At 63.4% G+C, this 451058-nt stretch carries 427 protein-coding genes, 5 tRNA genes, 1 other RNA gene and 4 pseudogenes; 223 read left to right on the forward strand and 214 right to left on the reverse strand.

The features are described 5' to 3' along the window. The first annotated feature begins 282 nt into the window (after nt 1-282). Nucleotides 283-1599: a hypothetical protein gene (locus CN933_RS12965; protein ID WP_018099613.1), complete on the forward strand. Its 1317-nt coding sequence runs from the start codon at nt 283-285 to the stop codon at nt 1597-1599. Here the strand turns inward: CN933_RS12965 and CN933_RS12970 are convergent. From CN933_RS12970 to CN933_RS12985, 4 genes are all read right to left on the reverse strand, one after another. Continuing rightward, nucleotides 1550-2089: a hypothetical protein gene (locus CN933_RS12970; protein ID WP_018099612.1), complete on the reverse strand. Its 540-nt coding sequence runs from the start codon at nt 2087-2089 to the stop codon at nt 1550-1552. The genes CN933_RS12965 and CN933_RS12970 overlap by 50 nt on opposite strands. Further along, nucleotides 2086-2679, reverse strand: a complete 594-nt coding sequence (locus CN933_RS12975; RefSeq protein ID WP_018099611.1) for a hypothetical protein — start codon at nt 2677-2679, stop codon at nt 2086-2088. Before CN933_RS12975 ends, CN933_RS12970 begins: the two co-directional genes overlap by 4 nt. Then, nucleotides 2676-3308: a hypothetical protein gene (locus CN933_RS12980; RefSeq protein WP_018099610.1), complete on the reverse strand. Its 633-nt coding sequence runs from the start codon at nt 3306-3308 to the stop codon at nt 2676-2678. The genes CN933_RS12975 and CN933_RS12980 overlap by 4 nt, the downstream gene beginning before the upstream one ends. Nucleotides 3309-3382: 74 nt before the next feature. Beyond that, nucleotides 3383-4060 (reverse strand): 5-formyltetrahydrofolate cyclo-ligase, encoded by a 678-nt coding sequence (locus CN933_RS12985; protein ID WP_102761765.1) that lies wholly within the window; start codon nt 4058-4060, stop codon nt 3383-3385. A 400-nt stretch (nt 4061-4460) separates the two neighbouring features. Here CN933_RS12985 and CN933_RS12995 point away from each other — a divergent pair, with 400 nt between their 5' ends. Both CN933_RS12995 and CN933_RS13000 read left to right on the forward strand, forming a co-directional pair. Next, nucleotides 4461-5312, forward strand: coding sequence for a LysR family transcriptional regulator (locus CN933_RS12995; RefSeq protein ID WP_018099607.1), 852 nt, complete (start codon nt 4461-4463; stop codon nt 5310-5312). 74 nt (nt 5313-5386) lie between these two features. Next, a pseudogene (locus tag CN933_RS13000) lies at nt 5387-5744 on the forward strand (cupin domain-containing protein). A 48-nt stretch (nt 5745-5792) separates the two neighbouring features. Here CN933_RS13000 and CN933_RS13005 read toward each other — a convergent pair. Then, nucleotides 5793-6944: a CBS domain-containing protein gene (locus tag CN933_RS13005; protein ID WP_018099606.1), complete on the reverse strand. Its 1152-nt coding sequence runs from the start codon at nt 6942-6944 to the stop codon at nt 5793-5795. Between the two features lie 278 nt (nt 6945-7222). On the opposite strand from CN933_RS13005, the gene CN933_RS32380 reads away from it, so the two are divergent. Next, nucleotides 7223-7519, forward strand: a complete 297-nt coding sequence (locus tag CN933_RS32380) for a hypothetical protein (RefSeq protein ID WP_102761811.1) — start codon at nt 7223-7225, stop codon at nt 7517-7519. A gap of 52 nt (nt 7520-7571) precedes the next feature. Here the strand turns inward: CN933_RS32380 and CN933_RS13015 are convergent. The 5 genes and pseudogenes from CN933_RS13015 to CN933_RS13035 all read right to left on the reverse strand — a co-directional run. Then, nucleotides 7572-7670: pseudogene (locus CN933_RS13015) on the reverse strand (bifunctional methylenetetrahydrofolate dehydrogenase/methenyltetrahydrofolate cyclohydrolase); the annotation flags it as partial. Nucleotides 7671-7692: 22 nt separating this feature from the next. Continuing rightward, on the reverse strand, nt 7693-8226 hold the full coding sequence (locus CN933_RS13020; protein WP_018099603.1) for a sarcosine oxidase subunit gamma family protein: 534 nt from the start codon (nt 8224-8226) through the stop codon (nt 7693-7695). Continuing rightward, nucleotides 8219-11182, reverse strand: a complete 2964-nt coding sequence (locus CN933_RS13025) for a sarcosine oxidase subunit alpha (protein WP_102761766.1) — start codon at nt 11180-11182, stop codon at nt 8219-8221. Before CN933_RS13025 ends, CN933_RS13020 begins: the two co-directional genes overlap by 8 nt. Beyond that, nucleotides 11179-11457, reverse strand: a complete 279-nt coding sequence (locus CN933_RS13030) for a sarcosine oxidase subunit delta family protein (RefSeq protein WP_018099601.1) — start codon at nt 11455-11457, stop codon at nt 11179-11181. The genes CN933_RS13025 and CN933_RS13030 overlap by 4 nt, the downstream gene beginning before the upstream one ends. A 25-nt stretch (nt 11458-11482) precedes the next feature. Further along, nucleotides 11483-12733, reverse strand: a complete 1251-nt coding sequence (locus CN933_RS13035) for a sarcosine oxidase subunit beta (RefSeq protein WP_026169144.1) — start codon at nt 12731-12733, stop codon at nt 11483-11485. 94 nt (nt 12734-12827) lie between these two features. Here CN933_RS13035 and CN933_RS13040 point away from each other — a divergent pair, with 94 nt between their 5' ends. The 5 genes from CN933_RS13040 (at nt 12828) to glnT (ending at nt 18270) form a co-directional block, all read left to right on the forward strand. Further along, nucleotides 12828-13802, forward strand: a complete 975-nt coding sequence (locus CN933_RS13040) for a GlxA family transcriptional regulator (protein ID WP_018099599.1) — start codon at nt 12828-12830, stop codon at nt 13800-13802. A gap of 107 nt (nt 13803-13909) precedes the next feature. Beyond that, on the forward strand, nt 13910-14815 hold the full coding sequence (locus tag CN933_RS13045; RefSeq protein WP_018099598.1) for a class II glutamine amidotransferase: 906 nt from the start codon (nt 13910-13912) through the stop codon (nt 14813-14815). 36 nt (nt 14816-14851) lie between these two features. Beyond that, entirely contained in the window at nt 14852-15538 is a 687-nt protein-coding gene (locus CN933_RS13050; RefSeq protein ID WP_018099597.1) for a GltB/FmdC/FwdC-like GXGXG domain-containing protein, read from the forward strand. A 14-nt stretch (nt 15539-15552) separates the two neighbouring features. Continuing rightward, nucleotides 15553-16881 (forward strand): FMN-binding glutamate synthase family protein, encoded by a 1329-nt coding sequence (locus tag CN933_RS13055; protein ID WP_018099596.1) that lies wholly within the window; start codon nt 15553-15555, stop codon nt 16879-16881. Between the two features lie 81 nt (nt 16882-16962). Next, complete coding sequence (gene glnT, locus CN933_RS13060; protein ID WP_018099595.1) at nt 16963-18270, forward strand: type III glutamate--ammonia ligase; 1308 nt, start codon at nt 16963-16965, stop codon at nt 18268-18270. A gap of 114 nt (nt 18271-18384) precedes the next feature. Here glnT and CN933_RS13065 read toward each other — a convergent pair whose 3' ends face one another. The 6 genes and pseudogenes from CN933_RS13065 to CN933_RS13090 form a co-directional block, all read right to left on the reverse strand. Then, nucleotides 18385-18648, reverse strand: a complete 264-nt coding sequence (locus tag CN933_RS13065) for a hypothetical protein (RefSeq protein WP_018099614.1) — start codon at nt 18646-18648, stop codon at nt 18385-18387. A 27-nt stretch (nt 18649-18675) separates the two neighbouring features. Next, nucleotides 18676-19417, reverse strand: a pseudogene (locus CN933_RS13070) (hypothetical protein); the annotation flags it as partial. A gap of 121 nt (nt 19418-19538) precedes the next feature. Continuing rightward, complete coding sequence (locus CN933_RS13075; RefSeq protein ID WP_018099594.1) at nt 19539-20936, reverse strand: APC family permease; 1398 nt, start codon at nt 20934-20936, stop codon at nt 19539-19541. A 14-nt stretch (nt 20937-20950) separates the two neighbouring features. Continuing rightward, nucleotides 20951-21112, reverse strand: coding sequence for a hypothetical protein (locus tag CN933_RS13080; RefSeq protein WP_003532521.1), 162 nt, complete (start codon nt 21110-21112; stop codon nt 20951-20953). 13 nt (nt 21113-21125) lie between these two features. After that, nucleotides 21126-21509: a hypothetical protein gene (locus CN933_RS13085; RefSeq protein ID WP_018099593.1), complete on the reverse strand. Its 384-nt coding sequence runs from the start codon at nt 21507-21509 to the stop codon at nt 21126-21128. Between the two features lie 8 nt (nt 21510-21517). Further along, nucleotides 21518-21835, reverse strand: a complete 318-nt coding sequence (locus tag CN933_RS13090; RefSeq protein WP_018099592.1) for a hypothetical protein — start codon at nt 21833-21835, stop codon at nt 21518-21520. 386 nt (nt 21836-22221) lie between these two features. On the opposite strand from CN933_RS13090, the gene CN933_RS13095 reads away from it, so the two are divergent. Next, entirely contained in the window at nt 22222-22956 is a 735-nt protein-coding gene (locus CN933_RS13095; protein WP_018099591.1) for a helix-turn-helix domain-containing protein, read from the forward strand. Nucleotides 22957-23137: 181 nt separating this feature from the next. Further along, nucleotides 23138-24022, forward strand: a complete 885-nt coding sequence (gene purU / locus CN933_RS13100; protein ID WP_026169143.1) for a formyltetrahydrofolate deformylase — start codon at nt 23138-23140, stop codon at nt 24020-24022. A 155-nt stretch (nt 24023-24177) separates the two neighbouring features. Here purU and CN933_RS13105 read toward each other — a convergent pair whose 3' ends face one another. From CN933_RS13105 to araD, 3 genes are all read right to left on the reverse strand, one after another. Next, nucleotides 24178-26631 carry a phosphoketolase family protein gene (locus tag CN933_RS13105; RefSeq protein WP_018093740.1) on the reverse strand — a complete coding sequence of 818 codons (2454 nt, stop codon included), beginning with the start codon at nt 26629-26631 and terminating at the stop codon, nt 24178-24180. A 144-nt stretch (nt 26632-26775) separates the two neighbouring features. Next, nucleotides 26776-27561, reverse strand: coding sequence for an NAD-dependent epimerase/dehydratase family protein (locus tag CN933_RS13110; protein WP_018093741.1), 786 nt, complete (start codon nt 27559-27561; stop codon nt 26776-26778). 63 nt (nt 27562-27624) lie between these two features. After that, entirely contained in the window at nt 27625-29349 is a 1725-nt protein-coding gene (gene araD / locus CN933_RS13115) for an L-arabinonate dehydratase (RefSeq protein ID WP_018093742.1), read from the reverse strand. A gap of 77 nt (nt 29350-29426) precedes the next feature. Between araD and CN933_RS13120 the strand changes: the two genes are divergently transcribed. Together CN933_RS13120 and CN933_RS13125 are read left to right on the forward strand one after the other, a co-directional pair. Continuing rightward, a complete protein-coding gene (locus CN933_RS13120; protein ID WP_018093743.1) occupies nt 29427-30149 on the forward strand; it encodes a FadR/GntR family transcriptional regulator in 723 nt (240 codons plus the stop codon). A gap of 310 nt (nt 30150-30459) precedes the next feature. After that, entirely contained in the window at nt 30460-31344 is an 885-nt protein-coding gene (locus CN933_RS13125) for an SMP-30/gluconolactonase/LRE family protein (RefSeq protein WP_026168490.1), read from the forward strand. 20 nt (nt 31345-31364) lie between these two features. Here CN933_RS13125 and CN933_RS13130 read toward each other — a convergent pair whose 3' ends face one another. From CN933_RS13130 to CN933_RS13160, 7 genes are read right to left on the reverse strand one after another with little or no spacing between them, the layout of a single operon-like run. Then, nucleotides 31365-32006 (reverse strand): glutathione S-transferase family protein, encoded by a 642-nt coding sequence (locus tag CN933_RS13130; RefSeq protein ID WP_018093745.1) that lies wholly within the window; start codon nt 32004-32006, stop codon nt 31365-31367. Continuing rightward, nucleotides 32003-33085 (reverse strand): ABC transporter ATP-binding protein, encoded by a 1083-nt coding sequence (locus tag CN933_RS13135; RefSeq protein ID WP_018093746.1) that lies wholly within the window; start codon nt 33083-33085, stop codon nt 32003-32005. The genes CN933_RS13130 and CN933_RS13135 overlap by 4 nt, the downstream gene beginning before the upstream one ends. A 24-nt stretch (nt 33086-33109) precedes the next feature. Further along, entirely contained in the window at nt 33110-34183 is a 1074-nt protein-coding gene (locus tag CN933_RS13140; RefSeq protein WP_018093747.1) for a Gfo/Idh/MocA family protein, read from the reverse strand. A gap of 1 nt (nt 34184) precedes the next feature. Beyond that, complete coding sequence (locus CN933_RS13145) at nt 34185-35201, reverse strand: Gfo/Idh/MocA family protein (RefSeq protein WP_018093748.1); 1017 nt, start codon at nt 35199-35201, stop codon at nt 34185-34187. Nucleotides 35202-35223: 22 nt separating this feature from the next. Further along, on the reverse strand, nt 35224-36111 hold the full coding sequence (locus CN933_RS13150; RefSeq protein WP_018093749.1) for a carbohydrate ABC transporter permease: 888 nt from the start codon (nt 36109-36111) through the stop codon (nt 35224-35226). After that, nucleotides 36104-37060 carry a carbohydrate ABC transporter permease gene (locus CN933_RS13155; protein WP_018093750.1) on the reverse strand — a complete coding sequence of 319 codons (957 nt, stop codon included), beginning with the start codon at nt 37058-37060 and terminating at the stop codon, nt 36104-36106. Before CN933_RS13155 ends, CN933_RS13150 begins: the two co-directional genes overlap by 8 nt. Before the next feature lie 5 nt (nt 37061-37065). Next, nucleotides 37066-38349, reverse strand: coding sequence for an ABC transporter substrate-binding protein (locus CN933_RS13160; RefSeq protein WP_018093751.1), 1284 nt, complete (start codon nt 38347-38349; stop codon nt 37066-37068). A 193-nt stretch (nt 38350-38542) separates the two neighbouring features. Between CN933_RS13160 and CN933_RS13165 the strand changes: the two genes are divergently transcribed. From CN933_RS13165 to deoA, 13 genes are all read left to right on the forward strand, one after another. Next, a complete protein-coding gene (locus CN933_RS13165) occupies nt 38543-39220 on the forward strand; it encodes a TetR/AcrR family transcriptional regulator (RefSeq protein ID WP_018093752.1) in 678 nt (225 codons plus the stop codon). A 122-nt stretch (nt 39221-39342) separates the two neighbouring features. After that, nucleotides 39343-40491 (forward strand): Gfo/Idh/MocA family protein, encoded by a 1149-nt coding sequence (locus CN933_RS13170; RefSeq protein WP_018093753.1) that lies wholly within the window; start codon nt 39343-39345, stop codon nt 40489-40491. Nucleotides 40492-40494: 3 nt separating this feature from the next. After that, nucleotides 40495-41658, forward strand: a complete 1164-nt coding sequence (locus CN933_RS13175) for a dihydrodipicolinate synthase family protein (protein ID WP_018093754.1) — start codon at nt 40495-40497, stop codon at nt 41656-41658. A gap of 9 nt (nt 41659-41667) precedes the next feature. Further along, nucleotides 41668-43083, forward strand: a complete 1416-nt coding sequence (locus tag CN933_RS13180) for an enolase C-terminal domain-like protein (protein WP_018093755.1) — start codon at nt 41668-41670, stop codon at nt 43081-43083. A gap of 17 nt (nt 43084-43100) precedes the next feature. Further along, nucleotides 43101-43925, forward strand: a complete 825-nt coding sequence (locus tag CN933_RS13185; RefSeq protein ID WP_018093756.1) for a sugar phosphate isomerase/epimerase family protein — start codon at nt 43101-43103, stop codon at nt 43923-43925. A 72-nt stretch (nt 43926-43997) separates the two neighbouring features. Continuing rightward, nucleotides 43998-45305, forward strand: coding sequence for a Gfo/Idh/MocA family protein (locus CN933_RS13190; RefSeq protein ID WP_033047224.1), 1308 nt, complete (start codon nt 43998-44000; stop codon nt 45303-45305). A gap of 53 nt (nt 45306-45358) precedes the next feature. Then, on the forward strand, nt 45359-47578 hold the full coding sequence (locus CN933_RS13195; RefSeq protein ID WP_018093758.1) for a heavy metal translocating P-type ATPase: 2220 nt from the start codon (nt 45359-45361) through the stop codon (nt 47576-47578). Nucleotides 47579-47855: 277 nt separating this feature from the next. Further along, the gene (locus tag CN933_RS13200; RefSeq protein WP_018093759.1) at nt 47856-49391 is read left to right on the forward strand and encodes an ABC transporter ATP-binding protein; all 1536 of its coding nucleotides are present in this window, start codon (nt 47856-47858) and stop codon (nt 49389-49391) included. After that, complete coding sequence (locus tag CN933_RS13205; RefSeq protein ID WP_018093760.1) at nt 49388-50521, forward strand: ABC transporter permease; 1134 nt, start codon at nt 49388-49390, stop codon at nt 50519-50521. The genes CN933_RS13200 and CN933_RS13205 overlap by 4 nt, the downstream gene beginning before the upstream one ends. A 4-nt stretch (nt 50522-50525) precedes the next feature. Continuing rightward, entirely contained in the window at nt 50526-51497 is a 972-nt protein-coding gene (locus tag CN933_RS13210; RefSeq protein WP_018093761.1) for an ABC transporter permease, read from the forward strand. Nucleotides 51498-51499: 2 nt separating this feature from the next. After that, complete coding sequence (locus tag CN933_RS13215; RefSeq protein WP_003536146.1) at nt 51500-51895, forward strand: cytidine deaminase; 396 nt, start codon at nt 51500-51502, stop codon at nt 51893-51895. After that, on the forward strand, nt 51892-52689 hold the full coding sequence (locus CN933_RS13220; RefSeq protein WP_018093762.1) for a purine-nucleoside phosphorylase: 798 nt from the start codon (nt 51892-51894) through the stop codon (nt 52687-52689). Before CN933_RS13215 ends, CN933_RS13220 begins: the two co-directional genes overlap by 4 nt. A gap of 6 nt (nt 52690-52695) precedes the next feature. After that, nucleotides 52696-54012 (forward strand): thymidine phosphorylase, encoded by a 1317-nt coding sequence (deoA, locus tag CN933_RS13225; RefSeq protein WP_102761768.1) that lies wholly within the window; start codon nt 52696-52698, stop codon nt 54010-54012. A 103-nt stretch (nt 54013-54115) separates the two neighbouring features. On the opposite strand, the gene upp is transcribed toward deoA, so the two are convergent. The 6 genes from upp to CN933_RS13255 form a co-directional block, all read right to left on the reverse strand. Beyond that, the gene (gene upp, locus CN933_RS13230; protein WP_018093764.1) at nt 54116-54745 is read right to left on the reverse strand and encodes a uracil phosphoribosyltransferase; all 630 of its coding nucleotides are present in this window, start codon (nt 54743-54745) and stop codon (nt 54116-54118) included. Between the two features lie 110 nt (nt 54746-54855). Continuing rightward, nucleotides 54856-55830, reverse strand: coding sequence for an adenosine deaminase (locus tag CN933_RS13235; protein ID WP_018093765.1), 975 nt, complete (start codon nt 55828-55830; stop codon nt 54856-54858). After that, entirely contained in the window at nt 55827-57047 is a 1221-nt protein-coding gene (locus CN933_RS13240; RefSeq protein WP_018093766.1) for a phosphopentomutase, read from the reverse strand. The genes CN933_RS13235 and CN933_RS13240 overlap by 4 nt, the downstream gene beginning before the upstream one ends. A 170-nt stretch (nt 57048-57217) precedes the next feature. Continuing rightward, nucleotides 57218-57802, reverse strand: a complete 585-nt coding sequence (locus tag CN933_RS13245) for a TadE/TadG family type IV pilus assembly protein (protein WP_018093767.1) — start codon at nt 57800-57802, stop codon at nt 57218-57220. A 7-nt stretch (nt 57803-57809) separates the two neighbouring features. Next, the gene (locus CN933_RS13250) at nt 57810-58424 is read right to left on the reverse strand and encodes a TadE/TadG family type IV pilus assembly protein (protein WP_018093768.1); all 615 of its coding nucleotides are present in this window, start codon (nt 58422-58424) and stop codon (nt 57810-57812) included. A gap of 242 nt (nt 58425-58666) precedes the next feature. After that, nucleotides 58667-59083: a pilus assembly protein N-terminal domain-containing protein gene (locus CN933_RS13255; RefSeq protein WP_018093769.1), complete on the reverse strand. Its 417-nt coding sequence runs from the start codon at nt 59081-59083 to the stop codon at nt 58667-58669. A 251-nt stretch (nt 59084-59334) separates the two neighbouring features. Here CN933_RS13255 and CN933_RS13260 point away from each other — a divergent pair, with 251 nt between their 5' ends. The 9 genes from CN933_RS13260 to CN933_RS13300 all read left to right on the forward strand — a co-directional run bounded on the left by CN933_RS13260 (nt 59335) and on the right by CN933_RS13300 (nt 68266). Further along, entirely contained in the window at nt 59335-59523 is a 189-nt protein-coding gene (locus tag CN933_RS13260) for a Flp family type IVb pilin (RefSeq protein WP_018093771.1), read from the forward strand. Between the two features lie 153 nt (nt 59524-59676). Continuing rightward, the gene (locus CN933_RS13265) at nt 59677-60156 is read left to right on the forward strand and encodes an A24 family peptidase (RefSeq protein WP_437405231.1); all 480 of its coding nucleotides are present in this window, start codon (nt 59677-59679) and stop codon (nt 60154-60156) included. 126 nt (nt 60157-60282) lie between these two features. Next, nucleotides 60283-61092 (forward strand): Flp pilus assembly protein CpaB, encoded by an 810-nt coding sequence (gene cpaB, locus CN933_RS13270; protein ID WP_018093773.1) that lies wholly within the window; start codon nt 60283-60285, stop codon nt 61090-61092. A 13-nt stretch (nt 61093-61105) separates the two neighbouring features. Further along, nucleotides 61106-62641: a type II and III secretion system protein family protein gene (locus CN933_RS13275; protein ID WP_018093774.1), complete on the forward strand. Its 1536-nt coding sequence runs from the start codon at nt 61106-61108 to the stop codon at nt 62639-62641. A 55-nt stretch (nt 62642-62696) separates the two neighbouring features. Beyond that, nucleotides 62697-63377 (forward strand): CpaD family pilus assembly protein, encoded by a 681-nt coding sequence (locus tag CN933_RS13280; RefSeq protein ID WP_018093775.1) that lies wholly within the window; start codon nt 62697-62699, stop codon nt 63375-63377. 22 nt (nt 63378-63399) lie between these two features. Further along, nucleotides 63400-64686: a CpaE/TadZ family protein gene (locus CN933_RS13285; RefSeq protein WP_018093776.1), complete on the forward strand. Its 1287-nt coding sequence runs from the start codon at nt 63400-63402 to the stop codon at nt 64684-64686. Nucleotides 64687-64749: 63 nt separating this feature from the next. Continuing rightward, the gene (locus tag CN933_RS13290; RefSeq protein ID WP_018093777.1) at nt 64750-66216 is read left to right on the forward strand and encodes a TadA family conjugal transfer-associated ATPase; all 1467 of its coding nucleotides are present in this window, start codon (nt 64750-64752) and stop codon (nt 66214-66216) included. A 48-nt stretch (nt 66217-66264) separates the two neighbouring features. Beyond that, entirely contained in the window at nt 66265-67275 is a 1011-nt protein-coding gene (locus tag CN933_RS13295) for a type II secretion system F family protein (protein ID WP_102761770.1), read from the forward strand. A 7-nt stretch (nt 67276-67282) separates the two neighbouring features. Next, a complete protein-coding gene (locus CN933_RS13300) occupies nt 67283-68266 on the forward strand; it encodes a type II secretion system F family protein (protein WP_018093779.1) in 984 nt (327 codons plus the stop codon). Between the two features lie 212 nt (nt 68267-68478). Here CN933_RS13300 and CN933_RS13305 read toward each other — a convergent pair whose 3' ends face one another. Beyond that, nucleotides 68479-69303 carry a tetratricopeptide repeat protein gene (locus tag CN933_RS13305; RefSeq protein ID WP_026168491.1) on the reverse strand — a complete coding sequence of 275 codons (825 nt, stop codon included), beginning with the start codon at nt 69301-69303 and terminating at the stop codon, nt 68479-68481. Nucleotides 69304-69434: 131 nt separating this feature from the next. Between CN933_RS13305 and CN933_RS13310 the strand changes: the two genes are divergently transcribed. The 3 genes from CN933_RS13310 to CN933_RS13320 all read left to right on the forward strand — a co-directional run bounded on the left by CN933_RS13310 (nt 69435) and on the right by CN933_RS13320 (nt 72122). Then, nucleotides 69435-70826 carry a leucyl aminopeptidase gene (locus CN933_RS13310; RefSeq protein WP_018093781.1) on the forward strand — a complete coding sequence of 464 codons (1392 nt, stop codon included), beginning with the start codon at nt 69435-69437 and terminating at the stop codon, nt 70824-70826. An 88-nt stretch (nt 70827-70914) separates the two neighbouring features. Then, nucleotides 70915-71259, forward strand: coding sequence for a MarR family transcriptional regulator (locus tag CN933_RS13315; RefSeq protein WP_018093782.1), 345 nt, complete (start codon nt 70915-70917; stop codon nt 71257-71259). 8 nt (nt 71260-71267) lie between these two features. Beyond that, nucleotides 71268-72122 carry a C40 family peptidase gene (locus CN933_RS13320; RefSeq protein ID WP_018093783.1) on the forward strand — a complete coding sequence of 285 codons (855 nt, stop codon included), beginning with the start codon at nt 71268-71270 and terminating at the stop codon, nt 72120-72122. A gap of 238 nt (nt 72123-72360) precedes the next feature. On the opposite strand, the gene CN933_RS13325 is transcribed toward CN933_RS13320, so the two are convergent. From CN933_RS13325 to CN933_RS13345, 5 genes are all read right to left on the reverse strand, one after another. After that, nucleotides 72361-73320 (reverse strand): 2-hydroxyacid dehydrogenase, encoded by a 960-nt coding sequence (locus CN933_RS13325; protein WP_018093784.1) that lies wholly within the window; start codon nt 73318-73320, stop codon nt 72361-72363. Nucleotides 73321-73330: 10 nt separating this feature from the next. Then, entirely contained in the window at nt 73331-74959 is a 1629-nt protein-coding gene (locus tag CN933_RS13330; RefSeq protein ID WP_026168492.1) for an ABC transporter ATP-binding protein, read from the reverse strand. 8 nt (nt 74960-74967) lie between these two features. Beyond that, complete coding sequence (locus CN933_RS13335; RefSeq protein ID WP_018093786.1) at nt 74968-76101, reverse strand: ABC transporter permease; 1134 nt, start codon at nt 76099-76101, stop codon at nt 74968-74970. Further along, nucleotides 76101-77183 (reverse strand): microcin C ABC transporter permease YejB, encoded by a 1083-nt coding sequence (locus tag CN933_RS13340; protein WP_018093787.1) that lies wholly within the window; start codon nt 77181-77183, stop codon nt 76101-76103. The genes CN933_RS13335 and CN933_RS13340 overlap by 1 nt, the downstream gene beginning before the upstream one ends. A 180-nt stretch (nt 77184-77363) precedes the next feature. Next, on the reverse strand, nt 77364-79223 hold the full coding sequence (locus CN933_RS13345; RefSeq protein ID WP_018093788.1) for an extracellular solute-binding protein: 1860 nt from the start codon (nt 79221-79223) through the stop codon (nt 77364-77366). Between the two features lie 292 nt (nt 79224-79515). On the opposite strand from CN933_RS13345, the gene mepA reads away from it, so the two are divergent. From mepA to CN933_RS13375, 6 genes are all read left to right on the forward strand, one after another. Beyond that, complete coding sequence (mepA, locus tag CN933_RS13350) at nt 79516-80583, forward strand: penicillin-insensitive murein endopeptidase (RefSeq protein ID WP_018093789.1); 1068 nt, start codon at nt 79516-79518, stop codon at nt 80581-80583. Nucleotides 80584-80695: 112 nt separating this feature from the next. After that, entirely contained in the window at nt 80696-81076 is a 381-nt protein-coding gene (locus tag CN933_RS13355; RefSeq protein WP_018093790.1) for a methylglyoxal synthase, read from the forward strand. A gap of 46 nt (nt 81077-81122) precedes the next feature. Beyond that, complete coding sequence (locus CN933_RS13360; protein ID WP_102761771.1) at nt 81123-82142, forward strand: glucokinase; 1020 nt, start codon at nt 81123-81125, stop codon at nt 82140-82142. A gap of 108 nt (nt 82143-82250) precedes the next feature. Continuing rightward, a complete protein-coding gene (locus CN933_RS13365) occupies nt 82251-84056 on the forward strand; it encodes an ABC transporter ATP-binding protein (RefSeq protein ID WP_018093792.1) in 1806 nt (601 codons plus the stop codon). 15 nt (nt 84057-84071) lie between these two features. Beyond that, nucleotides 84072-84890 (forward strand): 4-hydroxy-tetrahydrodipicolinate reductase, encoded by an 819-nt coding sequence (gene dapB, locus CN933_RS13370; RefSeq protein WP_018093793.1) that lies wholly within the window; start codon nt 84072-84074, stop codon nt 84888-84890. Between the two features lie 30 nt (nt 84891-84920). Continuing rightward, the gene (locus CN933_RS13375; RefSeq protein ID WP_018093794.1) at nt 84921-85556 is read left to right on the forward strand and encodes a 2,3-bisphosphoglycerate-dependent phosphoglycerate mutase; all 636 of its coding nucleotides are present in this window, start codon (nt 84921-84923) and stop codon (nt 85554-85556) included. A gap of 106 nt (nt 85557-85662) precedes the next feature. Here CN933_RS13375 and CN933_RS13380 read toward each other — a convergent pair whose 3' ends face one another. Continuing rightward, nucleotides 85663-86535, reverse strand: coding sequence for a methylated-DNA--[protein]-cysteine S-methyltransferase (locus CN933_RS13380; RefSeq protein ID WP_018093795.1), 873 nt, complete (start codon nt 86533-86535; stop codon nt 85663-85665). 71 nt (nt 86536-86606) lie between these two features. Then, nucleotides 86607-87104 carry a DUF2244 domain-containing protein gene (locus CN933_RS13385; protein ID WP_018093796.1) on the reverse strand — a complete coding sequence of 166 codons (498 nt, stop codon included), beginning with the start codon at nt 87102-87104 and terminating at the stop codon, nt 86607-86609. A gap of 22 nt (nt 87105-87126) precedes the next feature. Here CN933_RS13385 and nth point away from each other — a divergent pair, with 22 nt between their 5' ends. Beyond that, the gene (nth, locus tag CN933_RS13390; protein WP_018093797.1) at nt 87127-87900 is read left to right on the forward strand and encodes an endonuclease III; all 774 of its coding nucleotides are present in this window, start codon (nt 87127-87129) and stop codon (nt 87898-87900) included. Here nth and CN933_RS13395 read toward each other — a convergent pair. Next, the gene (locus tag CN933_RS13395) at nt 87894-88487 is read right to left on the reverse strand and encodes a TetR family transcriptional regulator (protein ID WP_102761772.1); all 594 of its coding nucleotides are present in this window, start codon (nt 88485-88487) and stop codon (nt 87894-87896) included. The genes nth and CN933_RS13395 overlap by 7 nt on opposite strands. Before the next feature lie 67 nt (nt 88488-88554). Here CN933_RS13395 and CN933_RS13400 point away from each other — a divergent pair, with 67 nt between their 5' ends. From CN933_RS13400 to CN933_RS13410, 3 genes are all read left to right on the forward strand, one after another. Then, a complete protein-coding gene (locus CN933_RS13400; protein ID WP_018093799.1) occupies nt 88555-88980 on the forward strand; it encodes a VOC family protein in 426 nt (141 codons plus the stop codon). 138 nt (nt 88981-89118) lie between these two features. Further along, nucleotides 89119-90111, forward strand: coding sequence for an adenosine kinase (locus tag CN933_RS13405; protein ID WP_018093800.1), 993 nt, complete (start codon nt 89119-89121; stop codon nt 90109-90111). A gap of 37 nt (nt 90112-90148) precedes the next feature. Further along, nucleotides 90149-90664, forward strand: coding sequence for a P-loop nucleotide/nucleoside kinase family protein (locus CN933_RS13410; protein WP_164866770.1), 516 nt, complete (start codon nt 90149-90151; stop codon nt 90662-90664). 16 nt (nt 90665-90680) lie between these two features. On the opposite strand, the gene CN933_RS13415 is transcribed toward CN933_RS13410, so the two are convergent. Then, nucleotides 90681-91184 carry an SH3 domain-containing protein gene (locus CN933_RS13415; RefSeq protein WP_050563083.1) on the reverse strand — a complete coding sequence of 168 codons (504 nt, stop codon included), beginning with the start codon at nt 91182-91184 and terminating at the stop codon, nt 90681-90683. 252 nt (nt 91185-91436) lie between these two features. On the opposite strand from CN933_RS13415, the gene CN933_RS13420 reads away from it, so the two are divergent. Beyond that, nucleotides 91437-92441 (forward strand): 2-hydroxyacid dehydrogenase, encoded by a 1005-nt coding sequence (locus CN933_RS13420; RefSeq protein WP_003531928.1) that lies wholly within the window; start codon nt 91437-91439, stop codon nt 92439-92441. A 219-nt stretch (nt 92442-92660) separates the two neighbouring features. Here CN933_RS13420 and polA read toward each other — a convergent pair whose 3' ends face one another. Beyond that, complete coding sequence (gene polA / locus CN933_RS13425; RefSeq protein ID WP_018093803.1) at nt 92661-95675, reverse strand: DNA polymerase I; 3015 nt, start codon at nt 95673-95675, stop codon at nt 92661-92663. 474 nt (nt 95676-96149) lie between these two features. On the opposite strand from polA, the gene CN933_RS13430 reads away from it, so the two are divergent. From CN933_RS13430 to CN933_RS13440, 3 genes are all read left to right on the forward strand, one after another. After that, nucleotides 96150-96593 carry a MarR family winged helix-turn-helix transcriptional regulator gene (locus CN933_RS13430; RefSeq protein ID WP_018093804.1) on the forward strand — a complete coding sequence of 148 codons (444 nt, stop codon included), beginning with the start codon at nt 96150-96152 and terminating at the stop codon, nt 96591-96593. A gap of 94 nt (nt 96594-96687) precedes the next feature. Then, entirely contained in the window at nt 96688-98082 is a 1395-nt protein-coding gene (locus CN933_RS13435) for a M20/M25/M40 family metallo-hydrolase (RefSeq protein ID WP_018093805.1), read from the forward strand. A 363-nt stretch (nt 98083-98445) separates the two neighbouring features. Continuing rightward, complete coding sequence (locus tag CN933_RS13440; RefSeq protein ID WP_018093807.1) at nt 98446-99393, forward strand: lysylphosphatidylglycerol synthase transmembrane domain-containing protein; 948 nt, start codon at nt 98446-98448, stop codon at nt 99391-99393. A 398-nt stretch (nt 99394-99791) separates the two neighbouring features. On the opposite strand, the gene CN933_RS13445 is transcribed toward CN933_RS13440, so the two are convergent. Both CN933_RS13445 and CN933_RS13450 read right to left on the reverse strand, forming a co-directional pair. Beyond that, complete coding sequence (locus tag CN933_RS13445) at nt 99792-100283, reverse strand: hypothetical protein (protein ID WP_026168493.1); 492 nt, start codon at nt 100281-100283, stop codon at nt 99792-99794. 97 nt (nt 100284-100380) lie between these two features. Further along, entirely contained in the window at nt 100381-101304 is a 924-nt protein-coding gene (locus CN933_RS13450) for a DMT family transporter (protein ID WP_018093809.1), read from the reverse strand. 504 nt (nt 101305-101808) lie between these two features. Here CN933_RS13450 and CN933_RS13455 point away from each other — a divergent pair. The 3 genes from CN933_RS13455 (at nt 101809) to dnaJ (ending at nt 107617) form a co-directional block, all read left to right on the forward strand. After that, the gene (locus tag CN933_RS13455) at nt 101809-104064 is read left to right on the forward strand and encodes a transglycosylase domain-containing protein (RefSeq protein ID WP_018093810.1); all 2256 of its coding nucleotides are present in this window, start codon (nt 101809-101811) and stop codon (nt 104062-104064) included. A 215-nt stretch (nt 104065-104279) separates the two neighbouring features. Continuing rightward, a complete protein-coding gene (gene dnaK / locus CN933_RS13460) occupies nt 104280-106205 on the forward strand; it encodes a molecular chaperone DnaK (RefSeq protein ID WP_018093811.1) in 1926 nt (641 codons plus the stop codon). Nucleotides 106206-106477: 272 nt separating this feature from the next. Then, nucleotides 106478-107617, forward strand: a complete 1140-nt coding sequence (gene dnaJ, locus CN933_RS13465; protein ID WP_102761773.1) for a molecular chaperone DnaJ — start codon at nt 106478-106480, stop codon at nt 107615-107617. Between the two features lie 154 nt (nt 107618-107771). Here the strand turns inward: dnaJ and CN933_RS13470 are convergent, their stop codons facing one another. The 4 genes from CN933_RS13470 to CN933_RS13485 form a co-directional block, all read right to left on the reverse strand. Further along, on the reverse strand, nt 107772-108656 hold the full coding sequence (locus CN933_RS13470) for a DUF2182 domain-containing protein (protein WP_018093813.1): 885 nt from the start codon (nt 108654-108656) through the stop codon (nt 107772-107774). Between the two features lie 4 nt (nt 108657-108660). Next, entirely contained in the window at nt 108661-109296 is a 636-nt protein-coding gene (locus tag CN933_RS13475; RefSeq protein ID WP_018093814.1) for a DUF1326 domain-containing protein, read from the reverse strand. 114 nt (nt 109297-109410) lie between these two features. After that, nucleotides 109411-110415: an inorganic phosphate transporter gene (locus tag CN933_RS13480; protein ID WP_018093815.1), complete on the reverse strand. Its 1005-nt coding sequence runs from the start codon at nt 110413-110415 to the stop codon at nt 109411-109413. Continuing rightward, entirely contained in the window at nt 110415-111059 is a 645-nt protein-coding gene (locus tag CN933_RS13485; protein ID WP_018093816.1) for a DUF47 domain-containing protein, read from the reverse strand. The genes CN933_RS13480 and CN933_RS13485 overlap by 1 nt, the downstream gene beginning before the upstream one ends. A gap of 233 nt (nt 111060-111292) precedes the next feature. Between CN933_RS13485 and recF the strand changes: the two genes are divergently transcribed. Genes recF through CN933_RS13500 form a run of 3 tightly spaced genes read left to right on the forward strand, consistent with a single transcriptional unit; the run spans nt 111293 to nt 113698 of the window. After that, nucleotides 111293-112417, forward strand: coding sequence for a DNA replication/repair protein RecF (gene recF, locus CN933_RS13490; protein WP_026168494.1), 1125 nt, complete (start codon nt 111293-111295; stop codon nt 112415-112417). 26 nt (nt 112418-112443) lie between these two features. Further along, on the forward strand, nt 112444-113220 hold the full coding sequence (locus tag CN933_RS13495; protein WP_018093818.1) for a molybdopterin-synthase adenylyltransferase MoeB: 777 nt from the start codon (nt 112444-112446) through the stop codon (nt 113218-113220). 7 nt (nt 113221-113227) lie between these two features. Then, nucleotides 113228-113698 carry a GNAT family N-acetyltransferase gene (locus CN933_RS13500; protein ID WP_018093819.1) on the forward strand — a complete coding sequence of 157 codons (471 nt, stop codon included), beginning with the start codon at nt 113228-113230 and terminating at the stop codon, nt 113696-113698. A 117-nt stretch (nt 113699-113815) separates the two neighbouring features. On the opposite strand, the gene CN933_RS13505 is transcribed toward CN933_RS13500, so the two are convergent. The 9 genes from CN933_RS13505 to CN933_RS13545 all read right to left on the reverse strand — a co-directional run bounded on the left by CN933_RS13505 (nt 113816) and on the right by CN933_RS13545 (nt 125673). Further along, a complete protein-coding gene (locus CN933_RS13505; RefSeq protein WP_018093820.1) occupies nt 113816-114472 on the reverse strand; it encodes a TetR family transcriptional regulator in 657 nt (218 codons plus the stop codon). Nucleotides 114473-114536: 64 nt separating this feature from the next. Next, a complete protein-coding gene (locus tag CN933_RS13510; protein WP_018093821.1) occupies nt 114537-117683 on the reverse strand; it encodes a multidrug efflux RND transporter permease subunit in 3147 nt (1048 codons plus the stop codon). Nucleotides 117684-117693: 10 nt separating this feature from the next. Further along, nucleotides 117694-118905: an efflux RND transporter periplasmic adaptor subunit gene (locus CN933_RS13515; RefSeq protein WP_494297771.1), complete on the reverse strand. Its 1212-nt coding sequence runs from the start codon at nt 118903-118905 to the stop codon at nt 117694-117696. Between the two features lie 402 nt (nt 118906-119307). After that, the gene (locus tag CN933_RS13520) at nt 119308-120318 is read right to left on the reverse strand and encodes an ABC transporter ATP-binding protein (RefSeq protein ID WP_018093823.1); all 1011 of its coding nucleotides are present in this window, start codon (nt 120316-120318) and stop codon (nt 119308-119310) included. A gap of 16 nt (nt 120319-120334) precedes the next feature. Further along, complete coding sequence (locus tag CN933_RS13525; protein ID WP_018093824.1) at nt 120335-121399, reverse strand: Gfo/Idh/MocA family protein; 1065 nt, start codon at nt 121397-121399, stop codon at nt 120335-120337. Next, a complete protein-coding gene (locus CN933_RS13530; RefSeq protein WP_018093825.1) occupies nt 121396-122235 on the reverse strand; it encodes a carbohydrate ABC transporter permease in 840 nt (279 codons plus the stop codon). Before CN933_RS13530 ends, CN933_RS13525 begins: the two co-directional genes overlap by 4 nt. A 12-nt stretch (nt 122236-122247) precedes the next feature. After that, the gene (locus tag CN933_RS13535) at nt 122248-123195 is read right to left on the reverse strand and encodes a carbohydrate ABC transporter permease (RefSeq protein WP_018093826.1); all 948 of its coding nucleotides are present in this window, start codon (nt 123193-123195) and stop codon (nt 122248-122250) included. Between the two features lie 266 nt (nt 123196-123461). Then, entirely contained in the window at nt 123462-124721 is a 1260-nt protein-coding gene (locus CN933_RS13540) for an ABC transporter substrate-binding protein (protein ID WP_018093827.1), read from the reverse strand. 55 nt (nt 124722-124776) lie between these two features. Next, nucleotides 124777-125673: an N-acetylmuramic acid 6-phosphate etherase gene (locus CN933_RS13545; protein WP_018093828.1), complete on the reverse strand. Its 897-nt coding sequence runs from the start codon at nt 125671-125673 to the stop codon at nt 124777-124779. A gap of 199 nt (nt 125674-125872) precedes the next feature. Here CN933_RS13545 and CN933_RS13550 point away from each other — a divergent pair, with 199 nt between their 5' ends. The 4 genes from CN933_RS13550 to nagA all read left to right on the forward strand — a co-directional run bounded on the left by CN933_RS13550 (nt 125873) and on the right by nagA (nt 129789). Continuing rightward, complete coding sequence (locus tag CN933_RS13550) at nt 125873-126757, forward strand: glucosamine kinase nucleotide-binding domain-containing protein (RefSeq protein WP_102761774.1); 885 nt, start codon at nt 125873-125875, stop codon at nt 126755-126757. Then, nucleotides 126754-127518 (forward strand): GntR family transcriptional regulator, encoded by a 765-nt coding sequence (locus tag CN933_RS13555; RefSeq protein WP_018093830.1) that lies wholly within the window; start codon nt 126754-126756, stop codon nt 127516-127518. The genes CN933_RS13550 and CN933_RS13555 overlap by 4 nt, the downstream gene beginning before the upstream one ends. Nucleotides 127519-127609: 91 nt before the next feature. Beyond that, nucleotides 127610-128632, forward strand: coding sequence for an SIS domain-containing protein (locus CN933_RS13560; protein WP_102761812.1), 1023 nt, complete (start codon nt 127610-127612; stop codon nt 128630-128632). Further along, nucleotides 128629-129789, forward strand: a complete 1161-nt coding sequence (gene nagA, locus CN933_RS13565; RefSeq protein WP_018093832.1) for an N-acetylglucosamine-6-phosphate deacetylase — start codon at nt 128629-128631, stop codon at nt 129787-129789. Before CN933_RS13560 ends, nagA begins: the two co-directional genes overlap by 4 nt. A gap of 200 nt (nt 129790-129989) precedes the next feature. Here nagA and CN933_RS13575 read toward each other — a convergent pair whose 3' ends face one another. From CN933_RS13575 to CN933_RS13585, 3 genes are read right to left on the reverse strand one after another with little or no spacing between them, the layout of a single operon-like run. Next, nucleotides 129990-130727, reverse strand: a complete 738-nt coding sequence (locus CN933_RS13575) for a copper homeostasis protein CutC (protein WP_018093833.1) — start codon at nt 130725-130727, stop codon at nt 129990-129992. Continuing rightward, nucleotides 130724-131635: an ROK family protein gene (locus CN933_RS13580; protein ID WP_102761775.1), complete on the reverse strand. Its 912-nt coding sequence runs from the start codon at nt 131633-131635 to the stop codon at nt 130724-130726. Before CN933_RS13580 ends, CN933_RS13575 begins: the two co-directional genes overlap by 4 nt. Continuing rightward, a complete protein-coding gene (locus CN933_RS13585) occupies nt 131632-132993 on the reverse strand; it encodes an amidase (protein ID WP_018093835.1) in 1362 nt (453 codons plus the stop codon). Before CN933_RS13585 ends, CN933_RS13580 begins: the two co-directional genes overlap by 4 nt. 385 nt (nt 132994-133378) lie before the next feature. Here CN933_RS13585 and CN933_RS13595 point away from each other — a divergent pair, with 385 nt between their 5' ends. Next, a complete protein-coding gene (locus CN933_RS13595) occupies nt 133379-134113 on the forward strand; it encodes a sulfate transporter family protein (protein ID WP_018093837.1) in 735 nt (244 codons plus the stop codon). A gap of 76 nt (nt 134114-134189) precedes the next feature. Next, nucleotides 134190-134402, forward strand: coding sequence for a SlyX family protein (locus CN933_RS13600; protein WP_033047208.1), 213 nt, complete (start codon nt 134190-134192; stop codon nt 134400-134402). 75 nt (nt 134403-134477) lie between these two features. Here CN933_RS13600 and CN933_RS13605 read toward each other — a convergent pair whose 3' ends face one another. The 3 genes from CN933_RS13605 to CN933_RS13615 form a co-directional block, all read right to left on the reverse strand. Continuing rightward, nucleotides 134478-135470 (reverse strand): BMP family lipoprotein, encoded by a 993-nt coding sequence (locus tag CN933_RS13605; RefSeq protein WP_018093839.1) that lies wholly within the window; start codon nt 135468-135470, stop codon nt 134478-134480. Nucleotides 135471-135755: 285 nt separating this feature from the next. Then, nucleotides 135756-136409, reverse strand: coding sequence for a peptide-methionine (S)-S-oxide reductase MsrA (gene msrA / locus CN933_RS13610; protein WP_018093840.1), 654 nt, complete (start codon nt 136407-136409; stop codon nt 135756-135758). Between the two features lie 52 nt (nt 136410-136461). Continuing rightward, complete coding sequence (locus CN933_RS13615) at nt 136462-136779, reverse strand: membrane protein (protein WP_018093841.1); 318 nt, start codon at nt 136777-136779, stop codon at nt 136462-136464. 230 nt (nt 136780-137009) lie between these two features. Between CN933_RS13615 and CN933_RS13620 the strand changes: the two genes are divergently transcribed. Continuing rightward, nucleotides 137010-137099, forward strand: a tRNA-Ser gene (locus CN933_RS13620). 186 nt (nt 137100-137285) lie between these two features. Here the strand turns inward: CN933_RS13620 and CN933_RS13625 are convergent. From CN933_RS13625 to CN933_RS31515, 3 genes are all read right to left on the reverse strand, one after another. Next, nucleotides 137286-137672, reverse strand: coding sequence for a response regulator (locus CN933_RS13625; protein ID WP_102761776.1), 387 nt, complete (start codon nt 137670-137672; stop codon nt 137286-137288). Beyond that, nucleotides 137648-137884, reverse strand: coding sequence for a hypothetical protein (locus CN933_RS31510; protein WP_180980713.1), 237 nt, complete (start codon nt 137882-137884; stop codon nt 137648-137650). Before CN933_RS31510 ends, CN933_RS13625 begins: the two co-directional genes overlap by 25 nt. Before the next feature lie 68 nt (nt 137885-137952). Beyond that, nucleotides 137953-138156 carry a hypothetical protein gene (locus CN933_RS31515; protein ID WP_180980714.1) on the reverse strand — a complete coding sequence of 68 codons (204 nt, stop codon included), beginning with the start codon at nt 138154-138156 and terminating at the stop codon, nt 137953-137955. A 65-nt stretch (nt 138157-138221) separates the two neighbouring features. Here CN933_RS31515 and CN933_RS31810 point away from each other — a divergent pair, with 65 nt between their 5' ends. Both CN933_RS31810 and CN933_RS13640 read left to right on the forward strand, forming a co-directional pair. After that, a complete protein-coding gene (locus CN933_RS31810) occupies nt 138222-138668 on the forward strand; it encodes a hypothetical protein (RefSeq protein WP_245425068.1) in 447 nt (148 codons plus the stop codon). Nucleotides 138669-139021: 353 nt separating this feature from the next. Then, nucleotides 139022-139795, forward strand: a complete 774-nt coding sequence (locus tag CN933_RS13640; protein WP_102761778.1) for a hypothetical protein — start codon at nt 139022-139024, stop codon at nt 139793-139795. Here CN933_RS13640 and CN933_RS13645 read toward each other — a convergent pair. Beyond that, nucleotides 139747-140118 carry an RNA polymerase subunit sigma-70 gene (locus CN933_RS13645; RefSeq protein ID WP_245425069.1) on the reverse strand — a complete coding sequence of 124 codons (372 nt, stop codon included), beginning with the start codon at nt 140116-140118 and terminating at the stop codon, nt 139747-139749. The genes CN933_RS13640 and CN933_RS13645 overlap by 49 nt on opposite strands. 275 nt (nt 140119-140393) lie before the next feature. Between CN933_RS13645 and CN933_RS13650 the strand changes: the two genes are divergently transcribed. Together CN933_RS13650 and CN933_RS13655 are read left to right on the forward strand one after the other, a co-directional pair. Then, nucleotides 140394-140786: a hypothetical protein gene (locus tag CN933_RS13650; RefSeq protein ID WP_102761779.1), complete on the forward strand. Its 393-nt coding sequence runs from the start codon at nt 140394-140396 to the stop codon at nt 140784-140786. Continuing rightward, entirely contained in the window at nt 140783-141601 is an 819-nt protein-coding gene (locus tag CN933_RS13655) for a hypothetical protein (RefSeq protein ID WP_146032665.1), read from the forward strand. Before CN933_RS13650 ends, CN933_RS13655 begins: the two co-directional genes overlap by 4 nt. A gap of 24 nt (nt 141602-141625) precedes the next feature. On the opposite strand, the gene CN933_RS13660 is transcribed toward CN933_RS13655, so the two are convergent. The 10 genes from CN933_RS13660 to CN933_RS13705 all read right to left on the reverse strand — a co-directional run bounded on the left by CN933_RS13660 (nt 141626) and on the right by CN933_RS13705 (nt 149748). Continuing rightward, nucleotides 141626-142807 carry a phage major capsid protein gene (locus CN933_RS13660; protein ID WP_245425070.1) on the reverse strand — a complete coding sequence of 394 codons (1182 nt, stop codon included), beginning with the start codon at nt 142805-142807 and terminating at the stop codon, nt 141626-141628. Nucleotides 142808-142824: 17 nt separating this feature from the next. Next, the gene (locus tag CN933_RS13665) at nt 142825-143547 is read right to left on the reverse strand and encodes an HK97 family phage prohead protease (RefSeq protein ID WP_102761782.1); all 723 of its coding nucleotides are present in this window, start codon (nt 143545-143547) and stop codon (nt 142825-142827) included. A gap of 144 nt (nt 143548-143691) precedes the next feature. After that, nucleotides 143692-143967: a hypothetical protein gene (locus tag CN933_RS13670; RefSeq protein ID WP_102761783.1), complete on the reverse strand. Its 276-nt coding sequence runs from the start codon at nt 143965-143967 to the stop codon at nt 143692-143694. Between the two features lie 64 nt (nt 143968-144031). Then, nucleotides 144032-144250: a hypothetical protein gene (locus CN933_RS13675; RefSeq protein WP_102761784.1), complete on the reverse strand. Its 219-nt coding sequence runs from the start codon at nt 144248-144250 to the stop codon at nt 144032-144034. Nucleotides 144251-144296: 46 nt separating this feature from the next. Then, complete coding sequence (locus tag CN933_RS13680) at nt 144297-144833, reverse strand: hypothetical protein (RefSeq protein ID WP_146032666.1); 537 nt, start codon at nt 144831-144833, stop codon at nt 144297-144299. Beyond that, on the reverse strand, nt 144772-145590 hold the full coding sequence (locus CN933_RS13685) for a helix-turn-helix domain-containing protein (RefSeq protein ID WP_102761786.1): 819 nt from the start codon (nt 145588-145590) through the stop codon (nt 144772-144774). Before CN933_RS13685 ends, CN933_RS13680 begins: the two co-directional genes overlap by 62 nt. Beyond that, nucleotides 145587-145931: a helix-turn-helix transcriptional regulator gene (locus tag CN933_RS13690; RefSeq protein ID WP_102761787.1), complete on the reverse strand. Its 345-nt coding sequence runs from the start codon at nt 145929-145931 to the stop codon at nt 145587-145589. Before CN933_RS13690 ends, CN933_RS13685 begins: the two co-directional genes overlap by 4 nt. Nucleotides 145932-146055: 124 nt before the next feature. Next, nucleotides 146056-146661 (reverse strand): hypothetical protein, encoded by a 606-nt coding sequence (locus tag CN933_RS13695; RefSeq protein WP_102761788.1) that lies wholly within the window; start codon nt 146659-146661, stop codon nt 146056-146058. Next, entirely contained in the window at nt 146661-147896 is a 1236-nt protein-coding gene (locus CN933_RS13700) for a tyrosine-type recombinase/integrase (RefSeq protein ID WP_102761789.1), read from the reverse strand. The genes CN933_RS13695 and CN933_RS13700 overlap by 1 nt, the downstream gene beginning before the upstream one ends. A gap of 373 nt (nt 147897-148269) precedes the next feature. Next, nucleotides 148270-149748 (reverse strand): MFS transporter, encoded by a 1479-nt coding sequence (locus CN933_RS13705; protein WP_018093842.1) that lies wholly within the window; start codon nt 149746-149748, stop codon nt 148270-148272. A gap of 131 nt (nt 149749-149879) precedes the next feature. On the opposite strand from CN933_RS13705, the gene CN933_RS13710 reads away from it, so the two are divergent. Next, a complete protein-coding gene (locus CN933_RS13710; protein ID WP_018093843.1) occupies nt 149880-150806 on the forward strand; it encodes a LysR family transcriptional regulator in 927 nt (308 codons plus the stop codon). Between the two features lie 13 nt (nt 150807-150819). On the opposite strand, the gene CN933_RS13715 is transcribed toward CN933_RS13710, so the two are convergent. Next, nucleotides 150820-151089: a BON domain-containing protein gene (locus tag CN933_RS13715; RefSeq protein ID WP_026168495.1), complete on the reverse strand. Its 270-nt coding sequence runs from the start codon at nt 151087-151089 to the stop codon at nt 150820-150822. Nucleotides 151090-151291: 202 nt separating this feature from the next. Here CN933_RS13715 and CN933_RS13720 point away from each other — a divergent pair, with 202 nt between their 5' ends. Further along, nucleotides 151292-152236, forward strand: a complete 945-nt coding sequence (locus CN933_RS13720; RefSeq protein ID WP_018093845.1) for an AEC family transporter — start codon at nt 151292-151294, stop codon at nt 152234-152236. A 30-nt stretch (nt 152237-152266) separates the two neighbouring features. Here the strand turns inward: CN933_RS13720 and CN933_RS13725 are convergent, their stop codons facing one another. Further along, nucleotides 152267-153364, reverse strand: a complete 1098-nt coding sequence (locus CN933_RS13725; RefSeq protein WP_018093846.1) for a branched-chain amino acid aminotransferase — start codon at nt 153362-153364, stop codon at nt 152267-152269. A gap of 172 nt (nt 153365-153536) precedes the next feature. Continuing rightward, nucleotides 153537-154283 carry a c-type cytochrome gene (locus tag CN933_RS13730; RefSeq protein WP_018093847.1) on the reverse strand — a complete coding sequence of 249 codons (747 nt, stop codon included), beginning with the start codon at nt 154281-154283 and terminating at the stop codon, nt 153537-153539. 153 nt (nt 154284-154436) lie between these two features. On the opposite strand from CN933_RS13730, the gene CN933_RS13735 reads away from it, so the two are divergent. From CN933_RS13735 to CN933_RS13745, 3 genes are all read left to right on the forward strand, one after another. Continuing rightward, the gene (locus CN933_RS13735; protein WP_018093848.1) at nt 154437-155189 is read left to right on the forward strand and encodes a 3-deoxy-manno-octulosonate cytidylyltransferase; all 753 of its coding nucleotides are present in this window, start codon (nt 154437-154439) and stop codon (nt 155187-155189) included. A 24-nt stretch (nt 155190-155213) separates the two neighbouring features. Next, nucleotides 155214-156068, forward strand: coding sequence for a prephenate dehydratase (locus CN933_RS13740; protein WP_018093849.1), 855 nt, complete (start codon nt 155214-155216; stop codon nt 156066-156068). Nucleotides 156069-156235: 167 nt separating this feature from the next. After that, nucleotides 156236-156373, forward strand: coding sequence for a DUF1127 domain-containing protein (locus tag CN933_RS13745; RefSeq protein ID WP_018093850.1), 138 nt, complete (start codon nt 156236-156238; stop codon nt 156371-156373). A 122-nt stretch (nt 156374-156495) separates the two neighbouring features. On the opposite strand, the gene nudC is transcribed toward CN933_RS13745, so the two are convergent. Both nudC and CN933_RS13755 read right to left on the reverse strand, forming a co-directional pair. Next, the gene (gene nudC / locus CN933_RS13750) at nt 156496-157476 is read right to left on the reverse strand and encodes an NAD(+) diphosphatase (RefSeq protein WP_018093851.1); all 981 of its coding nucleotides are present in this window, start codon (nt 157474-157476) and stop codon (nt 156496-156498) included. Between the two features lie 2 nt (nt 157477-157478). Further along, nucleotides 157479-157925, reverse strand: coding sequence for an HIT domain-containing protein (locus CN933_RS13755; RefSeq protein ID WP_018093852.1), 447 nt, complete (start codon nt 157923-157925; stop codon nt 157479-157481). 64 nt (nt 157926-157989) lie between these two features. On the opposite strand from CN933_RS13755, the gene ffs reads away from it, so the two are divergent. The 6 genes from ffs (at nt 157990) to CN933_RS13785 (ending at nt 163113) form a co-directional block, all read left to right on the forward strand. Beyond that, nucleotides 157990-158087: signal recognition particle sRNA small type (gene ffs, locus CN933_RS13760), an RNA gene on the forward strand. Between the two features lie 97 nt (nt 158088-158184). Further along, complete coding sequence (locus CN933_RS13765; protein WP_018093853.1) at nt 158185-160062, forward strand: DNA polymerase III subunit gamma/tau; 1878 nt, start codon at nt 158185-158187, stop codon at nt 160060-160062. A gap of 106 nt (nt 160063-160168) precedes the next feature. After that, a complete protein-coding gene (locus CN933_RS13770; protein WP_003533413.1) occupies nt 160169-160492 on the forward strand; it encodes a YbaB/EbfC family nucleoid-associated protein in 324 nt (107 codons plus the stop codon). Between the two features lie 76 nt (nt 160493-160568). Beyond that, a complete protein-coding gene (locus CN933_RS13775) occupies nt 160569-161180 on the forward strand; it encodes a LysE family translocator (protein WP_018093854.1) in 612 nt (203 codons plus the stop codon). Nucleotides 161181-161231: 51 nt separating this feature from the next. Continuing rightward, nucleotides 161232-161837, forward strand: coding sequence for a recombination mediator RecR (recR, locus tag CN933_RS13780; RefSeq protein WP_018093855.1), 606 nt, complete (start codon nt 161232-161234; stop codon nt 161835-161837). A gap of 37 nt (nt 161838-161874) precedes the next feature. After that, entirely contained in the window at nt 161875-163113 is a 1239-nt protein-coding gene (locus CN933_RS13785; protein ID WP_018093856.1) for a lytic murein transglycosylase, read from the forward strand. 31 nt (nt 163114-163144) lie between these two features. On the opposite strand, the gene CN933_RS13790 is transcribed toward CN933_RS13785, so the two are convergent. Next, nucleotides 163145-164800: an MFS transporter gene (locus tag CN933_RS13790; RefSeq protein WP_018093857.1), complete on the reverse strand. Its 1656-nt coding sequence runs from the start codon at nt 164798-164800 to the stop codon at nt 163145-163147. A gap of 211 nt (nt 164801-165011) precedes the next feature. On the opposite strand from CN933_RS13790, the gene rimP reads away from it, so the two are divergent. The 10 genes from rimP to CN933_RS13845 all read left to right on the forward strand — a co-directional run bounded on the left by rimP (nt 165012) and on the right by CN933_RS13845 (nt 178329). Next, entirely contained in the window at nt 165012-165629 is a 618-nt protein-coding gene (rimP, locus tag CN933_RS13800) for a ribosome maturation factor RimP (protein WP_018093858.1), read from the forward strand. A gap of 45 nt (nt 165630-165674) precedes the next feature. After that, entirely contained in the window at nt 165675-167306 is a 1632-nt protein-coding gene (nusA, locus tag CN933_RS13805) for a transcription termination factor NusA (RefSeq protein ID WP_018093859.1), read from the forward strand. A gap of 5 nt (nt 167307-167311) precedes the next feature. Further along, complete coding sequence (locus CN933_RS13810) at nt 167312-168004, forward strand: RNA-binding protein (RefSeq protein ID WP_018093860.1); 693 nt, start codon at nt 167312-167314, stop codon at nt 168002-168004. Between the two features lie 105 nt (nt 168005-168109). Further along, complete coding sequence (infB, locus tag CN933_RS13815) at nt 168110-170779, forward strand: translation initiation factor IF-2 (protein ID WP_018093861.1); 2670 nt, start codon at nt 168110-168112, stop codon at nt 170777-170779. A 159-nt stretch (nt 170780-170938) separates the two neighbouring features. Further along, nucleotides 170939-171346 (forward strand): 30S ribosome-binding factor RbfA, encoded by a 408-nt coding sequence (gene rbfA, locus CN933_RS13820; protein WP_026168496.1) that lies wholly within the window; start codon nt 170939-170941, stop codon nt 171344-171346. A gap of 12 nt (nt 171347-171358) precedes the next feature. Continuing rightward, a complete protein-coding gene (truB, locus tag CN933_RS13825) occupies nt 171359-172294 on the forward strand; it encodes a tRNA pseudouridine(55) synthase TruB (RefSeq protein WP_018093863.1) in 936 nt (311 codons plus the stop codon). A gap of 193 nt (nt 172295-172487) precedes the next feature. After that, nucleotides 172488-174206, forward strand: a complete 1719-nt coding sequence (locus CN933_RS13830) for a sensor histidine kinase (protein ID WP_018093864.1) — start codon at nt 172488-172490, stop codon at nt 174204-174206. 237 nt (nt 174207-174443) lie between these two features. Further along, nucleotides 174444-174713 (forward strand): 30S ribosomal protein S15, encoded by a 270-nt coding sequence (gene rpsO, locus CN933_RS13835; RefSeq protein WP_003534369.1) that lies wholly within the window; start codon nt 174444-174446, stop codon nt 174711-174713. A gap of 365 nt (nt 174714-175078) precedes the next feature. Further along, nucleotides 175079-177232: a polyribonucleotide nucleotidyltransferase gene (gene pnp / locus CN933_RS13840; RefSeq protein WP_018093865.1), complete on the forward strand. Its 2154-nt coding sequence runs from the start codon at nt 175079-175081 to the stop codon at nt 177230-177232. An 80-nt stretch (nt 177233-177312) separates the two neighbouring features. Beyond that, nucleotides 177313-178329, forward strand: coding sequence for a class I SAM-dependent methyltransferase (locus CN933_RS13845; RefSeq protein ID WP_018093866.1), 1017 nt, complete (start codon nt 177313-177315; stop codon nt 178327-178329). An 83-nt stretch (nt 178330-178412) separates the two neighbouring features. On the opposite strand, the gene fabI is transcribed toward CN933_RS13845, so the two are convergent. The 3 genes from fabI to fabA are packed head-to-tail and all read right to left on the reverse strand — an operon-like array spanning nt 178413 to nt 181009. After that, nucleotides 178413-179219: an enoyl-ACP reductase FabI gene (fabI, locus tag CN933_RS13850; RefSeq protein WP_018093867.1), complete on the reverse strand. Its 807-nt coding sequence runs from the start codon at nt 179217-179219 to the stop codon at nt 178413-178415. Nucleotides 179220-179223: 4 nt separating this feature from the next. Beyond that, nucleotides 179224-180444: a beta-ketoacyl-ACP synthase I gene (gene fabB / locus CN933_RS13855; protein WP_018093868.1), complete on the reverse strand. Its 1221-nt coding sequence runs from the start codon at nt 180442-180444 to the stop codon at nt 179224-179226. 49 nt (nt 180445-180493) lie between these two features. Beyond that, a complete protein-coding gene (gene fabA, locus CN933_RS13860) occupies nt 180494-181009 on the reverse strand; it encodes a 3-hydroxyacyl-[acyl-carrier-protein] dehydratase FabA (protein WP_003534377.1) in 516 nt (171 codons plus the stop codon). Between the two features lie 377 nt (nt 181010-181386). Here fabA and irrA point away from each other — a divergent pair, with 377 nt between their 5' ends. Further along, a complete protein-coding gene (gene irrA, locus CN933_RS13865; protein WP_018093869.1) occupies nt 181387-181809 on the forward strand; it encodes an iron response transcriptional regulator IrrA in 423 nt (140 codons plus the stop codon). A gap of 30 nt (nt 181810-181839) precedes the next feature. Here irrA and CN933_RS13870 read toward each other — a convergent pair whose 3' ends face one another. From CN933_RS13870 to CN933_RS13885, 4 genes are all read right to left on the reverse strand, one after another. Continuing rightward, nucleotides 181840-182475, reverse strand: a complete 636-nt coding sequence (locus tag CN933_RS13870; protein WP_018093870.1) for a trimeric intracellular cation channel family protein — start codon at nt 182473-182475, stop codon at nt 181840-181842. Between the two features lie 63 nt (nt 182476-182538). Further along, nucleotides 182539-183327 carry a YdcF family protein gene (locus tag CN933_RS13875; protein WP_018093871.1) on the reverse strand — a complete coding sequence of 263 codons (789 nt, stop codon included), beginning with the start codon at nt 183325-183327 and terminating at the stop codon, nt 182539-182541. A gap of 182 nt (nt 183328-183509) precedes the next feature. Beyond that, a tRNA-Ala gene (locus tag CN933_RS13880) sits at nt 183510-183585 on the reverse strand. Between the two features lie 245 nt (nt 183586-183830). Continuing rightward, nucleotides 183831-184220, reverse strand: coding sequence for a TIGR02300 family protein (locus CN933_RS13885; RefSeq protein WP_003534381.1), 390 nt, complete (start codon nt 184218-184220; stop codon nt 183831-183833). A 284-nt stretch (nt 184221-184504) separates the two neighbouring features. On the opposite strand from CN933_RS13885, the gene aroA reads away from it, so the two are divergent. From aroA to rpsA, 3 genes are all read left to right on the forward strand, one after another. Beyond that, the gene (aroA, locus tag CN933_RS13890) at nt 184505-185872 is read left to right on the forward strand and encodes a 3-phosphoshikimate 1-carboxyvinyltransferase (protein ID WP_018093872.1); all 1368 of its coding nucleotides are present in this window, start codon (nt 184505-184507) and stop codon (nt 185870-185872) included. Beyond that, nucleotides 185872-186510 (forward strand): (d)CMP kinase, encoded by a 639-nt coding sequence (gene cmk, locus CN933_RS13895; RefSeq protein ID WP_018093873.1) that lies wholly within the window; start codon nt 185872-185874, stop codon nt 186508-186510. The genes aroA and cmk overlap by 1 nt, the downstream gene beginning before the upstream one ends. Before the next feature lie 162 nt (nt 186511-186672). Further along, entirely contained in the window at nt 186673-188379 is a 1707-nt protein-coding gene (gene rpsA / locus CN933_RS13900) for a 30S ribosomal protein S1 (protein WP_003534399.1), read from the forward strand. Nucleotides 188380-188745: 366 nt separating this feature from the next. On the opposite strand, the gene CN933_RS13910 is transcribed toward rpsA, so the two are convergent. Next, entirely contained in the window at nt 188746-190359 is a 1614-nt protein-coding gene (locus tag CN933_RS13910) for a hypothetical protein (protein WP_026168497.1), read from the reverse strand. Nucleotides 190360-190597: 238 nt separating this feature from the next. Between CN933_RS13910 and CN933_RS13915 the strand changes: the two genes are divergently transcribed. Beyond that, nucleotides 190598-190930, forward strand: coding sequence for a DUF6665 family protein (locus CN933_RS13915; protein WP_026168498.1), 333 nt, complete (start codon nt 190598-190600; stop codon nt 190928-190930). A 64-nt stretch (nt 190931-190994) separates the two neighbouring features. On the opposite strand, the gene CN933_RS13920 is transcribed toward CN933_RS13915, so the two are convergent. Continuing rightward, nucleotides 190995-191522 (reverse strand): BA14K family protein, encoded by a 528-nt coding sequence (locus CN933_RS13920; protein WP_018093875.1) that lies wholly within the window; start codon nt 191520-191522, stop codon nt 190995-190997. 394 nt (nt 191523-191916) lie between these two features. On the opposite strand from CN933_RS13920, the gene CN933_RS13925 reads away from it, so the two are divergent. Then, nucleotides 191917-192003 (forward strand) — tRNA-Leu (locus tag CN933_RS13925). Between the two features lie 127 nt (nt 192004-192130). Here CN933_RS13925 and cya1 read toward each other — a convergent pair. From cya1 to CN933_RS13940, 3 genes are all read right to left on the reverse strand, one after another. Then, nucleotides 192131-194128, reverse strand: coding sequence for an adenylate cyclase Cya1 (cya1, locus tag CN933_RS13930; protein WP_018093876.1), 1998 nt, complete (start codon nt 194126-194128; stop codon nt 192131-192133). A gap of 150 nt (nt 194129-194278) precedes the next feature. Beyond that, nucleotides 194279-195325, reverse strand: a complete 1047-nt coding sequence (locus tag CN933_RS13935) for a hydroxyacid dehydrogenase (protein ID WP_018093877.1) — start codon at nt 195323-195325, stop codon at nt 194279-194281. A gap of 86 nt (nt 195326-195411) precedes the next feature. Then, nucleotides 195412-195741, reverse strand: coding sequence for a hypothetical protein (locus CN933_RS13940; RefSeq protein WP_018093878.1), 330 nt, complete (start codon nt 195739-195741; stop codon nt 195412-195414). Nucleotides 195742-195946: 205 nt separating this feature from the next. Here CN933_RS13940 and CN933_RS13945 point away from each other — a divergent pair, with 205 nt between their 5' ends. Continuing rightward, nucleotides 195947-196573, forward strand: coding sequence for a ribonuclease D (locus tag CN933_RS13945; RefSeq protein ID WP_018093879.1), 627 nt, complete (start codon nt 195947-195949; stop codon nt 196571-196573). A 147-nt stretch (nt 196574-196720) separates the two neighbouring features. On the opposite strand, the gene CN933_RS13950 is transcribed toward CN933_RS13945, so the two are convergent. After that, nucleotides 196721-197002, reverse strand: coding sequence for an Rdx family protein (locus CN933_RS13950; RefSeq protein ID WP_018093880.1), 282 nt, complete (start codon nt 197000-197002; stop codon nt 196721-196723). Nucleotides 197003-197204: 202 nt separating this feature from the next. On the opposite strand from CN933_RS13950, the gene CN933_RS13955 reads away from it, so the two are divergent. After that, the gene (locus tag CN933_RS13955; protein WP_010968461.1) at nt 197205-197657 is read left to right on the forward strand and encodes a DoxX family protein; all 453 of its coding nucleotides are present in this window, start codon (nt 197205-197207) and stop codon (nt 197655-197657) included. A gap of 111 nt (nt 197658-197768) precedes the next feature. Here CN933_RS13955 and rnk read toward each other — a convergent pair whose 3' ends face one another. From rnk to CN933_RS13975, 3 genes are all read right to left on the reverse strand, one after another. Further along, entirely contained in the window at nt 197769-198176 is a 408-nt protein-coding gene (gene rnk, locus CN933_RS13960; protein ID WP_018093881.1) for a nucleoside diphosphate kinase regulator, read from the reverse strand. Between the two features lie 442 nt (nt 198177-198618). Beyond that, a complete protein-coding gene (gene lepA, locus CN933_RS13970; protein WP_018093883.1) occupies nt 198619-200454 on the reverse strand; it encodes a translation elongation factor 4 in 1836 nt (611 codons plus the stop codon). A gap of 49 nt (nt 200455-200503) precedes the next feature. After that, the gene (locus tag CN933_RS13975) at nt 200504-201769 is read right to left on the reverse strand and encodes an MFS transporter (protein WP_018093884.1); all 1266 of its coding nucleotides are present in this window, start codon (nt 201767-201769) and stop codon (nt 200504-200506) included. Nucleotides 201770-201959: 190 nt separating this feature from the next. Between CN933_RS13975 and relB the strand changes: the two genes are divergently transcribed. Together relB and CN933_RS13985 are read left to right on the forward strand one after the other, a co-directional pair. Beyond that, nucleotides 201960-202538: a type II toxin-antitoxin system RelB family anti-toxin gene (relB, locus tag CN933_RS13980; RefSeq protein ID WP_018093885.1), complete on the forward strand. Its 579-nt coding sequence runs from the start codon at nt 201960-201962 to the stop codon at nt 202536-202538. A gap of 1 nt (nt 202539) precedes the next feature. Continuing rightward, nucleotides 202540-203067: a GNAT family N-acetyltransferase gene (locus tag CN933_RS13985; protein WP_018093886.1), complete on the forward strand. Its 528-nt coding sequence runs from the start codon at nt 202540-202542 to the stop codon at nt 203065-203067. A gap of 36 nt (nt 203068-203103) precedes the next feature. On the opposite strand, the gene CN933_RS13990 is transcribed toward CN933_RS13985, so the two are convergent. After that, nucleotides 203104-203742, reverse strand: coding sequence for an exopolysaccharide biosynthesis protein (locus CN933_RS13990; protein WP_033047229.1), 639 nt, complete (start codon nt 203740-203742; stop codon nt 203104-203106). Nucleotides 203743-204002: 260 nt separating this feature from the next. Here CN933_RS13990 and CN933_RS13995 point away from each other — a divergent pair, with 260 nt between their 5' ends. Further along, nucleotides 204003-204668 (forward strand): YiaD family glycine zipper/OmpA-like lipoprotein, encoded by a 666-nt coding sequence (locus tag CN933_RS13995; protein WP_033047230.1) that lies wholly within the window; start codon nt 204003-204005, stop codon nt 204666-204668. Between the two features lie 70 nt (nt 204669-204738). Here the strand turns inward: CN933_RS13995 and CN933_RS14000 are convergent, their stop codons facing one another. Beyond that, complete coding sequence (locus CN933_RS14000; protein ID WP_018093889.1) at nt 204739-205791, reverse strand: lysine-2,3-aminomutase-like protein; 1053 nt, start codon at nt 205789-205791, stop codon at nt 204739-204741. Continuing rightward, nucleotides 205788-206840 (reverse strand): EF-P lysine aminoacylase EpmA, encoded by a 1053-nt coding sequence (gene epmA, locus CN933_RS14005; RefSeq protein ID WP_018093890.1) that lies wholly within the window; start codon nt 206838-206840, stop codon nt 205788-205790. The genes CN933_RS14000 and epmA overlap by 4 nt, the downstream gene beginning before the upstream one ends. Nucleotides 206841-207001: 161 nt before the next feature. Between epmA and efp the strand changes: the two genes are divergently transcribed. The 3 genes from efp to mbfA all read left to right on the forward strand — a co-directional run bounded on the left by efp (nt 207002) and on the right by mbfA (nt 210143). Then, on the forward strand, nt 207002-207571 hold the full coding sequence (efp, locus tag CN933_RS14010; protein WP_004435501.1) for an elongation factor P: 570 nt from the start codon (nt 207002-207004) through the stop codon (nt 207569-207571). Between the two features lie 196 nt (nt 207572-207767). After that, nucleotides 207768-209009 carry a cyclopropane-fatty-acyl-phospholipid synthase gene (gene cfa1, locus CN933_RS14015; RefSeq protein WP_018093891.1) on the forward strand — a complete coding sequence of 414 codons (1242 nt, stop codon included), beginning with the start codon at nt 207768-207770 and terminating at the stop codon, nt 209007-209009. Nucleotides 209010-209159: 150 nt separating this feature from the next. After that, nucleotides 209160-210143 (forward strand): iron exporter MbfA, encoded by a 984-nt coding sequence (gene mbfA, locus CN933_RS14020; protein ID WP_018093892.1) that lies wholly within the window; start codon nt 209160-209162, stop codon nt 210141-210143. Nucleotides 210144-210392: 249 nt separating this feature from the next. Here mbfA and CN933_RS14030 read toward each other — a convergent pair whose 3' ends face one another. Further along, nucleotides 210393-211013, reverse strand: coding sequence for a transglutaminase-like cysteine peptidase (locus CN933_RS14030; RefSeq protein ID WP_026168499.1), 621 nt, complete (start codon nt 211011-211013; stop codon nt 210393-210395). A 282-nt stretch (nt 211014-211295) separates the two neighbouring features. Beyond that, nucleotides 211296-212147: an alpha/beta hydrolase gene (locus CN933_RS14035; protein ID WP_018093894.1), complete on the reverse strand. Its 852-nt coding sequence runs from the start codon at nt 212145-212147 to the stop codon at nt 211296-211298. Nucleotides 212148-212364: 217 nt separating this feature from the next. Between CN933_RS14035 and infC the strand changes: the two genes are divergently transcribed. The 5 genes from infC (at nt 212365) to pheT (ending at nt 217473) form a co-directional block, all read left to right on the forward strand. Then, on the forward strand, nt 212365-212901 hold the full coding sequence (gene infC, locus CN933_RS14040) for a translation initiation factor IF-3 (protein WP_014527030.1): 537 nt from the start codon (nt 212365-212367) through the stop codon (nt 212899-212901). Between the two features lie 239 nt (nt 212902-213140). After that, a complete protein-coding gene (rpmI, locus tag CN933_RS14045) occupies nt 213141-213344 on the forward strand; it encodes a 50S ribosomal protein L35 (protein WP_004435490.1) in 204 nt (67 codons plus the stop codon). 36 nt (nt 213345-213380) lie between these two features. Continuing rightward, nucleotides 213381-213785 carry a 50S ribosomal protein L20 gene (gene rplT / locus CN933_RS14050; protein WP_004435481.1) on the forward strand — a complete coding sequence of 135 codons (405 nt, stop codon included), beginning with the start codon at nt 213381-213383 and terminating at the stop codon, nt 213783-213785. A 145-nt stretch (nt 213786-213930) separates the two neighbouring features. Further along, on the forward strand, nt 213931-215013 hold the full coding sequence (gene pheS, locus CN933_RS14055) for a phenylalanine--tRNA ligase subunit alpha (RefSeq protein ID WP_018093895.1): 1083 nt from the start codon (nt 213931-213933) through the stop codon (nt 215011-215013). 33 nt (nt 215014-215046) lie between these two features. After that, entirely contained in the window at nt 215047-217473 is a 2427-nt protein-coding gene (pheT, locus tag CN933_RS14060) for a phenylalanine--tRNA ligase subunit beta (protein WP_102761791.1), read from the forward strand. 212 nt (nt 217474-217685) lie between these two features. Here the strand turns inward: pheT and CN933_RS14070 are convergent, their stop codons facing one another. Together CN933_RS14070 and CN933_RS14075 are read right to left on the reverse strand one after the other, a co-directional pair. Further along, nucleotides 217686-218045, reverse strand: a complete 360-nt coding sequence (locus tag CN933_RS14070; protein ID WP_018093897.1) for a nuclear transport factor 2 family protein — start codon at nt 218043-218045, stop codon at nt 217686-217688. A gap of 149 nt (nt 218046-218194) precedes the next feature. Then, a complete protein-coding gene (locus tag CN933_RS14075) occupies nt 218195-219190 on the reverse strand; it encodes an aldo/keto reductase (RefSeq protein WP_102761792.1) in 996 nt (331 codons plus the stop codon). Nucleotides 219191-219375: 185 nt separating this feature from the next. Here CN933_RS14075 and CN933_RS14080 point away from each other — a divergent pair, with 185 nt between their 5' ends. Then, nucleotides 219376-220266 (forward strand): LysR family transcriptional regulator, encoded by an 891-nt coding sequence (locus CN933_RS14080; RefSeq protein ID WP_018093899.1) that lies wholly within the window; start codon nt 219376-219378, stop codon nt 220264-220266. A gap of 33 nt (nt 220267-220299) precedes the next feature. Here the strand turns inward: CN933_RS14080 and CN933_RS14085 are convergent, their stop codons facing one another. Continuing rightward, a complete protein-coding gene (locus CN933_RS14085) occupies nt 220300-220791 on the reverse strand; it encodes a YciE/YciF ferroxidase family protein (RefSeq protein WP_018093900.1) in 492 nt (163 codons plus the stop codon). A 221-nt stretch (nt 220792-221012) separates the two neighbouring features. Here CN933_RS14085 and CN933_RS14090 point away from each other — a divergent pair, with 221 nt between their 5' ends. Beyond that, nucleotides 221013-221783, forward strand: a complete 771-nt coding sequence (locus tag CN933_RS14090) for an SDR family oxidoreductase (protein WP_026168500.1) — start codon at nt 221013-221015, stop codon at nt 221781-221783. Between the two features lie 38 nt (nt 221784-221821). Beyond that, nucleotides 221822-222454: a hypothetical protein gene (locus tag CN933_RS14095; protein ID WP_018093902.1), complete on the forward strand. Its 633-nt coding sequence runs from the start codon at nt 221822-221824 to the stop codon at nt 222452-222454. A 15-nt stretch (nt 222455-222469) separates the two neighbouring features. Here the strand turns inward: CN933_RS14095 and CN933_RS14100 are convergent, their stop codons facing one another. After that, complete coding sequence (locus CN933_RS14100) at nt 222470-223420, reverse strand: aldo/keto reductase (protein ID WP_026168501.1); 951 nt, start codon at nt 223418-223420, stop codon at nt 222470-222472. Between the two features lie 217 nt (nt 223421-223637). Between CN933_RS14100 and CN933_RS14105 the strand changes: the two genes are divergently transcribed. After that, nucleotides 223638-224624 (forward strand): Gfo/Idh/MocA family protein, encoded by a 987-nt coding sequence (locus CN933_RS14105; protein WP_018093904.1) that lies wholly within the window; start codon nt 223638-223640, stop codon nt 224622-224624. 44 nt (nt 224625-224668) lie between these two features. On the opposite strand, the gene CN933_RS14110 is transcribed toward CN933_RS14105, so the two are convergent. After that, the gene (locus CN933_RS14110) at nt 224669-225079 is read right to left on the reverse strand and encodes a hypothetical protein (protein ID WP_018093905.1); all 411 of its coding nucleotides are present in this window, start codon (nt 225077-225079) and stop codon (nt 224669-224671) included. Between the two features lie 126 nt (nt 225080-225205). Between CN933_RS14110 and CN933_RS14115 the strand changes: the two genes are divergently transcribed. From CN933_RS14115 to CN933_RS14125, 3 genes are all read left to right on the forward strand, one after another. After that, nucleotides 225206-225997, forward strand: a complete 792-nt coding sequence (locus CN933_RS14115) for a helix-turn-helix domain-containing protein (protein WP_018093906.1) — start codon at nt 225206-225208, stop codon at nt 225995-225997. Between the two features lie 135 nt (nt 225998-226132). After that, entirely contained in the window at nt 226133-227713 is a 1581-nt protein-coding gene (xseA, locus tag CN933_RS14120; RefSeq protein WP_102761793.1) for an exodeoxyribonuclease VII large subunit, read from the forward strand. Next, nucleotides 227713-228303, forward strand: coding sequence for an NAD(P)H-dependent oxidoreductase (locus CN933_RS14125; protein ID WP_018093908.1), 591 nt, complete (start codon nt 227713-227715; stop codon nt 228301-228303). The genes xseA and CN933_RS14125 overlap by 1 nt, the downstream gene beginning before the upstream one ends. A gap of 8 nt (nt 228304-228311) precedes the next feature. Here the strand turns inward: CN933_RS14125 and CN933_RS14130 are convergent, their stop codons facing one another. Then, nucleotides 228312-228806, reverse strand: a complete 495-nt coding sequence (locus CN933_RS14130; protein WP_018093909.1) for a MarR family winged helix-turn-helix transcriptional regulator — start codon at nt 228804-228806, stop codon at nt 228312-228314. Nucleotides 228807-228982: 176 nt separating this feature from the next. Here CN933_RS14130 and CN933_RS14135 point away from each other — a divergent pair, with 176 nt between their 5' ends. Further along, nucleotides 228983-229864 (forward strand): EamA family transporter, encoded by an 882-nt coding sequence (locus CN933_RS14135; RefSeq protein ID WP_018093910.1) that lies wholly within the window; start codon nt 228983-228985, stop codon nt 229862-229864. Between the two features lie 136 nt (nt 229865-230000). Here the strand turns inward: CN933_RS14135 and CN933_RS14140 are convergent, their stop codons facing one another. Both CN933_RS14140 and CN933_RS14145 read right to left on the reverse strand, forming a co-directional pair. Further along, nucleotides 230001-231257, reverse strand: a complete 1257-nt coding sequence (locus CN933_RS14140; protein ID WP_018093911.1) for an aminopeptidase — start codon at nt 231255-231257, stop codon at nt 230001-230003. Between the two features lie 71 nt (nt 231258-231328). Further along, the gene (locus tag CN933_RS14145) at nt 231329-232015 is read right to left on the reverse strand and encodes a glutathione S-transferase family protein (protein ID WP_102761794.1); all 687 of its coding nucleotides are present in this window, start codon (nt 232013-232015) and stop codon (nt 231329-231331) included. An 80-nt stretch (nt 232016-232095) separates the two neighbouring features. On the opposite strand from CN933_RS14145, the gene CN933_RS14150 reads away from it, so the two are divergent. Next, nucleotides 232096-232548 carry a MarR family winged helix-turn-helix transcriptional regulator gene (locus CN933_RS14150; RefSeq protein ID WP_018093913.1) on the forward strand — a complete coding sequence of 151 codons (453 nt, stop codon included), beginning with the start codon at nt 232096-232098 and terminating at the stop codon, nt 232546-232548. Nucleotides 232549-232573: 25 nt separating this feature from the next. Here CN933_RS14150 and ybaK read toward each other — a convergent pair whose 3' ends face one another. The 5 genes from ybaK to CN933_RS14175 all read right to left on the reverse strand — a co-directional run bounded on the left by ybaK (nt 232574) and on the right by CN933_RS14175 (nt 236495). Further along, a complete protein-coding gene (ybaK, locus tag CN933_RS14155) occupies nt 232574-233047 on the reverse strand; it encodes a Cys-tRNA(Pro) deacylase (RefSeq protein ID WP_018093914.1) in 474 nt (157 codons plus the stop codon). A gap of 3 nt (nt 233048-233050) precedes the next feature. Beyond that, on the reverse strand, nt 233051-233401 hold the full coding sequence (locus CN933_RS14160) for an ArsC family reductase (RefSeq protein WP_018093915.1): 351 nt from the start codon (nt 233399-233401) through the stop codon (nt 233051-233053). An 84-nt stretch (nt 233402-233485) separates the two neighbouring features. Further along, entirely contained in the window at nt 233486-234655 is a 1170-nt protein-coding gene (tatA, locus tag CN933_RS14165; RefSeq protein WP_018093916.1) for a tyrosine aminotransferase, read from the reverse strand. 96 nt (nt 234656-234751) lie between these two features. Next, nucleotides 234752-235813: a succinylglutamate desuccinylase/aspartoacylase family protein gene (locus tag CN933_RS14170; RefSeq protein WP_018093917.1), complete on the reverse strand. Its 1062-nt coding sequence runs from the start codon at nt 235811-235813 to the stop codon at nt 234752-234754. 94 nt (nt 235814-235907) lie between these two features. Then, the gene (locus tag CN933_RS14175) at nt 235908-236495 is read right to left on the reverse strand and encodes a hypothetical protein (protein ID WP_018093918.1); all 588 of its coding nucleotides are present in this window, start codon (nt 236493-236495) and stop codon (nt 235908-235910) included. A 381-nt stretch (nt 236496-236876) separates the two neighbouring features. Here CN933_RS14175 and CN933_RS14180 point away from each other — a divergent pair, with 381 nt between their 5' ends. The 3 genes from CN933_RS14180 to CN933_RS14190 are packed head-to-tail and all read left to right on the forward strand — an operon-like array spanning nt 236877 to nt 237780. Continuing rightward, a complete protein-coding gene (locus tag CN933_RS14180; protein ID WP_018093919.1) occupies nt 236877-237176 on the forward strand; it encodes a hypothetical protein in 300 nt (99 codons plus the stop codon). Further along, a complete protein-coding gene (locus tag CN933_RS14185) occupies nt 237173-237604 on the forward strand; it encodes a type II toxin-antitoxin system VapC family toxin (protein WP_018093920.1) in 432 nt (143 codons plus the stop codon). Before CN933_RS14180 ends, CN933_RS14185 begins: the two co-directional genes overlap by 4 nt. Before the next feature lie 35 nt (nt 237605-237639). Further along, complete coding sequence (locus tag CN933_RS14190; protein ID WP_267880144.1) at nt 237640-237780, forward strand: DUF5131 family protein; 141 nt, start codon at nt 237640-237642, stop codon at nt 237778-237780. 56 nt (nt 237781-237836) lie between these two features. On the opposite strand, the gene guaA is transcribed toward CN933_RS14190, so the two are convergent. The 4 genes from guaA to CN933_RS14210 all read right to left on the reverse strand — a co-directional run bounded on the left by guaA (nt 237837) and on the right by CN933_RS14210 (nt 241128). Further along, on the reverse strand, nt 237837-239399 hold the full coding sequence (gene guaA, locus CN933_RS14195; RefSeq protein WP_018093921.1) for a glutamine-hydrolyzing GMP synthase: 1563 nt from the start codon (nt 239397-239399) through the stop codon (nt 237837-237839). A 105-nt stretch (nt 239400-239504) separates the two neighbouring features. Continuing rightward, nucleotides 239505-240143 (reverse strand): 5'-methylthioadenosine/S-adenosylhomocysteine nucleosidase, encoded by a 639-nt coding sequence (locus tag CN933_RS14200; RefSeq protein ID WP_018093922.1) that lies wholly within the window; start codon nt 240141-240143, stop codon nt 239505-239507. Continuing rightward, a complete protein-coding gene (locus tag CN933_RS14205) occupies nt 240140-240592 on the reverse strand; it encodes a PaaI family thioesterase (protein WP_018093923.1) in 453 nt (150 codons plus the stop codon). The genes CN933_RS14200 and CN933_RS14205 overlap by 4 nt, the downstream gene beginning before the upstream one ends. An 80-nt stretch (nt 240593-240672) precedes the next feature. Next, nucleotides 240673-241128, reverse strand: coding sequence for a TspO/MBR family protein (locus tag CN933_RS14210; protein ID WP_018093924.1), 456 nt, complete (start codon nt 241126-241128; stop codon nt 240673-240675). Nucleotides 241129-241209: 81 nt separating this feature from the next. Here CN933_RS14210 and CN933_RS14215 point away from each other — a divergent pair, with 81 nt between their 5' ends. Next, complete coding sequence (locus CN933_RS14215) at nt 241210-241764, forward strand: GNAT family N-acetyltransferase (RefSeq protein ID WP_033047231.1); 555 nt, start codon at nt 241210-241212, stop codon at nt 241762-241764. On the opposite strand, the gene CN933_RS14220 is transcribed toward CN933_RS14215, so the two are convergent. From CN933_RS14220 to CN933_RS14265, 10 genes are all read right to left on the reverse strand, one after another. Next, complete coding sequence (locus tag CN933_RS14220) at nt 241710-242849, reverse strand: DUF1513 domain-containing protein (protein WP_018093926.1); 1140 nt, start codon at nt 242847-242849, stop codon at nt 241710-241712. The two genes, CN933_RS14215 and CN933_RS14220, sit on opposite strands and share 55 nt — an antisense overlap. A 51-nt stretch (nt 242850-242900) precedes the next feature. Next, on the reverse strand, nt 242901-243890 hold the full coding sequence (corA, locus tag CN933_RS14225) for a magnesium/cobalt transporter CorA (RefSeq protein ID WP_026168503.1): 990 nt from the start codon (nt 243888-243890) through the stop codon (nt 242901-242903). Nucleotides 243891-244108: 218 nt separating this feature from the next. Further along, nucleotides 244109-245236 (reverse strand): imelysin family protein, encoded by a 1128-nt coding sequence (locus CN933_RS14230; protein ID WP_018093928.1) that lies wholly within the window; start codon nt 245234-245236, stop codon nt 244109-244111. Then, the gene (locus CN933_RS14235) at nt 245236-246786 is read right to left on the reverse strand and encodes a di-heme oxidoreductase family protein (RefSeq protein WP_026168504.1); all 1551 of its coding nucleotides are present in this window, start codon (nt 246784-246786) and stop codon (nt 245236-245238) included. Before CN933_RS14235 ends, CN933_RS14230 begins: the two co-directional genes overlap by 1 nt. 48 nt (nt 246787-246834) lie before the next feature. Continuing rightward, complete coding sequence (locus CN933_RS14240; protein WP_018093930.1) at nt 246835-248115, reverse strand: imelysin family protein; 1281 nt, start codon at nt 248113-248115, stop codon at nt 246835-246837. 154 nt (nt 248116-248269) lie between these two features. Next, a complete protein-coding gene (locus CN933_RS14245; RefSeq protein WP_018093931.1) occupies nt 248270-249559 on the reverse strand; it encodes an RsmB/NOP family class I SAM-dependent RNA methyltransferase in 1290 nt (429 codons plus the stop codon). A gap of 136 nt (nt 249560-249695) precedes the next feature. Next, nucleotides 249696-250070: a septal ring lytic transglycosylase RlpA family protein gene (locus CN933_RS14250; RefSeq protein WP_003529787.1), complete on the reverse strand. Its 375-nt coding sequence runs from the start codon at nt 250068-250070 to the stop codon at nt 249696-249698. 461 nt (nt 250071-250531) lie between these two features. Continuing rightward, complete coding sequence (locus CN933_RS14255) at nt 250532-251407, reverse strand: SDR family oxidoreductase (RefSeq protein WP_018093932.1); 876 nt, start codon at nt 251405-251407, stop codon at nt 250532-250534. Continuing rightward, nucleotides 251404-252567, reverse strand: coding sequence for a tRNA epoxyqueuosine(34) reductase QueG (gene queG / locus CN933_RS14260; RefSeq protein ID WP_026168505.1), 1164 nt, complete (start codon nt 252565-252567; stop codon nt 251404-251406). The genes CN933_RS14255 and queG overlap by 4 nt, the downstream gene beginning before the upstream one ends. A 10-nt stretch (nt 252568-252577) precedes the next feature. Further along, complete coding sequence (locus CN933_RS14265; RefSeq protein ID WP_018093934.1) at nt 252578-253270, reverse strand: glutathione S-transferase family protein; 693 nt, start codon at nt 253268-253270, stop codon at nt 252578-252580. Between the two features lie 156 nt (nt 253271-253426). Between CN933_RS14265 and CN933_RS14270 the strand changes: the two genes are divergently transcribed. Then, nucleotides 253427-254233 (forward strand): undecaprenyl-diphosphate phosphatase, encoded by an 807-nt coding sequence (locus CN933_RS14270; protein ID WP_102761795.1) that lies wholly within the window; start codon nt 253427-253429, stop codon nt 254231-254233. A 110-nt stretch (nt 254234-254343) separates the two neighbouring features. Here the strand turns inward: CN933_RS14270 and CN933_RS14275 are convergent, their stop codons facing one another. The 6 genes from CN933_RS14275 to pmtA form a co-directional block, all read right to left on the reverse strand. Beyond that, nucleotides 254344-254505: a hypothetical protein gene (locus CN933_RS14275; RefSeq protein ID WP_018093936.1), complete on the reverse strand. Its 162-nt coding sequence runs from the start codon at nt 254503-254505 to the stop codon at nt 254344-254346. 247 nt (nt 254506-254752) lie between these two features. After that, nucleotides 254753-255733: a complex I NDUFA9 subunit family protein gene (locus CN933_RS14280; RefSeq protein WP_018093937.1), complete on the reverse strand. Its 981-nt coding sequence runs from the start codon at nt 255731-255733 to the stop codon at nt 254753-254755. A gap of 120 nt (nt 255734-255853) precedes the next feature. Next, on the reverse strand, nt 255854-256141 hold the full coding sequence (locus CN933_RS14285; protein WP_026168506.1) for a DUF1330 domain-containing protein: 288 nt from the start codon (nt 256139-256141) through the stop codon (nt 255854-255856). A 93-nt stretch (nt 256142-256234) separates the two neighbouring features. Further along, nucleotides 256235-256951 carry an orotidine-5'-phosphate decarboxylase gene (gene pyrF, locus CN933_RS14290; protein ID WP_018093939.1) on the reverse strand — a complete coding sequence of 239 codons (717 nt, stop codon included), beginning with the start codon at nt 256949-256951 and terminating at the stop codon, nt 256235-256237. 7 nt (nt 256952-256958) lie between these two features. Beyond that, nucleotides 256959-257540, reverse strand: coding sequence for a histidine phosphatase family protein (locus CN933_RS14295; protein ID WP_018093940.1), 582 nt, complete (start codon nt 257538-257540; stop codon nt 256959-256961). Between the two features lie 14 nt (nt 257541-257554). Further along, nucleotides 257555-258157 carry a phospholipid N-methyltransferase PmtA gene (pmtA, locus tag CN933_RS14300; RefSeq protein ID WP_018093941.1) on the reverse strand — a complete coding sequence of 201 codons (603 nt, stop codon included), beginning with the start codon at nt 258155-258157 and terminating at the stop codon, nt 257555-257557. 507 nt (nt 258158-258664) lie between these two features. Here pmtA and CN933_RS14310 point away from each other — a divergent pair. After that, nucleotides 258665-258943 (forward strand): helix-turn-helix domain-containing protein, encoded by a 279-nt coding sequence (locus CN933_RS14310; RefSeq protein ID WP_018093942.1) that lies wholly within the window; start codon nt 258665-258667, stop codon nt 258941-258943. A 436-nt stretch (nt 258944-259379) separates the two neighbouring features. Here the strand turns inward: CN933_RS14310 and dnaN are convergent, their stop codons facing one another. Further along, nucleotides 259380-260498 carry a DNA polymerase III subunit beta gene (gene dnaN / locus CN933_RS14320; RefSeq protein WP_018093944.1) on the reverse strand — a complete coding sequence of 373 codons (1119 nt, stop codon included), beginning with the start codon at nt 260496-260498 and terminating at the stop codon, nt 259380-259382. Nucleotides 260499-260740: 242 nt separating this feature from the next. On the opposite strand from dnaN, the gene rsmI reads away from it, so the two are divergent. From rsmI to CN933_RS14340, 4 genes are all read left to right on the forward strand, one after another. Further along, on the forward strand, nt 260741-261703 hold the full coding sequence (gene rsmI, locus CN933_RS14325; protein ID WP_026168507.1) for a 16S rRNA (cytidine(1402)-2'-O)-methyltransferase: 963 nt from the start codon (nt 260741-260743) through the stop codon (nt 261701-261703). After that, complete coding sequence (locus tag CN933_RS14330) at nt 261693-262061, forward strand: YraN family protein (protein ID WP_018093945.1); 369 nt, start codon at nt 261693-261695, stop codon at nt 262059-262061. Before rsmI ends, CN933_RS14330 begins: the two co-directional genes overlap by 11 nt. 191 nt (nt 262062-262252) lie before the next feature. Next, nucleotides 262253-263200 carry a glutathione synthase gene (gene gshB, locus CN933_RS14335; protein ID WP_026168508.1) on the forward strand — a complete coding sequence of 316 codons (948 nt, stop codon included), beginning with the start codon at nt 262253-262255 and terminating at the stop codon, nt 263198-263200. Between the two features lie 183 nt (nt 263201-263383). Beyond that, nucleotides 263384-264916: a YifB family Mg chelatase-like AAA ATPase gene (locus CN933_RS14340; RefSeq protein ID WP_018093947.1), complete on the forward strand. Its 1533-nt coding sequence runs from the start codon at nt 263384-263386 to the stop codon at nt 264914-264916. A gap of 191 nt (nt 264917-265107) precedes the next feature. Here the strand turns inward: CN933_RS14340 and cysK are convergent, their stop codons facing one another. Both cysK and CN933_RS14350 read right to left on the reverse strand, forming a co-directional pair. After that, nucleotides 265108-266076 carry a cysteine synthase A gene (cysK, locus tag CN933_RS14345; protein ID WP_018093948.1) on the reverse strand — a complete coding sequence of 323 codons (969 nt, stop codon included), beginning with the start codon at nt 266074-266076 and terminating at the stop codon, nt 265108-265110. Between the two features lie 137 nt (nt 266077-266213). Further along, nucleotides 266214-266831 (reverse strand): LysE family translocator, encoded by a 618-nt coding sequence (locus CN933_RS14350; RefSeq protein WP_018093949.1) that lies wholly within the window; start codon nt 266829-266831, stop codon nt 266214-266216. A 163-nt stretch (nt 266832-266994) separates the two neighbouring features. Between CN933_RS14350 and CN933_RS14355 the strand changes: the two genes are divergently transcribed. Beyond that, nucleotides 266995-267627: a LysE family translocator gene (locus CN933_RS14355; protein WP_026168509.1), complete on the forward strand. Its 633-nt coding sequence runs from the start codon at nt 266995-266997 to the stop codon at nt 267625-267627. Here the strand turns inward: CN933_RS14355 and CN933_RS14360 are convergent. Then, complete coding sequence (locus tag CN933_RS14360; protein WP_018093951.1) at nt 267624-268538, reverse strand: DMT family transporter; 915 nt, start codon at nt 268536-268538, stop codon at nt 267624-267626. The two genes, CN933_RS14355 and CN933_RS14360, sit on opposite strands and share 4 nt — an antisense overlap. 135 nt (nt 268539-268673) lie before the next feature. On the opposite strand from CN933_RS14360, the gene CN933_RS14365 reads away from it, so the two are divergent. After that, the gene (locus CN933_RS14365) at nt 268674-269111 is read left to right on the forward strand and encodes an Lrp/AsnC family transcriptional regulator (protein ID WP_003527801.1); all 438 of its coding nucleotides are present in this window, start codon (nt 268674-268676) and stop codon (nt 269109-269111) included. Here CN933_RS14365 and dut read toward each other — a convergent pair. Continuing rightward, nucleotides 269104-269586 (reverse strand): dUTP diphosphatase, encoded by a 483-nt coding sequence (gene dut, locus CN933_RS14370; RefSeq protein ID WP_026168510.1) that lies wholly within the window; start codon nt 269584-269586, stop codon nt 269104-269106. The two genes, CN933_RS14365 and dut, sit on opposite strands and share 8 nt — an antisense overlap. A 98-nt stretch (nt 269587-269684) precedes the next feature. Between dut and CN933_RS14375 the strand changes: the two genes are divergently transcribed. Next, on the forward strand, nt 269685-271268 hold the full coding sequence (locus CN933_RS14375) for a peptide chain release factor 3 (RefSeq protein WP_018093953.1): 1584 nt from the start codon (nt 269685-269687) through the stop codon (nt 271266-271268). Between the two features lie 21 nt (nt 271269-271289). Here the strand turns inward: CN933_RS14375 and CN933_RS14380 are convergent, their stop codons facing one another. Together CN933_RS14380 and CN933_RS14385 are read right to left on the reverse strand one after the other, a co-directional pair. Next, entirely contained in the window at nt 271290-272180 is an 891-nt protein-coding gene (locus tag CN933_RS14380) for a DMT family transporter (RefSeq protein WP_018093954.1), read from the reverse strand. A gap of 84 nt (nt 272181-272264) precedes the next feature. Further along, complete coding sequence (locus tag CN933_RS14385; protein ID WP_018093955.1) at nt 272265-273074, reverse strand: AraC family transcriptional regulator; 810 nt, start codon at nt 273072-273074, stop codon at nt 272265-272267. A gap of 113 nt (nt 273075-273187) precedes the next feature. Here CN933_RS14385 and CN933_RS14390 point away from each other — a divergent pair, with 113 nt between their 5' ends. Together CN933_RS14390 and CN933_RS14395 are read left to right on the forward strand one after the other, a co-directional pair. Beyond that, on the forward strand, nt 273188-273712 hold the full coding sequence (locus CN933_RS14390; RefSeq protein WP_018093956.1) for a helix-turn-helix transcriptional regulator: 525 nt from the start codon (nt 273188-273190) through the stop codon (nt 273710-273712). A gap of 71 nt (nt 273713-273783) precedes the next feature. Then, nucleotides 273784-274767 carry an NAD-dependent epimerase/dehydratase family protein gene (locus tag CN933_RS14395; RefSeq protein WP_018093957.1) on the forward strand — a complete coding sequence of 328 codons (984 nt, stop codon included), beginning with the start codon at nt 273784-273786 and terminating at the stop codon, nt 274765-274767. A 4-nt stretch (nt 274768-274771) separates the two neighbouring features. Here CN933_RS14395 and CN933_RS14400 read toward each other — a convergent pair whose 3' ends face one another. The 7 genes from CN933_RS14400 to CN933_RS14430 all read right to left on the reverse strand — a co-directional run bounded on the left by CN933_RS14400 (nt 274772) and on the right by CN933_RS14430 (nt 283505). After that, nucleotides 274772-275176: a GFA family protein gene (locus CN933_RS14400; protein WP_018093958.1), complete on the reverse strand. Its 405-nt coding sequence runs from the start codon at nt 275174-275176 to the stop codon at nt 274772-274774. Nucleotides 275177-275252: 76 nt separating this feature from the next. After that, complete coding sequence (gene iolB / locus CN933_RS14405; protein ID WP_018093959.1) at nt 275253-276053, reverse strand: 5-deoxy-glucuronate isomerase; 801 nt, start codon at nt 276051-276053, stop codon at nt 275253-275255. 120 nt (nt 276054-276173) lie between these two features. After that, nucleotides 276174-277073, reverse strand: coding sequence for a myo-inosose-2 dehydratase (gene iolE, locus CN933_RS14410; protein WP_018093960.1), 900 nt, complete (start codon nt 277071-277073; stop codon nt 276174-276176). 194 nt (nt 277074-277267) lie between these two features. Further along, a complete protein-coding gene (gene iolD, locus CN933_RS14415; protein WP_018093961.1) occupies nt 277268-279121 on the reverse strand; it encodes a 3D-(3,5/4)-trihydroxycyclohexane-1,2-dione acylhydrolase (decyclizing) in 1854 nt (617 codons plus the stop codon). A gap of 49 nt (nt 279122-279170) precedes the next feature. After that, nucleotides 279171-281123, reverse strand: a complete 1953-nt coding sequence (locus CN933_RS14420; protein ID WP_018093962.1) for a bifunctional 5-dehydro-2-deoxygluconokinase/5-dehydro-2-deoxyphosphogluconate aldolase — start codon at nt 281121-281123, stop codon at nt 279171-279173. 119 nt (nt 281124-281242) lie between these two features. Continuing rightward, on the reverse strand, nt 281243-282097 hold the full coding sequence (locus tag CN933_RS14425; RefSeq protein ID WP_018093963.1) for a MurR/RpiR family transcriptional regulator: 855 nt from the start codon (nt 282095-282097) through the stop codon (nt 281243-281245). Between the two features lie 277 nt (nt 282098-282374). Further along, nucleotides 282375-283505, reverse strand: a complete 1131-nt coding sequence (locus CN933_RS14430; RefSeq protein ID WP_018093964.1) for a Gfo/Idh/MocA family protein — start codon at nt 283503-283505, stop codon at nt 282375-282377. Between the two features lie 251 nt (nt 283506-283756). On the opposite strand from CN933_RS14430, the gene CN933_RS14435 reads away from it, so the two are divergent. After that, nucleotides 283757-284572, forward strand: a complete 816-nt coding sequence (locus CN933_RS14435) for a class II glutamine amidotransferase (protein WP_018093965.1) — start codon at nt 283757-283759, stop codon at nt 284570-284572. Here CN933_RS14435 and coaBC read toward each other — a convergent pair. After that, nucleotides 284564-285769, reverse strand: coding sequence for a bifunctional phosphopantothenoylcysteine decarboxylase/phosphopantothenate--cysteine ligase CoaBC (gene coaBC / locus CN933_RS14440; RefSeq protein ID WP_018093966.1), 1206 nt, complete (start codon nt 285767-285769; stop codon nt 284564-284566). The genes CN933_RS14435 and coaBC overlap by 9 nt on opposite strands. Nucleotides 285770-285910: 141 nt before the next feature. Between coaBC and CN933_RS14445 the strand changes: the two genes are divergently transcribed. After that, a complete protein-coding gene (locus CN933_RS14445) occupies nt 285911-286369 on the forward strand; it encodes an Rrf2 family transcriptional regulator (RefSeq protein WP_018093967.1) in 459 nt (152 codons plus the stop codon). Continuing rightward, complete coding sequence (locus tag CN933_RS14450; RefSeq protein ID WP_018093968.1) at nt 286359-287264, forward strand: NAD(P)/FAD-dependent oxidoreductase; 906 nt, start codon at nt 286359-286361, stop codon at nt 287262-287264. Before CN933_RS14445 ends, CN933_RS14450 begins: the two co-directional genes overlap by 11 nt. 4 nt (nt 287265-287268) lie before the next feature. Here CN933_RS14450 and CN933_RS14455 read toward each other — a convergent pair whose 3' ends face one another. From CN933_RS14455 to ubiE, 4 genes are all read right to left on the reverse strand, one after another. Next, the gene (locus CN933_RS14455) at nt 287269-287874 is read right to left on the reverse strand and encodes an ankyrin repeat domain-containing protein (protein WP_026168511.1); all 606 of its coding nucleotides are present in this window, start codon (nt 287872-287874) and stop codon (nt 287269-287271) included. A 104-nt stretch (nt 287875-287978) separates the two neighbouring features. Next, on the reverse strand, nt 287979-288758 hold the full coding sequence (locus CN933_RS14460) for an SDR family oxidoreductase (RefSeq protein ID WP_018093970.1): 780 nt from the start codon (nt 288756-288758) through the stop codon (nt 287979-287981). A gap of 87 nt (nt 288759-288845) precedes the next feature. Further along, complete coding sequence (gene ubiB, locus CN933_RS14465) at nt 288846-290420, reverse strand: 2-polyprenylphenol 6-hydroxylase (RefSeq protein WP_018093971.1); 1575 nt, start codon at nt 290418-290420, stop codon at nt 288846-288848. A 4-nt stretch (nt 290421-290424) separates the two neighbouring features. Next, nucleotides 290425-291201: a bifunctional demethylmenaquinone methyltransferase/2-methoxy-6-polyprenyl-1,4-benzoquinol methylase UbiE gene (gene ubiE / locus CN933_RS14470; protein ID WP_026168512.1), complete on the reverse strand. Its 777-nt coding sequence runs from the start codon at nt 291199-291201 to the stop codon at nt 290425-290427. A gap of 181 nt (nt 291202-291382) precedes the next feature. On the opposite strand from ubiE, the gene mutM reads away from it, so the two are divergent. From mutM to rpsT, 3 genes are all read left to right on the forward strand, one after another. Beyond that, entirely contained in the window at nt 291383-292288 is a 906-nt protein-coding gene (mutM, locus tag CN933_RS14475) for a bifunctional DNA-formamidopyrimidine glycosylase/DNA-(apurinic or apyrimidinic site) lyase (protein ID WP_018093973.1), read from the forward strand. Nucleotides 292289-292344: 56 nt separating this feature from the next. Then, nucleotides 292345-293118: an enoyl-CoA hydratase gene (locus CN933_RS14480; protein WP_018093974.1), complete on the forward strand. Its 774-nt coding sequence runs from the start codon at nt 292345-292347 to the stop codon at nt 293116-293118. A 191-nt stretch (nt 293119-293309) separates the two neighbouring features. Next, a complete protein-coding gene (gene rpsT, locus CN933_RS14485; RefSeq protein WP_003527759.1) occupies nt 293310-293576 on the forward strand; it encodes a 30S ribosomal protein S20 in 267 nt (88 codons plus the stop codon). A gap of 812 nt (nt 293577-294388) precedes the next feature. Here the strand turns inward: rpsT and CN933_RS32545 are convergent. Further along, on the reverse strand, nt 294389-294679 hold the full coding sequence (locus CN933_RS32545; protein ID WP_234841208.1) for a hypothetical protein: 291 nt from the start codon (nt 294677-294679) through the stop codon (nt 294389-294391). On the opposite strand from CN933_RS32545, the gene dnaA reads away from it, so the two are divergent. The 5 genes from dnaA to CN933_RS14515 all read left to right on the forward strand — a co-directional run bounded on the left by dnaA (nt 294581) and on the right by CN933_RS14515 (nt 299225). Beyond that, nucleotides 294581-296023 (forward strand): chromosomal replication initiator protein DnaA, encoded by a 1443-nt coding sequence (gene dnaA, locus CN933_RS14495; RefSeq protein WP_033047210.1) that lies wholly within the window; start codon nt 294581-294583, stop codon nt 296021-296023. The two genes, CN933_RS32545 and dnaA, sit on opposite strands and share 99 nt — an antisense overlap. Before the next feature lie 124 nt (nt 296024-296147). Next, nucleotides 296148-296522, forward strand: a complete 375-nt coding sequence (locus CN933_RS14500; protein WP_018093976.1) for a YciI family protein — start codon at nt 296148-296150, stop codon at nt 296520-296522. Next, entirely contained in the window at nt 296519-297787 is a 1269-nt protein-coding gene (locus tag CN933_RS14505; RefSeq protein WP_018093977.1) for an RNA polymerase sigma factor, read from the forward strand. Before CN933_RS14500 ends, CN933_RS14505 begins: the two co-directional genes overlap by 4 nt. A 73-nt stretch (nt 297788-297860) precedes the next feature. Then, a complete protein-coding gene (locus tag CN933_RS14510) occupies nt 297861-298343 on the forward strand; it encodes an SRPBCC family protein (protein WP_018093978.1) in 483 nt (160 codons plus the stop codon). Nucleotides 298344-298358: 15 nt separating this feature from the next. Beyond that, a complete protein-coding gene (locus tag CN933_RS14515) occupies nt 298359-299225 on the forward strand; it encodes a nuclear transport factor 2 family protein (RefSeq protein ID WP_018093979.1) in 867 nt (288 codons plus the stop codon). A 16-nt stretch (nt 299226-299241) separates the two neighbouring features. Here the strand turns inward: CN933_RS14515 and hemW are convergent, their stop codons facing one another. From hemW to rph, 4 genes are all read right to left on the reverse strand, one after another. Beyond that, nucleotides 299242-300423, reverse strand: coding sequence for a radical SAM family heme chaperone HemW (gene hemW, locus CN933_RS14520; protein WP_018093980.1), 1182 nt, complete (start codon nt 300421-300423; stop codon nt 299242-299244). A gap of 11 nt (nt 300424-300434) precedes the next feature. Beyond that, complete coding sequence (gene rdgB, locus CN933_RS14525; RefSeq protein ID WP_018093981.1) at nt 300435-301079, reverse strand: RdgB/HAM1 family non-canonical purine NTP pyrophosphatase; 645 nt, start codon at nt 301077-301079, stop codon at nt 300435-300437. 30 nt (nt 301080-301109) lie between these two features. Then, entirely contained in the window at nt 301110-301523 is a 414-nt protein-coding gene (locus tag CN933_RS14530) for a VOC family protein (RefSeq protein ID WP_018093982.1), read from the reverse strand. Between the two features lie 122 nt (nt 301524-301645). Then, a complete protein-coding gene (gene rph / locus CN933_RS14535; protein WP_018093983.1) occupies nt 301646-302365 on the reverse strand; it encodes a ribonuclease PH in 720 nt (239 codons plus the stop codon). Between the two features lie 257 nt (nt 302366-302622). On the opposite strand from rph, the gene hrcA reads away from it, so the two are divergent. Together hrcA and grpE are read left to right on the forward strand one after the other, a co-directional pair. Continuing rightward, the gene (gene hrcA / locus CN933_RS14540) at nt 302623-303702 is read left to right on the forward strand and encodes a heat-inducible transcriptional repressor HrcA (protein ID WP_003527730.1); all 1080 of its coding nucleotides are present in this window, start codon (nt 302623-302625) and stop codon (nt 303700-303702) included. A 158-nt stretch (nt 303703-303860) separates the two neighbouring features. Continuing rightward, nucleotides 303861-304487, forward strand: a complete 627-nt coding sequence (grpE, locus tag CN933_RS14545) for a nucleotide exchange factor GrpE (RefSeq protein WP_026168514.1) — start codon at nt 303861-303863, stop codon at nt 304485-304487. Nucleotides 304488-304608: 121 nt separating this feature from the next. Here grpE and ptsN read toward each other — a convergent pair whose 3' ends face one another. From ptsN to lptC, 6 genes are all read right to left on the reverse strand, one after another. Further along, a complete protein-coding gene (gene ptsN, locus CN933_RS14550; RefSeq protein WP_018093985.1) occupies nt 304609-305073 on the reverse strand; it encodes a PTS IIA-like nitrogen regulatory protein PtsN in 465 nt (154 codons plus the stop codon). A 174-nt stretch (nt 305074-305247) separates the two neighbouring features. Then, nucleotides 305248-305820: a ribosome hibernation-promoting factor, HPF/YfiA family gene (hpf, locus tag CN933_RS14555; protein ID WP_018093986.1), complete on the reverse strand. Its 573-nt coding sequence runs from the start codon at nt 305818-305820 to the stop codon at nt 305248-305250. Nucleotides 305821-306084: 264 nt separating this feature from the next. Then, a complete protein-coding gene (gene rpoN, locus CN933_RS14560; protein ID WP_018093987.1) occupies nt 306085-307629 on the reverse strand; it encodes an RNA polymerase factor sigma-54 in 1545 nt (514 codons plus the stop codon). A 174-nt stretch (nt 307630-307803) separates the two neighbouring features. Next, nucleotides 307804-308610, reverse strand: coding sequence for an LPS export ABC transporter ATP-binding protein (gene lptB, locus CN933_RS14565; protein ID WP_419183647.1), 807 nt, complete (start codon nt 308608-308610; stop codon nt 307804-307806). 19 nt (nt 308611-308629) lie between these two features. After that, nucleotides 308630-309190: an LptA/OstA family protein gene (locus CN933_RS14570; RefSeq protein ID WP_018093989.1), complete on the reverse strand. Its 561-nt coding sequence runs from the start codon at nt 309188-309190 to the stop codon at nt 308630-308632. Between the two features lie 31 nt (nt 309191-309221). Further along, complete coding sequence (lptC, locus tag CN933_RS14575; protein WP_018093990.1) at nt 309222-309890, reverse strand: LPS export ABC transporter periplasmic protein LptC; 669 nt, start codon at nt 309888-309890, stop codon at nt 309222-309224. Between the two features lie 337 nt (nt 309891-310227). Between lptC and sppA the strand changes: the two genes are divergently transcribed. The 3 genes from sppA (at nt 310228) to CN933_RS14590 (ending at nt 312140) form a co-directional block, all read left to right on the forward strand. Further along, nucleotides 310228-311187 (forward strand): signal peptide peptidase SppA, encoded by a 960-nt coding sequence (sppA, locus tag CN933_RS14580; RefSeq protein WP_018093991.1) that lies wholly within the window; start codon nt 310228-310230, stop codon nt 311185-311187. 105 nt (nt 311188-311292) lie between these two features. Continuing rightward, nucleotides 311293-311604, forward strand: a complete 312-nt coding sequence (locus CN933_RS14585; protein ID WP_003527713.1) for an integration host factor subunit beta — start codon at nt 311293-311295, stop codon at nt 311602-311604. 191 nt (nt 311605-311795) lie between these two features. Further along, complete coding sequence (locus CN933_RS14590) at nt 311796-312140, forward strand: hypothetical protein (protein ID WP_018093992.1); 345 nt, start codon at nt 311796-311798, stop codon at nt 312138-312140. A gap of 27 nt (nt 312141-312167) precedes the next feature. Here the strand turns inward: CN933_RS14590 and CN933_RS14595 are convergent, their stop codons facing one another. Beyond that, nucleotides 312168-312626, reverse strand: a complete 459-nt coding sequence (locus CN933_RS14595) for an SRPBCC family protein (protein WP_018093993.1) — start codon at nt 312624-312626, stop codon at nt 312168-312170. Nucleotides 312627-312797: 171 nt separating this feature from the next. Here CN933_RS14595 and CN933_RS14600 point away from each other — a divergent pair, with 171 nt between their 5' ends. From CN933_RS14600 to olsB, 5 genes are all read left to right on the forward strand, one after another. Then, nucleotides 312798-313973: a class I SAM-dependent methyltransferase gene (locus tag CN933_RS14600; protein WP_018093994.1), complete on the forward strand. Its 1176-nt coding sequence runs from the start codon at nt 312798-312800 to the stop codon at nt 313971-313973. After that, a complete protein-coding gene (locus CN933_RS14605; RefSeq protein ID WP_018093995.1) occupies nt 313970-314830 on the forward strand; it encodes a TrmH family RNA methyltransferase in 861 nt (286 codons plus the stop codon). Before CN933_RS14600 ends, CN933_RS14605 begins: the two co-directional genes overlap by 4 nt. Beyond that, on the forward strand, nt 314827-315327 hold the full coding sequence (gene lspA / locus CN933_RS14610; RefSeq protein ID WP_018093996.1) for a signal peptidase II: 501 nt from the start codon (nt 314827-314829) through the stop codon (nt 315325-315327). The genes CN933_RS14605 and lspA overlap by 4 nt, the downstream gene beginning before the upstream one ends. 47 nt (nt 315328-315374) lie before the next feature. Further along, complete coding sequence (locus CN933_RS14615; protein WP_018093997.1) at nt 315375-317654, forward strand: hybrid sensor histidine kinase/response regulator; 2280 nt, start codon at nt 315375-315377, stop codon at nt 317652-317654. A 117-nt stretch (nt 317655-317771) separates the two neighbouring features. Beyond that, nucleotides 317772-318662 carry a l-ornithine N(alpha)-acyltransferase gene (gene olsB, locus CN933_RS14620; protein WP_018093998.1) on the forward strand — a complete coding sequence of 297 codons (891 nt, stop codon included), beginning with the start codon at nt 317772-317774 and terminating at the stop codon, nt 318660-318662. Nucleotides 318663-318940: 278 nt separating this feature from the next. On the opposite strand, the gene CN933_RS14625 is transcribed toward olsB, so the two are convergent. Continuing rightward, nucleotides 318941-321226 (reverse strand): NADP-dependent malic enzyme, encoded by a 2286-nt coding sequence (locus CN933_RS14625; RefSeq protein WP_018093999.1) that lies wholly within the window; start codon nt 321224-321226, stop codon nt 318941-318943. A 102-nt stretch (nt 321227-321328) separates the two neighbouring features. Here CN933_RS14625 and mutS point away from each other — a divergent pair, with 102 nt between their 5' ends. The 18 genes from mutS (at nt 321329) to trmB (ending at nt 343089) form a co-directional block, all read left to right on the forward strand. Further along, nucleotides 321329-324079 (forward strand): DNA mismatch repair protein MutS, encoded by a 2751-nt coding sequence (gene mutS / locus CN933_RS14630; RefSeq protein WP_018094000.1) that lies wholly within the window; start codon nt 321329-321331, stop codon nt 324077-324079. A 101-nt stretch (nt 324080-324180) separates the two neighbouring features. Continuing rightward, a complete protein-coding gene (locus CN933_RS14635) occupies nt 324181-327030 on the forward strand; it encodes a [protein-PII] uridylyltransferase (RefSeq protein WP_018094001.1) in 2850 nt (949 codons plus the stop codon). After that, nucleotides 327027-328634: a murein biosynthesis integral membrane protein MurJ gene (murJ, locus tag CN933_RS14640; protein ID WP_018094002.1), complete on the forward strand. Its 1608-nt coding sequence runs from the start codon at nt 327027-327029 to the stop codon at nt 328632-328634. The genes CN933_RS14635 and murJ overlap by 4 nt, the downstream gene beginning before the upstream one ends. Beyond that, on the forward strand, nt 328631-329020 hold the full coding sequence (locus CN933_RS14645; RefSeq protein ID WP_018094003.1) for a VOC family protein: 390 nt from the start codon (nt 328631-328633) through the stop codon (nt 329018-329020). Before murJ ends, CN933_RS14645 begins: the two co-directional genes overlap by 4 nt. Before the next feature lie 91 nt (nt 329021-329111). Then, nucleotides 329112-330176, forward strand: coding sequence for a tryptophan--tRNA ligase (gene trpS, locus CN933_RS14650; protein ID WP_018094004.1), 1065 nt, complete (start codon nt 329112-329114; stop codon nt 330174-330176). Nucleotides 330177-330228: 52 nt separating this feature from the next. Next, on the forward strand, nt 330229-330720 hold the full coding sequence (locus CN933_RS14655) for a universal stress protein (RefSeq protein WP_003527692.1): 492 nt from the start codon (nt 330229-330231) through the stop codon (nt 330718-330720). A 156-nt stretch (nt 330721-330876) separates the two neighbouring features. After that, a complete protein-coding gene (locus CN933_RS14660) occupies nt 330877-331443 on the forward strand; it encodes a NifU family protein (protein WP_018094005.1) in 567 nt (188 codons plus the stop codon). Nucleotides 331444-331678: 235 nt separating this feature from the next. Further along, nucleotides 331679-332335, forward strand: a complete 657-nt coding sequence (gene tsaB, locus CN933_RS14665) for a tRNA (adenosine(37)-N6)-threonylcarbamoyltransferase complex dimerization subunit type 1 TsaB (RefSeq protein WP_102761796.1) — start codon at nt 331679-331681, stop codon at nt 332333-332335. Nucleotides 332336-332395: 60 nt separating this feature from the next. Then, complete coding sequence (locus tag CN933_RS14670) at nt 332396-332899, forward strand: GNAT family N-acetyltransferase (RefSeq protein ID WP_018094008.1); 504 nt, start codon at nt 332396-332398, stop codon at nt 332897-332899. 218 nt (nt 332900-333117) lie between these two features. Next, nucleotides 333118-333987 (forward strand): lyso-ornithine lipid O-acyltransferase, encoded by an 870-nt coding sequence (gene olsA, locus CN933_RS14675; RefSeq protein ID WP_018094009.1) that lies wholly within the window; start codon nt 333118-333120, stop codon nt 333985-333987. A 113-nt stretch (nt 333988-334100) separates the two neighbouring features. Further along, a complete protein-coding gene (gene miaB / locus CN933_RS14680) occupies nt 334101-335519 on the forward strand; it encodes a tRNA (N6-isopentenyl adenosine(37)-C2)-methylthiotransferase MiaB (protein WP_018094010.1) in 1419 nt (472 codons plus the stop codon). A 4-nt stretch (nt 335520-335523) separates the two neighbouring features. Next, nucleotides 335524-336579, forward strand: coding sequence for a PhoH family protein (locus tag CN933_RS14685; RefSeq protein WP_018094011.1), 1056 nt, complete (start codon nt 335524-335526; stop codon nt 336577-336579). Nucleotides 336580-336595: 16 nt separating this feature from the next. Continuing rightward, complete coding sequence (gene ybeY, locus CN933_RS14690; protein ID WP_018094012.1) at nt 336596-337102, forward strand: rRNA maturation RNase YbeY; 507 nt, start codon at nt 336596-336598, stop codon at nt 337100-337102. Between the two features lie 12 nt (nt 337103-337114). Further along, nucleotides 337115-338278 (forward strand): hemolysin family protein, encoded by a 1164-nt coding sequence (locus tag CN933_RS14695; protein WP_018094013.1) that lies wholly within the window; start codon nt 337115-337117, stop codon nt 338276-338278. 153 nt (nt 338279-338431) lie between these two features. Next, complete coding sequence (gene lnt / locus CN933_RS14700) at nt 338432-340027, forward strand: apolipoprotein N-acyltransferase (RefSeq protein WP_018094014.1); 1596 nt, start codon at nt 338432-338434, stop codon at nt 340025-340027. A 136-nt stretch (nt 340028-340163) separates the two neighbouring features. Further along, nucleotides 340164-340583 (forward strand): helix-turn-helix domain-containing protein, encoded by a 420-nt coding sequence (locus CN933_RS14705; protein WP_003527670.1) that lies wholly within the window; start codon nt 340164-340166, stop codon nt 340581-340583. Between the two features lie 302 nt (nt 340584-340885). Then, nucleotides 340886-342166: a methionine adenosyltransferase gene (metK, locus tag CN933_RS14710; protein WP_100669750.1), complete on the forward strand. Its 1281-nt coding sequence runs from the start codon at nt 340886-340888 to the stop codon at nt 342164-342166. A gap of 224 nt (nt 342167-342390) precedes the next feature. After that, on the forward strand, nt 342391-343089 hold the full coding sequence (gene trmB, locus CN933_RS14715; RefSeq protein ID WP_026168515.1) for a tRNA (guanine(46)-N(7))-methyltransferase TrmB: 699 nt from the start codon (nt 342391-342393) through the stop codon (nt 343087-343089). 131 nt (nt 343090-343220) lie between these two features. Here trmB and CN933_RS14720 read toward each other — a convergent pair whose 3' ends face one another. Together CN933_RS14720 and CN933_RS14725 are read right to left on the reverse strand one after the other, a co-directional pair. Then, a complete protein-coding gene (locus CN933_RS14720) occupies nt 343221-343478 on the reverse strand; it encodes a BQ00720 family protein (protein ID WP_018094016.1) in 258 nt (85 codons plus the stop codon). 48 nt (nt 343479-343526) lie between these two features. Next, entirely contained in the window at nt 343527-343958 is a 432-nt protein-coding gene (locus CN933_RS14725) for an Hsp20 family protein (protein ID WP_018094017.1), read from the reverse strand. 164 nt (nt 343959-344122) lie between these two features. On the opposite strand from CN933_RS14725, the gene CN933_RS14730 reads away from it, so the two are divergent. After that, complete coding sequence (locus CN933_RS14730; protein WP_018094018.1) at nt 344123-345067, forward strand: nucleoside hydrolase; 945 nt, start codon at nt 344123-344125, stop codon at nt 345065-345067. Between the two features lie 81 nt (nt 345068-345148). Here CN933_RS14730 and CN933_RS14735 read toward each other — a convergent pair whose 3' ends face one another. The 3 genes from CN933_RS14735 to CN933_RS14745 all read right to left on the reverse strand — a co-directional run bounded on the left by CN933_RS14735 (nt 345149) and on the right by CN933_RS14745 (nt 350071). Next, on the reverse strand, nt 345149-347515 hold the full coding sequence (locus CN933_RS14735) for a methyl-accepting chemotaxis protein (RefSeq protein ID WP_018094019.1): 2367 nt from the start codon (nt 347513-347515) through the stop codon (nt 345149-345151). Nucleotides 347516-347862: 347 nt separating this feature from the next. After that, complete coding sequence (locus CN933_RS14740; protein WP_018094020.1) at nt 347863-348762, reverse strand: ribokinase; 900 nt, start codon at nt 348760-348762, stop codon at nt 347863-347865. Nucleotides 348763-348865: 103 nt separating this feature from the next. Beyond that, nucleotides 348866-350071 carry a DNA recombination protein RmuC gene (locus CN933_RS14745; RefSeq protein WP_018094021.1) on the reverse strand — a complete coding sequence of 402 codons (1206 nt, stop codon included), beginning with the start codon at nt 350069-350071 and terminating at the stop codon, nt 348866-348868. A gap of 148 nt (nt 350072-350219) precedes the next feature. Between CN933_RS14745 and def the strand changes: the two genes are divergently transcribed. From def to truA, 3 genes are all read left to right on the forward strand, one after another. After that, nucleotides 350220-350744: a peptide deformylase gene (def, locus tag CN933_RS14750; RefSeq protein ID WP_003527648.1), complete on the forward strand. Its 525-nt coding sequence runs from the start codon at nt 350220-350222 to the stop codon at nt 350742-350744. Nucleotides 350745-350859: 115 nt separating this feature from the next. Further along, a complete protein-coding gene (fmt, locus tag CN933_RS14755) occupies nt 350860-351795 on the forward strand; it encodes a methionyl-tRNA formyltransferase (protein WP_018094022.1) in 936 nt (311 codons plus the stop codon). Beyond that, entirely contained in the window at nt 351795-352538 is a 744-nt protein-coding gene (truA, locus tag CN933_RS14760; RefSeq protein ID WP_018094023.1) for a tRNA pseudouridine(38-40) synthase TruA, read from the forward strand. Before fmt ends, truA begins: the two co-directional genes overlap by 1 nt. A gap of 86 nt (nt 352539-352624) precedes the next feature. Here the strand turns inward: truA and CN933_RS14765 are convergent, their stop codons facing one another. The 5 genes from CN933_RS14765 to CN933_RS14785 all read right to left on the reverse strand — a co-directional run bounded on the left by CN933_RS14765 (nt 352625) and on the right by CN933_RS14785 (nt 359987). Then, nucleotides 352625-353221 (reverse strand): hypothetical protein, encoded by a 597-nt coding sequence (locus CN933_RS14765; RefSeq protein ID WP_018094024.1) that lies wholly within the window; start codon nt 353219-353221, stop codon nt 352625-352627. Then, complete coding sequence (gene dapE, locus CN933_RS14770; protein WP_018094025.1) at nt 353208-354401, reverse strand: succinyl-diaminopimelate desuccinylase; 1194 nt, start codon at nt 354399-354401, stop codon at nt 353208-353210. Before dapE ends, CN933_RS14765 begins: the two co-directional genes overlap by 14 nt. Nucleotides 354402-354588: 187 nt before the next feature. Further along, nucleotides 354589-357774 carry an efflux RND transporter permease subunit gene (locus tag CN933_RS14775; protein WP_018094026.1) on the reverse strand — a complete coding sequence of 1062 codons (3186 nt, stop codon included), beginning with the start codon at nt 357772-357774 and terminating at the stop codon, nt 354589-354591. Nucleotides 357775-357905: 131 nt separating this feature from the next. Further along, nucleotides 357906-359120: an efflux RND transporter periplasmic adaptor subunit gene (locus tag CN933_RS14780; protein ID WP_018094027.1), complete on the reverse strand. Its 1215-nt coding sequence runs from the start codon at nt 359118-359120 to the stop codon at nt 357906-357908. A gap of 51 nt (nt 359121-359171) precedes the next feature. After that, the gene (locus tag CN933_RS14785) at nt 359172-359987 is read right to left on the reverse strand and encodes an alpha/beta hydrolase (RefSeq protein WP_018094028.1); all 816 of its coding nucleotides are present in this window, start codon (nt 359985-359987) and stop codon (nt 359172-359174) included. Nucleotides 359988-360126: 139 nt separating this feature from the next. On the opposite strand from CN933_RS14785, the gene CN933_RS14790 reads away from it, so the two are divergent. Continuing rightward, nucleotides 360127-361035 carry a LysR family transcriptional regulator gene (locus CN933_RS14790; protein WP_026168516.1) on the forward strand — a complete coding sequence of 303 codons (909 nt, stop codon included), beginning with the start codon at nt 360127-360129 and terminating at the stop codon, nt 361033-361035. Nucleotides 361036-361045: 10 nt separating this feature from the next. Here the strand turns inward: CN933_RS14790 and CN933_RS14795 are convergent, their stop codons facing one another. Next, nucleotides 361046-361450, reverse strand: coding sequence for a winged helix-turn-helix transcriptional regulator (locus tag CN933_RS14795; RefSeq protein ID WP_018094030.1), 405 nt, complete (start codon nt 361448-361450; stop codon nt 361046-361048). A gap of 87 nt (nt 361451-361537) precedes the next feature. Here CN933_RS14795 and CN933_RS14800 point away from each other — a divergent pair, with 87 nt between their 5' ends. Further along, nucleotides 361538-361855, forward strand: coding sequence for a DMT family transporter (locus CN933_RS14800; protein WP_018094031.1), 318 nt, complete (start codon nt 361538-361540; stop codon nt 361853-361855). A 64-nt stretch (nt 361856-361919) separates the two neighbouring features. Here CN933_RS14800 and CN933_RS14805 read toward each other — a convergent pair whose 3' ends face one another. From CN933_RS14805 to dapD, 3 genes are all read right to left on the reverse strand, one after another. Further along, the gene (locus CN933_RS14805; protein WP_018094032.1) at nt 361920-363812 is read right to left on the reverse strand and encodes a DEAD/DEAH box helicase; all 1893 of its coding nucleotides are present in this window, start codon (nt 363810-363812) and stop codon (nt 361920-361922) included. A 152-nt stretch (nt 363813-363964) separates the two neighbouring features. After that, nucleotides 363965-364351 carry a DUF805 domain-containing protein gene (locus tag CN933_RS14810; RefSeq protein WP_018094033.1) on the reverse strand — a complete coding sequence of 129 codons (387 nt, stop codon included), beginning with the start codon at nt 364349-364351 and terminating at the stop codon, nt 363965-363967. A 2-nt stretch (nt 364352-364353) separates the two neighbouring features. After that, nucleotides 364354-365211, reverse strand: a complete 858-nt coding sequence (dapD, locus tag CN933_RS14815) for a 2,3,4,5-tetrahydropyridine-2,6-dicarboxylate N-succinyltransferase (protein WP_026168518.1) — start codon at nt 365209-365211, stop codon at nt 364354-364356. Between the two features lie 294 nt (nt 365212-365505). On the opposite strand from dapD, the gene CN933_RS14820 reads away from it, so the two are divergent. Further along, complete coding sequence (locus CN933_RS14820; protein WP_018094035.1) at nt 365506-366405, forward strand: LOG family protein; 900 nt, start codon at nt 365506-365508, stop codon at nt 366403-366405. On the opposite strand, the gene CN933_RS14825 is transcribed toward CN933_RS14820, so the two are convergent. Beyond that, the gene (locus CN933_RS14825) at nt 366406-367119 is read right to left on the reverse strand and encodes a pyrimidine 5'-nucleotidase (protein WP_018094036.1); all 714 of its coding nucleotides are present in this window, start codon (nt 367117-367119) and stop codon (nt 366406-366408) included. 102 nt (nt 367120-367221) lie between these two features. Here CN933_RS14825 and CN933_RS14830 point away from each other — a divergent pair, with 102 nt between their 5' ends. Genes CN933_RS14830 through CN933_RS14840 form a run of 3 tightly spaced genes read left to right on the forward strand, consistent with a single transcriptional unit; the run spans nt 367222 to nt 370130 of the window. Further along, nucleotides 367222-368136 (forward strand): EamA family transporter, encoded by a 915-nt coding sequence (locus CN933_RS14830; protein WP_018094037.1) that lies wholly within the window; start codon nt 367222-367224, stop codon nt 368134-368136. A gap of 58 nt (nt 368137-368194) precedes the next feature. Then, nucleotides 368195-369322 carry a bifunctional transcriptional activator/DNA repair enzyme AdaA gene (locus tag CN933_RS14835; RefSeq protein WP_018094038.1) on the forward strand — a complete coding sequence of 376 codons (1128 nt, stop codon included), beginning with the start codon at nt 368195-368197 and terminating at the stop codon, nt 369320-369322. Nucleotides 369323-369359: 37 nt separating this feature from the next. Then, entirely contained in the window at nt 369360-370130 is a 771-nt protein-coding gene (locus CN933_RS14840; protein ID WP_018094039.1) for an isocitrate lyase/PEP mutase family protein, read from the forward strand. Between the two features lie 101 nt (nt 370131-370231). On the opposite strand, the gene argB is transcribed toward CN933_RS14840, so the two are convergent. Next, nucleotides 370232-371119 (reverse strand): acetylglutamate kinase, encoded by an 888-nt coding sequence (gene argB / locus CN933_RS14845; protein WP_018094040.1) that lies wholly within the window; start codon nt 371117-371119, stop codon nt 370232-370234. 289 nt (nt 371120-371408) lie between these two features. Between argB and CN933_RS14850 the strand changes: the two genes are divergently transcribed. After that, nucleotides 371409-372122, forward strand: coding sequence for an anti-sigma factor (locus CN933_RS14850; protein ID WP_018094041.1), 714 nt, complete (start codon nt 371409-371411; stop codon nt 372120-372122). 417 nt (nt 372123-372539) lie between these two features. Continuing rightward, entirely contained in the window at nt 372540-373034 is a 495-nt protein-coding gene (msrB, locus tag CN933_RS14855) for a peptide-methionine (R)-S-oxide reductase MsrB (protein WP_018094042.1), read from the forward strand. A gap of 73 nt (nt 373035-373107) precedes the next feature. Here msrB and CN933_RS14860 read toward each other — a convergent pair whose 3' ends face one another. From CN933_RS14860 to rpmH, 5 genes are all read right to left on the reverse strand, one after another. After that, nucleotides 373108-373647 carry a DUF1269 domain-containing protein gene (locus CN933_RS14860; RefSeq protein ID WP_018094043.1) on the reverse strand — a complete coding sequence of 180 codons (540 nt, stop codon included), beginning with the start codon at nt 373645-373647 and terminating at the stop codon, nt 373108-373110. A 126-nt stretch (nt 373648-373773) separates the two neighbouring features. Then, nucleotides 373774-374427, reverse strand: coding sequence for a ribosome biogenesis GTP-binding protein YihA/YsxC (gene yihA, locus CN933_RS14865; RefSeq protein WP_018094044.1), 654 nt, complete (start codon nt 374425-374427; stop codon nt 373774-373776). A 164-nt stretch (nt 374428-374591) separates the two neighbouring features. Then, nucleotides 374592-376367: a membrane protein insertase YidC gene (yidC, locus tag CN933_RS14870; protein WP_018094045.1), complete on the reverse strand. Its 1776-nt coding sequence runs from the start codon at nt 376365-376367 to the stop codon at nt 374592-374594. Next, nucleotides 376367-376765 carry a ribonuclease P protein component gene (gene rnpA, locus CN933_RS14875; RefSeq protein WP_018094046.1) on the reverse strand — a complete coding sequence of 133 codons (399 nt, stop codon included), beginning with the start codon at nt 376763-376765 and terminating at the stop codon, nt 376367-376369. The genes yidC and rnpA overlap by 1 nt, the downstream gene beginning before the upstream one ends. 21 nt (nt 376766-376786) lie before the next feature. Continuing rightward, the gene (rpmH, locus tag CN933_RS14880; RefSeq protein ID WP_003531576.1) at nt 376787-376921 is read right to left on the reverse strand and encodes a 50S ribosomal protein L34; all 135 of its coding nucleotides are present in this window, start codon (nt 376919-376921) and stop codon (nt 376787-376789) included. Between the two features lie 306 nt (nt 376922-377227). Here rpmH and CN933_RS14885 point away from each other — a divergent pair, with 306 nt between their 5' ends. The 6 genes from CN933_RS14885 (at nt 377228) to CN933_RS14910 (ending at nt 383840) form a co-directional block, all read left to right on the forward strand. After that, nucleotides 377228-379225 (forward strand): methyl-accepting chemotaxis protein, encoded by a 1998-nt coding sequence (locus tag CN933_RS14885; RefSeq protein WP_018094047.1) that lies wholly within the window; start codon nt 377228-377230, stop codon nt 379223-379225. Nucleotides 379226-379468: 243 nt separating this feature from the next. Beyond that, on the forward strand, nt 379469-380269 hold the full coding sequence (locus tag CN933_RS14890; protein WP_018094048.1) for a TVP38/TMEM64 family protein: 801 nt from the start codon (nt 379469-379471) through the stop codon (nt 380267-380269). A 22-nt stretch (nt 380270-380291) separates the two neighbouring features. Further along, nucleotides 380292-381713: a dihydrolipoyl dehydrogenase family protein gene (locus CN933_RS14895; protein WP_018094049.1), complete on the forward strand. Its 1422-nt coding sequence runs from the start codon at nt 380292-380294 to the stop codon at nt 381711-381713. A gap of 21 nt (nt 381714-381734) precedes the next feature. Then, the gene (locus CN933_RS14900; protein ID WP_018094050.1) at nt 381735-383216 is read left to right on the forward strand and encodes an ATP-binding protein; all 1482 of its coding nucleotides are present in this window, start codon (nt 381735-381737) and stop codon (nt 383214-383216) included. A gap of 119 nt (nt 383217-383335) precedes the next feature. Next, nucleotides 383336-383412: transfer RNA gene (locus CN933_RS14905), tRNA-Arg, on the forward strand. A 59-nt stretch (nt 383413-383471) separates the two neighbouring features. Then, complete coding sequence (locus CN933_RS14910) at nt 383472-383840, forward strand: VOC family protein (RefSeq protein ID WP_018094051.1); 369 nt, start codon at nt 383472-383474, stop codon at nt 383838-383840. 93 nt (nt 383841-383933) lie between these two features. On the opposite strand, the gene CN933_RS14915 is transcribed toward CN933_RS14910, so the two are convergent. After that, nucleotides 383934-384479: a GNAT family N-acetyltransferase gene (locus CN933_RS14915; RefSeq protein ID WP_018094052.1), complete on the reverse strand. Its 546-nt coding sequence runs from the start codon at nt 384477-384479 to the stop codon at nt 383934-383936. A gap of 93 nt (nt 384480-384572) precedes the next feature. Further along, nucleotides 384573-385271, reverse strand: a complete 699-nt coding sequence (locus CN933_RS14920; RefSeq protein ID WP_018094053.1) for a TetR/AcrR family transcriptional regulator — start codon at nt 385269-385271, stop codon at nt 384573-384575. A gap of 196 nt (nt 385272-385467) precedes the next feature. Between CN933_RS14920 and CN933_RS14925 the strand changes: the two genes are divergently transcribed. The 10 genes from CN933_RS14925 (at nt 385468) to CN933_RS14975 (ending at nt 402671) form a co-directional block, all read left to right on the forward strand. After that, complete coding sequence (locus tag CN933_RS14925) at nt 385468-385956, forward strand: RidA family protein (protein ID WP_018094054.1); 489 nt, start codon at nt 385468-385470, stop codon at nt 385954-385956. A 174-nt stretch (nt 385957-386130) separates the two neighbouring features. After that, nucleotides 386131-386394: an antitoxin gene (locus CN933_RS14930; RefSeq protein ID WP_018094055.1), complete on the forward strand. Its 264-nt coding sequence runs from the start codon at nt 386131-386133 to the stop codon at nt 386392-386394. After that, nucleotides 386391-386807 (forward strand): type II toxin-antitoxin system VapC family toxin, encoded by a 417-nt coding sequence (locus CN933_RS14935; RefSeq protein ID WP_018094056.1) that lies wholly within the window; start codon nt 386391-386393, stop codon nt 386805-386807. Before CN933_RS14930 ends, CN933_RS14935 begins: the two co-directional genes overlap by 4 nt. Beyond that, complete coding sequence (locus tag CN933_RS14940) at nt 386804-387421, forward strand: hypothetical protein (protein WP_018094057.1); 618 nt, start codon at nt 386804-386806, stop codon at nt 387419-387421. The genes CN933_RS14935 and CN933_RS14940 overlap by 4 nt, the downstream gene beginning before the upstream one ends. A 91-nt stretch (nt 387422-387512) precedes the next feature. After that, nucleotides 387513-388658: an alpha-hydroxy acid oxidase gene (locus tag CN933_RS14945; RefSeq protein WP_026168519.1), complete on the forward strand. Its 1146-nt coding sequence runs from the start codon at nt 387513-387515 to the stop codon at nt 388656-388658. Nucleotides 388659-389338: 680 nt separating this feature from the next. Then, nucleotides 389339-392020, forward strand: coding sequence for a DUF11 domain-containing protein (locus CN933_RS14950; RefSeq protein ID WP_026168520.1), 2682 nt, complete (start codon nt 389339-389341; stop codon nt 392018-392020). Between the two features lie 75 nt (nt 392021-392095). Continuing rightward, complete coding sequence (locus CN933_RS32550) at nt 392096-394396, forward strand: hypothetical protein (RefSeq protein WP_522954410.1); 2301 nt, start codon at nt 392096-392098, stop codon at nt 394394-394396. A gap of 3668 nt (nt 394397-398064) precedes the next feature. Further along, nucleotides 398065-398298: a hypothetical protein gene (locus tag CN933_RS14960; protein WP_018094061.1), complete on the forward strand. Its 234-nt coding sequence runs from the start codon at nt 398065-398067 to the stop codon at nt 398296-398298. Next, a complete protein-coding gene (locus CN933_RS31520) occupies nt 398295-401471 on the forward strand; it encodes a DUF7933 domain-containing protein (RefSeq protein ID WP_102763571.1) in 3177 nt (1058 codons plus the stop codon). The genes CN933_RS14960 and CN933_RS31520 overlap by 4 nt, the downstream gene beginning before the upstream one ends. 702 nt (nt 401472-402173) lie before the next feature. After that, entirely contained in the window at nt 402174-402671 is a 498-nt protein-coding gene (locus tag CN933_RS14975) for a hypothetical protein (RefSeq protein ID WP_026168521.1), read from the forward strand. Between the two features lie 46 nt (nt 402672-402717). On the opposite strand, the gene CN933_RS14980 is transcribed toward CN933_RS14975, so the two are convergent. The 9 genes from CN933_RS14980 to CN933_RS15020 all read right to left on the reverse strand — a co-directional run bounded on the left by CN933_RS14980 (nt 402718) and on the right by CN933_RS15020 (nt 412397). Continuing rightward, the gene (locus tag CN933_RS14980; RefSeq protein ID WP_018094065.1) at nt 402718-403188 is read right to left on the reverse strand and encodes an aminoacyl-tRNA deacylase; all 471 of its coding nucleotides are present in this window, start codon (nt 403186-403188) and stop codon (nt 402718-402720) included. A gap of 184 nt (nt 403189-403372) precedes the next feature. Beyond that, complete coding sequence (locus CN933_RS14985; protein ID WP_018094066.1) at nt 403373-404050, reverse strand: methyltransferase family protein; 678 nt, start codon at nt 404048-404050, stop codon at nt 403373-403375. Nucleotides 404051-404516: 466 nt separating this feature from the next. Then, complete coding sequence (locus CN933_RS14990) at nt 404517-404948, reverse strand: DUF1810 domain-containing protein (protein WP_018094067.1); 432 nt, start codon at nt 404946-404948, stop codon at nt 404517-404519. Nucleotides 404949-404970: 22 nt separating this feature from the next. Next, nucleotides 404971-405957, reverse strand: coding sequence for an aldo/keto reductase (locus CN933_RS14995; protein WP_018094068.1), 987 nt, complete (start codon nt 405955-405957; stop codon nt 404971-404973). An 84-nt stretch (nt 405958-406041) separates the two neighbouring features. Continuing rightward, a complete protein-coding gene (locus CN933_RS15000; RefSeq protein WP_018094069.1) occupies nt 406042-406626 on the reverse strand; it encodes an IMPACT family protein in 585 nt (194 codons plus the stop codon). Between the two features lie 122 nt (nt 406627-406748). Next, nucleotides 406749-410450 (reverse strand): trifunctional transcriptional regulator/proline dehydrogenase/L-glutamate gamma-semialdehyde dehydrogenase, encoded by a 3702-nt coding sequence (gene putA / locus CN933_RS15005; protein ID WP_018094070.1) that lies wholly within the window; start codon nt 410448-410450, stop codon nt 406749-406751. A gap of 182 nt (nt 410451-410632) precedes the next feature. Next, nucleotides 410633-410947, reverse strand: coding sequence for a YkgJ family cysteine cluster protein (locus CN933_RS15010; protein WP_018094071.1), 315 nt, complete (start codon nt 410945-410947; stop codon nt 410633-410635). A 58-nt stretch (nt 410948-411005) separates the two neighbouring features. Further along, complete coding sequence (gene spdA, locus CN933_RS15015; protein ID WP_102761797.1) at nt 411006-411812, reverse strand: 2', 3'cyclic nucleotide phosphodiesterase SpdA; 807 nt, start codon at nt 411810-411812, stop codon at nt 411006-411008. Between the two features lie 111 nt (nt 411813-411923). Beyond that, the gene (locus tag CN933_RS15020; RefSeq protein ID WP_018094073.1) at nt 411924-412397 is read right to left on the reverse strand and encodes a hypothetical protein; all 474 of its coding nucleotides are present in this window, start codon (nt 412395-412397) and stop codon (nt 411924-411926) included. A 197-nt stretch (nt 412398-412594) separates the two neighbouring features. Between CN933_RS15020 and CN933_RS15025 the strand changes: the two genes are divergently transcribed. Then, nucleotides 412595-413209, forward strand: a complete 615-nt coding sequence (locus CN933_RS15025) for a FecR domain-containing protein (protein ID WP_018094074.1) — start codon at nt 412595-412597, stop codon at nt 413207-413209. Nucleotides 413210-413246: 37 nt separating this feature from the next. Here the strand turns inward: CN933_RS15025 and cyaD1 are convergent, their stop codons facing one another. Both cyaD1 and CN933_RS15035 read right to left on the reverse strand, forming a co-directional pair. Further along, nucleotides 413247-415118: an adenylate cyclase CyaD1 gene (gene cyaD1 / locus CN933_RS15030; RefSeq protein ID WP_018094075.1), complete on the reverse strand. Its 1872-nt coding sequence runs from the start codon at nt 415116-415118 to the stop codon at nt 413247-413249. A gap of 61 nt (nt 415119-415179) precedes the next feature. Beyond that, on the reverse strand, nt 415180-415884 hold the full coding sequence (locus CN933_RS15035; RefSeq protein WP_018094076.1) for a Crp/Fnr family transcriptional regulator: 705 nt from the start codon (nt 415882-415884) through the stop codon (nt 415180-415182). Nucleotides 415885-416119: 235 nt separating this feature from the next. Here CN933_RS15035 and CN933_RS15040 point away from each other — a divergent pair, with 235 nt between their 5' ends. Beyond that, nucleotides 416120-416557 carry a DoxX family protein gene (locus CN933_RS15040; RefSeq protein ID WP_018094077.1) on the forward strand — a complete coding sequence of 146 codons (438 nt, stop codon included), beginning with the start codon at nt 416120-416122 and terminating at the stop codon, nt 416555-416557. A 68-nt stretch (nt 416558-416625) separates the two neighbouring features. Here CN933_RS15040 and CN933_RS15045 read toward each other — a convergent pair whose 3' ends face one another. Together CN933_RS15045 and CN933_RS15050 are read right to left on the reverse strand one after the other, a co-directional pair. Next, a complete protein-coding gene (locus CN933_RS15045) occupies nt 416626-417054 on the reverse strand; it encodes an RbsD/FucU family protein (protein ID WP_018094078.1) in 429 nt (142 codons plus the stop codon). A gap of 3 nt (nt 417055-417057) precedes the next feature. Then, nucleotides 417058-418287, reverse strand: coding sequence for an ROK family transcriptional regulator (locus tag CN933_RS15050; protein WP_018094079.1), 1230 nt, complete (start codon nt 418285-418287; stop codon nt 417058-417060). Nucleotides 418288-418641: 354 nt separating this feature from the next. Here CN933_RS15050 and CN933_RS15055 point away from each other — a divergent pair, with 354 nt between their 5' ends. The 7 genes from CN933_RS15055 (at nt 418642) to CN933_RS15085 (ending at nt 425358) form a co-directional block, all read left to right on the forward strand. Beyond that, nucleotides 418642-419667, forward strand: coding sequence for a sugar ABC transporter substrate-binding protein (locus CN933_RS15055; protein WP_018094081.1), 1026 nt, complete (start codon nt 418642-418644; stop codon nt 419665-419667). A gap of 280 nt (nt 419668-419947) precedes the next feature. Then, nucleotides 419948-421030 carry an ABC transporter permease gene (locus CN933_RS15060; RefSeq protein ID WP_018094082.1) on the forward strand — a complete coding sequence of 361 codons (1083 nt, stop codon included), beginning with the start codon at nt 419948-419950 and terminating at the stop codon, nt 421028-421030. Beyond that, nucleotides 421030-421812 carry an ATP-binding cassette domain-containing protein gene (locus CN933_RS15065; protein ID WP_018094083.1) on the forward strand — a complete coding sequence of 261 codons (783 nt, stop codon included), beginning with the start codon at nt 421030-421032 and terminating at the stop codon, nt 421810-421812. The genes CN933_RS15060 and CN933_RS15065 overlap by 1 nt, the downstream gene beginning before the upstream one ends. Beyond that, the gene (locus CN933_RS15070; RefSeq protein ID WP_018094084.1) at nt 421809-422429 is read left to right on the forward strand and encodes a nucleoside triphosphate hydrolase; all 621 of its coding nucleotides are present in this window, start codon (nt 421809-421811) and stop codon (nt 422427-422429) included. The genes CN933_RS15065 and CN933_RS15070 overlap by 4 nt, the downstream gene beginning before the upstream one ends. Before the next feature lie 188 nt (nt 422430-422617). Then, on the forward strand, nt 422618-423661 hold the full coding sequence (gene pyrC / locus CN933_RS15075) for a dihydroorotase (RefSeq protein WP_018094085.1): 1044 nt from the start codon (nt 422618-422620) through the stop codon (nt 423659-423661). Between the two features lie 17 nt (nt 423662-423678). Beyond that, a complete protein-coding gene (locus CN933_RS15080; protein ID WP_018094086.1) occupies nt 423679-424377 on the forward strand; it encodes an orotate phosphoribosyltransferase in 699 nt (232 codons plus the stop codon). A gap of 54 nt (nt 424378-424431) precedes the next feature. Further along, nucleotides 424432-425358, forward strand: a complete 927-nt coding sequence (locus tag CN933_RS15085) for a carbohydrate kinase family protein (protein WP_018094087.1) — start codon at nt 424432-424434, stop codon at nt 425356-425358. Between the two features lie 137 nt (nt 425359-425495). Here CN933_RS15085 and pgi read toward each other — a convergent pair whose 3' ends face one another. Then, a complete protein-coding gene (pgi, locus tag CN933_RS15090; protein WP_018094088.1) occupies nt 425496-427121 on the reverse strand; it encodes a glucose-6-phosphate isomerase in 1626 nt (541 codons plus the stop codon). A 315-nt stretch (nt 427122-427436) separates the two neighbouring features. Continuing rightward, entirely contained in the window at nt 427437-429137 is a 1701-nt protein-coding gene (locus CN933_RS15095; protein ID WP_018094089.1) for a long-chain fatty acid--CoA ligase, read from the reverse strand. A 335-nt stretch (nt 429138-429472) separates the two neighbouring features. Here CN933_RS15095 and CN933_RS15100 point away from each other — a divergent pair, with 335 nt between their 5' ends. The 6 genes from CN933_RS15100 (at nt 429473) to CN933_RS15125 (ending at nt 435315) form a co-directional block, all read left to right on the forward strand. Continuing rightward, nucleotides 429473-430687 carry an MFS transporter gene (locus tag CN933_RS15100; protein ID WP_018094090.1) on the forward strand — a complete coding sequence of 405 codons (1215 nt, stop codon included), beginning with the start codon at nt 429473-429475 and terminating at the stop codon, nt 430685-430687. Between the two features lie 212 nt (nt 430688-430899). After that, nucleotides 430900-432075 (forward strand): AI-2E family transporter, encoded by a 1176-nt coding sequence (locus CN933_RS15105; RefSeq protein WP_026168522.1) that lies wholly within the window; start codon nt 430900-430902, stop codon nt 432073-432075. Between the two features lie 93 nt (nt 432076-432168). After that, nucleotides 432169-432834, forward strand: coding sequence for a CDP-alcohol phosphatidyltransferase family protein (locus CN933_RS15110; RefSeq protein ID WP_018094092.1), 666 nt, complete (start codon nt 432169-432171; stop codon nt 432832-432834). Continuing rightward, a complete protein-coding gene (locus CN933_RS15115) occupies nt 432831-433442 on the forward strand; it encodes a lysophospholipid acyltransferase family protein (protein WP_018094093.1) in 612 nt (203 codons plus the stop codon). The genes CN933_RS15110 and CN933_RS15115 overlap by 4 nt, the downstream gene beginning before the upstream one ends. A gap of 7 nt (nt 433443-433449) precedes the next feature. Further along, nucleotides 433450-434391, forward strand: a complete 942-nt coding sequence (locus CN933_RS15120) for a phosphatidate cytidylyltransferase (RefSeq protein ID WP_018094094.1) — start codon at nt 433450-433452, stop codon at nt 434389-434391. Nucleotides 434392-434517: 126 nt separating this feature from the next. After that, complete coding sequence (locus CN933_RS15125; RefSeq protein WP_018094095.1) at nt 434518-435315, forward strand: extracellular solute-binding protein; 798 nt, start codon at nt 434518-434520, stop codon at nt 435313-435315. Between the two features lie 348 nt (nt 435316-435663). Here CN933_RS15125 and CN933_RS31525 read toward each other — a convergent pair. Then, a tRNA-Ser gene (locus CN933_RS31525) sits at nt 435664-435753 on the reverse strand. Between the two features lie 112 nt (nt 435754-435865). Between CN933_RS31525 and CN933_RS15130 the strand changes: the two genes are divergently transcribed. Further along, a complete protein-coding gene (locus CN933_RS15130; RefSeq protein ID WP_180980715.1) occupies nt 435866-437065 on the forward strand; it encodes a tyrosine-type recombinase/integrase in 1200 nt (399 codons plus the stop codon). Nucleotides 437066-437178: 113 nt separating this feature from the next. On the opposite strand, the gene CN933_RS15135 is transcribed toward CN933_RS15130, so the two are convergent. The 3 genes from CN933_RS15135 to CN933_RS15145 all read right to left on the reverse strand — a co-directional run bounded on the left by CN933_RS15135 (nt 437179) and on the right by CN933_RS15145 (nt 440283). Beyond that, on the reverse strand, nt 437179-438858 hold the full coding sequence (locus tag CN933_RS15135) for a DUF927 domain-containing protein (protein WP_102761799.1): 1680 nt from the start codon (nt 438856-438858) through the stop codon (nt 437179-437181). A 121-nt stretch (nt 438859-438979) separates the two neighbouring features. Continuing rightward, nucleotides 438980-439939 (reverse strand): hypothetical protein, encoded by a 960-nt coding sequence (locus CN933_RS15140; protein ID WP_102761800.1) that lies wholly within the window; start codon nt 439937-439939, stop codon nt 438980-438982. After that, nucleotides 439933-440283 carry a helix-turn-helix domain-containing protein gene (locus tag CN933_RS15145; protein WP_210204018.1) on the reverse strand — a complete coding sequence of 117 codons (351 nt, stop codon included), beginning with the start codon at nt 440281-440283 and terminating at the stop codon, nt 439933-439935. The genes CN933_RS15140 and CN933_RS15145 overlap by 7 nt, the downstream gene beginning before the upstream one ends. A gap of 984 nt (nt 440284-441267) precedes the next feature. Here CN933_RS15145 and CN933_RS15150 point away from each other — a divergent pair. Further along, nucleotides 441268-442272, forward strand: coding sequence for an SIR2 family protein (locus CN933_RS15150; RefSeq protein ID WP_102761802.1), 1005 nt, complete (start codon nt 441268-441270; stop codon nt 442270-442272). Next, a complete protein-coding gene (locus CN933_RS15155) occupies nt 442265-445078 on the forward strand; it encodes a hypothetical protein (RefSeq protein ID WP_102761803.1) in 2814 nt (937 codons plus the stop codon). Before CN933_RS15150 ends, CN933_RS15155 begins: the two co-directional genes overlap by 8 nt. 181 nt (nt 445079-445259) lie before the next feature. Here the strand turns inward: CN933_RS15155 and CN933_RS15160 are convergent, their stop codons facing one another. Continuing rightward, nucleotides 445260-445523, reverse strand: coding sequence for a helix-turn-helix domain-containing protein (locus CN933_RS15160; protein ID WP_102761804.1), 264 nt, complete (start codon nt 445521-445523; stop codon nt 445260-445262). 178 nt (nt 445524-445701) lie between these two features. Here CN933_RS15160 and CN933_RS15165 point away from each other — a divergent pair, with 178 nt between their 5' ends. From CN933_RS15165 to CN933_RS15185, 5 genes and pseudogenes are all read left to right on the forward strand, one after another. Beyond that, on the forward strand, nt 445702-447234 hold the full coding sequence (locus CN933_RS15165; protein WP_102761805.1) for a hypothetical protein: 1533 nt from the start codon (nt 445702-445704) through the stop codon (nt 447232-447234). 183 nt (nt 447235-447417) lie between these two features. Then, nucleotides 447418-447822: pseudogene (locus CN933_RS15170) on the forward strand (flagellin N-terminal helical domain-containing protein); the annotation flags it as partial. An 80-nt stretch (nt 447823-447902) separates the two neighbouring features. After that, nucleotides 447903-448844 (forward strand): hypothetical protein, encoded by a 942-nt coding sequence (locus CN933_RS15175; RefSeq protein WP_102761807.1) that lies wholly within the window; start codon nt 447903-447905, stop codon nt 448842-448844. Continuing rightward, the gene (locus CN933_RS15180; protein ID WP_146032668.1) at nt 448748-449089 is read left to right on the forward strand and encodes a flagellin; all 342 of its coding nucleotides are present in this window, start codon (nt 448748-448750) and stop codon (nt 449087-449089) included. The genes CN933_RS15175 and CN933_RS15180 overlap by 97 nt, the downstream gene beginning before the upstream one ends. A gap of 96 nt (nt 449090-449185) precedes the next feature. After that, on the forward strand, nt 449186-450457 hold the full coding sequence (locus CN933_RS15185) for a hypothetical protein (RefSeq protein ID WP_102761809.1): 1272 nt from the start codon (nt 449186-449188) through the stop codon (nt 450455-450457). Nucleotides 450458-450472: 15 nt separating this feature from the next. On the opposite strand, the gene CN933_RS15190 is transcribed toward CN933_RS15185, so the two are convergent. After that, on the reverse strand, nt 450473-450913 hold the full coding sequence (locus CN933_RS15190; RefSeq protein ID WP_102761810.1) for a hypothetical protein: 441 nt from the start codon (nt 450911-450913) through the stop codon (nt 450473-450475). Nucleotides 450914-451058 lie beyond the last annotated feature (145 nt).

Consider the following 451058-nt stretch of genomic DNA (forward strand, 5'->3'; position numbering starts at 1 on the left):
GGAGCAGCCCGGTAGCTCGTCAGGCTCATAACCTGAAGGCCGCAGGTTCAAATCCTGCCCCCGCAACCAAACACATACACATGCACGTACACACGAAAAGGCCCGCATCAGCGGGCCTTTTTGCGTTGGGGGCTCCCCAGCGCCGATGCGGCCGTCTTGCAGTGTCGCGTTCAGCGGAGCAATACGGGGCGTTCAATCCTTCCGTAGCGCAGCCCCGCGGACCGCCATTTTCCATCTATTTGCCCGGTTGAGCGCCCGGAAGGTTATGGTTAGGTTCGGGGCATGGGGATGCTCAAGGATATCGGCGGACTGGCGGCATTGACGGCGCGCCTCCTTGCACGTTTCTGGCCGCAGCTTCTGCTTGCCGCGACGCTCGGATATATCGCGCGTGTCCTGCTCCTCGAGGCTGCGGTCGGCGTCGGCCTGAAAACCCCCCTTGGCGGAATGGTAACGCTGTCGCTTGTCGTCCTCGTCAAGCTGCTGGTGGTCATTGCGATGTTCGCGATCCTGCGTCCCGGCCTGTCGGTGCTCGCCGCGTTGCGCGGCGTGGCGCCAGCTGCCGGCTCGACAAAGCAGGAACGGCAGTTGAATCGCCTTCTGGTGATTGCCTCCGCAGCCATCTTGCCGTTCTTCGCCTATTACGCCGCGTGGGGTTTCCTGGGCGACACGGTGCGCGAGTATTCGCGTCTCGCCCTGGATCGGGTGGCACTGGGAGAACGGTTACAGATTTTCGAGCTCCTGCGCTCGCGCAGCCTGATTGCGGCGATCCTCGCCTGCTGGTTCGTGCGATGGCTTGCCAAGCGCGCCAACTGGCGCCTGCAGTCGCCGTGGCTGCGTTTCGTTATCGTGGCGGCGGACGCGAGCTGGATCTTCATCGGGCTCTATGCGCTGGACAGATGGAAGGACGACTTCATAAGCTGGCTCGGCGCCGGCGCGTTTCTCGATGCGGTGGAAGCCGGCATCGTCGGATTTTCCATGGAAGCACACGCGGCAGCGGGCGGCACTGCGGTGGAGTTCCAGGAGCCTGGACTCGTCACGCAGGCGCAGGAACTGTTCTTCTACGCCCTCCTGCCGCTCGTCTGGCTCGTAATGGCTGCCATCATCTATGGCTACGACGTTTCGGCAAAACCCGTCGCCGCTCCGTCGCCGCCCGCTCGCGCCACCACGCTGCGCAAATGGCTGGCCGATTTCGCCGCCCACTTCCTCGGAGGCTATCGGACCCGCTACCGGCCGGTCTGGGCCTGCCTGCGCACGGTGCTCGGCGCCGGTCTCGGGACGTTGCTCGCCTTCGTGGTGCTTTACCGCGCCACCAGCTGGCTCCCCGCCTGGGCGTGGTACGGCGCAACCCGTCATCTCGGCCCGCACGACCTCGAAACCTGGCAGCGGATAGGCGACGTCCTGGCCGTTCTCGTCGGCAGTCCGACCGAACTCGACGGCGGAATCCTTTTCGGTCCGGTGCGGATCGCCCTGCTGGCCGCCATGTTGGAATACGCAGTGTCCCGATCCGGCGAAGCCGGCGTCCCGCAGGCTGCTGGTCACCGGACAAGCGTTATTTCAAGACAATCGGCGGCGAGCCGGTCAGGGCAAGCGACAGGGTGAACCCGTCCGCCTGCCGCGGCACGAGAAAGCGTTCGACGACGCGAAGCGACGCCTCGCCGGCCTTACCGATCGTCAGCGTCGTGCATTGCGGCCTGTCGGCAATCTCGGGATCGGCCTCGCGTAAAAGACGGCCGGGCAGCGGCAGCGGGTCCCAGCGGCGGCCAGCGCCATCCGTCAGCGAGAGCGCGCAGGGCAAGGCCTGCTTCAGGACGTCCGCTGCCTGGACCGAGACGTCGATTTCCGCCAGCATGAGGCTCGTGTCCGGCAAGGTTCCCGGCAGCCGGCGCAGCGATGTGAGCCGCCAGCTGCCGCCGGCGACTTGCCCGCTGCCGTCGCGCTCGACGGTCACAGGTGGCTGCATGCGGCGTTGCAGCCATGCGGCGAATTCGCCCCGGGATCCGACGAGGACCGCGAGCGGCACGGCGGCGAGCAGCGAAACGAGGCTGATCCAGTAGCTCGTTCTCTCCCGTGACGAAGCCCGTGCGCTCATTGCTGAAACTCCAGCGACCAGGGCATGATGCGGCCGCCGCGTGCAAGGGTGAGGGACTCGTGTCTGCTTTCCGGCGGCACGCTGTCCATGGCGATCTCCACCTGCTCGGACAGGGGAGTCAGCGCGGTCTCGGCGACCAGCAGTGTACCCCCCTCGATCTGGTCCTCGGGCAGCTCGAATATCAGCAGAACCGGGCGTGGAATGCCGGGCTCCAGGCGCTCGGCACCCAAAAGCCCGAGCGAGCTGCCGATGCGCGTGCTCATGGCAAAGCGCAGGCCGGAAGGGCCGCGCCACGCAGCCGAGGTCAGCGATATCGATCGGTCTTGCGCCTTCGCCGCCGCTTCGACGACAAGCCATTTTCCGGAGGTGGTGTAGGTACGCGGCTCGCCGAAATGCGAAGCGACCAGTTGGCGGGCGAGATGCACCTTGGCGACTCCGAAGACGAAGCGTTCGGCCTGCGCCGGTTTTCCCTGCGCGGCCGGCACCGCCACGGGCGACAGGATTTCGCTGTAGGAGGGCGTCGAGTGCTGCATGCCGTAGAGCGCCGCCGTCGCCAGGAGCAAGGCGACGATATTTGCGAGGGCCGTCATTGTTTTGCCCTCGCCGCTTCCTGCTCAACAGTCAGGGACACCACCGCCACCGGATCACGGTCGAACCAGTTGGAGGCGCCATAGAGATTGTCGCGTTTCTTGTAGATCTGGCTCCCGATCAGCAGGTCCAGCTCACGCGGCGGCATTTCCCCCGCCGGCCATTCCCATACGGCGGTCAAACTCTCCGGCATGCCCGGGTGCAGGCCGGGGCTGAACGCCTTGTCCCGTGTCAAATAGAAGGTGGGGGAAGCAAGTTTCGCCTCCAGGCCGGCAAAGGTGAGCAGTTTCGCCGGCAGGTGGGCGGTCGCCGCCGAGCGGTTGCCGGCCTCGAAATCGACAAGCAGGAAAGTTTTCGGCTCGGGCGGTCTCCTGCCGGAAGGGGGGACATCGCTCACGCGGGCTCCGGCGATCGTCACATGCCATCGCCCGGTATCGACCGTCTCGCCCGGCCCGGCGGCGCGCAGGGGTTCGGGATTGGCGGCGCGATAGATCGCCGCTCCGTAGGAGATCGCACTGGCCGCCAGAGTGCCGATACTGGCGGCGGCCAGCGCAATGAGCCGTTGCCGGTAGCTCCGTCGTTGCTCGTCCATCGCGACACCCGATCCGCAGCCGTTCACAAGTCGACCCAAGCCCGCGGAGAAAGCTAGAACAATTTTTGCCAAGGCGCCACGTTCTCGATTCGATCCCGCTGCCCAATCGGAATTCAACGCACGCTAGCATGATCGGTGGCCGTTTCGGTCACCACGGCGTCCATCCGGATGTCATGTGCCTGAGGATAAATAGTCCTTATCCTCGACTGTGCGAAACCAACGCCCAGCACGCGGCGCGTCGCCGCCATTGCCGCCAGTGTCCGGTCGTAATAGCCCCCGCCATAACCAAGCCGATAGCACGACGGATCAAAGCCCACGACCGGGGCGACGATGATATCGGGGGTGCATGAAACAGGCCTGGCCGGGACGGGTATGTTCCAGATCCCGCGGACGAGTTTGTCGCCTGGTCGCCAGAGGCGAAACTCCAGAGGCTGTCCTTTTTCGACCACGACCGGGAGCGCACATCGGCCGCCGTCATCGGCTATTTGCCGCATCAGCGGTCTGAGATCGGGCTCACCCCGAAACGGCCAGTAGACGCTGACCACACGGCCGCGCACGGGTCCGATTTCGGCAAGCAGACGGCAGACGATCTGCGCTTCGCAAGCGGCCCGAAGGTCGGGAGATATGGCCAGGCGTTGCGCGATGAGGCGAGCCCGTTCGCTTGTCCGCCACCGCCTGACATCGGCACAGATCGACCGGTCGGATGACGGGCCCGCATAGGCCGGGTCGAGTTCGTGCATCAAGCAGGGTGGCGACGCAAAACTCGGCGGAATATCATCGTCGATGTCCATCCCTGTCTACCTCCTCAATCGATCTTCGCTCAACAGGCGCCAATCCAAGGTCAAGTCCTTCCAGAAGATCGTCAATGTGCTGGTTTTGGACAAGTATAGCGGCGGCACCAGGGGAGCCGAATGCGGGTCGGTCGCGACCGCGTGGGCTGCGGCCGGGGTTTCGGCTCTGTCAGAGCTGGATTTTCGCTCGAGCATCGGGAGTAACGCCCTTCATTCAGATCATCAAAGCAGCGTGGCTGGCCGGGATCGACCGAGGCACGCGCACCAGGATGGCAACCGCGAATTCCGCTGACAAACGAATTGAATTGCTGGTTAACCGCAAATATTCTGCGTTTATTTTGATGAATGCGTGCCACCGGCAGGCAGGCTGACGTGGCGACGCCATTTGCGCGGGGCGAAGATGGACATCAGCATTGCGCGTACGTTCCTCGAGGTGGTCAAGACAGGAAGTTTCGTGAATGCCGCTGCCAATCTGAACATCTCGCAGACCGCGGTCAGTGCGCGAATTCGCGTACTCGAGGAACAACTCGACAGGCCCATGTTCATTCGGAACAAGGCCGGTGCCAGGCTGACCTCCGCCGGAGAGCAGTTTTTCCGTTTTGCAACGAGCCTGGTGCAAGTATGGGAGGCGGCGCGAACCACGGTCGCTTTGCCCCCGGGGCGCGAGGCCATGGTGACGATCGGTGCGGAGCTCAGTCTGTGGGATCCACTCTTGAAGCATTGGCTTTTGTGGATGCGCCGCGAATGCCCCAGCGTGGCCATTCGAACCTCGATCGACAGATCCGAGCGGCTGATGGAACTCGTGCAGGACGGTTCACTTGATGCGGCGGTCCTTTATGGAGCGCCAAATCGTCCAGGCACGCTTGCGGAGCTGCTTTTCGAGGAAAAGCTCGTTCTCGTCCGCACGACGGCCATGCCGCAGCCGTCCGGACCGGAAGACCTCGTTGGCATCGATTGGGGAGAGGATTTTGCCGGCAGCTATAGGGCGGCTTTTCCGGGCGGTCCGAGTCCGGTGGTGGCGATCAGTTATGGGCCGCTTGCTCTCGACTACATTCTGGCAGCCGGCGGATCCGGATATTTCCGGCAGGGCTTCGTTCGGCCCTACCTTGTGGACGGCAGTCTCGAGCTCGTTCCCAACAGTCCGGAATTTGCCTACCCCGCTTATCTCGTTTCCTCAGCTAAGGCAGATCGGTCTATGCTGGATCGCATTCGGGCGGGATTGAGGGCCGCCGCATCCAGTGCCGGCGTCTGAAGCGGGTCGGAGAACTCGCGTCGGATCAAATCACCTTCACCGATAGTTGCGGCGAACAGCCGAAAGGATATCCGATGAAACCAATCAATATTTCCGAGAAGCTGGCTCTGTTTTCGAGCCATTGGGATCCGCACGTCGTGTCCGATTACAACGAGAACGATGTCATGGTCGTCAAAGTTTAAAGGGGAATACCCATTTCACAAGCATGAGACCACGGACGATTTCTTCTACGTCCTCGAGGGCGAAATGATCATGGATATCGAAGGGAAACCCTCTCAGGTGGTCAGAGCTGGCGAGCTGTTCGTGGTTCCGAAAGGGGTTGTACATCGTCCCCGGGCAGAGACGGAGGTCAAGGTTCTTCTAATCGAGCCAAAGGGGGAACCCAATTCGGGTGACTCGGACCGAGCACCGGCGCCCAAAACACGCATCTAGGGTGCCCGGACGACTTGATTCTGCATATAATATCCACGGCTCGACGCCTCAGATACCCTGCCCGTTGCCCTGCATTATTTCGGACAGGCCATTATGCGAGAGACTTTTGGCCAGAGTCGCGAGCAGGTCGGTCTGGGATATGATGCCCACAACCTTGCCGCCGTCGTCGAGAATGACGACGGCGTGTGTCGCCCCGTCCGTCAGGCGGGGGAGCAGGCCTATCGCAGGGTCGGATGGCCTGGCGGTAGCTGCCGCGCTTATCGGCAGTTTGCTGCCGGGCTCTTTGCCGGCGAGCTCCCGCAGGCCCACCGTACCCTGAAGCTTCTCGTTCTCGTCAAGCACTGGAAGTGTACGGATGTCGTGCTTCAACAACAGGTATCGTGCATGGTCAGGGGTCGTGTCGTCGGGCACGGTTACGACGTCGCGGGACATGATGTCGGCACAAGTCAACTCTCCCCTCTGTCGGACGAGGGCCTGCAGTTCGACTTCCCTCAAGAGGGCATCGATGTCTTCCCGGCTGATATCGAGTGTTTCATTCAACCGCGCTATTGCCGAGTCTATGTCCTCGGAATTGAAGCCGACACGAAGCGCAGGTGGAGGATCCGCCGTCGCATGTGTATTCACCGGCGCAATTCCGGGCCGATGAGGATATTGGCGGCGCGCCAGCCTATGAAACAGAATGCCCAATCCGACGAGGATCAGGGAGTTGATCGCAACGGGTATGAACGGGAACCAAAAACCTGAGCGTGCGACCGCGGCTCCACCGATGACAGCCGTCAGCGCGGCGGCGCCTCCTGGCGGATGAAGCGATCGCGTCAGCGACATTGCAAGTATCGCCAGAGCGACTGCGAGGCCGATGGCAAGCATCTGGTCCGTCACGATATAGGTCACGGAGACGCCGATCAGGGCGGAAATCGTGTTCCCGCCGATGATCGACCAAGGCTGCGCAAGCGGACTGGCCGGCACGGCAAAGAGCAAGACGGCAGAGGCGCCGATGGGCGCAACGATCAGCGGCAGCTGGGGGTCGTCCCCAAAAACGAGCCCGCAAACCAGGCCGGTGACACAAATCCCGATCAACGCTCCGATACAGCCGATCAAGCGCTCTTTCAGCGTTGCACCCGCCAGAATCGGCGAGAACAGCTTGAATCTCGGCAAACGGCCGGACTTTCGAACTTCGTGTGGCGGAGGGGGGACAATCATTTGGGGGCGTCGGATGCAGTTGCTTATTTTTCGAAGCTTATGTGCCTATAAAAAGGGCGAAGCAATAGCACGGACGGATTTCTGTGTGGTCCCAGCGACATTTCGGAAATGGGCCGGTGTGACCGGGCGCGGTGACGCGGACCGAGGGAAGTGCCTCGGCGTAGCGGTCGCTATTGCATCGCGCGATTTCATTCGCTGCTGCGGCCCATGCCAGGTGAGGCTGGAAGTTGGCACGTAAATTGCTGCCCCAACACGACCACAGTCGGTACAGGTGCAACTTGGATTTCTTCGGCTTCTCCTCCCCTGTGCTGATTTGGCTCGCTCTAGGCTTGAGCGGCCCTGCGTTTCTTTCCGCTTTTCGCACTGAATCCGTTAACTGGGAATCCGCGGCCGAGACGACTGTCGGAGCCGCGGTTTTTGTCGGAGCACTGGGTCTGTATCTCTCTGCCGGAAGCGTTCTTTCCGCAGCGGTCGCCTCTCTCGCAGCCCTTGCAATCGCCCCCATGTTTCGCGTGAAGAGTCGACGGCTGCCGATGCTGGCCGTTTCGATTCTCTGCCTGGGCATGTATATCTAGAGAATATCCTCTTTCACTTCACGTGCGCCGTGATCCCTTCCTATTGATCGACGGTTTTCTTGCCCGTCTGCTGCTGCAGCTCGGCATTTGCGTCTCTTATCGCGCCGTTGATGGAAGCCGCTACGGCCATGCCGTCGATGATCGTCGTCATATTCGCCATCCGACAGTGCGGTTCAGCCAAATTCCAGGCCCATTCGGGCAAGGTCGTCCCAAAGACTTTCTGCAAAGCCGCGCAGCACGATGATCTCGAAGGTTTCCGCTCCGACGCGGGTGACATGGGCCGCGATATGGCCGATCAGCGTCACCGCGGACTGCCCGATCGGGAACGCGGACGGATCGAGGTCGAGCGCCGTGCCTTTCGAAAGCGCGCGATGCGCCATCTTTCCCTCGATCCGGATGCGGACGCGGCCGTGGCTCTGATCGACACCGGTGGCGCGCGGTTCGAGGGCGGCAAAGAGGCTCTTCATTTCCTGATGCGGGATAGGTGCGTCGCTGATGATGAACCACTGGTCGGGCGAAACCGGGCGCAAAGCGTGCGGAGCCGCGTCGGTGAACCTGCCGAGAAAGGGCACGATGTCCTCCTGACCCGGCCGGGCGAGAACATGGATGATCGTGCCTTCCGGAAGTGGCGAGAGCCTGAAATCGGCGAAAGCGACCGTCTGCTTGCTGCCGAGCGCCGGGCGAAGGGTTGGACGGAATTCAGACATGGAGCCTCTCGTTCTGAGGGTCGAAGAAAACCGGATTGCAGAGACGTGCAGGCGTGGATTCTCCGTGAAGGCCGCTCCAGACCAGCACCTCTTCGCCGTGACGGTTGCGGCCGTTCTTGACGAGCGCCAGCGCGATGGTGGATCCGACATGCGGAGAATAGGCGCTCGAGGTGACATAGCCCTCGTCGTTTTCGAGGGTGGCTGCCGCCCCCTTGGCGAGAATGTGCGAGCCGCTGCGGAACGACTGCTGCGGATCGAGCGGCACGACGCCCACCAGCTGCGGCCGGTCGGGCGCAGTCAGCCCCTCCCGCTGAAGCATCGCCTTGCCGACGAAATCCGGTTTGCTGGCCGAAACCATTTTCCCGAAGCCCAGATCGGCCGGCACGACGGTACCGTTGATCTCGTTGTGCGTCACATGGCCCTTTTCGATGCGCAGAACGCTGAGCGTCTCGACGCCGTAAGGCATGATGCCGTGATCCTTCCCCGCTTCCAGGAGTGCATCGGCGACGCTTTCCCCGTAGCCGGCCGGAACCGCAAGTTCGTAGGCGAGCTCGCCGGAGAAGGAAATCCGAAAGAGGCAGCCGTGAAGGGCGCCGCCAGACAGCGAAACCTCCTTCGCTGCAAGATACGGGAACGCCGCGTCGGATATATCCTCGTCGACGATCTTCTGCAGGATCATGCGTGCTTTCGGACCGGCAATCGCCATTTGCGCCCACTGGTCGGTGATGGAGGCAAGACGCACGTCCAGTTCCGGCCAGAGCACCTGCGCGCAGAATTCGAGGTGGTTCATGACGCCGGCCGCATAGGCGGTGGTGGTCGTCATGAAAAAGCGGTTCTCCTCGAGTCGGCTCGTCGTGCCGTCGTCGTAGATGAAGCCGTCCTCGCGCAGCATGAGCCCGTAACGCGCCTTTCCGACGGGCAGTTTGAGGAAGGCGTTGCAGTATACGCGATTGAGAAATTCGGCGGCGTCGCTTCCTGTTATCTCGATCTTGCCGAGCATCGAGACGTCACAGAGTCCGGCATTCTTCCGTACGTTCAGGACCTCTCGCTCGACGCTCTCCCGCCAGGTCCGCTCACCGTTCAGCGGGAACCAGGAGGATCGATACCAGAGACCCGTCTCGACGAAGACGGCACCATGTTTCTTTGCCCAATCATGAAGCGGCGACTTGCGGACCGGCTGGAAATGATGGCCCGTATGCGCGCCGGTCAGCGCACCGAAGGATACCGGCGTATAGAAAGGGCGGAAGGTCGTCGTCCCGACCTCGGCGGGCGAGACGCCGCGTGCCTTGGCGATCAACCCGATCGCATTGACGTTCGACAGCTTGCCCTGGTCCGTGGCCATGCCGGTGGTGGTGTAGCGCTTGGCAAGTTCGACATGGCTGTAACCCTCGCGGACGGCCAGACCGATATCCCTGAGATGCACGTCGTTCTGGAAATCGACGAAGGCCTTGTCCTTGACCCCGGGGATCGACCACAGCGGGGCAGGGGAATGTCTGCCTTCGTCGCCCTCGACCATGGGAAGGGCGACCGGCGGGCAGGACAGACCGAGCTCCTTGACGATGGCTTCAGCTCGTGCCGCGCCTTCCCCGAGGCAGGCGGCGAGGCCCGTCGTCGCTGCTGCACCGCCCGCAGCCTCGAGCCCCTTCAAGCTCCCGGGCGCGAGAAACGCCGCCTTTTCCGCAGACCAGACCGGCTTGCCGCCCCGGTGGCAGGCAAGGTGGATGACCGGGTCGAAGCCGCCCGCCATGGCGAGCGCATCGACCGCGATCGTTTCCGTTCGACCGCCTCGATGAACGTCGATCGCCGAGATCGCCTTGCCGCCCTTGGTGCCGCACACGACCGCTTCCCGGACGAGGCGCGCTTTGCCGCGATAGTCGACGCCGGCCGCAGGGCGGCTGTCGACGATGGCGACAACGTCGACGCCTGCGGCTTCGAGGTCCTGCGCGAGCGCATAGCCGCTGTCGTTGGTGGTGAAGATGGCGGTCGCCCGGCCCGGGGCGACGCCGTAACGGTTGAGATAGGCGCGCATCGCGCCTGCCATCATCACGCCCGGCCGATCGTTGCCGCCGAAGACGAGCGGGCGCTCTTCGGCACCTGTCGCAAGCAGAGCCTTTCCGGCAACGATCCGCCACAGCCTCTCGACGGGCAGATGGCTGGCGGGATCCCGCACATGCTTCTGCACGCGCTCGACCGCGCCGAAGACGTTGCCGTCATACCAGCCGAAGGCGGTCGTCCGCATCAGGACCCGGACATTCGGCATCGACCGCAATTCGTCGCTTGCGTCCCGGGCGAAATCAGTCGCCGCCCTGCCGCCGATCATCGCGGTATCGGACAGGAGCGAGCCGCCGGGCCGCGAGCCCTCGTCGACGAGAATGACCCGCGCGCCGGCCCGGCCGGCGGTAAGTGCCGCGGCCAGCCCCGTCGGGCCGGCGCCGATGACCAGCAGGTCGCAATGCGCCCAGCTCTTCTCATAGGCGTCGGGATCCGCTTCGTAGCTAGCCTTGCCGAGGCCGGCAGCCTTGCGGATGACCGGTTCGTAGAGCTTCTCCCAGAGCGGCGCCGGCCACATGAAAGTCTTGTAGTAGAAGCCGGCACCGAGGAAGGGTGACAGTAGACCGTTCAGCGCACCGATATCGAAGTCGAGCGAGGGCCAGCGGTTCTGGCTCCGCGCCTCGAGGCCCTCGTAGAGCTCCTGCATGGTGGCGCGCGTGTTCGGCTCGGCGCGGCCGCCGCGGCCAACCGTGACCAGCGCGTTCGGTTCGGCGGCCCCCGCCGTCAGGATCCCGCGGGGCCGGTGGTATTTGAAGCTGCGGCCGACGAGCATCCGCCCGTTCGCAAGCAATGCCGAAGCGAGCGTGTCGCCTTCGAGGCCCCGCAGGGGGCGACCGTCGAAGGTAAAGGAGAGCGGGGCGTTGCGGTCGACGAGACCGCGTTTCGGCAAACGGTAGGAGCTCATTTGCGCGCCTCCGATCGAGAGCGGTCGGCCGCATCGTCGCACGCCGCAATCTCATGCGTCACGGTGTCCCGGGCAACGACGAGCCAGCGGCGGCACCCGGACGTGTGGTGCCAGTATTCCTCGTAGGCGCCGCGCGGGTTGTCGCGCAGGTAGACGTAGTCGAACCAATCGGCCGAATCCGCGTCAGCCGCCGGTCGCGACAGGGCCGCGCCCTTGATGGTGAATTCTTCCTTGGGTCTTCGCCCGCAATTCGGGCAGGGCACGAGGCTTGCCATTTCGGATGTTCCTTGGTGCGCGAAATCAGTGAAGGTTGGGCTGAGCGCCCTGTCCCTTTTCGTCGATGAGGAAGCCGCGCTCGAAACGGTCGAGACGAAAAGCTGCGGCGGTCTTTTGTGGCGCGCCCCGGGCGAGAAGGTGGGCGAAGCAGAATCCCGAGGCGGGAGTGGCCTTGAACCCTCCATAGCACCAGCCGGCATTCAGATAGAGATTGTCTATCGGGGTGCGGTCGATGATCGGCGAGCCGTCCATGCTCATATCCATGATGCCGCCCCAGGACCGCAGCACGCGCACACGGGACAATGCCGGGATCATCGCCTTGCCGGCTTCCGCCACGTGTTCCACGGTCGCGAGGTTGCCGCGCTGGGCATAGGAATTGTAGCCGTCGATATCGCCACCGAAGACCAGGCCGCCCTTGTCCGATTGCGAAACGTAGAAATGCCCGGCTCCGAACGTGACCACGCCGTCGATGAACGGCTTCAGGCCTTCCGATACGAAGGCCTGAAGCACGTGGCTCTCCAACGGCAGGCGCAATCCGGCCATTTCGGCGACCTGCGAGGAATTGCCGGCCGCCGCCAGCGCCAGCTTTCCACAGCCGACGAAGCCGCGGTTGGTCTCGACGCCGGTGACGCGCCCGTTTTCCCGCCTGATCCCGGTCACTTCGCAATTCTGGATGATGTCGACGCCGCGGCTGTCTGCGCCGCGGGCATAGCCCCAGGCGACGGCATCGTGACGCACGGTGCCGCCGCGGCGCTGCAGGAGCCCGCCCTGAATGGGGAAGCGGGCATTGTCGAAATCGAGGAAGGGCAGCATCTTGCGCACGGCCGCCCGGTCGAGAAGGTCGGCGTCCACCCCGTGCAGCCGCATCGCATTGCCGCGCCGCGTATAGGCGTCGCGCTGAGCGTCGGAATGGAAGAGGTTGAGAACGCCACGCTGCGAGACCATGGCATTGAAGTTGAAATCCTGCTCCAGCCCCTCCCAGAGCTTCATGGAGAGCTCGTAGAACGGATTGTTGCCGGGGAGCAGGTAGTTCGAGCGGATAATGGTCGTGTTGCGGCCGACATTGCCCGAACCGATATAGTTCTTTTCCAGCACCGCGACATTGGCGATGCCGAATTCCTTTGCGAGATAGTAGGCCGTCGCCAGGCCATGGCCACCGCCGCCGACGATGATCACGTCGTAATGGGGCTTCGGGTCGGGCTGGCGCCATGCCGGCGTCCAGTTCCGGTTGCCGCGCAGGCCGTTCAGGAGGATGGAAAGTGCTGAGTAGCGCATGGATGCCGCCCCATAAGTAATCCAAGGGGGCAGGTTAACATCCCGATCCTCCGAAGACTTGCAATTTTGGGACCTGCCGATGTAGGAATCGGTCATGGCAGCATCTTCCGACAGCAAGAACGTGCAGAGGATCGGTTTTTTGCTGGTGCGCAATTTTGCGCTGATGAGCTACGCATCGGCGACGGAGCCCCTGCGTGCGGCCAATCTTCTTGCCGGCCGGCCGCTCTACCAGATCGTCCCGCTCGCGCAGGGAGGAGGGACCGTCTCTTCATCTTCCGGGCTGTCGGTCGGCTGTGCGGATCTGGAGAGTGAAGCGGAAGCCTGCCATACCGTCTTCGTTTGCGCGGGCGGCGAGCCGACCGACTGGGCGGATACGCCCGCGTCCCACACGACGCTCCGGCGTCTCTCGCGCCTCGGTATTCGCGTCGGCGGCATATCGAGCGGAGCCTTCGTGCTTGCCGCCGCGGGACTGCTCGACAACCGCGACTTCACCATTCACTGGGAGCACGCGCCTGCGCTGAAGGAAGCATTTCCCCATCTCAACCCGAGACATGCGCGCTTCGTGCTGGACGGTGGAATTGCCACCTGCGGCGGCGGGGTGGCGCCGCTCGACATGATGCATGCGATGATCGCCGAACGCCTGGGAACCGACTTTGCCCGCCGGGTCAGCGACTGGTATCTGCACGCGGCCGTCGCCGAGCCGGCGGCGCCGCAGCGCGGTTCGGCCGCGGAGCGGTTCGGTACCAATCATCCCGCCCTGCTTGCGGTTCTCGAGAAGATGGAAACGGCGATCGAACGGCCGCTCGACCGGACCGCCATGGCGCGCCTGGCCGGGGTGAGCCCGCGCCATCTCGACCGGCTTTTCAGGGAGCATCGCGGTGCCGGTTTTCTCGACACCTACCGGGAGATCCGGCTGCGGCACGCCCGCCGGCTCCTGCAGCAGAGCCCGCTCTCCATCCCGGAGATCGCCTACGCCACGGGTTTTTCGAGCCCCGCACATTTTTCGAATGCGTTCAAACGCCTGTTTTCGGAGACACCGGGAAGCCTGCGCCGCCGCAGCGGTTCATGAGCTGACGCTCCTGATATTGCCTAGTAAGAAAAAAATTTTCTCCACAGTTGATGGTCCCGTGACTGCGTGCTAGCATCGTTCCATGCACGAATGGAGGGACTACGCGAATGTGCGGCATTGTTGGTTTGTTTCTGAAAGACAGCAGGCTCGAGCCGCAGCTTGGCGAGCTTCTCTCGGACATGTTGATCACCATGACGGACCGTGGTCCGGACTCGGCCGGGCTGGCCATTTACGGCTCGGCTACCGAGGGGAAGGCGAAGGTGACGATCCAGTCTGCGAAGCCCGAGATTGACTTCGCAGACCTTGAACGGGACCTCGCCGAAGCAGGCGTGCCGGCACGCGTTGCCGTCAAGAGCACCCATGCGGTCGTTGGGATCGCAGCCGCCAGGCTCGCGGATGTCCGTGCCGTTCTCGCCGCCATCCGTCCGGATGTACGGATCATGGGTGCCGGCGACAGTGTCGAGATCTACAAGGAAGTCGGCCTGCCGAAGGATGTCGTCGCACGGTTCGATGTGCGCTCGATGGGCGGTTCGCATGGCATCGGCCACACCCGAATGGCTACGGAATCGGCCGTGACCACACTTGGCGCACACCCGTTTTCCACCGGGTCGGATCAGTGCCTCGTGCATAACGGATCGTTGTCGAACCACAACAATCTGCGCCGGGAACTGATCCGCGAAGGAATTGCCTTCGAGACGCAGAACGACACGGAGGTCGCCGCCGCGTACCTCACGGCGGAAATGGCCAAGGGCAAGGATCTCGGACAGGCCCTGACCGGCGCGCTCGACGACCTCGACGGTTTCTTTACCTTCGTCGTCGGTACCAAGTCGGGCTTCGGCGTCGTGCGTGACCCGATCGCGTGCAAGCCGGCGGTCATGGCTGAAACGGATCGCTATGTCGCATTCGGTTCCGAATACCGGGCGCTGGTCAACCTGCCGGATATCGAGAGCGCGCGCATCTGGGAGCCAGAGCCCGCGACCGTTTACTTCTGGGACCATCAGAAGGCCGCCTGACGGGTATTTCGGCCCCTTTCCAAGGATTTTTCAAGTATGCCTGTTATTGATCTCGCCACCACGCCGCTGCGTGAACTCAATAGGTCCCTCCATAATATTCAGCAGGGCTCGAACGATCTGTCCTTCGAAGTCGCCAATCCGCGCGGAAGCCATGCTGTCGCCGTCGGGATCGACGGTCCCGTCGTTGTCGATGTGAACGGCTCCGTCGGCTACTATTGCGCCGGCATGAACGACGGCGGAACGGTCACTGTCCATGGCTCGGCAGGCCCGGGTGTCGCGGAAAACATGATGTCCGGCACAGTCGTCATCGAGGGCGATGCCAGCCAGTATGCGGGCGCGACCGGCCGCGGCGGCCTGCTCGTGATAAAGGGCAACGCGGCGTCGCGCTGCGGCATCTCGATGAAAGGCATCGATATCGTCGTCCATGGAAATATCGGCCATATGTCGGCTTTCATGGGCCAGTCGGGCCACCTCGTCGTGCTCGGCGACGCGGGCGATGCCTTGGGTGACAGCCTCTACGAGGCCAAGCTCTTCGTACGCGGCACGGTCAAGAGTCTCGGCGCCGATTGCATCGAGAAGGAGATGCGTCCGGAGCACCTGCAAAAGCTGGCCGAGCTCCTGGAAAAGGCCGATGTCAAGGATGTCCGTCCGGAAGAGTTCAAGCGTTACGGCTCGGCCCGCAAGCTCTACAATTTCAACATCGACAACGCAGACGCGTATTAAAGGCAGGGACCAGTATGAGCTATCACAACCCCTATACCCCGCCGCGCAAGTCCGCGACTTTCGACGACTATACGCTTGCGGAAATCCGCCGTGCGGCTGCGACGGGCATTTATGATATCAGAGGCGCCGGGACCAAGCGCAAGGTTCCGCATTTCGACGACCTTCTCTTTCTCGGTGCATCGATCTCGCGCTATCCGCTCGAAGGCTATCGCGAGAAGTGCGACACCTCGGTCGTTCTGGGAACGCGCTTCGCGAAGAAGCCGATCCATCTGAAGATTCCGATCACCATCGCCGGCATGAGCTTCGGAGCGCTTTCCGGCCCCGCCAAGGAAGCACTCGGACGCGGTGCGACGGCTTCGGGAACGTCGACCACCACCGGCGACGGCGGTATGACGGATGAGGAGCGCGGTCATTCTCAGACGCTCGTCTATCAGTACCTGCCGTCGCGTTACGGCATGAACCCGAGGGATCTGCGCCGCGCGGATGCGATCGAGGTGGTGGTCGGGCAAGGGGCCAAGCCCGGTGGCGGCGGCATGCTGCTCGGCCAGAAGATCTCCGACAGGGTCGCCAACATGCGCAACCTGCCGAAGGGCATCGACCAGCGCTCGGCCTGCCGTCATCCCGATTGGACCGGGCCGGACGACCTCGAGATCAAAATTCTCGAATTGCGCGAGATCACCGACTGGGAGAAGCCGATCTACGTCAAGGTCGGCGGTGCGCGGCCCTATTACGACACGGCGCTCGCGGTAAAAGCCGGTGCGGATGTCGTCGTGCTCGACGGCATGCAGGGTGGGACCGCGGCGACGCAGGACGTCTTCATCGAGAATGTCGGCATGCCGACGCTTGCCTGCATTCGGCCGGCCGTCCAGGCGCTCCAGGATCTCGGCATGCACCGCAAGGTACAGCTCGTCGTGTCCGGGGGTATCCGCTCCGGCGCGGACGTCGCCAAGGCGCTGGCGCTTGGAGCCGACGCGGTGGCCATCGGTACCGCGGCGCTGGTCGCCATCGGCGACAACGACCCCCACTGGGAAGAAGAATATCAGAAGCTCGGCACGACGGCCGGCGCCTATGACGACTGGCATGAGGGCAAGGACCCCGCCGGCATCACGACGCAGGACCCCGAACTGATGAAGCGCCTCGACCCGGTCGCCGCCGGCCGGCGGCTGGCCAACTATCTGAAGGTGATGACGCTCGAAGCACAGACCATCGCCCGTGCCTGCGGCAAGAACCACCTCCACAATCTCGAGCCGGAGGATCTGTGCGCGCTGACGATGGAAGCCGCAGCCATGGCCCAGGTGCCGCTTGCGGGAACGAGCTGGTATCCTGGCAAAGGTACCTTTTGAATGAAAGGGTTAAGGGCCGCACTTGAGAGGGTGCGGCCCTTTCGTTTGAAATTGAGTGTCGGAATCCAAAAGGGGAACAAAGTGACACTGGATCTCTCCACATTCGCCCGGGAAAAGGGCGTCAAATATTTCATGATCAGCTACACCGATCTCTTCGGCGGGCAGCGCGCCAAACTGGTTCCCGCAGAGGCGATCGCCGACATGCAGAAGGGCGGCGCGGGCTTCGCAGGCTTTGCCACCTGGTTCGATCTCACGCCTGCACATCCCGATCTCTTCGCTCTCCCGGATGCGTCCGCGGCCATCCAACTCCCCTGGAAGAAGGATGTCGCCTGGGTGGCGGCAGACTGCGTCATGGACGACGCGCCCGTGGAACAGGCACCGCGCGTGGTGCTGAAGAAGCTCGTCGCTCAGGCCGCCCAGGAAGGTCTTCGCGTCAAGACCGGCGTCGAACCGGAGTTCTTCCTGATCTCGCCGGACGGATCGAAGATTTCCGACACGTTCGATACGGCGGAAAAGCCTTGCTATGACCAGCAGGCGATCATGCGCCGCTACGACGTGATCGCCGAAATCTGCGACTACATGCTCGAACTCGGATGGAAGCCCTACCAGAACGACCATGAGGATGCTAACGGCCAGTTCGAGATGAACTGGGAGTATGACGACGCGCTCCGGACCGCCGACAAGCACTCCTTTTTCAAGTTCATGGTGAAGTCGGTCGCCGAGAAGCACGGGCTGCGCGCGACCTTCATGCCGAAGCCGTTCAAGGGTCTGACGGGCAACGGTTGCCATTGCCACATTTCGGTCTGGGATCTGGAAGGCGAGGTGAATGCCTTTGCCGACAGCAAAGCGGAGTTCGGCCTTTCAGCCGAGGGACGCCACTTCCTGGGCGGCATCATGAAACATGCAAGCGCGCTCGCCGCGGTTACCAATCCGACGGTCAACTCCTACAAGCGCATCAACGCGCCGCGCACGATCTCCGGCGCGACCTGGGCGCCCAATTCGGTAACCTGGACCGGCAACAACCGCACCCACATGGTGCGCGTTCCCGGCCCCGGCCGTTTCGAGCTGCGCCTGCCCGACGGCGCCGTCAATCCCTATCTCCTGCAGGCGATCATCATTGCGGCCGGCCTTTCGGGCGTTCGCTCCAAGGCCGATCCCGGCCGTCACTACGACATCGACATGTACAAGGACGGCCACAAGGTAACCGACGCGCCGAAGCTTCCGCTGAACCTGCTCGACGCATTGCGGGAATACAATCGGGACGAGGAGCTGCAGGAGGCCCTGGGACGCGAGTTCTCCGCCGCCTATCTGAAGCTGAAACAGGGCGAGTGGAACACCTATTGCTCGCAATTCACCGAATGGGAGCACCAGACCACGCTGGACGTGTAGCGCCAGGGATTTTCCGTCAGCTTGAAAGAACCGGATCGTTTCGCTGTTGAAGGACAGGGAAACGATCTTGGAAACGCCTCGGCCGACGTCCCGGCCGCCACCTGCAGGTCGACTTCAGCTCTTCCGGGCCATCACCGTGCGGATGCGCGCACGGCGGTAGGCGTCGGGGATCGACAGGGCCCAGACGAAAATGCCGCCTGCATGCCGCCCGATGAAGGAGCGGTCCGGTGGCGTCGTCATGTAGGTGATCACCGAAAAGAAAACGACGAAAAAAGCGAAGGCCAGGCCCCGAGCCGCATCGCGCAGGGCGACATGGCCGGCCCCGGGCAGAATCGTGGCCAATATCAGCACGAGATAGGGATTGATCGGCTTGGCCACGGCGGCCTCCTCAGCACTTTGAAACTGCGCACTCCCGGTCCGAAAACCGCTGAATACCTTCTGGAATCGCTCCCGCCGACGGCGGCAGCGAATAAGCAGGCTCATCGTCCGCCAGCGAGCCGCTCAGGGCCTCTGCTTCGGCGATCGTCCGGCGTATCGTCTCGGGCGCAATGGCCGTGATTGAAAACTGCGCCTGCCGCAGCAGCAGATGGGCGCCGCGTTGCCCCTGAGCCGCCTGGCGGACCAGCCGCACGCCGCGTGAAGTAATCGCGGCCTCCTTGAGCGTGGGATCGGCGAACAGCTTGCCGAACATGGCTGCGGCGCGTTCGACCTGCCGACGCGAAGCATTGCCGTCGCCGCGCATCAGGAGGGCGGCGTCGCTGGGCGGCGGGATCAACAGATGCGGCATCTCGTGCACGAGCGAGTAGAATTCGGCGCCGGTCGGCCGCGCCAGCGCACCGATCTTCGGCCTGGCACAGGGGCTGGTTTCGAGCAGGGTGAGCTTCAGCCACAGTTGCGGCAATCGTCGGCAGACCAGCGTGTCGGGGACGAGTTCGACCCGTACCTGCCGCCCGTCGTCCAGCCTGCCGGCGAGGATCGGAAAATGATCTGCGCCGTGGGTTATGCGGGCGCCCGGAAAGTGCCGCGCCGCTTCGTCCAGGAGGCCGCGGCGCTCGGTAATGGCGGCCCGGTGGTCGCGGACCGCGCGAACGCTCATCCATACGCCGGAAGCTATTGCGAAGGCAGAGAAGGCAATTGTGGTGATCATACGATCGCCCTGGCTTGGTCGCCGGCTTCTGCGCGGGAAGCGCTCCGGACAGTTTCGTGAGGGCGGGCAGTGCGCGCCCCTTGAAGGCCGGCGGCTCGCAGGCGCCGCCGGCCCGACCCGATCAATAGCCTTGTGGCTTTGGCCACGGCATCGTGAACTGATCGCCGCGGCGTACGAACTTGTAGCGCCGGAAGTGAAACCACAGCGAAGCCACGATGTAGAAGCACATCATCGCGCTGAGCTGCGTGCCGTAGCCCAGGAACACGGCGAAATAGGCGGTCGAGCACAGAATGAGCAGCACGACCGTGGGTAGCGGATGAAACGGGTGCACGTAGCCGCGCTTGATCTTGCCGAGCGGCCACTTGTTTCGGAACATCACCATGTTGAAGGTCATGAAGGTGTAGCCGAGCAGGCCCGACAGGATCGAGAAGGTCACGACCTGGTCGAGCGGGGCGCCGAGCGCGAAGATAAGCGCGATCGGGACCAGGAATACGATCGCTCGATAGGGCGTGCGGTAGACCGGATGGACGGCACCGAACCAGCTTGGCAGATAACGGTCACGGCTCATCGAGAACCAGGCGCGGGAAGCGTCGTTGATGCAGCCGTTGGCGGAGGCGAGCGTGGCGAATGCCGTGCCGACGAAAAGCAGGACCATCAGTCCGGTGCTGCCGGTGACGCGGGCGGCGTCGAACAAAGGCGTGCCGGCCTGGCCGAGATATTCCCACGGCATCAGGCCGGAGCAGATATACCAGGTCATGGTGGCCGCGATCAGCAGCGTCATGATGCCGGCCATCGTGCCGTAGGGAAGCGAGCGGGCAGGAGAGCGCACCTCCTCGGCCGCCTGGCAGGTACCCTCGATACCGAGATAGTACCAGAGCCCGAAATGCAGCGATGCCACGATGCCCACCCAGCCATAGGGTAGCGGATCCGAGGTGATGGCCGAAAAATCGAGCGGCACCGCCGAGGCGCCGAACTGCACCGATACGAACAACGCCACGATCGCAAGGAAGGCGATGGCGGTGATCACCAGGTTGAAGGTCAGGGTCGCGAGCACGCCGCGATAGTTGAGCCACGCCAGGAACATGATGGCGAGAACGATGAAGGGTTGCTGGTTGAGCCCGGCCTGGCCCTGCATTCCGGCCACGGTGTCGAGCAGGAAGCCGACGGTGATGGCGTTGGCGGCTTCGAGCATGGTATAGGCCATCACAAGGAAGAGGCCGACATTGAAGGCCATCAGCGGGCCGACGATGTGCTTGGCCTGAGCGTACTGCCCGCCGGCCGCGGCGACCGTCGAAGTCACTTCCGAGTCGATCATGGCGACGCAGGTGTAGAGCAGGCCGGCCACCCAGCAGGCCAACAGGCCGGCGATCATGCCGCCTTTGCCCACCGAGAAATTCCAGCCCATATATTCGCCGACGAGCACGATGCCGACGCCGAGTGCCCAGACGTGCGCAGGCCCGAGCACCCTCAGCAGGCGCAGCCGGTCCGGCTCGGCTACGGCGGATGTAGTATCGTCCATTTGCCGTCCTCCCCTCAGATCTCGTGGCGCTCTGCCGTCGCCTCGATCTCGCCTTCGCGAGAGGAGATCAGCAGTTCGTTGTCGTACGTGGTGTCGATGCGAACGAGATCGGCGAGCATCAGCACGCCGAACAGCGCCGAAAGCGCCCAGGCCGCGTATTCGAGTATGTCCCACATGGCCGCCGCCTCCCTAGCGTCGTTTCGTGCCGAAGCGTTCTTCGATCACTTCGCGGTACTCCCTGTCGGAAAGCCGGACCACCATCACGAAGTAACCGATGACCAGCACGGCCATGACGACGAGCGAGGCCCAACTGAAGCTATAGTCGAAGCGCGCGGTGATGATGTCGTTGGCGGCCGCCGGATCGGTGATGCCGAGCGCGGCCCACTGCTGCTGCTCGGTGGCGTTCTGGCCGAGCGCTTCCCAGGTCGGATCGGGGATCGGATTGGGCACCTTGGCCGCGCCCGCAAGGCCAAGATAGAGCGGTATGTAGAGGGCTCCGATGGTCAGCACCAGCAACGTGATCACGTCGAAGATCTGGCCTGCAAAGCTCTGTTTCGGAGGTTCGTATGCCATGATACCTCCTAGCGGCTTTGCGGGCGCATCTCGTCGAGATGCTTGAGATCGAGGCTGTAGATGAAGTGCTTGTCTTCTTCGTAATGGCGCAGCATGGCAATGATGGCGGCTGTGTTGAAGAGCAGCACCAGGCCGCAGGCGACCGTCAGGATGGCGGCGATGGCCGGCGTTGCGATGTAGGGCCAAACGGTAAACAGCGCGAAGAGCAGGGTGCACCATAGGACCACGACGAAGGCCGTAAGGCAGACGCGGTCACGTCTGTGCATTGCATCGATACGCTGGCTGAAGCTCGCATCCTCGCCAAGCTTGCTTAGTGTCGCTTCCATTCGCTTTCCTCCTCCAATGGTTCTTCCTCCGGGTAGTTTTTCGTTCCTTATAATTTCGGTGCCGGGAGCCGGCCTTTTTCTGCTTAGAAAAAATATTTGCCTAACAGGAATGTCAGGCAAAGCGAGACCACTGTCAAGTGACGCCGTCCGACCGAGCCGGGCCCGGGCGATCGAGCGACAGTGAGGCGGGGGGCTGATGGACGCGCGGGCGCATTCCAGCGTGTTCGCGGTCACGCCCCGTTACGCGCAACACATCGCCGGAGCAGGCATAGGCTGCAGCGAGAGTTGATCTTCTACTCAGGGCAGAATACTTCCTCGGCCGCGCGCTTATGGCGTTGTGGAAGACCCAGAAATATTTACTATCAGTAAAAACAAGGCGAGATGGCATGGGCAGGGAAAACGCGGAAAAACATCGGAACTCGAAGAAGAACGGCAAGGGGTCCGTGGGCGCCGACGGCGCGCGCAAGACGGCGGCAGAATTGGCGCGTGTCACGCCGCTCACTCAGGATCCGCATGCCATCCGCGATACTCGTGAAAAGGTGCTGGAAGTCGCGATCGGTCATGAGGTGCGTGCCTTCCGCAAGAAGCTCGGCATTACAGTCGCCGACGTCGCCTCCGCCACCGATATTTCGGTCGGCATGCTGTCGAAGATCGAGAATGGCAACACATCGCCGTCGCTCACGACTTTGCAGACGCTGTCCCGGGCGCTCGGCGTGCCGATCACCGCCTTCTTCCGCCGTTTCGAGGAGGAGCATAGCGCCGTGTTCGTCAAAGCGGGGGAAGGCGTCGACGTCGAGCGGCGCGGCACCCGCGCCGGCCACCAGTACAACCTCCTCGGCCATATCGGATCGAACACCTCCGGCGTCGTCGTCGAGCCTTATCTCATCACGCTGACCGAAGACTCGGACGTCTTTCCGACGTTTCAACACGATGGTCTGGAGTTCCTCTACATGCTGGAAGGCGAGGTGGTTTACCGGCATGGCAACAATCTTTACCGCATGACTCCGGGGGATAGTCTGTTCTTCGACGCCGACGCGCCGCACGGGCCGGAAGAACTGACCACGCTGCCGATCCGGTATCTGTCGATCATTTCCTATCCGCGCGGCCGCGGAGAGGACTGAGGAAAGCTTCTGCTCATCCCTTTTCGCCTACGCGCGATTTCCCGCCAAGCTGCGAAAGCAAAAGTTGCCTGAGGAGAAATATATATTCCTGAAGATTGATTCCATCGATCTGCTCTGGTAGCAATTTGCGGCGTCGGCAACACCCGTGCGCGCTACCAACGGCGAGGGGAGAGAAATGAAGATGCAGAATTTCGTTCTGACCGTATCCTGCAAGTCGACGCGCGGCGTGGTTGCGGCGCTATCGGGATATCTGGCCGAGCAGGGCTGCAATATCGCCGACAGCTCGCAGTTCGACGATCTGGGTACCGGCAAGTTCTTCATGCGCACCAGCTTCATCTCGGAGGAGCGGGTTGGCCTTGCGGCTCTCAAGGAAGGGCTGAAACCGATTGCCTCGAAGTTCGAGATGGAGACGGCGCTCCACGAACAGTCCGAGCGCATGAAGGTGTTGCTCATGGTGTCGCGCTTCGGCCATTGCCTGAACGATCTTCTCTACCGCTGGAAGATCGGCGCCTTGCCGATCGACATCGTCGGGGTCGTCTCCAACCACTTCGACTACCAGAAGGTGGTCGTCAACCACGACATCCCCTTCCACTGCATCAAGGTGACGAAGGAGAACAAGCCCAAGGCCGAAGCCCAGCTGATGGACGTCGTCGAGCAGACCGGCGCCGAGCTGATCGTTCTTGCCCGCTACATGCAGGTGCTTTCCGATGCGCTCTGCAAGAAGATGTCGGGGAAGATCATCAACATCCACCACTCCTTCCTGCCCTCGTTCAAGGGGGCGAACCCCTACAAGCAGGCCTATGAGCGCGGCGTGAAGCTGATCGGCGCGACGGCCCATTACGTCACCGCCGATCTCGACGAGGGACCGATCATCGAGCAGGATATCGCCCGCATCACCCATGCGCAGTCAGCCGAGGACTACGTCTCGATCGGCCGCGACGTCGAAAGCCAGGTGCTGGCCCGCGCCGTGCACGCCCATATCCACCACCGCTGCTTCATCAACGGCAACCGCGTCGTCGTCTTCCCGCCGAGCCCGGGTTCCTACGCGTCGGAGCGGATGGGCTGAGGCCGATAGAGGCCGAGACCGGCTTGCTCCAACCCGCCATTACCGCCCATCGCATCAGAGGCACGCTCTGCATCGGACCCGTGATCGAAACACGGAAATAGACCCGCTTCGGCGGGCCTTTCGTGATGGTAGGTCCGGCCGCGGAAGTGCGTCTCTCAGACATTGTCGCCTTCGGTCGATGTTCCCTGTGCCGTCCCGGCGCTGCCGCCGCCCCATTTCCAGCCACTGATCGCCGGCATGTCCTCGCCGTATTTTTCGATATGGTGCTTGTGGTCGATCAGCCGCTCGTGGATCGCCTGCTTGAAATATGCGGCGCGGGCGCCGAGTTGCGGCAGCCGGTCGATGACGTCCTCGACCAGATGGAACCGGTCCAGATGGTTGAGCACCACCATGTCGAAGGGCGTCGTCGTCGTCCCCTCTTCCTTGTAGCCGCGGACATGCAGATTGGCATGGTTCGTGCGGCGATAGGTGAGGCGGTGGATCAGCCAGGGATAGCCATGGAAGGCGAAGATGATCGGCTTGTCCTTGGTGAACAGGGCGTCGAAGTCGCGGTCCGGCAGGCCGTGCGGGTGCTCCCCCGACGGCTGCAGCTTCATCAGATTGACCACGTTGATCACCCGCACCTTCAATTCCGGCAGGTGCTCGCGCAGCAATTGCACTGCGGCAAGCGTCTCCAGCGTCGGAACATCGCCGCAGCATGCCATGACCACGTCCGGCTCGCAGCCTTTGTCGTTGCTGGCCCATTCCCAGATGCCTAGGCCTTCGGTGCAATGCTTCACCGCCTGGTCCATGGTTAGCCATTGCGGAGAGGGCTGCTTGCCGGCAACGACGACGTTGATGTAGTTGCGGCTCCTCAGGCAATGGTCCGTCACCGACAGCAGCGTATTGGCGTCCGGCGGCAGATAGACGCGGATGATGTCCGCCTTCTTGTTGACCACGTGGTCGATGAAGCCGGGATCTTGATGGCTGAAGCCGTTATGGTCCTGGCGCCAGACATGCGAGCTCAGGAAATAGTTCAAGGAAGCGATCGGGCGTCGCCACGGGATTTCGTTGCAGACCTTCAGCCATTTGGCGTGCTGGTTGAACATCGAGTCGATGATGTGAATGAAGGCTTCGTAGCAGGAAAAGAAGCCGTGGCGTCCGGTAAGCAGATAGCCTTCGAGCCAGCCCTGGCATTGATGCTCGCTCAGGACCTCCATCAGCCGCCCGTCCGGCGACAAATGGTCGTCTTCCGGATAGATGTCCGCCATGAAACAGCGATCCGTGACTTCGAGCACGTCCTGCCAGCGGTTCGAATTGTTTTCGTCCGGACTGAACAGGCGGAAGTTCCCGGACTTCAGGTTGAGCTTCATCACGTGGCGCAGATAGCTGCCCATCACGCGGGCCGACTCGGCCGTGGCCGTTCCGGGGCTCTGAACCGAAACCGCATAATCGCGGAAGTCGGGCATCTTCAGGTCGCGCAGCAACAGCCCGCCATTGGCATGCGGATTGTCGCTCATCCGGCGGCGGCCCGTTGGGGCAAGCTCCGCCAGTTCCGCCATCAGCCGCCCTTCACCGTCGAAAAGCTCCTCCGGCCGATAGCTCTTCATCCAGCCTTCGAGGATGCGGACATGCTCCGGCTTGTCCATGTCCCCCATCGGCACCTGATGCGATCGCCAGTAACCCTCGCATTTCTTGCCGTCGATCTCGGCCGGGCAGGTCCAGCCCTTGGGTGTGCGGAAGACGATCATCGGCCAGGCAGGGCGTTTCAGATTGCCGTTGACCCGGGCGTCGGCCTGAATGCGCCTGACATCGGCAAGCGCCGTATCGAGCGCGCCCGCCAGCTGCTGGTGCACGTCTGCGGGGTCATGACCTTCGACGAAAAGCGGCGCATAGCCCATGCCCTCGAAGAACTTCTGCAGCTCCTCTCTGGGAATGCGTGCGAGAAAGCAGGGATTGGCGATCTTGTATCCGTTGAGGTGCAGGATGGGCAGGACGCACCCGTCGCGCGCCGGGTTCAGGAACTTGTTGCCGTGCCAGCCGGTCGCGAGCGGACCCGTTTCGGCTTCCCCGTCGCCCACGACGCAGGCGACGATCAGCTCCGGATTGTCGAAGGCGGCACCGTAGGCATGGCTCAACGCATAGCCGAGCTCGCCGCCCTCGTGAATGCTGCCCGGCGTTTCCGGCGCGACATGGCTCGGGATGCCGCCGGGGAAGCTGAACTGCTTGAACAGCTTCCGCAGGCCCTCGGCGTCCTCGCTGATGTCCGGATAGACCTCGCTATAGGTGCCCTCCAGATAGGCGTGGGCGACGAGCGAGGGCCCGCCATGCCCGGGCCCGATGACATACATCATCTCGAGATCGTCGCGCTTGATCACCCGGTTCAGGTGGACATAGAGCATGTTCAGGCCCGGCGACGTACCCCAATGGCCGAGAAGCCGCGGCTTGATGTGCTCCCGCTTCAGCGGCTCGCTGAGAAGCGGATTGTCGAGGAGGTAGATCTGGCCGACGGAGAGATAGTTCGACGCCCGCCAGTAGGCGTCCATCCGCCGAAGTTCATCTGCGGAGAGCGGATTGGCGGATAATGGATCATGGCCGGAAACGTCACCTGCCGTCCTGGGGGAAGTCATGGATTCCTCCTGAAGCGAGAGCTCGGATAGCGACGGCGCAACGAGCTGCCGAAGCTGCCGCTGCAGAATCTATGGCGGTGCTGCGCCAGGGCAATGCCGAGCAGCGGCGGGGATGGAGAACCGTGGTCTTGCGGACCGGTTGCCTTAACCCGGCAACTTCGCCGCCGCATGACGCCCGCCCTGATAGCGCACGCCGTCCGAAGGCGCCTCCTCACGCTCCTCAATCGCGTGCCGGTAAGGTTCGCTGCTGTCCTGCGGGCGCCAGCCGAGGAAATCCGCATGCCCGTTTGACCACCAGACGTCGCGGTTGGCGGAGACGCCGTAGAGCACCAGATGGCCGATTTTCGGGGCATCGAGAAGCCTGCGCACAAGCGCCAGGAAGTCGCGCGGGCTCAGCCAGGTGGAGAGCATGCGGCGGTTCGTGGGTTCGGCAAAGCAGCTGCCGATCCTGAGGCAGGCGGTTTCCATGCCGTATTTGTCGAAATAGAGCCGGGAAAGATCCTCGCCGAAGCACTTGCTCACGCCGTAAAGGCTGTCCGGCCGCCGCGGCGACAGGTGGTCGAGCGTCTCGCCGACGGGATGGAAGCCGGTCACATGATTGGTGCTCGCAAAGAGAACGCGGTTCACGCCGGCCTTTCGCGCCGCCTCGTAGAGATTGTAGGTGCCGAGGATGTTGGCCTGAAGAAGAGCGTCGAAGTCGGACTCCACCGAGATTGCACCGAGATGCAGGATCGCATCGCAGCCGCGCACGAGTCGGTCGACCGCCTCGCGCTCGGCGAGGTCGCAATGCACGACTTCCTCCCCCTCTCGGGCGGGAAAAAGCGTGGCGACATCCGAAAGGCGCAGAACATCGGCGCAGCCCTTCAGTCCCTCGCGGGCATAGCGGCCGAGGCCGCCTGCGGCCCCGGTTATCAATAGTCGCGTCGTCATGCGTACAACCTGCTTCGCACGGATCGTGATGACTTTGGCTCCAATGACCAGTCGTCACGGTGATCAATGAATCTCGGGTTCGGGCAGCTTATGGGGCGATTGCAGGAAGGTGAAGTCGCAGCCTTCCGGTGCCTGCTGGATATTCTCCGCATGCATCTTCAGATAGCCCCTCGAATAATCGCGCTCCGGCGGTCTCCATTCGGCGAGCCGGCGTTCGATCTCGGCCTGATCGACCTCGAGCGTGATCGTGCGGCGATCGACGTCGAGCGCGATTATGTCGCCGTTGCGGACCGCTGCCAGCGGGCCGCCGACATAGGCCTCCGGCGCCACGTGGAGGATGCAGGCGCCGTAGCTGGTGCCGCTCATCCGGGCGTCGGAAATGCGCACCATGTCGCGCACGCCCTCTTTCAAGAGCTTCTTCGGGATCGGCAGCATGCCCCATTCCGGCATGCCCGGTCCGCCGACCGGACCGGCATTGCGCAGGATCATCACCGTGTCGGCTGTGACGTCGAGATCCTCGTCGTTCACCGCTCTCATCATCGCGTCGTAATCGTCGAAGACGAGGGCCGGACCGCGGTGTTCGAGGAGGGCAGGGTCGGCGGCCGCGGGCTTCATCACGCAGCCCTGCGGCGCGAGGTTGCCTTTGAGAATTGCCGTGCCGCCGCGCGCGGCAACCGGCCTGTTCAGCGGGCGGATCACCTCCGGCAGATGGACTTCGGCCTCGTCGAGAGCGCCGCCGATCGTGCCGATCACATTGCGTTCCCCGGTATGCAGGAGCGGCTTCAATTGTTTCCAGAGCGCGATCAGACCGCCGGCATAGTAGAAGTCCTCCATCAGGAATTCACCGGTCGGCCGGATGTTGCAGAGAACAGGGACTTGGGCCGATACGCGGTCGAAGTCGTCGAGCGTCAGAGGAACGCCGCAGCGCCGCGCGATCGCGATAAGATGGATCATCGCATTGGTCGAACCGGCCATCGCCATGTGCACCGCGAGCGCATTCTCGAATGCCTGCGCCGTCATGATGTCGGACGGCTTCAGGTCCTCGAAGACCATCTCGACGATGCGCGCGCCGGAAAGCGCAGCCATTCGCGCATGGCCGGCATCCGCCGCGGGGATGGCGGAGGCGCCGGGCAGGGAAAGCCCCAGCGTGTCGGCCAGCGCCGTCATGGTCGAGGCCGTGCCCATGGTCATGCAGGTGCCGAAGGAGCGGGCGATACCGCGCTCCATTTCGCTCCATTCGTTCTCGGTGATGCGGCCGGCTTCCTTTTCCGCCCAGTATTTCCAGACGTCCGATCCGGAACCCAGCATCCGGCCGCGATAATTGCCGCGCAGCATCGGCCCGGCCGGCACGAAGATCGTCGGCAGGTCGACCTGGATCGCTCCCATGATCGTGCCCGGCGTGGTCTTGTCGCAGCCGGCAAGCAGTACGACGCCGTCGACCGGATGCGAGCGGATGAGCTCCTCCACCTCCATCGCCAGGAAGTTGCGGTAGAGCATCGTCGTCGGCTTCACATAGGTCTCTGCCAGCGACATGGCCGGCAGCTCGATCGGGAAGCCGCCCGCCTGCCAGACGCCGCGCTTGACCTCCTCCGCCCGAGTCCTCAGATGCGCGTGGCACGGATTGATGTCGCTCCAGGTATTGATGATCGCGATGACGGGCTTGTTTGCGAGTTCCGCATGGTCGTAGCCCATCTGATAAAGGCGGGATCTGTGACCGAAGGCGCGAAGGTCCTTGACGCCGAACCAGCGAAAGCTTCGAAATTCCTCCGGCTTCTTGCGCCCGGTCATCGGCAGCCTCCTTTGCATTTGCGGGTGGGTCGGCTAGATTGCGCCTGTACAGAAAAATGACAGGTGAAGGCAGACCCTTGAACGACGTAACGTTGAAACTCAAACCGGCGCGGCGGGAGCGGCTTGCCGATGTTCTCTACGGGCAGATTCTCGAGCAGATCGCCAGCGGCCAGATGGCCGAGGGGGCCAAGCTGCCGTCCGAAGCGCATATCTGCCGCGACTTTCAGGTTTCCCGTCCGGTCGTGCGAGAGGCGCTGATGCGGCTGCAGGCCGACGGCCTCGTGGTTTCGCGCCAGGGCATCGGCACCTTCGTGAAATCGCGTCCGTCCGACAAGCTCACCAGTCTCGCCGCCTCGGCCGAGATCGCGATCTATCTCAGGGCTTTCGAGCCCCGGCTCGCGCTCGAGACGGAATGCGCGGGGCTTGCCGCGATGCGCCGGACCAAGGCTCAGCTCAACCAGATCGGCGAGGCGCTGGCGGCGCTGGAAGGCGCCTTCGCGCGCGGGGAAACCGGATGGGAAGAGGACTTCGCCTTTCACCACGCGGTAGCGGAAGCTGCGGGCAACGAACTTTTTCCACGCCTTCTGGAAGAGCTGCGTGACATTCTCAGCGGCTCGATGCGCATGGCGCTCGGCCTGACGCGGCAGGGCTCCGATGACCGCCGCCGCCGTGTCCTCGAAGAACACCGCAAGATCTACTCCGCCGTTTCGGGCCAGAACCGGGATCTCGCCCGCCTTTACATGCGCTACCATCTGACGGAATCGCGCGCCCGTATCACCGGCTCCCATGGCGATCTCTGATCCGGTCATGCTCCGATCCACTTCAAGCGCTCGCCGGTAGCCGGCTCGACCATTGCGGCCTCGCTCTCCGCCTTCGGGCGACACGCTGCCGCGGCGCGCCGCGCCGAGCGGCAGGCCTTCAGGGTCGCGGGTTACGAGGGGCGTTTTCATGCAGATTTCCCGGCCGGTTTCTTGTATTTTTATTTTACAAGTTGAGCGAGGGCAAGAGCAATGATAGAGCTGGCAACGGCGGCAGCGAATTCAAAAACGGGAGTTTAAGCGCCTCTGGGCGCGTTTCTTCTGGCAGCGGCCCGGGCCCATGGTGTCGAACATGTCTTTCGATTTAACATTTGAGTGTCTTCTGGATTCGCGTTGCGACGTCGCCGAAAGCCCGGTTTTCGATGAGCACCGGAACTGCCTGTTCTTCGTCGATATCGGCCGCAGCGCCCTTCATCGCGTCGAGCTTTCGGGCGCCGGCCACGTCGAATGGACCGTCGAGGGCGGCGCCTGCAGCGCCGGCCTTGCGCGCTCCGGACGCCTCGTGCTGGCGCAGCGCGATCGCGTGGTTCTGTTCGATCCCGATGTCGGCGCGATCACCAGGGAAATCGCCGCGATCGAGCCGGAGGTTGCTGATACGCGCCTCAACGACGGCAAGGTCGGACCGGACGGCGCCTTCTGGGTGGGGACGATGCACGATGTGCCCGACCGCCGGCCCGTCGCGTCGCTCTACCGCGTCTCGCCGGACGGTGCGGTGGAACGCAAGGTGGAAGGCATCGTCTGCTCCAACGGCCTCGCCTGGAGCGGCGACGGTGCCCTTCTGTTCCACTCGGATTCGCGCGGCGCCTGGATCGACCGCTGGCAGTTCGACCCCGCAACGGGCGCGCTTTCCGGGCGCCGGCGGCTGGCAGGCCTGGACGAGGCGAGCGGCCGACCGGACGGAGCCGCAACCGACGCGGAAGCCCATTACTGGAGCGCCGGCGTGTCAGCGGGCATCGTCAACCGCTTCTCGCCCGAAGGTCGCCTTGTCGGGACGCATCGCTTTCCGGTGCCGGCGCCGACCATGCCCTGCTTCGCCGGACCGGACCTGAAGACGCTTCTCGTCACGTCGCTGCGGCCTGCGGGCATCGGCGAGAAAAACCGCTCCGGCGGCATTTTCGCCGCAAGAAGTCCCGTGGCGGGTGTGGCCGTCCACCGCTTCGACGATCGCCGGATTTGAGGCTGGCGTCTGCGGTCTGATCAGCGCTCCGGAATCGGCGGCAGTTCGGGCGCATCCAGACCCCTGAAGGGATCGCGCCAGGCATCGATCTCCTGGAGCCGGTCATTCCAGCGGCAGATGTTGGGATAATCGCCAAGCGGCAGTCGGGCGGCATCGTTGAAGGGCAGAAAGCTCGCCATTCGGAAATCCGCATGGGATACGGCGTCTCCGACCAGCCAGATCCGCCCGGAAAGCTCCATGTCGAGTATCGCCGCTGCCGTACGGAACCTGCTCAACCCCTCCTCGACCAGCTGCTGGTCGATCGGGCCGAGCCCATAGCGCTGCTTCGTGCCGCGCTCGAACTGCACCATGTCGCAAGCTCTTACGAAGTTTTCCTTGCCCCAGCTGATCCATCGGACCATGTCGGGTTCGTCGTCGCCCATGCGCCAGAAATCCGATTGCACCTTGCGTGAAAGCCGGCAGGCAATCGCGTCGGCCTCCCAAAGGCTTTTTCCGGCCTCCACGAGTATCGGCAGCGAAAGGTTGGGGTTCAGCGGCCGAAACCGTTCCGCCTGTCCCGGCGCGAAGGGTGAGGCGAATTCGAACTCGACCTCGGCTGCGAGATGGCGTGCCACCGCGACGGCAAGCCTCGGGTTGGGATTGCGGCTGTAGAACAGTTTCATCGCATGGCCCTTCCGTCGGCGCCGAAGACGTGGCAGCGCGACGGGTCGAAGTGGACGGCGAGATTGGAGCCCCGCTCGACCTTCTGCTGCCCCTCCAGCGCGACGGTCAGCTGCTGGCGATCCGGCGTGATCCCGTAGAGCATGGTTTCGCCGCCGAGATTCTCGACGATCTCGACATTGACCGAAGCGAGCTCGATACCGCCCTCGCGCGCGGAAAGATGCTCCGGCCGGATGCCGAATGTGACGTCCTGCCCCTGGGTCGCACCGTTCAGGCGACGGGGCAGGCGGATCGTTCCGCCGCAGACCTCGATCGCCGTTTCGCTTTCGGTGACGTCCGCGATCCGCGCCTTGAGGAAGTTCATCTTGGGGCTGCCGATGAAGCCGGCGACGAAGCGGTTGACGGGATTGTTGTAGAGATCGAGCGGTGCGCCCACCTGCTCGATCCGGCCGGAATTCAGGACGACGATCTTGTCGGCCATGGTCATGGCCTCCACCTGATCGTGCGTCACATAGATCATGGTGTTGCCGAGGTCCCGATGAAGCCTTGAGATCTCCACGCGCATCTGCACGCGGAGTTCGGCGTCGAGGTTGGAAAGCGGCTCGTCGAAGAGGAAGATCCGCGGCTCGCGCACGATCGCGCGGCCGATCGCCACGCGCTGCCGCTGACCGCCGGAGAGCGCCTTCGGCTTGCGGTCGAGCAGCTTTTCGATCTGCAGGATCTCGGCCGCCCGGCGCACCTTCGGCTCGATTTCGGCCTTCTTGAAGCCGGCCGTTTCGAGGCCGAAAGCGAGGTTCTTGTAGACCGACATGTGCGGATAGAGCGCATAGGACTGGAACACCATCGCAATGCCGCGCCTGGCGGGCGCCACTTCGTTCATCCGGTCGCTGTCGAGCATCAGGGTGCCGCCGGAAATCTCCTCCAGTCCGGCGATCATTCTGAGCAGCGTCGACTTGCCGCAACCGGACGGACCCACGAAGACGGCGAACTCGCCGGGGTCTATGGTCAGGTCGATGCCGTGGATCACGTCGAGCGCGCCGTAGCGCTTCTCGACCTTCTGAAGAACGACGCTCGTCGCCATGTCAAAGTTCCTCCCTGCGGCCCTCTATCGGGTATTCGCACGCCAATCGGCATATTTCGGGCTGTCCGGCCCGAGCGGCAACTCTATTTCGCGGCCGGTATCGGCGGATTGATAGATCGCGGTGACCAGTTCCAGCGCGCGGCGCGCATCCTGCGTCGTCACGGGCAGGGGTCCTCTGCCGCTCAGGAAATCGTGGAAATGCGCCATCTGGGTGGTGAAGCGCGGCGAGACCGGACGCCAGTCGCCGGTCACTTCGTCTATCCGCGCCTGCACTTCGTCATTTGCCGCGATGATCTTCCACGGATCCTTACCCGGCGCATAAGGTTCGTGGCTGCTCTCGAAGGTGACGTTTTCGAAATGCAGCCTCAGCCGGCTGATCTGCTCCTGAGAGCCGAGCGTACAGGAAAGCGAAACGAAGGCGCCGTTCTTCATGAGCAGGCTTGCGGAGGCGCAGTCCTCGACCTCGATGTCGTTGACCCGGGTCGCGACCCGGCCGAACACGCGCGCCACCGGGCCGAGAAGATGCAGCATCATATCGTGCAGATGCAGCGCGTGGGTGACGAGCACGCCGCCGAGCTCCGTCGCCCATTTGCCCCTCCAGGGGACGGAATAATATTCGGGCGTGCGCAGCCAGAAAGTCTCGACCGAGCCGACATAGGGCTTGCCCGCGATGCCGGCCTCGATGATGCGCTTGGCTTTCTCGATGCCGTCGCCGTAGCGATACTGGAAGATCGGCATCAGCACGCCACGTGCCTGCTTCTCGGCTTCCATGATCGCATCGACGCCCTTCAGCGATCCGGTCAGCGGCTTTTCGCAGACCACGTGCTTGCCGGCGGCAAGGGCCGCGAGCACCTGTTCGAGATGGATGCCTGGCGGGGTGCAGATGTCGATGATGTCGATTCCATCGTCGGCGAGAAGTTCCTCGAAGTGGCGGGTCCGCTGCTCGATCCCGAATTCGTCGCCCACTTCGTTCATCCGTTCCTCGTTGAGGTCGCAGAGAGCCTGGACTCGGAATTTGTCCGGGTGCGGCTGATAGCCCTCGACGATATGCGAACGCCCGATGCCGCAGCCGATGATGGCGACTGTCTTCACGCTCATGTCAGTTCCTGTCCCCGTTCTGTTCGGCGATCGCCTGCGCCTGAAGCGCAAGCTCCATGGCCTTGAAGCAGCGCTCCTGCGGCATCGCGGTTTCGGTCCTGTCGCGGATGTCGGCGAGGAACTGGCGCCCGAAGGGCAGGTCGACGCGGGAGCAGTCGATATGTTCGACGCCGTTGCGGTCCGCGAGAAACAGGTGGTTGCCACCTTCGCGCCCGGCGAGATCGACCGTCTTGCGGACCTCGATCGTTCCGGATGTGCCGACGATGAAGAGCCGGCCGTCACCCCAGGTCGGCATTCCCTCCGGGGTCAGCCAGTTCACATGGATCATGCCGGTGCTCCGCCCGGTCGAGAGGTGGATGCTGCCCGTATCCTGCAGTTCGGGAGCGTCGGGAACGCTCCGGTTGCCGACGCTCGCCGAAAGCACGGTCGCGTCGTTGGCGCTGGTGAAGAACAGGAACTGCTCGCACTGGTGCGATGCGATGTCGGTCAGGATGCCGCCATAGTCCGTGCGGCGGAAGAACCAGTCGGGCCGCGTCCCGCGGCGCAGCCTGTGCGGGCCGAGGCCGACTATGTGCACCACCTCGCCGATCGCGCCGGCGGCGACGAGCTCGCCGGCCTTGACCGTGGCCGGGCTCTCGAAATGCTCCGAATAGAGGATCGAGAAGATGCGGCCCGTCTCGGCCTGGACCCGGCGCAGCTTGGCGAGCTGGTCGAAGCTCGTCATGCCCGGCTTGTCGACAAGCACGTCCTTGCCTTGCTGCATGGCGCGGATCGCCAGTTCCGCGCGCTCGCTCGAAACGGCGGCCGAGACGATGAGGCCGATGCTCTCGTCCTCGAGGATTTCCTCTGCCGTCGCGATGCGCGGGGCGTCTGCGTAGACGGCGGAAAATTCCGCGGCCAGCGCATCGTCCTTCTCGTGGAAACCGGCGAGGCGGGCGCCGGCCCGAAGCAGGCAGTCGACCTGGCCGTAGATGTGGTTGTGGTTGAGCCCGACGGCAGCGAAACGCAGTTCGTCCATGATGATTTTCTAGCTCCGTCGCTCAGCGTTTCATGCCGGTGGTGGCGATGCCCTCGATCAGAAGGCGCTGGAAGAAGAGGAAGAAGAAGAACACCGGCACGAGCGAGAGCGTCGACATGGCGAAGAGCCCGCCCCAGTCGGAGGTGCTGCTCGAGTCGACGAAGGTCCTCAAGCCGAGCTGGATCGTGTAGCTGTTCATGTCGTTGAGGTAGATCAGCGGCCCGAAGAAATCGTCCCAGGTCCAGATGAAGGAGAAGATGGCGGCCGTCGCCAGAACGGGGAGCGATAGCGGCAGCATGATCTTCCAGTAGATGCGCCAGGCGCCGCAGCCGTCCATCATCGCCGCTTCGTCCAGTTCGCGCGGGATTCCGCGGAAGAACTGCACCATGAGGAAGATGAAGAAGGCATCGCTGGCGAGAAACTTCGGGACCACCAGCGGCAGGAATGTGTTCACCCAGCCGAGATCGAGGAAGAGGACATATTGGGGAATGAGCGTCACGTGATACGGGATCATCATCGTGCCGAGCATGATCGCGAACCAGAAATTCCGCCCCGCGAAGCGCAGCCTTGCGAAGGCATAGGCCGCGAGCGAGCAGGCCACGACATTGCCGACGACGGTGAGGACCGCGATGACCAGCGAGTTCCAGAAGAACCGCCCGAAGCTGACGTCGAGCCCGAACCAGCCGCGCAGATAGGAGGAGAAATCCACCGAGGAGGGCCAAAGCGACGTGGAGGCGAAGATCTCGTCCTCCGGCCTGACCGATGCCGAGATCATCCACAGGAGCGGATAGATCATGGCGATCGAGGCGGCGATCAGGGCGGCGTGAACGAGGACCGATCCGACAGGGCCGCGGCGGCCCGTCGGGACCGGCGGCGGGGCGGTTACCGAGCTCATGGTCGCGTCAGTCATCGTAGTGCACCCAGTAGCGAGAGGTGAGGAACGAGAAGGCCGTGAACAGCCCGATGATCAGCACGAGAATCCAGGCAAGCGCCGAGGCGTAGCCCATGCGGAAATTACCGAAGGCCTCCTGGTAAAGGTAAAGAGTGTAGAACAGCGTCGAGTTGATCGGACCGCCGGTGCCGCCGGAAATGATGAAGGCGGGAGTGAAGGCCTTGAAGGCGTCGATCGTCTGCACGACCGCGTTGAAGAAGATCACCGGCGTCAAGAGCGGCAGCGTGATCTTGTAGAACTGACGGAACTTGGATGCCCCGTCGAGGCTCGCCGCCTCGTACATGTCCGTCGGGATCTGCCGAAGGCCCGCAAGGAAGATGATCATCGGCGATCCGAACTGCCAGACGCTCAAGACCACGAGCGTCCAGATCGAATAGTCCGGATGCGAGATCCAGCTCGGCCCCTCGATGCCGAACTGGGCCAGCAGGCTGTTGATCAGGCCGTCGCCGGCGAAGAGCTGTCGCCAGAGCACGGCGATCGCGACGCTGCCGCCAAGCAGCGACGGCAGGTAGAAGATCGCCCGATAGACGGTGAGCCCCCGGACGCCGCGGTCGAGAAGGATCGCGACGAGCAGCGCGAAGGCGAGCTTGAAGGGCACTGAAAGCACGACATAGAGGAAGGTCACCTTGATCGCCGCGGCGAATTTCGGGTCCGCCGTCGCGATGCGCACGTAATTGGCGGTGCCGATCCATTCCGGCGCGCGGATCAGGTCGAAATTCGTGAAGGAGAGATAGAGCGAGGCGATGGCGGGCCCGAGCGTCAGGCCGAAGAAGCCGATGAGCCAGGGCAACAGGAACATGTAGCCGGCTCCATGGCTTGCCCATGTCCTGGCCAGGCGGCCCTGTGCGGCCGGGCGCGATGACGCGCCCGTCCCGACTGCGACAGCGGTGTCCTGCACGGCCGCCATCCTCCTTAACCTCGTGCAAGGATTTGGCTGACCTCGTTCACCAGCGTCTCGCCTCCTTGCTTGGCGTCGAGCTGACCGAAGCCGACCTGTTCGGCGACGTTGCGCAGAGCGAATTCCGCCTCGCCGGCACCGCTGGGCGGCGGTGGCGGCAGATCGCCGGCAAGCGCTCCGAGGCCCGAGACATAGTCGAGCATGGCGCGGCCGAGCTCGTCGAGCGTCGACGCCAGTTTCTCGCGTACGGCTGCCGATTCCGGTACGCCGCGCTCGACGCCCAGGATTTCGGCGGCTTCCGGGTCCTTGACGAAGAAGTTGACGTATTTTGCGGCGAGTTCCGGGTCCTTGGTCTGGGCCGAGACCGAGAAGAACATCGACGGCTTGCGGTAATGGCCGCCCTTCGCATCCTTGTCGATCAGCGGATGGCTTCTCAGCGCCAGTTTGTCCTTGTTTATTCCCTGATAGGCGACGAACTGGTTGGAGTGCGCGAAGGAAGCGGCCGCCTTGCCGAGCGATAGCGGGCTCGTCTCCACATTGTACTGGTCGAGCGCCTGGATGTCCGGCGGGACGCAGGCCTTGTCCTCGCGCATCTTTTGCCACAGGGCGAACCATTCGGCCGCATCGTTCGCATCATAGGCGATCTTGCCGTCCGCGGTGAACAGTGCCTTGCCGCGCTGGCGCAGCCAGTTTTCGAACAGCGGCTCGACCGCGCTGCCGTCGGAGAGGCCATAGAAACCTTTGCGCTTGCCGGCCTTGGTGATCTCGGCGCCCGTCCGCGCCATCTCTTCCCAGGTCGTGGACGGCGTCGGAAGTTCGATGCCGGCTTCCTCGAAAGCGGCGACATTGACCATCATCGCCGCCGAATTGGCGCCGAGGCTGATGCCGTAGAGCTTGCCTTCGACGCTGCCGCCCTTGATCTGCACCTGGTCGAAATCCTCGACCTTGAGCACGGAACCGAGATAATCGTCGAGGGGCGCGAGTGCGCCGCGCCGGGCATATTCGACGATGTAGCGATAGTCCATCTGGATGATGTCGGGCGCATTGCGCCCGGCGACCTGGGTCGCAAGCCGCGGCCAGTAGTCGCTCCAGCCGAGGAATTCGCCGTTGATGGCGACGCCCGCGTTCTGTTCCTGGAAGAGCTGATTGACCTTGTTCGTGCGGTCGGCACGGGCCTGTGAACCCCACCAGAGCACCCGCAGCCGCGCCTCCTGCGCAAAGGCGGGCCCCAGCGCGGACATCGAAAGAAGCGCCGCCCCTCCCGCGAGTACGTTTCGCCTGCTGATCTTATGCGTCATCTGTTCCTCCTCCCTTCGGAACGCCTCCACAACGTTCCGGCCTCTTGCAACAAATAACTATTTGGTTACAAGTTATGGAGAAGCAGTGATCCTGTCAAGCAGTTGTGTGCCGAGCTGTCATTGCCTTGTAAATTATTTTGACAAAGTTGCACCGAAGGCCGTTAAAGGCAAGAGGTTGCGGAGGTTGCGCGTGATGGACAAGATAAGAGGCGAGGCGAAAGGGAGGAGCGGGTCCGGGGGGCGGGCGGAGCGGGCGCTTCAGCGCGACCCCGAGCGCACGCGTGCCTCGATCCTCGCCGCCGCGACCCGGGAGTTCGCCGAAAACGGCATAGGCGGCGCCCGCGTCGATTCCATCGCCGAGAGGGCCGGCATCAACAAGCGCATGCTCTACCACTACTTCGGCGACAAGGAACAGCTTTATCTCGCGGTCCTGGAAGAGGCCTATGTAGGGATAAGAACGGCAGAAAAATCCCTTAATCTCAGCGACTTGGAACCTGAGCAGGGAATTGCCGAGCTTGCCATGTTCACCTGGGACTACTTCCTGGAACATCCGGAATTCCTGAGTCTCCTCGGCACCGAGAACCTGCACCGGGCCCGCTGGCTGCGTCAGTCGACGCGTCTAAAGGAGCTGCATTCGAGCTTCATAGACAAGCTCTCCGACCTTCTCCGGCGCGGCAAGGCCGAGGGGCTCTTTCGGCCCGATGTCGATCCGCTGAACCTCTATCTGACGATCGCCGCCCTCGGTTATTTCTACCTTTCCAACCAGTACACGCTCTCGACGATCTTCGGCCGCGACCTCATGGACAAGAGCAATCTCGACGTCTGGAAGCGCCATATCGTCCATGTCACGCTGGCGTCGATCCGACGCTGATCCAGGCACATGTCGTTTTTTTTGTTGACAAGTGCGATTCTCCTCTGCCACAAAGTAACCGATTAGTTACTGGCTTGGGAGGGCTGGTTCTTCCCCTCACCGGCCTCTCAGGGAGGAACGGCATGCCGCGTTTGGGTATAATATTGCACGGTGTCACCGGCCGCATGGGCTACAACCAGCATCTGGTGCGCTCGATCCTGGCCATCCGTGATCAAGGCGGGATCACGCTCCAGTCAGGCGAAAGGCTGGAGATCGATCCGATCATTGTCGGCCGCAATCGCGACAAGATGGAGCAATTGGCCAAGCGCCATGCCATCGCCCGCTGGTCGACCGATCTCGACGCGGCGCTTGCCGATCCGAACGACCAGATCTTCTTCGATGCCGGCACGACGCTGATGCGTGCCGAGCTCATCGGCCGCGCGCTCGACGCCGGCAAGCATGTCTATTGCGAGAAGCCGATCTCCGACGATCTGCGGACGGCGGTCAAGCTGGCGCGGAAGGCGCGCGCCTCCGGGCTCAAGCATGGGGTCGTGCAGGACAAGCTGTTCCTGCCGGGCCTTCGCAAGCTGGCCCTGCTGAGGGAGTCGGGCTTTTTCGGCAAGATCCTCTCGGTGCGCGGCGAGTTCGGCTACTGGGTGTTCGAAGGCGATTGGGGCGTTCCGGCCCAGCGGCCCTCATGGAACTACCGGAAAAAGGACGGCGGCGGCATCATCCTCGACATGCTCTGCCACTGGCGCTACGTGCTCGACAATCTCTTCGGGGAAGTGAAGGCCGTCTCCTGCCTCGGCGCGACTCATATCCCAAGCCGTATCGACGAACAGGGCCGCGCCTACGACTGCGACACCGACGACGCGGCCTATGCCACCTTCGAACTCGAAGGCGGCATCGTCGCGCATATCAATTCCTCCTGGGCGGTGCGCGTGCGGCGCGACGATCTGGTGACGTTTCAGGTCGACGGAACCCATGGTTCCGCTGTCGCCGGACTCACGAAATGCTGGACGCAGCACCGCGTCAACACCCCGAAACCGGTCTGGAATCCCGATCAGCCGCAGACGATCGATTTCTACAGGACATGGGACGAGGTGCCGGATACGCAGGCCTTCGACAACGGCTTCAAGGCGCAATGGGAAATGTTCCTGCGCCATGTGGCGGAGGACGGCCCCTGGCCCTATGGGCTCGAGGCCGGCGCCAAGGGCGTACAGCTTGCGGAACTCGGCCTCAAATCCTGGGCGGAGCGCCGCTGGCTCGACGTTCCGGAATTGGAGCTCTGAACCATGGTCAGCATCAAGCTTCCAATCGAAGGCAGGCTTGCCAGCTACGACCTCACGGGTCGGCCGGTGCCTTTCAACAGGCGTGACGCCAAGACCTTTTCCAGGGTCGCCTTCGCCGCCGCCCATGTGGTCGCCGACCCGCTCGCCGACAACGATCCCTGGCTGGCGCCGGCGATCGACTGGGAGCGCACGCTCGCCTTTCGTCACCGCCTCTGGGATCTCGGTCTCGACGTTGCCGAAGCGATGGATACAGCCCAGCGCGGCATGGGCCTCGGCTGGCCGGAAGCGCGCGAACTCATCCGCCGCTCGCTTGCCGAAGCGCGCGGCCGCCAGGGCGCGCTGATCGCCTGCGGCGCCGGCACCGACCATCTGGCGCCGGGGCCGGACGTGTCGATCGACGATATTCTCCGGGCCTATGAGAGCCAGATCGAGGCGATCGAGGCAGAAGGAGGCCGGATCATCCTGATGGCGAGCCGTGCGCTTGCCGCCACGGCGAAGGGCCCGGAGGACTATATCCGCGTCTACGACCGCGTTCTCTCGCAGGTGAAGGAGCCGGTGATCATCCACTGGCTCGGCGAGATGTTCGATCCGGCGCTCGAAGGCTACTGGGGCAATGGCGACCACATGGCGGCGATGAAGACCTGCCTCGAGGTCCTCGAGGCGCATGCCGCAAAGGTCGACGGCATCAAGATTTCACTCCTTTCCAAGGAGAAGGAGATCGTGATGCGGCGGCAACTGCCCAAAGCCGTGCGCATGTATACCGGCGACGACTTCAACTATGCCGAACTCATCGCCGGCGACGAGGAAGGGCATTCGGATGCGCTGCTCGGCATCTTCGACGCCATCGCGCCGGTGGCTTCGGCGGCGCTGGAAGCGCTGGGCAGCGGGCGAAACGGCGAATTCTTCGAATTGCTGGAGCCGACGGTGCCGCTCTCGCGCCACATCTTCAAGGCGCCGACGCGTTTCTACAAGACCGGCGTCGTCTTCCTTGCTTATCTGAACGGCCTTCAGGACCATTTCATCATGATCGGCGGACAGCAGAGCGCCCGATCGCTCGTCCATCTCGCCGAGCTTTTCCGCCTTGCTGACAAAGCCGGGGTCCTGACCGATCCGGAGCTTGCCGCCGCCCGCATGCGGCGCGTGCTCGCCGTGCACGGCGTCGAGTGAGGCTTTGCGATGACGCAAGCCCCGCGCGTCAGGCTGGCCGAAGCGGAGGTTTTCGAGCGGCCGGTCGAGTTCCGTTTTCCCTTCCGCTTCGGCTCGGCGCGCGTTGCGAGCGCGCCGCAGGCCTTCGTCCGGGTGCGGGTGGAGGATGCGCGCGGCCGGTCCGCCATCGGCTGGTCGGCAGAGATGATGATGCCGAAATGGTTCGACAAGAACCCGGGTCTTTCGCCGCAGGATAATGTCGAGCAGCTGCGTGCCTCCTTGCGTCTGGCGGTCGAAGGGCTGACCTCGCTGCAGGCGCAGACCCCCTTTGGACTGCACGCGGCTGCCGAGGGTGATCACCACCGGGCGGCAGCCGGGCATGGCCTGCCAGCCCTTGTCGCCTCCTACGGCCTGGCGCTCCTTGACCGCGCCATCCTCGACGCGGTGTGCCGCATGACCGGAGCAAGCGCCGCCGAGGCGGTCAGAGGCAACCTGCCGGGCATCACCGACGCCACCGCGCCCGATCTGGGAGGCTTCGACCTTGCGCGGTTCCTCTCGCGCCTCGAACCCGGCCCCAGGCTGGCCGTTCGCCACACGATCGGCCTTGCAGACGCGCTGACGGCGGCCGATTTCGCGCCCGGGCAGCGGCTGGAGGACGGCCTGCCACAGACGCTGGAAGAGGTGATCGCCGCCTATGGCCACCGCTATTTCAAGATCAAGGTATCGGGGCGCCCGGCCGAAGACACCGAGCGTCTGCTCGCCATCGCCGCCATCCTCGACCAGGGCGTCGATGCGTATCGGGTGACGCTCGACGGCAACGAACAGTTCGAAAATGCCGATGCCGTTGCCGATCTTCTCGACCGGATCGCCGAAGAGCCGCGTCTCGAAAAATTGAGCGCCTCGGCGCTCTTCTTCGAGCAGCCGATCGCTCGCGCCGAGGCGCTGTCGAAACCGGTCACGGAAGTCGCCCGGCGGATGCCGCTCGAAATCGACGAGTCCGACGGCGATATCGGCGCGTTTCTCCGTGCCCGCGCGCTCGGTTATGCCGGCATCTCCTCGAAGTCCTGCAAAGGCTTCTACCGGGCACTCATCAACCGCGCTCGCGTGGAGATGTGGAACGCCGAGGCCGGGACCGCATGCTGTTTCATGTCCGCCGAGGACCTGACCACGCAGTCGGGCCTGGCGCTCCAGCAGGACCTCGTGCTGGCAGCGCTTATCGGCGCCGGCCACGTCGAACGCAACGGCCACCACTATGTCGACGGCATGGCCGGCGCCCCGGCGGCAGAGCAGGCCGCCTATCTCGCGCGTCATGGCGATCTCTACGAAAGCGCTGGCGAACGGGCGCGGCTGGCGATCCGCGGCGGCGAAATCACCTTTTCCACCGTCTTGCGGTCCGTCGGCCTCGGCTCATCCGTCGAGCCGGACTGGGCGGCGACGGTGTCCTGAAATCGGGAGGAGAACATATGCTGGTCGACGGGCTTTCAATCAATCTGGCGACGATCCGGGAGCAGTGCGGCTTCGCCGAAGCCGTGGATATCTGTCTAAAGCACGGCATCACGGCGATTGCGCCCTGGCGGGACCAGGTGGCGGCGATCGGGTTCGACGAGGCCGTGCGTATCGTCCGCTCCAACGGTCTGAAGCTCACCGGGCTATGCCGCGGCGGCTTCTTTCCGGCGCCGGAAGCCGCAGGACGCGAAAAGGCGATCGACGACAACAGGCGCGCGGTGGACGAGGCAGCGGAACTCGGCGCCGATTGCCTGGTACTGGTCGTCGGCGGCCTTCCGGGAGGCTCGAAGAACATCGACGCGGCCCGGCGGATGGTTCTGGAAGGGATCGCGGCGGTGCTGCCGCATGCGCGCGCGGCCGGCGTGCCGCTTGCGATCGAGCCGCTGCATCCGATGTATGCCGCCGACCGCGCCTGCGTGAACACGCTCGGACAGGCTCTGGATATCTGCGACACCCTCGGCCCGGGCGTCGGCGTGGCGATCGACGTCTATCACGTATGGTGGGATCCCGATCTCGACGAGCAGATCGCGAGGGCAGGCAAAATGAAGGCGATCCTCGCTCATCACATCTGCGATTGGCTCGTCCCCACGAAGGACATGCTGACGGATCGCGGCATGATGGGCGACGGCGTCATCGACCTCAAGGGTATCCGGCGCCGGATCGAGGCGGCCGGCTTCCACGGGGCTCAGGAGGTCGAGATCTTCTCAGCAGACAACTGGTGGAAGCGCCCGGCCGAGGAGGTGATCGCGACCTGTGTGGAACGCTACCGGAACTGCTGCTGATATGCTGGGGCAGGATGTGTCTCCTACGAAATATGACAGGGCAAAATATGACAGGGATAGCGTGAGGGTATGATGGACAACAAGCGTCGCTTTGCGCTGGTCGGCACCGGCAACCGCGGAACCACCATGTGGGGCAGGGATCTTCTGGCCGGCTGGCGCGGCCTCGTCGATCTGGTCGCCATTGCCGATACGAACGCGCTGCGGGCCGAGCGCGCCCGCACGATCATCGCCACCAATGCGCCCGTTTACGGCAATGTCGATACCATGCTTGCCGAAACGCGCCCCGATCTCGTCATCGTCTGCACCCCGGACGACACGCATGACGATATCGTCGTGCGCGCCCTGGAGTTCGGCGCCGACGTCATCACCGAAAAGCCGATGTCGACCACGGTCGAGAAGATCCGCCGCATTCTCGACGCGGAGAAGCGGACCGGGCGGCGGGTGGACGTTTCCTTCAACTACCGCTTCGCGCCGACCGCAGCACGCATCAAGGAACTCCTCAATGCCGGCGAGATCGGCCGCGTCACCTCGATCGATTTCCACTGGTATCTCGATACGCGCCACGGCGCCGATTATTTCCGCCGCTGGCATGCCTATACGGAACGATCGGGCAGCCTCTTCGTGCACAAGGCGACACACCATTTCGATCTCCTGAACTGGTATCTCGACAGCGATCCGGACGCGGTCAGCGCCTTTGCCGACCTGCAGATGTACGGCCGCAAGGGACCGTTTCGAGGTCCTCGCTGCAAGCTCTGTCCTCACAAGAGCGAGTGCGACTTCTACCTCGATCTCGAAGCCGATCCGTTTCTCGACTCGCTCTATGAGGAACCTTCCGAAATCGACGGCTATTTCCGCGACGGCTGCGTCTTCCGCGAGGACATCGACATCCCCGACACGATGGTCGCGAATATCCGCTACCGCAACGACGTCCACGTCTCCTATTCGCTCAACACCTTCCAGCCGATCGAGGGCCATCATATCGCCTTCAACGGTACGAAGGGCAGGATCGAGCTTCGCCAGTACGAGGACCAGCCGTGGGAGACGCCGGCCGAGGACATGATCCTGCTCGTCCGCAACTTTCCGAAGGGCAAGGCGGCGATCGAACGGATCACGGTGCCGCATTTTCCCGGCGGGCACTATGGCGGCGACGACCGGCTGCGGAATACGCTCTTCGCGCCGGATGCGACGGATCCGCTTGGACAGCGCGCAGGTGCGCGGGCCGGCGCCATGTCGGTTCTTTGCGGCATTGCGGCGCTTCAGAGTTCGCGTACGGGCAAGATCGTCAGCCTGGCCGATCTGATGCCGGAATTGTTCACCGACGGGCAGGCGGAGCGCAAGCTCGCGGCGAATGCCGGGTGGACCGCGCATTTTCCCTCTTGAACCTCTAGTTGCTAGAGGACTTAGCCTGCTTCCGGTTTCGTAAGGAGCATGGAATGACAGGCATATTTCGGGAAACGAGATTCCGCGTCGATGGGATGGATTGCGCGTCCTGCGCGACCAAGATCGACACGGCCGTCAGGCGGGTTGCGGGGGTCGAGGACGTGAATGTCTCGGTGGCAGCCGGCACCATGACCGTCCGGCATGCGGCGCGCGACGATATCGGCGCCCAGGTGATGCGGAAGGTCGGCGGCCTCGGCTACGGGCTTACGCCGCTGGACGTTGCGGCGGAACGGCAGCCGGCTCAGAGCGAGCACGCCTGCTGCGGCCACGATTATGTTGCAGGCGGCCCGCACCAGGATCACGGCCATCCGAGCATCCGTCCGGCAGGCACGAAGCCGTCGTCCCATTTCAGGGCGCCCTTGCCATGGTGGCAAACGGCAAAAGGCAAGCTCACGCTCGCCTGCGGTGTTGCCCTTGCCGCAGCCTATGCCATCGGTCAGTTCGTTCCCGGTACCGAGCCCTGGATTTTCACCCTCGCCATGCTCGTCGGCCTGGTGCCGATCGCGAGACGCGCGCTCATGGCAGCACTGTCCGGCACGCCTTTTTCGATCGAGATGCTGATGACCATTGCGGCAGCCGGTGCCGTCTTCATCGGCGCCGGCGAGGAAGCGGCCATGGTCGTCCTCCTGTTCCTGATCGGGGAACTGCTCGAGGGCGTTGCCGCGGGCAAGGCACGGGCGAGCATACAGGCGCTGACCGCGCTCGTGCCGAAATCGGCGCTCCTCGAAGAAAACGGCAGGACCGTGGAGGTCCCCGCCGAAAGCCTGGCCCCTGGCGCCATCGTCCTCGTCCGTCCCGGGGACCGGCTTCCCGCCGATGGCATCATCGTCTCCGGCGAGAGCGGCGTCGACGAGGCGCCGGTGACCGGCGAGAGCACGCCCGTCCTGAAGGAAGCCGGCGCGAACGTCTTTGCCGGAACCGTCAATGGTGACGGCGCGCTGCGGGTGCGCGTCACGGCCGCCGCAGCCGACAACACCATCGCGCGCGTCATCAGGCTTGTCGAAGAGGCGCAGGAGAAGAAGGCGCCGACGGAGCGTTTCATCGATCGCTTCTCCCGATATTACACGCCGGGCGTGGTGCTCGTCGCGGCATTGGTCGCGATCATCCCGCCGCTCGCCTTCGGCGGCCTGTGGCAGGACTGGATTTACAAAGGGCTCGCGCTTCTCCTGATCGGTTGCCCCTGTGCCCTCGTCATCTCCACGCCGGCCGCGATCGCGGCGAGCCTTTCGGCAGGTGCGCGCCGCGGTCTTCTGATCAAGGGCGGCGCTGTCCTCGAAAATCTCGGCAGGATCACAGCCGTCGCCTTCGACAAGACCGGAACGCTCACCGAAGGCAGGCCGAAACTGACCGACATCGTCGCCTTCGGCAGATCGGAAGCGGAGGTGCTCGACTACGCCGCTGCGCTCGAACAGGGATCCAGCCATCCGCTGGCTCGTGCCGTCCTGTCGCGTGCCGAAGCCGATGGATTGGCGCTCCTTCCCGTCGAAGGCGCCAGGGCCATCGGGGGCAAGGGCGTTGCCGCTTCCGCAGACGGCGTCGAGCTTTTCCTCGGCTCGCCCGAGGCGGCCCGGGAGCGCGCGCCGCTGGCCGCGGATGAACTGGCTCGGATCGAAACCCTGCAGGGTGAGGGGAAGACCGTCTCCGTGCTCGTCGTCGGCGGGAGGGCAGCCGGAGCGCTTGCCTTGCGCGACGAACCGCGTGCGGATGCCGCGGCGGGCCTGAGGGCGCTCGCCGCTCAGGGGTTGCGGGTGGTGATGCTCACCGGCGACAACCGGGCGACGGCCGAGGCGATCGCCGGCCGGCTCGGGGGCATCGAGGCGCATGCAGGGCTGCTTCCCGAGGACAAGCAGCGCATCGTAAGCGGGCTCAAGGCCGAAGGCCTCGTCGTGGCGAAGGTCGGAGACGGTATCAACGACGCGCCGGCTCTGGCGGCGGCGGATGTCGGCATCGCGGTTGGCGGCGGCACCGACGTGGCGCTGGAAACGGCCGACGCGGCCAGCCTCCATGCCCGCGTCTCGGACGTCTCGGAGATGGTGAAGCTGTCACGGGTGACGATGCGCAACATTCACCAGAACATCACGATCGCACTCGGCCTCAAGGCCGTGTTCCTGGCGACCACCATTGCCGGCGTGACGGGCCTCTGGCCGGCGATCCTCGCCGATACCGGCGCGACCGTCCTGGTGACGATCAACGCATTGAGGCTGCTGCGTTAGTTGGCCGCGATTTAGCCCGCTTCCTTCTGCAAGGCCCCCCAAACCCTCCCCACAAGGGGGAGGGAAGCGCCTTCACGCACCCGCGCCATGGATGCAATCTCCCTGTGTATATTCGCGCTGGACTCTCACCGGCGATCCTATGAGAGTATAAGGAGATTTCGTCGCCCAGGCTTTCGCGCCTGAAAATCGATGATAAACTTATACCAAATGGTAAAAAAATTGTCGGCACGGTTTCTGCGATGAGCCGAAGCGGGCAAAAAGGGGATCGCAGGCCAATATGAACAATATTGCCATCGAATTGCGTGGAATAGACAAGAGCTTCGGGCTGGTCCACGCCAACAGGAACATCAATCTCAAGGTTCGCAAGGGCACGATCCACGGCATCATCGGCGAAAACGGTGCCGGCAAGTCGACGCTGATGTCGATCCTCTATGGCTTCTATCAGGCCGACAACGGTGAGATTCTGGTCGACGGCAAGCCTGTTACCATTCGCGATCCGAATGCGGCGATCTCCGTCGGGATCGGCATGGTCCACCAGCACTTCATGCTGGTCGAGAACTTTACCGTGCTCGAAAACGTCATGCTCGGCGCCGAAGACAGCCAGATCCTCAACAAGGGCATCGCCAAGGCGCGGCAGGAGCTGAAACGGCTCGAGAAGGAATATGCGCTCGAGGTCAATCCGGACGCCCTGATCGAGGAGCTGCCGGTCGGCCTCCAGCAGCGCGTCGAGATATTGAAGGCGCTTTATCGAAGGGCCGATATCCTGATCCTCGACGAACCGACCGGCGTCTTGACGCCGGCCGAGGCCGATCACCTGTTTCGTATCCTCGGCCAGCTCAAGGCGCAGGGAAAGACGATCATCCTCATCACCCATAAGCTGCGCGAGATCATGGCGATCACCGACGAGGTGTCGGTCATGCGCCGCGGCGAAATGGTGGCGACGCGCACGACGCGTGAAACCTCGGTCGAGGAACTGGCCGAGCTGATGGTCGGCCGGCGCGTGCTGCTGCGTGTCGAGAAGGGCGAGAGCAATCCCGTTGACGTGAAGCTCGCCGTCCAGGGGCTGACGGTCAAGGACAGCCGCGGCGTGACCATGGTCGATAACGTCTCCTTCGAGGTTCGTGCAGGCGAGATCGTCGGCATCGCCGGCGTGGCCGGCAACGGCCAGTCGGAACTGCTCGAAGCGATCGCCGGCATCCGCAAGGCCGCCTCCGGGACGGTTCTCCTCAACGGCAAGCCGGTGGACGTGACCGGCAACGCGGACCCGGCGAAACTGCGGGATCGCGGACTGGCGCATGTGCCGGAAGACCGGCATCACGTCGGGCTCGTGCTCAAGTTCGAGGAATGCGAAAACGCGATCCTCGGTTACCACCATGACCCGCGCTTCTCCAACGGCATGTTCCTGAACATCGATGCGATCCGCAAGGATGCCGAGGAGAAGATTGCCAAATATGATATTCGCCCGCCGAATGCACGGCTGAGGACGGCCAATTTCTCCGGTGGCAACCAGCAGAAGGTCGTGCTTGCGCGCGAGATGGAGCGGGATCCGGACGTCCTCATCATCGGCCAGCCGACCCGCGGAGTCGACGTCGGCGCGATCGAATTCATCCACAAGCGGATCATCGAGATGCGCGACCAGGGCAAGGCCGTTCTGCTGGTTTCGGTCGAGCTCGACGAGATACGTTCCCTTTCCGACCGCATCCTGGTGATGTTTGCCGGACGCGTTGTCGGCGAACGCAGCCCCGAAGCGACCGAAGGCGAGCTCGGCCTGCTGATGGCCGGTGTCGAAGGCCGCAAGGAGGCCGCAGAATGAGTACGCCCTATGCGAAACTCCCGGTATGGGTGGAATATGGCCTCATCCCGCTGATCAATCTTGCCGTCGCCTTCCTCGTCGCCGGCCTCGTCGTTCTCCTCGTCGGCGAAAACCCGCTCGAAGCCGCCTATCATCTCATCAACGGCGCCTTCGGCCGCGGCGAATATATCGGCTTCACGCTCTATTACGCGACGACCTTCATCTTCACCGGGCTCGCGGTGGCGGTCGCCTTTCATGCCGGTCTTTTCAACATCGGCGGCGAGGGTCAGGCCTATGTCGGCGGCATCGGCGTGGCGCTCGCCTGCCTCTGGCTCGACCAGACTATGCCCTGGTACGTGGTCTTCCCGCTCGCCATCGTCGGCTCCGCCTTCTTCGGCGCGCTCTGGGCGTTCCTGCCCGGCTGGCTGCAGGCCAAACGCGGCAGCCATATCGTCATCACCACCATCATGTTCAATTTCATCGCCTCCAGCCTGATGGTCTATCTGCTGACACGCGTGCTGAAGCCGCTCGGCTCGATGGCGCCGCAGACGCGCACCTTCGCCGAAGGCGGGCAATTGCCGAAGCTCGACTGGCTGCTGTCGATCTTCGGCCTCAATATCGGCACGGCGCCGTTCAACATCTCGTTCCTCCTGGCGCTGGCGGCCGCCTTCGCGGTCTGGGTGCTGATCTGGCGCACCAGGCTCGGCTACGAGATGCGCACCATGGGCCATAGCCCGTCTGCCGCCCGCTATGCCGGTATCAGCGAAAGCCGCATCACCGTCGTCGCCATGATGATATCAGGCGGCCTTGCCGGCATGATGGCGCTGAACCCGATCATGGGCGAGCAGTTCCGCATGCAGCTGGATTTCGTGCAAGGCGCCGGCTTCGTCGGCATCGCGGTCGCGTTGATGGGGCGCTCGCATCCGGGCGGCATTATTCCCGCCGCGATCCTTTTCGGCGTGCTCTACCAGGGCGGCGCCGAGATCGCCTTCGAGATGCCTTCGATCTCCCGGGACATGATCGTCATCATCCAGGGTCTCGTGATCCTCTTTGCCGGGGCGCTCGAGAACATGTTCCGCCCGGCGATCACGCGCGCCTTCGCGATGCGCGGCCAGCGCGCGACCGCCGTCGTGCAGACCAAGGGAGCCTGAAATCATGGATTTCTTCCACGTTCTCGTCGTGCTCCTGGAATCGACGATCCGCGTCTCCGTGCCGCTGGTCTTCGCAGCCCTTGCCGGCCTGTTCACCGAGCGCGCCGGCGTCTTCGACATCGGCCTGGAGGGCAAGATGCTCGGTGCGGCCTTTGCCGCCGGGGCGGCGGCAGCCGTCACGCAGTCCGTCTGGGTGGGGCTCGTTGCGGCGATCCTCGTTTCCGTGGCCCTCTCGCTCGTCCACGGCTATGCTTCGATCACCCAGCGCGGCAACCAGATCGTCTCGGGTGTGGCGATCAACTTCATCGTTGCCGGTTCCACCGTGATCCTGGGAGAGGCCTGGTTCCGGCAAGGCGGCCGCACGCCGGCGCTCGCCGAAGGCGCGCGGTTCCAGACGATCAACTTCCCCGACGCGGACATGATCCGCGAAATTCCCGTCCTCGGGCCGGTCTATGCGGACCTCCTGTCCGGCCATTTCCTGCTCACCTATCTCGCCTTCGCCATGGTGCCGATCAGCTGGTGGATTCTCTACCGCACCCGTTTCGGCCTGAGGCTGCGCGCCGTCGGCGAGAATCCGGGCGCGGTCGATACCGCTGGTATCTCGGTGATCTGGCTCAGATACCGGGCTGTCATCTGCTGCGGCATTCTCTGCGGCTTTGCCGGCGCCTATCTTTCGCTGGCGATGACGGCGGGCTTCGTCAAGGGCATGACGGCGGGCAAGGGCTATATCGCGCTTGCGGCGCTGATCTTCGCCAAATGGCGGCCGCTCAACGTCATGTTCGCCTGCCTGCTCTTCGGCTTCCTCGATGCGCTCGCGATCCGTCTGCAGGGCACGCCCTTGCCGCTTATCGGCCAGGTTCCGGTGCAGCTCATGCAGGCCCTGCCCTATATCCTCACCGTCATCCTGCTTGCCGGCTTCATCGGCAAGGCCATTCCGCCGAAGGCGGGCGGCGTACCCTATGTGAAGGAGCGCTAATCATGTCCAAGGACGAACTCTTTGTCGCGGCGCGTGAAGCCATGGCGAAGGCGCATGCGCCCTATTCCAAGTTTCCGGTCGGCGCCGCCATTCGCGCCGAGGACGGCAGGATTTATACGGGCGCAAACATCGAGAACCTGTCCTTTCCGGAGGGCTGGTGCGCCGAGACGACGGCGATCAGCCATATGGTAATGGCCGGCCAGCGCAAGATCACGGAGGTCGCGGTTGTGGCCGAGAAACTCGCGCTCTGCCCGCCCTGCGGCGGCTGCCGTCAGCGGCTTGCGGAATTTTCCGGCGCGAGCACCCGCATCTATCTTTGCGACGAAACGGGGATCAGGAAGACGCTGGCGCTCTCCGACCTGCTGCCGCACAGCTTCGAGACGGAGATTCTCGGATGACGGCGACGGCGGACTTCCTCGGGAGCAAGCTCGGGGCGCTTGCGCCCCGCTATGGGATCGTGCTCGGTTCCGGCCTCGGCTCGCTCGTCGACGCGGTGGCGGAGCCGCTGCGCATCCCCTATGCGGAGATTCCGGGCTTTCCGGTGAGCGGCGTTTCCGGCCATGCCGGCGAGTTCGTGGCGGGCAGGATCGGCAACACTCCCGTCGCCGTGCTTTCCGGCCGTGCCCATTATTACGAACGCGGCGACGCCAGTGCCATGCGCGTGCCGATCGAGACGCTGAAGCGGATCGGCGTCGAGAACCTGATCCTCACCAATTCCGCCGGTTCGCTGCGCGAAGACATGCCGCCGGGCTCGGTCATGCGCATTGCCGATCACATCGCCTTTGCCGGCGCCAATCCGCTGATCGGCGTCGAAAGCGACGAGCGTTTCGTCGGCATGACGAATGCCTATGACGCGGCGCTGGCCATAGGGATGGAGGAGGCCGCCGAACGCCTCGGCATCCCGCTCGCGCGCGGCGTCTATATGTGGTTCTCCGGGCCGAGCTTCGAGACGCCGGCCGAAATCCGCATGGCCCGTATCCTCGGTGCCGATGCGGTCGGCATGTCCACGGTGCCGGAGGTCATTCTCGCCCGGTTCTTCGGACTGAAGGTCGCCGCCGCCTCCGTCGTCACCAATTTCGCCGCCGGCATGACCGGGGCGGAACTCAGCCATGAAGAAACCAAGCAAATGGCACCGCTCGGCGGCACGCGGCTGGCGGCAATCCTGAAAGAGATGATCGCGAGCGAAAGCTGAACGGCCATGCTTCCGCAGGAAATCATACGAAAGAAAAGGGACGGCGATCGGCTTGATCCGGCGGATATCGCCGGTTTCATCGCGGGCGTGACCGATGGCTCGGTCTCGGAAGGGCAGGCGGCCGCCTTCGCCATGGCGGTCTGGTTTTCCGGAATGAATCGCGACGAATGCGTGGCGCTGACGCTGGCGATGCGCGATTCCGGGGAAACGCTCGACTGGAGCGATCTCGCACGTCCCATCGTCGACAAGCACTCGACGGGCGGCGTCGGCGACAATGTCTCGCTGATGCTGGCACCGATCGTCGCCGCTTGCGGTGCCGCCGTGCCGATGATTTCGGGCCGGGGGCTCGGCCACACCGGCGGGACGCTCGACAAGCTGGAATCGATTCCCGGCTATGACATCCAGCCATCGCCCGAGCACTTGCGGCTGGTGGTCGATGAGGTCGGCTGCGCCATCATCGGCCAGACCGCCGATCTCGCGCCGGCCGACAAGCGCCTCTATGCGATCCGCGACGTGACGGCCACGGTCGATTCGGTGCCGCTGATCACCGCATCGATCCTTTCGAAAAAGCTCGCCGCAGGGCTCGGGTCGCTGGTCCTCGACGTCAAGCTCGGCAATGGCTCCTTCATGACGGATCCCGCCGAAACCGAAGTCCTGGCGCGTTCGCTGGTCGAGGTCGCCAATGGCGCGGGCGTGCGCACCTCTGCGCTGATCACCGACATGAACGAGCCACTGGCGGACGCGGCCGGCAACGGGCTCGAAATAGAGAGCTGCCTGGCCTATCTGCGCGGCGAGAAAGCGGGAACCCGCCTCGATCAGGTCGTGATGGCCCTGGCTGGCGAAATGCTCGTTGCAGCGGGTATTGCGGCGCATGAAGCCGAAGCTGAAGCCATGGCGCGGCGCGTCCTGGGGAGCGGGGAGGCGATGGAGCGTTTCGGCCTCATGATCCGGCGGCTCGGCGGACCTGCCGATTTCGTGGATCGCCCGGGCGCCTATCTTGCCGGGGCGCCCGCGGTCCTTGCCGTGCCGGCGGGCCGGAACGGCTATCTGGCGTCCTGCGAGACGCGCGAACTGGGAATGTCGGTCATCGCGCTCGGCGGCGGGCGCATCCGCCCGGATGACCGGATCGATCATCGCGTCGGTTTTACCGGCCTGAGACCGCTCGGGACGAAAGTCGAAAAGGGCGAGCCGGTCGCCTTCGTCCATGCTGCCGACCGAAGCCAGGCCGAGGCGATCGCTAAGCGGGTTGCCACGGTCTATGCGATCGCAGACGAGGAGCCGGCGCAACGGCCGGTGGTCGTTTCGAAGCTGAGAGCGGGGTGAGGAAAAGCGTGTGCGGTTTTCCGCCCGTATCCCGCGCCTTATCGGACTCGTTGACGAGATGCAGCGCCGTTTTCCGAGGCGGCAGGACGGCAGGCCGACAGGGCTACTTCGTTCCGTACATGCGGTCGCCCGCATCGCCGAGGCCCGGCACGATATAGCCCTTCTCGTTGAGATGGCTGTCGATCGAGGCGGTGAAGATCGGAACGTCCGGATGGGCGCCCTGGAAGTTGCGGATACCCTCCGGAGCGGCAAGGAGGCAGAGGAAGCGGATGTTCCGCGCACCGCGCTCCTTGAGCTTCTCGATGGCCGCGATCGAGGAATTGCCGGTAGCGAGCATCGGGTCGACGACGATGACGAGGCGCTCGTTGATGTTGTCCGGCGCCTTGAAGAAATATTCGACCGCCTGCAGAGTCTCGTGGTCCCGGTAGACGCCGATATGCGCAACGCGCGCCGAGGGCACCAGTTCGAGCATGCCCTCGAGCAGGCCGTTGCCGGCGCGCAGGATGGAAGCGAAGACGAGCTTCTTGCCCTCGAGCACTGGCGCGTCGGTTTCCACGAGAGGCGTCTCGATCCGTTCGGTCGTCAGCTCCAGATCGCGCGTGACCTCATAGCAGAGCAGCGTCGAGATTTCCTTGAGCAGCCGGCGGAAGCCCGCAGTCGACGTTTCCTTCTTGCGCATGATGGTCAGCTTGTGCTGCACCAGCGGATGACCGATCACCGTTACGCCGTCCATGGCTCATCTTCCCCGCGAAAATTGGCTATCCACCCTCTTTTCCATGGAAAGGGCGGGGGCCGCAAGAGTGTAGGTGGAAGTTGTGCAGCTCCGCCCGCTCATCCGCGCAACTAGACATGCAACGCGGCCAGCAACCTCCCTCGCGTCGGCTCGTCCACGAAGGCGGCTTCAATCGCGATCTTCGTCATCCGGTCGATCTCGCTGTCGGAGAAGCCCATCGCGTGGAAGGCGATTTCGTATTCCTGCGCGAGCGACGTGTGGAAGAAGGGAGGATCGTCGGAATTGAGCGTCACGCGGACGCCGGCTTCGTAAAGCCGCCTAAGGGGATGCGAGGCAAAATCCGGGAACACCTGAAGCGCGACATTCGATCCGGGACAGACTTCGAGCACGACGCCCTCGTCGGCAAGGCGCTTCACGAGATCGCCGTCCTCGATCGCCCGGACCCCGTGGCTGATCCGGGCCGGGCGGACATGGTCCAGCGCATCGCGCACGCTGAAGGCGCCGGAAAGTTCGCCGGCGTGGATGGTGAGGCCGAGGCCGGCATCGCGGACGGTGTCGAAGGCGCGGGAGAATTCGGCGACGCTGTGCATGCGCTCCTCGCCGGCCAGATTGAAGCCGGTCACGAGCGGATGCCGGCGCATCGCTGCATATTCGGCGGTCCTGATGACCGAGTCGGGACCGAAATGGCGGATGCCGGTGATCAGCATGCGCGATTCGATGCCGGTCTTCGCCTTCGCCGCCTCCATGCCGGCGGCGAGGCCCTCGATATAGGCGTCGGCGCCGAGCCCGATCGTTTCGCCGTGGTCGGGCGAGACGATGATTTCGCTGTAGATCGTACCCGCTTCGGCAAGCTCCGTCAGATAGGTCTCGGCGAGAAGCGCATAGTCGCCTTCGGTGCGAAACAGCGAGGCGACGGCGTCGTAGCACCTTACGAAGCTGGTGAAATCCTCCCAGACATAGGCGCTGTCGCGGATGATCGCGCTGGTGTCGACGCCGTATTTGCGCGCCTGCCTCAGCGCCAGGTCAGGCGGCGTCGCGCCCTCGATATGGCAATGCAGTTCGGCTTTCTTCAGATGAGCGGTCAAATGAGGCTTCTCCCATGTGGGCCGGCGCCAATGCCGAGATGTCTTGCGACGGTTTCGCCGATATGGGCGAAGCTGTCGGCGATGCCGAAGGAGCGGCTGCGAAGCGTCGGGCCGAACATCAGCACCGGCACGCGCTCGCGCGTGTGGTCGGTGCCGCGCCAGGTCGGATCGCAGCCATGGTCGGCGGTCAGGATCACCATGTCGCCGGGTTTCAGCCGGCGGTCGAGATCGGGCAGGCGTGCATCGAAGGCTTCGAGCGCGGCTGCATAGCCGGGCACGTCGCGGCGATGGCCGTAGAGCATGTCGAAGTCGACGAAATTGGTGAAGACGAGCGCCCCGTCTTCGGCCTCTTCGATGGCTTCCAGACTGGCGTCGAAGAGGGCCATGTTGCCGTTGGCCTTGGTGAGCCTGGTCACACCCTGATGGGCGAAGATGTCGCCGATCTTGCCGATCGCGTGCACCGTGCGCCCGGTCTCCTGCAGCCGGTCGAGAACGGTCGGCTCGGGCGGCGGCACCGAATAGTCGCGACGGTTGCCCGTGCGCGTGAAGTTGCCCGGGTCGCTGCCGACGAAGGGCCGTGCGATGACGCGGCCGATATTGTAGTCGTCGACGAGCCGGCGCACGACCTCGCAGAGGTTCAGCAGGCGCTCCAGCCCGAAGGTCTGTTCATGCGCGGCGATCTGGAAGACGGAATCGGACGAGGTGTAGCAGATCGGCTTGCCGCTCCGCATATGCTCTTCGCCGTGGCGGGCGATGATGTCGGTACCCGAAGCATGGCAATTGCCGAGAATGCCGGGCACATCGCCCTCACGACAGATCGCTTCCACAAGTTCGGGAGGGAAGGCGTCGCCTTCGGCCGGAAAATAGCCCCAGTCGAAGGTCACCGGCGTGCCGGCGATTTCCCAATGACCGGACGGCGTGTCCTTGCCGCGCGAGACTTCGCTTGCAGCGCCGTAGATCCCGTAGACGCGTTCCGGCAGCGCCATGCCGGCGGGCAGCCGCCCGGTCGCGAGCCGCGCCGCATGCATGAGGCCGAGCGCCGACATGTTGGGCAGATGAAGCGGCCCTTCCCGGAGCCCCGCCCGGTCGGCCGCTCCCGCCGCGCAGAATTCCGCAATATGTCCGAGCGTATCGGCGCCGAGATCGCCGAAAGCCTCTGCGTCCGGCGCATTGCCGATGCCGAAGGAATCGAGGACGAAGAGGAATGCACGCGCCATGAAACACCCTGACTGATCCCGAGCGCGAGCGCGATAAGCGGCGAGCCGGTGCCATTAAGATTTTCGCGGCCGTCGCCGCACAATCCGGCAGAAATAGCGCGCCGCCTTGTCCATTGCAATTGATGCATGCCGCCCCGGACCCACGCGGCGTGGGTGCCGGGAGGGAAGCCTCAGCAATCGGTGCAGTTGATGGTCGTGCCGAAGCGCTGGCGGTAGTAGGAGGTCCGGGAGAGCGGGATCGTGCCGCCGGCGTCCGAGCCCAACAGGGAAATCTGGTGGTTGACGACGAGTTCGGTGCGCACGACGAAGGCATTCACTGCGTCGAGCTCCGCCGGAACGCTGACCACGGAATTGACCGCATAGGGGACCGTCGCGCCGTCGCTCGCGTCCGACCAGCCCCGGGACCAGGCGACCTTGCCTTCAGTCGTGCCGTTCACCTGGATACCGGTGATCTTGAGGTCGTAGTCGGAGCCGTCATAGGGCACCAGCATGTTTTTCGCGACGTTGCGCATGTCGTCCAGAAAGGCCTTGTTCACCTGCTGCTCCTGGGTGACGATATCGCTCACCGCACTCGAGGCCCGCCCGACCTTGCGCGCCACGGTGAAGCCGAGCGAAAGCTCGAAAGCGCCGACATAGGCCGCGATCAGAAGCGGCGCGACAATGGCGAATTCCACGGCACCGGCGCCGCGCCGGTCCCGCAACAGTCCGTGGAAGACCCCCCACAGCTGCCGTTTGCATGTAGGAAGGCGTTCCATGGCGGCCTCAATAGTTTTCGTTGCGGAAGGTGGCGGTCGAGACCATCAGATAATCGCGCGGCATGCTGTCGCCGGCGGGTCTGAGCTTGGTCACCAGGGGACGAACGAGATCGGTGATCACGGTCCAGCGGTAATAGGCACGCACCATGGTGTAGTCGTTCGGGCCGCCGGGTGCGAAAGTAAAGCCGCTGGTGTCGAGATCGGAGCCGATCCGCGGCACGGCTTCCGGAAAGACACTGAGATCGGCGGGAAGCTTGCGGACGTCGAGATAGAGTTTCGAGGCTTGCGTCGCCTCGGTCGCCGAGCAGGTCATCATGATCGCGATTTCCTCGCAGAAGGCCTGGCGGAACTGGGTTTCTGTCGTGAAGCCGGGCTTGCCGGTATCGGTGGTGATTTCACCCGTGCGGATTTTCCGCGCCAGCGTATCGGTCGCATTGGCCAGCAATTGCTCCCCGGCAAAAGCGACGAATGTCTCGATCGAGGCGAAGACGACGATGAAGAAAGGCAGTGCAAGGATCGCGAATTCGATCGCCGTCGCACCTTTCCGGTCGCCGATGAAGCGCCGAAACAGGGCGCGCGGGGAGGGAGCCCGGGGAGTGGATGCTTTCTCGTCGATCGACATCGCGCCGTTCCATCATGTCAACTGGTTGGCGCAAAATACACGGCGACTGTTGAAGATTCGTTTTCGAGGACCCGGAGAATTTTAGTGGTTCTGAAGCGTTCCGAAGGCGGAAGGGCCCCTCATCCCGCTGCCGCGACCTTCTCCCCGCAAGCGGGGAGAAGGGGCAAGCGGCTCGCTTTGCGGCTCAAGTCCCCTCGCCCGCTTGCGGGGAGAGGGTGAGGGGCAGGGCGAATTTCCCGGTCTCAATTGCCGCTCGAAGCGGAAGCCTGCCGTTCCGCACGCTCGCAATTGGGCGTGCAGGAGAGAACGGTGCGGACGGTCTGTTTATAGACGCGCACCGTGTTGCCCTCGTCGATCGATACCAGGATGCGCTCGTCGACCATGGCGTTGCCGTCCTGGTCGAGAATGACGAGATTGGTGGTGCCGAAATTGCGCCCGGTCAGCACGATGGTCTTCGCATCCGCCACGGTCGCGTCGGCAACCTCCGCATTGCCGATGATCACCTTGCTGACGGGCCGGTCGAGCTTCAGCACGCGGGCGTGGTCCATATAGACGCGCATCATTTCTTCAGCCGCGCGGGCGCCGCCCGGTGCGGCGAACGCCAGAAGTGCAGTCGTTGCAAGCAGTGCGGCCCGTGGGGTCGCTGAGGGCGTGTTCATGGCGCGTCCTGACGGTCTATCTGCCGCATCTTGGCGCCTTTTGGTGAATGAATGGTTACGCCGATGCGGCGCAATTTAAAGCATCCATTTTCCGCACATTTACCCAGGAAAAAGCGAGTTTCCTTTAACCTCACGGTAACCGGTTTCCTTAAGCGGAAAGCAATTGGCCCCCGCTAAATTCAGGGTATCCGATCAACGGCAACAGTTTGACGGACGTGCTGAACAACAAGTGAAGTTTGAGGAGAATAGTCATGAAGACCATTTTTGCACGCCTGATGAAGGACGAGTCCGGCGCAACCGCAATCGAATACGGCCTGATCGCAGCTCTGATTTCGGTGGCGCTGATCGCCGGTGCTGACGCACTCGGTGATGCCTTGAATACGACGTTTGGCAACCTCGGCACCAAGCTGACGACCGCAGTGAACAAACCGGCGCCGTGATACTACGCCCTCGCAGGTAATCAACAATGGGCTGCCTCGAAGAGGCAGCCCATTCGCAACTAAGTAGTGTATTGGGGCGCAGCCGCACGAAGAATATAAGTCAACGAGGGGAGATCAGCCGTGATCGTGGCTGCCGTTTTTGTAGTGCTTCCGATGTGTCTCGCTCTTGCAGCGTTCTCGGATTTACTCGAAATGAAGATTCCGAATCGCATCTCGGCAATTTTGCTGGTTTCTTTCATCATTATCTCACCTCTGGCGGGACTCAACGCCGTTGTGATTGGGCTCCACATTGCCGCAGCGATCGCGGTTTTTGCCGTCTGTTTTTGCCTTTTTGCAGCAAACGTGATGGGCGGCGGAGACGCTAAACTCCTGTCTGCCACCGCCATATGGTTCGGCTTCAATGCCTCGCTCGCTGCCTTCCTTTTGTATGTCTCAGTCTTCGGCGGACTTCTGACGCTGGTGGTTTTGCTCCTGCGCAGTCAAGAGAACCTGATCCTTGCCGCCCGCATCCCGGTTCCGCGCCTGCTGCTGACTGCGAAGAAAATTCCTTACGGCATCGCCATCGCTTTCGGCGGATTTGCTGCCTACCCCTCGTCACCCCTGATGCAGGCCGCCTTTGCGCAGCTTCCCTGACACGCCTCCGCCTCAAGGCTGGAGCGTAGCCTTCGGTTAACCATCTGCATAAGCATTCCATTAACCATAATTACACCAATTCCTGATCAACCTGATCCCGGGCAATTCCTGGGGTTTGGGGCGATCATGAGACCGGTGCGCATTATCATTCTGGCGGTGGCCGTCGGCTCGGCTGCCTTGGCCGGGCTGTTGGCGATGAAGCTCACCCGCGCGCCCGCCGCGCAGACGGCGGAACCCGTCATCGAGCAGGCACCGACCATCAACGTGCTGGTCGCCGGCAAGAGCCTGCCGGTCGGCTCCCGTCTCGGCGCCGATTCCATCCATTGGAAGGCCTGGCCGAAGGATGGTGTCGCCGAGGGAATGATAACGGAGGAAAACCGTCCCGCCGCCGTCGAAGATCTTGCCGGCGCCGTCGTCCGCCTGCCGATCTTCACCGGCGAGCCGGTCCGCCAGGAAAAGATCGCCGACGCATCGAACCGGATCATGTCGTCGCTGCTGCCCGCCGGAAAGCGCGCCGTCGCCACGGAAATCACGGTTGCGACCGGGGCGGGCGGCTTCATCCTGCCGAACGATCGTGTCGACGTGATCATGGTGCGCAAGTCCGACGGCGATCTCTATCTGACCGAAACGGTGCTGAGCAATGTCCGCGTGCTGGCGATCGACCAGCAGATCGAGGAGAAGGAAGACGGCTCGAAAGCGGTCGTCGGTACGACCGCGACGCTGGAACTGACGCCGGATCAATCGAAGGTCATGACCGTCGCGCAGCAGATGGCGGACCGCATCTCGCTGGCTCTGCGCAGCGTCGCCGACGCGCAGGAGCCGGATACCACGGCTGCCGACTACCTTCTCAACGGCGACGGCCGGCCGAGTATTCAGGTCATCAAGTCGGGCTCCATCGTCAAGGGCGACGGTGTGGCCCTCCAGAACCAGAAGTGAGGCGGGGCGCAAAGTGAAACCGATCGCAAAAAAGTTTCGGGCGTCTGTCGCAGCCGGCCTTTCCTTCTGCCTGACTTTTTCGGGCATGGCGCTGCCGACCCTCCCGGCCGCCGAGGCCGCCTCCTCCTCGGTGGTGAGGATCGTCGATAGCGGCCCCGGCGCCCGCAAGACCATCAATCTCGGTCTCAACAAGGCGGTCGTCGTGGACCTGCCGAGCGACGCCCACGACATCCTTGTCGCCGACCCGTCGCTCGCCGACGCGATCACCCGCACCTCGCGCCGCATCTATCTTTTCGGCAAGTCCGTCGGCCAGACGAACATCTTCGTCTTCGGCCCGGGCGGCGAGGAGATCGTAAGTCTCGATGTAACGGTCGAGCGCGACGTCGCCGCCCTTGAGGCGAACCTCCGCCGCTTCATTCCCGATGCGGACATCAAAGTTGAAATCCTTTCGGACAACGTGATGCTCACGGGCACGGTGCGCACGCCACTTGATTCCGACAAAGCTTCCCGCCTTGCACGCGCGTTCCTCAAAGGTGGCGAGGCGACCACGCGCAACATCACCGCACAGGGCAATAACGGCGATGCCGATATCTTCGCCGAGGACCGGCAGAACTCGCAGATCGTCAATCTGCTGACGATCGAGGGCGACGACCAGGTGACGCTGAAGGTCACCGTGGCCGAGGTCAGCCGCCAGGTGCTGAAGCAGCTTGGCTTCAACGGCCGCGTCTCCGACGGCGAAAGCGGCATCAGCTTTCGTAACCCTGCCAACCTCGGAAGTGCGATTGCCGTCGGCACGAACGCCCTCATCAAGGGCTCGATCGGCCCTACAACCATTTCGAGCTATATCAACGCGATGGAACAGGCCGGCGTGATGCGCACCCTCGCCGAGCCGAGCCTTACGGCGATTTCTGGACAGGAGGCGAAGTTCTACGTCGGCGGCGAGTTCCGGATCGCAGGTATTCAGGAGGTCTCGACGGATGACGAGACCGGCCAAACCACGGTCGAGCGTGAGGTCAACGATGTGGAATACGGCATCCGGCTGAACTTCAAGCCGGTCGTTCTCGGCCCCGGCCGCATCAGCCTGCAGATCGAGACCGATGTCTCGGAGCCGACTTATGAGGGTTCGGTGGTTACCGGCAACAGCATGACGGCTATTCCCGGGCAGACCTTCCTCGGCATCCGCCGCCGCGAGGCCTCGACCAGCGTCGAACTGCCGTCCGGCGGCTCGATCGTGATCGCCGGCCTCGTCCAGGACAATATCCGCCAGGCGATGTCGGGCCTGCCCGCCGCCTCGAAGATCCCGATCCTCGGCACGCTCTTCCGCAGCAAGGACTTCCAGCGCAGCGAGACGGAACTGGTCATCATCGCCACGCCCTATCTCGTAAGGCCGGTTGCCCGCAGCGCGATCTCGCGCCCGGACGACAACTTCAATCCGGCGAACGATCTCGAAAGCTTTTTCCTCGGCCGCGTCAACCGGATCTATGGACGCCCCGAGGCTCAGCCGCCGGCCGGCCGCTATCACGGCAATGTCGGCTTCATCTACAAATAGGCCGGCCATGAAGAAGCCAAGCGCAGCTCGAAACAGTCCCGAAAGGCAGCCTCCGATGGCCCTCAACCGCTTTCCGTATCGCCTGGCCCTGGGCGCGCTCGTCGGCCTGCTGCTGGCTGGCTGCGCCAACAAGGACAGGCTCGCGACCGGTGCTCTTCCGGACGATTACCGCACCCGCTACCCGATCGTGCTGACGGAGGGCGAGCGGACGATCGACATTCCCGTCGCCTCGGGCGACACGCGGCTCACTCAGGGGACCCGCGACGTCATCCGCGGCTTTGCCGCCGAATATCGAAATGCGTCGAGCGGCGTGATCCAGATCATGCTGCCGCGCGGATCGGTGAACGGCCATGCCGCGCAGATCGTCCGCAAGGATATTCGTCGCGTGCTGGCGGCGGGCGGCGTGTCACCGAAGAAGATGATCGAAACCACCTATGACGCCTCCGTGACGGGCGACGCCGCACCGATCCGCCTGAGCTATGTCGCGATAACTGCGCAGACCGCACCCTGCGGTGCGTGGCCGGAAGATCTGGCGCTGAATACGCTGGAAAACCGCAACTACTACAATTTCGGCTGTGCCACCCAGTCCAATCTCGCCGCTCAGATCGCCAATCCGACGGATCTCGTCGGCCCGCGCCAGATGTCGCCGATCGACGCCGAGCAGCGGGGCCAGGTGATCGACAGCTGGCGCGGCACGGAAAAGGGCGACGGCGGAACCACGATCGTCTTCAACTGAAACGGGCCTTCAAGGAAAAGCGATGAACGCGATTGAATACACGATCGAAAGCGGCGCTGCCGGCGATTGGCCCGCGGACGGGTCGCGCCCCGGGGACCTCGAGCAGCTCCGGCCCCTGCCGCGCATCTCGATCCATGCCTTCTGCGAAAGCGAAGCGGTGCAGCGGCTCATGGAGCGTTGCGGCCAGGACCGCCGTATGGCGAAGGTCAGCCTTCGCATCACCGGTGGCGGCATCGCCGCCGCCGCGACCACTTTTACCAGCGTCTCGACGCCCAATCTGATCATTCTCGAAACCGCGGCCGAGACCGGCTCGCTGCTTTCGGAGCTGGCGCCGCTCGCGGAGGTCTGCGATCCGAGCACCAAGGTCATCGTCATCGGCCGCCATAACGACATCGCTCTCTATCGCGAGCTGATCCGCAACGGCATTTCCGAATATATGGTCGCGCCGGTCGGGATGGCGGATATGCTGAGCGCCGTCTCGGCGATCTTCGTGGATCCGGAGGCGGAGCCGCTCGGACGCAGCCTTGCCTTCATCGGCGCGAAGGGCGGCTGTGGCTCGTCGGTCATCGCCCATAATTGCGCCTGGGGCATTTCCAATCTTTTCTCGACCGAGACGATCCTTGCCGATCTCGATCTGCCCTACGGAACCGCCAATATCGACTTCGATCAGGACCCCCCGCAGGGGATCGCCGAGGCCGTATTCGCACCGGATCGGCTGGACGAGGTCTTTCTCGACCGGCTCCTGACCAGATGCTCCGATCATCTGTCGCTGCTCGCCGCCCCCTCCATGCTCGACCGCGCCTATGACTTCGAGACGGGTGCGTTTCAGCCGATCCTGGAAGTTCTCCAGCGCAGCGCGCCCGTATCCGTTCTGGACCTGCCGCATGGCTGGACCGACTGGACCCGCTCTGTGCTTTCCGCGGCCGACGAGGTGGTCATCACCGCCGCCCCGGACCTGGCAAGCCTCAGAAACGCGAAGAACCTGCTCGATGCCTTGAAGAAGTTGAGGCCGAACGACAAGGCACCGCATCTCGTGCTCAACCAGGTGGGCGTGCCCAAGCGTCCGGAGATCGCTCCCGATGAGTTCTGCGCGTCGCTGGAGATCGAAGCCGCAGCGATCATTCCGTTCGATGCGGTCCTCTTCGGCAATGCCTCCAACAGCGGACGCATGATCGCGGAGATCGACCGGAAGTCGCCGGCCGCCGAGACCTTCTCCCAGCTGTCCCACCTCTTGACCGGGCGCACCACCGTCAAGAAGGCCAGACGGGGCGGCCTCGGCAAGGTTCTGGCGAAGCTCGGCAGGCGGTAGCGGAATATTTCCGATCCCGCACCCAAAGGGGGCGGGGATCGATGAAGCAACTGGAATGAAGTGATGTTTGGCAAACGCGGAAATGAAGGTTCTGGCAAGGGTGGTGCGCGCGGCTTCTCGCCTGCGCCCCCGATGCCCGCCGTCCAGCTGGTACCGGTGGAGCGTGCCGCCGCGCCCGTTCTCGGCGAAACGATCGCTGCGCCATCCCGCCCGCAAGCGGCGGCGCCGCCTCAGCGGCGCCGAGCGCCGAGGGCGGAAGATTATTACGACACGAAATCGCAGGTCTTCTCCGCGCTGATCGATACGATCGATCTGTCGCAGCTCTCCAAGCTCGATATCGAGAGCGCCCGCGAGGAAATCCGCGACATCGTCAACGATATCATCACCATCAAGAACTTCGCGATGTCAATCTCGGAGCAGGAGGAACTGCTCGACGACATCTGCAACGACGTGCTCGGCTACGGACCGCTGGAACCATTGCTCGCGCGCGACGACATCGCCGACATCATGGTCAACGGCGCCGGGCAAACCTTCATCGAAGTGGGCGGCAAGGTCGAGGAATCGGAGATCCGGTTCCGCGACAACGGGCAATTGCTGTCGATCTGCCAGCGCATCGTCAGCCAGGTAGGCCGCCGCGTCGACGAATCGAGCCCGATCTGCGATGCGCGTCTGCCGGACGGGTCACGCGTCAACGTCATCGCGCCGCCGCTCGCGATCGACGGTACGGCTCTCACCATCCGCAAGTTCAAGAAGGACAAGCTGACGCTGGAGCAGCTGGTGCGCTTCGGATCGATCACGCCCGAGGCCGCCGTCCTGCTGCAGATCATCGGCCGCGTCCGCTGCAACATCGTCATTTCCGGCGGCACCGGCTCCGGAAAGACGACGCTGCTCAACTGCCTGACGCGCTATATCGACAGCACCGAGCGGATCATTACCTGCGAGGATTCGGCCGAATTGCAACTGCAGCAGCCGCATGTCGTCCGGCTCGAGACGCGCCCGCCGAACATCGAGGGCGAGGGCGAGATCACCATGCGCGACCTCGTGAAGAACTGCCTGCGCATGCGCCCGGAGCGCATCATCGTCGGTGAAGTGCGCGGCCCGGAAGTCTTCGACCTGCTGCAGGCGATGAACACCGGCCATGACGGTTCGATGGGAACGATCCACGCAAATACCCCGCGCGAATGCCTGAGCCGCATGGAATCGATGATCGCCATGGGCGGCTATACCCTGCCGGCCAGGACCGTTCGCGAGATCATCTCCGGCTCGGTGGACGTGATCATCCAGGCCTCGCGCCTGCGGGACGGATCGCGCCGGATCACCCACATCACCGAAGTCACCGGCATGGAAGGCGACGTGATCATCACCCAGGACCTGATGCGCTACGAGATCGACGGGGAGGACGCCAATGGCCGCATCGTCGGCCGCCACGTCTCCACCGGCATCGGCCGGCCGCATTTCTGGGACCGGGCCCGTTACTTCAACGAGGACAAGCGGCTCGCTGCGACCCTCGACGCGATGGAAAAGCAATAGGCGAAACGGCTGCGGTCCCGCCGCTCCGAGTAAAGGACAGACCGAGCGATGTTCGGCATAGACATCACCGTCCTGGGACTGGCCGGCCTCGTCGCCCTGGCGGCGGCAGGACTCGCCTATGGTGTGCTCTATCCCCGTATCGAGACCGAGAAAAAGGCGGAGGGCCGCCTGCGCCGGGTCAGCGCCTCGGAGACGGACCGCACCAAGATCAAGGCGGCGCGCGACCGCGTCAACGAGATGTCGAAGCGTCGCAAATCCGTTCAGGATTCGCTGAAGGACCTCGAGAAGAAGCAGCAGGAAAAATCCGCCAATGCGGCGCCTTCGATGAAGAAGCGTTTGCTGCAGGCCGGCCTTTCGATATCGATCGCGCAGTTCTATCTGTTCAGTGCGCTTTTCGGGTTGCTCGCCTTCCTTGTCGTCCTCCTGGCAGGGGCCGGACTGATCATTGCCGCAGGCGTCGGCCTGATAGGCGCGGCCGGCCTGCCGCGGTGGATCGTCGGCTCCATGGTCAAACGCCGTTGCAGAAAGTTTCTCGACGAGTTTCCGAACTCGCTCGATGTCATGGTCCGGTCGATCAAGTCGGGGCTGCCGCTGAACGACGCCTTGCGGCTGATCGCGAGCGACGGGCAGGAGCCGGTCAGGACCGAATTCCGCCGTGTCGTCGAATCCCAGCAGGTGGGTCTCAACGTTCCCGAAGCCTGCGCCCGCATGATTCACAGCATCCCGCTGCCGGAAGTCAACTTCTTCGCGATCGTCATCGCCATTCAGGCGCAGGCGGGCGGCAATCTGTCCGAGGCGCTCGGTAATCTCTCCAAGGTCCTGCGCGAACGCAGGAAGATGAAGGCGAAGGTCAGCGCGCTGTCGATGGAGGCCAAGGCGTCCGCCTGCATCATCGGCGCGCTGCCCTTCATCGTCGCAACCCTCGTCTATCTGACTTCGCCGGACTACATGATGATTCTCTTCACCGACCCGCGCGGCCACATCATCATGGGCGCTTCCGCCGTTTGGATGAGCATCGGCATCTGGGTAATGCGCAACATGATCAACTTCGACATCTGAGGATCCCGTGGCCGGCTGGATAGAGACGCTTACCGATCTGAACATCATCGTCGCGGCGCTCGTCTCGATGGCCGTGCTCGCCACGTTCTATTCGCTCGTGGCGCCCTTGCTCGAGCGGGGAGACCTCACGAAGCGGATGAAGTCGGTCGCCACCGAACGGGAGCAGATTCGCGCCCGCGAGCGCGCCCGGCTCAATGCCGAGGCGACCACCGGCAGGGCAAGCCTCAGGGCACAGCACAACACCTCGGTCCGGGAGATCGTCGAGCGGCTGAACCTCAGAAAGGCTCTGGTGGACGACAACACCGTCAACCGCCTGAAGACGGCCGGCTATCGCTCGCAGAACGCGCTCAACACCTTCCTCTTCGCCCGCTTCTGCCTGCCGTTCCTGTTTCTGACCGTTGCGGTTCTCTATATTTTCGTGCTCGGAAATTTCGCCGACAAGCCGATCATGGTCAGGGTGTCCTTCGCCATCGGATTCGCCTATGTCGGCTTCTACGCGCCGAACATCTTCATCGCCAATGCGATCTCCAAGCGCCAGCAGTCGATTCGCCGCGCCTGGCCGGATGCGCTCGATCTCCTGCTCATCTGCGTCGAGTCCGGCGTCTCGATGGAACTCGCCATGCGCCGCGTCGCCGACGAGATAGCCGTGCAGTCGCAGCCGCTGGCGGAGGAACTGGTGCTGACGACCGCGGAACTCTCCTTCCTGCCCGAAAGGCGCATCGCGCTCGAAAATCTCGGCATGCGCACGGGTCTCGATGAGGTGAAATCGGTGACGCAGGCGCTGATCCAGGCCGACCGCTACGGCACGCCCGTCGCTCAGGCGCTGCGCGTTCTGGCGCAGGAGAGCCGCGACCAGCGCATGACCGCCGCCGAGAAAAAGGCGGCCGCACTGCCGCCGAAGCTGACGGTGCCGATGATCCTGTTCTTCCTGCCGGTCCTCGTCGCCGTCATCCTCGGCCCCGCCGGGATACAGGTGGCGGACAAGTTTTAGGATGGAAAGGCAAAGGTGGTTTAACCGCCCTTGAAAGGGACTGCCGCCTTTACCGGCTGTACTGCCTCACCCTAGCCCCTCTCCCCCGTGGAGAGAGGGGAGTGGAGAGGGCGGCATATCCCTTCTCCCCGCCTGCGGGGAGAAGGTCGCGGCAGCGGGATGAGGGGCGCGTGCCGCCACCCTTGCAGGTGGCGGTGCCGGCCGGTCAAGCTTCAATCCGCCTTCGCCGCATCCGCCTTTGCCAGCTGCTTCCACGCGCCCTGCTGAGACAGCATGGAGCGAAGATAGGCGACATTGGCCTCCGCCTGCTCGGCTGTCAGTTCCTGGCGGGCGATGACCTCCGCTTCCTGGAAGCGGCCCTGCAGGCCGACGGCAAGCGCGAGGTTCTGGCGCACGCTGCTGCCGGCATCCGGTTGGCTCGCCGCGGATTTGAGGTAGGTCTCGGCCGTCCGCAGATCCTTCGAGAGCAAATAGGACATGCCCAGATTGGAGAGGACCGAAGGCTCGTTGGGCTTGAGGTCCAGAGCCTCGCGATAGCGCAGCCGTGCCTCGGCGGAGCGGCCGAGCTGGTCGAGGATGGCGCCTTCCGCGGATTTCAGCTTCCAGTCGGGCCGGTCCGGCGTCTGGGCACGGCTGATCGTTGCGAGCGCCTGTTCCAGCTGACCCGCCGCGGCCTGGGCCTTGCCGTAGGCTCCGAGCACCTCGCGATCCGCCGGATGGTAGATCGCCACCTGTTGCATGACGGCAAGCGCCTGTTCGTTGCGGCCCGTCATGCGCAGGAGATTGGCGTAGTTGAGCCCGGCCTCCCGATCCTTCGGATTGCGCTCATAGGCCTTGCCGATGCGTTCGGCGGCGGCAGCGAGTTCGGTCGCGTTCATCGACTGCACCGGCCTCGTGAGCTTCGGGATAGATCCGGTCGTCAGCTCCTTCCTGCCCTGTTGTCCGGCACAGGCGGAGAGCGACAGCGCCACCATCGCAACGGCAACCCCCGTTGCGAGGCGGCACAGGGATAAGGAGAAAGTGTCTTGCATCGTCATCGAAGCCCCAGCCATCCAGTCCTGCACCGGAACTCCAGACAAAAGCGGCGCAACTTTCACTCCAGCAATAATCTGTTAACCCTAACGGAGCGTTAATCGCACCTGTTCGCATCCGCCAGTCGAGGATTCCAATGGCTCCCTATCAGTTCATCGAGCGGCCATCGCCGTTCAACACCAGCAACGGCAAGACGCTGCCGATCTTTGCGGTGACGCCCGCGCATATCGAGACGGGGAGCATCGATCCGATCGCGCTCGATTGGGCGAAGAAAGCCGGCTTCAAGGCGGAATCCGGCGCGGTGCTGCTCATCCCCTCGGCCGATGGTCATCTCGGAGGCGCGCTGTTCGGGCTCGGCGCCAACCCGTCCGACACGCCCTTCCTGACCGGCAAGCTCGCCCGGGCGCTCCCGGCCGGCAAATGGCACATCGAAACAGCGCCGCTCACCGCCAATCGGCTGGCTCTCGGCTACGGCCTCGGGTCCTACCGCTTCGAGCGCTACAAACCCTCGAAGACGGACGCGCCGACGCTGCTCATTCCGGCCGATTCGGATGCGACCGATATCAAGCGGCAGCTCGCCGGCGTGTTCCTGGCGCGCGACTTGATCAACACGCCGACCAACGATATGGGACCGCAAGCGCTGGAAGCCGCATTCCGGGCGCTGGCCGCCCATTACAAGGCCGACGTATCGGTGATTTCCGGCGAAGCCCTGCTGACCGAGAACTTCCCGCTCGTCCACACCGTCGGCCGCGCCAGCGCCGAAGCGCCGCGGCTGCTTGAAATGCGCTGGGGCAGGAAGGGCCACCGGCAGGTGACGCTCGTCGGCAAGGGCGTCTGCTTCGACACCGGCGGGCTGGACATCAAACCGGCGTCCTCGATGCTGCTCATGAAGAAGGACATGGGCGGCGCTGCGAACGTCATGGGCCTTGCGCTGATGATCATGGATGCAAAGCTCAAGGTGGATCTGCGCGTGATCATTCCCGTGGTCGAGAATTCGATCTCGGCGAATGCTTTCCGTCCCGGCGACATCTACAAGAGCCGCAAGGGCCTGACCGTGCAGATCGACAACACCGACGCGGAGGGACGGCTGATCCTCGCCGATGCTCTCGCCTATGCGGACGAGGAGAAGACGGACCTCGTCATCGACGTGGCGACCCTGACGGGCGCCGCCCGCGTGGCGCTGGGGCCGGACCTGCCGCCTTTCTTCACCGACGACGATGACCTCGCCCATGATCTTGCCGAAGCGAGCCTGGCCGTGGACGATCCGGTCTGGCGGATGCCGCTCTACAGGGGCTATGACAAGGATGTTTCCGCCCGCATCGCCGATCTCACCAACGCCCCCTCGGGCGGCATGGCCGGTTCGATCACGGCGGCGCTGTTCCTCAAGCGTTTCGTGACGAACGCGAAAAGCTGGGTCCATTTCGACATCTTCGGCTGGGCCCAGTCCGAGCGCCCGCATTCGCCCATCGGCGGTGAAGCTCAGGCGATCCGGGCGCTTTACCATCACATCGGCAGGATAGCGGGGTAGCCGTTCGCGCAATCGAGCCGCAAAAGAAACGCTTGCGTAACGATCGCCGGCTATGCTCCCGGACACGTGATCCACGCAGGAGTTTCCTTTGCCGGTCGAACTTACCCCTTCTCAGGCGCTGGGGCTCTGGCATGCCGTGTCGCTCGAACAGGTGCGCGTCGACAGCCGCGATCTGACCTTGCGCCAGATGGCGATCCTGTTACAGATTTACCTGGTGCCGCCGCCCCATACGGTGCGCGGCCTCGCCGCGGCGCTCGGGGTGACGAAGCCGGTGATCACGCGCGCGCTCGACACCATGGGTGCGCTCGGCCTCGTCGACCGGATCCGCGACGAGCGCGACAGGCGCAACGTCATCATCAAGCGCACCGTCGAGGGCGCGCTTTATCTTGAAAAGTTCGGCGATCTGATCATCGATCAGGGCCGGAAAATGTGAGCTTATCCATGTCCGAGGTCCTCGACCGCCGCCTGAATGCCTATCGCGAGGATCTCGCGGAGGAACGCCTGCGCGGCATGGTCGAGGCAAAGCGCTTCGTGGATGGAACGCCGGCGGCCGTATCCGTGCCGGTGACGCCGCTGCGGGCGAGGCCGGAGGCCGGCTGCGGGACCGATACGGAGCTTCTCTACGGCGAGACGGTGCGCGTGCTCGACGTGGCCGGCGGATGGGCGTGGGTGAAGTCCGATCTCGACGGCTATGTCGGCTACGTACCGGAGGATGTCGTGCAGCCCCCGCAAGCGCCGGCGACGCACCTCGTGGCGGTGCCGAGGACCTTCGTCTATCGCGGCGCGGATCTGCGCTTTCCCCAAGCCTTTGCCCTTTCCATGGGAAGCCGGATCGCCGTCTCCGGTGAGGCCGAGACGCGCGGCACGCGCTATTTTCTGCTGGATGGCGGGCTGGCAATCGTCGCCGATCACTGCATCCCCGCAACCGGCGCGCTTACGGATGATTATGTCGCAATCGCGACCCGCTTTCTCGAAACGCCCTATCTCTGGGGCGGCCGCTCCGGCTTCGGCATAGACTGTTCCGGCCTCGTGCAACTCGCGATGCAGATGGCGGGGCGCAATGCGCCGCGCGATTCCGACATGCAGGCCAGCGGACTCGGCCGCCTCATCGAGCGCGAAGATCTCACGCGCGGCGACCTCGTCTTCTGGAAGGGCCATGTGGCGATCATGGAAGACGAGAAGACCCTGGTGCATGCCAACGGACACACGATGACGGTGGCGCGCGAAGGTCTCGAAGACGCCATCCGGCGTATCGCGTGGCTCTATGCGCAGCCGACGGGATACCGGCGGCCCTGATCCCCGGATTTTGCGGCTTTCTTGAGCCGCGGCCGCCCCTCATCCGCCTGCCGGCACCTTCTCCCCGCATGCGGGGAGAAGGAATCGCGGGTTCGCCTTCGCACCATCTCCACACCCAGGCGCGCCGTGGCGCACGTCCCCTCTCCCCGCATGCGGGGAGAGGGTTAGGGTGAGGGGCGGTCGTCCCCGCGCGCGGGGAGAGGGTTAGGCTGAGCGGCGGTCGCTGCGCGCCGCGCAATCAATAGCCGGCTAGCTTATCCACCACATGCTCCAGAGGCAGCCCGCGCTCGAAGCGCGCGATCTGGTGCTCCACATGCACAAAGAGCGCCCTGACGTCGGACGAAGCGGCGACATGCGGCGTCACATAGACATCCGGCATGTCCCAGAAGCGGCTTTCCGGGGAGAGCGGCTCCTGTTCGAAGACGTCGAGCGATGCGCCTCCGAGAACACCGGAATCGAGGCAGTCCAGAATGTCGGCCTCGACCTGACTGCCGCCACGGCCGGCATTGATGAAAACGGGCGCTCCGAACGGCCCCTTCCGGCTGAGCTTGGCGAAGAGGGCGGCGTTGAAGATACCCTTGGTATCCGGCGTCAGCGGCAGCAGGCCGACGAGAAAATCCGTCCTGCTGAGAAATGCGTCCAGTCCGGCGGCGTCGTAGGTCTCTACACCCTCGACCACCCGTTTGCTTCGCGACCAGCCGATCACCTTGAAGCCCATCACGGCGAGCTTGCGGGCGGAGTCCTTGCCAAGCACGCCCATGCCGATGATACCGACCGTCACGTCGGCTGCTTCCGGCTGGCTGAGGTCACGCCATTCGTGCTTCTTCGCCAGCGCCTCGTAGGCGCGGTGCTGGCGAAGATGCAGGAGGCACTGCATCACCACCCACTCGCTCATCCGCGTCGTCAGCGACCGGTCGACGAAGCGCACCAGCGGCACGTCGGGCAGGCCCGGCAGCGTCAGCACGTGGTCGACGCCGGCGCCGCCGGAAAAGACCACCTTGAGGTCGGGGGCGCGGGAGAAGAGGTCGGGCGCGGATTTCCAGACCACCGCATAGTCGATGCCGGAGAGATCACGCCCCTGATGCGCCGGGTCGGCGAGATCGATCACCTCACGGCCGGGAAAGGCGCCCGCAAGGGCGGCTTCGACCTCCTCGGGGATGAATTTCAGGTCGACGATTACGGGGCTTTTGGCGGACATGGACGCAACTCTACTGATGAATGGCGGCGAGATTGACCGCTTCGAGGTTGAAGGCGGCGGCCATCAGCGCCTTGGTATAGTCTTCCGCCGGTGCCTCGAAGATGCGCTCGGCGGGTCCCTGTTCCACGACCTTGCCGAGCCGCATGACGATCACCTCGTTAGCGAGCGCGCGCACGACCCTGAGGTCATGGCTGATGAAGAGATAGGCGAGATTGTGCTTGCGCTGGAGATCGCGCAGGAGATCGACCACCTGGGCCTGCACGCTCATGTCGAGGGCGGAGGTCGGCTCGTCGAGCATGACGAACTGAGGTTTCAGCACCATCGCCCGGGCGATCGCGATGCGCTGGCGCTGGCCGCCGGAAAATTCGTGCGGATAGCGCCAGCGCGTCGCGGGATCGAGGCCGACCTCTTCCAGTGCTGCGGCGACGCGCTGATCGCGCTCGCCGTCCGTCAGCGCCTTCTCGTGGATCTTCAAACCCTCGCCGATAATATCGGCGATCGACATGCGCGGGCTCAGCGATCCGTAAGGGTCCTGAAACACCACCTGCATCCGGTTTCTGAGCGGCCGCATCTCGCGGAAACTGTAGGCGTCGATGTCTTCCCCGACGAAGGCGATGCGGCCCTTGGACGAGATCAGTCGCGTCAGCGCAAGGCCGAGCGTCGTCTTGCCGGAGCCGGACTCGCCGACCACGCCCAGCGTCTGGCCGGCGCGGAGCGTCAGGTCGATGCCGTCCACCGCCTTGACGTGGTCCACCACCCGGCGCAGGAAGCCGGCCTTGATGGGAAACCAGACTTTCATGTCCTTGGCTTCGATCACGATCGGCCTGGAGGCGTCCGAAGGCGGCGGTTCGCCCCGCGGCTCGGAGGCCAGCAGGTGGCGGGTATAGGCGTGCTGCGGATTGGCGAAGATCTCGGCGGTCGGTCCGGTCTCGACGATCTTGCCCTTGGTCATGACGCAGACCCGATCGGCGATCTTGCGGACGATGCCGAGGTCGTGAGTGATGAACAGCATGGACATGCCGTGCTCGTCCTTGAGCGACTTCAAAAGCTCGAGGATCTGCGCCTGCACCGTGACGTCGAGCGCCGTCGTCGGCTCGTCGGCGATCAAGAGCTCCGGCCGGTTGGCGAGAGCCATGGCTATCATCACGCGCTGACGCTGGCCGCCCGAAAGCTGATGCGGGTAGGCGCCGAGCCGCTTCTCCGCTTCGCGAATGCCGACCTGCTCGAGGAGTTCCAGGGTTCTCGTGCGGGCGGCCGCGCCCTTGAGTTGCTGATGGATTTCCAGGATTTCGCCGATCTGCTGCTCGATCGTGTGCAGCGGATTGAGCGATGTCATCGGCTCCTGGAAGATCATGGTGACGTCGTTGCCGCGGACATGCCTGAGCTCGTCGTCGCTCGCCTTCAGGAGATCCTTCCCGTTGAAGAGGATTTCGCCGCTCGGATGGCTTGCGGCGGGGTAGGGCAGGAGCTTCAGGATCGAGTTGGCGGAGACGGATTTGCCCGAGCCGGACTCTCCGACCAGCGCCACGGTCTCGCCGCGCCTGATGTCGAAGGAGATGCGGTCGACAGCAAGCGAGGTTTCGCCGCCCTGGTGGAAGGCGACGGAGAGGTCGCGCACGGAAAGGAGGGTATCTGTCATCGTCGCGCTCACCGGAACGTCTTTCTCGGGTCGAAGGCGTCGCGCGTCGCCTCGCCGACGAAGATCAAAAGCGACAGCATGATCGACATGGCGAAGAAGGCGGTCAGCCCCAGCCACGGCGCCTGCAGGTTGGACTTGCCCTGCGCGATCATCTCGCCGAGCGACGGGGAACCCGGAGGCATGCCGAAGCCGAGAAAGTCGAGCGAGGTGAGCGTGGTGATCGAGCCCGAAAGAATGAAGGGCAGGAAGGTGAGCGTCGCCACCATCGCGTTCGGCAGCAGGTGACGGTACATGATGGTGCCGTTGCCGACGCCGAGCGCGCGCGCCGCGTTGACATATTCGAAATTGCGGGCGCGCAGGAATTCGGCCCTGACGACGCCGACGAAGCCGACCCAGGAAAAGAGCAGCATGATGCCGAGCAGGATGAAGAAGCCCGGCGGCAGGATGGCGGCGATGATGAGCAGGATGTAGAGCACCGGCATCGACGACCAGATCTCGATGAAGCGCTGCATGAGCAGATCGGTCCAGCCGCCGAAATAGCCCTGCACGGCGCCGGCCGAAACCCCGATCACCGCCGAGGCGATGGTCAGTGCGAGGCCGAATAGGACCGAGATGCGAAAACCGTAGATCATCCGCGCCATCACGTCGCGGGCCTGGTCGTCGGTGCCGAGCCAGTTCAGGTTGCCGGCTATGCATCCGGGGTCGTCGGCCCCTTGCGGATAGGCGGAGCAGCGCTCTTCTTCGCTCATCAGCCAGAAAGGGGGCGTCGGCGCCGAATGGGGGATGCTGGAATTGACCGTCTGGTAGGAATAGCGGATCGGCGGCCAGACCATCCAGCCGTTCGCCTCGATCTCGTCGCGGACGAAGTCGGACCGATAGTCGGTCTCGGCGAGGAAGCCGCCGAATTTCTCTTCCGGATAATCGATCAGCACCGGGACCAGGATCTCGCCCTTGTAGGAGGCGAGGATCGGCTTGTCGTTGGCGATGAATTCCGCGAACAGACTGAGTCCGAAGAGGAGAAGGAAGAGCCACAGAGACCAGTAGCCGCGGCGGTTGGCCTTGAAATTCTGCCAGCGGCGGCGCCCGATCGGCGTGAGCCAGCCCTTTTCCGGCGCGCCGGCATAGGCGGTAGCGGTGCTCATCAGACGTCCCTCCGCTCGAAATCGATGCGCGGGTCGACCCAGGTGTAGATGAGGTCCGAGACGAGGCTGACGACAAGGCCCATCAGCGAGTAGATGAAGAGGGTCGCGAAGACGATGGGATAATCGCGTTTTACGACCGCGTCATAGCCGAGCCGCCCCAGCCCATCGAGCGAGAATATGTATTCGATGAGCAGCGACCCGGTGAAGAAGGCGGAGATGAAGGCGCCGGGAAAGCCCGCAATGATGATCAGCATCGCATTGCGGAACACATGTCCGTAGAGAACGCGCCGCTCGGTCAGGCCCTTGGCCCGCGCCGTCGTCACATATTGCTTCTTGATCTCGTCGATGAAGGAATTCTTGGTGAGCAGCGTCGTGGTCGCGAAGGCGGAGAGCAGAAGCGTGATCAGCGGCAGCGTCATGTGCCAGAAATAATCGAGGATCTTCTCGTACCAGGGAAGCTGGTCGAAATTGTCGGAGACGAGGCCCCGCAGGGGGAACCAGTCGAAGAAGGATCCGCCCGCAAAAAGCACGATCAGGAGAATGCCGAAGAGGAAACTCGGCACCGCATAGCCGACGATGATGACGCCGGAGGTCCAGACGTCGAAGGTGGAACCGTCGGAGACCGCCTTCTTGATGCCGAGCGGGATCGAGATCGCATAGGAGAAGATCAGGATCCAGACCCCGAGCGAGATCGAAACCGGCATCTTCTGGATGATGAGGTCGATGACCGGCGTATTGCGGAAGAAGCTCTCGCCGAAGTCGAAGCGGATATAATCCCACATCATCGTGACGAAGCGCTCGAGTGGCGGCTTGTCGAAGCCGAACTGCTTTTCGAGCTTGGCGATGAAATCGGGATCGAGCCCTTGCGCCCCGCGATACTGCCCGCCGTCGCCGCCGCCGATAGGCATGAGGTCGCCGGCATTGCCGGAAAGCCTGTCGGAGCCGGCCGCGTTGGTGAGGTCGGAGATCACCTGCTCCACCGGCCCGCCCGGCGCAAACTGCACCACGGCGAAGGAGATGGCCATGATGCCGACGATCGTCGGGATCATCAGCAGGAGCCGGCGCAGGATATAGGCACCCATCAGGCGAACCTCTGGATCGACGAATTGCTGGCGAAGCAGACCGGCGCAGCGTCGACTGGAATTGCTCTAATGTGCCTCAAATCCTGCATCTCCCAGCGGCTGCGGCCTCTGCGGAGCCGTTCGTGTTTCGTGATTCGTTTCCCGCATTTGGAATCGAGACAGCTCCTGAGCGCAAGAGCTTCATTTTGTAGCCGCGTTTTTCGACCACCACGAATCCGGGAAATCCATCCCGTAATAGGGAAGCTCCTTCGGGCGTGCCAGGTGGTTCCAGTAGGCAACGCGCAAGGCCTTCGAGTAGAAAAGCGGCACGACGTAGTGATGTGCGAGAAGGACGCGGTCGAGCGCCCGTGTCGTCGCGACCAGTTCCTCGCGGTTCGGCGCGAACACGATTCTCCGGATAAGTTCGTCAATCGCCGGATCAGCGATGCCGGCATAGTTCCTTGATCCCGGCTGGTTGACTGAGGCCGAACCCCAATAGTCGCTCTGTTCGTTGCCGGGCACGAGCGTTTGTGCCCAGATGCCGTAGATCATGTCATAGTCGTAACTTCTGACGCGGTTGGTGTATTGCGAGTCGTCGACGGTGCGGATGCGAGCATCTATCCCGATCTTCCTTACGCTGTTCACGAACGGTGTGACCGTGCGTTCGAAGGAAGGATTGGACAGAAGGATTTCGAAGCTGAACGGCTCGCCGGTCTTCGCGTTCACCAACCGGCTGCCCTTCAGTTCGTAACCCGCCTCCTTGAAGAGTGCGAGCGCCGTGCGCAGATTGTCGCGCACCTTTTGCGGATCGCCGTTGACAGGGTTCTTGTAGGGTGTGGTGAAAACGGCGGCAGGAACCTTGTCTTTCAGTTCTTCAAGGATTTCTTTCTCGCGCCCCTCGGGCAAGCCGGAGGAGGCAAGCTCCGTGCCCCAGAAATAACTGTCGACGCGCTGAAACGCGTTGTGTGCGAGGCTGCGATTCAGATCCTCGAAGTCGAAGGCGTAGTTCAACGCTTCGCGCACCCGCTGGTCCTTGAATTTTTCGCGGCGCATATTGGGTACGAAGGCCTGCATTATGCCGGTAGCGCGCAACGGGTTTTCGATCTCCTCTCGGATCACCCGGCCGTCTTTCATCGCTGGAAAGTCGTAGGCCGTGGCCCAATGGCTTGCGCTGTTGTCCTGATAGAAATCGACATTGCCGGCACGGAAGGCCTCGAACTGCACGCTCCTGTCGCTGAAGAAGGCGTAATTGATGGTGCGGAAATTATATCGGCCGACATTCACGTTGAGATCCTTGCCCCAATAGTCGTCCCGCAATTCAAAGCGGATCGAGCCGCCCGCTTGGAACGAGGCGATCTTGTAGGGGCCGGAGCCCATGACGGGCTCCAGCGTCGTGCGGCTGATATCGCGCTTGCTGCCGTTGGCGTCCTGCCCTTCCCACCAGTGCTTCGGCAGGATCGGAAACTGGCCCAGAATATTCGGCAGTTCGTGGTTATTCTTCTCGTCGAAACGGAAGGTGACGTCGCGGTCGCCTGTCTTTTCCGCCGAAATTACGTGGCGGTAGTAGTTGGAAAAAAGCGGATTGTGCTCTTTCACCATGTTGAAGGAGAAGACGACATCCTCCGGGGTCACCGGTTTGCCGTCTGCCCACTTGGCCTCTGCCCGCAGGCGAAAAGTGGCGGAGGAAATATCGGCGGGATATGAGATGGCCTCTGCGAGCAGGCCGTAGGATGTGGTGATCTCGTCCTCGGCGGATTTCAGGAGCGTTTCGAAGACCAGCGAAGTAAGGCCGGTCGCCACCTCGCCCTTGGCGAGGATCGGGTTGAACGAGTCGAACGTCCCGCTCACCGAGAGCCGCAGCCCTCCGCCCTTTGGAGCGTCCGGATTGACGTAATCGAAGCGCTGGAAGCCGTCCTTGTATTTGGGCTCTCCGACCGACGACGTGGCGTGGCGCCAGACGGGCTGTTCCTCGGCGTTGGACGCAGGAGGAACGAGGAGAAGCGCTGCTGTCAGAAGCGAGGCCGCGAGGCCAGGCTTCACGGTCCTGCAGAAGTTTGGCATCCGGCCGGTACCCCTTTTTGTTTCAATGTTCTTTTTTAACGAACATAGGCGAAATCAGGGCAATTGACAGAACCTGCCCAAAATCAGGCGAAATTCTTCGGTCACATCCCGGTGAGTCGCAAGGCTGCTGCAACCGCGGCGAATCAGGATAGGAGAGGGCGGCGGACCGAGAGCGCCGCGCGTCCTGCCAGACGCGCAAAGGTCGCTGCAACGCTTCAGGCTGGCGCATGTTTTTGTCCTTTGATCGGGACGAGCAAGAAAACATGCGGCACGCAAGATCATGGGGAATGGAATGAGATTTGATGCGCGGGCTGCGCTTCGGCGCTGCGGTTCGACCGTCCTGGCTCTGATCATGGGGGTGAGCCTCGTCTCCGCCGAGGCGGCTGCAAACGACGCTCCCCCGGCCAAGGAACTCTTCGGCGCCAAGGACCTGCCGATGCAGGCGGCGCCGGCTTCGTTCGGCTTCTACTCCAAGGGGTGCCTTGCCGGCGGGGTCGCCATCCCCACCGACGGCCCGACTTGGCAGGCGATGCGCCTGTCGCGAAACCGCCGCTGGGGGCATCCCGCGATGATCGCTCTGATCGAGCGCTTCTCCCACGATGCCGTCGAGAAGATCGGCTGGCCCGGCCTTCTGCTCGGCGATATCTCGCAGCCGCGCGGCGGGCCGATGCTTTCGGGTCACGCTTCGCATCAGATCGGGCTGGATGCGGATATCTGGCTGACACCGATGCCGCAGCGGACGCTGAGCTACCAGGAGCGCGAGACGATTTCCGCGACGTCCATGCTCGACAAGAGCAAGTTTCTGACGGTCGATCCCTCCATCTGGACACCCTCTCACGCCCGGCTGATCATGATGGCGGCGAGCTATCCGCAGGTCGAGCGGGTCTTCGTCAACCCGGCCATCAAGAAAAAGCTATGTGAAACCTGGAAGGGCGACCGCTCGGCGCTCGGCAAGGTCCGGCCGATCTACGGCCACGACTATCATTTCCACATCCGGATCAAATGCCCTGAAGGCTCCAAGGGCTGCAAGGACCAGGCCGTGGTTCCGGCGGGTGACGGCTGCGACAAGTCGCTCGCCTGGTGGTTCACGGACGAGCCCTGGGCAAAGCCGACCCAAAAGCCCACCGCGAAGCCGCAGAAGCCGAAATTCGCGACTCTTGCCGATCTGCCGAAGGCCTGCGCCGTCGTGCTGAACGGTCCGGCACCCGCTTCCGAACAGGAGGCGACCTACGGCACCGCCTATCGCGCTCCTGCCGCCACTCCGGCTGCCGCGACCAGCATAGAGGCCGTAATCAGCGCGGCAGGCGAAGGGCTGCCCGCGAACATTCCCGTACCCCTGCCCCGGCCGGGCCTGCAGTAGCGCCATTGCAATTTGCCGATGCTCATGTATAGGCGTTCAATCGATTTAAATCGGTTCGCATGAGTGCGCCTGCTGCATCTGTGCGCCATGAACCTTGCCGGGGGGCTCTCGCATGGCAGATCGGAAATGTCTCGCCCTGATCGCCCATGATCAGAAGAAGGATGACCTCGCGTCTTTTGCCAAGGCGAACGAGGCGGTCCTCTCCAAGTGGAAGATCGTCGCCACGGGGACGACCGGCGGACGTGTCCTCGACGTGTGTCCGGCGCTCGACATCGTCCGGCTGAAGAGCGGCCCCCTCGGCGGCGACCAGCAGATCGGCGCGCTGATCGCCACGGGAGACGTGGACTGCCTGATCTTCTTCGTCGATCCGTTGACGGCCATGCCGCACGACGTCGACGTCAAGGCACTGATGCGGCTCGCGATCGTCTATGACATCCCTATGGCGCTCAACCGCGCGACTGCCGAGCAGTTGATCGACTTCAGGCGCAACTGATACATAAACCCCGACATTCACGCCGCGATCAGGACGGACCTCTGCCATGGCCAATGCGAGTGAACACAGCTTTCCCTTCCCGATCCTGATCGGCGACATCGGCGGCACCAATGCCCGGTTCGCATTGCTCATCGACGCCTACGGCGAACCGAAGCAGCTTGCCCCGATCAGAACGGGCGATTTCGCCACGATCGAGGAGGCGATGCAGAAAAGCATCCTCGACAAGACCTCCGTCCAGCCGCGCTCGGCGATCCTCGCCGTAGCCGGGCCGATCAAGGGCGACGAGATACCGCTGACGAATGCCGGCTGGGTGATTCGCCCGAAGGACATGCTGGCCAGCCTCGGGCTGGAGGACGTGCTGGTCATCAACGACTTCGAGGCCCAGGCGCTCGCCATTGCCGCGCCGGCGGATCAGGATGTCGTTCAGATTGGCGGCGGCACCGTCCGGCCCTTCCATTCGCGCGTCGTGCTCGGCCCGGGAACCGGTCTGGGCGTCGCTGGACTGGTCTATGCGCAGCACACCTGGATACCCGTGCCCGGCGAGGGCGGTCATGTCGATATTGGCCCCCGAACGGAGCGCGACTTCCGGATCTGGCCCTTCCTCGAACCGATCGAGGGACGTATGGCCGGCGAGCAGATCCTGTGCGGCCGCGGCATCATGAATCTCTATCGCGCGGTCTGCGCGGCCAATGGCGAGGAAGCGGTTCTCGCGGATCAGGCGGCAGTGACGACGAGCGCCCTGTCCGGCGCCCATGCGGCGGCGGTCGAAACCGTGTCGCTCTTTGCCACCTATCTCGGGCGCGTTGCCGGCGACATGGCGCTGATCTTCATGGCGCGCGGCGGGGTGTTCCTTGCCGGCGGCATTTCGCAGAAGATACTGCCGGCACTGACGAAGCCTGAATTTCGCGCCGCCTTCGAGGACAAGGCGCCGCATTCGGCGTTGATGCGGACGATTCCGACCTTCGCCGTCATTCATCCCATGGCGGCGCTCTCCGGCCTCGCGGCCTTTGCCCGCACGCCGAGGGACTTCGGTGTTGCAATGGAGGGACGCCGCTGGAGAAGGTGACGCTGCGGCCGGCGCAGAGACTCGCCAAAACGGCAGCAAAGCACTATAGAGCCCCCGAAAGCGATGCCGGGGTGCGGTACGCGAGCGGGCTCAGGGAAGACGGGCTTATTGAACGCCAAGGATAGAAACAAGCGCGCAGTCGATTCCGAAACGATCACGGGAATCCTGAGGCGCGTCATCGCCGAGAACGGCCGCGACCACATTCGTGGCTATGCTTTCGCAATCGCATGCCTTGTCGTGGTGGCGGCGACGACCGGCTTCACCGCCTGGATCATGGAGGCGGTCGTCAACGAGGCTTTCGCCAACAGGCGCGCCGACATCGTGCTCCTGATCTGCGGTGCGATCTTCGCCGCCTTCGTCCTGAGGGGGCTTGCGACCTACGGGCAGGCGGTCGCCCTTTCCAAGATCGGCAACAACATCGTGGCGCGCTATCAGCGCCGGCTTTATGCGCATCTGATGGCGCTCAGCGTCGGCTATTTCCACGAGCACCGCTCGGCCCAACTCGCCGCCAAAGTCAGCCAGAACGTCAGCGGCATCCGCGACGTGCTCAACATGACGGTCACGTCCGTCGCCCGCGACCTCCTGACGCTGATCGGCCTGGTCGTGGTCATGTTCAGCAAGGACTGGCTCCTGTCGCTGATCGTCTTCTTCGTCGCGCCGCCATTGCTCCTCGGGCTCCGCTACATTTCCAGACGCCTGCGCCTGGCGACGCGCGAAGCCGTCGAGGTCAACAGCCGGGTTCTCGGCGCCATGCAGGAGACCATCCAGGGCATCACCATCGTCAAGGCCTTCACGATGGAGAACGAATTGCGGCGCAAGGTCGAGTCGATCATCGACCGTGCCGAGAACCGGGCAAATCGCATCGCGCGCCTGAGCGAGCGCACGGCGCCGATGACCGAGACCTTCGCGGGACTGGCGATCTCCAGCGTGCTTGCCTATGCGGCCTTCCGCACGATCTATCACAACGTGCCGCCCGGAGCGTTCTTCGCCTTCGTCACCGCCCTGCTCATGGCCTATGATCCGGCTCGCCGTCTCGCGCGCCTGCAGGTTTCGCTGGAACGCGCGGCCGTCAATGCCCGCATGATCTACGAGATTCTCGATACGGTGCCGCACCAGCGCGACCGTCAGGACGCCACCGAGCTGAGGCTCGGCGAGGCGACCGTCGAATTGCGCGACGTGCGCTTCGCCTATGGCACCGGCGACGAGATCCTCAAAGGCGTCAGCTTCCGTGCGGAGGGCGGCAAGACCACCGCCCTCGTCGGCCCCTCGGGCGCCGGCAAGTCGACCATCATCAGCCTGATCCCGCGCTTCTACGATCCGATGTCCGGCGAGATCCTGATCGACGGCCAGAACATCGCCGGCGTCACCAAGCAATCGCTTCGGGCGGGCCTCGCCTATGTCTCGCAGCAGCCCTATCTTTTCGAAGGCTCGATCCGCGACAACATCCGCTACGGCCGGCCCGATGCGACCGATGCCGAGATCGAGGAAGCGGCGCGGCTGGCCTATGCGCATGATTTCATTCTGGCGCAGCCGCAGGGTTACGATACGCCCGTCGGCGAGCATGGCGTGACGCTTTCCGGCGGCCAGCGTCAGCGCCTGTCGATCGCCCGCGCACTCGTCCGCAACGCGCCCGTCCTGCTTCTGGACGAGGCGACATCGGCGCTCGACACCGAGTCGGAAGCCGCCGTCCAGAAGGCACTCGAAGAGGCGATGAGCGGCCGCACCGTCATCGTCATCGCGCACAGGCTTTCCACCGTCGTCAACGCCGACAAGATCGTCGTGATGAAGGAGGGTCTGGTCGTCGAGGAGGGCTCCCATGAGGAGCTTGCGCGGCGTCCGGACGGCCTTTACGCTCGCCTCCACAATCTCCAGGGCAGCGGAGCGGATACGGTCGCCGAGGCCCAGATCCTGTAGCACAAGGAATTTCAGATGAACGAAACGGACATGAAGCTCGTTGTGGTCGGCGCGGCCGGCCGTATGGGCCAGACATTGATCCGGATCATTCACGAGACGGCCGGGGTGCGCCTTCATGCCGCGATCGAGCGGACCGGATCGCCCTTTATCGGCCGGGATGCCGGCGAGCTTGCCGGTGTCGGTCCGATGGGGGTCGCGGTTACCGACAAGCCGCTCGAAGCCTTTGTCGAGGCCGAGGGCGTCCTCGACTTCACGGCGCCCGCCGCCACGGTGGAATTCGCCGGCCTTGCGGCGCAGGCACGCATCGTCCACGTGATCGGCACGACCGGCTGCTCGGCGGATGACGAGGCGAAGATCCGCGCCGCCGCCCGTCATGCCCGCGTCGTCAAGTCGGGCAATATGAGCCTCGGCGTCAACCTCCTCGGCGTGCTCACGGAAAAGGCGGCGCGTGCGCTTCCGGCCCGGGGTTGGGACATAGAAATCCTCGAAATGCACCACAAGCACAAGGTCGATGCGCCCTCGGGCACGGCACTGCTTCTCGGCGAAGCGGCGGCCAAGGGGCGCGGCATCGATCTTGCGGATCACTCCGTGCGGGTCCGCGACGGCCACACCGGTGCGCGGCCCGAAGGGTCAATCGGTTTTGCGACGCTTCGCGGCGGCTCCGTCATCGGCGAGCACTCGGTTGTGGTTGCCGGAGAGGGTGAGATTGTCACGCTTTCGCACAGCGCGACCGACCGCTCCATCTTCGCCCGCGGCGCCGTCGCTGCCGCCCTTTGGGGTCGGAGCCAAAAGCCTGGCCTTTACTCAATGCTCGACGTTCTCGGGCTCGACTGACATCCGATAGTTCACCATGAGGAAATCGAAATGAGCGGCACTCTCGTCCTTGTCCGGCACGGCCAGAGCGACTGGAACCTGAAGAACCTCTTCACCGGCTGGCGCGATCCCGACCTCACCGAGCTCGGCATCGAGGAGGCAAAGGCCGGCGGCAAGGCGCTTGCCGATTACGGCATCAAGTTCGACATCGCATTCACCTCCGTCCTCATCCGGGCCCAGCGTACCTGCCAGCTCGTCCTCGACGCCGTCGGCCAGTCGTCGCTCGAAACGGTCCGTGACCAAGCCTTGAACGAGCGCGACTACGGCGACCTCTCCGGTCTCAACAAGGACGATGCCCGGGCGAAATGGGGCGAAGAACAGGTCCATATCTGGCGCCGCTCCTACGACGTGCCGCCGCCCGGCGGCGAGAGCCTGCGCGACACCGGCGCGCGCGTCTGGCCCTATTACCTGACCGACATCCTGCCGCGCGTGCTTTCGGGCGAGAAGGTGCTCGTCGCCGCCCATGGCAACTCGCTACGCTCTCTCGTCATGGTGCTGGACAAGCTCACCAAGGAGCAGATCCTCAAGCTCAATCTCGCGACCGGAGTGCCGATGGTCTACAAGCTGAACGCGGATTCGACGGTCGCTTCGAAGGAAGTGCTCGGGGATATGTCCGGGGCGCATTGAGGGCGCTTGATGGCAGGGGTTTTTAACCCCTCCCGAACCCCTCCCCAAAAGGGGTTGGGGTTTGGGAGGGGCCTGTTTCCTACCCCATCATACCAGGAATGCTCCTTCAAGCCTTCCCGGCCTCCCAGCCGAGGATCGCGCGCTTGCGCGTCAGGCCCCAGTGATAGCCGGTGAGATCGCCGGTCTTGCCGAGCGCACGGTGGCAGGGGACGACGAAGGAGATCGGGTTGCGCCCGACCGCGGCGCCGACTGCACGCGAGGCCGTCGGCTGGCCGAGGTTTTCGGCGATCCTGGAATAGGTCGTGGCCTTGCCGAGCGGAATCTGCAGCAGGGTCTGCCATACGCGGATCTGGAAATCCGAACCGATCAGGAAAATCCGGAGCGGCTCTTCCGCGCACCAGCGGTCGGGGTCGAAAATGCGTGCCGCATAGCGCGCCGTCGCCGCGCTGTCCTCGACATAGACGGCGTTCGGCCACCGGGCGGCCATGTCTTCGAAGCTCGCGCGCTCCTCGCCCGAATCGGCGAAGGCAAGGCCGGCGAGGCCGCGGTCGGTCACCATCACCAGGGCCGTGCCGAAGGGCGAGGGGTGAAAGCCGTAGCGGATGGTGAGGCCGGCGCCGCGCGCCTTCCATTCGCCGGGCGACATCGCCTCATGGGTGACGAAAAGATCGTGCAGCCGGCTCGGACCTGACAGACCGACCTCGATGCTGGTCTCGAGCAAGGGCATGTCTTCCTGGCGCAGGAGCCGCTTGGCATGATCGAGGGTGACCGCCTGCAGGAAGGCCTTCGGCGAAAGCCCGGCCCAACGGGTGAAGACTTTCTGGAGCTGCGTCGGCGACTGGCCGAGGCGCCGGGCGAGCGACTCGAGCGAGGGCTGCTCGCGATAGTCTTCGGTCAGCATCGCGATCACACGCCTGACCGTGTCGTAGTCGGTGCCTTCCGGGGTGATGTCGGTGGGAATGGATGTAACGACGTTCATGATCATCTCCTTGTGCCACAGATAATCATGCAGGCGATGCTATAACCACCCGATTCTTGTCGGCCGATCGCTCAGCGCGACCTGGCGGTCGCCAGCGCCCGGGCGAAGGCGACGGCGAAGGTTTCGCGGTCGTCGCGGTTGAGGAAGGAGCCGATATCGGTCTGCCGGCCGCCGCCACTGATCTTCATCGACACGATGCCGATCTCCTGATGACGCTTGATGCTGAAGCGCGCCCAGAAGGTGTTGAAGCGGTGCTCGATCATCCTCCCCGAGGGCGCGAACTTCCTGACCGAGACGTCGGTCCGCGAAACGCTGACCTCCTCGCGGGCCCGCGCAGTGTGGTAGTTGAGCCAGAAGGCACCGAAGAGCAGGATGAAATCGAGGCCGAAGAAAAAGACGACAGGCCAGGCGCCGATGACCAGAAACACGACGATGTGCATCAGGCTCATGACGCCGGCGATCATCAGGAAAATCTTGAGGCCCCTATGTCCCAGCGAGCGGTAGGGGGTGAGTTCGGCCGCAAAGATCGGCTCGTCATCGATGTTTGGCGCAGCGTTGCCTTTGATCATGACCCTTGACTATAGATGCAGCATGAAAAACGTGAAGCTCAAATCGCCACCGAAAGCGCCGAAGCCGGCGAAAGCGACAACGCGCCGCACGGGGCCGCGCAGTGCCTACCGCAGGGCGGAAGTCGAGGAAATCTTCCGCCGATTTTCGGTGCAGCGTCCGGAACCGAAGGGCGAGCTCGAGCACGTCAATCCGTTCACGCTCGTCGTGGCGGTCGCTCTCTCGGCGCAGGCGACGGATGCCGGCGTCAACAAGGCGACCCGGCAGCTCTTCGCTGTCGCCGATACGCCGGAAAAGATGCTGGCGCTCGGCGAGGAACGGGTTCGCGATCATATCAAGACGATCGGCCTCTACCGCAACAAGGCGAAAAACGTCATCGCTCTCTCCGAGAAGCTCATCACCGACTTCGGCGGCGAGGTGCCGCGCACGCGCGAGGAGCTCGTGACGCTGCCCGGCGTCGGGCGAAAGACCGCCAATGTCGTGCTCTCCATGGCCTTCGGTCAGCCGACGATGGCCGTCGACACCCATATCTTCCGCATCGCCAACCGTATCCGTCTTGCCCCGGGCAAGACGCCGGACGAGGTGGAGGCCCACCTCCTGCGGGTGATCCCCGACCACTATCTGCTCCACGCCCATCACTGGCTGATCCTGCACGGCCGCTATGTCTGCAAGGCGCGCCGGCCGGAATGCGAGCGCTGCGTGATAGCGGACCTCTGCAAATCGCCGGAAAAGACCTGCGACATCCCGGCCCCGCTGGTGGAATTGCCGCCGCAAGCGATCTCGCTCGCCGCTCATTGAGCGATCAGGCGATCGATCAGCCTGTCGATGGCGTAGGCATAGTCGGCCCGTGCGGCGCCCGCATCGATCTCGAGCGCAGCGCGGTCGAAGGCGGCCGATAACAGGAATGCCATCGCCTTGACCGTCTTCTCCTCCAGGCGGTGCGGAGCCATGGCGGCAGCGAGGCCTTCCTCCAGCGTTCTGCCGCCATGGGCGGCGTCGAGAGCCGCCATTTCGGTGACGCCCAGCACGGCCGGCCCGTCGAGCAACAGCAGGCGTACCCTGCCCGGAACGGCCATGGCGTCGAAATAGCCCGCCGCTCCTGCGAGGAGTGCCTCGCGGGGTGGGAGGGGAGCGCCGGCCAATTGCTCGATCGTCGCCGCGACGTCGCGTGCTTCCCGTTCTACGATCGCGCGAAACAGCGCCTTCTTGTCCTCGAAGTGGTGATAGAGCGCGCCGCGCGTGAGCCCGGCTGCGGCAACGATGTCCGGCGTCGCCGTTTCGGCGTAGCCTCTGGAGACGAAGAGCGCCCGTGCGGCATCAAGGATCGCCGTGCGGGTTGCATCGGAGCGTTCCCGGTTGGAACGTCCTGGTTCTTTCTGTTGCATACATTCAGCCTGTATGTTATTGAACGGATACATGCAGATTGTATGTGATTGGAAAACGGAGGGAAAGATGAAATCGACAAGCTATTATCCGGTGATCATGACGCAGGACGTTCGGCAGACGGCGGATTTCTACGTCAGGCATCTGGGCTTCGAGGCGCTTTTCGTGAGCGATTGGTACATGCACCTCCAGTCGACCGAAAACGAACATGTGACGCTCGCGGTGCTCGATTACCGTCATGAGACGGTGCCCGAACGGCACCGGGCGCCGGTGCAGGGCCTGCTCCTGAATTTCGAGGTGGAAGATCCCGATCGGCTCTATGCCACGATGCGTGACGCGGGCCTGCCCATCCTCAAGCCGATCTGCGACGAAGACTTCGGCCAGCGTCATTTCATCACGGCCGATCCGAACGGCGTGATGATCGACATCATTAAACCGATCCCGCCAAGCGCCGAGTTCGCCGCCGCCTATGACGCAAAGGCGCTGCCGACGTGATCGTCGGCATCTCCGAATTCCGCCGCATGCGGGAGCCTTCCCGCATTTGAAGAAGCGCATAACGCTGTTGCGTCTTCCAAATGGCCGGAAAACCGCTATTAACGAACACCGGTCACCAAGGAAACCCGGACGGAGTTCATGGCAAAATACGACGTTCTGACGATCGGCAACGCGATCGTCGATATCATTGCGCGCTGCGATGACAGCTTTCTCGAAGAAAACGGCATCATCAAGGGCGCGATGAACCTCATCAATGCCGATCGTGCCGAACTGCTCTATTCGAGAATGGGACCGGCGGTCGAAGCCTCCGGCGGCAGCGCCGGCAATACGGCGGCTGGCGTCGCGAGCCTCGGCGGCCGCGCCGCCTATTTCGGCAAGGTCGCCGACGACCAGCTCGGCGAAATCTTCACCCATGATATCCGCGCACAGGGCGTCCATTTTCAGACGAAGCCGCTCGACGGCCATCCCCCGACGGCCCGCTCGATGATTTTCGTGACCGAGGACGGCGAGCGCTCGATGAACACCTATCTCGGCGCCTGCGTCGAGCTCGGCCCGGAGGACGTCGAGGACGACGTCGTCGCCCAGTCGAAGGTCACCTATTTCGAAGGCTATCTGTGGGACCCGCCACGTGCCAAGGATGCGATCCGCGAAGCGGCGCGCATCGCCCACGCTCATGGGCGGGAAACGGCGATGACGCTGTCCGACAGTTTCTGCGTGCATCGCTACCGCAGCGAGTTTCTCGAACTCATGCGCTCGGGCACGGTCGATATCGTCTTCGCCAACCGGCAGGAGGCGCTCGCGCTTTACGAGACCGAGGACTTCGATCGCGCGCTCGAGTTGCTGGCCAAGGACTGCAAGCTTGCGGCGGTCACGCTGAGCGAGGAAGGCTCCGTCGTCGTGCGCGGCACTGAGCGCGTACGCGTCGGCGCGAGCGTTCTGGAGCAGGTGGTCGACACCACCGGCGCCGGCGATCTCTATGCCGCCGGCTTCCTCTTCGGCTATACCAGCGGCCGCTCGCTCGAGGAGTGCAGCAGGCTCGGCAATCTGGCAGCCGGTATCGTCATAGGCCAGATCGGCCCGCGGCCGCTGGTCTCGCTTGCAACCGCTGCCCGGCAGGCCGCTCTCGTCTGAGGCGCCCGTCCGAGCGGCCAATCGAAAGCGCGCGTTCATGCTCATCATCTTGGGAGGCTTGCCCGGATCCGGGAAGACGACGATTGCTCGCGCTTTGGCGAAGCGATTGCGCGCGGTGCATGTGCGCGTCGATACGATCGAGCAATGCATCCGGGTTTCGGGCGGTCCGGGCTCCGACGTCGGGGCCGCAGGATATGTAGCGGCCTACGGGGTGGCTGAAGACAACCTCACGCTCGGCCACACCGTCATCGCGGATTCCGTCAATGGCCTGGGTGTGACGCGGGAGGCCTGGCTCGCCGTGGCAGACCGATCGGCGGCACGGGCGGTCGAGGTGGAGGTCGTCTGCTCGGACAAGGCGGAACATCGCCGGCGCGCGGAAACCCGGCTTTCCGACGTACCGGGTCTGACGAAACCAAGCTGGGAAGAGATTATCGATCGCGTTTACGAAGATTGGGGATCGCGACCCCTCGTCATCGACACCGCGAAGAAGAGCCCCGACGAGCTCGTCGCCGATCTCATTTCGAAGCTCGAACGCCAGAAACCGGGGAGCTGACGCCCTCCCGCACCGCTTACTTGAAGGCCTCGCCGGGATAGGCGCCCCAGATCTCGCTCTGGGCGATCCAGCCTTCGACCCCTTGCGTGTCGGCATGGCACCAGTCGCCGTTGCATTCGCCGATGTGCAGCATGACGCCTGGTTCGACGCGCGCGACGATCGGCGCCGTGCTCTGCGGATCGCGCCGCATGTTGACGAAAACTCCCTCTCCCTTGCTGCGCATCCACGGGGCGGCCAGCGCCGTGCGGTCGCCGGAGAGAAGCGCCTGGTTGACCCAGCCCTCGGTTCCGTCGGCGTCGCGGATACGGCGCCAGTTGTCATATTCCTGGATGATCTCGACCGGCACGCCGGATTTGAGATAGCGGAACGCCACGGCATAGTCGACGCTCGGGCCGATTCTCAAGTTCACGCTTTTCGCCTTCAGGCTGACGAAGCGGGGGAGGGGAAGGCCGCTCGGCCCCTTCGCCGCCTGCGCCTGGGCGGTGCCTGCCGTCAAGACCGCTCCGAGCAAGGCTGCCATCGTGAGGGTGGAAACTCGTGAAATGAAGTGACGCATGACGAAGCTCATCTTCCGAAGGTAAGCAGGGCTTGGCGCAAGCCCTTGCGGTGCTGACCGGCCAGGCGCTCGCAGATTCCCGCACTTTTCAAATCCCCGCACGGGGCGGCGAGTTTCAATTGTGTTCCCCACCGGGTCTGGTAGAAATTGCGGCTGTAGGGAGAACTATCACCCGACTTGGTTAAGGACCCGTCAACGAGGGCGCCGCTCACAGCAATGACAAGCAAGAAAAAGCCAACGGTCTACATCACCCGCAAACTGCCGGATGTCGTCGAAACCAGGATGCGTGAGCTCTTCGACGCGGAGCTGAACATCGATGACACGCCGCGCAGCCAGCCGGAGCTGGTCGCCGCGGTCAAACGGGCCGACGTGCTCGTGCCGACGGTGACGGACCGGATCGATGCGGCTCTGATCGAGCAGGCCGGGCCGCAGCTGAAGCTCATTGCCGCCTTCTCGAACGGCGTCGACAACATCGATGTGGATGCGGCCGCGCGCAAGGGCATAACCGTCACCAACACGCCGAACGTCCTGACGGAGGACACGGCCGACATGACCATGGCGCTGATCCTCGCGGTGCCGCGCCGGCTCGCCGAAGGTGCGCAGGTGCTGACCGACCGCAAGGGGGAGTGGGCAGGCTGGTCTCCCACCTGGATGCTGGGGCGGCGCATTGCCGGGAAACGCATCGGCATTGTCGGCATGGGGAGAATCGGCACCGCCGTCGCCCGCCGTGCCAAGGCCTTCGGGCTTTCGATCCACTATCACAATCGCCACCGCGTCAAACCGGAAACCGAGGAGATGCTGGAAGCGACCTATTGGGACAGCCTCGACCAGATGCTCGCCCGCGTCGACATCGTCTCCGTCAACTGCCCGTCGACCCCGGCGACCTATCATCTGCTCTCGGCCCGGCGGCTGGCGCTGATGCGGCCCGACAGCTACATCGTCAACACCGCGCGCGGCGGCATCATCGACGAGGCGGCGCTGATCAAGAGCCTCCGCGAGGGCAAGATCGCCGGCGCCGGGCTCGACGTGTTCGAGAACGAGCCGTCCGTCAATCCGAAGCTCATCAAGCTCGCCGGCGAGGGAAAGGTCGTTCTCCTGCCGCATATGAGCTCGGCGACGCTGGAAGGCCGTATCGACATGGGCGAGAAGGTGGTGATCAACATCCGCACCTTCTTCGACGGCCATCGCCCGCCGGACCGGGTCCTTCCGGGGCGGGATTGAAACACCACCACTTTGGCAAAAGCCGCGGCGCTATCCGCCGAGGGGCCGCATCCTCTCTACCCTCGTCCCTGTGCTCGTCACCGGGACGAGAGCAGCGCCGCGTCTGCGGCGCGGGAAGCATTCTTTCAGCCCAAGGACCTGGTCTGGCTGGATCCTGTGACGAGCAAAGGGAGGAGGGATCAAACAAGCGGCGCCGGGTATTCCAGATCCCAACAGGCCTTAATGCGCCTCATCCCAGTTGTGTGCCGCGCGCGCATCGACCTTGAGAGGCACCCTCATGTCGAGCGCGGGCATCGCGGCGTTCTCCATCACCGAGATGATGACCGGAATGGTGCGCTCGATCTCGCCATCCTCCACCTCGAAGATCAGCTCGTCATGGACCTGAAGCAGCATTCGCGCGGAGAGCTTTGCCGCTTCGAGTGCCGGCTCCATCTTGACCATCGCGCGGCGGATGATGTCGGCGGCCGAGCCCTGGATCGGGGCGTTGATCGAAGCGCGCTCGTTGAAGGCGCGCATCGACGGATTGGACGAGCGGATGTCCGGGTAGTGGGCCCGGCGTCCGAAGATCGTCTCGACATAGCCGTTCTCGCGGGCAAAGGCCTTGGTGTTCTCCATATAGTCGCGGATGCCGGGGAAGCGTTCGAAATAGCGTTTGATGTAGTCACCCGCCTCCGAACGCTCGATCGAAAGCTGGTTGGCTAGCCCGAAGGCGGAGATGCCGTAGATGATGCCGAAATTGATCGCCTTGGCGCGGCGGCGGATCTCGCTCGGCATGCCGTCCACCGGCACGCCGAACATTTCGGAAGCCGTCATCGCATGGATGTCGACGCCATCGGCGAAAGCCTGGCGCAGCTGCGGGATATCGGCCACATGGGCGAGCACTCTCAGCTCGATCTGGCTATAGTCGGCCGAGACCAGCTTGTGTCCCGGCGCCGCCACGAAGGCCGTGCGGATCTTGCGGCCTTCGCCGGTCCTGATCGGAATGTTCTGCAGGTTCGGATCGGAGGAGGAAAGCCGCCCGGTCGCCGTCGCAGCCATTGCAAAACAGGTGTGGACGCGCCTCGTTTCCGGATGCACGAAGCCGGGCAGGGCGTCGGTATAGGTCGATTTCAACTTGGTCAGCTGCCGCCAGTCGACGATCTTGCGAGGCAGGTCGTGCCCGGCGGCCGCGAGGTCTTCGAGCACCTGCGCGGAGGTCGACCATTGCCCGGTCTTGGTTTTGGAGCCGCCCGGAAGGCCCATCTTGCCGAAGAGAATGTCGCCGAGCTGCTTCGGCGAGCCGATGGTGAATGTCTCGCCGGCGAGGCGATAGATCTCGTCTTCGAGCGCCGCCGCCCCCTGTGCCAGCTCGCCGGAAAGGCGTGACAGGATTTGCCGGTCGATGGTTATGCCGCGTTCCTCCATCCCGGCAAGGACAGAAATCAGCGGTCGCTCCAGTCGCTCGTAGACGCGCGTCAACCCCTTGGCGGCGAGCCGGGGCTTCAGCACATGCCAAAGCCTCAGCGCGATATCCGCATCCTCGGCCGCATAGATCGTCGCCTTGTCGATGTCGACGAAGTCGAAGGTGAGTGAAGACCGGCCGGTGCCGGTGACGTCCTTATAGGCGATCGGCTTGTGGCCGAGCCACCGCTCGGCAAGCGAATCCATGCTGTGGGCGCCGTTGCCGGCATCGAGCACATAGGACATCAGCATCGTGTCGTCGAAGCTTCGCATGGTGATGCCGTGCCGCTTCATCACGAGGTAGCCGTATTTCAGGTTCTGCCCGACCTTCAGGACGGACGGGTCCTCCAGCAGGTCCTTTATCCGGCTAAGGGCTTCACGGACCGGTGCCTGGCTGTCGACGGGTCCACCCCCCAGGAGGTCGCTGACGCCGCTCTTGTGCGCGAGCGGCACATAGGCCGCCCTGATCCTGGAGCCCGAAGGGTTGTTCGCGTAATCGGCGACCGCGAGCGAAAAGCCGACGAGGTCGGCGCGCATGGCGTCGGGCGACGTCGCCTGGGTGTCGAAGCCGACGAGCCCCGCCTCGCGGGCGTCGGCGATCCAACGCTCGAGCGTATCGAGATCGCGGATGGTGAGATATCCGGAATGATCGAAGGCGGCTTTGCCGAAACAGGACGCACGCGCCTCGGCGAGGCCCGCGGGCGTCGCGCCGGTCGTATCGGCATCCTGGCCGGAGGAGAGGAAGGAGACAGCCGCCCTGGCCGCATTTCCCCTGGGCGGCGTCGCGCTCGATGATTGCGGCGACGGCAACGGGCCGCCGGCCTCGCCGACGTCCAGATCCGGCCCATGCGCCTGCGCGCCCCATTCGACCGGCACATGAGCCGGTTCGATCGCTTCCGCATCCGTGTCGGTCGCCGCTGCGACGCGGCGCGTGAGCGTGGTGAATTCCATCGCCTTCAGGAATGCGATGAGCTTCGGGCCGTCCTGCGAATCGAGCCTGAAGTCCTCGGGCGGAACGTCGAGCGGCGTGTCCTTCTTCAACGTCACGAGCTCACGCGAAAGGCGCGCCAGATCGGCATTGGCGATGATGGACTCGCGCCGCTTCTGCTGTTTGATCTCGCCAGCCCGTTCGAGCAGCGTGTCCAGATCGCCATATTCTTCGAGGAGCTGGGCTGCCGTCTTCGGCCCGATCCCGGGGATGCCCGGCACGTTGTCGGTCGAATCGCCGGTCATGGCCTGGAGATCGATCATCTTTTCCGGGGGCACGCCCCACTTTTCGATCACGTCCGGAACGGTGATCTGCTTGTCCTTCATGCTGTCGTACATCGACACTTTCGGCGTGACGAGCTGCATGAGGTCCTTGTCGGAGGAAACGATGGTCACGTCGGCGCCCGCCTCCTCGGCAAGCCGCGCATAGGTCGCGATGAGGTCGTCGGCCTCGTAGCCCTCCTTCTCGATGCAGGGCAGGTTGAAAGCGCGGGTGGCGTGGCGGATGAGCCCGAACTGCGGAATCAGATCCTCCGGCGGCGCCGTACGGTTGGCCTTGTACTGGTCGTAGAGCCCGTTGCGGAAGGTCTTCGAGGAATAGTCGAAGATCACGGCCAAATGCGTCGGCGTCACGCCCACCGAGGTGTCGCGCGCGTCGGTCAAAAGCTTCCAGAGCATGTTGCAGAATCCCGCAACCGCATTGACGGGAAGCCCGTCCGACTTGCGGTTGAGCGGCGGGATGGCGTGGAACGCCCGGAAGATGAAGCCCGAGCCGTCGACGAGGAAGAGATGATCACCGTTTTTCATGCGGCCATGGATAGCGCGAGGCAGGGGAAAGGTCCATTGCGCTTTTCCGGCGCTACCCCATTTAAGTGGAGCGACAAAGGCCTGCCGGAACCCTGATATTCCGGTGCCGAACACTCACGCAAACGTTACGCATTTGTAATGCGCGATTCAGTCTCCCTATCCTTGAAATGCCACATTTGACTCCACAAATCATGTCGAGCGGCAATCATTCAATGCCGTGAGTCTGGTGATTGGCCTGTCCCCCGCCCGCACCAGATGAGGACAAAGGCCTCATCCCCCTCTCCGGGCCTTTGTCCCGCTTTCAAAGAGCCGCCACGGCGCAGCCTCCGCGCCGTGGCGGTTTTTTGTTGCCTATGCCCGTCAGTCGAAAGCGTATCGCCACACAGTCTCAAATCCCCGTGAAGTCGGCGCGGGTTCGGCTTCATTGCAGGCATTGTAACTTGTCTTCGCGCTCCTTCCCGCGTAGGCATAGACATGGCCTTCAATCGTATGGAATCTGCGACTTACCTGGCCAGCTTGTTGGCGAGGGGTTTCTCGCGCGCCCTGCAGGAGCGCGGTCAGAAACTCGGCTTTGCCCCCGGGCAATTCCCGGTTCTCCTGGAATTATGGTCCGAGGAAGGGCTGACTCAGAGACAGCTTCTCGACCGGCTCGACATCGAGCAGGCAACCATGGCCAATACGCTCGCCCGAATGGAGCGAGACGGCCTCATCGTCCGCCGCAAGCATCCGAACGACAAGCGTTCGCAGCAGATATTCCTGACCGAACGAGCCCGCAAGATGGAGGCCGCTGCGAAGGAGGCTGCTGCTGCAGCGGAGCAGTCGCTGCTTTCCGGCTTTCGCCGCTTCGAGAAAGAACTGATGCTCGAATATATGCGCATGGCGCTGGCGAATACGGCGCGCCACGGCGACGCCTCCTGATTTCACCCGACAATTTATCGTTGCATCAAAAGTTTTCGCTTAAAGCCGCCGGGTTTCGATTCTAGTTTCGCCGCGAAACCCAAAAAGGATTCGCATGATGGCAGATATCACCCCGGTTCTCGAGCGCGCCGACGCAAATCTCCCGCAAAGCCTCGAGCGGCTCTTCGACCTCGTCCGCATCAAGTCCATTTCCACCGATCCCGCCTTCAAGGAGGAGTGCCGCAAGGCTGCGGAGTGGCTGGTGGCGGAACTCGGAGCGATCGGCTTCGAAGCCTCGGTACGCGACACGCCCGGCCATCCGATGGTCGTCGCCCATCACTCTGCCGAGAAGGCGGACGCTCCGCACCTGCTCTTCTACGGCCATTACGATGTGCAGCCGGTCGATCCCCTGAACCTCTGGGAGACCCCGCCCTTCGAGCCCTCCGTCAAGGAGGTCGAGCCCGGCCGCAAAATCATCACCGGCCGGGGTACGGCCGACGACAAGGGCCAGTTGATGACCTTCGTCGAGGCAGTGCGCGCCTATAAGGAGACCCGTGGCGGCTTGCCCTGCCGCATCACCATTCTCTTCGAGGGCGAAGAGGAATCCGGCTCTCCGTCGCTCAAGCCCTTCCTCGAAGCCAATGCCGGTGAACTCAAGGCCGACTACGCTCTTGTCTGCGATACCAGCATGTGGGACCGGGACACGCCCGCGATTTCGGCCGGCTTGCGGGGCCTCGTCGGCGAGGAGGTCGTCGTCAAGGCGGCGGACCGCGACCTGCACTCCGGTTATTTCGGTGGCGCGGCGGCGAACCCGATCCATATCCTGGCCGAGATTCTCGCCGGCCTTCACGACGAGACCGGCCGCGTGACGCTCGACGATTTCTACGAAGGCGTCGAGGAGACGCCGGCCGAGATCAAGGCTGGCTGGGAAACGCTCGGACAGACCGCCGAGAAATTCCTCGGCGAGATCGGCCTCTCTATCCCCTCCGGCGAAAGGGGCCGCTCCGTGCTCGAACTCACCTGGGCACGGCCGACGGCGGAGATCAACGGCATCACCGGGGGCTATACCGGCGAAGGATTCAAGACGGTGATCGCTGCAGAAGCCTCCGCCAAGGTTTCGTTCCGCCTGGTCGGCAAGCAGGACCCGGCAAAGATCCGCGAGAGCTTCCGCGCCTATGTGCGCTCGAAAATTCCGGCGGACTGCTCCGTCGAATTTCATGCGCATGGCGGTTCGCCGGCTATTCATCTTCCCTATGATTCGGCGCTGCTGAGCACGGCTAAGGCGGCACTTTCGGATGAATGGCCGAAGCCCGCCGTGGTCATCGGCATGGGCGGCTCCATACCGATCGTCGGCGATTTCCAGCGGATGCTCGGCATGGAATCGCTGCTGGTCGGGTTCGGTCTTTCCGACGACCGCATCCACTCGCCCAATGAGAAATACGAGCTCGCGTCCTTCCACAAGGGCATCCGCTCGTGGGTTCGCATTCTCGACGCACTCGGCACGCGGTAAAGCTTTGCGGGCGGGGGGCTATGGTGAACACCGTTCGGCCATTGTCCACCGCCTTCGGCCATGAATGACAAATCGCATCCGCTCGACGGATATCAAGTCGACTTTGCTTGACCTGCCTGCCTTGGGATGCTTCCCTTTTTGAAAACAAACCAAAGTGGGAAATGAGCTGTTGGCAAGTGCAAGGATCGGGACGCGTCGTCCCGAGCATGTTTCTTTCGTTACGCAGAATGGGCATCGCCACCTCGGCAGCACCGCGAAGCGCTTGGCGTGCCTTCAACCGGCCGCTGCTGATGGGCACCCGCATCGCCGCGACGCTTCGCTCGTGAATCGATTTCCGCCGGAAAATCACGCAGAAGCCCCGGCATGAAACGGCTCAAGGCATATTTCTGGCCCGTTGTGGGGCTTGCGGCGATCTTGGTTTCGGTGCGCGCGCTCGTCGATGAACTGCGCGGCCTGTCTCTCAACGAGTTCCTGGCGAGCTTCCAGGCCATTTCGCTCGAAAGCTGGCTGCTCGCCATCGGTTCGACGTTTGTCGCCTATGCGGCGCTTGCCGCCTATGACCGGCTGGCGCTCGATCATCTCGGCCACCGCATCTCGCTGTGGTTCATCACCCTCTGCTCGTTCACCACCTATGCGCTTTCGCACAATCTCGGCGCCTCGGTTTTTTCCGGCGCGGTGGTGCGCTATCGAGCGTATCGGTCGAAAGGCCTGACGCCGGGAGAGGTGGGCGTGCTCGTCGCCTTCTGCTCCTTCACCTTCACGCTCGGCACGCTGATGCTCTCGGCCATCGTGCTGCTCCTGAGGCCGAATATCATCGAGAGATTTTCGGAGTTCCTGCCCATCGAAATGTCGTTGACGACGGGCGGCCTCATTCTCGCGCTCATCGCGCTCTACGTCCTCGGCAGCCTGGTCGGCATGCGGCCGCTGCGCACGCGCTGGTTCCAGCTGCATTACCCGCGACCCTCCATCGTGCTGAGGCAATTGATCATCGCCCCCGTCGAGCTTCTGGGCGCGGCCGGCATCATCTATTTCGCGCTGCCCGAAGCCGGCAATCCCGGCTATCTGGTCATTCTGGGCATCTTCCTCGCGTCCTTCTCCGCCGCGCTGCTCTCCCATGCGCCGGGCGGCATCGGTGTGCTTGAATTCTTCTTCATCGCGGCGCTTCCGGAAATGGACCCGGCCGACGTTCTGGCTGCGCTTGCCATTTTTCGGCTGCTCTACCTCCTCGTCCCCTTCGTGCTGGCGCTCGTCGTCATCCTCGTCTTCGAGCATTCCCGCTTTCTGGCCGAGCGTGCCGCGAAGGAGCCGTAGAGTTTCGCTGGAGCACTTCCAGGAAAAGTGTGGAACGGTTTTCCGTCCGGAAGTGCGCAGGTTGCAGAGCACTTCCAGGAAAAGTGTGGAACGGTTTTCCGTCCGGAAGTGCGCAGGTTGCAGAGCACTTCCAGGAAAAGTGTGGAACGGTTTTCCGTCCGGAAGTGCGCAGGTTGCAGAGCACTTCCAGGAAAAGTGTGGAACGGTTTTCCGTCCGGAAGTGCGCAGGTTGCAGAGCACTTCCAGGAAAAGTGTGGAACGGTTTTCCGTCCGGAAGTGCGCAGGTTGCAGAGCACTTCCAGGAAAAGTGTGGAACGGTTTTCCGTCCGGAAGTGCGCAGGTTGCAGAGCACTTCCAGGAAAACCGCTACGCACTTTTCCTGGAATTGCTCTAGGGCCTCAGGGGACGTTGCAGGTGGCGGGGATCGCCTTTTCGATGGGGCCTTCGGCTTCGTCGAGCCGGGCCGTCTCGATCTGATAGGGCGTGAAGGGCGGCACCTGCAGCGACGGATTGATGATCCTCGTCACGTAACAGCCGGAGAAAAAGCGGGCCTGTCCGCCTTCTTCGATGGATTTGATCGCGACCGGAACGGCCGAATAGATGCTGCCGGCAGCGCCCTCCGTGACGACCTTGCCGAACTTCGCTTCCACCGATACCGTCTTGGCGTAACCGTCGGCGAAGGCCTTGAACTCGCCGACGGGTTTCGACGCTCCGAAGTAGCCATAGGCTCTGGCATATTCCTTCCGGTTGATCGCGTTGTAGAGCGAGCGGACGAGCGCTGCGCCGTCGGAGCGGTCGTCGACATAGGGAAATTCCTCCTGTGCCCTGGCCCCGATCCCCTGCGCGGCAAGGGCGGCAAGGGCGATCAGCACGGTGCAGCGAACCCTCATTCTCTCTCCTTTCGAACGGATGAGCCGGCCGGCCGAGAAGCCGGCGCGATCGCGAGTGTCCGGTACGATCCCGACGATTTTGAGTCGAAGGAGAGGCTTACCGCGGCGGCAGACCGGCCTTTCGCCGGCCCACGACATGCTCGCGCCAGATGGTGAAGATGCCGGCTGCGACCACCAGCACCGAGCCGATGATCATGTTCGTCGTCAGCGTCTCGCCGAAGATGGTCACGCCCATGACGGAGGCGAAGACGAGCTGCAGGTAGGTAAGCGGCTGAACCGCGGCGGCATCGAGCATGTCGTAGGCGCGGATCAGAAAATAGTGGCTCGACGTGCCGGTGATGCAGAGCAGCACCATCCAGATCCAGTCCGCCCCGGAAAGCGTCGCCCAGAAGAAGGGCCCGACGAGGCTGATCGCGAAGGCGCCGACGATGCCGGTATAAAAGAAGCTGGTCATCGCCGAATCGTCGCGACTGGCAAGCCTGGTGGTGATGACATAGAAGGCGAACATCACGGCTGCGGCCAGCGGCAGCAGAAAGTTCACGTCGAACGACCCGTCTTCCGGCCGCAGGATCAGAAGAACGCCGATGAGTCCGACGGCAATCGCCGACCAGCGCCGCCACCCGACCCGTTCGCCGAGCAGAGGCATCGACAGGAGCGCCACGAAGAGCGGAGTGGCCGCGAGGATCGCCTGCGAATGCGCCAGCCCGACGATGGTGAAGGACGTGATCACCACGACGATCTGCACGGGCAACAGGACGCCCCGCAGGAGCTGAATGAGCGGCTTTCTCGTCACCGCGGTCGCGGCAAATCCGCCCGGTGCCCGCGCCGCGATCACCGAAGCGAAGCCGGCAAATGCCCAGTAGCGGATCATTGCCACGAAGACCGGCGGGTAGATGGCGCCCAGATGCTTGGAGATGCCGTCCTGGATCGAGAAGATGACGATCGCCAGAAGGGCGAAGACGTAACCGTTTGCCTTGGATCTCATGGGGTGGTGATACACGCGCTTTGCGGCCGCAGCCACGAGTTTTTCGCCCTGTGCATCTGGCCGGATCCGAAGCGCGTCGCGCGAATGCGATGCGCTTTCAGGTATCGCCAGATACAGAAAGACCCCGAGCCGGGAGGAGGTGGCTCGGGGTCTTAAACTTGATCGGTTCTGGGAGGAGGAGTGAACCGACCGAATGCCGGGCGCCGTGGGAGGAGGTACAGCGCTTCGACAAGGAGGAGAATAGATTATTTTCGCTGAGGTAATAGTGCGAATGTTGCATTGCAGCATTGCGCCGGATGCAAGGCGGCGTTCAGCCTTCCAAGGGTGTGGAACCAGGAGGCCGGGATCGATGCAAGGTTTTGAACAATCTGCCTTTTTCGCAAGAGAGCTCTTAACTCCCCCTTAAATTGCCGCATTTAAAGTACAACGCATCGGGACCAGCGGACGGGGTGGAGCCTACCGCACGACAACGGCACGGCCGGGATCGCCTGGGGGCGATGTGCACCGGTCCGGCCCCCAAAGGGGATATTTCCTTCCGGCATGGCGAGCGGCAAATCAGGACAGCGGATCGAGCCTTCCTTCGGCAGTAGCGACGACGGCGGCGACCTGCGCGTCGACGCGAGCGACCGCGTCTCGGGCGGCGGCAAGCCGAAGCGCGCCAAGTCGCCCGAACGCGGCGCCAGGCGAGAAAAGCCCGGCAGGCGCGCCGGCGGGCGCGGCTCCGGAAGAAGCGGCTCCGGCGGCGGGTTCTTCGGCCTCGTGCGGCGGCTCGCCTATTGGTGCATCGTGCTCGGCATATGGGGCGCGATCGGCGTCGGCGGCCTCGTGCTCTATTACGGGGCGCGCATGCCGAGCGCCACGAGCTGGTCGATCCCCGAACGGCCGCCCAACGTCAAGATTCTCGCGGCGAATGGCGACATCATCGCCAACAGGGGCGCGACCGGCGGCGAGGCGGTCGCTCTCGAAGACATGTCGCCCTATATCCCGCAGGCGGTGATCGCCATCGAGGATCGCCGCTTCTATTCGCATTTCGGAGTCGATCCGCTGGGGCTGGCGCGCGCCATGCTCACGAACGTCATGAGCGGCCGCATGGTCCAGGGCGGCTCCACGCTCACCCAGCAGCTTGCCAAGAACCTGTTTCTCTCGCCGGAGCGGACGTTGGAGCGCAAGGTGCAGGAGGTGCTGCTCGCCTTTTGGCTGGAGCAGAAATACACCAAGGACCAGATCCTGGCGATGTATCTCAACCGCGTCTTCTTCGGGTCGAACGCCTATGGCGTCGAGGCGGCCTCCCGGCGTTACTTCAACAAGTCGGCGCGCGACGTCAATCTCGGCGAAGCGGCGCTGCTCGCAGGCCTTCTGAAGGCTCCCTCACGGCTGTCGCCGGCCCGAGACCCCGAAGCGGCGGAGGAGCGCGCACAGCTCGTGCTCGGCGCAATGCGCGAGGAAGGCTTCATCAGCGACTCCGAGATCAAGACGGCGATGTCGCAGGCGCCGACACGGGCAAAGAGCTTCTGGTCCGGCGCCGAGCACTATGTCGCCGACATGGTGATGGACCAGCTCCCCGGCATGATCGGCGAAGTCACGCAAGACCTCGTCATCGATACGACCATCGACCTTGCGCTCGAGAAGAAGGCGGAGGAGGTGCTCGCCGAGAAGCTCGAGGCCGAGGGCGGCAAGCTCAACGCCTCCCAGGCGGCGCTCGTCTCGATCGACGGCACAGGCGCCATCCGCGCGCTCGTCGGCGGCAGGGACTATGCCGAAAGCCAGTTCGACCGCGCCTCCAAGGCGAAGCGCCAGCCTGGCTCGGCCTTCAAGCCCTTCGTCTACGCGGCGGCGCTCGAGATCGGCCGCACGCCGATGTCCGTGCGCAACGACGCGCCGGTCCGGATCGGCAACTGGACACCTGAAAACTATGATCAGAAATACCGCGGCGAGGTGACGCTCGCCGATGCGCTCGCCAATTCGCTGAACACCATCGCCGCCCAGCTCGTTATGGAGGTGGGGCCGCAGAACGTGGTCAAGCTCGCGCACCGGCTGGGCATAGATTCCGAGATGCAGGCCAATGCATCGATCGCGCTCGGCACGTCGGAAGTGACGCTGGTGGAGCTGACGTCCTCCTATGCGCCTTTCATGAATGGCGGCTTCAAGGCGACGCCGCACGTCATCCGACGCATCTCCGCCGCCGATGGCACCGTGCTTTACGAAAACACCTACGACAACCCGCCGCGGGTGCTCGATCCGGCGATCGTCAGCGAAATGAACCGGATGATGGTGCGCGTGCTGACGGACGGCACCGGCAAAAATGCGCGCCTGCCGGGCTGGGAGGCGGCCGGGAAGACCGGAACGACGCAGTCCTTCCGCGACGCACTGTTCGTCGGCTACACCTCCAACCTCGCGACCGGCATCTGGTTCGGCAACGACGACGGAAAATTCATGAAGAAGGTCACCGGCGGCGGCCTTCCCGCCCGGGCCTGGCACGATTTCATGGTTGCGGCGCATGAGGGTCTTTCGCCGTCGCCGCTCTTCGGCACGACGGGCGTGCAGCCGGTCTTCGACGAGGGCGGCATCGCTGCTGCCGGCGAAATGCCGGCCGAGGGTTTCGGCACGGGTAATCCCGACGTCTTTCCCGAGCGCCCGGCAGGCATGGACGGCGTCGAAAGCATGGACGGCATGGCCGCGGTCGATCAGGTCCGGCCTGCAGAACAGGCCGGAGGACCAGTCCCGCCGGCCGGCGTCGGAGAGACCACCGGTGGGACCCGCCGAACGACGCTGTTCGACCTGCTGACCGGCGGTTGAACCAGCGGCAGCGGGCCCCGTCGGGTGTTTGTGGATGACGGCTTGCATTTGCCGTCGTTCCCCCCGCAGAATGCCTTGCAGTCCGAAACGCCGGTCCTTATATACGCCGCATCGATGCAGCCGCGGCTGCGATGAAAGACAAAGACCATCCCGTTAGGGGCTGTCCCACGAATGCCTGACCGGGTTCCGACAGTCCGCTGCAAGGAGAGAACGACATGGCTAAAGTTATTGGTATTGACCTGGGAACGACCAACTCCTGCGTCTCCGTCATGGACGGCAAGGACGCGAAGGTGATCGAGAATGCGGAGGGCGCGCGTACGACCCCCTCCATGGTGGCATTCACCGAAGACGGCGAACGTCTCGTCGGCCAGCCGGCCAAGCGCCAGGCGGTGACCAATCCCGAAAACACGCTTTTTGCGATCAAGCGCCTGATCGGCCGCACCTTCGAGGATCCCACCACCCAGAAGGATAAGGGGATGGTCCCCTACAAGATCGTCAAGGCAGACAATGGCGACGCCTGGGTCGAAGCCCACGGCACCAGCTACTCTCCGTCGCAGATCTCCGCGATGATCCTTCAGAAGATGAAGGAAACGGCCGAGTCCTATCTCGGTGAAAAGGTCGAAAAGGCCGTCATCACCGTTCCGGCCTACTTCAACGACGCACAGCGCCAGGCCACGAAGGATGCCGGCAAGATCGCCGGTCTCGACGTGCTGCGCATCATCAACGAGCCGACCGCAGCGGCCCTTGCCTACGGCCTCGACAAGAAGGAAGGCAAGACGATCGCCGTCTACGATCTTGGCGGCGGCACGTTCGACATCTCGGTCCTGGAAATCGGCGACGGCGTCTTCGAAGTGAAGTCGACCAACGGCGACACCTTCCTTGGCGGTGAAGACTTCGACATGCGCCTCGTCGAATATCTTGCCTCCGAGTTCAAGAAGGAGCAGGGCATCGACCTCAAGAACGACAAGCTCGCGCTGCAGCGCCTGAAGGAAGCTGCCGAAAAGGCGAAGATCGAACTCTCGTCCTCGCAGCAGACCGAAATCAACCTGCCGTTCATCACGGCGGACGCTTCCGGTCCGAAGCACCTGACGATGAAGCTGTCCCGCGCCAAATTCGAGAGCCTGGTCGAAGACCTGATCCAGAAGACCATCGCGCCCTGCAAGGCCGCGCTCAAGGATGCCGGCGTTTCGGCTGCCGAGATCGACGAAGTCGTTCTCGTCGGCGGCATGACCCGCATGCCGAAGGTTCAGGAAACGGTGAAGCAGCTTTTCGGCAAGGAGCCGCACAAGGGTGTCAACCCGGATGAAGTGGTTGCCATGGGCGCCGCGATCCAGGCCGGCGTTCTGCAGGGCGACGTCAAGGACGTGCTGCTGCTGGACGTCACCCCGCTCTCGCTCGGTATCGAAACGCTCGGCGGCGTCTTCACCCGCCTGATCGAGCGCAACACGACGATCCCGACGAAGAAGAGCCAGGTCTTCTCGACGGCCGACGACAACCAGTCCGCCGTGACGATCCGCGTCTCGCAGGGCGAGCGTGAAATGGCGGCCGACAACAAGCTGCTCGGCCAGTTCGATCTCGTCGGCATTCCGCCGGCACCGCGCGGCGTGCCGCAGATCGAGGTCACGTTCGACATCGATGCGAACGGCATCGTCCAGGTGTCCGCCAAGGACAAGGGCACGGGCAAGGAGCACCAGATCCGCATCCAGGCCTCGGGTGGTCTTTCCGACGCCGAGATCGAGAAGATGGTCAAGGATGCCGAAGCCAATGCGGAAGCCGACAAGAAGCGCCGCGAAGGCGTAGAGGCCAAGAACCAGGCCGAAAGCCTGATCCATTCTTCGGAGAAGTCGCTCCAGGAGCATGGCGACAAGGTTTCCGAGACGGACCGCAAGGCGATCGAGGATGCGATCGCAGCGCTCAAGAGCTCCGTCGAAGCTTCCGAACCGGACGCCGAGGACATCAAGGCCAAGACCAATACCCTCATGGAAGTCTCCATGAAGCTCGGTCAGGCGATCTATGAGGCTCAGCAGACGGACGCCGCCCATGCGGATGCCGCCGCCGACGCCAAGCGCTCCGGCGATGACGTGGTCGACGCCGACTACGAGGAAGTCAAGGACGAAGACGACCGTAAGCGGTCGGCCTGACGGCTTCGCCTTTCGATGAACGGGCCCGGGAGCAATCCCGGGCTTTTTTATAGATGGTTCATGGGCTGCAGCCCCAGCGTGGAAGCGAACCGACCCTGCGCAGGAAAGTGGCTGCGAAACCGCCGTTTTCCGACAAAAAACGGCTTCCGCCCCGACTTGGCTATGGTATCGCGCTTAAAGGTTTACTAAATCCTGTGGCAAGATAATCAGGCAGCCGTCGGATCCTTCGCGCTGGCAAGCCCTGTCGCTGATAACAGGACGATCTTTGAAGCATGAAACGTGATCTTTACGAAACGCTTGGCGTTCAAAAAAACGCGGACGAAAAGGAGCTGAAGAGCGCCTTTCGCAAACTCGCGATGAAATATCACCCGGACAGGAATCCCGGCGACCAGGAATCGGAAAAGTCCTTCAAGGAAATCAACGAAGCCTATGAGACGCTGAAGGACCCGCAGAAACGGGCAGCCTATGACCGCTACGGCCATGCGGCCTTCGAGCAGGGCGGCATGGGCGGAGGCTTCGGCAACGGCTTCGCCGGCGGCGGAGCGCACGGCTTCTCCGATATTTTCGAGGACATCTTCGGCGAGATGATGGGTGGCCGTCAGCGCCGCTCGTCCGGCGGACGCGAGCGCGGCGCGGACCTGCGCTACAACATGGAGATTTCGCTCGAGGAGGCCTATTCCGGCAAGACGGCGCAGATCCGCGTGCCGACGTCGATCACCTGCGACGTCTGCACCGGCACGGGCGCCAAGCCCGGTACCAGCCCGAAGACCTGCGGCACCTGTCAGGGTACCGGCCGCGTCCGCGCGGCCCAGGGCTTCTTCTCGATCGAGCGGACCTGCCCGACCTGCGGCGGCCGCGGCCAGACGATCGCCGACCCTTGCACCAAATGCCACGGCCAGGGCCGCGTCGTGGAGGAGCGGACGCTCTCGGTCAACATTCCGGCCGGTATCGAGGACGGCACGCGCATCCGGCTTTCCGGCGAGGGCGAGGCCGGCCTTCGCGGCGGCCCGGCGGGCGACCTCTACATCTTCCTCTCGGTCAAGCCGCATGAGTTCTATCAGCGCGACGGCACGGATCTCTATTGCGCCGTGCCGATCTCCATGACGACGGCGGCGCTCGGCGGCAAGTTCGACGTCACCACGCTCGACGGTACCAAATCGCGCGTGACCGTGCCGGAAGGCACGCAGGCCGGCAAGCAGTTCCGCCTCAAGGGCAAGGGCATGCCGGTGCTGCGCTCCAGCCAGACGGGCGATCTCTATATCCAGATTCAAATCGAAACGCCGCAGAAGCTCACCAAGCGCCAACGCGAGTTGCTGCAGGAATTCGAGCAGATCTCGTCCAAGGAGAACAATCCCGAATCGACGGGCTTCTTCTCCCGGATGAAGGATTTCTTCGATACGCTGAGCGATTGAGGTAACGTCTCGGATGTTGCGCCTTCCCCTGTGCGGCCGCTTGGGGAAGGGGCCTGTGACTGCGCGGCTTGTCCCTTCTCCGGTGAAACCGGCAGAAGGTGGCGGCAGCCGGAGGAGGGCCCGTTCGGCGGTCCCCCTGCATGGCGCCATCCGCCTATATTGCAGCTGAAACCAATTGCCACAGGCCGGCGGCGATGAGCAGCGTGCCCGCAATACGGGAGAGGAGGCGGCCCGGGAAGAAGACCTTCTCCGCCAGCACGAAGATGGCGATTGCCGCAATCCAGAGCACATTCATGATGCCGCCGACGAAAAGAAGCGTCATCAGCGCCCAGCAGCAGCCGATGCAATAGAGCCCGTGGCGCAAGCCCAGTCCGACGGCTCCCGCCGGGTCGCGGCGAAAGCCGCCGTGGCGCTGCAGGAACACGATCGGCGCCTGACATTGGCTGAGGCAGGAATCCTTGAGCGGCGTCCATTGGTAAAGACCCGCGACGATCAACACGGCACCGCTGAAGATGCGACTGGCGCTTGCCAGCGCCGGCGACAGCAGGGTTCCCTCCATGAGCCATTGCCCAAGCGTCGCGGCAAGCGCAAATCCCACCCAGGCAAGGAGATAGCCGCCGGCGAAAAAACCGGTCGCCGCAAAGGGCTTGCCCTCTTTCCGGCTTTGCCGGCCGACCCGGGCATAGAGCAGGATCATCGGCGTTGCCGAAGGCAGCATCATGCCGACCATCATCACGATCCACATGGTCAGGGTGACGCCGGCTTCTACGGAACTCCAGGGACGTGGTGAAATGCCGAGGACGGTGCCGAGCGACAGGGCGGCGCCGGCGTCCATCTCCATGCCGTCCATCTCCATGGCAGGGTCCATCCGCATGTCCGCTCCCATGCCGGGACCGGACATGCTCATGCCATCAATGTTCATGGCTGCTGCCAGCCAAAGAGTGTATGTCCAGGCGATCACCGTCAATGCGGCGAGCGACACTGCCACGATGACGCGATCCCGTCTGAGCAGGCTTTCAAGCGCGGTGTCGGCCGGCATGACGTCAGTGAACCACGCCGCTTCCGGTCATGTGCAGATTGGCGAAGTGGGCGTGCGAATCCGCGAGCGAAACTGCCAGCGGCCCGCTCGTCTCGGCCCAGCCGCGCCCCACCTCGCAGCGGTCGTATTCGAAACCGTGCGGAAGGTTGATGCGGGCGTGGTGCTCCTCACCGGTCACCGGATTGACGATGGGCTCGCCGCGAGCCTCCATCCAACCCGGAATGTTGACGCGCGCGGAGCGCCTTTCGACGTCGATCTCGAAATCGATCGGCGCGAAAACCGGTTCGTGGAAGGTCTCGAAAGTCGTCGCGAACACCTGGAAGAAGGTGGCGCCGGGCTCGGTGTCCTGGCCGCTCATGATCCGTAGCAGCGCCTCCCGCTGCTCGTCGGAGGCACGCTCGTCGATGATCGGAACCACCGCGCCCCTGCCCTCGTGAATGGCACCGGGCCAGGATACGATCATGCCGCACCTCAAGCCGTCGAGCCGGGTGTCGCCATGGTATCCCTCGTCGATATCGACGACCCCGATCGCGCGGCAATGCCCCTCGGTAGGCAGTGCGTTAAACTGGCACGGGCAGCCATAGGCGCAGTTGCAATGGATGAATTCGCGGCCCTTGATCGTCCACTCGACGTCCGTCATCGTTTCCTCCTCAGATACGATGGAAGTTTCACTCTCCTCCGAATGCAATTCTATTAGATGGCGGGAATATACTCCCCGCCGACGGCAATGCCAACGGGGTGCCTCGCGAAAGCGTCAGGCGATGAGGTCCACGGCGAAATAGCAGAGCGCCGAGATCAACGCTGCCGCCGGCATGGTGATCACCCACGCGACGACGATGTTGCCGGCGAGCCCCCACCGCACCGCCGATACCCGCCTCGCCGCGCCGACGCCGATGATCGCGCCGGTGATCGTGTGGGTGGTCGAAACCGGAATGCCGAGCCAGGTCGCCGCGAACAGCGTGATGGCACCGCCCGTCTCCGCGCAGAAGCCCTGCATCGGGTTGAGTTTGGTGATCTTCGAGCCCATCGTGTGGACGATCCTCCAGCCGCCGAAGAGCGTGCCGAGCGCGATCGCCGCCTGGCATGTGATGACCACCCAGAAGGGCACGTAGAATTCCGAGCCGAGATAGCCCTGCGAGAAGAGAAGCACGGCAATGATGCCCATGGTCTTCTGCGCATCGTTGCCGCCATGGCCGAGCGAATAGAGGGAGGCCGAAACGAATTGCAGCACCCGGAAGGTGCTGTCGACGGCGAAGGGCGTCTGGCGGACGAAGACCCAGGAGACGATCAGGATCAACAGCAGTGCCAGAACGAAGCCGATGCCCGGCGACATGACGATGGCGCCGGCCGTCTTCAGGAGTCCTTGCCAGACGATCGAGCTGAAACCGGTCTTGGCCAGCCCGGCACCGACGAGGCCGCCGATGAGCGCGTGCGAGGAACTCGACGGGATGCCGAAGACCCAGGTGACGATGTTCCAGGTGATTGCGCCCATCAGCGCCGCGAAGATCACCTGCGGCGTGACGATACCCGGATCGATGATGCCCGTTCCAAGCGTTTCGGCGACGTGCAGTCCGAAGAAGAGGAAGGCGATGAAGTTGAAGAACGCCGCCCAGAAAACAGCATATTGCGGCCGGAGCACGCGAGTCGAAACGATGGTCGCGATCGAATTGGCCGCATCGTGCAAGCCGTTGAGGAAGTCGAAGAAAAGCGCGACGGCAATGAGCCCCACGAGCAGCGGGAAGGCGAGCGTCGCATCCATCAGACGTTCTCGATCACGATGCCGCTGATTTCGTTTGCCACGTCCTCGAAGCGGTCGACGACCTTTTCCAGTTCGCCGTAGATCTCGCTGCCGATGATATAGGCCATAGGATTGGAAGCGCCGTGGCGCTGGAAGAGATCCTTCAAGCCCTGCTCGTGGAGCTGGTCGGATCTATCCTCGACATGCGTCACCTCCTCGGCGATGGCGCCGAGGCGATGGGCATTGGCGCCGATCCGACTGAGGAGCGGAATGGCCTCGGCGACCAGATGGGCGGCCTCGACGACCGCCGCGCCCATGGCCTGCATGCCGGGGTCGAAGCTCTTCTGTTCGTAGAGCCGGATCGTTTTCACCGTCTTGTGCATCATGTCGATCGCATCGTCCATCGACTGGATGAGATCCTTGATGTCGCCGCGGTCGAAGGGGGTGATGAAGCTGCGGCGGACGGCCAGCAGAACCTCGCGGGTGATCTCGTCGGCCTCGTTCTCGAGCGCGACGATGCGGTCGCAATGGCTTTCGATGTCAGGACCGCCGGCAAGCAGCGCGTTCAGCGCCTCCGCCGCACCCATGACGGTGCGCGAATGGTCGGCGAAGAGGTCGAAGAAACGGTCTTCCCGGGGGAGGAGCTTGCGAAACAGGCCGAGCATCAGGGATCCATCCAACTGTCGATTGTCACGCAGTTGTCATATTGTACTTGCGCGCTCGGGGAAAGTTCCGGTGCGGCCGAAAAAAAGGGCTTTCCCACAGGCGATTGGGCGGCAATGCGCAGCCCGGACACGGAATTGCCGCGGGCCGTGGAGAGGCAGACGGAACGCCCTTTCCGCCTTGCCTTGGCCCGGCTTTCATCCTACCTGACAGCAACGTCGAATTCGGACCCGCAATGCCCCACAAGGTCTTTCTCACACGCCTGAAACTGAGCGACTTTCGCAACTATGCAACGCTGGCGCTCGACCTCGACCAGCGTCATGTGGTGCTGACCGGCGAGAACGGCGCGGGTAAAACCAATCTGATGGAGGCGGTCTCCCTTCTTTCGCCCGGGCGCGGCTTGAGGCGCGCTGCCTATGCGGATATCGCCCGGGTCGGCGCCGCCGATGGTTTCTCGATCTTCGCCGCCGTCGACGGCATGGAAGGTTCGGTGGAGATCGGCACCGGTACTCAAGGGACCGAGGAGGGGCAATCACGGCGCCTCAGACTCAACGGCACTGCGGCCCGCACGGTCGACGAACTCACCGATCACCTCCGGGTGCTCTGGCTCACGCCGGCGATGGATGGCCTCTTCACCGGCCCTTCCGCCGACCGCAGGCGCTTTCTCGACCGGCTGGTGCTGTCGCTCGATCCCGGGCACGGCCGGCGCGCCAGCGAGTTCGAGCGCGCCATGCGCAGCCGCAACCGGCTACTCTCGGAATTCCGACCCGATCCCGCCTGGCTGTCGGCCATCGAGCGCGAAATGGCCGGGCTCGGCATCTCCATGGCGCTCGCCCGTCAGGAGATGCTTGGCCTGCTCTCGGCCCTCGTCGAGCGAAGCCGGAGCGATGGGACCTTTCCGTCCGCAAGCCTGTCGCTCGCCGGCTTTCTCGATGACTGTGCAGGTATTCCCGCCTTTGAACTCGAAGAGCGCTATCTGGCAATGCTCGCCGAAGGCCGTGCCCGCGATGCGGCCGCCGGCCGCACGCTCGACGGGCCGCACCGCACCGATCTCCTGATCCGCCACCGGGAAAAGGACATGGAGGCAGAGCGTTGTTCGACCGGCGAGCAGAAGGCGCTGCTCGTCGGTCTGGTTCTCGCGCATGCACGGCTCGTCGGGGATATGACCGGCCACGCCCCGGTGTTGCTGCTCGACGAAATCGCCGCCCATCTCGATCGGGGACGCCGTGCCGCCCTCTTCGATCTGGTCGACGGGCTCGGCGGCCAAGCCTTCATGACGGGCACCGACCGGGCGATGTTCGACGCCCTTGGCGAGCGGGCTCAATATCTGGCCGTTGCAAACGGCCGCGTTTCCGGGTGACATAGAGCGCCGTCCGCGAAAATTAAATGGAGACGCCAATGACGACCGATGCGACGCTCGCTCCTTCGGAGATCGCGCGCTACGCACGCCACATCGTGCTGCCGGAGATCGGCGGCCCGGGGCAGCAGAAACTCAAGGCCGCGCGCGTGCTCGTCATCGGCGCGGGCGGGCTCGGCGCGCCGGCTCTGCAATATCTCGCGGCCGCCGGTGTCGGCACGCTCGGGATCGTCGACGATGACGTGGTCTCGTTGTCGAACCTGCAGCGTCAGGTGATCCACGCCACCGCCGATATCGGGCGGCCGAAGGTCGAGAGCGCCGCCGCGGCGATCGACGCCCTCAATCCACATGTGAAGGTCATGACGCACGCGCTCAGGCTGGACCCCGAAAATGCCGATGCGCTCTTGCGCCAATACGATCTCGTCGTCGACGGGTCGGATAATTTCGATACGCGTTATCTCGCCGCCGATACGGCCGCGGCGGCAGGCGTGGCGCTCGTCACCGGTGCCGTCGGACGCTTCGACGGCTCGGTCACCGTGCTGAAGCCCTACGAGACCGATGCCGAGGGGCACCCGAATCCCTCCTACCGCGATCTCTTCCCGGAGCCGCCGCCGCCGGGCACCGTGCCGAGCTGCGCCGAAGCGGGCGTCCTGGGCGCGCTCACCGGCGTCATCGGCACGCTGCAGGCGATGGAAGCGATCAAGCTCGTCACCGGCATCGGCGAGCCGCTGGTCGGCCGTCTGCTGCTCTACGATGCGCTCGCCGCCCGGTTCGACACGATCCGCTATCGGCGCGGCACGCGTTGAGCACGCCATGAAGACGGTTCGCATCGACGCCAGCTTCGATCGTTACGAGGAGTTGCTGTCGCTGATCCGTGCGTCCTTCGCCTATATGGACAGCCGCATCGATCCGCCCTCCTCGGCCCATGCGCTGACGGCGGCCTCCCTTAACCGGAAAGCAAGAGACGAGATCGCCTTCGTGGCCGTCGCCGGGCGTGAGCTCCTGGGCTGCATCTTCTGCAAGCCGGAAGCGGACTGTCTCTATATCGGCAAACTCGCCGTCGCTCCCGGCTTCCAGGGAAAGGGAGTAGGACGGATGCTCATCGCCGCCGCCGAGGAAACGGCGCGCGGTCTGGGCCTGCCTGCGCTGAGGCTTCAGACACGCATCGAGCTCACCGGGAACCAGGCCGCTTTTGCGGCTTTGGGCTTCGTGGAGACGGCGCGAACCGCCCATCCAGGCTTCACCCGCCCGACCTCGGTCGATATGCGCAAAGTGCTCAGCTAAATCGCGATGCTTTTGGGTCGGGTCGATCTAAAAACACGACCGTGATCGGTTCCACGAAGTTGAGACGCGGGATGCGGGCGGAAACCGCACACGTTTTTCCTCATCCCGCTCTTTTCCTCATTCCGCTCCAGGGCCGAGGTGTGGGGAGGTATCGCCGCGAGCCGGCACCCGCCGGAAGCCCGCAAAGAGAGACTGGAGCGCTTCGCTCCCCTGGGCCACGAGGTCGAAGCGACGGCCGAACAGCAGCCATTCGGTACAAAGCCCCATCATCATCCAGCGCAGGGCCCGTGCCGCGGTCGGCGGCGCCCAGTGCTCCTGCAACTGGCCCCTTTCCAATGCCCGGGCGAAGGCAAGCTCCAGAAGGGCATCGTGGCGCTCCTCGATCTCGCGCTGGCGCACGAGAACGGCGGACATGTCATTGTCGTAGTCGCAGCGCAGCATGATCGCGAGAATGCGCTGCCGCTGCTCGTCCGCGGCCAGGGTCGTCAACCAGTCGCTGGTCGCGCTCTCGACGATGGCGAGCGTGTCGAAGGCTTCCGTTTCGATCTCGCGTGCGATCATGTCTTCGTGAGGCAGCGGCACGGCCTCGTAAAGGGCGAGGAAGAGATCCGTCTTGTTGGCGAAATGCCAGTAGATGGCGCCGCGGGTGACGCCTGCCTCCTTCGCCACTTCCTCGAGCGTCGTATTGGGAACGCCCTTCTTGTAGAACATCCGCTCGGCGGCACACAGGATCTTCTGTCTTGTGGCCTCGGCGTCGGCCTTGGTTCGGCGCATCTATTCAAATTCTCCTTCGGCGACGGCCCGCCCGCCGCCCTAGGCGGGCGGGCCGTCTTCGATATTATTCGGCCGGGCTGGCGGTTTCGGATGCTGGCTTGGCCGCCTCCGGCGCCGCTCTTCCGCGTTCGAAGATCTTCATCACGAACACGAAGAAGACCGGGACGAAGAAGATCGCCAGCACCGTCGCCGAGATCATGCCGCCCATGACTCCCGTGCCGATGGCGCGCTGGCTGCCGGAACTTGCGCCCGTCGCGATCGCCAGCGGCAGGACGCCGAGGGTGAAGGCGAGCGAGGTCATCAGGATCGGCCGGAAGCGCAGATGCGCAGCCTCCAGTGTCGAGTCGATGAGCGACTTGCCCTGTTCGCGGAGTTCCTTGGCGAACTCGATGATCAGGATCGCGTTCTTCGCCGAAAGCCCGATGATCGCGATCAGGCCGACCTTGAAGTAGACGTCGTTCGGCATGTCCCGCATCGTCACGGCAAGCACGGCGCCGATGACGCCGAGCGGCACGACCATGATGACCGAGACCGGAATGGACCAGCTCTCATAAAGCGCCGCCAGGCACAGGAAGACGAGCAGGCAGGAGAGCGCAATCAGGAGCGGCGCCTGCGAGCCCGACTGGATTTCCTGCAGCGACTGCCCCGTCCATTCATAGCCGAAGCCCGCCGGAAGCTGGGCCACCAGGCGCTCCATCTCGGCGATCGCATCGCCGGAGGAGTAGCCGGGCGCGGCCTCGCCGCTGATGCGGACCGCCGGATAACCGTTATAGCCCACCGTTTGCGTCGGCGCCTTGACCCATTCCACGTCCGCAAAGGCCGAAAGCGGAACCATGCCGCCATTGGAGTTGCGGACGTTCAGGTTCAGGAGATCCGCCGTCTGCATGCGCTTCGTTTCGTCCGCCTGCACCGTCACGCGCTGCATGCGGCCGGCATTCGGGAAGTCGTTGACATAGGACGAGCCGAGATTGGTCGAGATGGTCGAGTTGATGTCGGCAAAGGTCACGCCGAAGGTATTGGCCTTCTCGCGGTCGATATTGACGCTGACCTGCGCCGCATCGGGCATGCCCTCGAAGCGGACCCCCGTCAGGACCTTGCTCTGGGAGGCGAGGCCGAGCAGCTGATCGCGCGCTTGCGCCAGCGCCTCTTGACCGAGACCCGCACGGTCCTGCAGGCGGAAAGAAAACCCGCCGGTCGTCCCGAGCCCCTGGATCGCCGGAGGCGACAGAGCGAAGCTGATCGCATCCTTGATCTGACTCATGGCCATCGTGGCGCGGCCGGCGATCGACTGGGCGGAGTTGTCAGCATCGCGCTCGCTCCAGTCCTTGAGCGTCACGAAGGCGAGCCCCGCATTCTGCCCGCTCCCGAAAAAGGAGAAGCCGTTGATCGCCACGATCGTGTCGACCGCCTTTTCCTGGCCGAAGATGGTCTCGGTCTGCTCGATCACCTCCGTGGTGCGGTTTGCAGTCGCTTCCGAAGGCAGTTGCATCATCACGATGACGAAGCCCTGGTCCTCGTCCGGCAGAAAGGACGAAGGAAGCTGGAGAAAGGCCCAGCCGAGGCCGGCAAGCAGCGCGAGATAGATGACCATGAAGCGGCCGGTCCGCCGGACGATGCCCCCGACGGCGCGCGTGTAGCCGTGCGACGTCCGGTCGAAACCGCGATTGAACCAGCCGAAGAAGCCACGCTTGGCGTGATGGTGACCCTTCGGAACCTGCTTGAGGAAGCTTGCGCAAAGCGCCGGCGTCAGCGACAGCGCAAGCAGCGCCGAGAACAGGATCGAGACGACCATGGTAAGACTGAACTGGCGGTAGATCACGCCGACGGCGCCCGGGAAGAAGGCCATCGGGATGAACACCGAAGCCAGCACCAGGGTGATGCCGATCACCGCACCGGTGATCTGCTTCATCGCCTTGCGGGTTGCATCCTTCGGAGTGAGCCCTTCTTCCGACATGATACGCTCGACGTTCTCGACCACAATGATCGCATCGTCGACGAGAATGCCGATCGCCAGCACCATGCCGAACATCGTCAGCACGTTGATCGAGAAGCCCATCGCCAGCATGACGGCGCAGGTGCCGAGCAGGGCGACCGGCACGACGATGGTGGGAATGATCGTATAGCGGACGTTCTGCAGAAAGAGGAACATTACCAGGAAGACGAGGCCGACTGCCTCGACGAGGGTGTGCAGCACCTTCTCAATCGACACCGCGACGAAGGGCGAGGTGTCATAGGGGACCGAATATTCGAGCCCTTGCGGGAAGAACTCCGCGAGCTCGTCCATGCGCGCCTTGATCGCTGCCGAGGTCGACATCGCGTTGCCGCTCGGAGAGAGCTGCACGGCGATGGCCGCCGAGGGGCTGCCGTTGAGGCGGGTGGAGAAGGTGTAGCTTTCGCCGCCGATCTCGAGGCGCGCGACGTCGCGCAGCCGCACGGCGGAGCCGTCGGCATTCGCCCTCAGCACGATGGCACCGAATTCCTCCGGGGTCGAAAGCTGACCCTTGATGACGACCGGAGCGGTGACCTGCTGCGTGATCGGATTCGGCTGGGCGCCGATCGAGCCCGAGGCGATCTGGGCGTTTTGAGCCTGGATCGCTGCCGTGACGTCGGCTGCCGTCAGGTTGAGGCCGAGCATCTTGTCGGGATCAAGCCAGACGCGCATCGAGCGCTCGGTCGCAAAGAGCTGGGCGCGTCCGACGCCGGGCACGCGCTGGATCTCGCTGAGCACGTTGCGGCTGAGATAGTCGCCAAGCCCGATCGCGTCCATCGAACCGTCGGTCGACGTGAGCGAGATGATCAGCAGGAAGCCGGCGCCGGCCTCGTCCACCTGCACGCCTTGCTGCCTGACGGGATCGGGCAGGCGCGGTTCGACGCGCTGCACCCGGTTCTGAATGTCGACCGAGGCCTGGCTTGGATCGGTGCCCGGCTGGAAGGTGGCGTCGATCGAGACCGAGCCGGAGGAGCTGGTCGACGATTCGAAGTAAAGCAGCCCCTCGACGCCGTTCAGCTCGTCCTCGATCAGCCGCGTGACGCTCTGATAGGTGTCCTGCGAGGAGGCGCCGGGATAGTTGGTATTGATCGATATCTGCGGCGGTGCGACATCCGGATACTGCGAAACCGGCAGGAGCGGGATAGCGATGATGCCGGCGATCATGATGAAGATCGCCACCACCCAGGCAAAGATCGGCCTGTCTATGAAAAAACTGGGCATGATTTCGGTCTCACTTCACTTCGGTGCCGGGCTTTTCGCCGGCATCTGCCGAAGCGCTGGCCTGTTCGGGCGCGGGCTTTGCGTTCGGGTTCCAGTCGGAAGGCTGCACGGGCGCGCCCGGGCCGACTTTCTGGAAACCCTCGACTATGACCTTTTCGCCGGGTTTCAGGCCGGAGGTCACCTGCCAGCGCTCGCCGACGGTGCGTCCGAGCGTGACGTTGCGGAATTCAACCTTGTTGTCGGCATTCACGACATAGACCTGCGACTGCCCGGCATTGTTGCGCTGCACGGCCTGTTGCGGGACGGTGATCGCGTCCTTTTCCAAACCCTGCTGGATCTGGACGCGGACATACATGCCCGGCAGCAGATCGTTGTTCGGGTTGGGGAATTCGCCGCGCAGCGTCACCTGGCCCGTCGTCGCGTCGACGGCGGCTTCGGAGAAGAGCAGCCTGCCCTTGAGGGCGTAGGGCGTCCCGTCGTCGAGGATCAGCTGAACTTCGGCCTCGTTGTTGGCGCTCATCCACTGGCCGTCCTTGAGCGCCTTGCGCAGGCGGATCAGATCCGTCGCCGACTGGGTGAAATCGGCATAGATCGGGTCGAGCTGCTGGATCATTGCAAGGTTCTGGGTGTCGTTGGTGTTGACGAGCGCGCCTTCGGTGATCAGCGCCCGGCCGATCCGGCCGCTGATCGGAGCCGTGACGTTCGTATATTGCAGATTGAGCTTGGCCTCGGCGAGCCCTGCCTCGGCGATGCCGACATCGGCCTCGGCCTGGGCGAGGGCCGCGATCGCATCGTCGTACTGCTGCACGGCGGTGACCTGCGCCTCCTTCAGTCGCGACTGGCGGTCGGCCGTCCGCTTGGCCTGATCGACCACCGCCTGAGCGCGCTTCAGCGTCGCCGCGGCGCTGTCCACCTTGACCTGGAACGGTGCCGGGTCGATGCGGTAGAGCACGTCGCCTTCCTTGACCATGGTGCCCTGCTCGAACACGCGCTCGACGACGATGCCGGAGATGCGCGGGCGGACCTCGGCGATGCGGGTGGCGGTGATGCGGCCGGGCAGTTCGTTGGTGATCGGCAGCGGTTCCGCCTTCGTCGTGAAGACGGCGACCGGCGACGGCGGAGGGGCGGCAGCCGCTGCCTGCTGTTCTTCGTTCTTCTGGCAGCCCGCGAGAAAAATCACGGATGCCAGCGCGGCGGCCAATATCGGTCGGTTCATGCGCATCGCAATGTCCATATTGTCAAAGGACCGGCCGCAGTCGCGGCGTTTCGCAAGCGCTGCGCGGTCCAAAAGTGAGGTGAAGCGGAGCCGGTATCGGCGTGGAAAATACCGGAAAGCTAATATACAGACGCCAATGTATGTTAATTTCTGCCGCAGTGCAACAGAGTTTCGACGCGCCGGCCCGGGAGGTAAAAAAAGGACGAGTCGCAACGGTTTCGGCGTTGCGGGTCGCGGTGATCACGCAGGTGTGATTCGGGCCGAAGCTGTTTCAGGGGGCAAATCGGCCCCTCATCCCGCTGCCGTGACCTTCTCCCCGCCAGCGGGGAGAAGGAAAACAGGGGGACCGTCTGCGCCACGATGCCATGCCCCGCGTGCGGGGAGCGGGCAATCACACCGGCGCTTCTCTTACTGACCCGACTTGATCACCCGCCCGTCCGCATCGAAGCGGTGCATGCTGCCGATTACCGGCGTCGCGTGGACGATGTCGTCGGCGGCGTAGCGGTGTTCGCCGAAGAGGCGCACCGTCAGCAGGCCGACCGTCTCCGATTCGATATAGATGATCGTGTCGGCGCCAAGATGCTCGACATGGATCACCTTGCCCTTCCAGTCCCCGCTTTCACGGGAGAGGCCGATATGCTCCGGACGGATACCGATCGTCTTTGCCTCTCCGTCGCCGAGCTTTGCGGCTTCGATGAAATTCATCTGCGGCGAGCCGATGAAGCCGGCGACGAAAAGGTTGGCCGGGCGATTGTAGAGCTCCATCGGCGAGCCGACCTGCTCGATCCGGCCGGCATTCAGCACGACGATCTTGTCGGCAAGCGTCATCGCCTCGACCTGATCGTGGGTCACGTAGATCATCGTCGCCTTGAGGCTGCGGTGAAGGCGGGCGATCTCGAGCCGCGTGTTGACGCGCAGCGCCGCGTCGAGGTTCGACAGCGGCTCGTCGAAAAGGAAGAGCTTCGGCTCGCGCACGATCGCGCGGCCGATCGCCACGCGCTGACGCTGGCCGCCGGAAAGCTCGGCCGGACGGCGGGCGAGATAGGGTTCGAGCGACAGCATGCCGGCCGCCTTGGCGACCTTTTCTTCGATCTCCGCCTTCGGCACACCCGCCTGCTTCAGCCCGAGGCCCATATTGTCCTTGACGGTCAGGTGCGGATAGAGCGCGTAGGACTGAAACACCATGGCGATGCCGCGCTTGGCCGGCGCCACATGGCCGACCTCGACGCCGTCGATCTGAACGCTGCCCGAGGTCGCGTCCTCGAGGCCGGCGATAGTGCGCAGAAGCGTCGACTTTCCGCAGCCGGACGGACCGACGAAGATGACGAACTCGCCGTCCTTCACGTCCAGGTCGATGCCCTTCAGCACCTCATGACTGCCGAAGGCCTTGCGGATGGTTTTGAGTTGAAGTGATCCCACGTGTCGCCCTCTTGGGTTAAAGCTCGACCGGCTTGCCGGTGCGCACACTCTCGTCGGCGGCGAGGCAGATCTTCAGCGACTGCACCGCATCGTCCATGTGCCGGCCGAGATCGATGTCTTCTCGTATGGCCTTGAGCACGAAGGCCTGCTCGCGCTCGCAAAGCTCCTGGTGGCCGGGCTCGCCCTCCATCACCAGGTCCTCGTCGGATTTCAGGAACCGGCCGTCCGGTCCCGTCGCGGCGCTGTGCACGCGGATGACGGACGTTTTCGTGTGCACGTCGATGTCGTCCGATTTGGCGTTCTGATCCATGACGATCGACACGGAGCCGTTCGGAGACATCACGTCCTTCACGAAAAAGGCCGTCTCGGAGATCATCGGGCCCCAACCCGCCTCGTACCAGCCCACAGAGCCGTCCTCGAAGATCACCTGCAGATGCCCGTAATTGTACATATCCGCGGCGATCTCGTTCGAGAGCCTCAAGCCCATGCCGCGCACCTCGACGGGCCTGGCATCGGTGATCTGGCACATGACGTCGACATAGTGGACGCCGCAATCGACGATCGGCGGTGTCGTCTGTATCAGCGACTTGTGCGTCATCCAGGTCGGGCCGCTCGACTGCTGGTTCAGGTTCATGCGGAAGACAAAGGGCCCTCCGAGCTTGCGGGCTTCCGCGATCAGCCGCATCCAGGACGGGTGGTGGCGCAGGATATAGCCGACGACCAGCTTGCGGCCGTTGGCCCGGGCGCAGGCGACGACGCGCTCGGCGTCGGCGACCGTCGTTGCCAGCGGCTTCTCCACGAAGACGTGGGCTCCCGCCTCCATCGCCATCACCGCGTAGTCCGCATGCGTGTCGGAATAGGTGTTGATCGAGCAGAGCTCGGGCTTCAGCGCGGCCAGCGCCTCCGGGAACGACGGCAGGATCTCGTATCCTGCCAGAGCCTCGGGCAGCGCCACCTTCGATCGGTTGACCAGCCCGGCGATCTCGAAGCCGGGGTTCTGATGATAGGCGAGCGCGTGGCTGCGGCCCATATTGCCGAGCCCGGCGCTGAGCACGCGGATCGGGGGTGCGGATGAATTCACTTGACTGCTCCTGCCGTGATGCCGCGGATCAGCTGCCGCGAGAAGATGACGTAAAGGACGAGGACCGGGAAGATCGCCAGCGACAGCGCCGAGAGGACCGCGTTCCAGTTGGTGACGAACTGGCCGATGAAGATCTGCGAGCCGAGGGTGACGGTCTTGGTCGCCTCGGCGGGCGCGAGGATCAGGGGGAACCAGAGATCGTTCCAGATGGGGATCATGGTGAAGACGGCGACCGTCGCCATGGCCGGGCGGATGAGCGGCAGCACCAGCCGCAGGAAGATCGCATATTCCGACAGGCCGTCGATGCGTCCGGCATTCTTCAGGTCGTCGGATACGGTGCGCATGAACTCGGACAGAATGAATACCGCCAACGGCAGGCCTTGCGCCGTATAGACGAGGATCAGCGCGGTCAGCGTATTGACGAGACCAGTCGCCACCATGCCCTGCAGGATCGCCACCGTTCCGAGCCGGATCGGGATCATGATGCCCAGCGCCAGATAGAGTCCCATCAGCGTATTGCCGCGGAAGCGGTATTCGGAAAGCGCGAAGGCGGCCATGGCGCCGAACAGCAGGACGAGCGTGATCGAGACCACGGTGACGATGATGCTGTTCTGGAAATAGCCGATGAAGTCACCCTGCTTCAGCACCGTTTCGTAGCCGATCAGGCTGAAGGTCTCGGGTGTCGGGATCGCCAGAGGCTCCCGGAAGATCGCGTTGCGGCTCTTGAACGAGTTTACGATCGTCAGGAACACCGGAAAGAGTGCAACGAGCGTATAGGCGATCAGGGCCGCGTGAACGGCGCCCATGCGCACGAAGGAGGCGCGCGCTTTCGACATCTTCTATCCTCCTTAGAACTGATAGCGGCGCATGCGGCGCTGTATGCCGAAGAGATAGAGCGCGACGCCGGCGAGAATGATCAGAAACATGATCGCGGCGATCGTCGCGCCCATCGAACGGTCGCCGAGCTGAAGCTGGAAACCGAAGAAGGTGCGATAGAGCAGGGTGCCCAGGATGTCGGTCGACTTGTCCGGGCCGGCCAGCGCGCCCTGCACCGTATAGATCAGATCGAAGGCGTTGAAATTGCCGACGAAGGTGAGGATCGACACGATGCCGATGGCAGGCAGGATCAGCGGAAGTTTGATCTTCCAGAACTGGCTCCAGCCGGTGACGCCGTCGAGCTCCGCCGCCTCGGTCACCTCGTCTGGAATGTTGAGGAGCGCCGCATAGATCAGCATCATCGGGATGCCGATATATTGCCAGACGGAGATAAGCGAAACCGCGATAAGCGCGGTGTCGGGCTTGCCGAGCCAGGGACCGAACAGCGATCGCAGGCCGACCGTGTCGAGAAGATAGGGGGCGACGCCCCAGATCGGCGACAGGATCAGCTTCCAGATGAAACCGACGATGACGAAGGAGAGCAGCGTCGGCAGAAAGATCGCCGTGCGGTAGAAGGCGCCGAAGCGCAGCTTCGGGACGGACAGCATGGCGGCGAGCGCGATGCCGATCGGGTTCTGCACGGCCATGTGGATCAGGAAAAAGACGAAATTGTTCTTGAGCGCGTTCCAGAAATCCGCCGCCCAGCGCGGGTCGCCGAACAGAACCTTGAAATTGCCCAGGCCCACGAAGGTCAACTGGCCGTCAACCGTGTTGTAGAAGGACTGGCGCAGCGTCTCGAAGAGCGGAAGGATCATCACCGCCGTGTAGACGACGAGCGCCGGCAGCAGAAAGACGAGGATGTGCCAGCGCCGCGGGCGCCTGATCTCGGTGACGTCGGTCGTGATTTCACGTGGGTTCATCGGCCTCTGGCCCGTTCTCAAACCGGCTGGCCATAAGGGCGCAGCCTCGATTTCTTTCGAAATGCGGCGCGGCTTCCTGCCTTGCACCGTGCTTCCGTCAGGCGTCCCGGGGTCGCGGAGAGCCGGCAAGCCGCTTCGATCCGCTCGTTACAGGCGCGGCGCCTTAGCGCCGGTGCCCGAGCAATCCATGACGCCGCCCCGCATGCGATACGTTTGCACATGTCGGGGAGGGTGCGCAGACGGCGTCCACACACCCCGTTTCGGTCTTACTTTACCGGCTTGAACCAGCTGTCGAGGCCGTCCTGGAGCTTCTTGGCCGCCGCCTCCGGCGTGTCCGTGCCGTTGATGACATTGGCCGACATGACCCAGGTTTCGTTCTCGAGGTTAGGGGTTCCGCGCGACAGGATCTGATAGGTCGAGCGGATGGTCGGCTTGCATTTCTCCCGCCAGGAGACGAATTCCTGAGCGAGCGGATCGGACATCTTCACCGCCGTCGAATTCAGGCTGAAGAAGCCGGGCAGGGCGTTCGCATAGATATCCGCGAACTCCGGCGAGGCGACCCAGGTGAGGAAGGTCTTGGCGGCATCCGCATTCTTGCTCTTGGCATTGAGTCCGATGCCGATGTCGTTGTGGTCGGAGATGTAGCAGGTATCGCCCGCCTTCTTCACCGGGGGCGGAAAGGCACCCATCTTGAATTCGGCCTGTGTGTTGAAGCCGGAGATTTCCCAGGAGCCGGCCGGGTAGATTGCCGCCCGGCCGAGCGTGAAGAGGTTCTGGCTGTCCGGATAGGTCTGCGCCTCGAAGCCGTCGCCGAGGTAATCCTTCCACTTCGCCAGCACGCGGAAAGGCTCGACCCACGGCTCGTCGGTCAGTTTCTGCTCGCCTTTCAGCAGAGCCAGACGGCCTTCCTCGCCCTTCCAGTAGTTCGGGCCGATGTTCTGGTAGCCCATCGTGGCGGCTTCCCAGAGGTCCTTGGTGCCCATCGCCATCGGGATGTAGTTGCCGTCCGCCTTGATCTTTTCGAGGACCGCGAAGAACTCCTCCTCGGTCGTCGGAACGGAAAGGCCGAGCTGGTCGAAGGCATCCTTGTTGTAGATGAAGCCGTGAATGACGGAAGCCATCGGCACGCAGAAGGTCGCCTTGCCGTCGTCGGTCGTCCACGCGGATTTGGCGACGTCGGAGAAATTCTCCATGCCGGGAAGACCGGTCAGGTCGGCAAGATGCTTCTTGTTGTAGAGTTCGAGCGAGGCGTCGAAGGGACGGCAGGTGATGAGGTCACCCGCGGAGCCGGCGTCGAGCTTGGCGTTGAGGGCGGCGTTGTATTCGGTGGGGGCCGAGGGCGCGAATACCACTTTGATGCCCGGGTTCTTCGCCTCGAAGGCGGGGATCAGCTTTTCCTGCCAGATCGCCAGGTCGTCATTGCGCCAGCTTTCGATCGTCAGCGTTGCATCCTGGGCTTGTGCAAGCCCGGTCGAGCCGAGAATGCTCGATGCGAGCAGCAAGCCTTTCATTGTTGTGCGGGTCATGCAGTTTCTCCCCTTTAGGCGCGTGTCGCGCGGTTTTGAATTCCCAGTTTATCTCTCACGCCCCGACGATGGCGATCGCCCGGCGCAAATTCTGATCGGCGCGCTCGAGCGCGTCCTCGGCATGGGCGATGTCCCTCGCTCCGGATGCGAGCAGGATCGCCAGCTTGACCGACCCGGCGGCAAGGCCGAGAAGCCTGTCCGCCTCGGCGGCGCCGATGCCGGTTATGTCCGAGACGATCCGGATCGCCCGGCCGCGCAGCTTGATGTTGTCGGCACGCAGATTGACCATGTGACCATCGAGCACGTGGCCGAGATGGATGCCGACCATGGTCGAAAGCATGTTGAACGCGATCTTCTGAGCCGTCCCGGCGCCCATGCGGGTCGAGCCGGACACGACTTCCGGAGGCGTCTCCAGGAGGATGGAGACGTCGGCGTTCAGAAGGAGCGGTGCGCCGGCATTGTTGGCCATGCCGATGACGCGTGCGCCGCGTTGCCCGGCCTCGTCGGCAGCGGCGATCGCATAGGGCGTGGAACCGCTGGCGGAAACCGAAATGAGGCAGTCGCCCGCCCCGATTCCGGCGTTGCGCACATCGGCGCGCGCGAGCTCCATGTCGTCCTCATAGCCGCCGGCAAGATCGGTGAGGCTTTCGGCGCCGCCGGCAATGAGAACGACGATCTGCTCCCGAGCTATGCCGTAGGTGCCGGGCAGTTCGAGCGCGTCCGCCATCGCCATCAACCCGGAGCTTCCTGCGCCGGCATAGGCAAGCCGGCCGCCGGAGGCAAGGCTGTCCGCCGCAAGGCGGGCCGCGGCGGAAATCGGCTTGATCGCCTGTTCCACCGACCTTGCCGCCTCCTGCTGACCGGCTGCGAGCAAACGAAGGGCCAGCTCCGGACGCATGACGTCCAGGCCCTTGGCATTGTCGCGGCGTTCTTCGGTCTTGGCTGGCGGCATGGCATCGTCCTCCTCTTCTGGAATTAATGCCAAAAAAATACCACTTGTCTAGGAGAAATTTAACTTTTACCGCAAGAAACCACTGAAAAAAGAAATAAATCTATATTTTTCAAAGAAGCAGGCTGGGGAATGATCTGTAGTCAGAAATCTCGCTTGGTTAATGGTATTTTTTTGGTATCTTGTGGTGACGGAGGTGCCCATGGCGTTTTACCTGATCGGAATTGATGGCGGCGGAACGAGCTGCCGCGCGGCTGTGGCAGCCCTCGAAGGCCGCATTCTCGGCCGCGGCAAGGCGGGCGCCGCGAACATCCTTACCGATCCGGAAACGGCGCTTCAGAACATAACCGATGCGGCGCGCAACGCTTTCGGGGATGCGGGCCTCGACCAGGCCGCAATTGCGGCATCGCGCGCCATCGTCGGTGTCGCCGGCCACAATGTGGGCGATGCCGTTCATTACGTGAAGAGGCGGCTTCCCTTCGCTCAGGCCGATATCGAGTCCGACGGGCTGATCGCGCTGCAGGGCGCTCTCGGCGACGGGGACGGGGCCGTCGCGATACTCGGGACGGGCACGATCTATATCGCGCGCCGGGGCGATGAGATCAGCTATGTCGGCGGCTGGGGCTTCACTATCGGAGATCACGGCAGCGGCGCACGCATCGGTCACGCGCTGCTGCAGGAGAGCCTGCTCGCCTATGACGGCATACATGAAGGCTCGCGCGTGACCGATGCCATACTTGCCGAGTTCAACCACGACCCGCGCGACATCGTCGACTTCGCACGGCTCGCCAAACCCGGCGAGTTCGGCCGCTATGCGCCGCGCGTCTTCGACTATGCCGAGCGCGGCGACCCTGTGGCAGTCAGCCTGTTGGAGGCTGCCGCCGCGACGGTGGACGAGGCGCTCGACGTGGTGGTTTCGAGGGGAAGCGAGAAGCTGTGCCTGCTCGGAGGATTGGCGCCGCTTTATCGCCGCTGGCTGGCCGACCGGCATCAGCCGCGCTTCGTCGAGGCGCAGGCCGATGCTTTGACCGGCGCCGTCGCGCTGGCGGCGGCCCGTTTCGGCTCCCATTCCGGGGTATCGGCATGAACCAGCAGCTCGCCGCCATTCTGCCGCTCGAAACCCTGCAGTCGGGGGGCGCCGGCCCGCTCTATCTGAAGCTCAGACAATCGCTCGAAGAGGCAATCCTGTCGGGCAAGCTCAATCACGGAGATGCGCTGCCGCCGGAGCGGGATCTTGCGGATTACGCCAATGTCAGCCGAGTCACGGTCCGCAAAGCCGTCGACGATCTCGTGCGTGACGGGCTCCTCGTGCGCCGCCACGGTTCCGGGACCTTCGTCGTCCGGCCGGTTTCGCGCGTCGAGCAGTCGCTCTCGCGCCTGACCTCGTTCACCGAGGACATGGCCCGGCGCGGCCTCAACACGCGTGCGGAATGGCTGGAACGCGGGCTCTTCCATCCCTCGCCGGACGAGATGATGACCCTCGGGCTTGCGGCCGACGCGCTGGTGGCGCGCCTTGGGCGGCTCCGTATTGCCGACGACATGCCGCTTGCGATCGAACGCGCCTGCGTTTCGGCGGAATTCGTTCCCGATCCGCTCGCCGTCGCCTCCTCGCTCTATTCAGAGCTCGAGAAGAAACAGGCCCGGCCGGTGCGCGCGGTGCAGCGGATCTCCGCCTGCAATATCAAGGAACCGGACGCGGCCATGCTCGGCGTCGCGGTCGGCGCCGCCGGTCTTTCGATCGAGCGCGTCTCCTATCTTGCTTCGGGGCGTGTGGTCGAATTCACGCGGTCGCTCTACCGCGGCGATGCCTATGATTTCGTCGCGGAGCTGACGATCCCGGAAAATTGAGCCCGGCGTGGCCGGACGAGGGAAGGGCGGGACCAAAAGTGTAAAGCGGTTTTCCGCCCGCATCCCGCCTGTTTGATGAAAGGACATGACGATGCAGACCAACATGCGGCGAGAAATCGACGAGATTCCCGAGGCCGCAGCCCGGTTGCTGGAGCGCTCGGCCACGGAGCTGGCGCAAGCAGGCGCGGCGCTGCGCGACAAGGATCCGGCCTTTCTGGTAACGATCGCCAGAGGCTCTTCCGACCATGCCGCGCTGTTCCTGAAATACGCGATCGAGCTCACGATCGGTCGTCCGGTCGCCTCGCTCGGACCATCGCTGGCGTCGATATACGGTGCCGATCTGAAACTCGGCGGTGCGGCGGCGATTGCGATCTCGCAGTCCGGCAAGAGCCCGGACATCGTGGCCATGGCCGAAGCCGCGACACGCGCCGGCGCCGTTTCGATCGCGCTGACGAACACGCTGCCGTCGCCGATCGCCGAGGCCTGCACCCACCCGCTCGACATTCTCGCCGGGCCCGAAATTGCCGTTGCGGCGACCAAGTCCTATGTTAACTCGATCGTCGCCGGTCTTGCCGTGCTCGGCGAGTGGACCGGCGACGCGACGCTCAAGCATGCGGTCGCCGATCTGCCGAACCAGCTTGCCAAGGCCGTGAAGCTCGATTGGCAGGACTTTGCCGACGACCTTGCAGAAGCGGAATCGCTCTATGTGCTGGGCCGCGGTCCGGCGCTGGCCATCGCCAGCGAAGCGGCGCTGAAGTTCAAGGAGACGTCCGGCATGCATGCCGAGGCCTATTCCGCTGCAGAGGTGCTGCACGGACCGGTGGCGCTGGTCGGGCCCCGGTTCCCGGTGCTTGTGCTGGCCGCCCGCGATGCTGCCGAGGCCTCGGTTGCCGATATCGCGGACGGCATGAGCGCAAAGGGCGCGGTGGTGCACGTGACCTCGGCACGGGCGAGCAAGGCAAAGCGCCTGCCCTTCGTCGAGACCGGGCACCCGCTCACCGACGCCTTGGCACTGATCCTGCCGTTCTATGGCTTCGTCGAGGCCTGGTCCCGCTCGCGCGGTCTCAATCCCGACGCACCGGAGAACCTCAAGAAGGTGACGGAGACACGATGACTGCGAAGAAGACGATCAGCGGAGCGCGGATTTTTGACGGCATCGACTGGCACGACGGGGCAGCCCTCGTGATCGAGGCGGGACACGTCAAGGCGATTGCGCCGGCGGGAAGCGTCCCCGCCGGCGGCGAAACCGTCGACGCGCGTGGCCTGCTTCTCGTGCCCGGTTTCATCGATCTGCAGGTGAATGGCGGCGGCGGCGCGCTTCTGAACGAAGCGCCGACCCTCGAAAGCATCCGGAAGATCTGCGCAGCGCATGCGAAATTCGGCACGACGGCGCTGCTGCCGACGCTGATCACCGACACGCGCGCGGTCAGGACCGCGGCCATTGCAGCAGGCGTCGAGGCGAAAGCCGCGGCGGTTCCGGGCTTCCTCGGCCTGCATCTCGAAGGCCCGCATCTGTCCGTCGCCCGCAAGGGGGCTCACGATCCGGCGCTGATCCGCCCGATGGGCAATGACGATCTTGCCGAGATACTCGCTTGCGCAGAGGCGCTCGGCCGTCTGATGCTCACCGTGGCCCCGGAAAACGCCACCAGGGAGCAGGTGCGGGCGCTGGCCGATGCCGGCGTCGTGGTGAGCCTCGGCCATACCGACGTGGATTACGATACCGCCTGCGCCTATGCCAAAGCGGGTGCCCGGACCGTCACGCATCTCTTCAACGCCATGAGCGGGCTCGGCCATCGCGAGCCCGGCGTGGTCGGCGCGGCGCTTTCGACCGGCACGCTCCACGCCGGGATGATCGCCGATGGTTTTCACGTTCACCCGGCGTCGATGGGCATCGCGCTGCGCGGCAAGAAAGGCCCTGGTCAGATTTTCCTGGTCACCGACGCCATGTCGCCGATCGGCACCGACCAGACGAGTTTCTTCCTGAACGGACGGGAAATCCTGCGCCAGGGCGGGCGCCTGACGCTTGCCGACGGCACGCTTGCCGGCGCCGATATCGACATGCTGTCGTCGGTCCGCTTCGTCCACCAAAGGCTTGGTCTGCCGATCGAAGAGGCGGTTCGCATGGCCTCCGCCTATCCCGCCGACGCCATGGGGATCGCCTCGCACAAGGGCCGGCTCCTGCCTGGTACGGATGCGGACTTCGTGCTGCTCACGCCGGAACTCGCAATGAAATCGACCTGGATCGGCGGGGAGGCGGTTTTTGCGGCTTGAGCCAGCTTGGCGGAGCGATACACGGCAAGATGCCCCTCACCCTAACCCTCTCCCCGCAGGCGGGGAGAGGGTACTTGCCCTATGAAACACGGGCAGTTGCGGCTGGGCAGGCAGTCTCCGTTTGTCCCTTCGCCCCGCCTGCGGGAGAAGGTGGCCGGCGGGCCGGATGAGGGGCGGACGCCGGAAGGAAGCCTCACAACTTACGCTCGAATCTTCGCCCCTATGGCATCGAGCCGCGCCCGCATCGCCCTGATCGTTGCTGCGTCCGTGCGGCGACGCTCCGGCGCGGCGAATCCCATCTCGACGAGGCGCTTGTCTTTAGCCGGCTCAGCAACAGAACAGGACGAATGAACCTCGGCGACAGCAAGCCTCGGCACGATCGCTCCGACTGTGTCGATGGTGATGCCCGATCCGGGCATGATCGAGAGCCGTCCCGCCGCCAGTTCGATCAGTCTTTCCAGTGTATCGGCCGCTTCCGGTGCCGTTCTCGCGCCGCCCGAGGTCAGGATGCGTTCGAAGCCGAGATCGGCGGCGATCTCCACCGCCTCGGCGAAATCCGGCACCAGATCGAAGGCGCGGTGCAAGGTGAGCCCCAAACCTGACGCATGGCCGGCGAGTTTCGTCAGCATGCGCGCGTCCAGGCGGCCGTCGGCGAGCGATGCGCCGAGAACCACGCCGGCGAGTCCTGCATGCCGCGCCGCATCGATGTCGTGTCGCATGACCTCGAGGTCGGCCTTGTCATAGATGAAATCGCCCGCCCGCGGCCGGATCATCGCATAGACCGGCACCGGCGCGGCGGCGGCCATCAGGCCGGGGCTGGGTGTCAGCCCTCCCGCCCCAAGCGCCGAACAAAGTTCGATGCGGTCGGCGCCCCCGGCAACGGCTGCCTCCAGACCATCGGGATCGTCGACGCAGACCTCCAGCAATATGCGGCTCATGCCGATCTCCCTGCGAAGCCGAGCAGGGCGGCGCCGATCAGGCCGGGCTCCACCCGGCACTCGCCACGCACGACGAGCGGCCGGTCGTAACGCCTGAGGATGCGCGCCCGCACCGCCAGGTCGATCTCGGTGAGCAGCGCTTCGGCATTGGAAAGGCCGCCGCCCACCGGCACGATCGTCGCCCCGGTGATGTTGATCACGAGCGCCAGCGGCGAACTCACCAGATCGACGAAGACGTCGATCGTGCGCGCCGCCTCGGCATTTCCGTTCTGCCAGCCTTCGATTATGTCATGACTGGAGAGCGCCTTGCCGTGGACCGTCTCGTGGAGTCTTTCCAGCCCGCGTGCACCGCCGACCGTATCGACGCAGCGGCTCTGGCCGCAGCCGCAGGGAAAGGCCGGTATGTCCATGGGCGGGTGTCCGGCCGCGGCCGCGACGGCGGGGCCGTGACCCCACTCGCCGGCAAAGCCGCCATCGGCATTGATCAGCCGGCCGTCGATCACCAGCCCGCCGCCGACCCCGGTGCCGAGGATGGCACCGAAGACGATGCGATGGCCGCGCCCGGCGCCGACACCGGCCTCGGCAAGGGCGAAACAATCGGCATCGTTGGCGATCACCACCGGCAGGTGCAGCGCCGCTTCGAGTTCGGCGACGAGCTCACGCCCGTCGATGCAGGGAATGTTGGCGCATTTGATCCGGCGCGTCTCCGGATCGATCACCCCGGTGATCGAGATCGCCACCCTTTCGGGCAGGCCGCCCGCTTCGTCGAGCACGGATTCCATCGCCTCGACGAAGCGGCGGAAATCCGTGAGCGGCGTCGCGCGTCGGGGCAGCGGGAATATCCGCTCCGGCGAATGGGTGATCGCGCCCTTGATCGCCGAGCCGCCGATGTCGAAACAGACGATCATGCATCGCCCCGGATGGACGCCTCGGCGGCGAGTGCTGCGGAAAGCAGGCGGTCGTCCTGGTGATGAGGCGCCGAAAGCTGGAAGCCGACCGGCATGCCAGCCGCACCCGTGCCGCAGGGAAGAGAGACGCCGCAGAAATCCAGGAAGTTGCCGATCGATGTATTGCGCAGCGTCCTGGCATTGACCTTGAAGAAGAGATCGTCGTCGGCAAGAAGCGGATCGAGCGGCGGCGCCACATGCGGCAGGGTCGGATGCGCAATGAGCTCGCCGGCCCTGATGCTCTCGCCCGCTTCATGGATCAGCCGCTCGCGGGCGTCGAGGATGGCGATGTAATCGCTGACGGTGATCTTCTCGCCGAGGCGGCTACGGGCGACGACGCGCGGGTCCATGCGCTCCGCCTCAGGCCCTGCCAAGCGTTCCCGGTGCAGCGCGTAGGCCTCTGCCGTCACAAGAGCGCCGTGGCGGGCGGTAAGCTCGAAAATTTCCGCAAAGCTCGGGAAGGCCTGCCGGCGGACCTTCGCGCCCGCCGCTTCGAGGCGCTTGATCGCTTCCTCGAATGCGGTCACGACTTCCGGTTCGGCATCGTCGAAGACGATCGTCTCGGGAACGACGATTGAAAGATCGGCGATTTCGGCGCGGCGGATCACCGGCGCGGTCAGTCCATGCATGGCGGCGTCGGCCCAGACTGCATCCTGCACCGTCTGGCAAAGAGGGCCGAGCGAATCGAGGCTTTGCGCGAGCGGGAAGACGCCCTTCATCGCGTAACGGCCGCGTGTCGCCTTGTAGCCGACGATGCCGGTCATTGCCGCCGGGATACGGATCGAGCCGCCGGTGTCGGTGCCGATCGCCAGCGGTACGAGGCCGGCGGCGACCGCAGCGGCGGAGCCGGAGGAGGAGCCGCCGGGAATGCGATGGACATCCGCGGACCTCGGATTGCGCGGCGTGCCGTAATGCGGATTGATGCCGAGCCCGGAGAAGGCGAATTCGCTCATATTGGTCCGCCCGACGCTGACCATGCCGGCGCTGCCGATGTTCGCGACCACCGTTGCGTCGGCCGCGGCCGGCGGCCCTCCAGCGAGAATGACGGAACCTGCGGTCGTGACACCGCCGGCAAGATCGAAGAGGTCCTTCCAGGCGACGGGCAGGCCGTCGAGCAGCCCGAGGGAGCGGCCGGTCTTGATGCGCTCGGAAGCCGCCTTCGCTTCGCGCGCCGCACGCTCCTGCGTGAGCGCGACGAAGATCGATCGGTCGGGGTGGTTTTCGATCCGCGTCAGGGTTTCCGCGACAAGTGCGACGGGATCGAGCTTGCCGGACTGCGCGAGCACGGCGAGGCTCGCAAGTGTTCGTTGGTTGATCATGGTACCTTTTCCCGCTGGCGTTCCAGCGCTCGGATACGACTTTCCTTCCCCTGGATCACGATGTTTTTAGGTCGGGAGACCTGAAAACATGAGCGTGATCGTTTCCAGGAGGTTGAGACGCGGGATCCGGGCGGAAAACCGCACACACTTTTCCTCGTCCCGCTCCAGCATATCGTATTCGTTCGACGCACACGACAATGCCCTCCTCGTTATTCCGATAGAGCAGGCGGGGTGCTTCTGCGATGGTAAAGCAACCGGCGACTTGGGGGCTGTCGCCACAAAAGGAAACAGCAGCAGGCCCGAAAACCGCCTCCGGCCGGCTTGCCCCTGCCGGCCGCTCTGCCTACATGCCTTTCGGTTGCACTTACCGGCCAGGGAGACGGTCATGATTCTCGATGCGGCGCGCCTTGCCTTCGCCAATCTTTTCGCGACGGAGACCCGCACGGTCTTCTGGAAGGTCATCGGGCTGACGCTGCTGGCGCTCGTCGCGCTCTGGTTCGCGCTGCGCGAGCTTTTCGTCTGGCTTGCCCTGCCCTGGATCGATGCGCTGATGCCGGGCACACCCGACTGGGCGGGGTGGCTCACTTTCGTCGTCGGGATCTTTGCGAGCCTGGGACTCGCGCTCGCTCTGGCGCTGCTGCTGGCGCCGGTGACGGCGCTGATTGCCGGCTTCTTCCTCGACGATGTCGCCGAGGTGGTCGAGAAGCGGGACTATCCCGGCGAGGCGCCCGGCACGCCGCTGCCTCTCGCCGAGGCTATCACCGGTTCGGCGAAATTCCTTGGCGTCGTCATTCTCGGCAACATCGTCGCGCTTTTCCTCCTGTTGGTGCCGGGCGTCAATCTTGTCGCGTTCTTCCTCGTCAACGGCTACCTGCTCGGTCGGGAATTCTTCGAGTTCGCCGCCATGCGCCATCGTCCGCCCGCGGAGGCGCGGCTCTTCCGTGCCAAACATCGCTCGACCGTATTCCTCGCCGGCCTCGTGCTGGCGGCCTTCCTAGCCGTGCCTCTGCTCAACCTGCTGACGCCGCTCTTTGCTGCCGGCATGATGGTGCACCTGCACAAGATGCTCTCGGCGCGGGACACCGGATTTGCGGGCACGACCGCGGCTGCGAGAAGCTGATCGCACCGCGCTCCCTTGACACCCGGCCGCGCGCCGACATTCTGCGCCCGACTTTAAATCCGACCGACGGAGAAGCATGATGCGCGAAGCAGAAGAGCGGATCACCCGGCTCGAAGAGACGGTGGCTCATCAATTGAAGACCATCGAGGAGCTTTCGGACCAACTGGCGGAGCAATGGAAGGTGGTCGAGCAGACGCGCGCCAAGCTCGATCGTCTGACGGAACGGTTCCTGAGCCTCGAAGAACAGGCGCAAGATGCGACTCCGGTGACGCGCCCGCCGCATTATTGATGCCTCTTGATCCGACAAAAAAAGCCTCCGGTCGGATGAACCGGAGGCTTTTGAATAAGGTCAGATGTGCGACGATCAGTACGGGCAGGTCTCGTCGGTCATGTAGTCGTGAACCTGGACCTTGCCGGCGATGATGTCGGCCTTCACCTTCTCGACCGCTTCCTTCATTTCCGGCGTGATCAGCGCCTGATTGTGCTCGTCGAGTGCGTAGCCGACTCCGTCTTCCTTGAGACCGAGATTGGAGATGCCGAATTCGAACTTGTCGTCCTTCGCGGCCATGAAGGAGTCGTAGACGGCGACATCGACGCGCTTCAGCATGGATGTCAGCACCTTGCCCGGCTGCAGCATGTTCTGGTTGGAATCGACACCGATTCCGAGCTTGCCCGCATCCGCTGCCGCCTGCAGCACGCCCACGCCGGTGCCGCCGGCGGCATGATAGACGACGTCGGAGCCCTGATCGATCTGCGACTTGGCGATCTCGCCGCCCTTGACCGGGTCGTTCCATGCGTCGGGCGTGGTGCCGGTGTAAGCTTCGAGCACCTTTACGTCCTCACCGGTCGACTTGGCGCCGCCGACATAGCCGCAGGCGAATTTGTGAATCAGCGGGATGTCCATGCCGCCGACGAAGCTAACCGTCTTGGTCTTGGAGGCGAGGCCGGCAAGAACGCCGACGAGATATGAGCCTTCCTGCTCCTTGAAGACGATCGATTTGACGTTGGGTTTTTCGACAACCATGTCGATGATCGCAAACTTGGTATCCGGATATTCGCCGGCGAGCTTCTCGAGCGACGCGGCCCAGTTGAAGCCGGCCATGACGATCGGGCTGTTGCCGTCGCTGGCGAAGCGGCGCAGCGCCTGTTCGCGCTGGGCGTCGTTGGCGATCTCGAACTCGCGATATTCGATGCCGGTTTCGGCCTTGAACTTTTCGGCTCCGTTGAAGGCCGCTTCGTTGAAGGATTTGTCGAACTTTCCGCCGAGGTCGTAGATGATCGCCGGCTTGATGTCGGCGGCCAATGCCGTCGCGGACATCATCGAGAATGCAAGGAGACCGAGAATGGTTTTTTTCATTGTAAAGCCCTGTTGTCGCTATTGATCTTTTCGGGTCTTCCGCCGGTCCCGAACGGGGCCCCCACCGCGGAACCCGCCCCTCTCTTTAAGGCTTGGGTGGGCGCATCCTTGCACGGCTTCGGCAAAAAAACATCCAAATTTTTTCGGATGGTAAAAAAGCGATCCGGCCGCCGAACTGGGCGGCGGAGGCGGCTCACGGCGCAAAAAAGGGGTGCGGACATATATCCGCACCCCGTTCGATCCTACGCATGTCGACAGCGTCGGCTTCGACGCGCCGCGGAACGGTCAGGCGCCGATCGGGCAGCTGACGCCGGTGCCGCGCAATCCGCAATAGCCGTCCGGATTCTTGGCGAGATATTGCTGGTGATAGTCTTCGGCGAAGTAGAAAGGTCCCGCCTTCGCGATTTCGGTGGTGATCTCGCGATCATGCTTGCCGACCCGCAGCGCCTTCTGGAAGGCGTTGCGCGCAGCATTCGCCTCGGCGAGCTGCTCCTCGTCATAGACGTAGATCGCCGAGCGGTAGGTGGTGCCGACGTCGTTGCCCTGGCGCATGCCCTGGGTGGGGTCGTGCTCCTCGAAGAATGTCTTCAGCAGGCGCTGAAGCGAGACCTTGGCCGGATCGTAGACCACCAGCACCACCTCCGTGTGGCCGGTCAGCCCCGTCGTCGTCTCCTGATAGGTCGGATTGGGCGTGAGCCCGCCGGAGTAGCCGGCAGCCGTCACGTAGACGCCGGGGATCTCCCACAGGAGACGCTCGGCGCCCCAGAAGCAGCCCATACCGAAGAGGATCTTCTTCATGCCCTCCGGATAAGGGCCCTTGAGCGGCCGTCCGGACACGAAATGCGTCGTCGCGGTCGGGATCTCCTCCTCTCGGCCGGGCAGCGCCGTTGCAGCATCGGGCAGGATGGTCTTCTTGTTGAACATGTCGATCAGAAACATCTGAGGCTCCTTTCGTCAGCGCTCGTGGGAGCAAGCCGTGCGGCTGCGGCGCTCAGGCGGCAAAGCGCCCGGCAGCGGGTTTCTTCCTGTATCCGGCCATCCACAGGAGGAGGGCAAGGGCGAGGAATACGGCAAAGGCGGGCTGCGCCAGAATCCAGTGCAGCGCCCTGAGCCACATTGCAGGCCCGGCGCCGGTCCGCTGCAGCGACTGAATCCAGTTCAGCTGGTCGGACCCGATCGCCGCTATGCCGTCGGCAAGCGAAGTGATGACCGGCTCCGACGCCGCTACCGACTGAATGGAATCGATCGTCCCTGCAAAGACCGCAGCCATCAGCGCCAGAAAGCTCGCAAACCGAAGCAGCAACCGCATCCGCTCCCCCCTTTCGGCTCGTCCTGCGCAAGAGATAGGCGCAAGGGCGGGCAAGCGCAATGGCGGGTCATCCGCAGCAGCTTTCACGGCCTGTCAATAATATGTCAGAAACCAGTTGATCCCGCGCGCATCATCGGTATATATCGCGCCCGTCTCCCGGTTTCACCGGTGACGCGGAGAAGCTTCGCTTTTCCCCATCCAGCCGGATCGACCGCCGGCTGCAGAAGGATGGACAGGTGGCCGAGTGGTTGAAGGCGCACGCCTGGAACGCGTGTATACGTGAAAGCGTATCGAGGGTTCGAATCCCTCTCTGTCCGCCATTTCGTGGCGATAACCGATTGAAATTATTGGGAAATATGTCTTTTCGCGCTGTGCTTTCCTAAGTTCTTTCCTAACGCTTTTATCGGCGCTCTTTGCGCCATGCTCACGCGAAACGAGGCTTCGCGCCACCACGGTCGAGAAACAGCCATGCTGTGCCGGGGCATGCCCCGGCCGATTCGACATTTTTAGGATGCTGCGGAGGATCGCTCGTTCAGGAGTTGGGAAATAGCCGTTATTAATTGCGCCATTGCGAAAGGCTTTTCGAGCATGATGCTGTTCGGGACGCCGTGTATCGCCCAGTCGGGCGCGCTGTCGCCGCTGACGTATACGACAGCTATCTCGGGGTCGATCTCCCGCGCCGCGCGGGCGACCTCCCAGCCGTCCGGCGGCTTGCCGAAACGAATGTCGGTGATCAAGCCGAGGATAGGCGGATCGGCCGTATTCAGTAGTTCCGTCGCGGACCCTCCGGTGCTGGCCGTGACGACCACGAATCCCGCCTCCGTTAGTGCGTGCTCAAAATCAAGCAGCAACAGCGCCTCGTCCTCGGCTACCAATACGTGAACGGATTCCACTTGATTCCCCCGCTATCCGATGCCGGTGAACGCGAGGAAGGGAGATCGGTTCCATTTTTGAGATCGGGCGCGAACTGGCCGCAGCGCAGGAGCTTTTCCGATACCGGAAAGATGAAGGTGGCTTTACCGGATGGCTGGCGAGTCGCTTGCCGCATGTCGCCAAGACATCCGCGTATCGAGCCATCGAGGTTTTCAAAGGCATCGATCCGCAACTGTTTCCCCATTGGGGAAAGATATCAGACCGCGCTCTTGCCGAAGTCGCCAAAGCCGAACCGGAGGTTCAAGCGCTGATCGCCGAGCGCATCGCGCCCCAGCCGACGCGCTGGAAATCGAGTCCATCGCCAAACGGCGGCTCGCCGACGAATACGACTCGGCGCAGGAGCGTGGCGAGGTGGCGGGGCCGAAAGACGGAAAACTTGGGCGTTCTACAGGGGAACGCCCACCTACCGCCGCCGACATGGGTCTTTCTCGCAAGGATGTTCATCGGGCCGCTTGAACCGCCTACGCGCCGCGCATAGCATCGGGCATGGTTTAGGGAACGGAACGACGATGAAGGCCTCCGAGTTTGATCGGCGCTTTGATGCCGGCGAGGATGTCACCGACGCGGTGGATTGGGAAAAGGCCACCCGGCCGAACGCCAACGATCCGAAGGCCGGCGAGCAAAAACGCGAGAGAATAGCCGAACTAGGGCGACATATCACTGTGCTGTGTGACCGGCACGAAATCGCCTGCTATGAATTTATCAAAGGCCGCGAGGAAGAATTCGCCATCCCTGAAACGCGGGAAGTCTTCATCCGGCCAATTCGATCACCGATTTCCTATCTTATCGCCTTGCATGAGATCGGCCATGTTCTTGGCCGGTATCAGCTGAGCCGAGCTAGCGCTGTCCGCGAGCGCTGGGCATGGCGCTGGGCGAAAGCAAACGCTCTGATATGGACGGCCGCGATGGAAAGGTATTACGCCAACGCGATTGAGAGGTGGTTGCGCGGGTCATGATTCAAGGACTGGGGAAGAATCCCCTCGACCGCATACCCCGTAACGGTCAGCTTATCAGCCCATCGAGATATACAAGGGCGTTGACGCCAACTTGTTTGCGCATTGTGCAAACTTCTCCGACCGCACCCTAGCCGAGGTTGCCAAAGCTGAATCTGACGTTCAGGCGCTGATCACCGAGCGAATCGAGGCCGGCGAAATCTTCACCGTCGCCAAAGTCAATTGAAATGCATGGTGGACAATCCCTCACTAGCATTGACCTAACCTGTAGGAATCAGTTCGGAATCACTGGGACCTAACCTGGGGCGCGAACAAACATTATGAAGAGACCTTCGGTAAGCCCATTTGCGATAGCCATGTTGGTCATCATCTGCGTGCTTGTTTTTGTTCCGGTGATTTTTTTTAACCGCGAGCCCAACACGTTGGTTCAATGGGTATATGACTATCAAACGCTGATCGGGGGCTTGTTTGCCATTGCGGCCGCATACGTGACGGTGGTGCACATGCGAGCCAGTGACTACGACAATGACCGGAGACACGAGGACCTGATGGCTCTCTCATTGCGCTCGGAGCGCTTGCAGCTTGACCGGGCGTTCTCGCGAATTGCATACAGGCGGTCACAAGTTGACCGATTGCAGCTCCCCAAGGCTGACTTGCAGGCTTCCGACAGTTTCGAGCAGCGGTGCCAAAAGATTCTTGAGATCATTCCCGAGTGCATCGCGGCCCGAGACCGAGCTCAAGAGACGCGTGAATTCCTCGAGCGGGAGGAAGTAAGGACGTGCGAGGCGCTATTTGACGGGACTATGATGGCTGCTCGCGAGGAACTCAAGCTTGCGGCGCAGTCCCTTCTGATTCAATTCGGCCAAGTGACCTCAGCACGCAACATTTTCCGAGTCGCGAATGCTGGCGAAATTACTGACCGGCACGAGAGTATTCGGAACGCCATCTACAAATCAGTGATGGACGAGGCAGCGTGGGATAACACTTTCTTCACTTTCAAAGACGCGGCAAAGGCTTTCTTTGATCAGGCGGAACGGCTTTGGCAAAGCTTCCATACAGTGGGGAGCGAGTGGTCTTCATCTCAGCCGCGCGGTGGTGGTGCATATCGCGACCAGCCGAAGCGGCACTGAAGCGTGAACATGATTGCCTTGAGTGCCGTGCCATCGCTGCCGCTCGCGACGCGCATCAGCTGACCGACGAGCCGCGCCTCGACAACGGTGGCCCCGCACTGCAATTCATGGCGATAATGCTTTCGCAGCGTCGGCACCGTGACCGCGAGCACGGCGGCGATTTCACTTTGCGGCACGCCCGCGCCCGCCATCGCCTCGACGAAGCGCTGCGTCATCGCGGAGGGCTCGTGCGCGGGCCGTCCCATTCGTCGCGTTAAATTTCCCATGACAGTAGAAAAATAATGCTGACCTCGGGAAACGCCACCCGCTGTTTTCTTGCGCAAGAAAAATTCTCCGCGTGGCTCCCGCGCGGGCCCGCCGGGGGCGCTGCCTCTCAACTTTTGCCCGCCCCCCGTCAGAGGAACCTTCCCGCCCTTATGTGTGACGTGAATCATTTGCGGGCATCCCGTCACAACTAGTCGGTGCGCCACGTTCCGGTGTATCCACAGACCACACGTTTCAATCCTTCCGAGAAGTTTTAGTCCCGCTCGCATTCCGAAGCATTTCGTAGTAGCGGTCATTGTACTTGTCGGGAAGGGTGCACGAGCGAAGGATACCTATGGGGTGGGGCAAAGCGCTGCGGGATCGAATCTATCGGTCGCCGGGCGTCAAGACAGCAATCTCGATCTTCACTTCTGTGCTGGGCGGGATTTTTTCGAACACGTTGGTCACGGAAATATCGACGCCTAAGGGGATCGCTTGGGCATCGTTCTATAGCACCTTTTCTTTTTGGGCATTATTGCTCGTGTGCATTGTCACTTTCCTATTCCACCGCTTCCTGCACGCCTTTGAAACGGAGATCAGCGCCTTTAAGGATGACGACTTCTGTATGGCATACGCCCGCAGCCAGCTTATCCCAGCCCAGGTCGAAGCGTCCAGACAAGCGATTAACAGAGGCGAGGTCGAACAGTTCAAAGCGGCGATGAAGCAGATCAAGGATGTACTGAAATGAGGTACCTTGTAACGCCCTCATTCAGTGAAAAGGTGACGCGCTCAAGCCCGCGGGTGCTTGCGGCAGTCGGGGTTGCGCTGAAGGCCGTGGAAACAGCTACACGTGATCAACTGGTCGCCTCCACCGAGCCATTACTTGAAAGTGACGTCGGAATTTACGTCCTCAAGGGTTCTGAGTTCCAGATTCTGCTAAGCTTCGGAACCGACGCAGAGGGGGAGTACGCGTTGCTGGTCGACTTGATCGTGCAAGGCGGAGGACCTTTGCGGCCCCTCCCATCGCGCGATCCTAATCAGAACATGATGATCGATCCACGCCGCAACGTAATGATTGACCCAAACCGCAATATGATGATCGATCCTAATCGCAACATGATGATCGATCCTCGCCGCAACATGATGATCGATCCTCGGCGCAACATGATGATCGATCCTCGCCGCAACATGATGATCGACCCAAACCGCAACATGATGATCGATCCTCGGCGAAATTATCTCATCGATCCCAAACGGAATTGGTTGATTGACCCTCGCCGAAACACGGTCTGGGATGGTCCTTACCTCTTTGACTTGCGCGGTGCTGTGTCAGGATTCCTGGTGCGCGCCAGTGACAAAGTAGCCATCCTCTTTGACGAACACGCGAATTTCATCGGTCCAGTGGTTCCGGCAGGCGACAACTACAATGTGTTCGATAAGGCAGGGATCTGGACCGGATTTCTTGTTCCAAACGGCGTCGAAGGGTTCAATCGGTTCGACGTCTCGGGACGGTGGAGTGGCTTTGTGGTTGGCGATATCCTACCGAAGATCGCGACTACATAGCGGTATCTCCGCGAGTCCTCTCTGCTAGGCCACGTTTCCAAAATCGCCGTAGGTCAAGGCTAGTGGCTGCTTGACGGCAAGGCCGATCCTTTCCTCGGCCAAGATTGCGACGAGGTTTCGGACGAAGAAATCGGCATGCTCGGTGCTGACTTCAACCCTGGCGGCCCAGCGGTCATAGAGCGTCGCCGCCTGCTGGAAGTTGCCGACGAGGAACTTGTCCACGGACATCGCCTGCGTGGTCACGACCGGTAAGCCGAACAAGGCTGGCGCGATCACCGCCTGCGGATCACCGAGGATATATTTGCCGTCGGCGTCTTTCAGAAGGCGAATCCGCATCCAGTCGGAGGGATGCATCACGATCCCGTCCGCCGGGAAATCCGCCAAGGCGTTCTGCAAGATCGCGAGTCCGACGGTATCAAGCATCGTCGCGTTGGCGATGGCGAAGGGTGCGGCAAAGGCCGTCGAGTTGGGAACCAAACCACTCAGGTTGCTGCCACTACCGTCACCGTAGAGGATTTGGCCTTCCTCGACGTAAGCGAGGCCATAGCGTAGCTCGCCATCGATGATATCGCGGAGCTGCGGCACGTCATCAAGCACTTGCCGAGAGGCCGGAATCCAGTGCGCGATGACCTGTGTCGGCAAAGTCCGCAGTTGGAACGCCAGTCCAGACTCGGGCTTGACCGCGCCCTCCGCAACCGGCGCCGCATTATTCGTGCGCCCGATCTGGGCCGCATATTCAACCGCATTGCTGGATACGGAGACGACCGGCAGCAAATCCCGAACCTGCATCCGCCGGCGGGGTATCATCGCGGTCGTATCGCGCGTCGGGACGCCGAGGCTCCCTCCCGAGGTGGGATCGTTCGTGAGGGTGGTCTTCACCTCAAGGCGGAATCGGCCGGGTCGCGTCGTTTCCTCGGAAAATGCCTTCAGCCCGGTGTGTCTGGTGAATTGCTCGCCCCAAGTCTCGGCGCGACCGCTGCCGCTACCCCCATAAAAATCGGCCCTTGCTGCCCGCTGTTCCATATCGAAAATCCGTGCGGCAAAGCCGGCCATCTTCTCGTCCGCCTCGGTGAGCTTTCGCAAGACCGCTCCGGCATGTTCCCCGAACTTCGCCGAAAGCCGTTCAAATACGTCATCGGCGCTGCCTGCATCCTTCTTGCGGAGATGGGCTCCAGCGGCCAGCAGTGCGCGCGCCTGGCGCGTCATCGGACTGTTATGAATAGTCATGGCAATTCACTCCTGATGCGCGCCGTAGCCGCGTCCATAGTGGCCATTAGCGCGTTTGCTTTGTCGTGGTTAGCTTCCGAGAGGGCGTTCCAACCGCCCGCCGCTACTTTGGCAGCAAGACGGCGCGGCAGCGGTTCGCCCCTATGTAGGGCATCGACCAGATCGGCTTTCGTTTCGAAGCTTTTCACGTTTGAGATGCGCGCGCGCCGCTGCGCTGGCACCGCAACGAGCGATATCTCGCATAACTCCAACTCTCGAATTTCGAATGTGCCGTTTCCGAGATATCGGCGCCCGTCACCGGCCAAAACGAAGCCAATCGAGAGACCGTCGATATCGCCGGCAACGAGATGTTCGCGCGCTTGTTGCCCGGCGTCGGTTTGGAGAGAAAGACGGCCAGTGGCCCATAGTCCCTTCTCGGTTTCAACGAGGCGGGTCCAGCGCCCCACCGGCTGCTCTTGGCGATGCGCCCAGAGCATCGGCACAATGACGCCTTCCGCCGCGATCTCCCTCAGCGTTCTGGCAAAGGCGCCCTTGCGGATGATGTCACCTTGCCGATCCGGCTCGCCGTCAAAGGTAGCAGCAAAGCCTTGCACAGTGCCGTTCGCCTCGCTCTTCAATTCGAGGTCAATGGGTGCAGCGAATCTTGTTTCGGGGGTAAATTTCAGCATCGGCTCAACCCAATCGCAAAGCGCCGCCGTCGCGATAGTCGCAACAGCCATTTCTCTTTTCGCGCTTCCGACGCTCGCCACGAGGGGGCAGCCGTTCTGAAGATAGTACCGGCTCGGCGGTTCGTCCCTCCCAGTCCTGCTGGCGAAGTTCACTCAATCGAGCCGCACATAAGATAGGTATTTTTTCCTTGTCGGTCAATTCGACCGCCCTCCGCACTTATCCTCGCCCGTGATCGACCAGAAGAGGCCGCGGTCAATGTTGTCCGCGAAACGCCGAAGGTGATCGGCGGTGACGGCCGATCCTCTCATAGTTGCCGCCTGACCGGCGGCATACGTAAGCAGGCGGTCGATCACCAGCGGGATCGGCGCACCCGCCTCCACGACCATTTTCACCACGGCGCGCGCGATGATGGTGTCGCACGCCAATTGCGTCGTTTTTTCTGAGGAGGGGATTTTCGGCTTCTTTAGCATGGTGAGCCTCCTATTGAGCCGTGCCGGCCTGACCGTTACTGCGGCCAAGCCGACGGGATGGTGGTTAACCAGCAGCAGCTATCTGCTCGACAGTCGAGTTCTCGGGATAGTTCCGCCCGTTGTAGGTGACCCGGCAATCAAGCATGGCATTCCAATCCGGGCCGTGCTCGATGATCTCGTCTAGCTCGGCGATCTCATCGATGAAGAACACCGTTTCTCTCGGGCCCATGTCATAGAGATGGGTAATACTGACTTTCCAACGTTTTTCGCTTACCTCGGTCATGTACGTCTCCTTTCGGTCACCAGCGCCGGAATGACGCCGGCTCTGCTCATTGCTCAGGCTCCCGTGCCTTGAGCGTTCGGCGCAAGGCGTCGGTGATTTCGATCCGCTCTTGCGAATAATCTGGGATTCGCTGCGGAGGCTTTGGCGACGGCCTCGTTCGCGCTAGACCGGGATAGGTCGCCCGCAGCTTCTGGAAGCCTTCAACGATGCGCGCTCTGCTCGCTTCGTCATGGTTGACGGGAGGGCCTTCCTTCGAGGCGTACCTTCGTGCTTCCTCGGCCGCCCGCCGTTCGCGCTCTCGGAACGGTTCCACCACGCGGTCGATTTCGCCGCGCAATTCGGCCGGTGACGGCATAAACGCATGTCCGAGTGCATTTTGATTGACCCGGCGTTCCGCCTCGAACAATGCCCATTGGCTGACGCCTTCGAGTGCCTGCATGTAGGCGGGCTTCACGAGCCGAAAGTCGCTTGGCGCTCGGCAAGGGTAGGCTGCGAACAGGCGGGTAAGCACGCTAAGCTTGTCAGTGTCGGACGCGAGACGGGACATATTCGGTGGTACCTTCGGCAGGTTCGCCGCTGTCATTGAACAATCCTCCTGACCGTTCGCTCCTGAGGGCCTCAAAGGTGGCCTCTAGAGCCTGATCGGCAATGTGGGTTCTATGCTGCTGATGGTGACGGTGGTCGCCGGTACGGCGTGCGAAATCCGGCACGCGGCGAATCCAATTGCGCCATGCGGCGTTCCAGTCGCGCAGCGGTTTTCCTTTGGCGCGGTAATAGTCGAGGAATATCGCCGCCTGCCGCTCGGCCTCGGCCAAATCAAGCCCAGCGGCCAAAGCGACCCCAAGATCGGGCAAGAAATCGTCGGGAAGGGCCGTGGCACGAGCGCGCGGAGCGCTCTCTTGTTTCAACGTGTTCTTTTCAACGTGTTCCTTACTAGAGGCACCGGAAACTTTCTTCCGGAACTCCCGCGCGGAACTTCCGCTGGTCGCATCGTTTACGGGAAGCCTGCTTCCGCTGCTCGTCTCGTTTGCCGGAACCGGACTTCCGGTGGTCGCATCCTGAAAACGGTACAAATTAGATTTGCCACGGCCCTTTGCCGGCCACCGCTCTTCAATTTCGAGCCAGCCGCAGACGCGGAGACAGACGAGCGCCTTCCGGACCGTGCGATCCGTCACACCTAGATCGGCGGCAATTGTTTCCTGCTTCGGAAAGCAGTCGCCGGTCGCTGAGTCCATGTAGTGGAGCAGACAATAGGCTATGCGAAAGGCGGTCGCCGAGAGGCGGGTATCGACCGACATCTGGTCGAGCAAGTTCATCTTCCAAGAAGCAAAGCCTTTCATGACACACCTCCGGCAGCCTTGCGCCGATCCCGCTCGCCTATTCGAGCTTGAATCCACGCCTCGACCTCGCTCCGAACGAAGGCGACGCGTTTATCGCCGAGCGGAACTGCGGCAGGGAACAGTCCCAACGCGCGCCAGCGGTTGACGGCTGTGCGGCTTAAGCTAGTTAGTCGGCAAACGTCGTTGAGTGAGATCAGGACAGGGGCATCGGAAGGCGGCCCAGTTGGGCGATTAGTCTTGAGGTCGGCCACCTCGCTTCGAAGTTTGGCAAGTTCGCTTTCAAAGCCTAACGTTGCGGCTTTGCGGCGCCGGTCCTCTTCCTTTTCAAGAACTTTTTCCATTCTGCCGCTCCGGTGTTTGGAACGGCAGTTTCAATAAAAGCCGCTCCGGTTAGAACGGCTAGTTAAATATACGCATGAGACCCGGCGGTCGTACCAAATCTGCATTGGGCATGTTTGGTACAGTCTACCGCCTGTTAGAATATTTTTCCCATATCTGCTCAAGCATCCGTTCCGACACATGCTGGCCGATGGCGGCAAGCGTCTTCGACAAGATCGAGCAACCGGACTCGGTCGCATTCGCTTTGCCATGCAGGCCACGATTTCTCGTCGGACTGAAGCCGTATTCCTGTAATCTGTGGATTGCCACACAGTATTGGATATCCCGAGCGAGATTTCGATTTGCACGCGGCTTCGGCAACCTATTTCGCAAAAGTTTGATCACGAATTCGCGAAAGGTATCTGGCAAGGAACATCCTTTCTCCAGAAGCCAGATAGCGATTGCGCTCACTTGGGCATCGGCCTCTTTATCGCCGGCAGCGGCAGCCTCAATCAAGGCCTCCGCCTTCTCAAGATCGAGAAGGCGTCCCCTAACGAAGGCGGTCTCACCGGTATCTGAACGCCGGAGCCACTGCCCCATTCCATCCGGTTCGACGATCCCTGATTGCCGAGCTTTTTCTAAGGGCTGCCTCTCCTGCGACCACTCCCACGCCTCCAGATCGTCCGGCAAATAGCTCTCCAATTGCTGACGGACGAGGTCGATTGCTGCAGCGGTATCAATTGATTGCGTCATTACCTGTGCCGCCCTCCGCCGCTTTTTATCGTCAGCACGTTGTCGCCGCCCTTGACGTTCGAACAATAGGCCGTCCATGCCTCCATCAACTTACGCCTTTTTGCCAACGCCGAGCCCCGCCGATAGGCCGCCTCAACGCCTTGCACGACATGCGCCAGCGCCGCTTCGGCTACATCTCGCGGGAAGCTTGTCGCGTCGCCGCACCAATCACGGAAGCTCGATCTAAAGCCGTGAACCGTATAGGCGCCGGCTTTTAGCCGGCGCATGACCATCGTCATTGCCATGTTGGAGATTGGTTTCTTTGGCACCTGACCGGGAAACACAAATTCGGAAAGCCGCTTCTCGTGAAGTGCCTTCAGAATCGCGATAGCATGGGCGGAAAGTGGCACGATGTGTTCCTTGCCAGCCTTCATCCTCTCGGCCGGGATTGCCCAAGTGGCCGCGTTGAAATCGATTTCCGCCCAACGTGCATTCAGCACTTCGCCGGAACGGGTTGCTGTCAGGATGCACAATTCTAACGCCCGAGCGCCGAGCCCTTCCGCTGTCTTCAGCTTCGCCATGAAGGCGGGCACATCGGCGTAAGGCATTGCTGCGTGGTGGCCGCGTGTCAGTTTTTCCCGCTTGCCGAGAATGTGATCCAGATGGCCCTTCCAGCGGGCGGGGTTCTCGCCCTCGCGTAACTTGAGCGCCTTGGCGTAGTCGAGCACCTTTTCGATTCGACCGCGCAGGCGCGAAGCAGTCTCGTGCTTGTCCTGCCATAGTGGCCTAAGTACGCGCACAACGTCGTCGGTCGAGACATCGGTCACCGGTATCTTGCGGAGCGGCTTCGCATAGACCTCCAAGGTCATCTTCCATTGCGCCCGGTGCTTTTCGTTCCGGAAGGTCTTTTCCTTGGCCGCAATGAGATCGTCGGCGCATTCGCCGAAGGTCTTTGGCTTCACGGCGGCCATTCGCTCCGGCAGTTCCTTGAACGGGTCGCCGCCACGACCAAGGATGCCGCGGATCGTCTCGGCCTTGCCTCTCGCGTCTACGAGGGAGACGTGGCGAGCACCGCTGCCGTAAGAACCGAGCCCGATTTCCCGTCGCCGTTTGTGCCGTATCCAGATGAATACCCAGGATGCGGTGCCGCTCGCCTGGATGTACAGCCACAGCCCGTCGCCGTCGCCGAGCTTTTCGGCTTTCCCGCCTTTGAGTGCGGCCTTGATTCTTGTCTCAGCGAGTTTATGGCGCGCCACTTTCTTTCCTAACCGTTTTCCTAATCGGTCGCTTTGTCAGCAAAGACGACAGCGGACAACATGGTTAAAGATATTGGCGCAACGTTAGGAAAAGGCAAGGGTATGTTGCCAATAAAGATAGCAAAATCAGCAGTTTAGCGGACTCTCTGTCCGCCATCAGCCGCCGATTGTCCTCTACAGCGCGATATTGTCGCCGATGGCCGCATCATCATCAAGCTGCATACGCACATCGCCAACTACTGCCGTTCCTATGCTACAGCCCGACGTCTGCGACGTTCGTGATCGACCGTGTTGTCGGTGACGGACCAGTCGTCGAACGCAGCCGGCAGGGTTCCCGCCACTGACGAAGCAAGATGATGCCGACAGCCGTACCTCACCGATCTTCGTCGCGTAGTGCCGCGCCGGCGGAAGCGCGCATCGAGAGAGCGCGGCTCCGGAGCGCGATGACGAGTGCTGCCATGACCAGGACACCCGCGACTGTGAAAGTGATCCGCATGCCGGCGGCAACGGCCATGGGTGGTGCGGCCGCGATCTCGGGTGCAGCCGATGCGAAGGCGAAGACGACTCCCATGACCGACGCGCCGGTAACGAGCCCGAGATTGCGCGAGAGATTGAGCATACCGGAGACGACGCCGCGCCGGTCCGGGCGGACTTCCACCATCACGGCCGTATTGTTGGCCGCCTGGAACAGCTGGTAACCCGGCGTCAGGATGAGCATGGCGGCCAGGTAGCCGGCGACGCCGAACATCTCCGGAAGCACCGTCAGGGCGAATGAGCCGGCGGCCATTGCGAGGAGACCTGCGACGATCATGAACGGGGCTCCCAGGCGGTCGACGGCACGGCCGGCCGGCAGACCGCTCAGGGCGGAGACGACCGGACCCGCCGACATGACGATCCCGACCAGCGCTTCGCCGAGGCCGAGCGAGCGCGAGAGGTAGAACGGCCCGACCACCAGCGTTGCCATCATCACCGTCGAGACGAGTGCGCTCATGGCAAGCCCCGCACCGAGCACCGGGTCCCGCAGAGCCTCGATCCGGATCAAGGGGGTCGCCGCTCTCCGCTCGGCCAGTACGAAGAGGCCGGCGCCGCCGACGGCGGCGGCCAGGAGAGCCATGTTGAGCGGACCGAATGGATCGCGCCCAACGGTCATGGCGAGTGCATAGGCGGCCAGCGTCAGGCCGAGCAGCACCGTGCCCGGAACGTCGAAGCCTGCTTGCCTGGCCGCGGGCCTTTGGAGATCGGCGGGCAGCGAGCGGTGCGCGAGAAGAAGGGTCAAAGCGCCGAGCGGCACGTTAACGAGGAAGATCGCCTGCCAGCCGAGACCGGCGATGAGGACGCCGCCGAGCGACGGCCCCAGCGCGGTTCCGATCGCAGACATGGTGCCCAGCAGGCCCATGGCGCCACCGGTCTTTTCCTTCGACACGGTCTCTCCGACCAGGGCCGTGGCGAGCGCCATCATGACCGCCGCACCGAGCCCCTGAACCGCCCGGGCGGCAATGAGGAGCTGCAGGCTTGGTGCAGCGCCGCACAAGCCCGAAGCCACGGTAAAGAGCAGGATCCCGGCAAGCAGCAGCCGCCGGCGCCCGACGATGTCGCCGAGCCGGCCGACACCGACGATGAGGGTGGTAATGGCAAGGAGATAGGCAAGGACGACCCATTGGACCTGCTGGAACGAGGCGGAGAACGCCGTGGCGAGGCTCGGCAGGCCGACATTCGCGATGCTGGTGCCGAGCGAGGACAGCAGCATGGAGAGCGAAAGGCTGGCGAGCGCCCATCGGGCCGAGGCGGCTCTGTGCGGATTTGCACCTGCGGCATCATCTGGCGCGGCAACGGCTGGTTTCGGCATGAACATTCCTTCCCTGGACCCTGAAGCGTTCCGAGGAGAAGCTAACCGCTCGACCGTCATGGCGGAACACGCACGATTTGCACTTCATTCGTGCGTTTCACGCCATGTCCGATTGAAATCTGTGCTACTGTCGCCCCATGCCGAAACCCGATCTCAATCTCCTCGTCGTCCTCGACGTGCTGCTCGCAGAAGGCAGCGTCGCGCGCGCTGCCAAGCGGCTGCGCCTGAGCCCCTCGGCAATGAGCCGGGCGCTTCAGCGATTGCGCGAGACGACCGGCGACCCGCTTCTGGTTCGGGCCGGGCGCGGCCTCGTTGCGACGCCGCGTGCGCTCGAGCTGCGCGAGAAGGTCGGCCGGCTGGTGGAGGAGGCGCAATCCGTCCTGCGGCCGCAGGAGAAACTCGACCTGAAACGGCTCGTTCGGACGTTCACGCTGCGCACCAGCGACGGCTTCGTCGAAAACTTCGGGCCGAACCTCCTTGCCCGGCTCGGCGCGGAAGCCCCCGGACTGCGCCTGGCCTTCGTGCAGAAATCGGACAAGGACAGCGGCCCGCTTCGGGACGGGAGCGTCGATCTCGAAACTGGTGTGGTGGGCGAGGCGACAGGGCCGGAGTTGCGGACGCAGTCTCTGTTCCGGGACCGGTTCATCGGCGTCGTGCGCAAGGGCCACGCTTTGAGCGGGGGCGAGGTAACGCCGGCCCGCTACGCAGCCGGCAGGCACATCCTTGTTTCACGGCGGGGGCCGGAGAAGGCGGCTGTCGGCATCGATGATATAATGAGGTCGATCGGATTGGAGCGCGAGGTCGTTACCATTGTGGGCGGTTTTTCGAGCGCCCTGGCGCTGGCTCGCTCCACGGATCTGATCGCCAGCGTTCCTGAGCGCCACACCAGCGCCTTGCGTCAGGGAATGCACAGCTTTGCGCTGCCCTTCTCCCTGCCGCAGATCACGGTTTCGCTGCTCTGGCATCCGCGGCTCGATGCCGATCCGGCGCATCGCTGGCTGCGCGGCTGCATTCGCGAGGTTTGCACCGCGCAAGGCTCAGACATGCCGGCCCTGGCCGGTTGAGAAACGGCGCGCTTCACTTTGTATCTTCGCGCGCCCTTAGTTCGTTCTCCACGCTCGAAACACCGATGACCGAGGCGGCCGCTTCGCCGGCAGAGGCAATGTCCGCTTCGCTTCCAACCGTACCGGAGAGCACGACGATGTTGCCTAAAGCGATCACCTCCATGTCGCTCGTATCGATCGGAGTTGCGTAGCGAAGGAAATGCAGAACTTTCTCCGCCAGATCGTCATCGGTCAGATGAGGATCGTCGTCCTTGTGAGAGTATTTCGGGTATTCGCTCGGCATTTCTGGTCGTTCCCGATCCTTGATCGCAACGCTTGGCAGCCCCGGAATGTTCCGGTCGCGCATGGCCGCGTCCGCGCTGATTCTTCTGTAATTGCTGCATGTTGGCTTGGGTTGGCCTAATCAAGAAGGCCGGCAGCATGCGCGTCCCTTGCCTCCACGGCTCGAACAGGGCTATGGCTTGGAAACCCATCAAGGCTCTTCCATGTCCGACGTCTTCCTGAACGTTCTACCGATTTTCGTCCTGATCCTGACCGGCTGGCTCATCGTCCGGCTCGGCTATCTGAAGCCGGCCGTCGGCGAAGCGCTCGGCGATTTCGTCTTCCGCGTCGCGGTGCCGGTGCTGCTCTTCCGTACCATCGCCGAGGCGGATTTCAAGGAAGGGTCGCCCTGGCCGCTCTGGGTTGCCTATTTCTCCGGCGTCGCGGTGACCTGGACCATCGGCCATCTGGCGGCGACGCTCGGCTTCGGCCGGGACGCACGCATGGGGGTGCTTGCCGGCGTTTCGTCCGCCTTCGCCAATACGGTGTTCATCGGCCTGCCGCTCGTTTCCCGCCTTGTCGGCCAAGACGGTATCGTTGCGCTGTCGATCCTGCTCTCCGTCCATCTGCCGGTCATGATGATTGCCGGAACGGTGATGATGGAGCGCGCGGAACGTCAGACGACCGGCGCACCAGGGCAGGGCATCTGGAAGCTCATGGGCGGAGTTGCCCGCAACCTCGTCCGCAATCCCCTCGTGATCGGCCTTGTCTTCGGCGCTCTGTTCCATCTCCTCGGACAACCGCTCGGCGGACCGGTGAAGATCGTCGTCGACCAGCTTGCGGGCGTGGCAGCGCCTGCGGCGCTCGTCTCGATCGGCATGGCCCTCGACAAGTACGGTCTTGCCGGCAATACCGGGCTCGCGGCCGTGACGAGCACCCTCAAACTCCTGGTGCTGCCCGGCGCCGTCTTCGCCGCCTGCCATCTGTTAGGGCTGAGCGACAGCTGGACCGCGGCGCTGGTGCTGACCTCGTCGGTCCCGACCGGCGTCAACGCCTGGCTGATCGCCAACCACTTCAATGTCGGGCATGCGCTCGCCTCCTCGACCATCACCCTGACCACTGCGCTCGGCGTGGTCAGCGTGTCGGTGTGGGCCTATCTGCTGATGTGACGGGGCGGGATTCCTGACCGAAGGCTGCGCTCAAAACAGCCGGTCGAGCCAGCCATGCGGGTCCGGCGCGCGGCCGTTCTGGATGTCCAGCAAGGCTGCCTTCAGGCGGCCGGCAACCGGACCGGCTCCGCAGTCGCCAATGGTGAAGCTGTGTTCACGGCCCTTGACCTTGCCGATCGGCGTTACGACCGCAGCCGTTCCGCAGGCGAAGGCCTCGGTGAGGCGGCCGCTTTCCGCATCCGCCTGCCATTGATCGATGGCATAGGGCTCTTCACGCACCGTAAGCCCCATATCGCGGGCGAGCGTGATCAGCGAATCGCGCGTGATGCCCGGCAGGATCGTGCCCGTCAGCGGCGGCGTCTGCAGCGAGCCGTCGCGGAAGACGAAGAAGACGTTCATGCCGCCGAGCTCTTCGACGAAGCGGCGCTCGACCGCGTCGAGGAACACCACTTGCTCGCAGCCCTCCTGCATCGCCTCCGCCTGCGCCGCAAGACTCGCGGCATAATTGCCGCCGCATTTGGCCTCGCCGGTGCCGCCGGGCGCTGCCCGGGTGTAATTCTCCGAAACCCATATGGTGACGGCCGGGGCGCCGCCCTTGAAGTAGGAACCGACCGAGGAAGCAACGACGCAGTAGAGGTATTCAGCCGAGGGCTTCACGCCGAGGAGCACTTCCGTCGCGATCATGAACGGCCGGAGATAGAGCGCGGCTCCTTCACCGGCGGGAATCCAGTCGCGGTCGATACGAACCAGTTCGCGCACGGATTGGACGAACAGCTCCTCCGGCAGCGGCGCCATTGCGAGCCGAAGCGCGGAATTGCGAAAACGGCGCGCATTGGCGTCGGGGCGAAACAGCGTGGCGCCTCCGTCGGGAAGGCGATACGCCTTCATCCCCTCGAAGATCTCCTGGGCATAATGCAGCACGAGTGTCGACGGATCGAGATCGAACGCCTTTCGCGCGCCGATCTTCGCATCGTGCCAGCCGCGGCCCTCGGAATAGCGGATCGTCGCCATGTGATCGGTAAACACGCGCCCGAAGCCCGGATTGGCAAGCAGCGCATCGCGCTCGCCGGTCGCCATTCTGGTCGGGTTCTGCTCGAACAGGAAAGTCTGCTCACCGCTACCGGTCATCTGTCGTCTGCTCCTTCGTTCCGAGCGGTTGCTGTCGCTCGCGTTGCATATGTCGAATGGTGAAGGCCATTCTATATCATGATGCGGCCAGGCTCATCACATCTGCGGGATGTGAAAAAACCCGATCGACCGACCGGGTTTTTCAGGAAGTCTGGCCGTGTGCTGACCGCAGTCAGTTTGCCGGAGCCGGCGCCGGAGCGCCGGTCTGACCTGCCGGAGCTGCTCCGCCTTCAGCGGGAGCAGGGGCCGGGCTGGCTTCAGTGGCTGCGGGAGCCGCACCGCCCTCGGCAGGAGCCGGAGCTTCAGCGGCGGGAGCCTGTCCCTCCTGACCTGCAGCGGGTGCTGCCTCGGTGGAGCCTGCCGCGGCGGCGTCCGGCAGCGGGGCCGGGCTGTCGGCCTTTTCACGCAGCCATGCGATCAGGTTGGCGCGCTCGTCGGTCTTCTTGAGGCCCGCGAAGCCCATGGCCGTGCCCGGCACGTGCTTCTTCGGCGCTTCGAGGAAGTAGCTCAGATGATCGTAGTCCCACACGACCTTGCCGCCTTCGGAAAAGGTCTGCATGCCCGCGGAATAGCTGAAGCCCTCATGCGAGGCGATCGGGCGGTTGACGACGCCCCAGAGGTTCGGGCCGACCTTGTTCGGTCCGCCCTTCTCGATGGTGTGACAGCTTGCGCATTTCTTGAACACGGCCTCGCCGGCGGAGGCATCGGCGCTGGCGAGCAGTGGCCCGATCGGTTCGGACTTCGCTTCCTCGCCGCCGGCAGCACCCGCTTCGCCTGCCGTTTCCTCGGCGACGATGGCGAAACCTTCCTTCTCGGGAGCTTCGGAATGGAAAATGCCTTCCGACGCAATGGATACGGACATCAGAACGAAGACCGTACCCAACAAGGCACCCACACCCATGTTCACATATGGATTCATCTGCAAACGCTCCCTTAGCCACCGGCAAACAAAAAACCGGCCCATCTTGAAATCGCGCGGAACCTATGTCTTTTGGCTCTGCGTTGCAACAGAGATTATCAACCCCGGAGTGAGACGTTTTGACACTTTTTCCGGGTTTTCGAAGGCCGAACGATGAATCGTGAACAATCGGGCAAAACCCTCGTACTCATTCCGGCGCGCATGGCGTCGACTCGCCTTCCCGGCAAGCCGCTTGCCGACATTTGCGGCCTGCCGATGATCGTGCAGGTGGCAAGGCGGGCGGCGGAGGCCGAGGTCGGGCGGATCGTGGTGGCAGTCGATCATCCCGATGTCTTCGCGGCCGTGACCGGCGCCGGCTTCGAAGCGATCATGACGCGCGTCGATCACCAGTCCGGCTCCGACCGGATCCACGAGGCCCTTCTGAAGGCCGATCCGCATGGCGAAGCGGAAATCGTCATCAACGTTCAGGGCGATCTTCCGACCATCGAGCCCGGTCCCATTCGTGCGGCGCTGAAGCCGCTGGAAAATGCCTCGACCGACATCGCCACGCTGACCGTGGCGATCACCGACGAACACGAAAAGACCAATCCCAACGTCGTCAAGGTCGTCGGCTCGCCGCTTTCCGAAAGCCGCTTTCGCGCGCTCTATTTCACCCGCGCCACCGCACCCTACGGCGAAGGCCCCCTCTATCACCACATCGGGCTTTACGCCTATCGTCGCAAGGCGCTGGAAAGCTTCGTTTCGCTGAAGCCGTCGACGCTCGAGAAACGCGAATCGCTGGAGCAGTTGCGGGCGCTCGAAGCGGGCATGCGCATCGATGTCGAGATCGTGGACTCCGTGCCGCTCGGGGTCGACACGCCGGCCGATCTCGACAAGGCCCGCCGCATCCTTTCCGCCCGCGTCTGACATTCCGACATCAAGGGGACCAAAGTGACCGCCAAGACCAACCGGATTTCATTCCAGGGCGACTACGGCGCCAATTCCGACATGGCCTGCCGCGACATGTTCCCGTCGATGGAGCCGCTGCCGTGCCAGACCTTCGAGGACGCTTTCCTGGCGGTTGAAAACGGCGAGGCCGATCTCGCCATGATCCCGATCGAAAACACGATCGCCGGACGCGTCGCCGACATCCATCACCTCCTGCCGGAATCGCGCCTGCATATCGTCGGCGAATATTTCATGCCGATTCGCTTCCAGCTGATGGTGCTGCCCGGCGTCGGGCGCGACGAGATCCGCACCGTGCACAGCCATATCCACGCGCTCGGCCAGTGTCGCAAGATCGTGCGTGCCAACGGGTGGAAGCCGGTGGTCGCGGGCGATACGGCCGGCGCCGCCAAGCTCGTCAAGGAAGTGGGCGACCGCTCGATGGCGGCGCTTGCTCCGCGCCTTGCCGCCGACCTCTACGGCCTCGACATCATCGCCGAGAACGTCGAGGACACCGACAGCAACGTCACGCGCTTCGTCGTGCTGTCCAGAGAGGAGAGCAGGGTTGACCGCACCTCGAAGGACGAACTGATCATCACGACCTTCGTCTTCAACGTGCGCAATATCCCGGCGGCGCTCTACAAGGCGATGGGCGGTTTCGCGACGAACGGCATCAACATGACCAAGCTCGAGAGCTACCAGCTCGGCGGCAAGTTCGTGGCGACCCAGTTCTATGCGGACATCGAGGGGCATCCCGACGATACAGGCGTGCGCCACGCGATGGACGAGCTGCGCTTCTTCTCGGAAAATGTGCGCATCCTCGGCACCTATCCGGCGCATCCGATGCGCGGCGTGCTCTGACCATGCGGTGCGGCTTCGGCCGACCCGCTTCACCCCGGACGCACGAGAAAACGGCAAAACTCGTTAACCGGCCACGCGTCCAGTGCATGCCTAATTTGCAATCATGGAACTACTTAAATCTTAGGCAAATGCCTATTTAGCTCTCGTACAAAGAAGGAGCTAAAAAGATGAAAATCCGTCAGAAGATTACGGAATACGTGAAGATGCGCCGTGCGGTCCGCGAGCTGAACGCTCTCGACGATCACGCCCTGAGCGATATCGGTATTTCCCGTTCCCAGATTCAGGCAGCCGTTTTCGGCCGTTAATACCGGGATGACCCCGCGCCGCATTTGACCGCGCGACATCCGAAGTCTTCCACACCCCGCCTCCGTGCGGGGTGTGAGCGTTTTATACGCACGTTTGCTTACGGGCGTTCAAACATGGCACCTCAGCTGCGCTCGGGCCAGGCGAGCCAGTCGCGCATGAGCTGGTGCGCAATGGCGCCCTTCGGCGGCGGAATGTGTTCGTCTCCGGTGTCGGCGACGCCCGTGGCGCGCTCCAGCATCGCCTCGGTTTCCGCCCGCGTGAACCAGCGGACGTCTTCCAGTTCCTGTTCGTCGCGCTTGATGGCGGTCGACTTCGCTTCCGCATAGCAGCCGATCATCAGCGAATGGGGGAGCGGCCAGGGCTGCGAAGCATGATAGCGCACGCGGCCGATCCGGATGCCGGACTCCTCGAGCGTTTCCCGCCGCACCGCGTTTTCGATCGTCTCGCCCGGCTCGACGAAACCGGCGAGGCAGGAATACATGCCCGGCGTAAAATGCGGGCTGCGGCCGAGCAGGCATTGATCGCGCTCGACATCGATCGTCAGCATGATAACGACCGGATCGGTACGCGGGAAGACCATGTGCCCGCAGGCCGTACAGATGCGCCTATAGCCGCCGGCCGCACCGTCCATCGGGCCGCCGCAGCGGCCGCAGAACCGGTTGCCGGCGTTCCAGACGATCAGGCTCGACGCCTGCGCAAACTGCCCCAGCAGGTTTTCCGGCAGCATCTGCTGGCGATAGAGCATGCGGGCATCGGCGATCTTGAAGGGCTCCGGCACCGTCTCCTCCGTCAGCCCCGAAGGCACGGCAAGACGCGGCTCGCCGTTCGGCAGAAAGCCGAGCAGGACCGCATCGTCCATGGTCGGCTCGAGCCCCGCCAGTTCATAGGGCGCGAAGAGCGGATCGATGACCTTCTCGTCGTGCTTGACGATCAGCTTCGCCCCGGAAAAAGCCAGGAAATGCGCGCCGGGATGCTTGAGCGCCGCCTCGATGCAGTCGTCGGGGCGATGCTCGGACCGGCGGTCCAGGTGGTTCTCCGCGAAGGCGACGAGCGTGCTCGGCTCGGGGTGCGGGCTGTGAAGATCGAAGATCGTTTTCGTCATGCTCAGAGATTTTCCATGATGCGTGCTGCGAATGCCCTGTGCTCCTCCTCCGGCCACGGCTCGGCCTTGCCGAAGCCCCAGACCGGGCCCGGCCAGTTCGGATCGCCTTCACGACGGGCGATGATATGCACGTGAAGCTGCCGGACGATGTTGCCGAGCGCGCCGATATTGATCTTTTCGGCACCGGTCGCCTTCTTCAGGCCTGCCGCTACCATATTGGTCTCGAAGGTGAGCATCGCCTGGTCGAGCGGCGTCAGTTCGAAGACTTCCGTTATGTCGGCGCGCTGGGGTACGAGGATCAGCCAGGGCCAGCGCCGATCGTTCATCAGCCGCATCTGGCACAGCCCGAGCGTGCCGATCGGTATGCCGTCGCGCTCAAGTCGCTCGTCAAGCGTGAAGGTCGTCAAGAAACTCTCCTCGGCATCAAACGGATTCGCTTTGTTTTGCATATCGATACCAGTTTTTTGAAGGCTTGGCTTGCATTTGCTGCGGATATTGCCGATATGAAAGCCGGGAGGTTGGTGGTGGACGAGCCACTCGCCAACCGGGTCAGGTCCGGAAGGAAGCAGCCCTAACGAGCCCAGGCACGGGTCATCGTGCCAGCCTCCCACCTTCTCCGTCCTGTCGGGACACCACCTTCTTCGTCCCTGTCGGGGCACCACTTTCTTTGTCCCTGTCGGGACAAGAGTTCGAACAGCGGCAGGGTCGATGAGCGACGAAGCGCCCACTTCATCCCCGATTTTACCCGTCGAGAAACCGGCCGCCTACCGTGTTCTGGCGCGCAAATACCGCCCCAAGGACTTCTCCGACCTGATGGTCGGCCAGGAGCCGATGGTGCGCACGCTCACCAACGCCTTCGAAACCGGCCGCATCGCCCAGGCCTATATGCTGACCGGCGTTCGCGGCGTCGGCAAGACGACGACGGCGCGAATCCTGGCACGGGCGCTGAACTACAAGACCGCCGAGATCGACAAGCCCACCATCGACCTTCGCGTCCCCGGCGAACATTGCCAGGCGATCATGGACGGCCGCCATGTCGACGTGATCGAGATGGACGCCGCCTCGCATACCGGGATCGACGACATCCGTGAGATCATCGAGCAGGTACGCTATCGGCCGGTTTCCGCGCGCTACAAGGTCTATATCATCGACGAAGTGCACATGCTCTCGACGCAGGCCTTCAATGGCTTGCTGAAGACGCTCGAGGAGCCGCCGGAGCATGTGAAGTTCATTTTCGCGACGACCGAAATCCGCAAGGTTCCGATTACCGTCCTGTCGCGCTGCCAGCGCTTCGATCTCCGGCGCATCAGCGCTTCCGATCTGGTCGGCCTCTTCTCCACCATTCTCGGCAAGGAGGGAGTGCCCTTCGATCCGGAGGCGCTGGCGATGGTGGCGCGGGCAGCGGAAGGCTCGGCGCGCGACGGCCTGTCGCTGCTCGATCAGGCGATCGCCCATGGCGGCGGTTCGGTCGAGATCGAAACCGTGCGTTCGATGCTCGGCCTTGCCGACCGGGCGCGGATCGTCGACCTGTTCGAGCATGTCATCAAGGGCGACGTCGCCGCTGCGCTTGGCGAGTTCGCTGCGCAATACGAAGCCGGCGCCAATCCGACCGTGGTTCTCACCGACCTTGCCGACTTCACCCACCTCGTGACAAGGCTGAAATATGTGCCGGACGCGGTCAACGACCAGTCGCTGAGCGAGATCGAGCGCACGCGCGGGGCCGAATTCGCCGGCAGCGTTGCCGTGACGACGCTGTCGCGCATCTGGCAGATGCTGCTCAAGGGCATTCCCGAGGCGGAGAGCTCGGCGCGCCCCGCAGGTGCTGCCGAGATGGTGCTGATCAGGCTCGCCCATGCCGCCCATCTGCCTTCGCCCGAAGAGGCCGCGCGGCGGCTTCTCGATCTTTCGGGTGGCGAAGGCGGTGGGCGCCCGGCCCCGAACGGCGGTGGTGGCGGCGGCGGTGCGCAGGCGCCTGCAGGCACGCCCGTCGAGGCTCGCGCCGTGGAGACGGCAGTTTCGCGTCCAAGCGGCAATGGCGCGACCATGCTGCGCGCCGTGCCGAGCTCCGCGCCCCAGCCGATCGGTATCGGCCGCATCGAAGAGCGCACGGTGGCGAGCGCCGCTCCTAAACCCGAACCGAAGGTTGCTGTCAGTTCCATCGGCGACATCGCCGATCTCTGCGCCAAGAACCGCGACATCAAGCTGAAGACGATGGTGCGCGGTTTCCTGAGGCTCGTGCATATCGAACCCGGCCGGCTCGACGTCAATCTGCCCGACGACGCACCGAAGACGCTGCTGAACGAACTCGCAGTCAAGCTCAAGGAATGGACGGGTATCCACTGGGTCGTCAGCTACAGCCGGGAGCAGGGCGAACCGACGCTGGTCGAGGCCGAGCAGCGCGCGCAGGAGCAGCGCGTCAACGATGCGCGCCAGGACCCGGACGTCGCTGCCATTCTTGCGCGCTTTCCAGGCGCCAGGATCACCGACGTGCGCATCCGCGCGGCAGTAGATGAGGTCGAGAGCCTCGCTCCGGCCGCGGCCGAATCCGAGGACGGCGACATCGTCCCGGGCGACGACATCGAGTAGCCGCGTCGCACAGGCGCGGCGCTTCAGAGTATTTCCAGGAAAAGCGTGTAACGGTTTTCGTCCGGAAGTGCGTAGGCCAAAGAATACCAGAGAACAGGAGACGACGATGCGCGACATCATGGGCATGATGGGCAAGGTCAAGGAAATGCAGGCCAAGATGGAGAAGATGCAGGCGGAGATCGCCGCGCTCGAAATCGACGGCACCTCCGGCGGCGGGCTCGTCACCGTCCGTCTCGACGGCAAGGGCCACATGAAAAGCCTTAAGGTCGATCCCTCGCTCTTCAAGGAAGACGATGTCGAGATCCTCGAAGATCTGATCGTCGCGGCCCATAAGGATGCCAAGGACAAAGCCGAGGCGGTGCAGGCGGAAAAAACCCGCGAACTGACCGCCGGTCTGCCGATCCCCCCGGGCATGAAGCTGCCGTTCTGATCCTCGGCCCCGCAGAGGCTGGCGCCAGCCGAGATGCGTGCTATCTTGCGGACCGTTTTCCGGAGGAGGGAGTGACATGACCGTCGCAACGCTGCTCGTCTTTGCCGGGGCGCTGCTGATTGCCGCCGGGTCGCCGGGGCCGAGCATTGCCGCGCTCGTCGCCCGGGTGCTGTCCAAGGGCGCCCGCGACGTCTTGCCGTTCCTCGCGGCCATGTGGATCGGTGAGGCGATCTGGCTCTCCTTTGCGGTTGCCGGTCTCGCGGCGATCGCCGAGACGTTCCATTGGATGTTCGTCGCGATCAAATGGGCGGGCGTCGCCTATCTCCTCTTTCTCGCCTGGAAGATGTGGTCGGCCGAGCCGCAAACGCCCGGCGAAAGCCTGCCGGAGGCGCGATCTGCATCGAAGATGTTCTTCGCCGGGCTGACGATCACGCTCGGCAATCCCAAGATCATGATGTTCTATGTGGCGCTGCTGCCCTCGATCATTGATCTCGGCTCCGTCACCCTCGTCGGCTGGGCCGAACTGGTCGCGACCATGTTCGTAGTCCTCGTCGCGATCGATGTCGCCTGGGTGCTTATGGCCGCAAAGGCGCGGCAGTTCCTCAAGAGCCGCCGGGCGGTAAGGATCGTGAGCCGTGCCAGCGCAGGCACGATGGCAGGCGCGGCGGTGGCCATCGCCACGCGCTGAAGCGCTACGATTCCGATTGGCGGCGATAGACGGTTGGTCTAAAAGCCGGGCATGGCAAAGCGAGTCACCGGCCCCGAAATCGAAAAGCTCATCCAGCTCCTGGCGAAGGTCCCGGGCCTCGGGCCTCGTTCCGCCCGCCGCGCGGCGCTGCATCTCGTCAAGAAGAAGGAACAGTTGCTCGGCCCCCTTGCCGAGGCCATGGGCGAGGCCCATCGCAAGGTCAAGATCTGCTCCTGCTGCGGCAATGTCGACACTATCGACCCCTGCACCGTCTGCACCGACGAACAGCGCGACCAGGCGGTGATCATCGTGGTCGAAGACGTCGCCGATCTCTGGGCGCTGGAGCGCGCCGGCGCCATGAACGCCGCCTATCACGTGCTCGGCGGCACGCTGTCGCCGCTCGACGGCATCGGGCCGGAGGATCTGAACATCAGGGGCCTCATCGACCGCGTCGCCAAGGGCGACGTGCGCGAGCTGATCATCGCTGTCAACGCGACCGTCGAGGGCCAGACGACGGCGCATTACATCACCGATCGACTCGAGGGCATGCCGGTGAGGATCACGCGCCTCGCCCATGGCGTGCCCGTCGGCGGCGAGCTCGACTATCTCGACGAGGGAACGCTGGCCGCCGCGCTCCGGGCGAGAACGGTGATTTGAGCACTCGCCTCCGCAGCTTCAGTTTCAAGGAAAAGAAATGCTGAGATTCCTTTCCATTCTGCTCCTGACCTGCCTGTCTTTCGCTACCTTCTCCTTCGCCGCTTCCAAGGCCGACGTCGAAGCGCAGTTCCGGCAGTGGCTTCGAAACGATCTCTGGCCGGAGGCGCAGAAGGCCGGCGTATCGAATGCGGCCTTCGAAGCAGCCTTCGAGGGCGTCCGGCTCGACTGGGACCTGCCCGACCTCGCGCCGCCCGGCTTTCCCAAACCGAAGCAGCGCAAGCAGAGCCAGGCCGAATTTTCCTCTCCCGGATCCTATTTCTCGGAAAAGCGCCTGCAGGGTCTTGCCGCGACGGGCCGCAGCCTCGCCTCCGCCCACGCCTCGACCTTGAAGCGGATCGAGAGGACCTATGGTGTTCCCGGTCCGATCGTCCTTGCCATATGGGGCAAGGAATCCGGCTTCGGCCGGGCGAAGATCCCGCATCCGATCATGGATGTGCTGGCGACCAAGGCTTTCATGTCGACGCGGCCCGAGCTCTTCCGGCGCGAACTGATCGCGGCGTTGCATATTCTCGACAGCGGTGACGTCAAGGAGGCGCAGATGCGCGGCTCCTGGGCAGGTGCCATGGGCCAGCCGCAGTTCCTGCCTTCGAGCTTTCTGAAATATGCCGTCGATTTCGACGGGGACGGACGCCGCGACATCTGGAATTCCGTGCCGGACAGCCTCGCCTCGATTGCCAATTATCTGGCGCAGAAGGGTTGGCAGAGCGGGCGCGACTGGGGCTTCGAGGTCGCGATCCCCTCGGGCGTCTCCTGCGCCCAGGAAGGCCCTGACCTTGCCCGCCCGATCGCCGAATGGGCCGGCATGGGGATCGGCCGCATTTCCGGCAAGGCCTTCCCGGCGGCAGAACGTGCCGCGGCAGGCATGATGCTCGTCCCGGCGGGGACCCATGGACCGCAATTCATCGTCACGCCGAATTTCTACGTGATCAAGGAATACAATAATTCCGATCTCTACGCGCTGTACATCGGCAATCTGGCCGATCGCATCGCTTCCGGCGGCGGTGCCTTCCGCGGCAGATGGGGCGATGTCGGCGGCATGTTGCGATCCGATGTGCTCGCGATGCAGAAGGCGCTGGTCGCGAAAGGCTACGACGTCGGCAAGGCCGACGGGCTGCCGGGCTACAAGACGCGCCGCTCGCTCGGCGACTGGCAGGCGAAGAGCGGCCTCGAGCCGACATGCTTTCCCGATGTTTCGCTGAAAGCAAAGCTTCGGTGAGTGACGTGGGGGATGGGCGGCTCCGCCCTCCTCAATGCATCTCGACGGATCGCTTGTAGCGCTCGTAGTGATCGGGAACGATCGTCTGGCGCTCGATCATGCGATGGACACGCGGCGGGTTCGGGCCGCGATGGAACGCGGTCAGCTTGTCGCCGACGGCGGCGTCGGCCTGGGTGCGCCGCTGATTGTGACGGACATATTCGACCCATGTCGGCACATGATAGGTCTCGGTCCAGGTGGTCGGGTTTTCGAGGTCGCGCATCAGCGCCCAGTGGCCGGCTCCGTCGCGGATGCGGATACGCCTCCGCTCCGCCATCGTTTTCAGGAACTCGGGGATGTCCTCATCGGCGATTTCGTAGTCGATCATGACGACGATGGGGCCGCTGCGCGGCTTCAGGTCGAGCTCGAGCAGCGGCTCGTTGAAGCGGTTGAGCGGGTCGAGATTGAGCGACTTGAACTCCGGCAGGGCGAAGCGCAGTCCGATTGCCGCTCCCGCGAGCATCAGCAGACAGGAGCCGATGAGTGCGTTGGCCGCGCCGTATTGTTCGGCAGTGACGCCCCAGAGCCAGCTGCCGCCGGCAATCCCGCCGAAGGTCATGGTCTGGTAGAGCGAAAGCGCCCGGCCGACGACCCAGCGCGGCGTGGAGAGCTGCACCGTCGTGTTGAAGAGCGACAGCGCCAGCACCCAGCAGGCACCGGACACGGCGAGCACGAGGCAGGTCAGCCAGGCCTGCGAGCTGATGGCCGTGACCAGGGCGCTGAAGGCGAAGCCGGCGAAGGCATAGCGCACGATCGCCTCGCTGGTGAGGAATTCCCTCAGCCTTGCACTCAGGAGCGCGCCGCCGATCGCGCCGACGCCGAAGGCGCCCAGCATGACGCCGTAGGTGAGCGGGCCGCCGCCGACGAGGTCGCGTGCCACCAGCGGCAGCAGTGCAAGTATGGCGCTCGCCGAAAGGCCGAAGGCGAAGCCGCGCACGAGCACCTTGCCGATATTGGGCGACATCGCCACGTAGCGCAGCCCCGCAGAAACCGCGCGTCCGAGCGTCTCGCGCGGCAGCCGGTTTTCGGGAGCGACCGGTTTCCATCGGGCGAGCGCGAAGAGAATCGCGAAATAGCTGAGCGTGTTGGCGGCAAAGGCAGCCGCCGCACCCGCGGCCGCCACGATGGCGCCGCCGATCGCCGGACCGACGCTGCGGGTAAGATTGAATCCCATGCTGTTCAGCGCGACTGCAGCCGGCAGGTCGTCGCGCGGAACCATGTCGCCGACCGAGGCTTGCCAGGACGGGTTGTTGAGAGCCGTGCCGCAGCCGAGAAGAAAGGTGAAGATGAGCAGTAGCCACGGCGTAACGATACCGTAATAGGCGCAGACGGTGAGCAGCGCCGAGACGGCGAGCATGAAGCTCTGCGCGACGAGCATGATCCGCCGCCGGTCGAAATTGTCGGCAAGTGCGCCGGAAACCAGCGAGAAGAGCATGATCGGAAGCGAGGTCGAGGCCTGCACCAGCGCCACCATGTTCACCGATTGCGAAATGGACGTCATGAGCCAGGCCGCACCCACGGCCTGGATCAGCCCGCCGAAATTGGAGGCAAGGCTCGCGATCCAGATGGTGCGGAAGATGTCGTGCCTGAAGGGCGCCAACGGCGATATGCGGTTCGTCACCTCTGATCTCTTTCGGTTGCTCGTCATGTGGATTGCTTCGTTATAAACCTCGCAACGCGATGCGCCAGACGCTGAAACTTGCGTTCGGGCCGAAAGGTCCGACCCGGCGCCTGCGCGACCCTTGCAATTTACGGCAATGAAGCGTATATGAGCCTCAAATTCTTGATCGGTTAGATGAAGAGTGGGGCCGTGAGGACCCGCTCTTTTTTATTAGCCGGTCCGACGAGGAGAGGATCGTTTGTCCGATACGACAACGGCTGAAAATACGAATGAACCCCGGCTGATTACCGAAACCGGCCTCGACCGGCGTGTTGCCGACATCATCGAGCCGGTGCTCGTGGATATGGGTTTCCGCCTGGTGCGCGTGCGTATGTCCGGTCAGAACGGCCTGACGCTGCAGGTCATGACCGAACGCAACGACGGCACCATGACCGTCGAGGATTGCGAGGAGGTCTCCAAAGCGATCTCGCCGGTTCTCGATGTGGAAGATCCGATCGACAAGGCGTATCATCTCGAAGTGTCGTCCCCGGGGATCGATCGCCCCATGGTGCGCAGGTCCGACTTCATCCGCTGGCAGGGCCATCTGGTGAAGTGCGAGACGTCGGTCATGGTCGACGGGCGCAAGCGCTTTCGCGGCAAGATCGTTTCGGTGGACGAGGATGGCTTCCGGCTCGAGCGCGACCAGCCCGCCTATGGCGAAGAGGCGGCAGTCTCGATCCCGTTCACGGCGCTTTCGGAGGCGCGACTGATCCTGACGGACGAGCTCATCCGCGACGCGCTGACGGCCGACAAGAAAGCCAAGGCCGCGCGCGCCGCCAACGAAAACTTCGAAGACGAAGACACAGACAACGAATAAGGCTGGGTGCGCTTTCGATGCGCCTGCAACAGACGGAGACAAGACATGGCAGTCAGTGCTAACCGGCTCGAACTTCTGCAGATCGCAGATGCTGTGGCACGCGAAAAGGTCATCGACCGTGAGATCGTTCTGGCCGCGATGGCGGACGCGATCCAGAAGGCGGCTCGTTCGCGCTACGGTTCGGAATCCAACATCCGCGCCGACATCAATCCGAAGACCGGTGAAATCCGTCTCCAGCGTCTCCTGGAAGTGGTCGAAAAGGCCGAGGACTATTCGACCCAGATCCCGATCGAGCTCGCCCGCGACCGCAATCCCGATGCAAAGCTCGGCGATTTCATCGCCGATCCGCTGCCGCCCATGGACTTCGGCCGCATCGCCGCCCAGTCCGCCAAGCAGGTGATCGTGCAGAAGGTGCGCGAAGCCGAGCGCGATCGTCAGTACGAAGAGTTCAAGGATCGTGTCGGCGAGATCGTCAACGGCACCGTCAAGCGCGTCGAATACGGCAACGTCATCGTCGATCTCGGCCGTGGCGAGGGCATCATCCGCCGCGACGAGATGATCCCGCGTGAGAACATGCGCTATGGCGACCGCGTCCGCGCCTTCGTCTACGACGTCCGCCGCGAGCAGCGCGGACCGCAGATCTTCCTGTCGCGCACGCATCCGCAGTTCATGGTGAAGCTCTTCACCATGGAGGTGCCGGAAATCTATGACGGTATCATCCACATCAAGTCGGTCGCCCGCGACCCGGGCTCCCGCGCCAAGATCGCCGTCGTCTCCAACGATTCGTCGATCGATCCGGTCGGCGCCTGCGTCGGTATGCGCGGCTCGCGCGTGCAGGCCGTGGTCGGCGAGCTTCAGGGCGAGAAGATCGATATCATTCCCTGGTCGCCGGATCCGGCTTCCTTCATCGTCAATGCGCTGCAGCCGGCGGAAGTGGCCAAGGTGGTTCTCGACGAGGACGCGGAACGCATCGAGGTCGTGGTTCCGGACGAGCAGCTTTCGCTCGCGATCGGCCGCCGCGGCCAGAACGTGCGCCTTGCCTCGCAGCTGACCGGCTGGGACATCGATATCCTCACCGAGCAGGAGGAAAGCGAGCGTCGCCAGAAGGAATTCAACGAGCGCACGCAGCTCTTCATGGATGCGCTGGACGTCGACGAGATGGTCGGTCAGGTGCTCGCCTCCGAGGGCTTCGCCCAGGTCGAAGAGCTCGCCTATGTCGAACTCGACGAAATCTCCTCCATCGAGGGCTTCGACGAGGATACGGCAAACGAGCTCCAGACCCGCGCCCGCGAATATCTCGAAAAGATCGAGGCGGAAATGGATGCCAAGCGCAAGGAGCTCGGCGTTTCCGACGAGCTGCGGACGATCGATGGCCTCAACAGCCAGATGCTGGTCGCTCTCGGCGAGGAAGGCATCAAGACGATCGAGGACTTTGCCGGCTGCGCCGCCGACGACCTCGTGGGCTGGACCGAGCGCAAGGATGGCGAGACCAAGCGTTTCGAGGGCATCTTCTCGAAGTTCGAAGTCACCCGGGAAGAGGCCGAAACGATGATCGTGCAGGCTCGTCTGGCCGCCGGCTGGATCACCGAAGAGGATCTGGTCAAGCAGCAGGAGGAGGAGGAGCAGGAGCAGGATGAGACGATCGAGGTCGCCGAAGGCGCGGATCAGGACGCCTGATCGCGATGATCGTCGAGATCGATGCCGACAGCCTGCCTGCGGACAAGGGTCCGAAGGACCGGAACGGCAACAACCGGACCTGTATCGTCACGCGTGAGAGCGGCTCTCCTGAAGAGTTGATCCGCTTTGTCGCCGGCCCCGACGGCGTCGTCGTTGCGGATCTGAAGCGGCAGCTCCCGGGGCGCGGATGTTGGGTCAAGTCCGAGCGGCAGCTCGTGGAAAAAGCGGTGGCGAAGAAGCTCTTCGCCCGCGCTCTTCGCGCCGAAGTGAAGGCGAATGCCGGGCTCGCCGACGAGGTCGAGAGACTTCTCGCCGAGCAGCTCGCGGGCATGATGCACATGGCGCGCAAGGCGGGCCAGTTCATCTCCGGCGCGACGAAGACGGAGCAGGCGGTGCGCGGCCTTGCCGCGCTGGCCGTCTTTCATGCGATCGATGCGGCCGCGGATGGCGTCCGCAAGATCGATCAGGCCCGCAAGGCGATGAGCTTCGTCAGCGAGGACGAAACGGAAATACCCGCTTTCCGCCCCTTCACGGGGGCGGAAATGGAGGGACTTTTGGGAAGTAATGCCTTTATCCATGCCGCAGCGCTTGCAGGGCAGGCAGGTGAAGGTGTAGTGAAGCGCGCAATCATGCTCGAAAAGTACCGAGGATCCGTCCCGGTCCGGGCCGAAGGCGGCGCTGGCAAGCCACAGCAATGAAGCGCGTCACCGGCAGAGACCGGCATAGCGAGCATTGTTTGAGACAATTTGGAAGACAGGGTCAGGGGTTTCGTATCCGGCCCTGATCGCTAGGAACGGAACGGAATGACGGACAACAAAGACGACAAGACACTCAGCGTAGCGGGCAAGAAGACGCTGACCCTGAAGCCCTCCGGGGTGACGCAGGGCACGGTGCGTCAGGATATGGGCCGCGGTCGCACCAAGGCGGTCGTGGTCGAGACCAAGAGAACGCGCGGTCCGCTGAAGCACAAGGACGAGCGCCCGATCACGCCGGTTGCCGCCACGCCTGCCGCCCGCCCGGCTGAGCAGCGTCCGATGCCGCCGCAGCCCTCGGGACGTCCGGCTCCTCAGCCGCAGCCGCACCAGCCGCGCCAGGAACAGAACCGCCCTCGCGGCGGTGTCGTCCTGAACGACCTCTCTGCCGGTGAGATGGAAGCCCGCCGCCGCGCCCTGGCGGAAGCCCAGATTCGCGACGCCGAGGAAGCCAAGCGCCGCGCCGAGGACGAAGTGCGCCGCCGGCGCGAGGAGGAAGAGCGCCTCGCCCGCGAGAAGGAAGAGGCCGCGCGCCGTGCCGCCGAAGAGGCTGCGCGCCCGCCGGTAGAGGCTGAAAAGGCCGAGGAGAAGGTCGAGGCTGCAAGTCCCGCCGTCGGCGAACGCCGTGTCGAGACGCGCCCGCAGCCGGGACGCCCGGCTCCGGCTGCCACGCCGGCGGGGCCGGACGGTGCAGCACTTCGCGGCCGCCGCGGGACCGAGAGCGAGGAAGACGAACGCCGCCGCAGCGGTGCCGGTGCTCCCCGCGGCAAGGTCGTGCGTCCGGAGCCGGCCAAGCCCGCTCCCCGTGCAAAGGGTGACGAGGGCCGCCGCCAGGGCAAGCTGACGCTTACGACGGCTGCCGTGGACGAGGATGGCAGCCAGCGCGGCCGTTCGCTTTCGGCGATGCGCCGCCGCCAGGAGAAGTTCAAGCGCAGCCAGATGCAGGAAACGCGCGAGAAGATCTCCCGCGAAGTCGTCCTGCCGGAAACCATCACGATTCAGGAATTGTCGCAGCGCATGTCCGAGCGCGCGGTCGACGTCATCAAGTTCCTGATGAAGGAAGGCCAGATGATGAAGCCCGGCGACCTGATCGACGCCGATCTCGCGGAGCTCATCGCCGGCGAATTCGGCCACACGGTCAAGCGCGTTTCCGAATCGGACGTCGAGGAAGGCATCTTCAATATTTCCGACGTGGACGACGACATGCAGTCGCGGCCGCCGATCGTGACGATCATGGGTCACGTCGACCACGGCAAGACGTCGCTGCTCGACGCCATCCGCCACGCCAACGTGGTTGCCGGCGAGGCAGGCGGCATCACGCAGCACATCGGTGCCTACCAAGTCGAGCAGAACGGCCAGAAGATCACCTTCATCGACACGCCCGGCCACGCGGCCTTCACGGCCATGCGCGCCCGCGGCGCCCAGGCGACGGACATCGCCGTCCTCGTCGTCGCGGCCGACGACAGCGTGATGCCGCAGACGATCGAGTCGATCAACCATGCCAAGGCGGCCGGCGTTCCGATCATCGTGGCGATCAACAAGATCGACAAGCCGTCCGCGAATCCGCAGAAGGTCCGCACCGAGCTGCTGCAGCACGAAGTCTTCGTCGAATCCATGGGCGGTGAGGTTCTCGACGTCGAGGTTTCGGCCAAGAACCAGACCAACCTCGACAAGCTTCTCGAGGCGATCCTGCTGCAGTCCGAACTCCTCGACCTCAAGGCCAATCCGAACCGGACGGCCGAAGGCACGGTGGTGGAAGCCGAGCTCGACCGCGGCCGCGGTGCGGTTGCGACCGTCCTCGTACAGAAGGGTACGCTCACTCCGGGCCAGATCATCGTCGCGGGCGATCAGTGGGGCCGCGTGCGCGCACTCGTCAACGACAAGGGCGAGCATGTGAAGGCCGCCGGGCCGTCGACGCCGGTCGAGGTTCTCGGTCTCTCCGGAACGCCGGCGGCGGGCGATCGCTTCGCCGTCGTCGAGAGCGAGAGCCGGGCGCGCGAAATTTCGGAATATCGCCAGCGGCTCGCCCGCGAGAAGGCGGTTGCCCGCCAGTCCGGTTCGCGCGGTTCGCTCGAGCAGATGATGACCCAGCTCCAGACCTCCGGCGTCAAGGAGTTCCCGCTGGTCATCAAGGGCGACGTGCAGGGCTCGATCGAAGCGATCTCCGGCGCTCTGGACAAGCTTGGCACCGACGAGGTGCGCGCCCGCATCGTTCATTCGGGTGCCGGCGGCATCACCGAGTCGGACGTCTCGCTTGCGGAAGCTTCGAACGCAGCCATCATCGGCTTCAACGTCCGTGCCAACAAGCAGGCGCGGGATGCGTCCGAGCGTGCCGGCATCGAGATCCGCTACTACAACATCATCTACGACCTGGTGGATGACGTGAAGGCGGCGATGTCCGGTCTCTTGTCGCCGGAGCGGCGCGAGACCTTCCTCGGCAATGCCGAGATCCTGGAGGTGTTCAACATCACCAAGGTCGGCAAGGTCGCGGGTTGCCGCGTCACCGAGGGCAAGGTCGAACGTGGCGTCGGCGTCCGTCTGGTACGCGACAACGTCGTCATCCACGAAGGCAAGCTCAAGACGCTCAAGCGCTTCAAGGACGAAGTCTCCGAGGTTCAGTCCGGCCAGGAATGCGGTATGGCCTTCGAGAACTACGAGGACATTCGTGCCGGCGACACGATCGAGTGCTTCCGCGTCGAACACGTCACGCGGACGCTCTGATCCGATCCGGCAGGGTATTGGCGAGCGCCGGATCGGCTCCGGCGCTCGCTTTTTTTTGAGTGAGAAGGCGCGCGACGCCGCCCGCCTCTCGCATGTTGGAACCGATCGCGTTTCGATAAGGGCTTGATACGCCCGATCGGCGCGGTCCAGGGTGAAACGATGGCCAAATCCACATCCTCCGCTCCGTCCCAGCGCATGCTGCGCGTCGGCGAACAGGTGCGCGCAGCGATCACGCAGGTGCTGCAACGCGGTGAAGTACTCGATCCGCTGATCGAAAACACGGTGATTTCCATTTCCGAGGTGCGCATGTCGCCCGATCTGAAGATCGCCACGGCCTATGTGACCCCACTCGGGGTCGCCGATCACGCGGCGGTTATCGAAGCGCTGAACAGGCATGCGAAATTCATTCGCGGGCGGCTCGGCCCGCAATTGCGGCAGATGAAATACATGCCGGACGTCCGGTTCCGGGACGATACCAGCTTCGACAACTATCAGAAGATCGACTCGCTGCTGCGCTCGCCGGAGGTCAGTCGCGACCTCGATCGCGACGGCGACGACGAAGAGTAAGCGACAGAACCGATGTCCAGACCCCGCAAACCGAAGGGCCGCCCGATTTCGGGATGGCTGATCCTCGACAAACCCCTCGATTTCGGTTCGACCGAGGCCGTATCCAAGATCAAGTGGCTGTTCAAGGCGCAGAAGGCGGGCCATGCCGGCACGCTCGATCCGCTCGCCTCCGGCATGCTGCCGATCGCGCTCGGCGACGCGACGAAAACCGTTCCCTACGTCATGGACGGCCGCAAGATCTACGAATTCACGGTGGCCTGGGGCGAGGAGCGCTCCACCGACGATCTCGAAGGCGAAGCCGTCCGCTCGTCCGCCGCGCGTCCGGAGGAAGAGGCGATCCGCGCCCTGCTGCCGAAATATACCGGCGTAATCGCGCAGGTGCCGCCGCAGTTCTCCGCGATCAAGATCGGCGGCGAGCGCGCCTATGATCTCGCCCGCGAGGGCGAAACCGTCGAGATCCCGGCGCGGGAGGTGGAGGTCTTCCGCCTGTCGCTCATCGGTTCGGCTCCGAACCTCGCTCACTTCGAGATCGAATGCGGCAAGGGCACCTATGTCCGTTCGCTTGCCCGCGACATGGGCCGCGATCTCGGCTGCTTCGGTCATATCGCGTCGCTGCGCCGCACCTTCGTCGCTCCTTTCGGCGAGGAAGACATGGTGCCGCTCGCCGACCTCGTGGCACTGGAAAAGATCGAGGACGAGGCGGAGCGTCTCGCCGCGCTCGACGCGTATCTGATCGACACGGGGGAGGCCCTGTCCGACCTGCCGCATATCGCGGTCAGCGACGACCAGGCGCACCGGCTCAAAATGGGCAATCCGATCATCCTGCGCGGACGTGACGCACCGCTGCCCGCGCCCGAGGCCTACGCCACCGTTCAGGGCAAGCTCGTGGCGATCGGTGAGATCGCCGAGGGCGAGTTCCGGCCGAAGCGCGTTTTCGCCTCCCAATAATTCTGCTGGTCGAAATTCGATCTTGCGCGTTTAAAGTCGAGCGGCGCGGCACGCGCGGCGTATACTCGTTGTGCGCCGAAGCCCATATTGTCATTGTGGGCCTGCCGGCCGCGCTCGAATCATGGACGGGCGGCCCGGAAGCACACGGCACCCGCTCCGGTAATGCGGCAGGGAATCGGCAAGAGGCGTACATATGGTGGAAGCGTCAGAGAAGAGCCGGGAAGATGCTTCATCCGGCAGCCTGCAGGCCGCCGCCGGCTTCGTCCGCGATTATCTTCGCAGGCCCTTCAGCTTCTACCTGATCTCGCTGCTGCTGATCGCCATCATACCGCCTTTCATCTTTTCCTTCGTGATCCTGCAGCGCAATCTCGACGCGCAGAGGGAGGAAGTCACGTCTCTGCTGCGCGCCTCCACCGGCTCGGTCACGCGCATCGTCGAGCGCGAGGTCGACGGCATGCTGACGACGCTCCGGGTGCTGGCGAAATCCGGCGCCGTGGACCTCGCCGACATGCGAGGCTTATACGACCGTGCATCGGTCGCATTGGCCAACACCGATTCCCACCTGATCATCGTCGACGCCGACCATGATCTTCTCCTGAGCACCCGCGTTCCCTTCGGGACGCCGCTCGGGCAGGCGAAGGATCCGGAGGTCGATCTCGCCCTGCAGAGTACCGCACCGCTGGTTTCAGGGGCTTTCCCGGCCGAAATCGGAGAGGGCTGGGTCTTCACCGTGTATCTGCCGGTCACGACGCCCGACGGAAAGAAGTATCTGCTGGGCCTTAGGCAGGATGCCCAGCGCATGACGAAAGCCGTCAACCGCGACACGCTCTCGCCCGGGTGGAATGCCGCGCTCGTCGACGGAAAAGGCAAGGTGATCGTCTCCTCGGACTCGTCGGTGAAATCCGGCGACCCGTTCTTTCTCGACGAATTGCCGTTGCTCAGCATCGGCGTCAGCAATACCACTGCGAGGGGTGTGGACTATCGCGTCGCGTCCGAGTTTTCGGTGGTGACCGGGTGGCGTATCGTCGCTTGGGCGCCGAGCGCCATCGTCGATCAGCCGATGCTATGGTCCTTCCTCTGGCTCTCCTTCGGCGGGATCATTTTCGCAAGCATCGCGGTCGCCGGTTCACTAACCATCGCGCGGCTGCTCACACAGGGCGTCCGGTTGCTGGCCATGGATGCACGGCGATTGGGAGCGGGCGAGCCCGTCGAAGCGCGCCGCTACATGATCACCGAGGTCGAGGCGGTATCGACCGCGCTCGCAAGCGCAGCGACGGCCAGGGCCAAGGCCGAAGGCGAGATTCGCCTGCTGATGCGGGAGGTCGCGCATCGCGCGAAGAACCAGCTCACCGTCATCCAGTCGATGCTGGCGCAGTCGGCAAATTCGGCGGAGGAGCCGTCGGATTTCGTCGAGGCGTTTCGCAAGCGCCTTGCGGGCCTCGCGCGCTCGACCGACCTCATGGTGGCCAACGCCGCCTCCGGAGTCGACTTCCGCGAGCTGGTGCGCAACCAGCTTCAGCCGTTCATGCCGGCCGAGTCCGACCGCGTCGTGCTCAGCGGACCTGCCCTGCGGCTGGACGCCCAGATGGCGCAGACCCTTGGCATGGCACTGCATGAACTGGCTACCAATGCCATAAAGCATGGAGCGCTCGCCAACCAGACCGGCATGATCCAGGTCGAGTGGTCGGTGGCCGAGGGTGCGATCGACATTCGCTGGCGCGAGAGGGGTGCCGATATCGTCGCGCCTTCCGGAAAGAAGGCCCGCCGAGGCTTCGGCACGGTCGTGCTCGAGCGCATGCTCGGCCTTGCGCTTCGTGCGGAGCTCGAAAGGACGATGCATGCGGATGGCATCGAATGGCGGATACGCATCCCGCGCGGCGAGGACCTTTCCTCGCAGGAGCCAGGCGGTTGAGGGGCGGATCGTCCTGAGCAAACCACCACGAATGGATGCCGGAGCATCCGTGCGCAACCGGAATTGACGGTGCGCGGGAGGCGGTGCCGCGCAGCGGTTTCATGACCCTTTCCTTTTGGAACGGATTCGGTTATAGGCACGCCAGCGAAAGGCGCCGCCTCTTCGTGCGAACGGCCGTAGCTGGACGACATCCCGGCTGCCGGCGACCCTCAAATCCTCGAACGAAAGGATCAAACGATGTCGGTTACTGCAGAGCGCAAAGCTCAGATCATCAAGGAATTCGCAACCGTAGAAGGCGACACCGGTTCTCCGGAAGTTCAGGTTGCCATCCTGACGGAACGGATCAACAACCTGACCGAACACTTCAAGGACCACAAGAAGGACAATCACTCCCGACGTGGCCTCCTCGCGCTGGTTTCCAGCCGGCGCTCGCTCCTCGACTATCTGAAGAAGAAGGACGAGGCGCGCTACACCAAGCTGATCGGTGCCCTGGGCATCCGTCGCTAAACGACTGGTCCGGCGGGTTGCCTCGGCAACCCGCCGGCTTTTTTCTACAGCCCGTGCGCTCTTCAAAAGGCCTAGGGTATTGTACAGGGCGCCACAGCGCCGCGCGTCCTATCGGACGCGCAACGTCCAGCGGACCGGATGGGCCGGGATCGCGGATCAACCAATGGCCCGTCATGGGGCAGGATTGCAGGATGCTTCGGCGCCTGCTTGCCGAAGCGGCTGCTATACGCAGCGCGGCAAAGCGGTATGCGGCCGGTTTTCTTTGAAGCCTCCCGTTGTCTTGCCCGTGATGCGCCACCATGCGGCTTTGAGATCGCCCGCGCTTTTTGAGCCGCGGAAGGTCTGTCGCACACGAAGGACAGAACATGTTCGAGACACACAAGGTAGAAATCGAATGGGCGGGGCGTCCGCTCAAGCTCGAAACCGGAAAAATCGCGCGGCAGGCCGATGGTGCCGTTCTCGCGACCTACGGCGAAACCGTCGTGCTCGCCACGGTGGTTTCGGCGAAGGCACCGAAGCCAGGCCAGGATTTCTTCCCGCTCACCGTCAACTATCAGGAAAAGACCTACGCTGCCGGCAAGATTCCCGGCGGGTATTTCAAGCGTGAGGGCCGCCCCAGCGAAAACGAGACGCTGGTGTCGCGTCTGATCGACCGGCCGATCCGCCCGCTCTTCCCGGAGGGCTACAAGAACGATACCCAGGTCATCGTCACGGTCATGCAGCATGACCTCGAGAACAACCCGGACGTCGTCGCGATGGTCGCGGCCTCCGCTGCATTGACGCTCTCCGGCGTTCCCTTCATGGGTCCGGTCGGCGGTGCCCGCGTCGGCTACATCAACGGCGAATACGTTCTCAACCCGCATCTCGACGAAATGGACGAATCCACGCTCGACCTCGTCGTCGCCGGCACGCAGGAAGCCGTGCTGATGGTGGAGTCGGAAGCGAAAGAGCTGCCGGAAGATGTGATGCTCGGCGCCGTCGTTTTCGGCCAGAAGGGCTTCCAGCCGGTGATCGACGCTGTCATCAGGCTCGCGGAAGTTGCCGCCAAGGAGCCGCGCGAATTCAATCCGGAAGATCACTCCGCTCTCGAAAACGCGATGCTTTCGATCGCCGAAGACGAGCTGCGCAACGCCTATAAGATCACCGAGAAGGCCGCGCGCTATGCCGCCGTGGACGCGGTAAAGGCAAAGGTCAAAGAACATTTCCTGCCGGAAGGCGTCGAGAACCCGGCCCATACCGCCGAAGAGATCGCCGCTGTCTTCAAGCACCTGCAGGCCAAGATCGTTCGCCGGAACATCCTCGACACGAAGAGCCGCATCGACGGCCGCGACCTCGTCACGGTTCGCCCGATCGTCGCCGAAGTCGGCATTCTGCCGCGCACGCACGGTTCGGCGCTCTTTACCCGCGGTGAAACGCAGGCGATCGTCGTTGCCACGCTCGGCACCGGCGAAGACGAGCAGTATGTCGATTCCTTGACCGGCATGTACAAGGAAAACTTCATGCTGCATTACAACTTCCCGCCCTATTCGGTCGGTGAAACGGGCCGCATGGGTTCTCCGGGCCGCCGCGAGATCGGCCACGGCAAGCTCGCCTGGCGCGCCATCCATCCGATGCTGCCGACCACGGAACAGTTCCCATACACGCTGCGCGTCGTTTCCGAGATTACCGAGTCCAACGGTTCCTCCTCCATGGCAACCGTCTGCGGCACGTCGCTTGCACTGATGGATGCGGGCGTTCCGCTCGCCAAGCCGGTTGCCGGCATTGCCATGGGCCTCATCAAGGAAGACGACCGTTTCGCCGTCCTCTCCGACATTCTCGGCGATGAAGACCACCTTGGCGATATGGACTTCAAGGTCGCCGGCACGGATACCGGCATCACCTCGCTGCAGATGGACATCAAGATCGAAGGCATCACCGAGGAGATCATGGGTGTTGCTCTCAACCAGGCCAAGGGAGGCCGCCTGCACATTCTCGCCGAAATGGCCAAGGCCATCTCCGAGAGCCGCGGCCAGCTCGGCGAGTTCGCGCCGCGCATCGAAGTCATGAACATTCCGGTCGACAAGATCCGTGAAGTCATCGGCTCGGGCGGCAAGGTCATCCGCGAGATCGTCGAAAAGACCGGCGCCAAGATCAATATCGACGACGACGGCACCGTCAAGATCGCCTCGGCTTCCGCCAAGGAGATCGAGGCCGCCCGCAAGTGGATCCACTCGATCGTCGCCGAGCCGGAAGTCGGTCAGGTCTATGAAGGCACCGTCGTCAAGACGGCCGATTTCGGCGCCTTCGTCAACTTCTTCGGCGCCCGCGACGGTCTCGTTCACATCTCGCAGCTCGCTTCCGAGCGTGTTGCCAAGACCACCGACGTCGTCAAGGAAGGCGATAAGGTCTGGGTCAAGCTGATGGGCTTCGACGAGCGCGGCAAGGTTCGCCTCTCCATGAAGGTCGTCGATCAGGCGACCGGCAAGGAGATCGTTGCCGAGAAGGGCGAAAAGAAGGACGGCGGCGAAGCCGCCGAGTAAGCCGCCCTCGGCTGAAACCATTCAGGGCGCGGAGCGGATCGCTTCGCGCCCTTTCTCGTGACGAAAACGGAATCGAACCCATGAGCCGCGACGCGCTGAAAACACTGTTCCATCCTTTCGCAACGGGGATCATCGATCCGCCGGGAGAGGGCGAGCGGGTGCTCTTCCTCGGCGCCGAGGCGGGCTACCGCTTGCCGGAGGGCTTTGCTGCGGACGTCTCGGCCGTACAGCCGCTGAAGCCCCTCTACCGCGCGCTGACGGCAGCTCGCGCCGATGTGGCGCCGGTCGCCGCGGGCGACGGCTACGACGCCGCGCTCGTTCTGTGCGGCAGGCACAAGGGCGAGAACGAAGACCGCATTGCGCAGGCGTTGAAACGCACCCGCGCCGGCGCGCTGATCGTGGTCGCCGGCGGCAAGGAGGACGGCATTCAGTCGCTGCGCAAGCGGATCGACAAGTTCGGCTGGGATGGCGACTCGATGCCCAAATATCACGGTGTGGCCTTCTGGTTCACGCGCCCGGAGGATGTTGCCGAGGCCATCTCGGCGCTCGCCAAGGTCCCGGTGCGCGTCGACGGCCTGTTCGTGGCATCGCCCGGCATGTTCTCGCATGACCGCGTCGATGCCGGCTCGGAGCTGCTCGCGTCGCGGCTGCCGCGCGATTTCACCGGTCACGCGGCGGATTTCGGCGCCGGCTGGGGTTATCTCTCGGTCAAGCTTGCCGCGGCTTCGCCGAGCCTCAAGGGCATAGATCTGTTCGAAGCGGATTTCGAAGCACTGGAGGCGGCACGGGCAAACATGGCGGCGAATGCGCCTTCGACGGCGGCTCGTTTCTTTTGGCACGACCTGACGGCGGAAGAGACGCGCGACAAATACGACCTTATCGTCATGAACCCGCCCTTCCACGAGGGCCATGCTGCCGAGCCTGCGCTCGGCGCGGCAATGATCAAGGCGGCCGCCAAGGCGCTGAAGCATGGTGGCCGGCTGATGCTCGTCGCCAATCGCGGACTTCCCTATGAGCCGGTCCTGGCGGAGAATTTCAAGGAAATCGGCGAGACCTGCCGCAATGCGCGCTTCAAGGTGCTCTGGGCGAAACGCTGACCCAGTGAACAGCCCCTCATCCGGCCTGACGGCCACCTTCTCCCCGCAAGCGGGGAGAAGGTTAGGTAAGGGGCAATCCCTGCTTAATCCGCGTCTGCGACCCGCAAGGCTTCGAGCGTCGGCATCGAAGTGATGTTGTAGCCGGAATCCACATAGTGAATTTCCCCGGTGACGCCGCGCGAGAGGTCCGAGAGCAGATAAAGTGCGGAACTGCCGACGTCTTCTATGGTGACGGTCCGGCGTAGGGGCGAGTTCTTCTGCTGCCAGGAGAGCATAGCGCGCGCGTCGGAAATGCCGGCGCCTGCAAGCGTCCGGATCGGACCGGCCGAGATCGCATTGACGCGGATGCCGCGCGCTCCGTAATCGGCGGCCAGGTAGCGTACCGAAGCTTCGAGCGCGGCTTTGGCGACGCCCATGACGTTGTAGTTCGGCATGACCCGCATCGAGCCGCCATAGGTGAGCGTCAGCATGGTGCCGCCCTCGCTCATCAGCTCCGCCGCACGCTTGGCAATCTCGGTAAAGGAGAAGCAGGAGATCACCATGGTGCGGCTGAAATTGTCCCGCGTCGTGTCCGCATAGAGACCCTTTAGCTCGTTCTTGTCCGAGAAGCCGATGGCGTGGACGACGAAATCGAGCTTGCCCCAGCGCTCCCTTATGGCGTCGACGACTGCGTCGACGGAGTCGAGGTCCTCGACGTCGCAGGGGAGCAGGAAGTCGGAATTGACCTCCGCAGCCAGCGGCTTGACGCGCTTGCCGAGAGCTTCGCCCTGATAGGTGAAGGCGAGCTCGGCGCCCTGAGCGGCGAGAGACTTGGCGATACCCCAGGCAATAGAATGGTTGTTGGCGACGCCCATGATGAGGCCGCGCTTTCCGTTCATCAGTCCGTTCATCGTGTTATCCGTTATAGCGCTGGAAGACGAGCGTCGCGTTCGTGCCGCCGAAGCCGAAGGAGTTCGAAAGAACCGTGTCGATCTTGGCATTGTCGATGCGCTTGCGGACGATCGGCACGCCTTCGAATTCGGGGTCGAGCTCGGTGATGTGAGCGCTTTCGCCGATGAAGCCGGCCTGCATCATCAGGAGACCGTAGATCGATTCCTGCACGCCGGCGGCGCCGAGCGAGTGGCCGGTCAGCGATTTCGTGGACTGCACATGCGGCATCTTTTCGCCGAAGACCTCGCGGATGGCGCCGATCTCCTTCTGATCGCCGACCGGCGTCGAAGTGCCGTGGGTATTGATGTAGTCGACCTCGCCCTTCACCGTGGCCAGCGCCTGGCGCATGCAGCGCACCGCGCCCTCGCCGGAAGGCGCGACCATGTCGTAGCCGTCCGAAGTGGCGCCGTAACCGACGATTTCCGCATAGATCTTGGCGCCGCGCGCCTTGGCGCGCTCCAGTTCTTCCAGAACGAGAACGCCGGCACCGCCGGCGATGACGAAGCCGTCGCGGTTCGCGTCATAGGCACGTGAGGCGACGGATGGCGTGTCGTTGTACTTCGACGACATGGCGCCCATGGCGTCGAAGAGATTGGACATGGTCCAGTCGAGATCCTCGTGGCCGCCCGCGAACATGACGTCCTGCTTCCCCCACTGGATCATTTCCGCGGCATTGCCGATGCAATGCGCCGAAGTCGAGCAGGCCGACGAGATCGAGTAGTTGACGCCGTGGATCTGGAACCAGGTCGCAAGCGTCGCCGAAGCCGTAGACGACATCGCCTTCGGCACCACGAAGGGGCCGATCCGCTTCGGGCTGTTGTTCTTGCGGGTGATCTCCGCCGCTTCGACGATCGCGCGGGTAGAAGGGCCGCCCGAACCCATGATGATGCCGGTGCGCTCATTGGTGATGTCGCCGGCCTCGAGCCCGGAATCGGCGATCGCCTGCTTCATCGCCACATGGTTCCAGGCGCCGCCCTGGGACAGGAAGCGCATGGCGCGGCGGTCGACGAGGTCGCTCGGGTCGAGCGTCGGCGCTCCCCAGACCTGGCACTTGAAGCCGTGCTCGGCAAAATCCGGAGAAAACGTGATGCCCGACCGCGCATCGCGGAGCGACGCGGTGACTTCGTCGGCATCGCTGCCGATGGAGGAAACGATGCCGAGGCCCGTTACAACAACCCGTCTCATGTCAGATGACCTTTTCTTCGATTGGAACCGTGCGGGGGTCGCCCGCAGTTCAGTCGGCCTTTTCCTGGAAGAGGCCGACCCTGAGATCGGTGGCCTTGTAGATCGTTTCGCCATCGGCCTTCATCCAGCCGTCGGCGATGCCAAGAACCAGACGGCCGCGCATGACGCGCTTGAAGTCGATGCCGTATTCTACCAGCTTGGTCTTCGGCGTCACCATGCCGGTGAACTTCACTTCTCCGGTGGAGATGGCGCGGCCCTTGCCCGCCTCGCCGAGCCAGCCGAGAAAGAAACCGGTCAATTGCCACATTGCGTCGAGACCGAGGCAGCCGGGCATGACCGGATCGCCCATGAAGTGGCAGGGAAAGAACCAGAGATCCGGCGTAATGTCGAATTCGGCGCGGACATAACCCTTGTCGTTTGGCCCGCCCGTTTCCGAAATGTCGGTGATGCGGTTGAACATCAGCATCGGCGGCAGCGGCAGCTGCGCATTGCCGGGGCCAAACATTTCGCCTCGGCCGCAGATCAGGATTTCCTCATAGCTGAAGCTGGATTGTCTGGTGGTCATGAATGGTTGCTTCCCGAGTCTATTATGTGTTCTCCGACCTGCTTTAGTGCAAGTTCGGTCTGATTTGAAGCGCAACCTGTCATCCGCGGCTGCGATGCGGGCTACGGCTCATGACGTTCCAAATAGGGCGGCATGCGGGTGTAGGAAAGCTCTCTCATCGTCGCCGAACCGCTCGGAATGGTGACATCATTCCGCCGTCGCTTACAGTATGAATGTGGCGGCGGCCAGAGTTAAATGCCCGCCTTCCCCCGCTTTGGGCCGATTTTCAGGCGTTTGCGGCCTTCGCACGTGCGGAATCTATTGAAAGCCGCGGCGCCAGAAGTTATATCGCAAATTGATAATCCACGGATCCCGCAGGTATATCGGAACGGCTGTCGATGACGAAAGCAACGCACATGTCCTCACAGGAGAGGCTGCGCAGTTCGGGTTTGCGCCCGACGCGCCAGCGCGTTGCGCTTGCCGATCTGATCTTCGCCAAGGGCGACCGTCACCTGACGGTGGAGGAACTCCATGAAGAGGCCGTCACGGCCGGCGTTCCCGTTTCGCTCGCGACCGTCTACAACACGCTCCACCAGTTCACCGAAGCCGGCATGATCCGCGTCCTCGCCGTCGAGAGCGCCAGGACCTATTTCGATACGAATGTCTCGGATCACCACCATTTCTTCATCGAGGGCGAAAACGAAGTCCTCGACATTCCGGTGAGCAATATTCAGATCGACAATCTCCCCGAACCGCCGGAAGGCATGGAGATCTCCCATGTCGACGTGGTAATCCGGCTGCGTCACAAGAGCGAGCGCTGAGCGTCGTCGCTCTCGCGCCACGAAGTTTCGTCACATCACGTCCTTCGGGTCGCGGCCGGGCCCGGCCTTGCCCGTCGGCAGCGTCCAGCCGTATCGAAGCGCGCCGCCCCGCACGGCGAAGGCCGTGACGACGCCGAGTGCGGACGCTGCGACGAGCGGCAATCCGACCAGGCTGGCCAGGACGAAGGCGCCGGCGCCGATGAGGGCGGCGCTGACGTAGATCTCCGGCCTCAGGAGGACAGAGGGCTCGCCGGCCAGAAGATCGCGCAGAACCCCGCCGAAGGTCGCCGTCAGGGCGCCCGTGACCAGGGCGACGATAGGCGAGCCGGTCGCCGCCAGCCCCTTTGCCGCGCCCATCACGCAATAGGCCGAGAGGCCGAGCGCGTCGAGCCATACGAGCATCCGGTAGCGTGATTCGAGCAAATGGGACGTGAGGAAGACGGCCACCGCCACTGCCGCGCAGACGATGATGAAATTAGGGTTCACCACCCAGAACACCGGCGTCGCGCCGAGAACGAGGTCGCGGATGGTACCGCCGCCAATGCCCGTCGCGGAAGCGAGAAACAGATAGCCGATGATGTCGAGCTGCTTGCGGGAGGCCGACAGCGCGCCGGTCGCCGCAAAGATTGCGACGCCCGCATAGTCGAGGAATTCGAGGATCGGCATGGCTGCTCCGCTTGGCTGCAAGTCTCCTCTAATCGTAACCTATTAAAGAAAACATGCGGTAGGCTACCGCGGCAGCAGCGTCTCAGTCCGGCCGAGGAGATAATAGGCAACGAGCCCTGTCCACTCCTTGGCGGCCGTCGTCGCCAATTGGGCATTGAGCGAGGGCTGGGTGAAATCGAAGCCGAGCCGCACCTTGCCGCTCGTGCGATAATCCGTCGGCCAGGGCGTGACTTCCATGCCGTTTGCGCGAAAGAGGCCGATCGAGCGCGGCATGTGGTAAGCGGAGGTCACGAGCGCACAACGCTCGAGCCCGTTCTCGGCCAGCAAATCCCTGGTATAGCGTGCGTTTTCGAAGGTCGTCCGCGATTCTCCCTCGCGGATCAGCCGGTTGGAACCGATGCCGAAGGTCCCGAAGAATTTCTGCGAGGCATGCGCGTCGCCCTCGTAGATGCCGCTGAGCGACCCGTCTCCGCCCGAGACAAGGATGCGAGCCTGGGGATAGGCCCGCGCGAGCCTCAAGGTTTCGACGAAGCGTTCGGCCGCCTGGTTCAGCTCCATGCCGCCGCGGCTCGCCATCACCACATTCTCGAAGGCGCCCCCGAGCACGATGATGCAAGCAAGCTCCGTCGGCTCCGTCGCGGGGCGGGGAAACCGGTCCTCGAGGATCTGCAGGAAATAGGAGCCGGCGGTGGTGAAGAGAGTGACGAAGAGGACGGCGAGCCCGAAGACGCTCAAAGTACCGCCGCTGCGGCGGAAACGGCCAAGCATAAGCAGCACGCCGGCGAACAGGGCGAGGAAGGCGAGGGACAGCGGCTGGGCTACGAGCCAGAAGATTTTCGAGACGAGAAACATGGGCAGATCGTTCTTCGGCCTCGGCCGGTAAAGATTTCATGAATGACGGCGCCGCGTCTAGCGGCGTGCACAATACAGGACGATAGCCTGGTGCGCCTCGCCGGTTGCTGCACGGCAAGGTTTTTCTTTGCGAGCAGCGTTCAAGCGGCTGAATTCCTTACGTCGGGGGATCGAAAAGATTTTGGTGGAGCTAAGCGGGATCGAACCGCTGACCTCTTGCATGCCATGCAAGCGCTCTCCCAGCTGAGCTATAGCCCCATCAGGGTCCGGCTTTGCCGGTCCGGGAAGATCGCGAGGCGCGTTGCGCCCGGCGAGTGGCGGCTTATTACTTCTGCTAGGTGCAGATGGCAAGCCGAAAAGTGAGGGCCGGGACGAATTATTTTTTGGCTCCGGCCGGATGCTTCGATGCCGATCGCGTTCGACGGATGGGGCGGCTTCGTGCGCCTTTCGAAACGCTTGCGGGCAGGCATGCGGGCGCTGATCCGCCCGCGACGCCAGTCTGTTCAGACGTCGTCGTCCTCGTCGGAAACGCCGATGATGTCGCTCATGTCGTCGTCATCGTCTTCGTCGTCGGTCTGGAGGAAGGTGTCGTCGTCGTCACCCTCGATCTCGACATCGTCGTCGCCGAGATCCGGCAGATCGTCGCCGCCCGAGGCTTCGTCGTCCGCTTCCTCGAGCGAGACGAGTTCGACTTCCGTGTTCTCGGTATCGACTTCCTTGACGTCTTCCTCTTCTTCCTTCTCGAGCACCTTGGCGACGGAGGTTTCCTCGAAGAAGGACAGCGGATAGGACTTGCCCGTGTAGGGGGAGACGATCGGATCACGGTTCAGATCGTAGAATTTGCGCCCCGTTTCCGGGTCGATGCGCTTTGTTCCAAGTTCCGGTTTTGCCACAGTCAAAGCCTCTTGAATGGCCGGCGAGCCGGCTCTTGCCGGAAAGCCGGCGGTTAGAAACGTATCAAGCTTATGATGATTAGCCGGTCCCCATAATCATCTTGGCGAGTTCTGTCAAAGATAAACTTCCGCGAGCTCCGGTCGTCATTTTCTTCGCAGCAGGAGGATGACCCTTTTCGCGCATTGTGTTAGGGAGCCGGCGAGACCGGCGGTCCGCCACCAACGCGCCGGAAAGCACCACCTTCCGCGCCAGCCGTCAGCCGGATTGTCAGAGGAAAACCACGATGTCTCACGGCTCGAACCCGCGGCCCGCCACCGCACGCAAGTCTTCCGACCTCAAGGGTACTTTGCGCATTCCGGGCGACAAGTCGATCTCGCACCGCTCCTTCATGTTCGGCGGCCTTGCCGCGGGCGAGACGCGCATCACCGGTCTTCTCGAAGGCGAAGACGTGATCAATACCGGCAAGGCCATGCAGGCGATGGGCGCCAGGATCCGCAAGGAGGGCGACACCTGGATCATCGACGGTGTCGGGAACGGCGCGCTGCTCGCGCCGGAGGCGCCGCTCGACTTCGGCAATGCCGGCACCGGCTGCCGGCTGACGATGGGCCTTGTCGGCGTCTATGATTTCGATTCCACTTTCATCGGCGATGCCTCGCTGACCAAGCGCCCGATGGGCCGCGTGCTCGATCCGCTCCGCGAAATGGGCGTTCAGGTGAAGTCGGCGGAGGGCGACCGGCTGCCGGTGACCCTGCGCGGGCCGAAGACGCCGAACCCGATCACCTATCGCGTGCCGATGGCGTCTGCCCAGGTGAAATCCGCCGTGCTGCTCGCCGGCCTCAACACGCCCGGCATCACGACCGTCGTCGAGCCGGTGATGACCCGCGACCATACGGAAAAGATGCTGCAGGGCTTCGGTGCCAAGCTGACGGTCGAGACCGATGCCGAGGGTGTGCGCACCATTCGCCTCGAGGGCCGCGGCAAGCTGACGGGCCAGGTGATCGACGTGCCAGGCGATCCGTCCTCCACGGCCTTTCCGCTGGTGGCGGCGCTCATCGTTCCGGGCTCGGACATCACCATCCTCAACGTGCTGATGAACCCGACCCGTACCGGCCTCATCCTGACCCTGCAGGAGATGGGCGCCAATATCGAGGTCATGAACAAGCGGCTTGCCGGCGGCGAGGATGTCGCCGATCTGCGCGTTTGCTATTCGGAGCTGAAGGGCGTCACCGTGCCGGAGGAGCGCGCCCCGTCGATGATCGACGAATATCCGGTGCTCGCGGTCGCCGCCGCCTTCGCCGAGGGCACAACCGTGATGAACGGGCTGGAAGAGCTCCGCGTCAAGGAGTCCGACCGTCTGTCCGCCGTTGCGGACGGCCTGAAGCTCAACGGGGTGGATTGCGACGAGGGCGAGGCCTCGCTGGTCGTGCGCGGCCGGCCCGGCGGCAAGGGCCTGGGCAATAACTCGGGCGGCCAGGTGAAGACCCATCTCGACCACCGCATCGCCATGAGCTTCCTTGTCATGGGACTTGTCTCGGAGCATCCGGTGACGGTCGACGATGCGACGATGATCGCGACGTCCTTCCCCGAATTCATGGGCCTGATGACCGGACTGGGCGCGAAAATCGAAGAGGCAGAGAACAAGGCAGCCTGATGACCTTCGTAATCGCCATCGATGGGCCTGCGGCCGCCGGCAAGGGAACGCTCTCGCGCCGGATCGCCGAGCAATACGGCTTCCACCATCTCGACACGGGGCTCACCTATCGCGCCACCGCCAAGGCGCTCATGGATGCCGGACTGCCGCTCGGCGACGAGGCGGTGGCCGAGACGATGGCGCGCGAGGTGGACCTTTCCGGGCTCGATCGCGCCGTGCTTTCGGAGCATTCGATCGGCGAGGCGGCGTCGAAGATCGCCGTCATGCCGGCCGTGCGCCGGGCACTGGTCGAGGCGCAGCGGGCCTTCGCGCGCAAGGAGCCGGGTACCGTGCTCGACGGGCGCGACATCGGCACGGTCGTCTGCCCTGATGCGGCGGTGAAGCTCTATGTGACCGCTTCCCCCGAAGTGCGGGCGAAACGGCGCCATGACGAGATCATCGCCGGCGGCGGAAAGGCTGACTACGCCGCGGTTTTCGAGGACGTGAAGAAGCGTGACGAGCGCGACATGGGTCGTGCCGACAGTCCTTTGAGACCTGCCGAGGACGCGCACTTGCTTGATACTTCCGAAATGAGTATAGAGGCGGCATTCCAGGCGGCGAAGACGCTGGTCGACGCCGCCCTGAAAGAGAAGATTTGAAGAAGGCCTGATCCGGCCCAGCCGGTCTCCTTCTTGAAAATAGCCTGAAATTCCGTCCACGCGCCGGATTGCTCCATGACAGGAGCGGACTGGGTTCAGGCCTGTCTAACACCAACCCCCGGCGCACATGCGTTTCCGGCAGGAGACGCAGCAGGAGATTATATGTCTGCAACCAACCCCACCCGTGATGATTTCGCAGCGCTTCTGGAAGAGTCCTTCGCCAAGACGGACCTCGCCGAAGGCTATGTCGCCAAGGGCATCGTCACGGCGATCGAAAAAGACGTCGCAATCGTCGACGTCGGCCTCAAGGTCGAAGGCCGCGTACCGCTGAAGGAATTCGGCGCCAAGGCCAAGGACGGCACGCTGAAGGTCGGCGACGAAGTCGAAGTCTATGTCGAGCGCATTGAAAACGCACTCGGCGAAGCAGTCCTTTCGCGCGAGAAGGCCCGCCGCGAAGAGAGCTGGCAGCGCCTGGAAGTCAAGTTTGAAGCCGGCGAACGCGTCGAAGGCATCATATTCAACCAGGTCAAGGGCGGCTTCACCGTCGATCTCGACGGCGCCGTAGCCTTCCTGCCGCGTTCGCAGGTCGACATCCGTCCGATCCGCGACGTGACGCCGCTGATGCACAACCCGCAGCCCTTCGAAATCCTGAAGATGGACAAGCGCCGCGGCAACATCGTCGTTTCGCGCCGCACGGTTCTCGAAGAGTCCCGCGCCGAGCAGCGTTCTGAAATCGTTCAGAACCTCGAGGAAGGCCAGGTTGTCGAGGGTGTCGTCAAGAACATCACCGATTACGGTGCGTTCGTCGACCTCGGCGGCATCGATGGCCTGCTGCACGTCACCGACATGGCGTGGCGCCGCGTCAACCATCCGTCGGAAATCCTGAACATCGGCCAGCAGGTCAAGGTTCAGATCATCCGCATCAACCAGGAAACCCACCGCATCTCGCTCGGCATGAAGCAGCTCGAGTCCGATCCGTGGGACGGCATCGGTGCGAAGTATCCGGTCGGCAAGAAGATCTCCGGTACCGTCACGAACATCACCGACTACGGTGCCTTCGTCGAGCTGGAGCCGGGCATCGAAGGCCTGATTCACATCTCCGAAATGTCCTGGACGAAGAAGAACGTTCACCCCGGCAAGATCCTGTCCACGAGCCAGGAAGTCGACGTGGTCGTTCTCGAAGTCGACCCGACCAAGCGCCGCATCTCGCTCGGCCTCAAGCAGACGCTCGAGAACCCGTGGCAGGCCTTCGCGCATAGCCATCCGGCTGGCACGGAAGTCGAAGGCGAAGTCAAGAACAAGACCGAATTCGGTCTGTTCATCGGCCTCGATGGCGATGTCGACGGCATGGTCCACCTCTCCGACCTCGACTGGAACCGTCCGGGCGAACAGGTCATCGAAGAGTTCAACAAGGGCGACGTCGTTCGTGCTGTCGTTCTCGACGTGGACGTCGACAAGGAGCGCATCTCGCTCGGCATCAAGCAGCTCGGCCGCGATGCGGTCGGTGAAGCTGCCGCTTCCGGCGAACTGCGCAAGAACGCCGTCGTTTCGGCAGAAGTCATCGGCGTCAACGATGGCGGCATCGAAGTGCGGCTCGTCAACCACGAGGACGTCACCGCCTTCATCCGTCGCGCCGACCTCTCGCGCGATCGCGACGAACAGCGTCCGGAGCGTTTCTCGGTCGGCCAGACCGTCGACGCGCGGGTCACCAACTTCTCCAAGAAGGACCGCAAGATCCAGCTGTCGATCAAGGCTCTGGAAATCGCGGAAGAGAAGGAAGCCGTCGCTCAGTTCGGCTCTTCCGACTCGGGTGCTTCGCTCGGCGACATTCTGGGCGCTGCGCTCAAGAACCGCCAGAACAACGAGTAATCGTTGACGGACTTGAAATGATAAGCCCGCGGAGAGTGATCTCCGCGGGCTTTTTCGTGGGCTGTAGCGACCTTTGCGCGTCTTATGAGACGCGCGGCGCAGTGGGAAAAACCGTTACACTTTGTGCTCTAAGGCCTGTTGAGATTCGGGTCACCCGCCGCCGCTTGTCTGATTTCCTCATTCCTGTGCTCGTCACAGGAATCCAGCCAGACCAAGTCCTTGGGCTGAAAGAACTCTTCCCGCGCCGCAGACGCGGCGCTGCTCTCAACCCTGTGACGAGCACAGGAATGAGGGAATCACACAAGCGGCGGCAGGTGCCCGAATCTCAACAGGCCTTAGGTCGACCCGACCTGAAGACATCTTGATCTAAGCCAGGCCGCCGAGCTTTCGGTAGAGGTCATAGGCGTCGGCTGCCGGTCGCTCTTCGGCCTGATCCTCCTCGCCGCCGGCGCCATGTCCCTGCTGCCGGTCGTCGCTTTCCGTTTCTCCCTCGTCGTCCCTTGCGTCTTTCTCCGGCTCGCTCTCGCTTTCCCGCTTGCGCCGGTTCACCTCGTCGGCATCGCTTTCTTCGGCCGGCGGGTAGGGAACCAGGGCGAAGGGAAACATTTCGCGCGGAAGTCCGCTTTCGGGGACACGGGCGAAGCCCTGCGGCGCCATCGCGTCCTCGCCGGTCCGACGTTCTGCCTGAGGAGGAGGCAGGTCGCGAAGCGGTGCGCCCGTTTCGGCGTCGGGTGCGATATCCACCGGCGGTTCGCCGGCGGCTGCTGCGATTCTGATCGCGCCTGTGGTCTCCCGCGGCCGCGCGGGCGCCTCGTTCTTCGGCGTCAGGGGCACGGTCGGTCCTGTGTCTCCCGTATCGCGAGGCTGCCAGCTCTTGATCGTCCCCGGCAACGCAAGACTGTCGCGTATGATCGTTCTCAAGGCCTCCGCCGGCGGTTGCGCCATGCGCGCGGCACTCTGCATCCGCACTCGTGGCTTGTCGTCCTCCCTCGCGGAGCGCGGCGGGCCGTCGGTGCCCTCCGAGGCTTCGCCGCCAGGGAGTTTTTCAGCGCCGGCCTCTGCGGTTGCAGCCTTGTCCTCGGGTACAGTCTTGTCCTCGGCTGCAGCCTTGTTCTCGGCCGTCGCAGGTTTTGCATCCTTCAGCACTGCGCGCGCACTCCCGTTCAGGTCCTCCGCCTGACTGGGGCGTGGCGCCGATGGTTGCGCCGAATCCGCTTCGCTATCCGGGAGCTTATTATCGGAGCCTTCCGGCGTCATGGCCGGCGTTTCCGCCATCTCCGCCATCTCGTTCTCAAGCGGGCTTGCCGAAGCATCTCTCGCTGCAACTTCCGCACCTCGCGGCGCTGCAGGAGCGTTCATGGGCGTCTTCGGCGAACGTTGCTGCCCGACCGGAGCCTCCTCGTGCGCCGCTTCGATAGCCGCGCCTGCGGATGTCGTCTCGATCCGGACGCTTTCCGTATCGGCGCCGTAGGTCTTCCTGAGCATCGCTTGCAGGAGCGCGAGGTCCCCCGGGACCGGTGCCTTGGCGCCCGGAAGCGCCGGCGGGACGTGTGCCGGCAGGGGCAGGCTGCGGAGCGGGGTCCGATCGGGCGGCATCGCGCCCCGGCGGTCGGCCGTTATCGCCGCCGCAACGGCGACGCGCTGCGCAAGGTTGCGCGCTGCCAGCTGCTTCTCCAGAAGCTGGCGTTCCGGCATTGGCAATGCTTCGATGAAGCCGGTCAACCGCCGAATGAAGGCGCGTCCGGTCTCCTGCGGCAGGGGTGGAAATTTGAGGATGAGCGCCAGGTCTTCGACCAACTTCACCAGCGCGTCCTTGGATAGGACCTCCTTGCCGGAGAGATGGCGGGTCAGCGTATCGACGATCTTCCGGATCGCCTCGCTACGCTCCGTCGCCGGCAGCGAGCGGCGCAGGCCCTGCGTCGTCTCCTCGGCAGTTCCGACGGCTGTCCTGATGGCGATGAAGGCGGGCAGTTCGGGCATGATCCGCAAGCCTAGAGCACTTCCAGGAAGAGTATCTAACGGTCTTCCGACCGGAAGTGCGTTGGACCAAAGGGTTAGAGCATTTCAGTGTTTCCATGAAACATTGAAATGCTTAGGCCAAACGAGTTTAGGGAGTGTTAACCATGACGATGACGTGGTGCCACGCCGCAGTCTTGCGCGGCCCCTTGCGGGAACCTCATTCACGGCCCATCCTGGCATGAGCTTGATGGAGCCGCCGATGACATTTCGCCCGCCGCAATCGCTGCGCCGTTTCGATCTCACCGGTAACGGGGTGAACGTTCTCGAATACGAACTGATGGCCGAGCGCGCCGACGCTCTGGGGCGCAATGGCCTGAAGGTCGAAAAGGCAATGGCCGCCCTGAATGCCTATGACGGCAACAGGCACCCGCCTTCCGAACGCGAGCGACTGCTCGACGAGGCAGCCGACGCGGTTTGGGCCTTCCTCATCCAGCGCGAGACCTGCGGCCTTCGCGACAGCCGCGATGCCGTGCGCCGCTACGGCATTCCGAAGGAAGTCATGGCGCGCGTCGGGATCGTCAGAAAGCGCTGACCGACGGGAGCGCCGCGCGCCGGATAGAACGCGCGGAACTCGATGAATCCAAGGGTACGCTCCCCTACCGATAGGGCGAATAGCACACCCGATAAACCCCGCCATAGGTCAGGTACCGGTTGGTGGCCGGGTTATAGGACCGATAGCGCGACAGGCACCAGCCGACATGGCTGTTGCCGCCGCTCCGGACATAGCCACCGCCATAGTAGCGTGGTCTATAGGAGCGATAACCGTAATATCCGGGCCCGGGATAGCTGTAATAGCCGGGGCCGTAGTAGCGCGGTCCGTAGTAATAGCGGTTCCCGTAATACGGGCGGTAGCGGTAGCTGGGTCCGAAATAGAAGCTGATCCCGGACCGTCGGTAATAGGGGCTCCAGCCCGGATAGAAGCCGGACCCTCCGTAATAACCGCGGCGAGAATAGCCGCCGCGCCACCCGTAACGGCCGCGATGCGTGGCATTCTCGATGCCGGCCGGCGCTTTCACCGCAATGTCGAGCGCCGGGCGCGGCATGGCCTGAACGGACGTTACAGGGGGAACCACGGAGACGGCGGCGAGTGCGCAGCTCACAACGAAATTCCGAAATTTCGTCATTTTCTCCTCACTTTCCGAAAGCCGTTGCTTTCCGGTTTTTGTCCCTGCTCCTTTCAGCGCGGCGCGACTTATCAGACGCGCAAAGATCGCTGTAACTGTTCAAGTTGCTGCATGTTTTGGCGTCGGTCGGGTCGACCGACGAAACATGCAGTAGGCGTTTGGCGCCGCATGTTTATTCGTGGGCGTGTGCTCCACGTGTCGGCGCGGGCGCGTTCCGGATTCTGCTCCTCCGCCGTTGCTCTAGAATGCGCCTCTCCGGCCCCCATGTCACTGGAATTCTTGCCCTATCATCGAGGAGCCGGACGCGCTTTACCGCGCTTTTTCGCGATGCGAGACGAAAACTTCAAAATGCCTGTTGACACTTCGGTCACGGCCTTTTACATGCCGGTCCGTCGCCCAGATGGCGGAATTGGTAGACGCGCCAGCTTCAGGTGCTGGTACTCGAAAGGGTGTGGAGGTTCGAGTCCTCTTCTGGGCACCATTCCTTTTTCCGGTAACCGCTTTTGCGGTTCGGAAGTCAAAAAAAGCCCGGTTTCCGGGCTTTTTTGCTTTCAGAGTTCCGAAGCGAATTCGCCGGGGCCGCCGCTTGCTGCGGCATCCGCCTTTCCTCAGGCGGCCGTTCCGGCTTCGGTAGTGTCAACCGTACGGACGACGCCCACGACTTCGTAAATGTCGAGGGCCGTCGAACGGCCCTTTGCCTTGGCGGTGCCGAGCGGGCGGAACTTCACCATGTCCTTGCATTGGGCGACCACCGCGCCGCTTGCAAGAACGCTCGTGCCGTAATCCTTGTTCATGCCCTCGAGCCGGGAGGCGACGTTCACCGTGTCGCCCATCGCCGTATATTGCAGCCGTTCCCTGGCGCCGACGCTGCCGACGACGGCCGTTCCGGTGTGGATGCCGAAGCGCGTGCGGAACTCCGGCAATCCCTTGGCGCGTTGCGCGGAATTGAAGGCCTGAAGCCTCTCCTCGACCGCGAGTGCGCAGCGACAGGCATGCTCGGCATGCCTGGTATCGGCGACCGGCGCGTTCCACATGGCGAAGACCGAGTCTCCATGGAACTGGATGATGGTTCCGTCGTGGGCGGCGACGACCTCGCTGAACAGATCGAAATACTCCGAGAGCATCGCGACCACTTCTTCCGGCGAACGGCCCTCGCTGATGGTGGTGAAGTCGTAGATGTCGGTGAACATCGCCGTCACTTCCTGCCGCCATGCGGCGCGGCCGCCGAAATGGCCGGATTCGATGCCCTTGCGCACCAGTTCCTTCGGGACGTAGAGCGCGAAGGTGAAGATCGCGTCGCGAGCTCTGTTCATTGCGCCGTTGAGCGTCGAGATTTCCGCCACATGCGATGAAACGTCGATAGGAGTGGCAAAATCCAGGTCCTGCAGGCGGTTGGCGCTGTCGGTGAGCTGGTTGAGCGACTTCGTGATCAGATGCGCAAGCACGAGGGCCAGGAGAACGGCGACCACCACCACGGCGCCGGAGACGGCAAGTCCCTGAACGAGGGTCTCGTTTGCGGCCGCCAGCAGCTCGTCGAGCGGGGCCGCGACGACCACCCGGTGCCCGGACAGAAGCAATGCCGATTCGAGCGGCGCCACCGTGACGAGATAGGTGCGGTTTCCGACTTCGACGAGAGTTGCCTTCCCGGCCGGTGGCGGGTTGCGCCGGATGCTTTCGATCAGTCCATCTTCCTGCGGCGTGGCCACCGGCCGGTCCCGGCCCTTCGATGCCATGATGCGTCGCATCATCACGGTGTCGGAATGGATGATCGGCCGTCCGACCGCATCGAGAATGAACGAGACGGATTCGTCCGTCAGCCGCTCGCGGGAGAGGAAGTCCGTGATCGTATCGAGCACCACATCGGCGCCGATGACGATCTGCGGGTTGCCGCGGTGCGCTTGCGATATGGTCATTCCGAGATTGCCTGTCGTGGCCATCTCATAGGGACCGATCGCCACCGGTGCCTTGCCGTTGACGGCTGCGCGATACCAGGGCCGCGTCCTCGGGTCGAAGCCGTTGGAAGCAGCGCGGCGTTCGGCGAACTGCAGGCCGCTCGCGTCGAGGAACAGGATCCGGTCGAACGGCTTGCCCCGGTCGTCCCTCTCCATCGAGCGCACGGCGATGGCCGCTCCCCGCGGTGCGTCGAGCGCCATGCGCCAGGCGGCCGAGTCCAGATCGACCACATGAAAGAACGCACCGCTCGGATAACCGACATAGACGCCGTCGATGTGCGGCGAGCGGGCGATGCCCTCGCGCAGCACCGCCACCTTGTCGTTCATGCGTTCGGGCGGCGGCACGAGAAAGGCATTGGCGACGGATGCGACGAGGCTGACGAGCGCGGAGGTGTCCCCGGAAAGAGCGCCGAGCCGATCGACCAGGCGGCCGACGAAGGCGTCCATATTGTCTTCGGCATCGGCGATCGAAGCGCTGCGTGCGCGGTGGTAGTCAAGTCCCACCAGCGTCGCGGACACGACGATGAGCATAGCAACCATCACGAGACCGAGCAGCGACCGCAGAGAGCTGGTCCAGGTCCGGGAAGGCTTGTCCGCGTTGGAATCTTGCATGCTTTCGATGTCCTCGAATCCGGATTCCGATCTTTGCAGCATTGCAACGCATTTTCATAGCACCACCGGCCGCATACGACCTGCGCTACAGCGCCGCGCGTCCGGTCGGACGCGCAAAGATCGCTGCAGCACTTCGATCTGCTGCATGTCTTGTCGTTTGCTCGGCTACGACAGTTTGCGGCCCATCACTCTTCAGTTGACGGTGACGGGCTTCGAGCGCATTCGGGCCACCGTCTCCCGCTCCGCCCGCTTGCAGCGCATCGGCGGCAGGCTGCGGTCCATCAGTTCCATATCCTCGAGCACCATCTCGCCCATCCTCTTGAAGGCGATGTCGAGCGCACCGGCCCGGTGCGCCGAGCGCAGGAAGCCGGCTAGCCGGCGGACGGGATGTCCAGGGGGCAGGGGCTCCTCCGGGAAGACGTCGCTTGCCGCGCGGATATGGCCGCTTTCCACGGCTGCGATCAATGCATCGAAATCCACGACGCCGGCGCGGCTCAGGAGAATGAAGGCGGCGCCCGGACGCATGGCCGCGAAGGCCCTGGCGTCGAGGAAGCCCTCATTGTCACTGGTTACCGCTGCGACAACAAACAGGAAGTCGCTCTCGGCGAGGACCGTTTCGAGCGACGCCGGTTCGACGCCGGCGTCGAGAAGAACGGAGGCCGGCAGCCAGGGATCATGGACGCGGATCTTCGCACGAAATCCCGAAAGGACGCGGTTAAGCGCCTTGCCGAGATCGCCGAAGCCGATGATGCCGATCTCCGAGCCCGAGAGGAGCCGGGCGGACTTGTTGCCCTCACCGCCCCAGCGTTCGCGGCCCTCGCGGAAATCGACATCCGCATCGACGATGCCGCGGGCGAGGTTGAGCGCCATGGCGAGCCCCATCTCTGCCACCGGTTCGGCGAAGACCTGGCCGGTGGTGAGCACGTGGATGCCGCGCTGGAAAACCACGTCGTAGGGCATGTTGTCGATGAGGTTGCTTTCGACGTTGAGAACGGCCCGCAGCCGCGGCATGCGTTCCAGCGTTTCTGCGGAAAGCGGCGGCTGTCCGACGATATAGCGGACCTCGGAGAGGACGGCGGAGCCGAGCCCGGCGATGTTCTCCGGATCGGCTTCGATCACGCGGTAGCGCCGGTGAAGACGCTCGAGCGCGTCGGGCGTGAAGATCAGATCGAGCGTACGCGGCGCGGGCGCGCTGATGACAAGTGGCCTGTCGCTTTGCGGCCTGTCGGTTTCGGGCATGGTTTCCTCCAGTCAGTGCCGTCCGGGACGCAGTTTCGCCTGTCCCGAGCGCGCAATGCAAAGCGTGCCTTTGTCTTGGTTCGAACTCAGTAGTTGAGGCCGCGCTTCTGCCGCTCGAGCGACGGCGGCAGCTCGCCGCTCTGGAAGATCGGGCCGCTGCCCTCGCGGCAGCGGTAGACCGTATCGTAACGGGGACGGCCGTGAGACGACTCGAAGGGGCCGTAGCGGTCGATGAAAACCTGCCGGCAAACGATGTTCTTATCGTCGCCCAGCGGGTTCGCCGGCCGTACGCCCGGCAGGTCGTGAAAGACCTGCGCCAGCACGAATGTCGCCCCGCCGGCGAGGCCGGTACCGGGCGAGAGGGTCGACATCAGGGCGACGAGGGGAGGCGCCAGGGCGAAACGGAACCAGGTCATATACGAACTTTCTCGGGGTGCCGGCAAACGGAACGTCTGCCGAAGGACAAGGTATCGCGGCCGGCCAACATGCGCTATAGGCCAGCTACGCTCCACAGCGCCGCGCGCCTGATCAGACTGGCCGGGTCGCTGCAGCACTTGTATCTCAGCAGGTTTCCTGAACCGTTCTCCGGGAATCATGCAAGTAACGATCTGGGGATTTTCGATGGCGAATACAATAAGGTTCCACGAGAGGGACATTTCCGAGACCGACGCCGCCCGTTATACGGGCGCGATCGCGATCGATACGGAGACGCTCGGCCTGGTCCCGCGTCGCGACCGCCTCTGCGTCGTGCAGCTCTCGTCGGGCGACGGGACTGCCGATGTGATTCGCATTGCCGCCGGCCAGAAACAGGCGCCGAATCTCGTCTCGATGCTCGCCGATCCGACGCGCCAGAAGATCTTCCATTTCGGCCGCTTCGACATCGCCGTGCTGTTCCATACCTTCGGCGTCACCGCGTCGCCGGTCTTCTGTACCAAGATCGCCTCGCGCCTCGCCCGCACCTATACGGACCGGCACGGCCTCAAGGACAATCTCAAGGAACTGCTCGACATCGACATATCCAAGCAGCAGCAGTCTTCCGATTGGGCGGCCGACATTCTTTCGCCGGCGCAGCTCGAATATGCCGCCTCCGACGTGCTCCACCTGCATGCGTTGCGCGACAAGCTGACGGCGCGGCTCCTGCGCGATGGCCGGATGGAACTCGCCGAGGCCTGCTTTTCGTTTCTCCCGACGCGTGCCAAGCTCGATCTGCTCGGCTGGGAGGAAACGGACATTTTCGCCCATAGCTGAGTTCTACGGCGCCGACCGGTGCGGGAGCAGGCGCCGGTTGCGATAGCAGAGCATTTCAATGTTTCGTGGAAACACTGAAATGCTCTAACCATTTGCTCTAACGCATTTCCGGACGGAAAACCGTTACACACTTTTCCTGGAAGTGCTCTAGCTCCTGTCCGTGTGGCCGAGATCGCGCTCGGGCTCGATCACGTCGCGAATGCGTTGCTTCAGCTCCTTGGGCCCGGGAAAGCCGCCGTCGCGCTTGCGTTCCCAGATCAACGCGCCATCAATGCGAATCTCGAAATTGCCGCCGGTCCCGGGGATGAGCGCCACTTCCCCAAGCGTGTCGGCGAAGGTCGACAGCAATTCCTGCGCCATCCATCCGGCGCGCAGCAGCCAGTTGCACTGGGTGCAATAGAGGATGGTGACGCGTGGCTTTTCGCTCATCTGGCATGTCCTGTTCACTTGGCTTCCGCGCCACAGGAAACATGGAGCAGCGTCGTCGCGCAAGCGCCGCAATCCATGCCTTCACGCATGTCTCACATAAATGTCAGCTTCAGCGGTCATGTTTTTGACGCTGAGCCCTTGTTTTCCAAAAGGCCTGAGGCAAGAGAAACCCCTGATTTGCAATAGATCCGAAAGGGATTTCATGACCGATACCGCTGCCAACAATCGACCGCGCGCGATCCTGCCGGCGCTCGAGAAGATTTATCTGCCGCTCGATACTTTCGCCGAGACGCTGCTGCGCGTCGTGGCAGGCCTGCTGCTCGTCACCCACGGCTACGGCAAGATCCTCAATCCCTTCGGCGCGGCCGGCATGGTGGAGGGGCTTGGGTTCTATCCGGGCGTTTTCTGGTCGCCCCTGCTTTCGGCGACCGAGTTCTTCGGCGGCATCTTCATTGCCATCGGCTTCCTGACGCGGCCCGCTGCCTTCGCGGCGACGATCGTGCTGCTCGTCACCGTCTACTTCCATGGCATCGTCCAGGGACAGGGCCTTGGCGGGGCGGAGAAGTCCATCCTCTGGGCGGCGATCACCCTCTTCTTTGCCATTCGCGGCGCCAACAGCCAGTCCGTCGATGCCAAGCTCGGCCGCCAATTCTGATCTCACCCTTTGAATTGGAGCGCTTCCGGGCGGCGACACATTTTGCCTGGAAGCGCTCTGAAAGCGGCCGGCTCGATCCGGCCGCTTCGAGCAATTGTGCCGGCGGCACGCTCAGCCCGCCTGCGGCATCACGCTGCGGATCGTCATACGGTGTACCTTGCCGGCCCTGTCGACCCAGTCGATCGACTGTCCGACGGAAAGGCCGATAAGCGCCGCTCCGATCGGCGTCAGTACGGAAATCTTACCGGCTTCGATGTCGGCCTCCCCCGGGTAGACGAGCCTCACTTCCTTCGCAAAACCGTTGTCGGCGTCAAAGGCGACAGTCGAGCCCATCTGCACGCTGTCTTTGGGCAGCTTGCCGGGCGCGGCGATTCGCGCGCGGTCGAGTTCGGAAAGCAGCGCCTCCGCGACTTCCGGGACACGGTCGAGCGCCGAGGAGGCGATCGCCGTCAGACGTGCATGGTCTTCGGCATTGATGACGATCGAGGGAAGCTTCTTGCGGGTTGTCTTGTCCGCCATGATGATACCTGTGCCTGGGCGCACCGCTCTGCTTGCGCCGAATGTGAAATGTCGAGGATGATTTACGCTCGCCGCTCGGGGTGGAGGCTTGGCCATCCGCTCGCCGATGCGCAGGCCCCCTTACCCGGAGAGCGCACGCATCCGGGCCGGGGTCAGGTTCCTGCGATGGGGCAGACCCGGAAAGAACAGCGGAAATGGATCGCGAGCACTGGCATGGTCTGAAGGTCGGAAACTTCGCCAACGAAGTCAAGCCCGCGTCGCCACTTGAGACACCGCAGCGCACGTGGTCGATCATTGCGGATCGCGCAAGCAGATCGGAAGCCTTGAAACGCAAAGTCCGTGGCGGCGACGCTTTCGTCACGCCGCCCGCAGGTCGATAACACGCGTTTCGCCTTGCTTCAGGTCGATGCGCATTTTCGATGTGCATCGACCCGATTGGAAATCACTCGTCGCTCATCTTCAGTGCGGCGATGAAGGCTTCCTGCGGGATTTCCACCTTGCCGAACTGGCGCATCCGCTTCTTGCCGGCCTTCTGCTTCTCCAGCAGCTTGCGCTTTCGGGTGGCGTCGCCGCCGTAGCACTTTGCGGTCACGTCCTTGCGCAGCGCCGAGATGGTTTCGCGGGCGATCACGTTGCCGCCGATGGCGGCCTGGATCGGGATCTTGAACATGTGCTTCGGGATCAGTTCCTTCAGCTTTTCGCACATTTCGCGGCCGCGCTTTTCCGCCGCCATCCGGTGCACCATCATCGACAGCGCGTCCACCGGCTCGCCGTTGACGAGGATCGACATCTTCACGAGATTGCCTTCCTTGTGCTCGGTGATCTGGTAGTCGAAGGAGGCGTATCCCTTGGAGATCGACTTCAGCCGGTCGTAGAAATCGAACACGACTTCGTTCAGCGGCAGGTCATAGGTGAGCATCGCGCGGGTGCCGACATAGGTCAGCTCGATCTGGATGCCGCGACGATCCTGGCAGAGTTTCAGGATGCCGCCGAGATATTCGTCGGGCGTCAGGATCGTCGCGCGGATCCACGGCTCGTGGATTTCGGCGATCTTGACCACGTCCGGCATGTCGGCAGGGTTGTGAAGCTCGCGCTCCGAGCCGTCGGTCATAAACAGCTTGTAGACGACCGAGGGTGCCGTCGCGATCAGATCGAGATCGAATTCGCGCTCCAGACGCTCCTGGATGATTTCGAGATGCAGGAGGCCGAGGAAGCCGCAGCGGAAACCGAAGCCGAGCGCGGCGGAGGATTCCATTTCGAAGGAGAAGGAGGCATCGTTGAGGCGCAGCTTGCCCATGGCCGAGCGCAGGTCCTCGAAGTCGGCGGCGTCGACCGGGAAGAGGCCGCAGAACACGACCGGCTGGGCCGGCTTGAAGCCGGGCAGCGCCTTGGCCGTCGGCCGCTTGTCCTCGGTGATCGTATCGCCGACGCGGGTGTCCGCCACTTCCTTGATAGAAGCCGTGATGAAACCGATTTCGCCGGGGCCGAGCGCCTCCATGGCAACCATCTTCGGCGTCAGCACGCCGACGCGCTCCACCTGGTACTTCGCATCCGTCCCCATCATGCGGATGGTCATGCCCTTTTTCAGCGTTCCGTCGATGACGCGCACCAGAACCATGACGCCGAGATAAGCGTCGTACCAGCTGTCGACGAGCAGCGCCTTCAAGGGCGCGGCGTCGCCGCCCTCGCTTTTCGGGGCGGGCAGCCTATGGACGATCGCCTCCAGCACATCCGGAATGCCGAGACCGGTCTTTGCCGAGATCAGCACGGCGTCGGAGGCGTCGATGCCGATCACTTCCTCGATCTGCTCCTTGATCCGCTCCGGCTCGGCCGCAGGCAGGTCGATCTTGTTCAGAACGGTGACGAGCTCGTGATTGTTGTCGATCGCCTGGTAGACATTGGCGAGCGTCTGGGCTTCGACGCCCTGGCTGGCGTCGACGACGAGCAGCGAACCTTCGCAGGCCGAAAGCGAGCGCGAGACCTCGTAGGCGAAGTCGACGTGGCCGGGCGTGTCGATGAGGTTCAGCACATAGGTCTCGCCATCGTTCGCCTTGTAGTGCAGGCGAACGGTCTGGGCCTTGATGGTGATGCCGCGCTCGCGCTCGATGTCCATGCTGTCCAGGACCTGCTCGGACATTTCTCGTTCGGCGAGGCCGCCGGTCGACTGGATCAGCCGGTCGGCAAGCGTCGATTTGCCGTGATCGATATGCGCCACGATCGAGAAGTTGCGGATATGCGACAGGGGCGTCTTGGAAGATGGTGTGCTCATGGGCCGCATATAGCAGCGCGATCAGGCGGCGCAAAGCGGGAAATGAAGGCTTCGTTCACTATAAATCCGGGCGTCTGACCGGCCGTTCCGCTCGCGCTTCCGTCTCGGCGAGTGCCGCGGCATTCGGCACCTGGGCGCTTTTGAATTCGAAGCTGTCGCAGTGCTCGGGCGGGACGCGTTCGCGCGAGCGGAGGCGAACGAGCACGAAAAGGGCGTAGAGGAGCGCCACCGTCATCGTCGCATAGATGAAGGTCCGTTGGCCGAAGGCCGGCGTCAGCAAGGTCACGAGCATCGGAACGAGGGTCGCCGCTGCCGACCAGGCGACCAGCATGGTGCTGGCGAGCGGCACGAAATCTGCCGGATCGGTTCGATCGTTGGCATGCGCATTGGCGATGGAATAGACCGTCTCGACCGCTCCCGCGAACATCGCGAAAACCAGCATGAGCAGGAGCAGGTTGTCGAAGGAGACGGCGAGCGCAGCGATGCCCGCCGCGATGACGAGCATACAGGTGGCGATGAGGACGATCCGGCGGTCGGTGCGGTCTGAAAGGGCGCCCATCGGATACTGGATGAAGAGCAGGCCGAACTGCATGACGAACATCAATGCCGCTACGTCTTTCTGACTGACGGAATTGGCGGCGGCATAGATCGGCGTAAAGCCCTGCACCAGCATGGAGAGGCCGCCGGATGCAAGCACGCCGATGAAGGCGACCGGAGAAATCCGCCAGACCATGGGAATGTCGATGCTGACCCGGGCAGGGGCGGGCGGCGTGGGCAGGCGCGTGAGGCCGATCGGCAGGATGGCGACCGCGGTGAAGAAGATCGTGACGATCGGGGCGAGATTGCCCTCGACCGGGATTTGCCCGAAGACCCAGGCGCCGGCGCCGAGCCCGATGACATAGGCCATGTAGAAGAGCGCCATCGCCCGGCCGCGCCAGTGGTTCTCGCTGGCATGGTTGAGCCAGCTCTGCGTGATGATGAAATTCATGTTGGCGGCAATGCCGTAGAGGCCGCGTGCGACGACCCAAAGCAGCGGGTGGACGCCGAGGCTGATCGTCAGCGCCGCGAGAATGACCAGCGCCATCGAGCAGGAAAAGGCGCGGGCGTGGCCGACGCGGCGAATGAGCGAGCCGCCCATGAGGCAGCCGATCAGCCCGCCGAAGGCAATCGCCGTCACGGCGGCTCCCGGGACCCAGTCCGGCGCCGCCGAGCGCGTCAGCACGAAGGGCACATAGGCGAGCATCATGCCGTTGCCGACCGCGACCGATGTCATGGAGGCGACTATGCTCGCGATCGACAGCAGCGACGAAGGAGATCGATGCATCTGCCTGTCCTTCTGCCGATCGTATGAAGATGATCTAAATTATTGAAGTTGGATGTTTTTTGAGAATCGGCGCAGAGTTCGGACGATAAAGCAGGACCCGGACCGGCGCTGTCGTCAAAGCGGCATGCGCGAATTTATTTCTCGGTTCGATCGCCTTGACTCCATTATATGAGAAGTGCAGTCTCAGATAATGGAAAATGCACTCGCCCCTCTCGAAGAGACCATCGGCATGCGCCTGCGCGAGCTGCGCATGGCGCGGGATCTTACGCTTGACGACCTGGCCGGCCGCTCCGGCGTCAGCCGCGCCATGATTTCGCGCATCGAGCGCGGCGAGGCGAGCCCGACGGCGCAGCTTCTGGCGAAGCTATGCAGCGCGTTGGGCACGACGCTTTCGGCGCTTTTTGCTTCCGAGAGGGGCGAGGCCTCGCCCTTGGCCCGGCGCGCGGAGCAGCGACTGTGGCGCGATCCCGAAAGCGGCTACCTGCGCCGTTCCGTTTCACCCGAAGGCGTCGGTTCGCCGGTCGACATCGTCGAGGTCGAGTTTCCGCCCGGCGCCCGCGTCGTCTTCGAGCGACAGCCGATGGACCGCGGCATCACCCAGCACCTCTGGCTTTTTTCCGGCCGCCTCGAACTGACGATGGAAAGCGGACGACAGCTCTTGGAGCCGGGCGACTGCCTCTTCATGGGGCTCGAAGAGGCCCACATCTTTTACAATCCCCACGAGGAACCGGCGCATTACGCCGTCATCCTCTGCCGCAACAAGGTTTGACATGCCCGACGCCGATATACGCGTGCTCACCGCAGAAGAAACCCTGGCCGCCCTGCCGGCTCTGGCCGAAATCCTCTCCGATTGCGTCGAAGGCGGCGCTTCGGTCGGCTTCATGCATCCCTTTTCGCCGCACGCCGCCGTTCAATTCTGGGCGGGCGTCGCCGCCGCCGTCGGGCGCGGCGAAACGGTTCTCCTCGCGGCCGAAGTCGATGGCCGGATGGCGGGCACCGTGCAGCTCGGCGTCGGCACCATGCCGAACCAGCCGCATCGCGCCGATGTCAGGAAACTGCTCGTCCACCGCGACGCCCGCGGCCTCGGCCTGTCGCGTCGCCTGATGGACGCAGCCGAGGCGGAAGCCCTCAGGCGCGGCAGAAGAGTCCTGGTCCTCGACACGGCGACCGGAGAGCCGGCCGAAGCGATCTACGAGCGCTTCGGCTGGACGCGCGCCGGTGTCGTTCCCGACTACGCGCTGATGCCGGACGGCCGCTATTGCGCGACGACGTTCTTCTACAAGCACCTTGCCACATAGGGCGGCTCGGATGGACCCGTCCGGCTGCCGTCGCAATCACGAAACGAAGAAGTGCGAGAGCCCCTGGCCGGCGGCGAAAGCGGCATAGCCGAGAACTGCGAAATAGACGGTGGTCGCGAACAGGAAGAAATAGCCGCCGGCCACCATCAGCCCGTCGCGCTGGATGATGCCGAGCGACAGGAGCAGGATGGCGATGCCGGGCAGCGTGTTCGACAGCGGAATCAGCCCGAGCGGAAACATGAGAAGCACGCCACCGGCCATGATCATCAACCCGTTGAAACGGTTCATCAGGGCGCCTTCGGTCAAAAAATTGACCCGCGGGCGCACATAGCGGTCGAGCTTCGAGACCAGTGCCGCACCTTTGCGGAGCGTCGGCACGAGCTTTTCCGTGTCGATCTCCCGATCGAGGATGCGCTTCGGCAGCCAGGGTACGCGGTTGAGGGTGATCGCGAGCGAAATGAGAATGATGGCCGCCCCGAAGACGGTGCTGACGCCCGGAATGGAAACCGGGATCAGGAACGGCAGGGTCAGCAGCGCGCAAAGAAGGAGGAAGCCCTGCTCGCCGATCTCGATCATCAGCTCGCGCAGCGTGATCGTATTGCCTCTGATCGAAGCGATCATGCCGGTGAGCGTGTCGCTGAGGCTGCGTTGCGAATCGCCGAACTCGACCGCCATGATTTTTCCTTTCACGATTTGCGGGCGCTCCATGCGGCGCCCGCGGTTCGCATTCTTTACGCCGAACCGGGCCCGGCAGACCATAGCGCCAAGCGCGTGAACCTTCGGTTAGCGAGCCCTCTGGTCAGCAATATGGCGAGGTCCGGCAGAAATGGTGCACCGCAATACCCTCGATCGGGGAAAGTAGAAGGCCTCTTCATCTTCCTGCCGCAATCGATAGTATGAACCGATCCTGAGCACCAATGGGGACAATTGATTCGATGATCAAGAAATGCGCCATCCTGGCTGTCGTGGCCGTCTATCTTTCCGGATGCACCACCACCGATCCCTATACGGGAGAACAGAAGATGTCGAACACGGCCGGAGGCGCTTTGATCGGCGCGGGTCTCGGCGCTGCGACCGGTCTTCTGGTGGGCGGCAGTGCCGCGGGCCGGCGTGATGCCGCTCTTGTCGGCGCAGGCATCGGCGCTCTCGGCGGCGGCCTGGTCGGAAACTACATGGATCAGCAGGAATCGGAACTGCGGGCGCAGTTGCAGGGCACCGGCGTTTCGGTCACCCGCGCCGGCGATCGCATCATCCTGAACATGCCGTCGAACATCACCTTCGCGACCGACCGCGACCAGGTGATTCCGGCCTTCTATCCGACCCTCGACTCGGTTGCGATCGTGCTGCGCAAGTTCAACAAGACGCTGATCGACGTCGACGGTCACACCGACTCGACCGGCAGCGCCTCCTACAACCAGGGACTTTCGGAGCGGCGCGCGGCCTCGGTCGCCAACTATCTCGCCAGCCGCGGCGTCGACCAGCGCCGCATGTCGGCAGTGGGCTACGGCCTGGAGCGGCCGATTGCGTCGAACGCCACCGAAGTCGGCCGCGCCCAGAACCGCCGCGTCGAAATCTCGATCGCGCCGATCAAGCAGGGCTGAACGGCTTCAAACATTATGGCGAAGGGCCGCGCGGATCGTCCGGGCGGCCCTTTCACGTTCCGATACGGCCTCACCCCTTCGGCGGATAGTCGTGCCTGTTCCCGCGGAAGTCGGTGACCGTGTAGCAGCCGCCGCCTTCCGCCTCGATCGCGCTGGCGCTGACGATGGCCTTGCCGTAGCCGCCGGGGATGTCGAGGATGTAGGCGGGTTGGCAAAGGCCCGAGACGCGTCCACGCAGCGAGGCGACGAGAGCCTGGCCCTCCTCGATGGACAGCCGGAAATGGCCGGTGCCGGGCGCAAGATCCGGATGGTGCAGGTAATAGGGCTTGATCCGCGTCTCGACGAAGGCGCGCATCAGCGCGGCGAGCACGTCCGGGTCGTCGTTGACGCCCTTCAGCAGCACCGACTGGCTTACCATGACGATGCCCGCATCGATCAGCCGCGCGGCGGCGGCGCGCGCCTCGGCGGTGAGTTCCCGCGGATGGTTGGCATGAAGCGCCACATAGGTCGCCTTGCCGCTGCTTCTCAAAGCGGCGATCAGCCCCGCATCCACCCGTTCGGGCTCGACCACCGGCACGCGCGTGTGGAAGCGCACGACCTTGACGTGCTCGATTTCTGCGAGCCGCACCATGATTTCGCCAAGCCGCCGGGGCGAGAGCACCAGCGGATCGCCGCCGGTCAGAATCACCTCCCAGATTTCCGGACGCCCGGCGATATAGGCGAGCGCCGCATCGAGTTCCGCGGGCGCGAGGGTGCCGAGACCCTCGGGGCCGACCATCTCGCGGCGGAAACAGAAGCGGCAGTAAACCGGGCAGACATGAACCGCCTTCAGGAGCACCCGGTCCGGATAACGGTGGACGATGCCGGCAACCGGGCTGTGCGTGCCGTCGCCGATCGGATCGGCACGCTCTTCCGGCATGAGCGTGAGTTCGGCCATGTCCGGCACGAACTGCCGCGCAATCGGGTCGTTCGGATCGTCCCGGTTCACAAGGCGCGCGATTGCCGGGCTGATGGCTACGGCGTAGCGGGACGCGACACGGGAAATCGCCTCTTCCTGCTCTCGACCGACGAGACCGGCGTCGGCGAGCTCGCTCGCTGTTCTGATGGCGCGCTCCGCAGTCATGGCCTGGCCTCCGCGACCGGGGCCCAAAGAACCTGGTCGATGCGGGATGCACCCGTTGCCAGCATGACCAGACGGTCGAAGCCGAGCGCGATGCCGCTCGCCTCGGGCATGCCGGCGAGCGCCGCGAGGAAATCCTCGTCGATCGGGTAGGTCTCGCCGTAGACCCGCGCCTTTTCCGCCATTTCCAGCTCGAACCGGCGGCGCTGCTCGGCGGCATCGGTCAATTCGCCGAAGGCATTTGCGAGTTCGACGCCGCAGGCATAGAGCTCGAAACGCTCTGCCACGCGAGGGTCGCCGGCTGCAGGCCGGGCAAGTGCTGCCTCGGCGACCGGATATTCGTCGAGGATCGTGGCGCGCCCGAAGCCGAGATTGGGCTCGACCCTTTCGACGAGCACGCGGCTGAAGAGATCGGCCCAGCCATCGTCTCCGGCGACACGCAAGCCCACCTCCCGCATGGCCGCCGCGAGGCCGTCGCGGTCGGTGGAGCCGTCTTCCCGGATCGAGGCGAGAAGGTCGATCCCCGCGAAGCGCGCGAAGGCCTCGGCGACCGAGAGCCGCTCCGGCTCGGCGAAGGGATCGCACGCTCTTCCCTGATAGACGAGGGACCGCGCGGCGACTGTCTCGGCGGCGAGCGCGAGAATTCCGGCGCAGTCATTCATCAGCGTCTCGTAGCTCTCCTGGGCGCGGTACCATTCGAGCATGGTGAATTCCGGATGATGCAGCGGGCCGCGCTCGCGGTTGCGGTAGACATGGGCGAAACAGGCGATGCGCCGTTCGCCGGCGGCAATGAGCTTCTTGCAGGCGAATTCGGGAGAGGTGTGGAGATAGAGCGGCTGGACGGAGCCGTCGAGCCCAAGCGCCTGGGTCGCAAAGGCATGCAGATGCGCCTCGTTGCCCGGCGATACCTGCAGCGCTGCCGTGTCGACTTCGACGAAGCTGCGTTCGTCGAAGAACCGGCGGAGCGCCGACTGGATGCGATTGCGCCCGATCAGGAAGGGGCGCCGGTCGGCATGGACATCGGGTGTCCACCAGGGAGAAGCATGCGGCATGGTCGGTTCGGTCCAGGCTTTCTTCCGCGCGAATGCCCGCTCAGGCTGGCTATTTGCGCGAAATTAGGATAGTGGCGGCGCGAAAACTGAATTTTCGCGTCCCTTCCGGGCCGATCTCCGGCCCGCTCGTGTCGCTGATACCTCTGTTACAAGGAAGACTAATGGTCAAGGTCATCGCTTCTTCGGTCCGCAAGGGCAACGTTCTCGACGTCGACGGCAAGCTTTATGTCGTGCTCACCGCGCAGAACTTCCATCCGGGCAAGGGCACGCCGGTCACGCAGGTCGACATGCGCCGCATCTCCGACGGCGTGAAGGTCTCCGAGCGCTACCGCACGACCGAGCAGGTCGAGCGCGCCTTCGTCGAAGACCGCGAGCACACCTTCCTTTATGAAGATGGCGAAGGCTTCCACTTCATGAACCCGGAAAGCTACGACCAGCTCGTCATGAGCTCCGAAGACATCGGCGATTTGAAGGCCTATCTTCAGGAAGGCATGGCCGTGATGCTGTCGATCCACGAAGGCATTGCCATCGCCATCGACCTGCCGCGCCACGTCACTCTCGAAATCACCGAGACGGAGCCGGTCGTCAAGGGCCAGACGGCCTCCTCCTCCTACAAGCCGGCCGTGCTTTCGAACGGGGTTCGTACCCTGGTGCCGCCGCACATCCAGGCCGGCACCCGCGTCGTCATTGCGACCGAAGACGGGTCCTATGTCGAGCGCGCCAAGGACTGATCTGTCCTGACGGAGATCGAAACGGGGACGGTCGTCGATGACTGCCGTCCCCGTTCTCGTTTCACCGTTCAATTGAAGCGGCGAAACGCTCGAAGCCTGTGAAACCGAGCGCTTCCGCACGGAAAACCGTTACACATTTTTTCTTGAAGTGCTTAGGATGCCGCCCTCCGGATCGGGATGAGAGGCGCGGCACTGCATGTTTCCATTATCGCATATGATGAAGTCGTTCATTCGCAAGGGGACGCTCACGGTAATCGATGCCGACGGCAAGCGGCACGTCTTTGCCGGCGAGCCGGGGCCGAGCGTGACGATGCGGCTCACCGACAAGCGGCTCTATCGCAGCCTCGTCTTCAATGCCGAGCTCGCCGCCGGTGAAGCCTATATGGACGGGACCATGCGTTTCGAGGAAGGCTCGACGCTGCGGGACTTCCTGACGCTCTTTTCGATCAACCGCCTGTCGCTCGGCTCCTATCCGATCCAGAAGCTGCTACGGGCGGTGAAGATGCGTTTTCGCAAGCGCCAGCAGGCCAACCCCAAGGGCAAGGCGCAGCAGAACGTCGCGCATCATTACGATCTAGGCAATGATTTCTACAAGCTGTTCCTCGACGAGAACATGCTCTATTCCTGCGCCTATTTCCGCGAGCCGCACGAGACTTTGGAGGCTGCGCAGCGAAACAAGCTGAGACTGCTTGCGGCAAAGCTCTGTCTGAAGCCGGGCATGAGGGTACTCGACATCGGCTGCGGCTGGGGCGATCTCGCCCTCTATCTCGCCTCGCTCGAAGACGTCGAGGTGCTGGGTGTCACCCTTTCCAAGGAACAGCAGGCGCTCGCCTCCGAGCGGGCACGTGCGGCCGGAATGGCGGACCGCGTGCGCTTCGAACTCAAGGACTACCGCGACGTCGAGGGGCCGTTCGACCGGATCGTTTCGGTCGGCATGTTCGAGCATGTCGGCGTCCATCACTATGACGAGTTCTTCAAGAAACTGAATGCGTTGATGCCGGATGACGGGCTGGCCGTGCTCCATTCGATCGGTCATATGAGCCCGCCCGGCATGGCGAGCGCCTGGCTCCGCAAATACATCTTCCCCGGCGCCTATTCCCCGGCATTGTCGGAGGTCTTCGAGGTGGTCGAACGCAACAGCCTTTGGGTGACCGATCTCGAATTCCTGCGCGTGCACTATGCTACCACGCTCGCCCATTGGGGCGCGCGCTTCGACGAGAATCGCGACAAGGTGGTGGCGATGTACGACGAGCGCTTCGCCCGCATGTGGGAGTTCTACCTGATCAGCGCGGAAATGATGTTCCGCACCGGCAGCCAGCTCGTCTTCCATATGCAGCTGTCGCGATCACGCGACGCGGCGCCGATCGTTCGTGATTACATCACCGATCTGCAGCGCACCTATATCGAGAAGGAAAAGGCGCTCGATCTGGCGGTTTGACTCACCCCCCGGGTTGACCCTTCCAATCCCTCCCCGCAAGGGGAGGGGGGCGAGTGCGCGCCGCGAAGAAGGACGCGTTGCCGCCGATCCGCCGCCTTGACGCTTCACGCATCGGCGCCTATTTAGAATTATTCTAAAGAAGGTCTTGCGATGCTCTCCCGGCTTTTCTCCCGTTACAAACGTCCGTTCCTGTCCTTGAGCGAACAGGAAATCCTTGCCCTCGCCATATCCTCGGAAGAGGACGATGGACGCATCTATCTCGCCTATGCCGACGCTCTGCGCCAAAAATATCCCCATTCCGCAAGGGTTTTCGAGGAAATGGCGGAGGAGGAGAGCCACCACCGCCAGGCCCTGATCGACCTGCACGTCGCCCGTTTCGGCAACCGCATCCCGCTCGTTCGGCGCGAACACGTGCGCGATTTTCCGGAGCGCAAACCCGATTGGCTGATCGCCGAGATGCCGATCGAGAAGGCGCGCGCCGAAGCCGAGGCGATGGAGGAGGCGGCGCACCGGTTTTACGTCGAGGCTGCGGCGCGCACGCGGGACGCGGCGACGCGCAAGCTCTTGGGCGATCTGGCGATCGCCGAGAAGTCGCATGAATCGCTCGCCCGCCGGCTCGGTGAGGAGCATACGCCGGTGGACGTGCGCGACGAGGAAGATGAGACCTCACGCCGCCAGTTCATACTCACCTATGTGCAGCCGGGCCTCGCGGGACTGATGGATGGCTCCGTTTCGACGCTCGCGCCGATCTTCGCCGCAGCCTTCGCCACGCAGGATACGTGGCAGACCTTTCTCGTCGGTCTGTCGGCCTCCGTCGGCGCAGGCATATCGATGGGTTTCACCGAGGCGGCGCATGATGACGGCAAGCTTTCCGGCCGCGGCTCGCCGGTCAAGCGCGGGCTTGCCTCGGGCATCATGACGGCACTCGGCGGTCTCGGCCACGCTCTGCCCTATCTCATTCCGCATTTCTGGACCGCGACAATGACGGCGGCGGCAATCGTCTTCTTCGAACTATGGGCAATCGCCTTCATCCAGAACCGCTATATGGAAACGCCCTTCCTGAGGGCCGCCTTCCAGGTGGTGCTCGGTGGCGGCCTGGTTCTTGCCGCCGGCATCGTCATCGGGAATGCTTAGACTTTTCCTGGAAGTGCTCTGGAGTCGTGCTCGTCACAGCGAGCAGCAGCCGCGTCTGCGGCGCGGGGATGAGCTCTTTCAGCCCAAGGACCTGGTCTGGCTGGATTCCTGTGACGAGCACAGGAAGGAGGGATTTCGGGGACGGTACGCGTTACTTCAACGCCCGCTTTGGGATCCGAGCGATTTCACCGACACGCATCAAAAAAGGCCGCAGGATGCGGCCTTTTTGAATAGAACCGTTCGACGGGATCAGTTTCCGACGGAACCGACGAGCACTTCCCCGCCATTGTCGATGGTGACCCAACGGCCGCTGTGGGTCGTCGCCTGCCGCTTGAGGAAGCGGTAGGGCGTGTGCGTCCACAGCTTCACCCCATCGTCGAGATTGTCGAGAACGAAGTCGCCCTGCGCTGTGCGTACCGTCAGCACCGCATGGCCCTCGCCATCCGGCTTGCGCACCACCGTCATCAGCAGGTTGCCGGCGGAGAAGCCCTTCTGCATGAGGCGTCTGCGCTTTTCGAGCGCGAAGTCCTCGCAATCGCCCTGTCTCCCCGGATAGGACCACACCTCGTCCCGGCCGGTAAGCTCGATGTCGGTTACCGGCGCGATCTGCCGGTTGACGGAAGCGTTGACCTGGCGAATGGCAGCCCAGCCGCCGGCGGTGACACGCGGCGGCACCGTCGCCTTCGAACGGACGCTGCACTCGCCCCTGTGCTTCTGACAGAACTCGTAATGCCCGATCGGCTGCGAGGTCACCGCGCCGGTCTGCATCCAGGGAGTAGCTCCCGCCTGTGCGGGAATTGCCGTGTTCGTGGAAATGAAAAGCGCACACAGCGCCGCGAAACTTGCCTTAACCCCGGTCCAAGACTGCATACAGATCCCCTGCAACGCGCCCGCATCCGTACCTTCCGGATCGATCCGCGCAATCAAAAGTTGTCGACAGCTTTATTAGGAGTTTCCCCTGCGCTGCTCTAATCGTTAATAAAGAGTTAATATACTCCGCTTGTCGGAGTCAATCGCCTGATTCGGACTAGTCCGTTTTATGGTTAAGGCTCGCGGCAGACGGACGCGGAAGCCCGCCAGCGCAGGGGTTTGGCTGTGCCTTGCGAAGCAATGTCAGGGAATTTGATTAGGCCGGATGGACTAGCCGTGCACTCAGGCCTTGGTCAGCATGGCGTCGATCGCCTGTTTCAATTTGGCAATGTCCTCCTCGCGGGACAACCGGTGGTCGCCATCGCGGATCAGGGTCATGACGACGTCGTCAGCCGGCATGTGCTCCATCAGCTTGAGGGCATGCGTGTAGGGAACGTCCGGATCGCGCATGCCCTGGAGAATGTGCACCGGGCAGCCGGTTTCGATCGGGCCTTTCATGACGAGGTTGTTGCGGCCATCCTCGATCAGCGCGCGGGTGAAAACATTGGGCTCGGGGCTGTATTCCGACGGCTCTTCGAAATAACCCCGTTCGGCGAGCGAGGTCCTTTCGGCATCGGTAAGATTGGGCTCGATGAGCTCGGCGGTGAAGTCGGGGGCCGGGGCGATCAGCACGAGGCCGCAGAGGCGGCCGACCCCACCTTCCCCGAGGTGGGGTCGGCTTTTGAGCTTCTCGGCAAGGCGCAGCGCGACCCAGGCACCCATGGAGGAACCGATCAGGATCATGCGCGCCGTCGCGGCGTGATCGATCACGGCAAGACTCTCCTCGACCCAGCGCGAGATCGTGCCGTCCCTGTAGTCGCCGTCCGACGCGCCGTGGCCCGAATAGTCGAAGCGAATGCAGTCGGTGCCGGCCTCGCGCGCGTGCCGCTCGACCTCCACCGCCTTCGTTCCGGTCATGTCGGATCGGTAGCCGCCGAGCCAGACGAGCGCCGGATGGCCTGGATGCTGCCGGTCTTTCGATTGGACATCCGACGGATTTCCGGCGCGGAAGATACGCATGGCGATGCTTCTCGCCGCATCTCCCGTCCCCACTTCGATCCGCGTGATCTCGGTTTCAGCCGGCGTGGTCGACATCGAGTAACTCCCTGAAGGCCTGATTATGACGGATTTCCTTCTAAAACAGATTCTTTCGGGCATCGACAGAGGATGATTTTCATTGCGGGCCATGCTATTGACTCTGGAGCCGCAATTCACACATTGCCGTCAGTGACTGTTTCAAGCGCTTCTGTTTGAGATCGCGCTGACCGTTTGACCGAATATTTACTATCAATAGCTCGAGGAGAGTACGACCATTCGCAGACCCTTCAAAGCGGACGCTCCAGTCAAGGAAGGACCGCGCGCAAACAAGGAAATCCGGGTCCCCCGGGTTCAGCTTATCGATGCCGAAGGCCAGAACTTGGGCAGCATTCCGATCGACCAGGCGCTCCGCATGGCGGACGAGGCCGGTCTCGACCTCGTAGAGATCGCACCGAACTCCGATCCGCCGGTGTGCAAGATCCTCGACCTCGGCAAGCTGAAATACGCGAACCAGAAGAAAGCCGCCGAGGCGCGCAAGAAGCAGAAGATCGTCGAGATCAAGGAAATCAAGATGCGCCCCAACATCGACACCCATGATTATGAGGTGAAGATGAAGGCCATGAACCGCTTCTTCGAGGAAGGCGACAAGGTCAAGGTGACGCTGAAGTTCCGCGGCCGCGAAATGGCCCACCAGGAACTCGGCATGAAACTTCTGATGCAGGTCAAGGACGACACCCAGGAAATCGCCAAGGTGGAAGCCGAACCCAAGCTCGAAGGCCGCCAGATGATGATGGTTCTTGCGCCGAAGTGACCGGCGGAGCCTGACAGACCAGACACGCTGGTGAAGCCGCCCTGGGAGGAGTTCGTGGGGCGGCTTTCCTTTTTGGGAAGGCTTACGCGCGAGCGACCTCCGGACCGCTTGCCTTTTCCGGGATGTGCGGTTATAAGCCCCCGTCCGAACGGTCCGGCAGGGCATGCCGTGGCCGTTCTTAACGCTGGAAATGGGCCTCGTCTGCCTGTTTCGCATATCAAGAACAATGGAGTAGCAAAATGCCCAAGATGAAGACGAAATCGTCTGCCAAAAAGCGGTTCAAAATCACCGCAACCGGCAAAGTTCGAGCTGCTGCTGCTGGCAAGCGCCACGGCATGATCAAGCGGTCCAACAAGTTCATTCGCGACGCGCGCGGAACCATGGTTCTCGCTGAGCCCGATGGCAAGAAGGTCGTCAAGAACTACCTGCCTAACGGTCTTTAAGACGTCTGGCGATTTGGATTTTAAGGAGATCATGACATGGCACGTGTAAAACGCGGCGTAACCTCCCACGCCAAGCACAAGAAGACGCTCAAGGCAGCCAAGGGCTTCTACGGTCGCCGCAAGAACACCATCCGCGCCGCCAAGGCAGCGGTGGATCGTTCCAAGCAGTTTGCTTACCGCGACCGCAAGGTCAACAAGCGCAATTTCCGCGCGCTCTGGATCCAGCGCATCAACGCTGCCGTCCGCGAATTCGGCCTTACCTACGGCCGCTTCATCGACGGTCTGAACAAGGCCGGTATCGAAGTCGATCGCAAGGTCCTGTCCGACATGGCAATCCATGAGCCGGCAGCATTCGGCGCCCTGGTCGAAGCTTCCAAGAAGGCGCTCGCCTATCTCAAGGAAGCCGGCACGGCAAACGAGTTTGAAAGCGCTGTCCGTTAAGCCAGCGTTTTCCCAAGACCGTTTCTGAAATTGTTGGGAAACCCGCGCTGGCAGGGCTGGCGCGGGTTTTTCTTGTTCGGCTCGCGGGGCGATCCTAGCGCCGAAGTGTCGAACCGATACACGAACCGCATCGAGGCAGGACAGAATGAGTGAACTGGAAACATTTGAACGGACCTTGCTGGCGGAAATCGACGCCGCCGCCGACGAGGGGGCGATCGAGGCGGTGCGCGTCGGCGCGCTCGGCAAGAAGGGATCGATTTCGGAACTGCTGAAGACGCTCGGTTCGATGAGCCCGGAGGAGCGCCAGACCCGCGGCGCGCGCATCAATGCGCTGAAGAACACGGTGACGGAGGCGATCTCCGCCCGCAAGACGGCGCTCAAGGACGCGGCGATCGCCGAACGGCTGGCGCGCGAGACGGTGGACATCAGCCTGCCCGTCCGGTCCTCGCCGGCCGAGCGCGGCCGCATCCATCCGATCAGCCAGATCGTCGACGAGATCACCGCGATCTTCGGCGACATGGGTTTCTCGATTGCCGAGGGGCCGGATATCGAGACCGACTACTACAACTTCACGGCCCTGAACTTCCCCGAAGGTCATCCGGCCCGCGAGATGCACGACACCTTCTTCTTCGCGCCCGACGAGAAGGGTGAGCGCAAGGTGCTGCGCACGCACACCTCGCCGGTGCAGATACGCACGATGGAGGCCGGGCAGCCGCCGATCCGCATCATCATTCCGGGCAAGACGTATCGCCAGGATTCCGACGCGACCCACTCGCCGATGTTTCATCAGGTGGAAGGTCTCGTCATCGACAGGACGGCGAATGTCGCCAATATGCGTTGGGTGCTCGAGGAATTCTGCAAGGCCTTCTTCGAGGTCGATCAGGTGACGATGCGCTTCCGCCCGTCCTTCTTCCCGTTCACGGAACCCTCCTTCGAGGTCGACATCCAGTGCGACCGCTCCGGCCCGATCGTCAAGTTCGGCGAGGGCAAGGACTGGATGGAGATTCTCGGCTGCGGCATGGTGCATCCGAACGTGCTCAGGGCCGGCGGCCTCGATCCGGACGAATATCAAGGCTTCGCCTGGGGCATGGGCCTCGATCGCATCGCCATGCTGAAATACGGCATGCCCGACCTGCGCGACTTCTTCAATGCCGATGTCCGCTGGATGACCCATTACGGCTTCCGCCCGCTCGACATGCCGACGCTCTTCGGCGGCCTCTCGGCGTGACCCGCGCAGAAAATCAAGGACACAGGTGACATCATGAAGTTCACGCTTTCCTGGCTGAAGGACCATCTGGAAACCGACGCCTCGCTCGAGGAAATCTGCGCCCGCCTGACGATGATCGGGCTGGAAGTCGAGGATGTCGACGACAAGGCGGCGTTCAAGCCCTTCGTCATCGCCAGGGTGATCTCCGCCGAGCAGCACCCGAATGCCGACAAGCTCAGAGTGCTGATGGTCGACACCGGCTCCGGCGAGCCGGTGCAGGTCGTCTGCGGCGCGCCGAACGCGCGCAAGGGCCTCGTCGGTGCCTTTGCCGCGCCCGGCACCCATGTGCCCGGCATCGGCGTGACGCTCTCCGTCGGCAACATCCGTGGCGTCGAAAGCCGCGGCATGATGTGCTCGGAAAAGGAGCTGGAGATCTCCGACGACCACACCGGCATCATCGATCTGCCCGAGAACGCGCCGGTCGGCACCAGCTATGCGACCTATGCCGGCCTCGACGACCCGGTCATCGAAATCAACCTGACGCCGAACCGGCCGGATTGCACCAGCGTCCACGGCATCGCCCGCGATCTCGCGGCATCCGGTCTCGGCACCTTGAAGACGCGGCCGGCGCCGTCCTTCGCCGTGGAAGGCGAGACGCCCGTCAAGGTCCGCCTCGATCTCGGCGAGGACAGGCATCTCTGCCCCGGCTTCGCGCTTCGCCTCGTGCGCGGAGTGAAGAACGGCCCGAGCCCCGCCTGGATGCGCCAGCGGCTGACTGCCATCGGCCTCCGCCCGATCAACGCGCTGGTCGATATCACCAATTACCTGACCTTCGACCAGGGCCGGCCGCTGCATGTTTTCGACGCGGCGAAGGTCGAGGGCAACCTGACGGTCCGCCGTGCCAGGGAAGGCGAAAAGGTGCTGGCGCTCGATACGCGCGAATACACGCTGTCGCCCGCCAATGTGGTGATCGCCGACGAAGAAGGCGTCGAGTCGATCGGCGGCATCATGGGCGGCGAGCATTCCGGCTGTGACGAGGCGACGACCGACGTGCTGATCGAATCGGCGCTCTGGGATCCGATGAACATCGCCAAGACCGGCCGCACGCTCGGCATCATCACCGATGCGCGCTACCGCTTCGAGCGCGGCGTCGATCCGGAATACATGGCGCCTGGCCTCGAACGGGCGACCGAACTGGTGCTGGAGCTCTGCGGTGGTACCGCGGCCAAGATGGACGTCGTCGGTTATGAGGGCCACGAGCCCAAGTCCCTCGATTTCCCGGTCTCGGAGGTCAAGCGCCTGACCGGCCTCGAGGTCTCCTCCGAGGAGAGCGTTTCCATCCTCAGGAAGCTCGGCTTCGGCGTCGAGGGCTCCGGCGAACGTCTGACGGTAACCGTCCCTTCCTGGCGGCCGGACATCGACGGCAAGGCGGACCTCGTAGAGGAGGTCATGCGCATCCATGGCGTCGACAACATCGTCGCCGCGCCGCTTGCAAGCCACAATGCCGTCAACGGCAAGATCCTGACGGTGCTGCAGATCCGCACGCGCCAGGCGCGGCGTGCGCTCGCAAGCCGCGGCATGCTCGAAGCCGTCACCTGGTCCTTCATCCCGGAAGAGCATGCAAAACTCTTCGGCGGCGGCCGGCCGGAACTGAAGCTGGCCAATCCGATCGCCGCCGACATGTCGGACATGCGGCCGTCGCTCCTGCCGGGCCTCCTGGCCGCGGCGCAGCGCAATGCCGACAAGGGCTATGGCGATGTCGCGATCTTCGAGGTTTCCGGCATCTATGAGGGCGACACGCCCGAGGCGCAGCGCCGCGTCGCCGGCGGCATCCGCCGCGGCACCGCATCGCTCAACGGCACCGGCCGGTCGTGGTCGAACGCCGTAAAGGGCGGCGGCAAGCCGGTCGATGTCTTCGACGCGAAGGCCGATGCCATCGCCGTGCTCGAGGCCTGCGGCGTGCCGATGGCCAATGTCCAGTTCGAAGCCGGCGGTCCCGCCTGGTATCACCCCGGCCGCTCGGCGACGATCAAGCTCGGCCCGAAGATCGTGCTCGGCGCTTTCGGGGAGTTCCACCCGAAGACCTTGGACGCCCTCGACGTCTCCGGGCCGCTTTCGGGCTTCGAGATCTATATCGATGCCATGCCGGAGCCGAAGAAGAAGACGACCCGCACCAAGCCGGCACTGGAGCTTTCGCCCTTCCAGGCAGTCAAACGCGACTTCGCCTTCGTGGTCGACAAGGCGGTCGAGGCCGCTGCGATCGTCAGGGCCGCGTCCGGCGCCGACCGCAAACTGGTTACGGCCGTCAACGTCTTCGACGTCTTCGAAGGCGCATCTCTCGGCGAGGGCAGGAAGTCGGTAGCGATCGAGGTAACGATCCAGCCGGTAGAGCGCACCCTGACCGACGAGGATTTCGAGGCGCTGACCTCGCGCATCATCGCCAACGTGGCAAAGAGCACCGGGGGCGTGCTGCGGGCCTGATGACTAGGTGAGGGGGAGCCGGTTTGGTTTCCTCTTCCTGTGCTTGTCACAGGAATCCAGCCAGACCAAGTCCTTGGGCTGAAAGAACGCTTCCCGCGGCGCAGACGCGGCGGCGCTCTCATCCCTGTGACGAGCATAGGGATCAGGAAAAAGGAGAGATTGCAGTCCTCCGAAAAGTCCTACAGCGCCGCCGCGTCTTATGAGACGCGCAACTAGCCATGCCGGTGCCAGACCTTGTTGACGATCAGCCATCGCCCGTCGACCTTCAGCAAGGACAGGTAATCGGAATAGCGCGCGCCGGCGAATTCATCGATCACCTTCACGCTGGCGACGTCGCCGGTGACGTGGACCATCTCCACTTCCATGAGCGGCTGCGTATCCGGGGACGCCGCGCCCTCTCTCACGATGGAGGCGATGAAGGCGTCGCGTGTCTGCCACTCGACGGCTCCTCCTGAGTTGCCGACGATCGATGCGCTCGGATGGAAGGCCTTGCGCAAGGCTCCCTCGTTGGCGAAGGCCATGCCGTCGACATAAAGATGGACGACCGCGCTGATGGCCTGCTCTTCGGACATGGTTTTTTCCTCCTTTCCGGAGCGGTGACAGACGCGGCTATCCGCCCCGCAGGCCGCTCCTGTTCCCACGAAGGCGGACATCTTCTCATAGGTAGGACATCGCAATGGAATTGCGATGCCCCAGGACTTCGACGCTGCCGGTCGGGTCTTCACCTGTTCGTCAGTGCCAGCGACGCATCGGAATAGCGTTTTCCAGCGACCAGCGTTGGAGAGAGCGCTTCGCCGAGTTCGGCGCGTTCCCTGTCGGTGAGGACGATTCCGGCGGCAGCCACGTTCTGCTCCAGATGCTCGATCCTGCGCGCGCCCGGGATCGGAACGATGTCATCTCCCTGGTTGACCACCCAGGCGAGTGCGAGTTGGGCGGCCGTCACGCCTCTTTCCGCGGCCAGCCTTTCGAGGGTTGCGACCAGCGCGGCGTTGGCCTCGAAGTTCTCCTGTTGGAAGCGCGGCAGCGACCGGCGGAAATCGTCGGCAGCGAGATCTTCGACCTTGCGGATGGTGCCTGTCAGCATGCCGCGCCCGAGCGGACTATAGGGCACGAAGCCGATCCCCAGTTCGCGGCAGGTGTCGAGCACCTCCTGTTCCGGGTCGCGCGACCAGAGCGAATACTCGCTTTGTATCGCTGCGATCGGATGCACGGCATGGGCACGGCGTATGGTGGCAGCGCTTGCCTCGGAAAGCCCGAGTGCGCGCACCTTGCCCTCCTTCACCAGTTCCGCCATCGCGCCGACGGTTTCCTCGATCGGCACGGCGGGATCGACGCGGTGCTGGTAATAGAGGTCGATGACGTCCGTCCCGAGTCGCTTGAGGGAGGCCTCGGCGACGGCTTTCGCATTTTCCGGCCGGCCATCGACGCCTTTGATCGCTTCGGCGGCGGGTTTGCCCGGGTCGATGCGGAAACCGAACTTGGTGGCGATCACCACTTGGTCTCGCCGGCTCTTCAGCGCCTTGCCCAGGAGCTTCTCGTTCTCATAAGGCCCATAAACTTCCGCCGTATCGAAGAAGTCGACGCCGAGTTCGATGGCGCGGTGTAGCGTGCGGATCGATTGGCTCTCGTCGGCATCGCCATAGGCGAAGCTCATGCCCATGCAGCCGAGGCCGACGGCCGAAACGGTGAGTTCATTGCCGAGCTTGCGGGTCTTCATTGGATTTCCTTTCGGGCTGACCGCGCGGCCTGCGGGGTGGCATACGGCGTTCGCGAAGAAGATGGAGAAGCATATCGCTGGACTGAGCCTTTCGGCACGGGCCCGACGACAAGGCGAAGATAGGTGCCGCGCGGCCGGTTGAAAATCTCTGTCAATTCTCACGGGCTGTTCTATTATTTCGATCAATGAACCGCACACAGCTCTCCCAACTGGCCGTCCTTTCCGCCGTCGCCGCCCATGGCAGCTTTCGCGGGGCGGCGAAGGAACTCGGCATCGCGCCATCTGCCGTCAGCCACGCCGTGGGCAGTCTGGAAGCGAGCCTCGGCGTTCGTCTCCTCGCGCGCACGACGCGCAGCGTCGCGGCCACGGAGGAGGGAAAGCGCCTGCTGGAGCGGCTGCGGCCGGCGCTCGACGACATTGCCGAGGCGCTGCAGCGGGCGGCAGAGGCGCGCGATCGTCCGGCCGGAAAACTGCGCGTCACCGCCCCTCGTTTTGCAGCCGACCTCATTCTGGCGCCGCGCCTTGGCGACTTCCTCGGGCGCTATCCGGACATCGTCCTGGAAATCGCCAATGAGGACGGCTTCACCGATATTGTCGAGGAGGGGTATGACGCCGGCATCAGGCTCGGCGAGAGCCTGGAGGCCGACATGGTCGCGGTGAAGGTCGGGCCGGAGCTGAAAAGCGCGGTCGTCGCCGCACCGACCTATTTCGAGCGCTTCCAGCGGCCGCGGCACCCGCGCGATCTGGCGGGCCATCGCTGCATCCGCCGCCGCTTCTCCAACGGCACCCTCTATCGCTGGGAGTTCGAGAAAGAGGGGGAGGAACTGACCGTTTCGGTGAACGGCCCGCTCATTCTGGGCGAGGACCGGCCGATCATCGAGGCCGCGATCGGCGGTGCGGGGCTCGCCTATCTCTTCGAGCCGCGCGTCAGCGGATATGTAGGTGAGGGCAAATTGGTCCGGGTGCTCGAGGACTGGTGCGCGCCCTATGCGGGCCCCTTCCTCTATTATCCGACCCGCCGGCTGATGCGTCCGGCGCTCCGGGCCTTCATCGATTTCTTCCGCCACAGCGGGTGACGACCGGCGGGGAGCGCCGGCCGTCGTGACGGCTTACGCGGCCTTCTTGTTCACTTGGGCCATCGCGAGTTTCGTCAGGTCCTCGTCGGTGACGACTTCTTCCTTCAAAGTCGCGTCGAGCAGCGATACCGCATCCTTGAGACCGATGGTCTTTGCCCAGGTCTTCAGGGTGCCGTAGCGGGAGATTTCATAATGCTCGACCGCTTGCGCGGCGGAGATGAGGCCCGCATCGAGCGCGGCCGTGCCCTTGAATTCGTCCATGATCTCTTCGCCCTCGGCGACGATGCCCTCGATCGCCTCGCAGGTCTTGCCCTGCGGGCGCTTGCCGATCATTTCGAATACCTGCTGCAGCCGCTCCACATGGGTCTCGGTCTGCTCCTTGTGCTTCTCGAACGCGGCCTTCAGCTCAGGGGCCTGGGCTGCGCGTGCCATCTTCGGCAAAGCCTTCAGGATTTTCCGCTCGGCATAATAGATGTCCTTGAGCGTATCGTGGAACAGGTCGTCCAGCGTTTTTTCTTTGGCCATTTCGGGTTTCCTTCCTCGTCTGCTTCGTGTTGCCTTCGACCCGCAATCAACAGCAAAGGGCGAAGATTTGTTCCTCGCGACTGCAAAAAGCGCGTGAGACGCGGGTCAAATTCGTCGCTTTCGCGAAGGGTGTCCGTTTCACTTCAGGCGGAAATCGGGTGGTTGCAGCGTGGCGCATCGGCAATGGTCCCGCCGTCAACGCAGTCGGATGGAGAAGAATCATCTCGAGACTGGAAGGTAAGATCGCGATCGTCACCGGCGCAAGCTCGGGTATCGGCCGCGCCGCCGCGCTGCTCTTTGCGCGCGAGGCGGCAAAGGTCGTCGTCACCGCCCGCAACGAGAATGCGCTTGCGGAGCTTACCGACGAGATCACCCGAGAGGGCGGCGAGGCGGCAGCGCTTGCCGGCGACGTGCGCGACGAGGCCCTGCATGAGGCGCTGGTCGAACTGGCGGTGCGCCGCTTCGGCGGGCTCGATACGGCCTTCAACAATGCGGGGGCGCTCGGTGCGATGGGAGAGATTTCGTCGCTCAGCGTCGAAGGCTGGCGCGAGACGCTCGATACCAATTTGACGAGCGCCTTCCTGGCGGTGAAGTATCAGGTTCCGGCAATCGCGGCGCGGGGCGGCGGTTCGCTCACCTTCACTTCGAGCTTCGTCGGCCACACGGCCGGCTTTGCCGGTGTCGCCCCCTATGCGGCGAGCAAGGCGGGACTGATCGGGCTGGTGCAGGCGCTGGCCGTCGAGCTTGGCGCGCGCGGCATCCGCGTGAACGCGCTGCTGCCCGGCGGCACCGACACGCCCGCCAATTTCGCGAACCTGCCGGGGGCGGCGCCCGAGACGCGCGGTTTCGTGGAAGGGCTGCACGCATTGAAGCGCATTGCGCGACCCGAGGAAATCGCCGAAGCGGCGCTTTATCTCGCCTCGGACGGTGCCAGCTTCGTAACCGGCGCGGCGCTGCTGGCCGACGGCGGCGCTTCGGTGGCGAAGGCGTGAGCGCAGAGCGTGAGCACAGCAACTGAAAGCGGGGAAACATGAAGAAACCTGGGTCGATGAAATCGCTTGAAGACCTCGGGCGCGTACGCCTCTCGAAGAACTTTTTCCTGCGCGATTTCCTTCACTCCGAAATCGCGGAGTTCTACCGGATTCCGAATATCCCCGACGATCCGGAACTGGCGATCGAGGCCGGACGGAAACTGTGCGGCGACCTTCTGGAACCGCTCGAGGCGACCTTCGGTCGGCTGCACATCCGCTCGGGCTACCGAAACCGTGCCGTGAACGCCTTCGGCAACGCCAACAGGCTCAACTGCTCGACGAATGCGGCAACGGCCGCCGACCATATCTGGGACATGCGCGATGCGGAGGGCTGCATGGGGGCCACCGCCTGCATCGCCATTCCCTGGGTCTGGGACCGGGAACGTCACGAAGGCGGCTGGCAGAGCCTGGCCTGGTGGATTCACGACCACCTTCCCTACGCCTCGCTCTGCTTTTTTCCCAAGCTTTGGGCCTTCAACATCCAGTGGCACGAGAGGCCGCGCCGCAGGATCAGCAGCTACGCCGAGCCGCGCGGGCTGCTGACCAGGCCCGGCATGGCCAACCACGAGGGCAGCCATGCGCATTTTTACCCAGGGTTTCCGAAGCTTGCGGCCGGAGGCGGGTCTTCCTGACGAGGCAAATCCCCTCTATTCGCTCACTTCGTTCAGCCGTCTTATCGCCTCTTCCGGCAACGTCAATTCCGCCGATCTCACCAGACTTGCCAGCTGGTCGGCATTGGTGGCGCTGGCGATCGGTGCGGTGACGCCATCGCGGGCGATGATCCAGGCCAGCGCGATCTCCGCCTGTTTCGCGCCGGTCTCCTCGGCGATTTCATCCAAGACGCCGAGAATCCGCATGCCGCGTCCGTCGAGATATTTTTCGACGCCGCCGCCGCGAGCGGAGCCTTCCAGATCCTTGTGTGAGCGGTACTTGCCGGAAAGAAAGCCTCTCGCAAGGCTGAAATAGGTGATGACGCCGATCTCCTCGGCGATGCAGAGATTGCGCAGCGGACCGTCATAGGAAGCGCGGTCGTAGAGATTGTATTCGGGCTGCAGCACATCGTAGCGGGGCAGGCCGTTCGCCGCCGCGACGTCGAGAGCGTCGCGCATCTGCTGCGCATCGAGATTCGATGCGCCGATCGCCCGCAGCTTGCCCTGGGAGAGAAGCGTATCGTAGGCGGCAAGCGTCTCTTCATAGGGTGTGCCGGGGTCCGGCCAGTGGGAGAGATAGAGGTCGATATAGTCGGTCTGCAGGCGTTTCAGCGATTCCTCGACTGCCTGCATGATCCAGCGCCGCGAGAGGCCCTTGCGGTCGGGTCCGAGCTCCGAACCGACCTTGGTGACGATGACGGCGCTGTCGCGCGAGCGTCCGGATTGCTTCAGCCATTTGCCGATGATCGTTTCCGACTCGCCGCCTCTGTTGCCCGGCGCCCAGGAGGAATAGACGTCGGCGGTGTCGACGGCGTTGAAACCTGCATCGAAAAAGGCATCGAGAAGCGAGAACGACGTTTTCTCATCCGCGGTCCAGCCGAAGACGTTGCCGCCGAAGACGAGCGGGGCAATCGAGAGGCCGGTACGGCCAAGTCTGCGCATTTTCATGGTTTCGCTCCATGTGGTTGGATGAAAACAAGCTGCGATGGGGAGGATTGCGGCAAAAACATAGGCCAGCTCGCCATCGAATGACACCGGCATTCGTGGTTTTTCTGACCTCGCCACGGCTTGCTAGGTACGTACCTCGGGGATAGTCTCGGCGCAGCTTTTGACCCAGGGGAATGTCGCGCGTCCTTTGCGGCGCGCACGAAAAGGAGTCTGCCTCATGCTGCGTTTCGGAATTTTGTCGACGGCCAAGATCGGCCGCGAGCTCGTCGTACCCGCCATCCAGGACGCCGAGAACTGCGTCGTCACGGCGATCGCGAGCCGCGATCTCGCCAAGGCGAGGACCATGGCCGACCGTTTCTCCGTGCCGCATGCCTTCGGCTCCTATGAAGAGATGCTCGCCTCCGACACGATCGACGCCGTCTATATCCCGCTGCCGACGTCGCAACATGTCGAATGGGCGATCAAGGCGGCGGATGCCGGCAAGCATGTGCTTTGCGAGAAGCCGCTGGCGCTCAAGGCCGAAGAGATCGACGCCGTGATCGCGGCGCGCGAGCGCAACAGGGTGCTGATCTCGGAAGCCTATATGGTGACCTACAGCCCCGTCTGGCGGAAGGTGCGCTCGCTCATCTCGGAAGGTGCCATCGGGCGCCTCAGGCATGTCCAGGGCGCCTTCACCTATTACAACCGCGATCCCGGCAACATGCGCAACGTCCCCTCGCTCGGCGGCGGCGGTCTGCCGGATATCGGCGTCTATCCGGCAATCACGACCCGGTTTTCGACCGGCAGGGAGCCGCTGCGCGTCCAGGCCAGTACCGAGCGCGATCCGGAATTCGGCACCGACATCTATTCGAGCGTTCGTGCCGACTTCGGCGATTTCGAGCTGAGCTTCTATATCTCGACACAGCTCGCCGCCCGCCAGGTCATGGTCTTCCACGGCGACAAGGGCTACATCGAGGTGAAATCGCCCTTCAATGCCGATCGCTACGGTCGGGAAGAGGTGGAATTGACCAACCAGAACCACGGCCAGTCGCAGCTCTTCCGCTTCCAGGATGCGCGTCAGTACAAGCTCGAGGCCGAGGCCTTCGCACGTGCTGCGAAAGGTGAAGCGGAGGACGTGGTGACGCTGGAAAACTCGCGCCTGAACCAGATGTTCATCGACGCGATCTACCGCGCCAGCGAAAAAGACGGCTGGGAGCCCGTCTGAAGCTAAAGGATCGGCCCGACGCACATTGCGCCGGGCCGGTCCATTCATGCCGCCTGGAGCAGCCGCGCCTGAGACGCGCCCCGCATCTTGAAGAAGAGAAAGTCGGCGACGCCCACCATGGCCACGACGATCAGCGCCATTCCTGCGATCGTCAAGGCCGAATAGGCAGACGCAAGAATGGCCAGGCTTCCGACCTGCCAGAGTATGTCGCCGGCGATGCTGATCCGCGTTGCGAGGGCGCTCGGCCCTTCTTTTCTGGCGGCGGCAAGGTGGAAGGCGCCCCAGACGAGGAGCCCAGCGCCAAGCGCCATGATCACCGCAGGCGACAGGGCGGGACTGACGACCGCCGCAAGCGGTGGCGCTGCCGTGAGGAGAGCCGAGCCGGCGATCAGCGAAAAGATGCCGTCGGCGAGAAATGTCTTGTTGAGAAGAGAGCGGGTGGAAAGGTCGAACATATCTGTCTCCATCGGTTGTCGATGGGCAGATGCTGGACCAGAGCGGTCATTAAACCAATTACCTCCGAGGTAATGGATTTTGTGCCGCGTTCGGGCGACGCTGCCCCCGCAACAGGGAAGATAAAGATGGAATTCGGCAGCCGCCTGAAGGAATGGCGAGGACATCGCCGCATGAGCCAACTCGATCTCGCAATGGCGGCGGGCATTTCCGCGCGCCATCTCTCGTTTCTGGAGACGGGCCGCTCCAAGCCGTCCGAGGGAATGATCCTGCGGCTCGCCTCGGTTCTCGACGTCCCCGCGCGTGAACAGGGCACGCTCTTCACCGCGGCGGGCTACCGGCCGCGCGTTGCGGCGCGGCCCGCGACGGGTCTCGATGCAATGCCTCCGGCTGTCGCGCATGCCATCCGGCTGATGCTCGACCGGCACGATCCCTATCCGGGCCTCGTTTTCGACCATCAGTATACGGTGCTGCTGACCAATCCGGCTTTCGAGGCGCTTGTCGGTGCCACGGGCGTTCCGTTCAAGCCGGGGGAGAACTTCCTCGACGGCTTTCTCGGTGCGGAGAAGGTCCGCGGTCTCGTGGTCAATTGGGAAGCCGCCGCAGCCGATCTCGTTCAGCGGGTGCGCATGGAGGCGTGGCTGCAGGGTCCGCGCAGCCCATTGCAGCGAAGGCTGGACAGGCTGGTTGCCGACCCGGCGGTGGCAATGGCGATCGACAACTTCCCGGCGACGGACCGCTTGCCGGTGCTGCCCATCGAACTGCGCATCGGCGAAGCGTCGCTCAGCTTCATCACGACGCTTTCGACCTTCGGCTCGACTCAGGACGCGCTCGTTGAGGGCGTTCTGATCGAATCCTTCTTTCCGGCCGACGACGCGACCCGGCGCTTCTTCGGGCAGGTCGGGCGCGACGTCCAGTAGAGCACTACCGGGAGAGCCGCACACTCTCCCTGAATTGTTCCAGATCGTTTTCACCATTCCACACGGGACGGGAAACGATGTAGAAAAACGCGCCTTGCTGCTGATCTTCGCCGCGCTGTCGGCTACAAGTGACGCATGACTTCGTTCTTTGATTCCGAATCTCCCTCCAACGTCGCCGAATATTCGGTGTCGGAACTGTCCGGCTCGATCAAGCGCACGATCGAGCAGACCTTCGAGCATGTCCGGGTGCGGGGCGAGATTTCCGGCTATCGCGGTCCGCATTCGTCGGGCCATGCGTATTTTGCCTTGAAGGACGATCGCGCCCGCATCGACGCGGTCGTCTGGAAGGGTACCTTCGCGCGGCTGAAGTTCCGGCCGGAGGAGGGGATGGAGGTCATCGCGACCGGCCGGGTCACGACTTTCCCCGGCTCGTCCAAGTACCAGATCGTCATCGACTCGCTGGAGCCCGCGGGTGCAGGTGCGCTGATGGCGCTGATCGAGGAACGCAAGCGTAAGCTTGCCGCGGAAGGGCTTTTCGATGCGGGCCGCAAGCGGCCGCTGCCTTTCATGCCGAGGGTCATCGGCGTCGTGACCTCGCCGACCGGGGCTGTGATCCGCGACATCCTGCACCGCATTGCCGACCGTTTCCCGGTCCATGTCACCGTCTGGCCGGTGCGCGTGCAGGGCGACGGCGCCTGCGAGGAGATCGTGGCAGCGATCGAAGGTTTCAATGCGCTGCAGCCGGGCGGCGCCATTCCTCGGCCCGACGTGCTGATCGTCGCGCGCGGCGGCGGCAGCCTCGAGGATCTCTGGTGCTTCAACGACGAGGCCATGGTGCGCGCCGCGGCGGCTTCCGCCATCCCTCTGATCTCGGCCGTCGGCCACGAGACGGACTGGACCCTGATCGACCATGCGGCCGACCAGCGGGCGCCGACGCCGACCGGTGCGGCCGAGATGGCGGTACCGGTGAAGGCCGATCTCGAGGCCCAGCTCGCCGGTCTCGCAGCCCGGCTCAAGGGCGCCGCGGCGCGGCAGATGGACAATCGCCGCCAGACGCTGCGTTCGCTTGCACGGGCGCTGCCCTCGCTCGACCAATTGCTCGCCCTGCCGCGGCGTCGCTTCGACGAAGCGGCCGCCGGACTCGGCCGTGGCCTGCAGATGAACACGGCCAACAAGCGGCGAAGCTTCGAGCGCAATGCGGCCCATCTCCGGCCGGAGCTCCTGATGGCAAGGATCGTCGATCGGCGCCAGCGCGTCTTAGATGCCGTAAACCGGGCCGAGCGCATCGTCGAGCGTAAGCTTCAACGTGGCGCTCAGCGCATTTCGTCCGCCGATGCCTCGCTCCGTGTTCTGCCGTCACGGCTGATCGGCCAGATTCATCGCGCATCGGATCGCGTCTCCAGCCTGAGCAAGCGTGGGGATGCGGCAATCGCCGCCGATCTGCGCAGGATGAAAAGCGCGCTTTCGGCGCAGGATCGCGTGCTGCAGTCGCTCTCCTATCACAGCGTTCTGCAGCGCGGCTTCGCGCTGGTGCGCGATGCCGCGGGCGAGCCGGTGAAACAGGCGGCTGCCGTGCATCCCGGGATGGCGCTTTCGCTGGAATTCGCCGATGGCCGCGTGGCGGCAGTCGCCGGCGAGGACGGCACTCCGCCGCAGTCGCCGAAGAAGCGGCCTGCGCGCTCCGGCGAGCCGACGAAGCAGGGCAGCCTCTTCTGATGCATATCCTGATGGTGCTCGCCCATCCGCTCGAAGAGAGCTTCGCTGCGAGTGTCGCGCGCGTGGCCAGGGAGACGCTCGAGGCCAAAGGCCATACGGTCGATCTGCTCGACCTTTATCGCGAAGGATTCGATCCGCGGCTGACCGTGGCCGAGCGGGGCAGCTATTTCGATAAAGGTTACGACGCCTCCGGGGTCTCCCGCTGGGTCGAGCGGCTGCGGGCTGCGGACGGACTCGTACTCGTCTTTCCGCAATGGTGGTTCAATTTCCCGGCGATCCTCAAAGGTTTCTTCGATCGCGTCTTTGCGCCCGGGGTCGCTTTCGACCATGATGCGGCGGGCGGCCGTATCATTCCTCGCCTCGGCAACATCAAGCTGTTCTGGGCGCTGACCAGTACCGGGTCCCCCTGGTGGGTCGTGCATCTCTACATGGGAAATCCGGTGCGGCGGCTGCTGAAGCGCGGCATCGCCGCCTTCTGCGGCAAGGGGCTGGACTTCCGCATGCTCACTCTGCACGACATGGATCGGGCGACGGAGGCGAAGCGGAAGCGCCATCTCGAGCGTGTGAGGGCTCTGGTGAGCCGGATCTGACCGGCAACCTATTCGAAGACCGCGAGGAATTTCCTGAGCAGCGCGTCCAGAGCCTCCCGTTCGTCGGGTTCGAGGCCTGCAACGAGGCGCTGCTGGTTGGCGACATGGTCAGTGACTGCGGCGTCCACGCGCTTGAGGCCCTGCGGCGTCAGGGCGATGAGGACGCCGCGCCGGTCTTCCGGATTGTCCAGGCGCTCGACAAGCCCGGCTTTCTCGAGCTGGTCGATGCGGTTGGTCATCGTGCCGGAGGTGACCATCGTCGTTCCCAACAGATCCCCCGGCGAGAGCCGGAAGGGCGGGCCGGAGCGCCGCAGCGTTGCGAGCACGTCGAAACTCGCCGAGTTCAGGCCGTGTTCGGCAAGGGTGCTTTCCACCTCGCGAGCGAGATGGGCCCGGAGCCGCGATAGTCGGCCGAGCAGACCCATGGCCGTCACATCGAGCTCCGGCCGCTCTCTGCGCCACTGCGCCAGGATTTTGTCTACGTGATCCATATCCGTCTGCATTAGAGTACTTCCAGGAAAAGCGTGTAACGGTTTCCGTCCTTTCTATGAAACGTTGGAATGCTCCAGCGATCGGAGTGAACGCTTCATCCTTCCTGAAGTCGTAGCCACCATGTATCTTGACGTCAAGATAAATTGGATTAGAGTTATCTTGACGTAGAGATTCTTGAGGTGAAGATATGGGTATCCGCAGCTCCGATATTCTGCTCACGGCTATAGCGCCGGCCATATGGGGCAGTACCTATCTGGTCACAACGGAATTTCTGCCGGCGGGTTACCCGGTCACGGTCGCAATGCTCAGGGCGCTTCCGGCAGGGCTGCTGCTGCTTGTCGTCCGGCAAATGCCGACGGGTGTATGGCTGGCGCGCAGTTTCGTGCTCGGCGCGCTCAACTTCTCGTTCTTTCAGACGATGCTTTTCGTTTCCGCCTACCGGCTGCCCGGCGGTGTCGCCGCAACCGTCGGAGCCATTCAGCCGTTGATCGTGATCGTCCTGTCGCGCATCGTTCTCGGCTCGCCGGCCCGTGCCTTGAGCGTCGTTGCCGGCGTTGCCGGCATGGCGGGGGTCGCGCTCCTGGTGCTGACGCCGAAAGCGGCGCTGGATCCGGTGGGCGTCGCGGCTGGCTTGGCAGGCGCCATCTCCATGGCATTCGGCACGGTGCTGAGCCGACACTGGACGCCGCCGGTCTCGCCGCTCACCTTCACCGCCTGGCAATTGGCGGCCGGCGGACTGCTTCTGGTGCCGGTCGCCTTCCTGCTGGAACCCTCTTTGCCATCGCTCACTGAAGCGAATATTCTGGGTTTTATCTATCTCGGCCTGATCGGCACGGCCTTCACCTACCTGCTCTGGTTCCGCGGGTTATCGCGGCTCGAACCCTCCCAGGTTTCGCCGCTCGGCTTCTTGAGCCCGGTCGTCGCGATCCTCATCGGCTGGACCGTACTCGATCAGCAGCTGACGGCGGTGCAGGTGCTTGGGATCGCAACCGTCTTCGCAAGCGTGTGGATGAGCCAGTATGCACAGGCGACGCACCGCGCGGCATCCGCGCCCTCTCTTCGGGTTTAACCAGAGGACCGACCTTCTCCCCGCAAGCGGAGAGAGCGGATGTCCGCGATGATACGCTGCCGCGAGTCTGCTTCGCCCCGTCCGCAGGAAGAAGGTGCGGCAGGCGGATGAGGGGCACCGCCATGCCGCAAAACGATCAGGCCCACTCGCCCTTGCGCATGACGGGCACACGGCTGCCATCGAGGCGCACGCCGTCGATGTCCACTTTGCCGGAGCCGATCATCCAGTCGATGTGGATCAGGCTCGAATTGCCGCCCTGGGCGCGGATCTGCTCCTGGCTGAGGCTTGCACCGTCGAGGAAGCACTTCGAATAGCACTGGCCGAGCGCGATGTGGCAGGAGGCGTTCTCGTCGAAGAGCGTGTTGTAGAAGAGGATGCCGCTGGCCGAAATCGGCGAGGAATGAGGCACCAGCGCCACTTCGCCGAGCCGCCGGGCGCCCTCGTCGGTATCGAGCACCTTGTTCAGCACCTCTTCGCCCCGCGAAGCCTTGGCCTCGACGATCCGGCCGGCTTCGAAACGCACCTGAATATTGTCGATCAGCGTGCCTTGGTGGGAGAGCGGTTTGGTGCTCGAAACATGGCCTTCGACGCGCAGCGCGTGCGGCGTCGTAAACACCTCCTCGGTCGGGATGTTCGGATTGCAGGTGATGCCGTTCTTGGCGACCGAGGCGCCGCCGTGCCACTCATGCCCATCGGCGAGTCCGACGGTGAGGTCGGTGCCGGGCCCGGTGAAATGCAGGGCGGCGAAGCGCTCTCCGTTCAGCCAGGCCGAGCGCCGGTGCAGCTCGGCATTATGGTCCTTCCATGCGGCGATCGGATCGTCGACGTCGACCCGCGACGCTGCGAAGATGGCGTTTGCGAGTTTTTCGACGGCGGCCGCTTCCGGATCGTCCGGGAACATCTGCTTCGCCCAGGAGGGGTTCGGATAGGAGACGATGTTCCAGTTGATGTCGAAATTGGAGATCTTCTCGAGCGCCGGCTTGTAGGCGATCGAGTTCGCCTTGTTGGCGCGGGCGACCTTCGCCGGGTCCTGAGCCGAAAGCAGCATCGGGTTGTCGCCGGCGATGGCCAGGCGCGCAGCTCCTCCGGCATAGGCTTTGGCCATGCCTTCATAGAGCCAGTCGCTGGCGCGGTCGAAGCTCTCGTCGGGCGCATGGGCATAGCGGGCAAGCGTCGCTTCCTCGTCGGCGTAGAAGGTCGTCACCAGTCCGGCGCCTGCCATATAGGCGTGCTTGGTGATGAGACGCACGAGCGGCAGCGCCGCAATCGGCGCGGTCATCACCAGGTCCTGACCCTTCTGCAATTGCAGACCGATCTTGATGGCGACCTCGGCGAGCTTTTCGAGCTTGACGGGATCGATTGGATTCCTCGTGGATTGGAGGGGGGCGTTCATGGCGGCTCCTGCTCGTCTTCTTGCGGATGTCAGCGGTTTTAGACCGGTTCCGCGGAAAACAGAAGGGTTCTTCAGGCCGCCACTCTTCCGGTGTCGAGCAACGCCGCTTGGTGCTGCTCGAGGAACGCCATCAGCCGTTGCGGATAGTCCTCGCCCACTGCGGCTTTCACGCTCGGCCTCCGGGCCAGCGCCTCGCGCCAGGCGATGACGCGCGGCAGGTCCTTGAAGATGCCGCGGTCGGAGATCTGATCGAACACGTCGAAATAGCGGAAGATCGGCGCAAAGACCGCATCTACGAGGCTGAAGCGGCCGCCTGCAAAATACGGACCCTCGGCAAGCTCCGCCTCCATGGTCGCGAATTTCGCCTGGAGGACCTTGCGCTTGGCCTCCAGTGCCGCGGGGTCCTGGGTCGTTTCGTAGACCCAGAGATCGGCAAGGATGGAAGAGCCGAACTCCATCCAGCCGCGATGGCGCGCGCGCAGCAACGGATCGGCGGGATGAAGCTTCGGTCCGGTCTGCGTCTCCTCCAGATACTCGCAGATGACGCTGCTCTCGAAGAGGATCGCTTCGCTCCCGCTTTGCGGAATGCGCAGCAGCGGCACCTTGCCGAGCGGTGAAATCCTCAGGAACCAGTCCGGCTTGTCGGCGAGATCGATATTGACGCGTTGGAAGGGCACGCCCTTTTCCGCATGCGCGATCGCGGCGCGTTGCACATAGGGGCAGAGATGGTGGCTGATCAGGGTGAGTTGCGCGGTCATCGGTCGCTCCCGGTTCGATTTAGATGCATCTGCATATAACTTGTCTTGCCAAATGGGTCAAGATAGATGTAACTGCATCTATGAGCATGAAGAAGACGGAACGCAGCGAGCCGACCGAGGCCGCTACCCTTGCATGGATCGGTCTGATGCGGGCACAGCAGCGCCTGCTATCCGCCATCGAAAAGGATTTCAAGGAGGCGGCCCTGCCGCCGCTGGCGTGGTACGACGTGCTGTGGGAACTGGTGAAGGCGGATGGCGGGAGACTGCGGCCCTTCGAGATCGAGGCGCGCACGCTGCTTGCCCAGTACAATCTTTCGCGCCTGATCGACCGGCTGGAGAGGGAAGGGCTCGTGCAGCGGAAGGCCTTCGACGAGGACGCGCGCGGCTGCTGGGTCGTGGTGACCGAGAAGGGGCGGGACACCCGGAAGCGCATGTGGCAAACCTATGCGCCTTCGATCGCGCGCCATGTCGGCGCGAAACTGAGCGAAGGAGAGGCACGCGAGCTCGCGACGCTGCTTTCGAGACTCGGCTGACGCGCGCCCTTCTTCTGCGCAGAGATCAGGCGATCAAAGGCGCGGCGACTGCCCGCAACACGGCCTGCGCGTCCTTCGGTGCAAGCCGTACCTGCAGACCTCTTTGCCCGCCATTGATGAACACCAGTTCTTCGGCAAGCGCCGCTTCCTCGATTGCGGCCGGAACGGTCTTCCTTTGCCCGAAGGGGCTGATGCCGCCGACGTGATAGCCGGTGAGCCGCTCGGCGTCCGCCGGCTTCATCATGCTTGCCGACTTGCCGCCGAAGGCTGCGGCGAGCTTCTTCATGCTCACCTCCCGGTCCGAGGGCACGATGCAGCAGACCGGCTTGCCGTCCACCTCGGCCATCAGCGTCTTCAGCACGCGGGAAGGGTCTTCGCCGAGCGCCTCCGCCGCCTGCAGTCCGACGCGTTCGGCACCGGGATCGTAGTCATAGCTGTGAACGGTGAAGATGACGCCGGCCTTTGCGAGAGCCTGCGTCGCCCGGGTCGTCTTCGACATGGTCTAAGCCCCGAACGCGGCTTCGTAGAGTTCCGGCTTGAAGCCGACGAGCAGCCTGCCCTGGGCCTCGAACACCGGGCGCTTGATCATCGACGGCTGCTCGAGCATCAGCGCGATCGCCTTGTCGGCCGTCAGGTCCCGCTTGTCGGCCTCATCCAGCTTGCGGAAAGTGGTGCCCGAGCGGTTGAGCAGCGTCTCCCAACCGAGTTCGGCGCACCAGCGCTCGAGTCGCGCGCGATCGATGCCTTCCGCCTTGTAGTCGTGGAAATCGTAGGAAGTGCCGCGGCTGTCGAGCCAGTTCCGCGCCTTCTTCATCGTATCGCAGTTCTTGATGCCGTAGATCGTAACCGTCATGCCGAATCTCTCCGTACTTCCAGATGCGGGAGGACATAGCCGGGCGCCGCGCGTCGGAAAAGGCCCGGAGCATAAGACAAGAGATCAGAGACTGGTGAACTTGCCGGCAACCTCGGCGGCTTCCGCCGTCTTGAGCCCGGCGATGTTGATGCGGCCGGATGCCGGCATATAGATGCCGTGCTCGGTCCTCAGCCGCATCACTTCCGCTTCGGAAAGCGGCAGCATGGAAAACATGCCCTCCTGATCGGCGACCGCGCCGAGGCTCTGCCAGCGGGTGCGGAGTCCCTCGGAAAGCGATCGCCGCAGGCCGGTCATCCTGAGCCGCATCGACTCGAGCTCCTCCGCCCAGTCGCGCCTGAGGTCCGGGTCGTCAAGGATCGTCCGCACCACCGCTGCGCCGTGATCCGGCGGCATGGAATAGCTGGTGCGGGCGAGGCCCGCGAGGTTTGAGCGCACCCTGTCCGCCGACGCAGAAGAGCTGGTCCGCGCGAAGATCGCGCCCGTGCGCTCGCGATAAAGCCCGAAGGACTTCGAGCAGGAAACCGCGACGAGCGCTTCCGGGACGACGCCGAGAAGATGCCTGAGGCCCGCGACATCCTGGTCGAGCCCGCGGCCGAAGCCCTGATAGGCGAGGTCGACGAGCGGCAGCAGGCCGCGCTCGGCGACCAGGGCGGCGATTTCCATCCATTGCGCTTCGCTCAGGACGCCACCGGTCGGGTTGTGGCAGCTTGCATGCAGCAGCACGGCGTCGCCGGGTGCGGCACCTTCCAGAGCGCTCACGAGGTTATCGAAGATTACCGACTGCGACGGAATGTCGAAGAAGTCGTAGGTGGCGATATCGAGCCCGGCCGCCTTGAAGATCGGCGCGTGGTTCGGCCAGCTCGGCAGCCCGAGCCAGATGCCTCGGCCGCCCATGCGCGCAATGAGGTCAGCCGCCAGGCGGAGTGCGCCGGAGCCGCCGGGCGTCTGGACGCCCGCAACGTGGCTCCGCTCGATCGTGTCGCCGCCGACGAGTTCCCATAGCCGATCGAGGAAGACGAGGTCGCCTTCGGGGCCGATATAGGCCTTGCTGTCCTGTGTCTCGAGAAGCCGCTTTTCCGCCGCCTTGACGGCCCGGAAGATCGGCGTGCGTCCGGTCTCGTCGCGATAGACACCAACGCCGAGATCGACCTTTCCAGGGCGCTCATCCTTTCTGAACAGGCCGATCAGGGCCAGCAAGGGATCGTCGGCTTGGCGGGCGAGGGCGTCGAACATCCGGTATTCCTTGTGGAGCAGTGGATCGAATCATAGTCGTTTCCCACAGGCGGAAAGGCAAGCGGTTCCGCACCGCGACTGGTCGAAACGGCGGGTTCAGGCCTCCAGCGTCCCCGGCTTGCGCGCCGCACGCGAAGGCCCGGCGCAGGCGATCTTCATCAGGTCGGACCGGCGGCGGGCGAGACGGGTGGAGACGCGCGTGACGATGAGCCCATCCTGCGGCGCCCGAACCTCGACGGTGCCGCCCGGCACGCCGGGGCGGACCAGGATGGTCGCCAGCAGTTCTCCGGCCTCGACGCTGTCGCCGATATTGCGGTGGAAGAGGACCGCACCGGCCTCCGGTGCGCGGATCATCTCGATATTGTCGAGCGGCACGGCTTTGCCGGCAAAAGCCGGAAGGCCGACGCCGGTGCTCGCAACGACTCCGCGGCCGGCAAGAAAGCGAAACATGCTTTCGGCGTCCTTTCGCGCAATTTCCGGATAGACGTCGCGCGTGCCGCGCAATTCCACGGTCACCGACAGGCGGCCGGGCAGGGCAGTCCTGCGCTCGCCTTCGCTCTCGTGCTTCCATGCATGGGCGACCGCCTCCTCGAAGGCCGAGCTTTGCCCGTCGGAAAGGAACACCGCCTCCATGTCGAGGGCCGCTGCAAGGTCGGCGGCCTCCGGCCAGAATGCCTCGTCGATATAGGCATATTGCAGCCCCTCGTCGTCGCAATGGAGGTCGAGCACCAGGTCCGCGCCGAGCGCCATATGAAGAAGGTGCCGCTTCAGCCGATCGACGGCCGAGTAACGGTCCGGCCCTTCAAGCAGACCGTCACGCTCGCCAAGGGAGATCAGGGGGAAATCCCGGTTGAAATTGGTGCGGGAGCCCAGATCGAAGCGGCCCTGCAGTTCGCCGAAATGCGACTGCGCCGCGCCGATCGGATTTGCCTGCGGAACGATGGTGATATCCCCGAGAACGGCGCCGTCATTCTCCGCCTGGCGGAGCCGTTCGAGCAGGAAATGAAGAAGGGCCGTTCCCGGCAGCTCGTTGGCATGGAGCGCCGCCTGGATATAGGTCCGCGGCGCTGCGCCGTTTGCCCCCTTGAACCGGAACACCGGCAGCCGCCACTCGATGCCCGGCGTATCGCCGGCGAAGATGATTTCGGAAATGTCCACTCGTTTCGTCCTCAAACTCGAAAACCGGTTATGAGACTTGGCATTGCCGTATTGCAAGCCCGACGACGGCTGTAGACCCTAGCTGCCGCCGATCTCAATCCTCATCGACCGTCGGAAGGTCAAGAGCCGAGCGCAGCACGCCGACGCCGCGCTTGTAGAGCATCGCATATCGCGCCGGCGCCAGCAGATCGGCCCCGGGCGTGAACCCGGGAATGGTCTTGTTGAATGGAATCGCACCGCAACCGGGCGTAAGGCAATCGAGTTTGCCCTTGGGACACTCGTTGAAGCGGCAGAGGCGACCGAGATAGCGATCACTTCCCGGCTCGAACAGGAAGGTATCGACCTTGTTGCCCGGAACACTCATGCCGGCTCCGGATTCGAATGCCTCTCGCAAGGAGCGGGCGCATGCCTTGCTCAGTTCGGTGAGGCGCTCTTGCGTGTCGAGCCAGAGCGCCATGTCGAGATCACTGCATTCGTGCCAGACCTCGATGCCGCTGCTGCGGAAACCCCTGAAGCGAGGGACCTCCTTCCAGAGCGGCTTTGCAACCGAGCCGATGACGGAGATCGCCTGAACTTCAGGGAACCCGGCCCAGGCGCGGGCGACGATGTCCGCCGCCAGGCGGTAATCATGCTGCAGTTTGAGCAGATAGCGGTTTTGACTGTCGATCTCCGAGCGGCGCATGACATCCAGATTAAATTAAAGCCTCACGTGAACAAGGTGGAGGACGGTTTTGATTATTTTTCACATCGCCGGATGGGCAAAATGACTCCCACTCGATTGTTGATCTCTGACTTAAGTCATTGTTTTTCCCTTGAAAAATTATTTTTTCGCTCTCCGAAATACCGTCATGTGGACCGTCAAAAAACGGCGCTTTTGAAATCATTGGATTTTGGGGCCATTTGCGAAAATCGTGCCTTCGCTTTCGCATAAAGTACCGTCAAACAAGGCGTATCACACGATTAGCGACGATACCACTGCGCCGCGACCAGACCGTCCACCGACCGCGCGACCTTGCTATACGCCCGAATTCTGGCTATATTACTGGAAATATCGGAGCGGATCATGGGAAGTTCACAGAAGCGCGCCATCCAGAATTATCGCTCTCGCCTTGGTGAGCGCGGCCTTGCACGCTTCGAAGTGCTCGGCCGGAACACTGATCGCGACCTCATCCGATCGCTAGCCAGACGCCTAGCCGAGGATACGCCTGAAGCTTCAGAGCTTCGCGCAACGGTTAGCAAATCGATCGCAGGCGATCCCCCGAAGCGTGGCGGCATCCTCGCGGCCCTGCGGCGTTCGCCACTGGTGGGTGGGGAACTCGATCTTTCCCGCCCCCGTGAAGAGGGACGTAAGGTCGATCTGTGACGCGCTATCTGCTGGACACCAACATCATCAGCAATGTTGTTAGACCGCAGCCATCTGACTCGCTACTGGCGTGGATGTCGGCGCAACGCGATGAGAATCTCTTCATTGCGTCACTGACGGTGGCAGAAATTCGCCGCGGAATTTTGGAGAAGCCACAAGGCAAGAAGCGCGAGGTCCTCGATAAGTGGTTCTCTGGGCCTGAAGGGCCTCAGGCTCTGTTTGCTGGCCGCATCCTGTCGTTCGACGCCAAAGCAGGTCTGATCTGGGCGCAGCTAATGGCGGCGGGCAAAGCGGCCGGTAAGCCGCGCAGCGGGCTCGACATGATCATCGCTGCTGTCGCCGGCGCAAACGACTGCGTGGTAGTAACAGATAATGAAAGGGATTTTGCCGGAGTTGAGATCCTCAATCCTATGCGCGGAGCGATCTAATGCAGCGCCGGTCGGACGAATGCGTGGGGGATCTGATGGCTGAAACTCAAATAGAGTGGACGGATTCCACTTGGAACCCTGTGGCAGGAAGTTCGATCGTCACTGCCGGCTGCACGCACTGCTATGCAATCGAAATGGCCAAACGACCGAAACTTCATGATCAGCCGAACCTCTGATTTTCCCGCCTTTTCTACGATATTCTACGCTGTAGCCGCCGATCGCCGCCGTTTCCTCACTCCCACTCGATCGTGCCCGGCGGCTTGGAGGTGACGTCGTAGACGACGCGGTTGATGCCGCGGACCTCGTTGATGATGCGGGTGGCGGCGCGGCCGAGGAATTCCATGTCGTAGTGGTAGAAGTCGGCGGTCATGCCGTCGACGGAGGTGACCGCACGCAGCGCGCAGACGAATTCGTAGGTGCGCCCGTCGCCCATGACGCCGACCGTCTGCACGGGAAGCAGCACGGCGAAGGCCTGCCAGATGGCGTCATAGAGGCCCGCCTTGCGGATCTCGTCGAGATAGATCGCGTCCGCTTCGCGCAGGATTTCCAGCTTCTCGCGCGTGATGCCGCCGGGGCAGCGGATCGCGAGGCCTGGGCCGGGGAAGGGATGGCGGCCGATGAAGCTTTCGGGCAGGCCGAGTTCGCGACCGAGCACGCGGACTTCGTCCTTGAAGAGCTCGCGCAGCGGCTCGACGAGCTGCATGTTCATGCGCTCCGGCAGGCCGCCGACATTGTGATGCGATTTGATCGTCACCGAGGGACCGCCGGTGAAGGAGACGCTTTCGATGACGTCAGGGTAGAGCGTGCCCTGGGCGAGGAAGTCGGCGCCGCCCAGCTTCTTGGCCTCTTTCTCGAAAACCTCGATGAAGAGACGTCCGATGATCTTGCGCTTCGTTTCCGGGTCGCTGACGCCTTCGAGTTCGCCGATGAAGCGATCGGAGGCGTCGATGTGGAGCAGATGAAGGTTGTAATGCTCCTGGAACATGGCGACGACGTTCGCCGCCTCGTCCTTTCGCATCAGACCATGATCGACGAGGATGCAGGTGAGCTGGTCGCCGACCGCTTCGTGGATAAGGAGGGCCGCCACCGACGAGTCGACGCCGCCGGAAAGCGCGCAGATGACCTTCTTGTCGCCGACCTGCTTGCGGATCGCCTCGACCGCCTTGGCGCGGTAGGCCGACATGGTCCAGTCCCCCGTAATGCCGGCGACCTTGTGGACGAAGTTGGCGATGAGCTTTGCGCCGTCGGGCGTATGCACGACTTCCGGATGGAACTGGACGGCATAGTATTTGCGCTTTTCGTCGGCGATGAAGGCAAAGGGTGCGTTGGAAGAGGTGGCGACGACTTCGAAGCCGTCGGGCAATGCGGTGACCCGGTCGCCATGCGACATCCACACCTGGTGGCGCGAGCCGAGCGACCAGAGCCCGTCGAAGAGTGCGCAGTCCTTCTCGACTTCCAGGAACGCCCGTCCGAATTCGCGGTGATGGCCGCTCTCGACCTTCCCCCCGAGCTGGGCGCACATGGTCTGCTGGCCGTAGCAGATGCCGAAGACCGGCAGGCCGCTGTCGAAGATGACGGAAGGCGCGCGGGGCGAGCCGATGTCGAGGGTCGAAGCCGGGCTGCCGGACAGGATCACCGCCTTCGGCTTCAGCCGGTTGAAGCCTTCCTCGGCAGACTGGAACGGCACGATCTCGCAATAGACGCCGGATTCGCGTACGCGCCGGGCGATGAGCTGCGTCACCTGGCTGCCGAAGTCGACGATCAGGACGGTGTCGGGATGGGCTGTCTGGGTCATAGCGGGCCTTCAAGCAAGCTTGATCATGGCGAGCCTTTAATGAAAGCCCGCCTTTGGCGCAACGATAACATTGCACCCGGACAATCAGGCGCCTGGGCGGAAGGCTCAGAGCCGGATTTCGCCCCCCTCCAGCGCCGCCTCGAGCCGGTCGATGGTGGCTGCGAGCTTCTCGTCTATCACGTTCAGGTATTCCGTCCAGTCGCCGACATGCTTCAGCTCCGCCTTCCCGTCCGAAATGCCGCGCAGCCCGATGAGCGGCACGCCATACGACTGGCAGGCGCGCAGGATCGCAAAGGTCTCCATCTCGACCATGTCGGCGTCGATCTCGTCATAGGTCCTGCCGGAGACGATGTTGGCGCCGGTCGAGAGCCGCGCCTTCTTCACGCCGGGAATGCTGAGCGGCAGTTTAACGACGGCTGGCAGATCCAGGAAGGGCGTCGCGCCCTTCTCGAAGCCGAGGGGCGAGGCGTCCATGTCGCGGTAGGCGACCGAGACCGCCTGGTAGATTTCGGTCTGTTCGAGCGTCGCGGACCCGGCCGAGCCGAGCGAGACGACGAGGTCCGGCAGGCTGCCTCCGGCGTGGAGCTCCGCAAGCGCCCTGGTCAGGCTGACGGCCGCCTCGACCGGACCGACGCCCGTCATCAGCGGTGCGATCCTGGCACGGAGGGAGGGACCGTACTCGGCGTCCACAGCCATGACATAGAGAATAGTGCGCCCCGCTACCGGCTTGAGTTCGAAGCTCATCCTTCGATCCCCTCGCGTCCGCGCACCACCATCATCGTGCCTGTCATCGAGGCGATGAGCTTGGCCGGTCCGTCGGACCTGACCGCATAGGCCCGCCCGTCCGAGACGATGATCGTCGTGCCGGGCTTCGTCACCTCGCCGCGAAAGAGGAAGCGCTCGCCCCGTCCGGGCGAAAGCAGATTGACCTTGAACTCGATCGTCAGCAGCGATGCGTCGGGGTCGATCACCGAATAGCCGGCATAGGTACCCGCCGCATCGAGCGCGGCGGAAATTACGCCGGCATGCAGAAGGCCGTGCTGCTGAGTCAGCTTGGGATCGAAGGAAAGCTCGATCTCGACGGTCCCCGGTTCGACGCGCGTGAGTTCGGCTCCGATCGTGCGCATCGCGGCCTGCCGTCTGAAGCTTTCCCGGATGCGCTTCCTGAAGTCGTGAGGATCGCTTTCGTCCATGTGTCGGTTTGCCTTGATTCCCCGGACAACGCCGCCCGGATTTTCCCGGAGACTGGCACGCCGGCTGCGGCCCGGCAAGCTCAATTCATGAGGAAAATCGAACCGTTGAGCAGGGTCGCGAAGGCCACCCATGCAAGGTAGGGCACAAACAGCAGAGCCGAAATCCGGTCCTTGCGCAGGCTTGCGAGGATGAATGCCACGATGGACGCGAACAGGGCGAAGATGACGACCAGCGCGGCAGCGATCTGGTGCAGCCCGAAAAACAGCGGCGACCAGAGAAAGTTCAGGATCATCTGGGTGAGCCACAGCGGCCACAGGACGGAGTGGCCGCGATGATCGAGAAAGCTGCGGGCACCGGCAATTCCGATCATCACGTAAAGGATCGACCAGGCCGGAGCGAAGACCCAGTTCGGCGGCGTGAAGCTCGGCTTTGCCAGCGACCGATACCATGCGTCGGGGATGTTGATGTAGCCGATGGCGAGGCCGAGGCCGAGAACGGCAACGACGAAAAGGACATGCGCGAGGGTTCTGTTCATGCGTGCTAAATGGAGCCGGGGGCGGCGATTTCCAGTCGCTGCACCGTTTGGCGGCGAAGCGGCGCCACCTATATGTGGTCTATGAAAAGCTTCCGGCGCATCGAAATCCGCCCGGCCGTGCCCGACGACCTCATGACGATCGCGTCGGTCCTGGTCAGGACCTGGCGCGCGACGTTTCGCGGCATCATATCCGACGCCTATCTCGATGCCATGACCGTCGAGGACCAGGCGATACGGCATGCGCGGCGCATGCGTCTTCCGGGCAGCTTCATCATGGTCGCGGCCGACATGACCGACGACCGGGTGATCGGCTTTGCAAATTGCGGCAAGGCAAGGGGAATGCCGCCAGCATTCGACCGGGAGCTCTACGAACTCTATCTTCTGCCGGAGTTCCATGGCGCAGGCCTCGGCTCCGCGCTGGTGCGCAGCGTCGCCGGCCATTGCCGCGATACAGGAGGATCGTCGCTTTTTGCCTGGGTGCTGAAGGGTAACCCCAACCGGGTATTCTATGAGCGGCTCGGTGCCCGCGCCGTCGGCGAGGGCCGGGTCAGCGTCGGCAGAGAAAGCCTGGATCAGGTGGCCTATCGCTGGGACGATCTCACGGCGCTCTCCGACTTCGGAGACGCGTCTATCTGATCCGCGGTCAGCCGGACTATGTGCTGATCCCAGGCAACGGGGCTTCCCCGCTCCTCGAATAGGCCGCGGTAGGAGGAGACGGCGAAACCGTGCTTCGCGGCGGCAATGCCCGCTGCGTCCGCAACCGGTTCCTCCTTGAGGACGGCACCGGTTTTGGCGTTGAGGGTCACCGCGACGTTGCCCTTGGGAGAGGTGAGGCCGACGAGCCCTTCCTGGCGGTTGACCGCGATAGCGCCGACGTAATTGGCGAGCGCCGCGGTCGTTCGTTCCGGCAGGTCTACGAAGGTCAGGTCCTCGCCCTTGGCGAAGTGCCCGACCAGCGGCGGAAGGTCGTTGCGCGCACCTTCGTACTGGCAGGCGAACCAGACACGTCCGTCGGCGCCGATGTCGACATGTCGGGTCGAAAGGCGATTGAGATGAGGCGGCAGCACATGCTTCTCGATGAGCGCCCCCGTCGCGGCGTCCACGAGTGCGAGGCTCGGCTCCATGCGGTCGAGATTGAGCTTGGTGCGGCCGAAATCGGGGTGGGTCTCGATGCCGCCATTGGCTATTGCGAGCGTGCGTCCGTCGGCGGCAAGCGTCATGTCGTGCGGGCCGATGCCGTAAGTCGGAAACTCGCCGATCCGGGTAAAATCCCGGCGGCCGTCATAGATGCCGACCATGCCGCGATTGGCGGAGAAGTCGTTTTCGGTCGCATAGAGCAGCCGGCCGTCGGCCGAGAAGCAGCCATGGCCGAAGAAGTGGCGGCCCTCGGCGGAGGTGATGACGACCGGCTTGGCGGTGCCGTCCGGCGCAAAGATCATGGCATAGGTGCCCGGCCGCCGGGCAAAGGCGACCGCGCGCCGGCTTACCGGGGAGAAGGTCATGCCGTGCGCGCGCGCCGGCAGCAGCCTGCGCTCCACGATCTCGCCCGTTTCCGTGAGCGTCGCGACACCGTAGCTGCCGTCCTGCGCCATGAAGGCCGAGGCGAAGACGGCATCGGCCCTTTCGAGTGCGAAGGCGCCCCGGGGGGCAAGGGCGGCCACCCACGCGGCACCCGCCATTTTGACGAAGCTGCGGCGGTCGATGAGGGTATTGGTCTTCATGCGATTTCCTGCAACGGTCGAATTCCTGCAACGAGCGAGGTCACTCCGCTATCACAGCCAACCTCGCCGTTTGAAATAGACATACGGCAACAGGGCCGAGGCGACCATCAGCATCAGCGCATAGGGATAGCCGAAACGCCAGGTGAGTTCCGGCATCACCTCGAAGTTCATCCCGTAAATCGAGGCGACCAGGGTCGGCGGCAGAAACACGACGGCGGCGACCGAGAAGATCTTGATGATCTGGTTCTGTTCGAGGTTGATGAGCCCCAGCGTCGCGTCGAGCAGGAAATTGATCTTGTTCGACAGGAACAGCGCGTGGTCTCCGAGGGATGCCGCGTCGCGCTGAACGAGCTTTATCCGCTGCCGGCTCTCCTTGGCCCCCTTGCGGTGCGTGGACCCCTCAATGGCGACGTGATAGGCGACGAGCCTGCCAATGCTGACGAGGCTTTCGCGGATGACGGTCAGCAGGTCGCCCTTCTGGCCGATCTGCTCGATCAGCGACTGCAGGTCGCGCGTCTTCTTGGTGGCGCTGGCGTTCGACTTGCGGAAGACCTCCCGTGAGATCTGATCGACGTCGTTGCCTGCGCGCTCCAGAGCATCCGCCGTACGGTCGATCATCGCCTCGAGCAGGCCGAGCATCACGAGCTCTCCCGTCTCGCACGCCGCGCCGTTCGGCTTCATGATGCGGTTGGCATAGACCTGGAACGGCTTCGGCTCCGCATGGCGGACCGTCACGAGGGTCGCGCCTTTGAGGATGAAGGTGACGGGCACCTTGGCCGGGTAATCGCTGTCGAGTTTGGCGGTCGCCGTCATCGTCATGAACTCGGCGCCGTCCTCCTGGTAAAGCCGGTCGGAAAGCTCGATTTCCTGCATCTCGTCACGGGTCGGAATGGCAATGCCGAGGCGCTCCTCGACAAGGCGCGTTTCTTCGCTCGACGGATTGAAGAGATCGAACCAGATCACCGGTTCCTGGCATGCCAGGCCGTCGAGGAGGTCGACGTGCACAAGTCGGCTGTTCTGGCTTTTGTAGATGCGCAGCATTTCAGGCTCCATGGGGCCGAGTCATCCGACCGGCGGAGCCCTGATCAAATCAGGTCCGGACGGCCGTGAGCATGAAGGCTCGACTTCGACTGTCGGGGTTCATCTTGAGTTGATCCTTGTTGGTGAGACATGTCCGCGCAGGCGGCCATGGATGCGCTTTGCTCCGAAATGCCCTGCTTGTCAACCATCGGGTTCCGCAGCGTTTTCACGTTCCCGTGTCAGTCGCCGTCGGCGAAGGAGAATCCGGCGCCGAGGCCGATCGAACCGCCGAATTCGCGATTGAGCCGGTCGAGCAGATCGGCCGTGTTGAGCGCGATGAAATCCAGCTTGGCGCGCTGCTTCTCGTCGGCAAGCGCGTCCTCGATCGGCCCTTCGATACCGTCCGTAGCGGCGATCAGAGCCTTGAAGAGGAAATCGATGGAACCGGCGATCGAGCGGCTGTCGGCTGGCAGAAGGCTCTCCATGCCGGCCGTATCGAAGAGTCTCTGGAGACCACCGAGATTCGCCGAGATCGCCGGCATCGTGTTGGCCGAGCGCCAGTAGATGGCAAGTTTCGGACGGCCCCTGTCGGGCGTCCCGTGGACCGTTCCGGCGTAGAAGGGCCGCAGCCGCTGGTCCTTTATCATCTCGACGCTGTGGACGAGCACGCCCAGAAGCTCGGTCGCGGCTTCCCTGTTGTCCCGGAAGAGCGGATTGCCCGGGCCTGGCTCCTTCCAGGCCGCCTGGATCCCGTCCGGCTTTTCCCATGCGGCAAGGAGCTCACCCGCGATGCTCCTCAAATTCTGCGAGACAGCAAGCCCATATCGGCAGCGAAAGTCCCCTTCCTTGCCGGAGAGAACCTCCGCGCCGGTACCGTAGAGCACGAATTCGAGTGCCCCGAGGCCCTGGACGGCGACGCTCTTCCCCTTGAGGGTCTCCGGGCTTGTGGCGCTCTCGTCTTTCTTGGCGAGAATTGCCTGGACCTGCTTCAAGCCCGTGCTTTTCCGGTCGGGATAGAAGAGGAAGCGTTCGAAACGGTTCTGTTCGAGGGCCGGACCGAGGCGGATGATCTCGATCGCGGACCATCTCTCGACGACGCTCGAAAAGGCCGACCGCGCCGCTTCGAGGGTCGTCTCGGAAGGTGACTTGCAGAGCCCGGCGCTCGCTTCGGAGAGGGCGTTCGTCGCCTCTGCGAGGTCTCGATAGCCGGGGATGATGAAGCCGTCCACGGCCTGCGCCATCACCCTCGGCACGGCCGCCTCTTCGACGACACGCGGGGAAAGCGCACCGCCTTCCTGCGCCGCCGCGGGGGCAGCGAGGAATATCAGGCTAAGGGCGAGAGGAAGGCTCGCGAACGGAAGGCGCATCAGAGGGACTCCAGGAATGTGATCAGGGCTTTGCGGTCGTCCTTCGGCATGGCGGCGAAGGCATTGCGTGCCTTCGCCGCTTCGCCGCCGTGCCAGAGAATGGCTTCGGCCAGGTTTCGGGCGCGTCCGTCATGGAGAAGGAAGCTGTGCCCACTCACGGTCTCGGTCAAGCCTATGCCCCAAAGCGGGGGCGTGCGCCATTCGCGGCCACTGGCCTCGCCGACCTGCTGGCCGTCGGCGAGGCCTTCGCCCATGTCGTGCAGGAGGAAGTCGGAATAGGGCCAGATGAGCTGAAACGCCTGCGCCTTGTGCGTGGCGTCCCGGCGGGTCACGAATTTCGGTGCATGGCAGGCGGCGCAGCCGGCTTCATGGAAGAGCCGTTTGCCCCTCAGGGTTTCCGGAAAGCTCGCCTTGCGGCGAGCAGGCACGGCAAGATTGGAGGAATAGAACGTCACGAGGTCGAGCACCGGGTCGGGGGCTTCGACCGCTCCGAGCCGCGGCTGCACGCCGTCCGGAAGATCGAGGCAGCCCGTCTGGGCAGCGGTGCAATCGCCATGACTGCGGTCGAGATCGGAGGTGGAGATGCCGATATCGACGGCAAAGGCATCGGCGACCTGCTGGCGCACGGACGGGTTCTGCGCTTTCCAGCCGAAGCGGCCGAGAGTGACGCGGCCGGTCCGGCGCTCGCGCACGAGGGCCGGACGTCCGCTGATGCCGTCGCCGTCGCGATCCTCCGGATCGGCACGCGCCAGAATGTCGGCCTCGTGGATGGCCTCGATGAGACCGATGCCGATCATCGGCGAGGCGACGCGCGGTGACAGCGTCGTCGCCGCAGCGAGCGGTCCGTAACCGGGATCGGCGATCGCGTAATGCGGCTTGCGGAGCGGGACCGTATCGCCGCCGGCAAGCGCTACCAGTTCTTCCGTATAGGTGATGTCGAGGCGGCCCTCGGCAGCAAGCCCCGGCACGGCGCTGTCCTGAAGCTGAGCACCATAGACCGGGTCGGGAAAGTTGAGCCGTGCATGGGAGGCGATCTCCGCGCGCTCGGCATCGTCGCGCGGGGCACGGGCGAGCCGAAGGAGCATCGACGTCGCGTCGGCGGCCCCCTCGGGCGGACGGCCGCGTCCGTCGCGGACATGACAGCTCTCGCAGGCCCTCGCATTGTAGAGCGGTCCCAGCCCGTCCGAGGCCTGCGTTGAAGAGGGTGAGGAGACCCAGAGCTTTTCGAAGAGCGCCTTGCCGAGGTGGAAATCCTGTTCGTCCTCGAAGGGGAGGTTATCCGATGCCTGGGAGAAGATCATCCGATCCGCCCGTGCAATCGTCGTCGCAGCACCGGCCGGCATTGCTTCGAAGGGCTCAGGCCTGGAAAAATCGGTGGTTGGGCGCGTGACCGACAGAACGCGCTCGAGGTCATCGGCGGAAAGGTCGCCGCGAACAGGCGCGCACCCGACATCCGCCTTTTCCGCGATACCGCCATCGCGCGACGCCGCGGGGGCGACGCAAATGAGAGCGGCAACGGTTAGCGCGAAAAAGCGGGCGAAGACATTCATCGAGGGAGGCCGGGCCGCCACCTGTCCGTCGCGGCCCGCCTTTTCAGCTTATTGGAAGACGGCGCCAGGATTATCCAGGCTGTCGGAACCTTCAAGTTCCACCGTGCCGAGATCGAGTGCGGCGATGACGCGCTCGACGGTCTTCGCCTGGGCGATCAGCCCGTCGATCGCCGCCTGAACCGTCGCATTGCCCTCCGCATTGCCCTCGCCGATCATCTGGTCATAGGCCTCGCCCGCTTCTGCGCGCTTGGCCATCGCCTGCATCTTCTCGACCGTGGTGGCGAGACCATCCTTCATTTCCTTGTCGAGGGCCGCATCCTTGGCCGCGACGAGCTCGGAAAGCGAAGGGCCGGTGAGCTTGCTGCCGTCTACGCGGGTATACTCGCCGCTATAGGCGGACTGGATGCCGATCGCGTCGTGCAGGTGCGAGTTGTGGGTGTTGTCGGAGAAGCAGTCGTGCTCCTCTTCCGGGTCGTGGAGTAGCAGGCCGAGCTTCATGCGCTCGCCCGCAAGTTCGCCGTAGGAGAGCGAGCCCATGCCGGTAAGGATCGCCACGAGGCCGGCCTTCGGGTCCGCCTCGACCGTCTTGGTCGCAGCGCCGTCCGGCGTCCAGTTTGCGACCATCTCCTTGAGGTCGGAGACGAGCAGGCTCGTCGCTGCCTTCAGATAGGCGGCGCGGCGATCGCAATTGCCGTTGGTGCAGGCCTTGGTGTCGAAATCCGTGTAGGGCCGGTTGCCGGCACCCGGGCCCGTTCCGTTCAGATCCTGTCCCCACAACAGGAATTCGATCGCGTGATAGCCGGTCGCGACATTCGCCTCGATGCCGCCTGCCTCCTGCAGCGTGCCGGAAAGGAGCTCCGGCGTGATCTCGGTGGCATCGACGTCCTGCCCGTCGATCTTGATCGCCTTGTTGGCGATGACATTGGCGGTGAAAAGGGCGTTCTCGTCGCTCTCGCTGCCGTAGCTTGCGTCAACATAGTCGATCAGGCCCTCGTCCAGCGGCCAGGCATTCACCTTGCCTTCCCATTCGTCGACGATCGTGTTGCCGAAGCGATAGACTTCCGTTTCCTGATAGGGGTTGCGCGCCTTCAGCCAGGCCTCCCGCGCGGCCTTCAAAGTCTCCTCGCTCGGGCTTGCAATCAGCGCATCCACGGCCTTTTCCAGCGCTTCTGCCGTGGCCAGGGCATCTTCGTATTTGGCGTGCGCAACGGCCGCGTAATGCTTGACGACCGCGGCTGCGTCCGTCGCCGCATTCGCCGGCTGCAACGCCAGCGCAGATGTCGCCGTCATGAGCGCCAGCGCCGCGGCGCGGATGAAATTCTTGGTCATGACCCTCTCCTTGTTGCTCGTCGATAGAGCGTACAGCTCCAACCCCGTGAAAAGCGCAAGAGTCATGGACCAAAAGCAAACTGGTGTCAAAGTGTATAGTTTAGAACGGCTTGAAGGTGCAGCCCCGCCTGGATGGCGGAAAATCCGCGCCGGCCTAACTCTTCCTGCCCATGAGACAGAAGAAGAATCCGTCGGTTCCGGTCGATGCCGGCGTCAGCGTCACGGTCTTCATATCGGCGGACCAGGGCTGCGCCTTGTCGGTGCCGAAGAGCGCCGCCCAGTTGTCGGCGGCCGAGAGGACCTCGAATTCCGGATTGTCCTCGCAGAAGCCGTATACCTGCGCCTCGTTCTCCTCCGGAAGGACGGAACAGGTGACGTATATCAGATGTCCGCCGGGGCGCACGAACTGGGCGGCACCGGCAAGCGCCTCCTCCTGCTGGGCCAATCGCTCCTCGAGGTTCTTCTGCGTCAGGCGCCATTTCGTGTCGGGGCGCCGCCGCCAGGTTCCGGTCCCGGTGCATGGCGCATCGACAAGCACGCGATCGACCCGACCTATGAGCGATGCGAGCGACTCGGTCGACTCGTGCACCTGCACGTTGCGGGTGCCGGCACGCTTCAGACGCTCGATAATGGGCGCCAGCCGTTTGCGGTCGGCGTCGTAAGCGTGGACCTGGCCCTTATTGTTCATCGCCGCCGACATGGCCAGCGTCTTGCCGCCGCCGCCGGCGCAATAATCGAGCACCTGCTCGCCCTCGCCGGGCAAGGCGAGGTCCGCGACAATCTGCGAGCCCTCGTCCTGCACCTCGAACCAACCCTTCTGGAACGAGATTTCCGCCGTTACGTTCGGCAGGCGCGAAGCGCCCTCGCCGGCGGGAATGCGCACGCCATGCCGGGCAATCGCCGCGGGCTCGGCGCCGCTGCGCTCCAGCGCCTTCAGCACCTTTTCGCGCGTCGCCTTCAGCGTGTTGACGCGCAGATCGAGAGTCGGCCGGCCGGCAAGAGCCTTCGCCTCGGCGAGCCAGTCGTCGGAGAAATTCTCTTCGAACGAGGCCTGCGTCCATTCCGGAATATCGCCCTGCACATGCAGGGGCGCATCTTCGAGCCGTCGCTGAGCGAAGGCCTTCATCATCGCTTCCGAAGGCGCTTCGGGCGCGAACCGGTCGTCGGCAAGTTCCGCTGCAAGCGTGTCGGCGCGATAGCCCCATTGCCGATACATGACCGCATGGCCGAGGGCTACCGGGGTGTCGCTATCCATGAGGTAGGCGTGGGAGAGTTTCATCCGCAGGGCATCATAGACGATGTTGCCGATGGCGGCGCGATCGCCGGAGCCGGCGAAGCGGTGGGACAGGCCCCAATCCTTGAGGGCATCGGCGACGGGTCGCCTGCGCTTTTCGATATCGTCAAGAACCTCGATGGCTCCGGAGAGCCTTCCGCCTAATCGCATCTTCGATGAACTCCTTTTTCGCCGTGGTAGCGGCGATGTCATCGAAGAGCAAGACGGCGGCCGCATTATGTAAGTGGCGCGACCGGCCCTTGCAGTCTGGCTCGCCCGAGATGAATCGAGCGAAACCTGCGCATCGTCAGGAGTTGACGACGGTGTAACAGATGCTGGCGGTACCGGAGCGGATCATGCCGATCTTGGAGGCAGCCGCCTTGGAAAGATCGATCACCCGGCCGCGAATGAACGGACCGCGATCATTGATCCGGACGACCACGGACTTGCCGTTGCGCTTGTTGGTCACCTGGACCTTCGTGCCGAATTTCAGTTTGCGATGCGCGGCGGTCAGGTGCGCGGCATTCATTCTTTCGCCGGAGGCGGTTTTGGACGAAAGCGCGTACCAGGATGCTCCCCCGCAGCCAGCGCCTGCTGCCTGACTTTCCGATGCCGAGACCAAGCCCATCCCGACGGTGAATAGTGCTGCCGCGGCAGCAGTCTTGATTTTCGCTGGCGTCAAGCGATGCCCCCTTCGGTTTGAAAAATTCGTCAGTTCCCTTTGTTGATCGAGCTAATTGAGGTGAAACATGGCAAAAACGTGCTTCAACCGTTAAGTTTTCATTAGGAATGTTTGACGGCTGATCAATTTTAAAAATAACCAACAGATTGAATTAGTTTAGAATGGCGAGGGAAGTTCTTTGGAATCAGCCACTAAGCGCTGCTGGCGGCGCTCCGGGCCGCGCAGCCACGCCTCTCGGAAATAAAATCATTAAAAATTTCGCTTTGCATGAAAAGTCGGGAATCGCGACCGTTGAATTCATGCTACTAGCGCCAGGGTTGTGGAAAATGGCGAAGTATAGACCGAATAATGACAGCATAATCGTGTCAAGGCGATTCGCGTGAAATCAATACTTTCAAAACTGCATCCGACTTGCTTGTGTTCGCGCGCGATATTCTGATCGGCCTTGGCGAAATAGGTGCTTAATTCCGGTTCCAGGTTCCTGATGTCCACAGCTGTGCAAGCGAAACGCGATAGTTGGGGAACTCCGGATCGAAGCCCGCCTGGCGCAGTCGCGCATTGGAGACGCGCTTGTTCTCGCCGTAGAAAGAACGGGCCATGGGGGACATATCTGCGGTTTCGAACGGGATCTCGGGCGGCGGTTCGACGCCCATCAGCCGGGCGGCTTCCTGGACCACGTCCTGTGGCGGCGCCGGCTCGTCGTCGGTCACGTTGAAGATGCCGCTCACGCCGCGCTTTGCGAGAAAGGCGCTCGCCGCGCCGATATCTTCGACGCGGATACGGTTGAAGACCTGGTTCGGCTTGATGACGCGGCGCGCCGTCCCCTCAGCGAGGTTGCGGAAGGCATTGCGGCCCGGGCCGTAGATGCCGGCGAGCCGCAGCACTGCCACCGGAATGTCGTGCTGTGCACCGTGCTCGAGCCAGGCGTTTTCGGCTTCCACACGCTCGAGCGAGCGCTGCGAGACCGGGTTGAGCGGCGTATCCTCGGTGACCCAGGCGCCGCCGTGATCGCCATAGACGCCGACCGTGGAGAGATAGCCCACCCACTCCAGCCGCGGCAGAAGGTCGGAAAGCGGCGGCGTTCCGGCGCGAAACATGGGGTCGCCATCGCGGCCCGGCGCAATCGACTGAACGAGGTGGGTGGTCTCCCTCATCGCATCCTCGAGCTCGTCCGATATTTCCGTGCCGTCGAAGAGGATCGGGCGGATACCGGCAGCCTGCAGACGGGCGAGCTTTTCTGCGGACCGGGTGGTGCCGGTCACGGACGTCGCCAGGGGAGAGAGCGCGCTCGCGATCGCCGTGCCGGAATAGCCGGCACCAAGGATCAGGACATTCATCGGTTCACTCCCGCCATTTGCCATTCCGCAAGAACCTCGTCATCGGTTTCAGGCCCGCATTGCCGGGCGAAGACCGCCAGATCGGCGGATGAAATCAGTCGCGAAAGCGCCCAGACCGCCATCCCCCTGACCGTGGGCGACGCATCGGCGGCCAGCGCCTTGCAGACCTCTGTCAGGCTCTTCTCACCGGAATTTCCGGCGGCGATCAAGGCATTTCGGACGAAACGATCACGCCCGATGCGCTTTACCGGCGATCCGGAAAAGAAGGCCCGGAAACCTGTGTCGTCGAGCGTCAGCAGGAAGGAGAGCTCCGGTTCCTTGAGATCATCTCGCGCCTGGAGCTTCATTTCCGATGCCGAGCGCGCGAACTTGTTCCAGGGACAGGCGGCGAGACAGTCGTCGCAGCCATAGATGCGGTTACCGATCAGCGGCCGCAATTCAGGCGCAATCGATCCCTTGTGCTCGATCGTGAGATAGGAGATGCAGCGTCGCGCGTCGATGCGATAGGGCGCCGGAAAGGCATCGGTCGGACAGGCGTCGAGGCAGGCCCGGCAAGAGCCGCAATGGTCGCGCTCCGGCTCGTCCAGTTCCAGTTCGGCTGTCGTGAAGAGGCTGCCGAGAAAGAGCCAGGAGCCGAATTCGCGGCTGACCAGATTGGTGTGTTTGCCCTGCCAGCCGATGCCGGCCTTTTCCGCAAGCGGCTTCTCCATGACGGGGGCGGTGTCGACGAAGACCTTCACGTCCTCGCCCGCCCGCGCGGCAAAGCGCGTGGCGATCTCCTTCAGCCGGCCCTTGACCACGTCGTGATAGTCTCGATTGCGGGCATAGACGGAGATCGCGCCGCGATCGCGTCTGGCGAGGACGTCGCGCGGGTCGTCCTCGGGAGCGTAATTCATGCCGAAGAGGACGATCGAGCGCACTTCGCTCCAGAGGACGCGCGGATCGGATCGGCGCTCGGCTGTCTCGGCGAGCCAGTTCATCGTACCATGAGCGCCGGCAGCCAGGAACTGCCTCAGCCGCTCGGGCGCGTGGGGTATGGCGTCCGGATGGGTGATGCGACAGATGTCGAATCCCTTGGCCGCGGCTTCCTCTTTCAGGAAGGCGGTGAGGGTCCGTCGTTTCCTGCCCTGGTTCTCCGCTTTTGCAGCGTCGCCGGGCATGATCTGGTCCTTAAAAGTCGAGATCCGCATAATGTGAGACCGGGGTCACGCCGCGCACCCGCTCGGCGAGCAGAGGCCGGAAGGACGGGCGCGACTTCAGCCGCTGGTACCATTCCTTGGCGCTCGGCGCATCGGACCAGTCGATCTCTCCGAGATAGTCGAGCACGGAAATCGCCGCGGCCGCGGCGAGATCCCCATAGGAGATGCGATCGCCGGCAAGCCAGGGGCGCGATCCGGCGAGCCACGAGAGATACTTCATATGCTGGCGGATATTGCTGCGCGAGGTGCGGAGAATTTTCGAATCCGGCGCACCGCCGCCCTGGTCCGGGGTCATCTGCAGCTTGAAGATGCGCTCGCGCACGAGCGGGCGCGTCACGTCGGCTTCCATCTTCTGCAGGAACCATTCGGTGAGGCGGCGGATTTCGGCGCGCTGAAACGGGTCCTCGGCAAGAAGGCGGCGGTCGCGCTTCATGATGCCGCTGGTCTCGTCGAGATATTCGGAGATGATCGTGGCGCCGCAGAGCGCGCGCATGCTGTCATCGACATAGACCGGCAGAGTGCCGGCAGGATTCAGCGTCAGGAAGTCGCGCCGGTTCTCCCATGGCTGCTCTTCGCTCAGTTCCGTCTGATAGCCATATTCTGAGAGAATAAGGCGTACGAACCGCGAAGCTGGGGACATGGGGTGATGATACAGTGTCGGCATCGATGATCAGATTGCAGCTGTTTTCGGGGATATCGGCGTCGCGGCATATGCAACTGGCCACGGCTCGTTACAACGAGCTATAGGTAGTTGCGGTGGCAAACACAAGAGAATCGACTTTCTCCTCCCACATCCAATTATATCAGGAATAGCTTTTACATGGCGGATCAATCGATCATAAGCGCGCTCGTCCTCGGCCTCATCGAAGGGCTGACGGAGTTCATCCCGGTCTCGTCGACGGCGCATGTGCTGCTTGCCGGACACTTCCTCGGGTTCAAATCGCCGGGAAACACCTTTGCCGTTCTGATCCAGCTCGGCGCCATATTGGCGATCCTGCTCGTTTACTTCCAGAAGCTGCTGGCGGTCGCGCTCGCCCTTCCGACGAGCGTCAAGGCTCGCCGTTTCGTCTTCTCGGTTCTCCTCGCCTTCCTGCCGGCGGCGCTTATCGGTGCTGCCGCGCATGGATTCATCAAGTCGGTGCTTTTCGAGACGCCGATGCTCATCTGCGTCGTGCTGATCGTCGGCGGCGTCATTCTTTATGCGATCGACCGGCTCCCTTTGACGCCTCGCTACACCGACGTGTTCGACTATCCGCCTTCGCTCGCGCTGAAGATCGGCCTCTTCCAGTGTCTCGCCATGATCCCGGGAACGTCGCGTTCCGGCGCGACCATTGCCGGGGCCCTGCTGATGGGGACCGACAAGCGCTCCGCGGCTGAATTTTCCTTTTTCCTGGCCATGCCGACCATGGTCGGAGCTTTTGCGCTCGATCTCTACAAGAACCGCGATGCGCTCTCCTTTAACGATGTCGGCATGATCGCGGCCGGTTTCATCGCTGCATTCATCGCCGGAATTTTCGTGGTGCGTTCGCTGCTCGACTTCGTCTCGCGTCGCGGCTTCACGCCCTTTGCGATCTGGCGCATCCTCGTGGGGACCGCCGGGCTGGTCGGCCTGTGGCTGCTCGGATAACAACGTCCGGAAACATAAAGCCGGATGCGTCTCTTTCGAAACGCACCCGGCTCCTGGCCCCCGCCAAAACTCAACATGCCCGGCTCGAAGCCGAGGCGAAAATGTCCGGCTTACTCGCCGGCAAACCCGATCGACGCCGTCGCGCACGGGTTGACACCGTAGGCCGGCGTGCAGCCCTTGTCGCTGCTAGCCCCGGTGCCGGGTGCCATGAACGAGCCAGCCAGAATGATCAGTGCCGCAGACGCAAAAAAGATTGCGATCGACTTGCCCATGGGACGTTATGCCTTTCGAGTGAGATGTCTGCGCCGGCGCCGCTCGCCGAGCGGTCAGTGCGAGCGGTGTTTATTCTGCGACCATGTCATGATCAATATCAGTGCGAGCTGAATCTGCGGTAAACGAGATTCGGATTTTCGACTGCGGCAGAACTGCAACGCTGTTGCCGGATGGGCACAGCGGGGGCCGCAAAAAAACCGCCGGCGAAGCCGGCGGCTTGAATGTGTCCGGTAGTGATGCGACCGCTCAGGCGGCGCGGCCGCTGCGGGTGTATTGCCCATGCGGGCGATAGCGTACGAGATAAGTCGGCAGGATCGACTCGAGCATTGTCGGCTCGATGCCGATACCGGCAAGCGTGCGGCCTTCCGCTTCGGCCTTTGCCGAGACGACATTGTCCGATTTCAGCAACACCACCTGGTCGGCGGTGAGCGGCGGCGTGATGAAGGGCACGAGCGAGGCGACGCTGCCCATCAGCGAGGCGATGCCGAAGGGCAGCGACACGAAAGAGCGCTTGCGGTCGATCGTCTTCAGCATGATATCGAGACATTCGCGGAAGGAGAGCACCTGCGGCCCGCCGAGTTCGTAGATCGTCCCGCCGGTCAGCTTGCCGTCGACGGAGCGGGCCACGGCCTCGGCAACGTCGGTGACGTAAACCGGCTGAAACCTGGTATTGCCGCCGCCGATGAGCGGCAGGACCGGCGAGAATCGGGCCATTTCGGCGAACTTGTTGAAAAATCCGTCTTCAGGCCCGAAGATGATCGACGGGCGGAGGATCACCGCGGCCGGAAGCGTTTCGAGGATCGCAGCCTCGGCACGCCCCTTTGTCCGGGCATAGCTCGATTGGGAGCTCGCGTCGGCGCCGATCGCCGAGATATGGGTGAGCGTGGCGCCCGTCGCCCGAGCCGCTTCGGCGACCGCGCGCGCGCCGAAATCCTGGACCGCCTCGAAGGTGTTGCGGCCGCTTTCGAAGAGCACGCCGACGCAGTTGATCACATGGTCGGCGCCGTCGACAGCGCGATCGACCGACTTGCGGTAGCGCAGATTGGCCTGAACGAAGGAGATTTGCCCGACATTGCCGAGCGGTTGCAGGTGGCCGGCGAGATCCGGACGGCGAACAGCGACGCGAATGCGGTAGCCGCGTTTGGCGAGCGCGCGCACCACATGACGGCCGACAAATCCGGATCCGCCGAAAATCGTCACCAGCGGCGGAAGGTTGGACAAGGTCATGAGAAACGCACTCCTGATGTCAATGGTGGAATTGCTTGCTACATAGCCCAAGCGTCGAGCGAGGTGAAGGCCAATCCGCGCGCTTCGGAGGCGTGCCCCGATGCGCCGCGGGACTTCGCCTCAAACGCCTTCGACGACCACCATTTCGGCATCGGCGACTTCCTGGCGGATGGCCGCGGCAATCTGGTATTCGGGCGAATTGTAACAGTCGACGGCCGCCTGCAGCGAGGGGAATTCGATGACGACGTTGCGGGTGCGAGCGGCACCTTCGAGCCGATGGAACTGCCCGCCGCGCGCAAGGAAGGTCGCGCCGTATTTTTCGAAGGCGGGCTTCGCCGCCGCCACGTAATCCTTATAGCGTTCGGGGTCCCTTATATCGACCCGAGCGATCCAGTATCCTTTGGCCATGATGAACTCCTCGTCTTTCACGACATGCAGACGGGATGGTTACTTCCGGCAAAATGAGCCTCAGGTCAAGCAGGCCCGAACGGCGCGGGAGCGCTATACGGCGGATCGACGGGAGAGGGCGCTCTCCATTTCGGCCAGGATCGCGCGGCTTGCTGCGAGAGGCTCGGGCGCGGCAACGATCGGCCGCCCGACGACGAGGTGGCTCGAGCCGGCGCGAAGCGCGTCGGCCGGCGTCATCACCCGCTTCTGGTCGCCTTTTTCCGCCCCGGCCGGGCGGATGCCCGGCGTCACCAGCGCCATGTCTCCGCCGATGATCTTGCGCACGGCGGCGGCCTCCTCCGCCGAGCAGACGATGCCCCCCATGCCGGCGGCGCGGGCCTGTTCGGCTCGGCGCAGGACCAGGCTGTGCGGATCGTATTCATAACCGGCATCGATGACGTCCTGTTCGTCCATCGAGGTGAGCACCGTTACGCCAAGCAGGCAGAGGTTCGAGCCTCGTGCCGCTTCGACGGCCGATTTCATCGCCTTCGGATAGGCGTGCAGCGTCAGCATCGACACGCCCATCTTGACGATGTTCTCCACGCCCTTGGCCACCGTGTTGTCGATGTCGAGCAGCTTCATGTCGAGGAAGACCTGCTTGCCGCCTGCAGCGAGGTCGCGCGCGAAGTCGAGGCCGCCGGCGAAGGCCAGTTGATAGCCGATCTTATAGAAGAGGACTTCCTCGCCGAGCGTCGAGACGATTTTCTCGGCCTCGGTCACCGTTGGAAGATCAAGGCCGACGATCAGCCGGTCGCGCGCGCTTGTGCTCATATCGAGATCACCCCTGCCAGAACTCCATCGGCGTCCAGTCGCATGTGACGGCGCGATCCGCAAGACGGAAGGCGAAGAGATTGCCGCCGCCCGGCGGTTGATCGGCGCTGCGGGCGATCGCCGTGCCCGTCATCCGGCATTTGAGCAGCGTACCGACACCGCCATGGCCGATGAAGGCGATGGGTACCGCCGGATCGTGCCGGTCGAGGGCCTGGAAGACGGCCCTTGAGATTCGCGCCTGGGCGTCGACGGCACGCTCCCAGCCCTTGAAGCTCTCTTCGGGTCGGGCAAAGAACCGATCGGCCGCCTTCTCGAACTCCTCCGGCGGCAGGAAGCCGGTCGCGGAACGATCGTTCTCGCCCATCTCCTCGTCAGTTTCGACCGGGATGCCGCCAGCGTCGGCCAGGAACCGCGCCGTTTCGATCGCCTTCTTCTCGCTACTGGCGACGATGCGTCCGAGCGAACGGACCCATGGCTGTTTCGCCGTGGCGCGCATGCGTTCTTCGCCGAGTTCGGACAGACCCCATTGTGGCACGGAGACGGCGGGATCGATTCTGACCTGCGGATGGGTGAGATAGATGCCGAACACCGGAGGTGGCGCCGTCAGTGCGTCTTGCGGTAGATCCATAGCTGCGCCGGCGGAATGTTGCGCACGACGAAGTCGAAATGCTGGATTCGGTAGCGGTCCGGCATGGCGACGACCGGCGACATCGGACCGTAGGAGATCTGAACGACCGGGCGGCCGAAGGGAATGCGCGAGAGCAGGTCTTCGATGAGTTCGACGCGGCGATGCATCGGGAAATTCAACAGCGGCACGGCGGAAATCACGCTGTCGAACTGCTGATCCTTGAAGGCCCCAAGCGTCCGGGAAAGATCGAAGGCGTCGCCGTTGATGAAATGCACGCCGTCGAAATGCGCCTTGAGCTGATTGTAGAACTCGGTGGAGTATTCGATGGAAACCAGCTTTTCAGGCTCTATGCCGCGCTCGAGGATCGCCTTGGTGATCACCCCGGTGCCGGGGCCAAGCTCGAGGACCGGCAGACCGGATTCCGGTTCGACTACGCTGGCCATGCGGCGTGCGGTGATGGCGGATGTCGGGAGGATCGCGCCGACCGCGCGAGAATTGCTCATCCAGCCCTTGAAGAAGCGGATCTCTTCGTCGAATTTCCGACCGAATTTTTCCTTCACCCTCAAGCGCAAGCTCATCGAATCCCCTCATAGTATGATTTGCAGTTGCGCTCTTATCGTGATTCGTGTGGCTACGTTAGCGCTTATTCATAATGTGCTTCCATCTGCGGCAAAAACAAGTCCGACTGCGTCTAGAAACGACAGATCATGAACGATGCGCGACGGTTGAACTCGAAATCCGATACGGTCTGAAAGCTTGAATTAGTTGAACTAGAAGTAGCGTCCATTTTTTCAGCAAAACGACACATTTGCTTCTTATACGGGATTCCCGTATAGTGCCAACATGGAAGACCGGTTCGATCCTGCGAAAGACGCCGCCAATCGCGAGAAACATAAACTATCGTTGGCCTTTGGCCTGCGTATTTTCGACGACGGGGATCCACTTGATCATCCCCTCCATTCGCGAGATCGACGGCGAGGAACGGTTCAAGGTGGTCGGGGTCGTCGGCGAGAGGCTGTTCACCGGCGTGTTCGTTTGGCGGGATAATTTACCCCGGTTCATATCTGTGAGAAGGAGCAACAAGGGTGAAGAACGAGCATATTACGTCCCCTGCTGATCCGGCCGATGCGGAAGATTTCGACGTGACGGCCGAAGCAATGAATCGCGGCCAGCGGGCTCGCCTGATTCGCAAGACAAGGACCGCGCTTGGTTTGTCGCAATCGGAGTTCGCAAATCGCTTTCGCGTTCCCGTTGGTACGCTGCGGGACTGGGAGCAAGCACGCGCCACTGCTCCGGATTTTGCCGTTGCTTATGTGCGCGTGATCGCGCAGCACCCCGATTTGGTTGCGCAGGCCGTCGCGTGAGCGCGCCTCGGAATTCGATTAAGCGCGGTGCTGCGGCCTATTTGATTTCCTCATCCCTGTGCGCGTCATAGGGATCCAGCCAGACCAAGTCCTTGGGCTGAAAGAACATTTCCCCGCGCCGCCGACGCGGCGCTGCTCTCATCTGTGTGACAAGCACAGAGACGAGAGCAGAGGAGAGAGTGCAGTCCTCCGATACGATTCCTACAGCGCCGCGCGTCTTATCAGACGCGCAACGGTCGTTGTAGCACTTCGATCTGCTGCATGTTTTTGTCCTTGATCGGCAACGATCAAGGGAACCATGCAGTACGCCGCGCAGTCGGTACTCAAGGAATTCAAGCGCATCGAGCCATGCGTGCCGACAAAACCGACCAGAGCTTCAACGCCATAATCCATCTCGCAGCGGCCGTCATAACCTCAAGATGAATCTCAACGCGCCTCAGACTCGCATCGGCATCAGCACGTAGAGCGCATCCTCCGCGGCAAGATCGCGCACGAGCGTCGGCGAACCGGGATCGGCCAGCAGGAAGACCGCCTCGCTGCCGGTCAGTTGCCCGGTGATGTCGAGCAGATATTTGGCGTTGAACCCGATCTCCAGCGGATCGCTTTCGTAGCCGACCGGCAGTTCTTCGGTGGCGCTGCCGGAATCCGGATTGTTCACGGTCAGCGTCATCTGGCCGTCGGCAAGCGCAAGCTTCACGGCGCGGCCGCGTTCGGAAGAGATCGTGGAGACACGGTCGACGGCCTGCGAGAAGGACTGGCAATCGACGCGCAGTTCCTTGTCGTTGCTGGCGGGGATCACGCGCTGATAGTCTGGGAAGGTTCCGTCGATCAGCTTCGACGTCATGACGATGGAGCCGATCGTCAGGCGGATCTTCGCGTCCGATACCTCGACCATCACCACCACGTCCGGATTGTCGAGCAGTTTCTGCAGCTCGCTGACGGTCTTGCGCGGAATAATGATGCCGGGCATGCCCTCGGAGCCGGAGGGCGCTTCGACATCCGCACGGGCGAGCCGGTGGCCGTCGGTCGCGACGGCGCGCAGCTTCAGGTCGCCGTTGTTCTCGACCGTGTGCACGAAGATGCCGTTCAAATAGTAGCGTGTCTCTTCCGTCGAGATGGCGAACTGGGTGCGGTCGATCAGCATCTTGAGATCGGGCGCCTTCAGGCGGAAGGAGTGCGAGAACGTGCCGGCGGTCAGATCGGGAAAATCCGACTGCGGCAGGCACTGCAGCGAAAACTTGGAGCGGCCGGAGGCGACCGTCATCGCCGTGCCTTCCGCATTGGTGACCAGCAGCACCTCCGAGCCGTCCGGCAGCTTGCGGACGATGTCGTAGAGCAGATGCGCCGGAACGGTGGTGGCGCCGGCCTGTTCCACCTGCGCAGGCGTCGCCTCGGTGATCTCCAGGTCGAGGTCGGTCGCCTTCATTTCGAGGCTGGCGCCGTCGGAGCGCAAAAGCACGTTCGAAAGGATCGGGATGGTGTTTCGCCGTTCGACCACGCGGTGGACATGGTTCAGCGATTTCAAAAGGTTGGACCGCTCGAGAGTAATACGCATGGATGCTACCGCTTTCAACCATTGCCGCGCGGGCGAGGGGACCGCCGCGGCGTCAACTGCGTGCCCGGCCGCTCGGCCGGAAGGATGTGGACCGGCAAAATGGCAGAAAGAGAGCCGCAAAAGCAAGGGGTTTTGAGGCCTCTTCCCCAAATGCGAGACTGCAGGCGCGCCCGCCCTTGCCCCGGGCTCCCCGCTCACTCATAAAGGGCGCGAACCCGGCTTGGCCGGAATGGTCGATCGGAATGATCGGGCCGGGAGTGATTGGGAAGGCGGCGTTGCAAAAGCAGCAATCCACGGATGCATCCGAAAAGGAACGGCGGCGCGGTTTTCGCCTGCACGATATCAACATTCCTGCGCGCCCGCTGGAGCCGTGCCTTTATCTCGTGGCAACGCCGATCGGCAATCTCGGCGACATCACGCTGAGAGCCCTCGAGACGCTTGCGGGGGCCGATGTGCTCGCCTGCGAGGACACGCGGGTGACGCGGGTGCTGCTGGACCGCTACGGTATCGTCAATCGGCCCACCGCCTATCACGAGCACAATGCCGCCGAGGCGGGGCCGCGGCTGCTTGCGGCACTCGGCGATGGGAAATCGGTGGCGCTCGTCTCCGATGCCGGTACGCCGCTCGTCTCCGATCCGGGCTACCGCCTGGCGCAGCAGGCGGTCGAGGCGGGATACCGGGTCGTTCCCATACCTGGCCCCTCGGCGCCGCTTGCCGCCCTCGTCGGCTCCGGCCTGCCGAGCGATGCCTTCCTCTTCGCAGGCTTTCTGCCGGTGAAGGACAAGGCGAAGCGCGACCGGCTCGCCGAACTCGCGTCCGTTCCCGCCACTCTCATCTTCTTCGAGTCCCCGCATCGCATTGCCGCGACCGTCACTGCTGCCGCGCAGGTCCTCGGCGCAGACAGGAGGGCGGCCGTCTGCCGCGAACTGACCAAGACCTTCGAGGAGTTCCGCCGCGGAACGCTCGGCGAACTCGCGGCGAGTTACGACGAAAGCGCCAATGTGAAAGGCGAGATCGTCCTCGCGATCGGTCCGCCGGAGGCAAAGCCCCAGCCGGAGGCGGCCGACGTCGACGCCTTGCTCAAGGAACTCGCCCGCGACCTGCCGATGGGCAAGGCCGCGACCGAGGCGGCGCGCCGCACGGGGCTGGCGCGCAAGGAGCTTTACGACCGGCTCCTTCATCTCAAGGATAGCGATGAAGGCTGAGCGACCGGACACCCGCAAGCTGAAGGCGCTGAAGCGGGGCCACATCGCCGAATACCGCGCCGCACTCTGCCTGATGCTCAAGGGCTATCGCATCGTTGCCATGCGCTATCGCACCAGGCTCGGCGAGATCGACATCATCGCCCGGCGCGGCGACCTGGTCGCCTGCGTCGAAGTAAAGGCCCGGATGAGCCTGGACGATGCGGTCTTCGCCGTGACCGACACGGCGCAACGGCGCATCCGGGCGGCAAGCGATCTCTGGCTGTCGCGTCAGGGCGATTTCCACCGCCTGTCGGTGCGATACGACATTGTCGCCGTAGCGCCGTGGCGTTGGCCGCGACACCTGCCGGACGCCTTTTGATAGGCGGGAGCGGCAGGAGCCTTCTTGCCTAACCACGGTACGCATTCTACATCTTGCGGGCTTTTCGGCGGTGCCGCCTCGTCGCGAATACGAGGGGCGGAGCATCGCGTCGAATTGCCGTATAATTCGATTTCTGACCGGCGCCGGTCGAAGGAACTATGCGCATCGTGGATCCAATCGGGAACGGGAAAATGGCAGGAATCGTCAATGTCGGGGTCCAGATGGACCATGTTTCGGGCATCACCATTGCGGGCGATTCGACCTTCGCGATGAGCCTGGAGGCGCAGGCCCGAGGCTACCGCCTGTTCCACTACACGCCCGAAAAGCTGTCGCTCCGGGACGGCAGGGTCTATGCGACCGCGCAGCAGATGCGGTTGCGCGACGTCAAGGGCGACCACTTCACCCTCGGCGAAGAGGAGCGGATCGATCTTTCGACCATGGACGTCATCCTGCTTCGCCAGGATCCGCCATTCGACATGGCCTATATCACTTCGACGCATCTGCTCGAACGGCTGCACCCGAAGACGCTGGTCGTCAACGATCCGGCCTGGGTCAGGAACTCGCCTGAGAAGATCTTCGTGACCGAGTTTCCGGATCTGATGCCCAAGACCCTGATCACTCGCGACCCGGACGAGATCGCCCGCTTCCGCCAGGAGATGGGCGACATCATCCTGAAACCACTCTACGGCAATGGCGGCGCCGGCGTGTTCCACTCCGCCCGTGACGACCGCAATTTCTCGTCGCTCCTCGAAATGTTCGCGCAGATGTTCCGCGAGCCCTATATCGCCCAGGAATATCTGCCGGCGGTGCGCAAGGGCGACAAGCGCATCCTGCTCGTCGACGGCGAGCCGGTCGGCGCGATCAATCGCGTTCCGGCCGAGCACGATTCGCGCTCCAACATGCATGTGGGTGGGCGCGCGGAGGCAACCGACCTGACGGCGCGCGAGCGGGAGATCTGCAACCGCATCGGCCCGGCGCTGAAGGAACGCGGCTTCCTCTTCGTCGGCATCGACGTGATCGGCGATTACCTGACCGAGATCAACGTCACTTCGCCGACCGGCATCCGCGAGGTGAAGAAGTTCGGCGGTGCCGATGTCGCAAGCCTGCTCTGGGACGCGATCGAGAAGAAGCGCGCCTGATCTTTACGAGCCGCCACTCTCGCTCTTGATGTTCTATTATTGTTCTTGTTTTCGAGCGTATTCCGTGCAAGATTTGCGGTTGCAACCGGTTTTGGTTGTGACGGCGTGTGTGGGCCGCCGTGCTGGAGCGGGATTGCGGAAGGACGATGATCCTCCGCGCTCCGCTCGAAATCAGGGGGCAGTATGGTCGCGCGCGTCAGCACGATTGCGTTTCAGGGTATCGAGGGCGTTCCGGTCGACGTCCAGGTGATGGTTGCACCCGGCAAGGTCGGTATGCAGATCGTCGGACTGCCGGACAAGGCGGTGGCCGAAAGCCGCGAGCGCGTCCAGGCGGCGCTTCATGCATCGGGACTGGCGCTTCCCGCCAAGCGGGTGACCGTCAATCTGGCGCCGGCGGACCTACCGAAAGAAGGAAGTCATTTCGATCTCGCCATCGCGCTCGGCCTGATGGCGGCGCTCGGCGCTGTGCCTGCGGACGCGCTGTCCGGCTATGTCGTTATCGGCGAACTCAATCTCGACGGTACCATCGCAGCCGTCGCCGGCGCGCTGCCGGCGGCGATCGGCGCGAATGCGCTCGGCAAGGGGCTGATCTGCCCGGCGGAAAGCGGGCCCGAGGCGGCCTGGGCCGGATCGGAGATCGATATTCTCGCCCCGCGCAGCCTGATCGCCATCGCCAATCATTTCCGCGGCACGCAGGTGCTCTCCCGTCCCGAGCCGGCGGTCCGGGCGGCCGCCGAGGGCCTTCCCGATCTTGCCGACATCAAGGGCCAGGAAAGCGCCAAGCGGGCGCTGGAGGTCGCAGCGGCGGGCAATCACAATCTGCTGATGGTCGGCCCGCCCGGGTCGGGCAAGTCGATGCTTGCGGCGCGGCTCCCCTCCATCCTGCCGCCGCTTTCGCCCGCCGAACTGCTCGAAGTCTCGATGATCCATTCGATCGCCGGGCAATTGCCGGGCGGCAAGCTTTCGGACCGCCGGCCCTTCCGCGCGCCGCACCATTCCGCCACCATGGCGGCGCTGATCGGCGGCGGCTTCCGCGCGAAGCCGGGAGAGGCGTCGCTCGCCCATAACGGCGTGCTCTTTCTCGACGAGCTTCCGGAATTTGCACCACAGACGCTCGACGCTCTGCGCCAGCCGCTCGAAACCGCCACCTGCATCATCGCGCGGGCCAATCATCGCGTCACCTATCCGGCGGCGATCCAGCTCATTGCCGCCATGAATCCCTGCCGCTGCGGCATGGCCGGCGAGCCGGGCCGGAGCTGCGCCCGCGGGCCGCGCTGCATGGCCGATTATCAGGCGCGGATCTCCGGGCCGCTGATGGATCGCATCGATATCCGCGTCGACGTCCCGGCTGTCAGCGCCGCCGACTTGATCCGCCCCGGCACATCCGAGCCGAGCGCCGCCGTCGCCCGCCGCGTCGCCCGCGCCCGCGAGCTGCAGAGAGACCGCTTCGCCGGCCTCGGTCATCCCGAGCTGACGAGCAACGCCCGCTCATCGACGACGATGATCGAAAAGATCGCCGAGCCCGACGCCGCCGGCCTGCAGCTTCTGCGCGACGCGGCGGAGAAGATGAAATTTTCGGCGCGCGGCTACCACCGGGTGCTGAAGGTCGCCCGCACCCTCGCCGACCTCGACGAGGCGCCGACGGTCGGCCGCATCCATCTCGCCGAAGCGATCTCCTACAGGGTGGCGGGAGAGAGACTACCCGTCGCCGCGTAGGGGGCCGGCGTCGATGGAAAAAGCCGTCACCCTACGCGCGGGAGAGGCCGGGTCAGGGGCCGAAAGTTCGATTTGATTTCATTTCGACGGAGAAGAAGGGAGCTGCGGGTTTGCCGCGAGTCCCTTCGCCCCGCCTGCGGGGAGAAGGTGGCCGGCAGGCCGATCAGGGGCGCTCGCCGGCACCTCCGGCGCTACGCTCCCAATCCCTCGAACAGCACCGTCGAAAGATATCGTTCGGCAAAGGACGGTATGATCACGACGATATTCTTGCCGGCATTTTCCCCGCGCTGTCCCACCTCTATCGCCGCCTGGAGCGCGGCACCGGCGGAGATGCCGACCGGCACGCCTTCGAGTCTTGCGACGAGCCGCGCCGCCTCTATGGCCTCGCCGGCATTTACCGTGACGACTTCGTCATAGACGCTCGTGTCGAGGATCGCCGGTGCGAAACCGGCGCCGATACCCTGGATCTTGTGCGGACCCGGGGCGCCGCCGGAAAGGATAGGGGATTCTTCGGGCTCGACGGCGATCACCTTGACCGACGGCTTGCGGGCTTTAAGCACCTGGCCGGCACCGGTGATGGTGCCGCCGGTGCCGATGCCGGACACGAGGATGTCGACTGCGCCTTCCGTGTCGTTCCAGATCTCCTCGGCGGTGGTCGTGCGGTGGATTTCCGGATTGGCCGGGTTTTCGAACTGCTGCGGAATGATCGCGTCGGGCAGCGTCTCGGTGAGTTCCTGGGCCTTGGCGATTGCGCCCTTCATGCCCTTGGCGCCTTCCGTCAGCACCAGTTCGGCGCCGAGAAGCGTCAGCATCTTGCGGCGCTCGACCGACATCGTCTCGGGCATGGTGAGGATCAGCCTGTAGCCCTTGGCGGCCGCGACGAAGGCGAGTGCTATGCCCGTATTGCCCGAAGTCGGCTCTACCAGCGTCGTGCGGCGGGGCGTGATCTTCCCTTGCGCCTCGAGCGATTCGATCATCGCGACGCCGATGCGGTCCTTGACGGAGCCAATCGGGTTGAAGAATTCGAGCTTGGCGAGCAGGTTCGCCTTCACGCCCTTTTCCTTGGCGAGCTTGTCCAGCCGCACGATGGGAGTGTCGCCGATCGTCTCGGTGATCGAAGAAAAGACGCGGCCGCGGCCGGGCTTGCGCGCTTCAGGCATAGGTTTCTCCCTTCGTTTTTTAAATCGTCGCTGCGACAATAGGAGCTATGCGCGCTTGCTTCCAGAGCGGGAAAGCCCTGGATCGATGATGCTGAAGGAAAAAACCGTTGAGAAGCGGCCGGCGGGGGAATCTTTTTTCAGGTCGCGCGGGTCGCAATGTAGGCGGCCGTTCCGGCGAGAATGCCCGCCGCGGCCCGGTTCAGGACCTTCAGCGCCTGCGGCTCTTTCAGGAGCGAGCGGGCGCGGGCCGCAAGCAGCATATAGGGCAGCAGCACGGCAAGAAGCACGAGGAAAGTCGCGACGAGCAGCAGGCCGTAGTCGCGGATCCCTATCGAGGCGAGGTCGATCAGCGTCGGAACGAGCGCCACGTAGAAAAGCATCGTCTTGGGATTGCCGAGCGTGACCGTCAGGCCCGAGATGAAGGAGAGCGCCGCACTCGTCGACTTCCGCGCCTCGATGTTCTGCGACAGGAGCCCGGCCGTCCAGAGCTTCCAGGCGATATAGCCGAGATAGAGCGCTCCGGCGATCTTCACGACCAGAAACGCGGTCGTGAATGTCTGGGCGATGAAGGCGAGCCCGAGAACCACCGCCGTCAGATAGACCATGTCGCCGACGATGAGGCCGAGGCCCATGAAGAAGGTTTCCCGAAAGCCCGATCCCAGGGCTCGGGCAACGAGCGCCGTCACGCCCGGGCCGGGAATGATGCCGGCGATGAAGAGAGCGCCGCTATAGGCGAGAAGAGCCGCAAGTGTCACGATCGTTCCTCCTGATAGGGGCGGGTGTACCGCAATCTGCCGCAAAGGAAAATCCGGGTGTCCCCCGCATCTACGCGCGAAAATTGATCGGGTGACAAGAACGGCGTTGCCCTTGGCGGTAGAGCCGTACACTTTCCGGAAAAACATGGGAGACCGGCGCACCATGCCCGAAATTCAGAACCTCCTGGGCTTCGCCCTGATCGCATTCGGCATGGTGCTGACGCCGGGGCCGAACATGATCTATCTGATCTCCCGCTCGATCTGCCAGGGACCGGGGGCGGGACTGATCTCGCTCGGGGGCATAGCGCTCGGCTTCGTCTGTTACATGGTGTCTGCCGCGCTCGGCATTACCGCCCTGCTTCTGGCGGTTCCCTTTGCCTATGACGCCCTTCGTTTCGCAGGTGCGCTTTACCTGCTTTACCTTGCCTGGCAGGCCGTTCGTCCCGGCGGCCGCTCGATTTTTCAAGTGCGGGACCTCCCGAAGGATCGCCCGCGCAAGCTCTTCGCGATGGGCCTCTTCACCAGCCTGCTCAATCCGAAGGTAGCCATCCTTTACGTGTCGCTGCTGCCGCAATTCATCCGCCCCGAGGCCGGCAACGTGCTTGCGCAGTCGCTGATCTTCGGCAGCGTGCAGATCGCGATCAGCGTCAGCGTCAATGCGCTGATCGCGATGACCGCCGGAGCGGTGGCCGCCTTCCTCTCCGGTCGGCCGTCCTTCGTGCTGGTGCAGCGTTGGCTCATGAGCACGGCGCTGGCGGGTCTTGCCATCAGCATGGCCTCGGAGGCCCGGCGTTAGAGGCTTTCCTCCGCCGGACGCTTGGCGGACGATGACGATGGCCAAAGGGTCCAGCCGAGATTGGTGCCCGCGGCAGCGATGAGGATCGCGACCGAGCCCGCGATCTGCACCGGCTGCAGAGCGTGTCCGAACGCGATGCGGTCAACCAGGATCGCGGCCACCGGATAGATGAAGGAAAGGGCGCCGGTCATGTGGGTCGGCAGCTTCTGTATGGCGCCGTAAAGCAGAATATACATGATGCCGGTATGAACCACGCCGACGGTCAGGAGCAGCGTCCACTGGAGCGTTCCCTGCGGCAGCGGCGCGGCGAGGGCGAAGGGGGCGAGCATGGCCGCTCCGGTGATGACCTGCACCAGCGCGATCAGATGCGGCGGCGTACCCTTGAGGAGCTTGGTAACGAGCGCCGCGATGGCGTAGAAGAAGGCGGCGCCGAGCGACAGTGCTATCCCGGTGAGATAGTCGCTGGGCTCATAAGTGCCCGCGGGCTTGGCGAGGACGATCGCGATCATGCCCGCGAAGGAGAGCGAGAGCCAGAGGAGTTTGCTGGCGGTGATCTTCTCTCCGATAAAGAGCGCACCGAGGCCGAGCAGCATGAAGGGCTGCGTGTTGTAGACCATGGTCGCGATGGAGATCGAGGCGCGGGGATAGGCGGCGAAGAGCAGGAGCCAGTTCACGACGATCGCGACGCCGCCCAGAGCGGAAAGAATGATGACCTTCATCCGCAAATGTCTCAGGTCGATGAGGCCGAAGACCGCCGCAAGCGCGGCGAGCGTCGCAGCCCCGAACACGCAACGCCAGAAGACGACGCCCGCGACCGGCTGGCCCGACATCAGAACGAACCAGCCGATCGTTCCCGAAATCAGCATCGCCGCCGTCATTTCCGCGCTTCCGCGCCGTATGTCCTTATCCATGGCCTTTTGCTCCATCCATTATGCTGCAAGAATAATGAGCCTGGTGGCGCAGGGATATGGATTTTGAGAGGAAATTATGGGAGGATACCTAACAGATTAAGGCGATAAGGCTAAATTGACTTACGAGGAAGTTGCATGCTGGACGAGCTCGACCGCCGCATTCTCGAAATTCTGGCCGCCAATGCCCGGGTGTCGTTGAAGGAGCTGGCGCAGGAGGCCGGCCTTTCCTCGCCGAGCGCGGCGGAGCGGCTGCGCAAGCTCGAGGAGCGCGGCGTGCTCGATGGTTTCACCATCTCGGTCAATCCGGCGCGTCTCGGCTATCCGCTGCAGGCGATCGTCCGCATCCGGCCGATGCCGGGCATGCTGCATATCGTCGAAAGGCTGATCCAGGAAACGCCCGAATTCATCGAATGCGACAAGGTCACGGGGGACGACTGCTTCATCGCCAAGATGCTGGTGCGCGACATGGCGGAACTCGACACGATCCTCGATCGCATCGCGGAAAAGGCGCAGACGAACACGTCGATCGTCAAATCCTCGCCGGTCAAGCGGCGCCTGCCGCCGCTTATTTAGTTCCGGTCGAGCCGAAGCCGCCGGCCCCGCGCGCTGTCGTCGTCGCGCCATCTGCCTCGCGGATCGCCAGCTGGGTCACCGGGGCGATCACGATCTGGGCGATACGCATGCCGCGCTCGACCGCGAAGTCCTCCGCACCGAGATTGACGAGCAGCACCTTCACCTCTCCGCGATAGTCGCTGTCGACGGTGCCCGGCGTGTTGAGGCAGGTGATGCCGTGCTTGAAGGCCAGCCCGGAGCGTGGCCGGATCTGTCCTTCATGACCGGCGGGGATCTCGAAGATAAAGCCCGTTGGGACCAATGCGCGGTCTCCCGGCCGGATCGTCATCGGGTCCTCGGCCGGCACGGCCGCGCGCAGGTCCATGCCGGCTGCACCCGCGGTCTCGTAGGCCGGCAGGTCGAGACCCTCGCCATGAGGCAGGCGGACCAGGGTGAGGCCGGGAGTCGGGGCAGGTCGATTTTCGGGCGTGTGCATGGTCATTCCGTCATAAGCACGGCCGGGCTTGCCGCAGTCAATTGCATATTGGCCCCCGAGCCTGTAAAGGACGCCGCAACTCACAGGATACTCAGATCATGGCCGAAAGCATTGCCGAGGCGGTCTCCCGCCGCCGCACATTTGCGATCATTTCGCACCCGGACGCCGGTAAGACGACGCTCACCGAGAAGCTTCTGCTCTTCGGCGGCGCGATCCAGCTCGCCGGCGAGGTCAAGGCCAAGAAGGACCGCATCCAGACCCGCTCGGACTGGATGAAGATCGAGCGCGAGCGCGGCATCTCCGTCGTCACCTCGGTGATGACCTTCGAATATAACGATACTGTTTTCAACCTGCTCGATACGCCCGGTCACGAGGACTTTGCCGACGACACCTACCGCACGCTGACGGCGGTCGATGCGGCTGTCATGGTGATCGACGCGGCAAAGGGTATCGAGCCGCGCACGCTCAAGCTCTTCGAGGTCTGCCGCCTGCGCGATATCCCGATCATCACCTTCGTCAACAAGATGGACCGCGAAAGCCGCGACCCCTTCGAAATCCTCGACGAGGTCGAGCAGAAGCTGGCGCTCGACTGCGCGCCGGTCACCTGGCCGATCGGACGCTCCAAGACCTTCTGCGGCACCTATCATCTTGCCACCGACGAGGTGCGCGGCGCCGACACGCAGGAGCGGCTGACAAAGGTCAACGATCCGGAAATGGCTTCGCACCGTCTGCCCGAGAACGAACGCGACACGTTCATCGAAGAAGCGTCGCTGGCGATCGAGGCCTGCAAGCCCTTCGACCGTAAGGCTTTCCTCGAAGGGCACCTCACGCCGGTGTACTTCGGCTCGGCGCTGCGGAACTTCGGCGTGCGCGACCTGATCAATGGGCTCGCCGACTTCGCGCCGCCGCCGCGGGCCCAGGTTGCCGACATCCGCACCGTCGAGGCGACGGACGACAGAATGACCGCCTTCGTCTTCAAGATCCAGGCGAACATGGACCCGAACCACCGCGACCGCATCGCCTTCGTCCGCGTCTGCTCGGGCAAGCTCGAGCGCGGCATGAAGGCGCGGCTTTCGCGCACCGGCAAGCAGATGGGGTTGACGGCGCCGCAGTTCTTCTTCGCCTCGCAGCGCCAGCTCGCCGATACGGCTTTCGCCGGCGACGTCGTCGGCATCCCGAACCACGGCACGCTCAGGATCGGCGATACGCTGACCGAGGGCGAGCCGCTCGTCTTCCAGGGCGTGCCGAACTTCGCACCGGAAATTCTCCGCCGCGTCCGGCTGGAAGATGCGATGAAGGCGAAGAAGCTGAAAGAGGCGCTGCAGCAGATGGCGGAAGAGGGCGTCGTGCAGCTCTTTTCTCCGGACGACGGCGCGCCTGCGATCGTCGGCGTCGTCGGCGCGCTCCAGCTTGACGTTCTCAAGGAACGCCTGCAGGCGGAATACAGTCTGCCGGTCTCCTTCGAGATGTCCCGCTTCTCCATCTGCCGCTGGATCTCCGCCGAGAACCCGGCCGAACTCGAAAAGTTCATCGCGACCCACCGCGGCGACATTGCGCGGGACCTTGACGGGGACCCGGTGTACCTGGCGCAGGACGGGTTCTCGCTGCGCTACGAATCGGAGCGCTATCCGGCGGTCAAGATGGTGGCGATCAAGGAGTATCACGTCGCCAAGGCGGCGTGATCGCGCCTGCGCCGGATTCCCCTATCCGGCCCGCTCCGGACTGGCCCTGCGAAGACCGAGGCTCAGCACGGCGATCAGCACGCACGCCATGCCGATCATCTGATTGGCGGTGATCGTCTCGCCGAGAACGGCAGCGGCGAGGAGCAGCGCGGAAACCGGTGCCAAGGCGGTGAAGACCGAGGCCTCGGTGCCGCTCACCTTCTGAAGTCCCGCATACCAGAGCACGAAGCCCCCGACCGTCGGCACGAGCGCGTAATAGGCGACCGCCGCGAGCGCCGGCGCGCCTGTCGCACCCATCGAAGGAAGCTCTGCAAGCGCGAACGGGAGCGCAATGGCACCACCGAAGCCCGTCATCAGCGCCGACAGGCCAAGCGGCGGAATCGCGACGCTGACGCGCTTGTTGAGCAGGATGAACAGGCCTTCGCAGATGACCGCGCCGAAGATCAGCGCGCTGCCGGCGAGCGAATGCGCGGCGTTTGCATCCGGCCGGAAGACGATCGCGAGAACGCCGGCCGCCGCCAGGCAAACGGCCGCGAACACGGAGCGATGCGGACGCTCGCCGAGAACCATGATGGCGATTGCGGCGGAGACGACGGGGAGCGTCCCGATGATGACGCCGGCATCGGCCGCAGAGGTGAGCTTCAGGCCGGAAATGAGCAGAGTCGTGTAGCCGACGCTGCCGGCGCCTGCCTGAAACAGGAGGATGAGCCAATCGCTCTTCGGCAGCTTGGGCCAGGACGCCCCGGTCGCGCGCATCAGGCCCAGGAAAAGAGGGAAGGCGATGGCAAAACGCAGCGCCGTTGCCGTGAACGGCGGCAGGCCGGCGGCGATGATCTTGCTCGCGATCACGGTGCTGCCGACGAGCACCATGGCGAGCGACAAAAAGACATATCCCTGAACCTGCTTCGACATTCTGCCACCGTTCCCGATTGATGATGGGGGCAGAAAGACCGATCGGCAGCGCGCGGTCTTGTACGAAATTGCAAGGCGGCGAAATCAGTTCACCGCTTGCGCGTAGACACCGGGGGAGAAGCCGTATTTGCGCACGAACACGCGTGTCATGTGGCTCTGGTCCACGAAGCCGCCCGCAGCTGCCGCTTCCGCGAGCGGCGTGCCCCCGGCGATCAGCCGCCGGACGACGTCTATCCGGCGTTGGAGGAGATAGGCATGGGGCGTCAGTCCCGTCGCCTTGGAGAAACCGCGCACGAGCTGGAAGCGGCTCAGGCCGCTCTCGCGGGCGAGGTCCGCGAGCGTAAGCGATGCCAGCGGATCGTCCTCGATAAGGCTCACGGCCGAGGCGACCGACTTCGGCACGCCTGCCGGCGCATCCGGCGAGGCAAGCTGCATCGCCTCCGCGAACAGGGTGACGGCCAGTTCATCCCAGCGAAGCATCGTCTCGGTGCCGTCGGCGGCCGCGGCAGCCGCAAAGATCGCGCCGAAGCGGGCTGCCAGCCCGGTACTTCTGATCACCGGGTCCGAGAATTCGCAATCCGACCTCTTCCCATCGGTGACGTCATCGACGAGCGAGGCGACCAGCGGCGGATCGAGATAGAGCATCCGCCAGGACCGGCCCGCGTCGCCGATCGGGGCTCCGTCGTGGACCTCACCGGGATTGACGGTGATCACGTCGCCCGCTTCCGCCTCGACGGTTCCGCGGCCGCTCAGCGACGTTTGCGCACCCGCATGGATCAGGCCGATGCCGAACTGCTCGTGCGTATGGCGCGCGAAACTGTGATTCGTCGTCGCTTCCACCACGTCGACGCCGGCGATGCGGCGCGGCAGCATTCTGAAATTCCCTTTCGCCATGTACCGTCCGCTGTCCCGTTCCTCGTTGAGCCCTTATGGTGGTATAGCGCTTCCATTCCCTGCCGCCTAGCGCAGGTGGCCCGATAGCTTCGCCGGATCAGGAGGAAACCGAGATGCTCTACACGGCACGGACGCTGAAGCGGCTGCGGCTCCTGAACGGCATGAAACAGAGCCATGTGGCGGAGCTCATGCGGGTGACGCAGGCGACGATATCGCGCTGGGAAGCGGGCGTCCTGACACCTTCCGAAAATCAGCAGCAGGCGCTGGAGCGCCTATTCGCCAGGGTGCCCTCAGCCGCCGATGCGGCTCTCAAGCGGCTGGTCGAAAGCTCGAGCGCGAGGGTTCACCTGATCTGCGACCACTCGCACCGGCTGCTGGCTGCTTCGCCCCGGCGGCGGGCGGAGTGGCGGCGGGAAATGGTCGGCGAGCCGATGTTCCGTTATGCCTCGCAGGAGATCCGGAAGGCGGAACGCGATCTCGCGGAGCTCGGCTGGCACGATGGCCGTTTGGCTTTCCTGACCGTCGAGACCGGGCCCAACGGCCGCGACGACGTTCCCATCTCTGCCGGTCGCGTGCTTTGGGAGCGCATACCACTCGCCGACGGCGCGATGGGCCGGCTGGTCACCGCGATCTCGTGAGCGAACGCATAATTTATGCCTTGCCGGCTTCGCCGCGCTGCGCCTAGCCTCAAGGCAACAAGGAGCGACGCATGACGACACTGGTGACGGGAAGCGCCGGCCATCTGGGTGAGGCATTGATAAGGGTACTGCGCGCGGCCGGCCGCGACGTTCGCGGCATCGACATCAAGAGCTCGCCATTCACCGATGCCGTCGGGTCGATCGCCGACCGCCGCTTCGTCCGTCACGCAATGAAGGACGTGCGCGCAGTCATCCATTCCGCGACCCTGCACAAGCCGCATGTGGCGACGCACGGTTATCGCGAGTTCGTCGATACCAATGTCGCGGGCACGGTCAATCTGCTGGAAGAGGCAGCCGGGGCGGGCGTCGGCGCCTTTGTCTTCACCAGCACCACGAGCGCCTTCGGTTCGGCCCTGACGCCGGCGCCCGGCGAGCCGGCAGCCTGGATCACGGAGGACGTCCAGCCGATCCCGCGCAACATCTATGGTGTGAGCAAAGTTGCGGCGGAGGGATTCTGCGAGCTTTTCGCGCGGCGGCACGGTCTGCCCGCCGTCATTCTCCGGACCTCGCGCTTCTTTCCCGAGCCCGATGACGATGCGGAAATCCGCGGCCGCTTTGAAACGGCCAATGCGCAGGCGAATGAATTGCTCTACCGGCGCGCGGATATCGAGGATGTCGTGAGCGCCCATCTATCGGCCCTCGACCGGGCGATGGAGATCGGCTTTGGCCGTTTCATCGTCTCGGCCCCGACGCCGTTCACGCGCGACGATCTCGCGTCTCTGCGGGAGGATGCCCCATCCGTCGTCTTCAGCCGCTTTCCCGAATGCGAGGCGCTTTATGCGCAACGGGGGTGGCGGCTCTTTCCGACGATCGATCGGGTCTATGTGAGTGCCCGCACGACGGCTTGTCTCGGCTGGCGGCCGAAATACGATTTTGGCCATGTGTTGAAATGCCTGCGCCGCGGCGAGGATTTCCGCAGCCCGCTCGCAATCGAGATCGGGTCCAAGGGCTACCACGACACGGTCTTTGCGGATGGCCCCTATCCGGTCGCCTGAACCGTCAATCCCGTGGCAGCCCCGGCAGCTTGCCGATCTCGCCGGACCAGGGCAGGGCGGAGGAACACCAGATCTGCTTGCGGGGTGCAAGTTCGCGCCGCTGATTTATGGTGCCGACGCGGATGCCGATCTCCTCTGCGTCCTCGTCGGTGCCCGTCGTGTAGACCGGCGAGCCGCAATCGGGGCAGAAGAATTGCAGCCGCTTGCGTCCGTTTTCGCCGGTCTTGACGTAAAGCTTCGGCTCGCCGCCCGTCAGCCGGAACGATGATCGCGGCGTGCTGGTGCTGACGCGGTAGGCGGTGCCGGTCAGCCGTTGGCAATCGTTACAATGGCAGATCGTTACGTGCTCCGGATCGATCTCCGCCTCGTAGGTAACGAAGCCGCAATGGCACTGTCCGTCGATATGCATGAAACGCTCCTCGTCGCTTGCTTCGGCAAGATACGATAGGGCGAAGACTCCATTCGTCCAGTGCGACGTCCGCCGGTCAGACGCCGGTGAACAGCCACTCGTGTTCCCTCGCATTGTGGAACTTCCAGATCCGCTTCGGCCCCGCCATGACGTTGAGATAATAGGAATCGTAGCCGTGGACCGCAGCCACCGGATGGTAGCCCCTCGGTACCAGCGTCACGTCCCCATCCTCCACCGCCATGGCCTCGTCCAGCGAACGGTCGTCGGTATAGACGCGTTGCATTGCAAAACCCTGCGGCGGGTTGAGGCGGTGGTAATAGGTCTCCTCGAGATAGCTTTCGGCCGGCAGGTTGTCCTGGTCGTGTTTGTGCGGCGGGTAGGAGGAGGTGTGGCCGCCCGGCGTGATCACCTCGACGACCAGCAGCGACTGCGCCGATTCGTCGTCTTCCGGCATGATATTGGTGACGTAGCGGGTATTGGTGCCCCGGCCGCGCGTCATCTGCGGGTGCGTGCCGGGGCGGATGATTTTCGCCTCGAAGCCTTCCCCGCCCGGCGCGGAGCAGACGGCGAGGTCGAGATCCGTGGTCGCTTCGGCCTGCCAGCTGCTGCCCCTCGGCACATAGACCGCATAGGGCTGGCCCTCGAAAGGCGTCATGCGCTCGCCGAGCTCGCCGAAGTCCTCGCCATCGACCGAAACCCTGGCTTTTCCGCTGACGAGTACCAGGCAGAGTTCCTTCTCGCCCGCTTCGCCGCCGGTCGTCTCGTTGGGCCGCAGCCGATGGAGGGCGAAACCGACATAGGTCCAGCCGGCACTTTCCGGCGTGATCTCCTGCATCAGGCCGGATTGCGCTTTCGGTTTGATGAGCAGTTTGGACATTCGGCGGTCTCCTGATCTCGCGTCTGTAGGTCTGCCCCTCTCCATAGCCCTCTGGAAGGGGTGGCATCTCCCTTCTCCCGGCTTGCGGGGAGAAGGTGGCGGCAGCCGGGTGAGGGGCGTCTACGCGTCGAGCCCCGCTTCCTTCGCAAAGGCCTTCAGCGACTTCAGCCCGAGCGATTGGTACTCGAACGGATTGCGCACGGCCGAGTCCTGCTCGGCTTCGATGACCAGCCAGCCATCATAGCCGTGCTGGGCGGCGATCTTCAGAACCGGCAGGAAATCGACGCCCCCTTCCGCATCGCCCGGAACGGTAAAGACGCCGCGTCGCACACCCTCGAGGAAGGACAGGCCTTCGCTTTCGACCACCGCGCGGACCGCCGGGCGGACGTTCTTGCAATGAATGTGGCGGACGCGGTCCATATATCTCCGCGCCACGTCCGCCGGATCGGAACCACCGAACCAGGCATGGCCGGTGTCGAGCAGCAGTTTGGTCGCCGGGCCGGTGTTCCGCATCAGGAGGTCGATCTCCTCGCCGGTCTGGACGATTGTGCCCATGTGGTGGTGGTAGACCAGATCGATGCCCTGGCCGGCGCAATATTGGGCGATCGCCTCGAGGTCGGCGCCGAATTTCTCCCACTTGTCCGCCGGCAGAACCGGCTTGTCCTTCACGAGCGACTTGGAATCGTCGCCGTGAATGGCGTTCGAGGTTTCGCAGACGATCGCCACCCTGCAGCCATTATGCTTCAGAAGGTCGAGATGCGGCTGGATAGCCTTCTTCTCCGCTTCGACATCATGGGTGAGGAGGTTGGTCGAGTGCCAGCCCGAGACGAAGACGAGATCGTAACTTGAGAGCTTCTGCTTCAGCGCTTCGGGGTCGGACGGCATCTTGTGGCCCTTCTCGATGCCGTCGAAGCCGATCTTCTTGCAATCGGAGAGGCAGTCCTCGAGCGTCAGATGCGCGCCGATCGAATGGTCGTCGTCATTGCTCCAGGCGATCGGGTTGGTTCCGTAACGGATCATGTGTTTTGCTTTCTGCTGCGTGGTCTGTTCGGGGCAGTCGGTTCGTAGTTTCGTTTTTGGTGCGCCGAGGATGCCGCAGTGTGGCCCCTCATCCGCCTGCGGCATCTTCTCCCCGCGTGCGGGGAGTAAGGGACAAGCCGCGCTGTCCCCGCCCTGCGGGGAGAGGGTTAGGGGCCGCCGGCCGGACGCCAGTGTCAACCAAACCGCTGGGCCTGGAGGGCCTTCTCGTAGCCTTCGCGGGCGGCCTTCACCTGGTCTCGGTCCGAAACCTCCGGTACCGCGACGTCCCACCAGTGCCCGCCGGCCTCCGTTGTGATCAGCGGATCGGTATCGATGACGATGACGGTCGTGCGCGCCTCGTCGGCGGTCTCCGCGAGCGCAGTTTCGAGCTCGGGGATCGAGCCGACCTTGCGGGTCACGGCGCCCATGGCGGCGGCGTGCGCGGCGAAGTCGATCCGAGGCAGCTCCACATGATGGGTGTCCTTCAACAGATTGTTGAAGTTGGCACCGCCCGTTCCCATCTGCAGCCGGTTGATGCAACCATAGCCGGCATTGTCGAGCAGCACGACGGTGAATTTGGCGCCGAGCATGACGGAGGAGGCGATCTCCGAGTTCAGCATCATGTAGCTGCCGTCGCCCACCATGACGATCACGTCGCTATCGGGCTTGGCAAGCTTTACGCCCAGACCGCCGGCGACTTCGTAGCCCATGGTCGAAAAGCCGTATTCCATGTGATAGCCGCCCGGCTCCTCCGCCTGCCACAGCTTGTGCAGCTCGCCCGGAAGCCCCCCGGCGGCGCAGACGAGCGTCGTTTGCCTGCCGCCGCGGGCGCGCTGGACGGCGCCGATGACCTGAGCGTCGGAGGGAAGCGCGGCATTGGTGGTGGCGGTCGCTCTCTCGGCTTCAGCAAGCCACTCGGCCTTGCCCGCTTTTGCCCTCTCGGTCCAGGCTGTATCGGCCTTGTGGCTGCCGAGACCGCCGGAAATGCGGTTGAGGCCGGCCCGCGCGTCGGCAATCAGCGGCTGTCCCTGGTGCTTGCCGGCGTCGAACGCCTGGACGTTGAGGCCGATGATCTTCAGCGCCTCGTTTTTGAAGAGCGCCCAGGAACCGGTGGTGAAATCCTGCAGCCGTGAGCCGACGGCGAGCACGACATCGGCCTCTTCCGCCAATGCGTTGGAGGCGGACGTGCCGGTGACGCCGATGGAACCCATGTTCAGCGGATGCGAATGCGGCAGAGCGGACTTGCCGGCCTGGGTCTCCATGACCGGAATGCCGTGTTTCTCGGCGAACGCAGCGAGTTCGGCGCTCGCTTCCGAGTAGAGCACGCCGCCACCGGCGATGATGATCGGCTTCTTCGCGGATCTGAGCGCCTCGATTGCCGATGCCAGCTCGTCGAGATCAGGCTCGATGCGGCGCGGAACCCAGACCTTCTCGTCGAAGAAGGATTCCGGATAGTCGTAGGCTTCCGCCTGCACGTCCTGGCAGAGCGATAGCGTCACCGGCCCGCATTCGGCAGGATCGGTCAGGACCTGCATGGCGCGGCGGAGCGCCGGGATGATCTGCTCGGGCCGGGTGATGCGATCGAAATACCGCGAGACGGGCTTGAAGCAGTCATTCGCCGAGATCGTGCCGTCCCCGAAACTCTCCACCTGCTGCAGCACCGGATCGGGCCTGCGGTTGGCGAAGACGTCGCCGGGAAGGAGGAGAACCGGCAGTCGATTGACATGCGCCAGCGCGGCCGAGGTCACCATGTTGAGCGCGCCCGGGCCGATCGAGGTGGTGCAGGCCATGAAGCGGCGGCGGAAGCTCGCCTTGGCGAAGGCGATCGCCGCATTCGCCATGCCCTGTTCGTTCTGGGCGCGGTAGGTCGGGAGCGTTTCGCGAACGCCGTAAAGCGCTTCGCCGACGCCGGCGACATTGCCATGGCCGAAGATGGCGAAGACGCCGCCGAAGATCGGCACCCGCTCGCCGTCGATGATCGTCATCTGCCGGGTCAGGAACCGCGCCACGGCCTGTGCCATGGTCAGACGCACGGTTTTCTGGCTCATTTGTTTCCTCCTCGCGGCCGCATCCTCGCGCCGCCTTTTTATTTGGCCGCTACGCCGCCTTGGTCTCACCCAATTGCAGCCAGAGATCGACGAGCGCCTTGAACTTCGCCGCCATGTCGGAGACTGCCTGCTCGTCGGTCATCCTGCCGGAGAGCCAGGCCTTGGCGGCGTCGGCGAAGATCGTCCGGCCGACGGCAAATCCCTTGACCGTCTTCGACATTCTGGCGGCGGCGAAACCGCCTTTCAACACCTCATAGGGTGCTTCCAGGCCGAGGAGCACCACGCCCCGGCAAAGCGGATCGCGCGCCTCGATCACGGCGTCGATCGCAGCCCAGGCGGCGCGGCTCGCTTGCGGCTCGAGCTTCCACCAGTCCGGCTTCAAGCCGGCATCATAGAGCTCCTCCAGCGCCCGCGGAATGGTCCGGTCGTCGAGTGTCCCGTGCTTGCCGGCGATGATCTCGATCAGGATCTCGCGCCCGACCTTGCGCGCCGCCTCGAAGGCCGAACGCAACTTTGCGACCTGAGCGGCCTTGAGTTCGGCCGGATCGTCGGGATGGTAGAAGGAAAGCACCTTGATGCAGTGGTCGACCGGCCAGTCGACGAGGCGGCTGCCGAGGTCCTGGCTGAATTCGAAGGTAAGCGGCCGTGATCCTGGAAGCTCGATCGGCTTGCCGATCCAGAAGTCGCGATGGGCGCCGGCGGCATAGAGCGCATCGCGGCCGTATTTGTCGTCGATCAGCATGCCGAAGCCGGAGCGGCCTTGAGCCACCTCTGCCGCAGCCCTGACGGCAAGCACCTTGAAGGCCGGGATGCGCGAGAGCAGTTCCGGATTTCCCTCGGCAATGTCCTCGAGCTGACTGCGATGGTCGACGGCGAGCGCCATCAGGAGCGGGATGTCGCGCCGGCGCGTCGTCGCCCAGTGCACGTGGTTGATCGCCTCGTCCTTGCGCAGCGCCTTCTCCTTGCTGCCGTGCTCGAGGAAATATCGCAGTTCGGTCCAGGTCGGGATTTCCGGCGCGCAGAGCAGGCGCGAGACCGCGAAGGCGCCGCAGGCATTGGCCCAGGTAGCGGACGTCGCGTGCGGCTCGCCGGTGAGCCAGCCGCGCAGAAAGCCTGACATGAAAGCGTCGCCGGCGCCGAGAACGTTATAGACTTCGATTGGAAAACCCTTGCCGACGATACCGTCTTCGAGATCGTCCGAGATCGGTCCATCATAGACGATGCAGCCCATCGGTCCACGTTTGAGCACGATCGTGGCTTCGGAGAGGGAGCGGATGGTCTTGAGTGCCGCGAGGAGGTCGCTTTCGCCCGATGCGATCAGCACCTCTTCCTCGGTGCCGACAATCAGGTCGCAATCGCCGAGCACGGTCTTCAGATGCGCCGAAACGCGGTCCGAGGCGATGTAGCGGCTCTCGCCCGCATCGTGACCCGCAAGACCCCATAGATTAGGGCGGTAATCGATGTCGAAGACGATCCTGGCGCCGCTTTCCTTGGCGATCCTCATCGCCTTGCGCTGGGCGGCGTCCGCATTCGGTTTGGCAAAATGCGTGCCGGTGACGAGGACCGCGCGCGCGGAACCGATGAAATCTTCCGAAATATCGTCCTCGCAAAGCGCGTTGTCGGCGCAATTGTCGCGATAGAAAAGGAGCGGGAAGGATTTGTCGTTCTCGACGGAGAGGATCGCAAGTGCGGTCAGCCGCTCCGGGTCGGTGACGATGCCGCGCGTCTCCACGCCTTCGCGCTGAAGCTGCTCACGGATGAAGCGGCCCATCTGTTCGTCGCCGACGCGCGTCAGGAGCGCCGATTTCAGGCCGAGGCGCGCTGTGCCCACGGAAATGTTGCAGGGGCAGCCGCCGACGGATTTGGCGAAGCTCGCCACGTCTTCGAGCCGCGTGCCGATCTGCTGTCCGTAGAGGTCGACCGAAGCTCTGCCGATCGTGATGAGGTCGAGGGGCTTGGCACCCGCACCTGATGGAACTTGGGCCGACGAAATCTGGCTCACTGCTTCCTCCCTGCGGACGCCGGACCGGCGCCGACAACTATGTCTATGCCATGGGTGACGAGCATATGAAACATAAATTCCGTTGTTTCGTCAATATGGAATTTCCGTTCTATATTGCCTCACTCGCCCTCGGCGAGGCGGCGCCGTTTCTCGGCGATTGCGACGGTCAGCGCCATGGCGAAGGCCATGCTGGCGGAGAGCGAACGGAAGCCGGCATGATCGGCCTCGACCAGTTCGAACCAGACCCTGGAGGATTCGGCGAGCGGCGAGAAGGCGGAGTCGGTCAGCGAGACAACGGGTACCTTGCGGTTGGCGAGCAAGCGCGCCTGGCTGGCGCTTTCCGACGCGTAGGGCGAGAAGCTGACGGCAAAGGCGGCATCCTCCTTCGTCGCCATGGCCAACATGTCCTCGTCGATCCCGGCGGCCGTTCCGACATGCTGATATTTCACCTTCAGCTTGCCGAACGCATAGGCCATGTAGCTGGAGATCGGATAGGAGCGCCGCTTGGCGATGAGATAGATCGTGTTCGCCTTGGCGAGAATGCCGACGGCGCGCTCGAATGCCTCGGGATCGACCGAGGTGGCGATGTTGTCGAGCGAGCGATGGGCGGCCGCAACGAAGCCGTTGAAGATCGATCCGCTTTCGAGCTTGCTGTGATCGTTCTGGCGCAGCGCCTTCAGTCGTTCCTCGTAGCCGGGCGTGCGCTCCCGCAGGCGTGCGCGAAAAATCTGCTGCAGGCTCGAAAAGCCTTCGAAGCCGAAGTGCTGGGCGAAGCGCACGAGAGTCGAGGGCTGGACGTCGGCCGAAGTCGCAATACTCGCCGCCGTCCCGAAGGCGATCTCGTCCGGATTGTCGAGCGAGTAGGCCGCCACCTGTTTCAGCCGTTTCGGCAGCTGCGCCTTGCGCTCGAGGATAACCGCCTTCAGCGTTTCGAAATCCTGCGGGACATCGGCAATCGTTTCAGGCGTGGGCATCGTTCGGGCCTCCGGCTCGCTCTCGTCGTTTGCCTCAGTTTAATCGACTATCCATTGCAGCGATAGAATGGACGTTCCATTTTGGTTCCTTATCCAGCGGGAAGTATGCATGCCCGCATCGCCTCAGGCTTGCCTCCCACAGGCGGGGCGAAGGAAACTCGCGGCGCTACCTTCGCCGACATGACCGCCGGCCAACCATCGGGCACGTCCCCTCTCTCCGCGCGCGGGGAGAGGGTTAGGGTGAGGGGCAAGGACAACGGCGAGTCGGACGCCGAGATCAGCCAATCTCCACCCAATCGTTCGTCCTTGCGGAGTGATAGGTTGCGGAAAGGACCTTCTGGACTTCGTAGCCCTCGCGGAAATCGGTCGAGGTCTTACCGCCCTTGGCGATCGCTTCCAGGAACTCGTTGGCCTCGATCGCCTTCAGCTCGTTGAAGCCGATCTGGTGGCCCGGTGCCACGCAGAAGGCTCCGTAGGGCGGATGCTCCGGTCCCGCCCAGATCGTCCGGAAGCCGCGGCTCCTGATGTCGCCGCCGGCGGAGTAGACCCTGATCTCGTTCAGCCGCTCCTGGGTGAAGACGATGCTTCCCTTGGAGCCGTAAATCTCGAAATCGTGCTGCATCTTGCGGCCGGTCGCGATCCAGCTCGCTTCGAAGCTTCCGCTCGCGCCGCTCTCGAAACGGACGAAGGCCCTCGTGACGTCGTCGACCTCGACCGTCCGGGTCTCTGTGGCGCCGCGCGTGACAGGGCGCTGCGGAACGTGGATGACGGTCTCTGCCAGTACGGACCGGATCGGCCCGACGAGATGGCGCATGCAGGCGATCATGTGGCTGCCGATGTCGGCGAGCGCACCGCCGCCGCTGCGCGGGTCCAGCCGCCAACCCCACGGAACGCTCTCATCAGCCATGAAATCTTCTGCATGAATGCCGCGAAACGACCGTATTTCGCCGATCTCGCCGCTTTCGATGATGTCCCTGGCGAGAAAAATGAGCGGGTTCTTGAGATAGTTGAAGCCGACCTGAGTGACGACGCCGGCCTTTTGCGCGGCGGCGACCATTTCGGCGCAGTCGGCGACCGTCGGCGCCAGCGGCTTTTCGCAATAGACGTGCTTGCCGTGGGCAATCGCAGCGAGCGCCATTTCCTTGTGCAGGAGGTTCGGCGTGGTGATGTCGATGATGTCGATCTCGGGATCGGTCAGAAGTTCGCGCCAGTCGGCCGTCGCCTTGCGGAAGCCGAGTTGCCCGCGGGCCGCCTCCGCTCCCTCCTGCGTCACGTCCGCGACGGATACGAGATCGAGCTCGAAGGGCAGGCCGAAGACTCGTGCCGCAATCGTGAACCCAAGGGCATGCGCCTTGCCCATGAAGCCCGTCCCGATCAGGCCAATGCCCAGCCTGCGCTTGCCGCTCATCTCGTTTCTCCCGGGCCAAGCCCTGTCTGTGCTCGGCGAAATGAAATGAAATGCGCGCGAATTGTCAATATGGAATATTTGTTCGAAAATCCGGTCCCGCGTGCCTGATGGAACAGGGCGTGTCCGCCCGGTCCGCTATGCTTGGGGCAGAATGTGTTAACGCATTTTTACCATGTTGCGTTGAAACATCACTGGTGACGGTGGTGGACGAATCGCTTTCATATGGCGGGGCGAAATCGGAGTGATCGAGCATGTGCCGTTGGGCAGCCTATCGCGGAGAGCCGCTTTATCTCGAAGAACTCGTGACGTCGCCCAAGCATTCCCTGATCGAGCAATCCCATTGCGCCGTCAGGGCGAAAACGGCGACCAATGGCGACGGCTTCGGAATAGCGTGGTACGGCGACCGTCCTGAGCCGGGCCGCTACCGGGACATCCTGCCCGCCTGGTCGGATTGCAATCTCAAGAGCATTGCGAGGCAGATTCGCTCGCCGCTGTTCCTCGCCCATGTTCGCGCGGCCACCGGCGGCGGCACGCGCCGCGACAATTGCCATCCCTTCGTCTTCGGCCGCTGGTCCTTCATGCATAATGGACAGATCGGCGATTTCGAGCATTTGCGGCGGCCGATGGAGACCATGCTCGACAACGAGCTCTATTCGGCGCGCAGCGGCACGACGGATTCGGAGCTGCTCTTCCTGCTTGCCCTGCAGTTCGGTCTCGACCGTGATCCCCTCGGTGCCGTTGCCGAGGCGCTCGCCTTCGTCGAGCGGCTTGCCGAACGCCTGGGACGCCCGGCACTCGTGCGCTTCACGGCGGCCTTCTCCGACGGCCGCGATCTTTATGCGGTCCGCTATGCCACGGATTGGAAAGCTCCCACGCTCTATGCAGGCCCGATGGGGTCGAGCGGCGGCTATTGCCTCGTCTCCGAGCCGCTCAATGACGATGACAGCGCCTGGGTGGAGGTTCCGGACGGATCCGCGATCATCGTCGGTGAAAACGGCGTCGACGTTCGCCTTTTCGGGACGGCCGACGTGGCCATAGCGCCCACCTGCGGCCTGTCCTCAGGGTGAAAGCTTCGCCGCGATCAGCGCTGCGAGCTTCGCCGCGACATCGTCCTTGCCCATTTCCGGCCATTCCTCGGTACCGTCACGGCCGATCAGCTTAACGCGATTGCGGTCGCCGCCCATGATGCCGGTTGCGGGCGAAACGTCGTTGGCCAGAATGTAATCGGCCCCCTTCTTCTGGAGCTTGGCGCGACCGTTCTCGGCGACGTTCTCGGTCTCGGCGGCAAAGCCGATCACGAGCTTCGGCCGCGATGCGTGGTGGCCGACGGTCTTCAGGATATCGGGATTCTCTGCAAGCTGCAGCGGAGGAGGGGCCTCGCCCGGCCGCTTCTTGATCTTGTTGCCGGCGGCCAATGCGACGCGCCAGTCGGCAACGGCTGCCACCATGACGGCCACGTCGGCCGGCAGCGCGGCCAGCACCGCATCGCGCATCTCCTCGGCGCGCTCGACCCGGACGACGCGGACGCCGGCGGGGTCCGCGAGCGTCACCGGCCCGGAAACGAGCGTGACCTCTGCGCCGAGCCGCGCCAGTGCGGCGGCGATCGCGTGGCCCTGCTTGCCGGACGAGCGGTTGGCGATATAGCGCACCGGATCGATCGGCTCGTGCGTCGGTCCGGATGTGACGATGGCCTTGCGACCGGCGAGCGGGCCTGCTTCGTTGAAAAATTCCTCGACCGCCGCGACGATCTCCAGAGCTTCGGCCATGCGGCCTTCCCCCGCCTCGCCGCTCTCGGCCATTTCGCCGGTGGCGGGTCCGACGAAGCGGACGCCGTCGCCGGCGAGCGTCGCTCGGTTGCGGTGCGTGGCCGGGTGCGACCACATCCTCGGGTTCATCGCGGGCGCGAGCAGCACCGGCCGGTCGGTCGCCAGGAGCACCGTCGAGGCGAGGTCGTCGGCGTGACCGTTCGCCATCTTTGCCATCAGGTCGGCCGTTGCCGGGGCCACGACCACGAGATCGCAATGCCGCGCCAGCCGGATGTGACCGACATCCTGCTCGTCCTCGCGCGAGAAAAGCTCCGTGAAAACGTGAGAGGCCGAAAGCGCGCCGACGGTCAGCGGCGTGATGAAACGCTGCGCCGCCGCCGTCATCACCGGGCGCACGTCGGCACCGCGCTCGCGCAGGCGGCGGATCAGGTCGAGGCTCTTATAAGCCGCGATGCCGCCGGCGATGATGAGAAGAATGCGCTTGCCCGACAGTGTCATTCCGCTTCGGCTCCAGCCGCTCCCGTTCGTTTCCGGCGACCCTACTCGACCGACTTGCCGCACGCAATTGCGCGCCTGATTTCGAGTGCAGGCCGAATTTGACGCTTGACTTTCCGCGTTTCACGTAACAGTTTGAGTTACATGAAGCGCGATAGCCGACTTTCCATTACTTTGCATGCGCTCCTCCACATGGCGGAGCGTGAAACCATCACCTCGGAGGAGTTGGCAGCCTGCCTCTCCACCAATCCCGTCGTGGTCCGACGCACCATGGCGGGTTTGCGGGAAGCGGGTCTCGTCCGCTCCGAAAAGGGGCATGGCGGAGGCTGGTCGCTCGTGCGCGATCTCGCAACCATCAGCCTTGCGGACGTGCATGCCGCGCTCGGTGAACCGGCCGTGTTTGCGATCGGCAACCGAACCGAGGCTCCCGGCTGTGTTGTGGAGCAGGCGGTCAATGCCGCGATGGACGGAGCGCTCCGGGATGCCGAGGCGCTTCTCATGCAGCGATTGGAACGAATAAGCCTCGCAGATCTTTCAAACGATTTCCAGCGACGAATGGCGATCCGTCGCCAGCAGATGAAGGAGCAGAACCATGGCGGTTGATGTGATGCCGGTAGACGTGGCGATCGTGGGTGGAAGCTATGCAGGGCTGTCGGCGGCATTGCAATTGGCCAGAGCCAGACGCTCCGTGGTCGTCGTCGATGCGGGCGCGCGCAGGAACCGCTTTGCCGAATCGTCGCATGGGTTCCTCAGCCGGGACGGCGAGGCGCCTGCGACGATCGCGGCGCACGGCCGGGAACAGTTGATGGCCTATCCCAATGTGCGTTTCGTCGAAGGAACGGCCGATACGGCGCGCCGCGACGGCGCCAATCTGGTCGTCTCGGTGCAGGGCGAAAAGATCGCGGCGCGGCGGCTGATCCTGGCAACGGGCGTCGTCGATGAGCTGCCGTCGATACCGGGGCTTCAGGAACGCTGGGGCCGCGCCGTCTTTCATTGCCCCTATTGCCATGGTTATGAGCTCGGGCAGGGCCGCATCGGCGTTCTCGCAACCGGTGAGTCCAGTTTTCACCAGGCCATGATGCTGCCGGACTGGGGGCCGACCACCCTTTTCGCCAATGGAGCGTTCGAGCCCGATGCCGCTCAGGCCGCCATGCTGGAAGCGCGCGGTGTGGAGATCGAAAGGGAGAGGGTCGTCGCCGTCGACGGAGCGAAGGCGAGCGTGGTTCTCGATGGCGGCCGGACCGTTTCTCTCGAAGGCCTGTTCGTCGCGTCGCGTACCCGCATGGCGAGCGATCTGCCTGCAGCGCTCGGCTGCGAATTCGAGGACGGGCCGCTCGGACCCTATATCCGGACGAACGAGGCAAAGGAGACGAGCGTCGAGCGCATCTATGCCTGTGGCGATGCCGCGCGGGGCGCGGGCTCGGTCTCGCATGCGGTCGGCGATGGCGTCACGGCAGCCGTGGCCGCGCATAAGTCACTGATTTTCGACGTACATTGAGCCTTCATTCCGCCGTTTGATGAGCGCCGGCGGCGAGGAGGAGGCGCTCGATCCGCCGGAACCCTCGCCTTTTAGCATGGGCGAGGGGCGTAACGCCTTCGCCGTCCGCCAGATCGACATCCGCACCGGCCTCGATCAGCAGCCTGACGATGTCCGTATGGCTGTCGCCTCCGTTGCCGAGGATGATCGCCTCGAGGAGCGCCGTCCAGCCGAGGCGGTTTACATGGTCGACGGCAACCCCGGCATCGATCAGTGTCTTCACGGTTTCGACATGGCCGCGCTCGGCGGCTGGAATGAGGGCGGTGCCGCCGTAGCGGTTGGTGCTTTTGAGATCGGCGCCATGCGCGAGCGTCATCTTCAATATTTCGAGATGGCCGCGCGCGCCGGCATAGAGATAAGGGCTGTCCTCGATGCGGTCCTTGGCATTGACGTCGGCACCGGCCGCGATGAGAGCCCTTGCGGCCTCGATATTGTTCTCATGCGTGGCGATGAGCAGGGCCGTCGCGCCTGTTTCGTCGCGCGCATCCACGTGTGCGCCGCGCTCTACGAGAGCGCTGATTTCGGCGGCATTGCCCAGCCGGGCGGCCGTGAGGAGTTCTTTATCCAGCATGGCGGCCTTCGCGACCCCTGTTAGACTGAAAAGAGTGACGAGAGCGATGACGGCGTAGCGCAGCAGGCCTCGTGCAGCCGATCTCTGAAGCGGGATGAACATGGTCAGAGCATCGAACGGCTGAGCCCGCCGTCGACGGGCAGCGCAATCCCGGTGATGTAGGCGGCCTGCCGGCTTGCGAGAAAGGCTGCGGCGGCACCGAACTCGGCCGGCGTCCCATAGCGCCCGAGCGGAATTTCCGACTGGCTGCGCACTGCAACGGTTTCGACGCTGACGCCCTCGGCCTCCGCATCCTTGCGATCGAAGCTCAGGGTCCGGTCCGTCGCAAGCCGGCCGGGCAGGAGCATGTTGACGGTCACCCCGTCGGCTGCCACCTCGCTGGCGAGCGTCTTCATCCAGCCGGCAAGCGCGCTGCGCAACGCATTGGACGCCGTCAGGCCGGGGATCGGCTCGCGGATGCTGGTGGAGGCGACGGCAACGATGCGGCCGAAGCGGTGCTCCCGCATCGACGGCAGCAGGCGGCGCGAAATGCGCATGCCGGAAAGCACCATCGCTTCGAACTGGGCCCGCCAGAAGCCGGGATCGATGTCGGCAGCATTCGTCGGCGGCGGACCGCCACCGTTCAGCACGAGAATATCGATCTGTCCGAATGTAGCGGCGAGCCGGTCGAGGAAGGGGTCGACGACTTCAGGCTTTGCCAGGTCCAGCGAAAAGCCGGCAGCATTCGGGCCGATTTCAGCTGCGGCCTTCGCTGCGGTTTCTCCGTTCCGGCCGGTCAGCGCGACCGCAACGCCTTCCCCGGCAAGCGCTTCGGCGATACCGCGCCCGAGCCCCTTGCTGCCACCGAGAACGAGCGCCTTTTTGCCGCTAATGCCGAGATCCATATTCCTTCCTCCTGCTTTGATCGGTGGCAACGCCTGGCTGCCTGGCACTTCTGCCCGGCCGGCTGGCAGGGAGGCCCGCCGCTCCGTTCACGCAAGCTGCCAGGCGATGTAGACGAGCGTCGCCGCGATAAGCCATAGCGCGATACGGCCGGAGCGCGTATGGCGCGCCTCGGCTCTGCCGATCGCTTCCGCGGTCTCCGGATCGAAGCGCAGGCCGTTCTCGCTGATTGCCATGATTTCCGCCGAGAACCGCTCGGTCCGGGCTGCGATCTCCGGCAGCGCTTCGGCAACCCGCAGCGCCGCATGAACGCCGTCGCGCAGGTCGGCGACGATGCGTTTCGGCCCGAGATTGTCCCTTATCCACTTGCCGACCACCGGTTCGGACGCCTTCCACATGTTGAAGCGCGGATTGAGCGTTCGGGCGACGCCCTCGACGACGACCATCGTCTTCTGCAGCATCACCAGTTCGGGGCGGGTCTGCATATCGAAAAGTTCGGTGACCTCGAACAGCAGCGTCAGCAGCTTCGCCATCGAGATCGTCTCGGCCGGCTGGCCGTGGATCGGCTCGCCGATGGCGCGGATCGCCTGGGCGAAGCTTGCGGCGTCGTGGTGCGAGGGAACGTAACCGGCCTCGAAATGCACATCCGCGACGCGTTGATAATCGCGCATGATGAAGCCGTAGAGGATCTCGGCCAGGAAGCGCCGTTCCTTCCGGCCGAGGCGGCCGACGATCCCCATGTCGACGGCGACGATATGGCCCGCATCGTCGACGAAGAGGTTGCCCTGGTGCATGTCCGCGTGGAAAAAGCCGTCCCGGAGCGTATGGCGCAGAAAGGACTGGATCAGCGTTTCGGCCAGGTGGTTCAGGTCATGACCGGCCCGTTTCAGCCCTTCGATGTCCGACATCTTGACGCCGTCGATCCATTCCATCGTCACGACGTCGCGGCCGGTGCGCTCCCAATCGACCCTGGGCACGCGAAAGCCGGAATCCTCCCTGGTGTTCTCGCCAAGTTCGGAAAGCGCCGCGGCCTCGAGTCTCAGATCCATTTCGACCTTGGTCGTCTGCTCCAGCGTCTTCGTCACCTCGACCGGCCTCAGGCGGCGCGTATAGGGCAGGAATCGCTCCTGCATGCGCGATACCAGATACATGGCCTCGATGTCGGCCACAAAGCGTTGGCGCACGCCCGGGCGGATGACCTTGACGGCCACCCTTTCGCGTCTGCCGTCGCGCATGACCACGGCGGGATGAACCTGGGCGATCGATGCGGCTGCGATCGGCTCGGAGAATTCGACGAAGAGCTCGCCCACGGGGCGCCCGAGAGACGCCTCTATCGCGGTCCTGGACGCGCTCTCGGGAAAAGTCGCCATGCGGTCCTGGAGCAGCGAGAGGTCGGCGGCAAGTTCGGCGCCGACCACGTCCGGGCGGGTCGCGAGAAACTGGCCGATCTTGACATAGGAAGGGCCGAGCCGTTCCACCGCCCGGGCGAGGCGGCCGCTGCGCGCACCGAACCGGGCTTCGCGGCTGGCGAGCAGGCCGGCGAGCTTCTGCACGAATCGTGCGAGCGGGGGCAGGTGTTCGGAGGGGACCGCGGCAAACGCATTCTCGCGCGCAAGGACCCAGCCGATCCGTATGAGACGGAAATATGCTCCGGGAGTGCTCATGCGCTCAGATTTTCCAGCCGGAATGCAGCGCTGCGATGCCGCCGGTATAATTGGTGAAGGAGACGCGGGCGAAGCCGGCATCACGGATCATGGCGGCGAAATCACGCTGGTTCGGAAACTTGCGGATCGATTCCACCAGATATTGGTAGGGCGCATCGTCGCCGGTGATGAGCTTGCCGAATTTCGGAATCGAATTGAAGGACCAGGCGTCGTAGAAGCGGTCGAGCAGCGGCATCTCCACTTCGGAGAATTCGAGCACGAGGAGCCGGCCGCCGCGCTTGAGCACGCGGTAGGCCTCCTTGAGCGCGACCTCGATGCGCGGCACGTTGCGGATGCCGAAGGCGATCGTGTAGGCGTCGAATGAATTCGCCGCGAAGGGCAGGTCTTCGGCGTTGGCCTCTACGAAGTCGAGATTGGCGTCGATCCCCTTCTTGCGGGCGCGCTCGGCGCCCACCGAGAGCATCGAGCCGTTGATGTCGAGGACGGTCGCATGGGCCTTGCGCCCGGAGCGCTCGACGATGCGGAAGGCGATGTCACCGGTGCCGCCGGCGACATCGAGAACCCGATAGCCCTCGCGGCTCGGCGGGTTGAGCGCCGCGATCATCGCATCCTTCCAGACGCGGTGCAGCCCGGCCGACATCACGTCGTTCATGATGTCGTAGCGTTTGGCGACCTTGTGGAAGACGTCGTTGACGAGCGGTTGCTTCTCGCCCGTGCCGACTTCGCGGAAACCGAATGAGGTCTCCATCCCGCCCCTCGCCGATACGCGCTCATCCGCCATACGAAACTCCACTTCAACGAATTTTGCCGGCACCATAGCGAAATCGCTCCGTGCACGCTATCTGAGCGAGAGGCGACCGGCTGCCGCATGCAGCGGGATATAGGCTATCGACGGCGTCATGGGAATGGCGTGCCGCTCACGTGGGCGGGTGCGATGAATAAAGGATGAAGGAACACGGCCGATGCCGGAATTGCCCGAGGTGGAAACGGTCAGGCGCGGACTGGCGCCGACCATGGAGGGTGCGCTTCTGGTGCGGGCGGAGTTGCGCCGGCCGGATCTGCGCTTTCCGTTCCCCGAGAATTTCGCCAACGCGGTCGCGGGCCGCCGCATCATCGCCCTCTCGCGGCGCGCCAAATATCTGATGATCGAGCTCGAGGGCGGCGACGTCATCATCGCCCATCTCGGCATGTCCGGCTCGTTCCGGATCGAGAAGGGCCCGATAGAGGCTGGCGCGAATCCGGCCACGCCCGGCGCCTTCCACCACCCGCGCGGCAAGGACGAGAAGCACGATCATGTCGTCTTCCATCTCGATGGCGGCTCCGGTCCGGCTCGGGTGATCTATAACGATCCGCGTCGCTTCGGTTTCATGGATCTGGCTCGGCGCTCGGCGCTCGCCGACCACGTCTATCTCCGCGGCCTCGGCGAGGAGCCGACCGGCAATGCCCTCGACGCCGCCTATCTCGCCGCCCGTTTCGCCGGCAAGGTCCAGCCGCTGAAAGCCGCTCTTCTTGACCAGAGGACGATCGCGGGCCTCGGAAATATCTATGTCTGCGAGGCGTTGTGGCGCTCGGGCCTCTCGCCGAAAAGGGCGGCAGGCACGCTTGTCGACAAGCGGGGCCGCCCGAAACAGGCGCTGATTGCACTGACGGAAAGGATCCGCGCCGTGATTGCCGATGCGATCGCCGCCGGCGGCTCCTCGCTCAAGGATCACATTCAGGCGGACGGCAGTCTCGGCTATTTCCAGCACAGCTTCTCCGTCTATGACAGGGAAGGCGAGGCTTGCCGCACGCCCGGGTGCCAGGGTACGGTCGCCCGCATAGTACAGGCGGGACGTTCGACCTTTTATTGCCCGCACTGCCAGAAATAGGGCGGCATGGCACATTCCGCTCTTCAATCTTGCGACAACGCGTGAAGGAGACGGGAATGAGTTACGAGACGTTGCTGGTCGAAACGCAGGGCCGCGTGGGCCTGATCACGCTCAACCGGCCGCAGGCGCTCAATGCGCTGAATGCGGTGCTGATGCGCGAGCTCGATGCCGCGCTGAAGGTCTTCGACGCCGACAGGGACGTCGGCGCCATCGTCCTTGCCGGCTCCGAGAAGGCCTTTGCCGCCGGCGCCGACATCAAGGAGATGCAGGGGCTCGATTTCGTCGACGGTTACCTCGCCGATTTCCTTGGCGGCTGGGAGCATGTCGCGAACGCCCGCAAACCGATGATCGCCGCCGTATCCGGTTTCGCGCTCGGCGGCGGCTGCGAGCTCGCCATGATGTGCGACTTCATCATCGCCTCCGAAACGGCGAAGTTCGGCCAGCCGGAGATTACCCTCGGCGTCATTCCCGGCATGGGCGGATCGCAGCGCCTGACCCGCGCAGTCGGCAAGGCGAAGGCCATGGACCTCATTCTCACCGGCCGCATGATGGACGCGGCGGAGGCCGAGCGCTCCGGGCTCGTTTCGCGCGTGGTGGCTCCGGACAGGCTCCTGGAGGAGGCGCTCGACGCCGCGAAGAAGATCGCGTCATTCTCGCTGCCGGCGGCGACGATGGCCAAGGAGGCAGTCAACCGCTCTCTGGAACTGACGCTCGCCGAGGGCCTGCGCTTCGAGCGGCGGCTCTTCCAGTCGCTTTTCGCAACGGAGGACCAGAAAGAGGGCATGGCCGCCTTCGTCGCCAAGCGCAAAGCCGAATTCAAACACAGGTGAGCCACGGGCAGGACTCTGTTTTCTCAAATTGCGCGTTGACGTGCGGGCGGTTTCCCTTTATACGCCGCCCTCAGTTTGGAACGCCCTCGTTCGAGGCTTTCCGATAATACTCCCGAATTGCTTGTATGACAGGTCGCAGTGACCCGGCACGGCGAGGCGGAGTCCATGTCAGTTTTCGAAGAGAGGCATCAATGGCCAATACAACTTCGGCGAAAAAGGCGACCCGCAAGATCGCACGCCGTACCGCAGTGAACAAGGCCCGTCGTTCGCGCATCCGCAGCTTCGTCCGCAAGGTCGAGGAAGCGATCGCTTCCGGCGATCAGGCACTCGCAGCCGCCGCCCTGAAGGCGGCACAGCCGGAACTGATGCGCGCCGCCACGAAAGGCGTGATGCATTCCAACACGGCATCGCGCAAGGTTTCGCGCCTGGCGCAGCGCGTGAAGAGCCTTTCGGCCTAACCCGGCTAAGAAAAAAGCTGTTGATGAAGTGCCCGGCGTGACCGCCGGGCTTTTCCGATTCGTGCTGTCGTCAACGGTGCACGCGATTGACCTTGTCACGCTCGTGTCAATCCCGTGACAAAAAAGACGTAGGTTTTTCAGTGGCTTATGAGAGGTTGCGGCAAAAATGTGGTCTCGCGAGGCGGGCGGATTGAGTCCGAAGTGAGTCAAGCCATTTTTTATTTTTTTTCTTTTTCGCCAGCTAAGCAAGAACGCAAAAAACAAAACCCTTGATTCAACAGGGATTCTCGCCGGACTCGGAAGCGGGATGCAAAACCCGGCACGAGAGTCAACTGTCGACGCTTACGAGCGGGTAAAAAACGCCATTGATCTTGCCGGGCGATCCTGCCTAAATGCCTTCCACAGGGGACACAGATCACATCTGTACGAGGAAGTTTAAGGGTCATTCCAATCGGGGTGGCTTTGAGCTTTCCGTCGCCTGTGGCGGGGGTAATTCCACGTCGATCAATCAAACAAGTCGAGACGATAAAACCGGGCGAGCCTTCGCACCGGAGCGAGGACGTTTCGTCTTATGGTTGCCGGCCGGGGCTTGGCCTTGTGAAGGCATGGGATAGGAAGAAGGAGGCTCGGGCTGTCCGCTACGTACGAGGGTGCGGTCAGCCGACAACGAGGAAAAACGGTTCTGGCCGGCTTGAAAATGGCCGTGCAGAATCGGTAAGGCGAAGTGCGGGGGGACATTTGCTTGAGGCGAAGGCGAGCGAATGAGCGCAGCGCGCCGTGACGGGATATGAGGAGCCCGGGTTCGGTGCGTATCAGAGCGTCCGGCTGACGCGGCATGGCTTTGAGCGGCCGTGGCGGGCGGACATAAAGATGAGGCCGCCAGCAATGACGGCGTCGGAATAATGAAATTGGAAGGCGGCAAGATGCGGATGAATTTGGCGACGGCACCTGAAGGTTTTCAGGCCGGAAGCAATCAGTCTCAGGCGGCGGGGGAAAAACACGACATGCGGCATGACGCACTGTTTGAGCGGGTAAGTGCGCGCTTGAAAGCTCAGGTCGGACCGGATGTCTTCGCAAGTTGGTTTGGACGCCTCAAGCTCCATTCAGTGTCGAAAAGCGTCGTGCGCCTCTCGGTCCCTACGACTTTTCTGAAGTCCTGGATCAATAATCGCTATCTCGATCTGATCACCACGCTCGTCCAGCAGGAGGACGGCGAAATACTGAAGGTGGAGATCCTCGTGCGCACTGCGACCCGCGGTCATCGCCCGACGGCTCCTGAGGAGAGCGTTGCCGCGGTTGCCGAAGCGGCGCCCGTCTCTCCTTCCCGCCGTTCGGCGGCCCCCTCCGTGGCAATTGCCGCCGCCACGGTTGCGGCAGCTCCGGCGAGACCCGTCCAGGCGCCGCTTTTCGGCTCGCCTCTCGATCAGCGCTACGGTTTCGATAGTTTCGTAGAGGGCTCGTCGAACCGGGTCGCGCTCGCGGCAGCGCGTACGATTGCCGAGGCCGGCGCCGGCGCCGTGCGCTTCAATCCGCTCTTCATCCATTCGAGCGTTGGTCTCGGCAAGACGCATCTCCTGCAGGCGATCGCTCTCGCGGCCCTCCAGAGTGCGCGCGCGCCGCGCGTCGTCTATCTCACGGCCGAATATTTCATGTGGCGTTTCGCAACGGCGATCCGCGACAACGACGCGCTGTCGCTGAAGGAATCGCTTCGCAACATCGACCTTCTCATTATCGACGACATGCAGTTCCTGCAGGGCAAGTCGATCCAGCACGAGTTCTGCCATCTGTTGAACATGCTGCTCGACTCCGCCAAACAGGTGGTCGTCGCCGCCGACCGTGCACCCTGGGAGCTGGAATCGCTCGACAGCCGCGTTCGCTCGCGCCTGCAGGGCGGCGTGGCGATCGAGATGGAAGGGCCGGACTACGAGATGCGCCTGGAAATGCTGAAGCGTCGTCTCGAAGCGGCGCGCCAGGACGATGCCTCGCTCGAGATTCCGCCCGAGATCCTGAGCCACGTCGCCCGCAACGTGACAGCCAGCGGCCGCGAACTCGAGGGCGCCTTCAATCAGCTTCTCTTCCGTCGCTCCTTCGAGCCGCAGCTTTCGATCGAGCGGGTCGACGAACTGCTCGGCCATCTCGTCAATGCCGGGGAACCGCGCCGCGTCCGCATCGAAGATATCCAGCGCGTAGTGGCCAAGCACTACAACGTCTCGCGTCAGGAGCTGGTCTCGAACCGCCGCACCCGCGTCATCGTCAAGCCGCGCCAGATCGCCATGTATCTGTCGAAGACACTGACCCCACGCTCCTTCCCCGAAATCGGCCGCCGCTTCGGCGGGCGCGACCACACGACCGTGCTCCATGCGGTGCGCAAGATCGAGGAGCTGATTTCTGCCGACACCAAGCTCAGCCACGAGATCGAGCTTTTGAAGCGACTGATCAACGAATAGTAGCAGGTAAGCTCGAAGTTACGAAAAGCCCGGTCCGCCGGGCTTTTTTGTTGAGCGTTTTTTTCGCCTCGCTTGTCGGCTATCAATACCGCCATTCGTCTTCAGACCAGAGCGGAGATTTTCAATGCTTTACGCCGTGCTTTGCTACAACGATGAAAGCGTCACCAGTGCCTGGAGCAAGGAGGAGGACGAGCGGGTCATGCGTGATCTGAGCGCCGTCCAACGCAAATATGTCGAAGCGGGCAAGCTGGGGCCCGTGGCGCGGCTGGTGCCGACGACGGCGGCGGCGACGCTGCGCCACAGCGCCGGCGAGACGATCGTCATCGACGGCCCCTTCGCCGAGACCAAGGAACAGTTGCTCGGCTTCTATCTGATCGATTGCGCCTCGCTGGACGAGGCGCTCGACTTCGCGCGCGATCTGAGTAACGCCAATCCGAGCACGGGCTCCTACGAAGTCCGGCCGCTCGCGCTTTATAAACCCGGTGAGTTGCCCTCATGACCGACACAGGCTGGATCGATCTTGCTCTTGTTTCCGCGCGGCCGCAGGCAATGGGTGCGCTGCTGCGCTACTTTCGCAATCTCGATCTGGCGGAGGAGGCATTTCAGGAGGCCTGTATCCGGGCGCTGAAAAACTGGCCCCGTACCGGTCCGCCGCGCGATCCCGCCGCCTGGCTCATCTTCGTCGGACGCAATAGCGGCATCGACAGGGTGCGGCGGCAGTCGCGCGAGACGGCGCTGCCCCCGGAGGAACTGCTCTCCGACCTCGAAGACCGGGAGAGTGAACTCGCCGATCGCCTCGACGGGGCGCATTACCGCGACGACATCCTGCGGCTGCTCTTCGTCTGCAGCAATCCGACGCTTCCGGCAACCCAGCAGATCGCGCTTGCACTGCGCATCGTATCGGGGCTCTCCGTCAGGCAGATCGCCCGTGCTTTTCTCGTCAGCGAAGCCGCGATGGAGCAGCGCATCACCCGCGCCAAGGCCCGCGTGGCGGCCGCCGGCATCCCGTTCGAGACACCCGATGCCGCCGATCGCGCCGAGCGGCTCGCTGCGGTCGCGACGATGATCTATCTCGTCTTCAACGAGGGTTATTCGGCGATGAACGGCGCCGAGGGCGTCTCCGCCGATCTTTGCGACGAGGCGATCCGCCTGTCGCGGCTGCTGCTGCGGCTGTTTCCCGCCGAGCCGGAAATCATGGGACTGACGGCACTTCTGCTGCTTCAGCATTCGCGCGCCCGCGCGCGCTTCGATGCAAACGGTGCCGTCGTCCTGCTCGAAGATCAGGATCGGCGGCTCTGGAGCCGGCCGATGATTACCGAGGCGCTGGCGATGATCGACAAGGCAATGCGCCATCGCCGCCCCGGGCCTTACCAGATACAGGCAGCGATCGCCGCCCTGCACGCCCGCGCCGAACGTCCTGAGCAGACGGATTGGGAGGAGATCGACCTCCTCTACCAGGCGCTCGAGCGCCTGCAGCCCTCTCCGGTCGTCACGCTCAATCGCGCGGTCGCCGTCTCCAAACGGGAGGGAGCGGAGGCCGCACTGGCCATGGTGGAGCCCCTTGGCGAGAGGCTTTCCGGCTATTTCTATTATCATGGCCTGCGCGGCGGCCTTTTGAAGCAACTCGGCCGGGCATGCGAGGCGCGCGCCGCCTTCGACCGGGCGATCGCACTGGCCACCAACGCGGCCGAAGCGGCCTATATCCGCATGCAGCTCGATCACCTCGCGGCCGAGCCGGCGACGGTCGCGGAAGAAGAGCGATAATTTTTTCTGACCCCTGTCGGCAGGCGGCATCCTCTTTCGTCCTTGGAATGAACCAACATGGAGGAATTCGAAAATGACTGCAGCGACCGACACCAATTCCGGCGGCGAACGCGAACTGGTTCTGACCCGGCTGATCGATGCCCCGCGCGAGAAGGTCTACCGGGCCTTCACGGAAGCCGGGCTTCTGAAGCAGTGGTTCGCCCCTCTGCCGTGGACGATCACGGAAGCGGAGCTCGACGTCAGGGCGGGCGGCATCAACCGCTTTGTCATGCGCTCGCCCGAGGGCGAACTCTATCCCAATCAGGGCGTCTATCTCGAAGTCGTGCCGAACGAGAAGATCGTCGTCACCGATGCCTTTACGGAAGCCTGGAAGCCGTCCGAGAAGCCGTTCATGACGGCGGTCATGACCTTCGAGAACGAGGGCGGCAAGACCCGCTATACGGCCCGCGCGCTCCATTGGAGCGTCGAGGACCGCGATGCCCATGAGAAGATGGGCTTTCACGAGGGCTGGGGCCAATGCGCCGATCAGCTTGCAGCACTCGTTGCGAAACTCTGAGAGGAGGACGGGGTCATGACCATTACCGCGAGCAGCAATGCGGCCATTGCGGAGATCGAGGAGGTAATCGGAGGCTGGGCGGAGGCGCTGCGCCGGAAGGATGCCGCCCGCGTCCTCGCCCACGGCACGGACGATTGCCTCGTCTTTTCCCTGGCGCCGCCCCTCAAGGCCTCCGACGCAGATGCCGGCGGCCTCGAGCAGTGGTTCTCCACGTGGAAAGGACCGCTCGGCTTCACCCTTGAGGATCTCGACGTTTCGGTGAGCGGCGACGTCGCCTTCGCCACTGCGCTGACGCATCTTTCCGGCGAGAAGCACGATGGTCAGAAGGCGGCGCTCTGGTATCGCCTGACCTTGGGCCTGACGCGCACCGACAGGGGATGGAAGATTGCCCATCAGCACGAATCCGTTCCCTTCTACATGGACGGGAGCTTCAAGGCGGCGATCGATCTCGATCCTCGATCCGAGGTCGACTGGCAAGCACCGTCGCGCCCGCCCATGCCCGGTGTCATCGCCTATCTCAACGTGGAGGATGCAGATGCGGCGGCGGCCTTCTACGTCCGCGCTTTCGGCGCCAAGGAGGAGGACCGCAAACTTGCCCAGGACGGAAAGCGCCTCATCCACTGCCACCTGACGATCAACGGCGGCGCATTGATGCTGAACGATCCCTTCCCGGAATTCGGCCATCCCTGGAAGCCGCCGGAGGGCTTCGTGCTGCACCTCGTCGTCGACGACGCGGATTTCTGGTGGAAACGGGCGGTGGAGGCCGGCGCGCAGGTGACGATGCCGCTGGAGATCGCCTTCTGGGGCGATCATTACGGCCAGCTCAAAGATCCCTTCGGGGTTACCTGGGGGATCGTCGCACCGGTGAAGGAAGGCGGTTGAACCGCTCGGCCCGCGATCAGCAGGCGAGGTCGGCCACCACGGCGTCGAGGATCAGCATTCCGGCGGGCGTGCAGCGCAGCCGCGAATTGCCGATCCGTTCGATGAAACCATGCTCGATCAGGAACTCTTCCCGGGCCGGATCCGGATCGCGGCCCGAGAGGGTCTGCCAGCGGGCGAGATCGACGCCTTCGCGCAGCCTCAACCCCATCAGCAAAAGCTCATCGGCCTGCGCCTCGAAATCAAGCAGTTCCCGCTCGATCAGGCCTTCGCCGCACTCTTCGACGCGTTGCAGCCATGCCTCGGGGTTGCGCTCGGTTGCGGTCGCGATCTTGCCTGATCCGATCGCCAGCCGCCCATGGGCGCCGGGGCCGATGCCCGCATAGTCGCCGTAGCGCCAATAGGTGAGGTTGTGCCGGCTCTCGGCCCCCGGCCGGGCATGGTTGGAGACCTCATAGGCCGGCATGCCGATCGCCGCGGTGATCTCCTGCGTGGCCTCGTAGAGAACAGCCGACTGCTCGCCATCCGGAACGACGAGCTTGCCTGCCTTGTGCAGGCCGTAGAAGGGCGTCCCTTCCTCGATGGTAAGCTGGTAGAGCGACAGATGATCGACGGCGTAGGAAACCGCCTCCTTCAGTTCGCGCTCCCATTCCTCGACCGTCTGGTTCGGCCGCGCATAGATCAGGTCGAAGGACATCCGCGGAAAGATCTCGCGGGCGAGCCGCACGGCCTTCAACGCATTCTCGACATCGTGCAGCCGTCCGAGAAATTTGAGGTCACGGTCGTTGAGAGCCTGGACGCCGAGCGAGACGCGGTTGACGCCGGCCGCCCTGTAGCCGCGGAAGCGCGTCGCCTCGACGCTGGAGGGGTTCGCCTCCATGGTGATCTCGATGCCGTCAGGCACGTGCCAATGCCGGGCAATGCCGTCGAGGATCGCCTCCACCGTCTGAGGGTCCATCAGCGACGGGGTACCCCCGCCCATGAAAATGCTGGTGACGGTTCTCGGACCGGAAAGCGCGCGCACCGCCGCCATTTCCTTCAGGAATGCGGCGACGAAGCGAGGCTGATCCACCGGCTGGTGGCGCACATGGCTATTGAAGTCGCAATAGGGGCATTTCGCCGCGCAGAACGGCCAGTGCACATAGACCCCGAAACCGGGGTCCATGCCGTCACCGATCGCTGAAAGCGGGGCTATCTGCATCGTCTTTCTACTCAGGCGCCGAGACAGGTTTCGGCGAACAGCTTGAATGCGCGGGCGCGGTGCGACAGAGCCTCGGGATCGCCCGGCTTCCAGCCATGCTTCTCCTCCGCACTCATTTCGCCGAATGTGGTGTCGTAGCCCTTCGGTTGGAAGACCGGATCGTAGCCAAAGCCGCTGGTGCCGCGCGGCGGCCAGACGACATAACCCTCGACCTCGCCGCGAAAGAGCTCGACATGTCCGTCCGGCCAGGCAAGGCAGAGAACGGACACGAAGCGTGCGGTACGGCTTTCGGGCGTCACCGCACCCTTGTCGCGGAGCGCCTCTTCGACCTTTTCCATGGCCATCTGGAAGTCGCGGCTGCCGTCCTCACGTTCGGCCCAGTTGGCCGTGTAGACGCCGGGGGCGCCGCCGAGCGCGTCGATGGCAAGACCGGAATCGTCCGAAAGCGCCGGCAGTCCGGATGCCCTGGCCGAGGCGAGCGCCTTGATCGTCGCGTTCTCCTCGAAGGTCGTGCCGGTCTCTTCCGGCTCGACGAAATCGAGATCGGCTGCCGATTTCGCCTCGAAGCCGAGAGGCCCGATGAGGTCGCGGATCTCACGGATCTTGCCGGCATTATGGCTCGCGACGACGAGCGTCTTGTCGATCAGTCTGCGCATCTGTTCCGTTCCGTTCAGGTTCTGCCGAAATCAATCCTTGGCCCAGAGGCCCGCTTCCGCGCATTCCAGGCTGTTGCCGGCCGGATCGCGGAAATAGAAGGAGCGGGCGCCGTTCGGCCAGCGGACATCCGCCTCGATCGAAACTCCGGCTGCCTCCAGTTTCGCCTTCCAGGCATCGAGTGCCTCGGCGGCGACCCGGAAGCACATGTGCCCGTTGCCCTTCGTCCCGTGCGGAGGCACGGGAAGTGCGCCCGGTGCAGGCGGCTTCACCGTCTCCGCCGGGTTGAAGATCAACAACACGCCTTCGCCGCAGCGGAAGAAGACATGGCGGCTACCGGCGCGCGTGATCCTTTCAAGGCCGAGGACCGTTCCGTAGAAGGCCTCGGCCTGGTCGAGATCGTCCGCGTAAAGCGCGGTTTCCAGAATGCCTTCGAATGTCGGCACCGGACCGGTTCCTCTCAAGTGATCCAGAGCACTTCCGGAAAAGCCATGACGGCGTTCCGTCCGGAAGTGCAAATTGTCGAAGCGTCAGATCATCTCACTGCTGCCGTGCAGCAGAGAGCAGTCTAGCCTGCTATCGCCTGCTTCTGCATTTCGACGAGTTCGGCAATGCCGTTCTTGGCGAGCAGCATCAGGCTTGCGAATTCTTCTTCGCTGAAGGGCTTGCCTTCCGCCGTTCCCTGGATCTCGACCAGGCCGCCGCTGCCCGTCATCACGAAATTGGCATCCGTCTCCGCAGCCGAGTCTTCGAGATAATCGAGGTCGATGACCGGCTGATTGGCGAAAATGCCGCAGGAAATGGCGGCCACATGGTCTTTCAGGACCTTCTCCAGCTTGACCATGTTGCGCGCTTCCATCCACTTCAAACAGTCGTGGAGGGCGATCCAGGCGCCGGTGATCGACGCAGTGCGCGTGCCGCCGTCGGCCTGAAGCACATCGCAGTCGATCGAGATCTGACGTTCGCCGAGCGCCGGAAGATCGACGACGGCTCTGAGCGACCGCCCGATCAGCCGCTGGATCTCCTGCGTGCGGCCGCTCTGCTTGCCGGTCGCCGCCTCACGCCTCATGCGCTCGCCGGTCGCGCGCGGCAGCATGCCGTATTCCGCGGTGATCCAGCCCTTGCCGCCGTTGCGCAGCCAGGCCGGAACTTTTTCCTCCAGGCTGGCGGTGCACAGAACATGCGTGTCGCCGAAGCGTACCAGGCAGGATCCTTCCGCATGCTTGGAGAAATTGCGCTCGAACGAGACCTTGCGCATTTGGTCGATTTTTCTGCCGGATGGCCGCATCGTCAACTCCTGTCGATCCCGACTGCATGTTCCTTCGAGTCCTGTTCGGTTCAAGGACAAGACCATGCAGAATTCAAAGTGCTCCAGCGGCCTTTGCGCGTCTGAAGACACGCGGCGCTTTCGTGAGCCTTCTAGATCATGGCGTGGGCAAAGGGAACCGCTTGATGTCGAAGCTTCGCAGTGATTTTTCCCTTTTGCCATTCCCCGTGCGGATCACTATATTCTGTGCGAACACGGAATACTGATCACGGAGTGACATGGTACTGCGCAACCCTGGAACGAAGGGGATCGCATCGGCGCTGGACGAGCGCTCCGGCGAGATCTTCCGCCGCATTGTCGAGAGCTATCTGGAAAGCGGGGAGCCGCTGGGCTCGCGCAATCTCTCTCGGCTGTTGCCGGTGTCGCTGTCGCCGGCCTCGGTTCGCAACGTGATGAGCGATCTCGAGGATCTGGGCCTGATCTATTCCCCCCATGTCAGCGCCGGCCGGCTTCCGACGCAGCTGGGCCTGCGCTTCTTCGTGGACGCCTTCATGCAGGTGGGCAATCTCTCGCCGGAGGAACGCGCCTCGATCGAAAGGCAGGTTCACCCGGGAAATCGCGACCGGTCGGTCGAAAACCTTCTTACCGAGGCGAGCCAGATGCTGTCCGGCATGTCGCGCGGCGCAGGTCTCGTCATCACCACCAAGAGCGACCCCGTTCTCAAGCATGTCGAGTTTATCCGGCTGGCGCCGACCAAGGCACTGGCGGTGCTCGTCGGCGAGCACGATCAGGTGGAGAATCGCATCATCGAGCTGCCGGCCGGGATCACCAGCGCCCAGCTCACCGAAGCGGCGAACTTCGTCAACGCTCACCTTGCCGGTCAGACGATCCCCGAACTGCGGACGCAACTGGAAAAGGTCAAGGAGACGGTGCGCGGCGAGCTCGACGCGCTCTCGCAGGACCTGGTTGAGCGCGGGCTGGCGATCTGGTCCGGAAGCGAGGGCGACGGCCAGCCGGCGCGGCTGATCGTCAGGGGCCGCGCCAATCTGCTCGAAGGATTGGAAGGGACGGACGACATTGAGCGGCTGCGCATGCTCTTCGATGACCTCGAAAAGAAGGACAGTCTGATCGAGATCCTCAACCTCGCGGAGAGTGGCCCGGGCGTGCGCATCTTCATCGGTTCCGAGAACAAGCTGTTTTCACTCTCCGGATCCTCGCTGATCGTCGCTCCCTACCGCGACAGCGACGACCGCATCGTCGGAGCGGTCGGTGTCATCGGGCCGACCCGGCTCAACTATTCCCGCATCGTTCCCATGGTCGATTACACCGCACAGCTCATGTCGCGGCTGTCGCGCTGAGCGAATCCTTTTGATCGATGAAGCAATCGACCCTTGATTTTTCGGGCCCAAACATCGATATCGGGCTTCAAATCCAGGCAACAGAACGTTCAAGCAAAGCGACTTCCGCTGGTTTGATGATGCCGAACAGAGCAAAAGACAGAAATTCGGAGAACGTCATGACCGACGAAACGAACAAGAACGGACCCGAGGCCGCGGCGCCTGAAGAATTCGAAACAGCCGCTGAGCCGCAAGCCGCGGAGAAGCCGGAGGCGGATGCTTCCACGACCGCGCCGGATCCGCTTGAGCTTGCCAGGGCCGAGAGTGCGGAACTGCGCGACAAATATCTTCGCCTGGCTGCGGAGATGGACAACCTGCGCCGGCGCACCGAACGTGACGTGAAGGACGCGAAGTCCTATTCCGTCGCGGGCTTCGCGCGCGACATGCTGGCGGTCTCCGACAACCTGCGCCGCGCGCTGGATGCGATTCCGGCCGACGCCAGAGAGGCGGGCGATGCCGGCCTGAAAGCACTCATCGAGGGTGTGGAAATGACCGAACGGTCGATGCTCGCGGCGCTCGAGCGTCACGGCGTGAAGCAGCTGGACCCCACCGGCCAGAAGTTCGATCCGAATTTCCACCAGGCCATGTTCGAGGTCCCGAACACCGAGGTTCCGAACAACACGGTCGTCCAGGTGGTCCAGGCGGGATACACGATCGGCGAGCGCGTTCTGCGCCCGGCGATGGTCGGTGTTGCCAAGGGCGGCCCGAAAGCCGCGTCCTCTGAAAGCGAGACGCCTGCTGCCTGACGGCGCATGAATGCGAATTGCGAAGGGCCGCGCACTCTGCAAGGTGCGCGGCCCTTCGTCATTGTTCGAAATATCGCATGCTCTTCCAACCGGCTCCGGCAGGACAGCAGGCAGAAGATACTCAGGCAGCGTGCGAGGTCGTGTCGTCGCTAAGCAGCGTGTAGATCGCGCTTGCCGAGTCGCTCGCTCGGATACGCGACACCATGTCGTGGTCGCGCAGCACGCGGGCGATGCGCGAGAGCGCCTTGAGGTGGTCGGCGCCGGCACCTTCCGGTGCAAGCAGCAGAAAGACGAGGTCGACCGGCTGGTCGTCCAATGCCTCGAAATCCACCGGCGTATCAAGCCGCGCAAAGATACCGACGATCGACGGCAGATTGCTGAGCTTGCCGTGCGGGATGGCGATGCCGTTGCCTACCCCGGTCGAGCCGAGTCTTTCTCGCTGCAGGATGACGTCGAAGATCTCCCGCTCCGGAAGACCGGTGAGCTTCGATGCTTTTGCCGCCAATTCCTGAAGGAGTTGCTTCTTCGAGTTGGCCCTCATGGCCGGGATGATCGCATTTTGATGCAGCAAGCCTGCCAATGCCATTCTTTTATCCTCGTTCGCCGGTTAGAGCCTGGCAATCTCATCACAAATGCGCCGTGATGGCTCTACCCATCTTTGTCTTGGCGGGTCGAATGCACAGAAAAGTCGAGCTTTTCCGCCGTCCCGCTGATCGGAAAGACGGGGGACGCCAGTCCGGCTGGCTTCCCCCATCCCCACTCATGCCTTGATATTGGCGGCGTCGATCCAGCCAATATTCCCATCGTTGCGTCGATAGACGATGTTCAGTTCATCCTTGCCGGGGCTGCGGAACATCAGCACCGGTTCATCCGTCATGTCCAAGGCCATAACGGCATTGGCGACGGACATTGTTCTCAACTGTTTCGTCGTTTCGGCAACGATCGTCGGCGCATAATCGTCGGGGACTTCCTCGTCCTCAAAGGGCACCGAGTCCATCACTCGATAGGCCACTTCGGTGGCATTCTGCCCGTTGCCGTTGTGATGGTCCTTGAGCTTGCGCTTGTAGCGCCGGAGCCGCTTCTCGATGCGCTCCGAAGCCGCGTCGAAGGCTGACTGTGGCTCGTTCGCCTGGCCGTTTGCCTGCAATACCACGCCCGTATCGAGATGAAGCTTGCAGTCGGCGCTGAATCGCGACCCTGACTTTTCCACAGTGACCTGGCTCGAATATCCTCCGTCGAAATATTTGGTTACGGCCTGCTCGATCTGCTCGCCGATGCGGACGCGAAACGAATCGCCGATTTCCATATGTTTACCGGATACACGCACACTCATGGAGTTTCCTCTCTTGTTCGTGAATTGCGTGCCCAGTCTATTCCAAGCGCCCCCGTCATCCAAGCACTTCAGCGACGGGAGTCCCGAACAACCGAAATCGTGAGCGCGCGCTGCCTCTATGCAAGCGCGGCGGCCTCATATCCGCTGTACCGCGGAGAGTCAATTGCGCGTCGTGGGATTAAACGTTCATCGAGCCCCGGCGGTTCCGCAGGCGAGAGCCCAAAGCGCAACCCGGCTTACGCGCTTGCGGCCGCCCGGAAATGCTCAGAATGCCGAGGTTTTGGCCAGCGCGCGTTTCTCGCGGCGGCGCTGGACGGAGGAAGGGATGCTCATCGTCTCGCGATATTTTGCGACGGTGCGTCTGGCGATATCGACGCCGGCTTTCTTGAGGACGTCGACGATATCGTCGTCCGAGAGCACGGCATCGGCGCTTTCCTGATTGATCATCGTGCGGATGCGATGGCGCACGGACTCGGCGGAATGTGCATCGCCGTTTTCCGCCGAGCCGATCGAAACGGTGAAGAAATACTTCAATTCGAAGAGCCCGCGCGGGGTCAGCACGTATTTGTTGGAGGTGACCCGGCTCACCGTCGACTCGTGCATCTTGATCGCATCCGCGACGATCCTGAGGTTCAGCGGGCGAAGATGGCCGACGCCGTGGACGAGAAAGGCGTCCTGCTGCCGGACGATTTCGCTTGCCACCTTCATGATCGTCCTGGCGCGCTGATCGAGGCTGCGCGTCAGCCAGTTGGCATTTTGCAGGCACTCGTTGAGAAAGGCCTGTTCGCCGCTGTTCTTCCGGCTGGAGCGTGATATTTCGGTGAAATAGTCGTGGTTGACGAGAACCCGGGGCAGGGCATCCGGATTGAGCTCGACCAGCCAGCCGCCATCGGGTGCGGCGCGCACGACGACGTCGGGAACGATGGCCTCGAACACACCGGTTTCGAAGCTGGTGCCCGGTTTCGGATCGAGCTTGCGGATCTCGGCGAGCATATCGACCAGGTCTTCCTCGTCGACGCCGCAGATTTTCTTGAGACTTGCGAAATCGCGCCGTGCCAGGAGCTCGAGATTGGCCACGAGCGCTTCCATCGCCGGGTCGAGGCGATTGCGGGCGCGCAGCTGAATGGCAAGACATTCGCCAAGCGTGCGCGCAAAGACCCCCGGCGGATCGAACTGCTGAAGCACCTGCAGCACGCGCGCCACGTCCTCGACGGCCGCGCCCAGCTTCTCCGCCGTCTCGGCGAGGTCGGCGTGCAGGTAGCCGGCATCGTCGAGCTGGTCGATGAAATGCAGGGCGATCAGCCGATCGGAGGCAGTGCTGAGTGCAAAGGGCAACTGCTCGGCGAGAGCCTCCCTCAGCGTCTTGCGGCCGGCAACGAAATCGTCGAGATCGTAGCCCTCGGCGTCGCCGGCGCCCGGCATGGATTTCCATTGGCCGAGAAGCTCGGGCGCATCCGCCCGCTGCGGCGCCGTATCGTCGGGGAAGACGTTGGCGAAGTCGGCGTCGAAGCCTTCGCTGAGTCTCTCGCCGGATCTCGACATGGCGCTGTCGTAAAGATCGCTCTGACCTGCCGCTTCGTCAGTCTCGCCGCCGGTCTCAGCCGGATGCGGACTGGCATCCTCGCGATCCGATGTCGTTGCCTCATCGGCCGATTGGACCTCCAGCAGCGGGTTCTTCTCGACTTCCTGCGCGATGAAATGGCTGAGCTCCAGATGGTTCATCTGAAGCAGCTGGATCGACTGCATCAGCTGCGGCGTCATGACCAGCGACTGCGACTGTCTCAGATGAAGGCTGGCGGACAAGGCCATGCTGGCGTGAAACTCCCGTCGAGTTCTCCGAGCCGTGTCCGCTTGGACGGGCCCATTTTTTAGTTGGCCCAAAAATTGCTTATTACTGGAATTTGGTCAAGCATGGACGGCGGCGGAGGTGCCGATTCAGCCGGCGGTCGTCCGTTCTGCCGGAATGCACGCCGCCGGCAGGTATCAGAGGCTGAAATTGTCGCCGAGATAAAGCCGGCGCACGTCCGGGTTGGTGACGATGTCGTTGGCGCGGCCATGCGTCAGCACTTCGCCGGCATGGATGATATAAGCCCGGTCGATCAGCCCGAGCGTCTCGCGCACATTGTGGTCGGTGATGAGGACGCCGATGCCGCGCGAGGTGAGGTGGCGCACGAGCGCCTGGATATCGGCGACGGAGATAGGATCGACGCCTGCGAAGGGTTCGTCGAGCAGCATGAAGGTCGGGTCGGTCGCAAGCGCACGGGCGATTTCGAGGCGCCGGCGTTCGCCGCCCGATAGCGCGATGGCGGGCGATTTGCGCAGGTGGGTGATCGAAAATTCACCAAGCAGATCGTTGAGCTTGCTCTCGCGGCGGTCGACGTTCTCGTCGTGAACCTCCAGCACCGCGCGGATGTTATCCTCGACCGTCAGCCCGCGAAAGATCGAGGCCTCCTGCGGCAGGTAGCCAACGCCCAGGCGCGCCCGGCGATACATGGGCATCGTCGTGACGTCGTTGCCGTTGATCTCGATCGAGCCCTCGTCCACCGGCACGAGGCCGGTGATCATGTAGAAGCAGGTCGTCTTGCCTGCGCCGTTCGGACCAAGCAGGCCGACAGCCTCGCCACGGCGCACGACGAGCGAGACACCGTTGACGACGCGGCGCGAGCGGTATGATTTCGTAAGGTTCCGGGCAATAAGCGTGCCGTCGTAGCGCGCCTTGTCGACCGCGCGGGCAGCTGTCGCTGCCGCCGACGGCTTTTTGCCCCGTTTGCGTTTTTGGAGGAAAGGAATCTGCACGAGCGGGTCTATGTCAGTTCGTCTTGCGGGACTGCGGATCGAGCTGGATCTGTACGCGGCCGCCGCAGGCGTCGAGCTGCGCTTCGCCGGTGTCCATCTGGACGTTCAACTGGCAGCCCACGAAGACGTTCTTGCCTTCCGACAGAACGACCTTCTTGCCCTTGAGCACGATCGTCTGGTTGGTCAGGTTGACGATGCCGCTTTCGCCCGTGGCCTGCTGCGCACCGGAGCTGAGGAACACCTTGTTGCTGACCTCGATCCGATCGATATCGGCGTTGCCGCTGGTGACCGAGCCGCCGCCCGCCTTGTAGAAGACGGTCATGTTGCCGGCCTGCAGCGTCGTCGTGCCCTGGACGACCTTCACATTACCGGTGAAGATCGCCTTGCTTTCCGGATCCTTGATCTCAAGCTTGTCGCTCTCGATCTGGATCGGCTGGTCGTTCGAAAGCTGAAGGCCCTGCATGCGACTGGAGGTTGCCTGCGCCAGGGCGGCGGAAGCAATCAGCGAAGCGCCGAGCCCGGCCACGGCCAGAGCGGCTGAAATCCTTATGAGAGCGGCAGGTTTGACCGACATGGCTGCAGGGGATCCTGTTCTTGGGGTCCTGTTATTTTGCGTTTTTGCGAATGGCGCTGGGTTCGATATTGACCCTTACCATGCCTTCGAAAGTTACGACACGTCCCTTATCTGTCATTCGCAGCTTCTGCGCAATGATCGATCCGCCCTTCATGCTTATGGCAATCGGTTGTTTCGTCTCCATTTCGCCGGCATTGATGTCCAGATAGGCGGACTGGAAATCGGCATTGACGCCATTATTCATGGAAATCGTGAACGGGGCGTTCATATCGAGCGTATTCGCGCCGCGGTCGTAAATGCCGCTCGTCGCATCCACCGTGGCGATCAGCGTATCGTTGACCGGCATCTCGGCGTGAATGGTCTCGAGTGTGATCAGATTCGGGTTGGCGATATCCTGAAGCGCCCGCGCGGCCTTCATCGAATAGCTGATATCCTGCTTGTTGCGGCCGGAAATCGCCGGGTTCTGCATGACGATCTTGCCGTTCTCGATCGTGGCCGTCTCGAGCTGCAGCTCTTCGGGCAGAAAAGCGCGCACGAAGGAAACGGCGACGAAGATCAGCGCAATCGCGCCGGCGATGAGCGGCAGCATGACTTTCAGGCGCCTTACGCGCGCCGAATGCCGCGCTGCCGAAGCATAGGCATCGGCAGAGCTCGTACCCACATCGGCAAAGATTGCGGGGGATCGGGCTTCGTTCAGCATCAAGGGCCTGTCAGTTTCCTCTGACCTCGGGCAGTCCGAGGGACACATACATACATCGGCGTAAGCCACGGCGAATATGGTTATCTTGCTGCCGCCCAGCAATGGAGCGGTGCAAACTTTGCATTGTAAGACAATCCGGCCGCACTATTTCAATCCGCCGGGCATGCTCTACTCCATGCCGCGTCAAACCCCAAGGGGTTTCATACAGCAAGCCGCGTCGGCCCGGTACGTATTCCCGTGCGTCGCGTTGCAGACTGCCCTAGCTTGCCGCGTCTGAGGCGGATAGCATGTTCCGTGGGAAACTGACAGAACCCCTTACCACAAATCGGAGACACTCATGGACGAACTCGCCATTGCCGACCGCCGCAGACTGCGCAGAAAGCTGAGCTTCTGGCGTTGGGCGGCGGTGGCCGTTCTCGTCGCTGGCGGCCTCGCGCTGTTTGCCTTCTCAGGCTGGGGCGACGTGACGGAGCGCGCGCGCGATCACGTCGCGCGCGTTGCCGTTACAGGTCTTATCCAGGACGACCGGGAGCTTGTCGAGCGGCTGGAGCGGATCGCCGACAACCAGTCCGTCAAGGCGCTGATCGTGACGATCTCGTCGCCGGGCGGCACCACCTATGGCGGTGAGGTCATCTACAAGGCCATCCGCAAGGTTGCCGAGAAGAAGCCGGTGGTCTCGGATGTGCGCACGCTTGCCGCGTCGGCCGGCTATCTGATCGCCCTTGCAGGCGACCGGATCGTTGCCGGGGAGACCTCGATCACCGGCTCCATCGGCGTCATTTTCCAGTATCCGCAGGTCAAGACCCTCATGGACAAACTCGGCGTGTCGCTTGAATCGATAAAATCGAGGCCTCTCAAAGCCGAACCGTCGCCGTTTCATCCTCCGAGCGACGAGGCGAGAGCCATGATTCAGGCGATGATCGACGACAGCTACGGATGGTTCGTCGATCTGGTGGCCGAGCGGCGCAAACTGCAGCGACCGGAAGCGCTGGCCCTTGCGGATGGCCGCATCTTCACCGGGCGGCAGGCGCTGGAAGGCAAATTGGTAGACGAGCTCGGCGGCGATGATGAAATCAGGGCGTTTCTGGCCGAACGAAAGGTCTCGAAGGACCTTCCCGTCCTCGACTGGGAAGCACCGAGCGGCGCGCTGTCCTTCGGCCTCGGATCGCTCCTGGCCGAAGCGGTCAAGGCGTTGGGATATGAGGCTTTTCCGACGATGAAGAGCCTCGAAAAGACCGGCCTGGACAAGTTGTTTCTTGACGGTCTTGTTTCGGTTTGGCAGGTTGAAGGGCATTGAGGAAGGCACGTGTGCTAGCCGCGTCACGAGGCCGTAGCTCCAGGCGAGCCTTCCCGAATGCGCAAACGCAGACAAAACAAGCCAAAAAAACCAAGGGGGGCGAACGTGATCAAGTCAGAGCTGGTGCAGATTGTGGCGGCGCGCAATCCGCATCTCTACCACCGCGATGTCGAAAATATCGTCAATGCGGTACTCGATGAGATCACGGACGCGCTTGCTGCCGGCAACCGGGTGGAGCTGCGCGGTTTCGGCGCATTCTCGGTCAAGAACCGGCCATCGCGGTCCGGCCGCAACCCACGCACCGGCGATTCCGTCTTCGTCGAAGAAAAGTGGGTGCCCTTCTTCAAGACCGGCAAGGAACTGCGTGAGCGGCTCAATCCGGGGATGAACGACAACAATAACGGTGAAGACGACTGACGAACGAGGCGCACAGGGATAGGCGCCTCTCGCGCGGGCGCCGAGTTCCGCACATCGTGCGGCTCTCCGCCTCATAAGCGTGTCGAAACAAGGCGGCCCGCTTTATGTCACTATTCGTATGCATGTCGTTGTCGCGAAGCCGCCCCACAATTCCGGGCGACATGCATTAACATTCTGGTCGGAGCGGGTGCATGCTCAAGAAACTCATCAATATCGTCGTCTTCGTGCCGCTCGGAGTGCTGCTGATCGTCCTGAGCGTGGCCAACCGCCAGACGGCAACGCTTGCGCTGAATCCGTTCAATCCCGCCGACAGCGTGCTTTCGATCTCGGCTCCGTTTTTCGTATTTCTCTTTCTCGCCGTCATTGTCGGTCTCGTGCTCGGCGCTGCCGTGACCTGGTTCACCCAGGGAAAATATCGGCGTCGCGCGCGCAGCGAGGCCCATGAGGCGCTGAAATGGCATCGCGAGGCCGAAAAGCAGCGCGGCCAGGCGGAGAAGCTGGCGACGCAAGCGAGCCTGCCCGCGCCGCAAGGCTGAGATTGGTGCTGAACGCGTTCCGAGCCCTCAGCTCGCCGCCTCGGCCTTGCCGCTGACGGCCAGGTTGAAATCCGCGAAGAATTGCTGGGCGAGCTTGCGCGCCGTCGAATCGACGAGGCGCGAGCCAAGCTGGGCAAGCTTGCCGCCGATCTCCGCCGTGACGTCGTAGCGCAGCACGGTTTCCGCGCCCTCGTCCAGCAGCGTGACGTCGGCGCCGCCCTTGGCAAAGCCTGCTATTCCGCCCTTGCCCTCGCCGGATATGGTGTAGCTCGCGGGGGGATTGAGGTTCGACAGAACGACCGTGCCGTTGAAGGATGCGGAAACGGGGCCGATCTTGATCTTGACCACGGCCGCAAGCTCGGTTGGCGATTTCAATTCAAGAGACTGGCAGCCGGGAATGCATCGCTTCAGAATGTCCGCATCGTTCAGGCCACGCCAAACCGCGTCTCGGTCAGCCGCGATACGTTCCTCTCCGCTCATATTCATGCCGGTCCTCCCGTCCACTCTTGTTGGCGATCTTCGCAATCGGAAACGGCTTTGCCAAGAGCACCGGCGATGCTATTTGCAGGCTGAACATGCTACGGACGTGGCGAAGGCGCGTAAAACCGGTCGAGAGTGGCTGCGCCGAATGGTTGAACGAAGTCCAAGGATCAGCGCGTGAAGGAAAAAGACCGGCGATCGAAGAACGCATCGGTGACGGCGGCAAAAAGCCGGGGCGCCGAGGCGGGCGGCGGCCGCCACGAGCAAAGGCTGCCGCCCGCAAAAGGCGCCGGGCCCAGGACGAAGGGCGGGTCCAGGACGAAGACCGGGCCCAAGACAGCGGCAGGAGGGCCGCCGCCGGAAGCGGCGCCGCGCAAGAGCGAGCGGCCGTCCGTCCAGGAGAGTGCTCCGACGCGGCGCATCGAGCCGAGAAGCGGCGAGAAGCCGGCCGAGAGGGTGCCGCTTATCCTCGAGACCGCCGCTGCTGCGGGCTATCATCTAGTCGACAGCGGTGATGGGGAGAAGCTCGAACAATACGGTCCCTATCGTATCGTCCGCCCCGAGGCACAGGCGCTTTGGCCGAAGGCCCTGCCGGCATCGATATGGGAGCGGGCCGATGCCGTCTTCACTGGCGATACCGAAGAGGACGGCATGGGGCGTTGGCGTTTTCCGGGCGAGGTGCTCGGCGAGACCTGGCCGATGCAGCTCCTCGATACGGATTTCCTCGGCCGGTTCACCTCCTTCCGCCATGTCGGCGTCTTTCCGGAACAGCTCGCCCATTGGTCGTGGATGGGCGACCAGGTAGCCGCAGCCGGCCGGCCTCTCAAGGTTCTCAATCTTTTCGGCTATACCGGCGTCGCCTCCCTGATCGCCGCCAAGGCGGGCGCGGAGGTCACGCATGTGGATGCCTCCAAAAAGGCGATCGGCTGGGCGCGCGAGAACCAGGTCCTGGCGCGCGCCGAGACGTTGCCGATCCGCTGGATCTGCGACGACGCCATGAAGTTCATCCAACGCGAGGAGCGGCGCGGCAGCCGTTACGACATCATCCTCACCGACCCGCCGAAGTTCGGCCGCGGTCCGAACGGCGAAGTATGGCAATTGTTCGATCACCTGGCCGCGATGCTGGACATCTGCCGCGAGATCCTGTCGCCGGACGCCCGGGGCCTCGTGCTCACCGCCTATTCGATCCGGGCGAGCTTCTATTCGATCCACGAGCTCATGCGCGAGACCATGCGCGGGCGTGGCGGTCGGGTGGAATCGGGCGAGCTCATCATCCGCGAGGGCGGCCTCGACGGCACTGCACCGGGCCGCGCACTCTCCACCTCACTCTTCAGCCGCTGGGTGCCGAAATGATCAACGACAGAAGCGACCACGGCACGGCACGCGTCGGGCAGGTGAAGGAGGTCACCAGCCTCACCAATCCGATCGTCAAGGATATCCGGGCCCTGACGCAGAAGAAGCATCGCGACGAGACGCGCTCCTTCATGGCCGAGGGGCTGAAGCTCGTCATCGACGCGCTCGATCTCGGCTGGAAGATCAAGACGCTCGTCTATGCCAAGGCGGCGAAGGGCAAGCCTCAGGTCGAGCAGGTGGCGGCGAAAACGGTCGCCAGAGGCGGGCTCGTCCTCGAAGTCAACGAGAAGGTGATCTCCACCATCACACGACGCGACAATCCGCAGATGGTCGTCGGCATCTTCGAGCAGCGCTACTCTCCGCTCAAGGATATTCGTCCGCAGGAGGGGGAGACCTATGTGGCGCTCGACCGCGTGCGCGACCCGGGCAATCTCGGCACCATCATCCGCACCGCCGACGCGGCCGGGGCTTCCGGGATAATCCTGGTCGGCGAAACCACGGATCCCTTTTCGCTCGAGACCGTGCGGGCAACCATGGGTTCGGTTTTCGCCATGCCGATCGCGCGGGCGAATACGGAGGATTTCATCCGCTGGCAGAGAGCGGCCGGCGTTCAGGTGGTCGCGACCCATCTGGCGGGTTCCGTCGACTATCGCACGATCGACTACAAATCGAAGCCGGTCGTGCTTCTGATGGGCAATGAACAGGCGGGCCTGCCGGTGGAACTCGCGCGCGAGGCTGGCGCACTCGCCCGCATTCCGCAGGCGGGGCGTGCCGATTCGCTCAATCTCGCCATCGCGACCGGCATCATGCTGTTCGAGGCGCGGCGCCACCTCCTGTCTCTGGATGGCGTCCGATGAAGCAGGAGCAGACACTTTTCTCGCGGCCGTTCCCGATCGCGCTCTTCATTCTGGTCGCGCTCGCCGCCGACCAGTTCATCAAATATCTGGTGGAGGCGTATCTGCCGTTCCAACAGGGCGTGCCGGTCGTGCCGATGCTCGCCCTCTACCGAACCTACAATTACGGCGTCGCCTTCTCGATGCTCTCCGGCATGGAGGGGTGGTTCATCGTCGGCATCCGGCTGGCGGTCGTCACCTTCGTGCTCTGGCTGTGGCGCCGCACGCCGAAGGACCGGTTCTTCGCCCATCTGGGCTACGCGATGATCATTGCCGGGGCGCTCGGCAATCTCGTCGACCGGCTGCTCTTCGGCTATGTCATCGACTATATCCTGTTCTACACGGCCACCTGGTCCTTTGCCGTCTTCAACCTGGCGGACAGTTTCATCACCGTCGGCGCCGGCGCGATCATTCTCGATGAACTTCTGCAGGCGAAAAAGGAGCGTTCTCTAAAACTTTAGGCACCGGCTGAAGGCATTCGGAAGGCTTGCCGTGCTAGTCCGCGGGCATGAGCGAGCGGATGTTTCGAGAGCGGATGAGGGCTGGCGCGGACACGGGGCCGGGAGCCGGCAGGACGGCATCAGCGGCACCCACGGTGAAGCTCGGCGCCGTCATCCGGCAGCGCCGGTCGTTGGGCTACCCCTCGGCAGGGCCGCCGGTCACGCGCGTCGCCTGTGCTCTCGCCGGCATCGTTGCGGCAATGCTGCTCCTCGCCGTCGGTGCGAGCGCGGGTCTGCACCTGCTGCCGGCGATCATCGCGGCTGGCGGCATCGCCGGCGCCTTCCTGCTGTTGTCCGGCCGCGAGGAGGCGCCCGGGAAGTGGGTCGTCGGTGCCGGCGGGACTGCGCAGGACCCCGCACGGCATGGCGTTGAACCCGCGGCGCTTGCGACGATCCATGACGCCATGGGCGATCTCGCCATCGTCCGCGACCCTGATGGCAGGATCATGCAGGCCAATGGCGCCTTCCATGAGCTTTGCGGATGCGCGGACGCGCGAGGGCTGACCTGCGCGGAGCTGGGACTGCGCTTCGAGCCGAAGCCGGGCCCAGACCGCTACTTTGTGCATATCTATACGCCCGCGGGCACGCGGCTCTACGACTGGCACGACGTGCATGTCCGCGACCCGGCGCGCGGCCGGTTGATGCGCCACAGCATCGCTCGCGATGTTACCGAGGAAATGCTGGCGGCAAGCCGGAGGGAGGAGGCGCGGCGGCGCGCCGAGGAGGCGAGCCGGGCGAAGTCCCGTCTGCTCGCCACCGTCAGTCACGAAATCCGTACCCCGCTTTCCGGCATCCTCGGCATGAGCCGGCTGCTTGCCGAGACGCGGTTGTCGGAAGAGCAGAAGAACTATCTCGCCGGCATGCAGCAGTCCGGCCACACCCTGGTTCAATTGGTCGAGGACCTGATCGATTTTTCGTCGCTTGCCGCCGGACGGTTCCAGTTGCGCCCGTCGCAGGAGGATTTGCGCCAGACAGTCGAGAATGTGGTCGAGATGCTTTCGCCCCGCGCGCACGAGAAGAACATCGAGATCGGCGCAACGGTCGCCATCGAGGTACCCGAGCGGATGCTCTTCGATGCGGCGCGCCTGCGCCAGGTGCTGTTCAACGTGGTCGGCAACGCGGTGAAATTCACCGAGAAGGGCGGCGTCTTCGTCTCCGTCGATATCGAGAACGGCTCCGTGCGCATCCGGATCGACGATAGCGGCCCCGGCATGTCCGCCGACGAGCTCGCGCGCGTTTTCGAAGAGTTCGAGCAGGCAGGCGATGACGCCCAGCGTGCCAAAGGCACCGGGCTCGGCCTCGCGATATCCCGGCGGATCATGGAGGCCTTCGGCGGCAGCCTGACCGCCACGAGCATGTCCGGCGAGGGAAGCCGGTTCGAGATCCGCTTCCCGTTGGCTGGCGCCGGTCTCTCGACCGTTCCCGTTCGGCGCGGCATTCTGGCGGGTGCACAGGTGCTCGTCATGGCACCCGAGGGGCCCTCCTCGGCCGCGCTTGCCGCCACGATCCAGACGCTGGGCGGTACGTGCCATCGGGCTTCGACACTTGCAATCGCAGAACGGGTCGTCGCCGGCGCGCTCGGCAATCGGCTGCCGCTGACGGATGTCATCGTCGATCACCGTCATGCGGCGCAGTTTCGCGAGCTTCTTGCTCGCGAGCCGGCGGTAGCCGGCCTGCGTTTGCGCAGAACCTATCTCATCAGTCCCGAGGAGCGCGCAAGCCATCCGGTGAGCCGGCTCGGCGGTTATGAGGCCTGGCTGATCCGCCCGCTTCGAGAGAGATCGCTGGTCGAGGTGCTGCTCGGGCGGCTCAGAGGAATGGAGAAACGCGACGCGATCAACGACAACAGACCGGTGTTGCGGGAGGAGCCGGCGGCGATGGTCGCGACGGCGGACATTCGCGCCATCCTGCTTGCCGAGGACGACCCTGTGAATGCACTCGTCCTGCGGTCGGTTCTCAGCCGTACAGGGCGTGCCGTCGATCATGTCGGTGACTTCAAGGCGCTCGAAGCCGCACTCCGCTCGGCGGGTTCCGCCCCGCCGCCGCTGATCGTCACCGACCTCAACATGCCGGGCGGAGATGGTCTCGACGTGCTCCGGCGTCTTCGTGAAGCGGAGGCCGCCGGAGGCAGGCGGCGGGTGCCGGTCCTCGTCCTGACCGCGGACGCGCGCGGCGATCTCGATGAGCGCCTTCGAGCCGCGGGAGCGGACGCCGTGCTGGCGAAGCCCGCCGACCCGCAGCGGCTCCTTGCCGAAGTCACCCGCCTCATGGATCCCGTTACGAATTAGAATCCCTCGCTTCGGGGCACCGGGCCGGGTCGGGGTTGTATACTGCCCTGGTGTCACTATGTTGTTGCAGAAACGTGGTCTAAGCCCGGCAGCAATGACGGTTCGGGATGACACGATATGACGATCGAACTTCTGGATTCGATGGGCGTGGTTGACACCTCCAATGCTTACATCCGCAAGGCAGTTGCGGCTCCGGCTGGCGATGTTTTAGGACGGATCGCCAATCTCGAGACCCGCCTTGCCCGTTCGGCAGCCGAGGTCGATGCGGCGCAGGCAGTACGCTACAGGGTGTTCGTCGAGGAGATGAAGGCGCAGGTGGCGCCCGAGGCCGGCCGACGCAAGCGCGACATCGACAGCTGGGATGCGATCTGCGACCACCTGCTGGTCCTCGATACATCCATCGAGGGCGATGCGGAGGAGCAGATCGTCGGAACCTACCGCCTGCTGCGCCAGGACGTTGCCGAGCGGACCGGCGGCTTCTACTCGGCCTCGGAGTTTGCGATAGGCGAACTTCTCTCGCGTCATCCCGACAAGCGCTTCATGGAACTCGGACGTTCCTGCGTGCTGCCGGAATATCGCACCAGGCGCACGGTCGAACTGCTGTGGCAGGGCAATTGGGCCTATGCGCTGAAGCACGGGATCGATGCGATGTTCGGCTGCGGTTCGTTTCCGGGCGTGGTTCCCGAAGAACACGCGCTCGCGCTCTCCTTTCTGCATCATAACGTCCGGGTCCGGGACGAGTGGGCGGTTTCCGCCCGGCCGGAGCTTTACCGGACGATGGATCTGATGCCTCCGGAGGCGATCAACCCGAAGAAGGCGCTCGCGGCGCTTCCGCCGCTGATCAAGGGCTATATGCGGCTCGGTGCGATGGTCGGCGAGGGGGCGGTGGTCGATCAAGCGTTCCGCACCACCGACGTTCTGATCGTCCTGCCGATCAGCAATATTTCCGGCCGTTATCTGAACTATTACGGCGCCGATGCGGGGCGTTTCTCCTCGTCGGTGTCCTGATCGTCTATCGCCGCACCTCGAATTTTCATGACGGAAGCATATTGAACCATAAAGGAGAACATTCGCCGCTCTGCCTGCGAGGGTAGCTCCGCGAGCAAATCTCGACTTTTCATCACGAACGAAATTGGTCAGCCATGATACATTGAGCCCGCCTCCGTTCCCGGGAAGCGGGCTCTTGTTTTGAGCGCTCGCGCGATCTTGAGGCTTGCTCCAACCATAGCCTGGCGACGCGCAACAGCCGAAGTGTCAGCAGCTTTCCGGCTTTCCGCCGACCCGCGTCACGTCCCGGCGTTATAGGCAGCGATCGCGGCCAGGTTGACGAGGTCGGAGTCCTTTGCCGACATGGAGGCGATCTGGACCGACTTGTCGAGGCCGACCAGCAGCGGGCCGATCACGGTCGAGCCGCCCAGCTCCTGGAGCATCTTCGTCGAGATCGAGGCCGAGTGGAAAGCCGGCATGACGAGCACGTTCGCGGTGCCGGAAAGCCTGCAGAACGGATACTGCTCCATCACCCGCGCATTGAGTGCCACGTCGGCGGCCATTTCGCCGTCATATTCGAAATCCACACGGCGCCGGTCGAGGATTTTTACCGCCTCGCGTACCCGCTCCGAGCGTTCGCCGGAAGGGTGGCCGAAGGTCGAATAGGCGAGCATCGCCACCCGCGGGACATAGCCCAGCCGCTTGGCGAGGCCGGCCGCTTCCTCGGCAATATCCGCCAGCTCCTCGGACGTCGGCATGTCGTGCACCGCGGTATCGGCGACGAGCACCGTACGGCCGCGGCAGAGCGCAATGGACACGCCGATCACCCGGTGGCCGGGCTTTGGATCGATGCAGCGGCGCACGTCTTCGAGCGCGGTCGAATAGTTGCGCGTAAGGCCCGTCACCATGCCGTCCGCATCGCCGAGCGCCACCATCGAGGCGGCGAAATGGTTGCGGTCGGTATTGATCAGACGCTGCACGTCTCGGAACAGATAGCCCTTCCGCTGCAGGCGCGAATAGAGGAAATCGGTATAGGCGCCGACGCGCTTCGACAGGCGCGCATTGACGATCTGAATGCCGGCGCGGTCGAGGTCGATGCCTTCGCGCTCGGCGGTTTCGCGCATCACTTCCTCGCGCCCGAGCAGGAGCGCCGTGCCGAGCTGCTGGTTGGCATAGGCGATCGCCGAGCGCATCATCTGCACTTCCTCGCCTTCGGCAAAGACGATCCGCTTCGGCTGGCGGCGAACGCGCTCGACGATGCGCTGCAGCGTCGAGGCGATCGGGTCGCGCCGCGCCGAAAGCTGCTGTCCATAGGCCTTGAGGTCCTCGATCGGCTTGCGGGCGACGCCCGTCTCCATGGCCGCCTTTGCAACAGCCATCGGGATCGCCGAAATGAGGCGCGGATCGAAGGGGACGGGAATGATATATTGCGGCCCGAAGCGCGGGCGGTTGCCCTGATAGGCAGCGGCGACGTCGTCCGGAACGTCTTCCTTGGCGAGATTGGCGAGCGCTTCCGCAGCGGCGATCTTCATCGCATCGTTGATCGTCGAGGCACGCACGTCGAGCGCGCCGCGGAAGATATAGGGGAAGCCGAGAACGTTGTTGACCTGGTTCGGATAATCCGAGCGGCCGGTCGCGACGATCGCGTCGTCGCGGATCAGGGCCACTTCTTCAGGCGTGATTTCCGGATCGGGATTGGCCATGGCGAAGATGATCGGCCGTGGGCCCATGGAGCGGACCATGTCCGCGGAAAGCGCGCCCTTGGCCGAAAGGCCGAAAAATACGTCGGCGCCGTCAAGTGCCTCGGCAAGCGTCCTGCGGTCGGTCTCGACCGCATGGGCGGACTTCCACTGGTTCATGCCGTCGGTACGGCCCTTGTAGATGACCCCCTTGGTATCGCAGAGGATGATGTTCGACGGGTTGAAGCCCATCGCCTTGATGAGCTCGATGCAGGCGATCGCCGCCGCGCCCGCGCCGTTGCAGACGAGCTTGGCCGTCTTGAAGTCGCGGCCGGTCAGGGTCAGCGCGTTGACGAGGCCTGCCGCGGCGATGATCGCGGTGCCGTGCTGGTCGTCATGGAAGACGGGAATGTCCATGACTTCGCGCAGCCGCTGCTCGATGATGAAACAGTCCGGCGCTCTGATGTCCTCGAGATTGATTCCGCCGAAGGAGGGACCGAGAAAGCGGACGCAGTTGATGAATTCGTCGACGTTTTCGGTGTCCACCTCGAGGTCGATCGAATCGACGTCGGCGAAGCGCTTGAAGAGGACGGACTTGCCCTCCATGACGGGCTTCGAGGCGAGTGCGCCGAGATTGCCGAGGCCGAGGATCGCCGTGCCGTTGGAAATCACCGCAACCATGTTGCCGCGAGCCGTGTAGTCGTATGCCGTCGCCGGATCGTCGGCGATCGCCTTGACCGGAACGGCGACACCGGGCGAATACGCAAGCGAAAGGTCGCGCTGCGTCGCCATCGGCTTGGTCGGCGAGATTTCCAGTTTTCCGGGACGACCTTGAGAGTGAAAATCAAGCGCTTCCTGCGCCGTGACGCTGGTCATTGCGCGGTCGGTCTTGTCGATACCCGGCATGTTTCCTCAACCTCCTGTGGGCGACCCTCCTGGTCAGCCTCTTTGTTGTTGTCGTCTATAAATGCTTGCGGATAGTGTGACATCTCTTTTTTTGGAACAATCATGAATTTCCTGATGGATGCATCGAACCGTTCGGGCGACGTCCTTTCCGTGTCCGATCTCGCAAGCGAGGAGAGCCGCTCCACTGCCACGCCGATGATGGAGCAGTTCATCGAGATCAAGGCGAACAATCCGGATTCGCTCCTGTTCTACCGCATGGGCGATTTCTACGAGCTGTTCTTCCAGGATGCGGTCGAGGCCTCGCGCGCGCTCGGTATCACGCTGACGAAACGCGGCCAGCACATGGGGCAGGAAATTCCGATGTGCGGCGTGCCGGTGCATGCGGCCGACGATTACCTGCAGAAGCTGATCGCATCCGGCTACCGTGTCGCCGTCTGCGAACAGGTGGAGGACCCGGCCGAAGCGAAGAAGCGCGGCAGCAAATCGGTCGTGCGCCGCGATGTCGTGCGCCTGGTGACGCCGGGAACGATCACCGAGGAGAAGCTGCTCTCGCCTTCGGAATCGAACTATCTGATGGCGCTGGCGCGCATCCGGAGCGGCTCGGAGCCGGCCTACGCCCTTGCCTGGATCGACATTTCGACGGGCATCTTCCGCCTCGCCGAGACGGCGGAGAGCCGCCTGCTCGCCGACATATTGCGCATCGAACCGCGCGAGCTGATCGTGCCCGACACCGTCTTTCACGATCCCGACCTCAGGGCCGTCTTCGACGTGCTCGGGCGCGTCGCGGTGCCGCAGCCGGCCGTCCTCTTCGACAGCGCGACGGCGGAAGGGCGCATTTCGCGCTACTACGGCGTCGGGACGCTCGACGGCTTCGGCAGCTTCTCGCGCGCCGAGCTCGCGGCCGCTTCGGCGGCGGTCTCCTATGTCGAGAAAACCCAGCTCCAGGAGCGCCCGGCGCTGGGCATTCCGGAAAGGGAAAGCGCCGCCTCGACACTCTTCATCGATCCGGCGACCCGCGCCAATCTGGAGCTCGCCAAGACGCTTTCCGGCTCCCGCGAAGGCAGCCTGCTCAAGTCGCTCGACCGTACGATGACGAGCGGGGGCGCCAGGCTGCTCGCCGAACGGCTGATGTCGCCTCTGACCGACCCGGAGCGGATCAACCAGCGGCTCGATTCGATCGAGGTGCTGGCCGATCAGCCGCGGTTTACGACGGATGTTCGCGACGCTCTTCGCAGGGCGCCGGACATGCCGCGGGCCCTGTCGCGGCTCGCGCTCGGCCGCGGCGGCCCTCGCGATCTCGGTGCCATCCAGGCCGGCATGCGGGCCGCGGCGGCGATATCGGCGCTCCTTACGGGCGCCGAGCTCTCGGCGGAATTGACCGAAGCGCGCAACACGATCGCGGCCTTGCCGGGGGAATTGCTCGCGCGCCTCGACGCAACCCTTGCCGAGGAACTGCCGCTTCTGAAACGCGACGGCGGCTTCGTCCGCGAGGGCGCGAGCGCCGAACTCGACGAGATGCGGGCGCTGCGCGATCAGTCGCGCCGCGTGGTCGCAGGGCTGCAGCTGCAATATTGCGAAGAAACCGGCATCAAGTCGCTGAAGATCAAGCACAACAACGTGCTGGGGTACTTCATCGAGGTGACCGCCGGCAACGCCGGATCGATGACCGACACCGATGCCGGCCGCGCCCGCTTCATTCATCGCCAGACCATGGCGAATGCGATGCGCTTCACCACGACCGAGCTTGCCGAGCTCGAAACGAAGATCGCCAATGCCGCGGACCGGGCGCTGGCGATCGAGGTCGAGACCTTCGAGGCCATGACGCGCGAGGTGGTCGCCGAGGCCGAGGCGATCAAGGCGGCAGCGCTGGCGCTCGCGACGATCGACGTCTCGGCCGGGCTCGCGGTGCTTGCGGAGGAGCAGAATTACACGCGCCCTACGGTCGACCGCTCGCGAATGTTCGCGATCGAGGGTGGACGCCACCCCGTCGTGGAGCAGGCCTTGCGGCGCCAGGCTGCCAATCCTTTCGTCGCCAATGGCTGCGATCTTTCTCCGCCGAACGGCGAGCAGGGCGGCGCGATCTGGCTCCTCACCGGTCCCAATATGGGCGGCAAGTCGACTTTCCTGCGCCAGAACGCGCTGATCGCGATCATGGCCCAGACGGGATCCTTCGTGCCCGCGGCCGCCGCGCATATCGGCGTGGTCGACCGGCTCTTCTCGCGCGTCGGCGCTTCGGACGATCTCGCCCGCGGGCGCTCGACCTTCATGGTCGAGATGGTCGAAACGGCGGCGATCCTCAATCAGGCGACGGACCGATCGCTGGTGATCCTCGACGAGATCGGCCGCGGCACCGCGACCTTCGACGGTCTGTCGATCGCCTGGGCGGCGGTCGAGCATCTGCACGAGGTCAATCGCTGCCGCGGGCTCTTCGCGACCCATTTCCACGAGCTGACCGTACTCTCCGAAAAGCTCGTGCGGCTGTCGAACGCGACCATGCGTGTCAAGGAGTGGGACGGCGACGTCATATTCCTGCACGAGGTGGGCCCGGGCGCAGCCGACCGCTCCTACGGCATCCAGGTCGCCCGCCTTGCAGGCTTGCCGCCGTCGGTCGTCGCCCGCGCGAAGGATGTGCTCGCCAAGCTCGAGGATGCCGACCGCAAGAATCCGGCGAGCCAGCTGATCGACGACCTGCCGTTGTTCCAGGTCGCCGTCCGGCGGGAGGAGGCGGCGAGGGCATCGTCGGGTCCTTCGAAGGTCGAGGAATCCCTGAAGGCGCTCAACCCGGACGACATGACGCCGCGCGAGGCGCTCGACGCGCTTTACGCGCTCAAGAAGGAGCTTTCCAACCGCTGATTTCGCCGGGCTATTTCCCCTGTCATTCGGCCGGCAAAAGGGCTATACAGCGGCGCTTGCAACGAATGATCTAAGTCGGACAGGACGCCCCTCGGCACTTCATGGCCAGACACCAAACCTCCTTTCCCGAAATCCTGGACGTGTCGGCGCTTCGGGCCAGGTGCGACTTCATCGCCTCCGCTCATGCCGAACAGCGCGAACCGATGCGCCGGGCCTTGCTTGCGGCCTTCAAGGAGGCAAATGTCGCGGGCCGCGCCAAGGCGCGCGAACTGCTCGCCGCAGACGGCGCAGGAATAAAATGCGCGGAGCGCATCTCCTGGCTTCAGGACCAGCTGATTACCCTCTTGCACGACTTCGTGCTGAACCAGATTTTCGACGCCGCGAAGGCTCCCGAGGCTTCGCGCATCGCGGTCACCGCAGTCGGCGGCTACGGCCGCGGAACGCTGGCGCCAGGCTCTGATATCGACCTCCTCTTCCTCCTGCCCGCCAAGAAGGCGGTCTGGGCGGAGCCGGCGATCGAATTCATGCTCTATATCCTGTGGGACCTCGGCTTCAAGGTCGGCCACGCAACGCGAACGATCGAGGAATGCATCCGCCTGTCGCGTGCAGACATGACCATCCGCACCGCAATCCTCGAATGCCGCTATGTCTGCGGGTCCGCGGCCCTGGCGAACGAACTCGAAACGCGCTTCGATCACGAGATCGTCCGCAATACCGGCCCGGAATTCATTGCCGCCAAGCTCGCCGAGCGGGACGAGCGCCATCGCAAGGCGGGCGACACGCGCTACCTCGTCGAGCCGAATGTCAAGGAAAGCAAGGGCGGCTTGCGCGACCTGCACACGCTCTTCTGGATTTCGAAATATTTCTATCGGGTCAAGGACTCCGCCGATCTCGTCAAGCTCGGCGTCCTTTCGAAGCAGGAGTACAAGCTCTTCCAGAAGGCCGAGGATTTTCTCTGGGCGGTGCGCTGCCACATGCATTTCCTGACCGGCAAGGCGGAGGAGCGCCTCTCATTCGACATCCAGCGCGAGATCGCCGAGGCGCTCGGCTATCACGATCACCCCGGGCTCTCGGCGGTCGAACGCTTCATGAAGCACTACTTCCTGGTGGCCAAGGACGTCGGCGACCTGACCCGCATCTTCTGCTCGGCGCTGGAGGACCAGCAGGCCAAGGACACGCCCGGGATCACGGGCGTCATAAGCCGCTTCCGCAATCGCGTCCGCAAGATCGCGGGCACGCTCGATTTCGTCGATGATGGCGGGCGCATCGCGCTTGCGAGCACCGACGTGTTCAAGCGCGACCCGGTAAACCTCATGCGCCTGTTCCACATCGCCGACATCAACGGGCTCGAATTTCATCCGGCGGCGCTGAAGCAGGTGACCCGTTCTTTGAGCCTGATCACGCCCCACTTGCGCGAAAACGAAGAGGCCAACCGGCTCTTCCTGTCGATTCTCACCTCGCGGCGCAATCCGGAACTGATCCTTCGCCGGATGAACGAAGCGGGAGTGCTCGGCCGTTTCATTCCCGAATTCGGCAAGATCGTCTCGATGATGCAGTTCAACATGTATCACCACTACACGGTGGACGAGCATCTCCTGCGCTCGGTCGACGTCCTCTCCCGCATCGAGCGGGGCCTGGAGGAGGAGGCGCATCCCCTGACGGCGATGCTGATGCCTGGTATCGAGGACCGCGAGGCGCTCTACGTCGCCGTTCTGCTGCACGACATCGCCAAGGGGCGCCCGGAGGATCATTCCGTGGCCGGCGCCAAGGTCGCGCGAAAGCTTTGCCCGCGCTTCAGGCTGACCCCGAAACAGACCGAAATGGTGGTCTGGCTGGTCGAGGAACATCTGACCATGTCGATGGTCGCGCAGACCCGCGACCTTAACGACCGCAAGACCATCGTCGATTTCGCCGAACGGGTCCAATCCCTCGAACGGCTGAAGATGCTGCTTATCCTCACCGTCTGCGACATCCGCGCCGTCGGGCCCGGCGTCTGGAACGGCTGGAAGGGCCAGCTCCTGCGCACGCTCTACTACGAGACCGAGCTTCTGCTCTCGGGCGGCTTTTCGGAACTGTCGCGCAAGGAGCGGGCGAAGCACGCCGCCCATATGCTGGAGGAGGCGCTCGCCGACTGGCCGAAGAAGGAGCGCCAGGCTTATGTGCGGCTGCATTACCAGCCCTATCTTCTGACCGTGGCGCTCGAGGAGCAGGTGCGTCATGCAGGCTTCATCCGTGAGGCGGACAATGCGGGCCGGACGCTCGCGACCATGGTGCGGACCCATGACTTCCACGCCATCACCGAAATCACGGTGCTGTCGCCCGACCACCCGCGCCTGCTGACCGTCATCGCCGGCGCTTGCGCCGCGGCTGGCGCCAACATCGTCGGCGCGCAGATACACACGACATCGGACGGCCGGGCGCTCGATACCATTCTCGTCAACCGCGAGTTCTCGGTCGCCGAGGACGAGACGCGCCGGGCGGCAAGCATCGGCAAGCTGATCGAGGACGTGCTCTCCGGCCGCAAGAGGCTGCCCGAGGTGATCGCCAGCCGGACGCGTGTGAAGAAGCGCAGCAGGGCCTTCACCGTGACGCCGGAGGTGACCATCAGCAATACGCTGTCGAACAAGTTCACCGTCATCGAGGTCGAAGGCCTCGACCGGACCGGTCTGCTTTCCGAAGTGACCGCGGTGCTGTCGGACCTATCGCTCGACATCGCCTCGGCCCATATCACCACCTTCGGCGAAAAGGTGATCGACACCTTCTACGTCACCGATCTGGTCGGCTCGAAGATCACCAGCGAGAACCGGCAGATGAACATCGCGGCGCGCCTCAAGGCGGTGCTGGCGGGCGAGGTGGACGAAGCGCGCGAGCGCATGCCCTCCGGCATCATTGCGCCGACCCCTGTGTCCCGCGTACCCCACGGTTCCAAAACGACAAAAGCCGAAACATGAGTCTGGTCAAGAAATTCGCTACCGTCGGCGGCGCAACGCTCGGAAGCCGGCTCTTCGGCTTCATCCGGGAAACCTTCATGGCGGCCGCGCTCGGCACCGGCCCGGTCGCCGACGCCTTCAACACCGCCTTCCGGCTGCCGAACACCTTTCGCAGGCTTTTTGCCGAAGGGGCGTTCAATTCGGCCTTCGTGCCGCTTTTCGCCAAGGAGATCGAGGCGCACGGCATGGAGGGCGCACGGCGCTTTTCCGAGGAGGTCTTCGGCGTCCTCTTCACCGTTCTCCTTCTCCTGACGATCGCCATGGAACTGGCGATGCCGTTCATCGTCGGGCAGTTGATCGCTCCCGGGTTTGCCGACGACCCCGCGAAATTCACAAGCACCGTCACCTTCGCGACGATCATGTTTCCCTATCTCGCCTGCATGTCGCTGGCGGCAATGATGGCGGGCATGCTCAATTCGCTGCACCGCTATTTCGCGGCAGCCATCGCGCCGGTCTTCCTGAACTTCATCCTGATCGGCGTGCTGGCCTATGCCTGGTACAGCGGCCAGGATGCGGTCGCGGTCGGCTATGATCTCTCCTGGGGGGTGCTGGCCGCGGGCCTCGTGCAACTGGCGATCGTCTGGGTCGCGGTGCGCAATGCCGGGATCCGCATCGGTTTTCGCCGACCCCGGCTGACGGCAAACGTCAAACGCCTGCTGGTGCTGGCGCTTCCCGCGGCGATCACCGGCGGCATCACGCAGATCAACCTCCTGATCAACACCAATATCGCTTCTGCAAAGGAAGGCGCCGTCTCGTCGCTGGTCTATGCCGACCGCATCTATCAGCTGCCGCTCGGCGTCGTCGGCATTGCCGTTGCGACCGTGCTTCTGCCCGAGCTTGCGCGGGCTCTGCGCGGCGGCAATCTCAACGAGGCGGCAAACCTGCAGAACCGTTCCGTCGAGTTCACGCTGTTCCTGACACTTCCCGCCGCCGCGGCACTGCTCGTCATGTCGGAGCCTATCGTCCGGCTCCTCTTCGAGCGCGGCCAGTTCTCGCCGGAATCCACCGTCGTCGTCGGGCATATTCTGGCGATCTACGGCCTCGGCCTGCCGGCCTTCGTGCTGATCAAGGCCTTCATTCCCGGTTTCTTCGCCCGCGAGGACACCCGCACGCCGATGATCTTCGCCGGAATTTCCGTGGCAGTGAACGTCTCCCTGGCGCTGACGCTCTTTCCGTCGCTTGCCGCCAGCGGCATCGCGACGGCCGAAATCGTCGCCGGCTGGGTGAACGCCCTGCTTCTTTTCGCGACGCTCGTCTGGCGTGGGCACTGGGGGCGCGATATTCCCTTGCTGACGAGGATTCCCCGGCTGGTGATCGCCGCTGCCGTCATGGCGGCCGCGTTGTACTTTGCCGTGGATTGGCTCGCCTTGCCCCTTTCTTCCGCCGCACCGCTTACGACCCGCGCCCTTACACTCTGCGGCCTGATCGCCGCCGCGATGGCGATCTATTTCGCGGTCGCGTTCGGGACCGGCGGCGCAAGCCTTTCGATGATCCGCCGCAGCGTCAAACGGGGGGCACCGGCCTCGTCCGCCGAGCGGGCGAGCGAAGGGGCGGATCGGCAATGAGACAGTCGATTGCCCGCGTCGCCATCGTCGTGCCCGATTACGACGAGGGCATCGCCTTTTACTGCGGCAAGCTCGGCTTCGACCTCCTCGATGACAGCGACCTCGGCGGCGGCAAGCGCTGGGTCGTCGTGCGGCCGAAAGGTGCGGCGGAGACCGCGCTCCTGCTCGCCAGGGCCGAGGGCGAAAGGCAGCGCGCCGCGATCGGCAATCAGACCGGCGGGCGGGTCGGCTTCTTTCTCTTCACCGACGACTTCGGCCGCGATCACGCCGCCATGCTTTCGGCAGGCGTGACGTTCCTCGAGGCGCCCCGCCATGAGGTCTACGGAACCGTTGCCGTCTTCGTCGATCCCTTCGGCAATAGGTGGGATCTCCTTCAGCCCGCGTGACCATGCCTCTTGATTGCGCCCGGCCCGCCGTGCATAAGCGCGGCGGGTATCAACTGGAGCCAGGCCTTCCACAAGCCCGATTGGGGACGACATGAACGAATTCAAGCCGCTCGTATTTTCCGGTGTTCAGCCGACCGGCAACCTGCATCTCGGCAATTATCTCGGCGCGATCCGCAAGTTCGTCGCCCTTCAGGAAAACAACGATTGCATCTATTGCGTCGTCGACCTGCACTCGATCACCGCGCAGCTCGTGCATGAGGACCTGCCGGGCCAGATCCGGTCGATCGCGGCGGCTTTCATCGCCTCGGGCATCGACCCCGAAAAGCACATCGTCTTCAACCAGTCGGCCGTGCCGCAGCACGCCGAGCTCGCCTGGATCTTCAACTGTGTCGCCCGCATCGGCTGGATGAACCGGATGACCCAGTTCAAGGACAAGGCCGGCAAGGACCGTGAAAACGCTTCGCTCGGCCTGCTCGCCTATCCGAGCCTGATGGCGGCCGACATCCTCGTTTATCGCGCCACCCACGTGCCCGTCGGCGACGACCAGAAGCAGCACCTGGAACTCACCCGCGACATCGCCCAGAAGTTCAACATCGACTTCATGGAGCATATCCGGACGCGGGGCTACGGCGTCGACATCGTCGTCGGAGAAGAGCCGATCCATGCCTATTTCCCCCCGGTCGAACCGCTGATCGGCGGCCCGGCACCGCGCGTCATGTCGCTGCGCGACGGCACCAAGAAGATGTCGAAATCGGATCCATCCGACCTGTCGCGCATCAATCTGATGGACGATGCCGATACGATCCTGAAGAAGATCCGCAAGGCCAAAACCGATCCGGACGCGCTTCCGAGCGAAGCGGACGGTCTTAAGGATCGACCGGAGGCCGAAAATCTCGTCGGGATTTACGCCGCGCTCGCCGACAGGTCGAAAGAAGAGGTGCTTGCCGAATTCGGCGGCCAGCAATTCTCGACCTTCAAGCCGGCTCTGGCCGACCTCGCCGTCAGCGTGCTTTCGCCGATCACGGGCGAGATGCGCCGGTTGATGGGCGATACCGCGCATATCGACGCTATCCTGCGCAAGGGCGGGGAGCGCGCCCGGGAACGCGCCGAGAAGACCATGCGCGAGGTCCGCGAAATCATCGGCTTTTTGCAGTAGTTCACGAAAATGAGACCTTGCGGGCGCCGCGCGGCGTTGTAATGTTCACCGCATGGTTTCAACCCGACTCTCACGAATGGAAGGCCATCGCCGCAAGTTCATGGCGGTGATCGACGACACGCCCGAATGCGGCCGCGCCGTGCATTATGCCGGTATGCGCGCGAAGAATTCCAATGGCGGCCTCGTGCTGCTCTACGTGATCGCCGACGGCGACTTCCAGCAATGGCTGGGCGTCGAGGAGATCATGCGCGCCGAAGCGCGGGACGAGGCCGAGGCGACGCTGGCCAAGATCGCGCAGACGGTGCGCGAACGGATCGGCATCGAGCCGGAAATCGTCATCCGCGAGGGCATCGCCACGGAACAGATTCACGCCGCCATCGAAGAGGACCGCGACATCGCGATCCTGGTGCTGGCGGCCGGATCGGCGAAGGAAGGCCCGGGGCCGCTCGTTTCGTCCATTGCCGGGAAGGCCGCGGCCTTCCCGATTCCGGTCACGGTCATTCCCGACCTTCTGACGGATGAGGAAATCGACGCGTTGACCTGATCTCCACAGCGCTGCGCGTCCCATCACATGAGCAAAGGTCGCTGTAGCACTCTGAATCACGCTATTACGCCTTGCGGGCTCCACCCGAGGCTCCTATATTTTGGAACAATTCTAAAAAGCCGGTCGAGGAGCGCTCCCGGCAGAACGGAGTGAGACATGTTCATCCAGACCGAAGCCACGCCGAATCCCGCCACTTTGAAATTCCTGCCGGGCAAGGTAGTGATGGAGAACGGCACCGCCGAATTCCGGAGCGAAGAAGAGGCCCTTGCAGGATCGCCCCTTGCGGCTCGGCTCTTCTCGATCCCCGGGGTCACCGGCGTCTATTTCGGCTATGACTTCATAACCGTGAGCAAGGAAGCGCAGGAGTGGCAGCACCTGAAGCCCGCGATTCTCGGCTCGATCATGGAGCATTTCATGTCGGGGCAGCCGATCATGTCGGGCGCCGGCCGTGCCGAGCAGACGGATGCGGAGGACGAGTTCTTCGACGAGGGCGACGAGGCGATCGTCGCCACGATCAAGGAACTGCTCGAGACGCGGGTTCGGCCCGCCGTCGCCCAGGACGGCGGCGACATCACCTTCCGCGGCTTCAAGGACGGAACGGTGTTCCTGAACATGAAAGGCGCATGCGCCGGCTGCCCCTCTTCGACCGCGACCTTGAGGCACGGCGTGCAGAACCTGTTGCGCCACTTCGTTCCTGAAGTCGAAGCGGTCGAATCCGTCTGATCCGAAGCGGGTCGAGGCGCGGAAACCTGCATGGCGGGCCCGCGCATCCTTCGCTTCCAGTTCGGTGTCATTTTCCTTATATCGTTTTCCATATTCCTTATGCCGGTGTGGTTTTTGGGATAGAATCACAGGTGTGATTCCGACGTGCCGCAGCGACTTGTAGATGCGGCAACTGCGGTTGCGCACCCTCGCAGCCGCACCGATCGCAGGACGCAGGGAGGAGACCGCGGCTGAAATGCTAGTTCTTGCCATTGATACATCCGGGTCCGGTTGTTTCGCTGCCGTCTGCGACGGCGGCTCCGGAGAGCTTCTGGCATGCGCGGGCGCGGAAATCGGACGTGGCCATGCGGAGCGCCTCATGGAATTCGTGGATGAGGCCTTGAGCGTCTCGGGCCGGGAACTCGGCGAGATCGATCGGATTGCCGTGACGATAGGTCCAGGATCGTTCACCGGGATCCGTGTCGGCGTTGCCGCTGCGCGCGGCCTTGCCCTGGCGCTCGGAAAGCCGGCAGTCGGGGTCACGACGCTTCAGGTCGTCGCCGAAAGCGCGCGGCTGAAACAGGCAGGCCAGCCGGTGCTCGTCGTCCTCGACGCCAAACGGGGCGAGCTTTACCTTCAGGCCTTCGATGCTTCGGGACGGCCGCAAGGGGAGGCGGAAATCCTGGCCGCCGAGGAAGCGCGCTGGCGCTTTTCCGATTTCGCCGGCATCGTCTGCGGCTCCGGTGCCCTTGCCGTCACCGGCGCGGCGGGCAGCAAGCCGGACGAGATCGATATGGCGACCCTCGCCCGGCTGGGCGCGGCGGCCGATCCGGCTTCTGCGCGTCCTAAGCCACTTTATCTGCGCGGACCCGACGCCAAGCCCCAGGCCGGATTCGCCGTGACCCGTGCCTGACCGGAAGACGCCAAGCGCCATTCGCCCGTATACTCTCCAGAACGTCCAAGAAACGCCCCGATGAGCCTTACCGACTATTTCACCCGCCGCGCCGAATTCGACATTTTTGCGCTTGAAGAGGCCGATCTCGGCGCCGCGGCCGCGCTGCATCGCCAGCGCTTTGCTGCCGCTTGGAGCGACGGCGAAATCCATGGGCTCCTGAGTCAGGAGACAGTGTTCGGATTCGTCGCGCGCCAGACCAATGCCAATGGCATGTTCCGGCCGGCCTTCGGCGGCTTCGTCCTGTCGCGGGCGGTCGCCGGCGAGGCCGAGATACTGACGATTGGGGTCGACCCCCGCTACGCGCGCTCCGGTCTCGGCTGGCGCCTCATGCAGGCGGCGATGCGGGAGGCCGCCGTCAAGGGAGCAGAGGCACTGTTCCTGGAAGTCGACGAGACGAACCAGGCCGCGATCGGTCTCTACGGAAAGCTCGGCTTCCGCAAGGTCGGGGAGCGGAAGGCCTATTACCAGGCGCGGCCCGGCGAGCGCAGCGCGGCGCTTGTCATGCGGCTCGATCTTCGTTAGAGCATCTCGCTGTTTCATGGAAACACTGAAATGCTCTAACCCTTTGGGCCAACGCACTTCCGGACGGAAAACCGTTACACACTTTTCCTGGAAATGCTCTGGAGCGAGATGAGGAAGGCGTGTGCGGTTTCGCCCGTATCCCGCGTCCAACCCACTGGAACAGATCACGTTCATGATTTCACGCAAACGGTGAAGCGCAGTTTGGAAGGTGCCTGCGGATGATCAATTGGGTGCGGGTCGCTCTTTGCGGCATGCTGCTCGTCATGGTCTCGCTGGTGCTGATGCCGGTCCAGATCCTTTGTCTCTGGCTCGATCTGAAACCGCGGCGCTGGCTGCCGCGTCACTGGCATCGCGTCGCCTGCCTGCTGCTCGGCCTGCGCGTCCGCGTCCATGGCGAGCTCGACCGCCGGCGTCCCTTGCTCCTCAGCGCCAATCACGTCTCCTGGAAGGACATCCTGGTGCTTTCCTCCGTGGCGGACGTCGTTTTCGTTGCCAAGTCGGACGTCAAGAGCTGGCCGGTATTCGGGCTTCTCGCCCGCCTTCAGGCATCGGTTTTCGTGGAACGCGAGCAGAAGCGCACGACCGGTCACCAGGTCAATGACATCGGGCGGCGGCTCGCCGATGGGGAAATCGTCGTGCTCTTCCCGGAAGGAACGACCTCCGACGGCAACCGGCTGCTCGACATCAAGACCTCGCTGTTCGGCGCGGCCGCTTCGGCGGTTCCGCAGTCGCCGACCGGCGTGGTTCATGTCCAGCCGCTGGCGATTTCCTACACCGGCATCCACGGCATGCCGATGGGTCGCTATCATCGGCCGATCGCCGCATGGCCGGGCGACATCGGTCTGGTGCCGCACCTTCTCGGAGTGCTCAGAGAGGGAGCCCTGGAGGTCGATGTCGATTTTGGCGAGGCGGTGGATTATGACCGGCACGCGAACCGCAAGGAAGTGAGCCGCCTCATCGAGCAGCGGATCCGCAAAATGCTGGCGGATCGGCTGCGAGGGCGTTCCCGATCCGCCGCGAAGATCGAGCCGGCTGCCGCGCTCTCTGTGGCGCCGGACGTTCCGTCGGACGCGCGAAGGTCGCGGTAGCACTCTCAAATGCCTCAATCCGGGATCACCCTGAAAGGGTGACCGGTCGCGGCTCGCGCCGTGCCGGCCCGAAAATGCTTCAACTTTGGGGCGCTATGCACTAAAGAACCCGCATGACCCAGGAAACCGCTCTTCTGTCGACGTCGCCCGAGGCGGGCGACCTGAACGTTCCGGCGCGCAAGGTCTTCGTCAAGACCTATGGCTGTCAGATGAACGTCTATGACTCCGACCGCATGTCGGATGCGCTCTCGCGCGACGGCTATGTTGCGACCGATGTCCTGGAAGACGCCGATTTCGTGCTGCTCAACACCTGTCATATCCGCGAAAAGGCTGCCGAGAAGGTCTATTCCGAGCTCGGTCGCCTGCGCGAACTGAAGAAGGCCAAGGCGCGCGAGGGCCGCGAGATGCTGATCGGCGTGGCCGGCTGCGTGGCCCAGGCGGAGGGCGACGAGATTCTCCGTCGCGTCCCGGCGGTCGATCTCGTCATTGGCCCTCAGACCTATCATCGCCTTCCCGAGGCGCTGAAGCGGGCTCGCGCCGGCCAGCGTATCGTGGAAACGGACTATGCCATCGAGGACAAGTTCGTCCATCTGCCCGCGCCCGATAAGGCCAAGACACGTGCGCGGGGCGTCACGGCTTTCCTGACCGTCCAGGAAGGCTGCGACAAGTTCTGCACTTTCTGCGTGGTACCCTACACGCGCGGCTCGGAAGTCTCGCGCCCGGTGTCACAGATCGTGGCGGAGGCGGAGAAGCTCGTCGAGGGCGGCGTGCGCGAAATCACCCTGCTCGGACAGAATGTCAACGCCTGGCACGGCGAGGGTCCGCATGGGCGCGAATGGAGCCTTGGCGACCTCTTGCGGCGCCTCGGCGAAATCGATGGCCTTGCACGCCTGCGCTATACCACCAGCCATCCGCGCGACATGGACGACAGCCTCATAGAGGCGCACCGGTCGATGGCGAAGCTGATGCCCTATCTGCACCTGCCGGTCCAGTCGGGCTCCGACCGTATCCTGAAGGCGATGAACCGGCGCCACACGGCTGCCGAATACCTGGCGCTCGTCGAGCGCATTCGTGCGGCGCAGCCCGACCTGGCGCTTTCGGGCGATTTCATCGTCGGCTTTCCCGGCGAGACCGATCAGGACTTCGAGGATACCCTTCGGCTTGTCGAGGAAGTGAACTATGCACAGGCTTTCTCGTTTAAGTATTCGACGCGTCCCGGAACGCCGGGCGCCGAGCTCAAGGAACAGGTTCCCGAGGACGTGAAGGCCAAGCGTTTGGAAATATTGCAGGCTTTGCTCGTAAAGCAGCAGCGCGGTTTCGCCGAGGCCTGTGTGGGTCGGGAGATCGACCTGCTCCTGGAGAAGCCGGGCCGCATGCCGGGGCAGCTCGTCGGCCGGTCGCCGTGGCTGCAGCCCGTGAATGTTGATGCAAAAGCATCGCAAATCGGTGACATTATCAGAGTGCGAATCACCAAGGCCGGGCCGAACAGCCTGTTTGCCGAGATGATCGGGGAATCGGACGCGAGGAGCTGACCGCTTGAACGGACACGAACTGATTTCTTCCTCATCTCGCCAGTCGAAGACATCCGCGACGGACGCCAATCACTTCGTGCTCACCTTCGAGAACAACCGCTTTGCGAGCGAGCTCTTCGGTCAGTTCGACCAGAATCTGAAATTGCTGGAAGAGCGATTGCGCATCGACGCCCGGCCGCGGGGAAACTCCGTCGCCATCTCCGGTGACGTCGTCGCAACCAATCAGGCGCGCCGTGCCCTCGACTATCTCTACGGAAGGCTGCAGAGTGGCGCTTCGATCGATACATCCGATGTCGAAGGTGCGATCCGCATGGCGGTCGCCGCCGACGATCAGCTACAGTTGCCGACGATGGAGCGCAAAGCCAAATTGACAATGGCGCAGATTTCGACGCGCAAGAAGACAATCGCTGCGCGCACGCCGATGCAGGATTCCTATATCCGCGCCATGGAGCGGGCCGAGCTCGTCTTCGGCGTCGGTCCTGCGGGCACGGGCAAGACCTATCTCGCCGTCGCCCATGCCGCCCAGCTCCTGGAGCGTGGCGCGGTCGACCGGATCATCCTCTCGCGTCCGGCTGTAGAGGCGGGCGAGCGTCTCGGATTCCTGCCCGGCGACATGAAGGAGAAGGTCGATCCCTATTTGCGTCCGCTCTATGACGCGCTGTACGACATGATGCCGGGCGACAAGGTCGAGCGGGCAATCACCGCGGGGGTCATCGAGATCGCGCCGCTCGCCTTCATGCGCGGGCGCACGCTTGCCAATGCCGCCGTGATCCTCGACGAGGCGCAGAACACGACGTCGATGCAGATGAAGATGTTCCTGACCCGTCTCGGCGAGAACGGCCGGATGATCGTCACCGGCGATCCGAGTCAGGTCGACCTGCCGCGCGGCGTAAAGTCAGGGCTCGTGGAGGCGCTGCATATACTCAAGGGCGTGGAGGGCGTCTCGGTGATCCGCTTCAAGGATGCCGACGTCGTCCGTCATCCTCTGGTGGCGCGGATCGTCAGGGCCTATGACAGCCAGACGGCGGTTCACGACGAGAGCGAGCAGAACGATCGCTGAGGCGGCCGCGTTTATCATGACGGCATTGGACATTCAGATCAGCGTCGAGGCAGGAGACTGGCCGCCCGAAGACGAGCTTCGGTCTTTTTGCGAGCGTGTTCTCGAGGCAGCGGCCGATTTTCTCGCGCGTGAGGAGAAGCAGCCGCTGCCGGCACAGGCGGCGGAACTGTCGCTGGTCTTCACCGACGATCAGTCGATCAGGACGATCAACGCGGAGTGGCGAGGTCAGGACAAGGCGACGAATGTTCTGTCCTTTCCCGCTTTTCCGGTGACGCCGGGCAGGATGCCGGGGCCGATGCTCGGCGACATCGTGGTCGCCCATGAGACGCTCAGGCGGGAGGCGGTGGAGCTCGAAAAGCCCTTCGACGCCCATTTGACGCATCTTCTCGTTCATGGATTCCTGCATCTTTTCGGGTATGATCATATCGAAGACGACGAAGCGGAGAGAATGGAGGGGTTGGAGACTCGCATTTTGGCGCGTCTTGGCCTATCTGATCCCTACGGGGACCAACCCCCGCATTGACAGTTTGGAACGATGAGCGACTTCAAGACACAGCCGGCCGCTGTCGCGACCGAGGAGGCGGAAGCCTCCGGCGACACCGAGGCCGGTAGTAGTACCGCCGCCCGATTCGAGGGCAGCAAATCCACATCATCATTTTGGAGCCGTGCCGCGCGTCTGTTGCGCGGTGTGAGCCCGTCGAGCCTGCGCGAGGATCTCGCCGATGCGCTCATGACGGACGCCGAAGGCAATGCGGCTTTCTCGCCCGAAGAGCGGGCGATGCTCAACAACATCCTCCGCTTCCGCGAGGTTCGGGTCGAGGACGTGATGGTTCCGCGAGCCGACATCGAAGCGGTGGACCAGAATATCACCATAGGCGAGCTCATGGTGCTCTTCGAGGAGTCGGGACGCTCGCGCATGCCGGTTTACAGCGAGGGGCTCGACGACCCTCGCGGCATGGTGCACATCCGTGACCTTCTTGCCTATGTGACCAAGCAGGCGCGCAACCGCCGCCGCAACGGCAAAGCCCATGCGGCGACGACGGCGAACGGCGACAAGCCCGAAAGGGCGCCCCGGCAGCTGAAGGCAGGCTTCGATCTTTCTCGCGTCGATCTCGACAAGACGGTGGAGGAGGCGGGGATCGTCCGGCAGCTCCTGTTCGTGCCGCCGTCGATGCTCGCCTCGGATCTCATGCAGCGCATGCAGGCCGCGCGCATCCAGATGGCACTCGTCATCGATGAATACGGCGGAACGGACGGTCTCGTATCACTCGAGGACATCGTCGAAATGGTGGTCGGCGACATCGAGGACGAGCATGACGACGAGGAAGTGATGTTCGCGCGCAGCTCGGACGACGTCTTCGTCGCCGACGCCCGGGTGGAGCTCGAGGAGATCGCCGAGGCGGTCGGACCGGACTTCGACGTACGCGAGCAACTCGAGGATGTCGATACGCTGGGCGGACTCGTCTTCGCATCGCTCGGCCGGATTCCTGTCCGCGGCGAGGTGGTGCAGGCGATTCCCGGCTTCGAATTCCAGATTCTCGATGCCGATCCGCGTCGCGTCAAACGCGTCAGGATCATGCGCAAGCGTCCGCCGTCACGCCGCCGCCTGCCGAAGGTCGAGAAGGAGCCGTTGCCCGATGCGTTCACCACGGCCGGCCCCACTGGGGCGGGTGTCCAGCCCCCGTCCTCGTTCGAATAGGGCCGGCTCGCCGTCGCCTTGAGAGGGGACAAGCAGCCACTTTTTTGGAAGACTGCCGCCGATTGATTCGGTCGTGCTGCGTGTGTCCTTGAATCCTCGAGGACAGGGTCCCGCGCAAGGTCTCCCCCACGTCCGGCGCCGACGGGAGGTTCAATGGAAAGACTGGCAGGCAGAATCATACTTCTCTCGGGCGTGTCCCGAACATTCGTCGGCTTTCTCGCCGGCCTTCTGGCGGTGCTTGCCCAGCCGCCTTTCGGCATTTTCGCGGCGGCTTTCGTCTCCTTTCCCGTCCTTGTCTGGCTGATCGACGGGGTGGCGCCCGACCCCGGCGACGGCGTGCTGCGGCGGCTGATGCCGCCCGCGGCGATCGGCTGGTCCTTCGGTTTCGGTTATTTCCTGGGTGGTCTCTGGTGGCTGGGCAATGCGCTTCTGGTCGAGGCGGACGCGTTCGCCTGGGCGCTGCCGCTCACCGTCGTCGGCCTCCCGGCCGTTCTGGGGCTCTTTTACGCGCTGGCGGTCGTCATTGCCCGCAGCCTCTGGTCGGACGGCTGGGGCCGGATCGCCGCCCTCGCGCTCGGCTTCGGCATCGCCGAATGGCTGCGCGGCTTTCTCTTTACCGGCTTCCCTTGGAATGCCATCGGCTATGCGGCCATGCCGATGCCCTTGATGATGCAGTCCGCCAGCGTCGTCAATCTTTCGACGATCAACATGCTGGCCGTTTTCGTCTTCGCCGCGCCGGCTCTGATCTGGACGGGCAAGGGCGCGCGCGCCGGTCTCGCCATCGCCGCAGCGCTCTTTGTGGCGCATGTCGCTTTCGGCTTTTACCGGCTCGCCCAGCCGGCACCGGTGCCGCTCCAGCCGGAGATGACCGTCCGCGTCGTCCAGCCGGTGATCGACCAGGCCAAGAAGCTCGACGACCGGGAGCGTGCGTCGATTTTCGAGGACCATCTCTCGCTGACGGCCGCCCCGGTCCAGGATGGCGCCAAACGGCCGGACATCGTCGTCTGGCCGGAAACGTCGATCCCTTTCATCCTCACCGACAATCCCGACGCCCTGGCGCGGATCGCCGACGTTCTCCAGGACGGGCAAGTTCTCGTCGCCGGCGCCGTCAGGGTCGAGGATGCCGGTGCCGGACTGCCGCCGCGCTATTACAATTCGGTCTATGTCATCGACGATCGAGGGCAGATCGTCGGTGCGGCGGACAAGGTGCATCTGGTGCCTTTCGGTGAATACCTCCCGTTCGAGGATCTGCTGACCTCCTGGGGCCTGAGCTCCGTCGCGGCCTCGATGCCGGGCGGTTTCTCGGCGGCCAGCACCCGCCCAATGCTGACCTTGCCGGGCGGCCGGCGGATCTATCCGATGATCTGTTACGAGGCGATCTTCGCCGACGAGGTGGACGGCAATGCCCGGCTCGCAGACGCGCTCCTCAACATCACCAACGACGCCTGGTTCGGCGATACCCCCGGCCCGCGCCAGCATTTCCATCAGGCGCAGCTCCGCGCGGTCGAAACCGGAACTCCGATGATTCGTGCCGCGAATACTGGTATTTCAGCAGTTGTTGATGCACGTGGTGTTTTAGTGCTAGTATTGGGCTACAATTACAGGGGGGTTCTAGACACAATTCTGCCGGGAAAACTGCCTACGCTCACAAATGTCGCAACGCGCAGCCAAATTTTCTGGCTGACGATGGGAATTCTATTTCTGGTTGCAGTAATATCGCGCTTAGGTTTTAATATTGGGAAGAATTGACGTAAAACCCCTAAAATTGCATAGTGTATTTCGCCATCAACCTTTGCCTGCCGCCGAGCGTGACAGGGTTGCCGCGGCGCATATTTTGCAACGCGGGGTTGCTGGTAACGTAAACAGCGTGTTTAGGAAGGCGAATATGATCGAGAATAAGAAGAAACCGAACCCGATCGACATTCATGTCGGTAGCAGGATTCGCCTTCGTCGGACGATGCTTGGCATGAGCCAGGAGAAGCTCGGCGAGAGTCTGGGGATTACCTTCCAGCAGATTCAGAAGTACGAAAAAGGCACGAACCGCGTCGGCGCGAGCCGGCTGCAGAACATTTCGCAGATACTCAACGTGCCGGTGTCGTTCTTCTTCGAGGATGCTCCGGGCGATGGCGGCGGCACCGGGCCGGGGATGGCCGAGGCGTCGAGCTCCAACTACGTCGTCGATTTCCTGTCCTCCTCGGAAGGGCTGCAGCTCAACCGCGCCTTCGTGAAAATTTCCGACCCGAAGGTCCGGCGCAAGCTGGTAGACCTCGTTAAAGCACTGGCCGCCGAGGCGGAGAGCGAATAGGCGGCAAGTCGCCCGGCACGAAAGAAGCGGCATCAAGCCGCTTTTTTCGTATGGAGACTGCTGTCCGAGCTCCAACCCTGCCGATAAGGACGGCGGCGCTTCGAGGCTGCGCATCCGACATGGCGCGCTGGCCGGCGGCTCACTCCCGAGAGCGAAAATTTTCCCTCAATTCTGCATTTTCGTGAAAGCGGAACGTCGTGGCGATGCCGATATAAAGATATATTTATGTCGTTGTGTGCTTGTTTTTCACCGGCAAAACCACTAAACGTTTGACCGCTTCTTTCATTGAGGGGACTTCCCGCATGCGCGCAAACTACCTGTTCACAAGTGAATCCGTAGCCGAAGGTCATCCGGACAAAGTGTGTGACCGTATCTCCGACGAAATCGTGGATCTGGTCTACCGCGAAGCCGCAAAGACCGGCGTCGATCCGTGGACTGTGCGCATCGCCTGTGAGACGCTGGCGACGACCAATCGTGTGGTCATCGCCGGAGAGGTCAGGCTGCCGCCGAGCCTTCTCAAGAAAGACAAGAACGGCGTCGACGTCATCAATCCCTCGAAGTTCAAGTCGGCGGCCCGCAAGGCGATCCGCGACATCGGCTATGAGCAGGACGGCTTCCATTGGAAGACCGCGAAAATCGACGTTCTTCTGCACTTCCAGTCCGCACACATCGCGCAGGGCGTGGACAATGCCGCCGACAAGCAGGGCGAAGAAGGCGCGGGCGACCAGGGAATCATGTTCGGCTATGCCTGCCGCGAGACCGCCGAGCTCATGCCGGCGCCGATCTACTATTCGCACCGCATCCTCAATCTGCTCGCCGCGGCCCGCAAGAAGGGCGAAGGCGAAGTCGCCAAGCTTGGTCCGGACGCCAAGAGCCAGGTGACCGTGCGGTACGTCGACGGCAAGCCGGCCGAGGCCACCTCGATCGTTCTTTCCACCCAGCATCTCGACGAGAGCTGGGATTCGACCAAGGTCCGCTCCGTGGTCGAACCCTATATCCGTGAGGCGCTCGGGGACCTGAAGATCGCCGACGACTGCACCTGGTACATCAATCCTACCGGCAAGTTCGTCATCGGCGGACCGGACGGCGACGCGGGCCTTACCGGCCGCAAGATCATCGTCGACACCTATGGCGGCGCAGCTCCGCATGGCGGCGGTGCCTTCTCCGGCAAGGACACGACCAAGGTCGACCGCTCGGCCGCCTATGCGGCCCGCTACCTTGCCAAGAACGTCGTAGCGGCGGGCCTTGCCGAGCGCTGCACCATCCAGCTTTCCTACGCGATCGGCGTAGCCCAGCCGCTGTCGATCTATGTCGATCTGCACGGCACCGGAAAGGTCTCGGAAGATCAGGTGGAGAGCGCCATCCGCAAGACGATGGACCTGTCGCCGACGGGCATCCGCCGCCATCTCGACCTCAACCGGCCGATCTATGCCAAGACCTCCGCCTACGGCCATTTCGGCCGCAAGGCCGGCCGCGACGGTTCCTTCTCCTGGGAGAAGCTCGACCTGGTCAAGCCGCTGAAAGAGGCGATCGAGAGCGACTCGTCGTCCGTCAACGGAAGAGCGGCGAGCCGCGCGGCGTAAGCCCTGCCCGCGAGGCAGCTTCGGAAGAAGCCGCGTATTGAAGATATCGCAGCCGCCTGTTATCAGCCGTGGCAACAGTCAGGCGGGCGCTCCGGAGAGGAGCGTCCGCCTCCTTCATTGTGATTTCGGGCTTGGCTCGATCGGAAATCATGGATGCGGAGCTGGATGAGGAAAACGATGTGCGTCCTCTACCCGCAGCCTGCTTCATCTATGGGAAGAACGACATGACCGAAACGCGCGGTGCCAGAGCAACGGAGGCTTTCTTCGGCCGCCGCAAGGGCAAGCCCTTGCGGGAGCGGCAGGCGGCCCATCTCGAACACCTGCTGCCCCTTTTGAAGCTCGACCTCGGGAAGCCGGCACCGGCCGATCTGACGGCGCTTTTTCCCGAGCCCGTCGAAAGAATCCGCCTGGAGATAGGCTTCGGCGGCGGAGAGCACCTGATCCACCGTGCTGCGGAAGACCCGGCGACCGGCTTTATCGGGGTGGAGCCCTTCGTCAATTCGATGGCGAAGCTGCTCGGGCAGATCGAGGCGAAGGCGATCAGGAACGTCCGCCTCTACGACGACGACGCGACGCAGGTGCTGGATTGGCTGCCGGCGGCATCCGTCGACCAGATCGACCTGCTTTATCCCGATCCATGGCCGAAGCGAAAGCATTGGAAGCGGCGTTTCGTCTCCGCGGTCAATCTCGACCGCTTCGCACGCATCCTGAAGCCGGGCGGCGTCTTCTGCTTTGCCTCGGACATCGACAGCTATATCAACTGGACGCTCATCCATTGCCGCGACCACGCGGCTTTCGAATGGACGGCGGAGACAGCGGCCGACTGGCTGACGCCTTTCGCCGGATGGCCGAGCACGCGCTACGAAGCCAAGGCCCGCCGGGAAGGGCGCAGTTCGGCCTATCTGACCTTTCGGCGTAGGTGAACCGGGCGTCTGGAGTTTGGCCCCTCAGCCGGCCTGCCGGCCACCTTCTCCCGCGCGCGGGGCGAAGGGGGTTCGCGGCCGCTGCTTAAGTCCCCTCTCCGTCTGCGAGGAGAGGGGCAATTCTTACCCGCTCAATGCAAAGTGACGGTGCGAAGGTCGTCTTCCGCCGCCTTGAAGAAGGTGCTGGAGCGGTTGTCCGTCAGCAGGATAGGCGTTCCATCGGCGCCGAACAGGGCCCACAGATCGATTCCAGGCCCCATCTCGGGCGCTTCCGGAAAGCAACGGGAGACCTCCTCAGAACGCATCTTGCGGATATAGCCGACCTCGCCTGCGCCAAGATGCGCAAGGTCGTTCTTCGACAGCGATGTGTTGATGGCTTTCAGTCCCATGGTCATGCTCCGTGGTCGCCGGCGCAGGAAAAAATCTCGCCGGTTATCCTATTCTGGGACCGAAATATTAATTTTCTTTACCATACGGGCGGGCTCGGGGCGCACCAGGTCCACCGCAAGGAGGCCGTTGCGCAATTCCGCGCCGAGAACCTGCATTCCATCGGCCAGCACGAAGGTCCGCTGGAACTGCCGGGCGGCGATGCCCCGATGCAGATATTCCCTTTCGCCGGTCTCGATTTGACGGCCGCGGATCACGAGCTGGTTTTCCTCGGTCGTCACGTCGAGGTCTTCCTCCGAGAAGCCCGCCACCGCGAGCGTTATGCGCAGGCGTTCCGGCGCGTCGGCGGCAGAATCGCCGCGAATTCGCTCTATATTGTAGGGAGGATAGCCGTCATTGCCCTTCGCGATGCGCTCAAGGGTCTTTTCCATGCTGTCGAAACCCACCAGAAGCGGGCTCGTAAAAGGCGTTATTCTGCTCATTCTCCAAGCCCTTGCAGCTCAAGCGACCATGTGTCGGACCTGCCAAGCAGCATCCTGCCTGCAATATGGTGGCTGTGTGCAGTGAGTGCAAGCGGCTTGCCTCCGCAGGCCACGCAAATCATAGTCTCTGACTTGAGAGCGACGGTCCTGCAGGGAGATGAGAAGTGTCAAGCGCAAGAAAAATCATCATCGACACGGATCCGGGCCAGGACGACGCGGCGGCAATCATGCTGGCCCTCGGCAGCCCGGAGGAAATCGAGGTCCTCGGCATCACCGCGGTTGCCGGCAATGTCCCGCTGACATTGACGGCCCGCAACGCCCGCATCGTCTGCGAGCTCTGCAACAGGACCGACGTGAAGATCTTCGCAGGTGCCGAGCGGCCGGTCGCCCGCCCGCTCGTCACGGCCGAGCACGTGCACGGGAAGACGGGGCTCGATGGCCCTGCGCTCGACGAGCCGACGATGCCGCTTCAAGAGCAGCACGCCGTCGACTTCATCGTCGAAACGCTGCGTGCGGAGGCGCCGGGCGCCGTGACGCTTTGTACGCTCGGACCGCTGACGAATATCGCGCTGGCCTTGACGAAAGCTCCGGAAATCGCGCCTTCGATACGCGAGCTCGTGATGATGGGCGGCGGCTTCTTCGAGGGCGGCAACATAACGCCTGCGGCGGAATTCAACATCTATGTCGATCCGGAGGCAGCCGAGATCGTCTTCCGCTCCGGCATCCCGATCGTGATGATGCCCCTCGATGTCACCCATCGCGTTCTGACACGGAAGGTTCGCGTGGAGAAAATCCGCGCGATCGGCAACCCGGCGGCAGCGGCCCTTGCCGAGATGCTGGAATTTTTCGAGCGTTTCGACATCGAGAAATACGGCACCGACGGCGGGCCGCTGCACGATCCGACCGTGATCGCCTATATCCTGCGGCCGGAGCTATTCACAGGGCGGGACTGCAACGTCGAGATCGAAACGGCGTCTCCGCTCACCACGGGCATGACCGTGGTCGACTGGTGGCAGGTCACCGGCCGGGCGCACAACGCCAAGGTCATGCGGCACATCGACGACGAGGGCTTCTTCGAGCTCTTGATCGAGCGGTTGGCCCGTCTCTGAGAGCCATGTACGCCTTGCCTGGAAAAGAAGACGGCGCCCGATGAGGATCGGACGCCGTCTTGCAGCCGGTGCGGGCCGCGATCAGAATTCTTCCCAGTTGTCCTGCGCGAGCGCATTGGCGCCGGATGTTTTGGCAAGCACCTTTTGAGTCGAACTCGAGTAGGCGGCACTGCGCGGCGCCTGGGCGGGACGATTTTCCGCGGGGGCAGCCGCACGCATCCGCTCGGCCGTACCGCGCAGCATTTCGGCCGGGGCCTGGGCCTGAACGCCCTGCGGGGCGATCTGGAAACGGGCGACCAGCGCGCTTAAGGCGCGAGCCTCGTCGTTCAGCGCCATGCTGGCGGCCGTCGTCTCTTCCACCATGGCAGCGTTTTGCTGTGTCACCTGGTCCATCTGATTGACGGCGGAATTGATCTCCTTGAGGCCCACCGCCTGTTCCGAGGCGGAGCTTGAGATCTGGCGGATAAGCCCGTTGATCTGCACCACCTGCTCGGCGATCTTCTCGAGCGCGCCGCCTGCCTTGCCCACGAGGTCGACGCCCTCGCGAACCTGGCCCGCCGATGTGTTGATCAGCGTCTTGATTTCCTTTGCGGCATTGGCAGAGCGCTGCGCGAGTTCGCGGACCTCCTGTGCGACGACCGCGAAGCCCTTGCCGGCGTCGCCGGCGCGGGCGGCCTCGACCCCGGCATTGAGCGCCAGAAGGTTGGTCTGGAAGGCGATTTCATCGATGACGCCGATGATCCGGCTGACTTCATGCGACGACTGCTCGATGCCATTCATCGCGGCGATCGCCTTCTGCACCACCTCGCCGGACTGTTCCGCGTCGCTGCTTGCGACCTCGACGGATTTCGCGGCGACCTTGGCGTTTTCGGCGCTGGCGTTCACCTGCGAGGTCAGTTCGTCAAGCGCGGCCGCGGTCTCCTCGAGACTTGCTGCCTGCTGTTCCGTCCGATGCGACAGGTCGTTGGCGGCACCTGAGATCTCGCTGGTGCCGCTGCCGATATTGACGACCGAGTGGTTGACGGTGCGGATCGTCTCTTCGAGGCTCTCCATCGTCGCGTTGAAATCGCGTTTCAGCTGGGCGTATTCGCCGGGGAAGTCGCCGGTAAGGCGGAAGGCGAGGTCGCCGGCGGAGAGATGCGACAGGGCCTTGCCGAGACGTGCGACGATGTCGCGCTGCAGAGCGCTGGCCTCGCTGCGTTCGTTTTCCGAACGTCCGCGTTCGAGTTCGGCCTGCTCTCTCTCGTGACGTGCCTCGCTTTCGAGCCGCCTGTTGTCGGCGAGCTGGTGACGGAAGCCCTCGAGCGACCTGGCGACGGCGCCTGTCTCGTCGGAGCGTTCCTGACCGGAAATCGGCCGGGTATATTCTCCGTTGCTGAGCGTCTCGACGTCGCCCACGAGGCCGGCAAGCGGCTTCTGGACGAAGCGGCGAACGGCGAAATAGAGGCCGGCGAGCACCGCGCCGAGGACTATCAGACCGCCGACGATCATCATATAGGTCTGATCGCGCACCGGCGCATTGATGGCTGAGCGCGGAACATCGACCAGAACCAGCCATTGCGCACTCACGTCGGGCAGGCTGAAAGGATAGACCACACGGTCGAAAGGCTCGTTACCGTCGTAAGTCAGGTTCTCGATCATGCGGGGCGTGCCGGCGGAAAGGGCGTCTTTCACCAACTCGGCGCCTTCGCCGTCATATTCCTTCATCAGCAGTTCGGGGATAGGTGCGGCGAGCCATTTGCCGCTCTGCGACAGCAAGTAGACCCGGCCGGATCCGAAAGGCTTGACCGCCGAGAGACGGTCCGCGAGTGCGGCGAGCGAAATATCGACACCCGAAACGCCGATCATTCTGCCGTTCGACATCACGGGATAGGCGATCGACGTCATCGTGGTCGGGACATCGGTGCCCTCGGCGAGATATGGCTGGGTGATGGCGCCCTTGCCGCTTTTCGCCGCGAGGCCGTACCACTCGGCCGCATAATCGGCCTTGAACGTCGAGAGCTGGATATTTCCGTTGCGGTCCTTGGACCAATAGGGCGTGAACGCACCGTCGGCATTGCCGCCAAGTTCCGTGTTGTCGATGACGTCCTTCCCGTCATAGGCCTTGGGCTCTTCGGCGAACCAGCTGCCGAAGGCAAAGCCATGCTGCTCCAGGTTGGCCTTCAGGAGATTGATTGCGCCTGCACGGTCGGTGGACTGCCCGGCATGGCCGCGCCCGAGAACGCCCGACATGGTCCGCGCGGCGGCGGCAAGTTCGCCGACGCTTCCCGCGATGTCGGCCGCGATCGCCCGCGCTTCCGTCTTCGCGCCGTCGAAGACCAGCGTTTCGACACGATCCCGCGTCTGGGAGATAAGCACGTAATTCGACGCGAGCAGCACGAGGGCGATCGTGCCTCCCGTCACCGCGATCAATTTTGTCGCCAGCGATCTGGCTTGGAACTTGAACATGAAATCCTCACGCACTGAGAGGTCCGCAGGTGCTGAACCCGCGGCGCGACATATTCGGAACTGTGGGTGAAGCTCCCTCATGGAGCGCCAGATGCCGACCGGCATGGAGGAGCGGCCGAACCGGAGTTGGCCTTCTCGCTGACCTGATTAGACGATCAAAGATTAAAATACGGCCAACGCCGCACCTGATTCCGGGTTCAAGCGGCAGGATTTGCGCGTCGGCCTTGCCGGCGGGCGCTTATCTCACGGTATTTCAGCGCGTTTCAATGTTTCATGGAAACACTGAAACAGTCTGAACCTGTGCGCTTCCGGACGGAAAACGGTGGCACACTTTCCTGCAAGGTGCGCTAGAGCCGGGCGGCGACCTCGGCGGCAAGCGGTATCGAGGGCTGCGCGCCGGGCTTGAGGCAGGCCAGCGATCCCGCAACGGCGGCGCGGCGGAGCGCTTCTGAAAATGCGAGGCCGGCGTCGAGGCCGGCGGCGAGATAGCCGCAGAAGGTATCTCCGGCACCGACCGTATCGACGGGCTCGATCGTGAGCCCCTTCGCGCGATGGAGTTCGCCTTCGTGAATCGCCACCACGCCCTCAGCGCCAAGCGTTACGATCACGGTCTGGCGGGTCTCGGCGTGCAGCCCCTTCATAGCCTCTTCCCGCTCGGCGCCGGCGATGCCCGCTTTGCCGGCGAGCAGCTCGAACTCGGTCTCGTTGGCAATGACGATATCGGCCATGCGGCCGAGGCGCGCCGCATCCGGCGTCAGCGGCGCGATGTTGATGATCGATCGGACGCCGCGCCGTTTTGCTTCGGAGAGTGCCTTTTCCACCGAGGCAGCTGGAATTTCGAGCTGGAGCATCAGCGTGTCGGCAGCAGACATTCTTGCAACAGCGTTCACGGCGTCGTCCTCGCTCACGCGTGCGTTGGCGCTGGCGACCACAACGATGACGTTTTCGCCGTCGCCGCCGACGATGATGTGTGCCGTGCCGGTCGGCTCGCCGACGGTCTTCGTCAGATCGAGATCGGTGCCGGCCTCCTTGAGCAGCGCCAGCGCGCCCTCGGCGAAGGCGTCGGAGCCGACGGCACCTGCCATGCGCACCGAGGCGCCGGCGCGGCGCGCCGCGAGCGCCTGGTTTGCGCCCTTGCCACCCGCCGCAGTGGAAAAGTCCATTCCGGCAACAGTTTCGCCGGGCTTCGGAAGGCGTGCGGTGGTGGCGATCAGATCCATGTTGATGGATCCAAAAACAGTGATCATGTGGAGGCGTCCCGTCGGCTTCTTTGTTTTTCGCCTGTCGTCATTCCAAACCGCTGCACGGTTTCGCGCGACACACGCATTTGCCGGAGAGTGCCCGACGCCGTCAGTCCTCGTCAACCACTCTCAGCTTCAATTGCCCCATGCGCCCGTCCATCGGGCGCCCGCTGCCGTCGCCCGGCTTTTCGCCCTGTCTCGGATCGCCCTCGGCCTGCAGCTCGAGCGCCTCGATCTTGGCGCCCCGACGGGTCAGCTTGTCCGAGGAGATCAGGATGTCCTCGACATCCTTCTGCGTCATGGCGAAATGGCCCTGGAGCTTGCGTACGCGCTCATCGAGACGCGAGAGGTCTTCCATCAGCCGTACGACTTCGCCCTGTATCAGGTGGGCCTGCTCCCGCATGCGGGCGTCTTTCAGGATCGCCTGGATGACCTGGATCGAGAGGAGCAGGAGCGACGGAGAGACGATGACGATCCGCTGGCGGTGCGCCTTCTGGACGATCGCCTCGAAATGCTCATGGATTTCGGCGAAGATCGATTCGGAGGGAACGAAGAGGAAGGCCGTATCCTGGGTCTCGCCCGGCAGGAGATATTTGCCGGAGATATCGCGGATATGCACCTCCATGTCGCGGCGGAAGGCCTGCGCGGCCTGTTGCCGCCGTTCGGCGCTCGCCGCGTCCCTCATGGAATTCCAGGCCTCGAGCGGAAACTTCGCGTCGATGACCAGTGGCGGCTGGCCGTTCGGCATGCGGATGGTGCAGTCCGGCCGCGCGCCGTTGGAAAGCGTCGCCTGGAAGGCGAAGGCGCCCATCGGCAGGCCGTCCGCGACGATCGCCTCCATGCGCGACTGTCCGAAGGCGCCGCGCGTCTGCTTGTTGGCGAGGATGCTCTGCAGCCCGGCCATATCCTTGGCGAGCGACTGGATGTTGTTCTGCGCGTTGTCGATCACCGCGAGCCGCTCCTGGAGCCGCCGCAGATTTTCGTGCGTCGCCTTCGTCTGCTCGCTGATCGAGGCGCCGATGCGATGCGTCATCCCGTCGATGCGCTGGCTGAGCGACTGGTTCAGTTCCGCCTGCCGGGCGCCCAGCACCTCGGTCATGGCCGCGATCCGTCCCTGCATCTCCGTCTGCGCCGCGATGAGCGCCGACATTTGCTCTTCGCGGTCGATCGCGCGAGCCGAACGGGCGCGCCGCACCATAATGGCCGAGAACAGCACCACGAGAAGGGCGGCGGCTGTGACGAGGAGGCCGGCCGTGACGGGCAGGGCGCCGATGAGGAACAGCGGCCGATCGAAGGAAAAGGGGATGGGCTCCATGGCCGCAGACTAACAGATTCGCGTGCGAAAACCAGATCAAAACGAGAACATACATTTTCGCGGCCGGTCGTTCCCCTTTGGAGCGCCACGGGTTTCGCAATGGCAATTTTCTTGCGCGTCGAGGGAAAGATCGGCTATGGGGATCGACATGACGATCAAGCCGCTCATCATTCTTCCCGATCCGGTTCTGCGCCAGGTGTCGACACCGGTGGAGACCATTGACGCCGACATTCGCCGGCTCGCCGACGATATGCTGGAAACCATGTACGACGCGCCGGGCATCGGTCTCGCCGCGATACAGATCGGCGTGCCGAAGCGCCTCCTGGTTCTGGATGTGACGAAGGAGGGAGAGGAGAAACAGCCGCTCGTCTTCATCAATCCGAAGGTCGTCCGCTCGTCCGAGGAGCGTTCGGTCTATGAGGAAGGCTGCCTTTCGATCCCCGACTATTACGCCGAGGTCGAGCGACCCGCCGCGATCACGGTCGAGTATGTCGATCGCGAGGGCAAGGAACAGGCGGTCGAGGCCGAGGGCCTGCTCGCCACCTGCCTGCAGCACGAGATCGACCATCTGAACGGCGTCCTGTTCATCGATTACATCTCCAAGCTCAAGCGAGATATGGTGATTCGCAGGTTCACCAAGGCGGCCAAGACGCGCGGCGCAAAGGCGATCTGATCCGTTCATGTCTTAGGTCGACCCGGCCCGAAACATCGTGATCTAGCGTCGCGGCCGCATTCAACCTGGAGCCGCCGCCCGCTCACGGGCAATCGAAAGAGACGGAGGCCGCCACTTGCCGCTTCGCATCATCTTCATGGGCACGCCGGAATTTTCCGTACCGACGCTCCTGGCGCTCGCCGGGGCGGGTCACGAGATCGCCGCCGTCTATACGCAGCCGCCGCGGCCGGCCGGCCGGCGCGGCCTCGACCTCAAGAAATCCTCCGTGCATCAGGCTGCCGAGCACCTCGGCATTCCGGTGTTGACGCCCGTCAACTTCAAGGACGCCGCGGACCGTCAGACCTTCCGGGATTTCGGTGCGGACGTGGCGGTCGTCGTCGCCTACGGGCTGCTGCTGCCGGAGGAAATACTCTCCGGGACCCGCTACGGCTGCTATAACGGCCATGCCTCGCTCCTGCCGCGCTGGCGGGGGGCGGCGCCGATCCAGAGGGCGATCATGGCCGGCGACCGTGAGACCGGTATGATGGTGATGAAAATGGACAAGGGGCTCGATACCGGTCCCGTGGCTCTCGCGCAGTCGGTTCCGATCGACCAGACGATGACGGCCGGCGAATTGCACGACCGGCTGATGCAGGTCGGAGCGGTGCTGATGACGGAGGCCATGGCCAGGCTCGAGGCCGGCGAGCTTCCGCTCACGCCGCAGGCGCAAGAGGGCGTCGCCTATGCCGCCAAGATTTCGAAGGAAGAGACCCGGATCGATTTTTCCCGGCCGGCGACCGAGGTGCACAACCATATCCGCGGCCTCTCGCCTTTTCCCGGCGCCTGGTTCGAACTCGACATTGCCGGCCGCCAGGAACGCGTCAAGGTGCTTGGCTCCGAAATGTCGGAAGGGAAAGGTGCTGCCGGAGAAGTGCTTGACAGTACTCTCAGCATCGCCTGCGGAGAAGGCGCGGTGCGGCTGACGAGATTGCAGCGTGCGGGCGGCAAGGCGCTCGCCTCGGCCGATTTCCTGCGCGGCACGCCCATCGCTGCCGGCGCGAGGATCGCCTGATGCCCCGCTATCGCCTGACCGTCGAATATGACGGTTCCGATTATGTCGGCTGGCAGAGGCAGGACAACGGTCCCTCGATCCAGGGCGCCATCGAGAAGGCGGTCCTGTCGCTCACCCGCGAGACGGTCTCGATCCGCGGCGCCGGGCGCACCGATTCCGGCGTTCATGCCAGGGGGCAGGTGGCGCATCTCGATCTCACGCGCGAGTGGAAGTCGTACACGCTGCAAAACGCCCTCAACGCGCATCTGGCGCTCGCCGGCGAGCGGGTCTCGATCCTCGATGTCGCGGAAGCCCCCGGCGATTTCGATGCGCGTTTCTCTGCAATCCGCCGGCATTATCTCTATCGGATCGTTTCCCGCCGGTCGCCACTGGCGCTGGAGGCGCGGCGCGCCTGGTGGGTGCCGAAGCCGCTGGATCACGACGCCATGCACGAGGCGGCGCAGCGCCTCGTCGGCCATCACGATTTCACCACCTTCCGCTCGGCCCACTGTCAGGCGACGAGCCCCTTGCGCACGCTCGACCGGCTGGACGTGACCCGTGCGGGCGAGCTCATCGAAATCCGCGCCACGGCACAAAGCTTTCTCCACAACCAGATCCGTTCCTTCGCGGGCTCCCTGAAGCTCGTGGGCGAGGGCAAGTGGACGCCGGATGACCTGCAGACCGCACTCGAAGCACGCGACCGCAAGGCGTGCGGCCCGGTCGCCCCGCCCGACGGGCTTTATTTCATGCGGGTGGATTACTAAGCTGGAAACAGCAGCCGCTCATCCGGCCTGCCGGCCACCTTCTCCACATCATCTGGCGGATGCGGGGCTTTCACGAACGCCGCCGCTCAACCCGGCATCAAGCCGAGCAGGCGCTGCAGGAACTGCATGATCATCAGCGGTGACAGCAGAAAGATCGCGGCAAGGGCGGCGGCGAGCAGGTTCTGCTTGGCGGTAACGGTCCGCAAGAGGCGGAAGAGCAGCGCCGAGCTGGCGACGAGCAGCAGAAGCCACAACAGGGCTGCCATACCGGCGCTGCCGGGTATGACCAGCAGCAACGCGGCCGGAACCGCCATGGCATAGGTCAACGGGACCTGGAGCCAATTGGTCGTGACGATTACCGGCACCACCAGGACGGAAAAGCCGAGCGGGCGCGAGAGGACGGCAATCAGCACGATCGGCAGCAGCCAGCTCACCAGGTCGACGGCGAGAAGCTTCCCGAAGAAGCCGATGCCGACTGTCGTGCCGGTCGGCATCACCGAGAGATAATAGAGCCGCCATGAGGCCCAGCCGACGGCCAGCGCCGGCAGCGTCCAGAGGATCGCCGTGAAGGAGCGCCACAACCCGCTCTCGCTGATGTCCAGCCAGCGATAGCCTTCGTGGTTGCCCTGGATCAGCAGCCACAGCCCCTTGATATAGACAAGGACTTCCTCAAGCAGCGGCATGGCCGAACCAGCGGGCGATGAAGGTTTCGTAGATCCCGGTCAGGGTTTCGAGATCGGCAAGGGCGACGCGTTCGTCGACCATGTGCATGGTCTTGCCGACGAGGCCGAATTCGACGACCGGGCAATAGTCCTTGATGAAACGCGCGTCCGATGTGCCGCCGGTGGTCGACAGCTGCGGCTGCCGCCCGGTGACGGCCTCCACGGCACCTGAAAGCGAATCGATGAGCGCGTTGTTGCGCGTCAGGAAGACATGGCTCGGACGCTCGTTCCAGACGATCTCGTATCTGGCCGGAGCGCGGCCGGGCCTCAGCGCGCTGTCGGCTGCTGCGCGGTCGAGACGCGCGACGATCTCCGCCATCAGGCTTTCGGCCGTCCAGCGGTCGTTGAACCGGATGTTGAAGGCGGCGCTCGCCCTCGCGGGAATGACGTTGACCGCGGAATTGCCCACGTCGATGGTCGTGACTTCGAGGTTCGAAGGCTGGAAATTTTCCGTTCCGTCGTCGAAGGGCGGATCCATCAGGGCCTTTGCGAACTGCAGGATGCTGCGCACCGGATTGTCCGCAAGATGCGGATAGGCCGCGTGGCCCTGGACGCCGTGAACGGTGATCCGGCCGGAAAGCGATCCGCGCCGGCCGATCTTGATCATGTCGCCGATGCCGTCCGGATTGGTCGGCTCGCCGACGAGACAGGCGTCCCAGCGCTCGCCCCTTGCCGCCGCCCATTCGAGGAGCTTAACCGTGCCGTTGATCGCCGGGCCTTCCTCGTCGCCGGTGATGAGGAAGGAGATCGAGCCCTTAGGCTCGCCATGCTTCTCGATATGGCGGGCGACGGCCGCCACGAAACAGGCAATGCCGCCCTTCATGTCGACTGCGCCGCGTCCGTACATTTCACCTTCGGCGATCGCGGCGGAGAAGGGCGGTCGACTCCAGGCGGCTTCGTCGCCGACCGGCACCACATCGGTGTGACCGGCAAACATCAGATGCGGTCCGTCGCCCCCGATCCGGGCGTAAAGGTTTTCGATGTCGGGCGTTCCGGGTTCCTTCGCCACGATCCGGTCGACCTTGAAGCCGACCGGTGCCAGCATGGCTTCAAGAGTCGTCAGCGCGCCTCCCTCGGCGGGTGTGACGGAGGGGCAGCGAATGAGGGCAGCGAGATTGGAGACGGGATCGGTCGGGAACATGGAAGGTATGCCTGCGAAGCCGGTGGGCCAGAAAAGGTAGTCCGAGAAACAGAGATTGCCGGTTTATCCGATCAGCCACCCGCTGTCACGTCCGATGAACCCGGCGGGTTTCGCAGTGCGCTGAAAAGAGAACGGGCCGGACAGATGTCCGGCCCGCCATCGACCCCTTTTGGGGGGGGCAGGAAGGCTACTCGCCGGGGGCGAGATGCGGGGCTTCGATATGCGCTCCGGTGTGCTTCAGAGGCCTTTCGCCGGAAAGCTTGCGGATGAGCACATAGAAGACGGGCGTCATGAAGATGCCGAAGGCCGTGACGCCGATCATTCCGGCAAACACCGCCACGCCCATGGCTGAGCGCATTTCCGCCCCGGCACCGGTGGAGGTGACGAGCGGCACGACGCCCATGATGAAGGCCATCGAGGTCATCAGGATCGGTCTGAGCCGGAGGCGGCTCGCCTCGATCGCGGCACTGACGGCATTGCTGCCGGACAGCTCCAGTTCGCGGGCGAATTCGACGATCAGGATCGCGTTCTTCGCCGATAGACCCACCAGAACGATGAGGCCGATCTGGGTGAAGACGTTGTTGTCGCCGCCGGTCAGCCAGACGCCCGTCAGCGCCGCCATGATGCCCATCGGCACGATCAGGATGATCGCGATCGGCAGCAGCAGGCTCTCATATTGGGCCGCAAGCACGAGATAGACGAGCAGCAGCGCCAGCGGAAAGACGAGGATGCCCGAATTGCCGGCGAGGATCTGCTGATAGGTCAGGTCCGTCCACTCGTACGAAATGCCGGGCGGCAGCGTCTCGGCCGCAATCCGCTCGATGGCCGCCTGCGCCTGGCCGGAGGAGAAGCCGGGTGCCGGTCCGCCATTGATGTCTGCGGCGAGGAAGCCGTTGTAGCGGATCGCCCGCTCGGCGCCGACCGTCTGCTCCACGTTGAGCAGGGCCGACAGCGGAATCATCTCGCCCGTCTGCGAACGCACCTTCAGCTTGCCGATGTCGTCGGCGTGGCTGCGATAGCTCGCATCGGCCTGGATGCGCACGCTGTAGGTGCGGCCGAACGCGTTGAAGTCGTTGACGTAGAGCGAGCCCAGATAGATCTGCAGCGTCTCGAACACGTCCGTGACCGCGACGCCGAGCTGGCGCGCCTTGGTGCGGTCGAGGTCGGCATAGAGCTGCGGCACGTTGATCTGGTAGCTCGAATAGAGCCCGGCGAGTTCGGGTGCCGCCATCGCCTTGGCGAGGACGGCCTTGGTCGCATCGTCCAGCGTCCGGTAGCCGAGTCCGTTCCTGTCCTCGATCTGCAGCTTGAAGCCGCCGGTCGTGCCGAGGCCCTGGACGGGCGGTGGCGGGAACATGGCGATGAAGGCATCCTGGATCGCACCGAACTCCTGGTTCAATTGCATGGCGATGGCGCCGCCCGAAAGTTCGGGCGTCGTACGCTCCTCGAACGGCTTCAGCGACACGAAGACGATGCCGGAGTTGGACGAGTTGGTGAAGCCGTTTATCGACAGGCCCGGGAAGGCGATGGCGTGTTCGACGCCCGGGTGCTTGAGGGCGATCTCGCTCATGCGCCGGATGACGTCTTCCGAGCGATCGAGCGTCGCCGCGTCCGGAAGCTGCGCGAAACCGATGAGATATTGCTTGTCCTGGGCCGGCACGAAGCCGCCGGGCACCGCGCGGAAGAGCACGAAAGTGACCCCGAGGAGGACGACATAGACGCCCATGACCAGTGACTTGCGGGTAAGAATGCCGCCGACGCCGCGGCCATAAGCCTCCGAACTCGCTCCGAAGAAGCGGTTGAAGCCGCGGAAGAACCAGCCGAACAACCGATCCATGACCCGCGTCAGACGGTCCTTCGGGGCGTGGTGGTCCTTCAGGAGAAGGGCGGCGAGCGCCGGCGAGAGCGTCAGCGAGTTGAGGGCTGAAATCACCGTCGAGATCGCGATGGTCAGCGCGAACTGGCGGTAGAACTGGCCGGTGAGCCCGGTGATGAAGGCGAGCGGCACGAATACCGCTACGAGGACCAGCGCGATCGCGATGATCGGCCCAGACACCTCCTGCATGGCGCGATAGGTTGCCTGCACCGGCGAGAGACCCTGGGAGATATTTCGTTCGACGTTCTCGACGACGACGATGGCGTCGTCGACGACGATGCCGATCGCGAGCACCAGGCCGAAGAGGCTGAGCGCGTTGATCGAGAAGCCGAAGACATACATCACCGCGAAGGTACCGACGATCGAGACGGGCACGGCGACGAGCGGGATGATCGAGGCGCGCCAGGTCTGCAGGAAGACGATGACGACGACGACCACGAGCGCGATGGCTTCGAGCAGCGTGTGGATGACCGATTCGATCGACGCCCGGACGAACTGCGTCGTGTCGTAGACGATCTCGTAATCGACGCCATCCGGCATGGTCTGCTTCAGCTCGGCCATGACCTTGTGGACGTTTTCGGAGATCTGGATGGCGTTGGAGCCGGGCGCCTGGAACACGCCCATGCCGACGGCGGCCTTGTTGTCGAGAAGCGAGCGCAGCGAATAGTCCGCCGCCCCCATTTCGACGCGGGCGACGTCGCCGAGGCGCGTGATCTCCCCGCTATCGCCCGATTTGACGACGATGTCGGCAAAATCCTCGGGCGTCTTGAGGCGGCCCTGAGCGTTGACGGAGAGCTGCAGGTCGAGGCCGGGAACCGACGGCGAAGCGCCGATGACGCCGGCGGCTGCCTGGACGTTCTGTCCACGGACGGCGTTGGCGATGTCGCTCGCTGCAAGCCCGCGCTCTGCGGCCTTTTCGGGGTCGATCCAGACGCGCATGGAATAGTCGCCGCCGCCGAAGATCTGCACCTGGCCGACGCCGTCTACGCGCGCCAGCCGGTCCTTGACGTTAAGGACGCCGTAGTTGCGCAGATAGTTGATGTCGTATAGCCCGTTGGGCGAAATCAGGTGCACGACGAGCGTCAGGTCGGGCGAGCTCTTGACGGTGGTGACGCCGAGCCGGCGCACCTCTTCCGGCAGCCGCGGCTCGGCCTGGGAGACGCGGTTCTGGACCAGCTGCTGAGCCTGGTCCGGGTCGGTTCCGAGCTCGAAGGTGACGGTCAGCGTCATCAGACCGTCGGCGGTCGCCTGGCTCTGCATGTAAAGCATGCCCTCGACGCCGTTGATCTGCTCTTCGAGCGGCGTGGCGACGGTTTCGGCGATGACGGCCGGGTTGGCGCCCGGATATTGCGCCCTGACCACGATCTGCGGCGGCACGACTTCCGGATATTCGGAAATCGGCAGGCCGGTCATGCCGATCAGGCCCGCGACGAAGATGATCACGGAGAGAACGCCCGCGAAGACCGGGCGGTCGACGAAGAAGCGTGAGAAATTCATGGCATCCCCCTTGGGAACTTCAGACAAGCAGGGAGCGTCTGCGGCGAAAATGTTCGCTGCGAGCACCGGTGCATGCCGTAGGAATGTGTTTTGGGCGCCCTGCCTCTATGGTCCGGCAGGGCGCAGGCGCTTTATGGCTTGGCGATCGAGGCGGTCGCCTGTTCGGCCGGCTGCGGGGCAACCACGACTCCGGGGCGCACGCGCTGCAGGCCGTTGACCACGATGTTCTCACCTGGCTTCAGGCCGTTCTCCACGATCCGCAGACCGTCCGCGACGGGCCCGAGCGTGACCTGGCGGTACTCCACCTTGTTGTCGGCGCCGACGACCAGGACGAATTTCTTGTCCTGGTCCGAGCTGATGGCGCGGTCGCTGATCACCAGCTTTTCCTCGGGCTGCGGATCGCCGATCCGGATTCGCACGAACTGGCCCGGGATCAGGCGGCCATCGGCATTGGCGAGTTCCGCCCGAAGGCGAATCGTGCCGGTTGCCGCATCCACCTCGTTGTTGATGAGCTGGATATGGCCGGTGATCGGCGTTCCCTCGTCGGCGGACGTGCCGACCTCGACGGGGATGCGTTCGATCGCCTCGGTCCTTGCCGCCGAGGCGGAAAGCTTCGCCAGAGCTGCCGCCACGACCTCTTCGCTGGCATTGAAGCTGGCATAGATCGGGTCGACGGATACGAGCGTGGTGAGCACCGGCGAGGCGGAGCCGGCGGAGACCAGATTGCCCGCCGTCACGTTGAGCCTGCCGACGCGGCCGCTGATCGGCGCACGCACTTCGGTGTATTCCAGATCGAGTCTGGCGGTCTGGAGGGCGGCCTTCGCCGAGCGGAGGTTCGCCCGCGCCTCGTCGTAGACGCTGAGCCTCTGGTCGACTCCGCTCTGTGGGATAGCGTTGGTGGTCACCAGCTTGCGGCCGCGTTCGAGTTCGGTCTTGGCCAGCGCGACACGGGCCTCGGCTGCGGCGACCTGAGCCTCGGCGCGCTCGACTGCTGCGGCAAAGGGTTCGGGGTCGATCGTCACGAGCAGATCGCCCTTCCGGACCAGCGCGCCTTCACGGAAATGGGCGCTCAGGATGGCGCCCCCGACGCGGGGACGGATCTCGACGCGCTCGATCGCTTCGAGCCGGCCGGAGAAGCTCTCCCAGGTCGTGATGCGGCGCGATTCGGCCTTGGCGACGGAAACCGGAACGGCCGGCGGGGTCGCTGCTGCTGCGGGCGCTTCGGTCGCGGCATCCGCCTGGAAACGCTGAGGCAGCCCGAAGAAGACGGCTGCGCCGCCGCCGACGGACAAAAGAATGCTCAGGCCGGCGCCCCACAGGACCCGGCGGGTTACTGTCGATGTCATGTTTTCTCCTCGCCGGTTGGGAGCCCGGCTCTGTGCTTACTGCCTTATTTGTTACTCTTTGGCCGGCTTCGCTCCCGCCTGCTTGAAAAAGCGGGAAAAGATGCCGGATAGGATTTCTTCATGCGATGGCAAGATTTCCTGCGCCGCACCGCCGACAGGCAGCCATGAGGCACGCCCCGGCAGCACATGCGTTTCCACCGGAACGCCGGCCTTGCGGAGACGCTCGGCATAGGCTTCGGCCTCGTCGCGCATCGGACACTCATCGCTGGTGACGACGAGGGCCGGAACGAGACCGCCGAGCCGGCTGCAATGGCCCGGCGCCGCATAGGGATGCGTGAGCCCGCTGCGCTCGCCGAGATATTGCTGCCAGCCTTCGGCGATCGATTGCACCGAACTCTGCGGACAGAACTTGCGAAACGAAGCCGTTGCCAGGCATGGGTCGAGCAGCGGCGACAGCAGGATCTGGCCTTTGAGGTCGGTCAGAAACTGATCGCGCGCCATCAGCGCCAGGCCGGCCGCGAGATTGCCGCCCGCCTCTTCGCCGGCGACGAACAGCATCGACTTCTTGTGCGCGAACTGCGGACAGCGGCTGCGCATCGACGAAAGCATCGCATAGGCGCAGTCGAGTGCCGCCGGAAACGGGTTCATGCACGCCGAAGGATATTCCGGCGAGATGACGACCGCGCCCGCGGCCGCCAGGGAATTGGCCACGTTTTCGCCCGCCGCGATCGAATCGTCGACGAAGCCGCCGCCATGGAGATGCAGTACGATCGGCGGCGGCGCGAGCAGCGATGCGCCGCGGTAGACACGGGCGCGGCACGAGCCTTTGCTCGTCTGCATCGTCTCTTCCGTAAATTGCGCGTTCATCTCTCTTGTCTCCGCCACGGGTGAATCCCTAGATGAGGGACAACTCGCGATGTTTGCAGCATATCATTGTCTTTCGTCTGGAATAGTCCGCGGGTTGTGATTACACTATTCGGTATTTCGAACAATTCGGTTATTGAAAATGGACCAACTCACGGCCATGCGCGCCTTTCTTCGGGTTGTGGAGACCGGCAATTTTACCCGTGCCTCCGCCTCCCTCAACATGCCGAAGGCGACCGTCACCAATCTCATCCAGGGACTGGAAGCGCATTTGCGCACGAAACTGCTCAATCGTACCACGCGGCGCGTCCTGGTGACGCCGGACGGTGCGCTTTATTACGAACGCGCCGCACGGCTGCTTTCCGATCTCGACGAACTGGACGGCAGCCTCTCGACGGCCCAGAGCCTGCCGAAGGGGCGGCTGAGAGTCGAGACGGCAAGCGCCTTCGCCAATCTGGTAATCATTCCGGCGCTGCCCGAGTTCCACGAGAAGTACCCTGATATCCAGATCGATCTCGGGGTTTCCGATCGAACGATCGACTATCTCGCGGAGAACGTCGATTGCGCCATACGGGCCGGTACCCTGACGGATCAGTCGCTGATCGCCAGGCGCATCACGGAGATGAAGTTCGTCGCCTGCGCCTCGCGGGATTTTCTCGAGCGGCACCCGGTGCCGCAGCACCCTTCCGATCTGGAGAAGAATTGCTACGTGGTCGGCTATTTTCTGCCGAAGACCGGTCAGCAGATGCCGTTCCATTTCCGGCGCGGCAACGAGGAGATCGAGGTCAGTGGGCGCTATACGGTGGCTGCGAACGAATCGACCACCTATCTTGCCGCCGCCCGGGCGGGATTGGGCGTCATCCAGGCGCCGCTCTTCATGGTGCGCGAGGACCTTCGCCGCGGGACGATGGTTCCGGTTCTGCCCGAATGGCAGGTCGAGCCGATGCCGATCTATCTCGTCTATCCGCCGAACCGTCACTTGAGCAGCCGTTTGCGCGTTTTCGCCGATTGGGTCGTGAAGGTCATGGCGCAGTCGCAGAACGGCGAGTGACGACCCGTTCTCACCTGTTCGTCTGCGCGTCGTAGCGCTCGCGCGCGGCGTCGAGCTTTTCGAAATGCGTCTCCGCCCAGCGATCGAGCACGACCAGCGCTTCGCTCAGCGAGCGGCCCACCTCGCTCAGCCGATATTCGACATGCGGCGGCACGGTCCCCTTGTCCTCGCGGATCACCAGCCCGTTTCGCTCCAGTTCCTTCAGCGTCTGCGTCAGCATCTTTTGCGAGACGTCGCCGAGCGTGCGCATGAGCGCGGCGTTGCGCATCGGGCCGGACTCCAGCGCGGAGATGATCAGCATCGCCCATTTGCTGGCCACGAGCTCCAGCGCGTGACGCGAGGAACATGTCGGATCGAAAACACTGGGCGTCGATTGCATGGCGGTCGGGGGCGTGGAAGCCGGGTTCGCAGACATTGTGACGGTTACCAAAAGGTGCGTAATTGCACTTCGGTGCCCATGCTACAAGATTGACGCCAGAGTTCAAATCATTGGAGAACAGGAATGGCGTGGATCATGCTTGTGGCGGCAAGCGCCGTCGAGATCGTCATGGGGCTTGCGCTCAAATATGCAGACGGCTGGACCCGGCCGGTTCCCAGCATCATCGGCGTGGGCGCGGCATTGGGCAGTGTCTATCTGCTCACCATCGCGATGCGCGACCTGCCTGCCGGCACGGCCTATGCCGCATGGACCGGCATCGGCGCGGTGGGCATCACCGTGCTCGGCATGGTTCTCTTCGGCGATCCGGTGTCCTGGCTCAGGCTTGCCTGCATTGCCATGATCATCGTCGCCGTCGCAGGTTTGCGCTTCCTCGAGGCTTGATCCGCAGGGGGTTCATCTCAAGGTTTCCCGCCGCGGTGCCGATCACCCGGCGGGAAATGCCATCTCAAGGCTGGCGCTTCTTGGCGTTGTTGCGCTTGGCACCAGGCTTGAAGTCGCCGGTTTTCTGCGCTTCGGGCTTGCCCTTCTTTTTGCTCCAGGGCTTCGCGCCCCGGCTGTCCGGATGCGCATCCTGCGCGACGGGAGGCTGCTTGTCGAACTTGCGCTTCGGCTTGAAGTCCTTGTGCTCGCGCTCCGATGCGGCCGCCGGCGGACGCTTCCTCTCGAAGTCCGGCTTGTCCTGCCGTGGCCTGGAGGTGTCCGGGGCACCGGGAAGAGTTTTGACGCGAATACCCTTTTCCAGCAGCCGGTTCGGGCCGATCGCGGCAAGAAGGCGTTCTGCGCCGTCGGCCGTCATCTCGACATAGGTTTCCTCGGGCTGCATGCGGATCGCGCCGATATCGCGCTTGCTCAGCTTGCCGTAACGGCAAAGCATCGGGATCAGCCAGCGGGGCTCGGCGTTCTGCTTGCGCCCCACGGAGAGGGAAAACCACTGGCCGTCGGCGAAGTCGGCTCGCGGAGCGGGTTCGCTGTCGGCCGTGAAAGCCGGGCCGTCGCGACGGGGTTTCCTGCGATCATCGTAGACGGCGACCTCAACGAGTTCCTCCGGAGCGGAACGGTTCGAGCGGAATTGCCGGACGAAGGCCGCGGCGATCTTTTCCGCCCCGTACCGGCTGATCAGCGTCTCGACGATCGCCTGTTCATCCTCGCGCGGCGCTTCGGCAAGGGCCGGATCGGCGGCGATGCGCTCGTCGTCGCGGCGTGCCACCTCGTCGGCCGACGGGGGCTTTGCCCAGGCGGCGGTAATCCGTGCGTTTTCAAGCAGCCGCTCGGCCTTGCGGCGGGCATTCACGGGCACGATCAGCGCGCTCACGCCTTTTTGGCCGGCACGACCGGTCCGGCCGCTGCGATGCAGCAGCGTGTCGGAATTGGTCGGCAGGTCGGCATGGATCACGAGCTCGAGGCCCGGAAGGTCGATCCCGCGCGCCGCAACGTCGGTCGCGATGCACACGCGGGCGCGGCCGTCGCGCATGGCCTGCAGTGCGTGGGTGCGTTCGTTCTGGCTGAGCTCGCCGGAGAGCGCCACGACCGAGAAGCCGCGATTGTTGAAGCGGGCGGTCAGATGGTTGACCGCGGCGCGCGTCGAGCAGAAAACGATCGCATTCCTCGCTTCGTAAAAGCGCAGCACGTTGATAATGGCATTCTCACGGTCGCTCGGCGCCACGAGCAGCGAGCGGTACTCGATGTCGCCATGCTGCTTCTGCTCGGAGGTGACGCCTATGCGGACGGCGTCGCGCTGGTAATTCTTGGCGAGCGTCGCGATCGAGCGCGGCACGGTGGCGGAGAACATCAGCGTGCGGCGATCCGCCGGCGACGCCTCGAGAATGAACTCCAGGTCCTCGCGGAAACCGAGGTCCAGCATTTCGTCGGCCTCGTCGAGTACGACGGCCTTCAGTCCCGATATATCGAGCGATCCACGGCGGATATGGTCGCAAAGCCGCCCCGGCGTGCCGACGACGATATGGGCGCCGCGTTCCAGCGTGCGCCGTTCGCTGCGCATGTCCATGCCGCCGACGCAGGAGGCGATGGTGGCCCCCGCCATCTCGTAAAGCCAGTCGAGCTCGCGCATGACCTGCAGCGCCAATTCGCGCGTCGGCGCGATGACGAGTGCCAGCGGTGCGCCGGCCTGCGCGAATTTCCTCGCCGAACCGATGAGCGTCGGCGCCAGTGCGAGGCCGAAGGCCACGGTCTTGCCGGAGCCGGTCTGGGCGGAGACGAGCGCGTCGGCGGTGCCGAGCGACGGATCCAGCATGGCTTGCTGAACCGGCGTCAGCGTCTCGTAACCGCGTTTTGCCAACGCCTCGGCGATCGCCGGCGCGATCCCTGCGAATTCTGTCATGTCTCTTCTTTCGGATTTCGGTTGTCGTCGGCGGAAGAGCGGACCTCGGTGCAGGCCGTCATCAGGCGTCGATTGCCGCGGCCAACGTGGTCGCGGCCCTATTCAGTTGCCGCGCTACATACTTGGTGAGCGTTGAAATGTACAGGGCGGAATCAATCTCCGGCCGGCGCGTTGCGGCGGCTGCCATACTCGTTTGCCCTGTTTGCGCCCGGCCAGAGGCAGAGACCGATGAAAACGATCGGGCTCAGAACCGGGATGAAGAGGCAGAGCGCCAGCGGACCGGGATAGCCGATATCGTGCAGGCGCTTGATCGCCAGCATGGCGATGGAGACGGTCGAAAGCACGCCGGAGACGATCAGAGCCAGCGTCGAAAGCGCGAGCGCCGCGTCGTCCACCTCGTTCTTCATCATCTGCGCCAGAAAGATGGAGCCGACGGCGAACCAGAAGAGCCAGGCGAGGAGAAAGGGCAGGCGGCCTATACGGCCGGAGGGGCTGAAGAACAGCCACATCATGCTCGGCTGCCGCCCCTCCTTGGCCATCGTCAGTCCCGGAGCAGTTCGTTGATGCCGGTCTTGGAGCGGGTCTTCTCGTCGACCCGCTTGACGATCACGGCGCAATAGAGGTTCGGCGCCGGCTGCCCATTGGCCATGGTGGAGCCGGAGGCCATGGAGCCGGCGACGACGACGGAGTAGGGCGGCACTTCGCCATACATCACCTCGCCCGTCGCACGGTCGACGATTTTCGTCGACTTGCCGATGAAGACGCCCATGCCGAGCACCGAACCCTCGCGGACGATGCAGCCTTCGACCACCTCGGAGCGGGCGCCGATGAAGCAATTGTCCTCGATGATGGTCGGCCCGGCCTGCATCGGCTCCAACACGCCGCCGATGCCGACGCCGCCGGAAAGATGCACGTTCTTGCCGATCTGCGCGCAGGAGCCGACGGTCGCCCAGGTGTCGACCATCGTACCCTCGCCGACATAGGCGCCGAGATTGACGAAGGAGGGCATCAGCACCGCATTCGGTGCGATATAGGCGGAGCGGCGGACCACGCAGTTCGGAACGGCGCGGAACCCGGCCTTCTCGAATTCGTTGACGCTCCAGCCGTCGAATTTGGAGGGGACCTTGTCCCACCAGACGGCTTCACCCGGGCCGCCCTTGACGAGTTCCATCGGATTGAGGCGGAAGGAGAGGAGCACCGCCTTCTTGAGCCACTGGTTGACCGTCCAGGTGCCGTCCTCACCCCGTTGCGCGACGCGTACCTTGCCGCTGTCGAGCAGGTTCAGCGCCGTTTCCACGGCGTCGCGAACCGCACCGCGGGTGCCGGTGTTGACCGCGTCGCGTCCTTCGAAAGCGGTCTCGATCGTCTGCGACAGGGAGGCGAGGTCGTGGTTCGTCATCGGAATTCCTTCGAGTTCGGCGTTGTGCTGCAAGCTCTACTGCATAATTCCCCGAATCGGAACCAGCTTCACGGATTATGCAGCGATTCAAGATGTCGCGCGGCCTCGCCGAAACCTGGCGCCCATGGAGCGTGATCCTCAAAAAGTTGAAGGCCTTTTCGGCTCGCGCTCCTCAACGGGACTTGGCAAGTCTCGACTAATCCGGCAGTAGGGACGCCTCTATGACCGAGAAAGACCCGAAGGGACGCGTCCGGACGAGGTCTCGGGTGTTCGAAACGCGACGGGAAACGAAACATGGCACGCATGAAGAAGCGGACTCTGCGCCGCAAGGATGGGGTCTGGGATCCGCTGGCAGACAGCTCCCAGAGCAGGCAACGTGCATCGAGCGTGCCTTTGACGCCGCAATCGGCTTCGCCCACCTATCGTCTCGCCTATATCGACGACGATTTCCTGTGTCGTGAGGAACTGAGGCCCGTCCGCCTGCAGCTCGAGCTCCTGAAGACCGAGATGATGCTCGAGGAGCGCGGTATCAACTCCACCGTGGTGATGTTCGGCGGGGCGCGCATTCCGGAGCCCGGCGGCGAGGCCTGGGCCGCCAAGAACGACATCCAGCGCAAGAATCTCGAGGCTGCGTCGGTCTATTATGACGAGGCGCGCAAGTTCGCGCGATTGTGCTCGGAGCAGTCGGCAAAGCTCGATTACAAGGAATATGTGGTGGTCACGGGCGGCGGTCCCGGCGTCATGGAGGCGGGGAACCGCGGCGCAGCCGACGTCGGCGCACCTTCGATCGGCCTGAACATCGTGCTTCCGCACGAGCAGGCGCCGAACCAGTTCGTCACGCCGGACCTGTCCTTCAATTTCCACTATTTCGCCATCCGCAAGATGCATTTCCTGCTGCGCGCCAAGGCGGTCACGGTCTTCCCGGGCGGCTTCGGCACGCTCGACGAGTTGTTCGAAACCATGACGCTGATGCAGACCGGCCGGCTTGCCCTGGTGCCGCTCATCCTCTTCGGCGAGAAGTTCTGGCGCAGCATCATCAATTTCGAGGCGCTGGCCGAGTTCGGAACCATCGCGCCCAACGACATCGACCTGTTGCACTTCGTGGAGACGGCCGAAGAGGCATGGGAGATCATTGCCGGGTTCTACGAGAAGATCGACCCCCGCTCGGTCCCGATGGCGTCCGGACGGCGGTAGTTACGCCGCCGAAACCACCCTGCGCAGGAAAGCCGCGAGATCTTCCGTGACGTAGTCGATCTGATCGTCCGCGTCGCTCGACGTTTCCCAGGCCTCGGCAAATTCGTATTCGAGATTGCGCGGCACGAGCAGCACCGTCTTCATGCCGAGCGCCTTCGGGACGACCAGGTTGCGCGGCAGATCCTCGAACATGACCGCATTCGCCGTGTCGATGCGGTGAAGGCCCATGAACTTGTCGTAGGTGTCGCCGGCGGGCTTCGGTATGAAGCCGGCGGCGACGATGTCGAAGATATCGTTGAAATGGTCGAGGATGCCGAGCGCCCGCGCGGTCATCTCCGCATGGGCGACGCTGCCGTTGGTGAAGATGAACTTGCGTCCGGGCAGCGCCTTGATCGCCTCGCCGAGCGCCGGGTCGGCCGGCACCACGCTGTAGTCGATGGCGTGGGCTCTTTCGAGGAAATCGTTGGGGTCGATGCCGTGATGAAGCATCAGGCCCTGAAGCGTGGTGCCGTGGTCGCGGTAGTATTCCTTCTGCAGCTTCTTCGCCTCCGCAGGCTCCAGCGACAGGAGTTCGGCAACATAGGCCGTCATGTTGCGGTCGATCTGTGAGAACAGATTGACGTGATGCGGATAGAGCGTGTTGTCGAGGTCGAAGACCCAGTCGGTGACATGGGCGAATTCGGCGTGGGTCGGCAGGCGGTCGAGCTTCTTCATGGCGGGTTTATGACACGGGCGGCCTTGCGAAGCAAAACGGTTTGTTCACCTGTGCCCCGATTGGCCATGGATTGTTTTCGGCCTGCGTGCTAGCGGGCAAATATGGAAACCTGGGTTCTCATCACCGTCGCCGCGGCCTTCCTTCAGAATGTCCGCTCCGCCATGCAGAAGCACCTCAAGGGCGTCATGGGCACCACCGGCGCGACCTTCGTGCGCTTCGGCTTCGGACTGCCTTTCGCGCTTCTCTACCTCGTCCTGCTTTGGCGCGCCGGCGGGCATCAGCTGCCGGTGCCGAACGGCACTTTCTATCTCTGGGCGGTGGTCGGCGGATTGGCGCAGATCGCCGCGACCTTCCTGCTCGTCCATCTCTTCTCCTTCCGCAATTTCGCGGTCGGCACGGCCTATTCCCGCACCGAGCCGGCACAGGCGGCGCTCTTCGGGCTGATCTTCCTCGGCGAAAAGGCGAGCCAGGGAGCGTTGGTTGCGATCGCCATTTCGGTGGTGGGCGTCATGCTGATCTCCGTCGCCCGAACGACGCTCAGCGCGCGCTCGCTGCTTGCATCGGTCTTCAGCCGCACGGCGGGCATGGGGCTGCTTTCCGGTACCTTCTTCGGTCTCTCGGCGGTGTCCTACCGCTCGGCCTCGCTGGCGCTGGAGCCGAGTCTGCCTCAGCCGGACTATGTGATCCAGGCGAGCTTCACGCTCGGCTTCGTCATCCTGCTTCAGACGATCGTCATGCTTTTGTGGATCGTCGCGCGTGAACGCGACGAACTGAAACGCATAGGCGCCGCCTGGAAGCCCGCTTTCGTCGTGGGCTTCGTCGGCGCCTCGGCCTCCTTCGGCTGGTTCGCGGCGATGACGCTGCAGCAGGCGGCGATCGTCAAGGTGGTCGCTCAGGTGGAGATGCTGTTCACCTTCGCCTCTTCCTTCTTCATCTTCCGGGAGTGGATCAACCGGCTCGAACTGCTCGGCTGCCTGCTCATCGTGCTCGGCGTGGTCATGCTGCTCGTCTTGTGAGGGCTCGGCAAGCGGCACGAATAGATGCCCGAATTTCGGCGGACGGCGCGTCTGGCTGATGCTACAAAGCAATATGCTTTTCGATCTGCCGAACGACGATATCCTTTACGATGCGCTGCTGGCCCGCAGTTCCGATTATGAGGGCCAGGCCTTCGTCTGCGTCAAGAGCACCGGCATCTTCTGCCGGCTCTCATGTCCCGCCCGCAAGCCGAAGCGGGAGAACACTTTGTTCTTCGACAGCATTTCCGCCTGCATCAATTCCGGCTTCCGGCCGTGCCGACGTTGCCGCCCGCTGGAAGATGCATCCGGGAAAGATCCGCTCGTCAAGGAGCTTGTCGAGCTGCTCGACCGCCGGCCGGAGCATCGCTGGACGGAGGGCGATCTCGTGCGGCGCGGCTTCGATCCGTCGACAGTGCGGCGCGCCTTCAAGCGATCCCTCGGCGTCACCTTTCTCGATCTCGCCCGCCAGCGGCGAATGGGCGAGGCCGCACGCCAGCTCTCCGGCGGCGCCAGTGTCATCGAGGCGCAGATCGATGCAGGCTATGAGTCGCCGAGCGGTTTTCGCGCCGCCTTCGGGCGGCTGATCGGACAGGCTCCCGCGAAATCGCAGGGGCGCGTGCTGCTCTTTGCCGATTGGATAGAGACGCCGCTGGGCCCCATGGTGGCGGTTGCCGACCAGACGCATCTTCACCTCATCGAGTTCCATGATCGCAAGGCCCTCCCGGCCGAAATGGAGAGCCTCAAGCGAAAGACGCACTCTGCGGTGGTGCCCGGCAGAACGCCGCCCATCGATCAGGTGGAGCGCGAGCTCAACGACTATTTCGCCGGGCGCTCGGCCGATTTTCGGACACCGCTCGCCCTCGACGGCAGTGCCTTCGAGCGTCAGGTATGGGCAGAACTCGTTGCGATACCCGTGGGCGAGACACGCTCCTACAGCGACATCGCGCGGAAGGTCGCCACCCCGCAGGCGGTGCGTGCCGTGGCCAGGGCCAACGGCACCAACTGCCTCGCAATCGTGGTGCCATGCCACCGTTGCATCGGCGCTGACGGATCGCTGACGGGCTATGGGGGCGGGCTCCGGCGCAAGCAATGGCTGCTTCGCCACGAGGGCAGAATGCGTCCTGTGGGGCTTTTCGGAGAATGGGACCGGGAGATGCCTGCGCGGGCCGCCGCTCCAACGATGTAACGGATACGATCAACCTGACGGACTGGGAGAAGATACGATGAGCCAGGAAGAAAGAGCGCTCGCCTTCGGGGCACTGCACCGGAAAGGCGATCCGGTGGTTCTGTACAACATCTGGGATGCAGGCAGCGCCCGGTGCGTGGCCGAGGCCGGCGCCAAGGCGCTCGCCACCGGGAGCTGGTCGGTCGCGGCGGCACATGGATACGGGGACGGGCAGAAGCTGCCGCTGCCTCTGCTGCTCGAGACCGTGCGCGAGATCGTCGCGGCAACGGACCTGCCGCTCTCGGTGGACTTCGAGGGCGCCTATTCGGAGGACCCGGCCCAGGCCGCGGCCAATGTCGCGCAAGTCATCGATGCGGGCGGGATCGGCATCAATTTCGAGGACCAGATGGTTGGCAGGGGCGGCGTCCATCCGATCGACAAGCAGGCGGCTCGCATCCGCGCGATCCGCGAGATGGCGGAGCGACAGGGCATCGCACTGTTCGTCAACGCCCGCACCGACCTCTTCCTGCAGGAAAGCGATGCGGCGCGCCACGCGGCCCTGATGGAGGAGGCGATCGCCCGCGCCGAGGCCTATGCGGATGCGGGCGCGAGCGGCTTCTTCGCACCGGGCCTCGCCGATCGGGACCTCATCGCCAGGCTCTGTGCGGCATCACCTTTGCCGGTCAATGTGATGATGAAGCCGGGGGCGCCGGACATTGCCACGCTTGCGGCCGCCGGCGTCGGGCGGGTGAGCTATGGGCCGTTCCCATACCGGGAGATGATCGCCCGGCTGCGCGGCGAGGCGGAGAATGTTTACGGGACAAGGTAAGAGATTGGTCCCTCATCCCCGCTGCCGGGACCCTCTCCCCGTCATGACGCGTCAAGACGGGGAGAAAGGTTAGGGTAAGGGGCACGCCAACAAGGCGCGCCTCACGGCACGATCAGCGTGCCTGCGCCGTGCTCGGTGAAGATTTCGAGCAGCACCGAATGTGCCGTTTTGCCGTTGAGGATGACGACGCCCTGGACGCCGGCCTTGATCGCCTCGATGCAGGTCTCCACCTTCGGGATCATGCCGCCCGAGATGGTGCCGTCGGCGATCAGCGCCCGCGCCTCGGCGACCGAGAGCTGCTTGATGAGTTCGCCCTTCTTGTTGAGAACGCCCGGAACGTCGGTCAGGAAGAGAAGGCGCGTCGCATTGAGGGCGCCGGCGATGGCGCCGGCAAAAGTGTCCGCGTTGATGTTGTAGGTGTGGCCGTCCCGTCCCGGCGCCACCGGCGCGATCACCGGTATCATCTCGGAGCGGGCGAGCAGATCGAGAAGGGTGCGGTCGACTTCGACGACATCGCCAACGAAGCCGAGGTCGAGCACGCGCTCGATGTTGGAATCCGGGTCGCGGAAGGTCTTCTTCGCCTTTTCCGCAAAGACCATGTTGCCGTCCTTGCCGCAAAGGCCGATCGCCCATTCGCCCGTCTGGTTTATGAGCGCGACGATCTCTTTGTTGATCGACCCGGCAAGCACCATTTCGACGATCTCGACGGTCTTTTCGTCTGTGACGCGGAGACCGCCCTCGAATTTGGACTCGATGCCCATCCGGTTGAGCATGGCGCCGATCTGAGGGCCGCCGCCGTGAACGACGATCGGGTTGACGCCGGACTGCTTCAGAAGCGCGATATCGCTGGCAAAGGCGCGTCCGAGGTCGGCATTGCCCATGGCGTGGCCGCCGTATTTGACGACGATCGTCTTGTTCTCGTAGCGCTGCATGTAGGGCAGGGCCTGGGCGAGCAGGCGGGCCTGAATTTCACTTTCTGATGCGGACATGGCGGATCCTCGAAAAATACCGGCTGCTGTTTAGCGCAACTCTCTGACGGATGGAATGATCCGGGCGCAACATAAAGCCATTGTGACGGCGGTCGCCTGGCTGAGCCGAAGTGCTCGCCGCGTGCGCGGCATGGCCGAGAAGCCGATTGACGGCGCTGGCGATTTGACTGATCCTGCTTTGATCCGGAAAGGACCGCCGCAGTTCCGAGAATAGGCGCATCGACGCCTGCCTGGAAGAGATCGAAGGGAATCGTGCCGGCCCTCTAAAGCTGAGAGAGTGCAGGAAGCCATGACGACGCAGAAGCCCGAAAGCGGAGATTCCCGCCGCGACGAGGTGATCGCGGGAGAGTACGTGCTCGGCGCGCTGTCTGCCGAGGACCGTCGCAAGGCCGAGGCGCGCATGGCAACGGACCGAAACTTCGCCGCCATGGTCATCCGCTGGCAGAACAATCTTGCGGCCTTCGGCGACGCCTATGAATCGGTCGCGCCGCGCCGCAGGTTTCGCTCCTCCGAGCACGCGGTCTTCGAAGCGGGCCGGGGCGCAGACGACCCCCGCGGTATCTGGGGCTCGCTTCCCCTTTGGCGCAGCGTCGCGCTGGTATCGCTTTCGGCTGTCGTCGTAATGGCAGGCGCGGTGGCCGGACTTTTCAGCGATCGCCGAGGCGGTACGCAACTCGTTGCGAGCCTCGAAGCGCAAGGCAGCGCCGTCAACCTCGTCACGCACTTCGAACCGGCTACGGGGCGCCTCAGACTGTCGCCGGCCGCCGCCGGACAGATGGAGGAGAAATCGCTCGAACTCTGGCTGATCAAAGGTGACGATCCGCCGGTCTCGCTCGGCGTGCTGCCGCCGTCCGGCGAGGGGGAAATCGTGCTTGAGCCGGGAATGCGAAGCCGGATTGCCAGCGGCTCCAGGCTCTCCGTCAGTGTCGAGCCCCTGGGCGGCTCGGCGACCGGCTCGCCCACCGGTGAGGTCATCGCGCAAGGCACCGCGCGCGCTTTCTAAGTCTCTTCCATACGGGCCACGCAGTCACGGCAGGAGTGCCGCGGCCGCTTTGAGCGCCGTGCGCCCGCGTGGACGCACAAAGTTTGAGTTCATGTCGGCTGCTGCAACTCTGGTCGGTTTGTCGGCACAGCGGCGCTGTGGGAAACTTTCGGAGGACTGCAATCTCCCCTCTTCCTCATCCTGTGACGAGCACAGGAATGAGGAATCCAACCGGCCGTGGCGGGTATCCCGAATCTCAACAAGCCTTAATTCAATTTGTCGTATCGACGCATCGTGCTTTCCGGAAATTGATACCGATTTTCGGGCCGATGCGGTAAATTACGATATCAGGCCGGACCGGCTGCGGGAGGACGAAGCACTTGCGCCTCTCGCTCCAGATTCGGCCAATGCCAGTTGCATCGCCCCATGGAGGTTCCGATGATCAGCCGGCGCGACTTGCTGATGGCGGGCGCGGCCCTGGCCGCGGTGATCACCCTGCGCGGTCTGGTATGGCCCATGCGCGCCGTCGCCGGCGAAGCCTTCGAAATCACCAGGACCGACGCGGAGTGGCGGGCGCTGCTCGGCGAGGACCGCTATCGCATTTTGCGGGAGGAGGGCACGGAGCCGCCGTTCAGCAGCCCGCTCGACGATGAAAAGCGAAACGGCGTCTTTCACTGCGCGGGATGCGCGTTGCCGGTCTATTCCTCCGATGCGAAATATGACAGCGGTACCGGCTGGCCGAGCTTCTGGCAGGCGCTTCCCGGCGCGATCGGCACACGCGAGGACGATACCCTGTTCATGACGAGGACCGAATGCCACTGCCGCCGCTGCGGCGGTCATCTCGGCCACATCTTCGACGACGGTCCGCCGCCGACCGGCAAGCGGCACTGCATCAACGGGCTCTCCCTGTCATTCGTACCGGAAACTGCCTGAGTGCGGCGATCTTCCCGCCGGCTCCGGCGAGAAGGTCGTTGTGCGACGAGGGCCGATCGCCTCCAGCAACCGATCAGAATGTTCCCGCCTGCGGCGACGGCGTCTGCGCCTCGGAAAGGGCTGCCTGAAGCTTCTGTTCCTGCTCCGGCGAGAGCGACGTCTTCAGTACGCGGCCGCGCAGGCCGGAGAATTCGGCCAGCACCTTTTCCGGCTGCACCTTGCGCACCAGGACGAAGAGCGCCGAGGAATTGTTCGGGATGGTGTTGCCGAGCGACTTGATGAAGTCGTCGTCGATCCCGTAATCGACAAGCGAGCCGGAAAGCGCACCGGCACCCGCGCCGATAGCGCCGCCGAGGGCGAAACCCGCGAGCGGATTGAGGAAGAGCAGCCCGACGAGCCCGCCCCAGAGGGAGCCGGAAAGGAGGCCGGAGGTGGCTCCAACGGTGGTCAGATTCATGCTCTGCTTCAGATGCACCTTGCCTTCGGCGTCGCGCACGACGACGACCGCATCTTCCAGATCGATCAGATACTCCTTCCTCAGGCTGTTGAGCTTCAAGAGGACCTTGTCGGCCTCATCCGTCGAATCGAATCCCACGACAATCAAATCGGACATGTCTCTCTCCTGATCCTTCGGGCAGACAATCTGTCGCCGCGAAGCAGAGATAGAGCGCTTTTTATGTCAGGGTAGTGACGGAGGTCGAAGACGAGGGGATCGCCCTTCGGCGGCGCGTTCCGCGCCTCAGCGCGTTACGGCAAGCTCGATCGCCGCGCGGAGGTCCTCGATGCCTTCGCCCTTTTCCGACGATGTCGACAGCACTTCCGGAAAGGCCGCCGGCCGCTTCTTGATCTTTTCGAGCGTTTCCCCGACGAGGCGCGGCACGCCGGCCGCCTTGATCTTGTCCGTCTTGGTCAGCACGATCTGATAGGAAACCGCAGCCTTGTCGAGGAGTGCCAGCACGTCCTCGTCATTTTTCTTGATGCCGTGGCGCGCGTCGATCAGCACGTAGACGCGCTTCAGCGTCGAGCGGCCGCGCAGATAGTCGAACACCAGCTTCGTCCAGGCGTCGACCTGTTCCTTGGGAGCCTGCGCGTAGCCGTAGCCCGGCATGTCGACGAGGGCCATCGGCGGCAGGTCGTCGGCTTCGCCGGAATAGCCGTCCGGCACGAAATAGTTGAGTTCCTGGGTGCGGCCGGGCGTGTTCGATGTGCGCGCAAGGCCCTTATGGCCCACGAGCGCGTTGATCAGCGACGACTTGCCGACATTGGAGCGGCCGGCAAAGGCGATCTCCGTCGGTCCCTCCGGCGGCAGGAACTTCATCGACGGCACGCCGCGGATGAAGATCCACGGCCGGCCGAAGACGCTTGCGGCATTCTGCTTGTTCGTCCCGGACATGTTCTGGCGTTCCTCTTTGGCCTCGGCATCAGGCTTTTGCAGAGGCTTGTCAAGCTTGAGAGCGCCCGGGCGGCGCCGGCGGCGCTCTGGAAATCGAAAGGAAAAGCCCCGGAACGCGTCGCACCGGGGCTTCCAACTCTTTCACTGCGCTTCCTGGAAGTGCTCTATTCCGCCGGTTTCGGTTTCTTCGAGAAGAGCGACTTCAGATTGTCGAAGAGTTCGACCTTGACGCCCTGACGCTTCATGATGATGCCCTGCTGCAGGATCGACAGCGTGTTGTTCCAGGCCCAGTAGATCACGAGACCGGCGGGGAACGATGCCAGCATGAAGGTGAAGACCACCGGCATCCACGTGAAGAGCATCGCCTGGGTCGGGTCCGGCGGCGTCGGGTTCATGCGCATCTGCAGGAACATGGTGACGCCCATGATGATCGGCCAGACGCCGAGATGCAGGAAGGACGGAGCATCGAAGGGCAGGAGGCCGAAGAGATTGAAGATCGTCGTCGGATCGGGCGCGGAGAGATCCTGGATCCATCCGAAGAAGGGCGCATGCCGCATCTCGATGGTGACGTAGATCACCTTGTACAGCGCGAAGAACACAGGGATCTGGATGAGGATCGGCCAGCAGCCCGCCAGCGGGTTGATCTTCTCTTCCTTGTAGAGCTGCATCATCGCCTGCTGCAGCCCCATCCTGTCGTCGCCGAATTTCTTCTTCAACTCCTCCATCTTCGGTTGAACCTTCTTCATGTTCGCCATCGATGCGTATTGCTTGTTGGCGAGCGGGAAGAAGATGAGCTTGACGACGATCGTGGTGATCAGGATCGCGATGCCGAAATTGCCGAAGAGACGGAAGAAGAAATCCATCATTTTGAACATCGGCTTGGTGATGAAGTAGAACCAGCCCCAGTCGATCAGCTTGTCGAAGTTGGGGATCGAATAGGCCACTTCGTAATTGTCGACGACCGGGACTTCCTTGGCACCGGCGAAGACGAGGTTCTTCAGCTCCACGGACTGGCCGGGGGCAACCGTCACCGCATCGCTCTTGTAGTCGCTCTGGTAACGGGGGCGCCCGTCGGCGAAATGCGAGAACCGGATGTCGAAGGGCGTCGCCTGCGGCGGCACGATCGTCGCGGCCCAGTATTTATCGGTGATGCCTAACCATCCGCCGGTCGACTTACCCGGTTCGACGGGCTCGTCGTCTTCGACCTTGGAATAGCCGACTTCCTGGAGGCCATGCTCTCCCGCAACGCCGACGAAGCCCTCGTGGAGCACGTAGATGCTCGGAGTCGTCGGCTTGTTGAAGCGCGTGACGCGGCCGTAGGAAGACAGGGAAACCGGCGCGGCGGTCTCGTTCTTGATGCTGTCGACCACCTGGAACATGTAGCGGTCGTCGACCGAGATGGTCCGGGAAAAGGTGATGCCCTTGTCGTTCGTATAGCTCAGCGTCACCGGCGTCGAAGGGGTGAGCTTGTCGCCGCCCGAAAGCGTCCATGTGGTCTGCGGCCCCGGAACCGATCCGGTCGCGTCCGATCCGATATAGCCGATTTCCGTGAAATAGCCGTCGGCGGTCTCCGCCGGGCTGAAGAGCGTGATGACCGGGCTCTTCGGGTCGACGGTTTCGTGGTAGCCCTTGAGCTTCAGGTCGTCGAAGCGTGCGCCGGTCAGGTTGATGGAGCCGGAAAGCGCCGGCGTGTCGATCGCCACGCGGGCCGATTTGCCGATTGCCTGATCGCGGCTTTCGCCTGCGCTCGGGATCGCACCGCCGGGCAGCGCCTGTCCAGGTGCAGCCGGCTGAGCGCCTGGCTGTTCCTGGGTCTGTTGCGCCTGTTCCGCGGCAATGCGGTCCTTTTCCATCTTCGGGCTGACATAGAAGAACTGCCAGGCGATAAGGATCAGCACGGAAAGGGCGATCGCCACGAAATAATTGCGGTTGTTTTCCATCATGATTTCCTGGAACCGGCCGGTGGCCGCTTCTGTTTCGGCTTGTTTTCGATGCGATCCCGAAGCGCCCGAGTCAATGCGTCGAAAGGGGCATTCAGGAGATCGCGCCGGGCGACAATCACATAGTCGTGTCCGGGTTTCATTGCAAACCCGGCCGAAAGCCGCACGGCTTCCTTGAGGCGTCGGCGCATTCGGTTTCGCTCGACGGCATTGCCGTGTTTCTTGGTAACGGTGAAGCCGACGCGGGCTTCTCCCTCCGGATCGTTCCGGTCGAGAACTTCGAGGAGAAATAGCGGGCCTCTGCGGCTTTCTCCAGCCCGGACCGCCAAAAACTGCGGACGGCTTTTCAGCCGCCCGACAGCCGTCTTGTCTTTATCTGTCGTCATTTGCCCGGACATAAGGTTTCGGGCAGATTCGGCTTACGCCGAAAGACGCTTGCGGCCACGAGCCCGGCGGGCTGTGAGGACCTTGCGCCCACCCTTGGTGGACATACGTGCACGGAAGCCGTGACGGCGCTTGCGAACAAGCTTGGACGGTTGGTAGGTACGCTTCATTTATTTAAATACCGCGGTGTGCGGTCCTTCTTGGGTTTGCATGATGCAAGAGCGTTTACGCGCCGGGCATGGCTCCGCCAACGGGCGGCTCCACCGGACGTGCGCGGCTTATAGGGACAAAAACCCGATAAAGTCAATTCCCAGACGCCGGTGGCGTGCTCATGATCGCCGCATGACATCCTAAAATGAGTGGGCCCGATGGGTGCTTTGTTAACCACGCGCATTTTAGCATTTACTTAGTAGCGTGTAAGCCGTGAGTTACTTTCCCGTTTTAGGCGAGTATGCGGCTGGGGACAGGGACAGGACATGAAAATTCGTGGAAAGATAAACCTTATCGTCGGCATCATGAGTCTGCTGGCGATAGCGATCACCGGCATGTCGTTGCTGATCGTGAGCGAGTACAACCAACGGCTCGGTGAATACCAGAACGCATCCGACCGGGCCTTCAAGGGCGAGAGGCTCAATCGCCTGGTAACGGCGGTGGTGATGGAGGCGCGGGGTATTTATGCAGCGCCGACGGTCGAGAAGGCAAAGCCTTTCGCCGAGGGAATTCTCAAGAACCTCGACAAGATCGACGCGCTGCTCACCGAGTGGCGGCCGCTGGTGCCCGCCGACGTCCTGCCCGCCTTCGATACCCTCGTCCGGCGCGCGGAGGAATTCAAGACGTTCCGAAGCGAGACGGCTCGCCTCGGCACGCAGGTCGCGCCGCAAGCGGCCAACGAGCAGGGCAACAACGAGGCGAACCGGGCCAACCGCAAGGCGTTCCAGGCGGAAATCGACGTGGTCGTCGACGAGAACCTTGCCTCGCTTCACACGATCACCGCGGATCTTGCCGACTACAAGCGCTCGATCGTGCTGATCGTCCTTGCAACGGCAGCACTCGGCATGCTGGCCGGGATCGGCGCCGCCTTCTATATTGCGACCAATCACCTCAGCCGCCCGATTCTCGATCTGACGGGCAAGATGAAGCTGCTTGCCGGCGGCGATCTCTCGGTTGATGTGCCCTTCGCCGGGCGCAAGGACGAGATCGGCGACATGGCGGCGGCGGTCGAAGTCTTCAAGCAGAACAGCCTCGCCGTGCGAGAGCTCAACGCCCAGGAAGAGGTCCTGCGCGAAAAGAGCGCGGACCTGCAGTCGAGCATCGCCACGGTCGTTGCGGCGGCTGCGGCAGGGGATTTCACCAGGCGCATCGGCAAGGACTACGACAACGACGACCTCAACCGTTTTGCGGCGAGCGTCAACGAACTGGTCAACAGCGTCGATACGGGCATCGCCGAGACCCGGAGGGTCATTGCGAGCCTGGCGACGGGCGACCTCACGCAAAGCATGAAGGGCCAGTTCCAGGGCGCCTTCGCCGAGTTGCAGACGAACGTCAACGATACCTTGCAGACCCTGCAGAAGACCCTGCGCGAGGTCCGTATGACGACGGACTCGATCAACGGGAACTCTACGGAGTTGCGCAGTGCCGCCGACGACCTGTCCAAGCGGACTGAACAGCAGGCCGCCGCCCTGGAGGAAACTTCGGCGGCGCTCGACGAGATAACCGCCGCGGTTCGCAATTCTACGGAGCGGGCCCAGGAAGCGACCGTCATGGTCACGGAGGCGAAGGACAGCGCAGCGGAGTCGGCATCGGTCGTCCGCAACGCCATCGATGCCATGGGCCGCATCGAACAGGCTTCGAGCGAGATCGGCCAGATTACCAACGTCATCGACGAGATCGCCTTCCAGACGAACCTGCTGGCCCTCAATGCCGGCGTCGAGGCGGCGCGCGCAGGGGATGCCGGCAAGGGTTTCGCCGTCGTTGCCCAGGAGGTCCGCGAACTCGCCCAGCGTGCAGCCAGCGCCGCCAAGGATATCAAGTCGCTGATTTCCAAATCGGGCGGCGAAGTGGCCACCGGCGTCAAGCTCGTCCAGGCGACGGGAGCCGCACTCGGTCAGATCGAGACGCGCGTCCTCAAGATCAACGATCACATCCATTCGATCGCGACGGCCGCACGCGAGCAGGCCACGGGTCTCGGCGAGGTCAGCACCGCGGTCAACCAGATGGATCAGGTCACCCAGCGCAACGCCGCCATGGTGGAGGAGGCGAACGCCGCCACGCATAAGCTGTCCGCCGAGGCCGACAATCTCGCCAACCTCATCGCCTACTTCAAGGTCGAGCGCGAGGCGGTGCGTACGGTCGCGCCGGCAAGGGAAGCGAGCCGCCCGGTGGCCTCGCCCGCCCGCCGCATGATGGGCACGGTTGCGCGCGCATTCGGCAACGGCTCCGCTGCGGTCGCTCGCGACGACTGGGAAGAGTTCTGAGTCCGCCTGACGCGGCGCGCTCGAGTTGCGTAACAGGAGCTATGCTCGCGGCGATCGGCGATCGCCGCGAGCGGAAATTCGCCGTGCGGGCCGCACTGTGAGAAGCTGCAGGCGCTTTCACGCGGGCGTGACTTGCCGCTGCGGCTCGGTCACGGCGTCGTTTGCCGGCGCGACCATTCGTTATTGGTTTCGGGGGTGAAATCCTTCTAACTCGAGGGCAGAATCGCACCGAAGGCAAATCGCATGACCCATAGTATCGGCAACGGGGCAAAAGAAGGTCCGGCTCTCGAACACGCATCGAGCAGGGGAGAGCTGGAGCCCGTTCGTCGCCGCTCTCCTTGGCGCTTCGTACCGATCACGCTTCTCCTTGCCGGCGGTGCCCTCGGTTATGTCTACGGTCTGCAGGACTATGTCTCGCTGTCTGCGCTCGCCGACCAGCATGAGACGCTCGCCGCCCATGTCGGCGCTCATCCGCTCCGGTCCGGTCTCATCTTCTTCGCTATCTATGTCGCGGCCGTGGTCTTCTCCATTCCGGCGGCATCGGTGCTGACGGTTTCGGCCGGCTTCCTGTTCGGGTGGCTTGCCGGCGCAGCCGTGGCGGTTCTCGCCGCAACCCTTGGAGCCTGCCTTCTTTTCGTCGCCGCCCGCGGCGCCTTCAGCGACCTTCTCAGGCGCCGCGCCGGCGGATTCCTGGAGCGCTTTGCCGAGGGGTTCCAGGCCAATGCCTTCCTCTATCTGCTCGTCCTGCGGCTGGCGCCGGTCTTCCCGTTCTTCGTGATTAATATCGCGCCCGCCTTTTTCGAGGTGAAGCTTCGCACCTATGCGATGGCAACGCTGGTCGGCATCGTGCCGGGAACTCTGGCCTATAGTTGGCTCGGCTGCGGCCTCGGCGACGTGATCGCCTTGGCATCCGAGAGCGGCCGCGAGCTCGCCCTTTCCGATTTCGTCACTACCGACGTTTCGCTGGCGCTGGTCGCTCTTGCGTTCATTGCGGCGTTGCCTCTGGCGTTCAGGCTAATACAGTCGCGCCGCAAGCAGGCGTGACGCAATCGAGGGGCAGGCAAGCGTGGGCAGGATACTGACACCCGATATATGTGTGATAGGCGGCGGTGCCGCCGGGCTCTCCGTGGCCGCCGGGGCGGCCGCTTTCGGCGTGCCCGTCGTTCTGGTCGAGCACGGCCGGATGGGCGGGGATTGCCTCAATTACGGCTGCGTGCCGTCAAAGGCCCTGATCGCAGCAGCCAAGCATGCGGAAGCGATCCGCAAGGCTGCGGAATTCGGCATTGCCGCGGCGGGACCGGTCGTCGATCACGAGCGGCTGACGGCGCGCATACAGTCCGTCATCGAAGGCATCGCGCCGCATGATTCCGTAGAGCGCTTCACCAGCCTCGGCGTCGAGGTGATCAAGGAAACGGCCCGCTTCATAGACGACCGCACGGTCGCTGCCGGCGACCATCTGATCCGCGCCCGCCGCTTTGTGATCGCCGCCGGCTCCTCCCCCGCCATTCCCCCGATTCCTGGACTTGCGGAGACGCCGTTTCTCACCAACGAAACGCTCTTCGGCCTGAACCGCCTGCCGCGACATCTCGTCGTCATCGGCGCGGGCGCGGTCGGCCTGGAGATGGCCGCGGCTCACCGCCGGTTGGGCGCCGATGTCACGGTCGTGGACAGGGCCGCGGCTCTATCCGGCCAGGATCCCGAGCTGGCGGCGATCGTGCTCGACGGGCTGCGTGCGGAAGGCATGCTCCTGCACGAGCGCACGGAGATCCGCTCGGCAGAGCAAACGGAGACGGGCGTCCGGCTTTTCTGCGAAAACGAGAGCGGCCCTTTCGAGATCGAAGGGAGCGACCTGCTGGTGGCTGCCGGTCGTGCCCCCAATCACGGACCGCTCGATCTCGATGCGGCCGGCATCCGCCACGGCCCGAAGCACATAGAGGTCGGGGCGGACCTGCGGACGAGCAACCGCCGGGTCTATGCGGTCGGCGATGCGGCGGGCGGCCTCTTCACGCATCAGGCGAGCTATCACGCCCGGCTGGTGCTGCAGCAGATCCTTTTCCGCCTGCCGGGACGCGAGAGGGCGGCCATCGTTCCGCAGGTGATCTTCACCGCGCCCGAACTGGCGCAGGTGGGGCTGACGGAGGAGCGCGCGCGGGAGACCGCCCCGGGGGGCAGAACCGTTCGCCTGGACTTTTCCGCGAATGATCGCGCCCGCACCGACGGATTGGATCGAGGGCTGATAAAGATCGTCGTCGGCAGGCGCGGGCGAATACTCGGCGCCGGCATTGCAGGCCCTGGAGCGGGGGAGATGATCGGTCTCTGGGCCTTCGCCGTCGCCAACCGCCTGACCCTCAGACATTTCCAGACTTATGTCGCACCCTATCCGACTCTCTCGGAGATTGGAAAACAGGCGGCTATCTCCTATTATTCCCCCATGGCGCGAAATCGCCTTCTGCGGACCGCGATCCGGTTTCTGCGGAATTTCGGCTGATCCAGGGAATCTTTTGGGCTTATGGTAGAAGACGCACGTCCGGCCAATGCGAGTGCGGCACCTCGAGGGGCGGTCGGCTTTCTTGGCGGGCTTTCCGGCAAATTGCTGCTGCTTACGGTCGCCTTCGTGATGCTGGCCGAGGTACTGATCTTCGTGCCTTCCGTCGCCAATATGCGCATACGCTGGCTTCAGGACCGCCTGAACACCGTGGCGGCGGCCGCCGTCGTGGTCGACGGGCTTCAGAATGTCGAGCTGCCCCGCGCCGTGCAGCGCGAAACCCTGATGGCGACCGGGACGAAGGCCATCGTCATCCGCCGCAAGGACGCCTCCCGGATGATCGCCAGCGTCGACATGCCCCCCGCGATCGACGGCGAATACGACATAGCCAACTTCACGGCTCTCGGCGCGATCCGGGACGCCTTCGACACGCTCATCTTCGGCGGCAACCGGGTGGTGCGCGTCTATGGCCCGCTGGGCGAAGGCGATGCGACGATCGAGCTGGTGATGAAGGACGCCAAGCTGCGCACGGCCATGCTCGTCTATTCACGCAACGTCTTCCTCCTGTCGATCGTCATCTCGCTGATCACCGCGGCGCTGATCTTCCTGGCCATCAATCGCATGCTGATTCTCCCGATCAGGCGGCTGACCAAGAGCATGCAGGAGTTTTCGGACGAGCCGTCGAGTCCCGAGCGCGTGCTGGTCCCGCCGAAGGGCAAGGACGAACTGGCGGTCGCCGGTCAGCACCTGGCGAGCATGCAGCGCGAATTGCAGAGAACCCTGAAGCAGCAGAAGAGCCTTGCGGAGCTCGGCCTTGCCGTTTCCAAGATCAACCACGACATGCGCAACATCCTGTCCTCCGCGCAACTCATTTCCGATCGCCTGGCCGATGTCGACGATCCCGTGGTCAAGCGCTTCGCGCCGACATTGCTCCGGACCATCGACCGCGCTGTCGGCTATACGCGCGAAGTGCTCTCCTACGGCCGCACGACGGAGGCCGAGCCGCATCGCCGTTTCCTGGCGCTGCGGCCGCTGGTCGAGGACGTAGCCGAACTGCTCGCCGTCGATCGCCAGGACGGTATCGAGTTCGAGATACAGATCCGCGACGACATCGAGGTCGACGCGGACAGCGAGCAGCTGTTCCGCATCGTCCACAATATCTGTCGCAACGCGGTCGAGGCGCTGGCCAATTACAAGCCGGAGGATGGCTCCGAGCGGCGGATCTCGGTTTCGGCGTTGCGTACCGGCAGCGTAGTGACCATTTCGATCGACGACACGGGCCCCGGCATGCCTGCCAAGGCACGCGAAAATCTCTTCGCCGCCTTCCGCGGCTCGGCGCGCTCCGGCGGAACGGGCCTGGGTCTGGCAATCGCCCGCGAACTGGTGCTCGCCCATGGCGGAACGATCGCGCTCGTCGAAAAGCCCACTCCCGGCACGCTGTTTCGCATAGAACTGCCGGACCGCCCGGTGCGGCTCGATGCCTTCCGCGCCAAGGGACGTTCCTGAGATTCCGTTCCTTCCCTGCATCGTCGTAAAAATGAAATTTTTTCCCGAAGGCGCTTGCAATCGCCGAAAGGACGCTTTAGAGGATCGCCACGCAAGCGGTGGTCACCGCTTCCAGGCACGCACCCGTAGCTCAGCTGGATAGAGCACCAGACTACGAATCTGGGGGTCAGGAGTTCGAATCTCTTCGGGTGCGCCATTCTTTCCACATTATCTCCGCCCTCTTCACTCTCCGAATAGGTCTGTGGGGAAAGTGCCATGAAATTCGTGAATCCTCTGCCTTTTGTGGCTGATATCGGCCGTGCGAAAAGGTTCTACTCTGAAGTGTTACAGCTTCGGATACTGGAAGATCATGGCGACTTTGTCCGTTTCGACGATGGGTTTGCCATTCACGAAGGCACCTCATTGCACCAAACAGTTTTTGGAGAGTGCCGGGACGAAGATGCTCCCTATGGGCGGCGGAATCTCGTTCTCTATTTTGAGGACGAAGATCTCGACGCGGCGTTCAAGCGTATCGCTGAGCATGTCGAACTCATTCACGAGGTCAGGCGACAATTTTGGGGGCAACGCGTGTTCAGGTTCTTCGACCCGGATGGGCACATAATCGAGATCGGAGAGCCGATGTGACGATCGTAACGGCCGAAATCCAAATGGCCGTTACCGTCCGCATCTTGCCCGTTCACGTCCAACGGCGTCGACGCGAATTTCCACCCGAAACGGTCACTCAGGCCGCCCGCGGAACTCTCTGTCCAGCACCCCCATGATTATGTCGTCTTCCCATCGGCCGTTGATGAAGGCCGACTCCCGCTCACGCCCTTCCTCAAGGAACCCGCACTTGCGATAGCAGGCGATCGCGCGGGTATTGCTTGCCAGCACCCTCAGGGAGATGCGGTGGAGGCCGGTCGAGAATGCATAAGCCAGAGCGAGCATGATCGCTTCTGTGCCGTATCCTCGGCCGAGATAGGCAGGGTCATCGATGCCGATCGCGAGGGCGGCGCGCTTGTCGCGCCTGTCCATGCTGTGAAAGCGGACATGACCGATGAAGCGACCAGCATCGATTACCCACGCATATTCCTGCTCCTCGATGTGGCGCATGGCGGCTTCCGCGTGCCGCCTCGTAAAGGGCGCGTCAGGATCGAAGGCGCCACCATATGCCTCGATGATTTCCTTGTGGCGTCCGAGCGCGAGGCGCACGTCTACGTCTTCGCGGGTAGGACTGCGGAGGATGAGACGGGCACTTCGCAGTTCGGGAAGGTTCGTTGTCATCTGCAAATCCTCGAAATGTCGAACGGCTCTGCGTTGGCTGAGCGGCATCCATTCACATGATCATGCCGCAACGGCCTCAGCAAACCCGAACGCTCATTGTCTCGGCGCGAGGCCGTCTAGCAGGAAGTCGAGGCCCTTCCGGAAGGCGCCGTCCCAATCATTGTCCAGCAGCAGACGGGAGCGTCCGATCGTCGCGTAGTGTTCGTTGAGGCATGTAAGGCGCTGCTGTGCCGCGGCCCTGTCATCGTCCGAGACGTCGAAGCTCGCCCGGGTGACGGTGGCGCCCATCACATAGTTCCAGAGCGACCATATCGCGACGTTCAGATCTGCGTCGGCTACACCGGCTCCGGACAAGGTTCTGCCCAGCAGTTCCAGGCGGCTGAGGATGTTCGGGCCGAGCGCCCGGCGCGGCAGCAGAGATGCCGACCAGGGATGGCGCAGCATGCTGGCGCGCCAGTCCTCGAGCATGTGAACGACTTCTCCGCGCCAGTCCTGAGACCCGACCGTTTGTGGCGGTCTCCGGTATTCGAGCACTGAGTCCAGTGCCAGATCGAAGACATCCTCCTTGTTGTCGACGTGCCAGTACAGGCTCATCACGCCCGAGCCGAGGCGATCGGCCAGCCGACGCATCGTCAATCCGTCTATTCCCTGAGCGTCCAGCAGTTCTACCGCGGTCGCCACGATACGCTGCCGGGAGAGAGAGGGTTCACTGCGCGCCTCCTGCGCGGGCGGTGGCGATACGCCTGTCCGCTGAGGCCGTTTGCTCCGGGCGCCGCTGCGTTTGGCCGTCATCCGTCTTCCTTGCTGATCAGAATGCCGATTTAAGCCGACAAGGCGACGAAAGTCGATCCTGAACGGTTGACTCGTACTATGTACGATGCGAGTGAATGGTACACCGTACGAGTCATCAGATCATGCGGCAGCAAAAGTTCAAATCCCGAAGGCGGCGAGGCCCATTGCGCGCAGCCCCGGACCCGAGAGAAAAAACATGTCACGCGCAATCACGCATCTGCTTATCGGAGGGCTGATCATCATGACCACGGGCGTCCCCACTGCCACGACAGCGAATGAGAATGACCTCAAGCTGACCATCGTCAATCCGCAAAACCTCTACGACCCGACGCCGAACGGCTACAGCACGGCAGTGATCGTGCCCAGCGAGGGCCGGTTGGCCTATATCTCCGGGCAGGGCGGCCAGGACAGCAGCGGAGCCTTGTCGCCGGACTTCGCTGTCCAGGTCGAGCAGGCCTATGCAAATCTGCGCACGGCCCTCGATGCGCTCGGTGCCAAGCCGGATCAGGTCGCCAAGCTCACGGTCTTCGTCGTCGATCACGACATGTCCAAGCTTGAGGTGCTGACCAGCAACGTCAAGAAAATGTTCGGCGCCGCGCTGCCGGCGCAGACTTTGGTTCCCGTTCCCAAGCTTGCAATCGACCCCATGCTCTTCGAAGTCGAAGCCGTTGTCGTTCTGAAATAGTCGCGACGAGATATCAGGCGCATACCAACGGGGGCGGGTGCCATGGGTAGAAATGGCGAACGCCGCCGGCCTGCACGGATCGGCAGCGTCTCGAAAGTCCCCATCGATGTCCTCCGCTTGATAGGCATCTTCTGCTGGTATATATCATGATAGATATCGAAAGCGGAGGTTACCATGGCAACCAAAACAGCCAAGATATTTGCCAGCGGCCGCAGCCAGGCCGTCAGGCTCCCTGCAGAGTTCCGCTTCGAGGGCAGTGAGGTGTTCGTTCGTCGTGATCCGAAGACCGGTGATGTCATTCTGTCACGCAAGCCGGATTCATGGGACGGTCTTTTTGAACTCTATGGCAAGGATCAGGTCGGGGACGACTTCCTGGGGCCGGCCGACCGCAAGCAGCCTTCGCAGGATAGAGATCCGTTCGAGGGCTGGAAGGAATGAGCCTGTGGATGCTCGATACCAACATTGCCAGTCATGTCATCAAGGGTGACCGCCCCGAGATCCTCGATCGGTTGGTTTCGCTTCCCATCTCGGACATTGTCGTATCATCCGTCACCGAGGGGGAGTTGCTCTACGGTCTCGCCAAGCGAGGCGATCCCAGGACGCTATCTGAACGGGTCAGGCAATTCCTTCTTCGTGTAGACGTGTTGCCCTGGGATCGCGCTGCCGCCCGAAGCTATGGCGACCTGCGCGCTGCCTGTGAAGCCAAGGGCGCGGCTCTCGCGCCCCTCGACATGATGATTGCTGCCCATGCGATCGCCTTCGAAGCGGTCCTTGTGACCCGCGACAGAGCTTTTACCCGGGTTGCGGAGTCCCTGAAGACGGACGACTGGACGGACCAAAAACTGAAATGAACCGGATCGAGAAGCTGCCGCCTGCCTTTGAACGCTTCGATAAGATGCTGGGCGTGCTCGATTTCGCGGTCTTCGAGAACGCAGGCGGTACGGAGGAGGAGGTGCTTTCGGCAGTTCCGCAGGCGTTGCGCCACTTCCATAGGTTCGATGCCGGGAAGCTGCGCGCTCTGGGAAGCCGGCGCATCACCGAAAAGGCATTCTTCGGCGACTGGTACGACCCGGACAGCGGCAACCTGCTGAGGCTCGGCCGTTATAAGACCGCCGACGGATCGCAGCTGACGGATCCGGTCTTGAGCTCGCTTGACGGTGTGAAGATCATCTCGGGTGCAAGCGCCTGCCCCGAAACCGGCGGGCAGTTCGCCTACGCTTTCTCCAGTCCGCCCTATCCGCTCGACGCCAGGCCCGGCGAGGTGCAGGCGGTGTTCGAGGAGATCAGGGACTTCATATTGCCGCCGCACCGCGCGAGCGAAATTCTCGACTGGTCCGACATGCGGCTGCCGGAGGTTTCGGACTATTTCGATGACGGCGCCGAATGGTGGGGCGTCTTCCTCTTCAGTGTCCACATACCATCCATGCGGCGCCTCACCATCATTGCCGGCTCGACGACGGACTGAGCGCCGGATTCCCGCCGGGGCTCGTTTGATTTCCTCATTCCGCTCTATCGAAAAAGTGCTATTGATTCCGCCGTTCGGGTCCGAGGGGCAGATGCGTCTGAAAGATTGTTATAATTTCCACGATTTCCGTCGGATGGCAAAGCAGCGCCTGCCGTCGCCGATCTTCAACTACATCGATGGCGCGGCCGATGACGAGGTCACCTACCGGCGCAATACGACTGCGTTCGAGGGCTGCGATCTGGTTCCGAATGTCCTGCGCGGCGTCGGCGATATCGACATGTCGGTGACGGTGATGGGCCAAAGGCTGGCGATGCCCGTCTATTGCTCGCCGACCGCGCTTCAGCGTCTGTTCCACCATCAGGGCGAACGTGCGGTGGCGGCAGCGGCGGCGAAGTTCGGCACGATGTTCGGCGTCTCCTCGCTCGGCACCGTCAGTCTGGAAGAGGCCCGGCGGATCTGCGACGGCCCGCAGGTCTACCAGTTCTACTTCCACAAGGATCGTGGGTTGAACCGCGAGATGATGGGGCGCGCCAAGCAGGCCGGCATCGAAGTGATGATGCTGACGGTGGACAGCATCACCGGGGGCAATCGCGAGCGCGACAAGCGCACCGGGTTTGCCATTCCTTTCAAGCTCAATCTCGCCGGCATCACGCAATTTGCGATCAAGCCCTCCTGGGCGGTCAATTACGTTCGCCATGAGCCTTTCAGGCTGCCGCAGCTGGAAAACCATGTCGATATGGGCCGCGGCGCGATGTCGATAAGCCGCTACTTCACCGAGATGCTCGATCCGTCGATGTCCTGGGACGACGTCGCCGAGATGGTGCAGCACTGGGGCGGCCAGTTTTGTCTGAAAGGCGTGATTTCGGTCGAGGATGCCAAGCGCGCTGTCGAGATCGGCTGCACCGGAATCGTGCTCTCCAATCACGGCGGGCGCCAGCTTGACGGTTCACGCACCGCATTCGACCAGCTTGACGAGATCGTTCAGGCCGTTGGAGACAGGATAGATGTGATGATGGACGGCGGCGTGCAGCGCGGCACCCATGTGCTCAAGGCGCTCTCGCTGGGAGCGAAGGCGGTCGGGCTTGGCCGCTACTATCTCTTCCCGCTCGCTGCGGCAGGACAGGCCGGCGTCGAACGGGCGCTGGAACTGATGCGCATCGAGATCGAACGCGGCATGAAGCTGATGGGCTGCTCGTCGGTCGACGAGCTTACAAAGGAAAACCTGCGTTTCCGGTGAGAATGAACCTTGCATTGCCGCGGCGCATGCGGGTGACGCAGGCGGACTGAAGCCTGCCTCGTAAAAATTTTCCGAATCATCTCACACCTTCGAGGGCAAGCGGCTTTTGGGGATGCTCACTCCCGCGGGAAGCGCGTCCCGCATCGCCATATCCATGACGGCAATCGCCCTCTGAGCGCCACTGCCAGGCAGGACCGACGGCCTCACGAGCGGAAACCGGCGTTCCGGCGGCAACGCCGGGCACGCTCCATATGTCCGCCTATGACCCAGGCCCGTGGAACGCCGCTCGATGTCTTGCGGATCACGAAACCTTCAGGAGGAAGCGGTTACTCCGTCATTTTCTAGAACGATTCCAAGGTTGTACCGGCGCACGAAGACGGCTCGTGACTGCGCGCCTGTTCTTCCTTAGGTTGAATGAAGGTTCACTGATTTGCGCTTCGGCGGAGCCGGCAAAGGCGCCGAGTTCTGGCGACGGTGACGAACTATCCCGCAATCAAACCCCATAAAATGTTCTGGTTATTTGCATATAAGCGGCGATTCCCGCCATTCCCGTTCGAAATCGGTCAGGGGAAGGCGACTGCATGCGAGCAAATTCTAGAATCTTGGAAATGGGCGACCGGCGCGCGAACCGGTGGGGCAGGATATTATCGACGCATCTTTTGGTTGCGGCCGCAGGTCTGCTGGCGATGGCGCCGTCGGCATCCGCCGCGCCGCCTGCGGCCGGTACGGTCATCGGCAATCAGGCGGTTGCGACTTATCAGTCGGCCGGACAGACCTTCTCGGTCACCTCGAACCGTGTCGAGACGACGATCAAAACGATCGCCGGAGTCCAGATCGAGAACGATACGAGCAAGGACGTCATTGCCGGCGGCAATGCGTTCTTCCCGCATACCGTCACCAACGTCGGTAATGCCGCCGACAGATACGATCTGACGACCTCCGATCTCGGGTCCGGTCTTTCCGTGGCCGGCATCTATGCCGACGACGACTGTGACGGCGTCCCGAACACGCTGACGGCGATCACCCGGACGGGGTCGCTTAACCCGGGCGAAAGCGCCTGCGTGGTCATCGAGGTCAATGTCGCGGCGGGGGCGACCGGCAGTCCCACGCTCAAGATCACCGCCGCCAGCACGCTCGAAACGGCTGGCAATTTCGTTTCCGGCACGCCGAACCAGCCGAACGACTCCGATACGGACACCGTAAATGTCGTGGACGGCGCCGTTCTGCAGTTCACCAAGAACATGAGCCTCGCCGCCGATACGGACGGCTCAGGCTCTCTCACACCCGGCGACAGGGTACGCGTTCGTTTCAACTACTCCAATACCGGCGGAGCCGATGCCACCGACGTGGAAATCTCGGACGTCCTGCCTGACGAGCTCGTCTACGTGGCGGGAACGGGCAAATGGTCGGACGGCGGCACGATGAACGATGCGGGTGGAGCGACAGACCACACGAACGGCCAGGGCCACACGATATCCTATTCCTTTGACGAGGCCCTGGGCCTCAAGGCGGTTATCTCCGCCCTCCCGGTCGGCAAAACGAGCTACATCGAATTCGAAGCGAGCGTCGCGGACGGTGCGGCCGGCACGATTGCGAACACCGGTACGATCGTTTCGAAACAAACCGGTCAGCAAAGCTCGAACGAGGCGCGGATTACGGTCGACAACGGCGACGCAATCGCCGTCACGCTGGCCGATCGTTCGGCAACCGACCCGGCCTATGCCGGCCGCTCGACAAGCGACCTCCCGGACAACAATCTCGGCGGCAGCGTGATATCCGAAAACGACGGGGACGGGGAGGCAAACGACACCGTCGCCTATGTGACGGGCTATCTGCCCTCGAGCACACCGGTGCCCTTCGAAGTGATCATCACGAACCATTCGAATACGGCGCAGCGTTTCAACCTTTCCGCCGCGCCGGGCAATTATCCCTCCGGGACGACCTTCACTTTCGTCGCGGACGGTGCGCCGATCCTGGATACGAACGGTGACGGCCAGCCGGACATACAGGTGGCTGCGAACACTGTGTCGAAAGTCTCCGTGCGCGCAAACCTTCCTTCCGGCTCCGCCCGGTCGGCGGACGCGGAGGCATGGGAGGCCACGGTGACGGCCACCGCGATCGCCAACCCGGCCGTGTCGAACCGGACAAGGCTGCAGATCAAGTCCGCCGTCGGCGGCGGCACCGTCGATCTGCAGAACGGCGGCGATAAGGCAATCGGAGCCGCCGTTGACAATGGGGGCGAGCCCTGGACGACCGTCGAAACAGACCCGGGGGAGGCTGCAGAATTCACCCTCGTCGTGGTCAACAAGCGTTCGGTACCCGACAGCTTCAACCTGTCCTTCAGCGAAACGAACTTCGCACCCGGCGCTATGCCCGCCGGGTGGCAGGTCGTGTTCACAAACGGCAGCGAAACGGTGACCAATACCGGTGTGATCGGTCCCGGCGCCTCGGCGACGTTCACGGCGCGGGTCACGCCTCCGGCGTCTGCTCCGCCCAGTTCACTCGGCGAAACGAATATCTACTTCCGTGCCGCTTCGACGAGCAGCCCTTCGGTTGTCGATACGAAACTGGACCGGGTCACGGTCAGGCAGCGGGTCGATCTCGCGATCAGCACCGACCAGATCGCACAGGCGGCGCCGGGCGGCGTGGTGGTGATCACCCACGTGCTGGAGAACCGCGGTAACGTGTCAATCAAAAACGGCGCGATCGGCTATGATCCGGCATTTCCGAGTTTCGCCGAGTCCCTTTGGCACGACATCAACGGCAACGGAGTATGGGATTCGAGCGATAAGCTCGTAAACAGCCTGGCCGATATCGTCGGTGAGGGGAGTCTCACTCCGGGAGATACCGCGCTTCTGTTCTCGCGGGTCCAGGTGCCTTCCACCGGGGCGAGCGGACTTTCCGAGAGCGCGAAGATCGTCGTCGGAACCAATCTTACCGGGCCTGGCGGCGCATCGGTAACCGATCAGAACACGGGCAACAACGCGGTCACTGAAACCGTCACCGTTGTGTCCGGCAATGTCGCCGTCGCCAAGGTTCAGGCGCTCGATGCCGAATGCAACGGCGAGGCCGACGTCGACTTCAGCCCACACCCGCAGGCTGCCTCTCCCGGCGAATGCATCGTCTACCGGGTCACGGCAGTCAATGTGGGGACCGCAAACGCCGATGGATTGAGGATCGACGACGCGGTTCCCGCATACACCACCTATGTCGGCTCGTCGGCGGCGGCCGCAGGCGGTTCCGAGGCGTCCATATCGCAGCAGCCGGGCGACGGCGCGACCGGCGCCATTCAATCGAAGCACGGCACATTAAGCCCCGGCCAGGAAGCGACGCTCACGTTCCGAGTCCGGATCGATCAATAGCTTCGCCGAAGATCGAGCGGGCGGGTCCCGTCCCGTCCGCTCGAAGGTCGCTGCATGAGGATAATCGGAAAGACAATGCCGGTAATGTATCGGGCACTTGGCAGATTTATCGTCGTCCTGGCGGCGCTTGCCTCGATGTTCCCGGCTGCCGCTATCTCCGCCCCTCCGCCCGCCGGGGCCAGGATCGAGGCGCGGGCGACCGTTACGTATTTCAACGCCAAGCTGGGCATTCAGGAGTCCGTATCGACCAATATCGTGGTCACCAACGTCAAAGAGGTGAAGAGCATCGACACGGTCTACGATCAGACCGTCTATCTGGCGCCCGGTTCGACCGGTCAGTTCGCTTTCTACGTTCGCAACGTCGGAAACGCGATGGCCCGCCCGTCGGCCGTTACCGAACAGCTTTCCGGCGACGATGCCGACTTCTCCGACCTCGTCGCCATCATAGACCAGAACCGCAACGGCGCCGCCGACCCGGGCGAATGGGAACTCACGCCCGACATGGCGATCGAGCTCGCAGCCGGCACCGAGCTGCCCGTGATCGTGCAGTTCGAAACGCCGGCTGCCGGGAAGGAGGGCGACAGGGCAGGCATGCGGCTGAGCGCCAGAGACGGCGATGCTGCCGGTGCGGCCAACGGCGTGGTGGTGATTTCCTCCGCCGGCCTCGTTCTCGAAAAATCGGCCAACCGGGACGAAGTTCCCGCGGGCGGCCCGCTTCGCTACAGCCTGCGTCTGCGAAACAACGGCGTCACTGCCGCCCCCGGCTACTCGCAGATCGAGGGAAACGCCGTGCGGGTGGACGGGTCGCCGGTGTCGGGCGTTCTGGTGCGCGATCCGCGGCCGCTCAACACCCGCGTCACCGCGGTGTCGGCGACGGGCGGCTTCAACGAACTCTATCATATCGAAGGGCAGCCGCAGCACAGCTATGTGACGGCGCCTCCCGCGGATATGTCGAGGGTGGATGCGGTCGCCTTCTTCAGGGCGGGCGATTATCCGGCCGGTTTCTCCGCCAATCTCGAATTCGAGGTCGCCGTCGCCGGGAACATGCAGTCGGGCGCGATCCTCAATACGGCATCCACCTGGCAGAAGGTCGGTGGCGACTGGGTCGAAATAAGCTCCAACCTCGTCAAGACACCCGTCAAGGGCGGCAGCGCCGCGCTGACCTACACGGCACCCGACGGAACCCCGATCACCAGCGCGGCGCTCGACAGCAACGTGCGGCTGAAGCTGGATGCGGCTGCGTGCAACACCACCGACGGTGTGGACCGAATTCCCATCAGAATTGCCACCGATCCGGAGGCCGATCTCGAGACGGTGCTGGCGACGGAAACGGGGGCGAATACCGGCCTTTTCACCACCACGCTCATCCCCCTCCAGCGGGTGCTGCCGGCGGTGGAGGGCGACAACATCCTGTCCGGGGACCGGAGCACGAAAGCTTCCGCAAGCGCAACGTGCGGCGGGCAAAACGTATCCGCCGTACTCACCGTCAATCCCGGCGGCTTCGTCTTTCACTCCGCCAGCAACGCCGCGGTCTCCGGCGCAATCGTCATAGTCCGCAACGCCTCCGGCGCCGAGATAGAGCGTACCGTGTCCGATGTGAGCGGCTTCTACGTCGTAAGCGCTGCCGAGACTGCAGGCACGTACCGGATCGAGGTGCTGCCGCCCGAGGGACTGTCCTTCCCCTCGACGCGAACGACCTTTCCCGCCTGGGGCCGCAACCTGGACCCCGATGCCTCCTACGGGCGGCTGTTCAAGACGACAGGCCCCTTCACCGGTGTCGATATTCCGGTCGATCCCGACGGTGCCGCGGCGCTGCGGCTGGAACAGTCGGTCGACCAGGCCATCGCAGCGCCCGGCGACATTCTGGTCTATACGCTCACCCTGACCAATACCGCCGGCATAGGGCTTTTGGACGCCTTCATCCATACGGGCTTGCCGAAGGGCATCACCTACCTGGAAGGCACGCTCCGTCTCGACGGCAAACCCGTCAAGGTCTCGGGATTTCCGGGCCGGAACCTCGTCTTCGACGTCGGATTCGTCGGACCCAACGGTACGGTGACCCTGACCTACATGGCGGTCGTCGACCCGACTGCCAGCGGTCAGCTCGCCAATATCGCCCATGCGTCGGGTCATCTGGCCGGCAGGGGGCCGTGCGTTCCAACGATGCGCGCGCCGTGGTGCGCATCGAAAGGGACGGCGGCGTCTTCAGCGATGAGGGCGTCGTCCTCGGCAAGGTCTACATCGATTTCAACGAGAACGGGCGGCAGGACCGTTATCTGCCGACCGGGCGGGATGCGGCGAAAGGCGCTCTCGAGCGTGCGGAGCCCGGAATTCCCGGCGTCAAGCTTCAATTCTCGACCGGGGCGAGCGTGGTGACCGACATCGAAGGGAAATATTCGATGCCGGGATTGCCCCCCGGGGCGCATGTCGTCGCCATTTCGACGGCTACGCTGCCGGCGACCGTCGAATCCCGCTCGACGTCGGCGCGCGACGCGCTGAGCCCCCGCAGCCGCTATCTGCGCATGCTGCCGGGGCAGGTGGCGAGCGAATATTTCGCGGTCACGCCCCGAAAGGGTGTCAGCCGCGACGACGTTCTCGCCGAACTCGAATCCCGCAGGCGGGCCTATGCCGAAAATGTGGACCCGGACCGGAATGGTCCGGTTCCGGAACGGCTGGAACTCGGGGGCGAGGAGTGGGTCGACTACTTCGGGCGCCTGTCGTCGTCCCACGGCGAAGCGACGAAGAACACCGAAACGCAGATCGTCGCGCGGGACCGGCCCGAGAACGGAAAGCCCGCGGCCGCGGACACCGACACCGGCGCGCCGAAAGCGCTGGCTCTCGAACGCACGCGAGATCTGGAGGCCGAGATCAAGGGGCTGTCCGCCGAGCTCGGCTTTCTCGACCTGGAATCCGACAGCCTGCTCAACAGCGACATCGTTTCCATCCGCGTGAAGGGGCCGGCCGACGGCAAGCTCGGGCTCAACCTCAACGGCGAGCCGGTTTCCGAAGGGCAGGTCGGTCAGCGTGTCGTCTATTCCGCAGGAGGCGTTCAGGCGGCGGAATATGTCGCGGTCCGTCTCGAAGGCGGCCGCAACACGCTCGAGGCCACGTTCTCGGACCCTTTCGGCAATGTCCGCGGGCGCAGGGAAATCACGGTCCTTGCGGCGGGCCGTCCGGCGAGGATCGAACTCGTCGCGCCGCCCGCCGCCTTCGCCGATCCGGCCTCGCCCATCCCGGTCCTGATCCGATTCGTCGATGCCGAGGGCGTGGCCACCGAGGCCTCCATGGACGTGACGCTCGAGGCGTCCGGTCAGGGCCGGTGGGGAGCCGACGACATCCGCAGCACCGAGCCGGGGGTTCAGATCTTCGTCGACAAGGGGGAGGCACTCGTCGACTACTATCCGCCGGCGCTCTCCGGCACGCACAGGATCGCCGTGCGCAACGGCCTCGGCCGTTTCGAGACCGAGGTCAAGCTTCTGGCCGACGACAGCAGGAGGATCATCGCCGGTGTCGTCGAGGGCGTGGTCCGGCTGCCCGGCAGCGTCGAGCCCGCCACGGGACTGGAGGGCTTCGACGCCTCCACGACGGGTGTCGACGGCGAGCTCTATCTGCAGGGCAAGATCAAGGGCGATGCTCTGCTGACGCTGCGTTACGACGGTGATCTCGACACCGAGGAGCGGCTGTTCCGCGACATCGATCCGGAGCGCTACTATCCCGTTTACGGCGATGCGTCGGAGCGCGGCTATGACGCCCAGTCCCGGTCCCGGCTCTACGTGAAAGTCGAGAAGGGTCTCAACTACGTTCTCTACGGCGATATAGACATTTCTCCGCAGGCGAGCGAGTTTCAGCTCGGCTCCCATAGCAGGCTGCTGACCGGTGCCCGGGCCCATGTCGAAGCCGGTCCCGTCACCATCGATCTCTTCGCCGGGCGAACGGACCAGAGCCAGGTCATACGCGAGTTCCGTGCCGAGGGGTTGTCGGGCCCTTACGATCTGGACCTGGCGGGTTATGCGGAAGGCTCGGAACAGGTCGAGGTGATCACGCGCGACCGGCGCCAGCCCTCGCTCGTCGTCGATACCGTGCTCCTCAAGCGCTTCGACGACTATCGGCTGGACTATTTCGGCAACGCGATCATCTTCAATGCGCCGGTCCCGGCTTTCGACGGCGACGGCAACCCGAACTTCATCCGCGTCACCTACGAGCTCGAGACGGACGGCGACGCCTACTGGGTCTATGCCGGAGAGGCGCGCTACCGGGTGAACGACCGCATCGCCGTCGGTTACCGCGAAATACGCTCCGAAGCGGAGCGCAGCTTCGACGATCGCCGCACCGTGCGCGCGGGATATGTGTCGGCCGATCTCGGCGCCTATGGAAAAGCCGAGGTCGAAGTAGCGCAGACCGTCGACAAGGATGGCGAGACCGGCCTTGCTTCGCGTCTCGGCTACGAGGTCAAGAGAGAGCGTGTCACGCTCCGCGTCGGCGCCGCCCGGGCCGACGAGGATTTCGCCGAGGGCTCGTCTCTCTCCCCCGGCAGTGCCGAGGTGAACGTGTCGGCCGACTGGAACGTCTCGCCCCGCCTCAAGATCACGACTTCGGCGCTCTACGACCAGCAGATGCCTTCGGGCAACGAACGCTTCGGCGTCGAAGTGCTGCCGAGCTGGATGATCAATCCCGAGCTTACCGTCTCGGCCGGCATGCGCTTCGTCCGCCTCGAACCGGGCGACGGCGAGGAGCCGCGGTCCGTGCCCTCGGGCGTTCTCGGCGCCGAGTGGAGCCCGGCCGCCCTGCCCAGCCTGGCCCTCAAAGGCGAGGTCGAGGCAGACCTCACTGACTTCTCGCATCTGCGTGCTCTCCTGGAGGCATCCTATCAGGTGAACGAGCGCGTGAAGGTCTATACGGGCGTCGATTGGGCTACGAGCGGATCGGAATTTCTCGATTTCTCCAGCGCCGACGGTGCGACCGGAACGATGAAGACCGGCGTCGAATACCGTTTCAGCGACGACGTGAAGACTTTCGGGGAGATGCGTGGCGGTTCGCAGACCGGCTTCGCGGGCGGTGTCGCCGGCGACTGGGAGATCGGCCATTGGGATCTGCCGGGCTGGATCGCTGGCGAGGACACGCGCGTCTATGCGAGCATCGAGCGCTTCCAGCCCTACGATCTCGACGAGCTGATCGGGCTGCCTTTCGGCGTGGACGACGACGAGGACACGCCGCAGACCACGCTTGCGGCCGGCTACCTCGCAACGCTCCGCGACGGAAACGCGCGGCTTGGCCTCGGTGCCGAACTGTCCTTCAAGGACGGTGGATATACGGCCTACGGCCAGCAATATTGGAGCCAGCGGGCCGGCGAGTGGACCTGGGCCATCGAAAACCGCCTGGCCACGGCGGACACCGACACGCAACAGCGCCTGCGCGATCACCTGCGCATCGGCGCCGCGCTCAGGCCCGACGAGGAGAGCATCGACGCCCTTTTCCTCGGCGGCATCAGGGTAGAGCGCGACTTCGCCACCGATATCGATGCCGACACGGCCTACTGGTCGGCCGCCGGTTCCTGGGCGCTCGGCCCGGATATGCGCATCACCGCCAAGCAGGCCGGGCAGTACCAGGCGAAGTCGGTCGGCGACGTGACCGGTGACACTTTCGTCCTTCTCGCGCAAACGGGCATCGAGCGGGACATCGAACTGGAGGATGAACTGCGCCTGCGGCTGGGCTTCAACGGCACGCTCTTCTACGATCCGCTCACCGGCCAGAGCCATAGCGGCTTCGGGGCGGAGATCGGCTTCGTGCCGACGAAGAACGTGCTCCTCGCCGCAGGCTATAACCTTACCAAGGTCAATGCCTCGAGCGTCTCCGAAATTTATACGGCCGGCCCCTATGTCCGGCTGTCGATCAAGCTCGACGATTCGCTCTGGGGCTTTTTCGACCGTGCGGGTTTGACGGTGCCGGTCGAAGGGGAGAGCAGGTGATGCACCGGGCACTCGGAAACGTCTTCCGGCCAGGAGCCTCCGCCCTCCCGCTGCAGACGGATACCATACGGGGCAACGATGTGGGCGATTGCCGCCTCGGCGCAAGCTTCTTGCGCTCGGTGGACCGGCGACGCCGGATTTGAGATCAGGATCGCGAACCAGATGAACCATGCGGAAGGAAAGCAATTTTTGATGATCTCTCTGCCCCGTTTTGCCAAAAGCGCAACCGTCTCCCTCGTCAATGACGGCCACCGGGTATATTTCGCCTGCTTCCGTGAGACGTTGCCGGGCAGCGGGCCGGTCCTGATATGATCGCGGGGTCCGCAGCCGTCTCCCGGTTGGCGCGCTTTGCCGCAAGGGGGGCCCGTGCGCCGGGCTCCTGGTTCGGGGGCACGGCGCGGGTGGTCTCTTCATGTGCGCTCGCGGCACTGGCCGTCATCGACCTTCTGGCGCTCGTGACGTCGGCGCAGGCAGAGACCTTCGGTCCCGGATCGTACACCTACACGGTCCCGCCCGGCGTGACCCGCGTGAAGGTACGGGTGGTCGGCGGTGTCGGCGGCGCCGGTAACGAGTTTATCGATACCGGCTACAGCAGAGGCGGCGCCGCCCATATCATCGATGCGATCGTGAACGTTGTCCCCGGCGACACGATCAGCGGTACTGTTGCGCGCGGTGGCGAAGGCGGCTTTCTGCCGGGCGATTATGCGGAAGGAGGCACCGGCGTGGGCCGCGGCGGCGATGGCGGCGGAAGGGCGGTCATAACCGGGGGCACCTTTGGCGGCGGCGGCGGCGGCGGCACCTCGCTCGCGCTAAATGGGACAAGCATACTGAAGGCGGCCGGCGGCGGCGGCGGCGGCGGCGGCGCTGGAGACTCGAACTTTATCTACCGCTCTCCCGAACACGGTGGAAACGCCAGCGGGTTCGTATCGAGATCCAACTGCAACACCTCAGGCAATGGCGCGTCAGCGGCTAAAGTTAACAGCGGCGGCAGCGGCGGCGGCGGCGGAGGTGGGTATGCTGGAGGCGTAGCCGGCTCGGGATATGCGTACAATGCCTCCGACAACGGAACTCCCTCGACGGGCGGAAGCTCATGCAGAAGCAATCAAAGCAGCCTGTTCGCGACGGGTCCTTCCACCTCGTCGACCGCGACCAATTCCTCTAATGGCCGCAACGGTGCCGACGGCTATGTGCAAATCCTCGAGCTGAAACCGTCCCTTTCCAAGAGTTTCGCGGCAGGTTCGGTGAAGAAAGGCGAAAACGTTGCGTTGACCCTCACGATCACCAATCCGGCAGGTGCGGCCGCGCAAAACGGGCTCTCTTTCACCGATACGCTGCCGAGCGGTCTCGTAGTGGCCGGCGTGCCGGCGGCATTCCAGTGCGGGGGCGAGGTATCGAGAAGCGCCGACGGCAGCACGATCGGCCTCAGCGGTGGCAGTCTGGCAGCGGGGCCGAGCAGCTGCACGGTGACGTTGCAGGTCACGGCGGCGGCGTCGCAGGGCTCGGCATCGTGCCCCAATCCGAGCACCACCAACGGCCCGGGCAATATTTCCGGGCTTTCGTCCAACCTGGCGAACGGCGTAACGGATCAGTGTGTCAGCATCCGGCTGACACCCTCCCTGACCAAAGCGTTCGGCGCCGCTTCGATCAAGAAAGGCGAGGCGACGACGCTGACCTTCACGCTGTCCAACCCGAGCGGTTCGGGCGCGCAGACCGGGCTCTCCTTCACCGACACGCTGCCGAATGGATTGACGCTCGCCAGTGCACCGGCTGCCTCGCAATGCGGCGGCACGGTCACCGGCAGCGCCGACGGCAAAACGGTCACCTTGAGCGGTGGCAGTCTGGGAGCGGGACCGAGCAGCTGCACGGTGACGGCGCAGGTCACGACGGCGACATCGCAGGACCCGGCCTCCTGCGCCAATCCGAGCACGACCAATGGTGCGGCCAATATCACCGCGATCTCGGCCAATCTCGCAAACACGGTGACCGACCAGTGCCTCGGTGTCACGCCCGTCACGCCGGTCGTGACGATCGCGAAGATCTCCGATGGCGGTACGGGGACCTTCACCTTCAAAGGCACGGCGGCGAACCACAACGGCTTTCCGACCGACGGCAGCTACAGCCTTGCGACGTCGGCGCCGGGGACCGCGGTGACCGGAAATCCGGTCACGCTCGCCGCGGCGGATGTGCCGACCGCGATCGAGGAGTCCCTGCCGCCCGGGTGGCGGCTGGGCTCGGCGCGCTGCGAGGATCAGAACTGGCAGCAAACCGGCAATCCCCGGGGAGAAGTGATAGGCTCGGTTGCCGACGGCAGAACGCTGGTGATCCCGGCGGCGAACGCCAGGGCCGGCGCCAAGCTCGTCTGCAGCTTCACCAACCGCTTTGTCGGCTTCACTCTCTCCGGACAGGTGATCCGCGACGACGGCACCGGCGGCGGCACCGCCCACAACGCCGCACTGGACGGCGGCGAGGCAGGCCTTGGCGGCGTTCCTGTCCGCTTCACCGATTGCGGGGCCACCACCTATGCCAGCACGGTTACGGCCGGCGACGGCACGTTCTCGCTGCCGCTTGCCGGGCCTGCCGGCGGGGCCAGCGTCTGCGTCGTGCGCGATCCGGTGACCGAGCTTGCCGGGGTCAGCGGCGGAGCCGGCAATACCGGCGGCACGGTCGCGACGCCCGGATACGATGCCGTCGCCTTCACTTACAATACGACGACCGATTATCATTCCGTCCGTTTCGGCGTCATCGAGAGGCCGAGACTTGCTGATGACGGCGCGGCGACGGTGGCGCCGGGGGGCACGGTGTTTCTGGCGCATCGCTACACGGCCACGACCGCGGCGACGGCCAGCTTCTCCATCGCCAATGCCATCGGCCGGCCCGCTCTGTCCGCCTTCACCTACACGCTCTTTCGGGATGAAGACTGCTCGGGAACGCTCGATAGCGGCGAAACCGCGGCGGCCGGAGCGGTCAGTGTCGCTGCGGGCGAGGAGGTGTGCCTGATCGTGCGGGTGCAGGCGTCGGCCGGTGCGGCCGGGGGCGCCGCCCTCGAATATGACGTGACCGCCGACACGGCGCTTTCGGGCACGCTGGCGTCGCTGGCCCCGCTCACCGATCACGACGTGCTGACGGTGCCGGCAGCCGGCACGATCAGCCTGGTCAAGCGGGTGCGCAACGTGACGTCGGGCAGCGGCTTCGCGGTCTCCTCGGCCGGCGCGCCCGGCGACATCCTCGAATACCGGATCGCCTTCACCAACCCGTCGGCAGAGGCGGTGTCCGAGCTCTCGATCCAGGACGAGACGCCGGCCTATACCAGGCTCTCCGGTCCCCCCGCTGCCGCCGTCGCACCCTCGGGCATGAGCTGCACCCTGACCGTTCCGGCCGCCGGAGGTGTGAGCGGCTATGCCGGCCCCCTGCGCTGGGACTGCACCGGAACCATGAGCCCCGGCGCCACGGGCAACGTCGCATTCCAGGTCAGGATCGCGAACTAAGGGCTGTTGAGCGGTTTTGTCGGCACGCATGGCGATGCGTTTGAATTCCTTGAGTACCGACGGTGCGCCACTGCATGTGTCCCTGATCGTAGCCGATCAAAGGACAAAAACATGCAGCAGCTCAAAGTGCTTTTCGGAGGACTGCGATCTCTCCTCACCTCATCCCTGTGCTCGTCACAGGGATGAGAGCAGCGCCGCGTCTGCGGCGCGGGAAGCGTTCTTTCAGCCCAAGGACTTGGTCTGGGCTGGATTCCTGTGACGAGCACAGGAATGAGGAACTGGGATGTGCGGCTACTACATCGAAGCGAAGCGGGACGCTGTATACGGGCGTGACCCGGGACCCGTCGTGTCGCCTCACTATCTTCACGGTTTATGAAGCGCGCCGAGGGACCGCACCCTCTCCACCTCATCCCCTGTGCTCGTCACAGGGATCCAGCAGCGCCGCGTCTGCGGCGCGGGAGAGTTTCTCCAGCCCAAGGACTTGGTCTGCCTGGATTCCTGTAACGAGCACAGGAATGAGGAAATCAAACAAGTGGCGGCGCGAGGGGCAGTCTTATTTGCTCATAAGCGGGCATTCGTGGCCTAAGCGGGTGTGAAATTCACGCTGGCCGGGAGCGATCGGCGCCCCGGCCGTGCGGCAAATCGTGCGTCGTATTGCCATTCTGCAGCCGGCAGATGGACGGCGTTTCGGACGGAGGCACTGTGAGGCACTGGATCATATCATCGCTCTTGGCGGCCGGGCTTGCCTTGGCCTCGTGGAACGTGGCCGCGCAGGAACAGGCGGCGCCGTTGTCGGTCAGCCTTGCAGCGCAAAGCGTCGAGACCGGGGAGGACGGCAAGGAGACCTTCTCGTCGGCCGATGCGGCTGCTCCGGGTGCTCTCCTGCAATATACGGGACGTTACAGCAACGTGTCGAAAGAACCGCTTTCCGGCTTGATCATCAATGGGCCGATCCCGGCCAACACCTCGTTCATAGATGCGGGGCTGGCGGTTTCGCAGAAGGCGGCCTTCGAGGTGCTGATCGAGGGTGAATCCTGGCAGAGTATCCCGGCCTATAAGACGGTCGTTCTGGCAGACGGGACGAAGAGCCGCGTCGTGGCCGAGGCATCGGATTACCGCCAGATCCGCTGGCGGCTTGCGGAAGCTCTCGCGCCGGGCGCAACCCTGGTCACCGTCTACCGCGTGCAGGTCGGGCAGTAGCAAAGAAGGCTGAGCGGCATCGGGCCTGCCTGTGCCGCTGTCCCGATCATGACGGGTGGCTGAACCGGGCGACCCGCGCGTCCTTCGTGAGGTTGCGAAAATTGGTGCCGCTCATATGCACGAGCGTCCTGTGGTCGCCGCCCTCGAAATAGACGTCGTTTGCCCTGTCGAGGCTCTCGTCGAGAATGACCGGCACGCCATAGGCCTCCCCGATTGGCGGGACGGCTCCGGTCTCGCAATCGTTGAAGAGCTCGCTGACCTCTTCCTCCGAGGCGAGGCCGAGACGGCGGTTCATGACGTCCTGCAGGGTGGAGAGCTCGACCCGATGCGTGGCCGGGACGACGGCGAGCGCATAGCCCATCTCGTGGTGAACGACCACGGACTTGGCGAGCCTGTTGCCCGGCACATGGGCGGCTTCGGCGGTCTGACTGGTGGTTGCGGTACGGTGATGCGCGAGGGTGTCGTAGGTGATCCCTTCGCTGTCGATATAGTCCTGAAGTCTCCTGGCGATCGTCATCGTAGGCGCCTCTCCTATCCTGCTGCAGTCTCCCCAAGCCGTTTGGACTCAAGAAAAAAATGCAGCGCTTCAAAGTGCTACAGCAGCTTTCGGGCGTCCGGCGGGACGCGGGGCACTGTAGTGACGCGGAAGATGACATTCTCCTCTCATCATCGGAGGAGTCAACGGCCAACGGCCGGGTCTGCTACCACACGTAGGGCACGAGCCGGTAGCGCACGCGTTCCGCATAGGCAGCGTAGCCGGCGAGGCCTGTACGCAGCGCCTTTTCCTCTATGCCGACCCGGATCGCGAGCAATGCCGCCAGTCCGAGTGCCACGAGCAGGCCCCACCAGGAGCCCAGGAACAAAGAGGTTGCGGCGACGAAGAGAAGACTGCCCGTATAGAAGGGATGACGGACGTAACGATAGGGTCCCGTGGTGATCACGCTTTGCGCACGCTCCGTCTGCACCTTGACGACCGGCGATGCGAAGCTGTTTTCGCGCAACGTCCGATAGCTGAATCCGATGGAGAGGACGAGGAGCAGCGCACCCAGAGCCTGCACCCAGACCGGCATGGAAGACCATTTGAATCTCGCTGCATCGAGCGCCATGAAGGCGAAGCCGGCGACAAGGAACAGGAGAATCACCGAAAGGAGCACCTTGTCGGCGAGCGGCTGACCCTCCTGGATTGGGGCAGCCAGTCTTTCCTTGAGCAGGGCGGGATCGTGCCGGGCAAGGAGCAGCCCGACGAGGAACGAAAGCGCAAGCGTGAGGAACAGGTAGGCCCACGCCGCGGGCCAGGCGAGCGTTCCGGCCGACAGAAAGAGGACGCCTCCGATGAACCCGAACCAGACGATCGTCTGTACGGTCAGCCTGACAAGCATGAGCAAGCTCCTGCATAGTTTGTGCGATGAAGGGCGCTTTAGAGCGATGGACTCCTGGAGATAGTGTTCCGGCCAGCGCTCGCAACTCTCATCTGAGGCGGGTGAAGTGGTATTGAACGGGGCGCGCCCGCGACGTTCCATCGGGTGCTCGCCGGCGTTCACACACTTGTGCTTCGCGCGGAACTTAAAGTCGCATAACGGATTCCCATATTAGATCCGCTGCACCTTCGCTTGAGCCTTGACCGGCTCAGGATCAAGGCATGCGGCAATGCGAAGCACTACAGCCCCTTGCACGTCGAACCGGACGTGCGGTGCTGGAGCAGCACTCGCCGTCCGCAAAGGAGGGACGCGATGTATCGCTATATGATGAAGGAACTGATGCTCATCATCGCCGGCCTGACGGTCTGTGCGGTGCTGTTCCTGCTCGTCCTGTCGCAGGGAGCGGCCGCATCCTTTTAAGCGCGGTTCAGCTCTTCCCGAGAATCTCGATCGTCCTCGGGTCCCGGACGCCGTCGAAGTAAAGGTCGAGCGCCCGGGTGAAGGCGCCGACATCAGGCGCCGCCGCTTCGAAGAGCGTCATCGATGAGCAAAACTTCAGATCGTCCGGCCGGCCGAAGATCTCAAGAGCGTTGCGCCCCCTGACCCCATTGACCGCTTCCGTGCATTCGAGAATACGTCGGCCGAGAAGCGGATGTTCGACATAGGCGCGCGCCTCGCCGAGGCCCGACAGCGCATAAAAACGGGCCGTCGGCGAATGGCCGAGGCCCGCGATCTGCGGAAAGATGAACCACATCCAGTGGGTCCGCTTGGCCCCGGCACGAAGCTCCGCAAGCGCAGCCGGATAGGTGCCTTCCTGCGCCGCGACGAAGCGTTCGAGATCGAATGCCTCCCTCGTCATCACCCTCTCACCACTTCATCCATCACCAGCGCTGATGAACATGAACCTTGACGAGCCGCTCGTAAAGCGCCGCGATTGCCGCGAGCGTCGCGCCGTCGATCGGCGCAAGGGCGCTGGCGGCGGCGTTCGATTGCGCCTGCGCGGCATTGCGGGCTCCGGGGATAACGACGGAAACGGCGTCTTGCGCGAGGATCCAGCGCAAGGCGAATTGCGCCATCGGCACATTCGCGGGCACCAGCGTACGAAGCTCGTCGACCGCCTGCAGCGCCACGTCGAAGGGCACGCCGGCAAAGGTCTCCCCGACGTCGAAGGCTTCGCCGTCACGATTGAAGTTGCGGTGGTCGTCTGGAGCAAAGACCGTATCTTTGCCGATCTTGCCCGAAAGCAAGCCGGACGCCAGCGGCACGCGCACGATGACGCCGACATTCTTTTTTTTCGCCTCGGCGAAGAATAGGTCCTGCGGCCGCTGGCGAAAGATGTTGTAGATGATCTGGACCGTGGCGACGCCCGGATATTCGATAGCCTTCAGGGCCTCTTCGACCTTCTCGACCGAGACGCCGTAATGGCGGATCTTGCCCTTGGTCACCAGCCCATCGAGCGCGCCGAAGACCTCGGGCCGGTAGTAGACCTCCGGCGGTGGGCAGTGGAGCTGGACGAGATCAAGCGTTTCGACGCCGAGATTTGCGAGGCTGCGGTCGATGAAGGCCTCGATATTGCCGCCTGTATAGCCCTCCACCACGTGCGGATTGAGCCGGCGCCCCGCCTTCGTGGCGACGAATGGTTTCTCCCCGCCCCGTTCCCGCAGCACCGCGGCGATGATTTTTTCGGAACGCCCGTCGCCATAGACGTCCGCCGTGTCGATGAAGGTGACGCCGCTGTCGAGGGCGGCATTGAGCGCGCGCTTGCCATCCTCCTCGCTGACGTCGCCCCAGGAGCCGCCGATTTGCCAGGCGCCGAAACCGATCTCCGAAATCGTGGCGCCCGTTCGTCCCAAGATCCTTGTTTTCATCGAATGTATCCTCTCCATCTTGCTGCCGGAACTTCAGCTCCGGGTGGTTGGCATAACTATGACGAGAGTGGCGCAGATGAAAGCTCAGTCGCAGAGTGTCACGAGCGCCTTGCCGCGACTGAGATCGCTCACCAGAGCGAGCACGTCGTCTAATGCGTCTTGCCGTATCTCGACCGACAGCACCGCACCGGTGCCGGTGAAACTCTCGGAGGCGATCGACACGCCGCGCGTTGCCAGCCGCGCCTTGATGAGCGCGAGATCGGCGAAGTCGCAGGCGATCTCGGCGCGCTGGCGCTCGATGAGCTCGATCTTCTCCGCCGCCCGCAGGCAGAGCGCCGCCGTGCCGCCATAGGCACGGACCAGTCCGCCGCTGCCGAGCAGAATGCCGCCGAACCAGCGCGTCACGACGACGGCGACGCGATCCAGCGACTGACCGTCGATCGCCGCAAGGATCGGCTTGCCCGCCGTCCCGCTCGGCTCGCCGTCGTCGCTGAAGCGATAGCTCTGGCCGGCCCGCCAAGCCCAGCAATTGTGATTGGCCGCAGTGTCCGAGTGGGCGGCAATGAAGGTCTTGGCCGACGATTCGTCCTCGATCGGCCCGGCAATCGCCAGGAAGCGGCTCTTCTTGATTTCCTGTGTCGAGGTCTCGATGCGTTGGAGCGTGAACATCCGCTTTGTCCCGATTCTTCCAGCGGTCATAGCGGACGGATGGCGCACCGTCATCGTCAAGGTCACCCCTCCCCAACCCCTCTCCACAAGGGGGAGGGATGGGGAGGGGCAAATCGGAGCGCTCAGCCGATCGCCATCAGGCTGGCATTGCCGCCGGCTGCCGCCGTGTTGATCGAGGCGGAAACCTCTTCCACGAGCCAGTTCAGGCAATAGGCGTCCGGGTTGCGGGCGATCTCCTCGCTCGATGCGGCCTGGACGAGCAGGAGCGGGCCGGGCAGGGCGGCGATGGCCTTGTTGACGGCGCGGACGCGCTCGGTGTCACCTTCGACCAGCGCGCCGGCGAAGGGCCCGTCGGCGGCCCAGTCCTTTGACCAGGAGACGCGCAGGCCAACCGTTTGCGGCACGTTCTTCAGCGAAGCCTGCAGACCGGAGGCGGCATCGATCGCGACGCTGTTGCCGGTCGCGAGCGCTGCGGCGAGCTGGTGGTATAGCCCGCTCTCCGTCGCCGGGACGAGGAGGATGCGGCCGCGCGCATGGAGGGTATAGAGATTGCGTTCGCCGACCGGGCCGGGCAGTTCCAGATCCAGGCCAAGGGCCGAGCTGCTGCCGGCGTTGCGGGCCGCTTCGGCCTCCGCGCGCGCACCTTTGCCGTCGAGCCACTTGGCGAAGTCGAGAAGGACCGGATCCGTGTGCACCGAGCTGTGCTGCGGCGGAACCGGTGCGGTCGTAACCAGGCGGCCGAGATAAAGCGGACCGCCGGCCTTGGGACCGGTACCGGAAAGACCGCGCCCGCCGAAGGGCTGAACGCCCACCACCGCGCCGATGATGTTGCGGTTGATGTAGAGGTTGCCGGCCTTGATGCGGCTCGTCACATGCGCGATCGTCTCGTCGAGGCGCGTGTGGAGCCCGAAGGTGAGGCCATAGCCGGTGGCGTTGATGTCGTCCACCAGCCGGTCGAGATCGTCGCGCCGGTAGCGGATGACGTGCAACACCGGCCCGAAAACCTCGCGTTGAAGATCGGAAAGCTTCTCGAGTTCGATGATCGTCGGCGGCACGAAGGTGCCCACTCCGGTCTCCGAGGCAAGCCCGATCTGCTCGACCTTGCGGCCGAGCCCGCGCATCCGCTCTATGTGCTTCTCGATGTTGTCCTTCGCCTCTGACGTGATGACCGGCCCGACATCCACGGAAAGCCGATCGGTGCGGCCGATATCCAATTCGTGCAACGCGCCCTTCAGCATCGTCAGGATGCGGTCGGCCACATCCTCCTGCAGGCACAGCACACGCAGCGCCGAGCAGCGCTGGCCGGCACTGTCGAAGGCGGATGTGATCACGTCGCCGACCACCTGCTCGGCAAGCGCCGAGGAGTCGACGATCATCGCATTCTGGCCTCCGGTTTCGGCGATCAGCGGGATCGGCCGGCCGTCGGGCGAAAGGCGGTCGGCAAGCTGTGCCTGGATCAGCCGCGCGACTTCCGTCGATCCGGTGAACATCACACCTGCGGTCTCGGCTGCGGCGACCAGCGCCGCACCCACGCGTCCGTCGCCCGGAAGAAGCTGCAGCGCGCTTGCCGGGATGCCGGCCTCATGCAGGATGCGCACACCCTCGGCGGCGATCAGCGGCGTCTCTTCCGCGGGTTTGGCGAGCACCGGATTGCCGGCCACGAGCGCGGCGGCGATCTGCCCGGTGAAGATCGCCAGCGGGAAGTTCCACGGGCTGATGCAGACAATCGGCCCGAGCGGCTCGTGGCTGGGGCCGAGCGTGCGGCGCGTCTGTTCGGCATAGTAGCGCAGGAAATCGATCGCCTCTCGCACCTCGGCAATGGCGTTCAGTGCCGATTTGCCCGCCTCGCGGATGATCAGTCCGAGAAGCGTTGGCATGCGGGCCTGCATCAGCTCGGCGGCGCGGTCGAGGCAGGCGGCCCGTTCGGACGGCGGCACGGCCGCCCAATCCGGCGCCGCTTCGGCGGCAAGGCGCACGGCGCGCCGTGCGTCCTCTTCCGAGGTCTCGGTCACCGAGCCTACGACGTCGCGATGATCTCCGGGATTCAGAACCGCGCGCGTCTCGCCGGCAGCGGGACCGGTTGCGAGCCGCGGCACGGCGCTCCACTTCATGGCCGCGCTTTCCTTCAGCGCTTCCGTAAGCGACGCAAGCGTTTCCTCGTTGGAAAGGTCGAGGCCTGCGGAATTGGTCCGCGCATCGCCGAAGAGCTCGGCCGGCAAGGCGATCCTGTCGTGCTTGGCGCCGACGACCGGCATGGCGCGGACGACTTCGACGGGATCGGCGATCAGTTCGTCGATCGAAACCTTCGGGTCGTTGATGCGATGCACGAAGGAGGAATTGGCGCCGTTTTCGAGCAGGCGCCGGACCAGATAGGCAAGCAGCGTCTCATGGGTGCCGACAGGCGCATAGATTCGGCAGGGACGATCGAGCTTGCCGCGGCCGACGACCTCTTCGTAAAGGGGCTCGCCCATGCCGTGCAGGCACTGGAATTCGTATTTGCCCACCTGAAAGTCCCTGCCTGCCATGTGATAGATGGCGGCGAGCGTCTGGGCATTGTGTGTCGCGAATTGCGGGAAGACCACATCGGTCGCGGCAAGCAGCTTGGCTGCGCAGGCGATATAGGAGACGTCGGTGTGGATCTTGCGCGTGAAGACCGGGAAATCCGCGAGCCCGTCGAGCTGCGCCCGCTTGATCTCGGCATCCCAATAGGCGCCCTTCACGAGCCGCACCATGATGCGCCGCCCGGAGCGCCGGGCGAGATCGATGATGAAGTCCAGAACGAAGGGGCAGCGCTTGCCGTAGGCCTGCACGACGAAGCCCATGCCGTTCCAGCCGGAGAGCTCGCCGTCGAGGCAGAGCTCCTCGAGGAGATCGAGCGACAGTTCCAGCCGGTCGGCTTCCTCGGCGTCGATATTGAGGCCGATATCGTAATTCCTGGCGAGGAGAGCGAGCGCCTTGACCTTCGGCAGCAGTTCGCCCATCACGCGCGCGGCCTGCGCGCGGCTATAACGGGGATGCAGCGCCGAGAGCTTGATCGAGATGCCGGGGCCTTCATAGATGCCGCGGCCGGCGGAGGCTTTGCCGATCGCGTGAATGGCGCTCTCGTAATCCCTGTAATACCGTTCCGCGTCGGCGGCCGTGGTCGCCGCCTCGCCGAGCATGTCGTAGGAGTAGCGGAAGCCCTTTTCCTCGAGTTCCTTCGAACGCTTCAGCGCTTCCTGAATCGTCTCGCCGGTAACGAACTGTTCGCCCATCATCCGCATGGCCATGTCGACGCCGCGCCGGATCACCGGCTCGCCGCAACGCGAAATGAGACGCGTCAGCGCCGCCGACAAGCTGCGGTCGTTGACCGTCGAGGTCAGCTTGCCGGTGACGACGAGACCCCAGGTCGCGGCATTGACAAAGAGCGAACGGCTGCCGCCGAGATGCGATTTCCAGTTGCCGTCGGCGATCTTGTCGCGGATCAGCGCGTCACGCGTCGCCGTATCGGGAATGCGCAGGAGCGCTTCCGCAAGGCACATGAGTGCCACGCCTTCCTGGCTGGAAAGCGAATATTCCTGCACCAGGCCTTCGACGCCGGAGCCGCTGTGCTTGCCGCGCAGCGCCTCGATCAGCTTGCGGGCCGTTCGTGCGGCCGCGTCCCGTGTTTCCTTCGATTGCGTGGCCGCCTCGACGAGCGGCGGCAGGCATTCCGTTTCCGGGCGGCGGTACGCGGCCGTGATCGCCTGACGCAGTGTGCTTTGCGGCCGGACCGGCGGTGCGAAGTCGGCGAACGGCGCCGGGGCGACCTCGGCCGGGGTTTTTTGAAGCGGGCTCGGGCTCATTGAACGCTGTCCTCCACGGAACGGTAGCGGGCGCTATCGACGCCCTGATGTCGTGGCAGAAAATACGCGTGACATCGCCGAACATCCATCCGGCAAATTAGCACTATGACCGAATGTTTCTCCACGATAGGCCAGGCAAAAGGAGGACTATACGGAGCGCAGGCGAATGTTCCGGACGAAAATCAGCATGCAGTCCCGAAAAGTTGCTCCCGCGCCATCAGGCACTCGTCGTCCCCCGGCATGCAGGTGCGGCAGACGATGGGGCGTATATCGTAGACCTTGCAGGCGACGGAACGGCCGAGCTTGCCCTCGAGCGCCGTGCAGCGGCCGCTCTCGCAACGCATGCCGCCAAGATCCGCAGCCACATAGTCTGCCGGTATGCGCTCGAGCTCTTCCTCCGTCTCGAGCGAAAAACGCGGCCAGTCGGCCGAATAGGCGCAGCAGGCGCCGCAGCTCTGGCAGTCGAAATTCTGATTGGCGGGAACGGACTGGCTCATGGCATCAGCCTACCACGAAGCGGGTGGCGCCGGAATGCCTGCCGCTCGCGCCGGAAGGTCACGCCCCCACCGCGTCGCGCCTTGCTATCTCGTAGTCTTCCGTATGCACGAGCACGCCGTCGCCGGTCACCAGCGCTATGCCGTAGGCCGCCGGCTCGTCCACCGAAAGAGATGCGTCCGCCGTGTCGAAGGGCATCGGCTGCTGGTGCACGGGGCTTTTGAAGATCGAGAAGGGAATGCCGCGACTGGAGCCGCTGATGGTGCGGTGAACATGCCCGGCGAAGATATGACGAACATTGCCGTGCCGCTTCACAAGAGCGTAGAAATCGTCTTCGTTGATGAGGCGGATCATGTCCATACCGGCAAAGCCGCTGACATGCGGCGGGTGGTGCATGAAGATGAGCGTCGGCCGGCCGCCGGCCTCTTCGAGTTGCCGGCCGAGCCACGCAAGCCGCCTGTCGCATAGGTGACCGGCGTGACTCACCGGATAGTCGTAGGGCGGTGCAAACAGCGTATCGAGCAGGATCGCGCGGCAATCGGGGAAATCGAGCACCTGCTGGACGAAGCCGTTCACGTCTGTCGCCGTCTCGGTGAAGACGTCGAGAAACACCTCGCGCCGGTCGTGATTGCCGATCATGAGCGCCGCCGGTGGGGTGAGTTCGGCTATAAGAGTCTTCAGCCGCTCGTAGGAAGCGCGGTCCGCCCGATGCGTCAGATCGCCGGCGAAGATCACCCGGTCGGCATCCGCATGATAGCGGTTGACGTGGGCGATGCCGTTTGCGAGCCGCCGGTACGGGTCCAGTCCGATGATCGTCTCGCCTTCGGGCACCATGTGGAGGTCGGAGAAAATGATGAGCTTCGTCATGTGCGTCCCGCGTTGATGTCTCACGGGTCACGCTCCTGCGCCTGCTCGCAGGCGTCAAGCGGTATTTTCGGGCGGGTCGGACCTATGCGGGAGACCGGACCGCCGCCCTCATCACTGCAACCGGTCCACGGTTGCCTGCGCGAAGCGCCGGGCGGTCAGCAAATCGCCGGAGGACTTACCGGTCATGCCGCGCTCGGCGAGGAGATGGGCATAGCTTGCCATTGCCAGAACGTGGCCGTTCGCGGCGGCTTCGGCGAGAATTCGTGCCGACTGCAGCTTCTGTCCAGCCTTGTCGAGAACGCGTGCGAGCTGGAACTGCGTCCGGGCGCCGCCGTTCTGATTATAGGCCTCGCGGCAGGCGGAAAGCGCCACTCCGATGCGGATGTCCTGCGTCGCAACGGCCGGGAAAGCCCTGTTGCGTTCGAGATCGAATTCGCTGCCGGCCTCGCGGTCGCATTGCTCGGCGGCTGTGAGATCGCTTGCACGCGCCGCGGAAGGCATGATCGCGAAGAGGGGCAGGAGCACGGCCGCCGCAAGCAGATGATGCAGGCCGGTGCGAAGGCTCGATTCAACGTATTTCGTCATGGTGCGCTCCCTCTTGCCCGCACATTCTAGGGTCGCTCCGGCCCGGTATCTGTTCCGCGGGAAACAGCGGCGAAGGCGATGAAACGGTGAGTTCAGGCAGACCCCAAGATGCGCCTTGCATCGGGGACGCCTCGGTCTATCCTCGTGAGGAGCCGGAGGCCGAACAGGGAGCGCTGCGAAACCCAGCGGAGAAGCCGATGCGGCAGTTCGAGGTGAGGAGACGGATCTTTCTTGGCGGGCTGTTGCTTGCCGCCGTATCGGGCGGCCGTTCGACGGCAGCAGCTCCGGTCGTGGGCAAGGCCGCAAAAATCCGCGGCAACGTCCGCCGTCGGCAGGGCGGGGACGAGGAACGGCTGGCGATCGGCGGCGCGGTTCTCGACAAGGATTATGTCCTGACGAGCAGCAACAGCTTCGCCGATCTCGCCCTCAGCGAAACGCGTATCCTGCTCGGTCCGCAAACGGAACTGCTGATCGACAGCTACATCGCCGGCCAGGGCGGAACCCTGGAGCTGGGACTGGGCCGGATGGTCTTCGACCGGCCCGAAGGCTTGCCCAAGACGGACGTCGCGGTGCGCACCGCCTTCGGCATGATCGGCGTTCGCGGAACGAAATTCTTCTGCGGCCCGAGCCGAGCGGCGTTCGCGGTCTTCGTTGAACATGGCGTGGTGTCCGTTCGGGGCGGCGGCGTTACACGGACAGTTGCGGCCGGCCAGGGCGTCGATATCAGCCGCCCGGGCGCCGCTCCCAGCGAACCGACGCGCTGGGGAGAGGTGCGGATTCGTCAGGCCTATGCGAGCGTCGGGTTGAGGTAGCGGCGATGGCCGGCATCCCGCGCTGCGGTGGCGGTCCTCATTCCGCTCGAAGGTGCTTGTTCAGCCCATCGCTCGCTACCGTAAATAGCTCCATCAATCCGAAGCCTCTGATATCGTGGCGTCCAAGGGATCTGAGCGCCGCATTCGACTGCGCAGCCGCTGCCGGGCCGACGCAGATGGCGGTGCCGAGAAACTTGTTCGCCTCCTGAAGGCGAGCGGCGAGGTTCACCGCATCGCCATGGGCGGTGTAGTCGAGCTTCCCTCCGGCGCCCACCTCTCCCAGTACCGCCGGCCCGGTTTCGATGCCGATGCGCGTCCTGCCGAAGCCGTGTTCGGCAAATTGCGGGCGTCTGCGCATCTCCTCGGTCAGAACATGGATGGCCGCGGCGCAGCCGATCGCCTTGTCTACATGGTCGGGCAGGTCCTCTGGCGCATTGAAGAGAGCATGGACGGCATCCCCGACGACCTTGTCGACCATGCCGCCATGCCCGGCGACGAGCGCGTTCACCTCGGCGAAATAGACGTCGAGCAGGGCCACGAGTTCGCGGGGACCAAGCTTTTGCGAAAGTGTCGAGAAACCCTCGATATCGGTGAAGAGCGCCGTCACCGGGCGTTCCTCACCGGCCATGCGCCCGCGATCGGGCTCGTCTATGTAACGCGCCACCACGGATTGCGGCAGATATTGCGAGAATTTCCGCCGGGCGATCGCCTCTGCGCGCCGCGTGCGCGCGAACTGCAATGCGCTGGTGACGACGAGCACCGCAACCAGTGCCAATGATGTGCCGACTGCGTCGAAGAGCCAACCGGTGGAGGCATAGATCGCACCGGCAAAGGCGATGATGGCGAGCACCGTCGCAGCGCCCAGCATAAGGGATGCCATTGGGCGAAGCCTGGTTGCTGCATATGCTGCGGCGACTCCCGCTGCGAAGGCGAAGACCGCCTCGATCAATGGCAGATTGCTGCCACGGTAGGGCACGAACCCCGTCATGATCGCATTGGCGATATCGGCGTGGATCTGAACCGACGGCTGGAGCGGCATGGAGGCGGTGGGCCGAAGGCCGCCAAGGCTCGGCATGCTGCTGCCGATCAAGACGAGCCTTCCCGCCAAACGACCTTTCTCCCAGCGACCGGCGAGGACTTCGGCCGCAGAGATCGTGCGGACGGCGATCGCCTCCTCGGAACTTGCGGGGAAGCGCAGGTTGCCGTTCTCGTCGAGGGGGATGATCGCGTGATCGAGCCTCAGCCAGGCGGGTTCTCCGCCGAGAACCGGCGTACTGCTGTCGGCGGCAAGCCGCCCCGCTTCGATGCCGAGCGCCGGGTAGGCATCGTTGCCGAGTATGGCGAAAGCCTGAACGCGCCGGACCCGCGCGTCTTCGTCGCCGACGAGAAAAGCCGCCGTCGCAGCCTTCGCCCGGTCCATGAAGGCCGGGCAAGAGGTCTCTGCCCCTTCGATAAACCACTGCGCGGGGACGGCCAGCTGACGCCGGAGGGCCAGAGGCGGCACGGGGCGCGGCCGTTCGAGAACGCGGTCGGCCGCCAGGAAGCCGAGGGCCGCGGGTGCCCTGCCGATCGCCGCGGCGAGCGCGGCGTTTGCGGGCGAAGCCGGGTCGCAGGCGGAACTGAAAACGAAATCGACGGCGATCGTCTTCGGCCCGGCCGCGGCCAGGCGTGTAATCAGATCGGCGGTTGCGGCCCTGTCCCAGCTGCCGCCACGCGCTTCATAGGCCTTGCGGTCGACGTCGACGACGATGATGTCGGGCGACCTCGGCGAGGGGACCCATTGGGTGAGATTATCGAAAAAGAGCTCACGCTGGGTTTCGAGGATGGTTCCGGCAGAGAGATAGAGCAGCAGCGCCACGGCGAGGCTGGCGATGATTCCTCCGGAAAGCGGGGTTATGCGGTGATGCATCCTCGGCCTTACGCTCAACCGCTCCAAGTTTTTGAAACCGCCCCCTTTCAGGCGAGCGGCATCAATCCTCCTCCGGATCGGCGATGCTCAGCAGGCGGCCGACATTGCAGCAGATGATGCCGTCCGCTCGCTTGATCGCGCCGCTCTCCTCCAGCGACAGGATCGCGCGGTTCACCTTCGGCCGGCTCGCTCCGAGAATCGAGGCGATGTCCGTCTGGCTGAGCGTCAGCCGGAGATTGGCGCTTTGCGGCATCTCGCTGCCGTGGATCTGGCGAAGCGTCGCCAGGAAGAAGCGGGCGACGCGGGCGTTGAGATCGTAGAGCGCGATGGTTTCCAGCCGGTCCGTCGTGTCGCGCAATTGCGCGCAGAGGAAGCGGATCACCGCCTCGGCGGTCCTCGGCCTTTGCGTGATCAGGGCGAGGAAATCCTTCTTGCCGATCACATAGCCCTCGGCGTTGGTGACGGCCGTCGCATCCGCCGATCGCGGCTGTCCGTCGAGCAGCGCCATTTCGCCGAACAGCGCCCCTGCCTCGTGCTGCCGCAACATGAGTTCGCGGCCTTGCGGCGTGAACAGCGAAAGCTTGATGCGCCCGGAAACCACCACGATCATGTAGTCGCCTTGGTCGCCGCGTTGGAAAATGACCGTGCCCGCGGACCATTTGCGATAGCTGGCGATGCCCGAGAGCTCGCACAGGGTTTCGCTGTCGAACTCTTCGAATATAGGGAAGGACCGCCAGAAGGCGGAACTCCGGATGACTTCAGCCATTGCGATTACCCCTGCGTTCCCCTTTACGCGTCGGAGAGTTTTGACTCTGTTGCCTCATCTTGCAACAGAAAAGCGCTCGATCGGCCGACCGAAGCCAAAGCGGTAAGGCATCAGTTGACGACGAATCGATTCCGTCTCTAGATTGTGAACGATCTGTCGCCGGGTGGGCGGCTAGAGGATTTCGAAAATCTTGTTATCTCTGCTGCCAACACGTTTTCCAACAGGAGCCTTGCGCATGTCCCAGAATGTCATCGTGCTCATCGGGCGCATTCTTCTCTCGATCATCTTCATCACCTCCGGCTTCGGCAAGCTCACCGACCCGTCGGCGACGGCCGGCATGATCACCGGTGCCGGTTGGCCTGCCGCAACGGCGCTCGCCTATCTCGCCGGTCTCTTCGAACTCGTTGCCGGTCTTGCGATCCTCGTCGGCTTTCAGACCCGCATCGCATCCTATCTGCTCGCCGCCTTCTGCGTGGTCACCGCCTTCGTCTTCCATAGCGGCGCAATCAACGTCCCGGACTTCCCGCCGGCTGCAAACGGGCTGCTGACGGTCTTCAACCAGATCATGATGATGAAGAACATCACGATCGCCGGTGCCTTCCTGGTGCTGGCAGGCTTCGGCCCGGGCGCGCTCTCGCTCGATGCCCGCACCGGAAACACGGTCGCCGCTTAACGCAGGCACCCCTGATCGAGAAGAACCCGCCGGCTCGCCGGCGGGTTCTTTGTTTAGGCGTCACGTTCTCAAGGATAGATGACGCCCTTGCGCAGGATGACGTTGCCGTAGAGCCGCGGCTCGCTGGTCTGCACCACCGCATGGGCGGCCTTCACCCGCTGATAAAAATCCGCTCCGAGCAAAGGGACGACCGGCTGTGTCGGCTCATGTTTCCGACAGCAGGCGATGATGTCCCGATGCACCGGGTCGAGTGCATCGCGGTCCTGTTTCACCGTTGCCCGAAAGATCGCCTCCGGCACGAAATCGTCGATCGGCAGGATGCTCAATACGGCGTCGAGCACGGGGACAAGCGGGTGCCCGTCCAGCCGGATGAGCCGGCGCGCGTGCTCCAGCCCGGGATAGTTTCCGTCGACGAGCGCAATCTCGTCGCCGTGCCCCATCGCTCTCAATGTGGAGAGAAGCTCCGGGCTCAGAACGGGGCTTATTCCTTTCAGCAAGGGTCAAAGCTCCTTGAAGAGGACATTGGTGTCCAGAAGATAGCGCGAGAAGAGCGGCAGGCTTGCGCCGCCGATCGCGCGGGCGTGGCTGCCGACGGTGCCTTCGACGAGGTCCGGAACCGTGACGCCCTGCAGGTCGAGCGTCTGGAGGGCCTTGCGCGTCGCTGCAAGAAGGCGCGCCCGCACCCAGGGCGGAAAGCCGCCGTCGATCACGGCCGCCGAAAAATCGACGACGGAAACCGCGGAGACGACGGCTTGCGCAAGCGCCGCCGCCGCATCCTGGATCCATATTTCGAGCGGCTCGCCGAAATCGATCCAGTCGTCGGCCGAGTACCAGAGCGGCTCCGGGTCGATACCGCGTTCGCGCAGCAGCTTTTCCAGGACGAAGACCGAGGCGATTTTCAGCAACTGCGTCGACTTGCCGTCCTTGCCGGCGACAGGCAGCGGGCCGACGGCGCCGGCGGTGCCGGTTCGGCCGGAAAAGAGGGCGGAGTTGATCACGACGCCGCCGCCGATAAAGGAGCCGATATAGAAATAGACGAAATCGGGGTAACTGGCGCCGACACCGAAGGCGAGTTCGGCGCCGCAGGCGCTGGTTCCGTCGTTCTGAAGGAACACCGGATGCCGGATGCGCGAGGCGACCGCCGCCTGCAGGTCGAAATCACGCCACCTGTCCATCTCTTCGCGCGGGGCGCCGACCTCCTCCGACCAGTTCCACAACTCGAACGGCGTAGCGATGCCGACGCCGGCGATGCGGCCGCGCTCGCCGGCGTCAAGCTGTCCCTCGAGCTTGCCGATGCCCCCGACGATGAAGCTGACGATCTCCTCTGGCAGCGGATAGGTATGGATCTGATGCAGGTGCAGCCGAATGGTGCCGAGGAAATCCATCAGCACCAGATCGGCGCTGCGCCGGCCGATCTTCACGCCGAAGGAATAGACCGCATCGGGATTGAGCCGCATGGGGATGGAGGGCTGTCCGACGCGGCCGCGCACCGGCGCGCCGCGGACGAGCAGCCCGTCGGCTTCGAGCGACCGCATGATGACGGAGGCGGTCTGCGCCGAGAGACCGGAGCGGCGCGCGATCTCGGCCTTGGACAAGCTGCCGTGACGGCGCACCAGCGACATGACCAGCCGTTCGTTATAGGCGCGCACGCGCGTTTGATTGGCCCCGCCGCTCGGGTCGACCACATCCGGCTGGGGCGGCCCCGTATAGGGGCCATCTGTCAGTGACATGCCACCGTTTCCTCCCATTGGTACCTACGGCCCCCCCCAATCCGGGTGCGGCCCTGCAGTACCTAAAGCTTTTCCGCGACCGCACCCTGACCGCGGCACCCTGAAGCCGCTCGGTTCGCGTGGGCCTGTCCGCATTCGGCCGCGATTGTCAATGCCCGATCCTACCGGTCGGACGGACGCGACATTCCGTGCAGAATGCCACAACGAGATAATAATTCAATTTGATTTATTTATTGACAGGCTGGATTTTTGGTGCTTGATTGACCGTCGGAAGCGCCGTCTGCAGCCGAGGAGAATGCTGCAGCGGGTCCTGAAAGCCGGCGCGCCGGCATCTTTCATCCTTGGGAGGATTTAATGAAGAAGACAGTTCTTTCTGCCGCATTCGGCGCGCTCGCCATGGGCGTTGCTTTCGCATCGCCCTCGCAGGCAGCCGACGTGTCGGCATGCCTCATCACCAAAACCGATACCAATCCTTTCTTCGTGAAGATGAAGGAAGGCGCGGCCGCCAAGGCCAAGGAACTGGGCGTCACCCTGAAGTCCTATGCCGGCAAGATCGACGGTGATTCCGAAAGCCAGGTCGCTGCGATCGAGACCTGCATTGCCGATGGCGCCAAGGGTATCCTGATTGCCGCCTCCGATACCCAGGGTATCGTGCCCCAGGTCCAGAAGGCACGGGATGCGGGCCTTCTGGTCATCGCGCTCGACACGCCGCTCGAACCCCTCAATGCCGCCGACGCCACTTTTGCGACGGACAACCTGCTCGCCGGCAAACTCATCGGCCAGTGGGCGGCCGCAACGCTCGGCGATGCCGCCAAGGAAGCCAAGGTGGCCTTCCTCGACCTGACGCCGTCGCAGCCCTCCGTCGACGTGTTGCGCGACCAGGGCTTCATGATCGGTTTCGGCATCGACCCCAAGGACCCGAACAAGATCGGCGACGAGGATGATCCACGCATCGTCGGCCACGACATCACCAACGGCAACGAAGAGGGCGGCCGGACCGCGATGGAGAACCTCCTCCAGAAGGATCCGACCATCAACGTCGTCCACACGATCAACGAGCCGGCCGCCGCCGGCGCCTATGAGGCGCTGAAGTCCGTCGGCCGCGAGAAGGACGTGCTGATCGTTTCCGTCGACGGCGGCTGCCCGGGCGTCAAGAATGTCGCCGAGGGCGTGATCGGCGCGACGTCGCAGCAGTATCCGCTGATGATGGCGGCGCTCGGCATCGAGGCGATCAAGAAGTTCGCCGATACGGGCGAGAAGCCTACGCCGACCGAAGGCAAGGACTTCGTCGACACCGGCGTCGCGCTTGTCACCGACAAGCCGGTATCCGGCGTCGAGTCGATCGATACCAAGACCGGCATGGAGAAGTGCTGGGGCTGATCGGCCACGCGCACAGGCGTGAGGGGAAGGGCGGCCCCGGCCGCCCTTTCCGCAAGTGCCGAGGTCTTTGACAAGGCATAGAAAACCTGCGCAATTTTCAGGGCGGGGCGAGGAAAGCACGAGATGCTTCTTGCCCGCGTTCCGCTCTGGCTTCTCAGAACCGATCGCGGCGCAAGCGGGATTGTCGTCGAGCGTTCTGAGGCTCGCCGCTTCGACCGGTGGGCCGCGCATCCTGCAGCAATGCACCCCCTCTTGAGCGGGGTTCACGGGAGGAGTCCTCATGGGCGAAACAAACACGGCCGCACAGCCATCCCAGGAATTCGAAAAGGTCCTGGCCGACAGTTCGACGGACGTAGCGTCTTTCGACGCGCATGATAAGACGCTGCTTCAGAAGCTGCAGCACTTCCTGCATTCGAGCCCGGCCGCGGTGCCGCTGATCGTGCTGGTTCTGTCGCTGATCGCCTTCGGGGTCATTCTCGGCGGCAAGTTCTTTTCCGCCTTCACCATGACGCTGATCCTGCAGCAGGTGGCAATCGTCGGTATCGTCGGTGCCGCTCAGACGCTCGTGATCCTGACCGCCGGTATCGATCTTTCGGTCGGCGCCATCATGGTGCTCTCATCCGTCATCATGGGGCAGTTCACCTTCCGCTACGGCTTCCCGCCGGTGCTCTCCGTCATCTGCGGTCTTGGGGTGGGGGCGCTCTGCGGCTACATCAACGGAACGCTCGTCGCGCGGATGAAGCTGCCGCCCTTTATCGTCACGCTCGGCATGTGGCAGATCGTGCTCGCCTCCAACTTCCTCTATTCCGCCAATGAGACGATCCGGGCTCAGGACATTTCCGCGAATGCCCCGATCCTGCAGTTCTTCGGCCAGAACTTCCGCATCGGCAATGCCGTCTTCACCTACGGCGTCGTGGTGATGGTGCTCCTCGTCTGCCTTCTTTGGTACGTCCTGAACCGCACGGCCTGGGGGCGCTATGTCTATGCCGTCGGCGACGACCCCGAGGCTGCAAAGCTCGCCGGCGTCAACGTCACGCGCATGCTCATCTCCATCTATACGCTCTCCGGTCTCATCTGCGCCCTTGCCGGCTGGACCCTCATCGGCCGCATCGGCTCCGTCTCCCCGACAGCGGGGCAGTTCGCGAATATCGAATCGATCACCGCCGTGGTGATCGGCGGCATCTCGCTCTTCGGCGGCCGCGGCTCCATCATGGGGATGCTCTTCGGCGCGCTGATCGTCGGCGTCTTCTCGCTCGGCCTGCGCCTCATGGGCACCGACCCGCAATGGACCTATCTCCTGATCGGCTTGCTGATCATCATCGCCGTTGCAATCGACCAGTGGATCAGAAAGGTAGCAGCCTGATGGCACAGGAACCCATTCTCACCGCCCGCGGCCTCGTCAAGCGCTATGGCCGCGTGACTGCCCTCGATCGCGCCGACTTCGACCTCTATCCCGGTGAAATCCTGGCCGTTATCGGCGACAACGGCGCCGGCAAGTCCTCGATGATCAAGGCGATATCGGGCGCCGTCACGCCGGACGAGGGCGAGATCCGGCTGGAGGGCAGGCCCATCCAGTTCCGCTCGCCGATGGAGGCGAGACAAGCCGGCATCGAAACGGTCTATCAGAACCTCGCCCTGTCGCCGGCATTGTCGATCGCCGACAACATGTTCCTCGGCCGGGAAATCCGCAAGCCGGGAATCATGGGCAAGTGGTTCCGCTCGCTCGACCGGGCCGCCATGGAAAAGCAGGCGCGGGCGAAGCTCTCCGAGCTCGGTCTGATGACCATCCAGAACATCAACCAGGCGGTCGAGACGCTCTCGGGCGGACAACGCCAGGGCGTCGCGGTGGCACGCGCCGCCGCCTTCGGTTCCAAGGTCGTCATCATGGACGAGCCGACTGCGGCGCTCGGGGTGAAGGAAAGCCGGCGCGTGCTGGAGCTGATCCTCGACGTGCGTCGCCGCGGTCTGCCGATCGTGCTGATCTCGCACAACATGCCGCATGTCTTCGAAGTCGCGGACCGGATCCATATCCATCGTCTCGGCCGCCGCCTTTGCGTCATCAATCCCAAGGATTACACCATGTCCGATGCGGTGGCCTTCATGACAGGCGCGAAGGAGCCGCCGCGCGAGGCGATTGCGGCATGAGCGTCAAATCCCTTGCGGATGAAATCCTGAAGCGGGCGGTCGTTTCCGGCCGCTTCATCGTCGCCATCGCCGGTCCGCCCGGCGCCGGCAAGTCTACGCTTTCCGAAACGCTTGCGGAGGCGATCACGCAGGCGGGCGAAAAGGCGGCGGTGTTGCCCATGGACGGGTTTCACATGGACAATGCCGTTCTCGAAGAAAAAGGGCTGCTTGCCCGCAAGGGGGCACCCGAGACCTTCGACGTCCGATCCTTTCTCGCAACGCTTGCTGCCGTGCGCGCCGATGACGGCGAGGTTCTCGTTCCGGTCTTCGACCGCTCCCGGGAACTGGCGATCGCCTCGGCGAGGATCATCGCGCCCGAGACGCGTATCGTGCTTGCCGAGGGCAACTACCTGCTGCTGGAGGAAGCGCCCTGGAACGGCCTCGACGGCGCCTTCGACTATTCGATCTTCATAGATCCGGGTCTGGAGGTGCTCGAGCGGCGGCTCCTGCAGCGCTGGTACGATCACGGCTATGACGAAGACGCGGCGCGCAGCAAGGCCTATGGCAACGACCTGCCCAATGCCCGCCGGGTCCTCGACAGCCGCAGGCCGGCGGATGTCGTGATCAGGGACTTTTAGAGTGCTCGGCATTCGTCCCGCAGTTTCCGGCCGCGGACTGCGGTGACCTTTCGAATCGCCATTGTCTTCGGCGGCGCAATGGTGTTATCGAGGCGCGGTTTCACCACATGAGTTGCCGCCCTTCGAGCGCACCGGTACGCCTGATGCCGGCCGCGCGGATCGGGCGCGAGCATCGGGAGAACGCTGATATGCAAGACCTCGTTATACGCCGCCCTGACGATTGGCATCTTCACCTGCGCGACGGCGGCATGCTGCGCGGCGTGATCGCCGATACGAGCCGCCATTTCGCGCGTGCCATCATCATGCCCAATCTGGTGCCGCCGGTGGTGACCTCGGCCGATGCGGCCGCCTATCGCGAGCGCATCCTCGCCGCCATTCCCGCAGGGGACCGGTTCGAGCCGCTGATGACGCTTTATCTTACCGAGGGCACCGATCCGGGCGATGTGGAAGCTGGGTTCAGGAGCGGCCTCGTCAAGGCGGTCAAGCTCTATCCGGCCGGCGCCACCACCAATTCGTCGAGCGGGGTCCGCGATATCGACAAGGCCATGCCGGTGCTCGAGCGCATAGCCGAGATCGGCCTGCCGCTCTGCGTCCATGGCGAGGTGACGACGGCCGAGGTCGACATTTTCGACCGTGAGGCAGTCTTCATCGAAACCGTTCTCGACCCGCTCCGCCGGCGACTGCCCGATCTCAGGATCACCATGGAGCATGTGACGACGAAGGACGGCGTCGACTATATCCGGGAGCATGCGGCCAATCTTGCCGGCTCCATCACCACCCATCACCTGATCATCAACCGCAACGCCATCCTCGTCGGCGGCATCAAGCCGCATTACTACTGTCTGCCGGTAGCGAAGCGCGAGGCGCATCGGCTGGCGCTTCGCCAGGCGGCGATCTCGGGCGACGTCCGCTTCTTCCTCGGAACGGACTCCGCCCCGCATGTCGACCCGCTCAAGGAATGCGCCTGCGGCTGTGCCGGCATCTACACATCGATCAACACCTTGAGCTGCCTCGCTCACGTCTTCGAGGAAGAGGGCGCGCTCGACCGGCTGGAAGCCTTCACCTCGCTGAACGGGCCAGCCTGGTACGGCCTGCCGGCAAACGAGGAAACGATCACGCTGCACAAGCAGGAGGAGCCCGTCCGCTATCCCGCCAAGATCGAAACCGAGGCCGGCCCGGTCACGGTCTTCGACCCGATGTTTCCGCTTCATTGGGCCGTCGTCCAGCCCTGATTGCAGAAGGAGAATCCATGTTTTCGAATGCGTTCACCGATAAGGCGGTGATGGCCGAGCTGGTCGCGAAGATGCTCTGGGAAATCAAGGCGGTGCATTTTCGGGCCGACGAGCCCTACAAGCTCTCTTCCGGCATGGCGAGCCCGGTCTATATCGACTGCCGCAAGCTGATCTCCTATCCGCGAATCCGTTCCGCGGTGATGGATTTTGCCGCTGCGACGATCCTGCGCGAAGCCGGCTTCGAGCGGTTCGACGTGGTGGCCGGCGGCGAGACTGCCGGCATTCCCTTCGCAGCCATGCTTGCCGAGCGTCTCGGCCTGCCGATGATCTACGTGCGCAAGGCGCCGAAGGGACATGGCCGCAACGCCCAGATCGAAGGCCATATGCCGGAGGGCGCGCGCGTCCTGGTCATCGAGGATCTGACGACCGCCGGCGGCTCGATGTTCAAGTTCATCGACGCGATCCGCGCGGCCGGCGGCGTCGTCGAGCACGGCATCGCGCTTTTCTACTACGACATCTTTCCGGAAGCCCGCGGCGACATGAAGTCGAAGGGCGTCGACCTGCACTACATCGCCACCTGGCGCAACGTGCTTGCCGTCGCGCGCGAACTGGCGCTGTTCGACGAGAAGACGCTGAACGAGGTCGAAGCCTTCCTCAACGCTCCGCTCGACTGGTCGGGCCGTAACGGGGGCGTCAGCGCGCTCGCGGTCCAGTAGCGAAGGGCTTGGCGCGATTGCCGGATCGATGAATATGTTTGGGGAGGAATGGACATGATCGTTTGCTGCGGAGAGGCCCTGATCGACATGCTGCCGCGGGAGACGACGGCGGGCGAGAGCGCCTTTGCGCCCTATGCGGGCGGCGCGATCTTCAACACGGCCGTCGCGCTCGGCCGGCTCGGCGTCCCCACAGGCTTCTTCACCGGCCTCTCGGACGATATGTTCGGCGACATCCTGCGCTCGACGCTCGAGGCCGCGAATGTCGATTTCGCTCCCTGCGCCACGCTGCCGCTGCACACGACGCTCGCCTTCGTGAAGCTCGTCGACGGGCATGCGAGCTACGCCTTCTTCGACGAGAACACGGCCGGCAGGATGATCACCACGGAGCACCTTCCGGCGCTCGGAGATTTCTGCGAGGCGCTGCATTTCGGCGCGATCAGCCTCATTCCCGAGCCCTGCGGCTCCACTTACGAGGCGCTGATGGCGCGGGAGCACGAAAAACGGGTGATCTCCTTCGATCCGAATATCCGCCCCGGCTTCATCAAAGACCGGGGGGCGCATGTCGGCCGCATGAAGCGAATGGCCGCCATGTCCGATATCGTCAAGTTCTCCGACGAGGACCTCGCCTGGTTCGGCATGGAGGGCAGCCACGACGCGCTCGCGGCCGAATGGCTGAAACGCGGCCCGAAGCTGGTGCTGATCACCCGCGGCGCGGACGGCGCGGTCGGTTATACGGACGGCCACAAGGTCGAGGTCGCGAGCGAACGGGTCGAGGTCGTCGATACGGTCGGCGCGGGCGACACTTTCGACGCCGGTATACTGGCGTCGTTGAAGTTCAACGGCCTCCTGACCAAGGAGAAGGTGGCAAGCCTGACCGACGAGGCCATCCGTCAGGCCCTGACGCTCGGAGCGAAGGCGGCGGCCGTCACTGTTTCGCGCGCAGGCGCCAACCCGCCCTGGCGGCACGAACTCGGGCTGTGAGGTCGGTGCCGGCCACGCCGGGTCTCGGCGGGTCCAAGCAGCACGCGCGGCCGTCTATGCCCGCTCTGGCTTCCTCCATCTCCCCCGCAAGGGGGGAGAATCTGCGCGGCTGACCGATCACTCCGATCGGTTGTCGATCAGCGTGCCGCCTTCAACAGCGCAGCAACCAGTCCGGCGGTCGAGGAATCGTGTCCCTCGGTGCTTTCCTTGCCTTCGATGACGGGCAGTAGGCCGGTCGCCAGTTCCTTGCCGAGCTCGACGCCCCACTGGTCGAAGGAATTGATGTTGAAGAGCGCGCCTTCGACAAAGACGCGATGTTCGTAAAGCGCGATCAGACGGCCGAGCGCGAAGGGGTCGAGCTGATCGTAGACGATGGTCAGCGACGGCCGGTTTCCGGTGAAGACGCGGTGGGGTGCGATTTTGTCGGCCTTTGCCTCGCCCATTCCCTTGGAGGTCAGCTGCGCCTTGGCTTCCGCCAGCGTACGCCCTTTCATGAGGGCTTCCGACTGCGCCAGGCAGTTCGCCATCAGGAGCTGGTGCTGGTGGCGCAGGTCCTTTTCGTGGCCGTTCGCCGCGATCATGAACTCGGCGGGAATGATATCGGTTCCCTGGTGGATGAGCTGATAGAAGGCATGCTGGCCATTGGTGCCGGGCTCGCCCCAGACCACGGGACCGGTTGCGAATTCCACCGGCTGGCTGTCGAGCGTCACGCCCTTGCCGTTCGATTCCATGTCGAGCTGCTGCAGATAGGCCGGGAAGCGCGTCAGCCGCTGATCGTAGGGCAGGATCGCCCGCGACGGATAGCCGAGAACGTTGCGGTGATAGAAGCCGATGAGTGCGAGGAGCATGGGGACATTCCGGCGAAGCGGCGCGCTGCGGAAATGCTCGTCCATGGCGTGGCCGCCATCGAGGAAGCGGCCGAAATTCTCCTTGCCGATCGCGATCATCAGCGGCAGTCCGATCGCCGACCAGATGGAATAACGCCCCCCGACCCAGTCCCAGAAGCCGAAGACGCGGGCGGCATCGATGCCGAAGGCGCCGACCTTATCCAGGGCGGTGGAGACGGCCGCGAAGTGATGACCCACCGCCGCCTCGCCGAGCTTGCCGGCGATGAAGGCGCGGGCAGTCGCCGCATTGGTCATCGTCTCGATCGTGGTGAAAGTCTTGGAGGCGACGATGAAGAGAGAAGTCTCGGGATCGAGGAGCTTCAGCGTGTCTGCGATGTGGGCGCCGTCGACATTGGAAACGAAGTGCAGCCGCGGACCGTCATGGAAGGGGGCAAGCGCCAGCGTCGCCATGACAGGGCCGAGGTCGGAGCCCCCGATGCCTATATTGACGACGTCGGTGATTTTCTTGCCTGTGGCTCCTTTCAGGGCACCGGAGCGGACGTCGTCAGCGAACTTGCCCATGGCCTCGAGCACGGCATTGACGTCCGGCATGACGTCCTTGCCACCCACGAGAACCGGCCGGTTCGACCTGTTCCTGAGCGCCGTGTGCAGAACCGCGCGCTCCTCGGTGATGTTGATGATATCGCCGCGGAACATCGCATCGCGCTTTTCCTCGACCTTCGCCGCCTTGGCGAGCGCTTCGAGGCCGTCGATCACCCGGTCGTTCACGGCGCATTTGGAGTAGTCGAAGAGGAGGTCGTCGAACGCCGTGCTGAAGCGCGAGAAGCGGTTCGGATCGGCCGCGAAGGCGGCACGGATATCGGTCGCCTCGGTTTCGCGTGCAGTGGCTTTCAGGTTTTCGACAAGCGCTTTCATCGCAGGGCTCCTTGCATCGCAACTAGGGCATGGGAATGGGGGCATGGAATTTGGCTGCGATAGCTAGTCGGTTTAACCGCGGCAAATCAAGGGCAGGTGTGCGCTGCAGCGAAAAAAGGTGGCCGCATCGCTCCATCGGAAGGGCGGCGAAAACATCCCCTCACCCTAACCCTCTCCAGGCAGGCGGGCAGAGGGGACTCGGACGCACACGCGGCGGCAAAATGGAACGAGGCGGTGCCACGAGTCCCTTCTCCCCGTCCAGCGGGGAGAAGGGGGCCGACAGGCCGGGTGAGGGACGTTTTCGCGCCCAAGCCGTTACCCGCGAAGATCCTTGCGCAGGATCTTGCCGACGTTGGACTTGGGCAGTTCCGTGCGGAACTCCACGTGTCGCGGCCGCTTGTAGTTGGTGAGGTTGGCGGCGCAGTGGCGCTTGACCTCTTCTTCGGTGAGGTTCGGGTCCTTGCGCACGACGAAGAGCTTGACCGCTTCGCCGGAATGAGGGTCGGCAATACCGATTGCGGCGCATTCGAGGATGCCGGGATGGGTCGCCGCCACCTCCTCGATCTCGTTGGGGAAAACGTTGAACCCCGAGACGAGGATCATGTCCTTCTTCCGGTCGACGATCTTCGTCAGCCCCTCGGCGTTCATGAAGCCGACATCCCCGGTGCGGAAGAAGCCGTCCGGCGAAATGGCCTTGGCCGTTTCCTCTGCGCGCTGCCAGTAGCCCGCCATGACCTGCGGGCCGCGAATGCAGATCTCTCCGATTTCGCCCGCGGGAAGCGTGCGCCCGTCCTCGTCGCGGATCTCGATCTCCGTCGAGGGCAGCGGCATGCCGATCGTGCCGGTGAAATCGTCGGTGTCGAGGCGGTTGGCGGTCGCGACCGGCGAGGTCTCGGAAAGGCCGTAGCCTTCATGGATCGGGCAGCCGGTCAGCTCCAGCCAGCGCTCGGCGACGGGCCGCTGCACTGCCATGCCGCCCCCGAAGGTCAGGATCAGGGACGAGAAGTCGAGTTTGCGGAATTCGGGATTGTTCATCAACGCGTTGAAGAGCGTGTTCAGCCCCGGAAAGATGTTCGTCCTGTGCCTGCCGAGCTCCTTGACGAAGGCGGGGATGTCGCGCGGGTTCGGTATCAGGATGTTGTTGCCGCCGGTTGCCAGCCCCATCAGCGAATTCACCGTGAGCGCGAAGATATGATAGAGCGGCAACGCGCACATGAAGGTGAGCCTCTCCGGGCGCGGTTTGCGCAGGAAGGCCGTGTTCAGCCACAGTTCCATCTGGGCCATGTTGGACAGGAGATTGGCGTGCGTCAGCGTTGCGCCCTTGGAAACACCGGTGGTGCCGCCGGTATATTGCAGGAAGGCGACATCTCCCGGCGCCACGTTCGGCCGCTTGAAGCCGAGCGTCGCGCCCTTGGCAAGAACCGACTTGAAAGAAAGGTGACCTGGAATCGACCAGGCGGGGACCAGCTTCTTGACGCGGCGTACCACCAGATTGACGATTGTTCCCTTCGGACCAAGCATGTCGCCCATGCTGGCGACCACGACATGCTTGACCTTCGTGCGGGGCAGCACCTGCTCGACCGTATGGGCAAAGTTCTCGAGCACGAAGATCGCCTTGGCGCCGGCATCCACCAACTGGTGCTCCAGTTCGCGCGGCGTATAGAGCGGATTGACGTTGACGACGGTGAAGCCGGCTCGCAGGATTCCGTAGACGATGACGGGATTTTGAAGGATGTTGGGCATCATCACCGCAACCCGATCGCCGTTCGCGAGCCCTAGCGACTGGAGCCAGGCGGCGATTTTCGCCGAATGCGCATTGAGATCGGAGAAGGTCAGCGCCTTGCCCATGCAGGTGAATGCGGGCCGCCAGGAATATTGCGCAACCGCGTGATCGAAGAATTCGCCGATGGAGCGATAGGTGAGCGGGCCGATGTCGGCGGGCACGCCCGGCGGGTAGGATCCGAGCCAGATCTTCGCCGTACCGGAACCCGACTGCTGGGTGCTTGCTTCCGCCATGACCTTCCTCCCTCTGGTCGCCAATGAACGGCCGTCATCGCGGCAAAGAAAAATCCCTCCCGATCTTCCTCTCCGTCGAAGATGCTGCTTTTAGCTCGCCTCTTCAAGCCGTAATCCGGATTATATAACTTTGACGTAAACGTCAACAATCGGCAGGCATGCACCGGTTGTGAAATATTCATGTGCCCTGCAGCACAGTTCTTGCAGGTGCAGTCGGCCCGCCTATACTGCACTGCAGTATAACCTGCCACGACATCGGCTGCGCCGACGTCCCCAAGATATTTTACAAGATCCCTCCCAAGCGGCGGCCGACGGGCCGCGAGCCAAGGTAGCGCATGTCCGAAGACGTCCTTTCCGCCGATATCGGCCCCACCCATATAGGCAAGTCCCGCAACAGAGTTTCCGCGGCGGAAATCGCGCTGGCTGTCGGCGGTTTCGGTATCGGTACCGGCGAATTCGCCATTATGGGTCTGTTGCCTCAGGTCGCAGACGACGTCGCGGTGTCGGTGCCGGCGGCGGGCGCCGTCATCAGCGCCTACGCGCTCGGCGTCGTCGTCGGGGCGCCGTTGATCGCCGTGCTTGCGGCGCGGTTCGCCCGCTTTCATGTGCTGCTGGTCCTGATGGCGGTCTTTGCATTGGGCAATTTCGCGTCCGCATTTGCTCCAAGTTTCCACCCGCTCGTCGCCGCGCGCTTTTTCGCGGGCCTGCCGCACGGGGCCTATTTCGGCGTGGCGGCACTGGTCGCGGCAGGACTTGCGGCACCGAACCAGCGGGCGCGCGCGGTCGGGCGGGTCATGATGGGGCTGACGATCGCCACCCTTTTCGGCACGCCGCTCGTCGCCTGGTTCGGCCAGGCGCTCGGCTGGCGCAGCGCCTTCGCGATCGTCGGCGGCATCAGCCTTATGACGATGGTCCTGATCTGGCTTCACGTGCCGCGGGACAGGGGCGATCCGCAGGCGACGCCGCTGCGGGAATTGAGCGCACTGGGAAGCCTCCAGGTCTGGTTGCTGCTGGGTATCTGTGCGATCGGCTGCGGCGGGATGTTCGCCGTCTTCACCTATATCGCACCGGCGCTGACCCAGGTCGCGGGCGTTTCCGTCGCCAATGTACCCGTCATGCTGTCGGTCTTCGGCGCAGGCATGATCCTCGGCAATATCGTGGGTTCGCGGCTCGCCGATTGGTCGCTTACACGCGCCATCGGCATCGCGCTCGTCTTCAACGTCTTCGCCTACATCCTCTTCTATTTCACCATGACGAGCCCCTGGATGGCGATCGTCAACGTGCTTTTCATCGGCGGTGGCTTCGCCGTCGTTCCGGGCGTGCAGACCCGGCTGATAGACGTCGCCGGAAAGGCGCAGACGCTCGCGGCAGCCCTCAGTCATTCCGCCTTCAATCTCGCCAATGCCCTTGGCGCCTGGCTCGGCGGCATTGCCATCGCCGCCGGCTATGGCTGGACTTCGCCGGGGCTCGTCGGCGCCGTGCTCGGCATCGGCGGTTTCGCCATATTCCTCGCCTCGGTGTTCGTTGATCGCCGGAGACGGGACGCGTAGCCTGACTGCGCGCGAAACCGCACGCGCTTTTCCTCAGCCGCTCTAATCTCCCTGTCACGTCCGCTTGCTAGGTGAAAATGCGCGCGTTCTGGCGTAAAGCGCCGATTCGGAGCCGGCCGCCATCATTGCGCCGGAAACCGCGTCCAGCGGAGCGGAACGGGCTGGCAAGGTTGCGGGTTTGTTGTAAGGTTCGAAGAGACGGAGGAGAATTGGTGCAATTGGGCAATCGCGAACGAGAGAATCTACCTGTGGAGCCGCGGCTCTTCGGGCAGCCGGCCCATTCACGCTCCGCCCTCGTCGTGCCGATTTCGGCGGCCCGGTGGCTGCTCGTTCTCATTCTGCTTTGCGGCGTCTATTTCTTCCATGGTTTCCTCGTGCCGGTGCTTGCGGCGGTGGTCATCGGGTTCGCGAGCTGGCCCATCTATTGGCGGCTGCTTCAGGGCGTGAACGGCAACCGCACACTTGCTGCGACGATCGCCATCATTTCCGTCGTCGCCTTTATCGTCGTGCCGATCTCGCTCGTCGCGATCTATGCCGTGGACGAAGTGCGCGATTGGCTCGTCTGGGCGGTTGCGACCAATGCGAACGGCGCCCCGGCGCCTGCCTGGCTGGCGACGATCCCGGCGGTGGGTGCCTGGCTCGGCGAACAATGGGTCAAATATGTCGGTCACCCCGGCGCTCTCGGGGAGTTGGTGCAGCTCGTGAGCGGCTCCAATATCGGCAATATCTATCGCGGCGTGCTCGTGGTCGGCGCCTCCGCCTTCCAGTCCTTCCTGACGCTCCTTTTCATGCTGATCACGCTCTTCTTCGTCTATCGCGACGGCCAGTCCTTTTCGAAGCAGCTCGACCATCTTGGCGAACGGATCTTTCCCATGCGCTGGGAGAGGCTGTCGCGCGTGGTGCCCCTTACGATCAGTTCGACGGTCACCGGCATGGGCATCATCGCGATCGGCGAAGGCATTGTGCTCGGCGTCGCCTATTGGCTGGCCGGCGTACCGTCGCCGGTGACGCTCGGCATCATCACCGGCGTCATGGCGCTCGTGCCGGGCGGCGCTCCGCTCTGCTTCACCCTGGTCTCGGTCTATCTCGTTGCTAGCGGCTCGCCCGTCCACGGCGTGGCGCTGTTCACCTGGGGTACGACGGAGCTCTTCATCGTAGACAAGACATTGCGCCCGAGGCTCGTCGGCGGCCCGATCAAGCTGCCCTTCCTGCCGACGTTTTTCGGCCTGGTCGGTGGCGTCAAGACGATGGGGTTTCTCGGTCTCTTCGTCGGCCCGGTCCTGATGGCGCTGCTCGTCGCCATCTGGCGCGAATGGCTTCGCGAGGTGACGAGCCAGCCGGAGCCGACGGTCAACGGTATACCCAGGGTGGATATTTCCGCCAAGTGAGACCGAAGCCGGCCACGCGGCGATATGGCATTTGCATGGAAGTTGTTTTAAGACAGACTGCAATCATTCATTTGTAGGCCGTACTTCTCGAACATGAGTGTCGCACCCGACGGCGAAGACGCAGACAGGCCGGGCGTGGATCGTCGCCCCATCGCCGCGCGCGACAGCGGCTACGCGCGGCGCTTGACGGCGTTGCTTCTGAAGACGTCGGTCACGCCGAACCAGATCTCGCTTGCAAGCGTCGTCTTTGCCGCGCTGGGGGCAGGGGCCCTCCTTTCCGCAGTCCGCTGGCCGTTCCTTTATCCCGTGGCGCTCGCCGCTATCCAGTTGCGCCTCCTGTGCAACCTTCTCGACGGCATGGTGGCGGTCGAGGGGGGGCGCGGTTCGCCGGTGGGAGCGCTCTACAACGAGTTTCCCGACCGGGTCGCCGATACCTTGCTCATCGTTGCACTCGGCTATGCCGCCGGCGCGGGATGGCTCGGCTGGGCGGGAGCGCTTGCGGCCGCCTTCACGGCCTATGTGCGCGTCTTCGGCGGGTCGCTCGGCCAGGCTCAGGACTTCCGCGGTCCCATGGCGAAACAGCACCGCATGGCGTTGATGAGTCTCGCCTGCGTGCTGGCATTCGGGGAAGCGTTTGTGATGACGGAGCGCCTCGTGCTTTACGCCACGGCTTGGATCATTCTTGCCGGCGCGCTCGTCACATGCGCGACCCGCACGAGGGCCATCGTCGCGCGCATTCGGGAAGGCGCGAAGCCGTGATCGACCTGGCATTGATCGGCCTCACGCGGTTCATCGTCGGCGGGCAGGCGCACTGGATGGGCTCGCGGCCGGAAATGCGCCAGCGAATCTATTTCGCCAATCACGCGAGCCATCTCGACACGCTGCTGATCTGGTCGGCGCTGCCGCGTGCGTTGCGCGCATCGACGCATCCGATCGCCGCGGCGGACTATTGGGGCAGGGGGGCCGTGAGGCGCCATATCGGGCTAAAGGTGTTGAACGGCGTGCTCGTCGAGCGCTCGACGCAGGGGCCGCCCGGAGCGGCTCTCGCACCCTTGCGCAACGTGCTCTGCGAGGGTGAGTCGCTCATCCTTTTCCCGGAGGGCACGCGCGGCAGCGAGCGGTTGCCGGGGCCGTTCAAGAGCGGGCTCTACTGGCTGTCTCAGGAATTTCCCGACGTGGAACTGATCCCGACCTATCTCGACAATCCCTCGCGCGCCTTTCCCAAGGGAACCTTTTTGCCCGTCCCCATCAGCTGCACGGTGCGTTTCGGACCGCCGGTCGCGCGCCACACCGGCGAAGAGAAGGAGGCTTTTCTGGAACGCGCCCGCGCAGCGGTCGCCGCACTTGCGCCGGAACCCATCGGATGAGGCTTCCATGTCCTTGAACGACAAACTCTTTATCCTCTTTGCCGGCATAGGCGCTCTTCTCGGAGCGGCATCGCTGATCGGCTTCGTGCTGTCGCGCCGCGCGACGTCCGAAACGGGGCGGGCGACGATCGACAATCTCAATGCCCGTATCAGGGCATGGTGGGTGATGATCGCCATATTCGCGGTGAGTTTCGCTCTCGGCCGCGGCGTCACGCTCGTGCTCTTTGCTCTCACCTCCTTCTACACGCTGCGCGAGTTCGTCTCGCTGACGCCGACGCGTGCCGCCGATCACCTGCCGCTCGTCGCTTCCTTTTACGTTCTGCTGCCGCTGCAATACTGGCTGATCTCGATCGACTGGTATGCGCTTTTCACCATTCTGATACCGGTCTACGGCTTCCTCCTCCTGCCGAGCCTTTCCGCGCTGAAGGGCGACACGGAGCAGTTCCTGCTGCGCGTCTCGCGCATCCAGTGGGGGCTGATGCTGACGGTCTATTGCATCAGCCACGCACCGGCCCTCCTGACGCTCGACATCCCCGGCCGGCCGGGCGAAGGCTTTCTGCTGCTCTTCTTCCTCATCACCATCGCGCAGTTCAGCGATGTCATGCAGTATGTCTTCGGCAAGCTTTTCGGCCGGACGAAGATCGCACCGGTCGTCAGCCCGTCGAAAACGGTCGAGGGACTTGCCGGAGGCGGGCTTTCGGCAGTGGCTGCCGGCGCGGCCTTGTGGTGGATAACGCCCTTCACGCCGCTACAGGCGGCCGCCATGGCCCTCGCCATCGTCGCCATGGGCTTTCTCGGCGGACTGGCGCTCTCGGCCGTGAAGCGCTCGATGGGCGTAAAGGACTGGGGCTCGATGATCAGCGGCCATGGCGGCGTACTCGACCGAATGGATTCGCTGAGCTTCGCGGCACCGGTGTTCTTTCACCTGACGCGATATTTTTACACGTGATGTGTGACGGGGGATCACGGTTTCGTGTTCCTCCATGAGGGAAGGATTGTACCCGTCGAAGAGTCGTTTCTCCTGCCGCGCCGTCGAAAGACTGCTGCGGTCCAACACGCATAAAAGGAGAAGCCCGTGCGAATTGCGTTTATGATTGTCCTGACAACGATCCTTGCCACGCCTGCTTCGGCGCAGGACACCGCACTCCATGACCCTTCTATCAGCCGCGATGCCCAGGATGGGGTGATCCGTCTTTACGGTGCAGGCGGTCCGCACACCGCCATCCGGAAAGTCGCGGACGTCTGGACGAAGGAGACCGGCCGCAAGGTCGAAATCACCGCCGGGCCGGAGAAGACATGGTCGAAAAAGGCGCAGGCCGATGCGGACGTCATTTGGGGTACCTCCGAGCAGGCGATGACTGCTTTTCTCGAGACGTATCAAGGATTTTCGTCGGATCAGGTCGCGCCGATTTACCTTCGTCCAGCAGTGATTGCCGTGAAAGCGGGTAATCCCAAGGGGATCACAAAATTCGAGGACCTTCTGGCGGTCGGGACGAAAATCGTCGTAACCGAGGGGGCTGGCGTCGCCAACACATCGGGGACGGGTGTATGGGAGGACGTCGCGGGCCGCCTCGGCCGGCTGGAGGATGTCGCGGCGTTCCGCAGGAACATTGTCGCTTTCGAACATGGTTCGGGCGCGAGCTTCAAGGCGTTCAAAGCGTTGGATGCAGACGCCTGGATCACCTGGCCGAATTGGCCGGTTTCGAACCCCGACACCCTGGAAGCGGTGATGCTGTCGAGCGATCGGGCAATATGGCGCGACTTGAGCGTGGCGCTGGCCCCCGACGCCGATCCCGAAGCAAAAGCGTTTCTGGACTATCTGATCTCCGATGAAGCGCAGAAGATCATGTCCCGCGAAGGCTGGATACGCTGAACTGTTTTGGTGTGCCAGCACGGCCACCAGTCGCGACGGCGTGATCGTGGACCACCGTCCGCTTAAAAGATCAGCGGCGTCCGCGGGGGCGATCGATAATGCCGGGGCGTGGCCATTTTTTCTGCCGCCACGCTCATGGCTTTCGCACGGTCGGACGGCCGAAAAGAGATTTCCCTTCTTTGCACATCCAGCGATCACCGCGGCCGGCGAGGCATACAGCAGCGGTTAGAAGACGCTTAGACTAGGTCAGCAGCCTGTGTATTGCTCGAGCTTTCGATAGAGCCATATGTCAGCCTATCAACCGGGCGACCCAGGAGCCGCCCAAAAACACTCTGATCTCTGAAGAAATGGTGCCGCTTACGTGACTCGAACACGTGACCCCATCATTACGAATGTTAAATGCTGCGATCTCTGTACATCCCAATTGTGTTTCTTGGCTTATACTTTTCAATATGTTAGCAGTGAGTTGGCGATTTTTTTAGCGTGAGATGGACTGGCTTTTCCCGATTTTCTGCTTACTATGTGCTTACTGGAAGCGAGGCTAGTAAGCATGCGCATTACGAAAAAGGCAATGGATGGTTTGATCAAAGCTGACAAGGACGCGTTCTATTGGGACGACGACCTTGCAGGGTTCGGGGTCAAGGTGACACCCGCGGGAAAGAAGGTCTTTGTCCTGCAGACCCGGCTTCACGGACGCCCCAAGCGGTACACCATCGGGACCTACGGGCAGCCGTGGTCGCCCGACAATGCTCGCCTCGAAGCCAAGAAGATGCTGGGTCAGGTGTCTGCCGGCATCGATCCGCACGAAGAGAAGAAGTCGCGCCGGCAGGACATCACTATTAGCGAATTAGCCGACCTGTATTGGGAGGCAGCGAAGGCGCATAAGAAGCCGACTACCATCGCGAATGAGAAGGGGCTGCAAAAGCGCCACATCATACCGTTGCTCGGCAAATCTCGGCTCAGGGATTTGCAGAAGCACCACATTCAGAAGTTCGTGAATGATGTGGCAGCCGGCAAGACGGTCGCGGATATCCGAACGAAACCGCGCGGTCGGGCGCGCGTAACCGGCGGGCAAGGCTCTGCGAATCGTACATTCGGCTTGCTGTCGTCGATGCTGTCATTTGCAGTTGAGCGAGGGCTGCGACCCGATAATCCGGCACTAGGCGTGAAGCAGTTCAAGCTCAGGAAGCATGACCGCTATCTCTCAGCAGAGGAATTGGAGAAGCTAGGGCAGGCGTTGAAGTCGGTCGAGGTCGACTGCGCGAGCCCGTTCGCTATCGCAGCCATACGTTTTCTCGCGCTGTCCGGTTGCCGTCGCAATGAGGCGCTGAGCCTCCAGTGGGGATGGCTTGATTTAGAGCACAACCTTGCGAAACTGCCCGATAGCAAGACCGGGCAAAAGGTACTGCTCCTCGGCAAGGTAGCTCTTGAGTTTCTAAAGATGTTGCCACGTGTGGAGGGGTCGCCCTTGGTTTTCCCGTCGGCAGCCGGCGGCACGACGCCGCTGAGCATTCAGAAGATATGGGACAAGGTGCGCGAAAAGGCGGGGCTAGAGGACATCAGACTGCATGACCTCCGGCACAATTTCGCGAGCACGGCCGTATCGTCGGGCCAGAGCCTTTACATCGTCGGCAAGCTGCTTGGCCATAGCCAGTCGCAAACGACGCAGCGGTACGCGCATCTGGCACCCGATCCTGTAAGGGCGGCGGCTGACGAGGTTGCTTCCGGGATTGCTCAGAAACTGAAGTGACCGGTCAAGGGCTGCTGGCGATCATCCTCTTTCAGAGCGCGCGTCATTAGGCCGGACTATGCAAAGGCGCTTACTCGTGGCGAAAGATCGCCACGAGTAACTGTGTCGTGTTACTATGCCTCTTGTTTTGCGAACGCCTTCATCGCCTTGAGGTTGCTTGCCGCGAGTCGAAGGAGGGTTTTCTGGTCGAGCACCAAATAGCTGGCGCGCGACTTGCCCTTGAACTGAATCTGTTGGCGCATCGACGACCTGTTGTCGGATGTCTGAACTAGTCCGGTTACCATCGATAGCACCGATTCCAGTTCCTTCGTATTAGGTTCATCGAATGCTTCGGCAACCTTGTTGCCAAGAACTGCAATGACCCGCCGGCCCGAGCGCTTCATCAGTATACCGAGAGGATTTTTCGGTTTCTTTGATCCCGGGTGGCTGATGCCCTCAAAACGGTGGGAGACGGCGATCTTCGAAACCAAGGTTCGCGCATATTGTGCAGCGCGCTCATGCTGCGGCTGACCTGCCTTCAGTAGTTCGTTCGACGCCTTAAAGACCCGTCGAATGGCACGAACCGGTCGGTCGCGGCTCCAACGGAATATCTGGGACTCTGAGAGCAGGTGACCGACGGCTGCAACGACAGCGAATTTCCTGGCGCGGCGCCTTGCCAGATTGTCTGCGTTGTCTCCGGCCAGCTCGTTCGTGTACATGTCGCACAGCTTCTTCGCCCTGTCGGTGATCCCGTGCCTGTCGGTGGCGAGGAAATGAAGCCATCGTTCGAAGTGATCGCCATTGTAGGTCTTACACAATTTCTCCAGTCTTCTGACATATTTTTCGGACTTTTGGGGAGGGAAGCTCTCAGGGCTGCCGAATATGCCGCCGGCTTCGCGCAGCGGAATATTGATGCCGATGAAGCGCGCGTCCTGGCCACTTGATTGCTGACGTCCCGGCAGCGTATCGACGGGCTGTTCCCCGGATATAAAGCCGAGCGTGCGCCATGACAGTTCTGGAAATTCCGCTGCAATCGAGGCTGCCTTCGAGCGACGCTTACCCATGCCGTTGGCAAGAGTGTAGACCAGCTTGGGTAGATCCTTGCGCTGCTGCTCGGTTAATGACGAAATCTCGTCCAGGCAAAGAATGTTGTCGTTGTGCTCGAAGCACAGCTCCTCCCAGCCGGTCGGCGTGAAGTCGAATTGCCGGAGCCGACGGCTCGATAGTGGTTGCGTGAGGGCGTTTGCCATAAGAAGTAAGGTGGTCTTTCCCGTTGATGAGTTCCCGACAGGGTAGAATGCGCACCCCTCCCTTTCTCCGATCAGATCCAAAATGGGGGAGGTGAACGCGAGGAGTGTCGCGAAGAGCAAGTAGTCGCTCCGTTTCACCCTCTTCTCAATAAAGTTGCAGAGTTCTTGGTCCAGGCGTCCGCCAGCCGCTAGGGACGTCCGAGCGGAGAACACAGCTTTGTGGACCCATTTGGTGTTAGCAGGCCCGATGGTCTTATGCGGCAAGACATATTCGTTCCCGTGCCACCCGCATCTGGTGGCGACCTTTGTTGATGAAGCGCTCGCGGTGGTACTTGCCGCGTCCAGCAGTAGCCGAATTTTGATGCGGGAATAGGCTGTCGGGAGACCGCCGTCGATCAGGGCCCGCAGGCAGCGGCGGTCATCGGACAAAGCACTGGCATCTACTAACGCGCGAGCGATCGTGCTGTTCTCATCCCGTGCTTCGAGAATACAATATGGTACGGGAGTACCCTCTACTTCGACTTTGTCGAACACCTGAATGCTAATAGGTTGCTTATTACTCATGGAAAAAACTCGGTTCGCGCAGCCGTATTCTGCTCACTGCTCATGCGGCCGGCAGCGGGTTGCGTATGTTGGGGGTGATCGGGGTGCAGTTTCGACACTCGCCCCTCAAAACGTTGCGCCGTTAGCCTCGAGGAGGCATTTGGCGCGAACTTTCAATCAAAGCTCCGACAAGAACCTTCATTTCAGTTTCGCGGAATTCGCGCCTCAAACGGCGTGAAAACCCATGCGTGATGAGCAATTCGTCGACGCCACATCTGGATAGCCATGCAAGCCATTCGGCGAAAACTTCGCCCGTCATCAGATTATGGCCATGCCCCGTGCGACCGTCCGCCCTTTCGTAAAGCACCCGAGATTCGGGGATGAACTTGAACAAATAGCTCAGGCGCTCGCCGAGTTGCTGAAGGGTTCTGACGGGTAGGATCATGACCGCCCGAGAAGCTCCGTTGGCAAGCTGCGCGAGAGCGGAGCGTAACGGTTGCTCAGGTACCCCATGAACAAGGAGGTGGCAGTGAGGTTCAAACGTCGCACCTTTGAGCGTTGGCCGAGCGGAAATCTCGATCGTGCCGATGGCGGTTAGATCAGGGAAGTCCCGGTGTACTTGGCGGAGAGCGCCTTCGATCGTTCTCCGGTAATTGCTTGCGTTGAAACGATGTAGATTGCCATCGCGCTTCTGGTGGGACGGTTTCGCATATGTGACGAAGTGCATGTCGTTCGAATGCGGTGCAAGCGTCACGAAAAGCTGTCCCAAAGCCCAGATACGGGCACGTTGTTGCTCAAGCAGGCAGGCGGCCGTTCTGCGGTCCTTGTCTAGGGAATGCCAACCATCATGCACGCTGCCGTCCGGCAGTTCGTATTCAGCATCTTCCAGCAGGGAATTGCGGTGGCTCTGAGCCGTAAGAGTGCCAGCAAGGGAGAACCGATTGCCTGCGTAAAACCGCTTCATGGCGTCGCGGATCGGAATTTCCCAGAGATGAAGGAAGCGCTCGAGGGAGTGGCGGTAATGCATGTTGTCTATCTCGCGTTGTTCAATTAGCTGGCTGATTGATTCAAGAACAAAGTCCACGTTCACTTCCCTCACCATGGCAGCCCCCTTTCGGAGGTCGAGCTTTTGGCGTTGCGGGCGATGTATGCGTGGATGTCCGACTGCCGATAGAAGATGCGGCTGCCGACCTGCACGTGCTTGAGGCCCGAGGTACCGGAACTGCGCCAGTTGGCGAGCGTCTTGGTGCTGATGCCGAGTTGCTCTGCTGCCCGGGCAGGAGAGAGAAGAGCGCCGGACTTCGCCTCGGCACCGTCCGATGTCGGTACCAGATCAAGCGGCATCGGCAGGTCAAATCGACCAGCGGTGTATTTGACGAGATTTACAAGGGCATCGTGCGCCGCACGCTGCTTGCGGTACTTAGTTTTTGATGGCTTCGCTGCCACGGCTATTCACCTTTCTCTCAAGGTGTTGGCCGGGTGCTTCAAGGATGGTTGCTAGACCAGTGCATGCCCCGACCAAACACCATCACGCGCACGAATGCGCAAGTTGAATGATGTCGATGTCGGGACCTACCCAATACGAGCGTGGGGAGGAGCTTTGCTCCATCTGCTAGTAAGGCGCCGCCCTGCTTCATGCCTTACATTGCCTAACGGTGTCGGCAGCTTTGATCGCTACCGACCGGGTCCTTATTTTGTGGGTCCACTTGGGGCTATCCCTCAAATGGCCGAGATGACCGTTAGCATCGTGTTCGGTGAGTGGACAACCGAATTGCTCGGATATGGTAAACAGCTGTGGAGAAGACCCTCATAGTTCCCCTCTCCGCCAGTTGCCTTCGAAATAGATCGAAATCATTACGGTTTTGGTGATGTGGGCGCAGGCACCCCACGCTTCGCCCCACATTTGCGGGTGGATTTCATCGGCCACGCTCGTACGTTGTCGGACAACGTTTAGCGGCCTTGCTTGAGCGATGTGCACGACAGGCTTTATCGGATTGGCATAGACAAGCCGCAGACGACACCTGAACGATGCGTCCCATTTGTAACCTCAAGCCTTAGGCCCAAGGCTACCCTGTCACAAATAAACCGTGTCAACTCAGATGTTACGCGCAGGTGCTTTCGCACGCAGTGCTACATCAGCCTGTACCCTGAAGCTACAGCGGCTTGCCGGCTGCCGTGCCATGCTGGTGATAGCCTTTCTTCACCGAAGCCTTCGAGCTCCCGCACAAACGCCCAAGTCACCGAACATGGCACCAGTCATTTACCGTATGAGATGGAGAGCCAACCGACGAGGGAGCAGGATGGTGGTACAAGCGAGCGTCCCCCCGCGGTTGCTGTCCTACGCCGAACAGCGTAAGGGTAGCGGCGGCTCTGATCGCTGCTTGGTTGCAGGAGAGCGGTAAGACAAGCAATATATTCTAGGTCTTTGCAATGACTGATGGCATTTTGCCAATCCCGAACATCCCACCGGGCCTGAAGGATGCAGCGCAGCGCGGAGTGCTGGTCCCTTTTGTCGGCGCTGGAGCATCGGTTCTTGCCGGTTGCCCGACATGGGCGCAATTGGCCGATGGGGCGCTGCGAGCCTGCATTGAAGCGAATAAGTTCACCTACGCGCAACTTGCCCAGATCGAGCATCTTTCACCACGGGTAAAGCTCTCAATTGCGCGAGGCATGGAGGCCGAACACCAAGTTAAGATTGACTATGCCAAGCTAATCAATCCCAGACGTGGCTATAAAAACAACGACCTCGGCAATCGTGTATATCGGTCGCTAGGAAAGCTAGGAAGAACGTTCGTCACGACGAACTATGACGCTTGGCTTGACACAGAGATTCCTGAAGCACACTCCCCCGTGAATCCTCCTGACGCGCCGCAGATGACAACGGCAAATTCACCTTCGAAACGTCGGGCGATTTTTGACGTGAACGAGTTTACCCCTGCAAACTTGAACCAACCACAGATGGTTTTCCACTTGCATGGATCGCTCGCTGATCCGAGTGGGATGGTAATTACAACGCGGGACTACCTGAGCCGCTATGCGAATGACCGGGCGGAAAACGAGCCGCAGCGTGAAAATCGAATGTTGACCTTCCTGAGTCACCTCTTTTCAACAAAGACTGTTCTTTTTGTTGGATACGGCTTGGAAGATTTGGAAATCCTCGAGTACATTATTCAGAAAGCGCGCATACCTTCCCCTAATGGGGAGGCGGAGGCGAGGCACTTTATGCTCCAGGGCTATTTCTCGCATCAAGCCGAGCTGATGCGTAGTCTTACACGTTACTACCGACAGTGCGATATCCAGCTTGTACCGTTTCAGCGCGACAAGAAAGATTGGACCCAGCTCATCGAAGTGCTCGAGCACTTTGCGGACGTGATGCCGGCGACTTCACCGCTCAATGTTCAGGTTCAAGCAGAGATGGAGGCCCTCCTTGGCTAACCTCACCTCCAAACTTGAGTCCTTTATTCAGATGATGCAGCAAGGCGACGAGTTCGCCCGGCACGGCTTTGATCTTTTGACGAAGAGGCCGGAGCCGGAGCAATACTTTGATGCTCTCAACGAGGCAGGTTTGTTCAATCCGTCTCATAGTTCGGGACCTGTACCGTCGAACGAACCTGGATTTGTTCAAATACCATTTTGGACCGCGCTGAACTATTTAGGAGCCGTCGCGAAACGCGCCGGCGAACTGAACAACAACCAGCTTGCAGACAAAGTGCTTGACGTCATTCGCGATGTAACGAATTTCCGCGATCAAAATGGTGAGCCGCGTGACAACTACCATACATATCACCAATTCGCAGATATTCTGGGCGTTCTGCCCGTTAGCGCGATAACAAAGAAAGACATCCAACTTGCAACTGTCTGGCTTTCGTCGCGCTTCGACCACGGCCTCGTTGGCCGTGCGCTTTGCAATGGTCTTCTGAAAAGACTTCTTGCGAGCGGCGGATCTGAAGACGTTGAGAAAGCGTGCCTCTTAATGAAGGAGTGCATGGCCTTCCGTTGGTTGCCCGAAGAGGGCCGGCGTGGACGCGATTTGGTGACAAATATCGACGATTACTGGCTCAAAGAGATCGTCGATAATTTCGCCAAAGTGCTGGGCGCAAAAGCCGAGGTAACCGCGGTCAAGATTTTCGAGGACGGTTTGCGCGCGATTTTCGCGGACTCGCGTCGCAGCTATGGTAGCACATTGTGGCGGCCCGCCATCGAGGACAATTATCAGAATTTGACCTTTCGTGGTCCGGAGAACCGGTTCGTAGATGGTATGCGGGATGCCCTCGCGGGATGGACAGAGACGAGACCTGATGAAGCCGCCGAATACGTCAAGAGCGCGCTGAAAGACGAAGTAGAGATTGTTCGACGCATCGCAATCCACACGGTTGCAGAGTATTTTGAGCTTCTCCGCGAGCCGTTCGAGGCTATTATTGAAGCCGACCTATTTACTTCAGCGCATCGACACGAACTTTATCGGCTTCTCAAAGAGAGATTTGCCGCTCTGTCGCAATCCGGCAAAGAAAAGATCATTACGGCGCTACAGTCGCTACGCAAACCAGAGAGTGGCGATGATCCCGACCGTCGCGTGAAATTCACACAGCGGGAATGGCTGACCGCTGTCAAAGACCATCCCGAAGCGGCTGGATGGTTTGCAGAGCTATCCTCCGATTATTCACTCGGATCTCCGACCGATCACCCCGAATTCCTCAGTTATCACGAAATGCGGGTTGGTCCTGGCCCAACTCCCTTCGCCGAAGAGTCGCTCACCGCATTCGCGGAGGACGGTACGATTGTCGATCGATTAAATGAGTTTAAAGAAAAGGACTCTTGGAAGGGACCGACTCTGGGAGGCTTGGTTGCCGCTCTTGAAGCCGCTGTAGCGGCTTCTCCAAACACCTTCCTCCCGCTTCTTTCCGACTTTCATCGCGCGAAAATCCCATTCCAGCATGCGCTAGTCTCCGGATTTAAGCGAGTATTTGACGGTTCGAAAAACGAAAGGTCCACACTCGACTGGAGCGCGGCATGGCCCAAGCTCATGACGTTCTTTTCCCAATGCCTGAATGACGACGTATTTTGGTCATCGAAGGCCGCAGAGAATGTCGATTTGGTTCCAACGCGTGCATGGATGCAAACTTCGATCGCCGATTTCCTCGAATCTGGCACGAAGAATGATGAAAATGCATACCCCCCGGAATTACTCCCGCAGGGCTGGGAACTGATTAAGATTTTGCTTGAACGAGCGGCGCTCGAGATTGCAAGTCCTACTGATCCGATGACACATGCGCTCAATACCGAAAAGGGCCGGGCTATTGGTGCCATGTACAATCACGCGCTGCGCGTTTGTCGCTTGGCTCAACAGAATAGTCACCCGCTGGAGGAAGCATGGGCAACACTCAAGCCGGTCTTTGACGCTGAGATTGCGAAATGCTGCAATGCTAATTTCGAGTTCTCGACACTGTCTGCCTCGTACATTGCCAATATTGACTACATGAGTCACGAATGGCTTCAAACTAACTTGAAGCGCCTCTTTCCAACCGAATACCCAGCCAACTTCCAAGCTGCCCTTGGAGGGCTCGCCTACGCAACGCCGACTCGGATGGTTTATCGGCTCGTGGCGTCCAACGGCATTCTCGATAACGCCTTCAAAGCCAAACTAGAGGACTCGTATAGTCAAAAGCGCCTCATCGAATGGATATGTCTCGCCTATCTATGGGGCGATGAAACTCTGGATTCGACATTAATGGAGCGTATTTTTGAGGGTGGCGTTGACGATCTCCAGAATGCTGTCGGGTTTTTTGAGGCGCTCCTTGGAGAAAAACTCACGTCCGAGCAGAATGAGCGCGTCCTGGCATTTTGGGCGAAGTGCCTCGAGTGGGCGCAAGCGCAGCCCGAAGCGCATGCCGACCTGCTTGCTGGCCTTGGCCGTCTGGCACCTTATGTGACGGCGCTCGACGCGCGGGCTAAAGGACTCTTGCTTGGCGTAGTTCCGTATGTCCATTCGGGCTACTCCACCGATCAGATGATTGAAGAGTTTGCACGGCTGGTCGATACAAATCCTGCCTCAACAATTGAGCTTCTTGAACGCATGTTCGATGCGAGCACCCCGCACTACGACATGGATAATAAGCTTAGGAATTTGCTGCATAAGCTCGCTGGCATGGGCTACCGCACCGAGGTGCTGCACTGCATTGAAAAGCTGCGCAAAACGTTGCCCGGTATGGTTGAATTCTACAAGCAGATCGTCGGCCGTTGAGGCTCACACGTCCGTCGGACTGGTGATCTGTCGAATACACATTCGAGCGTTCCTGTTCGTCCAGCAATCACCGTTCTTTTTCAGATTTCCGAGCTCCGCGTGAGCGTGACCCGAATTTGAAGTCTCGTTCCATTAGCCTCCAGCGTTGTCAGCGCCAATGCCGGTGTGCCGACAGTTTACGCTACCGCCTAGTTCTCCTACCTGCCGGTAGCGCAGGGGGCGTCGGAGAATTCGGCGGTGGTTCAACAAACAACGCACCAACCGGCACATCCAACACCTGTGCCAAGGCTTCGAGCGTCGCTACAGTGACGTTCTCTTTTCCCCGTTCGACACGGCCGACGTAAGCACGATCGATGTGGGCCTCCAATGCCAGCCGCTCTTGCGACAGCCCTTTCTCGACCCGCAGCTTGCGGAGATTCCAACCGATGATTTTGCGCGCATCCATCGGATGCAAGGAGCCTTATTCACGGCTTGATAATCGACGGACTGTTGATCCCATATTAATTTATGCCTGCTACTATGCATCGAGTCGGCGATGACGGGTGAACGGCGGAGTTGTTCAACATTTCTGAGTCCCGGCAGGGTTTCGCAGCGCTCGAAAGGTTTTGGCTTTGGGGATAAGTATGAACGCCCACTTCGGCACGGTCGTCGCGACAGTTGCGCTCCTCGCCCCAAGCACAATTGCTGGGTCCGCTTGTGCAGCGACCGCGTATGAGCTGCGGCATGCCGCCCAGCTTCTGAAAGAGCGTTTCGGGAATGTGTATTTTGTCGATGCCGCGACGGAGCTCGCACGCGCGGCGGCGGCGAGCAAGACGCTGATCCATGTTCTGGCGCAGGCGCTTGCCGTCAACGACGCTTGCGGGCTTGGGCTCGATCAGGCTCAGGTCGAAGATGTGGCCCGCCGTCTTGGGATCGATGGCCCGATCGGGCATGATTTCTACGGCGACCTTGGCGAGCAGATCGCTGAGGTGACGGGCGATGAGGCAGAAGCCGATTCGGCGGGCACATGCTCGGATGTTCGGGTGCTCTATGAAGCAGCCGCGCCGCTCGTCGAGTTCGAACTGGCCCGCTCGGCGCGGTCGAGCGAAGTGCCTGATGTGGAAGCCGAAGCACCCCCGGAACAGGAACTGGTAACGGGCCTGTCGGACTTGATCGTAACGGCAATGCTCTCCGGCACCTGCGAAAGCCTTGTGGTATTCGGCACGAATTTCTCGGAACATTGTGACGGTAGGATCGTCCAGTCGGTCTATAGCACGGGTCGGGCCGGATTTTCGCTCGCCATCGGCGATAAGGGTGGCACGGCGACTTTCAGCGGCATCGAGGGGATGAAGCCGGACGCCGATAGCCAGTTCCAGAGCTTTGACAAGGTTGTCTTCACCATTGGCCTCGAGGAGGTGCCACCCAATGTGGCGGCTGTTACGGGTAGCTGCGTATATGGCAATCCCTATAAAGGACCGGTGACGATCAGTTGTCAGGGCACCGACGCTGACAACAAGCCTTACCTGCTGCAGTTTAGGACTGACGGCAGCCCGCCTGCGATAACCGACTTTCGCAAGAAAGGAGAGGTTGAGGCTCTCTCTGCATCAGACAGCACAATCCAGTCGGCTGCGTCGGAACCGGCCGCAGAAGAGGCCAACCCCGTCAGCACGATTTCTGGGAGCGAGGGGGGCGCAACACCCAGCGCCAGTGCGCAGCCCAGCCACGACGATACCAAGACGGTACGGATCGCCTACAGCGATGACACCTTGACCGTACCGATGAAGATCGACCCGACAATCTCGGAAACCGCGCCGCTGATCGACGTCGAGCGGATGATCACCGATGAAGCGTTCGCGGGGCAGTCCTTCCCCGATTTCGTATGCCCGCCCGGTCTCGTCCTATGCCCGAAGACCGCCAGCGCGGAGGCTAAGGTGCTGAAGGCCTATGCCACCGGTGCCTATCAGCCGACCGAGCGTTGGTGCCGCGAGGTCGAGTGGAAGGCATCGGTTAATGGCCGAACGAACTACGCAAGCGGACTGCAAATGCAGATGCTGCAGGCGACCCTCGTCGCCAACAACGTCCAGCCCGGTACGGAAGAACGCAGCTTCAACCCCTACGGCTACTATCTCTACCGCGCCTTGATGGCGGCGGAGGTCTGCCTTGGGCTGCGGCAGTAGTGAAAGAGGACGAACGCAGGGGCCGCTCGCGGCCTCGCCGAAGATTTACCCGGCATAATGCCGTCGCCTGACCGCCGGTTTGCGGGCAAGGCCAGATGTAGTGCGTAGGTGCCAACAACCCCCATTCCAGTGGAGGCTTCAACCGATGATTTGAGACCAGCGATATCAGAAGCATTATTGGAAATGACCAGCATTCACATCAATTCCGGCGCGACCGCCGCCCTTCAGATCCTGCGCGCGATCAACGCCAATCTCACCATCACGCAAAAGGAGATCAGTTCCGGCCTGCGCGTTGGCGCGGCCGCCGACAATGCTGCCTATTGGTCGATCTCGACGACGATGCGCTCCGACAACATGGCGCTCTTCGCGATCGTCGATGCCCTCGGGCTCGCCGCCGCCGAGACCGACGTCGCCTATACCGGACTGCAAGCGACGATCGGGGTTCTCGACGGCATCAAGGCCAAGCTCGTCGCCGCAAAGGAAGAGGGCGTCGACCGGCAGAAGATCCAAGCTGAGCTTGAGCAACTGATCGGGCAGGCGGAGAGCATCGCGACCTCCGCGAGCTTCAACGGCGTCAACTGGCTGAACACTCATATCGCCGACCTCTCACCGCCTCCCCCGTCGAGATGCCGGCCGCGCTCAGCCGCTCGGCTTCCAGGACCCTGCAGGTGCAAACGCTGACGCTCGACATCGGCGACATCAGCCTGTTTAACAGCGATGGCGGCGGGGCGCTGCAGGCGGACGACCGTAGTGTCGGCAACATCAACGGCCTGACGACGGTGAGCGGCGCAACCGCCTTCGGTGTCAAGGCACGGGAGTCCTACACGTTCGCCGGGCCGATCACCCTGTCGGCAACGGACAGCATCGGCTTCGACATCATCGTCGATGCCGGCCCGCATTCCGCCGGCGTCACCTATCCGATCACCATCGACAAGGCGCTTGTCGACAGCCGCCTTGGCACCAGCGACGGCGTCATTGCCAACCGGAGCGCGATGATCAGCATCCTCAATCAGGCGATGGTCACTGCCGGTCTGTCCCGGGTTGCCAATGTCGGCACGGAGGCGAGCGACCGATTTCTCTTCTGGTCCTTGGAAGGGCTCGGCCTCGACGACGCCAGCATTGCCATCGGCAATCTGACTTCGACGCTTTCCGGTGGGGCGGCCGGCGGCTTGGAGAATCCACCGGTCACCGATATCGACAACAGCTATGCCGAGCTTTCCTTTTCCGGCGGGTCTTCCTCGTTCCGGCTGCACCCCGACGTCGTCATCGCCTTCGAACTCGTCACCCCGGATGGGGTCACCCAGACAATCACCATCGACCGGGCGACGGTCGATAGCGTGCTCGGCACGAATGACGGTCTCGTCAATGCCGGCCCGGATTTCGCCGCCGTGCTCAATGCGGTGCTGGCCGGAACCGGCGTGACGGAGACGGGCGCCGGTATCCAGACGACGCTCACAATTGATTCGACGATGTTCCCGACCGCCGGCAGCCGCTCGCAGTTCAGATCCTCAACTTGCGCGACAACATCGGTAGCCCGCCGGATTTCGATCTGGTCAATATCGACATCACCGCCGCCGGCGCCGATCTCGACAACTATCTCAGCGGCATAGAGGGCATGCTGGCGAAGGTGACCAGCGCCGCCATGCTCGGAGCGCTCGCAAGCCGCCTCGACCTGCAGGAGGTCTTCGGCCGGACGCTGCAGCAAACGATGACGGGGATCGGCCGACTGGTCGATGCTGACATGGATGAGGTATCAACGCGGTTGAAAGCGCTGCAAACGCAGAAGCCGATTGCCCTGCAGGCGTTGCAGCTCGCCAATGCTGACGCGCAGGCGACCGTGCAGCTGTTCCAATAGCGGCAGGCGGCGTGAGAGGCGTGCGCCAATGCCGTGAGCCATAGCCGGTTGCCGATTGCAATCGGAAGGCGAGGTGGCTATCAGTTGACTTGAGGTTTGGGGGCTGCTCTGAGAAACATCTTCGATCAATACCGTCATCCTGAGAATCGGCTGACGCACGCCTTTTTTTCGGCACTCGATCACGATCGAACGCTGCTGAACGATTTCCTACGCGTGTTCGTAAAATCGGGACACGGCCAGAAAGCACACGGGTTATCGTTGAGTGTCCAAACGATTCCCGGCAGGCCCGAGGCGCCCGAAGAGGATGAAAGCGACAGGCGCGGAATTCCGGACGCATGGATTCACAACGGCGATGACTGGTGCATCGTCTTTGAATCGAAGATCAATGCCCCGCTGAGTCCCGATCAGATTCGCCGCCATATCCGAGTCGCAGCCCAACTCGGTTTCACAAGAAGTACGGCCGTTGCCATCACCGCGCATTCCGCGCCGGTGAAGGTTTCAGACGGTGTGATCTCGACAACGTGGTCGCAGCTCTATCGTTGGCTCAGGAAACACTCCGACAACTTTTGGGCTCGACAAGCCGCAGGATATTTCGAGGCGCTGGAGGCGCGTATGATTGGTGAAGAGAACTTCACGTCAGGCACCCTGACAAGCTTCGCAGGTTTCCCCTTTGCGAAGGCGGCGGATTATTCGTATCTCGAAGGCAGGCGGGTTATCAAACTTGCGACTGAGGCGCTGCGCCGAGACAAGAGGCTGGAGGAGCAACTCGGAGTGGACCCCTCGATTCCCGGGCGATCGGCAATCACCGGCACGGACGAAGACTTTGTCTGGGATTATCTGTCGCTGCGGACATTGAAGGCTTCGGCATCTCACACCAATCACCCACATTTAACGCTCGGCGTCGGCCAGATCATCGACGTGATGATCACGATTCCGAATGCGATCAAAACGCCGTTTCGTCGGGCGTTAATCGGCCTTGGGAAAGAAGGCTTTCGAAATCTCGTGCACGAATTTCTGTCAAATATGGAAGCAGAAGTACTCTCGGTAGAACACTTTGCAGCGCCGACGATGAGAGCCATCCAGAGACGATATCCTTCCCAGCGAGCGGTGCCTTTCGTTGACAGCTTGTTGGAGTTCGACCTGCGCACGGCCTTCGATGGCGGGGACCCCGTGAAACTTCAGCCGGAATGGCTTGAGGCGGCATTCGCTGCGTTCACCCATAAGAATTCGAATCTGCAGATTCAGCTTGGGGCGAAGTTCGAAATAAAAAAATGTCCGAGCATGCTTGAAGAGAGCGCCCTTGACCTAATTGCAAAGACGTGGCTGGCTGGCAAGTCACTCATCGACCATGAGTTGGCCGGCGCCTGAGCGAGGCCAGATTCCTCACGGCTGCAGCGCTAACATCCGAATTATTCCTGCGCCGAGCTGTCGGGTAGTCTTCTGTTCACCTCCCGCGCTGAGGAGGTCGAATCCGATTTCATTGGCGATGCGCCGCAGGACAGGCTTTGGCGGTTCGACCTTCCTGTCACCTTCGAATGCCAGAATGGTGCCGTTTTCGTACTGCTTGAGGGTATATGAGTCGTAAGAGGCGGACGCCACCACTGCCAAATTCTCCACCGGCCGCGTCGGCCGCTGGATTTCAATATAGAAGGTGAGCCCATTGCCGAGTCTGCTGCGCGCTTCGAAGGCTGTGCAATCCAGCAATGTTTCGACCGAAACGCCATTCTCCTCGTTCACGTTGATCCGGAGGATCACGATGCGATCGACCTGATCGAACGTGTTCGGATTGAAGGCTACGCTTGTGCTGGACGTGATCGTTTTCACCGATATGCGCTCGTTGTCTGCGTGTTTCGTTAAGTCCCGGACACCGATTTCAGTAAGTCCCGGACAGCAATTCCGCTAAGTCGCGGACAGCGATTCCGCTAAGTCCCGGACAGTTACCGGGCGGATTTGATGGTCGGTCTTCGGC

Origin of the sequence: Sinorhizobium sp. M4_45 (assembly GCF_002885915.1) — a bacterium.
Lineage (GTDB): Bacteria > Pseudomonadota > Alphaproteobacteria > Rhizobiales > Rhizobiaceae > Sinorhizobium > Sinorhizobium meliloti_A.

Excerpts from the sequence above, each read along its gene's own strand:
- CN933_RS13020 (WP_018099603.1), bottom strand. The coding sequence starts at position 8,226 with ATGTCTGAATTCCGTCCAACCCTTCGCCCGGCGCTCGGCAGCAAGCAG.
- CN933_RS14130 (WP_018093909.1), bottom strand. The coding sequence starts at position 228,806 with ATGCAGACGGATATGGATCACGTAGACAAAATCCTGGCGCAGTGGCGC.
- miaB (WP_018094010.1), top strand. The coding sequence starts at position 334,101 with ATGACCCAGGAAACCGCTCTTCTGTCGACGTCGCCCGAGGCGGGCGAC.
- CN933_RS14070 (WP_018093897.1), bottom strand. The coding sequence starts at position 218,045 with ATGTCCGAAGAGCAGGCCATCAGCGCGGTCGTCCATCTTTATGTCGAC.
- CN933_RS13320 (WP_018093783.1), top strand. The coding sequence starts at position 71,268 with ATGTCCGAGGTCCTCGACCGCCGCCTGAATGCCTATCGCGAGGATCTC.
- gshB (WP_026168508.1), top strand. The coding sequence starts at position 262,253 with ATGGCAGGAATCGTCAATGTCGGGGTCCAGATGGACCATGTTTCGGGC.
- CN933_RS13830 (WP_018093864.1), top strand. The coding sequence starts at position 172,488 with ATGGTGGAAGCGTCAGAGAAGAGCCGGGAAGATGCTTCATCCGGCAGC.
- recF (WP_026168494.1), top strand. The coding sequence starts at position 111,293 with ATGCCCCACAAGGTCTTTCTCACACGCCTGAAACTGAGCGACTTTCGC.
- CN933_RS13345 (WP_018093788.1), bottom strand. The coding sequence starts at position 79,223 with ATGCCAAACTTCTGCAGGACCGTGAAGCCTGGCCTCGCGGCCTCGCTT.
- CN933_RS14500 (WP_018093976.1), top strand. The coding sequence starts at position 296,148 with ATGCTTTACGCCGTGCTTTGCTACAACGATGAAAGCGTCACCAGTGCC.
- rpoN (WP_018093987.1), bottom strand. The coding sequence starts at position 307,629 with ATGGCCTTGTCCGCCAGCCTTCATCTGAGACAGTCGCAGTCGCTGGTC.
- CN933_RS14030 (WP_026168499.1), bottom strand. The coding sequence starts at position 211,013 with ATGCAGTCTTGGACCGGGGTTAAGGCAAGTTTCGCGGCGCTGTGTGCG.
- CN933_RS13695 (WP_102761788.1), bottom strand. The coding sequence starts at position 146,661 with ATGACGCAATCAATTGATACCGCTGCAGCAATCGACCTCGTCCGTCAG.
- CN933_RS14265 (WP_018093934.1), bottom strand. The coding sequence starts at position 253,270 with ATGCCGACACTGTATCATCACCCCATGTCCCCAGCTTCGCGGTTCGTA.
- CN933_RS15065 (WP_018094083.1), top strand. The coding sequence starts at position 421,030 with ATGGCACAGGAACCCATTCTCACCGCCCGCGGCCTCGTCAAGCGCTAT.
- CN933_RS13690 (WP_102761787.1), bottom strand. The coding sequence starts at position 145,931 with ATGGAAAAAGTTCTTGAAAAGGAAGAGGACCGGCGCCGCAAAGCCGCA.
- rsmI (WP_026168507.1), top strand. The coding sequence starts at position 260,741 with ATGATCGGGCCGGGAGTGATTGGGAAGGCGGCGTTGCAAAAGCAGCAA.
- CN933_RS13210 (WP_018093761.1), top strand. The coding sequence starts at position 50,526 with ATGGATTTCTTCCACGTTCTCGTCGTGCTCCTGGAATCGACGATCCGC.
- CN933_RS14380 (WP_018093954.1), bottom strand. The coding sequence starts at position 272,180 with ATGTCGAAGCAGGTTCAGGGATATGTCTTTTTGTCGCTCGCCATGGTG.
- CN933_RS13715 (WP_026168495.1), bottom strand. The coding sequence starts at position 151,089 with ATGCCGAGCGAATACCCGAAATACTCTCACAAGGACGACGATCCTCAT.
- CN933_RS13205 (WP_018093760.1), top strand. The coding sequence starts at position 49,388 with ATGAGTACGCCCTATGCGAAACTCCCGGTATGGGTGGAATATGGCCTC.
- CN933_RS15035 (WP_018094076.1), bottom strand. The coding sequence starts at position 415,884 with ATGGCTGAAGTCATCCGGAGTTCCGCCTTCTGGCGGTCCTTCCCTATA.
- rpmH (WP_003531576.1), bottom strand. The coding sequence starts at position 376,921 with ATGAAGCGTACCTACCAACCGTCCAAGCTTGTTCGCAAGCGCCGTCAC.
- CN933_RS14510 (WP_018093978.1), top strand. The coding sequence starts at position 297,861 with ATGACTGCAGCGACCGACACCAATTCCGGCGGCGAACGCGAACTGGTT.
- CN933_RS13585 (WP_018093835.1), bottom strand. The coding sequence starts at position 132,993 with ATGATCAACCAACGAACACTTGCGAGCCTCGCCGTGCTCGCGCAGTCC.
- CN933_RS14360 (WP_018093951.1), bottom strand. The coding sequence starts at position 268,538 with ATGGATAAGGACATACGGCGCGGAAGCGCGGAAATGACGGCGGCGATG.
- def (WP_003527648.1), top strand. The coding sequence starts at position 350,220 with ATGACGATCAAGCCGCTCATCATTCTTCCCGATCCGGTTCTGCGCCAG.
- CN933_RS13075 (WP_018099594.1), bottom strand. The coding sequence starts at position 20,936 with ATGGACGATACTACATCCGCCGTAGCCGAGCCGGACCGGCTGCGCCTG.
- lnt (WP_018094014.1), top strand. The coding sequence starts at position 338,432 with ATGGAAAGACTGGCAGGCAGAATCATACTTCTCTCGGGCGTGTCCCGA.
- cmk (WP_018093873.1), top strand. The coding sequence starts at position 185,872 with ATGACCTTCGTAATCGCCATCGATGGGCCTGCGGCCGCCGGCAAGGGA.
- CN933_RS13475 (WP_018093814.1), bottom strand. The coding sequence starts at position 109,296 with ATGACGGACGTCGAGTGGACGATCAAGGGCCGCGAATTCATCCATTGC.
- aroA (WP_018093872.1), top strand. The coding sequence starts at position 184,505 with ATGTCTCACGGCTCGAACCCGCGGCCCGCCACCGCACGCAAGTCTTCC.
- cpaB (WP_018093773.1), top strand. The coding sequence starts at position 60,283 with ATGAGACCGGTGCGCATTATCATTCTGGCGGTGGCCGTCGGCTCGGCT.
- rdgB (WP_018093981.1), bottom strand. The coding sequence starts at position 301,079 with ATGCGCAGACTGATCGACAAGACGCTCGTCGTCGCGAGCCATAATGCC.
- CN933_RS14940 (WP_018094057.1), top strand. The coding sequence starts at position 386,804 with ATGAACCGGATCGAGAAGCTGCCGCCTGCCTTTGAACGCTTCGATAAG.
- CN933_RS13245 (WP_018093767.1), bottom strand. The coding sequence starts at position 57,802 with ATGGAACGCCTTCCTACATGCAAACGGCAGCTGTGGGGGGTCTTCCAC.
- CN933_RS14450 (WP_018093968.1), top strand. The coding sequence starts at position 286,359 with ATGGCGGTTGATGTGATGCCGGTAGACGTGGCGATCGTGGGTGGAAGC.
- guaA (WP_018093921.1), bottom strand. The coding sequence starts at position 239,399 with ATGACCCAGACAGCCCATCCCGACACCGTCCTGATCGTCGACTTCGGC.
- CN933_RS13080 (WP_003532521.1), bottom strand. The coding sequence starts at position 21,112 with ATGTGGGACATACTCGAATACGCGGCCTGGGCGCTTTCGGCGCTGTTC.
- CN933_RS15020 (WP_018094073.1), bottom strand. The coding sequence starts at position 412,397 with ATGACGAAATACGTTGAATCGAGCCTTCGCACCGGCCTGCATCATCTG.
- CN933_RS14995 (WP_018094068.1), bottom strand. The coding sequence starts at position 405,957 with ATGAAAACAAGGATCTTGGGACGAACGGGCGCCACGATTTCGGAGATC.
- ubiB (WP_018093971.1), bottom strand. The coding sequence starts at position 290,420 with ATGAGCACTCCCGGAGCATATTTCCGTCTCATACGGATCGGCTGGGTC.
- CN933_RS14915 (WP_018094052.1), bottom strand. The coding sequence starts at position 384,479 with ATGACAACGAACCTTCCCGAACTGCGAAGTGCCCGTCTCATCCTCCGC.
- CN933_RS13095 (WP_018099591.1), top strand. The coding sequence starts at position 22,222 with ATGGGCAGGGAAAACGCGGAAAAACATCGGAACTCGAAGAAGAACGGC.
- CN933_RS13380 (WP_018093795.1), bottom strand. The coding sequence starts at position 86,535 with ATGAACGTCGTTACATCCATTCCCACCGACATCACCCCGGAAGGCACC.
- araD (WP_018093742.1), bottom strand. The coding sequence starts at position 29,349 with ATGACCGGGCGCAAGAAGCCGGAGGAATTTCGAAGCTTTCGCTGGTTC.
- CN933_RS14145 (WP_102761794.1), bottom strand. The coding sequence starts at position 232,015 with ATGACCGCGCAACTCACCCTGATCAGCCACCATCTCTGCCCCTATGTG.
- CN933_RS14105 (WP_018093904.1), top strand. The coding sequence starts at position 223,638 with ATGCTGCGTTTCGGAATTTTGTCGACGGCCAAGATCGGCCGCGAGCTC.
- CN933_RS13785 (WP_018093856.1), top strand. The coding sequence starts at position 161,875 with ATGCTGAGATTCCTTTCCATTCTGCTCCTGACCTGCCTGTCTTTCGCT.
- iolB (WP_018093959.1), bottom strand. The coding sequence starts at position 276,053 with ATGTCCAAACTGCTCATCAAACCGAAAGCGCAATCCGGCCTGATGCAG.
- trmB (WP_026168515.1), top strand. The coding sequence starts at position 342,391 with ATGACCGAAACGCGCGGTGCCAGAGCAACGGAGGCTTTCTTCGGCCGC.
- CN933_RS13105 (WP_018093740.1), bottom strand. The coding sequence starts at position 26,631 with ATGACTTCCCCCAGGACGGCAGGTGACGTTTCCGGCCATGATCCATTA.
- CN933_RS14780 (WP_018094027.1), bottom strand. The coding sequence starts at position 359,120 with ATGACATCGACAGTAACCCGCCGGGTCCTGTGGGGCGCCGGCCTGAGC.
- fabB (WP_018093868.1), bottom strand. The coding sequence starts at position 180,444 with ATGAGACGGGTTGTTGTAACGGGCCTCGGCATCGTTTCCTCCATCGGC.
- CN933_RS15160 (WP_102761804.1), bottom strand. The coding sequence starts at position 445,523 with ATGGATGCGCGCAAAATCATCGGTTGGAATCTCCGCAAGCTGCGGGTC.
- tatA (WP_018093916.1), bottom strand. The coding sequence starts at position 234,655 with ATGTTCGACGCCCTCGCCCGCCAAGCCGACGATCCCTTGCTGGCCCTG.
- CN933_RS14505 (WP_018093977.1), top strand. The coding sequence starts at position 296,519 with ATGACCGACACAGGCTGGATCGATCTTGCTCTTGTTTCCGCGCGGCCG.
- CN933_RS31810 (WP_245425068.1), top strand. The coding sequence starts at position 138,222 with ATGAAGGCCTCCGAGTTTGATCGGCGCTTTGATGCCGGCGAGGATGTC.
- CN933_RS14765 (WP_018094024.1), bottom strand. The coding sequence starts at position 353,221 with ATGCCGCTGCTTGAGGAAGTCCTTGTCTATATCAAGGGGCTGTGGCTG.
- CN933_RS14775 (WP_018094026.1), bottom strand. The coding sequence starts at position 357,774 with ATGAATTTCTCACGCTTCTTCGTCGACCGCCCGGTCTTCGCGGGCGTT.
- CN933_RS14435 (WP_018093965.1), top strand. The coding sequence starts at position 283,757 with ATGTGCCGTTGGGCAGCCTATCGCGGAGAGCCGCTTTATCTCGAAGAA.
- CN933_RS13360 (WP_102761771.1), top strand. The coding sequence starts at position 81,123 with ATGGCCAATGCGAGTGAACACAGCTTTCCCTTCCCGATCCTGATCGGC.
- putA (WP_018094070.1), bottom strand. The coding sequence starts at position 410,450 with ATGAGCCCGAGCCCGCTTCAAAAAACCCCGGCCGAGGTCGCCCCGGCG.
- CN933_RS13545 (WP_018093828.1), bottom strand. The coding sequence starts at position 125,673 with ATGCCGCCAGCCAAGACCGAAGAACGCCGCGACAATGCCAAGGGCCTG.
- CN933_RS13185 (WP_018093756.1), top strand. The coding sequence starts at position 43,101 with ATGCTGGTCGACGGGCTTTCAATCAATCTGGCGACGATCCGGGAGCAG.
- CN933_RS14270 (WP_102761795.1), top strand. The coding sequence starts at position 253,427 with ATGGCGGATCAATCGATCATAAGCGCGCTCGTCCTCGGCCTCATCGAA.
- CN933_RS14625 (WP_018093999.1), bottom strand. The coding sequence starts at position 321,226 with ATGCCGGGTATCGACAAGACCGACCGCGCAATGACCAGCGTCACGGCG.
- ybaK (WP_018093914.1), bottom strand. The coding sequence starts at position 233,047 with ATGTCGAAGACGACCCGGGCGACGCAGGCTCTCGCAAAGGCCGGCGTC.
- CN933_RS14860 (WP_018094043.1), bottom strand. The coding sequence starts at position 373,647 with ATGTCCGATTTGATTGTCGTGGGATTCGATTCGACGGATGAGGCCGAC.
- CN933_RS13555 (WP_018093830.1), top strand. The coding sequence starts at position 126,754 with ATGAACCAGCAGCTCGCCGCCATTCTGCCGCTCGAAACCCTGCAGTCG.
- CN933_RS14805 (WP_018094032.1), bottom strand. The coding sequence starts at position 363,812 with ATGACAGAATTCGCAGGGATCGCGCCGGCGATCGCCGAGGCGTTGGCA.
- CN933_RS14400 (WP_018093958.1), bottom strand. The coding sequence starts at position 275,176 with ATGCATATCGACGGACAGTGCCATTGCGGCTTCGTTACCTACGAGGCG.
- CN933_RS13655 (WP_146032665.1), top strand. The coding sequence starts at position 140,783 with ATGAGGTACCTTGTAACGCCCTCATTCAGTGAAAAGGTGACGCGCTCA.
- CN933_RS13140 (WP_018093747.1), bottom strand. The coding sequence starts at position 34,183 with ATGAGCGTGAAGACAGTCGCCATCATCGGCTGCGGCATCGGGCGTTCG.
- CN933_RS13310 (WP_018093781.1), top strand. The coding sequence starts at position 69,435 with ATGGCTCCCTATCAGTTCATCGAGCGGCCATCGCCGTTCAACACCAGC.
- CN933_RS13990 (WP_033047229.1), bottom strand. The coding sequence starts at position 203,742 with ATGGCGGTCGAGTTCGGCGATTCGCAACGCAGCCTCAGCGACACGCTC.
- CN933_RS14375 (WP_018093953.1), top strand. The coding sequence starts at position 269,685 with ATGGCCGAAAGCATTGCCGAGGCGGTCTCCCGCCGCCGCACATTTGCG.
- pyrC (WP_018094085.1), top strand. The coding sequence starts at position 422,618 with ATGCAAGACCTCGTTATACGCCGCCCTGACGATTGGCATCTTCACCTG.
- CN933_RS14785 (WP_018094028.1), bottom strand. The coding sequence starts at position 359,987 with ATGAACGCGCAATTTACGGAAGAGACGATGCAGACGAGCAAAGGCTCG.
- CN933_RS13530 (WP_018093825.1), bottom strand. The coding sequence starts at position 122,235 with ATGTCGAAAGCGCGCGCCTCCTTCGTGCGCATGGGCGCCGTTCACGCG.
- CN933_RS13720 (WP_018093845.1), top strand. The coding sequence starts at position 151,292 with ATGTCCGACGTCTTCCTGAACGTTCTACCGATTTTCGTCCTGATCCTG.
- CN933_RS14635 (WP_018094001.1), top strand. The coding sequence starts at position 324,181 with ATGGCCAGACACCAAACCTCCTTTCCCGAAATCCTGGACGTGTCGGCG.
- cfa1 (WP_018093891.1), top strand. The coding sequence starts at position 207,768 with ATGTTTCCATTATCGCATATGATGAAGTCGTTCATTCGCAAGGGGACG.
- CN933_RS13730 (WP_018093847.1), bottom strand. The coding sequence starts at position 154,283 with ATGAATCCATATGTGAACATGGGTGTGGGTGCCTTGTTGGGTACGGTC.
- purU (WP_026169143.1), top strand. The coding sequence starts at position 23,138 with ATGCAGAATTTCGTTCTGACCGTATCCTGCAAGTCGACGCGCGGCGTG.
- rpsO (WP_003534369.1), top strand. The coding sequence starts at position 174,444 with ATGTCGGTTACTGCAGAGCGCAAAGCTCAGATCATCAAGGAATTCGCA.
- CN933_RS13560 (WP_102761812.1), top strand. The coding sequence starts at position 127,610 with ATGCAGACCAACATGCGGCGAGAAATCGACGAGATTCCCGAGGCCGCA.
- rnk (WP_018093881.1), bottom strand. The coding sequence starts at position 198,176 with ATGGCGGACAAGACAACCCGCAAGAAGCTTCCCTCGATCGTCATCAAT.
- CN933_RS13910 (WP_026168497.1), bottom strand. The coding sequence starts at position 190,359 with ATGCCCGAACTGCCCGCCTTCATCGCCATCAGGACAGCCGTCGGAACT.
- CN933_RS13260 (WP_018093771.1), top strand. The coding sequence starts at position 59,335 with ATGAAGACCATTTTTGCACGCCTGATGAAGGACGAGTCCGGCGCAACC.
- CN933_RS13405 (WP_018093800.1), top strand. The coding sequence starts at position 89,119 with ATGGCAAAATACGACGTTCTGACGATCGGCAACGCGATCGTCGATATC.
- CN933_RS14355 (WP_026168509.1), top strand. The coding sequence starts at position 266,995 with ATGCCCGAAATTCAGAACCTCCTGGGCTTCGCCCTGATCGCATTCGGC.
- CN933_RS14830 (WP_018094037.1), top strand. The coding sequence starts at position 367,222 with ATGGAAACCTGGGTTCTCATCACCGTCGCCGCGGCCTTCCTTCAGAAT.
- CN933_RS15000 (WP_018094069.1), bottom strand. The coding sequence starts at position 406,626 with ATGTTCACGCTCCAACGCATCGAGACCTCGACACAGGAAATCAAGAAG.
- CN933_RS14220 (WP_018093926.1), bottom strand. The coding sequence starts at position 242,849 with ATGAAGACCAATACCCTCATCGACCGCCGCAGCTTCGTCAAAATGGCG.
- CN933_RS32550 (WP_522954410.1), top strand. The coding sequence starts at position 392,096 with ATGCCGGTAATGTATCGGGCACTTGGCAGATTTATCGTCGTCCTGGCG.
- CN933_RS13935 (WP_018093877.1), bottom strand. The coding sequence starts at position 195,325 with ATGCCCGAAACCGACAGGCCGCAAAGCGACAGGCCACTTGTCATCAGC.
- argB (WP_018094040.1), bottom strand. The coding sequence starts at position 371,119 with ATGTCCGCATCAGAAAGTGAAATTCAGGCCCGCCTGCTCGCCCAGGCC.
- dapD (WP_026168518.1), bottom strand. The coding sequence starts at position 365,211 with ATGACGAACCACGACCTCGCCTCCCTGTCGCAGACGATCGAGACCGCT.
- CN933_RS13130 (WP_018093745.1), bottom strand. The coding sequence starts at position 32,006 with ATGAAACTGTTCTACAGCCGCAATCCCAACCCGAGGCTTGCCGTCGCG.
- CN933_RS13660 (WP_245425070.1), bottom strand. The coding sequence starts at position 142,807 with ATGACGCGCCAGGCGCGCGCACTGCTGGCCGCTGGAGCCCATCTCCGC.
- CN933_RS14795 (WP_018094030.1), bottom strand. The coding sequence starts at position 361,450 with ATGTCTGCGAACCCGGCTTCCACGCCCCCGACCGCCATGCAATCGACG.
- CN933_RS14385 (WP_018093955.1), bottom strand. The coding sequence starts at position 273,074 with ATGGCGAAAGGGAATTTCAGAATGCTGCCGCGCCGCATCGCCGGCGTC.
- CN933_RS13240 (WP_018093766.1), bottom strand. The coding sequence starts at position 57,047 with ATGGCGCGTGCATTCCTCTTCGTCCTCGATTCCTTCGGCATCGGCAAT.
- CN933_RS15140 (WP_102761800.1), bottom strand. The coding sequence starts at position 439,939 with ATGGTGAGGGAAGTGAACGTGGACTTTGTTCTTGAATCAATCAGCCAG.
- efp (WP_004435501.1), top strand. The coding sequence starts at position 207,002 with ATGGTCAAGGTCATCGCTTCTTCGGTCCGCAAGGGCAACGTTCTCGAC.
- CN933_RS13470 (WP_018093813.1), bottom strand. The coding sequence starts at position 108,656 with ATGCCGGCCGACACCGCGCTTGAAAGCCTGCTCAGACGGGATCGCGTC.
- CN933_RS13375 (WP_018093794.1), top strand. The coding sequence starts at position 84,921 with ATGAGCGGCACTCTCGTCCTTGTCCGGCACGGCCAGAGCGACTGGAAC.
- CN933_RS14885 (WP_018094047.1), top strand. The coding sequence starts at position 377,228 with ATGAAAATTCGTGGAAAGATAAACCTTATCGTCGGCATCATGAGTCTG.
- dnaJ (WP_102761773.1), top strand. The coding sequence starts at position 106,478 with ATGAAACGTGATCTTTACGAAACGCTTGGCGTTCAAAAAAACGCGGAC.
- CN933_RS15025 (WP_018094074.1), top strand. The coding sequence starts at position 412,595 with ATGCGGCAGTTCGAGGTGAGGAGACGGATCTTTCTTGGCGGGCTGTTG.
- CN933_RS14190 (WP_267880144.1), top strand. The coding sequence starts at position 237,640 with ATGGCTGAAACTCAAATAGAGTGGACGGATTCCACTTGGAACCCTGTG.
- CN933_RS13985 (WP_018093886.1), top strand. The coding sequence starts at position 202,540 with ATGCCCGACGCCGATATACGCGTGCTCACCGCAGAAGAAACCCTGGCC.
- CN933_RS14570 (WP_018093989.1), bottom strand. The coding sequence starts at position 309,190 with ATGTCGGTCAAACCTGCCGCTCTCATAAGGATTTCAGCCGCTCTGGCC.
- CN933_RS14140 (WP_018093911.1), bottom strand. The coding sequence starts at position 231,257 with ATGAACGCCCCCCTCCAATCCACGAGGAATCCAATCGATCCCGTCAAG.
- CN933_RS13495 (WP_018093818.1), top strand. The coding sequence starts at position 112,444 with ATGGAGACGCCAATGACGACCGATGCGACGCTCGCTCCTTCGGAGATC.
- olsB (WP_018093998.1), top strand. The coding sequence starts at position 317,772 with ATGACGATCGAACTTCTGGATTCGATGGGCGTGGTTGACACCTCCAAT.
- CN933_RS13755 (WP_018093852.1), bottom strand. The coding sequence starts at position 157,925 with ATGCAAAACAAAGCGAATCCGTTTGATGCCGAGGAGAGTTTCTTGACG.
- CN933_RS13285 (WP_018093776.1), top strand. The coding sequence starts at position 63,400 with ATGAACGCGATTGAATACACGATCGAAAGCGGCGCTGCCGGCGATTGG.
- dut (WP_026168510.1), bottom strand. The coding sequence starts at position 269,586 with ATGCACACGCCCGAAAATCGACCTGCCCCGACTCCCGGCCTCACCCTG.
- mutS (WP_018094000.1), top strand. The coding sequence starts at position 321,329 with ATGAATTTCCTGATGGATGCATCGAACCGTTCGGGCGACGTCCTTTCC.
- CN933_RS13975 (WP_018093884.1), bottom strand. The coding sequence starts at position 201,769 with ATGCATCGATCTCCTTCGTCGCTGCTGTCGATCGCGAGCATAGTCGCC.
- CN933_RS14800 (WP_018094031.1), top strand. The coding sequence starts at position 361,538 with ATGGCGTGGATCATGCTTGTGGCGGCAAGCGCCGTCGAGATCGTCATG.
- lspA (WP_018093996.1), top strand. The coding sequence starts at position 314,827 with ATGAAGCAGGAGCAGACACTTTTCTCGCGGCCGTTCCCGATCGCGCTC.
- CN933_RS14745 (WP_018094021.1), bottom strand. The coding sequence starts at position 350,071 with ATGGAGCCCATCCCCTTTTCCTTCGATCGGCCGCTGTTCCTCATCGGC.
- CN933_RS13790 (WP_018093857.1), bottom strand. The coding sequence starts at position 164,800 with ATGACGAGCAACCGAAAGAGATCAGAGGTGACGAACCGCATATCGCCG.
- truB (WP_018093863.1), top strand. The coding sequence starts at position 171,359 with ATGTCCAGACCCCGCAAACCGAAGGGCCGCCCGATTTCGGGATGGCTG.
- cyaD1 (WP_018094075.1), bottom strand. The coding sequence starts at position 415,118 with ATGCATCACCGCATAACCCCGCTTTCCGGAGGAATCATCGCCAGCCTC.
- CN933_RS13575 (WP_018093833.1), bottom strand. The coding sequence starts at position 130,727 with ATGAGCCGCATATTGCTGGAGGTCTGCGTCGACGATCCCGATGGTCTG.
- CN933_RS14340 (WP_018093947.1), top strand. The coding sequence starts at position 263,384 with ATGGTCGCGCGCGTCAGCACGATTGCGTTTCAGGGTATCGAGGGCGTT.
- CN933_RS13435 (WP_018093805.1), top strand. The coding sequence starts at position 96,688 with ATGATGGCAGATATCACCCCGGTTCTCGAGCGCGCCGACGCAAATCTC.
- tsaB (WP_102761796.1), top strand. The coding sequence starts at position 331,679 with ATGCTAGTTCTTGCCATTGATACATCCGGGTCCGGTTGTTTCGCTGCC.
- CN933_RS13025 (WP_102761766.1), bottom strand. The coding sequence starts at position 11,182 with ATGAGCTCCTACCGTTTGCCGAAACGCGGTCTCGTCGACCGCAACGCC.
- CN933_RS13150 (WP_018093749.1), bottom strand. The coding sequence starts at position 36,111 with ATGACTGACGCGACCATGAGCTCGGTAACCGCCCCGCCGCCGGTCCCG.
- CN933_RS13535 (WP_018093826.1), bottom strand. The coding sequence starts at position 123,195 with ATGAACCCACGTGAAATCACGACCGACGTCACCGAGATCAGGCGCCCG.
- CN933_RS13915 (WP_026168498.1), top strand. The coding sequence starts at position 190,598 with ATGACATTTCGCCCGCCGCAATCGCTGCGCCGTTTCGATCTCACCGGT.
- CN933_RS14790 (WP_026168516.1), top strand. The coding sequence starts at position 360,127 with ATGGACCAACTCACGGCCATGCGCGCCTTTCTTCGGGTTGTGGAGACC.
- CN933_RS14095 (WP_018093902.1), top strand. The coding sequence starts at position 221,822 with ATGAAGAAACCTGGGTCGATGAAATCGCTTGAAGACCTCGGGCGCGTA.
- CN933_RS15080 (WP_018094086.1), top strand. The coding sequence starts at position 423,679 with ATGTTTTCGAATGCGTTCACCGATAAGGCGGTGATGGCCGAGCTGGTC.
- CN933_RS14100 (WP_026168501.1), bottom strand. The coding sequence starts at position 223,420 with ATGAAAATGCGCAGACTTGGCCGTACCGGCCTCTCGATTGCCCCGCTC.
- grpE (WP_026168514.1), top strand. The coding sequence starts at position 303,861 with ATGACCGACGAAACGAACAAGAACGGACCCGAGGCCGCGGCGCCTGAA.
- CN933_RS13745 (WP_018093850.1), top strand. The coding sequence starts at position 156,236 with ATGAAAATCCGTCAGAAGATTACGGAATACGTGAAGATGCGCCGTGCG.
- coaBC (WP_018093966.1), bottom strand. The coding sequence starts at position 285,769 with ATGACACTGTCGGGCAAGCGCATTCTTCTCATCATCGCCGGCGGCATC.
- CN933_RS13640 (WP_102761778.1), top strand. The coding sequence starts at position 139,022 with ATGTTGGTCATCATCTGCGTGCTTGTTTTTGTTCCGGTGATTTTTTTT.
- pmtA (WP_018093941.1), bottom strand. The coding sequence starts at position 258,157 with ATGAGCTTGCGCTTGAGGGTGAAGGAAAAATTCGGTCGGAAATTCGAC.
- CN933_RS13600 (WP_033047208.1), top strand. The coding sequence starts at position 134,190 with ATGATGCGCGAAGCAGAAGAGCGGATCACCCGGCTCGAAGAGACGGTG.
- CN933_RS13945 (WP_018093879.1), top strand. The coding sequence starts at position 195,947 with ATGGCGAATACAATAAGGTTCCACGAGAGGGACATTTCCGAGACCGAC.
- CN933_RS14390 (WP_018093956.1), top strand. The coding sequence starts at position 273,188 with ATGCTCTACACGGCACGGACGCTGAAGCGGCTGCGGCTCCTGAACGGC.
- CN933_RS13770 (WP_003533413.1), top strand. The coding sequence starts at position 160,169 with ATGCGCGACATCATGGGCATGATGGGCAAGGTCAAGGAAATGCAGGCC.
- CN933_RS14275 (WP_018093936.1), bottom strand. The coding sequence starts at position 254,505 with ATGGGCAAGTCGATCGCAATCTTTTTTGCGTCTGCGGCACTGATCATT.
- CN933_RS13665 (WP_102761782.1), bottom strand. The coding sequence starts at position 143,547 with ATGGCTGTTGCGACTATCGCGACGGCGGCGCTTTGCGATTGGGTTGAG.
- CN933_RS13810 (WP_018093860.1), top strand. The coding sequence starts at position 167,312 with ATGATCGTCGAGATCGATGCCGACAGCCTGCCTGCGGACAAGGGTCCG.
- trpS (WP_018094004.1), top strand. The coding sequence starts at position 329,112 with ATGAACGAATTCAAGCCGCTCGTATTTTCCGGTGTTCAGCCGACCGGC.
- CN933_RS13045 (WP_018099598.1), top strand. The coding sequence starts at position 13,910 with ATGTGCGGCATTGTTGGTTTGTTTCTGAAAGACAGCAGGCTCGAGCCG.
- CN933_RS13180 (WP_018093755.1), top strand. The coding sequence starts at position 41,668 with ATGACGCAAGCCCCGCGCGTCAGGCTGGCCGAAGCGGAGGTTTTCGAG.
- CN933_RS13430 (WP_018093804.1), top strand. The coding sequence starts at position 96,150 with ATGGCCTTCAATCGTATGGAATCTGCGACTTACCTGGCCAGCTTGTTG.
- CN933_RS13725 (WP_018093846.1), bottom strand. The coding sequence starts at position 153,364 with ATGACCGGTAGCGGTGAGCAGACTTTCCTGTTCGAGCAGAACCCGACC.
- CN933_RS14160 (WP_018093915.1), bottom strand. The coding sequence starts at position 233,401 with ATGACGGTTACGATCTACGGCATCAAGAACTGCGATACGATGAAGAAG.
- iolE (WP_018093960.1), bottom strand. The coding sequence starts at position 277,073 with ATGATCCGTTACGGAACCAACCCGATCGCCTGGAGCAATGACGACGAC.
- CN933_RS13410 (WP_164866770.1), top strand. The coding sequence starts at position 90,149 with ATGCTCATCATCTTGGGAGGCTTGCCCGGATCCGGGAAGACGACGATT.
- CN933_RS13775 (WP_018093854.1), top strand. The coding sequence starts at position 160,569 with ATGACCGTCGCAACGCTGCTCGTCTTTGCCGGGGCGCTGCTGATTGCC.
- CN933_RS13135 (WP_018093746.1), bottom strand. The coding sequence starts at position 33,085 with ATGGCGACGAGCGTCGTTCTTCAGAAGGTCGAGAAGCGCTACGGCGCG.
- CN933_RS14670 (WP_018094008.1), top strand. The coding sequence starts at position 332,396 with ATGAGCCTTACCGACTATTTCACCCGCCGCGCCGAATTCGACATTTTT.
- dapE (WP_018094025.1), bottom strand. The coding sequence starts at position 354,401 with ATGTTCCCGACCGATCCCGTCTCCAATCTCGCTGCCCTCATTCGCTGC.
- CN933_RS13055 (WP_018099596.1), top strand. The coding sequence starts at position 15,553 with ATGAGCTATCACAACCCCTATACCCCGCCGCGCAAGTCCGCGACTTTC.
- CN933_RS14000 (WP_018093889.1), bottom strand. The coding sequence starts at position 205,791 with ATGACTGCGGAGCGCGCCATCAGAACAGCGAGCGAGCTCGCCGACGCC.
- CN933_RS13950 (WP_018093880.1), bottom strand. The coding sequence starts at position 197,002 with ATGAGCGAAAAGCCACGCGTCACCATCCTCTATTGCACCCAGTGCAAC.
- CN933_RS13685 (WP_102761786.1), bottom strand. The coding sequence starts at position 145,590 with ATGAAAGGCTTTGCTTCTTGGAAGATGAACTTGCTCGACCAGATGTCG.
- CN933_RS13510 (WP_018093821.1), bottom strand. The coding sequence starts at position 117,683 with ATGCCCAGTTTTTTCATAGACAGGCCGATCTTTGCCTGGGTGGTGGCG.
- ybeY (WP_018094012.1), top strand. The coding sequence starts at position 336,596 with ATGACGGCATTGGACATTCAGATCAGCGTCGAGGCAGGAGACTGGCCG.
- CN933_RS14910 (WP_018094051.1), top strand. The coding sequence starts at position 383,472 with ATGAAATTCGTGAATCCTCTGCCTTTTGTGGCTGATATCGGCCGTGCG.
- rpsT (WP_003527759.1), top strand. The coding sequence starts at position 293,310 with ATGGCCAATACAACTTCGGCGAAAAAGGCGACCCGCAAGATCGCACGC.
- CN933_RS14180 (WP_018093919.1), top strand. The coding sequence starts at position 236,877 with ATGGGAAGTTCACAGAAGCGCGCCATCCAGAATTATCGCTCTCGCCTT.
- CN933_RS13415 (WP_050563083.1), bottom strand. The coding sequence starts at position 91,184 with ATGGCAGCCTTGCTCGGAGCGGTCTTGACGGCAGGCACCGCCCAGGCG.
- hpf (WP_018093986.1), bottom strand. The coding sequence starts at position 305,820 with ATGAGTGTGCGTGTATCCGGTAAACATATGGAAATCGGCGATTCGTTT.
- CN933_RS13340 (WP_018093787.1), bottom strand. The coding sequence starts at position 77,183 with ATGGGTGCCTATATCCTGCGCCGGCTCCTGCTGATGATCCCGACGATC.
- rbfA (WP_026168496.1), top strand. The coding sequence starts at position 170,939 with ATGGCCAAATCCACATCCTCCGCTCCGTCCCAGCGCATGCTGCGCGTC.
- CN933_RS15135 (WP_102761799.1), bottom strand. The coding sequence starts at position 438,858 with ATGAGTAATAAGCAACCTATTAGCATTCAGGTGTTCGACAAAGTCGAA.
- CN933_RS13920 (WP_018093875.1), bottom strand. The coding sequence starts at position 191,522 with ATGACGAAATTTCGGAATTTCGTTGTGAGCTGCGCACTCGCCGCCGTC.
- CN933_RS14720 (WP_018094016.1), bottom strand. The coding sequence starts at position 343,478 with ATGGGACTGAAAGCCATCAACACATCGCTGTCGAAGAACGACCTTGCG.
- CN933_RS14735 (WP_018094019.1), bottom strand. The coding sequence starts at position 347,515 with ATGTTCAAGTTCCAAGCCAGATCGCTGGCGACAAAATTGATCGCGGTG.
- CN933_RS14150 (WP_018093913.1), top strand. The coding sequence starts at position 232,096 with ATGAGCATGAAGAAGACGGAACGCAGCGAGCCGACCGAGGCCGCTACC.
- CN933_RS13440 (WP_018093807.1), top strand. The coding sequence starts at position 98,446 with ATGAAACGGCTCAAGGCATATTTCTGGCCCGTTGTGGGGCTTGCGGCG.
- fabI (WP_018093867.1), bottom strand. The coding sequence starts at position 179,219 with ATGAACGGACTGATGAACGGAAAGCGCGGCCTCATCATGGGCGTCGCC.
- CN933_RS14110 (WP_018093905.1), bottom strand. The coding sequence starts at position 225,079 with ATGTTCGACCTTTCCACCCGCTCTCTTCTCAACAAGACATTTCTCGCC.
- CN933_RS15050 (WP_018094079.1), bottom strand. The coding sequence starts at position 418,287 with ATGTCACTGACAGATGGCCCCTATACGGGGCCGCCCCAGCCGGATGTG.
- CN933_RS14230 (WP_018093928.1), bottom strand. The coding sequence starts at position 245,236 with ATGCGCCTTCCGTTCGCGAGCCTTCCTCTCGCCCTTAGCCTGATATTC.
- CN933_RS13515 (WP_494297771.1), bottom strand. The coding sequence starts at position 118,905 with ATGCGCATGAACCGACCGATATTGGCCGCCGCGCTGGCATCCGTGATT.
- CN933_RS15130 (WP_180980715.1), top strand. The coding sequence starts at position 435,866 with ATGCGCATTACGAAAAAGGCAATGGATGGTTTGATCAAAGCTGACAAG.
- CN933_RS14840 (WP_018094039.1), top strand. The coding sequence starts at position 369,360 with ATGAGCCAGGAAGAAAGAGCGCTCGCCTTCGGGGCACTGCACCGGAAA.
- CN933_RS13335 (WP_018093786.1), bottom strand. The coding sequence starts at position 76,101 with ATGAGCACCGCTACCGCCTATGCCGGCGCGCCGGAAAAGGGCTGGCTC.
- CN933_RS13845 (WP_018093866.1), top strand. The coding sequence starts at position 177,313 with ATGAGCCGCGACGCGCTGAAAACACTGTTCCATCCTTTCGCAACGGGG.
- CN933_RS14655 (WP_003527692.1), top strand. The coding sequence starts at position 330,229 with ATGGTTTCAACCCGACTCTCACGAATGGAAGGCCATCGCCGCAAGTTC.
- hemW (WP_018093980.1), bottom strand. The coding sequence starts at position 300,423 with ATGCAGATAGCCCCGCTTTCAGCGATCGGTGACGGCATGGACCCCGGT.
- CN933_RS14245 (WP_018093931.1), bottom strand. The coding sequence starts at position 249,559 with ATGCGATTAGGCGGAAGGCTCTCCGGAGCCATCGAGGTTCTTGACGAT.
- CN933_RS15165 (WP_102761805.1), top strand. The coding sequence starts at position 445,702 with ATGAACGCCCACTTCGGCACGGTCGTCGCGACAGTTGCGCTCCTCGCC.
- CN933_RS13200 (WP_018093759.1), top strand. The coding sequence starts at position 47,856 with ATGAACAATATTGCCATCGAATTGCGTGGAATAGACAAGAGCTTCGGG.
- CN933_RS13870 (WP_018093870.1), bottom strand. The coding sequence starts at position 182,475 with ATGCCGATCCTCGAATTCCTCGACTATGCGGGCGTCGCAATCTTTGCG.
- CN933_RS13355 (WP_018093790.1), top strand. The coding sequence starts at position 80,696 with ATGGCAGATCGGAAATGTCTCGCCCTGATCGCCCATGATCAGAAGAAG.
- nudC (WP_018093851.1), bottom strand. The coding sequence starts at position 157,476 with ATGACGAAAACGATCTTCGATCTTCACAGCCCGCACCCCGAGCCGAGC.
- CN933_RS13480 (WP_018093815.1), bottom strand. The coding sequence starts at position 110,415 with ATGGATGCGACGCTCGCCTTCCCGCTGCTCGTGGGGCTCATTGCCGTC.
- CN933_RS14035 (WP_018093894.1), bottom strand. The coding sequence starts at position 212,147 with ATGTCGACCACGCCGGCTGAAACCGAGATCACGCGGATCGAAGTGGGG.
- CN933_RS13145 (WP_018093748.1), bottom strand. The coding sequence starts at position 35,201 with ATGGACGAACTGCGTTTCGCTGCCGTCGGGCTCAACCACAACCACATC.
- CN933_RS13330 (WP_026168492.1), bottom strand. The coding sequence starts at position 74,959 with ATGACAGATACCCTCCTTTCCGTGCGCGACCTCTCCGTCGCCTTCCAC.
- CN933_RS14705 (WP_003527670.1), top strand. The coding sequence starts at position 340,164 with ATGATCGAGAATAAGAAGAAACCGAACCCGATCGACATTCATGTCGGT.
- CN933_RS15110 (WP_018094092.1), top strand. The coding sequence starts at position 432,169 with ATGAGTGTCGCACCCGACGGCGAAGACGCAGACAGGCCGGGCGTGGAT.
- cysK (WP_018093948.1), bottom strand. The coding sequence starts at position 266,076 with ATGCCTGAAGCGCGCAAGCCCGGCCGCGGCCGCGTCTTTTCTTCGATC.
- dnaK (WP_018093811.1), top strand. The coding sequence starts at position 104,280 with ATGGCTAAAGTTATTGGTATTGACCTGGGAACGACCAACTCCTGCGTC.
- CN933_RS13605 (WP_018093839.1), bottom strand. The coding sequence starts at position 135,470 with ATGAAAAAAACCATTCTCGGTCTCCTTGCATTCTCGATGATGTCCGCG.
- CN933_RS14605 (WP_018093995.1), top strand. The coding sequence starts at position 313,970 with ATGATCAACGACAGAAGCGACCACGGCACGGCACGCGTCGGGCAGGTG.
- CN933_RS14430 (WP_018093964.1), bottom strand. The coding sequence starts at position 283,505 with ATGAGCGGCAAGCGCAGGCTGGGCATTGGCCTGATCGGGACGGGCTTC.
- rph (WP_018093983.1), bottom strand. The coding sequence starts at position 302,365 with ATGCGGCCATCCGGCAGAAAAATCGACCAAATGCGCAAGGTCTCGTTC.
- hrcA (WP_003527730.1), top strand. The coding sequence starts at position 302,623 with ATGGTACTGCGCAACCCTGGAACGAAGGGGATCGCATCGGCGCTGGAC.
- CN933_RS13615 (WP_018093841.1), bottom strand. The coding sequence starts at position 136,779 with ATGCGGTTGCTGCTTCGGTTTGCGAGCTTTCTGGCGCTGATGGCTGCG.
- CN933_RS15040 (WP_018094077.1), top strand. The coding sequence starts at position 416,120 with ATGTCCCAGAATGTCATCGTGCTCATCGGGCGCATTCTTCTCTCGATC.
- CN933_RS13995 (WP_033047230.1), top strand. The coding sequence starts at position 204,003 with ATGATCAAGAAATGCGCCATCCTGGCTGTCGTGGCCGTCTATCTTTCC.
- pheS (WP_018093895.1), top strand. The coding sequence starts at position 213,931 with ATGAGTGAACTGGAAACATTTGAACGGACCTTGCTGGCGGAAATCGAC.
- CN933_RS13705 (WP_018093842.1), bottom strand. The coding sequence starts at position 149,748 with ATGTTCATGCCGAAACCAGCCGTTGCCGCGCCAGATGATGCCGCAGGT.
- CN933_RS14330 (WP_018093945.1), top strand. The coding sequence starts at position 261,693 with ATGAAGGCTGAGCGACCGGACACCCGCAAGCTGAAGGCGCTGAAGCGG.
- CN933_RS15055 (WP_018094081.1), top strand. The coding sequence starts at position 418,642 with ATGAAGAAGACAGTTCTTTCTGCCGCATTCGGCGCGCTCGCCATGGGC.
- CN933_RS13290 (WP_018093777.1), top strand. The coding sequence starts at position 64,750 with ATGTTTGGCAAACGCGGAAATGAAGGTTCTGGCAAGGGTGGTGCGCGC.
- CN933_RS14890 (WP_018094048.1), top strand. The coding sequence starts at position 379,469 with ATGACCCATAGTATCGGCAACGGGGCAAAAGAAGGTCCGGCTCTCGAA.
- CN933_RS15120 (WP_018094094.1), top strand. The coding sequence starts at position 433,450 with ATGTCCTTGAACGACAAACTCTTTATCCTCTTTGCCGGCATAGGCGCT.
- CN933_RS13125 (WP_026168490.1), top strand. The coding sequence starts at position 30,460 with ATGTCTTTCGATTTAACATTTGAGTGTCTTCTGGATTCGCGTTGCGAC.
- nagA (WP_018093832.1), top strand. The coding sequence starts at position 128,629 with ATGACTGCGAAGAAGACGATCAGCGGAGCGCGGATTTTTGACGGCATC.
- CN933_RS14920 (WP_018094053.1), bottom strand. The coding sequence starts at position 385,271 with ATGACGGCCAAACGCAGCGGCGCCCGGAGCAAACGGCCTCAGCGGACA.
- CN933_RS13170 (WP_018093753.1), top strand. The coding sequence starts at position 39,343 with ATGCCGCGTTTGGGTATAATATTGCACGGTGTCACCGGCCGCATGGGC.
- CN933_RS12965 (WP_018099613.1), top strand. The coding sequence starts at position 283 with ATGGGGATGCTCAAGGATATCGGCGGACTGGCGGCATTGACGGCGCGC.
- CN933_RS14930 (WP_018094055.1), top strand. The coding sequence starts at position 386,131 with ATGGCAACCAAAACAGCCAAGATATTTGCCAGCGGCCGCAGCCAGGCC.
- CN933_RS13325 (WP_018093784.1), bottom strand. The coding sequence starts at position 73,320 with ATGTCCGCCAAAAGCCCCGTAATCGTCGACCTGAAATTCATCCCCGAG.
- mutM (WP_018093973.1), top strand. The coding sequence starts at position 291,383 with ATGCCGGAATTGCCCGAGGTGGAAACGGTCAGGCGCGGACTGGCGCCG.
- CN933_RS13670 (WP_102761783.1), bottom strand. The coding sequence starts at position 143,967 with ATGCTAAAGAAGCCGAAAATCCCCTCCTCAGAAAAAACGACGCAATTG.
- lepA (WP_018093883.1), bottom strand. The coding sequence starts at position 200,454 with ATGCGGCCCATGAGCACACCATCTTCCAAGACGCCCCTGTCGCATATC.
- CN933_RS12995 (WP_018099607.1), top strand. The coding sequence starts at position 4,461 with ATGGACATCAGCATTGCGCGTACGTTCCTCGAGGTGGTCAAGACAGGA.
- lptC (WP_018093990.1), bottom strand. The coding sequence starts at position 309,890 with ATGCTGAACGAAGCCCGATCCCCCGCAATCTTTGCCGATGTGGGTACG.
- irrA (WP_018093869.1), top strand. The coding sequence starts at position 181,387 with ATGACGAAAGCAACGCACATGTCCTCACAGGAGAGGCTGCGCAGTTCG.
- CN933_RS14080 (WP_018093899.1), top strand. The coding sequence starts at position 219,376 with ATGAACCGCACACAGCTCTCCCAACTGGCCGTCCTTTCCGCCGTCGCC.
- CN933_RS14695 (WP_018094013.1), top strand. The coding sequence starts at position 337,115 with ATGAGCGACTTCAAGACACAGCCGGCCGCTGTCGCGACCGAGGAGGCG.
- CN933_RS15085 (WP_018094087.1), top strand. The coding sequence starts at position 424,432 with ATGATCGTTTGCTGCGGAGAGGCCCTGATCGACATGCTGCCGCGGGAG.
- CN933_RS14590 (WP_018093992.1), top strand. The coding sequence starts at position 311,796 with ATGCTCAAGAAACTCATCAATATCGTCGTCTTCGTGCCGCTCGGAGTG.
- CN933_RS13765 (WP_018093853.1), top strand. The coding sequence starts at position 158,185 with ATGAGCGACGAAGCGCCCACTTCATCCCCGATTTTACCCGTCGAGAAA.
- CN933_RS14985 (WP_018094066.1), bottom strand. The coding sequence starts at position 404,050 with ATGCTTGTCAGGCTGACCGTACAGACGATCGTCTGGTTCGGGTTCATC.
- pheT (WP_102761791.1), top strand. The coding sequence starts at position 215,047 with ATGAAGTTCACGCTTTCCTGGCTGAAGGACCATCTGGAAACCGACGCC.
- CN933_RS14395 (WP_018093957.1), top strand. The coding sequence starts at position 273,784 with ATGACGACACTGGTGACGGGAAGCGCCGGCCATCTGGGTGAGGCATTG.
- polA (WP_018093803.1), bottom strand. The coding sequence starts at position 95,675 with ATGAAAAACGGTGATCATCTCTTCCTCGTCGACGGCTCGGGCTTCATC.
- CN933_RS14255 (WP_018093932.1), bottom strand. The coding sequence starts at position 251,407 with ATGAATGTCCTGATCCTTGGTGCCGGCTATTCCGGCACGGCGATCGCG.
- CN933_RS14280 (WP_018093937.1), bottom strand. The coding sequence starts at position 255,733 with ATGACCTTGTCCAACCTTCCGCCGCTGGTGACGATTTTCGGCGGATCC.
- CN933_RS13550 (WP_102761774.1), top strand. The coding sequence starts at position 125,873 with ATGGCGTTTTACCTGATCGGAATTGATGGCGGCGGAACGAGCTGCCGC.
- CN933_RS14125 (WP_018093908.1), top strand. The coding sequence starts at position 227,713 with ATGCATATCCTGATGGTGCTCGCCCATCCGCTCGAAGAGAGCTTCGCT.
- corA (WP_026168503.1), bottom strand. The coding sequence starts at position 243,890 with ATGCTGCGCATCTACAAAAGCCAGAACAGCCGACTTGTGCACGTCGAC.
- CN933_RS14850 (WP_018094041.1), top strand. The coding sequence starts at position 371,409 with ATGACGACGCAGAAGCCCGAAAGCGGAGATTCCCGCCGCGACGAGGTG.
- CN933_RS13710 (WP_018093843.1), top strand. The coding sequence starts at position 149,880 with ATGCCGAAACCCGATCTCAATCTCCTCGTCGTCCTCGACGTGCTGCTC.
- CN933_RS14445 (WP_018093967.1), top strand. The coding sequence starts at position 285,911 with ATGAAGCGCGATAGCCGACTTTCCATTACTTTGCATGCGCTCCTCCAC.
- pnp (WP_018093865.1), top strand. The coding sequence starts at position 175,079 with ATGTTCGAGACACACAAGGTAGAAATCGAATGGGCGGGGCGTCCGCTC.
- CN933_RS13160 (WP_018093751.1), bottom strand. The coding sequence starts at position 38,349 with ATGACGCATAAGATCAGCAGGCGAAACGTACTCGCGGGAGGGGCGGCG.
- CN933_RS14200 (WP_018093922.1), bottom strand. The coding sequence starts at position 240,143 with ATGAGCTTCGAACTCAAGCCGGTAGCGGGGCGCACTATTCTCTATGTC.
- CN933_RS14205 (WP_018093923.1), bottom strand. The coding sequence starts at position 240,592 with ATGGACGAAAGCGATCCTCACGACTTCAGGAAGCGCATCCGGGAAAGC.
- CN933_RS14460 (WP_018093970.1), bottom strand. The coding sequence starts at position 288,758 with ATGGATCTCGGCATTAGCGGCAAAAAGGCGCTCGTTCTCGGTGGCAGC.
- CN933_RS14960 (WP_018094061.1), top strand. The coding sequence starts at position 398,065 with ATGTGGGCGATTGCCGCCTCGGCGCAAGCTTCTTGCGCTCGGTGGACC.
- CN933_RS13175 (WP_018093754.1), top strand. The coding sequence starts at position 40,495 with ATGGTCAGCATCAAGCTTCCAATCGAAGGCAGGCTTGCCAGCTACGAC.
- CN933_RS14980 (WP_018094065.1), bottom strand. The coding sequence starts at position 403,188 with ATGACGATCGCCAGGAGACTTCAGGACTATATCGACAGCGAAGGGATC.
- mepA (WP_018093789.1), top strand. The coding sequence starts at position 79,516 with ATGAGATTTGATGCGCGGGCTGCGCTTCGGCGCTGCGGTTCGACCGTC.
- CN933_RS13195 (WP_018093758.1), top strand. The coding sequence starts at position 45,359 with ATGACAGGCATATTTCGGGAAACGAGATTCCGCGTCGATGGGATGGAT.
- CN933_RS13190 (WP_033047224.1), top strand. The coding sequence starts at position 43,998 with ATGGACAACAAGCGTCGCTTTGCGCTGGTCGGCACCGGCAACCGCGGA.
- queG (WP_026168505.1), bottom strand. The coding sequence starts at position 252,567 with ATGCCCGGCGACGCTGCAAAAGCGGAGAACCAGGGCAGGAAACGACGG.
- CN933_RS15095 (WP_018094089.1), bottom strand. The coding sequence starts at position 429,137 with ATGGCGGAAGCAAGCACCCAGCAGTCGGGTTCCGGTACGGCGAAGATC.
- CN933_RS14990 (WP_018094067.1), bottom strand. The coding sequence starts at position 404,948 with ATGACGAGGGAGGCATTCGATCTCGAACGCTTCGTCGCGGCGCAGGAA.
- xseA (WP_102761793.1), top strand. The coding sequence starts at position 226,133 with ATGACTTCGTTCTTTGATTCCGAATCTCCCTCCAACGTCGCCGAATAT.
- CN933_RS32545 (WP_234841208.1), bottom strand. The coding sequence starts at position 294,679 with ATGGAGCTTGAGGCGTCCAAACCAACTTGCGAAGACATCCGGTCCGAC.
- CN933_RS15070 (WP_018094084.1), top strand. The coding sequence starts at position 421,809 with ATGAGCGTCAAATCCCTTGCGGATGAAATCCTGAAGCGGGCGGTCGTT.
- CN933_RS13295 (WP_102761770.1), top strand. The coding sequence starts at position 66,265 with ATGTTCGGCATAGACATCACCGTCCTGGGACTGGCCGGCCTCGTCGCC.
- fabA (WP_003534377.1), bottom strand. The coding sequence starts at position 181,009 with ATGACCACCAGACAATCCAGCTTCAGCTATGAGGAAATCCTGATCTGC.
- CN933_RS13385 (WP_018093796.1), bottom strand. The coding sequence starts at position 87,104 with ATGATCAAAGGCAACGCTGCGCCAAACATCGATGACGAGCCGATCTTT.
- CN933_RS14645 (WP_018094003.1), top strand. The coding sequence starts at position 328,631 with ATGAGACAGTCGATTGCCCGCGTCGCCATCGTCGTGCCCGATTACGAC.
- CN933_RS14925 (WP_018094054.1), top strand. The coding sequence starts at position 385,468 with ATGTCACGCGCAATCACGCATCTGCTTATCGGAGGGCTGATCATCATG.
- infB (WP_018093861.1), top strand. The coding sequence starts at position 168,110 with ATGACGGACAACAAAGACGACAAGACACTCAGCGTAGCGGGCAAGAAG.
- rnpA (WP_018094046.1), bottom strand. The coding sequence starts at position 376,765 with ATGTCCGGGCAAATGACGACAGATAAAGACAAGACGGCTGTCGGGCGG.
- relB (WP_018093885.1), top strand. The coding sequence starts at position 201,960 with ATGGAAAATGCACTCGCCCCTCTCGAAGAGACCATCGGCATGCGCCTG.
- CN933_RS14595 (WP_018093993.1), bottom strand. The coding sequence starts at position 312,626 with ATGAATATGAGCGGAGAGGAACGTATCGCGGCTGACCGAGACGCGGTT.
- CN933_RS13940 (WP_018093878.1), bottom strand. The coding sequence starts at position 195,741 with ATGACCTGGTTCCGTTTCGCCCTGGCGCCTCCCCTCGTCGCCCTGATG.
- nusA (WP_018093859.1), top strand. The coding sequence starts at position 165,675 with ATGGCAGTCAGTGCTAACCGGCTCGAACTTCTGCAGATCGCAGATGCT.
- CN933_RS13305 (WP_026168491.1), bottom strand. The coding sequence starts at position 69,303 with ATGACGATGCAAGACACTTTCTCCTTATCCCTGTGCCGCCTCGCAACG.
- CN933_RS13650 (WP_102761779.1), top strand. The coding sequence starts at position 140,394 with ATGGGGTGGGGCAAAGCGCTGCGGGATCGAATCTATCGGTCGCCGGGC.
- CN933_RS14810 (WP_018094033.1), bottom strand. The coding sequence starts at position 364,351 with ATGGCCAAGGAGGGGCGGCAGCCGAGCATGATGTGGCTGTTCTTCAGC.
- CN933_RS13155 (WP_018093750.1), bottom strand. The coding sequence starts at position 37,060 with ATGGCGGCCGTGCAGGACACCGCTGTCGCAGTCGGGACGGGCGCGTCA.
- CN933_RS13455 (WP_018093810.1), top strand. The coding sequence starts at position 101,809 with ATGGCGAGCGGCAAATCAGGACAGCGGATCGAGCCTTCCTTCGGCAGT.
- CN933_RS12975 (WP_018099611.1), bottom strand. The coding sequence starts at position 2,679 with ATGACGGCCCTCGCAAATATCGTCGCCTTGCTCCTGGCGACGGCGGCG.
- CN933_RS13035 (WP_026169144.1), bottom strand. The coding sequence starts at position 12,733 with ATGCGCTACTCAGCACTTTCCATCCTCCTGAACGGCCTGCGCGGCAAC.
- CN933_RS13165 (WP_018093752.1), top strand. The coding sequence starts at position 38,543 with ATGGACAAGATAAGAGGCGAGGCGAAAGGGAGGAGCGGGTCCGGGGGG.
- CN933_RS12985 (WP_102761765.1), bottom strand. The coding sequence starts at position 4,060 with ATGGACATCGACGATGATATTCCGCCGAGTTTTGCGTCGCCACCCTGC.
- deoA (WP_102761768.1), top strand. The coding sequence starts at position 52,696 with ATGCTTCCGCAGGAAATCATACGAAAGAAAAGGGACGGCGATCGGCTT.
- CN933_RS13265 (WP_437405231.1), top strand. The coding sequence starts at position 59,677 with ATGTGTCTCGCTCTTGCAGCGTTCTCGGATTTACTCGAAATGAAGATT.
- nth (WP_018093797.1), top strand. The coding sequence starts at position 87,127 with ATGAAAAACGTGAAGCTCAAATCGCCACCGAAAGCGCCGAAGCCGGCG.
- CN933_RS14945 (WP_026168519.1), top strand. The coding sequence starts at position 387,513 with ATGCGTCTGAAAGATTGTTATAATTTCCACGATTTCCGTCGGATGGCA.
- CN933_RS13040 (WP_018099599.1), top strand. The coding sequence starts at position 12,828 with ATGGCAGCATCTTCCGACAGCAAGAACGTGCAGAGGATCGGTTTTTTG.
- CN933_RS14215 (WP_033047231.1), top strand. The coding sequence starts at position 241,210 with ATGAAAAGCTTCCGGCGCATCGAAATCCGCCCGGCCGTGCCCGACGAC.
- CN933_RS13220 (WP_018093762.1), top strand. The coding sequence starts at position 51,892 with ATGACGGCGACGGCGGACTTCCTCGGGAGCAAGCTCGGGGCGCTTGCG.
- CN933_RS14725 (WP_018094017.1), bottom strand. The coding sequence starts at position 343,958 with ATGAGCAGAATAACGCCTTTTACGAGCCCGCTTCTGGTGGGTTTCGAC.
- CN933_RS13030 (WP_018099601.1), bottom strand. The coding sequence starts at position 11,457 with ATGGCAAGCCTCGTGCCCTGCCCGAATTGCGGGCGAAGACCCAAGGAA.
- CN933_RS14835 (WP_018094038.1), top strand. The coding sequence starts at position 368,195 with ATGCTACAAAGCAATATGCTTTTCGATCTGCCGAACGACGATATCCTT.
- pyrF (WP_018093939.1), bottom strand. The coding sequence starts at position 256,951 with ATGAGCACAAGCGCGCGCGACCGGCTGATCGTCGGCCTTGATCTTCCA.
- CN933_RS14740 (WP_018094020.1), bottom strand. The coding sequence starts at position 348,762 with ATGATCACTGTTTTTGGATCCATCAACATGGATCTGATCGCCACCACC.
- dnaA (WP_033047210.1), top strand. The coding sequence starts at position 294,581 with ATGCGGCATGACGCACTGTTTGAGCGGGTAAGTGCGCGCTTGAAAGCT.
- ubiE (WP_026168512.1), bottom strand. The coding sequence starts at position 291,201 with ATGGCGGATGAGCGCGTATCGGCGAGGGGCGGGATGGAGACCTCATTC.
- CN933_RS14455 (WP_026168511.1), bottom strand. The coding sequence starts at position 287,874 with ATGCTGGATAAAGAACTCCTCACGGCCGCCCGGCTGGGCAATGCCGCC.
- CN933_RS15100 (WP_018094090.1), top strand. The coding sequence starts at position 429,473 with ATGTCCGAAGACGTCCTTTCCGCCGATATCGGCCCCACCCATATAGGC.
- olsA (WP_018094009.1), top strand. The coding sequence starts at position 333,118 with ATGATCAATTGGGTGCGGGTCGCTCTTTGCGGCATGCTGCTCGTCATG.
- ptsN (WP_018093985.1), bottom strand. The coding sequence starts at position 305,073 with ATGGCATTGGCAGGCTTGCTGCATCAAAATGCGATCATCCCGGCCATG.
- CN933_RS13395 (WP_102761772.1), bottom strand. The coding sequence starts at position 88,487 with ATGCAACAGAAAGAACCAGGACGTTCCAACCGGGAACGCTCCGATGCA.
- CN933_RS14660 (WP_018094005.1), top strand. The coding sequence starts at position 330,877 with ATGTTCATCCAGACCGAAGCCACGCCGAATCCCGCCACTTTGAAATTC.
- CN933_RS14115 (WP_018093906.1), top strand. The coding sequence starts at position 225,206 with ATGGAATTCGGCAGCCGCCTGAAGGAATGGCGAGGACATCGCCGCATG.
- CN933_RS13485 (WP_018093816.1), bottom strand. The coding sequence starts at position 111,059 with ATGCTCGGCCTGTTTCGCAAGCTCCTCCCCCGGGAAGACCGTTTCTTC.
- upp (WP_018093764.1), bottom strand. The coding sequence starts at position 54,745 with ATGGACGGCGTAACGGTGATCGGTCATCCGCTGGTGCAGCACAAGCTG.
- CN933_RS13050 (WP_018099597.1), top strand. The coding sequence starts at position 14,852 with ATGCCTGTTATTGATCTCGCCACCACGCCGCTGCGTGAACTCAATAGG.
- rplT (WP_004435481.1), top strand. The coding sequence starts at position 213,381 with ATGGCACGTGTAAAACGCGGCGTAACCTCCCACGCCAAGCACAAGAAG.
- CN933_RS13445 (WP_026168493.1), bottom strand. The coding sequence starts at position 100,283 with ATGAGGGTTCGCTGCACCGTGCTGATCGCCCTTGCCGCCCTTGCCGCG.
- CN933_RS14515 (WP_018093979.1), top strand. The coding sequence starts at position 298,359 with ATGACCATTACCGCGAGCAGCAATGCGGCCATTGCGGAGATCGAGGAG.
- CN933_RS13255 (WP_018093769.1), bottom strand. The coding sequence starts at position 59,083 with ATGAACACGCCCTCAGCGACCCCACGGGCCGCACTGCTTGCAACGACT.
- pgi (WP_018094088.1), bottom strand. The coding sequence starts at position 427,121 with ATGAAAGCGCTTGTCGAAAACCTGAAAGCCACTGCACGCGAAACCGAG.
- CN933_RS14075 (WP_102761792.1), bottom strand. The coding sequence starts at position 219,190 with ATGAAGACCCGCAAGCTCGGCAATGAACTCACCGTTTCGGCCGTCGGC.
- CN933_RS14425 (WP_018093963.1), bottom strand. The coding sequence starts at position 282,097 with ATGCCCACGCCTGAAACGATTGCCGATGTCCCGCAGGATTTCGAAACG.
- CN933_RS14135 (WP_018093910.1), top strand. The coding sequence starts at position 228,983 with ATGGGTATCCGCAGCTCCGATATTCTGCTCACGGCTATAGCGCCGGCC.
- mbfA (WP_018093892.1), top strand. The coding sequence starts at position 209,160 with ATGCTCTCCCGGCTTTTCTCCCGTTACAAACGTCCGTTCCTGTCCTTG.
- CN933_RS13595 (WP_018093837.1), top strand. The coding sequence starts at position 133,379 with ATGATTCTCGATGCGGCGCGCCTTGCCTTCGCCAATCTTTTCGCGACG.
- CN933_RS13505 (WP_018093820.1), bottom strand. The coding sequence starts at position 114,472 with ATGCGCCGAACCAAGGCCGACGCCGAGGCCACAAGACAGAAGATCCTG.
- sppA (WP_018093991.1), top strand. The coding sequence starts at position 310,228 with ATGGACGAACTCGCCATTGCCGACCGCCGCAGACTGCGCAGAAAGCTG.
- dnaN (WP_018093944.1), bottom strand. The coding sequence starts at position 260,498 with ATGCGTATTACTCTCGAGCGGTCCAACCTTTTGAAATCGCTGAACCAT.
- CN933_RS14615 (WP_018093997.1), top strand. The coding sequence starts at position 315,375 with ATGAGCGAGCGGATGTTTCGAGAGCGGATGAGGGCTGGCGCGGACACG.
- CN933_RS14900 (WP_018094050.1), top strand. The coding sequence starts at position 381,735 with ATGGTAGAAGACGCACGTCCGGCCAATGCGAGTGCGGCACCTCGAGGG.
- CN933_RS13875 (WP_018093871.1), bottom strand. The coding sequence starts at position 183,327 with ATGTTTCTCGTCTCGAAAATCTTCTGGCTCGTAGCCCAGCCGCTGTCC.
- truA (WP_018094023.1), top strand. The coding sequence starts at position 351,795 with ATGCCCCGCTATCGCCTGACCGTCGAATATGACGGTTCCGATTATGTC.
- CN933_RS14175 (WP_018093918.1), bottom strand. The coding sequence starts at position 236,495 with ATGCGCCGCTCGGAGATCGACAGTCAAAACCGCTATCTGCTCAAACTG.
- iolD (WP_018093961.1), bottom strand. The coding sequence starts at position 279,121 with ATGAGCCAGAAAACCGTGCGTCTGACCATGGCACAGGCCGTGGCGCGG.
- CN933_RS12970 (WP_018099612.1), bottom strand. The coding sequence starts at position 2,089 with ATGAGCGCACGGGCTTCGTCACGGGAGAGAACGAGCTACTGGATCAGC.
- CN933_RS13500 (WP_018093819.1), top strand. The coding sequence starts at position 113,228 with ATGAAGACGGTTCGCATCGACGCCAGCTTCGATCGTTACGAGGAGTTG.
- CN933_RS13955 (WP_010968461.1), top strand. The coding sequence starts at position 197,205 with ATGACCGATACCGCTGCCAACAATCGACCGCGCGCGATCCTGCCGGCG.
- CN933_RS14825 (WP_018094036.1), bottom strand. The coding sequence starts at position 367,119 with ATGAAGAAGCTCGACCGCCTGCCGACCCACGCCGAATTCGCCCATGTC.
- epmA (WP_018093890.1), bottom strand. The coding sequence starts at position 206,840 with ATGCCGCATGCTTCTCCCTGGTGGACACCCGATGTCCATGCCGACCGG.
- msrA (WP_018093840.1), bottom strand. The coding sequence starts at position 136,409 with ATGTTTCTGATCGACATGTTCAACAAGAAGACCATCCTGCCCGATGCT.
- CN933_RS13085 (WP_018099593.1), bottom strand. The coding sequence starts at position 21,509 with ATGGCATACGAACCTCCGAAACAGAGCTTTGCAGGCCAGATCTTCGAC.
- CN933_RS14480 (WP_018093974.1), top strand. The coding sequence starts at position 292,345 with ATGAGTTACGAGACGTTGCTGGTCGAAACGCAGGGCCGCGTGGGCCTG.
- CN933_RS13110 (WP_018093741.1), bottom strand. The coding sequence starts at position 27,561 with ATGACGACGCGACTATTGATAACCGGGGCCGCAGGCGGCCTCGGCCGC.
- msrB (WP_018094042.1), top strand. The coding sequence starts at position 372,540 with ATGATCAGCCGGCGCGACTTGCTGATGGCGGGCGCGGCCCTGGCCGCG.
- CN933_RS13675 (WP_102761784.1), bottom strand. The coding sequence starts at position 144,250 with ATGACCGAGGTAAGCGAAAAACGTTGGAAAGTCAGTATTACCCATCTC.
- yidC (WP_018094045.1), bottom strand. The coding sequence starts at position 376,367 with ATGGAAAACAACCGCAATTATTTCGTGGCGATCGCCCTTTCCGTGCTG.
- rpmI (WP_004435490.1), top strand. The coding sequence starts at position 213,141 with ATGCCCAAGATGAAGACGAAATCGTCTGCCAAAAAGCGGTTCAAAATC.
- CN933_RS15150 (WP_102761802.1), top strand. The coding sequence starts at position 441,268 with ATGACTGATGGCATTTTGCCAATCCCGAACATCCCACCGGGCCTGAAG.
- CN933_RS14240 (WP_018093930.1), bottom strand. The coding sequence starts at position 248,115 with ATGACCAAGAATTTCATCCGCGCCGCGGCGCTGGCGCTCATGACGGCG.
- CN933_RS13400 (WP_018093799.1), top strand. The coding sequence starts at position 88,555 with ATGAAATCGACAAGCTATTATCCGGTGATCATGACGCAGGACGTTCGG.
- metK (WP_100669750.1), top strand. The coding sequence starts at position 340,886 with ATGCGCGCAAACTACCTGTTCACAAGTGAATCCGTAGCCGAAGGTCAT.
- CN933_RS14210 (WP_018093924.1), bottom strand. The coding sequence starts at position 241,128 with ATGAACAGAACCCTCGCGCATGTCCTTTTCGTCGTTGCCGTTCTCGGC.
- rpsA (WP_003534399.1), top strand. The coding sequence starts at position 186,673 with ATGTCTGCAACCAACCCCACCCGTGATGATTTCGCAGCGCTTCTGGAA.
- CN933_RS13215 (WP_003536146.1), top strand. The coding sequence starts at position 51,500 with ATGTCCAAGGACGAACTCTTTGTCGCGGCGCGTGAAGCCATGGCGAAG.
- CN933_RS15060 (WP_018094082.1), top strand. The coding sequence starts at position 419,948 with ATGGGCGAAACAAACACGGCCGCACAGCCATCCCAGGAATTCGAAAAG.
- CN933_RS14285 (WP_026168506.1), bottom strand. The coding sequence starts at position 256,141 with ATGGCCAAAGGATACTGGATCGCTCGGGTCGATATAAGGGACCCCGAA.
- dapB (WP_018093793.1), top strand. The coding sequence starts at position 84,072 with ATGAACGAAACGGACATGAAGCTCGTTGTGGTCGGCGCGGCCGGCCGT.
- CN933_RS13250 (WP_018093768.1), bottom strand. The coding sequence starts at position 58,424 with ATGTCGATCGACGAGAAAGCATCCACTCCCCGGGCTCCCTCCCCGCGC.
- CN933_RS15010 (WP_018094071.1), bottom strand. The coding sequence starts at position 410,947 with ATGAGCCAGTCCGTTCCCGCCAATCAGAATTTCGACTGCCAGAGCTGC.
- CN933_RS14365 (WP_003527801.1), top strand. The coding sequence starts at position 268,674 with ATGCTGGACGAGCTCGACCGCCGCATTCTCGAAATTCTGGCCGCCAAT.
- CN933_RS13280 (WP_018093775.1), top strand. The coding sequence starts at position 62,697 with ATGGCCCTCAACCGCTTTCCGTATCGCCTGGCCCTGGGCGCGCTCGTC.
- CN933_RS13540 (WP_018093827.1), bottom strand. The coding sequence starts at position 124,721 with ATGACCCGCACAACAATGAAAGGCTTGCTGCTCGCATCGAGCATTCTC.
- CN933_RS14935 (WP_018094056.1), top strand. The coding sequence starts at position 386,391 with ATGAGCCTGTGGATGCTCGATACCAACATTGCCAGTCATGTCATCAAG.
- yihA (WP_018094044.1), bottom strand. The coding sequence starts at position 374,427 with ATGTCCGGGACGAACAAGCAGAATGCCGCAAGCGTCTTCGGCCGGCCG.
- CN933_RS31520 (WP_102763571.1), top strand. The coding sequence starts at position 398,295 with ATGATCGCGGGGTCCGCAGCCGTCTCCCGGTTGGCGCGCTTTGCCGCA.
- CN933_RS13420 (WP_003531928.1), top strand. The coding sequence starts at position 91,437 with ATGACAAGCAAGAAAAAGCCAACGGTCTACATCACCCGCAAACTGCCG.
- CN933_RS31515 (WP_180980714.1), bottom strand. The coding sequence starts at position 138,156 with ATGAACATCCTTGCGAGAAAGACCCATGTCGGCGGCGGTAGGTGGGCG.
- CN933_RS14085 (WP_018093900.1), bottom strand. The coding sequence starts at position 220,791 with ATGGCCAAAGAAAAAACGCTGGACGACCTGTTCCACGATACGCTCAAG.
- recR (WP_018093855.1), top strand. The coding sequence starts at position 161,232 with ATGGCAAAGCGAGTCACCGGCCCCGAAATCGAAAAGCTCATCCAGCTC.
- cya1 (WP_018093876.1), bottom strand. The coding sequence starts at position 194,128 with ATGCTGCAAAGATCGGAATCCGGATTCGAGGACATCGAAAGCATGCAA.
- CN933_RS13735 (WP_018093848.1), top strand. The coding sequence starts at position 154,437 with ATGAATCGTGAACAATCGGGCAAAACCCTCGTACTCATTCCGGCGCGC.
- CN933_RS13680 (WP_146032666.1), bottom strand. The coding sequence starts at position 144,833 with ATGACAGCGGCGAACCTGCCGAAGGTACCACCGAATATGTCCCGTCTC.
- spdA (WP_102761797.1), bottom strand. The coding sequence starts at position 411,812 with ATGACGAAGCTCATCATTTTCTCCGACCTCCACATGGTGCCCGAAGGC.
- CN933_RS14820 (WP_018094035.1), top strand. The coding sequence starts at position 365,506 with ATGGCACGCATGAAGAAGCGGACTCTGCGCCGCAAGGATGGGGTCTGG.
- CN933_RS14235 (WP_026168504.1), bottom strand. The coding sequence starts at position 246,786 with ATGAATGTCTTCGCCCGCTTTTTCGCGCTAACCGTTGCCGCTCTCATT.
- murJ (WP_018094002.1), top strand. The coding sequence starts at position 327,027 with ATGAGTCTGGTCAAGAAATTCGCTACCGTCGGCGGCGCAACGCTCGGA.
- CN933_RS13580 (WP_102761775.1), bottom strand. The coding sequence starts at position 131,635 with ATGATCGTCTGTTTCGACATCGGCGGCTCGGCGATCAAGGGCGCGATC.
- CN933_RS13090 (WP_018099592.1), bottom strand. The coding sequence starts at position 21,835 with ATGGAAGCGACACTAAGCAAGCTTGGCGAGGATGCGAGCTTCAGCCAG.
- CN933_RS13005 (WP_018099606.1), bottom strand. The coding sequence starts at position 6,944 with ATGATTGTCCCCCCTCCGCCACACGAAGTTCGAAAGTCCGGCCGTTTG.